This is a genomic window from Rhodococcus sp. 06-1474-1B, from assembly GCF_002258885.1.
Taxonomy (GTDB): domain Bacteria; phylum Actinomycetota; class Actinomycetes; order Mycobacteriales; family Mycobacteriaceae; genus Rhodococcoides; species Rhodococcoides fascians.
This window is the reverse complement of record NZ_NOYR01000034.1, coordinates 112,207-570,328: the sequence shown is the minus strand read 5'-3', so window position 1 is coordinate 570,328 and position 458,122 is coordinate 112,207. Positions and strand designations below refer to the sequence as shown.

439 protein-coding genes, 2 tRNA genes, 5 pseudogenes and 1 riboswitch (1 of these 447 cut by a window edge) are annotated in these 458,122 nt (G+C 64.3%); of the genes and pseudogenes, 228 read left to right on the top strand and 218 right to left on the bottom strand.

Annotated elements, in window-relative coordinates; translation table 11 throughout:
• The 13 genes from CH266_RS24515 to CH266_RS24460 form a co-directional block, all read right to left on the bottom strand.
• Positions 1-345, bottom strand: a 345-nt coding sequence (locus CH266_RS24515) for a sugar nucleotidyltransferase (RefSeq protein ID WP_176457201.1), incomplete at its 3' end; no start/stop codon positions are given.
• An 83-nt stretch (positions 346-428) separates the two neighbouring features.
• Entirely contained in the window at positions 429-2,501 is a 2,073-nt protein-coding gene (locus CH266_RS24510; RefSeq protein WP_094716358.1) for an acyltransferase family protein, read from the bottom strand.
• Entirely contained in the window at positions 2,494-3,726 is a 1,233-nt protein-coding gene (locus CH266_RS24505; protein WP_094716357.1) for a glycosyltransferase family 4 protein, read from the bottom strand. Before CH266_RS24505 ends, CH266_RS24510 begins: the two co-directional genes overlap by 8 nt.
• A complete protein-coding gene (locus CH266_RS24500) occupies positions 3,723-5,096 on the bottom strand; it encodes an O-antigen polymerase (protein ID WP_094716356.1) in 1,374 nt (457 codons plus the stop codon). Before CH266_RS24500 ends, CH266_RS24505 begins: the two co-directional genes overlap by 4 nt.
• Positions 5,089-6,240 (bottom strand): glycosyltransferase family 4 protein, encoded by a 1,152-nt coding sequence (locus tag CH266_RS24495; protein WP_094716355.1) that lies wholly within the window; start codon positions 6,238-6,240, stop codon positions 5,089-5,091. Before CH266_RS24495 ends, CH266_RS24500 begins: the two co-directional genes overlap by 8 nt.
• Entirely contained in the window at positions 6,237-7,280 is a 1,044-nt protein-coding gene (locus CH266_RS25240; RefSeq protein WP_141214574.1) for a hypothetical protein, read from the bottom strand. Before CH266_RS25240 ends, CH266_RS24495 begins: the two co-directional genes overlap by 4 nt.
• Complete coding sequence (locus tag CH266_RS24490) at positions 7,277-8,689, bottom strand: lipid II flippase MurJ (RefSeq protein WP_176457200.1); 1,413 nt, start codon at positions 8,687-8,689, stop codon at positions 7,277-7,279. Before CH266_RS24490 ends, CH266_RS25240 begins: the two co-directional genes overlap by 4 nt.
• Positions 8,690-8,736: 47 nt before the next feature.
• Positions 8,737-9,063, bottom strand: a complete 327-nt coding sequence (locus tag CH266_RS26085; RefSeq protein ID WP_369597418.1) for a DapH/DapD/GlmU-related protein — start codon at positions 9,061-9,063, stop codon at positions 8,737-8,739.
• 249 nt (positions 9,064-9,312) lie between these two features.
• Complete coding sequence (locus CH266_RS24480; RefSeq protein ID WP_094716352.1) at positions 9,313-10,263, bottom strand: NAD-dependent epimerase/dehydratase family protein; 951 nt, start codon at positions 10,261-10,263, stop codon at positions 9,313-9,315.
• Positions 10,260-11,468, bottom strand: coding sequence for a DUF1972 domain-containing protein (locus CH266_RS24475; RefSeq protein WP_094716351.1), 1,209 nt, complete (start codon positions 11,466-11,468; stop codon positions 10,260-10,262). Before CH266_RS24475 ends, CH266_RS24480 begins: the two co-directional genes overlap by 4 nt.
• 70 nt (positions 11,469-11,538) lie before the next feature.
• On the bottom strand, positions 11,539-13,047 hold the full coding sequence (locus CH266_RS24470; protein WP_094716350.1) for a sugar transferase: 1,509 nt from the start codon (positions 13,045-13,047) through the stop codon (positions 11,539-11,541).
• Positions 13,048-13,541: 494 nt separating this feature from the next.
• Positions 13,542-14,861, bottom strand: coding sequence for a UDP-glucose dehydrogenase family protein (locus tag CH266_RS24465; RefSeq protein ID WP_094695644.1), 1,320 nt, complete (start codon positions 14,859-14,861; stop codon positions 13,542-13,544).
• Positions 14,862-15,231: 370 nt separating this feature from the next.
• Positions 15,232-16,335 carry a glycosyltransferase gene (locus CH266_RS24460; RefSeq protein ID WP_094716349.1) on the bottom strand — a complete coding sequence of 368 codons (1,104 nt, stop codon included), beginning with the start codon at positions 16,333-16,335 and terminating at the stop codon, positions 15,232-15,234.
• Between the two features lie 221 nt (positions 16,336-16,556).
• On the opposite strand from CH266_RS24460, the gene CH266_RS24455 reads away from it, so the two are divergent.
• Positions 16,557-17,126 carry an acyltransferase gene (locus CH266_RS24455; RefSeq protein ID WP_094716348.1) on the top strand — a complete coding sequence of 190 codons (570 nt, stop codon included), beginning with the start codon at positions 16,557-16,559 and terminating at the stop codon, positions 17,124-17,126.
• 53 nt (positions 17,127-17,179) lie between these two features.
• Here CH266_RS24455 and CH266_RS24450 read toward each other — a convergent pair whose 3' ends face one another.
• A complete protein-coding gene (locus CH266_RS24450; RefSeq protein ID WP_094716347.1) occupies positions 17,180-18,502 on the bottom strand; it encodes a polysaccharide biosynthesis tyrosine autokinase in 1,323 nt (440 codons plus the stop codon).
• Positions 18,503-18,751: 249 nt separating this feature from the next.
• Here CH266_RS24450 and CH266_RS24445 point away from each other — a divergent pair, with 249 nt between their 5' ends.
• Genes CH266_RS24445 through CH266_RS24405 form a run of 9 tightly spaced genes read left to right on the top strand, consistent with a single transcriptional unit; the run spans position 18,752 to position 28,836 of the window.
• Positions 18,752-19,753: a GDP-mannose 4,6-dehydratase gene (locus tag CH266_RS24445; RefSeq protein WP_032387709.1), complete on the top strand. Its 1,002-nt coding sequence runs from the start codon at positions 18,752-18,754 to the stop codon at positions 19,751-19,753.
• Positions 19,750-20,721 (top strand): GDP-mannose 4,6-dehydratase, encoded by a 972-nt coding sequence (locus CH266_RS24440; RefSeq protein ID WP_094716346.1) that lies wholly within the window; start codon positions 19,750-19,752, stop codon positions 20,719-20,721. Before CH266_RS24445 ends, CH266_RS24440 begins: the two co-directional genes overlap by 4 nt.
• Positions 20,721-21,266: an acyltransferase gene (locus tag CH266_RS24435; RefSeq protein WP_094716345.1), complete on the top strand. Its 546-nt coding sequence runs from the start codon at positions 20,721-20,723 to the stop codon at positions 21,264-21,266. Before CH266_RS24440 ends, CH266_RS24435 begins: the two co-directional genes overlap by 1 nt.
• 17 nt (positions 21,267-21,283) lie before the next feature.
• The gene (locus tag CH266_RS24430) at positions 21,284-22,366 is read left to right on the top strand and encodes a glycosyltransferase (RefSeq protein WP_094716344.1); all 1,083 of its coding nucleotides are present in this window, start codon (positions 21,284-21,286) and stop codon (positions 22,364-22,366) included.
• 2 nt (positions 22,367-22,368) lie between these two features.
• A complete protein-coding gene (locus tag CH266_RS24425) occupies positions 22,369-23,532 on the top strand; it encodes a lipopolysaccharide biosynthesis protein (RefSeq protein ID WP_094716343.1) in 1,164 nt (387 codons plus the stop codon).
• The gene (locus tag CH266_RS24420; protein WP_255176013.1) at positions 23,529-24,632 is read left to right on the top strand and encodes a glycosyltransferase; all 1,104 of its coding nucleotides are present in this window, start codon (positions 23,529-23,531) and stop codon (positions 24,630-24,632) included. Before CH266_RS24425 ends, CH266_RS24420 begins: the two co-directional genes overlap by 4 nt.
• Positions 24,578-26,068: an O-antigen ligase family protein gene (locus CH266_RS24415; RefSeq protein WP_094716342.1), complete on the top strand. Its 1,491-nt coding sequence runs from the start codon at positions 24,578-24,580 to the stop codon at positions 26,066-26,068. The genes CH266_RS24420 and CH266_RS24415 overlap by 55 nt, the downstream gene beginning before the upstream one ends.
• Positions 26,061-27,311, top strand: a complete 1,251-nt coding sequence (locus CH266_RS24410) for an acyltransferase family protein (protein ID WP_094716341.1) — start codon at positions 26,061-26,063, stop codon at positions 27,309-27,311. Before CH266_RS24415 ends, CH266_RS24410 begins: the two co-directional genes overlap by 8 nt.
• Positions 27,312-27,339: 28 nt before the next feature.
• Complete coding sequence (locus CH266_RS24405) at positions 27,340-28,836, top strand: cellulase family glycosylhydrolase (protein ID WP_176457199.1); 1,497 nt, start codon at positions 27,340-27,342, stop codon at positions 28,834-28,836.
• A 59-nt stretch (positions 28,837-28,895) separates the two neighbouring features.
• On the opposite strand, the gene CH266_RS24400 is transcribed toward CH266_RS24405, so the two are convergent.
• Positions 28,896-30,362, bottom strand: coding sequence for a sugar transferase (locus CH266_RS24400; RefSeq protein WP_255176012.1), 1,467 nt, complete (start codon positions 30,360-30,362; stop codon positions 28,896-28,898).
• Between the two features lie 347 nt (positions 30,363-30,709).
• Here CH266_RS24400 and CH266_RS26000 point away from each other — a divergent pair, with 347 nt between their 5' ends.
• The 6 genes from CH266_RS26000 to CH266_RS24370 all read left to right on the top strand — a co-directional run bounded on the left by CH266_RS26000 (position 30,710) and on the right by CH266_RS24370 (position 34,686).
• Positions 30,710-31,489 carry a hypothetical protein gene (locus tag CH266_RS26000; protein WP_255176011.1) on the top strand — a complete coding sequence of 260 codons (780 nt, stop codon included), beginning with the start codon at positions 30,710-30,712 and terminating at the stop codon, positions 31,487-31,489.
• Between the two features lie 21 nt (positions 31,490-31,510).
• Positions 31,511-31,855, top strand: coding sequence for a hypothetical protein (locus CH266_RS25995; RefSeq protein ID WP_094732976.1), 345 nt, complete (start codon positions 31,511-31,513; stop codon positions 31,853-31,855).
• Between the two features lie 54 nt (positions 31,856-31,909).
• The gene (locus CH266_RS24385; protein WP_094716339.1) at positions 31,910-32,107 is read left to right on the top strand and encodes a hypothetical protein; all 198 of its coding nucleotides are present in this window, start codon (positions 31,910-31,912) and stop codon (positions 32,105-32,107) included.
• Positions 32,108-32,125: 18 nt separating this feature from the next.
• A complete protein-coding gene (locus tag CH266_RS24380) occupies positions 32,126-32,593 on the top strand; it encodes a hypothetical protein (protein WP_255176010.1) in 468 nt (155 codons plus the stop codon).
• Between the two features lie 206 nt (positions 32,594-32,799).
• Complete coding sequence (locus tag CH266_RS24375; protein WP_094716338.1) at positions 32,800-33,462, top strand: TetR/AcrR family transcriptional regulator; 663 nt, start codon at positions 32,800-32,802, stop codon at positions 33,460-33,462.
• Positions 33,463-33,531: 69 nt separating this feature from the next.
• Complete coding sequence (locus CH266_RS24370; RefSeq protein ID WP_094716337.1) at positions 33,532-34,686, top strand: FAD-dependent oxidoreductase; 1,155 nt, start codon at positions 33,532-33,534, stop codon at positions 34,684-34,686.
• Here the strand turns inward: CH266_RS24370 and CH266_RS24365 are convergent.
• Positions 34,649-35,512, bottom strand: coding sequence for a helix-turn-helix transcriptional regulator (locus CH266_RS24365; RefSeq protein WP_094716336.1), 864 nt, complete (start codon positions 35,510-35,512; stop codon positions 34,649-34,651). The two genes, CH266_RS24370 and CH266_RS24365, sit on opposite strands and share 38 nt — an antisense overlap.
• Positions 35,513-35,662: 150 nt before the next feature.
• On the opposite strand from CH266_RS24365, the pseudogene CH266_RS24360 reads away from it, so the two are divergent.
• Positions 35,663-36,472: pseudogene (locus tag CH266_RS24360) on the top strand (NAD(P)H-dependent oxidoreductase).
• Here the strand turns inward: CH266_RS24360 and CH266_RS24355 are convergent.
• Positions 36,444-37,001 (bottom strand): DinB family protein, encoded by a 558-nt coding sequence (locus tag CH266_RS24355; RefSeq protein WP_255176008.1) that lies wholly within the window; start codon positions 36,999-37,001, stop codon positions 36,444-36,446. The pseudogene CH266_RS24360 and the gene CH266_RS24355 overlap by 29 nt on opposite strands.
• Before the next feature lie 56 nt (positions 37,002-37,057).
• On the opposite strand from CH266_RS24355, the gene CH266_RS24350 reads away from it, so the two are divergent.
• Positions 37,058-38,080, top strand: coding sequence for an ABC transporter substrate-binding protein (locus tag CH266_RS24350; RefSeq protein ID WP_094716335.1), 1,023 nt, complete (start codon positions 37,058-37,060; stop codon positions 38,078-38,080).
• Here CH266_RS24350 and CH266_RS24345 read toward each other — a convergent pair.
• The 3 genes from CH266_RS24345 to CH266_RS24335 all read right to left on the bottom strand — a co-directional run bounded on the left by CH266_RS24345 (position 38,055) and on the right by CH266_RS24335 (position 40,465).
• Entirely contained in the window at positions 38,055-39,338 is a 1,284-nt protein-coding gene (locus CH266_RS24345; RefSeq protein ID WP_255176007.1) for an MFS transporter, read from the bottom strand. The genes CH266_RS24350 and CH266_RS24345 overlap by 26 nt on opposite strands.
• A gap of 105 nt (positions 39,339-39,443) precedes the next feature.
• On the bottom strand, positions 39,444-40,136 hold the full coding sequence (locus CH266_RS24340; protein ID WP_094716380.1) for a cation diffusion facilitator family transporter: 693 nt from the start codon (positions 40,134-40,136) through the stop codon (positions 39,444-39,446).
• On the bottom strand, positions 40,136-40,465 hold the full coding sequence (locus CH266_RS24335) for an ArsR/SmtB family transcription factor (protein ID WP_176457198.1): 330 nt from the start codon (positions 40,463-40,465) through the stop codon (positions 40,136-40,138). Before CH266_RS24335 ends, CH266_RS24340 begins: the two co-directional genes overlap by 1 nt.
• 257 nt (positions 40,466-40,722) lie before the next feature.
• On the opposite strand from CH266_RS24335, the gene CH266_RS24330 reads away from it, so the two are divergent.
• Together CH266_RS24330 and CH266_RS24325 are read left to right on the top strand one after the other, a co-directional pair.
• Positions 40,723-41,415: a hypothetical protein gene (locus tag CH266_RS24330; RefSeq protein WP_141214573.1), complete on the top strand. Its 693-nt coding sequence runs from the start codon at positions 40,723-40,725 to the stop codon at positions 41,413-41,415.
• Positions 41,416-41,460: 45 nt separating this feature from the next.
• Positions 41,461-41,769, top strand: coding sequence for a hypothetical protein (locus CH266_RS24325; protein WP_094716332.1), 309 nt, complete (start codon positions 41,461-41,463; stop codon positions 41,767-41,769).
• On the opposite strand, the gene CH266_RS24320 is transcribed toward CH266_RS24325, so the two are convergent.
• Genes CH266_RS24320 through CH266_RS24310 form a run of 4 tightly spaced genes read right to left on the bottom strand, consistent with a single transcriptional unit; the run spans position 41,730 to position 45,508 of the window.
• Complete coding sequence (locus CH266_RS24320) at positions 41,730-43,046, bottom strand: hypothetical protein (RefSeq protein WP_094716331.1); 1,317 nt, start codon at positions 43,044-43,046, stop codon at positions 41,730-41,732. The genes CH266_RS24325 and CH266_RS24320 overlap by 40 nt on opposite strands.
• The gene (locus CH266_RS24315) at positions 43,043-43,462 is read right to left on the bottom strand and encodes a hypothetical protein (protein ID WP_032383104.1); all 420 of its coding nucleotides are present in this window, start codon (positions 43,460-43,462) and stop codon (positions 43,043-43,045) included. The genes CH266_RS24320 and CH266_RS24315 overlap by 4 nt, the downstream gene beginning before the upstream one ends.
• A 1-nt stretch (position 43,463) precedes the next feature.
• Positions 43,464-43,628 (bottom strand): hypothetical protein, encoded by a 165-nt coding sequence (locus CH266_RS25610; protein WP_167326471.1) that lies wholly within the window; start codon positions 43,626-43,628, stop codon positions 43,464-43,466.
• Positions 43,625-45,508: a hypothetical protein gene (locus CH266_RS24310; RefSeq protein ID WP_094716330.1), complete on the bottom strand. Its 1,884-nt coding sequence runs from the start codon at positions 45,506-45,508 to the stop codon at positions 43,625-43,627. Before CH266_RS24310 ends, CH266_RS25610 begins: the two co-directional genes overlap by 4 nt.
• A 139-nt stretch (positions 45,509-45,647) precedes the next feature.
• On the opposite strand from CH266_RS24310, the gene CH266_RS24305 reads away from it, so the two are divergent.
• Positions 45,648-46,442 carry a hypothetical protein gene (locus CH266_RS24305; protein ID WP_094716329.1) on the top strand — a complete coding sequence of 265 codons (795 nt, stop codon included), beginning with the start codon at positions 45,648-45,650 and terminating at the stop codon, positions 46,440-46,442.
• Here CH266_RS24305 and CH266_RS25990 read toward each other — a convergent pair whose 3' ends face one another.
• Positions 46,443-47,108, bottom strand: coding sequence for a hypothetical protein (locus CH266_RS25990; RefSeq protein ID WP_239535040.1), 666 nt, complete (start codon positions 47,106-47,108; stop codon positions 46,443-46,445).
• 41 nt (positions 47,109-47,149) lie between these two features.
• Between CH266_RS25990 and CH266_RS24295 the strand changes: the two genes are divergently transcribed.
• Together CH266_RS24295 and CH266_RS24290 are read left to right on the top strand one after the other, a co-directional pair.
• Entirely contained in the window at positions 47,150-47,929 is a 780-nt protein-coding gene (locus tag CH266_RS24295; protein ID WP_094663561.1) for a GAF and ANTAR domain-containing protein, read from the top strand.
• A gap of 64 nt (positions 47,930-47,993) precedes the next feature.
• Positions 47,994-49,133 (top strand): alpha/beta fold hydrolase, encoded by a 1,140-nt coding sequence (locus CH266_RS24290; RefSeq protein WP_094716328.1) that lies wholly within the window; start codon positions 47,994-47,996, stop codon positions 49,131-49,133.
• Here CH266_RS24290 and CH266_RS24285 read toward each other — a convergent pair whose 3' ends face one another.
• Complete coding sequence (locus tag CH266_RS24285) at positions 49,134-50,948, bottom strand: 2-isopropylmalate synthase (protein WP_176457197.1); 1,815 nt, start codon at positions 50,946-50,948, stop codon at positions 49,134-49,136.
• Positions 50,949-50,999: 51 nt separating this feature from the next.
• Between CH266_RS24285 and CH266_RS24280 the strand changes: the two genes are divergently transcribed.
• The gene (locus CH266_RS24280) at positions 51,000-51,680 is read left to right on the top strand and encodes a FadR/GntR family transcriptional regulator (protein ID WP_094716326.1); all 681 of its coding nucleotides are present in this window, start codon (positions 51,000-51,002) and stop codon (positions 51,678-51,680) included.
• 118 nt (positions 51,681-51,798) lie between these two features.
• A complete protein-coding gene (locus CH266_RS24275; protein ID WP_217901024.1) occupies positions 51,799-52,137 on the top strand; it encodes a bile acid:sodium symporter family protein in 339 nt (112 codons plus the stop codon).
• Here CH266_RS24275 and CH266_RS24270 read toward each other — a convergent pair.
• Both CH266_RS24270 and CH266_RS24265 read right to left on the bottom strand, forming a co-directional pair.
• Entirely contained in the window at positions 52,124-52,504 is a 381-nt protein-coding gene (locus CH266_RS24270) for a VOC family protein (protein WP_032406103.1), read from the bottom strand. The genes CH266_RS24275 and CH266_RS24270 overlap by 14 nt on opposite strands.
• 42 nt (positions 52,505-52,546) lie before the next feature.
• Positions 52,547-53,617, bottom strand: a complete 1,071-nt coding sequence (locus CH266_RS24265) for an NAD-dependent epimerase/dehydratase family protein (RefSeq protein ID WP_094716325.1) — start codon at positions 53,615-53,617, stop codon at positions 52,547-52,549.
• A gap of 105 nt (positions 53,618-53,722) precedes the next feature.
• On the opposite strand from CH266_RS24265, the gene CH266_RS25605 reads away from it, so the two are divergent.
• From CH266_RS25605 to CH266_RS24250, 4 genes are all read left to right on the top strand, one after another.
• On the top strand, positions 53,723-53,875 hold the full coding sequence (locus CH266_RS25605) for a hypothetical protein (protein ID WP_169879414.1): 153 nt from the start codon (positions 53,723-53,725) through the stop codon (positions 53,873-53,875).
• A 74-nt stretch (positions 53,876-53,949) separates the two neighbouring features.
• A complete protein-coding gene (locus CH266_RS24260) occupies positions 53,950-55,002 on the top strand; it encodes a YihY/virulence factor BrkB family protein (protein WP_032367019.1) in 1,053 nt (350 codons plus the stop codon).
• 214 nt (positions 55,003-55,216) lie between these two features.
• A complete protein-coding gene (locus tag CH266_RS24255; RefSeq protein WP_176457196.1) occupies positions 55,217-55,861 on the top strand; it encodes a GAF and ANTAR domain-containing protein in 645 nt (214 codons plus the stop codon).
• A 70-nt stretch (positions 55,862-55,931) separates the two neighbouring features.
• Entirely contained in the window at positions 55,932-58,070 is a 2,139-nt protein-coding gene (locus tag CH266_RS24250) for a catalase (protein ID WP_032371766.1), read from the top strand.
• A gap of 2 nt (positions 58,071-58,072) precedes the next feature.
• Here the strand turns inward: CH266_RS24250 and CH266_RS24245 are convergent, their stop codons facing one another.
• The 5 genes and pseudogenes from CH266_RS24245 to CH266_RS24230 form a co-directional block, all read right to left on the bottom strand.
• Positions 58,073-58,480 (bottom strand): ankyrin repeat domain-containing protein, encoded by a 408-nt coding sequence (locus CH266_RS24245; protein ID WP_255176006.1) that lies wholly within the window; start codon positions 58,478-58,480, stop codon positions 58,073-58,075.
• 80 nt (positions 58,481-58,560) lie between these two features.
• Entirely contained in the window at positions 58,561-59,064 is a 504-nt protein-coding gene (locus tag CH266_RS24240; protein WP_141214572.1) for a hypothetical protein, read from the bottom strand.
• Positions 59,065-59,085: 21 nt separating this feature from the next.
• Complete coding sequence (locus CH266_RS24235) at positions 59,086-60,297, bottom strand: GMC family oxidoreductase (protein ID WP_179284572.1); 1,212 nt, start codon at positions 60,295-60,297, stop codon at positions 59,086-59,088.
• A 93-nt stretch (positions 60,298-60,390) separates the two neighbouring features.
• Positions 60,391-60,501 (bottom strand): annotated as a pseudogene (locus CH266_RS26080) (NAD(P)-binding protein); the annotation flags it as partial.
• The gene (locus CH266_RS24230) at positions 60,498-61,190 is read right to left on the bottom strand and encodes a carboxymuconolactone decarboxylase family protein (protein WP_094732939.1); all 693 of its coding nucleotides are present in this window, start codon (positions 61,188-61,190) and stop codon (positions 60,498-60,500) included. The gene CH266_RS24230 and the pseudogene CH266_RS26080, both read right to left, overlap by 4 nt.
• A gap of 136 nt (positions 61,191-61,326) precedes the next feature.
• Between CH266_RS24230 and CH266_RS24225 the strand changes: the two genes are divergently transcribed.
• From CH266_RS24225 to CH266_RS24215, 3 genes are all read left to right on the top strand, one after another.
• Positions 61,327-62,076: a TetR/AcrR family transcriptional regulator gene (locus CH266_RS24225; RefSeq protein ID WP_052066810.1), complete on the top strand. Its 750-nt coding sequence runs from the start codon at positions 61,327-61,329 to the stop codon at positions 62,074-62,076.
• Positions 62,077-62,215: 139 nt separating this feature from the next.
• Entirely contained in the window at positions 62,216-62,605 is a 390-nt protein-coding gene (locus CH266_RS24220) for a DUF4234 domain-containing protein (protein WP_230073142.1), read from the top strand.
• Between the two features lie 31 nt (positions 62,606-62,636).
• Positions 62,637-63,071, top strand: coding sequence for a GNAT family N-acetyltransferase (locus CH266_RS24215; RefSeq protein WP_032406096.1), 435 nt, complete (start codon positions 62,637-62,639; stop codon positions 63,069-63,071).
• A 97-nt stretch (positions 63,072-63,168) separates the two neighbouring features.
• On the opposite strand, the gene CH266_RS24210 is transcribed toward CH266_RS24215, so the two are convergent.
• Together CH266_RS24210 and CH266_RS24205 are read right to left on the bottom strand one after the other, a co-directional pair.
• Positions 63,169-64,338: an MFS transporter gene (locus CH266_RS24210; protein ID WP_052053510.1), complete on the bottom strand. Its 1,170-nt coding sequence runs from the start codon at positions 64,336-64,338 to the stop codon at positions 63,169-63,171.
• Positions 64,338-65,177, bottom strand: coding sequence for a MurR/RpiR family transcriptional regulator (locus CH266_RS24205; protein WP_080729394.1), 840 nt, complete (start codon positions 65,175-65,177; stop codon positions 64,338-64,340). Before CH266_RS24205 ends, CH266_RS24210 begins: the two co-directional genes overlap by 1 nt.
• Before the next feature lie 143 nt (positions 65,178-65,320).
• Between CH266_RS24205 and CH266_RS24200 the strand changes: the two genes are divergently transcribed.
• Genes CH266_RS24200 through CH266_RS24185 form a run of 4 tightly spaced genes read left to right on the top strand, consistent with a single transcriptional unit; the run spans position 65,321 to position 69,038 of the window.
• On the top strand, positions 65,321-65,896 hold the full coding sequence (locus tag CH266_RS24200) for a tripartite tricarboxylate transporter TctB family protein (RefSeq protein WP_094716320.1): 576 nt from the start codon (positions 65,321-65,323) through the stop codon (positions 65,894-65,896).
• Between the two features lie 3 nt (positions 65,897-65,899).
• Positions 65,900-67,423 (top strand): tripartite tricarboxylate transporter permease, encoded by a 1,524-nt coding sequence (locus CH266_RS24195; protein WP_082519354.1) that lies wholly within the window; start codon positions 65,900-65,902, stop codon positions 67,421-67,423.
• The gene (locus CH266_RS24190; protein ID WP_057474357.1) at positions 67,420-68,412 is read left to right on the top strand and encodes a Bug family tripartite tricarboxylate transporter substrate binding protein; all 993 of its coding nucleotides are present in this window, start codon (positions 67,420-67,422) and stop codon (positions 68,410-68,412) included. Before CH266_RS24195 ends, CH266_RS24190 begins: the two co-directional genes overlap by 4 nt.
• Before the next feature lie 23 nt (positions 68,413-68,435).
• Positions 68,436-69,038 (top strand): methyltransferase, encoded by a 603-nt coding sequence (locus CH266_RS24185; protein WP_032371760.1) that lies wholly within the window; start codon positions 68,436-68,438, stop codon positions 69,036-69,038.
• A 117-nt stretch (positions 69,039-69,155) separates the two neighbouring features.
• On the opposite strand, the gene CH266_RS24180 is transcribed toward CH266_RS24185, so the two are convergent.
• The 10 genes and pseudogenes from CH266_RS24180 to CH266_RS24135 form a co-directional block, all read right to left on the bottom strand.
• Positions 69,156-69,488 (bottom strand): DUF3140 domain-containing protein, encoded by a 333-nt coding sequence (locus CH266_RS24180; RefSeq protein ID WP_032387659.1) that lies wholly within the window; start codon positions 69,486-69,488, stop codon positions 69,156-69,158.
• 140 nt (positions 69,489-69,628) lie between these two features.
• Positions 69,629-70,372: an EAL domain-containing protein gene (locus tag CH266_RS24175; protein ID WP_176457195.1), complete on the bottom strand. Its 744-nt coding sequence runs from the start codon at positions 70,370-70,372 to the stop codon at positions 69,629-69,631.
• Between the two features lie 258 nt (positions 70,373-70,630).
• The gene (locus tag CH266_RS24170; RefSeq protein WP_255176005.1) at positions 70,631-71,923 is read right to left on the bottom strand and encodes a lipase family protein; all 1,293 of its coding nucleotides are present in this window, start codon (positions 71,921-71,923) and stop codon (positions 70,631-70,633) included.
• A gap of 20 nt (positions 71,924-71,943) precedes the next feature.
• Positions 71,944-73,533, bottom strand: coding sequence for a GMC oxidoreductase (locus tag CH266_RS24165; RefSeq protein WP_094716318.1), 1,590 nt, complete (start codon positions 73,531-73,533; stop codon positions 71,944-71,946).
• A gap of 509 nt (positions 73,534-74,042) precedes the next feature.
• Positions 74,043-74,186: pseudogene (locus CH266_RS26140) on the bottom strand (TetR/AcrR family transcriptional regulator); the annotation flags it as partial.
• Positions 74,187-74,220: 34 nt separating this feature from the next.
• Positions 74,221-74,979, bottom strand: a complete 759-nt coding sequence (locus CH266_RS24155; RefSeq protein WP_094716317.1) for a lysophospholipid acyltransferase family protein — start codon at positions 74,977-74,979, stop codon at positions 74,221-74,223.
• A 6-nt stretch (positions 74,980-74,985) separates the two neighbouring features.
• Positions 74,986-75,378 carry a hypothetical protein gene (locus tag CH266_RS24150; protein WP_032367038.1) on the bottom strand — a complete coding sequence of 131 codons (393 nt, stop codon included), beginning with the start codon at positions 75,376-75,378 and terminating at the stop codon, positions 74,986-74,988.
• Between the two features lie 8 nt (positions 75,379-75,386).
• Entirely contained in the window at positions 75,387-76,529 is a 1,143-nt protein-coding gene (locus CH266_RS24145) for an NAD(P)/FAD-dependent oxidoreductase (RefSeq protein ID WP_094716316.1), read from the bottom strand.
• The gene (locus tag CH266_RS24140; RefSeq protein ID WP_094716315.1) at positions 76,526-76,723 is read right to left on the bottom strand and encodes a ferredoxin; all 198 of its coding nucleotides are present in this window, start codon (positions 76,721-76,723) and stop codon (positions 76,526-76,528) included. Before CH266_RS24140 ends, CH266_RS24145 begins: the two co-directional genes overlap by 4 nt.
• Positions 76,720-77,922, bottom strand: coding sequence for a cytochrome P450 (locus CH266_RS24135; protein ID WP_094716376.1), 1,203 nt, complete (start codon positions 77,920-77,922; stop codon positions 76,720-76,722). The genes CH266_RS24140 and CH266_RS24135 overlap by 4 nt, the downstream gene beginning before the upstream one ends.
• Positions 77,923-78,079: 157 nt before the next feature.
• On the opposite strand from CH266_RS24135, the gene CH266_RS24130 reads away from it, so the two are divergent.
• Positions 78,080-78,742 (top strand): TetR/AcrR family transcriptional regulator, encoded by a 663-nt coding sequence (locus tag CH266_RS24130; RefSeq protein WP_032374898.1) that lies wholly within the window; start codon positions 78,080-78,082, stop codon positions 78,740-78,742.
• Between the two features lie 251 nt (positions 78,743-78,993).
• Here the strand turns inward: CH266_RS24130 and CH266_RS24125 are convergent, their stop codons facing one another.
• Positions 78,994-79,842: a GAF and ANTAR domain-containing protein gene (locus CH266_RS24125; RefSeq protein WP_141214571.1), complete on the bottom strand. Its 849-nt coding sequence runs from the start codon at positions 79,840-79,842 to the stop codon at positions 78,994-78,996.
• Positions 79,843-80,016: 174 nt separating this feature from the next.
• Here CH266_RS24125 and CH266_RS24120 point away from each other — a divergent pair, with 174 nt between their 5' ends.
• Complete coding sequence (locus tag CH266_RS24120; RefSeq protein WP_094716314.1) at positions 80,017-80,499, top strand: DUF2975 domain-containing protein; 483 nt, start codon at positions 80,017-80,019, stop codon at positions 80,497-80,499.
• Positions 80,499-80,705, top strand: coding sequence for a helix-turn-helix domain-containing protein (locus tag CH266_RS24115; RefSeq protein WP_027495448.1), 207 nt, complete (start codon positions 80,499-80,501; stop codon positions 80,703-80,705). The genes CH266_RS24120 and CH266_RS24115 overlap by 1 nt, the downstream gene beginning before the upstream one ends.
• A 12-nt stretch (positions 80,706-80,717) precedes the next feature.
• Here the strand turns inward: CH266_RS24115 and CH266_RS24110 are convergent, their stop codons facing one another.
• Both CH266_RS24110 and CH266_RS24105 read right to left on the bottom strand, forming a co-directional pair.
• Entirely contained in the window at positions 80,718-83,075 is a 2,358-nt protein-coding gene (locus CH266_RS24110; protein WP_094716375.1) for a transketolase-like TK C-terminal-containing protein, read from the bottom strand.
• A gap of 237 nt (positions 83,076-83,312) precedes the next feature.
• A complete protein-coding gene (locus CH266_RS24105) occupies positions 83,313-83,942 on the bottom strand; it encodes a TetR/AcrR family transcriptional regulator (RefSeq protein WP_032392141.1) in 630 nt (209 codons plus the stop codon).
• 118 nt (positions 83,943-84,060) lie between these two features.
• Between CH266_RS24105 and CH266_RS24100 the strand changes: the two genes are divergently transcribed.
• Genes CH266_RS24100 through CH266_RS24090 form a run of 3 tightly spaced genes read left to right on the top strand, consistent with a single transcriptional unit; the run spans position 84,061 to position 86,606 of the window.
• Positions 84,061-85,041: an SDR family oxidoreductase gene (locus tag CH266_RS24100; protein WP_094716313.1), complete on the top strand. Its 981-nt coding sequence runs from the start codon at positions 84,061-84,063 to the stop codon at positions 85,039-85,041.
• A complete protein-coding gene (locus tag CH266_RS24095) occupies positions 85,038-85,823 on the top strand; it encodes an SDR family NAD(P)-dependent oxidoreductase (RefSeq protein WP_094716312.1) in 786 nt (261 codons plus the stop codon). The genes CH266_RS24100 and CH266_RS24095 overlap by 4 nt, the downstream gene beginning before the upstream one ends.
• Positions 85,824-85,835: 12 nt before the next feature.
• Positions 85,836-86,606, top strand: coding sequence for a TetR family transcriptional regulator (locus CH266_RS24090; RefSeq protein ID WP_094716311.1), 771 nt, complete (start codon positions 85,836-85,838; stop codon positions 86,604-86,606).
• On the opposite strand, the gene CH266_RS24085 is transcribed toward CH266_RS24090, so the two are convergent.
• Together CH266_RS24085 and CH266_RS24080 are read right to left on the bottom strand one after the other, a co-directional pair.
• The gene (locus CH266_RS24085) at positions 86,575-87,234 is read right to left on the bottom strand and encodes an enoyl-CoA hydratase/isomerase family protein (protein WP_094716310.1); all 660 of its coding nucleotides are present in this window, start codon (positions 87,232-87,234) and stop codon (positions 86,575-86,577) included. The genes CH266_RS24090 and CH266_RS24085 overlap by 32 nt on opposite strands.
• A 28-nt stretch (positions 87,235-87,262) precedes the next feature.
• Entirely contained in the window at positions 87,263-87,886 is a 624-nt protein-coding gene (locus CH266_RS24080) for a TetR/AcrR family transcriptional regulator (protein WP_080729392.1), read from the bottom strand.
• Between the two features lie 154 nt (positions 87,887-88,040).
• Between CH266_RS24080 and CH266_RS24075 the strand changes: the two genes are divergently transcribed.
• The 4 genes from CH266_RS24075 to CH266_RS24060 all read left to right on the top strand — a co-directional run bounded on the left by CH266_RS24075 (position 88,041) and on the right by CH266_RS24060 (position 92,271).
• Positions 88,041-88,676, top strand: a complete 636-nt coding sequence (locus tag CH266_RS24075) for a VOC family protein (RefSeq protein ID WP_094716309.1) — start codon at positions 88,041-88,043, stop codon at positions 88,674-88,676.
• 26 nt (positions 88,677-88,702) lie between these two features.
• Positions 88,703-89,629: a fumarylacetoacetate hydrolase family protein gene (locus CH266_RS24070; RefSeq protein WP_094716308.1), complete on the top strand. Its 927-nt coding sequence runs from the start codon at positions 88,703-88,705 to the stop codon at positions 89,627-89,629.
• A complete protein-coding gene (locus CH266_RS24065) occupies positions 89,626-91,413 on the top strand; it encodes an FAD-dependent monooxygenase (RefSeq protein WP_094716307.1) in 1,788 nt (595 codons plus the stop codon). Before CH266_RS24070 ends, CH266_RS24065 begins: the two co-directional genes overlap by 4 nt.
• 303 nt (positions 91,414-91,716) lie before the next feature.
• A complete protein-coding gene (locus tag CH266_RS24060; protein WP_217901026.1) occupies positions 91,717-92,271 on the top strand; it encodes an alpha/beta fold hydrolase in 555 nt (184 codons plus the stop codon).
• Here the strand turns inward: CH266_RS24060 and CH266_RS24055 are convergent.
• On the bottom strand, positions 92,258-92,989 hold the full coding sequence (locus CH266_RS24055; protein WP_094716306.1) for a tryptophan-rich sensory protein: 732 nt from the start codon (positions 92,987-92,989) through the stop codon (positions 92,258-92,260). The genes CH266_RS24060 and CH266_RS24055 overlap by 14 nt on opposite strands.
• A gap of 66 nt (positions 92,990-93,055) precedes the next feature.
• On the opposite strand from CH266_RS24055, the gene CH266_RS24050 reads away from it, so the two are divergent.
• The 4 genes from CH266_RS24050 to CH266_RS24035 all read left to right on the top strand — a co-directional run bounded on the left by CH266_RS24050 (position 93,056) and on the right by CH266_RS24035 (position 97,169).
• Positions 93,056-93,922 (top strand): hypothetical protein, encoded by an 867-nt coding sequence (locus CH266_RS24050; protein ID WP_141214570.1) that lies wholly within the window; start codon positions 93,056-93,058, stop codon positions 93,920-93,922.
• Between the two features lie 9 nt (positions 93,923-93,931).
• The gene (locus CH266_RS24045; RefSeq protein WP_094716304.1) at positions 93,932-95,149 is read left to right on the top strand and encodes a lipase family protein; all 1,218 of its coding nucleotides are present in this window, start codon (positions 93,932-93,934) and stop codon (positions 95,147-95,149) included.
• A gap of 19 nt (positions 95,150-95,168) precedes the next feature.
• On the top strand, positions 95,169-96,002 hold the full coding sequence (locus tag CH266_RS24040) for an alpha/beta fold hydrolase (protein ID WP_094716303.1): 834 nt from the start codon (positions 95,169-95,171) through the stop codon (positions 96,000-96,002).
• 84 nt (positions 96,003-96,086) lie between these two features.
• Positions 96,087-97,169 (top strand): M20 family metallopeptidase, encoded by a 1,083-nt coding sequence (locus CH266_RS24035; protein ID WP_094716302.1) that lies wholly within the window; start codon positions 96,087-96,089, stop codon positions 97,167-97,169.
• On the opposite strand, the gene CH266_RS24030 is transcribed toward CH266_RS24035, so the two are convergent.
• Positions 97,130-98,155: a LacI family DNA-binding transcriptional regulator gene (locus CH266_RS24030; protein WP_094716301.1), complete on the bottom strand. Its 1,026-nt coding sequence runs from the start codon at positions 98,153-98,155 to the stop codon at positions 97,130-97,132. The two genes, CH266_RS24035 and CH266_RS24030, sit on opposite strands and share 40 nt — an antisense overlap.
• Before the next feature lie 202 nt (positions 98,156-98,357).
• Here CH266_RS24030 and CH266_RS24025 point away from each other — a divergent pair, with 202 nt between their 5' ends.
• The 8 genes from CH266_RS24025 to CH266_RS23990 are packed head-to-tail and all read left to right on the top strand — an operon-like array spanning position 98,358 to position 105,356.
• On the top strand, positions 98,358-99,224 hold the full coding sequence (locus CH266_RS24025; protein WP_230592013.1) for a BtpA/SgcQ family protein: 867 nt from the start codon (positions 98,358-98,360) through the stop codon (positions 99,222-99,224).
• Positions 99,225-99,227: 3 nt separating this feature from the next.
• The gene (locus tag CH266_RS24020) at positions 99,228-100,124 is read left to right on the top strand and encodes a carbohydrate kinase family protein (protein ID WP_094716300.1); all 897 of its coding nucleotides are present in this window, start codon (positions 99,228-99,230) and stop codon (positions 100,122-100,124) included.
• The gene (locus CH266_RS24015; protein WP_032367057.1) at positions 100,121-101,134 is read left to right on the top strand and encodes a substrate-binding domain-containing protein; all 1,014 of its coding nucleotides are present in this window, start codon (positions 100,121-100,123) and stop codon (positions 101,132-101,134) included. The genes CH266_RS24020 and CH266_RS24015 overlap by 4 nt, the downstream gene beginning before the upstream one ends.
• A 4-nt stretch (positions 101,135-101,138) precedes the next feature.
• Positions 101,139-101,924 (top strand): ATP-binding cassette domain-containing protein, encoded by a 786-nt coding sequence (locus CH266_RS24010; RefSeq protein WP_032367058.1) that lies wholly within the window; start codon positions 101,139-101,141, stop codon positions 101,922-101,924.
• On the top strand, positions 101,921-102,955 hold the full coding sequence (locus tag CH266_RS24005) for an ABC transporter permease (RefSeq protein WP_032374888.1): 1,035 nt from the start codon (positions 101,921-101,923) through the stop codon (positions 102,953-102,955). The genes CH266_RS24010 and CH266_RS24005 overlap by 4 nt, the downstream gene beginning before the upstream one ends.
• Positions 102,952-103,977 (top strand): phosphotriesterase family protein, encoded by a 1,026-nt coding sequence (locus CH266_RS24000; protein WP_027495428.1) that lies wholly within the window; start codon positions 102,952-102,954, stop codon positions 103,975-103,977. The genes CH266_RS24005 and CH266_RS24000 overlap by 4 nt, the downstream gene beginning before the upstream one ends.
• Positions 103,978-103,986: 9 nt before the next feature.
• Complete coding sequence (locus CH266_RS23995) at positions 103,987-104,739, top strand: glutamine amidotransferase (RefSeq protein ID WP_027495427.1); 753 nt, start codon at positions 103,987-103,989, stop codon at positions 104,737-104,739.
• Positions 104,736-105,356 carry a TenA family protein gene (locus tag CH266_RS23990; RefSeq protein WP_094716299.1) on the top strand — a complete coding sequence of 207 codons (621 nt, stop codon included), beginning with the start codon at positions 104,736-104,738 and terminating at the stop codon, positions 105,354-105,356. The genes CH266_RS23995 and CH266_RS23990 overlap by 4 nt, the downstream gene beginning before the upstream one ends.
• Positions 105,357-105,424: 68 nt before the next feature.
• Here CH266_RS23990 and CH266_RS23985 read toward each other — a convergent pair whose 3' ends face one another.
• The 7 genes from CH266_RS23985 to CH266_RS23955 all read right to left on the bottom strand — a co-directional run bounded on the left by CH266_RS23985 (position 105,425) and on the right by CH266_RS23955 (position 112,854).
• On the bottom strand, positions 105,425-105,865 hold the full coding sequence (locus tag CH266_RS23985) for an Hsp20/alpha crystallin family protein (protein ID WP_027495425.1): 441 nt from the start codon (positions 105,863-105,865) through the stop codon (positions 105,425-105,427).
• A 175-nt stretch (positions 105,866-106,040) separates the two neighbouring features.
• Entirely contained in the window at positions 106,041-107,438 is a 1,398-nt protein-coding gene (locus CH266_RS23980; protein ID WP_032400512.1) for an MFS transporter, read from the bottom strand.
• Between the two features lie 158 nt (positions 107,439-107,596).
• Positions 107,597-108,256: a bifunctional 4-hydroxy-2-oxoglutarate aldolase/2-dehydro-3-deoxy-phosphogluconate aldolase gene (gene eda / locus CH266_RS23975; RefSeq protein ID WP_032400452.1), complete on the bottom strand. Its 660-nt coding sequence runs from the start codon at positions 108,254-108,256 to the stop codon at positions 107,597-107,599.
• Positions 108,253-109,665: a mannitol dehydrogenase family protein gene (locus CH266_RS23970; RefSeq protein WP_094716298.1), complete on the bottom strand. Its 1,413-nt coding sequence runs from the start codon at positions 109,663-109,665 to the stop codon at positions 108,253-108,255. Before CH266_RS23970 ends, eda begins: the two co-directional genes overlap by 4 nt.
• Positions 109,662-110,597 carry a sugar kinase gene (locus CH266_RS23965; protein ID WP_027495421.1) on the bottom strand — a complete coding sequence of 312 codons (936 nt, stop codon included), beginning with the start codon at positions 110,595-110,597 and terminating at the stop codon, positions 109,662-109,664. The genes CH266_RS23970 and CH266_RS23965 overlap by 4 nt, the downstream gene beginning before the upstream one ends.
• Before the next feature lie 8 nt (positions 110,598-110,605).
• Positions 110,606-111,811 carry a D-mannonate dehydratase ManD gene (manD, locus tag CH266_RS23960; RefSeq protein WP_032374833.1) on the bottom strand — a complete coding sequence of 402 codons (1,206 nt, stop codon included), beginning with the start codon at positions 111,809-111,811 and terminating at the stop codon, positions 110,606-110,608.
• A complete protein-coding gene (locus tag CH266_RS23955; protein WP_057474383.1) occupies positions 111,808-112,854 on the bottom strand; it encodes an alcohol dehydrogenase catalytic domain-containing protein in 1,047 nt (348 codons plus the stop codon). Before CH266_RS23955 ends, manD begins: the two co-directional genes overlap by 4 nt.
• 119 nt (positions 112,855-112,973) lie before the next feature.
• Here CH266_RS23955 and CH266_RS23950 point away from each other — a divergent pair, with 119 nt between their 5' ends.
• Both CH266_RS23950 and CH266_RS25600 read left to right on the top strand, forming a co-directional pair.
• On the top strand, positions 112,974-113,687 hold the full coding sequence (locus CH266_RS23950; protein ID WP_094716297.1) for a GntR family transcriptional regulator: 714 nt from the start codon (positions 112,974-112,976) through the stop codon (positions 113,685-113,687).
• Positions 113,688-113,724: 37 nt separating this feature from the next.
• Positions 113,725-113,889, top strand: coding sequence for a hypothetical protein (locus tag CH266_RS25600; protein WP_176457194.1), 165 nt, complete (start codon positions 113,725-113,727; stop codon positions 113,887-113,889).
• 435 nt (positions 113,890-114,324) lie between these two features.
• On the opposite strand, the gene CH266_RS23945 is transcribed toward CH266_RS25600, so the two are convergent.
• From CH266_RS23945 to dcd, 7 genes are all read right to left on the bottom strand, one after another.
• Positions 114,325-115,404 (bottom strand): fused (3R)-hydroxyacyl-ACP dehydratase subunits HadA/HadB, encoded by a 1,080-nt coding sequence (locus tag CH266_RS23945; RefSeq protein WP_032374830.1) that lies wholly within the window; start codon positions 115,402-115,404, stop codon positions 114,325-114,327.
• Between the two features lie 83 nt (positions 115,405-115,487).
• On the bottom strand, positions 115,488-116,456 hold the full coding sequence (locus CH266_RS23940) for an Hsp70 family protein (RefSeq protein WP_176457193.1): 969 nt from the start codon (positions 116,454-116,456) through the stop codon (positions 115,488-115,490).
• Between the two features lie 137 nt (positions 116,457-116,593).
• Positions 116,594-116,881, bottom strand: a complete 288-nt coding sequence (locus CH266_RS23935) for an ANTAR domain-containing protein (RefSeq protein ID WP_027495414.1) — start codon at positions 116,879-116,881, stop codon at positions 116,594-116,596.
• A gap of 150 nt (positions 116,882-117,031) precedes the next feature.
• A complete protein-coding gene (locus CH266_RS25595) occupies positions 117,032-118,093 on the bottom strand; it encodes a hypothetical protein (protein WP_176457192.1) in 1,062 nt (353 codons plus the stop codon).
• A gap of 84 nt (positions 118,094-118,177) precedes the next feature.
• Entirely contained in the window at positions 118,178-119,617 is a 1,440-nt protein-coding gene (locus CH266_RS23925; RefSeq protein WP_094716374.1) for a CYTH and CHAD domain-containing protein, read from the bottom strand.
• Positions 119,618-119,702: 85 nt separating this feature from the next.
• A complete protein-coding gene (locus CH266_RS23920) occupies positions 119,703-121,247 on the bottom strand; it encodes an Hsp70 family protein (RefSeq protein ID WP_176457191.1) in 1,545 nt (514 codons plus the stop codon).
• 105 nt (positions 121,248-121,352) lie between these two features.
• Positions 121,353-121,931, bottom strand: coding sequence for a dCTP deaminase (gene dcd, locus CH266_RS23915; protein WP_027495411.1), 579 nt, complete (start codon positions 121,929-121,931; stop codon positions 121,353-121,355).
• A gap of 140 nt (positions 121,932-122,071) precedes the next feature.
• Between dcd and CH266_RS25590 the strand changes: the two genes are divergently transcribed.
• The 5 genes from CH266_RS25590 (at position 122,072) to CH266_RS23895 (ending at position 128,104) form a co-directional block, all read left to right on the top strand.
• Entirely contained in the window at positions 122,072-122,800 is a 729-nt protein-coding gene (locus CH266_RS25590) for a hypothetical protein (RefSeq protein ID WP_051364987.1), read from the top strand.
• On the top strand, positions 122,797-124,911 hold the full coding sequence (locus tag CH266_RS23910) for an Rv1355c family protein (RefSeq protein WP_176457190.1): 2,115 nt from the start codon (positions 122,797-122,799) through the stop codon (positions 124,909-124,911). Before CH266_RS25590 ends, CH266_RS23910 begins: the two co-directional genes overlap by 4 nt.
• A 143-nt stretch (positions 124,912-125,054) precedes the next feature.
• Positions 125,055-126,848 (top strand): putative bifunctional diguanylate cyclase/phosphodiesterase, encoded by a 1,794-nt coding sequence (locus tag CH266_RS23905; RefSeq protein WP_094716293.1) that lies wholly within the window; start codon positions 125,055-125,057, stop codon positions 126,846-126,848.
• Between the two features lie 19 nt (positions 126,849-126,867).
• Positions 126,868-126,941, top strand: a tRNA-Gly gene (locus tag CH266_RS23900).
• A 188-nt stretch (positions 126,942-127,129) separates the two neighbouring features.
• Positions 127,130-128,104, top strand: a complete 975-nt coding sequence (locus tag CH266_RS23895) for an esterase/lipase family protein (RefSeq protein ID WP_094716373.1) — start codon at positions 127,130-127,132, stop codon at positions 128,102-128,104.
• 4 nt (positions 128,105-128,108) lie between these two features.
• On the opposite strand, the gene CH266_RS23890 is transcribed toward CH266_RS23895, so the two are convergent.
• On the bottom strand, positions 128,109-129,296 hold the full coding sequence (locus tag CH266_RS23890; RefSeq protein WP_032369474.1) for a PucR family transcriptional regulator: 1,188 nt from the start codon (positions 129,294-129,296) through the stop codon (positions 128,109-128,111).
• A 224-nt stretch (positions 129,297-129,520) separates the two neighbouring features.
• Between CH266_RS23890 and CH266_RS23885 the strand changes: the two genes are divergently transcribed.
• The 5 genes from CH266_RS23885 (at position 129,521) to CH266_RS23865 (ending at position 134,926) form a co-directional block, all read left to right on the top strand.
• Positions 129,521-131,209, top strand: coding sequence for an aldehyde dehydrogenase family protein (locus CH266_RS23885; protein ID WP_255176017.1), 1,689 nt, complete (start codon positions 129,521-129,523; stop codon positions 131,207-131,209).
• Positions 131,210-131,251: 42 nt separating this feature from the next.
• Positions 131,252-132,838 carry a GMC family oxidoreductase gene (locus tag CH266_RS23880; RefSeq protein ID WP_094716291.1) on the top strand — a complete coding sequence of 529 codons (1,587 nt, stop codon included), beginning with the start codon at positions 131,252-131,254 and terminating at the stop codon, positions 132,836-132,838.
• A gap of 155 nt (positions 132,839-132,993) precedes the next feature.
• The gene (locus tag CH266_RS23875; RefSeq protein WP_032367076.1) at positions 132,994-133,692 is read left to right on the top strand and encodes a hypothetical protein; all 699 of its coding nucleotides are present in this window, start codon (positions 132,994-132,996) and stop codon (positions 133,690-133,692) included.
• A 101-nt stretch (positions 133,693-133,793) separates the two neighbouring features.
• On the top strand, positions 133,794-134,264 hold the full coding sequence (locus CH266_RS23870; protein WP_094716290.1) for a hypothetical protein: 471 nt from the start codon (positions 133,794-133,796) through the stop codon (positions 134,262-134,264).
• Positions 134,261-134,926 carry a methyltransferase domain-containing protein gene (locus CH266_RS23865; RefSeq protein ID WP_094716289.1) on the top strand — a complete coding sequence of 222 codons (666 nt, stop codon included), beginning with the start codon at positions 134,261-134,263 and terminating at the stop codon, positions 134,924-134,926. Before CH266_RS23870 ends, CH266_RS23865 begins: the two co-directional genes overlap by 4 nt.
• Here the strand turns inward: CH266_RS23865 and CH266_RS23860 are convergent.
• Complete coding sequence (locus tag CH266_RS23860; protein ID WP_255176016.1) at positions 134,913-136,196, bottom strand: hypothetical protein; 1,284 nt, start codon at positions 136,194-136,196, stop codon at positions 134,913-134,915. The two genes, CH266_RS23865 and CH266_RS23860, sit on opposite strands and share 14 nt — an antisense overlap.
• Before the next feature lie 112 nt (positions 136,197-136,308).
• Here CH266_RS23860 and CH266_RS23855 point away from each other — a divergent pair, with 112 nt between their 5' ends.
• From CH266_RS23855 to CH266_RS25585, 5 genes are all read left to right on the top strand, one after another.
• A complete protein-coding gene (locus CH266_RS23855) occupies positions 136,309-137,106 on the top strand; it encodes an S-methyl-5'-thioadenosine phosphorylase (RefSeq protein ID WP_094622571.1) in 798 nt (265 codons plus the stop codon).
• Complete coding sequence (locus CH266_RS23850; protein WP_032390238.1) at positions 137,103-138,161, top strand: NAD-dependent epimerase/dehydratase family protein; 1,059 nt, start codon at positions 137,103-137,105, stop codon at positions 138,159-138,161. Before CH266_RS23855 ends, CH266_RS23850 begins: the two co-directional genes overlap by 4 nt.
• Positions 138,154-138,807 carry a glycosyltransferase family 2 protein gene (locus CH266_RS23845; protein WP_094716288.1) on the top strand — a complete coding sequence of 218 codons (654 nt, stop codon included), beginning with the start codon at positions 138,154-138,156 and terminating at the stop codon, positions 138,805-138,807. Before CH266_RS23850 ends, CH266_RS23845 begins: the two co-directional genes overlap by 8 nt.
• A complete protein-coding gene (locus tag CH266_RS23840; protein WP_057474394.1) occupies positions 138,804-139,460 on the top strand; it encodes a TIGR04282 family arsenosugar biosynthesis glycosyltransferase in 657 nt (218 codons plus the stop codon). The genes CH266_RS23845 and CH266_RS23840 overlap by 4 nt, the downstream gene beginning before the upstream one ends.
• Positions 139,461-139,633: 173 nt before the next feature.
• Positions 139,634-139,795 (top strand): hypothetical protein, encoded by a 162-nt coding sequence (locus CH266_RS25585; RefSeq protein WP_167328661.1) that lies wholly within the window; start codon positions 139,634-139,636, stop codon positions 139,793-139,795.
• Between the two features lie 5 nt (positions 139,796-139,800).
• Here CH266_RS25585 and CH266_RS23830 read toward each other — a convergent pair whose 3' ends face one another.
• Positions 139,801-140,235, bottom strand: a complete 435-nt coding sequence (locus CH266_RS23830; protein ID WP_032367083.1) for a MarR family winged helix-turn-helix transcriptional regulator — start codon at positions 140,233-140,235, stop codon at positions 139,801-139,803.
• Between the two features lie 191 nt (positions 140,236-140,426).
• On the opposite strand from CH266_RS23830, the pseudogene CH266_RS23825 reads away from it, so the two are divergent.
• The 3 genes and pseudogenes from CH266_RS23825 (at position 140,427) to CH266_RS23815 (ending at position 144,039) form a co-directional block, all read left to right on the top strand.
• Positions 140,427-141,478, top strand: a pseudogene (locus CH266_RS23825) (DUF4185 domain-containing protein).
• 22 nt (positions 141,479-141,500) lie between these two features.
• A complete protein-coding gene (locus CH266_RS23820) occupies positions 141,501-142,124 on the top strand; it encodes a class I SAM-dependent methyltransferase (protein ID WP_094643580.1) in 624 nt (207 codons plus the stop codon).
• A gap of 79 nt (positions 142,125-142,203) precedes the next feature.
• Positions 142,204-144,039, top strand: coding sequence for an acyl-CoA dehydrogenase (locus CH266_RS23815; RefSeq protein WP_094716286.1), 1,836 nt, complete (start codon positions 142,204-142,206; stop codon positions 144,037-144,039).
• A gap of 368 nt (positions 144,040-144,407) precedes the next feature.
• On the opposite strand, the gene CH266_RS25230 is transcribed toward CH266_RS23815, so the two are convergent.
• The 4 genes from CH266_RS25230 to CH266_RS23795 form a co-directional block, all read right to left on the bottom strand.
• Entirely contained in the window at positions 144,408-144,854 is a 447-nt protein-coding gene (locus tag CH266_RS25230; protein ID WP_141214569.1) for a hypothetical protein, read from the bottom strand.
• Between the two features lie 1,112 nt (positions 144,855-145,966).
• Positions 145,967-146,458, bottom strand: a complete 492-nt coding sequence (locus tag CH266_RS23805; protein WP_027495391.1) for a flavin reductase family protein — start codon at positions 146,456-146,458, stop codon at positions 145,967-145,969.
• A 170-nt stretch (positions 146,459-146,628) separates the two neighbouring features.
• Positions 146,629-148,857 (bottom strand): VanW family protein, encoded by a 2,229-nt coding sequence (locus CH266_RS23800; protein ID WP_176457189.1) that lies wholly within the window; start codon positions 148,855-148,857, stop codon positions 146,629-146,631.
• Positions 148,858-149,085: 228 nt separating this feature from the next.
• Complete coding sequence (locus tag CH266_RS23795; protein WP_052053499.1) at positions 149,086-150,390, bottom strand: PucR family transcriptional regulator; 1,305 nt, start codon at positions 150,388-150,390, stop codon at positions 149,086-149,088.
• A gap of 184 nt (positions 150,391-150,574) precedes the next feature.
• On the opposite strand from CH266_RS23795, the gene CH266_RS23790 reads away from it, so the two are divergent.
• Genes CH266_RS23790 through CH266_RS23770 form a run of 5 tightly spaced genes read left to right on the top strand, consistent with a single transcriptional unit; the run spans position 150,575 to position 155,338 of the window.
• Positions 150,575-151,360 carry an ABC transporter ATP-binding protein gene (locus CH266_RS23790; protein WP_052073988.1) on the top strand — a complete coding sequence of 262 codons (786 nt, stop codon included), beginning with the start codon at positions 150,575-150,577 and terminating at the stop codon, positions 151,358-151,360.
• On the top strand, positions 151,350-152,072 hold the full coding sequence (locus CH266_RS23785; RefSeq protein WP_027495389.1) for an ABC transporter ATP-binding protein: 723 nt from the start codon (positions 151,350-151,352) through the stop codon (positions 152,070-152,072). The genes CH266_RS23790 and CH266_RS23785 overlap by 11 nt, the downstream gene beginning before the upstream one ends.
• 26 nt (positions 152,073-152,098) lie before the next feature.
• The gene (locus CH266_RS23780) at positions 152,099-152,977 is read left to right on the top strand and encodes a branched-chain amino acid ABC transporter permease (protein ID WP_032374817.1); all 879 of its coding nucleotides are present in this window, start codon (positions 152,099-152,101) and stop codon (positions 152,975-152,977) included.
• A gap of 1 nt (position 152,978) precedes the next feature.
• The gene (locus CH266_RS23775; RefSeq protein ID WP_032369486.1) at positions 152,979-154,022 is read left to right on the top strand and encodes a branched-chain amino acid ABC transporter permease; all 1,044 of its coding nucleotides are present in this window, start codon (positions 152,979-152,981) and stop codon (positions 154,020-154,022) included.
• Positions 154,019-155,338, top strand: coding sequence for an ABC transporter substrate-binding protein (locus CH266_RS23770; protein WP_094716284.1), 1,320 nt, complete (start codon positions 154,019-154,021; stop codon positions 155,336-155,338). The genes CH266_RS23775 and CH266_RS23770 overlap by 4 nt, the downstream gene beginning before the upstream one ends.
• A gap of 149 nt (positions 155,339-155,487) precedes the next feature.
• On the opposite strand, the gene CH266_RS23765 is transcribed toward CH266_RS23770, so the two are convergent.
• Positions 155,488-156,786 (bottom strand): acetyl-CoA C-acetyltransferase, encoded by a 1,299-nt coding sequence (locus tag CH266_RS23765; RefSeq protein WP_032374814.1) that lies wholly within the window; start codon positions 156,784-156,786, stop codon positions 155,488-155,490.
• Positions 156,787-156,925: 139 nt separating this feature from the next.
• Between CH266_RS23765 and CH266_RS23760 the strand changes: the two genes are divergently transcribed.
• On the top strand, positions 156,926-158,272 hold the full coding sequence (locus tag CH266_RS23760) for a 3-oxoacyl-ACP reductase (RefSeq protein WP_094716283.1): 1,347 nt from the start codon (positions 156,926-156,928) through the stop codon (positions 158,270-158,272).
• Positions 158,269-159,126, top strand: a complete 858-nt coding sequence (locus CH266_RS23755; protein WP_032369490.1) for a MaoC/PaaZ C-terminal domain-containing protein — start codon at positions 158,269-158,271, stop codon at positions 159,124-159,126. Before CH266_RS23760 ends, CH266_RS23755 begins: the two co-directional genes overlap by 4 nt.
• An 83-nt stretch (positions 159,127-159,209) precedes the next feature.
• On the opposite strand, the gene CH266_RS23750 is transcribed toward CH266_RS23755, so the two are convergent.
• Positions 159,210-159,812, bottom strand: coding sequence for a TetR/AcrR family transcriptional regulator (locus CH266_RS23750; RefSeq protein WP_027495382.1), 603 nt, complete (start codon positions 159,810-159,812; stop codon positions 159,210-159,212).
• A 62-nt stretch (positions 159,813-159,874) separates the two neighbouring features.
• Entirely contained in the window at positions 159,875-161,050 is a 1,176-nt protein-coding gene (locus CH266_RS23745) for a glycoside hydrolase family 3 N-terminal domain-containing protein (protein WP_094716282.1), read from the bottom strand.
• A gap of 154 nt (positions 161,051-161,204) precedes the next feature.
• On the opposite strand from CH266_RS23745, the gene CH266_RS23740 reads away from it, so the two are divergent.
• The 3 genes from CH266_RS23740 (at position 161,205) to CH266_RS23730 (ending at position 166,216) form a co-directional block, all read left to right on the top strand.
• Positions 161,205-161,672 (top strand): universal stress protein, encoded by a 468-nt coding sequence (locus CH266_RS23740; protein ID WP_027495380.1) that lies wholly within the window; start codon positions 161,205-161,207, stop codon positions 161,670-161,672.
• Between the two features lie 103 nt (positions 161,673-161,775).
• A complete protein-coding gene (locus CH266_RS23735) occupies positions 161,776-161,946 on the top strand; it encodes a DUF2613 domain-containing protein (RefSeq protein WP_072692026.1) in 171 nt (56 codons plus the stop codon).
• On the top strand, positions 161,927-166,216 hold the full coding sequence (locus CH266_RS23730; protein WP_255176004.1) for an alpha-(1->3)-arabinofuranosyltransferase: 4,290 nt from the start codon (positions 161,927-161,929) through the stop codon (positions 166,214-166,216). Before CH266_RS23735 ends, CH266_RS23730 begins: the two co-directional genes overlap by 20 nt.
• Here CH266_RS23730 and CH266_RS23725 read toward each other — a convergent pair.
• Positions 166,194-167,339 carry an acyltransferase family protein gene (locus CH266_RS23725; RefSeq protein ID WP_094716280.1) on the bottom strand — a complete coding sequence of 382 codons (1,146 nt, stop codon included), beginning with the start codon at positions 167,337-167,339 and terminating at the stop codon, positions 166,194-166,196. The genes CH266_RS23730 and CH266_RS23725 overlap by 23 nt on opposite strands.
• 167 nt (positions 167,340-167,506) lie before the next feature.
• On the opposite strand from CH266_RS23725, the gene CH266_RS23720 reads away from it, so the two are divergent.
• Entirely contained in the window at positions 167,507-168,631 is a 1,125-nt protein-coding gene (locus CH266_RS23720; RefSeq protein WP_032369491.1) for a DUF3068 domain-containing protein, read from the top strand.
• A 101-nt stretch (positions 168,632-168,732) separates the two neighbouring features.
• Here the strand turns inward: CH266_RS23720 and CH266_RS23715 are convergent, their stop codons facing one another.
• From CH266_RS23715 to CH266_RS23705, 3 genes are all read right to left on the bottom strand, one after another.
• Positions 168,733-170,451 carry a nitrilase-related carbon-nitrogen hydrolase gene (locus CH266_RS23715; protein ID WP_094716279.1) on the bottom strand — a complete coding sequence of 573 codons (1,719 nt, stop codon included), beginning with the start codon at positions 170,449-170,451 and terminating at the stop codon, positions 168,733-168,735.
• Positions 170,448-171,890, bottom strand: a complete 1,443-nt coding sequence (locus CH266_RS23710) for a purine-cytosine permease family protein (RefSeq protein ID WP_094716278.1) — start codon at positions 171,888-171,890, stop codon at positions 170,448-170,450. The genes CH266_RS23715 and CH266_RS23710 overlap by 4 nt, the downstream gene beginning before the upstream one ends.
• Before the next feature lie 169 nt (positions 171,891-172,059).
• Positions 172,060-172,497 (bottom strand): MarR family winged helix-turn-helix transcriptional regulator, encoded by a 438-nt coding sequence (locus CH266_RS23705; RefSeq protein ID WP_176457188.1) that lies wholly within the window; start codon positions 172,495-172,497, stop codon positions 172,060-172,062.
• A 103-nt stretch (positions 172,498-172,600) separates the two neighbouring features.
• Here CH266_RS23705 and CH266_RS23700 point away from each other — a divergent pair, with 103 nt between their 5' ends.
• Positions 172,601-173,677, top strand: a complete 1,077-nt coding sequence (locus CH266_RS23700) for a substrate-binding domain-containing protein (protein WP_032406056.1) — start codon at positions 172,601-172,603, stop codon at positions 173,675-173,677.
• On the opposite strand, the gene CH266_RS23695 is transcribed toward CH266_RS23700, so the two are convergent.
• Positions 173,646-174,872, bottom strand: coding sequence for a polysaccharide biosynthesis protein (locus CH266_RS23695; protein ID WP_176457187.1), 1,227 nt, complete (start codon positions 174,870-174,872; stop codon positions 173,646-173,648). The genes CH266_RS23700 and CH266_RS23695 overlap by 32 nt on opposite strands.
• A 25-nt stretch (positions 174,873-174,897) precedes the next feature.
• Here CH266_RS23695 and CH266_RS23690 point away from each other — a divergent pair, with 25 nt between their 5' ends.
• A complete protein-coding gene (locus CH266_RS23690) occupies positions 174,898-176,625 on the top strand; it encodes a hypothetical protein (protein WP_094716370.1) in 1,728 nt (575 codons plus the stop codon).
• Here the strand turns inward: CH266_RS23690 and CH266_RS23685 are convergent.
• Positions 176,560-177,792 carry a glycosyltransferase family 4 protein gene (locus CH266_RS23685; RefSeq protein WP_094716369.1) on the bottom strand — a complete coding sequence of 411 codons (1,233 nt, stop codon included), beginning with the start codon at positions 177,790-177,792 and terminating at the stop codon, positions 176,560-176,562. The genes CH266_RS23690 and CH266_RS23685 overlap by 66 nt on opposite strands.
• Positions 177,793-177,887: 95 nt before the next feature.
• On the opposite strand from CH266_RS23685, the gene CH266_RS23680 reads away from it, so the two are divergent.
• Complete coding sequence (locus tag CH266_RS23680) at positions 177,888-178,682, top strand: class I SAM-dependent methyltransferase (RefSeq protein ID WP_094716276.1); 795 nt, start codon at positions 177,888-177,890, stop codon at positions 178,680-178,682.
• 9 nt (positions 178,683-178,691) lie between these two features.
• Positions 178,692-179,570 (top strand): ROK family protein, encoded by an 879-nt coding sequence (locus CH266_RS23675; RefSeq protein WP_032383203.1) that lies wholly within the window; start codon positions 178,692-178,694, stop codon positions 179,568-179,570.
• A 66-nt stretch (positions 179,571-179,636) separates the two neighbouring features.
• Here CH266_RS23675 and CH266_RS23670 read toward each other — a convergent pair whose 3' ends face one another.
• The 4 genes from CH266_RS23670 to CH266_RS23655 all read right to left on the bottom strand — a co-directional run bounded on the left by CH266_RS23670 (position 179,637) and on the right by CH266_RS23655 (position 184,768).
• Entirely contained in the window at positions 179,637-181,466 is a 1,830-nt protein-coding gene (locus CH266_RS23670; protein ID WP_027495371.1) for a phosphoenolpyruvate carboxykinase (GTP), read from the bottom strand.
• 308 nt (positions 181,467-181,774) lie between these two features.
• Complete coding sequence (locus CH266_RS23665) at positions 181,775-182,077, bottom strand: DUF6802 family protein (protein ID WP_032369497.1); 303 nt, start codon at positions 182,075-182,077, stop codon at positions 181,775-181,777.
• Positions 182,078-182,135: 58 nt separating this feature from the next.
• Positions 182,136-183,686: a hypothetical protein gene (locus tag CH266_RS23660; RefSeq protein ID WP_094716275.1), complete on the bottom strand. Its 1,551-nt coding sequence runs from the start codon at positions 183,684-183,686 to the stop codon at positions 182,136-182,138.
• Positions 183,683-184,768 (bottom strand): hypothetical protein, encoded by a 1,086-nt coding sequence (locus CH266_RS23655; RefSeq protein ID WP_141214568.1) that lies wholly within the window; start codon positions 184,766-184,768, stop codon positions 183,683-183,685. Before CH266_RS23655 ends, CH266_RS23660 begins: the two co-directional genes overlap by 4 nt.
• Before the next feature lie 226 nt (positions 184,769-184,994).
• On the opposite strand from CH266_RS23655, the gene trmB reads away from it, so the two are divergent.
• Genes trmB through CH266_RS23640 form a run of 3 tightly spaced genes read left to right on the top strand, consistent with a single transcriptional unit; the run spans position 184,995 to position 189,838 of the window.
• Complete coding sequence (gene trmB / locus CH266_RS23650; protein ID WP_370878763.1) at positions 184,995-185,771, top strand: tRNA (guanosine(46)-N7)-methyltransferase TrmB; 777 nt, start codon at positions 184,995-184,997, stop codon at positions 185,769-185,771.
• A 14-nt stretch (positions 185,772-185,785) separates the two neighbouring features.
• The gene (locus CH266_RS23645; RefSeq protein WP_228139387.1) at positions 185,786-186,472 is read left to right on the top strand and encodes an NYN domain-containing protein; all 687 of its coding nucleotides are present in this window, start codon (positions 185,786-185,788) and stop codon (positions 186,470-186,472) included.
• Positions 186,473-189,838: an MMPL family transporter gene (locus tag CH266_RS23640; protein ID WP_094716274.1), complete on the top strand. Its 3,366-nt coding sequence runs from the start codon at positions 186,473-186,475 to the stop codon at positions 189,836-189,838.
• A 135-nt stretch (positions 189,839-189,973) separates the two neighbouring features.
• Here the strand turns inward: CH266_RS23640 and CH266_RS23635 are convergent, their stop codons facing one another.
• From CH266_RS23635 to CH266_RS23625, 3 genes are all read right to left on the bottom strand, one after another.
• The gene (locus tag CH266_RS23635; RefSeq protein WP_094716273.1) at positions 189,974-191,887 is read right to left on the bottom strand and encodes a DUF2339 domain-containing protein; all 1,914 of its coding nucleotides are present in this window, start codon (positions 191,885-191,887) and stop codon (positions 189,974-189,976) included.
• 75 nt (positions 191,888-191,962) lie between these two features.
• Positions 191,963-192,613: a DUF1707 SHOCT-like domain-containing protein gene (locus tag CH266_RS23630; protein ID WP_032369502.1), complete on the bottom strand. Its 651-nt coding sequence runs from the start codon at positions 192,611-192,613 to the stop codon at positions 191,963-191,965.
• A 21-nt stretch (positions 192,614-192,634) separates the two neighbouring features.
• Positions 192,635-193,747: a glycosyltransferase gene (locus tag CH266_RS23625; RefSeq protein WP_094716272.1), complete on the bottom strand. Its 1,113-nt coding sequence runs from the start codon at positions 193,745-193,747 to the stop codon at positions 192,635-192,637.
• A gap of 110 nt (positions 193,748-193,857) precedes the next feature.
• Here CH266_RS23625 and CH266_RS23620 point away from each other — a divergent pair, with 110 nt between their 5' ends.
• Positions 193,858-194,247, top strand: a complete 390-nt coding sequence (locus CH266_RS23620) for a hypothetical protein (RefSeq protein WP_027495362.1) — start codon at positions 193,858-193,860, stop codon at positions 194,245-194,247.
• 3 nt (positions 194,248-194,250) lie between these two features.
• Here the strand turns inward: CH266_RS23620 and CH266_RS23615 are convergent, their stop codons facing one another.
• From CH266_RS23615 to CH266_RS23600, 4 genes are read right to left on the bottom strand one after another with little or no spacing between them, the layout of a single operon-like run.
• Entirely contained in the window at positions 194,251-194,469 is a 219-nt protein-coding gene (locus CH266_RS23615) for a hypothetical protein (RefSeq protein ID WP_032367104.1), read from the bottom strand.
• Between the two features lie 37 nt (positions 194,470-194,506).
• Complete coding sequence (locus CH266_RS23610; RefSeq protein ID WP_027495360.1) at positions 194,507-195,133, bottom strand: response regulator; 627 nt, start codon at positions 195,131-195,133, stop codon at positions 194,507-194,509.
• Positions 195,134-195,168: 35 nt separating this feature from the next.
• A complete protein-coding gene (gene macS / locus CH266_RS23605) occupies positions 195,169-196,338 on the bottom strand; it encodes a MacS family sensor histidine kinase (protein ID WP_032367106.1) in 1,170 nt (389 codons plus the stop codon).
• Positions 196,325-197,572 (bottom strand): AI-2E family transporter, encoded by a 1,248-nt coding sequence (locus tag CH266_RS23600; RefSeq protein ID WP_371128955.1) that lies wholly within the window; start codon positions 197,570-197,572, stop codon positions 196,325-196,327. The genes macS and CH266_RS23600 overlap by 14 nt, the downstream gene beginning before the upstream one ends.
• A gap of 73 nt (positions 197,573-197,645) precedes the next feature.
• Between CH266_RS23600 and CH266_RS23595 the strand changes: the two genes are divergently transcribed.
• The 12 genes from CH266_RS23595 to CH266_RS23540 all read left to right on the top strand — a co-directional run bounded on the left by CH266_RS23595 (position 197,646) and on the right by CH266_RS23540 (position 208,986).
• The gene (locus CH266_RS23595) at positions 197,646-199,121 is read left to right on the top strand and encodes an adenylate/guanylate cyclase domain-containing protein (RefSeq protein WP_032367437.1); all 1,476 of its coding nucleotides are present in this window, start codon (positions 197,646-197,648) and stop codon (positions 199,119-199,121) included.
• A gap of 9 nt (positions 199,122-199,130) precedes the next feature.
• Positions 199,131-200,264: a lysylphosphatidylglycerol synthase transmembrane domain-containing protein gene (locus CH266_RS23590; protein WP_032367107.1), complete on the top strand. Its 1,134-nt coding sequence runs from the start codon at positions 199,131-199,133 to the stop codon at positions 200,262-200,264.
• A 112-nt stretch (positions 200,265-200,376) separates the two neighbouring features.
• A complete protein-coding gene (locus CH266_RS23585) occupies positions 200,377-200,928 on the top strand; it encodes a YceI family protein (RefSeq protein WP_027495356.1) in 552 nt (183 codons plus the stop codon).
• Between the two features lie 208 nt (positions 200,929-201,136).
• The gene (locus tag CH266_RS23580) at positions 201,137-201,514 is read left to right on the top strand and encodes a DUF3054 domain-containing protein (protein ID WP_094716271.1); all 378 of its coding nucleotides are present in this window, start codon (positions 201,137-201,139) and stop codon (positions 201,512-201,514) included.
• 131 nt (positions 201,515-201,645) lie between these two features.
• On the top strand, positions 201,646-202,962 hold the full coding sequence (nhaA, locus tag CH266_RS23575; RefSeq protein WP_441347068.1) for a Na+/H+ antiporter NhaA: 1,317 nt from the start codon (positions 201,646-201,648) through the stop codon (positions 202,960-202,962).
• 79 nt (positions 202,963-203,041) lie between these two features.
• On the top strand, positions 203,042-204,295 hold the full coding sequence (locus tag CH266_RS23570) for an APC family permease (protein ID WP_094716269.1): 1,254 nt from the start codon (positions 203,042-203,044) through the stop codon (positions 204,293-204,295).
• Positions 204,296-204,326: 31 nt separating this feature from the next.
• Entirely contained in the window at positions 204,327-204,692 is a 366-nt protein-coding gene (locus CH266_RS23565; protein WP_094716268.1) for an ArsR/SmtB family transcription factor, read from the top strand.
• Positions 204,689-205,777 carry an ACR3 family arsenite efflux transporter gene (gene arsB, locus CH266_RS23560; protein WP_094716267.1) on the top strand — a complete coding sequence of 363 codons (1,089 nt, stop codon included), beginning with the start codon at positions 204,689-204,691 and terminating at the stop codon, positions 205,775-205,777. Before CH266_RS23565 ends, arsB begins: the two co-directional genes overlap by 4 nt.
• Entirely contained in the window at positions 205,777-206,199 is a 423-nt protein-coding gene (locus CH266_RS23555) for an arsenate reductase ArsC (protein ID WP_094716266.1), read from the top strand. Before arsB ends, CH266_RS23555 begins: the two co-directional genes overlap by 1 nt.
• Complete coding sequence (locus tag CH266_RS23550) at positions 206,196-206,612, top strand: arsenate-mycothiol transferase ArsC (RefSeq protein ID WP_094716265.1); 417 nt, start codon at positions 206,196-206,198, stop codon at positions 206,610-206,612. Before CH266_RS23555 ends, CH266_RS23550 begins: the two co-directional genes overlap by 4 nt.
• Positions 206,613-206,617: 5 nt before the next feature.
• The gene (locus CH266_RS23545; protein ID WP_094716264.1) at positions 206,618-207,673 is read left to right on the top strand and encodes an ArsO family NAD(P)H-dependent flavin-containing monooxygenase; all 1,056 of its coding nucleotides are present in this window, start codon (positions 206,618-206,620) and stop codon (positions 207,671-207,673) included.
• Complete coding sequence (locus CH266_RS23540) at positions 207,670-208,986, top strand: FAD-dependent oxidoreductase (RefSeq protein WP_094716263.1); 1,317 nt, start codon at positions 207,670-207,672, stop codon at positions 208,984-208,986. The genes CH266_RS23545 and CH266_RS23540 overlap by 4 nt, the downstream gene beginning before the upstream one ends.
• Before the next feature lie 75 nt (positions 208,987-209,061).
• Here CH266_RS23540 and CH266_RS23535 read toward each other — a convergent pair whose 3' ends face one another.
• The 3 genes from CH266_RS23535 to CH266_RS23525 all read right to left on the bottom strand — a co-directional run bounded on the left by CH266_RS23535 (position 209,062) and on the right by CH266_RS23525 (position 213,440).
• The gene (locus CH266_RS23535) at positions 209,062-209,808 is read right to left on the bottom strand and encodes a sulfite exporter TauE/SafE family protein (RefSeq protein ID WP_027495346.1); all 747 of its coding nucleotides are present in this window, start codon (positions 209,806-209,808) and stop codon (positions 209,062-209,064) included.
• Positions 209,809-209,841: 33 nt separating this feature from the next.
• Positions 209,842-211,503: an NTF2-like N-terminal transpeptidase domain-containing protein gene (locus CH266_RS23530; protein ID WP_176457204.1), complete on the bottom strand. Its 1,662-nt coding sequence runs from the start codon at positions 211,501-211,503 to the stop codon at positions 209,842-209,844.
• Positions 211,504-211,610: 107 nt separating this feature from the next.
• Positions 211,611-213,440: a penicillin-binding transpeptidase domain-containing protein gene (locus CH266_RS23525; protein ID WP_094716262.1), complete on the bottom strand. Its 1,830-nt coding sequence runs from the start codon at positions 213,438-213,440 to the stop codon at positions 211,611-211,613.
• Positions 213,441-213,530: 90 nt separating this feature from the next.
• Between CH266_RS23525 and CH266_RS23520 the strand changes: the two genes are divergently transcribed.
• From CH266_RS23520 to CH266_RS23510, 3 genes are all read left to right on the top strand, one after another.
• On the top strand, positions 213,531-214,076 hold the full coding sequence (locus CH266_RS23520; protein WP_032374791.1) for a hypothetical protein: 546 nt from the start codon (positions 213,531-213,533) through the stop codon (positions 214,074-214,076).
• 133 nt (positions 214,077-214,209) lie between these two features.
• Complete coding sequence (locus CH266_RS23515; RefSeq protein ID WP_094716261.1) at positions 214,210-215,829, top strand: ABC-F family ATP-binding cassette domain-containing protein; 1,620 nt, start codon at positions 214,210-214,212, stop codon at positions 215,827-215,829.
• 64 nt (positions 215,830-215,893) lie between these two features.
• Entirely contained in the window at positions 215,894-216,679 is a 786-nt protein-coding gene (locus tag CH266_RS23510; protein WP_094716367.1) for an alpha/beta fold hydrolase, read from the top strand.
• A 288-nt stretch (positions 216,680-216,967) separates the two neighbouring features.
• Here the strand turns inward: CH266_RS23510 and CH266_RS23505 are convergent, their stop codons facing one another.
• Positions 216,968-218,683 carry an AMP-binding protein gene (locus CH266_RS23505; RefSeq protein WP_371828188.1) on the bottom strand — a complete coding sequence of 572 codons (1,716 nt, stop codon included), beginning with the start codon at positions 218,681-218,683 and terminating at the stop codon, positions 216,968-216,970.
• Between the two features lie 77 nt (positions 218,684-218,760).
• Here CH266_RS23505 and CH266_RS23500 point away from each other — a divergent pair, with 77 nt between their 5' ends.
• A complete protein-coding gene (locus tag CH266_RS23500; protein WP_217901023.1) occupies positions 218,761-219,234 on the top strand; it encodes a DUF3995 domain-containing protein in 474 nt (157 codons plus the stop codon).
• Here CH266_RS23500 and CH266_RS23495 read toward each other — a convergent pair.
• From CH266_RS23495 to CH266_RS23475, 5 genes are read right to left on the bottom strand one after another with little or no spacing between them, the layout of a single operon-like run.
• Positions 219,231-220,337 carry an ABC transporter ATP-binding protein gene (locus tag CH266_RS23495; protein ID WP_027495338.1) on the bottom strand — a complete coding sequence of 369 codons (1,107 nt, stop codon included), beginning with the start codon at positions 220,335-220,337 and terminating at the stop codon, positions 219,231-219,233. The genes CH266_RS23500 and CH266_RS23495 overlap by 4 nt on opposite strands.
• A gap of 11 nt (positions 220,338-220,348) precedes the next feature.
• Positions 220,349-221,215, bottom strand: a complete 867-nt coding sequence (locus CH266_RS23490; RefSeq protein ID WP_027495337.1) for a carbohydrate ABC transporter permease — start codon at positions 221,213-221,215, stop codon at positions 220,349-220,351.
• Complete coding sequence (locus CH266_RS23485; protein WP_032367121.1) at positions 221,215-222,165, bottom strand: carbohydrate ABC transporter permease; 951 nt, start codon at positions 222,163-222,165, stop codon at positions 221,215-221,217. The genes CH266_RS23490 and CH266_RS23485 overlap by 1 nt, the downstream gene beginning before the upstream one ends.
• Positions 222,162-223,514 carry an ABC transporter substrate-binding protein gene (locus CH266_RS23480; RefSeq protein WP_441344194.1) on the bottom strand — a complete coding sequence of 451 codons (1,353 nt, stop codon included), beginning with the start codon at positions 223,512-223,514 and terminating at the stop codon, positions 222,162-222,164. The genes CH266_RS23485 and CH266_RS23480 overlap by 4 nt, the downstream gene beginning before the upstream one ends.
• The gene (locus CH266_RS23475) at positions 223,511-224,536 is read right to left on the bottom strand and encodes a sugar-binding transcriptional regulator (RefSeq protein ID WP_032383309.1); all 1,026 of its coding nucleotides are present in this window, start codon (positions 224,534-224,536) and stop codon (positions 223,511-223,513) included. Before CH266_RS23475 ends, CH266_RS23480 begins: the two co-directional genes overlap by 4 nt.
• A 116-nt stretch (positions 224,537-224,652) precedes the next feature.
• On the opposite strand from CH266_RS23475, the gene CH266_RS23470 reads away from it, so the two are divergent.
• Entirely contained in the window at positions 224,653-225,687 is a 1,035-nt protein-coding gene (locus CH266_RS23470) for an NAD(P)-dependent alcohol dehydrogenase (protein ID WP_027495334.1), read from the top strand.
• Positions 225,684-227,159 (top strand): mannitol dehydrogenase family protein, encoded by a 1,476-nt coding sequence (locus tag CH266_RS23465; RefSeq protein ID WP_094716260.1) that lies wholly within the window; start codon positions 225,684-225,686, stop codon positions 227,157-227,159. The genes CH266_RS23470 and CH266_RS23465 overlap by 4 nt, the downstream gene beginning before the upstream one ends.
• Here CH266_RS23465 and CH266_RS23460 read toward each other — a convergent pair.
• The 3 genes from CH266_RS23460 to CH266_RS23450 all read right to left on the bottom strand — a co-directional run bounded on the left by CH266_RS23460 (position 227,143) and on the right by CH266_RS23450 (position 230,400).
• Positions 227,143-227,808, bottom strand: a complete 666-nt coding sequence (locus CH266_RS23460; protein ID WP_094716259.1) for a potassium channel family protein — start codon at positions 227,806-227,808, stop codon at positions 227,143-227,145. The two genes, CH266_RS23465 and CH266_RS23460, sit on opposite strands and share 17 nt — an antisense overlap.
• Positions 227,801-229,114 carry a TrkH family potassium uptake protein gene (locus CH266_RS23455; RefSeq protein WP_094622546.1) on the bottom strand — a complete coding sequence of 438 codons (1,314 nt, stop codon included), beginning with the start codon at positions 229,112-229,114 and terminating at the stop codon, positions 227,801-227,803. Before CH266_RS23455 ends, CH266_RS23460 begins: the two co-directional genes overlap by 8 nt.
• 206 nt (positions 229,115-229,320) lie before the next feature.
• The gene (locus tag CH266_RS23450; RefSeq protein ID WP_027495330.1) at positions 229,321-230,400 is read right to left on the bottom strand and encodes an ABC transporter ATP-binding protein; all 1,080 of its coding nucleotides are present in this window, start codon (positions 230,398-230,400) and stop codon (positions 229,321-229,323) included.
• Between the two features lie 148 nt (positions 230,401-230,548).
• Here CH266_RS23450 and CH266_RS23445 point away from each other — a divergent pair, with 148 nt between their 5' ends.
• Positions 230,549-231,373 carry an NAD-dependent epimerase/dehydratase family protein gene (locus tag CH266_RS23445; RefSeq protein ID WP_027495329.1) on the top strand — a complete coding sequence of 275 codons (825 nt, stop codon included), beginning with the start codon at positions 230,549-230,551 and terminating at the stop codon, positions 231,371-231,373.
• An 81-nt stretch (positions 231,374-231,454) separates the two neighbouring features.
• Here CH266_RS23445 and CH266_RS23440 read toward each other — a convergent pair whose 3' ends face one another.
• On the bottom strand, positions 231,455-232,624 hold the full coding sequence (locus tag CH266_RS23440) for a hypothetical protein (RefSeq protein ID WP_230592909.1): 1,170 nt from the start codon (positions 232,622-232,624) through the stop codon (positions 231,455-231,457).
• Between the two features lie 53 nt (positions 232,625-232,677).
• On the opposite strand from CH266_RS23440, the gene CH266_RS23435 reads away from it, so the two are divergent.
• From CH266_RS23435 to CH266_RS23410, 6 genes are all read left to right on the top strand, one after another.
• Positions 232,678-233,694, top strand: a complete 1,017-nt coding sequence (locus CH266_RS23435; protein WP_027495327.1) for a hypothetical protein — start codon at positions 232,678-232,680, stop codon at positions 233,692-233,694.
• Positions 233,695-233,879: 185 nt separating this feature from the next.
• A complete protein-coding gene (locus CH266_RS23430; protein ID WP_048317892.1) occupies positions 233,880-234,830 on the top strand; it encodes a carbohydrate ABC transporter permease in 951 nt (316 codons plus the stop codon).
• 5 nt (positions 234,831-234,835) lie between these two features.
• Complete coding sequence (locus CH266_RS23425) at positions 234,836-235,717, top strand: carbohydrate ABC transporter permease (RefSeq protein ID WP_027495325.1); 882 nt, start codon at positions 234,836-234,838, stop codon at positions 235,715-235,717.
• A 26-nt stretch (positions 235,718-235,743) separates the two neighbouring features.
• Entirely contained in the window at positions 235,744-237,066 is a 1,323-nt protein-coding gene (locus CH266_RS23420; RefSeq protein ID WP_027495324.1) for an ABC transporter substrate-binding protein, read from the top strand.
• 13 nt (positions 237,067-237,079) lie between these two features.
• Positions 237,080-238,240, top strand: a complete 1,161-nt coding sequence (locus CH266_RS23415; protein ID WP_027495323.1) for an enolase C-terminal domain-like protein — start codon at positions 237,080-237,082, stop codon at positions 238,238-238,240.
• A gap of 63 nt (positions 238,241-238,303) precedes the next feature.
• On the top strand, positions 238,304-239,101 hold the full coding sequence (locus tag CH266_RS23410) for an IclR family transcriptional regulator (protein WP_027495322.1): 798 nt from the start codon (positions 238,304-238,306) through the stop codon (positions 239,099-239,101).
• A 96-nt stretch (positions 239,102-239,197) separates the two neighbouring features.
• On the opposite strand, the gene CH266_RS23405 is transcribed toward CH266_RS23410, so the two are convergent.
• From CH266_RS23405 to CH266_RS23395, 3 genes are all read right to left on the bottom strand, one after another.
• Positions 239,198-240,397, bottom strand: a complete 1,200-nt coding sequence (locus CH266_RS23405) for an L-talarate/galactarate dehydratase (RefSeq protein WP_032369519.1) — start codon at positions 240,395-240,397, stop codon at positions 239,198-239,200.
• A gap of 72 nt (positions 240,398-240,469) precedes the next feature.
• Entirely contained in the window at positions 240,470-241,423 is a 954-nt protein-coding gene (locus CH266_RS23400; protein WP_027495320.1) for a 2-hydroxyacid dehydrogenase, read from the bottom strand.
• Between the two features lie 29 nt (positions 241,424-241,452).
• Positions 241,453-242,799, bottom strand: coding sequence for an enolase C-terminal domain-like protein (locus CH266_RS23395; protein WP_094716258.1), 1,347 nt, complete (start codon positions 242,797-242,799; stop codon positions 241,453-241,455).
• A gap of 288 nt (positions 242,800-243,087) precedes the next feature.
• On the opposite strand from CH266_RS23395, the gene CH266_RS23390 reads away from it, so the two are divergent.
• From CH266_RS23390 to CH266_RS23380, 3 genes are read left to right on the top strand one after another with little or no spacing between them, the layout of a single operon-like run.
• Entirely contained in the window at positions 243,088-244,686 is a 1,599-nt protein-coding gene (locus CH266_RS23390; RefSeq protein ID WP_027495318.1) for an aldehyde dehydrogenase (NADP(+)), read from the top strand.
• A gap of 31 nt (positions 244,687-244,717) precedes the next feature.
• Entirely contained in the window at positions 244,718-245,644 is a 927-nt protein-coding gene (locus CH266_RS23385; RefSeq protein ID WP_032374779.1) for a 5-dehydro-4-deoxyglucarate dehydratase, read from the top strand.
• Complete coding sequence (locus CH266_RS23380; protein ID WP_094716257.1) at positions 245,644-246,912, top strand: glucarate dehydratase family protein; 1,269 nt, start codon at positions 245,644-245,646, stop codon at positions 246,910-246,912. Before CH266_RS23385 ends, CH266_RS23380 begins: the two co-directional genes overlap by 1 nt.
• Before the next feature lie 7 nt (positions 246,913-246,919).
• Here the strand turns inward: CH266_RS23380 and CH266_RS23375 are convergent, their stop codons facing one another.
• From CH266_RS23375 to CH266_RS25985, 4 genes are read right to left on the bottom strand one after another with little or no spacing between them, the layout of a single operon-like run.
• On the bottom strand, positions 246,920-247,567 hold the full coding sequence (locus CH266_RS23375; protein WP_037218974.1) for a TetR/AcrR family transcriptional regulator: 648 nt from the start codon (positions 247,565-247,567) through the stop codon (positions 246,920-246,922).
• Complete coding sequence (locus tag CH266_RS23370) at positions 247,564-248,409, bottom strand: SDR family NAD(P)-dependent oxidoreductase (RefSeq protein WP_094716256.1); 846 nt, start codon at positions 248,407-248,409, stop codon at positions 247,564-247,566. The genes CH266_RS23375 and CH266_RS23370 overlap by 4 nt, the downstream gene beginning before the upstream one ends.
• Entirely contained in the window at positions 248,406-249,734 is a 1,329-nt protein-coding gene (locus CH266_RS23365; protein ID WP_255176003.1) for a flavin-containing monooxygenase, read from the bottom strand. The genes CH266_RS23370 and CH266_RS23365 overlap by 4 nt, the downstream gene beginning before the upstream one ends.
• A 57-nt stretch (positions 249,735-249,791) precedes the next feature.
• A complete protein-coding gene (locus CH266_RS25985; RefSeq protein WP_255176002.1) occupies positions 249,792-249,944 on the bottom strand; it encodes a hypothetical protein in 153 nt (50 codons plus the stop codon).
• Positions 249,945-249,956: 12 nt separating this feature from the next.
• Here CH266_RS25985 and aroQ point away from each other — a divergent pair, with 12 nt between their 5' ends.
• Together aroQ and CH266_RS23355 are read left to right on the top strand one after the other, a co-directional pair.
• Positions 249,957-250,658 carry a gamma subclass chorismate mutase AroQ gene (aroQ, locus tag CH266_RS23360; protein ID WP_094716255.1) on the top strand — a complete coding sequence of 234 codons (702 nt, stop codon included), beginning with the start codon at positions 249,957-249,959 and terminating at the stop codon, positions 250,656-250,658.
• Between the two features lie 245 nt (positions 250,659-250,903).
• Positions 250,904-252,529, top strand: a complete 1,626-nt coding sequence (locus CH266_RS23355; protein WP_176456777.1) for a ribonuclease J — start codon at positions 250,904-250,906, stop codon at positions 252,527-252,529.
• Between the two features lie 40 nt (positions 252,530-252,569).
• Here CH266_RS23355 and CH266_RS23350 read toward each other — a convergent pair whose 3' ends face one another.
• Together CH266_RS23350 and CH266_RS23345 are read right to left on the bottom strand one after the other, a co-directional pair.
• Positions 252,570-252,974 (bottom strand): MerR family transcriptional regulator, encoded by a 405-nt coding sequence (locus CH266_RS23350; RefSeq protein WP_032367131.1) that lies wholly within the window; start codon positions 252,972-252,974, stop codon positions 252,570-252,572.
• Positions 252,975-253,008: 34 nt separating this feature from the next.
• Entirely contained in the window at positions 253,009-254,517 is a 1,509-nt protein-coding gene (locus CH266_RS23345; RefSeq protein ID WP_027495310.1) for a SulP family inorganic anion transporter, read from the bottom strand.
• A 173-nt stretch (positions 254,518-254,690) separates the two neighbouring features.
• Between CH266_RS23345 and CH266_RS23340 the strand changes: the two genes are divergently transcribed.
• On the top strand, positions 254,691-255,584 hold the full coding sequence (locus tag CH266_RS23340; protein ID WP_094716254.1) for a LysR substrate-binding domain-containing protein: 894 nt from the start codon (positions 254,691-254,693) through the stop codon (positions 255,582-255,584).
• 224 nt (positions 255,585-255,808) lie between these two features.
• Here CH266_RS23340 and CH266_RS23335 read toward each other — a convergent pair whose 3' ends face one another.
• Positions 255,809-256,204, bottom strand: a complete 396-nt coding sequence (locus CH266_RS23335) for a universal stress protein (RefSeq protein WP_094716253.1) — start codon at positions 256,202-256,204, stop codon at positions 255,809-255,811.
• Positions 256,201-257,193, bottom strand: coding sequence for a 2-hydroxyacid dehydrogenase (locus CH266_RS23330; protein WP_238325023.1), 993 nt, complete (start codon positions 257,191-257,193; stop codon positions 256,201-256,203). The genes CH266_RS23335 and CH266_RS23330 overlap by 4 nt, the downstream gene beginning before the upstream one ends.
• A gap of 343 nt (positions 257,194-257,536) precedes the next feature.
• Between CH266_RS23330 and CH266_RS23325 the strand changes: the two genes are divergently transcribed.
• Genes CH266_RS23325 through CH266_RS23295 form a run of 7 tightly spaced genes read left to right on the top strand, consistent with a single transcriptional unit; the run spans position 257,537 to position 264,903 of the window.
• On the top strand, positions 257,537-259,114 hold the full coding sequence (locus tag CH266_RS23325; protein WP_057474436.1) for an ABC transporter substrate-binding protein: 1,578 nt from the start codon (positions 257,537-257,539) through the stop codon (positions 259,112-259,114).
• 1 nt (position 259,115) lies between these two features.
• Positions 259,116-260,045 (top strand): ABC transporter permease, encoded by a 930-nt coding sequence (locus tag CH266_RS23320; protein ID WP_027495305.1) that lies wholly within the window; start codon positions 259,116-259,118, stop codon positions 260,043-260,045.
• A gap of 4 nt (positions 260,046-260,049) precedes the next feature.
• Positions 260,050-261,036: an ABC transporter permease gene (locus CH266_RS23315; protein ID WP_094716252.1), complete on the top strand. Its 987-nt coding sequence runs from the start codon at positions 260,050-260,052 to the stop codon at positions 261,034-261,036.
• Positions 261,033-262,058, top strand: coding sequence for an ABC transporter ATP-binding protein (locus tag CH266_RS23310; protein WP_094716251.1), 1,026 nt, complete (start codon positions 261,033-261,035; stop codon positions 262,056-262,058). Before CH266_RS23315 ends, CH266_RS23310 begins: the two co-directional genes overlap by 4 nt.
• Positions 262,051-263,046 (top strand): ABC transporter ATP-binding protein, encoded by a 996-nt coding sequence (locus tag CH266_RS23305; RefSeq protein ID WP_032367138.1) that lies wholly within the window; start codon positions 262,051-262,053, stop codon positions 263,044-263,046. Before CH266_RS23310 ends, CH266_RS23305 begins: the two co-directional genes overlap by 8 nt.
• On the top strand, positions 263,043-263,783 hold the full coding sequence (locus tag CH266_RS23300; protein WP_081701549.1) for a sulfite exporter TauE/SafE family protein: 741 nt from the start codon (positions 263,043-263,045) through the stop codon (positions 263,781-263,783). Before CH266_RS23305 ends, CH266_RS23300 begins: the two co-directional genes overlap by 4 nt.
• 46 nt (positions 263,784-263,829) lie before the next feature.
• A complete protein-coding gene (locus CH266_RS23295) occupies positions 263,830-264,903 on the top strand; it encodes an SDR family oxidoreductase (protein WP_094716250.1) in 1,074 nt (357 codons plus the stop codon).
• A gap of 38 nt (positions 264,904-264,941) precedes the next feature.
• Here CH266_RS23295 and CH266_RS23290 read toward each other — a convergent pair whose 3' ends face one another.
• The 3 genes from CH266_RS23290 to CH266_RS23280 form a co-directional block, all read right to left on the bottom strand.
• Positions 264,942-266,342 (bottom strand): xylulokinase, encoded by a 1,401-nt coding sequence (locus CH266_RS23290; RefSeq protein ID WP_094716249.1) that lies wholly within the window; start codon positions 266,340-266,342, stop codon positions 264,942-264,944.
• A 40-nt stretch (positions 266,343-266,382) separates the two neighbouring features.
• Positions 266,383-268,080: a SulP family inorganic anion transporter gene (locus tag CH266_RS23285; RefSeq protein ID WP_094716248.1), complete on the bottom strand. Its 1,698-nt coding sequence runs from the start codon at positions 268,078-268,080 to the stop codon at positions 266,383-266,385.
• A 106-nt stretch (positions 268,081-268,186) separates the two neighbouring features.
• Positions 268,187-268,531, bottom strand: a complete 345-nt coding sequence (locus CH266_RS23280; RefSeq protein WP_027495297.1) for an ArsR/SmtB family transcription factor — start codon at positions 268,529-268,531, stop codon at positions 268,187-268,189.
• A 115-nt stretch (positions 268,532-268,646) separates the two neighbouring features.
• On the opposite strand from CH266_RS23280, the gene CH266_RS23275 reads away from it, so the two are divergent.
• The 4 genes from CH266_RS23275 to CH266_RS23260 all read left to right on the top strand — a co-directional run bounded on the left by CH266_RS23275 (position 268,647) and on the right by CH266_RS23260 (position 272,588).
• Positions 268,647-269,294 (top strand): TetR family transcriptional regulator, encoded by a 648-nt coding sequence (locus CH266_RS23275; RefSeq protein WP_027495296.1) that lies wholly within the window; start codon positions 268,647-268,649, stop codon positions 269,292-269,294.
• A 148-nt stretch (positions 269,295-269,442) separates the two neighbouring features.
• Entirely contained in the window at positions 269,443-270,600 is a 1,158-nt protein-coding gene (locus CH266_RS23270; RefSeq protein ID WP_027495295.1) for an acyl-CoA dehydrogenase, read from the top strand.
• Between the two features lie 5 nt (positions 270,601-270,605).
• Complete coding sequence (locus tag CH266_RS23265) at positions 270,606-271,454, top strand: 3-hydroxybutyryl-CoA dehydrogenase (protein WP_303396117.1); 849 nt, start codon at positions 270,606-270,608, stop codon at positions 271,452-271,454.
• A 210-nt stretch (positions 271,455-271,664) separates the two neighbouring features.
• Complete coding sequence (locus CH266_RS23260) at positions 271,665-272,588, top strand: glucose 1-dehydrogenase (protein ID WP_080736605.1); 924 nt, start codon at positions 271,665-271,667, stop codon at positions 272,586-272,588.
• A 79-nt stretch (positions 272,589-272,667) separates the two neighbouring features.
• Here the strand turns inward: CH266_RS23260 and CH266_RS23255 are convergent, their stop codons facing one another.
• The 5 genes and pseudogenes from CH266_RS23255 to CH266_RS23235 all read right to left on the bottom strand — a co-directional run bounded on the left by CH266_RS23255 (position 272,668) and on the right by CH266_RS23235 (position 277,044).
• Positions 272,668-273,426, bottom strand: coding sequence for an SDR family oxidoreductase (locus tag CH266_RS23255; protein ID WP_094716246.1), 759 nt, complete (start codon positions 273,424-273,426; stop codon positions 272,668-272,670).
• A 68-nt stretch (positions 273,427-273,494) separates the two neighbouring features.
• Positions 273,495-274,232 (bottom strand): lysophospholipid acyltransferase family protein, encoded by a 738-nt coding sequence (locus CH266_RS23250; protein ID WP_032390279.1) that lies wholly within the window; start codon positions 274,230-274,232, stop codon positions 273,495-273,497.
• A gap of 15 nt (positions 274,233-274,247) precedes the next feature.
• A pseudogene (locus CH266_RS23245) lies at positions 274,248-275,002 on the bottom strand (ABC transporter permease).
• Entirely contained in the window at positions 274,999-275,982 is a 984-nt protein-coding gene (locus CH266_RS23240; RefSeq protein ID WP_094716245.1) for an ATP-binding cassette domain-containing protein, read from the bottom strand. The pseudogene CH266_RS23245 and the gene CH266_RS23240 overlap by 4 nt, the downstream one beginning before the upstream one ends.
• Positions 275,983-276,078: 96 nt before the next feature.
• Complete coding sequence (locus CH266_RS23235; RefSeq protein WP_094716365.1) at positions 276,079-277,044, bottom strand: lysophospholipid acyltransferase family protein; 966 nt, start codon at positions 277,042-277,044, stop codon at positions 276,079-276,081.
• Between the two features lie 116 nt (positions 277,045-277,160).
• On the opposite strand from CH266_RS23235, the gene CH266_RS23230 reads away from it, so the two are divergent.
• Complete coding sequence (locus CH266_RS23230; RefSeq protein ID WP_094716244.1) at positions 277,161-278,564, top strand: GntP family permease; 1,404 nt, start codon at positions 277,161-277,163, stop codon at positions 278,562-278,564.
• Positions 278,565-278,696: 132 nt separating this feature from the next.
• On the opposite strand, the gene CH266_RS23225 is transcribed toward CH266_RS23230, so the two are convergent.
• From CH266_RS23225 to CH266_RS23215, 3 genes are all read right to left on the bottom strand, one after another.
• Positions 278,697-279,164 carry a GNAT family N-acetyltransferase gene (locus CH266_RS23225; protein WP_032383338.1) on the bottom strand — a complete coding sequence of 156 codons (468 nt, stop codon included), beginning with the start codon at positions 279,162-279,164 and terminating at the stop codon, positions 278,697-278,699.
• 149 nt (positions 279,165-279,313) lie between these two features.
• Entirely contained in the window at positions 279,314-279,559 is a 246-nt protein-coding gene (locus CH266_RS26075; RefSeq protein WP_217901022.1) for a YdeI/OmpD-associated family protein, read from the bottom strand.
• Positions 279,560-279,955: 396 nt separating this feature from the next.
• Entirely contained in the window at positions 279,956-280,912 is a 957-nt protein-coding gene (locus CH266_RS23215; protein ID WP_094716243.1) for a hypothetical protein, read from the bottom strand.
• A 129-nt stretch (positions 280,913-281,041) separates the two neighbouring features.
• On the opposite strand from CH266_RS23215, the gene CH266_RS23210 reads away from it, so the two are divergent.
• Positions 281,042-281,524 (top strand): YdeI/OmpD-associated family protein, encoded by a 483-nt coding sequence (locus tag CH266_RS23210; protein ID WP_032382367.1) that lies wholly within the window; start codon positions 281,042-281,044, stop codon positions 281,522-281,524.
• Positions 281,525-281,539: 15 nt separating this feature from the next.
• Here the strand turns inward: CH266_RS23210 and CH266_RS23205 are convergent, their stop codons facing one another.
• The 5 genes from CH266_RS23205 to CH266_RS23190 form a co-directional block, all read right to left on the bottom strand.
• Positions 281,540-282,244, bottom strand: coding sequence for a M50 family metallopeptidase (locus CH266_RS23205; RefSeq protein ID WP_032369542.1), 705 nt, complete (start codon positions 282,242-282,244; stop codon positions 281,540-281,542).
• Positions 282,245-282,306: 62 nt separating this feature from the next.
• Complete coding sequence (locus tag CH266_RS23200; RefSeq protein WP_032382366.1) at positions 282,307-283,263, bottom strand: acyl-ACP desaturase; 957 nt, start codon at positions 283,261-283,263, stop codon at positions 282,307-282,309.
• Between the two features lie 130 nt (positions 283,264-283,393).
• Complete coding sequence (locus CH266_RS23195; RefSeq protein ID WP_230591734.1) at positions 283,394-283,783, bottom strand: GtrA family protein; 390 nt, start codon at positions 283,781-283,783, stop codon at positions 283,394-283,396.
• Positions 283,784-283,965: 182 nt separating this feature from the next.
• Positions 283,966-284,133, bottom strand: coding sequence for a hypothetical protein (locus CH266_RS25580; RefSeq protein WP_167326956.1), 168 nt, complete (start codon positions 284,131-284,133; stop codon positions 283,966-283,968).
• A gap of 83 nt (positions 284,134-284,216) precedes the next feature.
• Entirely contained in the window at positions 284,217-285,602 is a 1,386-nt protein-coding gene (locus tag CH266_RS23190; RefSeq protein ID WP_094716241.1) for a maltokinase N-terminal cap-like domain-containing protein, read from the bottom strand.
• A 156-nt stretch (positions 285,603-285,758) separates the two neighbouring features.
• On the opposite strand from CH266_RS23190, the gene CH266_RS23185 reads away from it, so the two are divergent.
• Both CH266_RS23185 and CH266_RS23180 read left to right on the top strand, forming a co-directional pair.
• Complete coding sequence (locus CH266_RS23185) at positions 285,759-286,523, top strand: pirin family protein (RefSeq protein ID WP_032382365.1); 765 nt, start codon at positions 285,759-285,761, stop codon at positions 286,521-286,523.
• Positions 286,524-286,634: 111 nt separating this feature from the next.
• The gene (locus CH266_RS23180; RefSeq protein WP_230591735.1) at positions 286,635-287,108 is read left to right on the top strand and encodes a DUF4190 domain-containing protein; all 474 of its coding nucleotides are present in this window, start codon (positions 286,635-286,637) and stop codon (positions 287,106-287,108) included.
• A gap of 16 nt (positions 287,109-287,124) precedes the next feature.
• Here the strand turns inward: CH266_RS23180 and CH266_RS23175 are convergent, their stop codons facing one another.
• From CH266_RS23175 to CH266_RS23165, 3 genes are read right to left on the bottom strand one after another with little or no spacing between them, the layout of a single operon-like run.
• On the bottom strand, positions 287,125-288,708 hold the full coding sequence (locus CH266_RS23175) for an ABC transporter permease (protein WP_230591736.1): 1,584 nt from the start codon (positions 288,706-288,708) through the stop codon (positions 287,125-287,127).
• Positions 288,705-289,583: an ABC transporter ATP-binding protein gene (locus CH266_RS23170; protein WP_094716240.1), complete on the bottom strand. Its 879-nt coding sequence runs from the start codon at positions 289,581-289,583 to the stop codon at positions 288,705-288,707. The genes CH266_RS23175 and CH266_RS23170 overlap by 4 nt, the downstream gene beginning before the upstream one ends.
• On the bottom strand, positions 289,580-290,194 hold the full coding sequence (locus CH266_RS23165) for a TetR/AcrR family transcriptional regulator (RefSeq protein ID WP_032382363.1): 615 nt from the start codon (positions 290,192-290,194) through the stop codon (positions 289,580-289,582). Before CH266_RS23165 ends, CH266_RS23170 begins: the two co-directional genes overlap by 4 nt.
• A gap of 54 nt (positions 290,195-290,248) precedes the next feature.
• Between CH266_RS23165 and CH266_RS23160 the strand changes: the two genes are divergently transcribed.
• Positions 290,249-292,207 (top strand): M13 family metallopeptidase, encoded by a 1,959-nt coding sequence (locus CH266_RS23160; RefSeq protein WP_032382362.1) that lies wholly within the window; start codon positions 290,249-290,251, stop codon positions 292,205-292,207.
• A gap of 72 nt (positions 292,208-292,279) precedes the next feature.
• Positions 292,280-293,590 (top strand): cytochrome P450, encoded by a 1,311-nt coding sequence (locus CH266_RS23155; protein ID WP_032382361.1) that lies wholly within the window; start codon positions 292,280-292,282, stop codon positions 293,588-293,590.
• Here CH266_RS23155 and CH266_RS23150 read toward each other — a convergent pair.
• From CH266_RS23150 to CH266_RS23130, 5 genes are all read right to left on the bottom strand, one after another.
• Complete coding sequence (locus CH266_RS23150; RefSeq protein ID WP_032382360.1) at positions 293,568-294,650, bottom strand: ABC transporter ATP-binding protein; 1,083 nt, start codon at positions 294,648-294,650, stop codon at positions 293,568-293,570. The two genes, CH266_RS23155 and CH266_RS23150, sit on opposite strands and share 23 nt — an antisense overlap.
• Positions 294,650-295,975 carry an ABC transporter substrate-binding protein gene (locus tag CH266_RS23145; RefSeq protein WP_032382359.1) on the bottom strand — a complete coding sequence of 442 codons (1,326 nt, stop codon included), beginning with the start codon at positions 295,973-295,975 and terminating at the stop codon, positions 294,650-294,652. Before CH266_RS23145 ends, CH266_RS23150 begins: the two co-directional genes overlap by 1 nt.
• A gap of 28 nt (positions 295,976-296,003) precedes the next feature.
• Positions 296,004-296,894: a carbohydrate ABC transporter permease gene (locus CH266_RS23140; RefSeq protein ID WP_032382358.1), complete on the bottom strand. Its 891-nt coding sequence runs from the start codon at positions 296,892-296,894 to the stop codon at positions 296,004-296,006.
• On the bottom strand, positions 296,891-297,823 hold the full coding sequence (locus CH266_RS23135; protein WP_176457186.1) for a carbohydrate ABC transporter permease: 933 nt from the start codon (positions 297,821-297,823) through the stop codon (positions 296,891-296,893). The genes CH266_RS23140 and CH266_RS23135 overlap by 4 nt, the downstream gene beginning before the upstream one ends.
• Positions 297,824-297,956: 133 nt before the next feature.
• Positions 297,957-298,871 (bottom strand): L,D-transpeptidase, encoded by a 915-nt coding sequence (locus CH266_RS23130; RefSeq protein ID WP_032369549.1) that lies wholly within the window; start codon positions 298,869-298,871, stop codon positions 297,957-297,959.
• A gap of 279 nt (positions 298,872-299,150) precedes the next feature.
• Between CH266_RS23130 and CH266_RS23125 the strand changes: the two genes are divergently transcribed.
• Genes CH266_RS23125 through CH266_RS23110 form a run of 4 tightly spaced genes read left to right on the top strand, consistent with a single transcriptional unit; the run spans position 299,151 to position 302,251 of the window.
• A complete protein-coding gene (locus tag CH266_RS23125) occupies positions 299,151-299,870 on the top strand; it encodes a glycosyltransferase (protein ID WP_032369550.1) in 720 nt (239 codons plus the stop codon).
• The gene (locus CH266_RS23120; protein ID WP_032369551.1) at positions 299,867-300,865 is read left to right on the top strand and encodes an acyl-CoA dehydrogenase family protein; all 999 of its coding nucleotides are present in this window, start codon (positions 299,867-299,869) and stop codon (positions 300,863-300,865) included. The genes CH266_RS23125 and CH266_RS23120 overlap by 4 nt, the downstream gene beginning before the upstream one ends.
• A complete protein-coding gene (locus CH266_RS23115; RefSeq protein ID WP_032369552.1) occupies positions 300,859-301,608 on the top strand; it encodes a PIG-L deacetylase family protein in 750 nt (249 codons plus the stop codon). Before CH266_RS23120 ends, CH266_RS23115 begins: the two co-directional genes overlap by 7 nt.
• Positions 301,609-301,621: 13 nt before the next feature.
• Entirely contained in the window at positions 301,622-302,251 is a 630-nt protein-coding gene (locus CH266_RS23110; protein WP_032369553.1) for a class I SAM-dependent DNA methyltransferase, read from the top strand.
• An 18-nt stretch (positions 302,252-302,269) separates the two neighbouring features.
• Here CH266_RS23110 and CH266_RS23105 read toward each other — a convergent pair whose 3' ends face one another.
• Both CH266_RS23105 and CH266_RS23100 read right to left on the bottom strand, forming a co-directional pair.
• Entirely contained in the window at positions 302,270-303,010 is a 741-nt protein-coding gene (locus CH266_RS23105) for a GAF and ANTAR domain-containing protein (protein ID WP_080729130.1), read from the bottom strand.
• 133 nt (positions 303,011-303,143) lie between these two features.
• Positions 303,144-304,166, bottom strand: coding sequence for a zinc-binding metallopeptidase family protein (locus CH266_RS23100; RefSeq protein ID WP_032369554.1), 1,023 nt, complete (start codon positions 304,164-304,166; stop codon positions 303,144-303,146).
• Positions 304,167-304,378: 212 nt separating this feature from the next.
• On the opposite strand from CH266_RS23100, the gene nhaA (CH266_RS23095) reads away from it, so the two are divergent.
• Entirely contained in the window at positions 304,379-306,235 is a 1,857-nt protein-coding gene (gene nhaA / locus CH266_RS23095) for a Na+/H+ antiporter NhaA (protein WP_032369555.1), read from the top strand.
• Between the two features lie 91 nt (positions 306,236-306,326).
• On the opposite strand, the gene CH266_RS23090 is transcribed toward nhaA (CH266_RS23095), so the two are convergent.
• Positions 306,327-307,412: a DNA polymerase domain-containing protein gene (locus CH266_RS23090; RefSeq protein WP_032369556.1), complete on the bottom strand. Its 1,086-nt coding sequence runs from the start codon at positions 307,410-307,412 to the stop codon at positions 306,327-306,329.
• A 2-nt stretch (positions 307,413-307,414) separates the two neighbouring features.
• The gene (locus tag CH266_RS23085; RefSeq protein ID WP_032369615.1) at positions 307,415-308,464 is read right to left on the bottom strand and encodes an ATP-dependent DNA ligase; all 1,050 of its coding nucleotides are present in this window, start codon (positions 308,462-308,464) and stop codon (positions 307,415-307,417) included.
• A 104-nt stretch (positions 308,465-308,568) separates the two neighbouring features.
• On the opposite strand from CH266_RS23085, the gene lppU reads away from it, so the two are divergent.
• A complete protein-coding gene (gene lppU, locus CH266_RS23080) occupies positions 308,569-309,174 on the top strand; it encodes an LppU family putative lipoprotein (protein WP_032369557.1) in 606 nt (201 codons plus the stop codon).
• Positions 309,171-310,625 carry an MFS transporter gene (locus CH266_RS23075; RefSeq protein WP_371827996.1) on the top strand — a complete coding sequence of 485 codons (1,455 nt, stop codon included), beginning with the start codon at positions 309,171-309,173 and terminating at the stop codon, positions 310,623-310,625. The genes lppU and CH266_RS23075 overlap by 4 nt, the downstream gene beginning before the upstream one ends.
• A 4-nt stretch (positions 310,626-310,629) precedes the next feature.
• Here CH266_RS23075 and CH266_RS23070 read toward each other — a convergent pair whose 3' ends face one another.
• The 6 genes from CH266_RS23070 to CH266_RS23045 form a co-directional block, all read right to left on the bottom strand.
• Entirely contained in the window at positions 310,630-311,508 is an 879-nt protein-coding gene (locus CH266_RS23070) for a universal stress protein (RefSeq protein ID WP_032369558.1), read from the bottom strand.
• Between the two features lie 90 nt (positions 311,509-311,598).
• Positions 311,599-311,928 (bottom strand): hypothetical protein, encoded by a 330-nt coding sequence (locus CH266_RS23065; RefSeq protein ID WP_141214567.1) that lies wholly within the window; start codon positions 311,926-311,928, stop codon positions 311,599-311,601.
• 83 nt (positions 311,929-312,011) lie between these two features.
• On the bottom strand, positions 312,012-312,284 hold the full coding sequence (locus CH266_RS23060; RefSeq protein ID WP_139278565.1) for a hypothetical protein: 273 nt from the start codon (positions 312,282-312,284) through the stop codon (positions 312,012-312,014).
• 104 nt (positions 312,285-312,388) lie between these two features.
• Positions 312,389-312,856 (bottom strand): pyridoxamine 5'-phosphate oxidase family protein, encoded by a 468-nt coding sequence (locus CH266_RS23055; protein WP_032369560.1) that lies wholly within the window; start codon positions 312,854-312,856, stop codon positions 312,389-312,391.
• On the bottom strand, positions 312,853-313,734 hold the full coding sequence (locus CH266_RS23050) for a universal stress protein (RefSeq protein ID WP_032369561.1): 882 nt from the start codon (positions 313,732-313,734) through the stop codon (positions 312,853-312,855). Before CH266_RS23050 ends, CH266_RS23055 begins: the two co-directional genes overlap by 4 nt.
• Positions 313,731-314,732 carry an Acg family FMN-binding oxidoreductase gene (locus CH266_RS23045; RefSeq protein WP_052068740.1) on the bottom strand — a complete coding sequence of 334 codons (1,002 nt, stop codon included), beginning with the start codon at positions 314,730-314,732 and terminating at the stop codon, positions 313,731-313,733. The genes CH266_RS23050 and CH266_RS23045 overlap by 4 nt, the downstream gene beginning before the upstream one ends.
• Before the next feature lie 220 nt (positions 314,733-314,952).
• Between CH266_RS23045 and ilvD the strand changes: the two genes are divergently transcribed.
• Positions 314,953-316,665 (top strand): dihydroxy-acid dehydratase, encoded by a 1,713-nt coding sequence (ilvD, locus tag CH266_RS23040; protein ID WP_027495252.1) that lies wholly within the window; start codon positions 314,953-314,955, stop codon positions 316,663-316,665.
• A 139-nt stretch (positions 316,666-316,804) separates the two neighbouring features.
• Here the strand turns inward: ilvD and CH266_RS23035 are convergent, their stop codons facing one another.
• Entirely contained in the window at positions 316,805-318,778 is a 1,974-nt protein-coding gene (locus tag CH266_RS23035; protein WP_032369563.1) for an MFS transporter, read from the bottom strand.
• Positions 318,779-318,962: 184 nt separating this feature from the next.
• Between CH266_RS23035 and CH266_RS23030 the strand changes: the two genes are divergently transcribed.
• Positions 318,963-319,583 (top strand): TetR/AcrR family transcriptional regulator, encoded by a 621-nt coding sequence (locus CH266_RS23030; protein WP_032369618.1) that lies wholly within the window; start codon positions 318,963-318,965, stop codon positions 319,581-319,583.
• 64 nt (positions 319,584-319,647) lie between these two features.
• Here CH266_RS23030 and CH266_RS23025 read toward each other — a convergent pair whose 3' ends face one another.
• Complete coding sequence (locus tag CH266_RS23025; protein ID WP_027495249.1) at positions 319,648-320,304, bottom strand: hypothetical protein; 657 nt, start codon at positions 320,302-320,304, stop codon at positions 319,648-319,650.
• A gap of 66 nt (positions 320,305-320,370) precedes the next feature.
• The gene (locus CH266_RS23020; RefSeq protein ID WP_032369564.1) at positions 320,371-321,156 is read right to left on the bottom strand and encodes a DUF6319 family protein; all 786 of its coding nucleotides are present in this window, start codon (positions 321,154-321,156) and stop codon (positions 320,371-320,373) included.
• A gap of 326 nt (positions 321,157-321,482) precedes the next feature.
• Here CH266_RS23020 and CH266_RS23015 point away from each other — a divergent pair, with 326 nt between their 5' ends.
• The 3 genes from CH266_RS23015 to CH266_RS23005 are packed head-to-tail and all read left to right on the top strand — an operon-like array spanning position 321,483 to position 326,228.
• Positions 321,483-323,780: a glycerol-3-phosphate 1-O-acyltransferase gene (locus CH266_RS23015; protein ID WP_032367917.1), complete on the top strand. Its 2,298-nt coding sequence runs from the start codon at positions 321,483-321,485 to the stop codon at positions 323,778-323,780.
• A complete protein-coding gene (locus tag CH266_RS23010) occupies positions 323,777-325,204 on the top strand; it encodes an HAD-IB family hydrolase (protein WP_032369565.1) in 1,428 nt (475 codons plus the stop codon). The genes CH266_RS23015 and CH266_RS23010 overlap by 4 nt, the downstream gene beginning before the upstream one ends.
• The gene (locus CH266_RS23005; RefSeq protein WP_027495245.1) at positions 325,197-326,228 is read left to right on the top strand and encodes an adenylate/guanylate cyclase domain-containing protein; all 1,032 of its coding nucleotides are present in this window, start codon (positions 325,197-325,199) and stop codon (positions 326,226-326,228) included. Before CH266_RS23010 ends, CH266_RS23005 begins: the two co-directional genes overlap by 8 nt.
• Here the strand turns inward: CH266_RS23005 and CH266_RS23000 are convergent.
• From CH266_RS23000 to CH266_RS22965, 8 genes are read right to left on the bottom strand one after another with little or no spacing between them, the layout of a single operon-like run.
• On the bottom strand, positions 326,210-327,271 hold the full coding sequence (locus CH266_RS23000) for an MSMEG_0565 family glycosyltransferase (RefSeq protein WP_032369566.1): 1,062 nt from the start codon (positions 327,269-327,271) through the stop codon (positions 326,210-326,212). The two genes, CH266_RS23005 and CH266_RS23000, sit on opposite strands and share 19 nt — an antisense overlap.
• The gene (locus tag CH266_RS22995) at positions 327,268-328,119 is read right to left on the bottom strand and encodes a carbon-nitrogen hydrolase family protein (RefSeq protein WP_027495243.1); all 852 of its coding nucleotides are present in this window, start codon (positions 328,117-328,119) and stop codon (positions 327,268-327,270) included. The genes CH266_RS23000 and CH266_RS22995 overlap by 4 nt, the downstream gene beginning before the upstream one ends.
• Positions 328,120-328,126: 7 nt before the next feature.
• Entirely contained in the window at positions 328,127-329,452 is a 1,326-nt protein-coding gene (locus CH266_RS22990; RefSeq protein WP_052068741.1) for an MSMEG_0569 family flavin-dependent oxidoreductase, read from the bottom strand.
• Positions 329,449-329,739, bottom strand: a complete 291-nt coding sequence (locus CH266_RS22985; RefSeq protein WP_027495242.1) for an MSMEG_0570 family nitrogen starvation response protein — start codon at positions 329,737-329,739, stop codon at positions 329,449-329,451. The genes CH266_RS22990 and CH266_RS22985 overlap by 4 nt, the downstream gene beginning before the upstream one ends.
• Positions 329,732-330,613, bottom strand: coding sequence for a carbon-nitrogen hydrolase family protein (locus CH266_RS22980; protein ID WP_027495241.1), 882 nt, complete (start codon positions 330,611-330,613; stop codon positions 329,732-329,734). Before CH266_RS22980 ends, CH266_RS22985 begins: the two co-directional genes overlap by 8 nt.
• Entirely contained in the window at positions 330,610-332,025 is a 1,416-nt protein-coding gene (locus CH266_RS22975) for an MSMEG_0567/sll0787 family protein (RefSeq protein WP_032369620.1), read from the bottom strand. The genes CH266_RS22980 and CH266_RS22975 overlap by 4 nt, the downstream gene beginning before the upstream one ends.
• A 1-nt stretch (position 332,026) precedes the next feature.
• Positions 332,027-333,082: an MSMEG_0568 family radical SAM protein gene (locus CH266_RS22970; protein WP_032369567.1), complete on the bottom strand. Its 1,056-nt coding sequence runs from the start codon at positions 333,080-333,082 to the stop codon at positions 332,027-332,029.
• 9 nt (positions 333,083-333,091) lie between these two features.
• Positions 333,092-333,616, bottom strand: coding sequence for an MSMEG_0572/Sll0783 family nitrogen starvation response protein (locus tag CH266_RS22965; RefSeq protein WP_027495238.1), 525 nt, complete (start codon positions 333,614-333,616; stop codon positions 333,092-333,094).
• Positions 333,617-333,848: 232 nt separating this feature from the next.
• On the opposite strand from CH266_RS22965, the gene CH266_RS22960 reads away from it, so the two are divergent.
• From CH266_RS22960 to CH266_RS22950, 3 genes are all read left to right on the top strand, one after another.
• Positions 333,849-334,244 carry a hypothetical protein gene (locus tag CH266_RS22960; RefSeq protein WP_230074147.1) on the top strand — a complete coding sequence of 132 codons (396 nt, stop codon included), beginning with the start codon at positions 333,849-333,851 and terminating at the stop codon, positions 334,242-334,244.
• Positions 334,237-334,641 carry a hypothetical protein gene (locus CH266_RS22955; protein WP_027495236.1) on the top strand — a complete coding sequence of 135 codons (405 nt, stop codon included), beginning with the start codon at positions 334,237-334,239 and terminating at the stop codon, positions 334,639-334,641. The genes CH266_RS22960 and CH266_RS22955 overlap by 8 nt, the downstream gene beginning before the upstream one ends.
• 222 nt (positions 334,642-334,863) lie before the next feature.
• Entirely contained in the window at positions 334,864-336,231 is a 1,368-nt protein-coding gene (locus tag CH266_RS22950) for an HNH endonuclease signature motif containing protein (RefSeq protein ID WP_052068742.1), read from the top strand.
• Between the two features lie 91 nt (positions 336,232-336,322).
• Here CH266_RS22950 and CH266_RS22945 read toward each other — a convergent pair whose 3' ends face one another.
• Entirely contained in the window at positions 336,323-336,751 is a 429-nt protein-coding gene (locus tag CH266_RS22945) for a type II toxin-antitoxin system Rv0910 family toxin (protein WP_027495234.1), read from the bottom strand.
• A gap of 59 nt (positions 336,752-336,810) precedes the next feature.
• Here CH266_RS22945 and CH266_RS22940 point away from each other — a divergent pair, with 59 nt between their 5' ends.
• From CH266_RS22940 to CH266_RS22930, 3 genes are all read left to right on the top strand, one after another.
• Positions 336,811-339,117: an ATP-dependent DNA ligase gene (locus CH266_RS22940; RefSeq protein WP_032369568.1), complete on the top strand. Its 2,307-nt coding sequence runs from the start codon at positions 336,811-336,813 to the stop codon at positions 339,115-339,117.
• 231 nt (positions 339,118-339,348) lie between these two features.
• Positions 339,349-340,563 carry a lipase family protein gene (locus tag CH266_RS22935; RefSeq protein ID WP_027495232.1) on the top strand — a complete coding sequence of 405 codons (1,215 nt, stop codon included), beginning with the start codon at positions 339,349-339,351 and terminating at the stop codon, positions 340,561-340,563.
• A gap of 83 nt (positions 340,564-340,646) precedes the next feature.
• Positions 340,647-341,642, top strand: coding sequence for an iron-siderophore ABC transporter substrate-binding protein (locus CH266_RS22930; RefSeq protein WP_032369569.1), 996 nt, complete (start codon positions 340,647-340,649; stop codon positions 341,640-341,642).
• Between the two features lie 137 nt (positions 341,643-341,779).
• Here the strand turns inward: CH266_RS22930 and CH266_RS22925 are convergent, their stop codons facing one another.
• The 4 genes from CH266_RS22925 to CH266_RS22910 form a co-directional block, all read right to left on the bottom strand.
• A complete protein-coding gene (locus CH266_RS22925; RefSeq protein ID WP_027495230.1) occupies positions 341,780-343,654 on the bottom strand; it encodes an ABC transporter ATP-binding protein in 1,875 nt (624 codons plus the stop codon).
• A 65-nt stretch (positions 343,655-343,719) separates the two neighbouring features.
• The gene (gene lon, locus CH266_RS22920; RefSeq protein ID WP_094716239.1) at positions 343,720-346,035 is read right to left on the bottom strand and encodes an endopeptidase La; all 2,316 of its coding nucleotides are present in this window, start codon (positions 346,033-346,035) and stop codon (positions 343,720-343,722) included.
• Positions 346,036-346,143: 108 nt separating this feature from the next.
• Positions 346,144-346,845 (bottom strand): type 1 glutamine amidotransferase domain-containing protein, encoded by a 702-nt coding sequence (locus CH266_RS22915; RefSeq protein ID WP_027495228.1) that lies wholly within the window; start codon positions 346,843-346,845, stop codon positions 346,144-346,146.
• 114 nt (positions 346,846-346,959) lie between these two features.
• On the bottom strand, positions 346,960-347,721 hold the full coding sequence (locus tag CH266_RS22910; RefSeq protein ID WP_032369571.1) for a putative protein N(5)-glutamine methyltransferase: 762 nt from the start codon (positions 347,719-347,721) through the stop codon (positions 346,960-346,962).
• 81 nt (positions 347,722-347,802) lie between these two features.
• On the opposite strand from CH266_RS22910, the gene CH266_RS22905 reads away from it, so the two are divergent.
• Together CH266_RS22905 and CH266_RS22900 are read left to right on the top strand one after the other, a co-directional pair.
• The gene (locus tag CH266_RS22905; RefSeq protein WP_032369572.1) at positions 347,803-348,186 is read left to right on the top strand and encodes an MmcQ/YjbR family DNA-binding protein; all 384 of its coding nucleotides are present in this window, start codon (positions 347,803-347,805) and stop codon (positions 348,184-348,186) included.
• Between the two features lie 46 nt (positions 348,187-348,232).
• On the top strand, positions 348,233-349,039 hold the full coding sequence (locus CH266_RS22900; protein WP_032369573.1) for a pentapeptide repeat-containing protein: 807 nt from the start codon (positions 348,233-348,235) through the stop codon (positions 349,037-349,039).
• A 4-nt stretch (positions 349,040-349,043) separates the two neighbouring features.
• Here the strand turns inward: CH266_RS22900 and CH266_RS25225 are convergent, their stop codons facing one another.
• Complete coding sequence (locus CH266_RS25225) at positions 349,044-349,241, bottom strand: helix-hairpin-helix domain-containing protein (RefSeq protein WP_032369574.1); 198 nt, start codon at positions 349,239-349,241, stop codon at positions 349,044-349,046.
• A 35-nt stretch (positions 349,242-349,276) separates the two neighbouring features.
• Between CH266_RS25225 and CH266_RS22895 the strand changes: the two genes are divergently transcribed.
• Complete coding sequence (locus CH266_RS22895) at positions 349,277-350,164, top strand: oxidoreductase (RefSeq protein WP_027495223.1); 888 nt, start codon at positions 349,277-349,279, stop codon at positions 350,162-350,164.
• Here the strand turns inward: CH266_RS22895 and CH266_RS22890 are convergent.
• Positions 350,152-350,685 (bottom strand): TetR/AcrR family transcriptional regulator, encoded by a 534-nt coding sequence (locus tag CH266_RS22890; RefSeq protein ID WP_032369622.1) that lies wholly within the window; start codon positions 350,683-350,685, stop codon positions 350,152-350,154. The two genes, CH266_RS22895 and CH266_RS22890, sit on opposite strands and share 13 nt — an antisense overlap.
• Before the next feature lie 60 nt (positions 350,686-350,745).
• Here CH266_RS22890 and zapE point away from each other — a divergent pair, with 60 nt between their 5' ends.
• Positions 350,746-351,663 (top strand): cell division protein ZapE, encoded by a 918-nt coding sequence (zapE, locus tag CH266_RS22885; RefSeq protein ID WP_052068744.1) that lies wholly within the window; start codon positions 350,746-350,748, stop codon positions 351,661-351,663.
• Here zapE and CH266_RS22880 read toward each other — a convergent pair.
• Together CH266_RS22880 and CH266_RS22875 are read right to left on the bottom strand one after the other, a co-directional pair.
• Positions 351,616-351,996 (bottom strand): hypothetical protein, encoded by a 381-nt coding sequence (locus CH266_RS22880; protein WP_032369575.1) that lies wholly within the window; start codon positions 351,994-351,996, stop codon positions 351,616-351,618. The genes zapE and CH266_RS22880 overlap by 48 nt on opposite strands.
• A 71-nt stretch (positions 351,997-352,067) precedes the next feature.
• Positions 352,068-352,571, bottom strand: a complete 504-nt coding sequence (locus CH266_RS22875; protein ID WP_032369576.1) for a GNAT family N-acetyltransferase — start codon at positions 352,569-352,571, stop codon at positions 352,068-352,070.
• A gap of 229 nt (positions 352,572-352,800) precedes the next feature.
• Here CH266_RS22875 and CH266_RS22870 point away from each other — a divergent pair, with 229 nt between their 5' ends.
• The 4 genes from CH266_RS22870 (at position 352,801) to CH266_RS22855 (ending at position 355,702) form a co-directional block, all read left to right on the top strand.
• A complete protein-coding gene (locus tag CH266_RS22870; protein ID WP_094698424.1) occupies positions 352,801-353,175 on the top strand; it encodes a hypothetical protein in 375 nt (124 codons plus the stop codon).
• Between the two features lie 88 nt (positions 353,176-353,263).
• The gene (locus CH266_RS22865) at positions 353,264-354,373 is read left to right on the top strand and encodes an LLM class flavin-dependent oxidoreductase (RefSeq protein ID WP_032369578.1); all 1,110 of its coding nucleotides are present in this window, start codon (positions 353,264-353,266) and stop codon (positions 354,371-354,373) included.
• Entirely contained in the window at positions 354,363-354,818 is a 456-nt protein-coding gene (locus CH266_RS22860) for a MarR family winged helix-turn-helix transcriptional regulator (protein ID WP_032369579.1), read from the top strand. The genes CH266_RS22865 and CH266_RS22860 overlap by 11 nt, the downstream gene beginning before the upstream one ends.
• Positions 354,818-355,702: a pirin family protein gene (locus CH266_RS22855; RefSeq protein WP_094643620.1), complete on the top strand. Its 885-nt coding sequence runs from the start codon at positions 354,818-354,820 to the stop codon at positions 355,700-355,702. Before CH266_RS22860 ends, CH266_RS22855 begins: the two co-directional genes overlap by 1 nt.
• Before the next feature lie 26 nt (positions 355,703-355,728).
• Here the strand turns inward: CH266_RS22855 and CH266_RS22850 are convergent, their stop codons facing one another.
• From CH266_RS22850 to CH266_RS22835, 4 genes are all read right to left on the bottom strand, one after another.
• Positions 355,729-356,274, bottom strand: coding sequence for a ribonuclease H family protein (locus CH266_RS22850; RefSeq protein ID WP_032367901.1), 546 nt, complete (start codon positions 356,272-356,274; stop codon positions 355,729-355,731).
• A 113-nt stretch (positions 356,275-356,387) separates the two neighbouring features.
• Positions 356,388-357,020: an MBL fold metallo-hydrolase gene (locus tag CH266_RS22845; protein WP_032382322.1), complete on the bottom strand. Its 633-nt coding sequence runs from the start codon at positions 357,018-357,020 to the stop codon at positions 356,388-356,390.
• On the bottom strand, positions 357,017-358,102 hold the full coding sequence (locus CH266_RS22840) for an S-(hydroxymethyl)mycothiol dehydrogenase (RefSeq protein ID WP_094716238.1): 1,086 nt from the start codon (positions 358,100-358,102) through the stop codon (positions 357,017-357,019). The genes CH266_RS22845 and CH266_RS22840 overlap by 4 nt, the downstream gene beginning before the upstream one ends.
• Positions 358,103-358,139: 37 nt before the next feature.
• Positions 358,140-358,400: a DUF3263 domain-containing protein gene (locus CH266_RS22835; RefSeq protein WP_230074136.1), complete on the bottom strand. Its 261-nt coding sequence runs from the start codon at positions 358,398-358,400 to the stop codon at positions 358,140-358,142.
• 133 nt (positions 358,401-358,533) lie between these two features.
• Between CH266_RS22835 and CH266_RS22830 the strand changes: the two genes are divergently transcribed.
• From CH266_RS22830 to CH266_RS22820, 3 genes are all read left to right on the top strand, one after another.
• Entirely contained in the window at positions 358,534-359,826 is a 1,293-nt protein-coding gene (locus tag CH266_RS22830) for a helix-turn-helix transcriptional regulator (protein ID WP_255032478.1), read from the top strand.
• Entirely contained in the window at positions 359,823-360,836 is a 1,014-nt protein-coding gene (locus CH266_RS22825; RefSeq protein ID WP_255032479.1) for a GlxA family transcriptional regulator, read from the top strand. The genes CH266_RS22830 and CH266_RS22825 overlap by 4 nt, the downstream gene beginning before the upstream one ends.
• A 109-nt stretch (positions 360,837-360,945) precedes the next feature.
• On the top strand, positions 360,946-361,491 hold the full coding sequence (locus CH266_RS22820; RefSeq protein ID WP_032369947.1) for an MmyB family transcriptional regulator: 546 nt from the start codon (positions 360,946-360,948) through the stop codon (positions 361,489-361,491).
• On the opposite strand, the gene CH266_RS22815 is transcribed toward CH266_RS22820, so the two are convergent.
• The 3 genes from CH266_RS22815 to CH266_RS22805 all read right to left on the bottom strand — a co-directional run bounded on the left by CH266_RS22815 (position 361,437) and on the right by CH266_RS22805 (position 366,144).
• Positions 361,437-362,312: a helix-turn-helix transcriptional regulator gene (locus tag CH266_RS22815; RefSeq protein ID WP_052053602.1), complete on the bottom strand. Its 876-nt coding sequence runs from the start codon at positions 362,310-362,312 to the stop codon at positions 361,437-361,439. The genes CH266_RS22820 and CH266_RS22815 overlap by 55 nt on opposite strands.
• Positions 362,313-362,393: 81 nt before the next feature.
• Positions 362,394-363,584, bottom strand: a complete 1,191-nt coding sequence (locus CH266_RS22810) for an MFS transporter (protein ID WP_032369948.1) — start codon at positions 363,582-363,584, stop codon at positions 362,394-362,396.
• Positions 363,585-363,699: 115 nt separating this feature from the next.
• Positions 363,700-366,144 (bottom strand): helix-turn-helix transcriptional regulator, encoded by a 2,445-nt coding sequence (locus CH266_RS22805; RefSeq protein ID WP_080729179.1) that lies wholly within the window; start codon positions 366,142-366,144, stop codon positions 363,700-363,702.
• Positions 366,145-366,250: 106 nt separating this feature from the next.
• Here CH266_RS22805 and CH266_RS22800 point away from each other — a divergent pair, with 106 nt between their 5' ends.
• From CH266_RS22800 to CH266_RS22780, 5 genes are all read left to right on the top strand, one after another.
• A complete protein-coding gene (locus CH266_RS22800; protein ID WP_032369950.1) occupies positions 366,251-367,195 on the top strand; it encodes a DNA-3-methyladenine glycosylase family protein in 945 nt (314 codons plus the stop codon).
• A 50-nt stretch (positions 367,196-367,245) separates the two neighbouring features.
• Entirely contained in the window at positions 367,246-368,196 is a 951-nt protein-coding gene (locus CH266_RS22795; protein WP_032369951.1) for an aldo/keto reductase, read from the top strand.
• 99 nt (positions 368,197-368,295) lie between these two features.
• Positions 368,296-369,528 carry a multidrug effflux MFS transporter gene (locus CH266_RS22790; RefSeq protein WP_032369952.1) on the top strand — a complete coding sequence of 411 codons (1,233 nt, stop codon included), beginning with the start codon at positions 368,296-368,298 and terminating at the stop codon, positions 369,526-369,528.
• Between the two features lie 54 nt (positions 369,529-369,582).
• Positions 369,583-370,107: a DUF309 domain-containing protein gene (locus CH266_RS22785; protein ID WP_052068798.1), complete on the top strand. Its 525-nt coding sequence runs from the start codon at positions 369,583-369,585 to the stop codon at positions 370,105-370,107.
• Between the two features lie 56 nt (positions 370,108-370,163).
• On the top strand, positions 370,164-370,859 hold the full coding sequence (locus tag CH266_RS22780; protein ID WP_141214566.1) for a hypothetical protein: 696 nt from the start codon (positions 370,164-370,166) through the stop codon (positions 370,857-370,859).
• 12 nt (positions 370,860-370,871) lie between these two features.
• Here CH266_RS22780 and CH266_RS22775 read toward each other — a convergent pair whose 3' ends face one another.
• Positions 370,872-371,636 carry a deoxyribonuclease IV gene (locus CH266_RS22775; protein ID WP_027495204.1) on the bottom strand — a complete coding sequence of 255 codons (765 nt, stop codon included), beginning with the start codon at positions 371,634-371,636 and terminating at the stop codon, positions 370,872-370,874.
• Positions 371,637-371,711: 75 nt separating this feature from the next.
• Between CH266_RS22775 and CH266_RS22770 the strand changes: the two genes are divergently transcribed.
• The 5 genes from CH266_RS22770 to CH266_RS22750 all read left to right on the top strand — a co-directional run bounded on the left by CH266_RS22770 (position 371,712) and on the right by CH266_RS22750 (position 379,508).
• On the top strand, positions 371,712-372,446 hold the full coding sequence (locus CH266_RS22770) for an ABC transporter ATP-binding protein (RefSeq protein ID WP_032367760.1): 735 nt from the start codon (positions 371,712-371,714) through the stop codon (positions 372,444-372,446).
• Between the two features lie 68 nt (positions 372,447-372,514).
• On the top strand, positions 372,515-375,037 hold the full coding sequence (locus CH266_RS22765; RefSeq protein WP_032370048.1) for an ABC transporter permease: 2,523 nt from the start codon (positions 372,515-372,517) through the stop codon (positions 375,035-375,037).
• A gap of 209 nt (positions 375,038-375,246) precedes the next feature.
• On the top strand, positions 375,247-377,832 hold the full coding sequence (locus CH266_RS22760) for an alpha/beta fold hydrolase (protein ID WP_080729180.1): 2,586 nt from the start codon (positions 375,247-375,249) through the stop codon (positions 377,830-377,832).
• Positions 377,833-377,943: 111 nt separating this feature from the next.
• On the top strand, positions 377,944-378,873 hold the full coding sequence (locus CH266_RS22755; RefSeq protein WP_032369953.1) for an alpha/beta fold hydrolase: 930 nt from the start codon (positions 377,944-377,946) through the stop codon (positions 378,871-378,873).
• Positions 378,870-379,508, top strand: a complete 639-nt coding sequence (locus CH266_RS22750) for an LON peptidase substrate-binding domain-containing protein (RefSeq protein ID WP_032369954.1) — start codon at positions 378,870-378,872, stop codon at positions 379,506-379,508. Before CH266_RS22755 ends, CH266_RS22750 begins: the two co-directional genes overlap by 4 nt.
• 72 nt (positions 379,509-379,580) lie before the next feature.
• Here CH266_RS22750 and CH266_RS22745 read toward each other — a convergent pair.
• Positions 379,581-379,654: transfer RNA gene (locus CH266_RS22745), tRNA-Met, on the bottom strand.
• 72 nt (positions 379,655-379,726) lie between these two features.
• Here CH266_RS22745 and CH266_RS22740 point away from each other — a divergent pair.
• Positions 379,727-380,506 (top strand): enoyl-CoA hydratase/isomerase family protein, encoded by a 780-nt coding sequence (locus CH266_RS22740; RefSeq protein ID WP_052068781.1) that lies wholly within the window; start codon positions 379,727-379,729, stop codon positions 380,504-380,506.
• Here CH266_RS22740 and CH266_RS22735 read toward each other — a convergent pair.
• Positions 380,489-381,106, bottom strand: a complete 618-nt coding sequence (locus CH266_RS22735; RefSeq protein WP_032370051.1) for a DUF998 domain-containing protein — start codon at positions 381,104-381,106, stop codon at positions 380,489-380,491. The genes CH266_RS22740 and CH266_RS22735 overlap by 18 nt on opposite strands.
• A 103-nt stretch (positions 381,107-381,209) precedes the next feature.
• Between CH266_RS22735 and CH266_RS22730 the strand changes: the two genes are divergently transcribed.
• Positions 381,210-381,773 (top strand): TetR/AcrR family transcriptional regulator, encoded by a 564-nt coding sequence (locus CH266_RS22730; protein WP_048318808.1) that lies wholly within the window; start codon positions 381,210-381,212, stop codon positions 381,771-381,773.
• Positions 381,770-383,125 carry an ABC1 kinase family protein gene (locus CH266_RS22725; RefSeq protein ID WP_032369955.1) on the top strand — a complete coding sequence of 452 codons (1,356 nt, stop codon included), beginning with the start codon at positions 381,770-381,772 and terminating at the stop codon, positions 383,123-383,125. The genes CH266_RS22730 and CH266_RS22725 overlap by 4 nt, the downstream gene beginning before the upstream one ends.
• A gap of 21 nt (positions 383,126-383,146) precedes the next feature.
• Here CH266_RS22725 and CH266_RS22720 read toward each other — a convergent pair whose 3' ends face one another.
• Positions 383,147-384,124 (bottom strand): NADPH:quinone oxidoreductase family protein, encoded by a 978-nt coding sequence (locus CH266_RS22720; protein WP_032369956.1) that lies wholly within the window; start codon positions 384,122-384,124, stop codon positions 383,147-383,149.
• A gap of 106 nt (positions 384,125-384,230) precedes the next feature.
• Here CH266_RS22720 and CH266_RS22715 point away from each other — a divergent pair, with 106 nt between their 5' ends.
• Both CH266_RS22715 and CH266_RS22710 read left to right on the top strand, forming a co-directional pair.
• Positions 384,231-384,917 carry a dienelactone hydrolase family protein gene (locus CH266_RS22715; protein WP_230592944.1) on the top strand — a complete coding sequence of 229 codons (687 nt, stop codon included), beginning with the start codon at positions 384,231-384,233 and terminating at the stop codon, positions 384,915-384,917.
• Positions 384,904-385,812, top strand: a complete 909-nt coding sequence (locus tag CH266_RS22710; protein ID WP_052068783.1) for an amidohydrolase family protein — start codon at positions 384,904-384,906, stop codon at positions 385,810-385,812. The genes CH266_RS22715 and CH266_RS22710 overlap by 14 nt, the downstream gene beginning before the upstream one ends.
• A gap of 16 nt (positions 385,813-385,828) precedes the next feature.
• Here CH266_RS22710 and CH266_RS22705 read toward each other — a convergent pair whose 3' ends face one another.
• Together CH266_RS22705 and CH266_RS22700 are read right to left on the bottom strand one after the other, a co-directional pair.
• Positions 385,829-386,677 (bottom strand): patatin-like phospholipase family protein, encoded by an 849-nt coding sequence (locus tag CH266_RS22705; RefSeq protein WP_032369958.1) that lies wholly within the window; start codon positions 386,675-386,677, stop codon positions 385,829-385,831.
• 30 nt (positions 386,678-386,707) lie between these two features.
• Positions 386,708-387,574 (bottom strand): alpha/beta hydrolase, encoded by an 867-nt coding sequence (locus CH266_RS22700; protein ID WP_032369959.1) that lies wholly within the window; start codon positions 387,572-387,574, stop codon positions 386,708-386,710.
• A 167-nt stretch (positions 387,575-387,741) separates the two neighbouring features.
• Between CH266_RS22700 and CH266_RS22695 the strand changes: the two genes are divergently transcribed.
• Positions 387,742-388,923 carry an alkane 1-monooxygenase gene (locus CH266_RS22695; RefSeq protein WP_052068784.1) on the top strand — a complete coding sequence of 394 codons (1,182 nt, stop codon included), beginning with the start codon at positions 387,742-387,744 and terminating at the stop codon, positions 388,921-388,923.
• A 10-nt stretch (positions 388,924-388,933) separates the two neighbouring features.
• Here CH266_RS22695 and CH266_RS22690 read toward each other — a convergent pair whose 3' ends face one another.
• The gene (locus CH266_RS22690) at positions 388,934-390,136 is read right to left on the bottom strand and encodes an ATP-binding protein (protein ID WP_032369960.1); all 1,203 of its coding nucleotides are present in this window, start codon (positions 390,134-390,136) and stop codon (positions 388,934-388,936) included.
• A gap of 229 nt (positions 390,137-390,365) precedes the next feature.
• Between CH266_RS22690 and CH266_RS22685 the strand changes: the two genes are divergently transcribed.
• A complete protein-coding gene (locus CH266_RS22685) occupies positions 390,366-390,833 on the top strand; it encodes a 2-isopropylmalate synthase (protein ID WP_027495188.1) in 468 nt (155 codons plus the stop codon).
• Between the two features lie 139 nt (positions 390,834-390,972).
• On the opposite strand, the gene CH266_RS22680 is transcribed toward CH266_RS22685, so the two are convergent.
• Complete coding sequence (locus CH266_RS22680; protein ID WP_052068785.1) at positions 390,973-391,488, bottom strand: hypothetical protein; 516 nt, start codon at positions 391,486-391,488, stop codon at positions 390,973-390,975.
• 114 nt (positions 391,489-391,602) lie between these two features.
• Here CH266_RS22680 and CH266_RS22675 point away from each other — a divergent pair, with 114 nt between their 5' ends.
• From CH266_RS22675 to CH266_RS22665, 3 genes are all read left to right on the top strand, one after another.
• A complete protein-coding gene (locus CH266_RS22675; RefSeq protein WP_027495186.1) occupies positions 391,603-392,502 on the top strand; it encodes a metal-dependent hydrolase in 900 nt (299 codons plus the stop codon).
• Between the two features lie 83 nt (positions 392,503-392,585).
• On the top strand, positions 392,586-393,605 hold the full coding sequence (locus CH266_RS22670; RefSeq protein ID WP_230592954.1) for a PDR/VanB family oxidoreductase: 1,020 nt from the start codon (positions 392,586-392,588) through the stop codon (positions 393,603-393,605).
• Positions 393,606-393,617: 12 nt separating this feature from the next.
• Positions 393,618-394,508: an alpha/beta fold hydrolase gene (locus CH266_RS22665; protein WP_032367749.1), complete on the top strand. Its 891-nt coding sequence runs from the start codon at positions 393,618-393,620 to the stop codon at positions 394,506-394,508.
• Positions 394,509-394,517: 9 nt separating this feature from the next.
• On the opposite strand, the gene CH266_RS22660 is transcribed toward CH266_RS22665, so the two are convergent.
• The 5 genes from CH266_RS22660 to CH266_RS22640 form a co-directional block, all read right to left on the bottom strand.
• A complete protein-coding gene (locus CH266_RS22660; protein ID WP_032369962.1) occupies positions 394,518-395,786 on the bottom strand; it encodes an LLM class flavin-dependent oxidoreductase in 1,269 nt (422 codons plus the stop codon).
• 1 nt (position 395,787) lies between these two features.
• A complete protein-coding gene (locus CH266_RS22655; RefSeq protein ID WP_032369963.1) occupies positions 395,788-396,549 on the bottom strand; it encodes a 3-oxoacyl-ACP reductase in 762 nt (253 codons plus the stop codon).
• Between the two features lie 49 nt (positions 396,550-396,598).
• Positions 396,599-396,691: riboswitch (TPP riboswitch) on the bottom strand.
• A 73-nt stretch (positions 396,692-396,764) separates the two neighbouring features.
• On the bottom strand, positions 396,765-398,060 hold the full coding sequence (locus tag CH266_RS22650; protein WP_032369964.1) for an alpha-amylase family glycosyl hydrolase: 1,296 nt from the start codon (positions 398,058-398,060) through the stop codon (positions 396,765-396,767).
• Positions 398,060-399,238: an alpha-hydroxy-acid oxidizing protein gene (locus tag CH266_RS22645; protein ID WP_032369965.1), complete on the bottom strand. Its 1,179-nt coding sequence runs from the start codon at positions 399,236-399,238 to the stop codon at positions 398,060-398,062. The genes CH266_RS22650 and CH266_RS22645 overlap by 1 nt, the downstream gene beginning before the upstream one ends.
• A 9-nt stretch (positions 399,239-399,247) precedes the next feature.
• Positions 399,248-399,961 carry a type 1 glutamine amidotransferase gene (locus tag CH266_RS22640; RefSeq protein ID WP_032369966.1) on the bottom strand — a complete coding sequence of 238 codons (714 nt, stop codon included), beginning with the start codon at positions 399,959-399,961 and terminating at the stop codon, positions 399,248-399,250.
• Positions 399,962-400,009: 48 nt separating this feature from the next.
• Between CH266_RS22640 and CH266_RS22635 the strand changes: the two genes are divergently transcribed.
• The 3 genes from CH266_RS22635 (at position 400,010) to CH266_RS22625 (ending at position 403,377) form a co-directional block, all read left to right on the top strand.
• Entirely contained in the window at positions 400,010-401,959 is a 1,950-nt protein-coding gene (locus tag CH266_RS22635) for a helicase-related protein (protein WP_255032303.1), read from the top strand.
• A gap of 93 nt (positions 401,960-402,052) precedes the next feature.
• A complete protein-coding gene (locus tag CH266_RS25575) occupies positions 402,053-402,208 on the top strand; it encodes a DUF6131 family protein (protein WP_094611554.1) in 156 nt (51 codons plus the stop codon).
• Positions 402,209-402,630: 422 nt separating this feature from the next.
• Positions 402,631-403,377, top strand: a complete 747-nt coding sequence (locus CH266_RS22625; protein ID WP_027495176.1) for a GTP pyrophosphokinase — start codon at positions 402,631-402,633, stop codon at positions 403,375-403,377.
• A 69-nt stretch (positions 403,378-403,446) separates the two neighbouring features.
• Here CH266_RS22625 and CH266_RS22620 read toward each other — a convergent pair whose 3' ends face one another.
• Positions 403,447-405,066: an MFS transporter gene (locus CH266_RS22620; RefSeq protein ID WP_230592945.1), complete on the bottom strand. Its 1,620-nt coding sequence runs from the start codon at positions 405,064-405,066 to the stop codon at positions 403,447-403,449.
• A gap of 81 nt (positions 405,067-405,147) precedes the next feature.
• Here CH266_RS22620 and CH266_RS22615 point away from each other — a divergent pair, with 81 nt between their 5' ends.
• Positions 405,148-405,714: a TetR family transcriptional regulator gene (locus CH266_RS22615; protein WP_176457185.1), complete on the top strand. Its 567-nt coding sequence runs from the start codon at positions 405,148-405,150 to the stop codon at positions 405,712-405,714.
• 263 nt (positions 405,715-405,977) lie between these two features.
• Here CH266_RS22615 and CH266_RS22610 read toward each other — a convergent pair whose 3' ends face one another.
• From CH266_RS22610 to CH266_RS22595, 4 genes are read right to left on the bottom strand one after another with little or no spacing between them, the layout of a single operon-like run.
• Positions 405,978-407,297: an MFS transporter gene (locus CH266_RS22610; protein ID WP_032369969.1), complete on the bottom strand. Its 1,320-nt coding sequence runs from the start codon at positions 407,295-407,297 to the stop codon at positions 405,978-405,980.
• Positions 407,294-407,845: a 3-isopropylmalate dehydratase gene (locus CH266_RS22605; RefSeq protein WP_032369970.1), complete on the bottom strand. Its 552-nt coding sequence runs from the start codon at positions 407,843-407,845 to the stop codon at positions 407,294-407,296. Before CH266_RS22605 ends, CH266_RS22610 begins: the two co-directional genes overlap by 4 nt.
• Entirely contained in the window at positions 407,842-409,107 is a 1,266-nt protein-coding gene (locus tag CH266_RS22600) for a 3-isopropylmalate dehydratase large subunit (protein WP_371828000.1), read from the bottom strand. Before CH266_RS22600 ends, CH266_RS22605 begins: the two co-directional genes overlap by 4 nt.
• On the bottom strand, positions 409,104-409,964 hold the full coding sequence (locus tag CH266_RS22595) for an isocitrate lyase/PEP mutase family protein (RefSeq protein ID WP_027495170.1): 861 nt from the start codon (positions 409,962-409,964) through the stop codon (positions 409,104-409,106). Before CH266_RS22595 ends, CH266_RS22600 begins: the two co-directional genes overlap by 4 nt.
• A 149-nt stretch (positions 409,965-410,113) precedes the next feature.
• Here CH266_RS22595 and CH266_RS22590 point away from each other — a divergent pair, with 149 nt between their 5' ends.
• Complete coding sequence (locus CH266_RS22590; RefSeq protein WP_032369972.1) at positions 410,114-410,914, top strand: IclR family transcriptional regulator; 801 nt, start codon at positions 410,114-410,116, stop codon at positions 410,912-410,914.
• Positions 410,915-410,962: 48 nt separating this feature from the next.
• On the opposite strand, the gene CH266_RS22585 is transcribed toward CH266_RS22590, so the two are convergent.
• Positions 410,963-411,796, bottom strand: coding sequence for a DUF72 domain-containing protein (locus tag CH266_RS22585; protein ID WP_032369973.1), 834 nt, complete (start codon positions 411,794-411,796; stop codon positions 410,963-410,965).
• Positions 411,797-411,865: 69 nt separating this feature from the next.
• On the opposite strand from CH266_RS22585, the gene CH266_RS22580 reads away from it, so the two are divergent.
• Together CH266_RS22580 and CH266_RS22575 are read left to right on the top strand one after the other, a co-directional pair.
• Positions 411,866-413,410 carry a metallophosphoesterase gene (locus CH266_RS22580; protein WP_032369974.1) on the top strand — a complete coding sequence of 515 codons (1,545 nt, stop codon included), beginning with the start codon at positions 411,866-411,868 and terminating at the stop codon, positions 413,408-413,410.
• A 38-nt stretch (positions 413,411-413,448) separates the two neighbouring features.
• On the top strand, positions 413,449-414,573 hold the full coding sequence (locus CH266_RS22575) for a S1C family serine protease (protein ID WP_032369975.1): 1,125 nt from the start codon (positions 413,449-413,451) through the stop codon (positions 414,571-414,573).
• A 10-nt stretch (positions 414,574-414,583) separates the two neighbouring features.
• On the opposite strand, the gene CH266_RS22570 is transcribed toward CH266_RS22575, so the two are convergent.
• Positions 414,584-414,961 (bottom strand): VOC family protein, encoded by a 378-nt coding sequence (locus CH266_RS22570; protein ID WP_032369976.1) that lies wholly within the window; start codon positions 414,959-414,961, stop codon positions 414,584-414,586.
• Between the two features lie 59 nt (positions 414,962-415,020).
• Between CH266_RS22570 and CH266_RS22565 the strand changes: the two genes are divergently transcribed.
• The 6 genes from CH266_RS22565 to CH266_RS22540 all read left to right on the top strand — a co-directional run bounded on the left by CH266_RS22565 (position 415,021) and on the right by CH266_RS22540 (position 418,964).
• Positions 415,021-415,998 (top strand): LLM class F420-dependent oxidoreductase, encoded by a 978-nt coding sequence (locus CH266_RS22565; protein ID WP_032370057.1) that lies wholly within the window; start codon positions 415,021-415,023, stop codon positions 415,996-415,998.
• A 66-nt stretch (positions 415,999-416,064) separates the two neighbouring features.
• Positions 416,065-416,673, top strand: a complete 609-nt coding sequence (locus CH266_RS22560; protein WP_027495163.1) for an AIM24 family protein — start codon at positions 416,065-416,067, stop codon at positions 416,671-416,673.
• 1 nt (position 416,674) lies between these two features.
• Positions 416,675-417,352, top strand: coding sequence for an AIM24 family protein (locus CH266_RS22555; RefSeq protein WP_032369977.1), 678 nt, complete (start codon positions 416,675-416,677; stop codon positions 417,350-417,352).
• A 9-nt stretch (positions 417,353-417,361) separates the two neighbouring features.
• Positions 417,362-418,105, top strand: a complete 744-nt coding sequence (locus CH266_RS22550; protein ID WP_032369978.1) for an AIM24 family protein — start codon at positions 417,362-417,364, stop codon at positions 418,103-418,105.
• A 57-nt stretch (positions 418,106-418,162) separates the two neighbouring features.
• Entirely contained in the window at positions 418,163-418,486 is a 324-nt protein-coding gene (locus CH266_RS22545) for a hypothetical protein (protein ID WP_032369979.1), read from the top strand.
• Between the two features lie 19 nt (positions 418,487-418,505).
• The gene (locus CH266_RS22540; protein WP_027495159.1) at positions 418,506-418,964 is read left to right on the top strand and encodes a hypothetical protein; all 459 of its coding nucleotides are present in this window, start codon (positions 418,506-418,508) and stop codon (positions 418,962-418,964) included.
• Here CH266_RS22540 and CH266_RS22535 read toward each other — a convergent pair.
• Together CH266_RS22535 and CH266_RS22530 are read right to left on the bottom strand one after the other, a co-directional pair.
• A complete protein-coding gene (locus CH266_RS22535; protein ID WP_032370058.1) occupies positions 418,957-420,126 on the bottom strand; it encodes a macrolide family glycosyltransferase in 1,170 nt (389 codons plus the stop codon). The genes CH266_RS22540 and CH266_RS22535 overlap by 8 nt on opposite strands.
• Before the next feature lie 34 nt (positions 420,127-420,160).
• Positions 420,161-420,475: an ArsR/SmtB family transcription factor gene (locus CH266_RS22530; RefSeq protein ID WP_027495157.1), complete on the bottom strand. Its 315-nt coding sequence runs from the start codon at positions 420,473-420,475 to the stop codon at positions 420,161-420,163.
• An 87-nt stretch (positions 420,476-420,562) separates the two neighbouring features.
• Between CH266_RS22530 and CH266_RS22525 the strand changes: the two genes are divergently transcribed.
• Genes CH266_RS22525 through CH266_RS22510 form a run of 4 tightly spaced genes read left to right on the top strand, consistent with a single transcriptional unit; the run spans position 420,563 to position 426,657 of the window.
• Positions 420,563-421,846: an MFS transporter gene (locus tag CH266_RS22525; RefSeq protein WP_032369980.1), complete on the top strand. Its 1,284-nt coding sequence runs from the start codon at positions 420,563-420,565 to the stop codon at positions 421,844-421,846.
• A complete protein-coding gene (locus CH266_RS22520; RefSeq protein WP_032370059.1) occupies positions 421,815-422,402 on the top strand; it encodes a GNAT family N-acetyltransferase in 588 nt (195 codons plus the stop codon). Before CH266_RS22525 ends, CH266_RS22520 begins: the two co-directional genes overlap by 32 nt.
• 9 nt (positions 422,403-422,411) lie before the next feature.
• The gene (locus CH266_RS22515; protein WP_032367732.1) at positions 422,412-424,781 is read left to right on the top strand and encodes a lysylphosphatidylglycerol synthase transmembrane domain-containing protein; all 2,370 of its coding nucleotides are present in this window, start codon (positions 422,412-422,414) and stop codon (positions 424,779-424,781) included.
• A 55-nt stretch (positions 424,782-424,836) separates the two neighbouring features.
• Complete coding sequence (locus tag CH266_RS22510) at positions 424,837-426,657, top strand: bifunctional diguanylate cyclase/phosphodiesterase (protein WP_230592946.1); 1,821 nt, start codon at positions 424,837-424,839, stop codon at positions 426,655-426,657.
• Here CH266_RS22510 and CH266_RS22505 read toward each other — a convergent pair.
• The gene (locus CH266_RS22505) at positions 426,635-426,931 is read right to left on the bottom strand and encodes a putative quinol monooxygenase (protein WP_032367731.1); all 297 of its coding nucleotides are present in this window, start codon (positions 426,929-426,931) and stop codon (positions 426,635-426,637) included. The two genes, CH266_RS22510 and CH266_RS22505, sit on opposite strands and share 23 nt — an antisense overlap.
• An 81-nt stretch (positions 426,932-427,012) precedes the next feature.
• Between CH266_RS22505 and CH266_RS22500 the strand changes: the two genes are divergently transcribed.
• Positions 427,013-428,365, top strand: coding sequence for an 8-oxoguanine deaminase (locus tag CH266_RS22500; protein WP_176457184.1), 1,353 nt, complete (start codon positions 427,013-427,015; stop codon positions 428,363-428,365).
• Between the two features lie 22 nt (positions 428,366-428,387).
• Here CH266_RS22500 and CH266_RS22495 read toward each other — a convergent pair whose 3' ends face one another.
• Genes CH266_RS22495 through CH266_RS22480 form a run of 4 tightly spaced genes read right to left on the bottom strand, consistent with a single transcriptional unit; the run spans position 428,388 to position 431,017 of the window.
• Entirely contained in the window at positions 428,388-429,206 is an 819-nt protein-coding gene (locus tag CH266_RS22495) for a spermidine synthase (RefSeq protein WP_032369981.1), read from the bottom strand.
• On the bottom strand, positions 429,199-429,639 hold the full coding sequence (locus CH266_RS22490) for a cupin domain-containing protein (RefSeq protein WP_032369982.1): 441 nt from the start codon (positions 429,637-429,639) through the stop codon (positions 429,199-429,201). Before CH266_RS22490 ends, CH266_RS22495 begins: the two co-directional genes overlap by 8 nt.
• Before the next feature lie 14 nt (positions 429,640-429,653).
• Positions 429,654-430,319, bottom strand: a complete 666-nt coding sequence (locus tag CH266_RS22485; RefSeq protein WP_032369983.1) for an SDR family NAD(P)-dependent oxidoreductase — start codon at positions 430,317-430,319, stop codon at positions 429,654-429,656.
• The gene (locus CH266_RS22480; RefSeq protein WP_032369984.1) at positions 430,316-431,017 is read right to left on the bottom strand and encodes a TetR/AcrR family transcriptional regulator; all 702 of its coding nucleotides are present in this window, start codon (positions 431,015-431,017) and stop codon (positions 430,316-430,318) included. Before CH266_RS22480 ends, CH266_RS22485 begins: the two co-directional genes overlap by 4 nt.
• A gap of 187 nt (positions 431,018-431,204) precedes the next feature.
• Here CH266_RS22480 and CH266_RS22475 point away from each other — a divergent pair, with 187 nt between their 5' ends.
• Genes CH266_RS22475 through atzF form a run of 5 tightly spaced genes read left to right on the top strand, consistent with a single transcriptional unit; the run spans position 431,205 to position 437,908 of the window.
• Positions 431,205-432,752, top strand: a complete 1,548-nt coding sequence (locus tag CH266_RS22475) for an amino acid permease (protein WP_094716236.1) — start codon at positions 431,205-431,207, stop codon at positions 432,750-432,752.
• A gap of 6 nt (positions 432,753-432,758) precedes the next feature.
• Positions 432,759-433,541 carry an urea amidolyase associated protein UAAP1 gene (locus CH266_RS22470; protein WP_032369985.1) on the top strand — a complete coding sequence of 261 codons (783 nt, stop codon included), beginning with the start codon at positions 432,759-432,761 and terminating at the stop codon, positions 433,539-433,541.
• A complete protein-coding gene (locus CH266_RS22465) occupies positions 433,538-434,164 on the top strand; it encodes an urea amidolyase associated protein UAAP2 (protein WP_032367725.1) in 627 nt (208 codons plus the stop codon). The genes CH266_RS22470 and CH266_RS22465 overlap by 4 nt, the downstream gene beginning before the upstream one ends.
• Positions 434,161-436,185, top strand: coding sequence for a 5-oxoprolinase/urea amidolyase family protein (locus CH266_RS22460; protein ID WP_094716235.1), 2,025 nt, complete (start codon positions 434,161-434,163; stop codon positions 436,183-436,185). Before CH266_RS22465 ends, CH266_RS22460 begins: the two co-directional genes overlap by 4 nt.
• Positions 436,175-437,908 carry an allophanate hydrolase gene (gene atzF, locus CH266_RS22455; RefSeq protein WP_032369987.1) on the top strand — a complete coding sequence of 578 codons (1,734 nt, stop codon included), beginning with the start codon at positions 436,175-436,177 and terminating at the stop codon, positions 437,906-437,908. The genes CH266_RS22460 and atzF overlap by 11 nt, the downstream gene beginning before the upstream one ends.
• On the opposite strand, the gene CH266_RS22450 is transcribed toward atzF, so the two are convergent.
• Together CH266_RS22450 and CH266_RS22445 are read right to left on the bottom strand one after the other, a co-directional pair.
• Positions 437,858-438,499, bottom strand: a complete 642-nt coding sequence (locus tag CH266_RS22450) for a LysE family translocator (protein ID WP_032369988.1) — start codon at positions 438,497-438,499, stop codon at positions 437,858-437,860. The genes atzF and CH266_RS22450 overlap by 51 nt on opposite strands.
• A 61-nt stretch (positions 438,500-438,560) precedes the next feature.
• A complete protein-coding gene (locus CH266_RS22445; protein ID WP_217901021.1) occupies positions 438,561-439,448 on the bottom strand; it encodes an SGNH/GDSL hydrolase family protein in 888 nt (295 codons plus the stop codon).
• Positions 439,449-439,700: 252 nt separating this feature from the next.
• Here CH266_RS22445 and CH266_RS25570 point away from each other — a divergent pair, with 252 nt between their 5' ends.
• Positions 439,701-439,859 carry a hypothetical protein gene (locus tag CH266_RS25570; RefSeq protein WP_167325642.1) on the top strand — a complete coding sequence of 53 codons (159 nt, stop codon included), beginning with the start codon at positions 439,701-439,703 and terminating at the stop codon, positions 439,857-439,859.
• Here the strand turns inward: CH266_RS25570 and CH266_RS22440 are convergent.
• The gene (locus CH266_RS22440; protein ID WP_255176000.1) at positions 439,856-440,044 is read right to left on the bottom strand and encodes a hypothetical protein; all 189 of its coding nucleotides are present in this window, start codon (positions 440,042-440,044) and stop codon (positions 439,856-439,858) included. The two genes, CH266_RS25570 and CH266_RS22440, sit on opposite strands and share 4 nt — an antisense overlap.
• A gap of 291 nt (positions 440,045-440,335) precedes the next feature.
• On the opposite strand from CH266_RS22440, the gene CH266_RS22435 reads away from it, so the two are divergent.
• A complete protein-coding gene (locus CH266_RS22435; RefSeq protein WP_094716364.1) occupies positions 440,336-441,325 on the top strand; it encodes an NAD(P)/FAD-dependent oxidoreductase in 990 nt (329 codons plus the stop codon).
• Positions 441,326-441,334: 9 nt separating this feature from the next.
• Here the strand turns inward: CH266_RS22435 and CH266_RS22430 are convergent, their stop codons facing one another.
• On the bottom strand, positions 441,335-442,045 hold the full coding sequence (locus CH266_RS22430; RefSeq protein ID WP_176457183.1) for a Clp protease N-terminal domain-containing protein: 711 nt from the start codon (positions 442,043-442,045) through the stop codon (positions 441,335-441,337).
• Positions 442,046-442,244: 199 nt separating this feature from the next.
• On the opposite strand from CH266_RS22430, the gene CH266_RS22425 reads away from it, so the two are divergent.
• Positions 442,245-444,467, top strand: coding sequence for a putative bifunctional diguanylate cyclase/phosphodiesterase (locus tag CH266_RS22425; RefSeq protein ID WP_094716233.1), 2,223 nt, complete (start codon positions 442,245-442,247; stop codon positions 444,465-444,467).
• A 36-nt stretch (positions 444,468-444,503) separates the two neighbouring features.
• Complete coding sequence (ggt, locus tag CH266_RS22420) at positions 444,504-446,426, top strand: gamma-glutamyltransferase (RefSeq protein WP_094716232.1); 1,923 nt, start codon at positions 444,504-444,506, stop codon at positions 446,424-446,426.
• 19 nt (positions 446,427-446,445) lie between these two features.
• Here ggt and CH266_RS22415 read toward each other — a convergent pair whose 3' ends face one another.
• From CH266_RS22415 to CH266_RS22380, 8 genes are all read right to left on the bottom strand, one after another.
• Positions 446,446-447,123, bottom strand: coding sequence for a response regulator (locus CH266_RS22415; RefSeq protein ID WP_032367717.1), 678 nt, complete (start codon positions 447,121-447,123; stop codon positions 446,446-446,448).
• On the bottom strand, positions 447,120-449,573 hold the full coding sequence (locus tag CH266_RS22410; RefSeq protein ID WP_094716231.1) for a sensor histidine kinase: 2,454 nt from the start codon (positions 449,571-449,573) through the stop codon (positions 447,120-447,122). The genes CH266_RS22415 and CH266_RS22410 overlap by 4 nt, the downstream gene beginning before the upstream one ends.
• Positions 449,557-450,213 carry a potassium-transporting ATPase subunit C gene (locus CH266_RS22405; protein ID WP_094716230.1) on the bottom strand — a complete coding sequence of 219 codons (657 nt, stop codon included), beginning with the start codon at positions 450,211-450,213 and terminating at the stop codon, positions 449,557-449,559. The genes CH266_RS22410 and CH266_RS22405 overlap by 17 nt, the downstream gene beginning before the upstream one ends.
• A gap of 2 nt (positions 450,214-450,215) precedes the next feature.
• On the bottom strand, positions 450,216-452,228 hold the full coding sequence (gene kdpB / locus CH266_RS22400; RefSeq protein WP_094716229.1) for a potassium-transporting ATPase subunit KdpB: 2,013 nt from the start codon (positions 452,226-452,228) through the stop codon (positions 450,216-450,218).
• Positions 452,225-453,889 carry a potassium-transporting ATPase subunit KdpA gene (kdpA, locus tag CH266_RS22395; RefSeq protein ID WP_094716228.1) on the bottom strand — a complete coding sequence of 555 codons (1,665 nt, stop codon included), beginning with the start codon at positions 453,887-453,889 and terminating at the stop codon, positions 452,225-452,227. The genes kdpB and kdpA overlap by 4 nt, the downstream gene beginning before the upstream one ends.
• 7 nt (positions 453,890-453,896) lie before the next feature.
• Entirely contained in the window at positions 453,897-453,980 is an 84-nt protein-coding gene (locus CH266_RS22390; RefSeq protein ID WP_072691966.1) for a potassium-transporting ATPase subunit F, read from the bottom strand.
• 126 nt (positions 453,981-454,106) lie between these two features.
• Positions 454,107-454,565, bottom strand: a complete 459-nt coding sequence (locus CH266_RS22385; protein WP_045841590.1) for a hypothetical protein — start codon at positions 454,563-454,565, stop codon at positions 454,107-454,109.
• Positions 454,550-455,107 (bottom strand): RNA polymerase sigma factor, encoded by a 558-nt coding sequence (locus CH266_RS22380; RefSeq protein ID WP_045841589.1) that lies wholly within the window; start codon positions 455,105-455,107, stop codon positions 454,550-454,552. Before CH266_RS22380 ends, CH266_RS22385 begins: the two co-directional genes overlap by 16 nt.
• Positions 455,108-455,227: 120 nt before the next feature.
• Here CH266_RS22380 and CH266_RS22375 point away from each other — a divergent pair, with 120 nt between their 5' ends.
• From CH266_RS22375 to CH266_RS22345, 7 genes are read left to right on the top strand one after another with little or no spacing between them, the layout of a single operon-like run.
• Positions 455,228-455,716 carry an Asp23/Gls24 family envelope stress response protein gene (locus CH266_RS22375; protein WP_027495128.1) on the top strand — a complete coding sequence of 163 codons (489 nt, stop codon included), beginning with the start codon at positions 455,228-455,230 and terminating at the stop codon, positions 455,714-455,716.
• A complete protein-coding gene (locus tag CH266_RS22370) occupies positions 455,713-456,003 on the top strand; it encodes an Asp23/Gls24 family envelope stress response protein (protein WP_027495127.1) in 291 nt (96 codons plus the stop codon). Before CH266_RS22375 ends, CH266_RS22370 begins: the two co-directional genes overlap by 4 nt.
• Before the next feature lie 19 nt (positions 456,004-456,022).
• Positions 456,023-456,307 (top strand): hypothetical protein, encoded by a 285-nt coding sequence (locus CH266_RS22365; RefSeq protein ID WP_176457177.1) that lies wholly within the window; start codon positions 456,023-456,025, stop codon positions 456,305-456,307.
• 54 nt (positions 456,308-456,361) lie between these two features.
• Positions 456,362-456,541: a hypothetical protein gene (locus tag CH266_RS22360; RefSeq protein ID WP_027495126.1), complete on the top strand. Its 180-nt coding sequence runs from the start codon at positions 456,362-456,364 to the stop codon at positions 456,539-456,541.
• Positions 456,534-456,947: an Asp23/Gls24 family envelope stress response protein gene (locus CH266_RS22355; RefSeq protein ID WP_176457182.1), complete on the top strand. Its 414-nt coding sequence runs from the start codon at positions 456,534-456,536 to the stop codon at positions 456,945-456,947. Before CH266_RS22360 ends, CH266_RS22355 begins: the two co-directional genes overlap by 8 nt.
• Entirely contained in the window at positions 456,944-457,486 is a 543-nt protein-coding gene (locus CH266_RS22350) for a DUF6286 domain-containing protein (RefSeq protein ID WP_052066670.1), read from the top strand. The genes CH266_RS22355 and CH266_RS22350 overlap by 4 nt, the downstream gene beginning before the upstream one ends.
• A gap of 13 nt (positions 457,487-457,499) precedes the next feature.
• The gene (locus CH266_RS22345) at positions 457,500-458,099 is read left to right on the top strand and encodes a hypothetical protein (protein WP_094716225.1); all 600 of its coding nucleotides are present in this window, start codon (positions 457,500-457,502) and stop codon (positions 458,097-458,099) included.
• Here CH266_RS22345 and CH266_RS22340 read toward each other — a convergent pair.
• Positions 458,092-458,122, bottom strand: the end of a protein-coding gene (locus CH266_RS22340) for an endonuclease/exonuclease/phosphatase family protein (RefSeq protein ID WP_094716224.1). Its footprint extends 950 nt past the window's final position; the window shows 31 of its 981 coding nt (coding positions 951-981); its start codon lies beyond the right edge, outside the window — the gene reads right to left on this strand; its stop codon occupies positions 458,092-458,094. The two genes, CH266_RS22345 and CH266_RS22340, sit on opposite strands and share 8 nt — an antisense overlap.

The window sequence follows — 458,122 nt, the reverse complement described above, 5'->3', positions numbered from 1 at the left end:
GCCGGGGCCGTAGAAGATGTTGTCGCCGAGCACCAGTGCTGCGGAGTCGGTGCCGATGTGCTCGGCTCCGAGGACGAAGGCTTGGGCGAGGCCGTTGGGTTCGTGTTGGACCTGGTAGGTCAAGGAGATGCCGAATTGGGAGCCGTCGCCGAGCAGGCGTGTGAATTGGTCGGCGTCCTGGGGTGTGGTGATGATGAGGATCTCGCGGATCCCGGCGAGGATCAGGGTCGAGAGGGGGTAGTAGATCATCGGTTTGTCGTAGACCGGGACCAGCTGTTTGCTCACTCCCATCGTGATCGGATGAAGCCGTGAGCCCGTGCCGCCCGCCAGAATGATTCCCCGCACCGTATTCCTTCCGTCGAGAACGCTCAATAATAATCGCCAGGCAATGTTCTGGAGAACCAAACGAAGCAGGTACGCCAACGATGCTAAAGCCCAAGCTCCGCAGCCAAAGCATCTGCCATCTGTGCGGCGTACGTCGCGGTGATGTGATGACGGTCTCGATAAAGCAGAAGGTCGCCTTGAATCGGACTGCAAACTTCACCCGGACAGAACCAATTTTTAGTCGTAATGACGCTAGCTCCTTGCCGAACAAAGAATTTCCTTTCCAGGGCAAGGCGCAGCGAAGATATACCATCGTGATAATTGACGAAGCATGGTTTCACGTCATCCAAGTTCAAAGCCAAACAATCTACGGGCGACGTCGAAAACCGAGGATTGTCTTCTAACGAAAAAACTGTTGACGATGAGGGAAGTCCTGCCAGCAAGCCGCTGACCCCCGCGTCTATTGCCTCACTCAAGCTTGGGGATACTATCTCGTCAAATTGAAAATTGGAGACGACTACGATTTCGGGCGAAATCTTCGAAATATCACGAAGTACATTGTCCCGCCATATATCACATTCCCTATACGGCCTGTTGAGGCTTGCATTCCAAACGTCGACGTCAATAGAAGGGCAAGATGATTTTGTATATGAAAGTACTGATAGGTTTTCGGTGTGCCCAATTCGATCCAGCGCCGGAAACCACTGCGCGGCGTGGGAATCTCCATACAGAACTATAGAACGTGTAGCAAGGGCGTCACCGCCTCGACAGACTTTAGCTGACGTCTCAAGGAAGTCCGCATTGCACTCTTGACTGTAGACAGCAGGTAAATCTCCAGCCGCAGAGAGCAAATCCGGCTTCAGATTAGACGGAACAAATGGCGACAGGACGGCCTGGCCTACGGCGGGCATCGACCACCCGTTCGCAACGATCCCCGAGTCGGTGCGGACCGGCAAAACCAGGATCAATGCCGACAGCGAACCAATCAAGATGCATGCAGTCGCAAATCTAAGCGCAATAAAACCCTGCCGTCGCATGGGCACTCCGTCACCAGATATACGCCTCACAACCCAACGATGCTCCACATAATTGAAAGTGACCAACGCGAGGCCTACCGCAACTGCAAACAATGACAAACGTATGAAAAACGATAAATCTGACCAAACATGAAGACCTGGGACCACGATTATCGGCCAATGCCAAAGATACAGCGAATACGAAATGCGCCCAAAAAACTGAAAAACACCGAGTTGTAGCAGTCGGGAGGCTCCTACGCCTGCGAGATGCGCAGGAACCGCAATTATGGACGCAACCGCGACCGTCGGAACCAGGGCATTCAGACCAGGAAAGTCCGTGGACGAGCTATACACCAAGGCAGTTACAACTATCGACGCCAACGCGCCAAAGACCACAACGTTGCAAGCAAATCGGCATGCAACAGGATTAGCTCGGTCGTAAGCGTTGACACGAGCATTAACAACCGGTCGGTAAACGGCCACCAGCGCACCCAGTCCTAGTTCCCAAGCCCGACTTGGCAGAGAAAAGTAGGCAAATGGCGCGGCTTCACGAACCAAAAGCTCTGACGCAAAAAGCGACAAAACGACCAACAAGAGGGTCCATAGACCAACCCGTCTACGCCAATTCGGGCCAGAACCCAAGCAGCATAGCACAATTAGCGCCGGCCACAGTAAATAAAATTGTTCTTCTACAGCTAACGACCAAAAATGTTGAAAAGGCGAGGGGTTTTGAGTTGACAAATAATCAACCCCACCGAAGGCAAATCGGATGTTCGACAGCCAGGTAACCGAAGCAAGACCGTCAGCGAGCACCGAATGAAAGGACGTGAAGGGCACGAAGAACCGTGTCATCACGAAACAGACTACAACAACCAGCGTTGCTGCCGGCAGGAGCCTTCTTACGCGCCTATTATAGAATTCGCCGAGACGAACCCGCCCGTTTAACTGTTTGGCTTGCAAGAGATTGAGGGTGATCAAATAGCCTGAGATCACAAAAAAGACGTCAACACCGATATAACCGCCACTAAAGCCGAACCCTGAATGGTAGAAGACAACGAGCAAGACCGCGACCGCACGGAGACCCTGTATATCCGGACGGAAGGGCTCACGGACGTACGCAATTGCGTTGATACGGTCCCGGGGGGCTACGTTCTCAGCCATTCGCGTCGTCCCCAGATCGCAAGAATCCGTTATGGCGAGCCGACAACACCGAAAAGTATTCCGCCTCGATAGACTCCGTCATTTGTCCGTGCGAATATTGCTGCAGATTCCGTCTATGGAGGCCATCGCGCAACTCATAAACCCGTTGCGCGGAGTTGAGATGGTATTGAATTGATTTTATCCAATCATCGACACTAGAGGACCCCACCGAAATTACGCCTTCACCTGTCAAATCATCAAGGGCACCTGCTCCGGACGACATAATGGGAGTACCCAACACCAGGGATTCGATGGCAGACAGGCCCATCGTTTCCGGCTGTACCGATGGTACGAGGGTAATTTCCGCCGCCGCAGTCCAGTCAGAGAGTTCCTGCGAATTCAGCTTTCCTAAATAAATCACGTCCGAGCGTGAATCGGCAAATTGTTGCACATGGCCCTTCAGCTCACCATCGCCTGCAACGACCAACGTGACATTTTCTCTGTTATCGACCGCAGTCCAAGCATCGAGAAGAGTGCCAATTCCCTTAGCCTCGTGAAGCCTTGCTCCATATATCCAGAATCTAGAAGAGGGCGGACTATCTAGTTGAACTGGGGCAGGAGGCTTCACCCCCCACGGGATAACGACCACCTGGTCAGCTGCCATGCCACCCTTAATCAGGTGCCCTCGTGAGTATTCTGACGGAACTATAAAGCGAGAAATCGAAGACTGATAGCGAGGCCAATGCACTACCGACTCAACTGCGCAAACAGCCGACGCAACACGACTTCCCTTGACGCAAGAATACCTAACTGCGCTTAATTTGAATTTTTCCGTCACACACTTCGTGCAAACCGCACCATCGCGCACGAGGGTGTAACAAGGGGCCACGAGCTTGAAATCGTGAAGCGTCATCACAGAGGGAACACTGCCAACACCAAGAACCGACGGACTAAGCTGGTGATAGATCGAGTGGTAATGGATTAAGTCCGGTCGAAAAGAGTCCACGACTTTACTCAGCGTCGAACGTGCGCCGGCATTCCACAGCAGATTTCTACCCGAGCGTACCTTATCTACCGGACCGACCGATGAAGCCGAAAATACGCTATGCCCCTCATCAACCACTTGATCCATAGTAAATTGATTGACAATGTGCCCACGACCCACCAAGCCATCCGTTAGATCGGTAATATGCCTTTCAACACCGCCAACAAGATCTGAAAACTTGCTTACCATTAAGATCTTCACAAATTGCCCTCCGCCGTGCGACCATTATGCCGCCTATTCGCGCGCGCAATGAAGATACTCAGAAAGACAACGGTTATCCAGGTCGGTTTTAAACTAATGTAGCTGTAGGCAGATACTACAAAGTACGAGGCGAAATAGCTAAACCAAAGAGCAGACGCAATGGATGGTCGTTGAGTGAACATGCGCTGGAACAGCACTAACATCGAACCCAGCGCTACAGACCCGAATATTACTCCGAGGATGCCCCAATCAAGATAGAGCCCTCCGAACAGCGTGGGCGGAAGTCCTCCCACCGCCGAGACGTCCGCACCGAGCAAACCAGTGACGTATCGGTCTGAAAGATCGTAGCCCAGCCGGAGAAAGCTACCCAAATCACCGGAGAAGAACTTGCCATCCGCACTTGTGTCAAGCCGAAGTAACCGTTCCATCACGCGCGGGCCTGTCTGTAACGAAAGGTCCGCCGATCCAGACCAATTATCGAGACCTCGAGCGCGCAAATATGACGAAGCCGCCTCAGCGCCTGTTGAGTTACCTGCCCTCCACAAGCCATAGATTCCAAGGGAACCAACCCCTAGGGCAACAGCCAGTACAATCGACCAAAGGGGTGGTCGCCGGACTTGAATGTACAAAATTGCACAACTCAACAGCGCGACACCAATAAGTGCGCGACCACCACTTAAGACAAGAATGACCGAACCTGCAGTAATGTAAAACAAGTCAATCTTAGAGAATTTATGGGTAATGTACCGATACATTCCTACAATGAGCGCACTTTGCATTACGGCAATAACTAGGGGCCATAACCTTTCGAGGACACCAAAACTGTCCCCGAATCTTGAGGCATTTACATCGTCCGCAAGGAGTGGAATGACGCCGGTGAAGTAATTTGCCAGAGCGACCGCGATCGCAGTAACGACGGCCACATGGTAAATATTCGGTAAGGTAGCATGCGAAAGGAAGACACCGAGGGGCTTAGCTGGCCCCCTAATCAGGAATGTGAACCCAAGAACCCCAATCAGTAAGGAAACCAGACCGATGGCGATAATATTTGCAGCTTCGGGGCTGGGGTTAATTCCGAAAACAGGGAAGCGGCGTGGGTAAACACCGACTACAAACATGAGGGTTAGAGTAATTAGACACACGCACACCGCACGATTCGGCATTCGTACATCATCCAGCCTGTAACCTACTACGGCAACCAGAATCACTATCATCGCCGCTATGGTCACTGGACCCATGTCAGATGAACCTACGCGAGCGACCGAAATTCCAGCGACTAGCACACAAACCAAAGCAGCTAAAGCTAACAGAGATTTTGAATACACTCTGGAATGACCTGGTCGCGCTTCTGTTAAAACATAATCAGCCATTGTACAACTCAAGGTAGTCGTCTGTAACGGTAAATATGTCGAGCTTTTGTAGGTGCTCACCGCTTATAGGTTCACGGTTTTTGATTGCATCTTGCAAAGCGGCAGCCAGCAGTCGCGAATCTCCAGGTGGAACCAGCAGTCGATAATCCTGCGGGCATATATCCACAATTCCCGGGATCTTTGTAGCGACAGGCGTGCAACCTGCGACCATGGCCTCCGCGAGACTGTTTGGCATACCTTCCCTGTAGCTGGGCAGCGTGAAGATGTCAGCAGCCCAATAATATTGGGGCATCTGTTGGGCCGGCACGTGACCGAACGCCTTGACTGAATAGCCTACGTTCCGCAGGACTTCCATCTCATTATCAACGCTTTCACTTAGCTCTCGGTAGAACCCCGATCCCGGCCCAACCAACCACAGCTCTGCGTTCGGGAATTCATCTTCAACAGCTGGCCACGCGTCCAGCAAATCTAACACCCCTTTATGTGGAGCTAAGTAACCTACAAATAGAACAATTATCGACTCCTGGTGAACTCCGAAAATAGAGCGCGCACTAGTCCTTCGCTGAATGGTTCGGGTCAACTTCTTACTGTCAACACCATTAAACATCCGTGTTGCTTTACCCGCATACCCATAGCCCAATGCGTCTCGAAAACCTGAATCATTCAAGAAAACGATCTTGTTGGCCGAGCGAAAAGCGAGCGCATACAACATCCCTACAGGCAGCCGACCGACGCGCTTTGCGTGAACCGTACGTGGGTCGTCCTCTCCATCCCTCGTCACTTTTACAACTACGCGCTTCCGCAGCATCCGCCCTAGAACTGCAGGGGGAATGGCCCACCAGTATGATCCGTGAATGTGGACGACGTCGGGGCGATCCCTCAGAACAGTCCATGCGGCCGCTAACCCGAGGCCGATCGTGGAAACACCTCGTGCCAAGCGGCCCGCTCTACCGCTCAGGCAACTCACCCTTTTAACTTTAAAGCCACCATCCGTACTGGAGCCTTTAGAAAGCTGGTCAAGCGTCACAACGGTTACCCTCCATCCTTTTCTATGAAGGTGTTCAGCAAGCAGTGAAGCTTGCTGTCCGGCACCGCCATAGACAGGTGGATATTGTGAGCACGCCATCAGTACTTTCAAATTCATTTCCCAGTCATCCCATGCTTTTCGAGTGTGTCACCAAGTAGCACGTTCAAGTAGTTATCAACAGAGAGGTTTGCGAACAATCGGTCTCTAGCATCAACCCAGGCCCCTCCGACCGGGACTGACCAGGCACTACCCACCGCGTCCACCCAGGATTGTGGCCGCGATGGATTCGCTACTTCAACGCATAGCTCGTTCAGCTGATCACCGAGTAGCGCCCGAACGGCAGGCACGTCAGGAACAACCGGGATCACTCCGTTGGCAAGATACACCAGCACCTTGAACGCCGCCTTACGCCTGTTCCACACATCATCTGTAAGCGGCATCAGTCCAATGCTGCATTCCGCCAGCGCCGTTCTCTCGACTTCCGGCGACCACCTGCGAACCCTCACTGGAGCATCAGTAGACGCGTCCGCCACCGCGCCAACTATCCAAAGCAACTCAGGTCCTCCAGATTTGCCAGCCACCCAGGACGAAAGAGCTGGAATAAGCGGCTCGACGTTGGCGATGGTCGAGGGACTTCCCAACCACAATATCCCTGGTTTGCTGGCAAATTCGGCCAACGGCCCTGAGGGCGCAGGACCCGCAAATGGCCATGCCTGCACTCCCGCAATCCTTTGGATATCAGCAGCTATGGTTGGCGTCGTCACCACGACGCGATCAGCGGCTTGGAACAACCGCCTCGACCGGTTCACACTCTGGCTGAGCTTCTGCTCCGAGGCTCCGGGGTAACCAAAATAGACTGCATCGTCAAGCTCTACCCGGAGATCGCGCGCTACCCATCGGATAATTCCTGTCAACCAGATAGGAGGAAGTACTTTCTGAATGACGAGAATGCGTGGTCTTCTAAAAATCAACCAGGCGACCAATGATATTGGCCATAGGCGGTTACCGTGTACTTCTATGACCTTTGTTTTGATGCCACGTGAGCACGCCAAGGCGAGCGGCTCATGCGCTCTTACCCTAGAGGACGCAACCTTTCGCCCCCCAAGGGTAATCGCTAAAACGCCGAGCTTGCTGTTAAAGACGTCGTCCTTAATCATGCTGCATCACTCAATAGTGTTCTTATTCGGTCACGAACTGTGCTGAAGGAAACGCTTAAGATTCCGCTACATACGAAGGTGGCGCCGGATAGTAGAAGCGGTGGCAATGACCCGTTGGAGCTTAGTGAGACGGTGACCCAGACCATCAGGGTCGCAAAAAATATAGCTGGAAAGAGGATCAGGATCTGCAAGTCGTCGTGCAGGATTTCCCTTGTGTGTACCCATACCGGTGACTTGCGGAGGCTCAATGCCACTACTATACAAGTCACCACTGCGCCGGCGCTGCTTGCAATTGGAACCGCCTCGGCTGGAAAGTTTCTTGACAAAGCCAATCCCGTGGTCACCGTCACTACAAGGCCGATGACAGATGCGACGCCGACACGAATGTACGCACGCTCTATGTATAGGTACGATGTCATCGCGCCAGTAAGGGCACACGCCAAGACCCAAGGTAGTTGTAGAAGAATCGTATTTTGAACGGTCAGGGCATCCTCAGATGTGAATTCGCCGCGTACAAACAACACATGTACCGCCAGCAGACTAAAAGGGATAAATGCCGCAGATACAACGCTTGTAGCAATAACCGTAGTAGCAATTGTTCTTTCAAGGATCCGTGCCGCAGACTGGTGGTCGTTATTTGCGAGGTGTTTAGAAATGGTTCCCACGGCCGTCAGAGCAAGACCAAACGCACAGAGAAGCAGTAGTCCCTGAGCGATCTTCTGTCCGAAACCGAGTGCCGCCGTGGCACCCGTCTGCAGGTCGGTCGTCAAAATCCTCTCGAGGACGGGCTGAAACTTAGTGATTAGTGTAAATGCAAACAGTGCAAGAATCGCACGAAGCCCGATCTGGCTGGTCCATCGACTACGCCACATGACACGAGCTACTGGCAAAGCCGCAGCAATGAACTGCGCCAGGTATCCGATTGCGATACCGGTACCCAACGTCAGAGCCGATGTATTGTTCCATCCCGATATGGCCACCCAACTGAACAGTCCGATACCATTCGCGACTCCTCCAGCTGCGGCGAGGGCGAACCTGTGTTGGAGGTATGCGACCGCCTGTGCACCGCATGTCAAAGCGGCCAGGATGTGGCTCGGAGCAGACAGCAGTAGAATAGTTGAAAGGGAACCCGTCAACGTTAAAGCGTAGATCGCCTGTGCTGCAGTCGCGACTATTCCAAGTGCCCAGAAAGCCCGCAGGTCCCCTAAAAACATTATATTTGAGCCATCATGAATACGCGGCACAAGCACCATTGGAACTAGTGCGAAGAACACGGTCGTGCCAAACGTTACTATTGTCCAGCCTAGTTGAAACTGATCCGCCAAACCGCTGAGACCAAGCTTCGATGCGATCAAAGATTGGAATGCAAATCCGACAACGATGTTGGTCAGAGTAAGGAGGGTTGTCACAAATCCTGCGTACCCGGCAGACTTCTTTCGGGTCGTAGTCTCGCTCGTCATATTGGGCTCGGAGCGTCAGCAGGAGAACTCAATGTGCGAATCAGACGCGCTGGGATTCCGCCGACGAGCGTATTTGGAGCCACCGAGTGGGTTACGGTGCTGGAAGCGGCAACAACACTTCCCGCCCCTATTTCTACTCCAGGCAGCACTGTGACGTTCCCGCCTATCCATGATCCGTCACCAACACTGATCGGGAGTGCAATATTTCGCCCGGCTCGCTTCCGCGCTGAGCCAAAATCATGCGTACTCGTGAGGAATGTACATTGGGGTCCAATGGCGACGTCGCTGCCAATCCGGATCCAAGCAGAGGAATTTATGTCCATAAAGCAACGGGGTCCGATATATGTGCCTCTCCCGACGTCTAAGTTGGTCCCGGTCGCGCGAAATCCGCCACCTACATGACAGCCGAGATAAATTCGTAAGCCACCCAGTCGCAACAGTGCTGCGCGCAGTCGTCTGAAGGAGTACTCGGGCAATAGAACGCCGGATACCAGTTGGATGATTGCGAGCTGCCAGGCTCTTACTTCCGACCGGACCCGAAGTGTTTTCGATGGCTTCTTTTTCATCGTAATCTAATCCCCTTGGGGCAACTGATGCAGGACGTGCAGCACTTGTTGCTCCAGACCATACTGTAAGGTTCGCGTCGGCGACCATCCCAATATCCTGTGGGCCTTGGAAAAGTCGGCACCGGTTCGGTCCACATCACCTAGTTGCTTCGCCGTAACCCGCAGCTGAATCTTTCGTCCGGTTAATTCCTCAATCTGTTCGACAAGCTGCGACATGGAGGTTTCGCCCGTGCCGCCAATATTGACAGCGGTGAACCGTTCAGGAAGTACCGCATCAACGGACCTTCTGCACGCATCAACGACGTCCTCGACATACGTAAAGTCTCGCCTCGCAGTACCGTTTCCAAACAAATTGAATGCCCCCCCCGTAAGTGCCGCAGTGATCAGCCTCTGCGTAGCCATGTCTGGACGTTGTCGAGGGCCGTAAACGGTGAAGAACCTGAGCGCGATCACCTCCAACTCAAAGCTAGAACTAAAGGCGCGTAGGAGATACTCACCGCCTAGCTTGGTTACTCCGTACGGACTTCTCGGCAACAAAGTGTCCGTCTCGCGGCACGGGTAGCTAGTTTGATCGCCATAGACGGACGAACTACTGGCAAATACCATTCGAGATACTCCTGCTGCAGAAAGAACCTGCGCCAGGTGCTGGGTAGCCACTAGATTCTGCCGTGTGTAAAGGTCGAATTGGTTCCAAGAGTCACGAACTCCTGGCTGTCCAGCCAAATGAATGCAAACATCTGTCCCACCGATGTGGTCTGGCGTTAGGTCGAGAATGTCTTGTTGAAGGAAGGTGAATTTGTCGTCCTGCTCCGCAGTGGCGAGGTTGCCCAGTTTAGTAGTCGGTGAGTAGTAATTGGTCAAGCTGTCAACCCCAACTACCTCGTGCCCATCTGTCAGCAAGGATTCAGCAAGATGACTGCCTACGAAACCTGCGACTCCTGTGATGAGTACTTTCACCGTTCACCTTCCGCGCTATTCGTATCCGGCTTGACATGGCTCTGGGTAATACTATTTCCACTGTAGGAAGCTACCGACGCAGAACCCTGCTTACTTGTTCCTATTGGGACTCCTATTGCCCTTCTGAGCGATGCTTCGTATTTGTCACATATCAGCGACCACGAGTAATTAGAAGTCGCCCGTCCGTTCGCTAACATACCAAGGGCAGTTTGTTCATCTCGATTGCAGATTAGTTCGTTTATTGATTTGACGATTGCCGCGGGGTCTGGCTCAACAAAGCGGCCGGCGTCGCCGAGGACTTCGCGATTATAGGTCGTGTCTCGTGCGACGATAGGAGCACCAAGCGCCATTGCCTGCACTAATGCCGGATTAGTACCGCCAACGCTATGGCCATGGAAGTACGCGCCACAATGCTGCCACAAGGAGAATAGCTTTTGGTCGTCACTGAGATGTCCTAGCCAGGTTACATTCTCTGAATTTTTTGACAGCTGCAATGCGCGTTGATCAAGATCTCCACCGTATCCGGATGACCCTACGATTACCACTTTGTGTCTTTCGCTGATAACTTCGGCGGCGGCGAGAAATTCTTCTATCGAATTCTCAGGGACGAAGCGCGCGACGTAGAGCACGTAGGACTTTTCTTGTAGATTTTCTACCAATTCGAGATTCGCCGATTCATCGGCTCCGTAAGCTATGAAGTCGCTCGACCTTGCAAATTGCGTTTTCCAACGTCTCTGTATCTCGACTGAATCACAGACAATGATGTCGGCGAACCGCGCTGTCATTCTGGCTCCCATTTTGAACACGATTTTGGCCGCTCGACCCCACTTTGCGCGTTCCCACTCCATGCCGTCGACGTTGACAACTGTTGGAATACCTCTCATTTTAAGTATGGGTAGCCAAAAACCGTTGGCGACGTTAAGGACGAGGGCGGCGTCTGGTCGCTTCCAAGCTGCGTGAAGGCATGCGGATAGTCCGTAAGTCAAAGTGCTGAGTGACTTAGTTTCGAGGCCGGGAGTGGTCACGGAGCGAACGCGGTGATCACGGGAATCGTCGTCCGTCTTTATCGTCCCAGGCCGACCATAGGCGACTACGGACCATCCTTTGTCGGCCAAATAAGGTGCGAGTCGTCGGATGAGGGTTTCGAATCCTCCGTAGTAGCTGGGGTATCCACGTGACCCGATTATTGCAACGGACTTCCTCATATCGAAAGCTCGCCTTTCCACTAGTTCCGATTGGAGAGCTACACGACACGGCACACGTAGAGCGTGGCGGTTAATAGGCCCCGTCGCTCCGAGATACGGCTTTGGCTGTCTTGGCAATGATCAAAAGATCCCCCACCATGGACCAGTTTTCGACGTACGACAGGTCTAGTCGTACTGTCTCTTCCCATGACAAGTCAGATCGTCCGCTGACTTGCCACAGACCCGTGACTCCCGGCTTGACCAACAGTCGCCGTCGAACCTCGCCGTTGTAGGTCTCTACCTCACGCCGCAGCGGAGGCCTCGGACCCACGACGCTCATCTCGCGCCTGAGGACGTTGATGAATTGCGGAAGCTCATCGAGGCTGAAGCGACGCAGGATCTTGCCGACAGGCGTTACCCGCGGATCGTTCCGCATCTTGAACAGCACCCCACCGGCACCCTCGTTCCGGTCGAGCAAATGCGCCACCTGTTGGTCCGCATCGATGGTCATGCTGCGAAACTTGATCATCGAGAACGGTTTGCCGTCGATGCCCAGCCGCTCCGACTTGTAGAACACCGGTCCACGACTGGTGACCTTCACAGCAATCGCTACTGCAAGTAGCACCGGCGAGATCAACACCAGAACCAGCGCCGCAAACGTCAGATCGAAGGCGACCTTGCTGAATCGCGTCGCGCCGTTGTACTGAGGCTTCTCGACGTGAATCAGCGGGAACCCTGCAACAGGACGCATCACCAACCGGGGGCCGGCAACGTCTACGACCCCAGGCGCAACCACGAGGTCGACGTCCTTCTTCTCCAGATCCCAGATCATCTTGCGAATGCCCTTGTGGCCGAGGTGTTCGGTGGCGGTGACTGCAACGGTGTCGGCACCGCACTCGTCGATCGCGGCGAGGACGTCTCGCTCACTACCGAGTACCGGGATGTCGGCACCCTCGACGTGAACGATTCCGTCACTCGGCACCTCGTAGCCGGGCATGCACATTCCCACCACCGCGTAGCCCGAGGACGGCGAACGCTCGAACGACTCTGCCATCGAGACCGCGGCCGAGCGACTCCCGACTATCAGCACCGACGTCTTGTATTTGTCTTCGCTGCGGAGTCGAGTGACCACTTTGCGCCACAGCCAGCGGCTGACAAGTAAGGCCACCAACCCAACGGGAAGGGCGATGGCGAGGTAGAGGCGTGCAAAGTCGATACGGAACAGCAAAGAGATGATGGCGATGACACCGAAGAGCCGGAAGGTGGCCGAGACGATGCGGCGGTACTCCTCGGCACCGTTGCCGATCACGCGCGTCGACCGGGTTCTGAAGATCGCGAGAAACGCGATCCAGACGCTCGCCACTGCGACGGAGACACCGGTGTAGATAATGGAGTTGGTCAGTCCTGTGGTCTCGATTCCCCCGAACCGAACGATCTGGGCCAGAGCGACAGACAAGACCACAGCCAGCACGTCGGTCACCCGAAGGCGGGCGATGTACTGGCGCTCCCACACATGTCGCGACGTGAGCTTGCGAGTCTTCAGCTCCCCGGACCGCGAGGATCCCCAGAGTGAGCGTGGTGCCGCCCCGACAGATGCCACCTGCTCCCCTCCTTCTGCGCTTCTGCGACCACCTCCGGTGGCCGCTGGTCTGACATCCGAACCAATCCGGAATGCGACTGGTATCGAATTGGAATAGTCCCACGTTGCAATACGAAGCACCACGCGAGCGGCGCAGATCACAGATAAATAACAGCGTCCGTTCGGTTTACCACACATACGCTGACTAGGCGAAACGGGTGACTGGGACTTCCAAGGTGTAACCGCCGCGAGGTCCAAAAACGTTACACACGAGCACGATCGACGCACTTTGGTGACCACTCACAGTGTTCAGCGCTGTTTATCGGGTGATTTACCCGTCAATCGCGGCGTCTACCGCTTTCAACCAAACATCAGCACATGTCGACGAGCGTAAAGCAGGACGTTTGCATTTTAAGGCAGTGTGCGTTAATGCGAATTACAGATATCAGCAAGCACAACGGGCCGAACAATTCATTCCATCGAATGAATTGCGAGATCGATGTGCCTGGTCGCGCTCAGGGTCGACCCAGGCCTCGATAGTTCCACCCTGCCGCCCGCCACTGCTCCGGGTCCAGGCAGTTACGGCCATCGATCAGCTTCTTGCTGCGCACCACGCCGTCCAGGTCGCTGGGAACGAGAGCCTTGAACTCTTTCCACTCCGTCAGCACCAGCACCACGTCTGCTCCCTCGCAGGCCTCGAGAGCGGTGTTGTTGTAGGTCAGCGTGGGGAACAGCGCCTTGGAGTTCTCCATGGCCTTCGGGTCGTACACGTTGACCGTTGCACCCTGCAGCTGGATCTGACCGGCCACGTTCAGGGCCGGTGAATCACGAACGTCGTCGGAGTCGGGCTTAAAGGCCGCGCCCAGCACGGCCACCCGCGCACCGAGTAGCGAGCCGCACGCCTCCCGCGCCAACTCGACCATGCGGGTGCGTCGCCGCATGTTGATGTTGTCGACCTCGCGGAGGAACGTCAGCGCTTGATCGGCACCGAGCTCGCCGGCCCTGGCCATGAACGCGCGGATATCCTTGGGCAGGCACCCACCGCCGAAGCCGATGCCGGCGTTGAGGAACTTGCGCCCGATGCGCTCGTCGTGGCCGATCGCGTCGGCGAGGACGGTGACGTCGGCCCCGGCCGCCTCGCACACCTCTGCGATGGCGTTGATGAACGAAATCTTGGTGGCCAGGAACGCATTGGCCGAGGCTTTGACCAGCTCGGCCGTGGCCAAGTCCGTCACCAGGAACGGGATCTGCTCGTCGAGCAGCTGGGCGTAGACCTCGCGGGCCAGTTCCTCCGCACGACCCGGCCGATCTCGATCGACACCCAGCACGAGACGATCCGGGTGCAGCGTGTCTTTGACGGCGTAGCCCTCGCGAAGGAACTCGGGGTTCCAGGCGACCTCGACGCCATCGCCGGCCGGGGCCAGTTCGCGTGCCATGCGGCCGAGCCGCTCGGCGGTACCGACGGGAACTGTGGACTTACCGAAGATCACGGCCGGCTTGGTGAGCAACGGCGCGAGCGTCTCGATGACCGAGTCGACGAACTTCATGTCGGCTGCGAACTCCCCCTTCTTCTGGGGAGTGCCGACACCGAGAAAGTGAACCTCCGCGAAGTCCGCGGCTTCCTGGTACGACGCGGTGAAGCGCAAGCGACCGGCCGCGATGTTGCGCTGCAGCACCTCTTCGAGACCCGGCTCCCAGAACGGAACCTCTCCTGCCTCGAGCTTCGCGAGCTTGGCCGGGTCCACGTCGACGCCCAGTACCTCGTGGCCGAGTTCGGCCATGCAGGCGGCGTGCGTGGCACCGAGGTAGCCGGTACCAAAGACTGTGATTCGCATGCTGTCCGTTCCCCGTCGGTCTTACTGATGCTTTACAAGCGCATAGTAGACACGGATCAGGCCCGCCGATACTCGAGCCGCGGGCTACCTCACTGCGCCCATCGCACTTGGAGACTGCGCCAGTGGTCCAGGCGTTGATGAGCAAATCACCACTCATCTACCGGGTTTCGACGTGCGAGAAGTCGAGTCGAACGCCTTCGTTCGGTGCAGACAAACGTTCGCCTGACAGTCGACATCTAGTAACCATGCTGCGGAACGTGACTTTGCAAAAAGAAGCGAGCGCATCAGCGATGGCCGCCACGTCGACTGCCACTAGATCCATGTGTCTTCGCGTACGAGTCCCGCAGGGCAATACTCCTCACGACAAGGATCAGCTGATGGCCGCCGTGCGTTCGACGCGGTGGTGTTCACGCTCGGCACGCACGGTGCGCGGCTTCAACTCGACCATCGCGCGTCCGTACATGTGAGCGAGATTGCGGCCCAAGTTCTCGAGCGATGCGTTGCGGGCGATCTGGCGGCTCGTCATCGACACATCCTCCCGATAGGCCGGGTCTGCGAAGAACCGTTCGACCGAGGAGGCAACGGCCTCGGATTCGGTGCCTGCAAGCGGATACCCGAGCGACTCCATGCTGGGGATGGTGCGGGCGAGCAACGGACACCCGGCATCCGCTGCCTCCAGCGTGGACAGCGGGCCACCCTCCCATGCAGCCGTGTGGAGGTAGAGGTCGGTGATCTCCAGCGCGTCCCAGACGTCGGCGGAAGGTAGCCATCCGGTGACTTCGACGCCGGCCTCTTCCAGTGCGAGCCGGCCGTCGTCGTCACCGTCGCCGATCCACATGAAACGAAAGCGTTCGGTGCCCAATCGCCTGGCCACGTCCGCGAAGAAGAACGGATCCTTCTGCGCCATGATTCGGCCGACCATCGTGATGATCGGCTTGGAACTGTTGCGATGCGTTTTGGTGAACGGAACAGGCAGCGCCACTGCGACGTTCTCGACAATTTCGGCGTGCATGGACGGCCTCAACGACAGCCCGATCGCGGCTTCTCGAGGTGAGACGGCCATCAACAGCTGCGGGCGCTGTGCGAGCGCCTTCTCGACCATTCTGTACGTCACTGTGCGATAGGCAGACTTTTTCGCCTCCATCACGTAGCAGTGCGGCGTGTAGACAATGCGCACATTTTTGGGGAGAAACGCGCGAAGCACGCCGGCGTAGCTCGAATGCAGGTGCACGATGTCGTAGTCACCCTGGTCGACAGCACGCAATGCTGCCTTGAAGAAATCGATCAGCCCACCTGAAACATATTTCACGTCAACATCTTCGGGCACCTCGACGGTCTCGTGCCCAGCCCGAAGTCGCAGGACCATCGAGTGCTCGAACTCCGGGGTTCCAATGACGTAATTCACCATCGCGGTGCGCACACCACCACCGAACGCCTCGGAGACATGAAGAACTCGGAGTAGTTGAGCGGGCATGATGTCTCCTGCTGGCGGGAGTAGCTCTTAACTTGTTGAACGGTATCGTCGCATCATTACACCAATTGCGCGAGCGTAACGCAGAAATATATTGGAATCCTGATGTCTTTTACTCGCGGCATTCGAGTACTCGTTGCTTGTTTTCGGATGCTGTTGTCGGGCAGGGACACTCCTGCCCCACTGTCCGTTAAGGTGCAGAAGATGCCCACGAAAGGACAGCCATGACGAAGTCCCGGGAAAAGATCGTGTTCGACACCGAAACGACATCGGCCCGCGAGCAGATCGGCGAGCGTCTGTTCAATCTTCTGGTTACGCAGATCCCGTCGCACTGGATTCGGCAGAACTGGTTGCGGGCGTTCGGAACTCGGATCGGCAGCAGCTCGTCGATCATGATGGGCACCCGGGTTCACGGCATCCGCAAACTCGTCATCGGAAACAACTGCTCAATCGGCTTCCGTTGCCTACTCGACGCCCGGGGCGGCCTGACCATCGACAATGACGTGGTACTCGCCAGCGACGTTCATGTCGTCGGTGGCCACCACGACGTGCACTCCGACGACTTCAAAGCCCTATGGTCACCTATCCACATCGAGCACCACGCGTGGGTTGCCAGTCGTGCGACCGTCACCGACGGAGTTCACATCGGCCCCGGTGCCGTGGTTGCCGCCTGCGCACTGGTGCGAAATGACGTCGCCCCCATGGAGATAGTGGGCGGTGTACCCGCCGCGCACCTGGGTGTCCGTAAGTCCGAACTTCACTACCACCCCGACTTTCGGCCTCTTCTGTATTGAGGCCGCGGGTAGGGCGGTCAACCGGATGACTGGCGTCCGCCGTCACAACACCGTCATCTCCCCTTGCCGCCCTTGATCTTCGCCCCGACCAGAACCGCACCCAGGACTGTTACGTCGACCATTCCCATCTTTTCCGTCACCTTCGCCAAGTCGGTCGTTCTGGTCCGCCCACTTCGCGCGAGCAGCACTGCCCCGTCGCAGGCAGCAGCCAGCAACGCCGCGTCGGTGTAGCGGAGGGCGGCCGGGGAGTCGATCAACACGAAGTCGTACAGCCCGGACAGGTCCCTGATCAACTTGCGAAACGTGGGAGTGCTGAGCAGTTCACTGGGGTTGGGGGGAACCACCCCGGCGGGCATCACATGCACGTTCTCATGCGTCGACGTTGCGATCGCCTGGTTCGCGTTGACCTGATGAGTCAATATGCTCGACAGTCCCACATCGGACGTCACCCCCAGGTGACGAGCGAGCTGAGCCTTACGTAGATCGGCGTCGACCAGAATCACCGAGTGCCCGGCCTCGCCCAGTGCGACGCCGAGACCGACCGCGGTGACAGTTTTTCCCGCACCGTCCTCGGCACTGGTGATCACCATCGCACGTGGCGGATTGTCGATACCGAGGAACTGCAGGTTGGTCCTCAGTTCTCGCAGGGCCTCTGACGCCTCGATGTACTTGTCGCCGAACAACACCGGGGTGGCGCTCTTCTTGATCTTGACGAACGGAATCCCGCCGACCACCGGGCACGAGACCGAATCACCGAGTCGCGTCCGGTCGTTGACGGAGACGTCGAGGCGGTCGCGGAGCACCGACACGATCAGACCCAAAAACAGGCCACCGACGAGACCGATCAGGATATTTCGGCCCCACAGGGGCGAGACTGGGCTCGTCGGTACGGCGGCTGACTGGACCACCGTGGCCGCTGCCGGCGACCCTTCACCCTCCGAACCCTCCAATTCGGACACCAACCGACTAGTTTGCTCCGCAACGGAATTGGCCAGGTCCGCCGCTCTGTCGGCATCGGAATCCAGGACCGACAGGTCGAGCAGGACCGAGTCAGGGACCGGAGTAGCCGTCACGCGCTCCATCAGCTCATCGGCACTCATATCCAAGTCGAGGGTGTCGATCGTTCGCTGCGCCACCTGTTTCCCGGCAGCGAGGCTCGCGTAAGAGGTGACGCGTTCCTTGGCGAAAAGATTGTTCTGGTAAGCCTCGCTCGCCGATGCCCCACCCGCGGCACCGACGAACAACTGTGTCGATGCCTGGTACAGAGGCGTGCTGAGAGCGCTGGCAGTGGCAGCCCCGAGCACCGCGACGGCAACGGTAACGCCTATCGAAACCCAGCGCGACCGCCAAATCCTCAGGTACTCACGGATGTCCAACGCGAAGCGCTCCTGCCGAATCCTTCACACGTGACACCGGGCGGTACCACCAAGGTCGAATAGTAGATCTTGTTTCACCCCACGCGCAGAACCAACATCCATTCCGAGGATTATCGACGATGTCGATGACATTCACTTCGTATGCGCTAACTAATTTTCACACCACTGCGTTCACTGCACGCGAACGACGTGTACGTGAAAAGATAAGCCAGCCGTCGGGGCGGATACATCAGGGCGCGAGAGGCGAGCATGAAGAGTGCGTTGATAACCGGAATCACCGGACAGGACGGGCTGTACCTATCAGAGCTCCTCCACTCCAAGGGATACAAGGTCTACGGTTTGGTACAGGGCCAAAACAATCCAAAGCGAACGTTACTGGAGAAATCGCACCCGTTCGTGGAAATCCTCTCCGGCAACCTGCTCGACCTGTCGTCACTGATGCGCGCCTTCAGCGACGCCCAACCCGACGAGGTCTACAACCTCGGCGCAATCTCCTTCGTCGCGTATTCCTGGGAGAACGCGCGTCTCACCACCGACGTCACCGCAGGCGGCGTACTCAACGTGCTCGAGGCACTGCGCTTCTACCAGGACAGCTCCGGCAAACACGTGCGGTTCTACCAGGCATCGAGCAGTGAAATGTTCGGTAAAGTCCAACAGGTACCGCAGAACGAACACACCCTGCTCTGGCCCCGCAGCCCCTACGGCGTAGCCAAGGTCTACGGGCACTACATGACCATCAACTACCGCGAATCCTACGGACTGCACGCCAGCTCGGGCATCCTGTTCAACCACGAATCACCCCGCCGCGGACCGGAATTCGTTACCCGCAAAGTCTCGATGGCCGTCGCCCGCATCTCGATGGGACTACAGGAGAACATCGCCCTGGGCAACCTCGACGCCAAACGCGACTGGGGCTTCGCAGGCGACTACGTCGAAGCCATGTGGCTGATGCTCCAACAAGACCACGCCGACGACTACGTCATCTCCACCGGTGAAACCCACTCCATTCGCGAGCTACTCGACCACGCATTCGCCGCAGTAGGCATCGACGACTGGACAGACAAAGTCCACATCGACCCCGCCTTCATGCGCCCCGCCGAAGTCGACCTTCTGATCGGCGACGCCACCAAAGCACGCAGCGTCCTCGGTTGGAAGCCCACCCTGGATTTCCCGGACCTGGTGGGGCTCATGGTCCGTAGCGATCTGGAACTGCTGCGCGCCGAGCGCGCCGAGGGGCCGGCCCTCCGGTGAGCCCCCGCGCACTCATCACCGGCGTCGCCGGACAGGACGGCAACATTTTGGCCCGGCGACTTACGGAACTCGAATACGAAGTAATCGGCACCGTGCAGCCGGAAACCGACCACTCGGATATAGGCGATATTTGCGGACTTTCCGTCGTCGAAGTCGAACTACGCAACGAAAATGCATGCCGCCGGATTGTTTATGACACCGAACCAGACTTGGTGTTTCATTTCGCCGGAATATCCTCGGTTGCGTATTCATGGAGCCATCCGATCGAGACCACGGCTGTGAACGGACAGTCGATTGTTGCAATCATCGACTCACTACTGGATCTACAGAACACGACCGGCATAGACCGCGTTCTGGTGAACGCGTCGAGCGCAGAAATATTTGCCGGAACCCCGTCCTCTCCCCAGGACGAAAACACAGCTATCGCCCCACTTTCCCCCTATGGAGCAACCAAGGCGTTCAGCCACCACATCGTGCAGATGTATCGCGCCCGGGGTCTGAGGGCCAGCAACGCAATCTTCTACAACCACGAATCCACTCTTCGCCCACATCGTTTCGTGACACGCAAGATCACCGCAGCAGCAGCGGCCATTGCGCACGGCCACCAGTCGACTCTGGAACTGGGAAATCTCGATGCTCGTCGCGACTGGGGGTGGGCCCCCGACTACGTGGATGCGGCGCTGCGTATGGCCGGGCACGAGACCGGTGGTGACTTCGTCATCGCCACCGGCGAAGCCCATTCTGTACGAGAGTTCGTCGCGGCCGCATTCCATGCCGCGGGGATCGAAGACTGGCACTCCTTCGTCACCACCTCCGACGCGTTCGGCAGGCCCGCGGAGTCTGCGGAAATGGTGGGCGACGCAAGCAAAGCCAGGGCAGAGCTGGAGTGGGAGCCCACCAAGCGCTTCGCCGACGTCGTCGCCGCGATGGTGGAACACGACCTGGCGCTGACCGAAGGACGGTCCTGATGACCGATGTCTACCAGAGCCGTCGCACCACTCAGCTGGGCGAGCGAATCTTCAACTGGGCCATCACCCGCATCCCCTCGCATTGGATCAGGCAGTCATTTCTCCGAAAGTTCGGAGCCACGATCGGGACCAACACTTCGATCATGATGGGCACGACGGTGCTGGGTATCGATCGCCTAGTGATCGGAGACAACTGTTCCATCGGATTCGACTGCATGCTCGACGCCCGCGGCGGCCTCACCCTCCAGAACAGTGTGGTGCTGGCGTCCGACGTACACATCATCACCGGCCAACACCTCGTGCACAGTGACGACTTCGCGGTAGAGCTCGGTCCTGTCCGGATCGGCCATCACGCCTGGATCGCCAGCAGGGCCACCGTCCTTCAGGGGTTGACCATCGGCGACGGTGCCGTCGTCGGCGGATGTTCGCTGGTGCGAAAGTCCGTCGCAGATATGGAGATCGTGGCCGGGATCCCCGCCAAGGTTGTCGGAACCCGCACATCGACTCTGGACTACCACCCTGTCTTTCGACCCCTGCTGTACTGACGAGAAGGCAGAAGATCATGGCTCCCCTCGCCGAGACCCGACTCGTCTACATCGCCCCGTCCGCAGGCCGAAGCGGTGTGGGCGACTATGCCGACGACTTCCTCGATTCGGTCCGCGATCACTTCCTCGAAGTGATCGAGTACCGCATCGCCACCGACGGTGCCGAGACCGTCCGCGACGTCCTCACCAACGTCCGTGCAGTGCGTGCCTCGGTGCTCGCGGCCGAGAAGCGCGGCCCCGTAATCGTGCACTTCGAGCAAAGCGCCGGATCGCTCTCGACGTTCTGGGCCTCGTGGCTCCCCCGCCGTATCCCGGTGACCTCCACGGTGCACGACGCCCCCAACCCGGCGTGGTGGCCGTTCAAGACCAAGCTGCTCTATCGATTTCGGCTACTGCATCACGCCGTGCATTACCCCACCCGACCCCTGATCGCGGCACTGCAGCGTCGAGCCACGAGGGGCCGCACCCTGTTCGCGCTCACGAGCATCGGTGCCGACAACGTGGGCATGCAGATGACCGGTTCCACCACGGTGGCCTCGCGTATTTTCGTACCGGCGCGCGGCGAGCTGCCCCCGCTGGCCGAACGACCTGCCGCGGTGGGCATGTTCGGCCACGTCTACAAGGGCAAGGGATTCGAGCTCATCGGCCGGCTGCGCGAGCAACTCGATGATTCGATCGGAATCGTGGTGGCCGGACGCGGCACCGACACGCTGCCCGCCACCGAGGGCGTGCAGGTTCTGGGCGAGGTCAACGACGAGAAAGAAGATGCCTTTTTCGCCTCCTTCCGCTTCTTGATCGTGCCGTACTCCAAGGACAATCCGTACGGAAAGGTATGGGCCGCATCGAGTGCGGTGTCCCGCTCGTTCGCCTACAACACCCCGATCATCTGCATTCTCGACGGCTCGTTGGTGGAGACCTCGTCCGAAGGCGGGGCGATCGGAGTCGAGGGTGGCATCGACGCCATTGCGGCCAAGGCGAATTCGATCATCTGCGACGAGGGCCAGCTCCGTGCCAGTGAGGCCGAAGTCCGCACACTGCGGCATGCCCGCACCATCGACCGGTGCGCGCAACCCTTCCTCGACGCCTGGGCGGACCTGTAGCCATGCCCAGAGTCGTTCCGAACAGCAACATCGTCCGCGCCGGGCTCGCCTCGTTCTGGAGCTACAGCGGACGAGTGTTCGGCCTGCTGTGGACAGCGGCGATGATTCACACTCTCGGTGTCGGCGAATACGGAATCTACGCAATGGGATTCGCCGGTGCAGCACTGCTCAACGCTCCGCTCGACAACGCCTTCTTCGTCCGGTCACTGCGGGTATCCGAGGACGATTTCCAGCGTGAACGATGCCTGCGTGTGCTGTTCGGTACCGCCATCGCGGCCATCGGGATCGCCGTGTACACCCAGTGGTACGTGGCCGGATTCGCGATTGTCGTCGCCGCAGGCGAGCTGCTGTTCAATACCTTCAAGAGCAGCTACCTGCGGGAGAGCAGACCGGATGTCACCATGCGGTTCGACGCCGCACGACAACTCGTCGCCATCGGCCTTGGTGGCTCGTACCTGTACCTGGCACAGGATCCGCAGCTGTACGTTTCGAGCACGCTGTATCTGTTGCCGTACATCGTGATCTGGTGCGCCACGCTGAGGTTCGTACCGGGACGCGCACCCCAGATGTCGGGCAACCGACGCGAGATCACCCTGCTGTCCTCCGAAGCATTCGCCGCCGCGGCATACGCATCGGGAGACGTCCTCATCATCGGGTACGTTGCCGGATCCGATGCGGCAGGTTATTACTCGGTTGCGATCGTCACCGCCCTGGCCATCGCCTCGATCGGACAGAATTATGCGAACACCTTCGTAAATTCGCTGCGCGATGCGCACGGCCACGTCGATTCCGCTCCCCCGGTGAACAACATCGTGAAGGTCTCGCTGACGACGGCAGCGGCGATGGCAGCCGTGGGCGTCGGAGTGCTGCTGTGGGGAGGCTACGACGACGTCGGCTACGTGGCACTTATCCTGTCGCTCTTCGCTTTCGGCCGATCGGTCAACTTCGTGTTCACGATGATCCTGTCGCTGCAACATCGAGATGCACTGAGAGTGCGCGCCACAGCCAGTGTGGCGACGCTGAAGGTGGTCTCGGTGTTCGTTCTGGCGCATTGGCTCGGTGGGTACGGCGCAGCCATCGCGTGCGTGTATTGCGAGTTCGCCATGCTCGTCGTCTACCGTCGCGCGATCTACGTACACCGTCCCGCGGAGGTGAAACCGTCGTGAAGGCGACCTTCCTGCTGGCGAAGGATCCCAGCCACGAATCCACCGGTGATCTGACCATGGCGAGACTGGTGATGGGTATTGCCGCCGAGTCCTACGACGTCCGGGCCATCTGCCTGTCGACTCGGCCCGAGAGCACAGCCGACGGCTGGCGGCGAGTTCCCAAGGCCGACGCAGATATCAAGACCATCGCCCTGCGCAGCGCTCGCTACCGTAAGAGTCTGGTGCACAGCAGGTTCGACATCGACTCCGTCGTCGCCGCCATCGACGACACCGATTCCGACATCTTCGTCGCTGACCACACCTACATGGCCGAGCCGTTCCTCCGCTCCACCAAGGCCGGCACCATCCCCCTTGCCGTCAGCACAGTCGTCTCCGAGACTCTGGTGTGGAAGGCGACCCGGGGCCTGATCGGAAAGCTCGATTCCACGCGCATCCTGCGCGACGAACTGCGCGTCGCCCGCGGGGCGTACACCGTGGGCACCTACGACGAGGACGAGGCCGAGTTCTACCGACGCGCAGGTATCGCCCGTACACACTGGCTGGATCTGACACTCCCTCCCAAGAAGCAAGTGAACATCGCGAACTCCGGCAATCGATTGGTGTTCTTCGGAGATCGCACGTGGCCTCCGAATCAGGAGGCCTACAAGATTCTGCTGGGCTGGTGGCCGCAGATCTGTGCGGGCATCGACGATGCCGAGCTCTGCATCGTCGGCACGCCCCATCCCGACGCGGCCGATCTCGACCTGCCCGACGGGGTCCGTGATCTCGGATTCGTCGACGATCTGGCCGGCTTCCTCGACACCTGCCGCGCGCTCGTGGCACCGATCGCTACTGGGGGCGGCGTCCGCGTGAAGATTCTCGATGCAGCCAGCCGCGGTCTGCCCGTCGTCGGTACTCCCGCGGCGGTCGGCTCCCTGTCTTCCGCTCTGGGCATCGAGGGCATCGCCGATCCGGCGGTCGCCATCGAACGGTGTCGCAAATTCCTACTGGACCGGTCGGCCGCTGTCGCCGCAGGCCGCGAGCTCTACGAGCGAGGCGAGCAACGTTGGCAGAGCCGGGTGCCGCACGACTCGGTGAACGACTGGCTCCGACCGTGCTGAATCGTGCGGCACTCGGGGCCGTGTTCATCACAGTGGCGTTGCCCCTGGTGCTCGGCATCGGGTTGGGCAGCGGCCAGAAGCTCGGTCTGACTCTCGGGGCCGCGCTCATCGCCGGTCTGGCCGCCGTCACTGTCGCTGTGGTGCAACCACGCTGGTCCTACGTGGGCTTGGCGTTCAGCGCGGGATGTGCGCCCTTCGCTGTGCTCCCAGGCGCGGGTCTACCCATCGCGTTGCTGATGGTTGTAATGGTGTGGATTTCTGCGATGACACATCCAATCCAACTCGGCCCCATCGACCCTGTCGAGATCACCGTGCTGATTCTCATCGCGGCATCCTTCGTTTCGCTGATCGCCACGGCGGTAAGGATGCAGGACATCACCGAGTTCACTCGGTGGCTCGTCGCAATGTCGGTAATTTTCCCACTGCTGCGGTTGGCGAAGGATGATCTACGCCGCTTCGGCCGCGTCTTCGTCTATGGCGTCGGCACCGGATCCGTCTTCGCGCTGGCTATGTTCTTTCTCGACAAGTCCGGCTCGTGGATGAACCACCTCGCCCCGTTCGGATACGGAAACACCGGCATCATCGGTACGCACCTGCGCTTCTACCAGGATGGCATGACGCAGGTCGTGCGGTTGACGGGAACCTACATCGATCCCAACGTCGCCGGGATCTTCACCCTCGTGGGACTGACCCTCGCGTGTGCACTGCTACGCGGTCGGCAGCGAATTGTCTATGCCCTCATCATCGGCGGAGCCTTGGTGATCACTCTGAGCAGAAGTGCCATGTTCTCCGTAGTCGTCGCCGCAGTCGCGTTGCTGATGTTCCAGAAGATGCGGGCCGACAAGCGCATCACGATCATTGCCGGCTGCATCGCCGCGGCCGCTTCCACCCTCGCTGTACCCGCTGTTGCCGATCGAATTTTCGATTCCTTCTCAGCTTCCGATACCGGCACCCGCGCCCGCACCGCAGCCCTTTCGGATTTCCCTGCTGCCATGGAGGGAAACTGGCTTTTCGGCAAGGGCTGGGGAATAGACGAATTCACCAACGAGGTGGCGGGGTACAACGCCAACTACGTCGCGAACTCGCCGCTGGTATCGATCTATCGCGGGGGCATCTTCGTCGGCCTTGCCTTCGTCCTCGTCCTCGTCGCAGGAGCCGTCCTCGCGCACCGAAATGCGCGGAAGGAACCCTGGGAAAGCGGGGTGGCCGGGGCCGGCCTCGTGGGCTTTTCACTGGTAGGGCTGCAGCTGGACTTTCCCGTCATCACCAACCCCTCGGTGACGCTCGCATTCGTCGTGTTGCTGACCTTCGTTGCGGCAGATGCTGTGGAACCAACTGACGACTCGAACATTTCAGCGCCACAGCCACTTCCGTTCGTGGATAGACCCGTTGCACCGCCAGCGCCACCGCGAAAGGTGAACAAGCACCATGCCTAAGCACTCACTCGAGCACATGCGTAAGCAGACAGCACCACCTACGCCAGGCTCCGAACCGCCGAAGCAGACATGGCTCAGCGGACTCGAGGGACCTCGTGGGATCGCATGTCTGTCAGTCCTACTGGTGCACGTATCGGCCCACTACGCCCCCAACATCGTCGACACCATTCGCATCGACTTCCTGGGACAAGGACTGACGTTCTTCTTCGTTCTGTCGGGTTTCTTGCTCTACCTGCCATATGTACGAAAGCTGTACGCGGGCAACACACAACCGTCGACTCGGCGCTACTTCATCGCACGCGTGCGGCGCATCTTTCCGGCATACCTGTTCATATTCCTGGTCACCAACTTCATCCTGCAGGCCTCGTATGTGGTCAATCCAGTCAGTGTCGGATGGACCACGTCGGACGCCGGAACGGGCATGATCACCAACCCCTTTCACCTGCTGGCTCAACTCACCCTGACCCAATCCTTCTTCCCGTCGACGTTGCAGACCGGACTGAATCCCTCGTGGTCGTTGACCGTGGAACTGACCTTCTATCTGCTGCTGCCGCTGATGGCGATGGGGACATTCTGGCTCAGCCGCAAGACATCGATATCGACTTTGAGACTGGCGCTGATCGCCCCAGCCGTTCTGATCGTCGTCGGTGCCGTCACCACCTCCGTCGTCATCGCGCTCCAGAATGCCAACCCACAGCTGACACCCCTGGAGCGTTTCTGGGGTCCGAACTGGATCGCCGTTCTATCCCGTAGCTTCCTGGCCCTCGCAGACAACTTCGCCATGGGCATGATCGCGGCCGTCGTGTACGTCGCAATCGGCGGCGGGGCACTCAAGGCGTGGTCGACGATCCGCATCCAAGCCGCCCTCGGGGTTACCGTGCTCGTCTTTCTGGCAACAGCGCTCTGCTGCTTCGTTGTTGCTCCCCGTGTGATGGCCACGCCGTTCGCGATCGCCTCCGCCGCCCTGGTCCTGCTGATCATCACCCCGCTCGCGCGCGGCGAGCACTCTTCGATTGCCGCAGTGACAGATTGGCGGCCGATCAAGTACGTCGGAACCATCTCGCTGTCGATCTACCTGTGGCACTATCCGGTCATGTTGCTCGCCGAGCGAGCAGATATTCCAGTACCCGCCACATACTTCGGCGTGCTCTGGAGCTTCGCGGCTCTCTGCGGCGCCACGATCGCCATCGCGAGCCTCACCTACGTGGTGATCGAAAGACCAGCGATGCGATTGTGGGCGTAGCCATATGAGTAGGTCTGGCCGCCAGGTCGTGTCACGTCGCCTCTTCATCGGAACGGTGGCCGCCGGGTCAGTGGTGGGTGCCCTGGCTATCGCTGGATTCGATTCACCAACACGGACGCTCGGTCCCGCGGAGAACCCACCCGAGACCGCACCCGTTCCAGTCGGGTATTCCACAGGCTCGAGTTTGCTGTTCGGTGCCACCACAGACGTAGATCGAACACTCGACGTCATAGCCGCCTCGCACGGCACTGTCGTACGCATCGACATCATGTGGCATGTCGTACAGCCGAACCCGGCGACATACGACTGGAGCATGGTCGACTACGTGGTCGACGCCGCGCGGGCACGCAACCTGAACATCCTCGGCGTCCTCTGGTCGTGTCCGACGTGGGCGGGTTACGGAACTGCTCCCACAGTGACGACCCGGCCCGCGTCCGCCGCCGCATTCGGTGCCTTCGCCGGTACCGCGGCCGGGCGGTACAACGGCCGAATTTCGGCGTACGAGATATGGAACGAGCCCAACGGGCGGCAGTTCTTCGCACCGACGCCCGATGCCGCCTTCTACACGTCGATGGTTCGCGCCGCCTATCCCAAGATCAAGGCAGCAAGTCCGACTGCCACGGTCGTTGCCGGCGCGATGGGGCCAGCTGACAACAGTGACGGCAAAGTGCATGCGATCGAATTCCTGAACCAGATGTACACCGCGGGACTACACGGCCACTTCGATGCACTCTCGTTTCACCCCTACGACTACGCAGCACCATTGGCGATCGGTGCACTCTACGACAACTCTCCGATGCGTCAAATGGTCGAAATGCACTCGATCATGAGACGCTACGGGGATGGAGACAAGAAGATATGGATTACCGAATATGGCGCTCCGACAACAATATTGACGCCACAGCAGCAGTCCGACCTGATCATGAACACGTTGCTGCAATGGACCGAAGTCTCGTATGCAGGTGCCTTCTACATCTATACCGTACGAGACGCGAACTCGAGCAGCAACGATGACGAGGACCGCTTCGGGGTGGTGAACACCGACTACTCCGGCAAGTCTGCCTTGGCCACGGTCGCCACGCTTCAGCTTGCCGGTCTTCCGGCCCGGCAGGAAGCGATACTGTTCGGGGCCAATCGGGACTCACCGCTCGGAGCGCCGATCACGCCGGTCTACGAGATGGGCGGAGGCTTCGCGCAGGAGCATGTCAACGGCACTCGCTTCCTGACCAACAACGGTTGGTTCAGCTCTCCCGTCCCCGTCGGCTCGATTGCGCGCCGTTGGCAGTTGGTGCCCGTTGCACCTTTCGCCAACGGAACGCAGGACTTCGACAACCCCGCCGGCTTCCGCGTCTTCAGTCACGCCACTTACGGAACCCACGCCGTCCATGGGGCAATTCTCGCGGCCTGGACAACAGCACACGGTTTCCCCACCACGGACGAGTACCCCTATGCAGACGGCGTTGCCATCGACTTTGTGAACGGGCGAATCGCGTGGTCACCGACGACGGGGACCACTTCTTCCTAGGTCAGCGGCACATGACACAAATAGAACCACCAGGCAGAGGGCAAATGCACCCGGCGCGATCAGTACGCGCCTTCGCTCTTGGCGACCGCAACAGCGGTCTTCGCGATGATAAGCAAATCGCCTGTCATGGACCAGTTCTCGACGTACGAGAGATCCAGACGCACGCTTTCTTCCCACGACAGATCAGATCGGCCACTCACCTGCCATAGCCCGGTGATGCCCGGCTTGACCAGCAATCGTCGCCGCACTTCGCCGTCGTAGGTTTCGACTTCTCTGCGCAGCGGCGGGCGCGGACCCACCACACTCATCTCGCGGGTGAGGACGTTGACGAACTGCGGAAGCTCGTCGAGGCTGTATTTGCGCATCACCTTGCCGACGGATGTGACGCGGGGGTCGTCGCGCATCTTGAACAGCACGCCCGCACCCTCGTTGAGGGCAGCGAGATCCTGCACCCGCTTGTCTGCGTCCTGCACCATGCTGCGGAACTTGATCATCTGGAACGGCTTGCCGTCCATACCCATTCGCTCGGACTTGTAGAAGATCGAGCCCTTGCTGGTGAGCTTGATGATCACGGCGAGGGTGAGCAGAATCGGCGAGATCACCAGCAACACCGACGCGGCGAAGACGAGGTCGAAGGCCGTCTTCCCGAATTTCTTTGCCCCGTTGTACTGCGGCTTCTCGACGTGGATGAGCGGGAAGTCCGAGACCGGCCGCATCACCAGTCGCGGGCCGGCGACGTCCATGACGCCGGGAGAGACGACAAGATCGACTTTCTTCTTCTCGAGGTCCCACACCATCTTTCGCAGGCCGTGATGGCCGATGTGCTCGGTTGCCGTCACCGCGACAGTGTCTGCGCCGGAGACCTCGATGGCCTCGACGACGCTGTGCTCGTCCCCCAGCACCGGAATGTCGATGCCGTCGATCGTGAAGGACGCGGCGCTGCTGGGCTCGTAGTTGGGCAAGCAGATGCCGACCACGCTGTAACCCGCTCCGGGCGAACGCTCGAACGACCGCGCCATCGACAACGCCGAACTCTTACTTCCGACGATGAGCACCGCCGTCTGATACTCACCACGCGCGCGCTTGCGCGCGACCACCTTGCGCCATCCCCATCGACTCAGCAGCAACCCGATCAGGCCTACGGGAAATGCGATGGCGAGATACAGACGCGCGATGTCGAAGCGAAACAGCAGAGACAGAATTGCCACCGTGCCGAAAAGCCGGAACGTGGCCGAAATGATGCGTCGATACTCTTCTGAGCCATTGCCGATGACCCGAGGGGAACGAGTGCGGAAGATGGCGAGGAACGTCGGCCACACTAAAGCGAGGGCACCCGATACGCCGATGTAGCCGGCAATCGACCATGGATTGCGAAAGTCGATCTCACCGAAACGGATGATCTGCGCAACCGTCACGGCGAGGAGGACCACCAGCGTGTCGGTGATGCGCAGTCCATCGATGTAGTGCGACTCCCACTCACGACGCGAGGTCACCTTGCGCAACCGCCGAGCGTCGCGTCGAGACACGACCGATCCCAGCGCGCCCGAGCCGCTGATCGCCAACTGATTCCCCTATGCATCCGCTGTATCGCGCCCTGCGCGATCGACACGACTGCGTGCCACCCCACGGAGCAGACTAGCTGGTCCTACTTGCTTTGTCCTGATGAAGATCGGCAGGTAGACGCAGGTCGTTACATGTTTTTGCGGGATTGCCTCGACGTGTCCGCTACGTTGCACACGGCTCTCAGAACTCCCCCTCGGGAGGTTCCCGCCCATTCATTAGCTCCGAATCGTCGAATCGAAGTCAAGGGTTGTCGGTCGAACGTCGGACCGATACCGAGGTGCTAGCGTGTGGCGACTTCGGGGGGAGCGTTGTGAGTCTGAAAATGCGTCTACTGCGCGTCGCGGCGTTACTGGGACTGTTCTTGGCGGTCGGCTACCTGCTGCCCAAGCTCGGCCCACAAGCACCGAACTCGTACCAGGGCGTCACCGCGCCGACGTCGGAGGCAGCCACAACGCTGCCGCCGAAGGGAACCACGACTGCCTCGAAGCCTCCGCCAGGATTTCCGTCCATGGAACTTGCTCCCCCGGAGAACGACGTTCCCGACGGCGACCCGATCCCCATCGACACCAAATACGGCATCCGCTACACAGTGCCGGGAGACTGGCAATTTCAGCGGGGTGGGGTCATGGGGTGGGAGAACGACGAGGAGTCACTGCGCTTCGGCGACTTCGCGGAGGTCGAATACGACTACTGCCCCGAGTTTCGGGACGGAGTCTCGAAGGCAAGCACCGGAATCACCGGCCGTAGCGGAGTGGACGTGCAGACTGCGGCGTTGGAAGTGAGTCGTCGAACTGACATCATTTTTCGGCGGGCCCCCGACGACGACGCCGTTATTCAGTACTCGGAGCCCATCAACCTGCAGATCAATGACGCACCGGCGGTTCGGTACACCGTCACTGCATCGAACCTCCTGCAAGAGTACGACTGCGATCCACCAGCGGCATCCATCGACATTGTTGCAATGCAGGGCTTTTCGAATGCAACCGTCGCCGTGTTCATGGTCTTGGCCGAACAACAGACAGACCGGTCGATCTCGCGCGACACGATCGACGACATCATTGCCAGCCTTAGTCGAACGCCAGGGGATTGAGGATTCGCATAGACGCCGGTGATGTTCCTGCGGCAGATGTACGCCGCCGGGGCAGCCGGATTCATGGGGAGCCTGAACAAGGCGTCGACCCTGCCCTACATCGGTCCGGTCTTCGTGCATTCGTTACGTGACGCCGGAACCGACTCCGACTCCGACTCCGACTCCGAGCAGAACTTTGGACTGCTGCGGGCGGACTTCACCCGCCAGCCGGCATTCGACGTGGTGCGGGGTCGAAGCGCTGCAATTCCCGCTCCACTCTGGGGCCTGTGTCGCGGAATCCCCGCTGCTGAACCGTCGAGTGGAGCGTTCTGTGCAATCGAAGCGGTGGCAGTGGGTCCAGAAGATGCACTCCACACGTCGCGGTGAGAAATTAGGCTGTCTCCGAACTCTTTTCTGCCGAATCGACGAACGGATATCCCTATGGCCGACAATCCGCAGAAGCCGAATGCCGGTACGTACGTGCTGTACGGAGTAGTCGCGGGCATGTTGGCAGGTGTCATCGTCGGCGTTCTGATCGACAACCTCAGCATTGGGATCGGCGGAGGCATGTTTCTCGGCGCTCTCGTGTCGTCGGTCTTCATTGCCCGCATGAACCGACCTCCAGGCTCGGGCCGCTGAACGAAGGGAGCGCTACCTATGGAGTCCGTGTGGGACTACACGCGCGCCGACAGTCTCGTCTGGCAGCTCCCGATGTACTCGACCACTGTTGTACCGCAGAACAATCCGGGTTTCGATCCACCCGCAGCATGGGTACGTGCGCTCGACGCCGTGGCGCGCGACCTGGAGTGCCTGCGGGTCGGCCGCCAAGTGAGCATGCACAGCCTCGTGTGGGAATTCGAGATCAACCCGGATTACTGCGTGATCATCGGATGGAGCGGCGGCGGCTTTTACGGATTCGGGCGAGGCGACGGCATGTCGATGGACGCGGACTATCCCGACGCTGTCGAATGGGTAGCGGAGACCGTGCAAACGGAGTTGGCGGGGTACGAATTCGTTCAGTGGCCGAGCCGCGGCAAGCACCTACTTCATCCGCGCGGTACGCAATGGGTCGATCCGCACGACAACACTGTTGTCACCGATATCGGGTCCCTCTGCAGCACTTGACTTTACGGTGAGATGCCCGCCTGGAGAAACTCGCTTTTCCGCACGGAGACGCCCGCCAGCCCACTCTCGAGCCCTCGCTGGCGACGCATGCACTGGCAATGCCCTGACCTTTCGGGACGTGCTTGCACTGAGTCTCTGGATCGAGAACGCTACCGCCACCGGCATTTAGACCTGGAACACCGTTCCAGTTGTGGCAGGATTTGCGCATGCCCGAGAAGAAGCCGACACCCGCGCGACGTTCCGATGCCCTGTCCAAAGGGCGCATCGTGCAGGCAGCGATCGAGATGCTCGACGAGGGTGGCACCGATGCTCTGACGTTTCGCACCCTCGCTGCACACCTGTCCACAGGTGCCGGGGCGCTCTATCACCACGTCAGCAACAGGGAAGATCTGCTCGCGGCAGCGGCCAAAGCCGTCATGGCGTCGGTATTGGAATCCTCGCCCGAGAACGAACCGACAGAGCAGGGCGTTCGCGGCGTGATGATGAGGGTGTTCGACATGATCACCACGCGGCCATGGGTGGCGACGCAACTCGCCGGCGCGCCGTGGCAGCCGGCCGTCATGCATCTGTTCGACCGCATCGGAACCGAACTGGACGTACGCGGAGTTCCAGAAAATGCGCAGTTCGACGCCGCGTCCGTGCTCATGTACCACGCTCTCGGGGCTGCGAGTCAGCGCGATGCCGGGAGGCAACTTGCCGCCACGGTGACGGACCGCGCGACATTTCTCGACTCCACACGCTCGGCGGTGACGGATACCGGCGACTATCCGTTCCTCACCCGAATCGCGTCGCAATTCGCCGAACATGACGACAGAGAACAATTCCAGGCCGGTGTCGACATCATCCTGGCCGGTATCGACCGCGGTTGAACCGACCGCCAGCCGACACCCCCGCTTGACAGCCTTGGAACAGTGTTCCAACAACGAGCGGAGACAGTCATGGGTTCATCCATTTCGATCATCGGTGCAGGACTCGGCGGCCTGGTGCTGGCACGGGTACTGCACGTGCACGGAATCGCCGCCACGGTGTACGAGGCCGACGCCACGCCTGACGTGCGCACCCAGGGCGGGCAGCTCGACATCCACGAGGAGGACGGGCAGGTCGCCCTCGCCGCGGCCGGGCTGACCGAACAGTTCCGCGCCATCATTCACGAGGGAGGCGAAGCGACTCGCGTCCTGCGTCCGAACGGTGAGGCCCTGCTCGACGAAGCCGACGACGGCACCGGAGGTCGACCGGAGGTACTGCGCGGCGACCTGCGACGCATTCTGCTCGACTCACTGCCGGCCGACACCGTTCAGTTGGGGCACAAGCTCACCTCCGTCCGGCCACTGGGCAATGGGCAACACGCACTCGAGTTCGCGAACGGAACCACGACGGTCACCGATCTGCTCGTCGGTGCCGACGGCGCGTGGTCACGAGTCCGATCCCTACTCTCCGCAGCCCAACCCGATTACGTGGGTACCGTCTTCGTCGAGACCTACCTGCACGACGTCGACGCACGTCACCCCGCGACGGCACGCGCAGTCGGCGGCGGTGCGATGTTCGCCCTCACCCCGGGTAAGGGAATCTCCGTGCACCGCGAGGCCGGCGACATCCTGCACACGTACGTTCAGCTCAATCGCAGCGTCGACTGGATCGACGCGATCGACTTCACCGACGCCGCCTCGGCCAAAGCGACGGTCGCAGCCGAATTCGATGGGTGGGCACCGGAATTGACTGCGTTGATCACCGATGGCGAGACCGCGCTAGTTCCCCGAAAGATTTTCACGCTCCCCAACGACCACCGCTGGGATCCCGCGCCGGGAGTGACCCTCGTGGGCGATGCCGCACACCTGATGCCTCCCTCCGGAGACGGCGCGAATCTCTCGATGTTCGACGGTGCCGAACTTGCTCGCGCCATTGCCGATCACCGCGACAACATCGACGAAGCGCTGTCCGTCTACGAGAAGTCCCTGTTCACCCGCAGTGAGGCAGTGACCATCCAGTCACACGAAACGCTCGACCTGTGTCTCGGGGAACGATCCCCGTTCGGGATGATCGATTTGATCACCGGCGTCACCCCTGCGAGCTCGGGTGATCGTCTCTCGCAGTAAACGATTCACTGCCCGACGCCGTATCGAGCGCGAGGGCTGCAAGCAGCCGCAGGCCGTCCTCGCTGGCACTGCCGGCCGCGGCGCTCAGGACGATCATCTCCATTCCCGGCTCACCCGGCAGAGCGAAGTTCTCCTGATGAAGCTCCAACAAACCCACCAGCGGGTGACGGTAGGCCTTGCGCCCGTGCGTTCGAGCGCACACATCAGCGCGTGCCCACAGTCGACGGAATCGGTCACTCCCCATGGACAATTCACCGATCAGCGACGCCAACTGAGGGTCGTCGGGATACTGTCCCGCAGCTAGCCGAAGATGACCGACGACATCCATGGTGCAGGTGTTCCAGTCGTCGTACAGCCCCCGCTCGGTTTCCTCGAGAAAGATGTGCCGCGCGGTGTTCAACCCCGGGACGGGTTGGCCGTAGAGCACACGTGCAAGTCGGTTGGCCGCAAGCACATTCATGCGGTGGTCCATGATGAACGCAGGTGCCCCCTGGACCAGATCGAGGACGTGTAGAAGTTCCGGTCGCACGCGCCCCTTCGGGGTCTTTGCGGGCCGACGACGTCGGCGGGCGAGCCGATCCAGGTGCGCCCGTTCGGTGTCGTCCAGAGCGAACACCCGCGCCAGAGCGTCGAGAATCTGCTCGGACGGCTGTGTGGCGCGGCCCTGTTCGAGACGAACGTAGTAATCGATGCTGACGCCCGACAGGTGGGCGACCTCCTCGCGCCGTAGCCCGTCGACGCGGCGATATCGGTCGACGGGGATTCCGACCGACGCCGGATCGACACGGGACCGCCGAATTCTCAAGAAGTTCGCCAAATCGTCCACAACTGAAGTATCCCCCGGATTCGTCGGTCGAGAGTGGTACCGCCGATACCAGGAACACCGACCACAGGACATCGCGCCCCTGAACGAGACGGGCAGAACGAGACAGGGTGAAGGCGTCACTCGAACACAACTCGACAACAGGGAGCACCCGTGAAGACGCTCATCGTCTACGCCCACCCAGAACCGCAGTCGCTCAACCACTCGCTCAAGGATCTGGCCGTCGCCACGTTGGAAGCCGCCGGTCACGACGTGCAGGTGACCGATCTCTACGGATCGAATTGGAAGGCTGCATTGGACGCGTCGGACTACGGGCCCGCCGCCTCATCGCCACTGCGGGTGGCTGCCGATTCCGGCCGCGCCTTCGACACCGGCACCCTCAAGTCCGACGTCCGCGCCGAGCAGGAGAAGTTGCTGTGGGCCGACACCATCATCTTCCAATTCCCCCTGTGGTGGTACTCGATGCCCGCGATCCTGAAGGGATGGGTGGACCGAGTGTTCACCTACCACTTCGCCTATGGCGTCGGCGAACACAGCGACACCAAGTACGGTGAGCGCTTCGGCGAGGGAACCCTCGCCGGCAAAAGAGCACTGCTGTCGGTGACCGTGGGCGGCCCTGAAGCCCACTACTCGGATCGGGGCATCAACGGCCCGATCGACGACCTGTTGTTCCCCATCCACCACGGCATCCTCTACTACCCGGGGATCGACGTTCTGCCTCCGTTCGTCGTCCACGGATCCGATCGATTGACGGCCGAGGAGTACGCAGTTGCCGCAAAGAACTGGGAACGGCGACTACTCGAACTCGAGACAACCGAACCGATAGCGTTCAGGAAATAGAACTTCGGCGACTACGAAATGCCGTCACTCCGCCTCAAAGACGGCCTCGAACAACCCGGGCAGTCGAGTTTCGCCTTGCACGTGCGGTCGCCGGTCACGCCCGGCGAAGAACGTCGCGTGTGAGCTCGAGCTGGCCGAGGTGTTGGGACAGCTCACGCACCAAGTGTGTCAACACCCATTCCGGGGTGGCGGTTGCCAGCTCTGGACGCGTGGAACCCATGACGGTCCGATCGCGAATCCCTTCGCGCAATGCCATATCCACCCACTCGGGCAGACGCGCACGTACATCGTCGACCCGTGTGATCAGATCATCGACCACGCCGGTGGCAGTGAATTCGGCGGCGCGGTCCCGCGGGATTTTCAGGCCGGCGATCACCGAGCCTCCCCAGTGCTCGATCATTGCAACGCAGTGGAACACGATTGCGTACGGACTGTTGGCCCCCGGCAGATCCGGTCTCGTATTGGCGAACTCGTCGCCCAGGCCCCTGAGGATCTCTGCCATCGACGACAGACTCTCGCCGGTGACCACGAGAGTGGCGTCGGCTACGCGTCTTTCGATGTCGTCCTGCATCACCGGACCGTACACCCGGCCCGGCCAGCCGACGCCCTCTGCCGCGCTGGACGGCACCGGCCACAGAACGTAGGACAGCACAATCGAGCGAAGGTGGTTTAGATTAGGGCATCCAAACTACGCTTGAAGGAGACTCGATGAATCCCGTGGTGAATCGGCGGACTGCGTTGTCGATGACGTTCGTGTCGGTCGCCGGTCTCGTTGTTGCCGGCTGCACCAACGGCTCGGCGGAACGTTCGGATGACTCCAGTTCGGCGGCGAACGTCGAGAGCGGCGCGTTCCCCGTGACGATCGAGCACAAGCTCGGTTCCACGACCATCAACTCCGCTCCCACCCGTATCGCCGCGGTGGGCATCGGCGACTCCGACGTGCTGCTGTCGTTGGGTCTGACGCCCGTACTGGTGCCGGTATGGAAGGGCTCGACCGACGACGGAATCGGCATCTGGGCCGAACCGACCGTCAAGGGTGACGAACCGATAGCACTGGCGAACGCGACGACCGAGTTCGATGTGGAGACCATTGCGGCCGCCGCCCCCGATCTGATCATCGCCGTCAACAACGCCATCGACGACAACGTCTACGCGCAGCTCAGTGCGATTGCGCCGACGGTGCTGCACGCTGCGGGTCAGACCGATTGGGTGCTGCCGTGGCAGGAGGTGACCACCAGAATCGGGCGTGCGGTGGGTTTGCCGAGCGCCGCTCAGGCCGAGGTCGACCGCGTCGAAGCCCTTGTGGCGCAGGCTCGAACCGACAATCCGCAGTTCGTCGGCAAGACGGCTGCATTGGTCATCCGGTGGAGTGACGGCAAGCTACGGGCGTTCAGTCCCGACTCGGCGCGGGCCCAGCTGTTGACCGCACTCGGCTTCGAGGCACCCGCCGCATTGGCGTCCCAATTCGAAGGCAAGCTGAACACTGAACTCTCGGCCGAGAGCTACAGCTTGCTCGAATGCGACTACCTCTTCTTCGACAATTACGAACTCCACCGCGAGTCCATGGAATCGCAGGAGACCTTCACCAATCTGGGCGTCGTGCGCAACGGCGGATTGATCGCGCTGGATCCGATTGTCTCCGACGCAGTGTCGATGCCGAATCCGCTGACCATCCCCTTTGTGCTGTCTGCGTTCATCGACGACATCAAGGCTGTCGACGCGGCCAGATAGCGTCGGACATCGACGACCACACACCGAGCACGACGGCAGGCGCGGCGATGCAGCCGGCGACCACCAACCATGGGGTCGCCGCTGCAACGCTGCCGTCGTCGAGGCGATCGTAGAGATACCCGACGCCGATCGTGCCGATCAACGACAGACATCCACCGATGGTGTTGAGTAGTCCGAAATGCGCTCCCAGATAACGCTCTCGGGCAATTCGAGCGAGCGTGTCTCGCATCGAAGGCACCATCAACATCTGCCCCAGATGCAGTAGCGCAATCCACGCTGCAATCTGCACGTACGGCCACACCGAGTCGGTGACGGTGCCTGGTCCTACCGCCGGAATCACGAACGACGCCGCCATGACAGCCAGGCCGATGGTTGTTGCGGCGCGCGATCCCATCCGTGCGGCAACCGCCACCATTGGTCGTTGACCGACGATCACCAATACCGCTGCCCCCACGTAGAACCAGCCGAGTAAATCCAGCGAGCCGATGCGTAGTGAGAGTTGCTCGGGCAGCATCAAATACAGCTGAGCGAGCGCGACGAACTGTGCGCTGCACAGCGTGGCCAGGACGACGTAGCGTCGATTGCCCAACACCACACGCCAGACCCGGGTGATGGAAGTACCGACGACACTGCCGGTTTCGATTGTTCTGGGGAACAGGAAGTAGAACCCGATCCACATGCCGACGAACAGCATTGCGGCTACAGCAGCCGATGCCGAGAACGGAAAGATCAGGAGCACCGCCCCCAACGCCGGCCCGAGCACGGTGCCGAGCCGACTGCTCATCTGCTCGTAACCGAACAGTTCGGTGCGCTTGATGACGCCCGCGTCTTCGAGCTGACGACCGATATCGGCGTTGGCGGATTCCACCGCAGGCGCGAACAGTGCTGCGGCGAAACCGATCAGCAGAATCCCGACGATCACAGCGGGGAGGCTGCTCGCAAGCGCCAGCACAACGAACCCGACGATGCGTATTGCTATGCCCCACAGAATGACCGGCCGACGCCCGAATCGATCGGCGATGCTGCCGCCGAGAAAGAACATGCCCTGCTGACTGAACGTGCGCAGCCCCAACACGAGCCCGACGATCCAACTCGCGAATCCGAGTTCCTCGGACAGATGCACCGCGAGAAACGGAACCACCAGATAGAAGCCGACATTGAACAACACCATCGATGCCAACACCAGCTTGACCACCGACGGAAGGTCTCGTAGCCGACCTCGCGCCGACGCACCACCGACTCCAGGGTTGATCGTCACGAACGTCGACACTACTGGCGCCGGTCTCCTCAGTTAGGAGACAAAGTTGATCCCGGGATCAGCGGGCCCAGAGGCGCAGACTGTTCGGGGCGCGGTCGGCAGGTGTCACTCGCAGCAATCGCAGCGGTGCTCGCCCGATTCGGTACGGACGGGTATCGGCGCGCAGCAGGTGTCTCCTCTCCACGCGTTCATCCCCTCCTTCGTGGCAAGGCCGGCAATGACGAGGGCTGCTACTGGGTCGGCCCACGAAAAACCGGAGAGACTGTTAAGGATCAATCCGATCAAAAGAACTGCGGAGAGGTAGGTGCACAGCAAGGTCTGTTTGGAGTCGGCGACGGCGGTGGCCGAACCCAGCTCGCGCCCGGCCCGGCGCTGAGCCCACGAGAGCGCGGGCATGATCACCAGACTGAATGCAGCGAGGGCAATTCCGACTGCGGTGTGCTCGGCGGCTGTGAACCCGAACAGCGCACGCACGGCGTCGATAGTGACGTACGCTGCCAGCCCGAAGAACGAGAACGCGATCATCCGGAGAGCGACCTTCTCTCTCGTTTCGGGATCCTTGGCCGAGAACTGCCATGCCACAGCCGCTGCCGACGAAACCTCGATGATCGAATCCAGGCCGAACCCGACCAACGCGGTGGACGAGACCCGAGCACCCTCTGCGATTGCGATGACCGCTTCGATCACGTTGTAGACAATCGTCACCGCGACGAACCCGCGAATGCGCGTGGACAGAATGGCGCGCCGCTCGACCGAGAGCCAGTCCGGCGGCGATGGCATGCCCGGTTCGGCGGGCATCAGCAGCACTCTTCGGTGGTCGACGCCGAGCAGCAGGTCGGGTCGACCGCAAGAACAACTTTCAGCAAGTCTTCCAGCGCCAAACCGATTCTGTTGTCGGCCAGCTCGTATCGGGTTCTGCGTCCGTCCGGTACGGCAACGACCAAGCCGCAGCCACGCAGGCATGCAAGGTGATTCGACAACTTCTGCCGCGTCACACCCAATGCGTCGGCAAGTTCGGCCGGGTACCTCGGCGCATCTTTCAGCGCTAGCAGCACTTGCGTGCGGGTTTCGTCGGACAGCGCGTGGCCGAATCGTGACAGCACCGAAACGTGAGTCAGCAGGTCCATGCCGCAACGGTACATCGGATTCTGTATTCAGGGAAGAGTGAACTGCCCCGATCATCCGCGATCGTCGAAACCGGACCCGCCGACAACGCGGAGAATTCTTTCCGAAACTGGCCCCGCCGACCGATAGGAACGCTGGAACGGTCACACCGTCGATGATGTCCTCCAGACAGGTCGATGACCGTGCGAAATCTCAGGTGCGCGTGCGGGACTACTGGGTGTCAAGAGCGAACTGATCACCGCTGTTAGGGTTTGCCGACATGAGGCGGTCGATAATCGCGATTGCGGCAGCAGTAGCCGCATCCGCTTGCGGTGTCCCTGCTGAGGCCCCACCCAGCACAACGCCACCGACCGCTGAGCGTTATTACACGACCGCTCCTACCAACGCCCCCGTCGACCAAACCGCTGTATGCACCGACTCCGACCAGCCGAACATCACCGAGGACGATTACGTCACCTATTGGCAGACGGTGTTCGACGACCAGCGTGCCGCCTACCCGGATCAATCGTTCCCATCACCTGCACAACTCGCCGAGGACAAGCGCACGGAGTGGCAGCTAGGGCCGAACGACGAAGTTCCGAGCGGCGGAGATGCAGCCTTCTCACGTGCAGTGTGCGGTCTGCCCATCAACGACGGGCAGCTGCACTCGGGGGTCGAGTTCCGCGCCCTCCGAGGCCAGGTTGCACAGCATGGACGCGCAGCGTGCAACTCGGTCGCAGGTTCCGGAGTCCGCCAGATGTGGGAGCAACTGCATCCCACCGACCGGGCGGCCCCGTCGATTGCTGGTGATCAGGCAGCACAGTTCGATCTTCTTGTCTATTCGGCACTGGCATATGTATGTCCGCAACTGGCCGACTACCAGGGTCTGCCCGTCATGAAAGATTGTGCCGACTTCACGCCCGACCCCTCGGCAGATCCCGAAGCGCGGGTTTTCTGTCGCGGTGAACGCTGAGCTCGGGATGTCGTCGTCTGGCACGCACTCCGTCATGATGTACCGGTGCCATCTGTCGATCCGTTCCACGCCCTCGTTCTGATGAACGCCGTATTTGCCTCAGCAGCATGGTCTCTGGCCAGGCCGTCGTGGCCCGCGGCGATATCGCTGAGTGCCGTCTCGGTGTTGTGGCTGTTCTTCAACGCCCCCATCGAAGGCAGGACGTTGTACGTGGTCGACGCAGAGAGAGGTCTCACCGAGTCCGACTTCCTCACACTCGCTGGGCTGGTGCTGGCCGCAGTGACGATTGTCAGGGTCCGGCGCAGGCGGCCCGATCACGCACCGAACAGCAGGAACAATCCGCCGAATGTGTAGAGCACCATCACGACCATCATGGCGAGTTGACCGGTAGCCGCGTGTTCTTTCGGCAGAGTTCGCAGCGACGCGTCATGGGCGAGGGTGATACCCACCAGGTGCCCCACCACGACCGCCAGGACGGCGATGCCGGCGACGACCGACGGGTGGTTGGACAGGACGTAGGAGACCGATGCATCCCGCAGCCCCAATACATTCGCGCCGTTGCCGAGTGGATCCGACAGCGAAATGATTGTCTGCTGCCCCTTTTCGACGAAGTACGTGAGGTAGTGAGCCGTCATGTAACCCACCACGATCGGAATCAGGGAATGGGCCAGGAGCCCTGGAAGCGCGGCACGGCGAACACGCGACACTCCCCCGGTGGCACGGGCCGCAGACCAGAACGCCGCTCCGACAACGCAGATGACGGCAATCAACCCGAGGGTTCTGGTCGGCACCGATCCGAGAGCGGATTCGTCGACCAACGAACGCCATGCCGGTATCTGCCCGATACTGTCGAAGGCGGTGGACCCGAGCAGAACGGCAAGCACGGCCACTGATCCCCGCTGCACCGGCAGGCTCACCGCACCGTCGAGCGGATACCGCAGCGCCAGCAGGCCGGACGCGGCATCTCGGGTGAGTGGAGACAACCGAGATACCGTGTCGCTGTACACCTCGAAAGGATCTGCACGAAAGAACCATTCGTCGCCGAAGATCGCCGCACCCACCGCCATCACTACGACGTACACCGCGCACCACAGACGAACAGCCGGTACCGAGCCCGAGTCGGGCGAGGCCAGTTCGAGCCAGACGAACGCGAAGAGACCGACAACTGCTGGTACGCAGCCCCATTCGCGACGGTAGGCGACTATCGCCGACGACGTCGGACGACGCAACAGGCCGCACACGACGCGGTGTACTGCCCGCATCGGAGACACGATTCGCCAGAACGGCCCGAACAGCAGCGACGCCGGAACGATGCCCACCCACACCAGAACGTAGAAGGTGCCGAGCAACGCGTTGCTGGAATCCTGTGGCCCCCACACCGATGCTGCGGAGACAGTGCCCGCCAGCAGCACCGACAAGGTCCAGATGAGACCCCGGACGATCGCCGAATCAGCCACCACCGTCGTCCGCGGCAACGCCACGACGACACGCGTGGCGTCGAGCCTGGGGCGACGCCACGCGAACAACAACAGCACGAACGACGCCGCCAGCGCCCACGCCCCTCCGATCAGGGCGTAGGTGACCGGGATCGGCAGATCGGTCGACCCGCCGAGGCCGTGGGCGAGAATCACGGACGAACGACAAGCGTGGCGACAGTGCGATCGCTGTGGTGCAGTTCGATATCCACCTGTCCGGGTACGTCGACGGTGAACGTGAACAGCTGATCTTTGCCCGGCTCGATCTCGAAGGTGTGCTCGGGAACCGAATGCACATGCAGTTCGTCCGTTATATCACTGCTGATCGACATCGAAATCAATTGCCCCACAGAGACGTCGAGGCGTTGATTGGTCGGTTCGACCGTCCCGCCATTGATCGACAGATTCATCCGCAGGGTATCGGGCTGCGCGGACACCGACGCGGTGGAGTCGGTGCTGGGCACCGGTTCTGCCGCGGTGGGCGAGGTAACGTCGGACGACGATCCACAACCGGCCACCAACGCCACCGCTGCACATCCGATGATCGCTGCCCGCACTGGCGACAGTCCCATGTCAGTGCTCTCCTTCTTGTTCGAGTTTCTCTGCGCGCTCCGCCCGGCGGTCCTTCCTGACGACGTACAGCACCGCGGCCACGATGATCAACGCAGGCGCGACCGCCGGAATGGCCAGCACCACAGAGTGATCGGCGAGATAGACGACGTCGGATGCTGCCGTCATACGGAGCTCGAATCCAGCGTCCTGCGTGACACCGATGCTCCCGGGGTCTCGGTACTGATGCGCACTGCGCCCCACGACAGAGCCCAGATCAATGCCAGAGTGCAGACGAGCACAACCAGTGATGCGGCACCGAACAGCCACGCCGGGTGATCGAAGCTCCGCTCACGCTGCAGCAGCGCAGTCTCGCTCTGCAACTGCCGCGTGAACTGGGCGTCGGCCGAGACCTCGGATGCGCCGATGCCGGGATCGGCCGCCATGAAGATCGGTGTTCCCGTCAACGTTCGACCGTCCTGGATTCGCAGGAACGTCTTCCACGTTCCGTGCGCCGGTACCGGACGGGTCGACTGATACATGCCGGGCCCGGTCCGTTCGAGACGATCGACGACCAGACCACGCAGAGTGTCACCGGCTCCCTGCCATGCCAGGATCGCCACCCACTCGGGGTCGTCGGACACCAGATCGGCCGGATCGAGACGGACCGTCGCCGTCACCATGCGGCCACCGTCCTGCGGCGCGGCATCGGCGAGAGTGACCGTCGCCGTTGCGTTTTCCGGTACGTCGATCATCAATCCGTTGGCTGTCGCGCCGCCGAGGACGAGTACCAACGCGACGACGATCGTGCGCCGGACGGCAGGTGCCGGCAGCCCGTCACCGCTGAGCAGTTGCGCGAACAGTCCCGCCGTCAGCCCACACATGACGCCGACGGGTACTGCCATCGCGAGTGCCTCGACCCACATCGACGTCGGCCACGGGTAGACGAATACCGCCTCTATCCACAACGATTCGAGCCACAGGCCCACGGTGGCGGCAGCGAATCCCGCGAGCATTCCGAATGGAAGTCTGTGCAACACGAGCGGAGTGAGACCGACGAGTTCGACCACCACCGCGATCCCGAGGAACAGCGCAAAGACGTTGTGCGGTTCACCCAGAACGGGACCGACGACAAATGCCGTCAGCTCACGAATGACGGCGGCAAATGCGACGACGAACAGAGTCGCGCCCCGTCCCACGACCAGTCGTGCGGCGACGAGTGCGAACGCGCCGGCACCGACGATGAGCATCGGTTGGAACACCAACCGGAACTGCTCGACTCCGAAGTCGAATTCGATCTGGAACACCGACAGTCCGATGAGGAGGCCACCGAAGGCGCTGGCTTTGAGAATCCAGGACAACACCGAGCGTCTAGGCCCCTGCGCAGTTTCGTCCACCTCGTCGGGGGACGTCTGCCGTGCTGCGGCGAGCGCCAGTCTGCCTTCGTGCTCGAGCAGCAGGACGCCGATCAGAGACAGTCCGGCACCGCCGATCAGCATCAGGTGCGTCGGCCCCCACAGCGTGACGTCCTGGCCGAAGATGCGGTGCCAGATGTCATCCAACGGAAAACCGATGAGCGCATACAGTCCACTGCCCGCGATCAGCAGACCGCCCGTGGGCGCGTACCAGGTGCGGGTGATCTTGACGGCCGCACGACCGGGCTTCTCGTCGAGCGGAAGGATGATCGCAAGCGCGCCCGCGATGAACAGGAAGAACAAGCCGACCAGGATGAAGTAGTGGGCCGGGTTGGCCAGTGGTCCCTCGTCGCGCCCTCGTCCGATGTGCAGGCTGACGTCCCAGATGAACCCGAAGAATGCCGTCAGGATCGTCGAGACGAACAGGACCAGCGGAAGCGCAGCCCAGCCGGGCAAGTTCAGTTTCGATCCCGCGTAGTCCGCCAGCCTCGCCAGCCACGTGATGCGGCGAGTGCGGTGCATGAATGCCAGGTACAGCAGAAACAACGACACGACGGCCGCGGCTGCCGTCATACCGAAGACCTGGTCCAGCGCCGCGCCTCCGCTTTCCGACTGAGCAATGACGTTACCCGTCGTCACACTTACATTGACCATAGCGAGAGTATGGACCACAGGCCGCCGTTTCGGTGAAGTTCGGGACAATCGGTGGCTCACTGCTCCTCGATCCAGTCCTACAGAGGGATGTGCGCCCGAGCTCTCGGTGATTGACTCTCGTGCGGAAAGGAGCCATCCGATGAGTAAGTCCATCCCACGCGGCCGCTGGTCGATCGTTCTGTTGGCATGTGCTGGGGCATTGTTAGTAGCCGCGTTCGTTCTCGGACCGGCCGCTCTGCTGCGCGGAAGTTATCCCCAGTTCCAGGATCAGTCCGCCATGAGTGAGCTGCTCGGCCGTGTATTGGTCGAGTACTGGGGCAGCGGTGTTCGCACCTTTCCGCCCGGGTTGGCGGAGATGGTGGACTACTGGTTCGCGTGGCACGCCATCAAGATCGTCATCTCGGTACTGCTGACCGCAGTTCTGGGCCTGCTGGCGGCGACGCTGTGGAGGCGATCTCTGACTGCCGGCATGGGTTACGTGATCGCTGCGAGTACTTCGACCGTGCTGTCTCTGTTTTCGGTGTTCGTCGCCGTGATCAACATCCAGTCGACGGTCGCTCCCGTCGTCGCCCTGCTTCCGATGCTCTCCGACGACACCGCGGACGGGAAGACGGCGCAGTCACTGATCGAAAGCGGTGTGCGGAGCGGAGATACGAGGCCGCCTCTGCTCGAGCTGCTCACGCAGGTCGAGCACTACAACTGGGCGGTGGTCCTCGCGACGGGTGTGGTGATCGCCGTTGTCGGTCCCGCAACCGTGATCGCGTTCCGTCGGTACGCGGCGACGGACACGACAGCCGCTGCTCACCGTCGAATGTTCGTCACCCTCGGTTCACTCGGCGCGGTGATGACGATCGGGATGGCGCTGCTCTTCGTCGCTGCCGTCGTGGCGGTCGTCGATCCGGGAGACGCGCTCCTCGGATCAGTCGGCGTGTAACTACTGCCGGCTGCGGTCGCGGGCACGCGCGCGGAATTGGCCGATCGCGAGGATGGTCAACGCGACCCCCAACAGGGTGAGGGGGATTTGGGCGCGGGGCGCGTCGATATCGAGTACGAGGATCTGCCACACCACCCACCCGATGGTCACCAACCCCACGAACACGACACACGTCGGAGCGTCGTATGCATCGACGAGCACAGCAGCAACCGAGATCAACGATCCGAGTCCGAGAAAAATCAGCACGAACAGCCCGGAGATGCGGTAGTCCCAGGTATGCCACGCAGGGAGCATGTCGACATCCAAGCCCAGTGACCGCCCGGTGGGGTCGGAGGTCAACGACATTCCGTTGAACGTTCCGGCTGCACCCAGCAGGATCAGCAGTGCCACCGTCGATAGCTTGTTCACGGTGACGTCATGTGTTCGTCGTCCTTCGGTTGCGGGAGCAGCGTCGACCCGAGTTGTGACGGGCCCGCACGCATGATCGTTGATTCTGCCAGAATCGGGCCGATCGGTCTTGTTCTTCTGCAGCAGCTCAGGGCGACCGAGTACGTTGTTCGACGCATCGCCGTTGCGAAGGTTGTCGCTGCCGGATTGCCACTGGGTTTGTATCAACGTAGATTGCAGGAAACGGCCGAGCCCGCGCCGCGTATCGCTGTGTGTCACCGCCTTCGGTGGCGTCGGTCTACGGAAGTGAGTGGTGCGTGATGACAACCGAACCGGTAGAGCGAGGCAGCAGCGCCGAGCCCGCGTCCACATCCGCAGCCGCCGTCTCGTCCGAAGTCGCAGGGTACGCACAGGCGCTCGAGAATTTGAGATCGAAGTTGGTGGCCCGGATGGATCTGTCCGTGATCCTGCAAGCCACATGCACAGAGGTGGTTCAGGCATTGACCACCGCGGATCTGGCAGGCATCACACTCCTCGACGAGGACGGCGAGCAGCCGGAGACAGTGGCATCCACTGATCCCCGCGTCAACGACGTCGACGCCGATCAATACCGAAGCAACGAGGGACCGTGCCTGGAGTCGGCCCGCACCCAACAGATGGTCCGGCTGCTGGTCAGCGATGTCGAAGACCGCTGGCCACGATTCGCGAACAATGTGTCCGGTCTCGGCGTCGAGAGCTATCTGTCGGCCCCTCTGACGGTCGACGACCGCCACCTCGGGGCTCTGAACATCTACAGCTACGACCAGCACGGCTTCAGCGATATAGACGAGGCCCTGGTGGGGCTGTTCGTCAGCTCGATCGAAACCGCGGTGATGGTATCTCGACGGGCTCGAACTGCAGAAGAGGAAGTCGACGGGCTTCTGACCGCGATGAAGACCCGTGCACAGATCGAACAGGCCAAAGGAATCATCATGGCGATGCGCGGTATCGGCGCGGATGAAGCCTTCGCATTCCTCTCCGAACAATCCCAGAACCGCAACATCAAAGTCACCGACATCGCCGCCACATTGATCGCCTCGATCAATACCGAAACGCGCTGACTCCATTCGGCACCCCTCGACCGGCAGCCTCGCCGCAACACTCACCGAGCACCTAGAAGAAGACATGACGACTCGATCCGCTGCAATTACGACGCTGGCTGCCGGACTGCTCGCTGCCACAGGCATTCTCACGCCCATCGCCGGCGCGGCACCGGCAACGTCCATCGATGTACTTCCCCGGCTGATCGACGGTGCCGCCGCGGGCTACTCACTGTCCTACACAACCACCGACGAGCACGGCCGTCCCGCGATTGCCCACGGACAGGTCTACTTCCCCTCCGGCACACCACCACCGGGAGGATGGCCGGTCGTGTCGTGGGCCAAAGGGACCGTCGGCGTGGGTGATTTATGCGCCATGAGCACAGCACTCGACGACGGTGCTGCCGAGGACCCCATGGCCGTCGAGCTGTCCAAGCCCCTGCTCACCCAGCTGCTACGAAGCGGCACGGCCGTTGTCTCGACGGACTACATCGGGCTCGGAACCGCCGACGCCCACCACTACCTGAACAGCATCTCGGAGGCCAACGCCGTCACTGACATCGTCAGCGCTGCCGCAGACGAACTACCCGAGCTGTCCCGCACCTGGGTTGCCGCCGGACACTCGCAGGGCGGCGCAGCCGCACTCACCACCGGGGCTCGCGCGGATGCCTACGGGGCGGACACGGACTTTCGAGGGATGATGTCGTTCGCACCGTCGTCGAACCTCGAAGCCGTCCTTCCGCTGCTCTCTCCCACCACTCCTCGCATCGCACCACTCGACAACATCACGGCCACTCTGATCTACGTCCTGTACGGGCTCAGGGACTCTCGGCCGGATCTCGACGTGAACAGCTATCTCAGCGAAGTGGGGCGCGACTACCTGGCGCATGCAGAGGACAATTGCATCAGCGACCTACGACAGAAGGCCAGTGGCGTTGCACCACAACAGCTCCTCGCTCGATCGCTCTCCGACCCCACCATGACCTCGGCTATCCGCGACTACCTATCCGTGCCGACCACCGGTTACACACGGCCGGTGACCATCGAGCAGGGGCTTGCCGATACCGTCGTGCCGCCGGCTCTGACGACCGCCCTCGCTGCGGAACTGGCGGCACAGGGCATCCGCGACGTGACCCACCTGCCCGTGCCCGGTGCCACTCATTACGACGTCATTGCCGCAACCGTCGACGACGCCCTGCCCCGCATACTCGACATGTTGCGCTGATCAGCCACCGACATGCGGTGGACGACGATCACTGCCGAGCACGTAGTCCCGCTGGGTCGCCGAGCCGGCGGCACGAAGGACTGCGTCGAGGGTGGAGGACAGAACGGAGCGATCGATCCCTGCCGCCCATCGAGGCCCAGTGGCAGTGCGATATTCGAGCATCGACACCGCATCACTGTCGTTGCCGGCTCGCACACTCGTCTGCGTCAGACCGAGGATGTCCACGTGCCTGCCATGAGCAGACAACGCGTCGACGAGCGCCTCGACGGGTCCGACTCCCGTGTGTGAAGTCTCGAAGGACGTGCCGTCGATCTTCAACGTGATGCAGGTGTCGGCGGACCCGTCGTCGTCGTGAGAGTCGAAACCGATCAGGGTCACGTCGGGTTCGTCGACACCGATGTACACCTCCTGGAAGACGTCCCAGAGTTGCTCGGCCGACAGTTCGGTACCGATCGAATCCGTGCGGGCCTGCACGTGCCGGGCGAGGTCGATCTGCAGGCGACGCGGAAGTTCGATGCCGTAGTGGGTTTCGAGGAGATACGCGATTCCTCCCTTGCCCGATTGCGAATTCACGCGAATGACCGCGTCGTACGAGCGACCGATGTCGTCGGGGTCGATCGGCAGGTACGGCACCCGCCATTCGATGTCCCGCTCGGAACGGCCTTCGCTCAGCGCCCGAGTGCGATGCTCGACGAAACCCTTCTTGATGGCGTCCTGGTGCGTACCGCTGAAGGCGGTGTGTACGAGGTCGCCGACATACGGATGCCGCGGGTGAATCTCGAGCTGGTTGCAGTATTCGACGGTACGTCGAATCTGATCGATGTCGGAGAAGTCGATCATCGGATCGACACCCTGAGCGTGCAAATTCAATGCGAGAGTGGCGATGTCGACGTTTCCGGTGCGCTCGCCGTTGCCGAATACGCAGCCCTCCACCCGCTGCGCTCCGGCCAGGACGGCCAGCTCGGCGCAGGCAATGCCGGTCCCGCGGTCGTTGTGTGGATGCACCGACAGGATTACGCTGTCTCGTCGCGCAAGGTTGTCGTTCATGTACTCGATCTGGTCCGCATAGACATTCGGCGTCGCGACCTCCACTGTGGCAGGCAAATTCAGGATGACCGGCCGCTGCTGCGTCGCGTCCCACAGAGTCGTCACCGCATCGCAGACATCGAGGACGTAGTCGGGTTCGGTGAGATTGAAGACCTCGGGTGAGAACTCGAATCGCACGTTGGGCAGGTCGCCGGCAAGTTCGAGAACGTCGGCTGCGCCCGAAAGTATCAGTGAGCGAAGCTCGTTGGCCTCCCGGCCGAGCACGACCTCGCGCCACGTCGGAGCCGTGGCGGTGTACATGTGGATCACGACGTCGTTGGTGATTCCGCGGATCGACTCCACGGTTCGCTCGATCAGGTCGCGTCGCGCCGGGGTGAAGACGACCACGGTGACGTCGTCGGGTGCCAGATCGGTGTGTGCCAGCAGCCGCACGAAATCGAAATCGGTCTGCGATGCCGATGGATACCCGACTTCGATTTCCTTGTAGCCCATCGCAACCATCAACTCGAAGAACTGCTTCTTGCGGGCAGGATCCATCGGCTCCGGCAACGCTTGGTTGCCGTCACGCAGATCGACCGGCACCCACAGCGGTGCCTCGGTCAACCGTCGCTCCGGCCAGAGACGGTTGGTCAGCAGAATGTCGACCTTGGCGTAGACGTCACGGTAGCGATGCGACGGCATCTGGGAGTGCCGCTGCCGATTCCAGGTGGGCGCGCCGGCGGGAACGGGTCCGGCGGGAGTGGACAGAGTGGGGAAATCTGTGCGCATACGAGCAATGTAGCACCACTCCTCAGACAAGCTGAGGAGTACTGTTCCACTGTGACCGCGATACGCCGAACCTCGTTGGCCGATCAGGCCGCCGAACTGTTGCATGCCAAGATTCAGTCCGGTGAGTGGCCGGTCGGCACCAAACTGCCAGGTGAAACGACCCTTGCCCCCATGTTCGACGTCGGCCGATCGACGATGCGCGAAGCCATCAGACAACTGGCGGGGCGCGGAATCCTCGTCACCCGGCAGGGATCAGGAGTCTTTGTCGAATCGATCGACGAGGCGCGGACGGACTGGGACAAAGTTCTCCAGCGCGCGCACATCACCGCCGTCCTCGAGGCCCGCCTCGCCATCGAAGGTGAGGCAGCAGCTCTCGCCGCAGCCCGACGCACTCCCGCCGACCTCGACGCGATCCGTCGCTCACTCGAGCTACGCAACACCGCCCGCGCCGACGCGGTCGATCTGGTGGAGGCGGACATGGCTTTTCACCGCTCCATCGTGGTCGCGTCGCACAACGACATCCTGCTCGAACTCTTCGACTCCATGGCTCCGCGGCTACGGACCGCCATGATCGACATGCTGAAGATCAAGGGCGTGTTCGGAGAGGACACAGACCACGACGCCCACACGCACGTCGTCGAGGCAATCGCCGCACGCGACGAGCACCGCGCACACACGCTCACCCGCACACATCTGCGGGAGTTGTCGACGACCATCGCCCCTCCGACGTGAGCACCGGCCGGTCAAGGCTTGTCAGCTACTAACACCGTCCGAGTACAGAATCCGGTGCAGCTGACCGCGCTCACCGCGGTCAGCTGCACCGGATTTTCACCGTTGCGTGGTTGTCCTCGTGGTGTCCGCCAGCGCGCCGACCCTGCTGTCGATCGGTGCCCTCATCGTCGTTGCCGTCGTCCTGCACAACTCGCTGGGTCTCGCGGTGGGTTACGGAATCGGTAGGGCATGCGGACTCGATGTCGCCAGCCGCCGTGCGATCAGCATCGAAGTCGGCATGCAGAACTCCGGCTTGGCAGCGGCGCTCGCCTCGGTTCACTTCTCGCCCGCTGCAGCACTTCCCGCCGCGATCTTCTCGGTGTGGCACAACGTATCCGGATCGCTGCTGGCCAGCTACTGGTCCAGACGGTCGACGGATGCCGATCACCGCCAGGACAGTACCGTCACACGGGACTGAGTCTTGGACGCAGCAAACAGAATTCGTTGCCTTCGGGATCCGCCAGCACGTGCCACGATTCCTGGCCGGTCTGGCCGATATCCACTCGTCTGGCACCGAGGGTGAGCAGTCGTTCGAGCTCGGCGTCCTGATCTCGATCGGTTGCATTGACATCGATGTGCAGTCGAGGTTTCGCCGGCTCGGGATTCTCGCTAGGGATGAAGATTATGGTCGGCTGCGAGCCGCCGAAACCGTCGCGCGCGCCGATTTCGACGGAACCGTCACCCTCCCTGTCCAATACGACGAAGTCCAACACCTCACACCAGAACGTCGCCAAGGCCTCGGGATCGCGACCTTCGAGTACCAATTCACTGATTCGGCATGCCATGAGCGCGAATTTACACCTGCCACGGCGTCGGACATGCCGTGTTCACGGCCTCTTCGCGCGGGAGATGAATCCCCGTCGGCCGAAGGCCCGCAGGCGGTCCCACGCAGTACGCGCGCGCAGGGACGTGGTGGACGCACCCGCGTTGTCGCGCATACCCTGAATGACCTCTCGGGCCACGTCCGGACCATCGATTCGCGGAGTCCAGTCCAGGTCCCGTCGAGCGCGGTCGGTGTTCAACATCGGGGTGGCGAACGCGAGATCGACCCAACCGTGATGGACTGCGGACACGTGGGTCTCGAAGCCGAGGCGCGCAGCAGCGGACAACACCCGAGAGGGCACGGGCACGATGCGCGCACCGAACGCGTCGGCCACGTCGTGGGCTCGCACGGGTGTCGGGCCGCCGAGGTTGTAGGGCCCGGTTGCACGCCTATCCAGCACTCGCACGATGGCATCGGCGACATCGTCGCTGTGTGCGGCCGGAACAGCGAACGACCTGTCGATGGGCAGGATCGGAAGATGATCGACGATTGCCGACGGCACGAGATCGGGCAGGGCGTAACGCAGCAGCGCACTTCCGAACTCGTACTGCCCGATCAGGCCCGGCCTGATTCGAGCGACCGCGACGTCGGGATGTGCGGCCTCGAACTCGTCGAGCACATCCTCGGCGGCGGCCTTGTCCATGCTGTACGTCGACGAAGACACCCCCGTTCTCGGCCACGACTCGTCGACCTTCTCGCCGTACGCCCCTGGTGCGTATACCCCGCCGGAAGACATGTGCACCAGATGAGGAACTCCTGCGTCCGCACAGGCCGTTGCCACCGTGCGCACTGCGTCGACATTGACTGCCCGCAGATAAGCGCGTTCACGCATCGGCTGGAAGGCGATGGCCAGATGAACCACTGCGTCTGCGCCGCGGCACAACGCGCGTAGCTCGTACGGTGCGTGTTCGCCGGTGAGATCCAGCGGAACCCAGTCGACCTGCTCGGCAAAAGGATTGAGGCTCGGCGGACGCCTCGCTACGGCGACAATGGAGTTGCCCGGATGCTCGTCGGTGAGCCTTCGCAGCAGGGCGGTGCCGACATTGCCGGTCGCGCCGATCACTACAGTTCGCATCTCTGCCTCCGAAAATCGACCACAGTCGAAGTGCCCCCTGCACTTCGATCGAAACCACACCGGCTCAGGAGTTTGAGCCGCCATTCTCCCGGGCATCGAATCACCATGAGTGAAAACAACGAACCGACCCTCGACGACGTCATGATCCCCACCGAGGAAGCTCACCCCGACCACAAAGAGCACGCCAAGACGCCGAAGCATCTCGACGACGGCGACCTCGACGCGCGTACCGAGCACGAGCGCAACGAAGTGAACTGACGGCCGAATCGAACGGCCGTCATGGCGGTCGCATTTCCCGGTTTCCACCGAAAAACCCCGGGTATGCGATCGCCATGGCCGATTCAGCAGCATCACCCGCACCCACCGAGGCAGATCCGGACGATCCGCGCAAAGCGGATTCACCCGCCGATCTGACCAAGCCGTCGTGGATCTATGTACTGAAGAAAACCGCCCGTGAGTTCTCCCGGGATCAGTGCACCGACCTTGCAGCTGCTTTGACCTACTACGCCGTGCTCTCGCTCTTCCCCGCCATCCTGGCCATCGTGTCGTTGCTGGGTGTGTTCGGCCAGGGACAGGCCACGGTCGACGGCGTGCTGCAGATCGTCGGCGATCTCGGCCCGCAATCCGCTGTCGACACGTTGCGTCCCACCATCGAACAGCTGGTCCAAGCGCCCACTGCCGGATTCGCGTTGATCATCGGTATCGCAGGCGCACTGTGGTCTGCATCCGGCTACGTCGGCGCATTCGGCCGCGCGATGAACCGCATGTACGAGGTGGACGAGGGACGGCCCATCTGGAAGCTGCGCCCCGTGATGCTTCTGGTCACGCTCATCGCCCTGACCCTGATTGCGCTCGCCGCCGTCATGCTGGCCATCAGTGGCCCCGTGGCCAAAGCTGTGGGCGACGCCGTCGGACTGGGCGACACCGCACTGACGATCTGGAACATCGCACGATGGCCGCTCGTCCTGATCGTGGTGGTACTCGCGGTCGCGATTCTGTACTACGCAACACCGAATGTGCAGCAGCCCAAGTTCAAATGGATCAGTTCCGGTGCCGCGGTCGGCATCATCGTATGGATTCTCGCCACCGTCGCATTCGGCTTCTACGTCGCCAACTTCTCCAGCTACAACAAGACCTACGGCTCCCTCGCCGGAGCCATCGTGTTCCTGCTGTGGCTGTGGATCACCAACTTGGCCTTGCTGTTCGGTGCCGAACTGGACTCCGAACTCGAACGCGGCCGCCAACTCCAGGCCGGCATCGTCGCCGAAGAGCGTCTGCAACTGCCGCCCCGAGACACCCGGGTATCGGACAAGAACGACGAAAAGGATGCGCAGGCTGTCGAGGAGGGTCGCAAATTGCGGGAGGAACACAACCGGACTCCGTGAACATCCCGGACGCCACCGACCGATCGATGAAACAGTTCCGCGTGGTGCGCTGATTCGGTGTGGCGGTTCGAATGACACAGAGAGGCAAGGCAACGTGGCCGAGGAAGAAAATACGGAAGAGTCCCGACGCGCCCACGCCCCGGACTCCGATAGCTTCAGCGCATCGATGTACGGACACCATCTGGAGGGGGTTGCACGAGTCAGCAAGAGGTGTGTGACCGACGCCGGTGTGGACGGAGCCGCGGTCGCCATCCTCACCGACGATGCCGATGCTCGGGATCTGCTGTACGCCACGAATTCCGAAGCTGCCCGCATCGACGAGCTCCAATTCACCACCGGCGAGGGCCCCTGTATCGATGCCTTCGTCACCGGGGTGCCGCAACTGCACCCGGACATCGGTAATCGGCCCGATACCACGGGATGGCCATCGTTCGCGTCGGAAGTTCTTCAGGAGCTCGGCGTGCACGGGGTGTATGCGTTCCCATTGTTCAGTGGCGGTGCTCGACTCGGGGTCCTCGAGCTCTACACCCAGAAGTCCGGAACTATGACGGCACAACAGATCACTGCTGCCCAGGCCGCAGCCTCGACCCTCGGTGACATCGTCGTCAGTGAAGTCGCAGCCCGACCGGACTTCTTCGACGAGTCGACACTTCGCCCACCCGACGGCCCATTCCGCTTCGCTCGGTCCGACATCAACATCGCAGTCGGTGTGTTGGCCGAACGTCTGCATGTGTCGCTCGACGAGGCAACCGCGCGGCTGCGTGCCCGTGCCTACGCCGACGCCCGCTCGATCTCCGCCCTCGCGTTCGACATCGTCCGCGGGGACGGCTTGTTCTACGACGACCCGGGGAGCGCGTGACATCGAAGCCCACCGTCCATCGACCACGAACGTCCGAGTTGACAGCTCCAACAACGAAAGAAGGCCGAACATGCCACCCATCCCTCGCCCGGATCAATCGTCGCCGGCACCCAACGGCCCGACCGGAGCTCGCGATACGAGAGCCCAAACCGGGGATTTCCTGACCACTGCGCAAGGCGTACGTCTACCCGACACCGATCATTCGCTCAAGGCGGGCGATCGAGGCCCGACGTTGCTCGAGGACTTCCATCTTCGCGAGAAGATCACCCACTTCGACCACGAGCGAATTCCGGAGCGCGTCGTGCACGCACGCGGTGCCGCCGCACATGGAACGTTCGAGTCCTACGGGTCGGCGAAGACCGTGACCAAGGCAGGATTTCTCGCCCAGAAGGGTAAGCGGACACCGGTTTTCGTGCGGTTCTCGACCGTTCTCGGATCGCGTGGTTCCGCCGACACCGTCCGCGACACCCGCGGTTTCGCGGTCAAGTTCTACACCGACGAAGGAACCTTCGACCTGGTCGGGAACAACATGCCCGTCTTCTTCATCCAGGACGGCATCAAGTTCCCCGACATCATTCACGCCGGCAAACCGCAGCCCGATATCGAACTGCCGCAAGCGCAGTCGGCACACGACTCGTTCTGGGACTTCGTCTCGCTGCACACCGAGGCAACTCACCACGTCATGTGGAACATGAGCGATCGAGGTATTCCGCGGTCGTATCGCACGATGGAAGGCTTCGGCGTCCACACGTTCCGCCTCGTCGCCGAGAACGGCGAGACCAGGCTCGTGAAATTTCATTGGAAGCCACTCGCCGGAGTGCATTCACTGGTGTGGGAGGAAGCCCAGATCGCCGCGGGCGTCGATCCGGACTTCCACCGACGCGACATGTCCGACGGCATCAAGGCCGGTGCCCCACTGGAATACGAATTCGGAATCCAGGTCATGCCCGACGACGGCACCGAGACCTACGAGGGCATCGATCTGCTCGATCCCACGAAAATCGTTCCCGAAGAACTGGTTCCGGTGCAACCCATCGGCAAGCTCACCCTCGACGCGAACCCCACGAACTACTTCGCCGAAACCGAGCAGGTCGCGTTCCACACGGGCCACCTGGTGCCGGGCATCGAAGTCACCAACGACCCGCTGATGCAGGCGCGTCTGTTCTCTTACCTGGACACCCAGATCACGCGTCTCGGCGGCCCCAATTTCTCGCAACTGCCGATCAACCGACCGCATGCACCTGTCAACGACATGCTGCGAGACGGTATGCACCAGACCGCCGTTCACACCGGCCTTGCCCCATACCTCAGCAACTCCGTCGACGACGGAGAACCAGCGGTAGCAGGTGAGAAGGACCACGGTTACGTGCAAACCGAACGCCTCATCGAGGGACGCGCAGTACGAGCGAACCCCGCATCCTTCGACGACCACTTCACCCAGCCCACCATGTTCTATCGCAGCCTCAGTGCGGTCGAGCAGGATCACCTCGTCGAGGCATTCACGTTCGAGCTGGGCAAAGTGTTCGAGCAATCGATCAAAGAACGTGAACTCGAGGTTCTCTCGAACGTCGATGCCGACCTGTGCGAGCGCGTCGCCGCCGGCCTCGGCCTACCCGCACCCGTCGGCACACCCGCTGAGGACGTATTGCTCTCCCCCGCACTGTCTCAGATCGTCGAGGCTCCGGGACCGATTGCCGGACGCAAGATCGGCGTCATCGCCGACGCCGGATCGGACCTGTCCGGAATCGGCAAGCTACGGACGGCAGCCGCGCGCCGCGGTGCCACAGTGCACGTCATCGCTGCGGCCGGCGGCATCCTCGGTAAAGGCATGCGCACTCAGGTGGTCGAACGAACATTCCTCACAGTTCGTTCGATCGAGTTCGACGCCTTCGTCGTCGCGGGCGGAACAACACCGACCAACGACATCAAGCTGATCCTGCTGCTGCAGGAAGCATTCCGTCATTGCAAAGCGATGGGTGCCTGGGGCGACGGTACGGCACTGCTCGAGCAGGCCGGAATCGGTGCCGACGACGCAGGCGTCGTCATCGGCGAGACAGCGGTGAAAGCGTTCAACGACGCGTTGCTCGCTGCGGTCGGATTGCACCGGGCCTGGGATCGTGCCCCCGCGGTGATGGCGTCGAACATCCCGCCTGCAGTCCCCGACAAGCCTGCTCGTAAGCGGGCAGCCAAGGCCAAGGCAAGGAAGTAGGGCTACCCCGACTGGGGCTCGGTCAGCATCGCTGCAATGTCGTCCAACTCGAAGTACTGGGCGATTGCGTGCGCCGATCGAGCCCCGGCTGCGGGGTCCGCGCCTGCCTTCAGCAACATCCTCACAATGGGCGTCGACCGACGAAACACCGCGGCCGCCAACGCTGTTTGACCGTTGTCGTTCACGCGATCCACCGCAGCCCCCAGCGTCAGAAGCATGCTCACCGCACCTGGTTGTACGTGATACGCCGCCAGAATCAACAGTGTGTCGCCCTTGTCGTTGGTCAGGTCGACGGACCCTCCGGCCTCGAAAAACGACTGCAACCACGAGGCATCACCGCTGCGCGCGCAGTCGAATGCATGCCGAAACACAGCCAGAACATCGTCGTCCAGAACATCGCCGTCGTCCACCAACACATGATTCCCCGAGCGACGAGATTCAACCGAGGCATCGTCCGATCCAAGTCGACGGTGAACGGCACGCATCGTGGTCACCGGTCCAAAGTGAAGTACATCAGCGTGATGCGTTGCCGCATGACAGTGAGGTACATCGCGGCAATGAACACCCCGGGCCCCATCGCAGCTGCTTCGCCGGTGATGAGCCGAACCGGCCGAGGGTTCGTACGCTGGTCGTAGTCCAGTGCTGCGTGGTGCCCGTCCTGGGCGGTCGTGATCGCGAAGTCACCGAATGTGCGGGGTCGTCGGCGACCGATCCACAGGTTGGTTCCAGTGTTGCCGTCGAATCTCTTGCCGCGCCATATCGGGCGCGCGAGCATCGCGACGATGGAGGTGATCGGAGTGCGCAGCATGCCCGGAAGTCGTTGCAGAGCAATCAAAGACACTATTCTTCCGGTGTAGTCGCCGGCAAGGACGACGGGTGACGGCGAGGCGTTCATCAGCGACGCCAGATCGGCGAAGCCGAGACCGTCACGAGATGTCGGTATCGGAGCAGTGGCGTCGACGAGGCTGTGCAAGCGAATTGTGTTGTCTTTCATCGGATTCTCCTGACAGGTGTTCTAGAGCCCAGAGGTTTCTGGGCATCGGTGGATCTGGTGGCTGATGCGTTCGGCCATTGCGGCGATGGTCATGGCGGGCGGAATGCCCGGCGCGGACGGCAGTATCGACCCGTCGGCGACGAAAAGTCCGGGATAGTTGTGAACCTGCCCGGAGGTGTCGACCACGCCGTTCGTCGGCGACTCGGCCATCGGTACTCCACCGAGTGGGTGGACCGAAGCCAGACGCGTGCTGCCGCGACCGAAAGGCGCATTGACGATCGTGCGTTTCGCCCGGTAGCCCGACGCGATCGCCGTGGCGTGCTCGGCGAGTCTCTCGAACAATTCGGAATCGTCGTCGCGGTTGGTGCCGAGGTGAAGATTGCGCCCGTCGTAGGTGGCCTCCGACGCGATACGGTCCGCGCCCATACCGATCAGCAGGGCAGTTCGTGGCAGCAATCTCGCCACCGCGGCGGACGGGGCCATGTGGTGCAGGCGAAGCCCCACCTCGGCAGTGAGGAAATCACGTCGGCCCTCCGCGGTCAGATACGCAGTGATCGGCGGTCCTGCAACGGAATCGACTCGCTGCGCGGTCCGATGAACCACGGTCACCATGTCCCCGTTGGGGGTGAAGCCACGTCCCAGGGCGGAGCTGACAAGGGGCAGCGTTCCGAGCCGGTCGCGAGCGTCGAACAGGAGCCGCATCGTTCCCAGCGTTCCCGCCGACAGGATCAATCGAGGTGCAGATTCGACATAGCTGCGACCGCGTTCGTGGTCTCGGTACCGCACCTGCCATCCGCCGTCGGGTGTCTGCGACATGGCGACGACCTCACTCATGGCCCGCAACTCGGCTCCGCGACGCAGCGCCATCGGCAGATAGGTCGTTCCCATCGTCGCCCTACTCGGTTTGCCATGGGGATGGCTCGTGAGAGCCAGATCGGGAAAATGCACCGGGCCCAGTCCCGCTGCGGTCACGGCGCGGTCGAATGCGCGCGCCTTCTGCGGAATCGGCGCAACCGGACGTGGGGCGAGCATTGTTCGGACCGCGTCGATATGTGGCCGCATCTCGGCTGCGTCGATGCAGTCGGGGAAAGCGTCGAGGTAGGCGTCCGGTGGTGGCACCTGCATGTCGGTGTAGACGAGAGATCCGCCGCCGACCCCGCTGGACACCACACAGGTCAACCGGTCGAACTGATGTAGCTCGTACAGTCCGTGACGGCGGACTCCGACAGACATACTGCGTGACCGAGTGGAATATCGGATCCCTCGCACCATATGCAATGGGCCCGTCCGACCCGATGCGGGAACCCGGTCGCCATCCCACCATGCCCCACGTTCGAGAATCAGAACCCGGTGGCCGCCTTCTGCCAGTCGTGCTGCAGTGACCGCACCGCCGAATCCAGACCCGACGACTATGGCGTCCCACGTGGGCTTCGTCATGAACCCACACGACCGTTCACGCTGCCCTGCGCGGTGAGAGCACGACCGTCGAATCGATCGAACTCGTGCCACATCTTCTTCGGGGACACCCGACGTCGCAGTGCCAACGACAACGCCGAGACAACGGCCCCGACCAAGTAGGTTCCCCCGACAATCAGTTCGTCGACCACGCGACTTCCCGGTACCGAATGCCCGCGCATCCGGCGAATCAGCGCTTCTGCGGTATTGCCGGATACGTTCAGCAGCGTCATGACTCGAACGACGGTATCGAGGTCACGGATTCGCTGTGGGCTGTACCGGTTTTCCATCCGACGTTCGAGGGCCTCGTCAGCACGACCGAGACCGTTCGCCGCTCGGCTCTGCGCCCACACCACCGCGATCAAGACATCGTCGGTCGCGTCGGCCGGATCCAAGCCGACCAGCCGCGCCAATCCGTCGCGGTCCGCGCCGGAGGTGATCGCGGCATCGTCGTGCATGAAAGCGCAGAACTTGCAGTCGTTGACCATCGCAACGGCGAACATGACCTGCTCACGCAGCAGCGGGTCGACGCCAGTCGGTGTCCAGACGGTGACAAGGCTGCGTCCGCGCCTGAGAAGAGTGCCGACATCACGCGTCATGGCGGCCGCAGTGAACGTGCGTTTACGGAAAGGGGGCACTACGTCGGTGTGCCGACCGGGTTGAGCTGCCATGTTCGCCACTTCCTTCGATCGATGCGAAGCGCAATGTAATCACCGATAACATTTCGATCGGTGATCGCACAGTAGGCGCTGTCTGCCTAGACTGTCAACGGGGCACGGGAAGACAGGATCGGGAGGAGTGGTCACAGTGGGCGGAGCAGCTGCACCATCGCGTCGAGAAGCTCGACGTAAGGAGACCGTCGACGAGATCAAGACGCGGGCTCGTGCGCATCTGGCCGAACACGGGCCGGGCGGGTTGTCCTTGCGTGCTGTCGCACGGGAAATGGGAATGTCCTCGGCGGCGATCTACCGGTACTTCGACAACCAATCGGCCTTGATCGGAGCGCTCTGCATCGACGCATACACCGCGCTCGGCGACTCCATCGACGCTGCTCGAACCGACGCGGACCCACATGATCTGCAGGCCCAGTGGTGGGCCATGGGCCACGCAATCAGACAGTGGACGCTCGCCCACCCCCACGATTTCGCGCTGATCTTCGGAACCCCCATCGCCGGCTTTCACGCCGACGCCGCAGTGACCGGCCCGGCAGCAAGCCGCGCACTACTTTCACCGATGGTGGTCTATCTCGCTGCGGTCGAGAACGGATCGGCAGACCTGACTCGGTGCCAGATCCCCGAACTGCTCGAGCCCGGCGATCTCGGGACCTATTTGCTCGATCTGCAGGAGACTGCTCTCGCGAAAAGTATCGACCGCCAACACCTTCTGCGCATAGCGGCGGTAGGACTCAACGCCTGGGCGTCGATCTTGGGTTTTCTCGTCTCCGAACAGTTCGGCAATTTGCCACGCCTGGTCTCGAGTGTGGACGCGCTCTACGACTCACACCTCCGGACGGTGTTGTGCGGGATGGGGTTCGACGTGCTACCAGCGACTGCGTGAGTGCCGTGCACGGAGCGAGACCTCGCGTACGGACCCAACGACGTGGGAGAATCGTGTGGTCCACGGACATGCAGCGTCTGTCGCGTCCGACAAGGTTGGGGGGAGCATCATGACCGGTCCGGTTGCTCAAGGTAGTGCGATGAAGCGGCGAAACCCCGTTGTCGTGTGGATCCTGTTGCCGCTCATCACTCTCGGCATCTACCACTTCGTCTGGTACTACCTCATCCACCGTGAGATGGCGGACTTCGACCGACGCAAGGTCGACCCGCCGGTCGTCGGACCACTGCTGGTTCTGCTCCTCCTCGGCTGGACCATCATCGCGCCGTTGATCAGCTACTACAACACAGGAAACCGCATCGCCGACGCCCAACGCGCGGCCGGCCTTCAGCCGACGTGCAGCTCGGTCGTCGGACTTCTGCTCACGTTCGTCTTCGGCCTGCAGTCCCTGTACTACCAGCTGGAACTGAACAAGATCACGGCCCGATACAACGACGTACCGCCGGGAACCGTTGTGCCGCTCGCGGTGTGAATCGCGAAACCGAAACCACGAAAAGGACCCGATGACCACCCTCCATCACGCACCGCTCTCACGCGTCGATCCGAGCACTCTGTACCGCATCTTGGCCCTTCGAGTCGCGGTATTCGTACACGAACAGAAGATCGTCGACGAGGCCGAACTCGATGGCGCGGACCTACTTCCGACGACCGAACTGTTCTGGATCCAGGACGAGAACAGCGAGGTGTTGGCCACTCTCCGAGTGCTCGTCGACGACACGGTCCACATCGGCCGCGTCGCGACCGCGACTGCCGGCCGTGGCCGCGGATATGCCGGACAGCTCGTCGAGGCCGCCCTCGAGGCATACCCCGGGGTGGTCGAGATGTCCGCGCAAGCTCACCTCGAAAAATGGTACGGGCGATTCGGATTCACTCGAGTGGGAGAGCAATACCTGGAAGCGGGAATCCCGCACGTGAAGATGTCCACCCATCCCAGCTGAATCAGCCCAGTATCGGTGCGTGTGCAACTTGCGCTCCACTCTGTGCCCCAAGTCGGGGAATCCTCGCGACCGAGGCGTCGAGTGGAGCGTCAATTGCTCAGGGTCGGCTCCGTGGGTGCGAGGCCGCGACGATCGATCCCCCGAGCACCAGTGCATTGCCGAGCAGAATGCCCGTCACCCCGAACGGGCCGGCGAGTGCGCCGACCGTCAGTGGGATGAGGATCTGGGCCGATCTGTTGGCCGACATCCGCAATCCCAACGCCTCTCCCTGCGTGGATTTCGGCACGATCGACACCACCCACGACATGGTCAGTGGCTGCGGAATACCCAACGCGATGCCGAGTGCAATCATGACTCCGATGGCTCCGACGGCCTGTACGAATGGCAGCACGGCGAGAGCGGTCGCGCCCGCCGCCAGCGAAACATTCAGCAGCACAGTGCGACCGAACTTCGCGTCGAGTCTGCCCAGCCCCACTCGGCTGACCACCGACACCCCGGCACGCAACGCCAGCAGCCACCCCACCGTCGTCACCGACACCCCACGCTCGACGGCCCACGCGGGCACGAAGGCATAGAGCAGATCGACCGTCACGAGCACCGCGCCGCTGACCGTCAACGATTGCCACATACCCGGCAGCTTCAGCAATTTCAGCCCCGACGCTTCCCCTTCGGCAGGCTTCTCGGCACGAATGTGGTTGCGGCCGAGCATCAAGAACAGTGCGGTGGGGAGCGCGACCGCGGTGAAGGCACCGGCAGTGAGGATGCCTGCCGTCGTGTTCGGGCTCTCGATGCTCGCGCCGCCGAATCTCGACGCGACGGCCGTCACGGCGAGCGGCCCCACCAACTGACCCATCGACGCGGCGGCAGTCAGTGCGCCGAAGGCACTTTCGTTCTTGCCGTCGACGTGGACGTGTGCAACGAACGCCTGCTGCCCGATCATGATGAGCAGATTGCCCAGTCCGAACGCAGCCGTGCACACGAGCAACGCCCACATTGCCGAAAACGTGACGAGTACACCGGTTGCGATCGAGCACAACACGATTCCCGAAACGATCACCACCGGCCCGCCGAACCTGTCGGCGATGCGCCCGATCGGCAGGGCCGCCAATACTGCGGGCGCAGCGAAGAGTGCCGCAATCACCGCAAGCGTTCGAGTGTCGGCACCCTCGGCGATCGCCCGATAGCCGATCATCAACCGCACCCCGACCCACCCGGCCTGCGCAGTCGTCGCCTGAACGGTCAGAGCAATGGAGTCACGAGAAGGCATCAGCGCAAGGGAATTTCGTCGGTGCCTCCGACCAACCTCGACACGTCGTTGATGTCGTCGCGCACCGCCCCGTACCGATCGGGATCGAGGTGGAAGATCGCCAACTGCAGTGCGTACGCAATGGCGATGGGAATGATGAGAGTGTTGTACTCGGAATCGTCTCCCCGTTGCGCGACGAGGAGATGCGTCGGCGCGGGCCTGAAGTGATATCCCGGCGCGTCGCTGATCAGGATCGACGTGCCGCCGCGTCGTTCCGCTTCACGGACCAACGCGGGCAGCTGAGACGGTGCCTCGCGCAGTGCGAATGCGATAAGAACGGAGCCCTCGGTGAAGCTGACGAACCGCTCGGCGAGGTCCTTCCCTCCGAGACCGAGCTCGACGACCACCAGGCCGAGTCTGCGGAGCCGTCGTGCCAGCATGTCCAACGCGGGCCGCTCGTCGGCCTTGGAAAACAGGTAGACCACCCGCGAACGGTGAATGGCTGTAGCCACCTCCACCAACTGCTCCTGTGGGATGAAACTCGACAATCGTTCGAGAGCACGCGCTTCGTCGCGAGCGAACACGGCAAGCTCGTGACCGGTGTCGCTCCTCATCAGTGCCGATGCCGCAACCGGTTCGAGGCTGTCGCGCTCCAGGTCGGCACGAAGGTCGGGGAAGCCGCTGTAACCGAGCTTCTGCGCAAGACGCACTACCGTCGACTCATGCGTCTGCGCACGGGCTGCGACCGGGGCCGCCCGCAGACTCGACGGTTCGGGCTCACCGAGAAGTACTGCGATGACACGTTTTTCGGATGCGCTGAGCGATTTCCCGCTGCTGGCAACCACTGTTCGGAAGCTCATACCCTCCACTTTCCACTGTGTCTGTTGACACACTCAACCACAATCCTGTAAACCTGTGCAAGATTGCAAGTGACGTGAAGCACAGCAATCCGGCCGACCCCTCCAGGCCACATCCGAACATATCGTCAGAAAGGCAGCCGGCCGTGAAGATACTGCTCGGCACACAACACACGATCGAATGGATCGTGCTCGGCGCGACGCTGGTCGTCGGCTTGGCGACCGTCACCATGGCAACCGGGTACGGCATCGCCGCCGAACCCGGCGTCGGCGCGGGCTTCCTGCCCCTGGTGGGCGGCCTCGGAATGATCCTCGGCGGCGCGATGTGGGCGATACAGCTCGTCCGAGCGCCGCGGGTGACGGCACCCGAACCGGAACTCGAACTCGAACCCGCCACCTCTGCGGCCGTCGCGTTCCTCTCCAGCGACAACGAGGAAGACGCCGACGAGACCGAACTCCCCGACCTCGCAGGCTGGATCAGAATCGGAGTGGTCGTCGCCGCGATTGCCGGCGCGGCACTGGTCCTCCCCACCCTCGGCTACACGCTCTCGATGGCGGTGATGCTCGCCGTCGTGTTGACGTTCGTCGGGAAGCGCACCCCAGTGGTTGCCATCGGCGTCGCAGTGGCCACCACACTCGCCACCCGACTGGTGTTCGACGTCTGGCTCGGCACCGCACTGCCGGCTTCCTCCATTCCGTTCCTCGCCGATTGGGGGTTGTGAGTCATGGGATTTCCCGATCTGATGGCAGGTTTCGTCAACGTCCTCACTCCGACGCATCTGCTCTTCGCACTCCTCGGCTGCGTACTGGGCATGCTCGTCGGCGTCCTCCCTGGGTTCGGCCCCGCCGCTGCGGTGTCGCTGCTGATCCCGATCACCTTCGGCCTCGACGCCACCACGGCGCTGATCATGCTCGCCGCCATCCTCTACGGCGCAGCATTCGGCGGCACTGTCACCGCGGTCCTACTGCGCATTCCCGGTGAGGCGTCTTCCATCGCAACGACACTCGACGGCTACGAGATGGCCAAGAGCGGACGCGGCGGTCCCGCCCTCGTCGTTGCCGCACTCGCGTCGTTCGTCGGCGGACTGGTCGGCGTCGTCGGATTCGTCGTCGTCGCCCCGTTCAGCCGATTCGCACTTGAATTCGGTGCTCCCGAACTGTTTCTCGTCGCACTACTCGGCATGGCCCTGATCACCAGTTTCTCGGGCAACAACCCCGCGAAAGCGCTGATCAGTGTGGGGCTCGGCCTGGCCATCGCGTCGGTGGGCATCGACTCCGGCCAAGGCATCCAGCGGTTCACGTTCGGCATGCCGGAACTGTTCGACGGCGTCGCACTCGTGGCCGTTGTGATGGGCTGCTTCGGTCTCACCGAAATTCTCATCCAAGCCCGCTCGGCGGGCGGTGCCGGCCGACGACCACTCGCCGTCGGAAAGCTGCTGCCCACCAAGACGGACATCACCAGGTCTGCAGGCCCCACGATGCGCGGCTCCGTCATCGGCTTCTTCATGGGCCTGCTCCCCGGATCTCCGGGTGCTGCAACCTCATTGGCGTCCTATGCGATGGAGAAGAAGCTCACCAAGCGTCCCGGGCAATTCGGTAAGGGTGCCGTCGAGGGTGTCGCCGGACCGGAATCGGCCAACAACGCACTCGCACTGTCGTCGATGATTCCGCTCTTCACCCTCGGCATCCCCACCTCCGCGACCGTAGCCATCATGGCCAGCGCCTTCACCATCAACGGTCTGATCCCCGGCCCACTGTTGTTCCGCGACAACCCTGAAGTGGCCTGGACCATCATCGCCAGCTTCCTCGTCGGCAACATCATTCTGCTGATTCTCAACGTGCCACTGGTTCGCCTGTGGATTGCCGTACTGAAGATCCCGTTCCACTACCTGATGGCGATGATCCTGGCCTTCATGTTCCTGGGCGTCTACAGCATCAACGGCAGCGTCTTCGACATCTTCATCATGCTCGGCGCAGGCGTCATCGGATACCTGTTCCACCTCACCAAGATTCCTCTGACTCCACTGGTGCTGGCCCTGATCCTCGGGCCTCTGCTCGAGGAGAACTTTCAGCGTTCACTTTCGCTCTCTCGCGGGGACTACGGCGTCTTCGTCGAAGGTCCCATCAACAAGGTTCTCCTGCTCGTCTTCATCGCAGCCGTTCTGTTCGGAATGCTGCGCCCCGTCCTCGCTCGCATCCTCTCCCGCCGCGCCACCCAAACCCAGCCCATCGAGGAGCCCGTCTCATGAGAACACTGCCCACCCTGGTCGCGGCCATCTCCGCCGCCGCCCTGATTGCCGGATGCGGCTCGAGCACAGCCGATTCCGGAGCATCGTTCCCACGGAACGGTGCCACCGTCGAATGGGTCGTCCCGTCTGCCGCAGGCGCAGGCAACGACATCCTGGCCCGAATCATGGCCCCCGCCATGGAGACCGAACTGGGTGTACCGGTCAAGGTCGTCAACAAGGAGGGCGGCAGCCAGGTCGTCGGACTGAACTACCTGGCCAACGCCAAGCCGGACGGTGAGACCATCGGCTTCACCAACATCCCGTCGATCCTCGGGCGATACCTCGACCCGAGCAAGAAAGCCGGGTTCGATCGCGAAAGCTTCTCGCCCATCGGTTCGTTCGCTTCCAACGACATCGTGATCGGGGTCAACAAGTCCAGCCCGTACAAAAACATTGCCGAGCTCTTCGACGCCGTCAAGGCCAACCCGGGGTCCATCACCGTGGGCACCGATTCCAGGGCCGGCGACGACCACGTCAACCTCCGCACCCTCGAAGACACCCTCGGCCTGGACTTCAACATCGTCCACTACAACAGCGGAGCCGACAAGATCTCGGCATTGGTCTCCGGCGAAACCGACTTCGCCCTCGGCGGAGTCTCGAGCTTTTACGGCCAGTTCGCCTCGGGTGAGGTGAACATCCTCTCGGTTCTCACCGAAGAGCAGAACAAGCTCATCCCCGAGGTACCGACGCTGGCAAGCGAGGGATACGACGCGCCGTTCATGACCAACAACTTCGCCATCAGTGCCCCCGCCGGCACCCCGGACGCGACGATGACCACGCTGCAGAACGCCCTCGAGACTGCACTGGCCGACCCGGCAGTCGCCGAGAAGCTGACCGGCGCTGCGACGCAGCCCGATTGGGTGTCCGGTGCCGACGTCGCGACCCTGTGGGAACAGCGTGAAACCGAGATCGAACCGATCATCGCCGAACTGCTCGCCGACCAGCAATAAGTCACCCGAAAGGCATTGATCTCATGAGTACCGAAACCTATTCCGCCACTGCCGTATCCGACGACATGATCGAACGCTTCTCTCGAGTGCCCGCAGCCAACGTAGGCGATGCCCAGGAGCGCTTCGGCATCATCGCCGGACTGCGGCCCATCTGGGCCGGAGCAGCAGTCACCGGCCGGGCGTACACCGTCTGGACTCGATCGGGCGACAACCTTTACATTCACAAGGCTCTCGACGACGCCCGCCCCGGCGACGTCATCGTGGTCAACGGCTCAGGTGACGACACACGCGCCCTCATCGGCGATCTCATCGGTATTCGCGCCAAATCGCTCGGCATCGCCGGCTTCGTCATCGACGGTGCCGTGCGCGATGCCGACGCCTTGGCCGAGTTGGGTCTGCCCGTATTCGCACGCGGTGTCACACCGGCGGGTCCCTACAAGAACGGGCCGGGCCGACTGAACGAGCCGGTCGCGCTCGGAGGAGTCGTCGTCTCACCCGGTGACCTCATCGTCGCCGACGCCGACGGAGTGGTCGTCGTCAAGAGTGCCGATGTGGACGACGTCATCGTCGCGGCCGAGGAAGTGGTGGCGCGCGAGGCCTCGAAGCGAGCGAGCTTCTCGTCGTAGATGCGCTAGTCGGGTCCTCCACGGTGTGAGCAATGTCTGCTCCACTCCTGGGCCCCGGTGGCGGAATTCCCGCAGCCGGGGCCCGAGTGGAGCAAACCTCCCGTCAGCGAACCGAGATCACTTCTTCTTCGGATCGTGGCCCCAGTTCATCAGTGAGTAGCGCCATTTGGTGTCGGTGATGTCCCCGTCGGGCCGCTGAGCAAGGTGTCGTTTGCAGTAACCGACGACCTTTCGCATGTGCTCGTAGTCGTCGTCGGACAGGTCCGCCTTCTTCGTCTTCAGGATTTCGACGATGCGGCGGCCGCTCTCGTGGCCCGTCGACTCGCCGCCCTCCTTCTTTTGCCCGACGTCCTTCGAGTCGTCGGTGCCGAGAAACTCGTCGAGTTCCTTCGCCGTCATGTTGACGAGGTCATCGAACTCCGTCTTGATGTCACTGTCGTCATCGGCCATCAGTCCGTCTCCTTCGATTCACCCTCGGTGGTGGTGCCGCGTGTCTCCCGTTCGACCGCATCGGCCTTCGGAACTCGTCTCGTTCCTAGTCCGCCGCATACCCACAGTTGGGCCGTACTCAACCTGCTGGTCAGATCTGATTACACCGCCGCAGGGCGGCCCACTCGAAAGCCCTGCAGCAGGTCGGCCCCGATCGACGTGGCCGCTTCGAGGTCGTCGTCGGTCTCGATGCCCTCGAACACGCACCTGGCCTCGGTTTTTCGCGCGAACTCGAGCACCAGTTCGGCCAAGGCCGACTTCACGCGATTGCCTTTCATGCCGTGAACGACGAACGCGTCGAGTTTGACGATCTGCGGCTCGAGCACGACGAGCTGCCGCATACCTGCGTACCCGGATCCCACATCGTCCACTGCGACAGCGACGCCGCCGCGTCGAAGTTCGGCCAACACTGCGATCACCGCATCCTCGTCGTCCTGGGCGGCATGTTCGGTGAGCTCGATTACCAGTGACCGTCGTCGGCCGAAGTCGAGCAGCACATCCACGAGGGCGGCATCGACCAGTAGCGTTGCAGCACTGAGGTTCACCGCAACGAAGCAACCATCCGGCAGACGCGCTGATTCGCCCAATGCCTTGATAGCCGCAGATCTGTCCAGAGCAGGACCGAGGCCGCACTGCGCTGCATCCGCGAACCACGCCTCGGTGTCACCGCCGCCCGCCGGGAAACGCGACAGGGCCTCGTATCCCTCGATCACGCCATCGCGTGCACGGACGATCGGCTGAAAGACAATGTCCGGACCACCGCCGGCAATGACAACCTCCACCCGACGCCGCGACCGCAGCAGTGTCGAGCGCAGCGGTGTCGACGCGGCCCTAGCCAACGGCACGATTCCACACCCGAACCACCGGGTGGAGCCGAACAGGAGCCGCAACCGGGCGCATCGTGGCAAGGACTGCATCCGGATCCCGGTCGCCGAAACTGGTCAGCAGTGCCCTGGCACGCTGTCCATCCGGCGGCCAGCACAGCCCGAACGCGTCTGCTATCGCCACATAGTCATGGGCACGCTGCTCGACGGTCGAGGCTGCGGGACAACGATTTCGCAGTACAAATTCTCGCACCGGCCGCCAGCGCCTGCGGCCGCCGATCAACCCATGGAGCATGGTGCCATGGGGACGTCGGCGAACCGATCCATCAGGAACGCTGCAGCGGCGCCGCCGTACCCGTCGATCAGCTGTGGCCCGAAGTGGTTGGGCAACACCGCACCCTGCAGGATCGGCGGCAACGGGTTGGTTCGGAACTCGACCGTGGCACCTCGCCCACACCAATCCTGAGCCAACTGCCGGGCCTGACCGTACGGCACGGTGTCGTCGTTGAGTCCGCTGGTGATCATCACCGGTGCGTTCGGAGTACTGCGACCTATCCGCTGAGCCCCGAGGATGCGACCCGCCTGCGGAATGGTGCCCAAGTTCTCGAGCATCGACTTGCCGTCCGCGGTCAACGATTCGGTTCGCAGGAACGGGTACTTCAGAATGGTGTCGCCGATGCACTGCGTCGACAGATCGTTCAGCACTGCCTTGCCGTGATCGGTGAGTCGCTCTTCGACGAGCGGCAGCAAGCTCGGATCCCGCTCTACGAACCCGTTGAGGGCATAGCCGATCACCCCTCCGATCAGCGTCCCGTCGACGGTCTTCAACACCTCGAGCAAGTCCGCTGTGGGAGCTCCGGCCCACGTACCCTTCACATTCAGACCTGGTGCGTACTCCGAGGCGAGTTCGGCCGCCGCGGCTGCCGCCCCACCGCCCTGGGAGTACCCCCAGATACCAACGGGTGCATCGGTATCACCGAGAAGCTCGTTCGCGGCACGAGCACCGTCGAGCACCGCATGAGCCTGCTCGACACGATTGACATAGGTGTGCACACCGGGCGTTCCCAACCCGATGTAGTCGGTCACGAACACGTTGGCACCCATCGATCCCCACAGAGTGGAAGACAACAACTCCTGATTGAACGAGATCGACAATGGTCGTGTCACAGCGTTGACAGTCGTCGGAAACGCACGAGAAGGAGCGCACTGATCGGCTTGACCCACCGTGCCGGGCGCGACGACGATGGTCGGCCGCGGGCCTGCACCACGCCAGGGCACCTCGGTCTCGATGAACGTGCCCGACACGCCCACCGGCGTATCGTCCTGCGTCCGTGACGTGTACAGCACCCGCTGCGCTTGAACGGGGTAGGCACCGTCCGCACCGGGCAGAGCCGCGAACAGTGACATCGGCTGCGTCCGCAACACGGCCCCCGGGTCGTCGACGACCTGAGCCGGAGGGACGTAGAAGTCGTCGACGGGGTCGGCATTCGCTGCCGAGCCTCCAAGCACGGTCAGGGAAGACGCGAGCACGGCGGTGACTGCGACGCCGATCATGTTGCGGTACAGATGCATCGGTCTCTTTCTGGTGGGGGTCAGATAACGGTGCCGATGTCGTCGGCAACGATGTTGTCCAGCGCACGTTCGGCCAGTGCGGCGATGGTCATGGATGGGTTGCACGCTGCGGTGGTGCCGGGCATGAGTGCCCCGTCGAGGACATACAGTCCTCGCTGGCCGTGGACACGACCGTCAAGATCACATACTGCGCCCATGTTGGCCCCACCCAACGGATGCCAGGTGGACGGGAACAGTGCATTGGTATCGGTGAGAACACTGCCCGATCCGGCGATACGACGCACCGTCGGATCGATCGAACCGTCCTGAATCAGGCTGTCGCCGTTGGCCGGCCAATGTAGTCGCACCTGGTCCATGGAGGAGTCGTAGCCGAAATGGCCGCGGCCGCTGCTGACTCCGTACCCGACGAGCATCGTGCTGTGGGCATCGAACGACAACGGCGGTATCGAGGCCTGGATGACGGTGTGCGCAGTGTTCGGGTCGTCCCAGTTCAGACTGCCGAACACCACCGGACCGCCCTGGGGCGCACCGAAAGTATGCTCGATGCTCGACCACACGTAGATGCGATCGGCATTGGTGCCCCAACCCTGTCCGAGCTGGTCCGGCAAGTCCGAGATCGCTCCGGTGGCACCGGCACGCACGAGCAGCTTCGTGGTGTTCAGGCTGCCCGCCGCCATGATCAATGCGCCGGCAGTGAGTACCTTGTTCTCCAATACCGTTCCGTCGGAGTCGATTCGATCGACATACACCGTCCAACGGCCGTCGGCACGCCGCTCGACACTGGTGACGTGGTGATGTGTCGCAACCGTGGCCAGCCCCGTCGCCTCGGCGGCCGCGATGTAGGTGACGTCCACGGAGTGCTTGCCGCCGTTGTTGACTCCGAATGCACCGGACCCATCGGTGTACGACGGTGCCATCACCCCGCGTGTCTCGTCGAGGGCGAAGTTCCAGTCGATCGGCATCGGGATCTTGGACACCGGCAGACCCGCTCGACGAGCATTGGCCGCAAACACCCGCGCCGCTTGATAATTGGGCGTACCGATCAACTCGTCGGGAGCCTGCTGGAGCTGCAACATCCGCGCCACGCGTGGGTAGTGCACCCGATTCAGAGTCGGCCAATCCAGACCGGCCGGAAAGTGCTCCTCGAACACCGGCTGCGATGGCTGCAGTGTCATTCCCTGGTAGATCAGGGATCCGCCTCCGACACCGGCCGCGCACAGCGCAGTCATGTTGTCTCCGGGCACCGCCTCGAGGAGGCCGACGTACGGATCGAACGGAAAAGGCCTACCGAACAGGTTGGGACTCGAACCGTGCCACAGCATCCGCTTGTCCGGTGACGTGGCATCGGGAAACGTGTCTGCGTTCGGGCCTGTGTTCCAACGTCTTCCGCGCTCGAGCACCAGAACCGGCACCCCGGCTTCGGCCAGGCGCAATGCGGCGACGCCACCGCCGAACCCCGATCCGATGATCGCCACACGATGGTCCTCGCGGGTCAGCGGGATCTGGACGCGTCGCCCGCCCGCTGCTCGCGCCACTCCCGCGCCCGATAGTGCGGCCAATCCCGCAACCGCAGTCGCGCCGAGAAACGACCGGCGATTCAAATTCGACACGTACCCCCCAATGGTGTGCAGCAGCGCGCATCGAGACCTGTGTCACGTGCACGTGCGAAGCAAAACTAGACAGATGTGGCTTATGGTGTCAAGTTTTTGGGGGTCCGTCAGAACAGGAGCGGAATCAGCCAGCGCCGCAGGTATGACCGCAAACCGTCGTCGTCGTGGATCTGCGCGTCGTCGAACAAGATGACGGACAGCCCGTTACGCACAAGCACCGAATCGATACCGTCGAACCGCGTCGCATCGAATCCGGGATTGCGTTCGATGTAACCGTCGAGGAACTGACGCACCACCGGTTCGGCTCGATCCATCATGTCCGGATCGAACAACGGGTTGGCGTTGCCTGAACGCATCAGAGAATTGAGCACCGGTTCTCGTCGAATGAGGTTGCGTGCAGCCACAATAGTCTCTACGACGAACTCGGACGGCGTCTCGGCCTGATCGGCCTTTGCCCGGATGCCACCGATCACGTCGACGACAAGACCGACCATCGCCTCCGAGATCATGTCCTCGCGCGTGCTGAAGATCGAATACACCGTCTGGCGCGTCACGCCTGCCGCCCGCGCAGCCGCCGCAATGGTGACATCCTCGAACCCACCCTCGGCAATGAGCCCGAGGGTGGCGTCGAGAATCTTCTGCTTCGAACGCATGGTTCGAGTATGACGGCAATCCCGGCTCGGCGAGTCATCCGATGAGAGGCCGCCGATTCTTCGTCAATTTTTCGAGCTCGGCCTGCATCGCCCCGTGCACCCGCCCCGCGAACTCCTCCGCCGTCTCGTCGGCGTCGGCGTGCATGGGCGCGAGCACCGAGGTCTCGAGTTTGGTGGGAAGCGGCAGGTACGGAAGAAGCCCAACCAGACCGAGATTGACGCCCCACGGAATGGACACCGACAACGGAAACGTTTTGAGCCGCAGCACCTTGTCCAACCTCAGCACCTTCGCCAACCGCTTACCACTGCTGAGTACCAGCAGGGACTCCCCCGCTCCTGCTGTGACGACGGGGACGACCGGCACCCCCGCCTCGATTGCCAAACGGGCGAACCCGGTCCGACCCGAGAACATTATGTCGTTGCGATGCCGCCACGACTTCAAAGCATCGACGTCACCGCCCGGGAAGACCAGGACACTGCTGCCCTCCGCAAAAGCGTCCAGGGCCGTTTGTCGCCCGGCGGGCCTGGCACCGAACGGTTCGATCAGTTTCTCTGCATGCAGAGTCCACGCGATCTGGTGGGTCAGCGTGATCAACTCGCGGTCGATACCGAGCTCGTCGTATGCGGCCGCGAATGCGAACACATTGAGATCGATGACTCCGCCGAACCCGTGGTTGGCGACGAACAGCACCGGGGTATCCGGAACCGGTTGCGCTACGGTCACTTCCAATCGGTTGTAGAGGCGAACAGCACTGATGCTCGCCGCGCGAACGACTCGAGCGATGTTGTCCACCGCCGACTACCGGTCCAGTTGCAGGTCTGCCAGCGCGCCGGCGATCACGAAACCTCCGGCGATTGCACAGCCGGCCGTTCTCGTTCGTTGCGGCAGGTGAGCGGTGAGCGCGAACGCCGCGGTGTCCCAGACGTCGACGGCCACACCTGCTCGCAGCAGAGTGCGCACGGCCTTCGGCGCGTACCGAGTTGCCGCATACAGGCCGCCGCCGATGTATATTTCACGAATTCCGAAGGTGCGAGCCGCAGCTCGCGTCGTCGCCACCGCCGCGTCGGGCCCGGCGAGGAGTTCGTTGGCGCGAGTGGGCGCAACCATGTGGGCGATGCCGATCGCTGCCCGGGCGAGCCCGACCGCCTCGGGAAGACGACGAACCAGACCGGACGCAGAGCCGATAGCCATGAAATTCCTTACGTAGTGGGAACAGCGGATTCGCGAGCAAGCCGTCGGAGCAGGCCGACAGCCTTCTTCATGCCGTAGGCAACGATGGTCGTGCGGCCGTCCTCGTGGTTCCACTGCAGCAGCGCCGATCCGTCGTCGACGGAACCCTCTAGCACGGTCGGATTACCCAGTAGCGGAAGAGGACCGACGACCTTGATGGACAGTCCCAGAATCTCGGTCCAGAAGTAGTCGTCGGTGGGCGCACACGTGGGTTCGAGGCCGAGTGCGGAGGCCGCTGCGACCTTGCCCTGCGCGACGGCATTGGACCAGAACGGGGCTCGACCGGAACCAGCACGTGAATACGCGACGTCGCCTGCGGCGAACACTTCGGGAAGCGTAGTGGTGCAACGATCGTCGATCGCAACACCGCGATCATCGGCGATACCGGTACCGTTCAACCACTCGGTCTCGGGCACATCACCGGCGCAGGTGACCACCACATCGGCGTCGAGGGTGCGGCCCGCGAGCTCGATCCCGGTAACGGGGTTGCCCGTCAACGTAACCAGGCTGTCCGCGCGGAGAAACTCGACCGACGCTGCCTCGGCCCGGGCGGAAATCGCGTCGGACAGGTAAGTACCCAGTAGGCGTTTCAACGGAGGGTCGACGTCCACGACAGTGACTGCGATTCCGCGCGAGACGCACGCACTGGCGACCTCCATGCCGAGGAATCCGGCACCGACGACGATCGCCGTCTGCGCCGCATCGAGTTTCGGACGTAGTGCCCGAACATCGTCGAAGGTCCGCAGCACCGTCTCGCCCCTTTGCCCGGGAGCCGCAATGCGACGTGCAGCCGCTCCGGTGGCGACGATCAACCGATCGTACGGAACATCGGTACCGGCGGCGGTCGTGACTGTGTGGGCCTCGGCATTCACCGATACGGCCCGATCACCGATTGCCTCGATCTCGAGGCCCGACAGATCCCACGTTTCCGCCTCGGCTGCTTCGCCTTTGAGCACGTGCTTGGACAACGGCGGCCGCGCGTAGCAACCGTCGGCATCGGCCCCGATCATCGTCAGTGGACCTTCGTGTCCGCGGGCCCTCAGTTCGCGGACAGCGGTGCACGCGGCTATGGAGTCTCCGACGACGACGATCCTGCTCTCGAGAGAGCTCACGCCTGTTCTCGCAGTGCCGCCACCGGACACACGCCGACCGCAGACCGGGCCGAGACCGCGAGGTCGTCGGGAATGTCGTTGCCATCGAAGGCGTAGTGCAGTTCGCCCTCGTCATCGAGGCTGAACACCTCGGGTGCCTGTTCGGCACAGATGCCGTGGCCCTCGCACCGATCCCAGTCGACGTCGACTCTCATTGCTGTGTCCCTTCTGCCGCCACCAATTCCAGTGGCAGCGTCTCGTATCGATGAATGACGTTGTTGACAGCTCGTACGGGTGTTCCTGCGGGAACGAACTTCTCGACCCGCTGCGCCAGCACCCGGAGCATGGTCTGGGCTTCCAGACGGGCAAGCCCCTGGCCGGCGCACCCGTGCACGCCGGAACCGAAGCCGAGCTGACGCGCCGCGTCACGGGTGATGTCGAACGCGTCGGGGTTGTCCCATTCACGCTCGTCGCGGTTCGCCGACGCGTAGACCACCAGTACGCGAGCACCTCTCGGGATTCGCGATCCGTCGATCTCGATGTCACGGATCGCTCGGCGCGAGAACGCTCTGATCGGTGACTCGTAACGGACGACCTCGTTGATTGCATTGGGAATCAGGTCGGGGTCCTGCCGGATTGCCTGCCACTGCTCGGGGTGCCGGGCGAACAGATCGAGAGCACCGGAAATCGCTCCGATGGTGGTGTCGAGCGACGGACCGAGGTAGTCGATCATCAGGGCAGGACAGGCCGACTTCTCGATCTTGTTCTCGTCGGCGGCCTTCAGAACGTCGTCGCCCATGCTTCCCGGAATCACCGATCGATCTCGCACCACGCGCCGCGAGAAGGCAAGCATCTCTGAGGCACCCTTGACGGCGGTGATCGAGTGTCGATTCACGGGGCCGAGGGAATCGAATGTCGCACCGGCCCAGCGGAGTAGATCCTCGCGGCCGTCCTCCGGCCACCCGACGAGATCGGGCACGATCGACATCGGCAGCGCTGTCGCGAGATCGTCCACGCCGTCGACGAATTGTTTCTTCAGTGCCGCGTCGACGATGCTCTCGGCCTTCTCCTGCACCGCCGCTTTCATCTTGCGGACGGCCTTCGGAGTGAGTCGATGCGCCAGCACCGATCGCTTGGTTGCATGCTCGTCGCCGTCACTGTTCAGTGTCGTTCCGCGGCCGAGCCGATTGGCGACGGAATTGAGTGCCACCCCGTCCCCCGAGATGAAGGTCTCGTCGTCGAGCAGCACCGCCTTGCAGTCCGCGTAGCGCGAGACGGCGAACACCTGCTGGCGCGGCAGCCACACCACCGGGCCGAGGGCGCGTAGCCGAACGTAGTGGGGGTACGGATCGAGAATCGCATCGGTGGAGTACAGATCGTTGCGGTACTGCGGGATCGTCGCGTTCGTCGTCATGAGGTCCTTCGGTGCCGCCGGAAGTCGATACCCCTGCCTTCGCAAGGTGTTGACGATATCGTCACTCACGGCACGGCCGTACGTCAAGGGTTTTTGACGAATTCGTCATCATTGATTCGCGATAGGCTGCATCGACACCGCAGAGCAGGAGCAGATCGTGACCGAAGGCAACCGCGTCGAGCGCCGCAAGGCACGCACCAGAGCCGCGCTGATCCAGGCCGCGCAAGGGTTACTCGCCAACGGGAACACCAACGCACCCGTGCTCGAAATAACGCAGGCCGCCGACGTCAGCAACGGATCGTTCTACAACTACTTCGAGAGCAAAGAAGAACTGTGGCAGGCCGCCATCGACGCCGCTCTCGAGTCCGTCGGCGACTACCTCGATTCGCTCACCGTCGGTTTCGAGGATCCGGTCGAGAAGTTCACCCAATCGTTCAGACTGTCCGGACGCCTGTTCCGCCTCGAACCGCAACTGAGCCGTGTCCTGCTCAACTCCGAGGCCGCCGCGTTCGCCGCGGCCGGTGGCCTGGCACCACGGTCGCGTCGCGATATCGAATCGGCCGCAGCGCAGGGGAGATTCGACGTCGACGACCCGGATCTCGCCCTCGCGATCGTCGCCGGTTCACTGCTTTCCATGGGCCGTCTGCTCCTCGCACAGCCCGACCGCGACGAAGCGGCGACGGTCGACGGCACCACCGAGCGAGTGCTCCGCGCACTCGGAATTTCGACCGACGAGGCACGCACACTGTGCAGCAGTCCACTACCGGCGTCCTACAGCGGCGACGTCCACGCGGCCGTCGTCCCCACTGCGTCGCACTGAGCCCCCCTGGGTTTGCCGTCAGCCCCTCTGATGTCGGGGTGGGCCGTGCACGGCTACCGGGGCCGGAACGGCCCGAGCTACCGGCTCGATCTTCCGACTCCCCCCGCCGGTGTCGATGTCGAGAAAATGCTGGAGTTCGTCGTAAATCGGAGTGTCCGTCATGGGCCTTGACCTTCTCGACCTTCGGAGATGCAGATCGTTCGGCTTCGCTGAACCATTGATGGTGCTCGGTGGACCGTGTGACCCCGACACTACGGCCCTTCGGCATCCTGCCATCGGCCGACGGAATCGACCATCCGAGCCGCCAACACGGCAACTCGCGTGTTCTCTCGCTGCGATTGCTGAACCAACGCGGCGAACGCGGCCCCAGGAGTCATAGATTGCGTTGCCATCAGGATGCCCTTGGCCTGCTCGATGGTGGCCCTGGTCGCCATCGCCGCACGAAGACCGACGACTTCCTGCTTCGCCTCAGCCGTGTGCCGGGAATTCCATACTGCCGCTTCGACCGACGTGACGAACATCTTCACCACCACTTCGTCGATATCGTTGAAGCCACCGGCATCGAAGCCGTAGATGTTGAGCGAGCCTGCATGCTCGGAATCGACTGCCAGCGGTGCCGACAGGTAACTCTGCACTCCGATGTCTGCTGCTGCGGCTGCGAATGCAGGCCAGCGAGTGGTGATCTCGTCGACTCGGACGCACACCAACCGATCGTGGCGCGCAGCTTCGAGACACGGCCCCTCGTCCGCTCGGTACTGATCGGCATCGATGTCCACCACACGAGCGTCCGAGAATGCAGCGGTGGCAGGATTCTCCGAATCATGATGCAGCAGGGTCACTCCCGCCATATCCGCCCCGGGAATTGCCACGACGGCCTGCTCGCACAGGCCCTGCAGCACAGTCTCGAATCGGCTGTGCTCGAGCAATATTCCGCGGAACACATCGAGCGCCTCGAAGGTGTCTTCCGCGAAATACGTCGTCGCACCCGGCACGTGTGATCGCCTCGGGAGTGCCGCCGCGATCTGCTCGTCGAACGCGGCTGCGGCCGCTCTCTCGGCAGCCGAATCGTCCGGCGTTTCCTCGGATGTCCGATCGGTCACGTGGTCCCGCCCCCATACGATGCGGCCATCACACCCTTCGCCGTGAACGAGCAACCTACGGCGTTGGCCCTCGCCGAATGTTACAACCGTACGCCCACTGCCAATCGGAACTGAATGATCCGGACACCGTATTGATCTATTGACTTTCGATAGATTCCTGTCGATACTCGCTAAATGCTGAGTGGATATCGAGTGGTAGTCCTGTTGCTTCGCCTGTTTCTCGCCGCGTTGTTCGCGGTGCTGGTGCTGATGCAAGTCATGTCGTTGCCCGGGCAGTTCGCCCACATGGCCCAGGAATCTCCCGAATCCGCGTACCTGCGATGGCCGCTGACCATCGTGTCGATCTTCTGGGTGCTGTGTATTCAGGTGGTCGTGGTCGCGACATGGAAGCTAATGACGATGGTGAACCGCAACGCCATCTTCACCCGCGCTTCGTTGGTGTGGGTAGACACGATCACGTGGTCGATCGCCGCGGCCTGGGTGGTGCTGGTCGGCGTCTTTCTCTACGTCGGATTCGGAGCCGACGACCCGGGCCTGCCGCTACTGCTCTTCCTGCTCGTCGTCGTCGTCGCCGTCGCCGCAATGTTGATGGTCGTCATGAGGACCCTGCTCAGTCAGGCCACGGAACTGCGCAGCGACATGGACGCGGTCATCTGATGGCCATCGTGGTGCGCATCGATGTTCAGTTGGCCAAGCAAAAGATGAGCGTCGGCGAGTTTGCCGAACGCGTGGGGCTGACGCCCGCCAACATCGCAGTCCTCAAGAACGGACGGGCCAAAGCCGTGCGCCTGAGCACCCTCGACGCCATGTGCCGGGTGCTGCACTGCCAACCCGGAGACCTCTTGGAATGGGTGGACGAATGAGCACCCGCGGCACTACTGACCGGTGACATCCAGAGCGGCACCGACGATCGAATCGGTGTCGATGTGATGATGCTTGTACACCTCGTCCAGCGAGCCCACCTGACCGAAGTTGCTGACGCCCAACGACGTCGACGCAACGCGGTTCACGTTCGCAAGGAACGCCAGCGTGTGCGGATGGCCGTCGAGGACGGTCACCATCGGTGTCGCCCGATCGGCCGGCAACAGCTGATCGAGAATCCACGACTCCGCGTTTCCGTGTCCCTGTCGAGCCTGGACGGCTCGATAGAGTTGACCCGGACTCGTGATGCACAGGACGTCCGCAAGAATGCCGATGCGCTCCAAACGTGCTGCGGCGTCGAGAGCTTCGGGCATGAGCGCACCCATCGCCGCGATCGTGACGGTGGCTCCGTCTCGTCGCACGAGCGGGTAGCCGCCGGCCACCACCTGTTTGCGCCTGCGTTCGCGGGCCGCCGGATCGGTGGGCACGTCGGCCAGCGTCTGATCGACCGGCCGGGTAGACAGGCGCAGGTACGCCGAGGTGCCGTCGGGGCGACCCAACTTGGCGATACTGGCGAGCAACGTCCACTCGACGTCGATGGCGAAAGCCGGCTCGTACGAGATGCACCCGGGCTGCTCCAGACCGATCGATGGAGTCTTGATCGACTGGTGCGCACCACCTTCCGCAGCCAACGTGACACCCGACGGCGTACCGACCAGAATCGACTGACCGCCCGCGTAGATGCCGTACGACCACGGTTCGAGAGCGCGTTCGACGAACGGGTCGTACATCACCCCGATGGGGAACAATGGCTCTCCCCACCGACTCCACGTTGCACCCAGCTCGCCCATCAATCCGACCAGATTGGTCTCTGCGATACCGAGTTCCATGTGTTGACCGGTGGGACCCTCACGCCAGTGCATGATGGTTTCGGCATCGTCACCGAACCAGTCGTGCCGCTCCGACGACGACCAGACACCGACCTTGTTGACCCAACCGCCGAGATTGGTGGTGGAGCTGACGTCGGGACTGACCGTCACGACGCGTCGAGCCGCATCCGGGGCCTCACGCGTCAGGTCGATGAGGGTGCGGCCGAGCGCGGCCTGCGTCGTGGCCGTGCCCTTGGGAGTACGGCCGATGTCGGTGGGAACTGCAGGCGGTGCCGAGACGGGCACCGGCTCGCGGCGCAGCCGTTCGGCGACATCGGCGCACAACTGCCCGGCAGCTGTGGCGTCGTCGAAGCGGCCCCAGGGCGAGTCTGCATCCGTGCCGAGAGTCTCTGCGAGTGAGGCATATTCCTCGATCGTCAACAGGGAGGAATGGTTCTGCGGGTGCCCTTGTGTAGGGAGCCCGAAGCCTTTGACCGTGTAGGCGATGATGACCGTGGGCCGGGTGTCGTCGATCTGCGCATAGGCCTCGCGCAGCGCGTCGAGATCATGGCCGCCGAGATTGCGAATCGACTCGGTGAGAATCAGATCGTCGAGGTCACCGATGAGCGCAGTGATCGCCGCGGCATCGGAACCGTTGCCGGGCAGTCGATCACGCAATTCGGACGCCGAGCACCGCAACAGCCGCTGATACTCGGGATTGGGCATGTCGAGGATGCGGCGCCGCAAGGCGTCGCCCCCGGTACGCGCGAACAGGTTCTCGAGCAGCCGACCGAACCGCACGGTGATGACCTGCCAGCCTGCCGCGTCGAACATCTTCTCGAGGCGACGCGCCGCGATGTTCGGCACCACTCGGTCGAGGGACTGCCGGTTGAGGTCGACGATCCAGACGATCTCGCCCAACTCACCGATGCCCGGATCGATGACGGCTTCCCACACGGCACCCTCGTCGAGCTCGGCATCTCCGACGAGCGAATACTGCCGTCCGCGAAACCCACTCGGGGTGTCTGCGGAAAATGCGGAGTCGACGAAGCGGCGCGACATTGCGCCCCAAATAGGTGCCGTCGCACCGATACCCACCGATCCCGTCGAGTAGTCGACGGTATCGGGATCCTTGGCGCGCGACGGGTAGGACTGCAGCCCACCGTACGAGCGCAGCGTCGTCAAATACTTCTCGTCCAGCTCACCGAGAAGGTAGTTGATGGCGTGCAGCACCGGCGACGCGTGCGGCTTGACCGACACTCTGTCGCCCGCTTCGAGCTGCTCGAACCACAGCGAAGTCATGATGGTGACCATCGACGCACACGACGCCTGATGACCGCCCACCTTGAGACCCGTCGGATTGGGCCGGATTCGGTTGGCGTGGTGGATCATCGATGTCGACAACCACAGCACCCGCTCGGAAATGTCGTGCAGGGTTTCGCGCCCCCCGGTGACCGCGTCTCCGTCGGTCGAATTGCCGGTGGTCGAGCTGAGGCTGGTCATGGCGAGCACTCCTGAAATAGGCGACGAAAGATTGCATCGAGTGGATGTGGCGGGACCGGATGGGTCCCGTCACTCCATGAGGCAAGCGTTCGGATTGCGAAGCGCCGAGTCAGTCGCGTCTGTGATGCAACCGGCGTCAGTCGACCAGAACCTGGCGGGCTGCGCAATAGAAGTCTTCGGTATTGAGCAGTCTGCGCAATTTTCGGAATCAGCCGTGGCATTTTCTGGTCGACCTGATCACCGCGACCCGGCACCTCGACGGGTCGCAGAATCGACCACGGCCTCGAATGCGTCGACGATCAGCGCGACCGACTCGTCCAGATCGAGATCCGCCGACTCGAAGAAGGCGTCGGCGGTTCGATCGAGAAAGCCTGTCCACCCTGAAATCGCAACAGCGACCAGCGGCGGCAACGGATCCGGAAGTTCGGCCAGGGCCGCGACCTGACGCTCACCCTCGGCGCGAGCCTGCCGGAGGGCGCTCTCGACGCCTGCCTCACCGAACTCCTCCTCCCGCACCACGCGCAAGTAGAGCGCTCGGTGATCCCGCAGAAACTCGATGTGCCGTCGGACGAATCCTTCCAGCCGCGCTCGGACGGTCCGCTCTTCGGACTGCGGCCCCTGCGCGTCGGACAACTTGCCCAGAACGTCGGCCAGCGCAGCCTGCACCAGGCCCTGCTTGTCGGTGAAGTAGTAGAAGAGCAACCCGTGCGCCACACCCGCTCTGCGCGAGATCGCCGCCGCACTGATGTCTGCGCTGGCACCTTCGGAGATCATCTCGATCGCGGCGTCGATCAACGCCTGACGGCGATCGCGACGTGGGCGGGCACGCCGCGACTGCTCTGCATCGTCGACGTCGTTCGAGGGCACCGTCCGAGACTAATGCAGATCGAGCCGGCATTTGCGTCGACCTCTTGCGTTATTTGCGGCTCATCTGCAATATATGCAACCGAGCCGGAGTTGCCGCGCTCACCCTCGAGGAGGTCCGATGATCACAGTGACCAGTGCCGCAGGCGGGATCGGACGGTTGCTCGTCCGGCAACTGACCGCGCAGAAGATGCCCGTCCGCGCTGTCGTGAAGAACGACAGCCAGGCTGCGACCAGCCGTCGAGACGGGGCAGCCGAGGTCGTCGTGGGCGATCTGCGGTCGCCCGACACGCTCGACAGAGCCCTGGCCGGAGCCGACGTGCTCTATCACGCGGCACCGACCCAGGTCATCGACGAGAGACCGATCATCGAGCACCTGATCGCGACGACTCCGGCAAGTGGATTGCAGCACATCGTGTTTCACTCGGTCATCCATCCGGACCTGCATCAGCTGACACACCATCACCAGAAGGACATCGCCGAGGGTCTGCTCCGCAACAGCGGGATCCCCACCACGGTGCTCAGGCCGTCGCACTACATGCAGAACTACCTGGAAGTGTGGGAGTTCCTGCAGGCGGGCGTCATGCCGTACCCGGTGTCGCCGGACAGTGTGATGGGTGTCGTCGATCTCGCCGACGTCGCCGAGGCCGCGGCGAACGTACTGATCGACCCGTCGCCGCACACCGGCCGCACCTACGACCTGTCCACGGTCGAACTCACCCGACACCAGATGGCCGAGATCTGGTCACGCGTGCTGGGGCATCCGGTGACCGCCATCCGAATCCCGCCCTCGTCGCTGACCAACTCGCTCGACGTGCTGCCTACACTCCCCACTGTCATCGGTCATGCCGTGCGATCGACGAAGCTGCGTTCGCTCGGACATATCGTTCGCGGCGCGCAGGCCGCGTCGAATCCCCGCGATATGAAGAACTGGCCGGAAGATGCACGTCAGGCGTACCGCACGATGATGACCCACTACGACGGCCATGGCCTACCCGCAGGTGACCTGACGGTTCTTCCGACTCTGCTCGGACGCACACCCACCTCGTACGAACAGTTCGCCCGGCGCTCGGCCGCTGAACTCGGACGCACGGAACGATGAGCCGCAGGGCTTTTCGCTACAGTCCAGGCCGCTCATTGGTCACCGGGGCGAGTTCCGGAATCGGCGCCGAATTCGCTCGAGCGCTCGCCGCCCGCGGCTCCGATCTCATACTCGTCGCCCGACGGGAAGATCGCCTGACGGCGCTGGCAGGCGAGCTCGAATCGAACTACGGTGTGCTCTGCCGAACAGTGCCCTGGGACTTGTCGGAGGAGGCCAGTGGTCGCCGGCTCCGCGCCATCGTTCCCGAGCGCATCGACCTCATCGTCAACAACGCAGGATTCGCGGTCCAGGGACCGTTCGTCGACGGCGACGCCGACGATTTCGAGCGGCTCGTCGCCGTCGACATACGCGCGGTCGTGGACATCTGCTCGGCGTTCCTGCCGGACATGATCGCCTGCACAGCAGGCACCATCGTCAATGTGGCCAGCACGACGGCATTCCAACCTGTCCCGACTCTTGCCGTGTATGCGGCCGCCAAAGCCTTCGTGCTGAGCTTCAGCCAGTCGCTGTGGTACGAAGCAGCGCAACACGGAGTCAGAGTGTTCGCACTCAACCCCGGCCCCACCCACACCGAATTCTTCGACGTCATAGGCGATTCGGCCACAGCCACCGGTACCTACCAGACACCGGCCGACGTCGTCGCCACCGCCATGAAGGAACTCGACGCCAAACGGTCACGGCCACATGTTATTTCGGGTCGCCGCAATGCTCTGCAGGCGGCGATGGCGGGTATCGTCCCCGCACGAGTTCTACTCCCGGCCCTGTCACGAATGCTGCACTAGACTGTCACGATCATGGCCAGGGTCTCGAGATTCACACTCGCCGATCGCCGAGAGGCGGTGGCACGGGCATTCGGGGGTTCCGAAAGCCCGACAGCCGTGGCCACGGACTTGGGCATCCACACCACCACGCTGTACCGCTGGGCCGGGTCGTCGACCACTGACGAACCCGGGCCCGCACCGACACGCCTCATCGAGGCCACCCAGGAGCTGCTTCGGCACGCCGACTATGCAGACATCACGATCGAAAGTGTCGCTGCGCAATGCGGTCTGGCCCCCAGAACTGCTTTCCACCACTTCCCCAACAAACGCCAACTCTTTCAAGCCGCCGTCGACGACGCCGCCACCGTTCTGATCGAACGCATCCGTGAACGGTCCGCGGACGCCGGCTGGCCGGACACCCCACTCGAGCAGCTGCAGACATTTCTGCAAATCGCTGCCGAGAGCATCTACGAGACCCCGCGCACGCACGTGCTGTTCCGCAATCTCGGAGTCCCGAAATCCGAAGGCACAGCGGAGCGTTGGCACGACAGCTTCGTCGATGCCATCACCGAACTACTCCGCGCCGCTGCCGAAGCAGGGCAGATCGACAACGCCACGGACCTCCCTGCCTCAGCCCGACTGCTCACCGGTGCCATGCGCGGCATCCACACCGCGGTGTTCGACGGTGCCGACGCCGACACGGCATTGGCCCTCGTCGGCCGCGTTCACCTTCTGATCCCGCCTGCGCGGCGCGACGCGACCGACTACGACGTCACTGTCGGCCCTGACGCAGCGCAGCGGTGACCGACGCGAACATGGTCGTCTTGATGGCTCCGATGGTGGCTTTGTCCTTACCGGAAATTGCCGAGAGCCGCTCCAGCGCAGCATCGATCACCGAGTCCTCGGCCGCTACGCCGTCGACGAGACCTGCAGTGAGGGCCTCCGCGCTCCCGTACCGATGTCCCGTGGTCATTGCGACCATGGCCGTCTGCGGAGAGAGCTTCGCCTGAATCAGAGCGGACATGCCGGGAGTGAAAGGGATGTTGATATCCGCTTCCGGAAAGCAGTAGTAGCCACGATCCTCGCGCATGAAGCGGTAGTCATGGGCAATGGCGAACATCGCTCCGGCACCGAAACTGTGCCCGTTGACCGCCGCGGCGGTGGGTATCGAAAACGTGAGTATTCGGGCGAACAGCGTCTGCACTCGATCGACGTACCAATCGGCGCGATCACCATGGGCCATCAGCCAGTCGAGGTCCAGTCCGTTGGAGTAGAACTTGCCCGCTCCTACTGTGATCAGCCCGCGCGCCGACCGCTCTATCTGGTCCAAGTGGGCGTCGACCGCATCGAGCCAGTCCGGTGAGAATCGATTCTCGTCCGAGCCGAGCGTCAAAATCGCTATGTCACTGCGAATTTCTAGCGTAGGAGTCATCGTGAGCTACCTTTCGAGGGTGCCGAGGCTATGAAGACTTCGGCGGTGGAGGGGGCGGAGGAAGAGTGAGGACGCCGCGCACGGCGGCAGCGAGTCGTTCGCGCACCGATGCGTCTGGCGCACGGCGACCCCGCAGGAGCAACGCGGCAGGGAGCTCGACGGTGCAATCCTTGATCACGGCTACGGCCGTGCGATCCGCTCGGTTCCACATCTCGGTCGACAACCGCACGAACAACTCGACGAGCGTCGAATCGAGCATACGAAGGTCGTCGGCAAGCGCGTCCGGAATATCGTTCGAGCCCAACAACTCTCGACGCGACACAATCATGAGAAACTGTCCGGCCGTTGGATGATCGAGTAGAAAGCGCGCCGGCGCATCCGCAGCAGCCACTATTGCGTCCACCGCGGTGCCCGTCGCCAATGCGTCGTCCACGGACCCTCGCTGCACTGTGAGCATGCGCTGCGCGCCGCGCAACCACACTCGGCCGAGGAGTCCGGCCCGCGACCCGAACGCGTGGTAGATCGCCCCGTTGGACACCGAGGTCAGCTCAGACAACGCGCGAATGGTGACCGCGGCCGGGCCCGACTCGACGGCCAACGCCTCGGCCACATTCAGTAGGTGGTCGAGATCGTGCACGCGTGGGCGGGGCATAACGTGACCGTAACAGAGCAAATGCTCTGTTACAACGACACGCTCGGCACCGCACCCATTCCGGATTTTCGACTGACCATCAGTCAAATTATTGACTGACAGTCAAACTGCACTTAATCTGGATCACACTCCGATCGCGACGAAAGGTCGATTCATGAGGGCAACGCACGATGCACCGACGATCGAGACGCAACGGGTCGCGCCCGACTACATCGCGCATTGGGTCGTCAAATCTGCGCGAACCGAGGAGATGGTGCGCTGGTACGGCACGGTGTTCGGGGCCGAGATCGCCTACCAGGACGACGAGATCACGTTCTTGACCTGGGACGACGAGTCGCATCGACTCGCGATCATCGCAGTACCCAAGCCGGTGAAGTTCTTGTTCCCCTTCGCCAAGCTGCGGCGCAAGGCCTACGGCATCGATCACATCGCCCTGACATTCCGATCTCTGGAACGACTGCTGGAGAACTATGTGCGGCTCAAGCGCCAGGGGATCCTTCCCGTGTGGTCCATCAATCACGGACCCACGATCTCGCTGTACTACGAGGACCCCGACGGCATTCGGCTCGAGTTCCAAGTGGAGAATTTCGATCCCGACCACACCGCGGCCTTCTTCTTCACCGAGGAATTCGCGCGCAATCCCATCGGCGTCAACATCGACCCCGACTACCTCCTCAGCCGACTCCGCAACGGAGCGACCCACGAGAAACTGCGGCAGCGTGAGGCCGGAACCAGGCCCGGCCGGCCGGTGATCGCCAACAAGAAGACCATCACACCGAAAACTCTGTGACCGATTGCTAGGGGGGATCGAAAGCTATGCCCATCAACATCATTCGAACCACGGACGGCTGGTGGCGACTCGACGGCGACCAAGCCGTCAGGATCGACACCACTGCGCAGACCACCCATCAGCTACTGGCCGACCCGTCGGCCATCGACGCCGCATCGGGGACAGGCACGAATGTCGCCGAGCTCGAACTCCTCTCACCTATCACCGCACCGTGCCGAGTGGTGGCGCAGTTGCTCAATTACCGATCCCATGCGATCGACGCCGGCTCGGACCCGAAGACTCTGCAGCCGACGTTCTTTCGTAAGTCGTCCGCGTCTATCAGCGGACCGAACGATCCCATTCGGCAACCGCCGGAGGTAGCCCTGCTCGACTACGAGATCGAGCTGGGCGTGGTGGTCGGTGCCGATATCCCCATCGGGACAACCGTCACCGACGACAACCTCGCGTCCTACGTGGCGGGCTTCGTCGTGGCCAACGACGTGTCGGCTCGGGAGATCCAGTTGACGAAAGTGCAGGTGTACGAGAGCAAGTCGTATCCCACCTTCACTCCACTCGGCCCTCGGCTGGTGCTGCTCGACAACGATGAGCTGCGACGACTGCCCGAGCTACGCATGACACTGGCGGTCAACGGGGAGATCCGTCAGGACCAGACCATCGGCGACGACCTCATCACGCCGCCCGCCGAGGCCTTCACCAGACTGGCCCGTTTTCAGAACATGACCGCAGGCGACGTCCTGTTGACCGGAACTCCGATCGGCACGGCAATCTCCGCGCCGCCCAAAGCGATCCAGAAGATCGGTGAACTCATCCCGCCTGCGCTGAAGTGGAAGTTCTTCTTCGCACGCCAAGCCAAGAACCCCAAATACCTCTCGGTCGACGACGTCGTCACTGCCACCATTCGCACTCCGGACGGGTCGATCGACCTGGGGACCCAGGAAACCGTCGTCCGATGAGCACTCCTGTCGTCATCATCGGTGCCGGGCCGGCGGGTACCACTGCAGCGCTTCTGCTGGCGCGCAGGGGTATTCGAACGGTATTGCTCGAGCGTCGAACCAGTCCCCTGTTCCATCCGGCGGCTCACGTCATCAATGCTCGGACGCTGGAGATATGGAACGAGTACAGCCCCGAACTGGCCAAGTCCATAGCGGCGATGTCGCCTCCGCACGAACAGGTCAATCTGATCAGCTGGTACGGCGACCTGGCAGGAGACGCGATCGGGTCGATCGATCTGCTGTCCGATCCCGAACGCAAAGCCATCGTGGAAAGCCAGAGCCCGTACATGGTGTCGCACATCGGCCAGCACATTCTGATGCCCGTGCTGTGGGACGCCGTGGACGCCGAACCGCTGATCGAATTTCGCCGCGGAGTCTCCGTCGAATCGGTCGAATCGAACTCCGGTGACGCGCGCGTCGCCTTCCGCACCGTGACGGGTGACGCCGCCGAAGTACGTGCGCCGTACGTCCTCGCCTGCGACGGTGCCAACAGCGCGACCCGCGACGCAGCCGGGATACCGTTGACCGGACCGGTACTCGCCAACATGGGCAGTGCGTTCTTCACGTCGAACACACTGTTTCCCGACGACGCGCGTCCGCTGTTGAGTTGGATCTACACCCCGGACCTGTGCGGAGTGCTCATCTCACACGCGGACCACCGCTACATCCTGATGACGGCCTATCTGCACCCCGCGCAGGAGATCGCCAGGAACGGCCGCCGATTCTGGGAGAAGACGCTACCGAAGGCGTTGGGTACGAACGACTTCGAGCTCGAATCGACGGGCACGTGGGTGATGACGTCTCAGACGGCCGACGCCTTTCGCCACGATCGGCTGCTGTTGCTGGGCGATGCCGCTCACCGCTTCCCGCATACCGGCGGCTTCGGGCTCAATTCAGGAGTGCAGGATGCCCACAACCTCGCGTGGAAGCTCGATGCCGTGCTCTCTGGTGCGGCAGGCCCGGAGCTGCTGGACACTTACGACACCGAGCGCCGCCCGGTGGTGGAGAAATTCGCCGAACAGAGCGTGGCCAACCACTTCCGCATGGACGACATCGGCAAGCGCGTCGGGATCACCAACGCCATGCTGGCCAAGGCAACTCAGGCGATGGGGCGGGCACCACTGAACAAGATCCCGGGCCGACTGATCGCGCCCATCGCAGCCGCAGCAACCCGCAAACAGATGAGTCGGTCACGAAGCCTGCGCCCGGACGTCCCCGGGTCGGCGGAACTGCGTGCCCAAATCGCGGCGGCGATTCCACTGCAGTTGGAGCATTTCGTCTCCACCGGCCTCCAATTCGGCTACCTCTACGACAGTCCACTGATCGCCCAGGACGCGTCGACGAAGCCCGTGGAAGACGTCGTCGATTACGTGCCCACCACGTACCCCGGTGCGCGATTGCCGCATGCGCTCGTCTCGGTCGACGGGCAACTCGTCTCGCCGCACGACGTGTTGGACCCGAACATGTTGACGCTGTTCACGTTCGACGGTTCAGCGTGGACAGCAGTGGTGGAGGGACTCAGTTCTTCCAGGCCCGGAATCGCGCTGGTCGTGCTGGACGCACCCGTCGGCGTCGATCGCAACGAGCTGATGTCACTGTTCGAGGTGGGTGAGACGGGAGCCGTCCTCGTCCGACCCGACGGCCATGTTGCCTGGCGCGCCGCCGATTCGACTGTGGGAGCGCAGGCCTCGCTGTCGACGTTTCTGAGCACGCAGTGGGGAAGCTACTACGTCGGAACCGTTTGACGGCAGGGGGTTGTCGCGGCGGCTCCCGCGTGACACGGTAACCAGTGGAAGCGTCGAAAAGGAGCCTGGTGTCGAACTCGGAATCGGTGAGGATTCTCGGTGACAGAGGACCGGTCGTCGTCCTGTTACCGGGCGGAGCCGAGCCCGTCGAAGGGTTCTTTCCCGGTCTCGTGGAGGGACTTCGCGCCGACCCCGGATGCCGGGTGGTGTTTGTACGACCGCCCCGGCACCGGCGCGAACACGACACGCGGGTCTCTGGCCGGAGCGAGTACCGCGCTGCACACGATGCTGGACTAGCACCGACTGGCACCCGCGATCGTCGTCGGGCAGAGTCTCGGAGGCGCTGCGGCGCTGCTTCTCGCCCGAGACCACCCCGAAGACGTGGCGGGTCTGATTCTCCTCGATCCATCCGCCGTCAACGACGTGAAACTGGCGAAGGCCACCGAGCTGATGGCGCCACTGGCCGGCCTAGCATGGCGAGTTCCCCTGTTGCGAAGGGCGATTGCCTCGGGGCTGCGAACACAGGCAGAGAAATTGGCCGACCGACATGCGATGCGACCGGAGTGTCGGTCTGCCCTTGTTCGGACCGCAGGAGTCGACATTCCGCGGCTCCGTGATGCCTCCGACGGATTGGCCGACCTGGCGAAGAGCTTCCGCGAGTGCGACCTCCCACGCGTGCCGTCCGTCGTTGTCACTGCCGACCGGAAACCGAATTCACGAATGACCCCGGCGCACGCGCGTTTGGCCGATGCGCTGGGCGCGAGGGTCGAACAATGGCCCGAAGCCGATCATTCGGTGCACTTGACCCACCCCGAAGAAGTTCTCGATGTATGTCGGAGAATCATCAACGCAGTTTGATTGCCACCGTCACCACAGCGACGATCGCTGCGGCAACTACTGCCGTCCATCCGACTGTGGCGTTCGTCAGCTCGCCGCCGAGACGCCCCTGTGCCAGCCATCCCAGACCCCACACGATCGCGAGCATCGGAGCAATGGCCCCGTTCGAGTAGCGCGCGAGAGTCACCCCGACCAGCGCCGCGACAGCGAGTACGACAATTGCCCAGAACGTTGCGCCGCCGGTCACTCCGAGATCGACCAGCCACGCCGAGATGTTGGCGATCGTCGCGACGCACACCCACCCGAGATAGAGGCCCATCGTGCCGTCGGTGATCAACGCGTCGGCCACGGATTCCGGGCGCTGCTGTTGCAGGAGTACGAACACGCGCACGAGAGCGGCCAACAGCGCGACGATGACCACCACGCTGAGCCACACCTGCCCGAACTGAATCGCGAGAATCCACGCCGGATTGAGCAACATCGACGCGATGGCCGGTGCCCGTAAGGCGTCGTGACGTGCAGTTCGGCCGGGTAGGAACTGCCAGACGGCATAGACGATGAGACCGGTGTAGATCAGCGACCAGATCGAGAACGCGGGACCAGCGGGAGCCACCAGCGTCGACGTGGCACTGAGCGCACCGCCGGCCGCCTCGGCAATGGGCGTCCCTACCCACGCGCCGGAGCCGAGAAACGACACCACAACCGCAACGACCGCACTGACAACGACGCCAATCCTCATGGCTGCGATAGTCCCCGAAAAACAGAAGCGACAAACCCTGAACTGCAATGCCGCTACGTTGTGCTGATGACATGGCGATGGACGGTGGCGGTGATGCTCGTCGCCATCACCGCAGTCACCTGTGCGTCGCCGGCGTCGCTGAGTCCCCACCGGGTCGTGGCTCAAATCGGATCAGCAGAAGCATTTCAGTGCGACCGAGGGCCCCAGATAGACGAGCCGCGGCCGAGATTCCCTCGGCTGACCCCCGGGACGGTGCCTGACGATTTCGTTCCAGTAGCCGCAATCGTCTGCGACCAAATCGACGAGGGGGTCGCCCCCGACACCGTGCCGTACCGCGAGCACAGATACGAAGGCGACCTCACCGAGGTGATCCGCCTACTGAACGCGCCGTCCGAAAGCATGCTGATCCGCGGCTATTGCCCGACATACAGCGTCGTCGAGCCGCCGCAGATATGGCTCGTCGACAACCGAGGGCGCGCAATGGAACCGACTCTCCCTACTGGGGAATGCGGGCTCCTGAATCACAGCGCCATCGCCGAAATTCGGACACTCGATGTGGTTACCGAATTCGAGCACGACGTATCGGTGATCAGCTACGACCGGCAACGAGTCTCGAGCTGCTCCCCTCACTACTCCGAGGTTCTCCTCGGCAGTGAGCGCGCAGCGGGTCTGACCATCGGTTTTATGTACTGCTTGTTCTCCGGCACCGAATTCACCGGAGTCACCGGCGAGATCGGGATATCGATCGAAGACTTGGCACCCGCCGGGCCCTGCTCGATGTCTGCGACGCGGACGGCGGTGACGACATATGTTGCTGGATGGCCGTCGAACATTCGTAATCTCACCATCGAACTCGACGGATGCCGTCGCGTCATTCCCGATGGTTATGCCCCGCTGCAGGCGACCGAGGAGTTGTTGGCCGCCTTCTGGTAGACACGCGGCATGCCCGCATCCATTGCCCTGCCGTCTCGCCGAGTCTTCGCAGCTGCGTGTGGGCTCACGCTGGTGACGGCCGTCGGATGCAGTTCGTCGCCCGCTGCGCCCGAGTCACCCGCGCCCGCAACGACGTCCGCAGCACAGTCGCAGTACGAGCTCACGGGCACTGCGGGGACGCTGCTCGAATCGGAGGATTTCGGGTCCCGCTCGGCCAGGCTCACTGCGACGGGTGCGACCGTCTATCGCTTCGTGTACGAGTCGACATCCGGTGTCGATGATTCTGCGACTGCGGTCTCCGGTGTCGCCGCTGTTCCACCCGGTACACCTCCAGCAGGTGGATGGCCCATCGTCGTCTACGGCCACGGCACCACCGGCGTACAGGCCGACTGCGGGCCCTCCCTCTACCCCGACCTACTCGGATTGGACTCCACGGTCGAGGCTTTTACCGAACTCGGCTACGTCACGGTGTTGCCCGACTACCAAGGACTCGGCAGCGGAGACGGCACCCACCCGTACCTGGAGCCGCGCACTGCGGGGCACAACATGATCGACGCGGCTCGCGCCGTCCACAACGCCCTGCCCGAGACCTCTGCTCGGTGGGCGGCCGTCGGACTGTCACAGGGCGGGCAAGCCGCCTGGGCCGCAAACGAATTGAACTCCAGCTACGGGCAGGGGCTGGAACTGATCGCCTCGGTCTCACTGTCCCCGCCCACGGATCTGGCACCGCTGGCGCGTGCCGCCAGGGACGGCACCCTGACCACACCGCAGAAAGGGCTGCTGCCGTACCTGCTCTACGGGGCGCAACAGGTCGATCCCACCCTCGACCCTCGGGACTACAGCGGCACGGTGGCCCAGACCAACACAGAACTACTACTCGCGTGTCAGGGCACGAACACCGCAACCAAGGAGCGCGCGGTCAGCGAGATGGCACCGACGGAGTTCGCACCGAGATCCCCGGCGGCAGAACAGAAGCTGTTCGATCTGATCGGCCGCTATACCCTCCCGCAGGTACGAACCACCGTGCCGATGTTCGTCGCCTACGGTGCGCGCGACGACATCGTGCTACCGCAGTGGACGGCCGACGCCGTCCGCGCAGCGTGTGCGCTCGGCGATCTGGTTGTCGCTCAGGAACAACCAGAGCAGGGACACAACGTGAGCGACGACGCGGCCATGCAATTCCTCGCCGCCGAATTCGCCGGTGCATCGGTTCCCAGCACGTGCTGACCAACGAAAGGATTCTTCGGTGAGCGGGAGGATCGCACGCTACACCCATGACGGACTCGAGTTCGACGTCCTCGACCAGGGACCTCTGGACGGACCGATTGTGTTGCTGCTGCACGGCTTTCCCGAACGTGCCGCGTCGTGGTCCGCAGTGATGGACCAGCTGAACGAGGCGGGGTTCCGAACAGTCGCGCCCGATCAGCGCGGGTACTCGCCGGGTGCCCGACCCAAACGCCGACGCGACTATCGTATCGGTGCGCTCGTCGACGACGTCGTGGCCCTCATCGACACGATCGGAGCCCCGGTGCATCTGGTCGGCCACGACTGGGGAGCGAACATCGCGTGGGTCACCGCGGGTCGGCGGCCGGATCTGATGTTGTCGCTGACCGCGTTCTCCGTCCCGCATCCGGGGTCGTTCATCACGGCTCTGCTCACCTCACGACAAATTCTGCACTCCTGGTACTTCGCATTCTTCCAACTGCCGGTGCTCCCCGAGAAATGGATGACACGACCTGGCCAGAGGGCCGAAAAGTGGTATGAGAAAAGCGGTATGAATGCGGACGACCTGGAGCGCACCCGCACGGACATCGTCGACTACGGCGCACTTCCTTTCGCTGTCACTTGGTATCGCGGACTGCCGTTCTCGATCCCGGGCGTCGGTCGACTGCGAATCACGGTCCCGACGTCGATGGTGTGGAGTGACGGCGACACCTTCATCGGCCGCTCGGCCATCGAACGCGCACAACAGTACGTCGATGCCCGCTACACCCTGACTGTGCTTGCCGGAGTGACGCATTGGATCCCGACTCAGGCACCGACCAAGGCCGCGCAGGCAATCATCGCCAACGCCTCGTAGATGCCTTCGGCAGTGGTGCGGCTATGTGCCTTCTGCGGCGCTCTGCCGCACCACTGCCGCAGGCACCACGGGCATACTGGAGTCATGGATTCCGTCGGACTTCTCACCGAACTGGTCACCCAGCCCACTGTGTCGGGTGATCCCCGTCCCCAGCGCTCGTCGATGGACGAAATCGTGTCCGTGCTCAGGGCCCGCGTCGGTGACCTTGCCATCGACGGCGATCCGGATGGTCCCCACCCATGGCTGTTGATCACCAATCCCTCCCCGCCGACGTCGAAGCGGTTGATGTTCGCGTGCCACGTGGACACCGTGCCGGCGGGTGATCTGTCGAATTGGCAGTTCGATCCCTTCGCTGCAGATATCGAACACGGTGTTCTCCGTGGCCGCGGCACCTCGGACATGAAGGCCGGGCTTGTTGCCGCCACCGCTGCGGTGATGGACGCCTTCGACAACGGGGTTCCTGCCGCCCTGTTGCTCACCAGCGACGAAGAGATCGGGTCACTCGGTGCGCGTGCCGCTCGCCACGCCGTCGCCGAGTGCGCCGTAGGAGCGGTCGTGGTTCCCGAGGCAACGGGAAATCGCGTCCATCTGGGGCATCGAGGTGCGTTGTGGGTCGACGTAACCACCAAAGGCATTGCAGCACACGGAAGTACTCCGCATCGGGGTGAGAGTGCAATCATGAAACTGGTCGACGTGTTGACACGAGCCCGCACCGAGCTCCCGCTGTCTACGGATCAGTTCCTCGGTGCCGAAACGTTCAACGTGGGATTGATCGACGGCGGCTCGGCACCCAACATCGTTCCCGACACCGCACACGTCGTCGTCGACCATCGCACCGTCGGGGACGGCTCGGCACTGCTGTCCTGGTGGCGTGATCAACCCGAGGTCGATCACGCCGACGCTCGCATCGATCTGCCAGGAGTTCGCACACCCCAAGGCGACCGATGGGTGGATGGCCTTCCGCATACCGTTGCTACAGAACCGGTCACGTACTTCACCGACGCGTCCATCATCGGATCCGCTGCCCCCGGTGCCCCTATTGTCGTGTGGGGGCCGGGGACGCCGGCACTGATGCACGCCGCCGACGAAACCGTCACGCTCGACGAACTCGATGCGGCGATCGTGGCCTACACCGCGGCGACGCGTGCGTGGCCGACCGTCGACTGACGGACCACCAACTCCGGCTGCAACGCGATGTGCGCAGTGCCGGTGTGATCGCTGTTCATGGCCTGATCCAGTAGGCGAGTGGCCTCTTCAGCGATTCGTTCCTGCGGTTGCCGGATGGTGGTCAGCGGCGGATTGCTCAATGCAGAGAACGGAATGTCGTCGAACCCGGTGACCATCACATCGCCCGGAACCGACAACCCGAGAGCCTGACAACTCTGCAGCACCCCGAGGGCGATCAGGTCGTCCGCGCCCACCACCGCATCGGGCCGCGTGGAGGCAGCGAGGATCGAGCGCGACGCCTCACGCCCCCAGTCGATCGAATAATCACCCAACAACGTCCACTCGTCCCGCGTCCGAATCCCCACGCGCTCGGCATGGCGGAAGAAGCCCGCCCGCCGCAACTCCGTCGACGAATTGGTCAGCTCGGAACTGATGAATGCGGCACTCCGAACCCCCTGTGCAGCAAGGTGATCCATGATCAGACCCTGAGCGGCATCATCGTCGACGCCGACCCAATCGGTATGAGTATCGAGAGCGAAGCGGTCGAGCTGAACCACAGGGATCGCACGGGCCGACGCACGAACGGCCTCGGCGGAACGTTCTCCATGGCACGGGCTGATGATGATGCCGTCGACCTGACGCGAGACCAGACTACGTAGCCGTTGCGCCTCTACTTCAGGATCCGATCGCGAATCGCACAGGAACAGCTGCAGTCCACGCTGCGAGAGAACGTGTTCGACGTTGACGACGAGCGAGGTGAAGAACGGGTTGGCAATACTGGGCACCACCATCCCGACCGTGTCCGTGCGGTTGCGGCGCAGAGAGCTGGCGATGATGTTGCCCGAATAGCCGAGTTCGGCCGCCGCCTGCCGAATACTCGCGGCAACGTCGCCCGACACCGGACGTGACCCCGAGAGCGCCCGAGACACCGTGGCTGTCGAGACGCCCGCGCGCTCCGCGACGTCACGAATGGTTGCTTTGCGCATCCAACTCCTACTCTCGCGTGTGAACCGAGGCTAGCGAACCGCACGGTCGCTTGCGATGCTGTTTACACAGTAGAGGTAATCGTTTACATAAACGACTCAAGAATTCCTTGACACGACCCGGTGCCGATCGCCTACGGTGCATACATACGAGGCAATCGATTACATCGCCTTGGTCGACGCCCACACCAGAGGAGCTCCTTACGTGAGTACGTCCCCGTCGGATCCGAACCCCTCAGCTTCGCTGGGGGTATTTCCGACAAAGCCGTCGGCGCTGGCCGAGATGTTCACCTCCGCACCCGCACTCATCGGCGCGATCCACCTACCCGCACTGCCGGGCAGCCCGCACTACAAGGGCCAGCCCGTCTCCGAGATCGCAGGCTTCGCCGTAGAGGAGGCGCACGCGTACATCGACAACGGATTCGATGGCGTCATCGTCGAAAATCATTGGGACATACCCTTCCTCAAGCCCGGAGAGCACGGATACGAAACAGCGGCCAGCATGGGCGTCGTCACCGCCTCCGTCGTCGGTGAGTTCGGCAGCAGAGTCGGAGTATCCATCCTGTCCAACGCGGGCGAATGCGGCGTGGCCGCAGCGTGGGCCGCCGGAGCGAGCTTCGTGCGGGTCAACCAGTGGGCAAACGCCTACATCGCCAACGAGGGATTCATCGAAGGCCAGGCAGCCAAGACCACCCGCTTTCGCCACCGCATCGGTGCCGACCCGGTCAAGATCTTCGCCGACGTTCACGTCAAGCACGGTGCCCACGCCATCGTTGCCGATCGCACCATCGCCGAACAGACCGAGGACGCAGAATTCTTCGACGCAGACGTGCTCATCGCAACCGGCTCGAGAACCGGTGACGCCGCCTCGGTCGACGAGGTGTCGGTCATCAAGAACAACACGGTCCTCCCCGTCATCATCGGATCGGGAATCACGGCGGCCAACGTCGCCGACCTGATGAACGAATGCGACGGTGCCATCATCGCTTCTTCGGTGAAGGAGAATGCACGCTGGTGGGGCCGGGTCTCCGGCGAGAAGGTTCGCGACGTGTCCCGCGCAGCCGGGAAGTAGACGATGATCGTATTTTTCGGCTACGCCAACAACGATGTCACGGTTCATGTTCCGCATGTTCCGACCCTCGGAGAGAGGGTGCAGGCCACGACGATCGAGTCGATCGACGGCGGCATGAATGCCAACGCCGCAGTGTCGGCAGCCCGCATGGGAGCCTGCGTCGCGTTCGCCGGCGCGGTGGGCCCGGACATTCGATCCTCCGAATTCCTCGCGGCCCTCGAACGCGACGGAGTCGACACCAGCTGGGCACCGCGCGACGCATTCCTCTCCACCGCAGTGGTTCTCATCGCCGACGGCGGGGACCGATCGATCATCAGCCAGGACGACGCCAACGACGCAGGCAGACTACGCACGGTCCTCGACAAGCTCTCGATCGACGGTGGACGCGTGTTCCTCGACGGCTACCGCGCATCGATGCTCCCACCCACGCTCCCCGGCAACGTCGGCCTCGCCATCGACCTCGACGGCTGCGACGACGTCGACGCCGCACTGCACGCATTTGCCCTTGCCGACCACGTCATCGTCGGACGCAGTCTGTGGCAGAACAGCTTCGGCATCCCAGCCGAACGGTGGCCGATACTGACCGCCGAGCACGACACCCACCTCGTCGTCACCGACGGCGAACGCGGGTGGACTCTGGTCACACCCTCGGGTGAGACCCTGACAGAACCGGCAGTATCGGTCGACGTCATAGATGCCGTCGGAGCCGGAGACTGCTTCTGCGGCACCTACATCGCCTTCATCGACGCGGGCGAACCCCCTATCCACGCAGCCCGAATGGCGGGAATCTCGGCAGCACTCGCCTGCGCTACAGCCGGACCACGCGGATGCCCCACTCCAACCGAACTCGCCGACTTCACCTCCACCCTCGCCACTGTCGATCTCCAGGAGACCCGATGATCAAACGCGCACTCCCCCTCGTTCTCGGTGCCGCACTTGCGCTCACCCTCACCTCGTGCGACTCCGCATCCAGCAGCGACACCGCGGGCGGAACCGACGCAGCCGCGTCGAGCATCCCGGATCCGAGCCGCGTCGCCGATTCGTGCGACGGCAAGAACGGCACCCTCAAGGTCGGTCTCGTCACCATCAACCTGCAGGCCCTGTTCTTCAACCAGATCAACAACGCAGCCCAAAAGATCGCCGACCAGACCGGCGTCGAACTGCAGATCATCAGCGGCAACGACGACTCGGTCAGCCAGGCCAACGCATTCGACAACCTCATCGCCTCGGGCGTCGACGCGATCATCGTCGATGCCATCGACACGGACGGCATCAAGCCCTCTATCGTCAAGGCCGATGCTGCGGGCATCCCGGTCGTCGCCGTCGACGCCACCGTCGACGATCCTGCCGTGGACACGCAGGTCGGCACCGCCAACGCCGAAGGCGGCGTTCAGATCGGCGACACCCTCACTGCGTTGGCGAACAACACCGGCACCGTGGGAATCGTCGGCGCACTCAACAGCACCATCCAGCTCGAACGTCAGAAAGGCTTCACCGATACCGTCTCGGCGGCCGGGATGACCGTCGGCACCGTGGTCGACGGCCGCAACATCCAGGAGAACGCGCAAACCGCGGCCGAGAACCTGCTCACCGGCAACCCGGACATGCAGTACGTGTACGCCACCGGGGAGCCTGCTCTGATCGGGTTGGTCGCCGCCGTGAACAGTCAGAACGCGCAGGACCGAATTCAGGCCGTCGGCTGGGATCTGTCCGATCAGGCCGTCTCCGCTCTCAACGCAGGGTGGCTGAAAGGCGTCGTGCAGCAGAACACCTTCGAGTTCGGCTACGAGGCCATGAATGCCGCCATCGACCTCGGCTGCGGACGGACCGCACCCGCTGACATCCCGGTACCGACCCAGATCGTCACTCCGGAGAACGTCGGCGACTACATGTACTACCTGGAGAAGTAGCCCTATGGCACAACAAGACCTGACGGTCGCGCCACTGATCGAACTCTCGGGAATCACCAAATCGTACGGCCCGGTGAAATCGCTTCGCGGAGTCGACCTTCGACTCGGTCGCGGCGAAGTACTCGGGGTCGTCGGAGACAACGGCGCCGGCAAGTCGACGCTCATGAAAATCCTTGCCGGCGCCGTCCAACACGACGGTGGAGAGATGCGGGTGAACGGGGAACCGGTGCGCTTCTCGACACCGCTGGACGCGCAACAGAAAAAAATCGGCATCGTCTACCAAGACCTCGCCCTGTGCGACACCTTGGACGTCGCAAGCAATCTGTTCCTCGGCCGCGAGCCACGCAAGGGGCCGTTCCTCGATCGCCACGGGATGCACGAACGTTCCGCCAAGATTCTGGCGGACCTGCACGTGAAGGTGAAGTCGACCTACCAGGAGATCGGGCAACTCTCCGGTGGGCAACGCCAGACGGTGGCCATCGCACGCGCGGTCTCGTTTCGACCGGACGTGTTGATTCTGGACGAACCCACCGCCGCTCTTGCTGTGGCAGAGGTCGAATCGGTCCTCAAACTCATCACCGACGTCGCAGCCCAAGGCGTCGGAGTCATCCTGGTGACGCACCGCCTACAGGACCTGTTCCGGGTCTGCGACCGCATCACCGTCATGTACGAGGGACAGAGCGTCGACGATGTTCCGATCGGCGATCTGAACATCGAGTCGCTCGTCGGATTGATCACGCGCACGCCGGTTCCCCAGCGTTCACCCTCCTCGCCGGAAGGCCGCCCATGATCACCGTGGACAAGAAAGCCCAGCCGACCGTGGAGAAACTCGCGGCTCGCCCGACTCTGTGGCAGCAGACCAACAAACCGACCCTGGCCATGCTGGCGGTCACCGTCGCAGTGGCCCTGGTGTTCTCGGTGACGACGTCCTCGTTCTTGACCTTCACCAACATCTCGAATCTCGCGACGCAGATTGCTCCGGTTCTCATCATCGCCGTTGCCATGACGTTCGTGATCACCACCGGTCAGATCGACCTGTCGGTCGGAGCAACGGTTGCCTTCGTCGCCGCGATGAGCGCCGAACTCATCCAAGCCGGCGTCGACTCCTCGGTGGTGTTCGTCGCGGCACCACTGATGGGCGCAGCATGGGGCCTGGTCAACGGCTGGCTCGCTGCATACCAGGGCATTCCGCCGTTCATCGTCACCCTGGCAACCCTGTCCATCATCCGCGGCATCGCGTTGTACAGGACCGAGGGCTTCTCGGTGCCGATCACTCCCGGTACCGCCTTCGCGAAACTGGGTACGGCGTCGTGGCTGGGCTTTTCGGCAAGCGCATGGATTGCTCTGGCCGTAGTGATCGTCGGCGCTGTTGCGCTCAACCGCACACGATTCGGCCGCTACGTCACCGGAATCGGCTCGAACGTCGAATCCGTCCGACGCTCCGGCGTCAACACCCGTCGCGTGCTGATGATGACCCTGGTGTTCACCGGGCTCGCCGCGGGCATCGCGGGCCTATTGATCGCTGCACGACTCGGTTCGGGATCGGCCAACTCCGCCAATGGTTTCGAGCTCACCGTCATCACCGCAGTGGTGTTGGGAGGCACCAACCTGTTCGGCGGCCGGGGAACGGTCATCGGCACCGTCATAGGTGCAGTGTTGACCGGCATCATCGCCAACGGCCTGACGCTACTCGGTGTGAGCCCGTTCCTGACACCGATCATCACCGGTGTTGTTCTGCTCGTTGCCATCTGGATCAACATGCGCGGGCACTCTCTGGCTTCGCTGTTCAAGCACCTGCAGAGCGCACCGGGTAAGCAATGATCGTCCAGACCGTCACCGGGCCGATCGACTCCAGCGAACTGGGACTGGTGCTACCGCACGAGCATCTGCACAACGACGCCTCGACCGCGTATTCCGAAGCTGCCGACCCGGCTCTGGCGCAGTTGCTGTCCGGTCCGGTATCGGCGGACCGCGCCTGGCTGCTGCACGACAACCCGTACCACAGCGCAGACAACTGCCGAGTGGACGACGCGGCGGCCGTACTCGACGACCTGAAAGTGTTCGCGGACAACGGCGGTACCACGGTCGTCGACCTCACGCCGCCGGGCATCGGGCGGCGACCCGAGATCCTCGAGCACTACTCACGCGAGTCCGGAGTACGCGTCGTCATGGGTTCGGGCTGGTATCTCGAACCCACGCACCCGCCCGAGGTCACCGCGCTCGGTATCGACAACCTCGCGGCCCGGCTCATCGCCGAATTCACCGGCGACGGGCCGCGGCCGGGGGTGATCGGTGAGATCGGCGTTTCGCCGTCCTTCACCGACGCCGAGGCCAAAGCACTGAGAGCCGCCTGCATCGCCCAAAGAGAAACCTACGTCCCCTTGTTCGTCCATCTCCCGGGCTGGCAACGCAGAGGACATCAAGTCCTCGACATCGTCGTGGACGAGATGGGTGTCGACCCGGCAGCTGTGGTGCTCTGCCACATGGACCCCTCGGGCGACGACCCCGACTATCAGTGCGCCCTCGCCGATCGCGGAGTCTTCCTCGAGTTCGACATGATCGGCATGCCCTTCGAGTTCGCAGGCGAGGGCCAGTCGCCGTCGCCCGCCGATACCGCGTTCGCGATCTGCGGCCTCGTCGGCGGCGGCTATCGATCCCAGTTGCTGCTCAGCCACGATCTGTTTCTCAAGTCGATGCTCCGCAAGTTCGGTGGCAACGGATTGGCCTACGTTCCAGTCTCTTTCGCAGCGCGGCTGGTCCGCAGCGGAATGGACGCACACCACGTCTCCTCGCTCATGCAGGACAACCCCAGGTCGCTCTTCGAGAGCGCCGGAAAAGGATAGAGAACCACCATGGGTAAGAAAGTTCTGATCGCCGGCGAAAGCTGGATGACCTCGTCCACCCACGTCAAAGGCGTCGACGAATTCACCGTCCATTCCTACGTCGAAGGGGTCGGACCCCTGCGTGACGCACTCACCTCGCGCGGGCACGAAGTGGTTCACATGCCCGCGCACCTCGTTCCCACACAATTCCCCGGCACGGCCGAGGCCCTGTCCGAGTTCGACGTCATTGTGCTCTCGGATATCGGAGCCAATTCGATTCAGCTCGCGCCCAACGTGTTCGACCGCTTCCAGGCCGGCGACGACAGGCTTGCCGCACTGCGTGAGTGGGTGAGCAGCGGAGGAGGACTGATCATGATCGGCGGGTACCTGTCGTTCTCCGGTTTCCAAGCGCGCGCCGCGTATCGGCAGACTGTGCTCGCCGACGTATTGCCGGTGACACTGCTGGCCGAAGACGACCGAGTCGAGGCTCCCGGCGGAATGGTTCCCGATGTCGTCGACAGCACGCACGCCGCACTGGGTGCCAGCGGAACACAGTGGCCCGCCTTGCTCGGTTACAACCGAGTGGTACCGAAGGAGGGCGCTGCCGTGCCCGCCACCATCAATGGAGATCCGCTCGTCGCGGTCGGCGAATACGGCTCGGGCCGATCCGCGGTCTTCACCTCCGATTGCTCGCCGCACTGGGCCCCGCCCGAGTTCTGCGAACAATGGCCCGGTTACACCGACCTGTTCGACGGCTTGATCACGTGGGTTGCCGGCGCGTGACACGCTCGCAGCAACTCGTCGAGCGTCAACAGCCCAACCTCGCTGCTGCTCAGCAAGTTCGGTTCATCGTGCAATCGACAGACGGATCACTCTCCGATGAGGACTTTCGAAGGTACCTGGTGATCGAGGAGGCGTTCGTACTCACTGCGGTCCGCATTCTGGGGCTGGTCGTCGCGGAGTCGACGTCATTGGACGACGCGTCGGATCATGTGATGTCGATGTCGAACCTCGTCGGAGAACAGCGAGCGTACTTCGCCGGTCTCCGCGAGAAGTTTCCGTTCGACGGCAATACCGAAGAGTTGGTCGCGAGTTCCTCGGCGCTGTCGGACTATGCCCTCGGACTCGCGCAGCGAGAAGGTAGAAGTGCCGCTCTGGTAGCGATGTTCGCCGCCGAGACCCTGTACCTATCGTGGTGCCGAACAGCGATGAAGTCCTCCGCCGAACGCGAACCGGCACTTCAAGAATGGATTGCCATGCACACCCGGTCGACCTTCGTCGCTCAGGTCGACGCACTGGCCCATGAAGTCGACCGCATGGACGCCGTGGACGACGAGACGCTCGACAGGTGGTTCGAGGGGATGCTGGCCGCCGAAAACGAATTCCACGACGCAGTGTGAGTGCCTGCGGCAGTGGTGCGGCTATGTGCCCTGGGCGGCGCTTTGCCGCACCACTGCGCGAAGCGCACTCAGCTCTTCTGCGGCTCGATGGTCTTCTGCGTGTTGTCGTGGGCGATCTCGATCTTGCGCGGCTTCGCCCGCTCCGCCAGCGGGATGGTGACCGTCAGGACGCCGTTGTCGTAGGAGGCAGAGATCTTCTCCGCGTCGACGCCGTCTCCCAGGGAGAGTTGCCGACGGTACGTTCCGGCGAACCGCTCCGACGAAAGCCACTGCACACCATCACTACTCGGAGCGGTGCGATGCGCCGTCAGAGTGAGTGTGCCGCGGTCGATGTCGACGTCGATGGAGCCGGGATCGACGCCGGGTAGGTCGGCGTTGAGTACGTAATGGTCGTCGAGCTTGTACAGATCCATCGGCATGAATCTGGGCGCACGGTCCGAACCACTGGTCGCGCCGAGCATGCCGGCGGCAATCGAGTCGAGGTCACGGAACGGATCGAAGCGAAGCACAGCAACCACCTCCTGTACGACGAAGCGTCCGCCCCTGTGGCGGGCCGCCCTTCACTGTGCAGAACCCAAATTAGCACTCTCCACCGGAGAGTGCCAATAGGGTACTTCGATTTTTTTGCGTTCAATTCTGTTGCAGTGGTGCAGCTATGGGCTCAGCTACACCACTGCGGACATCTCAGGCTGCGTCGGCCAGTCTGACGAGATCGCGCCCCTTGGTTTCCGGTGCCAGGTAGGCCGACACCAGCGTGATCGCGGAGTAGATCACGAGCATCGCCGCGATGGGCCACCAGCTACCGGTCCATGCGGTGAGGCTGGCCGCGAGCAGCGGTCCGATGGCAGTGGCGAGGATGCCGCCGATCTCCTTGGACAGCGCGAGCTGCGTGAAGCGGGTACGTGCGCCGAACAGCTCCGCCATCGTCACGCTTTCGAGCGAGAACAGGCCCAGCACACCGAGGTTCAGAGCAAGAACCATTGCGACGACGAGGGCTATGGTGTTGCCGCTGGTGACCATCAGCATCAGCGGGAACGCGAGAATCATGGTGAGCGCACTGAGCACCATGTACATCGGACGACGGCCGAACTTGTCGCCCAGGATGCCGATGATCGGAATGGTCGCGAAACCGATGAGCGAGCCGTAGACGATCGCGCTGGTGGCGATGGAACGATCGATCAGCAGCGTCGACGCGATGTAACCGACCAGGAACGTCTGAATCAGTCCGGAGTTGCCCGCCTGACCGAAACGCAGACCCAGCGCGATGAAGAACGCGCGCCCCTTCTTCTGCTTGAGACCGGACTCGAGAACGCTGACCTTCACGTCCTCGTCGGTCTTCTCGATCTCGTCGCGCGAGAGAGCCACACCGTCGACCACATCGGCACGCTCCTCGAAGACCGGGCTCTCCTTCAGGTTCGAGCGCAACCACACCGCGAAGATCATCAGGAAGAAGCTCGCGAGGAACGGCACTCGCCAGCCCCAGCTGAGCAACTGATCCTCGGACAGGACAGCGAGCAGCAGGGCCCAGATAGCCGAGGCCGCAAGGGTTCCGGAGTTGGTTCCCAGGGAGACCAGCGATGCGATGAGGCCTCGACGCTTGTCCGGTGCGTATTCGACCAACATGACCGTCGCCCCGGCGATTTCGGCTCCGGCACCGAAGCCCTGGATCAGGCGGAGGGCAACGAGCAGGATCGGCGCCATGATGCCGATCGCGTCGTAAGTCGGCAGTGCGCCGATGAGGGTGGTGGATGCGCCCATCATCGCAATGGTGATGAACAGGACCTTCTTTCGACCGATCCGATCGCCCATCCGGCCGAAGTAGATGGCACCGACCAGGCGGGCCACGTAGCCGACTCCGTAAGTGGCCATGGCGGCGATCAAGCCGATCGCCGGGCTCACGTCGGGGAAGAAGATGCGATTGAAAACGATCGCGGCGGCGAGCGAATACAGCTGGAAGTCCATGAACTCCATTGCCGTACCCAGCCAACCGGACATCGCCGCCTTGGTGAGGTCTTTAGTGCTGCGAGTCGGGACGGCGGTGTTACCGCGATCGTCCGTCGACTCGTTGGTGTCCTGTGACATCCGAAGCTCCATTGCTGGTGATGATCGATGAGTTCATGATGCGAGTTCGCCGCGGTCTCCGCGAGACCTGTGCCTCATCGAGGAGGGTTGGTGGCGCTCGCCACAGTGATATACAAGCACTGTTATACCAATACGTCAATGACCCTTCGCGAACCGAACTACGCGGTGCCGAGCGCACTCGCAGAACGGGCCAGTTCCTCTATCGCGGCCCAGTCCCCCGCCTGCACCAGTGAGCGCGGCGTGAGCCAGCTACCGCCGACGCACACCACATTCGGCAATGCCAGGTAGTCGACAGCGTTCTGCGGAGTGATCCCGCCGGTGGGGCAGAACGTCAAGTGCGGCAACGGGCCTGCCAGCGCGCCCAGTGCCGCTGCGCCACCCGAGAACTCGGCCGGGAAGAACTTCATCTCGGTCGATCCGGCCTCGGCAACGGTCATCGCCTCGGTCGCAGTCGACACGCCCGACAGAACAGGCACCGGTAGCGTGCGTACCGCGTCGAGCAGACCCTTCGACGATCCGGGTGAGACCAGGAACCTCGAGCCGGCATCCACCGATCTCATGGCATCGTCGCGGTTCAGCACAGTTCCCGCGCCGATGACCACTTCCGGCACGTCCGCAGCGATCGCCGCAATGGCACCGAGCCCGGCCTCGGACCGCAATGTCATCTCGATGATGCCGATGCCGCCCGCATAGAGTGCACGCGCCAGCGGCACTGCATCCTCCACCCGATCGATCACGACGACGGGAATCACCGGACTCACGCGTAATACATCTCGGGCAGTGAGGTTTTCGAGCAATGTTTCGTGTTCGGAGGTCATACCAGCACTCGTTTCCACTCGCTCAGCGAGTTGGTCCGTAGGAAGTCGGTCCACGCAACGACCTGCGTGCCGAACGGTGACGTGGGCCCGAGATCGGACCCGAAGATGGACTCGACAGCGAGAAGGTCCGACGCCGACCCGGCCCGAGCCAACTGCGCCGACAACGGATCGTCCAGTGCACGTCCGGCTCCCGTCTCGGCGAGAACGAAGGCGCACCAGGCTGCGACGGCAAGGGCGAGCATGTCCGTCGAACCACCGGCGTCTGTGGCGTCCCGCACGGTTCCGAGAAGGCGCGGTCCGAGCTTCTGCGATCCGTCCATCGCCACCTGCCGGGTGGTGTGTTTCAGCGCCGGATTGGCGAATCGTGCGCGGACCTCGTTGCCGTAGCCGACAGCGTCCATTCCGCCGGTTGTCGTCGGTGCCACGTCTCGGAGAACCATGGCCCGGCAGATCTCGTCGAGCTCCGAATCCTGGACCGCCTCGGCGATGGTGTTGTGTCCACGCAGAATTCCGAGGTAGGCCAACACCGAGTGAGTGGCATTGAGGACGCGCAACTTCATGGTCTCCCACGGCTCCACGTCGTCGACGAACTGCACGCCCACTCGTTCCCAGGCCGGACGCGGACCAGCGAAATTGTCCTCGATCACCCACTGCCGAAAGGGTTCGCACACCACCAGGGCGTCGTCGCGCAGTCCCGTTCGTCGTTCGTTGTCCGCCCTGTCCTCATCGGTGGTAGCCGGCACGATTCGATCGACCATGCTGCTGGGGAATGCGACTCGACGCGAGATCCATTCGGCCAGAGCGTCGTTCATGCCGCGTGCCTCTACGAAAACACGGACGAGTTCGGAGAGTATGTGCCCGTTGGACGGTAGGTTGTCGCAACACAACACCGTGAGGGGCGCATCGCCTGCCATGCGTCGAGCCAGGCCCGCCACCAACTGTCCGGCGACGGTGCGCGGCGGCCTGCCTGCCAGATCCGCCGCGATCTCCGGATCGTCCAGGCGCAGTCGACCCGACGCGGGGTCGAGTCGATACCCCTTCTCGGTGACCGTCAGCGTGACGATGTGCGTTGCGGGATCGGCGATGGCCTCGACCACCGCGCCGGGGTCAGCGGCCGCGTTCCGTACGTCGAGCATCGAACCGACGACGGTCGCCGTCGTCTCCTCGGTTCCCTTCTGCACCAGGGTGAACAACCCGTCCTGTGGGGCAAGCTGTTCCACCACGGTGTTACTGCGCTGGGTGAAACCGGTGATGCCCCAATTGGTCTCACCGGTCAGCAGCGCCGCCTCGTAGGTGAACGCGGCCTGATGCGCCCGATGGAATGCCCCGACGCCGAGATGCACGATTCCGCTGGCGGTGGGACGAACGACCTCGGCGGTCGCATCGGACAATCGCGTGGCCACCGTCATGTCGTCACTCGTTCTCTGTGACGTCGGATTTCGGACAGCGGTGCGATGAGACCGGTGCCGCCCCGCCCGCCGACGCTCAGCGATGCCGCAGCAGCTGCCATGGCCGCCGCCTCGCGAAGATCGTCGCCGAGAGCGAGACGCGCCGTCAGGGTGCCGGCGAACACATCACCGGCACCGGTCTGATCGATGACCTCGAGCGCGGGGATCACCGGCTGGTGCGACGTCCCCGCAGCGGTGAAGATGCTGGACCCTTCGGACCCTCGCGTGACCACCACGGAACGTGCACCCCAGCCCATCAGGAAAGCTGCAGCAGCCTCCGGTTCGGTTGTGCCCAGGAGCAATTCGATCTCGCTCGGTGCCGATGGCACCATCACCTCGGTACAGGGAGCAACGCTCTGCAGGAATGCGCGGGCCTCGTCGGCCGTGGTCAACCTGGGGCGAAAGTTGGGGTCGTAGACGAATCTGCCCGAGCGCTGCGCCGCGTGCAGCATCGTGCGGGCGAGCGTTGGCGACAGTGCCGCAGCGATTCCGCCGCCCAGCACGGCACCCGCCTGCTCGATCACACCCTCGGGCAGGTCTGCCACATCGAGCTGACTGCCCACCGATCCGGCTCGGGCATAGGAGAACTGGCGATTCCCCTCCGGATCGATGTGCAGGAAATAGACACCCTGCTGTCCGGGAACTCGCCGAATGTAGGTGTCGTCGATACCGAGTTCACGAATTCGCCGACAGACGGCGTCGCCGAGCTCGTCGTCGGATACCCGCGCGATCAGCGCGACCGAGGCACCCGCGGCCGCGGCAGCGGCACCTGCGTTGACGACATCTCCCGACACCCCGAGCACCCCGTGCGCTCCGTGTCGGAAGGCCTCGGTGGTCGAGACCTCGACGAGGGGCTCGCCGAGCAGGACGACATCGAATTGCGTTGTGGTCATGTGGCGCTTCACCAATCGTGCATGCTGCCGTCGAGACGGCGATTGACGGGCAGATACTTGGGGTTGTACGGGTACTTCGCGGCGGCCTCTTCGTTCACCTCGACGCCGATGCCCGGCTTGTTTCCCGGGTGCATGAAACCGTCGGTGAAGGTGTAGCTGGTCTGGAACACATCGCCGGTCGGGTCGACGTGACCCATGTACTCCTGCACGCCGAAGTTCGGGATCGACAGATCGACATGCAATGCGGCTGCGAGGGAGACGGGCGAAAGATCGCCCGCACCATGAGATCCGGACCGAACGCCGTAGAGATCCGCCAACGAGAAGATTCTGCGCAGATGGGTGATGCCGCCGGCGTGTGAGACCGACGCTCGGATGTAGTCGATCCACCGGTTGGTGATCAGATCCTGGCAGTCCCAGATCGAGTTGAAGATCTCGCCGACGGCGATGGGGGTGGTCGTGTGTTGGCGAATGGTGGCGAAGGCACTCTGATCCTCGGCTGGAGTGGGATCCTCGATCCAGAACATCCGCATCTCTTCGAGGTCGCGACCCAGGCGTCCGGCCTCGATCGGACTCAGACGGTGATGCACGTCGTGCAGGAGATGGAAGTCGAACCCGTGACGTTCGCGCACGGCACCGAGCATCTGCGGTGCGAACCGCATGTACGGGGCGGTATCCCACGAATCTTCCTGCGGCGCAGCGCCGGATGCGGGTTCGTAGAAGCCGTCGACCGGAATTCCGTAGGTCTTCTTGAGACCGGGAATGGCCGACTGGGCACGAATTGCTTTGTAGCCCTTGTCGAGATGCGCTTGGACGTCGTCGAGCATCTCTTCGATGCTACCGCCGCTGGCGTGCCCGTAGACCATGATCCCGTCTCGTGCAGCACCACCGAGGAGCTGGTAGACCGGCATATCGGCGGCCTTGCCCTTGATGTCCCACAGTGCGACGTCGACGGCTGCGATGGCCGTCATGGTCACCGGCCCACGTCGCCAGTAGGCACCCTTGTACAGGTACTGCCAGATGTCTTCGATCCGATGGGGATCGCGTCCGATCAGGAGTGGCGCAATGTGGTCCTTCAAGTACGACTCGACTGCGAGCTCGCGTCCGTTCAGCGTCGCATCACCCCACCCGACGATGCCCTCGTCGGTGGTGATCTTGAGCGTGACGTAGTTGCGGCCCGGAGCCGTCACGATGACGGTGGCGTCGATGATTTTCATTGCGGTCCTTGCGAAGTGGTGTCGATGACGATCTTGAGCTGGGTGGGGTCGGTGAGCGCGGCCTCGAGCGCTGCGGCAGATTCGGCCAACGGGTACGTCGATGTGACGAGTGCCGCGAGGTCCACTCGCGCCGATCCGGCGAGTGCGATCGCGTCGGCGAATGCCGAAGGGCCGTAACGGAAGCACCCGCGGATGTCGAGCTCCCAGCGTTGCACTGCTCCGATGGGGAATTCGGCAGACGCGCGTCCGGGCACGCCGACAAGCGCCAGAATGCCTGCCGGGCCGAGTGAGCGTGCCGCGTCGGCAATGGCTCCGGGATGTCCCGAGCAGTCGAAGGCAATGTCGAAAGCGCCTTCCGGCAGTGCGTCTTCGCCGGAACGCATTGTCGTGGTGGCACCCAGCGCTGCCGCGACCTCGAGTCGAGCTGGTGCGACGTCGGTGATGGTCGTCTCCGACGCGCCCAGGGCGATGACCGTCTGCAGAACCAACAGACCGATGGGCCCGGCACCGGTGATCGCGATGCGCTTGCCCAGCACCGACCCGACCCGTGCGGCAGCCCACGCTGCGACGGCCAGGGGCTCGATCAGCGCAGCGACGTCATCGCCGATCGAATCAGGGAGGGGGTGCGCGAATTCGGCTGCGAGAACGACGGATTGCCGCAGCAGTCCGTGGTTCGGTGGGGATCCGAAACAGACAACGCTGGGACAGACGTTGTAGTGACCACTCAGGCTCAGCGGTGAGGTGCCGTTCGGAATCGCGGGTTCGATGGCCACTCGCTGGCCGATCCGGTCCTGGGACACGCCCGCGCCGACCTCGGTGACGACCCCGAATCCCTCGTGGCCCAAGACGGTGGGCTGCGTCAGCGAATTGGAGCCGTTGCGGCCGTCGGCGTAGTAGTGCAGGTCCGAGCCACACAGGCTCACGCCGTGCACCTCCACCCTGACCTGGCCGTCGCCGACCTGCATACGGTCGATCTTCTCGATCCGCAGGTCACGTGGACCGTGTAGGACGGCTGCCTCGTCGTTGCCGCTGATCACTGCCATCGCTGTAGAGCCTCCGCCGTAGTGCCTTGAATATCAGTACTACCATACTAGTGACGGGCAGCACTTCGTCAAGGCTTCGGCCCTGTGGGTCACCCACGAGGTCACGTTAGTCTTGACCGGTGAGCACACAGAGCAGCAGGAAAGTCACCGCACGAGAGCGGGCGTACCGAGAATTGCGCCTACGCATCGTGTCGCTGACGCTCCCCCCGGGTAGCCCGCTGTCGGAGAACGACCTCGCCGAGCAAATGTCCGTGAGCCGCACACCCGTCCGCGAAAGCCTGATCCTGCTGGCCGAAGAGGGTCTGGTTCAGGTCTTCCCACAACTCGGCACCTTCGTCTCGCGGGTCGACACCGACCGTGTTGCCGATGCCCAATTCGTCCGGGAGGCAATCGAAACCGCGTCATTGAAAGACGCAGTCACGTCTCGCTCGGACCAGGACCTCTCTGCGTTGCGCGCCAATCTGGCAGCGCAGGCCGAGCCTGGAATCGACATGGACCAATTCTTCGAGTTGGACGAGCAATTCCACCAGCTACTCCTCGCAGCCGGAGGACATTCCGCCGCATGGCGATCCGTCGAATCCGCGAAAGCTCATCTGGACCGAGCCCGACGACTCGGTCTGCGCGACACCCGTCCCATCCCCGACCTCATCGAACAGCACACCGCAATAGTCGACGGCCTCGAAGCCCGAGACTTCGAGGCCGCGGCCCAGTCGATGCGCCAGCACCTGCGCGCCGTGTTCGCCGACGTCGAATACATCAAGAGCAAAAGCCCACACCTGTTCTCCAACAGCAACGAACGCCCGACGCGCAAGGTTGTCTCCAGCTGGGAATGAGTGCGGCGCTGCCGCTCCGGCGGGTAGCTTGACCACCATGGACGATGAATCGAGCATCGAACCTCAGGACGACCCGCGGGCACAGTGGCGACAACTACCGGAGCCGGTGGAACCCACCCATGAGGGCCAGACCCTCGAGTCCGACACCTCCATTTGGGACCACAAACCCAAGAACGACCCGAGCATGGACATCGTTCGCTGATTTGCGCAAGTGCCTTCTTCGGGTCACACCGCTTCGACGGCGTGGCTCAGCCGACACATTTACGCCCCCAGCAGCAATCCACGCCGCCCACACGGGGCGTAAATTCCGAATAGGGGCGTAGATTGCAACCCCCACCCACACATCCGCGCCCCCACCGACACATCAGCTCCCCACATTCGGAAACCCGACGCCGATCGGAGTCAGAAATCCGAAACTGAGGAGCCGATACGCGGCAACAAGCGCAGCCGACACATCTACGCCCCCAGCAGCAATCCACACCCCCCACACGGGGCGTAAATTCCGAACAGGGGCGTAGATTGCAACCCCCACCCACACATCCACGCCCCCACCGACACATCAGCTCCCCACCTCGGAAACCCGACGCCGATCGGAGTCAGAAATCCGAAACTGAGGAGCCGATACGCGGCAACAGGCTCAGCCCAATTGCACTGTCGCAGTAGCGCGGTGGCCGAAGATTCGCTTGCCCTCGAAGGTCGCGCCGATCGAGATGACGGCCGTACGGGACTCCTCGTCCTTCGACTTGATCTTGCCGCCGAAGACGATTTCGGCCGGCTTGTGTGTGTCCACCGGGATCGGGGTGGTGAATCGAACGGTGTAGTCCTTCACCGCGCCTGGATCGCCGAGCCACTCGCTGATGAAACCGCCGCCGACACCCATGGTGAGCATGCCGTGCGCCAGGACGTTCTCGAGATCGATCATCTTGGCGAACTTCTCGTCCCAGTGAATCGGGTTCGCGTCACCGGCGACGCCGGCGTAGTTCACCAGATCTCCTCGAGTCAAACGCACAGTGCGCGAGGGCAACTCGTCGCCGACATTCACCTCGTCGAACTTCCGAGTGGGCTGACCCCGGTACTCCTCGACGATGAGCGGCTCGTGTTCCTGCGGAGTGGACAGGGTGTCGTGCTCACTCGCCTCGGCACTGCTGGTGTCGGTCGTCGCACCGAACATCACGATGTTGCGAGCCGCCTCGGAGATGGCCGGATCGATCTCGCCGGATCGCCCGACGAGCAGCGTGGTGTACGTGGTCTGCACCAGTTCGTTCTTCTGGTTGGACACGACGTTCTTGGTGATCATCATGTCTCGACCCATGACCGTCTTGAACGCGTCGAGGGAGACATCGCAGGTCAACTGGTCACCGGCCAGAATCGGCTTCTGGAACACCAGCACCTGATCGGTCTGCAGAATCTGGCTGAGGTCGTAGCCCTCGGCGATGGACTGCAACAGCTTCTTCTGCGCCAGAGTGCCGACCAACGACATGAACGTCAGCGGGGCCACCAGAGCGCTGTGGCCCAGCGCTGCCGCGGCATCGCCGTCCCAGTGGGCGGGGTGGAAATCCTGAACGGCACGGGCGTACTCGCGAACCTTCTCGCGGCCCACCTCGTAGTAGTCCTCGGTGCGGTAGTGATACCCGACCATGCTGCGCGCGTGCTCCGCCGGGTCGAATGCTCCCGCATCGGATGCTGCTGCGCCGGACTCCGCTACCTGCTCTGCCACTGTTGCCCCACCGTCTCGTCCCTACTGTTCATCATTACCCGAGCAACCTACCCAACGACGACGCACGTTGGCCAGGAAGGGGCTCAGGCAGAACGGTGCCGCGGGGCGTCCCGGTACCCCACCATGCCCACCATCGCGGCCGGCTCAGTCAGCACCGACGCACTGCTCATCGCGCCGCGCGGACGGTGTTGGCGCGACGCGACCGCATCGATCGCCATCAGGGCCGCCCCGTGCGCAGTGAGGGACTCGGGATTGGCAGGCGCGACGACGGGCAACATCAGATCGCGGCGAAACATCCGACGAAGCGACGGCAGGTTGGCGCATCCGCCCACCATCACCAACGCATTCACGGCGCAGGGTGCGTCGACGATGATGCTGGCCACCCAATCTTCCAGCGATCGGATACTGCGCTCGAGAACATCGTCGAACGTGTTGCGCCACAACCGGACCTGTCCGCCGACGAACGGCCCGGCGACCTCGGCCACCCGCAGGCGTGACAGCTGTTCGCGTGCCGTGCGAACGGACACCAGCAACTCCGCGCGCGCCCGTTCCGAGGCCAATTCGTCTGCCCCGTAGACGGACAGAAGGTAACGCGAGATCTGGGCGTCACACCCGATCCCGCCGAACAACGTGGTGCGGACCGAACTGTGCACCGCTCCCGTGGCGGGGTCGGCAATGGACACGGTGGTTCCCGACGCCCCGATGTCGCACACGGCCACGGTGCGCGCACCCTCGAGCATCCCCGTGCCGCGTAGATACCGAAGTTGCGCCCCGAGCTCCGACGCCACCAGCAGACGATCGGCCTCGTACGTGGAATACGCCGACGTGCGTCCGCGCGCACCGGGATCGTCCGGAACGGCGAGAACGATGTCCGGTCGATCCACCATCTGATCCCGCGACATCGAATCCAACAGATCGAGCGCGACCTGCAGATGGTCGTCGGGATCGAACGATCGCACGACGTGCGCAGAACGTACCGACTCGTCCGACGCATCCAGGGCTACACCCCGGGCAATGGCTGAACCCACCGAGACACCAAGGACAGATCTCATGTTCCCTCGACTCGCCTAGCTACTCCGACCTGGCGATCGTAGCGCCTCGAACCGTCGAGGAGTCGGTAAATGCCCTGTTCTATTCAACTTTCGGTTTGTTTTGGGATTCGTTACAACCACTCGGGCGACGAGTTGGGTCAGGCGACGTGCCCGAATCCGTCCCGACGGTCGGCGAGCAACGAGCCCCACTCTTCCTGCGCCGACGACATCGCGGCACAGCCCACGCCGTTGTCGGAGTCCATTCCTCGTGCCGCAGTGACGATGGATCGAGCCGACTGCACGAGAGAAACATCGAAACGGAAACTGTGCGCTGCCAATTCGGCGAACGCCTCATCCGGACTGCAGCCGCGCAAGGCAATGAGGACACCCACAGCCCTGTCGATGGTCGTGCGCGTCACCGGTTCTACTGCGGATTTGTCGGTCATCGAGAACTCACCGTCTACTGGTCGATCACCCGATGGTAGCCAGGCTCGAGCAGAAGTTCAGGTGTCCGAGTCGAATTCACACACCTGTCACACCACGGACTTTTCGAAGTAGCGAACCCGCTCGCTCACAACGGATTATCGATGAAATCGTCACTCTGCCGGATCGGTGACAGGTGGTTCCTCCGTCCGAGGCGCGGGCTCGGGATCCGTCGGCCCCGAAGGCTCCGCGGGCTCCACGGGCTCGGTCGGCCCCGTCGGCTCCGCGGGCTCCGTCGGCTCCGTGGGTTCGGTCGGACCCGGTTCTGTGGGATCTGGGACGTTCGTATCGGTGGGAGCTGTGGTTTCGTCGTCGGTCGGCGGAGTCTCGGTCTCGGGCTTCGAGATCTCTGTTTTCGTATCCCGACCACCGGGGGCGGAATTGCCGCCACCCGAGTTCTCCCGTCCCGTCGACGACGAGCTCGGTGCGTTCGACGTCGCACTCGGGGCCGCCGCCGGGAACGCGTCGATCCAGATGCCTCCCGACCCGGAGCCGGCGGTCGATACATCCAGAACACCCGCGCCGATCGGTGGAACCGCGGACGGCCCAGCCACAGGAACAACCGGCCCGGCGCTCGACGCCGGCCGACCGGGCACCGATGGGGCGATGCTGGAATCTGCGGTATCGAGTACTGCGTCCTGAGTCGGCGCGGGTGAGGAGAACGCCCACACGGTTGCGCCACTCAGAGCAGCCAGCACGGCCACACCCAATCCGACCATGGTCCATCGAGATCCCCGCGACGCAGCATCGAATTCTCCGGCCCGATCGTCCAAGCCGGGTTGCCCCGCAGCGATCTCGTCACCCGGCGGACGGCCCGTCCTGGACGCGGCACCGACGACGGCGGCGGCCACGTCCAACGGGTACTCGTCGGGCAACCGCGGATCGTCCATCGCCAAGACCTCGACGACGCGGTGGTCGGCCAGCGCGGCCCGCACGATCTCGCCGTGCAGAAGGTTGTCGCAGACCACGGCGGCACCGTCGACGATCAGGTCTCGTTGAGCTGCCTGTACACGCATGATTCCGAGAACCGTCGCAACGGCGTCACCGATTCCGCCGGGGGCAGCGGCGATCGACACGGGTCGCGAGGTGACCGGGCCCAGACCCGGCAGATCGGTTTCGACCAAGACGGCCGAGATCTCGTCGGTTCCGACGTGAACGCCCAACGCAACGGACATACCCGTCGACCCCCCCAACTCGATTCGGCCTCACAGTACACTTCGAGGGCCTAAACGGGGAAAACGACGGTTTGTGTGCCGGGGTCAGAACTCCAGCTTGCTCGCCTCGTCACGAGCCAGTTCGGCTGCACGGCGCTCACGCTCGAAGAGCAGTCCGAACGTGAACCCGTTCTCGCCGGAGGTGGTTCCCGCTCGAGCCCCGAGGGTGCGCAGAATCTCCGCCGCGATGACGGCATCCTGATGCTCGCCCAGAACTTCTTGAATCTGCTTGTATCTCTTGATATTCGACTTGGACACCTTCTTGTCCATGACGGGTGCCACCAACTCGGCCGCATACCGAGCCCGCTTCGAGGCCTTCCTCGCGCGGTGCAGTTGCTCGTCGTCGGTGCCTCGCACAGCCTTCTCGGTGCGGTCTACGGCCTTCTTACCGGCCTTGCGCGCCAGCTTGATCAGCAACCGCTCGCTCACCTCGCCGTCGATCGGCAATCTCCTCGACCAGGCAGCCACGGTCGTGAGCAACTCTCGATACCGTTCGCCGTCGAGCTCCGCCATCGCAGCTTCGCGGTGGCGGATCTGCTCGGCCAGCAGGTCGTTCTCGATGCGCGACGCCACCGGGCCCAGAACCAGTTCCGACGGAAGGTCTCGCAGCGCCGCTGCAAACCGCGCCCGCTGCACCTGCCGATCTCGCACCTCGCCGAGCAGGCTTGCATACCAGGACAATTCGGCTTCGAGTGCGGCCGCGGGCTCGTCCTCGAACACGCTGCCGAAGACGCGAAGCGTACTGCGATAGCGCCTGATGGCCACCCGCGTGGAGTGAATCGGATCCAGTCCGCGGCGCAGATACACGTCGCCGGCCACGATGGCCTGCGCTTGCTCGTCGAGATAATCGACGAGCAACCGAAGCCCGTCGTGCGCCGGCTCCTCCCGAACCACCGACAGCGCACGATTCAACTTGGACGGATGTGCCGACGGCGTCGCACCCGACGCGCGAAGCACCTTGCTCGCCTTCTTCAGGAACGATTCCGAGCCGGCGGGCCCGAGCTCGACCTCCACCTCACGCCACTGCGGCCCGGTCGCGCCGCCGATCAGGACGACCGACACCGCGTCGTCGGCGAATTCGGCCACGACGGCTCCGGATGCATCGGTGACGGTACGAATCTTCCGACGCGTCGTCAGGGTGGCGACAGCCGACAACTGCTTGCCCATGACTGCCCCGCGCAGTACGTCGGCCAGCTCGTCGGGCACGACCTGCGGGTCGCCGTGGCCGAGCGGAAGCCTGATCTCGGTTCGCGCCTTCTCCGCAGGAACCTTTGCGTGCCAACCGTTGTCGGAGTCTCCGGTGCGTCGCCGAAGGGTGATTCCCCGACGCAGCAGATCGTGACCGGTGGTGTCGAAATACTCGCTGACCAGTTCGGTGTCGGTCTCCACCGCCGCGCCGTCGGCAGGAACGAGCGAGGTGAGGGAGGGAAACTCGAAGTCTGCATCGACATCGAACTTGTCTTCGCGCTCGGTCTGTAACTCCATACCGACCATCCTGCCTCGAGGATGCTGCCCCGTGGCGGTCGAAACCGTAGATCTATTGCCGCCACGGCGAAACGAACGGCGGTGTCTACGGTCGCCGAGGCGTGGTTATCGTGGGTTTCGTCGGGGTCGAGGCGCGAGTGGTGGTGTGCGGCAACGTTGTTGCGGCCGGCGCAGTGCTTGTCGGCGAAGTGGTGGTCGGCGCAGTGGTGGTCGTCGCAGTGGTGGTCGTGGGGTGAGTCGGAGCCGTCGTGGTGGTCGGAGCCGTGGTCGTCGTCGGAACTCGAGTGCCCTCACGCGCGGGCCGAAGGACAGTGACGTCAGGAATCGTGCGGGTTGGAGGCGGTGACCCGGCACTGTTCGGCGAGGTGGGTGCAGGAGAGGACGTCGAGACTCCGGATGTCGGAGACGTCGAGGACGACGCGGCCACGTCCGTGGCCGGCACCGAGGGCGGCGTCGACACGGACGGTGAGCCGTCCACCGCCGGCATCACAGCCTGCGATCGGGCGGAGGGCGACGCGTTCTGGGAGGTCGCGATCGACGGTTCGGGGGTGTCGTCGGTGGTCCGGGCCGCTGCCGCGACCACGGTTCCGGCCGCGCACACCGCAACGAGCGCGGCGAGTGCGCCCCCGACGCGGCGGGACTTCGCTGCCCTGGCCATTCGCCTCGACGGGCTGCCGCTGTGCCGCGGACGACGGGAGGGCACGGCGGTCACGGCGGTCACGGCAGGGGCCGGTGCAGGCCTGGCTCCCACGGTCCGCGCGATCCCGGCTGCCCCACGGGCGGCCAACAATTCCGGTCGTTCCGGAACGTAGACGGGCACCGACACGGCGTCGAACAGTGTCTGCCGAACGATCTGCATGTTGGCACCGCCGCCGACTGCGACGATCGCCTCCACGTGAACGCCGCTCGCGGCGACGGACTCGATCACGTCGACGGCTGTGAAGACTGCCGCACGAACGGCGTCGCCGATGAGCTCGTCGAGGTCGTGTCGCCACAACGAGGCGCGACCGCCGACGAACGGCCCGACGACAGAGACGCTGCGCAGGATCGACAGCTGGTGTTTGCCGTCTCGCACGTCGTGCACGAGCTGTCGACGAGCTGCCACCGTCAACGCCTCCGCCGCGCCGAACGTCTCGATCAGGTGGTCGCTGAGCACACGGTCGCAGTCGTCGCCGCGGAGTTCTTCGGTGCGATGCGAGGCCAGAACGCGACCGGACTCGACGTCGACTACCGACACGCTGGTGCCGGATGCGCCGACGTCGAACAGCGCGACGCAACGCTCTCCGGCGAGCACTCCGGTTTCTCGTAACGCGCCCAGCTGCGCACCCAGTTCGGATACGAGCACGATGCCGTCGGAGAAGTCCTCGCGGAAGGCCGTGTCGGGATCGCTCTCACGAAGGGCGAGCACCGGGTAGTGGCGAGCGGACGCGTATTCGTCTGCCGTGCTGTGCACCGATGCGACAACGGCATCCCAGGGATCCGGGGCGAGACCGTTGGGCGCAGGCCCGGTGGCAACCGGTTCGAGGACGTGGAGCACCGTGTCGACACCCGAGCTGTCGCTGATCACACTGCGGACGCCACTCGACCCCAGGGAAGCGCCGAGCACGGTCGGATCGGGTACCGCGGACACGAGAAACCTCATTCTGGTAGGCCCCAACCCACGTTCGAGCACCAGAATACCGCTACAACCGGGAACTCACCAGGTTTCGTCCAAGAAAACAGACCGAACGTTGGTCTATGTCACGTCCGACTGGATGAAGTTCAGATACGCCTTCGACGGAGTGGGACCACGCTGCCCCTGATACTTGGAGCCGACCGCGGCGCTGCCGTACGGATTCTCCGAGGGTGACGACAGCCGGAACAGGCACAGCTGCCCGATCTTCATTCCCGGCCACAGCGTGATCGGCAGGTTGGCGACGTTGGACAACTCCAACGTGATGTGACCGCTGAATCCCGGGTCGATGAATCCTGCCGTCGAGTGGGTGAGCAGTCCCAGCCGGCCCAGAGAGCTCTTCCCCTCCAGTCGACCCGCCAGATAATCCGGCAACGTCGTCAGTTCGAGAGTGGAACCGAGGACGAATTCCCCCGGATGAAGAACGAACGGCTCACCCGCTCGTGGCTCCACCAACGTCGTCAGCTCGTCCTGCTGCTGGGACGGATCGATGTGGGTGTACCGGGTGTTGTTGAACACCCGGAACAGCTTGTCGAGTCGCACATCGACGCTCGACGGCTGCACCATCGACGGATCGAAGGGATCGATCGCCAGGTTGCCCAGGGTCACTTCGGCACGAATGTCACGGTCGGAGAGCAGCACCACTGCAGGCTACTGGTCCTCACGGGCCTAACGCGAAGCACCCGAGTGACCACTTCCACAGGTACGGGCAGACCGAACAGTCGGACAATCGATCGGTCACACCTCTCACATTCGGTGACACTCCCTCAGGAAGAGCCCCTATGTACATTCGACCCAAGCGCATTCGAATCGACGTTCCTTCGTACTTCGACCACCCCTCCCAGTGCCACATTCTGGCCACGACTCCCACCCGAAGTCCCGCTTTGTGGACGCAATTTCTCGACGGTGCCGAAGAAAGCTATCGACGCCACGACGTGACACCAGCGCTCGAGATATCGGCAATTCGCGACGGCGGGACCACCGCATTGTTCTTCGCCGCTCTCGACCGAACCGGAACGATCCTCGGCGGAGTTCGCGTTCAAGGGCCGTATTCTTCGGCCGATCAATCACACGCACTCGTCGAATTCGCCGCGCATCCCGAGGGCCGACATCGCGTTCGCGCGATGCTCGACAGCCGCATCGAGGACGGGGTCGTCGAGATCAAGTCGGCGTGGGTTGCCCCGGGAGCACCCCGAGGCCGCGCCGTCACCACCATGATCGCGCAGTCACCGGCGTACAGCACAGCACTGCTGGGCGCTCGTTACGCGCTGGCCACTGCCGCCTCCCACGTCCGCGCCGCGTGGCTGCGCACCGGAGCAGCGATCGCAACGCACATCGAACCGGTGCCCTACCCCGACGACCGATACCGAACCGAGGTGTTCTGGTGGGACCGAACGACTCTCGCGTTCGATGCCGAACTCGAGACGTGGCGGCGCATGAAACGCAACACGGTCTCGCTGCTCGCACAGCACGGCACGTCGAAGAACCTGCACTCGGCGGTGGCGTCGTGACGATTCCCATCACTGCCGAATACAGCTGGCAGCCTGTGATATTCGACGAGACGGTCGCCACACAGCGGGCCGCCCTGGACGAGCTACGGGGTGACACCTCGATCACCGTTCTCGACGAACGCGCCACCCAGCGAGCCGGACTGCATGCATTGTTGCCGAGCCCTGAGCAGAGCCTTCTCGACGAAAGCGACAGGTGGGTCTATTTCCCGTGGCGCAATACCGTCGTCGCCGTTCTCGGTCCGAATTCGTATCGGCACCTCCGACTGGACCGAAACAGAAACAAGATAACCCTCGAGGAACAGCAGAAATTGGGAGATCTCACGATCGGCGTCATCGGATTGAGCGTCGGACACGCCATTGCGCACACTCTCGCACTCGAGGGAATCTGCGGAACTCTTCGCCTCGCGGATTTCGACGAGATAGAACTGTCGAACCTCAACAGGATTCCGGCGTCGATCATCGATCTGGGTGTCAACAAAGCGATCGTCGCCGCCCGGCGAATCGCCGAAATAGATCCGTACCTGACGGTGGAGGTCTTTCGGAACGGGATCGACGAGACCACGATCGACGAGTTCTTCGACGGACTCGAACTGCTCGTCGAGGAATGCGACTCCCTCGACATCAAGGTCCGCGCACGAGAGGCGGCCAGGTCGCGTCGAATCCCCGTACTGATGGAGACCTCCGATCGAGGTCTGCTGGACGTCGAGCGATTCGACCTCGAACCACAGCGGCCGGTGTTTCATGGCGTACTCGGCGACATCGAGTCCGCCGGTCTGCACGGACTCGGAACCCGCGACAAGATTCCCATCGTGCTCGATCAGCTCGACGCCTCCCTGCTCTCGGCTCGGATGGCGGCCTCGATGGTGGAGGTGGGCGAAACGATCGAGACGTGGCCCCAGCTGGGCGGCGACGTCCAACTCGGGGGTGCCACCATCGCCGCGGCGGTCCGACGCTTCGGGACCGGTGCGCACCTACCGTCCGGACGTATCCGCATCGATCTCGAGGTGCACCTCGACGGGCTGAACACGCCGGCCCCCACCCGCAGACAGGTCTCGGGTGATGCGGCCGGTCCGCAGAGCGTGGATTCCCGAGACTCGATACTCGAAGCGGCACGACGAGCGCCTTCCGGCGGAAACAGTCAGCCGTGGACCTTCTTCTCGAACGGCCGGACCTTCCGGGTCGACGTCGATCGATCCCGAACGTCCACCCTCGATATCGCGTACCGCGGCAGCTTCGTCGCTGTGGGCGCAGCCGGATTCAACGCGCGCGTGGCCGCCACCGCACAGGGCATGCTCGCCGGCATCGAGATCACCGACGAGGCGGTCGAGCTGTCGTTGCGCGACGGTACCGCCGGACCGATCACCGATCGACGCCTCCTCGACGCCGTGCTCACCCGATCCACGGACCGCGAGCTCGGGTCACCGTCGACGCTGGACGATGCGGTGGTCACCGATCTCGTTGCGGCCGCAGCCGCCGAAGGCGGACGTGCCGTGCTGTTGACGACGCGCGAGTCCATCACCGCGGCAGCGGACATTCTCGCGGCCGCCGACCGGATTCGGTATCTCACGCCGCATCTGCACCGCGAGATGTTCTCCGAACTGCGCTGGGCAGGCGATCCGGACCCGGATCGGGGCATCGACGTTGCCAGCCTCGGCATCGACGCCGCAGACCTGTCCACGCTCGACATCATCGGGCGGCCCGACGTCATGGCGCTCGTGGCTGCCTGGAACGCAGGCGCTGCCCTGGCCACCGACATGCGCGATCGCGTATCGGCGAGCTCCGCGCTCGCAGTGATCGTGGTGCCCGGATCGACTCCGGCGCATTACATCCGGGGCGGATTTGCCACGGAGAACGTTTGGGTGACTTCACATCTGCACGCACTGGCAGTTCAACCCGTCTCGCCACCGTTCCTCTACGCGCGCACGATGGACGAGCACCGAGAACTGTCTCCGGTCCACGCAGAGACGTTGCAGCAGTTGAACTTCGAGCTGCGGTCGTTGGCGGAACTGGACGAGGCCGAGTCGATCGCTCTGGTGTTGCGGCTCGGCACTGCGCCACGCGGCGCGATATACAGTCGCAGAGTCGCGGTTTCGGCGTCCTTACCGGGGTAGAGTCCGGCAGAGACCAGGGGGAACAGTCCTGCACTGCGTCTACAGGAGCGGTTCACGAGACCGCGTCGACGAGAGGCGGGAGTAGGGCCCTGGAGAACAGTCGGACACTCGAGGTCCTCGTCACCGGCGTCGCCACCGAACTCATGGGCGTCGACGCGGCGACGGTGCGAAAAGCATACCTTTCGGTACTGCGTCAGCTCGTGGACTACCTCGGCATCGATTTCAGCTTTCTCCGGCACCACGATTTCGATGCCCGGGCAACCAGACTCACCGCGGAATGGCCACCGCGCCTGAGCGTGCCTGATCCCGACCCCCTGGCCGTCGTGTACTTCGACGAGGCCGACTCGGTCTTCGCGATGGCCGAAACACTGTCCGAACCGGCAGTGTTTCGGCCAGACCCGGAGCAGGAGGACTATCGCCGACGCGTCGAGACCGCCTCGGGATTGAGCGCCACCTCGATGGCCGTCGTGCCGCTGCTGCACTCCGAACGCACCACCGGAATTCTGGGCTTCATCAAAGTGGGAGACCGAAGTTGGTCCGAGGCAGAACTGAACGCCCTCAAAGCAATTGCTGCTCTGCTCTCGCAATTGCAGGCGCGAGTCAGCGCCGAGGAACAAATCATGTTCTCGGCCTTGCACGACGGTCTCACCTCACTCCCGAACCGCACCGCACTGACGCAGCACCTCCGTGACCGACTCGATCCGTCGATGCCCGGTCCGGTGGCGGTGTTGCACATCGACCTGGACCGCACCAAGGCGCTGAACGACTTTCTCGGACACCTCGCCGGCGACCAGTATCTCCAGGCTGTCGCCGACCGTCTGCAGGCGTTCGTCGACGAATCGGCGAGTCTCGCGGCCCGCCTGAGCGGCGACGAGTTCGTCGTGGTCCTGGCGGGCCCGTGCTCGCACCGCGTCGCCACCGACCGTGCCCGCACGATCGCCGAGTCGATACAGGCACCGGTCACTCTCGATGTCGAGAGAATCGGTCGCAGCGCCAGCATCGGAATCGCCTTCGGCGTGCCCGGCACCCACACCGCCGACTCTCTGCTCCGGCAAGCAGGGCAAGCCGCTCTGGTGGCCAAGCGTGCTGGTGGACATCACATCTCGCTGTTCACCGACGAGATGCACGCGCAATCCGAACTCCGCAACGACGTCGAGATCCATCTGCGTGACGCCATTGCAGGCGACTCGCTGACGTTGCACTTCCAACCCGAGGTCGACCTCGTCACCGGGCGCATCACTGCGGTGGAGGCACTGGTTCGGTGGCGTCACCCCACCCGCGGGCTGCTTCCACCGTCCGCCTTCATTCCAGTGGCGGAGGAGACGAACCTCGCCGGCGAGCTCGGTCGGTGGGTTCTCGACCACGCGTGCCGGACCTTGGCGGCGTGGCAACGGGACATCCCCGGCCTCGACATCGTGATGCGCGTGAACATCTCGCCCGTACAGCTGGTCACCACCGGCTTTGCGGCCACCGTGGCGAACGCCCTCGACGAATTCGCGATCACGGGCTGCAACCTGTGCCTGGAGGTCACCGAAGTGGCCGTCGTACAGGATCTTTCGCGTACTCGAGTGACGCTCCGAGAACTGCGGGACCTCGGTGTTCAGGTGGCGATCGACGACTTCGGTACCGGATACAGCTCGCTGTCACACCTCAAGGAACTGCCCGTCGACGCGCTCAAGATCGACCGCGCGTTCGTCACCGACCTCGGATCGGGAGCGACCGACGACCTCGCGATCGTCCAGTCGATCATCGGGCTCGCGCACGCCTTCGGCCTGAGCATCATCGCCGAGGGCGTCGAAACCGAGAGTGCCAGGAGCACATTGGTGGCCTTGGGCTGCACCCGCGCTCAGGGCTACCTCTTCTCCGAACCGGTGCCGGCCGAGGACGCCCAGGCGCTGCTGCACGGTGTACGCATCGACGTCGGGCCACCCTGCTAATCTGGACGCCGCACCACACGCCGGTGTAGTTCATTGGTAGAACGCGACCTTCCCAAGGTTGAGAGGCGGGTTCGATTCCCGTCACCGGCTCCACGTTCCCCTTGTCGGCGGTAAACCCGTCTTTCGATCGATCCCTACGTCTGCACCCTCGCCGTCACCGGTAGCTCGGTCGGCAATCGGCATGCGACACAATAATCGCTACAGAACTATTGTTGTGACTTTTATGCGTTCATGTCCGAATTCGTAGGGACATTTCACAACTGCAGGAATACCGTGTGATCATGCGCGGACCACGCCGAAGTCTGATTCTTCTCGTCGTCGCACTCACCGCTGCACTGTCGGTCTTGTCGACCCAAGCGGCACCACTCGCACATGCCGGCCCACTCATGCCCATCGCCGCTGCACCGCCTCAACCCGACCACGCCGATGCCATTCGGTACGCGTCGACCAACCGCGACGCCGCCCCGCCCGGGGCCAACGACATGAGCTGCGTGCCCTCTGCCGAGCACCCCAATCCTGTCGTTCTCGTCCACGGCACCGACGCCACCGCCTACTCCGATTGGGCCGGCTTCTCCCCCATCCTGCGCGCCGCAGGCTTCTGTGTCTTCGCCATCAACTACGGCGCGTCGCCGGACGGTAAGTCCAACGGCTACGGCGTCATCGAAGACAGTGCAGCACAATTGAAATCGATGACGGCGACCATCCTCGACGCGACCGGCGCCGCGGCGGTGGACGTGGTGGGCTACTCGCAGGGTGCTGCCGTCGCCCGATACTTCGTCAACAGGCTCGGCGGGGCCGATGTCGTCGACCGATGGGTGGGAATCGCGTCACCGTCATACGGCGGCACCATGTACGGAGTCGCCCCCGTCGTCCAGGCCGTGCCCGGCGCGACCGGTCTGGTAGCCGACGAATTCGGCCCTGGCCTCGCCCAGTTGATGGCCGGATCGGACTTTCTCGAAAACCTCAACGCCGGCGGCGACACCGTCCCCGGCGTCGACTACACCTCGATCGCCACCAAGGTCGACGAGGTCATTCAGCCGTATACCAATGCGCTGCTGCGAGATCCGGGAGCGCACAACATCGTGATCCAGGACGTGTGCCCCGACACCGAGGTCGCCCACTTCACCTTCACCTACGACCCGACCGCGCTGCGTCTGGCGCTCAACGCACTCGACCCCGCGAATGCACGTCAGCCGTCCTGCGTTCCGGTACCGCTGGGAACGGGAATCCTCGACGTCGTGCTGGCCAGCCACTGACCCGTCAGGTCAGTAGCTGATGGGCTCGAAGCCCGACATAGAGTTCGGCGGCCTGCACGGGATCACGGAAGTCTCGACCGGTGAGTTCGGCGATACGCCGCAATCGGTACAACACCGTATTGCGGTGGTAGTGCAGCTGTTCCGCGGCATCCTTGGTGGAGCCACCGCACGAGAACCACGCATCGAGAGTGGCGAGCAGACTCGTCCGCTCGGCGCGGGGCAACGCCAACAGATCGCCGAGGATCTGACGAGCCGCGATACGGCCGGATTTCGGGTCGCGCGCGAGCAGTAACGGCACCGGTACCGAGTCGTAGCGCACCGGCGTCGACGGCACAGAATCGGGAAAGCTGCACGACCGGGCCAGACGGGCCTGCCCCACGGCGTCACCGATTCCCGACGGCGACCGGAACACCGAACTGACGCCGATCCGCCCCGGGCACAGTTCTCCGAAAGTGGCCAGTGCCGTATCGATGTCGGAGTCCCGAGCGGCACAGAACAATCCGATGCTGCCGTCCACCTCGGCATCCCACACCGACTCGGTTCCCGCGGCCCGCAACCGAGCGACGACGCCTTCGATACCGAGTCCCGTCGACGAGGGTTCCTGGGAAACCACAGCAAAAAATCCGCGATCCGGAATTCGGAACGCACGCAGGGCATCCGCCGCCGCGGCCGGATTCGCGGCGTGATCGGCGAACAGCACCCGAATCAGCCGGCCGCGGGCTTCGGCGCTCTCGCGGGCTCGCATATCGGCGCTCTCTCGATACGCCTCGGCCGCCTCGTCGGAATACACGTCGACCAATGCCCACACCTGCGCCGCCATGTCCAGCAGCGCGTGGCTGGCCCTACCGTGCGAACGCACCATCAACTCGTCCCAGACCAGCCGACCACCGAGCCGGAACGCGTGCAGCAATGCCGCCAGCGGTACACCTTGCTCGGCCTTCAGCCTGCCCGCCTGCTGCGCCGACTCGAGCCGAACCGGTGCACGCCCGGACAGCTTGCCCAACATCGACGCCAGATTGCTGCGAGACGCTTCGTGGAGTTGATCCGCGGTGAGCAGCGTCGCCTCCAGATACGCGTGCTCGGCTCCCAGGATGCGCCGGACCAGTTCGCTCGCCAGCTCGTCGACGTCGTCGAGCATCGCCGCCGCCAGCTCGGTCGGTGACGGATGCAGAGCGGACTCGGTGGTGGTCATGACTGAACCATAGCCCGGCCGATGTAAGCCACACCACACCCAAACTGTGCGACGGCACAATCCGCTGCGCTCGATTGACAGCGGCGGCCCATAGCCTGCCGCCCCGAATGCGACCAGAATCACACTCGAAGCCGTGTATCCGAACGACGAGTGGAGACGAAAAGTTGACCAGCGAAGTCACCCCGCATCTGCAGCCTGTACCGACGAACGGACCGGACGCCACCCTGGCGGTCGATACCGCTCTTGCCGACCTCGACGCAGGCGAGCAGACCTGGGGCAGGCTCGGCCTGGCCGACCGCCGGGCACTGCTCGAGCGCATGCACGCCCTCGCCACGACGCACGCGCAGGAATGGGTCACCGCCGCCGCGTCGGTCAAAGGCCTCGACCCCTCGTCCAACCTGCTCGGTGAGGAATGGCTCTCCGGCCCGTACTCGCTTCTCGGCGGTCTCGGCACGCTCGCGCACACCCTCTCGGCGCTCGAGGCAGGCGGTAGCCCGCTGGCCGGAGCGAAGTTCGGAACAGCTCCGGGCGGACGAACGACCGTATCGGTGTTGCCCCTCAACAACTTCGAGAAACTACTGCTCAACGGATTCAGTGCCGAGGTGTGGCTCCGGCCGGGAATCGACCGTGCCACGGCACAGCGCACCGCAGGCCTCGCCCAACTCGACCCGACGCGCACCGCGGGCGTCGGCGTCGTCCTGGGCGCGGGCAACATCACCTCGATCGCCCCACTCGACGCCCTGTACGAACTGATCGCCTTCAACCGCGTCGTCGCGCTGAAGCTCAACCCCATCATGGACCCACTGCTGCCGGTCTTCGAGAAGATCCTCGCCCCACTGGTGGACATCGGCGCACTGCGTCTGCTCACCGGCGGAGCCGACGTCGGCACCTACCTGGTCAACCACGATCGCGTCGACCACGTCCACATGACGGGCAGCGCAATCACCCACGACGCCATCGTCTTCGGCCCGGGACCCGACGGTGCCGCCCGTAAGGCGGCGAACCGGCCGATCCTGACCAAGGAGATCTCCAGTGAACTCGGTGGCGTCTCACCCACCATCGTGTTGCCGGGCGAGTGGAGTCGCGCAGACATCGAGTTCCAAGCCGAACACGTAGCCACCCAGCGACTGCACAACAGCGGATACAACTGTGTCGCTTCGCAGGTCGTCGTGCTGTCCTCGGAATGGAAGCAGCGCGACGAGTTCATCGCAGCCCTGCGCGCCGCACTCGACCGGGCACCGGCCCGCGCCCCCTACTACCCGGGCAGCGACAGACGGGTGTCCGACGCCACCGCCACGTACCCGTCGGCCGAACGGCTCGGCGACGGCGGTGGCCGGGTGCTCATCACCGACCTCGATCCCGGCGAGTACGCACCGCTCCTGCAGACCGAGTACTTCGCACCCGTGATGGGCGTCATCGAGTTGCCCTACAGCGGAGCAGCATTCGCCGCCAAGGCCGTCCAGACGGCCAACGAGGAATTCACCGGCACCCTCGGCATCAACATCATCGGCACGCCGAGCACCATCAAGGAACTCGGTGAGAAGTTCGACTCCATGCTTGCAGACCTGCGGTACGGCACTATTGCCGTCAATGCCTGGACCGCCCTCGGATTCCTCACCGCATCGGCCACCTGGGGCGCGTTCCCCGGCCACACCGTCGACGATGTGCAGAGCGGAATCGGCATCGTGCACAACGCATTACTGATCGACGGTGCCGAACGAACCGTGGTACGCGGACCCTTCCGCCCAATGTCGAGGTCGCTGATCAGCGGAGAGATGTCCATCTCCCCCAAGCCGCCGTGGTTCGTCACCAACAAAACCGCAGCATCGACCGGGAAACTGCTCACCGCGTTCGCCGGAGCACCGTCCTGGACCAAACTCCCGGCAATATTCGCCTCCGCCCTGCGCGGCTGAGCAGCGTCCAACGACAGCTGCCGACGAACCCTGAGGACAATCATGAGCACACAGAACACAACCGCCGACTACATCGTCGTGGGCGCGGGCTCGGCCGGCGCAGTGGTGGCCAACCGGCTCAGCGCCGATCCCCGCAACAGCGTGATCCTGCTCGAGGCAGGCCCGGAAGACAAGAACAAGTTCGCCCACATCCCCGCCGCGTTCTCCAAACTCTTTCGTACCGAGGTCGATTGGGACTACCTCACCGAACCGCAGCCGGGGCTACGCGACCGCAGCATCTACTGGCCGCGCGGCAAGATGCTCGGCGGCTCGTCGTCGATGAACGCCATGATGTGGGTACGCGGATTCGCCGCCGACTACGACGAGTGGGCGGCCAACTCCGACGACTCGTGGTCGTTCCGCAACCTCGTCGGATACTTCCGCAAGATCGAGAACATCGAGGGCACAACAGAACTGGACGCCGGAACCGGCGGGCCGCTGATCGTCTCCCACCAGCGCAGCTCACGCCCGCTCACCTCGTCCTTCCTCTCCGCCGTCGAGGAAGCCGGCTACTCGGTCGAAACCCCCAACCTGCCCGAACCCACGGGCTTCAGCCGCACCATGGTCAACCAGAAACGCGGTGCCCGCTGGAGCACCGCCGACGCCTACCTTCGCCCGGCGAAGAAGCGCACCAACCTCACCGTCCTCACCGAGGCACAGGCCACCCGGGTTCTTTTCGAGGGCAGCGCCGCCGTCGGCGTCGAATACACCTCCGACGGCGTCACCCATACGGTGCGCGCACACAAGGAAGTCGTTCTGTCCGGCGGAGCCATCAACACACCGCAGCTGCTGATGCTCTCCGGCATCGGAGACAAGGAGCAGCTCGCAGCCCACGGCATCACCGTCCGGCACCACTCGCCGGACGTCGGGCAGAACCTCCTCGACCACCTGGCCGCCCTCATCGGATGGAAGACCGAGAAGGACTCCCTCTTCCATGCCGAGAAGATTCCCGAACTCATCAACTATCTCGCGCGCCGACGCGGCATGCTCACCTCCAACGTCGCGGAGGCATACGGCTTCATCCGGAGTCGCGAAGATCTGCCGCTGCCGGACCTCGAACTCATCTTCGGACCGGCCCCGTTCTTCGACGAAGGCCTGATCGCCGCCGACGCACACGCCGCGGTCATCGGCACCGTCCTGCTGCAACCCAAGAGCAGAGGCGAGATCACGCTCCGGTCCGCCGACCCCCTGGCCAAGCCCATCGTCGAGCCGCGTTACCTCAGCGACCCCGACGGCATGGACCGCAGGGCCATGATCGAGGGACTGCGCGTATGCGTCGCGCTGTCGGAAACCCCGTCCCTGAAGGGCCAGCTCGGGGACGTCGTACGCCCCAGGGTGGCGTCGAACATCTCCCCGGCGGATCTGCTCACCGAGGCCCTGGAGCAGAACGCGCACACTCTGTACCACCCGGTGGGCACCGCGCGGATGGGCAACGATGCCGGCAGCGTCGTCGACGCTGCGCTGCGGGTTCGGGGCGTCGACCGACTCCGGGTCGCCGACGCATCGATCATGCCCAGCATCATCCGCGGCCACACCCATGCACCGTCGGTGATCATCGGCGAACGAGCCGCGGATCTGATCCTGGGCTGAGCCGAACGTGAACATGTCTGGTTTGACCGTTCACACCGTGGGGTAACAGGTCGGCACCGCTTCAATGCAGGCATCGCGATGAAGACCCATCCGATCGGCAAGCAGCGCCGAATAACCCACAACGCTCGAGAGACGAGCACGGAAGGTTGACCGACATGTTCACTGTTCGTAAAGCTTTGGCCGCCACCGCAATCGGTGCACTCACCATCGTCCCGCTCGCCGCGTGCTCCAGCGACGACGCATCCAGCACCACCGACGCAGCCACCTCCTCGGAATCGTCGGCTATGGAGACCACCGAGAGCACCCCCGAGCCCGCAGCCGAGGTCGCCGACCTCAGCAACGGCGTCGACACCGCAGTTGCTCTCGACCCCGGCTTCCTGGGCGCACTGACCACCCTCGGCCTCACGCCGGGCGTAGTCGGAACCGCAACTCTCGCAGACGGTTCCATTCGCTTCCCGATCACCGGTGGCGACGTCAAGTACTGGGAGCCCGGCACGGTCGACCCCTACGTGCAGGGCGAGATCAACCACGACGGCAGCGGATTGTCGCTGACCGCAGGCGAGACCGTGGTCGAGCTGACCAACTTCGACATCGACCCGGGCACGTCGCTGCTCACCGGTGACGTCACGGTCAACGGCGAAGAGGCTGCTGCCGACGCCGTGCTGTTCGACCTCGACGGCCGCACCCTGCAGCCGTTGGCAACCGGCCCCGAGAACACCGCCATCCTGCAGGGCACGCAGGTGAAGATCTCGGAGACCGCAGCCGGACTGCTCAACGACACGTTCAAGACCGACGCTGTCACCCCGGGACTGCTCGTCGGCGTTGCGACCATCACGGTCAAGACCGCCGCATAATCAGCTCCTGAACCCGTGCGCGGGCAGTCACCGACGACGTCGGTACTGCTCGCGCTCTGGTGCTTTCACAGACGTTTCGTAAAACGCGACAGGGGACCGACATGAGAGCCTTCCGACGGATATACGGTGGGCACCCTCTGCATGGCGTTGGCCTGCTGCTCCCTTTCGCTCTGGTCGGCTACGTCGTTCACATCGCCGGGCCGAAAACGTTGTGGAACAGCGACATCTGGTGGCATTCCATCGCCGTCTGGTTCTTCGGATCGGTACTGCTGCACGACGCGGTCCTGTTCCCGCTGTACTCGGCGGCCGATCGCCTTCTCACCGGGCTCGGACGACTGCAGCTGACCGTCTCGCCCGTCAACTACATTCGCGTCCCGGCCCTCGGCACAGCGCTGACGTTCTTGATGTTCTTCCCCGGAATACTGTCCCAGGGCGCGGAGACCTATCGTGCGGCAACAGGTTTGACCCAAGACCCCTTCTTGGAACGATGGCTGGTTCTGACAACGGTGTTGTTCGCCGCCAGCGCCGTCGTCTACTTCATTCGCCTCACCGTGGTACGGAGCCGAACATGAGCGTCACCGCAGACACCCTTTTCCACCGCGCCGCCGCTGGATTGCCTTGCTGGATCGGCGATTCCGACGGCTCGAGAGAACGTCTGCCCACGGGCCGATGGATGGGCGGAAGCGCATCCTCGGAAGAGGATCGCCGAGCCGACCACGCCATGATCAGCCGATGTACCGGGTCCACCATCGATCTCGGATGCGGACCCGGCCGGCTGACCGAAGCTCTTGCCCGCCGAGGACTCTCGGCGCTCGGCGTCGACACGTCCAAGGCTGCCGTCGACCTGACCATCGGCCGCGGCGGAAACGCCGTTCTCCGTGACCTGTTCGAGCCTCTGCCCGGCACCGGCACGTGGTCGTGTGTGCTGCTCGCCGACGGCAACATCGGCATCGGCGGGGATCCGGTGCGCCTGCTACAGCGAGCCGCCGATCTGCTGGCACCGCACGGAGCCATCATCGCCGAGGTGGACGAACCGAGTGACTCCGGCATTCGGCACCGCACCGTCCGCTGGGAAACCGACACCATGGTCGGCGATTGGTTCGCCTGGTCGAGTGTCAGCGCCGACGCCACCGCCGACCTCGCCCGCGCGGCCGGCTTGCAGATGGTGGACGTGGCTCCGATCGACGGCCGCTGGTTCGCGCAGATGACTCCGGCTCCGCTCACCAATTCGTGAACAGCAGATGATTGACGGCCAAGGCCCCGATCACCTGCAGCGCCAACCAGAATCGATGTGTTCGACGCGGCAGCACCGCCGGGGCGATCAACATCCACATCGCGAACGGCAGCCAGATTCGCTCCGTCTCCGCTTTGCTCAGCTGACTCAGATCGGCCATCACCACCGCCGCGAGGCCGCCGAGCACCAACAGGTTGATCGGCTGCACCCGCGCGGCGATGCGTGGGAAGGCCGCGGGCACAGCGACGCCGAGCGCGCAGAACAGTGCAGCGAAGTTCGCCCAGCCCCAGTACTCGAACGGACGATCCTTGGCGATGCCCTGGTAGTACCGCTCCTGCACCAGCTCGTACCCGTCGTACCACCAGAATCCGTACGCCGTGAAGATCCCCGCAACGAGCAAGGCTCCGATCACCGCGCCGAGGAACGGCAGAACCTTTCGGCCCGCTATCAGCACCGCGACCGCGGGCAGACCCATCAACACCAGGCCGTAATTCAGATAGATTCCGAACCCGAGAAGCACTCCCGCACCGATGGATGCGGGCCACAGCCAGCGCTTCGTCGAGACCGCCAGCAGCGCGATACCCCACGCTGCAACCCCGGCATAGAACGCGTCGGCGGAGACGGCGATCCAGATCGCTGCCGGTGCGATCGCCACGAACGGTGCTGCGCGCCTGGCCATGTCCTCGTCGCCCAGAACACCCAGCGTGAGAACCACGGCAACTGCGGCACTGGTTCCCACCAACACGCACAGCGTTGCCGCCCAAGCCCCACCGCTCAAACCGAGACGGTCGAGCCAGACGAACGTCAGCAGCGCACCGGGCGGATGGCCCGAGACGTGAGTGGTCCACGAATCCGCCTGGTAATCCAGAATGCGCTCGGAGAATCCGCGCAGTGTCGCGGGGATGTCGGTGATGCCGGGCACCTCGTGCAGGTACTCGTCCGTCGAGGCCAACCGGTCGACGAACCCACGCTTCCAACCGTCGACCATCGCCAGCGCCATCGTCCACGCCGCCGACGCACCCCAGACGACGAACAACAGCCGCGTCCAGGACAGGCGTCGAGCCACGGTCGGTCCCCACAGCACGGTCGCCACCGCGATGAGGACGGCGAACGGCGATCCCCATCCGACATGAACCTCACGAAAACCGAACAGCGGTGCGGCGTCGGCGAAATCGCGCACCTGCTGCGGTGTTCTGTTGATGATCGGGGTGACGATCTCGTTGCCCAGATACGGAACGACGAACGCGACGGCAACGAGCACGACGGCCAGCGCACCGGCGACGGCTTCTCTCCAGTAACGGATAGTGTTTTCTCCCTGCGGACTTGAAGACGAACACGGTTTCGGACCAGCATATCGACCGACGGTGATGGAGGATGGGTAGATGAACACGCACGCGGGGTTACAGGCCGAGATCGCGGTGATCGGCGGCAGTGGCTTCTACTCGTTCTTCGCCGACGACGCCGAAGAGATCGAGCTGGACACGCCCTACGGATCACCGAGCGCACCGATCACCGTCGGCGAGGTGGAAGGACGACGAGTTGCCTTTCTTCCTCGACACGGCCGCGCTCACGAATACTCGCCGCACACCCTGCCGTATCGGGCCAACATGTGGGCGCTACGCATGCTCGGTGTCAGTCGCGTGTTCGCCCCGTGCGCCGTGGGATCGTTGGTGGCCGAATACGGTCCGGGAACCGTCGTGATTCCGGATCAACTCGTCGATCGGACGTCCGGCCGCACCCAGACCTACTTCGACAACGGCGGCATCCACGTCGAATTCGCCGATCCCTACTGCGGGGAGCTGCGCAGCGCGGCCGTCCAGGGGTCCGCGGTCGACGGCGGTGTCATGGTGGTCGTCGAGGGTCCCCGGTTCTCCACTCGCGCCGAGAGCCAATGGTTCGCGCGCCAAGGTTGGACACTGGTGAACATGACCGGTCATCCTGAAGCCGTCCTGGCCCGCGAACTCGAACTCTGTTACGCGCCGATAGCGTTGGTGACCGACCTCGACGCCGGGATCGAATCCGGTCAGGGAGTCAAAGCAGTGGACGTGTTCGCCGAATTCCAGAAGAACATCGAACCGCTCAAGGCGCTCGTCCGATCCGCAGTGCGCGACGCGCCGACGGGCGAGTGCCCCCACTGCCGGGTGCACGCCGGAGTCACACTGCCGGTCGAGCTGCCATGACTCGCGTACTGCTCACCGGCGCAGCCGGATTCATCGGGGGCCACATTCTCGACGCAGCGCGCGACACCGATCTCGAGATGGTCGCCGTCGACGCCATGTTGGGTTCGGCCCACGGACCCGGCGCGACAGCCGAGGGCATCACCGATCTGGATGTGCGAGACAAGGATTCACTCGTCGAAGCGCTACGCGGTGTGGATGTCGTGTGCCATCAGGCTGCTGTCGTCGGCGCAGGCGTCGACGCCGCGGACGCGCCGGCATACGCCAGTCACAACGACTTCGGAACCGCAGTCCTGCTCGCGGCGATGTACGAGGCAGGGTGTTCCCGCCTGGTACTGGCATCGTCGATGGTGGTCTACGGCGAAGGGCGCTACCTCAATTCCTCCGGCGAGACCGTCGTCCCGCGACCGCGTACCCGAGCCGATCTGGACGCCGGGCTGTTCGACAACCGAGACCCAGCGTCCGGCGAGCCACTCGATTGGCTACTGGTCGAGGAAGATTCACCGCTGCAACCGCGCAGCACCTACGCAGCGAGCAAACTGGCGCAGGAGAACTACGCCTCCGCGTGGGCACTGTCGACCGGTGGTTCCGTCGTCGCGCTGCGCTACCACAACGTGTACGGCCCGCACATGCCGCGCAACACCCCGTATTCCGGTGTGGCGGCAATGTTCCGGTCCTCGCTCGAACTCGGGAAGCCGCCCACGGTCTACGAGGACGGCAAGCAGGCCCGCGATTTCGTCCACGTGCACGACGTGGCAGCAGCGAACATCGCGTCCATCTCCGCCGAACTGGACGGCTTCACCGCGCTCAACGTGTGCTCGGGTCATCCGATCACCATCGGAGAGGTGGCGTCCGTTCTCGCCGACGCGAGGGGTGGGCCAGCTCCCGAAATCACCGGCCAGTACCGAGCCGGGGACGTACGGCACATCGTCGCCAGTCCACAGCGGGCAGAAGAGGTTCTGGGATTTCGCGCGCAGATCCTGCCGCAGGACGGTCTCACCGCGTTCGCCGACGCACCGTTGCGCGACGCCGAGGGAACGGGCCCACCCCGTGTCTGAGCCCGGATCTGTCACCGTCGTCATTCCCTGCATGAACGAAGCCGAATCGCTTCCGGCCGTGCTGGATTCGATCCCGCCGGGATATCGAACGATCGTCGTGGACAACAACTCGACCGACGCCACCGCCGCGGTGGCAGCCGCCCACGGCGCTGCAGTGGTAGCGGAAGCCGTCCCCGGATACGGAGCCGCCGTGCACGCGGGCGTCCTCGCCGCCGACACCGATATTGTCTGCGTGCTCGACGGAGACGGCTCGATGGACCCGCGCGACCTACCCACCCTGGTTGCTGCACTGGACAGCGCAGACCTGGCCGTCGGCCGTCGCCGGCCCGCCAAGGGAAGTTCCCCGCTGCACGCAAAAATCGGCAATGCCGTTCTGTCTCTTCGGCTTCGGACCAAGTACAAGTTGCCCGTACACGACCTCGGTGCCATCCGAGCGGTCCGCCGGCAAGCACTACTCGACCTCGATGTCACCGACCGACGCTCCGGCTACCCGCTGCAGCTGCTCGTGCTCGCGGCCGAGGCCGGCTGGACCGTCGTCGAACACGACGTGGACTACCGACCACGAACCGCAGGCACGTCCAAGGTCTCGGGCTCGGTCCGCGGCACCATCGTGGCCGTGCGCGACTTCTGGAAGGTGCTCTCGTGACCGTCACCGCCCTCGTCGTGGCCAAAGCGCCCGTTCCAGGACTTGCCAAGACCCGTCTCGCCGCCACGATCGGCGACGCGGCCGCCGCCGAGGTGGCAGCCGCCGCACTGCTGGACACCCTCGACGCCGTCGCGGCAGCGAACGTCGACCACCGCGTCGTGGCCCTCACCGGCCATCTTCACGACGCGGCCCGCGCCGAGGAACTCACCCGAGCCCTCGCGTCGTTCACCGTGATCCCGCAGCGCGGCGACGGACTGGGCGAACGGCTGGCGAATGCGCACGCCGATGCCGCGCCCGCGGGTGCGGTACTTCAGATCGGAATGGACACCCCTCAGGTCACTGGGCGACTGCTCAGCGACGCAGCCGCGCTGCTGGCCGACACCGATCTACTCGGTACCGCCGAGGACGGCGGTTGGTGGATCCTGGGTCTACGGAATCCTGCTCAGGCCCAAGCATTGCTGGACGTACCGATGTCTGCACCGTCGACGGGCGACGACACCCGGGTGGCACTGACCGCTGCGGGTGCCGAGGTGACCATGGTGTCGCAATTGCGAGATGTGGATTTCGAGTCCGATCTCGATGTGGTGTCGAATATGTGCACACCGAGCAGTCGCTTTCGCCGAGTCGTCGAACAATTACGCAACACTCATTGATTTCTGTTCTCGAAAAGGCCGCGAAACGATCCATCGGGTCTCTACATCTGTTGGGGAACAAGAAGCTTCACTTTGTCGCATTTGCCGGACCGCACGCGATGTATATCGAACAGCAACACTTCATAACCACCGTTTCACGGCGATTTCTCAGACATCAGTGCTACAAAGTGTCCATGACCGGGTTGCTGATAGGCGTAGTCGTCTGGATGGTGTGCGCTGCAATAGTCGCCACCGTCCTCGGCCGCGTCGCGCACCGAGGAGATTCCGAGGAACTCGGATCCACCATCGAGTGGAATATCGACGGTCTCGATCGCGAAGTTCAACACGAGAACTGACGGTCTCAGTCGACTCGATCGACCAATTCGATCAGGATTGCCGACGCTGCGGCCAACGTTTCCCGCTGCCGAGCCGACAACTCGTCCAGCTGTTCGGCAAGAGCGATTTCGCGAGACGCCACTTCGTCGCGAGCAGTCGCGACGCCCGCCTCGGTCAACTGCAGCACCACCTGCCGGCCGTCGGTCGGGTGCGGCTCACGGACAATCAGGCCGGCCTCGACCAACTGATGCGACGACCGCGACACCGACGGCGGCTTGATTCGTTCCCGAGAAGCCAGTTCACCGGTCGTCATCGGGCCCTCACGAAGCAACGTCGTCAGAATCGACAACTGAGCCACCGGCAACCGGTCGCTCGAATGCCGCAGACGCAGTCTCCGATTCAGCCGCATCGCACTGACGGACAGATCCCGCGCCAGCTGGGAATCGGGTAGATCACTCACGTGTCCAGATTACGACACCGAGGGGCATTCGCCCGATTCGCGAAACAGGCTACGAGTTGATTGAACTTGCCCATAACAAACCGCTGCCATGGTTCCGAGGTGTTATCGGGGAAACACCATGAAACGGGGCAGTTTTGACACGCGTGGGATCCAGACTCTTGACAGTCGCAGCACTGACGGTGACGGCATCGATGCTGGTCACAGGCCCAACGGCCCTAGCCGACCCCAACGCAATCAACCCAATCGCCGGTCTGAACGGAACATTCGGATTACCGCAACTGCACGGCCGCGCACAGGCCGTCGCCCAGGTGACCGGAATGTCGAGCCCGTACATGACCCAGAACGTCAACATGATCGGCACCGACCTCGGCATCATGTGGGACAACGGCCGAGGCGAGGTCCTGACCGCCTTCGGCGACACCGCAGGCGTCGGCGTCCCCAACCTCCTGCAAGGCGGCCTCTGGTCCTGGCGCAGCAACGCCATCGTCCGCAGCAACGACCGAAACCTCGCCGACGGCATGAACTTCGACAGTGTCGTCAAGGACGCCGTCGGACAAACCAAAGAAGTCGTCCCCAGCCCCAAGATCCCCTTCGTCGAAATCAGCCGAATCCCCACCGCCGGAGTCGCCGTGGGCGACACCCAGTACCTCAACCTCATGTCGGTCAAGAACTGGGGGCCCGCAGGTACCTGGGACACCAACTTCTCCGGCCTCGCCGCCTCGACCGACAACGGAGAAAACTGGGCCGCACTACCCGAGACCCACAGGCCGAGCGCCGGCGGAGATCGAAACTTCCAGCAAAGCGCCTACCTGAAGGACAACGGATACGTCTACCAGTACGGCACACCGCCGGGTCGCTCCACACTCGGCCACGTCGCTCGCGTCAGAGATGCGGACATCACGAGGCTCGGCGAATACGAATATTGGACGGGTAAGGATTGGAAGAAGGGCGATCCCGCAGCGGCCGCCCCCATCGTCGACGGCGTCGGCGACTGTCGGTTGCATACAACGCCGCGGTGGGCCAGTACCTGATGATGACCACCGACAACGCCAATTCCATTGTGCTGCGGCGTTCTTCATCGCCCGTCGGACCGTGGAGCCCGCCCGAGGTACTGGTCGACACTCGCGAGATCAGCTCGATCTACGCCCCGTACATCCACCCGTTCTCGACGGGCCGCGACCTCTACTTCTTGGCGACGGTGTTCCAGAACTACAACGTGCTGTTGCTGCGGGCCACGCTGTAGCAGTTCCCATTAGGCTTCCGGCGTGGACGCTGCCGAATGGGATCGCAAGTACGAACGCCGAGAACTCGTCTACGGCGAGGCTCCGAATGCCACCTTGGTCGAAGTCGCGACGACAATCCCGCGCGGTCGAGCCCTCGATTTGGCAGCCGGCCAAGGCCGCAACGCCATCTGGCTCGCGACGCGCGGCTGGATCGTGGACGCCGTCGACTTCTCGTCGGTGGCATTGACGCGGGCCAGTCGAGTGGCCGAGTCGGCCCCGCGGTCGGTGCGCGAGCGCCTGACCTGGATACACGCCGATGTGACGAAGCTGGCAACCGAGCCCAACTATGACCTGGTGCTCATGTTCTACCTCCATTTGCCTCCGGACGAGCGACGCCGAGCCGTATCGGCTGCGGTGTCGGCGTTGAAACCTGATGGAATCCTCATGATTCTCGGCCATCACTCGTCGAACATCACCGATGGCGTCGGCGGTCCACAGGAGCCCGAGATCCTGTACACACCAGAGGATTTGGTGACAGACATCGGGGACCGACTCACCGTCACCACGGCCGAGAACCGGTATCGAGACGTGACCGGCGGCACAGCGATCGACGCTCTATTACTGGCGAGTAGGTCCGCCCTTGGCAGCGGAACCGATCGGGGGTAATATCCGTTAAGTTACCGACGAGTAGCTAACTTGGGCGGTACTCACGAGACCGCACCACCGACTGGAGAGCGAACGAGCAATGGGCCATTACAAGAGCAACCTCCGGGACCTCGAATTCAATCTCTTCGAGCTGTTCGGACTCGACGAGACCCTCGAGGGCGACAACTTCGGCGACATGGACGGTGAAGTAGCCCGTGACATGCTGCGCGAGGTAGTACGCCTGGCCGAGGGCCCCCTGGCGGAATCCTTCGCGGACGCCGACCGCAACCCCCCGGTCTTCGATCCCGAGACCCACAGCCTGAAGCTGCCCGAATCCTTCAAGAAGTCCTACAAGGCCCTCGCCGACGGTGAGTGGTGGCGCGTCGGCCTCGACGAAGAGGTCGGCGGCATGGCAGCGCCTCGCAACCTCCTGTGGGGCATCAACGAGATGCTCCTCGGCTCGCAGCCCGCCGCCTTCATGTACTCCGCAGGCCCCGGCTTCGCAAACATCTTGTACCACAACGGAACCGAAGAGCAGAAGGAATGGGCCAAGGTCGCCGTCGAGCGCCAGTGGGGTGCCACCATGGTCCTCACCGAGCCCGACGCCGGATCCGACGTCGGCGCAGGACGCACCAAGGCGATCAAGCAGGACGACGGCTCCTGGCACATCGAGGGCGTCAAGCGCTTCATCACCTCGGCCGTCTCCGACGACCTCTTCGAGAACATCTTCCACCTCGTGCTCGCGCGCCCCGAAGGTGCCGGACCGGGAACCAAGGGCCTGAGCCTGTTCTTCGTTCCGTCCATCCTCTTCGACTTCGAGAAGGGTGAACTGGGAGAGCGCAACGGTGCCTTCGTCACCGGCGTCGAGCACAAGATGGGCCTCAAGGCCTCCGCCACCTGTGAGCTCACCTTCGGTGGCCACGGCGTCCCCGCCAAGGGCTGGCTCGTCGGCGAGGTCCACAAGGGCATCGCGCAGATGTTCGACGTCATCGAGCACGCTCGAATGATGGTGGGCACCAAGGCAATCGGCACCCTCTCCACCGGCTACCTCAACGCACTCGAGTACGCCAAGGAACGCGTCCAGGGCGCAGACCTGACGCAGATGACCGACAAGACCGCACCGCGCGTCACCATCACGCACCACCCCGACGTGCGCCGCAGCCTCATGATGCAGAAGGCGTACTCCGAGGGCCTGCGCGCGGTGTACCTCTACACCGCCGCACACCAGGACCCGATCACCGCCAAGCAGGTCTCGGACGCCGACGAAGACATCGCCTACCGCGTCAACGATCTGCTGCTGCCCATCGTCAAGGGCGTCGGCTCGGAGATCGCCTACCAGGTGCTCGCCGAATCGCTGCAGACCTTCGGTGGCTCCGGCTTCCTGCAGGACTACCCCGTCGAGCAGTACATCCGCGACGCCAAGATCGACTCGCTGTACGAGGGCACCACCGCCATCCAGGCGCAGGACTTCTTCTTCCGCAAGATCGCCCGCGACCGCGGCGTAGCCCTGGCTCACGTTGCCGGACAGATCAAGTCGTTCATCGACAGCGAAGCAGGCAACGGACGCCTCAAGGCCGAGCGCGCACTGCTCGCCACCGCCCTCGAGGACGTCCAGGCCATCGTCACCTCGATGACCCAGCACCTCATGGGCGCACAGGACCAGCCCACCGAGCTGTACAAGGTCGGCCTGGCATCGGTGCGTTTCCTCATGGGCTTCGGCGACCTGCTCATCGGCTGGCTGCTGCTGCGTCAGTCCGAAATCGCCATCGCTGCACTGGACAACGGCGCAGAGGGCAAGGACAAGGCGTTCTACGAGGGCAAAATCGCAGTGGCCTCGTTCTTCGCCAAGAACATCCTGCCGCAGCTCACCGCCACGCGCGCCATCCTCACCAACATCGACAACGACATCATGGAACTGGACGAAGCAGCATTCTGATTCCCTGAAACCTCGACGGCCGCACCTGTTCAATGGTGCGGCCGTTGTTGTTCGTGCGCCGTCGGTCTCGCCTCGGTTGACGGCCTGCGTAGCGGCGCAAACGCGCGCGCGTTTGTCAGATGCGCGCGGATTCTGCCGAATAGTTAGGCGATTTCGCGCGCGTTCGGCAAATGCGTGCGCGTTTGCGACCTAGCCGGGGCCGATGGACTTCACGCGTCACAGTCACCGAACCCGACCCACGTAGACGCTCCCCCGTAGACGCTTCCCCCTAGCCCTGGCGACGCTTCCCCCAGCCCTGGCGACGCTTCCCCCGGCCCCGGCGCAAACGCGCGCGCGTTTGTCAGATGCGCGCGAATTCTGCCGAATACTTAGGCGATTTCGCGCGCGTTCGGCAAATGCGCGCGCGTTTGCTCGCCACTCGATGTAATTCGCACGCTCCCTCGCGGTGGCGGCAAGGCAGCGGCCCGTTCTACAGCTCGGGCAACGCGCGCCACCAACTCTGCTGGATTCGCCAGGTCCGCCCAGGTCCAGCGCACCACCGGATATCCGAGATCGCGCACCGCGTCCTCCCGTACCTTCTCCCTGAACACCACGTCGCCGGGGTTCTCATCCTGTCGCAAGTACTTGGTGTACTTGGCTTTACCGTCGAACTCGCATACGACGAGGCCATTGACCATCCAATCGATCCGTGCAACCGATCGCCCACTTGGATCCAGGATCTCCACCTGAGACTCGACGTCGAATCCAGCCTCGCGCAGTATGATTCGACTCTGCGATTCCCCCGGGTTCTCGCTGCGCCCGTCCATGAGGTTCACGGCTCGTCGCGCCTGCGCCACACCTTTCCAGCCCCGAGCCCGCTGCAACTCCGCGTCGAGCTCACTCTCGTCACAGCACTTCAAAGCCACGTCACCTGCGATTACCGCAGACAGCAGGGTCTCGGTTCGAGCAAGGTCGACCACTGTCCGAGCCAGCGAGGTCACCGAAACTCCGTCGACCGTCACGCTCGATAAGGACGGTGCACAGTGCACGGTCACAGCCGTATTCGCACGACCGCCGCCGCGGCGGTGTCGGGTGATGTGAACCTTGTCCAATCCGCCAGTGGGTAAAGGTAATCCGTGCAGTATTGCAGCCGAACGGTGACTGACGACGTAACCACCGGACAAGATCGGCAAAACCGCATCGATCAACAGTCTGTGCCGCTCCTGTTCTGTCAGCCCGGCCAATCTCGACGACGGAACGTAGACGCCATTCACAAAACGCTCCCAGCCACCCCGCTCATACATTGCGCGCAACTCGTGATCGGCGCTCCCGTCTGCCAGCGCCTCGGAGCGTCGAATCATTCGGTCGTCCTTCATGCTCCGAGTCTCGGCCATGCGTCGACGGAGTCGAGCTCGAAAGCTGACGACTGTGCACAACTCCGGGCTTGTGGATGAATACAGGTACCGGCGTACCAGTTCGCCTAGCTGTCAGTCCCGCAAACGCGCGCGCATTTGTCAGATGCGCGCAGAATTGTCGACTATTCGGCCACTTTTTCGCGCGCGTTCAGCACGTGCGCGCGCGTTTGCGAAGCAGACGGAGCCGAAACAGGTGGACGAGCAAACGAGGCCGCACCGAGCGAAGCGCAGCTGCACCACCAGGAGAACCGGCTCGGCAAAGCGTCGCCGGCCGACTTCACGAGACCGATCCGACAAACGCGCGCGCATTTGTCAGATGCGCGCAGAATTGCCCGTGATTGGGCTACTATTTCGCGCGCGTTCAGCAAGTGCGCGCGCGTTTGCGAAAACCGGAGGGCGAACCGAACAGGCCGAAGGTGGGCGGACAGGGCCGAACCGGTGGGCGGGCCGAACAGGCCGAAGGTGGGCGGACAGGGCCGAACCCGTGGGCGGGCCGAACAGGCTGAAGGGGGCCGAACCAAGTCGAACAGCGGTTACTGCTGAAGTTTGCGGAACTTGCTGCCGTGGAAGACGATTGGATTGACTTCACTCTGCACTTCGAGGGAATGGATGCGTAGCAACACTATTGCGTGATCGCCCGCTGGGATTTGTTGCTCGACGGTGGTGTCGAGCCAGGCGGTGGCACCGACGATGAAGGCCGCGCCTCCGTCGGTGACGGTGAGGTCGAGACCGGCGAAGCGGTCACCGGTCTTCGCGGCCAAAGTGCGGACGGCATCGTTGTGTGCTTCCCCGAGCACGCTGACGCCGATGTTCGGCGCAACTTCCAGCTTCGGCCACGTGGTCGACGTGTTCTGGATGCACACCGCTACCAACGGCGGATCGATCGACACCGACACGAAGCTACTGGCCGCCAAGCCCACCAGGACACCGTCGATTTTCGCAGCGATCGCCACGACGCCACTGGGGAACTGCGCGTACGCCTCACGAAGTGTCTGTTGATCGAGGACGGTGCGTGTGAGCGTCATGGAGGATGCTCCCTTTCGATCGTGCGGTGCCGAGCGCACCTCTACTGTTGCAACCTCGTCGCGGCGGCATTCGTTCCGGGCATACGTCTACATCCAGCAAACACCCGATCGAGCGTCGACGCCACAGTCCGAATCCGCGTGATTCGAAGTGACACGTCGAGCACAGGGCATCACTCGTCGTCGTTCGGGCGCGGGGGGTCGTCGGGTTCGGGGGCCGGAGCCGGACGATCGGGCTGGACGCATTTGACGATCGGGATGGGGTCGTATTTCACGGTTCTGGTGTTGCGCGAGATCTCCCTGCCCGACGCGGCGTCGCTGATCACCCGGGTGTCACTGGCGGTGAATCCCGGTCCCCCGCCGGACGCGACGCAGCCGGCACCGGCCGGCAATGTCACGGTGTTAGGCGAGGTGGGCCGCGTCCGGGGCCCGGTGATCGATTCGACGTCGACGGTTTTGGTGCCCCACAGCCGGACGGTGACGCTGGACGAATCCGCGAACGACTCGATCACCACGCCGGTGTCGTTGGGGTTGGTGAACTTCAGGTCGATGGCACCTTCGAAAACCGTCGCTTCCCGGGCCTCGGGGTATCGACTGATGTAGTAGCTGTGCTCGGTGTGATCGGTGTCTTCCATGCCCGCGAAGTACGACGCGTTGTACAGCGTCGTCGCGAACTGACTGATGCCGCCGCCGACGGCACGATCGGGTCGACCGTTGTCGATGATTCCCGATTCGACGAAGCCCTGAGCGGTCCCGCGCGGACCGGTGTACCCGTTGAGCGAGAACGTCTCCTTCGGCTTGACCAGCGCGCCGTTGACGATCTGCGCGGTGAGCCCGATGTTCACGCCCGACGCGTACTCGAAACCTCCGGTCGTGTACTCCGCGACCACCTCTCGCACGCCGAGATTCTCAGCCGCTTCGGTGGTGAGGGCAGGCGGCGCCGGTTCGTAGACGGCCTCGGTCGAGCGCGGACCGTCCGCAGCCAGCAGGGCGGGAAGCTGCTCGAGGGTCTTGTTCCACTCGACCAGCTCACCCATCACCCCGGGAACAACAGTGGGAGCTCCGCCGGAGAACGTGAACGACGCATCCTTGGGCGGAACTTCGGTGCGGACCAGTTGCGGAGCAAGAATGCCGGTGGCGATACCGGTGTCGTAGATCGGCGTGAGACCGCCCTGCCCGTCCGGGTCGAAGCGCAACACCTCACCCACACGGTCCACCGGCAACGTCGCATCGACGTTCTGTCGGCCTTCGATGACCACCGGCTCCGACACTGCGGGGACCGCGACGTTCGACAGAGCCTGATCGACCGCATCCTGCGTCACGGTGACAGGCGTGGATTCGTAAACGACCTCGGTCGCACCCGTCGACCACTCGGTCTGCAGATTTCGACGCGTCCCGTCGGCGTCCAGAACTCGCCCGGCCAGCGGTTCGACGGCTACCGGGGTGGCACCTTCGAAGACGACGTCGCCTTCGACGGGCGCACGGTCCGTCTCCGCTCGCAGGCCGTCGATGGCGACCGAGAGTGCCTGCTCGTCGGTGGTCGAGACGACGCCGATCTCCCGGCTTCCGAACAGCGACGTCAGACGCGTGATCGGGTTGATGGGCTGCGTCCCCGCGCGATCGAGCGTCGCGTTCCAATCGACTCCCAGCCCGGCCGCGGCAGGCAACACCTCGACCTGCCGGTCGTCGATGCCCACCTGAATCGGCTCCTCCGCCCGAGGTCCCAATTCGGCACGCAGTACGGCCTCGGCGTCGGAATGACTCTTGCCGCCTACCTCGATACCGGCAACGGTCACACCGCGCGGAACCCGATCGCTGGAAGCAATCCAGTCCGCCGCGTACAGCAACCCGAGGACGGCAACCACCGCGCCGGTACCGATGGCAATCTTCTTCCACGGCGGCGTGGACCCGGATCCGTCGTGCTCCGCCGAACCGTTCTCAGGGGGAGTAGAGGGAGGTTCGGCCGGTGGCTGAGGTTGCCCGGCGTCAGAAGCGGACGGCAGAACAACGGGCTGCGCCACCGTCGGCGATTCGTCCGCCACCGGTGCGGGCTGCGCGTCCGCGCCGGGTGCAGCAGACTCGCCTTTTTCGAACTGGTCGACGTCCGGATCACCGGCGGTATCGAGGTCGGCAACCGGCTCTGATTGCTGCTCGACCTCGGCGGTGCCATCGGCTTCGGTTCCCTGGGCCAGCGTCGGCTCCGCATCGTTCGCGTCGGCTTCGTTCGCGTCAGATTCCGTGGCGTCCTGGCCCTCGGAGACCGGCTGCTCTGCGTGCTTCGGCGCCTCGGCGTCGTCGCGGATGGCCCCGAACACCTCGGTCGGCGTGTCGTACGGCGGTACGTCGGGGCGGGGCTCGGCACCCTTCGGCGCGTCACTCGACCTACTGTTGCCCTCGCTCACATTCGACCCTTCCAGGACCGTCGATTCATATTCCGGCCTGCTGCGCGGCGTACCCCGCGGACGAGCTTACGCAAACCGCACAGCACCGCTCGTTCTGAGACCCTCGCACGCGCCGCACGCAAAAGGCCCCGCACTGCTGCCGGGTCGGGGGTCAGGCAGCAGTACGGAGCCACACGGAATATATGCAGACTTCAACCACTCGTTACAGCGAGTTCGGAATTGCCATCGTCATTTCATTCGATTGAATGAACCGTGGGTCGTCGAACCGTCGTCCTGCTCCACGGCCCGCGCCCAATGTCCCGTCCTGACCAGCGCAAGAGTGAGCAGAAGCCGGTCGCGTGCATCGGTCAAGTCACGCCCGGTCAACTCCTCGATTCGACGCACCCTGTAGATGACGGTGTTGCGATGGCAGTAGAGCGCCTTCGCAGCGTTGGTGGGCGAACCGTCCGAAGCGAGCATGTGCGCCAACGTGTCGAGCAACGTTTCTCGGTGCGGCTCCGGATGCGTGAACAGAGCGCCGAGCGCATGGCGAACCAACAGTTCCGACGACTGATCGTCGGCGGCCATGATCACCCTCGGCAGTCGGTCCGTCGCCAACGCGACGCCACTGTCTTCGGTGATGGTCTCTGCCGTCAGTGCCGCCAGGCGATATGCCGCCGCGAACGACGCCACGCCCTCGGGCGAATGCGCGACACCCACGGGGCCGACCGCCCGCGCGGCTAGGGCGTCGATGACCGATCTCCACGATCCGGTCCCGAGTGCCACGAGCGCGAATTGGTGCCCGTCGCGAGTGTTCCAGTGAGACACTGCGCCGATCTGGTCCATCGCGTCCTCGGGCGCGGGGAGCGGAGGCGACCCCTGATCGTCGAGCGGGCCGACCACGCAGGCGATCTGCTGTGAGGCCGAAAGGCCGAGGGTCGCGCGGGCCTCGATCACGAAAGCCGGATCACCGCCTCGGCCCGACCGGAGACCGTCCAAGATCACCAGCACATTGGCGAGATCACGCTGCTGCATACGCGCGCTCTCCTGGCGGTACGCCTCGACGAGAGTTTCGTACTGACTGTCCAGCGCTCTCCACAGCTGCTGGCCGGCGACGAGCAGGAGATGCTCGTCGATCACGGATCTGCATTGTTCACGCTCGAGCATCAACTCTTCCCACAGCGTCCGACTCCCGAGCGTGTACGCCTTCAGCACCAACTCCATCGGAATGCCTTGGCGCGCACGCTCTCTCCCGGTGCGACGCCATACCTCTCGGGCGTTGTCGCCCGCGGCCGCAAGACCGGACAGCGTGCGTAGGCCCTGGCTGATATGCGCGCGAGTACTGCGACGAATTTCGCCGGCGATGTCAGGAGTGGTGCTTGCCAGGTACGCGGGTTCCTGCTCTATCAGCGCCAGCGTGATCGAGTCGGCAATCGCGTCCGCCCGCGGCAACAGCGCGGCCCACGCACCGCGAATCTTCTCCTGGTCGGAGGGCTTCACAGCGCCGCGCGCAGCGGATCGCGACGTCGCGCGACGCACCCCGGGAGAAGCCATCCGCCCATTTTTGCGCACAGAGCCCACATCACAGGGTGATTTGACCGTTACTGGTGCCCAGACACCCAAACATTCTGTGCGGAGCGCCCATACCGCGCGTTGTGCTGGACGCCCCATAGTGGACCCAACAGATTGTGAGGTGCATCACTTGAACTCTCTCGACACGATGGATCCGGTCCTCACCATGACGGACGTCGACGTGTCCTTCGGCGGCATCGTCGCGCTCTCCGGAGTGACCATCGAGGTGCGACCCGGCGAAGTCCTCGGCGTCATCGGACCCAATGGGGCAGGCAAAACCACACTGTTCAACGTTGCGTGCGGTCTCGTTCGACCTCAATCGGGAACCCTGGGCCGACACGGCGAAACCTTGAGCCGCCTGCGCCCACACGACCTGCCCCGGCTCGGCATGAGCCGAACGCTGCAGGGACTGGGCCTGTTCGATCGAATGACCGTGCTGGACAACGTCATGGTCGGGGCCGACCGAACGGCACGCACCGGAATCCTCAGCGGCCTCCTGGGCCTTCCCTCGAGCGCGGCCGACGACGCGGCGGTCCGCTCGACCGCGATGAACACCCTGGAACGACTGCGCATCGACGGCTACGCGCACCGGCTGCCACCGAGCCTGCCCTACGCGGTGCGCAAGCGCGTGGCCCTCGCGCGCGCGCTGGTGAGCGAACCGTCGTTGATCCTGCTCGACGAACCAGCCTCGGGCCTGTCCAACGACGAAATGAGCGAACTCGGTGACGAGATCCGCTCTCTCACATCAGCAAACAAGGATTCCCAGCCGGACCGACCGGCAACATCGGTCATGCTCGTCGAACACCACATGGACCTCGTCATGACCGTGTGCGACCGGATCTACGTCCTCGACTTCGGCAAGGTCATCGCCCAAGGCACACCGGATCGGATTCGGGAGGATCCGGCCGTACTGGCCGCATATCTCGGAAACGAGGTGGCACATGACAACTGACGCGACACACCTGAAAATCACCGACCTCACCGTGCACTACGGGCCGGTCACCGCCCTCGATTCGGTGTCGATGACCGTCACCGCGGGCACGATCACCGCCGTACTCGGAGCGAACGGTGCCGGAAAGACCACGCTGCTGCGCACTGTCTCCGGACTCCTGAAACCGACGTCGGGACGTATCGAGCTCGCCGGCGTCGACATCGTCGGCATACCTCCGGATCGCATGTCCCGCAAAGGGCTTGCACACGTGCCCGAAGGCCGGGGCGTGATAGCCGAATTGACCGTCGACGAGAACCTTCGCCTCGGTGCGTTGGGACGCAACAGAAGTCACGACGCCGTGACCCTCGATCGGATCTACGACATGTTCCCGCCGCTGACCGGACGCCGAACCTCGTCGGCGCACACGCTGTCGGGCGGAGAACGGCAGATGCTGGTGATCGGTCGAGCACTGATGGCAACGCCGTCGGTTCTTCTCCTCGACGAACCGTCGCTCGGGTTGGCACCGAAAGTCGCCGCTCAGATCTTCGAAACGCTGCGCGCACTCGTCGATTCTGAATCGATGACGGTCGTGCTCGTCGAACAGAACGCACGAAGTGCACTGTCCATCGCCGAACACGCCGTCGTCCTCGATCTGGGCAAGGTCGCGGTGGAAGGCCCGGCCGACACCTTGGCCGGGGACGACGCCCTCCGACACGCCTATCTCGGGTTCTAGAGCAAGCCGAAAGGACGCCAGCCACAGTGCAACAACTGCTCACCATCCTCATCAACGGCGTGACGACAGGCATGGTCTATGCCGCGTTCGCCCTCGCTCTCGTCCTCATCTGGCGATCGACCCGCATCGTCAACTTCGCCCAGGCACCGATGGCCATGATCACCACGTACGTCGCATTGGTCGTCATCGACGCCGGTTACTCGTACTGGTTGGGCTTCGGAGTCGCGCTGCTCAGCGGACTGCTGTTGGGAGCGTTGATCGAACGACTCGTCATTCGGTTCGTCGACAGCTCCTCGCACATCAACCCGGTGATTCTGACGCTCGGGTTGTTCATCATCATCCACGCGGTTGCGGCCATCATCTTCGGGAACCAATTTCGTTCGTTCCCAGCACCGTTCGGTCTCACCGGCCAGAAGGTCGGGGAGATCAACGTGGCCCTGACCGGATACGACGTGTTCAAGATCGTCGCCGTTCTCGTGGTCCTGGGCTTGCTGATTCTGCTGTTCCGGTTCACCGATCTGGGACTGAAGATGCGCGCCAGCGCATTCGAGCAGGAGGTGGCCAAGCTGCTCGGAGTCCGGGTGAGTCGAATGCTCACGCTCGGTTGGGCTTTGGCCGCAGTCGTCGGATCGCTGGCCGGGCTGCTCATTGCCGGTGGCTCGCTGGTGCACCCCGGGTACATGGACTCGATCGTCGTCTTCGGTTTCGTCGCAGCCGTTCTCGGCGGTCTCGACAGCCCGGCAGGCGCAGTGGTCGGAGGCCTGCTGATGGGAGTCGGGCTCAGTTTCGTCAGCGGCTACCTCGGCCAGGACCTCGTGTCGAGCGCGGCGTTGATCATTCTGATCGTCGTTCTCCTCGTCCGCCCGAGCGGGTTGTTCGCCAGCGCAGCAGCCAGGAGGGTATGACGTGAACGCAACTCTCACTCGAATCACGGCCACCCCGGTACGACGCCACTTCCTCTGCGCTGTCATCGGACTCGTCGTCATCGTGTTGGCGCTCGAATCACTGAGCACCTTCCGTCAGAGTCAGCTGACCTCGGTCGCGTACCTGGCGATCGCAGCCGGCGGATTGACCGTGCTGACCGGTCTGAGCGGGCAGCTCTCACTCGGGCACGGTGCGTTCATGGCCGTCGGTGCGTACACCGCGGCATTGATGCTGCGGGCCAACGATTCCGGATGGTCGGTGCCCCTCGTACTGCTGGCCGCCACCGTGATCTCTGCCCTGGTGGGCGTGGTCGTGGGAGTGGCCGCCGCCCGACTGCACGGCCCGTACCTGGCCGGCGCGACGCTGGCGCTGGCCGTCGCCGTACCGGGACTGGCCCTGTACTTCTCGGACTACCTCGGCGGTGAACAGGGTCTCGTCGTCCCGGCTCCGAAAGTGCCGGACCTGATCGACGACATGATGTTCTTCGTCACCGGAAACGAGCTCAGCGGAACCAAATTCGTCGCCTACGTCAGCTGGGTGCTGCTCGTCGTCGTGTTCTTCCTGCTGGCGAACGTCTCGTCGAGCCGGATCGGCCGTCGCTGGCGGGCCGTTCGGGACGACGAAGTAGCCGCCGAGCTGTCCGGGATCGACCTCGGGCGGGCACGCATCCTGGCGTTCGTCGTCAGCGCCGCATGTGCGGGTGCCGGAGGTGCCGTCCTCGCGATGTCGGCGCGGATCGCGGCCCCGAGCGGGTTCACGCTGACGCTCTCCCTGACATTGCTCTCCGCCGTCGTCATCGGCGGGCTCGGCACTCTGTCCGGGGCACTGATCGGGGCGCTGCTGCTCACCTACATCCCACCGGTGGTCACCAACCTCGGACTCGATCTGGGGCTGAGCAGTCTGCAATCCGCCGAACTCGCACCACTGGTGACCGGCATCTTCACCGTCCTGGTCATCCTGTTCGCCCCACTGGGTCTGGTGGGCACGTTTCGAAGGTTGCGTTCAACCAGAAAAGAGATGAAATGAAGAAGTTCGGATCGGTGGCGGTCAGAACGACCGCACTCGTCGCCGTCGTCTCGTTGGCCGCAGCGTGCGGTGCAGGCGGTAGAGACGAGGCAACAGAATCCTCGGAAGGCTCGACGATCGGCATCACCGACACCTCGGTGAAGATCGGAGCCCACTTCCCCCTGACCGGGGTCGCCGCACCCGGGTACAGCGAAATACCCACGGGCGCACAGGCTTACTTCGACTACGTCAATGCCGCGGGCGGCGTCAACGGCAGGCAGATCGAGTACGTCGTTCGTGACGACTCCTACGATCCGACGACCACCACCCAGGTCGTCAACGAACTCGTCCTCCAGGACGAAGTGTTCGCCGTCGTCGGTGGACTCGGCACGGCGACGCACAGCGCAGTCATCGACTTCCTGAACGAGGAGGGTGTGCCGGATCTTTTCGTCTCCTCCGGCGCGATCATGTGGGGCAACGACCCGGAGAAGTACCCGAATACCTTCGGCTGGCAGCCCGACTACCAGGTCGAGGGCAAGATCATCGGCGACTGGGTGACGAAGAACCGGCCCGACGCCAAGGTCGGGCTGTTCCTCCAGGACGACGATCTCGGCAGGGACAGCGAAGCCGCGGTACGCCAATACCTGGACGACCAGATCGTCGAGGTCGTGCGCTATACCTCCGGTAACACCGATGTCGCACCACAGATCGCCGCCCTGCAGGGTGCCGGAGCCGACCTCGTGCTCGGCTTCAACGTCCCGTCGTACACCGCACTGAGCCAACTGACCGCGATGCGGCTCAACTACGATCCCGAGTGGTTCTACAGTTCGATCGGCTCCGACGTCGACCTGGTCGGCTCTCTGCTCGGACGCTTCTCCCAGGGCGCGGTCACCAACGGTGCTCAGTCCCTCGAAGGCATGATTTCGCTCGAATACATCCCCGGCGTCGACTCCCCCGAGAATCCGTGGACGCAACTGTGGCAGAAGGTCTGGGCTCAGAACGGAACAGGCGACCCACTGACCAACTACCGCATCTACGGACTCAGCCAGGCGTACGCGTTCGTGCAGGCTCTTCAGGCGGCCGGCGAGAATCCCACCCGTGAGGGCATCGTCTCCGCGATCCAGGACGGCGGAATGGACTTCCAGGGCCCGCAGCTGGCACCGTTCCGATACTCCGAAGAAAGTCACCTCGGAATCTCCGGAGCCAGTGTCTTCCAGATCCGCGGAGGTGTACCCGAGTACCTGACTCCCGTGTTGCAGACCGACATCGGAGACTCGGCAGTGGAGGAATACACCGGGGACGAATCGACTCCGCCGGAGAGCGGCATACCCGGCTGATCGGACACGAAAAGGCACGCAGAGCGAGCTCTGCGTGCCTTTTCGACGTTGTGATCAGCAGATCCGAAAACCCCTCGTTTGCCGGATCCGCCGACCCTGTGACCCCCAGATCGTGTCCCCGTATCGGGGAGCAGCCGAAGCTGCGGTGATCAGCGCTCGATGATGGCGGTGACGCCCTGGCCACCGGCCGCGCAGATCGAGATCAGGCCGCGGCCCGAACCCTTTTCGGCCAGCATCTTCGCCAGCGATGCGACGATGCGTCCACCGGTTGCGGCGAACGGGTGGCCCGCGGCGAGCGAGGATCCGTTGACGTTGAGCTTGCTGCGGTCGATGGAACCGAGCGCACCGTCGAGTCCCAGACGCTCCTTGCAGTACGCGTCGCTCTCGAACGCCTGCAGCGTCGCGAGCACCACCGAAGCGAACGCCTCGTGGATCTCGTAGTAGTCGAAGTCCTGCAGCGTCAGACCGTTGCGGGCGAGCAGACGCGGAATCGCGTATGTCGGGGCCATCAACAGGCCGTCCTTGAACGATCCGTTGCCGTGGATGTAATCGACCGCTGCAGTCTCGGAATCGACGAGGTGCGCCAGCACCGGCAGGTTGCGCTCGGCAGCCCATTCGTCGCTCGACAGCAGCGCAGCCGACGCACCGTCGGTGAGCGGAGTCGAGTTGCCGGCCGTCATGGTGGCGTCGCCCAGCTTGGTTCCGAAGACCGGCTTGAGGGTGGCCAGCTTCTCGACGGTCGAGCCCGGACGCAGGTTGTCGTCGCGCGTGAGGCCGAGGAACGGCGTCACCAGGTCGTCGAAGAATCCACGGTCGTATGCGGCCGCCATGTTGTGGTGGCTCGCTGCGGCCAGTTCGTCCTGGTCCTCGCGGCGGATACCGAATTCCTTCGCGGTGATGGCGGCGTGATCACCCATCGACAGGCCGGTACGCGGCTCACCGTTGCGGGGGATCTCGATGCCGAGCATGCCGGGACGGACGTTGCCGAGCAGCTTGAGGCGCGCGGTGGTGCTCTTCGCCCGGTTCAGCGAGAGCAGGAACTCGCGCAGTTCGTCGTTGACGCCGATCGGAGCGTCGGACGTCGTGTCCACGCCGCCGCCGATACCGGCGTCGATCCGGCCCGAGGCGATGGCGTCGCCGACGGCGATGATCGACTGCAGACCGGTACCGCAGGCCTGCTGGATGTCGAAGGCCGGGGTGTACGGGCTCAGCGCGCTGCCGAGCACGACCTCACGGGTGAGGTTGAAGTCCCGGGAGTGCTTGAGCACGGCACCGGCTGCGACGAGGCCGAGACGCTCGCCCTGCAGACCGAAACGGGCGACGAGACCGTCGATTGTGGCGGTGAGCATGTCCTGGTTGGACGCCAGCGCGTACTTCTTGTCCGAACGCGCGAACGGAATGCGGTTGCCACCGACGATTGCGACCGGTCGTAGCTGCTTGCTTGTCACTGACGTCTCCAAACATCGTCCCCAGCATGTGGGGAATGGCCCTGGTGGAGTTTCATCTTACTGGCGAGTAAGTTGGTTGTCGACACCCGGTCGTGCGCCTCGCCCTCAGAGCGAGCAGCGCTGAATGAAAGGTACGACAGTGGCAGCCTCCAAGGGAGCCCCAGATCTCTACTCAACGTTCCTCGCGTCCGCGCCGGGAGCCTTCATCGCCAAGCAGGCCGGCCTGCCGCAGCCCGAGAAGCTGCGCCGCTACAAGGCAGGCGAGCCGCCACTGGCCGGACCGGTCCTGATCGGTGGCAGCGGCCGCCTCGTCGAGCCCCTGCGCGAGCTGCTCTCGGACTACCCGCAGTCGCAGCCCCACGACGACAAGCACGGCGGATTGGTGTTCGACGCCACCGGCATCGGTAACGTCGCCGAGCTCGAGCAGCTCTTCGAGTTCTTCCAGCCGGTCATCCGCAACCTGGCACCCTCGGCTCGCGTCGTCGTCATCGGCACCACCCCCGAAGAAACGTCGAGCGTCGACGAGCACATCGCCCAGCGCGCCCTCGAAGGCTTCACCCGCAGCGTCGGCAAAGAGGTCAAGCGCGGCGCGACGGCTCAGCTCGTCTACATCTCCCCCAACGCGTCGACCGGACTCTCCGGCCTCGAATCCACCCTGCGCTTCCTGCTGTCGGCCAAGTCCGCCTTCGTCGACGGCCAGGTCATCGTCGTCGGCGACGCCGACTCGCAGGCACCGGCCTCGTGGGACAAGCCGCTCGCCGGCAAGGTCGCCGTCGTCACCGGAGCGGCCCGCGGCATCGGAGCCACCATCGCCGAGGTTCTCGCCCGTGACGGAGCCACCGTCATCGCCGCGGACATTCCCGCAGCGGGAGAAGCACTCTCGCAGACGGCCAACAAGGTCGGCGGCACCTCGCTGGCCCTCGACGTCACCTCGCCCGACGCCGGCCAGGTCCTCTCGAAGCACCTGCTCGAGCGCCACGGCGGTGCCGACATCATCGTGCACAACGCCGGCATCACCCGCGACAAGACCCTCGCGAACATGGACGACGCCCGCTGGAACTCCGTCATCGGCGTCAATCTTGCTGCGCCGCAGCGCATCACCGACGAGCTGGTGGCCTCGGGCGCGCTCAAGGACGGCGGACGCGTCGTCGACGTCTCCTCCATCGCCGGTATCGCGGGCAACCGCGGCCAGACCAATTACGGCACCTCCAAGGCCGGCGTCATCGGCCTGGTGCATGCATCCGCACCGGTGCTCGCGAAGAAGAACATCACCATCAACGCGGTTGCTCCCGGCTTCATCGAAACCGCGATGACGGCGGCCATCCCGTTCGCCACCCGCGAGGCCGGACGGCGCATGAGCTCGCTGCTGCAGGGCGGCGAGACCGTCGACGTCGCGGAGTTGGTCTCCTACTTCGCTTCTCCCGCATCCAACGCCGTCACCGGGCAGGTCGTGCGCGTGTGCGGCCAGAGCCTCCTCGGCGCATGAGCACCGTCACGCTCACCGAGCAGCCGAAGACATCGCAGATCTACACCTCGGCTGCACTGGGCGCCTTGCCCTTCCTCGGATCCAAGTCGAAGACGGTGCCCAGCACCGTGTTCGAGCTCAAGGGCCTGCGAGTGGACCAGGACAACCTGGCCGGCTACTGCCGCGCGACGGGGCTACGATTCGGCGATCAGCTCCCGATCACCTACCCGTTCACGCTCGTGTTCCCGACAGTCATGAAACTGATGGTGTCCAAGGGCTTTCCGTTCGCCGCCATCGGTTCGGTGCACGCCGAGAACGTCATCGAGCAGTTCCGCGGCATCTCGGCATCGGAGCCGCTGGACATCCGAGTGCACGCGGAGAATCTGCGCGAGCACCGCAAGGGCTTGCTGGTCGACCTGATCAGCGAGGTCAAGGTGGGACGCGAACTGGTCTGGAAGCAGACCTCGAGCTTCCTGAGCCTGCAGAAGACCTCGCTCTCGGGTGGACCCCGTGAAACACCGCCTGCAGACGAGGTACCGCCGCCCCCGACCCGCACCCTGCGCGTCGATCAGCGGATCATCAGCCGGTACGCGGCCATCTCCGGAGACCGCAACCCGATCCACGTATCCTCGCTCGGTGCAAAGGCTTTCGGCTTCCCTAAGACCATCGCACACGGAATGTGGAGTGCTGCAGCGGTACTGCAGACGGTCGAAGGCCGCATCCCGGAGGCCGTGAAGTACAGCATCCGATTCGGCAAGCCGATCATCCTGCCCGCGACGATCAATGCCTACGCCGATGCCGTCGGTACCGGCTGGGACCTGTCACTGAAGAACCCGAAGAAGGGCTACCCGCATCTGACGGGCACCCTGCGCTGAGTTAGCTCGAACTCGAAGTTATGGACGGATTTCCTCGGATTTCCGTCCATAACTTCGAGTTCGGCTGTGTAGGTGGCGGCCAGCTAGGTAGTGGCAGTTTTCTTGCCGGCGAGTCCGCGCCACGCCAGGTTTTCCAGGAGGTCCGCTGCGGCGTCGACCTCGATTTCTCCGCCTGCCACGCGGTCGGCCACAGCCTCACCGGCCCCGACCAGCGCCACGGCCATCAGCCCGAAGTTCTGTGACTGTTCCGGGTCTCGGGTACTCATCGCCAGCAGACCTGCGGTCAGCTCGATCAACCGGTCTCGGCTGCTCTGCACCTGCGAGGCGAAAGCCTGCTGACCGATCGCCTGGCGGTAGAGCACCATCCACGACTTTCGGTTCTCGCCGACGAAGCCGAGGAAACCGACCAGCGCACGGCGCAGTTGTTCGCGCGGCGTCAGGGTCGGGTCTGCAGCGGGCGTCAGGGCCTCGACGAACTTGAGGCCCTCACGATGGATGCACGCAGCGAACAGCTCGTCCTTCGAGCCGTAGTACAGATAGAGCATCGGCTTGGAGATGGCCGCCTTCTTGGCGATCGAATCCATCGAAGTCTCATGAAACCCGTTGTCGGAGAACACATCCACTGCCGCGTCGAGCATCTGCTGCTCGCGGACGGCGCGGGGCAGTCTCTTGGTGCCGCCAGCCATGGATCCTCCAATACGTACGAAGCACTAGACGTTACTCCACAGTAAGGTCGAGCGACGACCGATCAGGCTCCGCACGCCCCTTTGAACCGAGCAACCGTCGCCGCCGCCTCGTCCACCTGGGCTGCGGGAAGGCGTCCCGTCGCCACTGCGTCCTCCAGATTGTCCAACACCGCCGGCACCTGATCGGTGGTCAGCCACAACGTCACATCGGCTCCGGCGACCAACGCCGACTCGACCGCGTCGACGATCCCGAGCCGGGCCGTGATCGCCGCCATGCCACTGAGGTCGTCGGTGAAGATCGGGCCGTCGAAGGGCTTCGCTCCGTATCCGACGCCGTCACGCAGCAACGCCATGGCCGCAGGGCTGATGCTGGCGGGAACACCGGGGTCGGTCAGTCCTGGCACGTCGAGGTGGCCGACCATGACGCCCACTCCGGTGGTGTCGAGCGCGGCGAACGGCAGCAGATCCTTGGCTTTCAGCTCGTCGAGCGGCGGCGTGGTGACGGCACCGGTGTGTGAATCGCCCGAACCCGAGCCGTGCCCGGGAAAGTGCTTGATGACCGGCTCGACACCCGCATCCTTCAACCCCTTCGCGTACGCCCCCGCGTACTCGATGACGACCTGCGGATCGTCGGAGAACGAGCGGTCGCCGATGACCGAATCATCGGGCTGAGCACTGACGTCGACGACCGGCGCGAAATCGACGGTGACGCCGAGATCCTTCAGTCCCCGGCCTCGCGTCAAGGCCTCCTGATACGCCTCGTCCACCGACATCGTCTGCGCCAGTTCCCGCGCCGACGGTGCCGCACCCAACAGATCGGCAACCCGCGACACGCGTCCGCCTTCTTCGTCGATCGTCACCATCGGTGCCACCGCGGACGCGTCGAGCACCTGCGGAACCTCACGGTTACCGAGCATCGACTCGTCGGTCCAGCTGCCGACGAAGATCCCGCCCACCTGCTCGGTGGACATGATCCGAACCGCGTCCTGCGTTCCGGTGACGCCCACGGTGAGCAATTGAGCGAGACGTTGCCGCTCGGTCAGACCGTCGACGAAGGTGACACACGCGTCGGCCGGCGGAGGCGTCGACTGCGGGACCGTCGTCTGCGGAGCGGTCGTCGTCGAGGACGGAGCCGACCGCGTCGAGGCCACCTGCGACGATTCACTGGAACACGAGACGAGCAACCCCACCCCGACCGTCACTGCTGCAGCGGACCGAACCGAAAACCGAAGTCGCATGGAATACGACGGTAGCCGAGAAGTTGCGTGTTGCTGACCGCCCTCCGGTTGGGATCAATGCGACTTTGTTGCACTCCGAGCGACTGAAACCCACATTGATCCGGGGCGGGGGCGGGGTAATCTGGACGAAAGCGACATGAGGAGAATCACCACCATGACTGCTGACCTCATACTCATTGCCTACGACGGTTCCGACAACGCCAAACGAGCCATCGACTATGCGGGACGGTTTCTCACCACCTCTCGCGCGATCGTCGTCACGGCCTGGGAACCGATGGTGCGTCAAGCAGCGCGGATGTCAGGTCTGTCGGGCGTCATGCAGCCCGAGTGGGTGCCGGACGACGAGGCCGAGGACGTCGCTCTCACCGACGCGAAGGTGACCAACAGCGAGGGTGTCGCCCTGGCCGAGGCCGCAGGCCTGAAGGTGGAAGGTCAGTGCACCGAATGCACCACCGCCATCTGGAGCGCGATCGTGGAGAAGGCCGACGAGATGAACGTCGACATCATCGTCACCGGCACCAGGGGCACCACGGGGCTGCGGGCCCTACTGCAGAGCTCGGTGGCCGAGCACGTGCTGCGGCACAGTCATCGACCCGTGCTGATCGTTCCTCCCGGAAAGTAACGCGTCCACCGGCCGGTTCACAGGGTGCAGGTGATACCGTGATGCCCGCGTGGGGGACAACCTCGCCCACTGCTTCACTGAGCCGACTGACTGGAGAACCGAGATGAAGTTCGCTGTCCCGGGTGTCATTGCCGCCGTCGTCGGAGCCGTACTGGGTGCCGGGGTCGTATTCGGAGTCACCGCCGGTGCAGCAGACAACTCTCGGCCGGACATCGATCGCACCGGAAACGCCGACTCGTCCTTGCTGAACCAGGTTGAGTACGGCAGCCGCTGACGCTGGTCGCTCACGTGGATCGTTGATCTCGGCCGAGCCGCTCGGTCGGATTTGGCTCTTCGGAGTCTCCGCTCTCGCATTCCTGCTCACGGTTCTGCAGGTCCCGGGCTTCACCGTCGCCGATACCAAGTACGACCTGGCGCAGAACCCTCTCGGATTTCTCGAACGCGCCTCGCATCAGTGGAACAGCGCAGCTCCGCTGGGCCAGGTGCAGAATCAGGCCTACGGCTACTTCTTCCCGCACGGGGCGTTCTTCGCCGGCGGTGATCTGCTGTCGATCCCACCGTGGATCACGCAGCGCATCTGGTGGGCGCTGCTACTCGTCGCCGGCTTCTGGGGAATCGTCCGGCTCGCCGAGGCACTCGGCGTCGGCAGTCGCACTTCCCGTCTGATCGCAGCGACAGCATTCGTGCTGTCCCCCAGGGTGATCACCACTCTGGCGTCGATCTCCTCGGAGACGATGCCGATGATGCTCGCGCCGTGGGTGCTCGTTCCCATCGTTCGTTGCCTGAACAGTCGGTCCGCAACAAATACGGTTCGGCGTGCGGCGGCACAATCGGCGCTGGCTGTGGCGTTGATGGGCGCGGTCAATGCCGTCGCGACGGCCGCCGCCGTTCTGGTGGCCGTCATCTGGCTGCTGTGCCATCGACCGAACCGCCGCTGGCTGGTGTTCGCGGCCTGGTGGACCGGCTTTCTGGTGCTGGCGACACTGTGGTGGATCGTCCCACTGCTGTTGCTGGGCAAGGTCTCTCCGCCGTTCCTCGACTACATCGAATCGTCCGGCACGACGACCCAGTGGACGTCGCTGACCGAGGTGCTGCGCGGTACCGGCAGCTGGACCCCGTTCGTCTCTCCCGAGCGGGTGGCAGGCGCCGTGCTGGTGACTCAGCCTGCTGCCGTGATCGCGACCGGCTTGATCGCGGCCGCAGGCATTGCGGGTCTGGCGATGCGCTCGATGCCGGCCCGCGGCCGATTGACGATCATGTTGTTCGTCGGCCTCGTCGGCCTGGGCGCGGGGTTCGTCGGCGATCTCGACGGTCCGTTCGCGGCAACCGTGCGAGTGTTCCTCGATTCCGCGGGCGCACCTCTGCGCAACATTCACAAACTAGAGCCGGTCATCCGAATCCCGTTAGTACTCGGCCTCGCTCATCTGCTGGCTCGGGTTCCACTGCCGGGTTCGGTTCCACGGCCGACGTGGCGAGCGGCCGTCGCGCATCCCGAGAAGCACCCGATGATGGCGGTGACCGCGCTGGTCCTGGTGGCGCTGACGCTCTCGACGGCGCTGGCGTGGACGGGCAAGCTCGCGCCGCGCGGTGCGTACGAGGCCGTGCCGCAGTACTGGCACGACGCCGCGGACTGGCTCACCGACCATGCCTCCGGCTCGAGTCCCGACGGTTCCGACGCGCAGCGTGCACTGATCGTGCCCGGCGCACCGTTCGCTCTGCAGACCTGGGGCCTGACGCGCGACGAGCCGTTGCAGGCTCTCGCGACCACGCCCTGGGCCGTCCGAGATGCGGTGCCGCTCACGCCGCCCGGTGCCATTCGCGCCCTCGACTCGGTGCAACGACTCTTCGCCGACGGCAGGCCGTCGACCGGCTTGGCCGACACCCTTGTGGGACAGGGCATCAGCTACGTCGTCGTGCGCAACGACCTGGATCCGGAGGACTCGCGGTCCACCCGACCGGCGTCCGTCCACCGCGTGCTCGACGGTTCGCCGGGGCTCGAGAAGGTGGCAGAGTTCGGCGAGGACGTGGCACCGGGTCAGGTGGACGGGGTGGTTCTGGACGGCGATCTACGGCCTCCGTATCCGGCCGTAGAGATCTACGCGGTCGATGCCGCAGCGGACGTACCTGCCTCCGGTCCGTACACGGTCGATGTGGATCGAGTGCCGGTGGTGCAGGGCGGCCCCGAGTCGATTCTGCGATCGAACGAGTTGCGCAACAACGGTGTTCGCCTGCCCGTTCCGGCCGGGCCGACGCTGTTGGCGTCGGATGCAGCTGCTGCGGGCCTGCCCGTCGATTCGGTGACGGTGACCGACACACCGATGAATCGCGAGACCGACTTCGGTCAGGTGGACAATCACAATTCCGCGTTGCGGGCCGCCGACGAGCCCCGTCGTTCGCTCAACGAGGTGCCCGATTATCCGGTGTACGGGGCGCAGACCGTGGACGCCGAGTGGGAAGGCGCGACGTTGACCGCATCGAGTTCGGCGTCGGACGCGACTCAGATCGGGGGCAGTGTGCCCGGCAGCGGGGTCGCGGCCGCAGTGGACGGTGACCTGGCCACCGGTTGGATCAGCAACGGCATCGAACGCGCTGTGGGGCAATGGCTTCAACTCGATTTCGATACTCCGGTGCGCGGCGGGTTGCTGCACATGCGGACCAGCCCGGGAACGATCGGAGACCCGGTCAAGTGGGTCGAGGTCACCACTCCGAACGGCTCGACGGCGGCCCGGGTGGACAAGCCGGGAGACCCGATGACGGTGTCGCTGCCCGGTGGTGAAACTCCGTGGCTGCGCATCACCGCGAAGTCGACGGTCGACGGCACCCGGGGCAGTCAGTTCGGCATCAGCGAGGTGTCGGTGGACGACTACTCCGATCGAGACAACCCGAAGCCGGTCTCCATCGTGCATCGCGCGGTACTGCCACCCACTCCCGCGGGCGCGAGCGTCGACGCGTGGGAGCTGGGCCAAGAATTTCCGGGCCGCTCCGGTTGCCTGGACACCGACGATCGAATCCGGTGCAGCAGTGGACTGTCCAAGTCGCCGGAGGAACTGGGCCGCTTCTCGCGCACGATCGACGTCCCGATGGGTACCGCGGTGATCCCCGAGCTGACGGTGCGCACGCGGCAGTCCCCCGAGCTCGAGGCCCTGCTGGCTCAACCCGGCCGACCGCTGGCGAGCGGAGCGTCCGACGTCGCGGACCTCGACGGTTCGGCCTTCGCCGCCACCGACGGCGACCCGCGTACGTCGTGGACGGCACCGGAGAAGTCGATCACCGATCGAGCCGGCACCGACCCCACTCTCACCATCCAATTGCCCGCTCCGACACTGGTGGACGGCCTCGAGCTGAGCCCCAGCCTCGGCGCGCTGCCTGCCCACCCCACGCGGGTGGCAGTGAATCTGGGCAACGGTCCGATGGTGCGCGATGTGGATACCGAGGGTTCGACGACACTCGCGTTGGCACCGCACGTGACCGACAGGATCGTGCTGTCCATCGTGGACTGGGACGGCGTACTCGACCGAAACTCGTTGGGCTTCATCCAATCTCAACCGCCCGGGTTTGCCGAGGTCACCCCGTTGTCCGCCGGTGAGCCGATCGGGCCGCCGTACGACGGGGACAGGCAGATCACGGTCGACTGCTTCGACGGGCCCCTGGTGTCCATCGCGGGTCAGACGGTGCGCACCTCGGTGACGGCGACCGCAGACCAATTCCGTTCCGGCGCAGCTCTACCCGCATCGGTCTGCGATGCGGACATCCCGGTGAACGACAACTTCGTCAATCCCGTGTCGCTCCCCGAGGGACGCCAGGACATCGTCGTCGAGCCCGGAGCGTCGTTCTTCGTCGACGGGCTTCGACTGCGCGCCATGCCCATTCCGGCGTTGTGGCCGGACACGTCTGCACCGCAGGCGGCGCGCACCACAGCATGGAGCCCCGATCACCGCGAAGTGACCCTCACCTCGAGCACCTCGGATCGCCTGCTCGTCATCCCCGAAAGCAACAACAGCGGCTGGCGGGCAACGACACCTGGAGGGACCGAACTGACTCCGGTGGTCGTCGACGGCTGGCAGCAGGCCTGGATCGTCCCGGCCGGGGCGTCGGGCACGGTGTCGTTGGATTTCACCACCGACCGCTGGTATCGACTCGGGATCTTCGGCGGACTACTGCTGTTGATTCCGTTGCTGATCGCGGCGCTGCGACGGCCTCGCGGCGTCGTCGATCCGGGCCCCGCGCCCAGGCCCTGGCGTAGCACTCCGGTGGCGTTCGCGGCGCTGCTCGGCGCGGCGATCGTGCTGGCAGGCGTCGTCGGAGCGATCTCGGTGCTGGTTCTCGGTGTCGGCTCGGCGCTGCTGAACCGCCGTTACGGGTCGGAGCTCACGTCTCGCGTATCGGTGTGCGCAGCAGGTGGATTCGCTCTGCTGGGGGCAGCGCTGCTCTCACTCGGGCCGTGGCGGTCGGCCGACGGATATGTGGGCGGGTCCTACGCGGTGCAGCTGGCCTCGTTGATCGGCATCGTCGCGTTGGCCGTCAGCGCGATGCGGAAGCCGTGACCGCCTTCTTCGGCGCGAACCTGCGCCGGGCCGGCTCTTCCACCAGCGCATAGCTCGCGGCAGCGACCGGAATCGACAGTGCCAGGGTCACCGTCAGCACGAACCACATGCCGCCGGAGAAGGGGACGATGCCGAACACCGGGAACACGACGGCGAGCACGGCCAGGTGCCAGATGAAGATCCCGTACGACCAGCGGCCGAGGGTCAGCATCACCGGATGCTCGAACACCCGATGCCTGCGGCCGGAATCGTCCAGCACCAACGGCGAGAGCATCGCGAACGCCAGCACGGCACCGAAGACGATCTTGAGCTCGAACTGCCACGGCTCGGGCCGCACCAATCCTTGTGGGCCCGCCAGCGGCGTCGCCGACAGAACGAATGCCGTCACCGCGATCGCGGGCATCACCCATGTGCGACGCGCCCAACGATGCACCCACATCTGCGGACCGACCGATACTTCGGCAAGCACCATGCCGACGGCGAACCACGGGAAGTAGCCGGGCAACCAGTTGTCGTGATGGATGGCTTCCGGTGTCGCGATCGGAATGAACGCCCAGGAAAGCGTCACCGCGGACGCAGCGAGCAGAACCCACACCCGGTACCTCGCCGACGATCCCCGAAGCCGGATCATCAGCCAGGCGAACAGCGGCAGCAACAGATAGAACGCCACCTCCACCGACAGTGACCACATCTGCGTCATGCCCTCGGTCAGCGTCAATGGTACGAACACCTGGGTCAGCGACAGGTTGGCCAGCCACACCCGATAGTCCCCGCCTGCGTGCGGCAGAAACAGCAGGACGAGCACCGTGACCACCCAGTAGGCGGGCAGGATGCGCACTGCGCGTGACCAGAAGTAGCGGCGAGTGGGCTGCGCCTGCGTGAGTCCGCGGGCCTGCGCGGCATGCGGGCACCACAGCAGAAATCCCGACAGCGCGAAGAAGATCGCCACCGTGAGATCGAACCGGCCCCAGACTCGGCCCATCAGCGGGGAATTGGCGGCCCCGGTCTGGAATGCGACGTGGGTGACGACGATGCCGAGCGCGGCAACTGCCCGCATCCCCTCCAGAGCGGGCACGAAGGCACGCAACGGTACGACGGACGCCGAGTGGACTCGAGTGCTCATGGTGGCTCAAGTGTGCCGTGTCGAACCGGCATGGACGAGACCGGTGCCACTGTCGACTGTTACTGTCACCTGCGACGTGTCGTAAGAAATCGGGCAGCGCATCGGGGAATTCGTACGATCCCGCCTGCGGTGTCTTCCAGTGAAGCGGTCGACTAAGGAGATTCAGCATGGCGGAGCGCTCAGGGCCGAGCCGGATATTGGCCCTTTTCCTCATCGGCTTGGGCGCATTTCTGGTGGTTGCCGCCATCCTCATCCCCACCTACACCGTCTCGGCGCTCGAGAAGACTCCGCTCGACCTCGAGGTCACCACCGTCTCCACCGGCACCGGAAGCGTCCTCGACGCGCGGTCGCTGGCAGCCGGTCGCGCCGTGGTCGATCAGAACGTTCCGCTGACCTCACAGCGATTCGTCACCGTCGAGGATCCCTCCGACGCCGACATCATGACTCTTCAGGCCGGACAGACGTTGCGCCGCACCGACAAGCAGGCCGACACCGGACTGCTGACCGCCACGGTCGACCGCGTGACCATCGATCGCAAGACCTCGATGCCCGTCGAAAGCCCGATCGGCACCATTCAGGTGGCAGGCGACAAGCCGGCCGAGGAAGTGGCCCACACCGGTCTGCAGTACAAGTTCCCGTTCAACGCCGAGCAGAAGAGCTACCCGTACTTCGACGTCAACGCGCGCGCCTCGAAGGACATCGACTTCGTCGAGGAAACCGAGATCAACGGCACGCCGGTGTACCAGTACCAGCAGACCGTCGGACCGGTCGACTTGTCGACCGTGGTGAACCTGCCGACCAACAAGGTCACGCTGCCCGCCGACACCTGGGGCGTCGAAGGTGGAACCGCACCGGTGACGATGACCCGCTGGTACGAGAACACCCGCACCCTGTGGGTCGAGCCCGAGACCGGCGTCGTCGTCAAGGGCGAAGAGCAGATCCACCAGTACTACGGCCGTGAGGCAGGCCGTCCCGAGGTCGACGTGCTGAAGGCCCCGATCACGTTCGACGAGAACACCGTCGAGTACCAGATCCAGCAGGCGAAGGACGGCCAGGACAAGCTGTCGCTCTTCGGCCGCACCGTTCCGATCGTCGCCGGCATCCTCGGTGTCATCTCGCTGATCGCCGGAGTCGTTCTGCTGCTGCGCGGCGGCGGCAACGGTGGACACCGTCAGCCGGCCCGCACCGACGCCGGTCCTCGCCCGACCCCCAGTGGCGGCACCGCACCGAACCGCGACTGGACGACCGATCGCACGGAAGAGATTCCGAGGACGAACCTCTCCAAGGAGTAAGTGCCTACGCAGGAGTGGAGCCTGCGGAACGACCAGATAGCCAGTGGCGTGGTTGTGTGCCCCAGCGGGCACATGACCACGCCACTGGCGTTTTCGGCCACTCAGGCCGTCGAGAGTATTCCGTACTGGTGTGGTTGGCGCATCAGCACGAGGTCTTTGCGGCGCACGACGTTGGTGGGGTACGCCCCACCCAGGCTCGTGGTGTCCACGACGCAGGTCGCGTGGCCCGGTGCGTCACTGTCGACGAGGGCTTCGGTTCGGGGGAAGGCGAAGGTGTCGGGCCCGAATACTCCGCTGTGCCCGGCAATTCCGCGGTCGGTGTCGATCGTGTTGGCGAAGGCGAAGTACACGTTGTTCTCGCCTGCCCGGACGCGCATGTGATGCCAGTGCACGGGATCGGCTCCGGTGGGAATCTCTGCTGCATGAGGGATGTCGGTTCCCGGGTGGGAGCCGACGAAGGTGCCTGCGAGTGCGGCCGGGCAAACGATCAGATCACAGCCACGTAGCGCCAGAATTCGGCCGGCCTCCGGCAACAGTGCATCGTGACCGACGAGCATTCCCACTCTCCCGACTGGAAGGTCGACGACGGTCCAGCGGTCGCCCGCATCGAACAGCGAGGTGTGTTCGACGGACAGATGGATCTGGCGGTACGCCGTGCAGGTTCCGTCCGCCTGAACCAGCACTGCGGAGTTGTACACCCGATCGGATCCGATGTCGCGCTCGGCCACACCGACGACCATCGAAACACCATGTCGAGCAGCGATATCGACGACGCGTGAGAGCGACGTCCCGTCGATCGACTCCCCTACCTCGCGCGGCGGGCGATCCGCGGAGACCGGCCCGGTGACGGACAGTTCGGGAAACACGATGAGATCGCTCGCGCCTGCGAGGCCGGCGGCCCACTGCTCGATGTCGTCGAGATTGCCGTCGATCGACGTCCCCGGAGTGCATTGCACGACGCTCACCGACGAAGTCCGCCCGGCCGGTAAGGGCGAGTGGCCGTAGAGGGTGAAGAAATCGAGCGGGTTCCACGCGTACGTGTTGGTCTGCAGTTCACGGTACAGATTCGGCCTGCGCACGGGCCCGGCCTCTCGTGTGCGACGAATGTCGATGTCGCCGAGAACAATACCGTCACCGACGTCGAGGCGACCGGCCACGTTACCGTCGGGTTCGATGATGCAGGTGCCGCCGCTGAACTGAACGGTTCGTTCGAGACCCCAGCGGTTGCTCTCGATGACGTAGCAGTTGTTCTCGAAGGCACGACTGATCCAGTAGGGGGCGGGAGTGCGTTCGGCGAGCCAGTTGCTGATGTGGCAGATCACGTCGGCACCCTGAAGCGCAACCACACGCGCCGTCTCCAGGAAGTGCAGATCCATGCAGATGAGCAGTGCGATGCGACCGAGCGGGGTCTCGAACACCTGGTGCCCGAGATCGCCCGGGGCCGCCCATTTGGGCTCGGCGATGTACGGATGCGTCTTGCGGTGTGTGCCGACGATTCCCTCGGGACCGATGAGAACTGCACTGTTGTAGAACAATCCGCTCGTCGCATCGACTTCGGGCATGCCCACGACGATGTAGCAGTTACGACGGGACGCGATCTCGGCGAACGTCTCGGTGGTGGGGCCGGGGATCTGTTCGACGACGGTTGCCGCTTCCTCGGTGTCGTGGAAGCAGTAGCCGGTAGTTGCCATCTCGGGTGTCGTGATCAGGCGCGCTCCGTCCGAGGCCGCCTTCTCCACGAGGTCAGTCAGAGCGGCGACGTTCGATTCCTTGGCGAACAGCGTGGGCTCGAATTGGACGGCCGCTGCAGTGAATGTCATGACGCCACAATCCTTTCGGCGATGAGGGGGTCGTTCGATTTCGGTGGTTCGTAGAACTGTCCGCGGGTTGCCATCGTGAGCGGAACGTAGAGAAGAGGACCGAGAAGCATGGCGATGAACGACGCGTAATACGACGGGTAGAGGCCGAACACGCCGAGTCCGCCCACCGCGACGCCCGCTGCCATGGCGATGATGCCGCAGGGGTTCCAATTGCGCACTCGCCCTTCGCGGAACTCGATGTTGTCGCGGGGAGCCAGGCCGAGCAGTCTTCTGCACACGAAGTAGTCCGCGAGCAGAATGAAGATCCAGGTGTTGGTCATGATGCCGGTGACGGCCAGGAACTTGTCGGTGTACTGCAGAATGTTGACGGGGTAGCACAGCACGCCCACCACCAGTAGCGCCACCATCCACCATTGACGCCCGACCTTCCTGGGCGAGAGCACATCCCACGCGTTGGACAGGGCGAGCGATCCGGAATACAGGTTCATGACGTTGATGCGAACCTGGGTGACCACCGCGAAGATCACGCCGAGCAGACCCATGACGATGGCGAAGTACAGTCCCGGGTCGGTGGCTGAGAGTTCCGGTGTTGCAGTGGTTCCGGTGAAATGACGCAGCATCGTGAAACCGAGGAACACACCGAGAATCATCACGACGACGATCATCAGCAGTTCTGCCAGCATCAGTCCGGCCGTTCCGACATAGCTGACGCTCTTCTTGACGAACCGTCCGTAGTCGGTGGCGATGAGTGCTTGAAACACGACCTGCCCGTTCGCGAGGCTGAACGCCTGCCACATTGCGGTGGCGGTGAATCCACCGGTCGCTTCCCATTCGCCGGGCCCGACGAGTACGTAACCGCTGGCGAGCATGTACATACCGACGGCGAACAGGATCAGGAAGATGGGCATCCCGAAGCGCTGCAGAATGTTCATCGAGTGCATACCGCGCCAGGAGAAGAACAGCGCCACGAGTGCGACCAGCGCGAATACCACTGTGGCCCAGGCGGAGTCGATCTCGATCCCCGCGAGCTCACTGAGCCCGTGCGAGACGATGCTGCCCTCGAAGATGAAGTAGAACACGTAGTTGACCGCGTAGACGAGCGAGGCGACGGCAGAACCCTTGGTTCCGAACCCGAGCCCGCGGGTGAGCAGTGGCAGCGACAGACCCTCTTGGCTGGCGATACGCATGATGAGGCTGCCGACGAGCGTCGCACCGATCACCATGTACGCCACGGGGATCAGGAACATCGGCCATCCCACCAGAAACCCGATCTGGCCGCCGAGGGCGAACCAGAACATCGCGGTCACGTTGCCGGTGAGGACCAGCAGGATCGCCGGCCGCCGCCAGCGTTGGTCGTCGGGCACTCGGGAGGTTGCGTAGCTTTCGATCTGATCGTCGAGGCTGGTCGCTGGCCCCTCGAAGTATTTCTTCATGTTCATGAACGGGTGTCCACTTCGGTTCGCGGCGAGAGCGCTGGCTGCGCTGCATCGGAACAATACTTTCCGTGGACACTATTGCAATGTGAAACATGTTAAAAAGAGATCACGAAAGCGGCCGACCTGGCAGGTTACGGCGGAGACCGCGTCCGAGACCGGACGCCGAGAAAGGTCAGTGGGTGATCGAGGGCGTCTTCGCGTTGGTCTCGAGGGCCCGGAGCAGAGACTGCAACAGCTCACGATCCGACTCCGACGGGAAGACCATCGCCGCGGCGTCGTTCATCATCGGGGCGGCCGCGTCGTGCTTTGCTTTCCCACGGGCCGTCAAGCGGATCAGCACCTGCCGACGATCGACGGTGCCGGTACGGCGGTGCACCAGATTGTTGGACACCAGCCGGTTGACCGCCTTGGTCAACGTCGGCGGCGAGAGCAATGCGAACTCCGCCGTCTCGGCCATCGTGTGTCCCTCACCGTCGGACAACAGCGACAGCACTCGCCATTCTTCGAGGTCCAATTCCCACGGCACGAGGGTGGCGCGCAATCGATCCGACACGGCCCGCTCGACCACGGTGAGCAAACGCGCTGCCGACGCAGCATCCTGGTGATCCACGTGATCGTCCCCCTGCTCGGTTACTGCGTCGGCGCTACAGTCTCTCTCAGCGATTCTATGGTGAAGCGAACCGCGAAGAGACACCGAGCGGACGGACGGCACGATGAACAGCGATCGGTTCGACACGTTTCGCGTCGGCCTGATCTTTCCGATGTCCGGACCGTTCGGCATCATCGGACCCTCGAGCGAGCTGTCGGCCCAGCTGGCCAGGGACGAACTCAACGCCTCGGCCGGCGTGTTGGGCCGCCGCGTCGAGTTGATGTCCATCGACGGCGGCCGCGATCCGGTGACGGTGGCCCACGAGGTCGCGACGCTGCTCGATGCCGGTGCCCTCGATGCGGTGGCGGGGATGCACACTTCGGCGGTACGGCGAGCCGTCATTCCGGTGACGCTCGGACGGATTCCGTACGTGTACACCTCCATGTACGAGGGCGGCGACCGCTACCCGGGACTGTTCATCACCGGTGAGACCCCTGCCAACCAACTGGTCCCGGCGCTGGAGTTCCTCGTTCGCGAATTCGGACGACGCCGCTGGGCAATCGTCGGAAACGACTACGTCTGGCCCCGAAAGAGCGCTTCCATCACGGCAACTCGGCTCCGTGGGCTGGGCGCATCGGTGGTGCACGCGGAGTTCGCACCGGTCGGCACGAGCGACTTCGCAAGGACCGTCACCGCGATCGAGCGGTCGGGTGCCGACGCGACCGTGGTCCTCCTCATCGGCGACGACGCAGTCCATTTTCATCAGCAATTCGCCGGGGCCGGGCTGGACGGGCACTGCATCCGTCTCAGTCCACTGATGGACGAGAACATGTTGCTGGCGGCCGGCGGCGAGAACACCCACGGGCTGTACGTCGCGTCCGGCTATTTCGAAACCCTCGCCACCGAAGCAAGTTTGGGATTCTCGGCTCGTTTCGCTCGTTCATTCGGGGTCGATGCGCCGATCGTCGGCGCACTGGGACAGTCGTGCTACGAGGGCATCAAACTGCTGGGCGCGCTGGTGAACAGGGCAGGCACAGCAGATGTTCGCATCATCGAATCCGTATCCGATTCGGTGTCGTTCACCGGTGCCCGTGGGCACCTGTTTCTGTCCGACGGCCACGTCTCGCAACCGATCTATCTGGCGTTGGCCGGTGCTGTCGACTTCGAGATCATCGGCGAGATCCGGCCCGCGCGCGACTGATTCTGTCGCCGAACAGGACAACGCCGCACACGACGGCCATCGTGACCGCGGCGGTAACGGCTGCGACGGTGACGAACTGGGCCAGGGTGGAGGCCACGAACAGCAACAGCAGCACCTCGACCGCGAGGGCGAACCAGGCGACGAGGGCCAGGTGGGTGCGCTCCCCCGCGATTGCCCACAGCAGTGCGCTCTGCAGTACCGCCAGACACGCCCCCTGCAGCACGAAGAGCCACACGTATTGCTGCACACCGGAATACGTGTCACCGACAACCAAAGGAAGTAGCGGCGACGCCAGCGCGCCCCCGAGTACCAGTACCGTGCCGAGTCCGGCGACGACGGTCAGCGCCGATCGCACTGCGGCAGCCGAGTGCAGCGGGTTCGCCATGCGCGGATACAACACCACTCCGACCGCCTGCGGCAGCCAGAACGCCGCTTTGGACGCGACGGCACCGACCGCATACAGCCCGGCTTCGGTACTGCTGAGCAACGACCGAGCCAGCACCAGATCCAATGCGGACATCGCGATCAGCACCAACTGCACCTGCGAGGCCTGCAGCACCGTCAGAACGGTCACCCTGGTTTCCGACACCGCGTTCACCGGCGCTCCGGCGGCCGACCGCGCGCCGACGGCCACCACGCCGATACCGGCCGCCGTGGCCAGCAGCACCGAACCCGGGCCGCCGCCGAGCAGCAACACGACCACCGCCGGCGCCACCTTGCCGAAACCGGCCGCCGCCAACACCACGCTCAGTGCGCCGAACCGGCCGCGTCCTTGCAGCAGCCCCTGCTCCGCGGCCAACAACACCAGCACCGGCGCAGCGATCACGGCCGACACCGTCGCCGCTGCCGAGACGTCCATGGCCGCCGACAAAGCCGGGGACACAGCGAGAGCCAGCACACCCACGACCGCCGCACAGCGGTAGCCGACGCCACGCAGCTCGCGCGAACTGCGGCCGCGCACCACCTCGCGCGCGACGACGGACTGCAACGCCAACGCCGGGACCGCCAGAACCAATTGCACCGCAAGCAGACTCGCGAACTCGCCGTAACCCTCGACGCCGAGCATGCGACTCGCGAGCACCTGTAGCAGATACGCCACGACATTGGCGAACATCGAGCCGGCCGTCACCATCCCCATCCCGGCGACGGACGCACCCGCCGGGTGGTCTGCCTCGGACGAGGCGCGAAACGACATGCGTCCACGGTATAGGGTGCCGATCATGGCGTGGTCGAGGTCGAGGTGGACGCCGCCGCTCTACAGCCTGCTGCTCGCGCTCGTCGTTCTCGGACCACTGCTCGGCCCTGGATATCTCCTGCTTCGCGACGCCGTCAGCACCCCCCGTTCCTACTTCACCGACTCCGCCTGGGGAATCGCCGACGCGGCCGCGCGGGCAGTGCCGCAGGATGCCGCGATCGCGGCCCTGACCACGGTGTTCGACGGTGGCCTTGTGGTCAAGGCCGTTCTGCTGCTGGCCTTGTGGACGGCCGGCTGGGGCGCGGCGGTGATGGCGCAGAAGATGCTGCCCACCGCGCCACTGCCTGCCCTGCTCGTCGCGTCGACGGTGGCCGTGTGGAACCCCTACGTCGCCGAACGCCTGCTGCAGGGACATTGGAGTCTGCTCGCCGGCTACGCCGCCCTCCCGTGGACGGTGGTCGCCGCACTCGCGGTCAGGTCCGGTCGCTCCTGGTGGGCCCTCGCCGTCTGCCTGGCCGCGGCCGGGCTCACCCCCACCGGCGCGCTGCTGGCGGCAACCGTCGCGCTACTCGTCGTCGCCCTCCCCGGGGGTGCCCGACGCGGCCTGCGCGTGGTCGCCACCCTCGCGATCGCCGCCGTCGCGTCGGTGCCGTGGCTGGCTGCGACGATGGTGTCGGGCGGTGGCGTCGAACCGGCGGATCCGGCGGGTTGGGCCGCGTTCGCAGCACGCGCCGAACCGGGTCTGGGCACGGTGGGTAGTCTGGCCGGTCTCGGCGGAATCTGGAACTCCGATGCCGTACCCGGCTCTCGGACAGGACTATTCGCTGTCGTGGGGACGGTCCTGTTGCTGACCGTCGTCGCTCTCGGGATACGGCCGCTGTATCGCCGTCGACGCAATCCGGTGATCGTGGGCCTGAGTGTCGTTGCACTCGCTGCCATCGTGCTTCCTGCGCTGGCAGCAACCGGACCGGGGTTGGCGGCCGCTCGCGTACTGGGCGACACCGTCCCCGGGGCCGGTCTGCTCCGCGATTCGCAGAAGTGGGTCGCGCTGGCCATGCCGATGTACGCCCTCGCCGCTGCAGCCGGTATCAGCTGGTTGGCGTCCCGGCGCACCCGATCCGGCAATGCATGGCTGCCGGGGGGCGTGGCCGTGCTGGCGTTGCTCATTGCGCTCCCCGACCTCGGCTGGGGCGTCGGCAGCGCACTGAAACCGGTGACGTACCCGCAGTCGTGGCAAGCGGTGTCGGCGGAACTCGCCGACCAGGACGGCGACGTGGCCGTCCTTCCCGCCGGAATGTTCCGCCGCTTTCCCTACAGCGGCTCAGCACCCGTTCTCGATCCCGCACCCCGCATGCTGCCGCTCGACGTACTGCAGACCGGTGAGCTCCTCGTCGCAGGCGGCACGGTCCGCGGGGAAGGGAAACGGGCGACGGACGTGCAGAACGCTCTGCTCGCAGGCGACTCCGCGGACACTCTCGCAGCCCTGGGTGTCGGCTGGGTACTGGTGGAGAACACGACCCCGGGCGAGCTCGGCAATGCGCAGCAGACGTTGGACCGACTCGACGTCGTGTACTCCGACGAGGAACTGAGCCTCTATCGGGTGCCGGATCCGGCGATGCTCGAAAGTCGTTCGGCAACAGCCGTTGTGCTCGCACATCTGGCGTGGGCACTGCTGTTGCTCGGCGGACTAGCGATAGGACTCCTGAGCCGATTCGGCAGGCCTTTGCGCGTCGGCCGCCCCCACCAGGCCTGACGACCAGGTGCCGCGCGTCGTCCCGTCGAGCACCGAGAACACGCCGTCGGCGCACTGGCCCCAGGAGAACTCACCCGCGCGGACTCGTGCCTTCTCACCGAGGCGAGTGCGGGCCTCGGCATCCTGCAGCAGTTCGGCGACGGCACCGGTCAGCGCGGACACATCGCGGTCCTCCGCTCCGGATGTCGAACCACCCACGAGAACACCGGTGACGCCGTCGATGATCGAATCGGTGAGTCCCTTGGAGCTGCGATAGCCCACCGTGGGAACACCGTGCTGGGCAGCTTCGACGACGGCGAGGCCCCAGCCCTCCTTGCGGGAGGGCATCACATGCACCCACGACCGACCGAGCAGTGCATGCTTGCGCTCCTCGTCGACGTGACCGTGGAAGGTGACGTATCGATCGACGCCCAGGCTCGTGACGTACTCGCGAAGATTCCGTTCCCACCATCCGCCGCCGATGACGTCGAGATGGATGTCGGGAATGCTGCCGCGCAGTGCAGCCACGACGTCGATCGCGTCCTCGATCTGCTTGTGTGGAACCAGCCTCGACAGCACGGACAAGGACGGGTGCGGCGTGCGGGTGTCCTCGCCGCCTTCCGGTACAGACACTGGGATGTCGTCGGCACCGTTGCGGACCACGGCGATGCGCTCCCGGTCGACACCGAGAGCGATCAGCTCGTCTGCAGAAGGCAACGACACTGTCAGGTACTGATTGCGGCGGTGCACCTTCGGCGAGATCGTCGACTCGAGCCACCAGCCGAGCTTTGCCATCATCGGGCCCGCCACCGGCCACTGCTCGCGGTGACAGTGATGCACCAGCAGCGTCACCGGCACACCGAGTACTGCGCGGGAGAAGAACGGAATGCCGTTCTGGGTGTCGATCACGGCATCCGGGGAGATCCCCTTGAGCGGCCCGAAACCGAGCCGGCCGGCGGCGATGGCGCCCAGAGCGCGGGGATACACCGACAGGCGACCACCACCGCGACTGATCCGGATGCCGTCGACGATCTCCTCGGCCGGAGCACCGGGATAGGACGCCGTCCGCAGCGTGACGCGGACACCGCGTCGAGCCAGGCCCGCGCCGACTTGCTCGAGGTAGCGCTCGCTGCCGCCGCCCTGCGGATGCCCGGTATCGCGCCAGCACAGCAACAGAACCTCGCGCACCGCTCGCTTCACCCCATCCACCGTGCTCGCTTCTCGACCGTCGTCGAATACCGCTGCCACACTAACCGCTAGGGTTCGTTTTCGTGACTTCCGCCGTGACACGACTGTTCGCCTCTCGCGCGACACTGCGTCGCTCGGTGAAGCTCCTGAAGGACTTCGGGCACGAGCAGAGTTCTCCGGACATCTTCTACGGTGCCCTGGCCCGTGATTCCGTCGAACTGATCGGAGACCTGTACCGCGGCCTGACCGGCACCGACATGTCCGCGGCGACGGTGCTCGACGTCGGCGGCGGACCCGGATACTTCGCCGAGGTCTTCGGCGCGAGTTGCGCGCGCTATCTGCCCGTCGAACCCGACGCCTCGGAAATGCACGCCGCCGGGCTGCAGATCCCCGGTTCGGTGCGCGGCTCCGGCATGGCGTTGCCCTTCCGCGACGACAGCGTCGACATCTGCTTCTCGTCGAACGTCGCCGAGCACGTCCGCGAGCCGTGGACCATGGCCGAGGAGATGTTGCGCGTCACCAAACCCGGCGGCCTCACGGTGCTCTCGTACACCATCTGGTTCGGCCCGTTCGGCGGCCACGAGACCCGGCCGTGGCACTATCTCGGCGGCGAATACGCGGCCCGACGCTACGCCCGCACCACCGGACACGAACCCAAGAACCGATTCGGCGAATCCCTGTTCGACATCAGCGCGGCAGACGGATTACGTTGGGCGCGAAGCACTCCCAACGCAACGCTACTGGCCGCGTTTCCGCGCTATCACCCGCGCTGGGCATGGTGGATGATGCGCGTTCCGATACTCCGCGAGTTCCTCGGCAGCAACCTCGTCCTGGTCCTGAAACCGAACGCATACCCAATGGGTCATTCCGCAGGCTCCACTCCCGCATAACCTGGATCGATGACGGCACTCGCGCTCGACATCGGCGGCACCAAGATGACAGCGGCACTCGTCGGCGACGACGGACGTCCGCAGCACCCGGAGACAGTTCCGACACCGGCCACCGGCGTGTGGGAGGCCTGTGCCGAACTGCTGCACGGGGTTGTCGGAAGCGTCGACGTGACGCGGGTCGGGGTCGCGTGTTCCGGTCCGGTCGACCTCGTCACCGGGTCGGTCGCGCCGATCAATGTCGACGAGTGGAAGAACGGATTCGGCCTGCGCGAGCACATCTCCGCCGCACTGCCCGACGCCGAGGTACTTCTGGCGATGGACGGCAGCGCGGCGGCGTTGGGTGAGCATCGATTCGGTGCCGCTGTCGGGATACCGGACGTGCTGAGCCTCGTGGTGTCCACCGGCATCGGCGGAGGCCTGGTGCTGGGCGGGAAGATCGTCGCCGGAGCCAGTGGCAATGCCGGGCACATCGGCCACATCGTCGTCCCCGGTTCGACGACGCCCTGCGCGTGCGGCGGAATCGGGTGCGTCGAGACCGTCTCCAGCGGCCCCTCGGCGGTGCGGTGGGCTCGGGAGCAGGGCTGGCCGGGGAACACCGGTGTCGAACTGGCTACGGATGCCGCCGCGGGCGAACCGCTCGCCGTCACCGCATTGCAACGCGCCGGAGTGGCTCTCGGTCAGGCCATCGCATCGGCGGTCGCACTGGTGGACGTCCGGATGGTGGTGATCGGCGGCGGCTTCGCTCAGGCCGGCCCGCCACTGTGGGATCCGATCCGGGAGTCGATCGCCTTGCACGCGCGCCTGAAGTTCCTCGACGGCCTGCAGGTGGTGCCGGCTGCGTTGGGCGGACTCGGCACCCTGCACGGCGCGGCCGCTCTCACCGCCTGATCTCGCATACTTCGAAAGCCAGAACGGGGCCCACCCCTCGGTGAGCCCCGTTCTGTCTCGTGAATACTACGCGCCCAGGCGCTGCTTGAGGGCGTCGAATTCGTCCTGAATTCCGGTGGGCAGTTTCTCGCCGACGAAGTCGAACCACTCCTGGATCAGCGGGATCTCGGCCTTCCACTCGTCGGTGTTCACCGCGAGTGCCTCGGCGACGTCGTCGACGGTCGTGTCGAGGCCGTCGATATCGAGTGCCTCGGCCGTGGGGACGACACCGATCGGGGTCTCGACGCCCGCTGCCTTGTGCTCGATGCGCTCGACGATCCACTTGAGCACGCGCGAGTTCTCACCGAATCCGGGCCACAGGAAGCGCTTGTCGTCGCCGCGACGGAACCAGTTGACGTAGAACACCTTCGGCAGCTTGGACTCGTCGGCGTTCTTGCCGAGGTCGATCCAGTGCTGGAAGTAATCGCCCACGTTGTAACCGAGGAACGGCAGCATGGCCATCGGGTCGCGTCGGACGGTACCGACGGTGCCCTCGGCGGCAGCGGTCTGCTCGGAGCCGACGGTGGCTCCCATGAACACTCCGTGCTGCCAGTCGCGAGCCTCGGTCACCAACGGAACGGTGGTCTTGCGTCGTCCGCCGAACAGGATCGCCGAGATCGGCACGCCCTGCGGGTCGTCCCACTCGGGAGCCATCGACGGGCACTGAGCCATCGGCACGCAGTACCGCGAGTTCGGATGTGCGGCATCGGTTCCGGACTCGGGCGTCCAGTCGTTGCCCTTCCAGTCGATCAGATGATCGGGCTTACCTTCGAGGCCTTCCCACCACACGTCGCCGTCGTCGGTCAGGCCGACGTTGGTGAACACCGAGTTGCCCTGATCGATGGTCTTCATCGCGTTCGGGTTCGAGTCCCAGTTGGTGCCCGGAGCGACACCGAAGAAACCGAACTCCGGGTTGACGGCGTAGAGACGACCGTCCTCACCGAAGCGCATCCACGCGATGTCGTCACCGATGGTCTCGGCACGCCAGCCCGGAATGGTCGGCTGAATCATCGCGAGGTTGGTCTTACCGCACGCGGACGGGAACGCCGCGGCGATGTAGTACGCCTTGTCCTCGGGGGAGATCAACTTGAGGATCAGCATGTGCTCGGCGAGCCAGCCCTCGTCGTGGGCCATGGCCGACGCGATACGCAGCGAGTAGCACTTCTTGCCCAGCAGCGCGTTGCCGCCGTAACCGGATCCGTAGCTCCAGATCTCGCGGTCCTCGGGGAAGTGCGTGATGTATTTGGTGTCGTTGCACGGCCACGGCACGTCGGCCTGGCCCTCGGCCAGCGGAGCACCGAGCGAGTGCAGCGCCTTCACGTAGAACCCGTCGTCGCCGATCTTGTCCAGAGCGGCCTGACCCATGCGGGTCATCACACGCATGGAGATGACGACGTACTCCGAATCGGTGAGCTCGACGCCCAACTTGGGATCGGCAGCGTCCAACGGTCCCATGCAGAACGGAACGACGTACATGGTCCGGCCGCGCATGCAACCGCGGTAGAGCTCGGTCATCAGCGACCGCATCTCCGACGGGTCCATCCAGTTGTTGGTGGGTCCGGCGTCGATCTCGTCCTTGGAACAGATGTACGTGCGCGACTCGACGCGGGCCACGTCCGACGGATCGGAGTTGCCGAGGAACGAGTTGGGCTTCTTCTCGTCGTTGAGACGGGTGAAGGTTCCTGCCTCGACCAGCTTGTCGGTCAGGCGCTCCCATTCGGCGTCGGATCCGTCAGCGAACACCACGGAGTCCGGTTCGGTCAGTTCGGCTACCTGAGCAACCCAGGCAAGCAGTTCTTTGTGTCGAGTCGGCACGCTGTCGGTGCCGCTCAAACCGGGAATGGTCGCTGAGGTCATCTAACTCTCCTGGGGTTAGCCGGAACCGGGAAGAATTCGCACGATCGCTGTGGGCAAGCACGCACGAGTAGATCTCGGTTTTCCCCTCTCGGCGGGGCGCTGCTCGGCCGTTCGAGCTGCAGTACACCATGTTACTGGATACAGCAAGCCGAGGACCGAGCGCCGGATGTCCTGTTCATCAGGTTAACGCCGAGCGACGTGATTCCAGAAACAGGGTGTTGTCCGATTGGTCACAAGACCGATTCAGATAGGGAAAGACCGACGCAAGAAGCCATCCACCAGCGCCGATGCAAATCAGACCGAATGGCCTACAGTCGGCCGGATTCGGACGATCTGCCCTGCCCGAAACCGTTCGCTTCCCGAAAAATCTCCCAGGATTCGTAGTGCCCGTCACGGTCGAAGGCGGTGAACTTGTCTGTCACACCGTCTCCATCGACATCCGTTCCCACCGTCGTTCCGGCCTCCGTCGTCCGAACGGAAGTCTCGTGACGACCGTCGCCGTCGAGATCGAACCAGTCCGTCGAGACGTATCCGCCACCGTCGTCCGACGCGTCCTCGGCCGGCTCGTTCGTCTCGAAACCGCCCACTGCGAAGCCATCCACCGCGATCATCGACGCTCCTCACTGTCGGGTCCCTGTTCGCCGCCTGCGAACCTGTTCGGACGTGCACCTACCCGCTTCGACGCATCGACGCGCCGATCGGTTCCGGATCGCCGGGAGAGAATTCGACGGGCTTCGACGGCACGACCGAGCCGCGCCCGGACCCGCGAAATCGCTCCAGCCCGCGCTCGAGTGCAGCCAGATCCCGATCGCAGGCCGAGAGCAGCGCCGATCTGTGATCGGCGAGCGTGCGAAGTTCGGCGTCGATCTCGGCCAGCGACAGATCGATACGTGCCGCCGCCTCCCGGTCCGCCGAGGTCAATGCCGACGCGAGTGCGGACTCGGCGTCGAGAATGCGAGAGAGCAGCCGCTGGTCCACTTCCGATTTCACGCGAGCCAGACTTTCCTGGGTCCAGCCGCGAAGGTGCGCACGGTCGGCGACGAGTGCGCGTGAGCGGGTCAACCACCACGCGATCGCGGCACCGATGGCCAGTGAGACGATCGTGTTGGCGACGGCCAAGGTAGGAATCAGAGCCAGGGGCGAAACGACGAGCCGACCCAGTCCCACCCCTGCCGAGGCCCCCAGTGCGACCATCAGGACGTCCTCGATCCCGCGTCGCCTGGTCGGTTCGCCGATGTCGATCTCACCGCCTGCAGTACCGGATTCGGGCACCGTGTCGGCGAGCCCGAGTTCGACTTCCACGGCGCGGAGACCGGTGGACAATGCAGCGTCGGCGCGAGATCGAACTGCCTGTACGGACTCGGCGAGGTGCCCGGGCAGATGGCCGAGTTCGGCCCGCCGCGATCCCTCTATCGTCTGCCGTACCCGAGCACCGAGCATCCGAACGTCCTCGGCCGCAGCGTGAACACAGTCGACCCTAAGCCGTTGAATACGGTTGTGCAGCAATGCTCGTCGGTCACCACCGAGATGTTCTCGTTCATCGAGCAGCCGCGCCCGCCGGGCACGCAGAGGGGCGGTGTCACCACCTCCGGTCACTGCGCGAGCTTCGGCCACGATGGCGGCCTTCGCCTCTGCGGCAGATTCCTGCACTACAGCAACGTATTTACGCTGGGCCCCTACCGCCGCGGCCTGCATCAGCAACGCGTCGATTCTGTCGGCGACCGCCCCGAAACCCGACTCCGCGAACACGGCAGCATCGCCGCTCTCCCTACCGGCTCGTGCCAACCGTGCCGAGACCGGATGAACGGAGTGTTCCACCGCACGCGGAACACGCTCGGCGACGATCTCGATATCGGCGTCGACCACCTCGCGCCACCGGCGATGCACATCGATCTTGTTGACCACCAATACAACCGGTGTCGACTCGAAGGCAGGACGCCAGCGCTCGACGTCGGCACGGCCGACCGGAGCCGACGCGTCGACGACGATCACGACCACCGCGGCCTCCTCGACCGAGTCGGCGAACCCGATCTCCGCGCCGTCGCGCCGGGTGAGCAGATGGCATATCTCGGTCTTGCCGGATGCTGCGGTGCCGGTGACGTGAATGCCTGCAGGTCGGCTGCTGCGTGCACGGTCGATGCGTACGAGGGATTCCGAGTTCCGTCGACGCAGAACACCTTTCAGATCGTCCGGCAGCGGGAACCGGTTCGGATCGGTCACGGTCGGAGCATCCGCACATAGCCGCGGCACAGGGCCAGGGCGGAGCGCCGGACGTCGTCGTCCTCCGAGGTGGCGGCACACCGCTTCCACACCAATGCCTGCTCCAGCAGGGCCTGCTCCGAGCCCGTCTCGATCGGCACCGCCAATCGCGCTGCAGCACAGCGCATATCGGCAGCCACCGCCTCGTCCGAAGCCAGATAGGATTCGACGGCCCCTCGAACGTCACGGTGACGGGCGGATATCTGCAGCAGTTGTTCGTGCAGGTCGTCGTCGCGGGCCGTCGCAGCAGCCGAGACAGTGTCGGACACCACCGTCGTCACGGCGTCGACGCCGGTGGCCTCCCACAGCTCACGCAGTACATCCGCGTCGGACACTTCGCTACGCCGCCGGAGCGCATCGACGAGTAGGGCGAGACCGCGTAATTCCACCCGGTCCAGCAGTGCCTCTCGGCGCGGCGTCGAGAGCGGAATATCAGCACTCCGAAACCGATCGACCGTCATCAGATCCCCAGTACGCAGCGCACCGGCCGCCACGGCCCGCACATCGGCCATGTCCACAGCGGAGCCTCGGGCCGCGCCACCCAGGCCCGCTGCAACAGATCCCATCACCGGCAGCACTTTTCGCCCCAGTTGCTCGGATGCCGCTGCGGCCGTCGCCGCAGGTTCGTCGAGAGTGTCGGCCTTGTTCAGCAGGATCACGGTGTGTTCCGGCGGTCCGCCGGGTCGAGCGGAGAGGAAGGTGATGTCGTCCGGGGACACGGCACCGGCCAGGACGTGGACGAGAACGTCGATATCGGATGCGGTGCGGCTCTGCTGCACCTCCGCTGCACGCGGGATATCGGCCCATCCGCTCTCGTGCAACCGGACCTCGAACCCGTCGGTATGCAGTCGCGCGGCATCGAGCACCGAGAGAATCACCGACTTCCCGACTCCGACGCGGCCGGAGACGTGCACCTCCAGCGGCCGCAGACGCCGCTCGACAGCATTCTCGACAGCCTTCCGGCCTGTGCCGGCCCCGGCCGCGTCCACCTCTTCCGAGCGCACACGCAATCGACCCAGACCTGCCTCGGCACCGTCCATCATCGATCCCCCCGGAAACGACCCACCGAACGGCCACATCGAGATGTGCGATCGGCTCGTCGAGCACGATCGGCCACGTGGCCCGCAGCCCCCTGCTGCGGCACCGATTCTGGCACACGACGGCCGTTCCGGACGGGCCGTCGAGAATTACACCGTTGTATTTATAGGACGCGGCCCTAGCGCTGATCAGCGATGGAACAGCAAGTCTCAACTTCAACTCGAGACCCACCTGTCACACACTCCGCCGATGCGCGACAATGGACCGGTGAACGAGCCACAGGACACCTCTGCCGACACCGGAGACAACTCGGTGCAGACCCAGGAACGGGGCTCGCGGCTGTACCCCAGAGTGACCAGTTTCCGCTCCCGCCGCGGAGCGCTGACCGACGCTCAGCAGAGCACCTGGGACAACCTGTGGCCACGCATCGGCCGCGATGTCGCCGACGAGCAGATCGACATCGACGCCTGGTTCGGGCGCAGCGGTCCGGCGATTCTCGAGATCGGGTCGGGCACGGGCACGGCCACCACGGCGATGGCGATGGCCGAGCCGCACGTCAACCTCATGGCCGTCGAGGTCTACCGACCCGGGCTCGCGCAGACTCTGCAGCAGATCGAGCGCGAGAACATCGAGAACGTCAGGTTGTTCCGCGGCGACGCGATGGACGTCCTCGAGAACATGCTGACCTCGGAGTCCTTGACCGGCGTTCGCGTCTTCTTCCCCGACCCGTGGCCCAAGGTGCGCCACCACAAGCGTCGTCTCCTGCAGGGCCCCACGTTCGCGATGATCGCGGATCGCCTGAAGCCGGGCGGCGTTCTGCACGTGGCCACCGATCACGCCGAATACGCTGAGTGGATTGCCGAGGCCGGGAACGCCGAGCCCGGCCTGACCGTTCTCGATTGGGAGTCGCCCATGACGCACGAGCGGCCGGTGACCAAGTTCGAGGGCAAGGCCCAGCAGGTGGGCAGCTCGGTGACGGAATTGATCTGGGGAAAGAAGACAGCATGAGCGTCAGTACGGACATGCCCGACACCGTGATCGATCCCGCCGAGCTCGGGGCGATCGGTGAGTCCCGCCACAGCAAGCGAGTCCTGCTCGTGTGGGATGCACCCAACCTGGACATGGGTCTCGGCGCGATCCTGGGTGGCCGGCCCACCGCTGCCTACCGCCCACGATTCGATGCGCTGGGCCGATGGCTGCTCAGCCGCACCGCCGAACTGTCCACCTCGGGCACCGCGACGCTCGAGCCCGAGGCAACGGTGTTCACCAACATTGCACCCGGCAGCGCCGACGTCGTCCGCCCCTGGGTCGAAGCATTGCGTAACGTGGGCTTCGCGGTGTTCGCCAAGCCCAAGGTCGACGAAGACAGTGATGTCGACGCCGACATGCTCGACCACATCGACTTCCGCAACCGTGACGGCGGCCTCGCCGGTGTCATGGTGGCGTCCGCCGACGGTCAGGCGTTCAAGGGGCCGTTGGAGGCCATCGCAGCAACCGGAGTACCCGTTCAGGTACTGGGATTCCGGGAGCACGCAAGCTGGGCTGTCACGTCGGACATCCTGGAATTCCTCGACCTCGAGGACATTCCCGGCGTCTTCCGTGAGCCACTGCCTCGGGTGAGTCTCGATTCGCTCCCCGACGAGGGCGCGTGGCTGCAGCCCTTCCGACCGCTGTCCGCCCTGCTCGTCGGGCGCCAAGGAGTTTCTTAAGTGTTCGCCAGATGGGGAGACATCGTCTACCGCCTGCGGTACACCGTTATCGGTGTCATGGTGGCCGGGCTGTTGGGCTTCGCTGCCTACGGTCTCGATCTCAACAGCCATCTCAGTCAGAGCGGTTGGGACGATCCGACCTCGGAATCGGCCCAGGCTGCCCGTCTGGCGGACACGACGTTCGGACGCGACAAGCAGGGTGACGTCATCGTCCTCTACACCGCGCCCGAAGGGTCGTCGATCGACGATCCGGAATTCCAGTCGAAGGTCGTCTCGAGCCTCGAATCGCTCCCCGTCGACCATCCCGACCAGATCGAGAAGGTCAACGGCACCTACTTCAAGGTGCCCGGCGCACCCAACCTCGCGGCTCTCGGTACCAACGACAAGCAACATGCCATCGCCAGCATCGCGATGAAGGGTGCCGACGACACCGAACTGACCAACAACTTCCAGGCCGTCAAGGACGCCTTCTACATCGACGGCGTCGACGTGCAGGTGACCGGTCTTCAGGCCGTGGCCGGCGCACTGCAGTCGACGATGGCCGGCGACATTCACCGCATGGAACTGCTGGCGATTCCCGCCGTCGCGGTCCTGCTGTTCTTCATCTTCGGCGGCGTCGTCGCCGCGGCACTCCCGCTGATCATCGGCGGTCTGACGGTCGTCGGAGCCAACGGCATCGTCAAGGTGTTCACCAACTTCACCGAGGTCAACTCGTTCGTCGCGCCCGTGGTCTCGCTCGTCGGACTCGGGTTGGCCATCGACTACGGACTGTTCATCGTCTCGAGATTCCGCGAGGAACTCGGTGACGGACATACGACGCCACAGGCCGTGCGCCGTACCGTCATGACGGCGGGTCGCACCGTGGTGTTCTCCGCGACGATGATCGTCGCTTCTCTCGGTGGCCTACTGCTGTTTCCGCAGGGCTTCCTGAAATCGGTCGCATACGGATCCATCGCCACCGTCGCGCTCGCAGCGCTGACGGCCATCACGATCCTGCCCGCGATGCTCGCCATCCTCGGCCCACGCGTCGACGCCCTCGGTCTGAAGTTCATGCGCAAGACCAAGTCGAGCGAAGAGATCGAGAACGGCATGTGGGGCAAGCTCACCCGCTGGGTGATGCGCAACCCCGTCAAGGTCACCGTGCCCATCGTGCTCGGATTGGTCCTTCTGACGCTGCCCGTCGGCAACATCAAATTCGGTGGCATCAACGAGACCTACCTACCGCCGGACAACGTCACCCGCGTCGCGCAGGGAGAGTTCGACAGCCTGTTCCCCGGCCAGCGCACCGAACCCATCAAGATGGTCATCGAGGGCGCGCAGGGCCCGACGCTCGGCGCGATCACCACGCAGGCGAACAACGCTCCCGGATTGATCGAGAAGTTCACCCCCGTCGGTGCCAGCAAGGACGGCGTCATCGTCTTCAAGGCCGGGTTGACCGATCGCAACGACTCGAAACCGGCCATCGACTTCCTCCGCAGCATCGACGTGCCGGACGGCGCGACGGTCATGATCGGAGGTACCCCGGCAATCGAGCAGGACTCGATCAGCGCACTCATCGACAAGCTGCCACTGATGGCCGTGCTGGTGGTGTTCATCGTGACGATGCTGATGTTCCTGACGTTCGGATCGCTGGTGCTGCCGATCAAGGCAGTGCTCATGACCGTTCTCGGCCTCGGTGCCACCATGGGCATCCTGACGTGGATCTTCATCGAGGGTCACGGGGCGGGGCTGATGAACTTCACCCCGGGGCCGATCATGGCTCCGGTGCTGGTGCTGATCATCTCGATTGTGTTCGGCCTGTCCACGGACTACGAGGTGTTCCTACTCTCCAGAATGGTCGAGGCACGCGAAAAGGGTGCCAGCACAAGCGAAGCCATCCGCATCGGAACCTCGCATACCGGACGCATCATCACCGCGGCGGCGCTGATCCTCATCGTCGTCACCGGCGCGTTCGCGTTCTCCGATCTGGTGATGATGAAGTACATCGCCTACGGCATGATCGCCGCTCTCATCATCGACGCGACGCTGATTCGCATGTTCCTCGTGCCCGCCACGATGAAGCTGCTCGGCGACGACTGCTGGTGGGCTCCGCAGTGGATGAAGCGCATTCAGCGCAAGCTCGGCCTCGGCGAGACCATCCTCGAAGACGAGCTGCTGCCCACCGGAGACGTGCCCGAACTCGCCCTCGCGGGCGGCGCGCCCTCCTCGACCGTGGCACCCCCGATGCGTCCGACACCGCGCCGCGGTGAGCCCCTCACCGAACCCATCCCGGTGGTGGCACCGCACGGAGGCGGACCGATCCGTGCCACGCACGCCGCGAAGGAGGAGTCGCGTCGAAGCGTGACCGGCCGGCCGGCGACGCCACCCGAGCCGACCCGCGCGGCACCGACCACTCCCCCGAAGCAGGCCGAGCCCCAGCCCGATTCGGAGCAGCCGTACTCGTCGCAGGCCTACTCGCCCCAGGCTCGCTCGTCGCAGGCTTACTCGCCGCAGGCACCCGCGGCGCGTCCCACTCCGCCGCGTCCTGCCGAACCGCGCCCACCCGTATCCGGGCCGACTCGGGCTCAGCAGGTTCCGCCGCGTCCGCACGTCGAACCCGAACCGACTCAGGCAGCGGACGTCGTTCGACCCGCTCCCCCGAGTGCCGCACCCGTACCCGAACAGTCGCCTCAACCGCCGAGTGCACCCCCGAGCCGTACCCGCAGCACGCGAGCGGGACGGGCCGAGGAACCGGATTCGCGATCCATCGAAAGTTGGCTGGCCGATCTGCGAGCCCCGAGCGCATCGCAGGCACCACGGCCGAGCACTCCGCGAAGCGAGTCGCTCACCAACGGCTCCCGCGGTTCTGACAGCCACACCTCGAATGGTCTCAGCTCGAACGGTCACAGCACCGGTGCCAACGGGTCGTCGTCCAACGGCTCGACCACCAACGGGGCTACTACCAACGGAGCCGCTACCAACGGCGCTGCTACGAACGGGGTCGACAAGCACGGCACCAACGGCTCGGGCACCGGCACCCACGGCGGCACTGCTGCCGGAAGCAACGGTTTCGGGCGAAACGGCAACGCCGACAACGGGTCCGAACGCCGTGGCTCGAACGGAAACGGCATCGACCGCAACGGTACGGACAGCAGTGGTTCCAACAGCAGTGGTTCCGACCACCGCACCTCGGAACGACATGACACCGAAAGCAACGGCAACGGTGTCGGGGCCAGTTCGGAATCGGATCGCGAGGAGAAGCCGTCCGGTCGTCGTGCCGCTCCGTCCACCGAAGGCGGGGACAGTGGCCGCCATCGCGGCGGCGACAACGGCCAGGTGCTCAGTGTCAGCGAACTGTTGGCTCGGGAGCGCAACCGCTCCCGCTGACGCAAGTCGTCACAGCCGGGAGGCACCCCTCCCCCGCAACGCGTGAATGGACCACTGCACACCGTCGAGATGTGTGCAGTGGTCCATTCACGCTAAAGGGTTAGGGGGCAGCGGGGGTCAGGAGGCAGCGGGGGGTCAGGAGGTGACCGCGCCCTCTCGGTCCGCGAATACCTTGGCGTATCGGGTCCCCGCGATCAGCAGCAACAAGCCGACTGCAATGAAGGCGATGACGCGGAACAGGCCGTCCAGGGCGACGAGGTCGAACAGGAACAGTTTGGCGATGGAGGCGGCGGTCAGCGAAAGTCCGGCCAGCAGTGCCAGGTGAGCGTGGGCAATACTCCGTAAGCCGAAGGCCAGCAGGGCGAATGCTGCGATCATCCACTCGATCGTGGCGGCGGTGTGCCCGGCGGTGAATCCGGTGGTGTTGCCGCCGATCGAGGTTCCCAGGCTCACTGTGGCCGAGGTGAGGCCGTACAGGGCGAGCACACCGGAGACGATGGCGAGGGTCTGCATTCCGTCGTCGATGAGTTTCAGTTCGGTCAGGACATAGGCGAACGCGAATGCTGTTGCAGCGAGCAGTATTCCGCCGATGATGATGCCCGCGTTCCCGGCAGCGTGATCGGAGTCCAGGAGAGCCTCCGGCGGGGAGATCGAGACGAAGGTCAACGCGCCGATCACACCGAACGCGCTTCCGATCAGGTACGCCAACGACGAGCGAGTGCGGTGGGCCGCGGCGAACAGCGCCAGGGCAACCGCGAACAGCACGACCGGACGCACGTCGACCATCGTCGATCCGACTGCGGCCTGCAGCATTGCCACGGCACCGATGATCGAGACGGTGATGCGGGCATGCGCCGGCAGCCAGTGCACCAGCAGCACGATCGCCAGTGCCGCGGCTACCAGAACCAATTGCACGGTCACGGTGGTCCACCGATCGAACACGCTCGCCGAGATCAGAACTGGTAGCGCAGCCAGAGCGGTCATGACGGTGGCCACCACGTCGGAGACGTTGCGGCGCAGCAGTTCCAGAGACATACCCATTCCGGACGCGGCCACCAGGACGACGACGAGAAGCAGTCGACAGTCGGTCGGTTCGGACGGGTCGGTGCCGACCAGCGCTATCAGGACCGTGCCGACGAGGGGAAGGGTTCGGACGATCTGCAGCAGCGGCCAATCACGGCCGATCTGAGCCGGGAAGCTCGCAATATAGGTGGCGATGAAGAACGCGATCAGGGCCAGGGTCGGACCGTCGGTCAGGATGGGACCACACGCCGCGACTCCGGCGAGGATCAACACCGCCATCGGCTGCGACTTCCACTGCACTGCGAGAGCTGTTCCCGCAGCGGCAATTCCGAATGCAGCAATCAACCCGATCACCGGATCGAGCCAGCAGTACAGGACGGACGTCGCCAGAACGTCGAGGTACAGACCCGCAATACCCGTAGCGGCCAGAGCAATTCCGCCGACGCGTCCTCCGGAGCGACCGAACACTCGTACACCGGCACCGATCAGTGCGAGGGAGAACACCCCGCCTGCGGCGACGCGCAGAGGCGGCCCGAACCACCCGGCCTGTGCGGCCAGAACCAGCAGCATCACGACGCCGACGAGCGTGACACCTGCGCCCGCGACGGCGAGCAGGCGACTGATGACGCCGTCTCGTTGCCACCACGGCTCACGGGGCGGAGCGGGTGGCCGCGGCGCGACCACCGGCCCTCGCAACGGCGGGGCTGCCATGGACTGGCCGACCGCAGGAGGCCGCGTGACCGGAGGTGCCGACACCGGGCCGTGCGCGGCATAGGGCTGCTGCGGTGCAGGCATCTGGGGCGCCGAGAACGTCTGCGGAGGGACGGTCGGCGCAGACGACCGCGGCACCGGCTGTGGCCTGGCGGGAGCCGAAATGGGCACGGAAGTGGGTGCGGTACCGAGCTGCGACTGCAATGTTTGCAGGTCGACGGCCACCTGACGCATGTGGTCGCCCAGGGAATCGAAGCGGCTGGACAGGCGCGCGACGAGTTGCGGGTCCAGCCCGGAGTTCTGGGAAGAAGTCATGGGATAGATCCTGCGGGCCGCGCGGCTCGATAGCCTGAGTAGTGCTACTCGGATCCCTCGAGTAGTCCAGCCCGACTATCCGAAAATTTTACGGAACGAGCTGCCGAAGGGGTGCTTGACGGTGAGGGAACCGAAGCGGACCTTCCCGGTGAGCACCACGTGCAGCGGTCCGTACGGCGGGCCGGTGCGCACCTTGTTGGTGACGGTACCTGCAACGGCCTCGGCACCGTTGACGTCGGCGGTGGCTTCGGTCGGGAGGATCAACGTGACCGAGCTGCAGTAGTCGTCGACGTGGATGTCGACGACCTGGCTGACCATGACGGCCTGCGTGAAGTCGAGTGTCACCGACGACAGCCGCGTCACCACGTTCAACCGGCGCGGTACGTTCCACGGGCCTTTGCGGGTGATGGTGGACATGCTGCCGCGTACCGTGTCCGGGGTACCGCCGCCGTGTCCCCAGTGCTCCTGCACCACGCGGCGCGGCGTCGGTTGTGGGGTGGGATCGGCGAAGGGTTTCGGCGACGGGAGGTGCTCGCCGGCGATCTGCATGCCCGGTAGATCGGCGAGTACCGAGTTCAGCTCGCCCCGGGTCTTCGACGCCAGAGCGGTGTCCATTCTTTCGGTGAACTCACCGAGCGACAACATGCCTTGGCCGACTGCTCGTTGCAGCAGCTGCCCGACGTGCTCGCGTTCGGCATCGGACACTCGCAGATCCCTTGCCTCCATGGGCCCAGGGTAGCGAAGTTCTCAGGCGGCGTGCCCGCGGAGAACCGACAACATTCCGTGTACCGATGCGGGCCAGCCGAACTCTTCGGCGCGTACCCTCGCCGCGATCCGGCGTCCGTCGGCCGGAAGTCGAAGCAGCCGTTGGATTTCCGCTGCGAAGCCGTCGGCGGTGTTGATCGAGGATCCACCGCATTGCGGGGTGACGATCTGGGCCAGTGCCGAGGTTTCGGAGACGACGACGGGTGTGCCCGCGGCGAGCGATTCCAATGCCGCGAGGCCGAATGTCTCGTGCGGTCCCGGCGCGAGGGCGATGTCTGCCGAGGCGAGCAGCTCGGCGACGGCCGACCTGCCGTCGACGAAGCCGAGGAAGTCGACGGGCAGCCCTCGGGCGCGTCGTTCGAGGCCCGCTCGTCGGGGGCCGTCGCCGGCGATGACCAACCGAGCCCGCATACCCGAATCGCAAAGCGCGGCAAGTGAATCGATACTGGTCTCGACATGCTTTTCCACCGACAGCCGGCCGCAATGGACCAGGAGCCGGTCGGCGCTACCCAACCATGCCGAGCGCGCCCCGGCTCGACGTCGTCGGGGATGGAACAGCTCGAGATCGACGCCGAGCGGTACCCGATGGACGTTGGGTGTTCCGATTCGATCGAATTCCTGCTGCGCGAACTCGGTGGTGCAGACGACGGCGTCGTACGACTCGGCACTGCGTCGGTTGGCCGCGTCGGCGAGGGGCCGGGCGTATCGCATCGGCATCGTCTGAGCCAACAGACGGTCGAGGCGCTCGTGAGAGATCATCACGCTGCGGATGTCGCGACGCGACGCCCACCTGCCCATTCCGCGCAGGGTCAGCCGGTCCGACACTTCGATCACGTCCGGACGTAGACCCGACGCGATCGAGGCCACTCGCCGCGGGTCGGCCACACGGTAGCCGCCGGTGAACGGAACTTTCGGAGCCGGCACCTCGACGCGCGTCACTCCCGACTGCAGCGTCGTCTCACTCCACCGGGCACCCGGCACGATCAGCGTGACGTCGTGACCAGCGGCCACGTAGCCCGATCCCAGCTGATCGACGGCCGTCCGCAGACCGCCAGACCGCGGCCCGTAGAAGTTCGCCAGTTGAACGATGCGCACCTGCTCAGTCTCTCCAGCCGGACGTCCACCCGATGCCCCGGCGGTGGATGGTGACCGAACGTTCGGCGAATATCCGTGTGGAGACGGCTACCAGCGGGTAGGTGAGGGCTATGCGAGTGACACTGCAATCCACCGGAGACGCCCCGGCACCCGAGGTCTGGGAGCGTTACATGGACCCGACGGTCTGGAAGACCTGGGCTCCGCAGATCATGGGCGTCGAATACCGCGGTGAACGCCTCGACTCCGATACCTCCGGCCGAGTGCTGGGGCCGTTGGGGGTGCCGATCGACTTCGAGGTGCACTCGGTGGACGAACACTCGTGGACGTGGGCGTGGTCGGCATGGTTCCAGAACAGGGCCATCGGCGTGGATCTGACACACGGAGTCGTCTCACGACCCAGCGGAACCCGGGCGTGGATCACCATCGACGGCCCGCTGCCGCTGGTGCTGCCCTACCTGCCGATCGCCAAGTTCGCGCTCGGCAGGCTGTGTGCCCAGTAGGGGCTACTCGGACCGGGTGACGGTCTTCTCGTCGCTCTTGTCGGCCACCTCGGTCGGCTCGGGCGTCGGCAGCTCGGACTCCTCGCCCGACCCGTCCAGATGGCCGTCGAATTCGTCGATGGCCTCGGCGCGCTCGTCACCGGTCTGATCCTGGTCGGCGTCGACGCCCTTCGTGTGCTCGGCCGGATCGACTGTCGTGTCCACTGCTTCGTTGTCGGTCATGGGGTCAAGAGTGCCCGTCGGGCCGGGTCGCAAACCCCTACAGACCCTTTTCGATGGCGTACCGGGTCAATTCGACGCGGTTGGCCAGCTGCAGTTTTCGCAGTGTCGCCTGCACGTGGTTCTCGACCGTCCGGTGGCTGAGCGTCAAACGGGTCGCAATCTGCTTGGCGCTGAGCCCTTTTGCTACCAGTCTGAGCACCTCGGTCTCGCGCTCGGTCAACGTGGGGCGGGTATCGGACTCCGGCTCCGGTGACGACGACATCCGCCGGAATTCGCCGAGAACCAAACCAGCCAGACCCGGGGTGAACACCGCTTGTCCGGCTGCGGTGGCGCGGACGGCGTCGAACAGCTCCTCCGCCGATGCGCTCTTGACCAGGTAACCCGTCGCACCAGCTTTGATCGCGTCGAGCACGTCGCTGCGTTCCGCCGATGCCGAGAGCACCAGAATCGTGGATTTCGGGGACGCGTCCAGCACTGCGACGGTGGCATCGGCACCGTTCCCGTCGGGCAGATGCATGTCCATGAGGACGACGTCGGGAGTGGTCGCTCGGGCGCGGCGTCCGGCCGCGGCTACTCCGTCCGCGGTGGCGACCACCCGAAATCCGGCGGCCTCGAGATCCCGGGCGACGCCGTCTCGCCACATGGGGTGATCGTCGACGACCATCACCGCGATCTCGGCGTTCGGATTCTCGTCGCCGGTCATCTCGCTCCTCTCGTTCGCGGAACCCGAATTTCCCATTCGGTGCCCTCGCCCTCTCCGGTGTCGAGTATCGCAGTACCGCCGAGAGATTCGACCCGGCCGAGGATGGACTTCGAGACGCCCATCCGGCCCTCGGCCTCGGCGGCGGCGAGCCGTCCGGCGGGTATTCCGCGGCCGTCGTCACGAATGCTCAGGATCAGCTCTCCGTCGACGTCTTCGAGCAGTACGTAGGCCTTCGCATCGGCACCTGCGTGGAGCTCGACATTGGACAGGGCAGTGGTCACGACGGCAGCGAGTTCCTCGGCGACGTCGGATTCGACGAGCACCGGGTCGGCGGGAGTCGACACCGAGATCGACGTGCCGGCCTGAGTACGCAGCAGGGCGCGCACGTCGACGATCGATCCGGTGTGATCGTCGCGCGGAGCCGACTGTTCGGAGATCAGCACGCGCAGAGCGACTTCCTGCTCACCGGCGAGCTCGGCGAGTTCGGCTGCCGGCCCGCCTATTTCGAGACCTCGACGGCGGACGAGGGCCAGTACCTGCAGCACTCCGTCGTGCACCTGTCGAGCCAGTCGCTCACGCTCCTCGGTGATCGCGGCCAACCGTGCCGCACTGCGCAATTCCTCGTGGGCGCGCCGGGCTGTGTTCGACGCCAATCCCAACGCGAGCCCGGCCGACAGCAGCACCGGGGCGGTGGCGTCCGACCACAGGTCGGTGTCGAACCGGTCTCGTACCAGGGCACTGACCAACGACATCACCACACCCGAGGCGATACCGCCCTTGGGCCCCAACAGAATTGCGGCGGAGATGACGGCATTGGTGGCCCACAGGGTGGTGGGCAGGGTCTGGCGGGTGCTGTACCAGTCGTAGTCGGCCACCAACCGCGTCGACGCCATCAGGGCGATCACGATGATCTGATCTGCGAGCACCACCTGCCAGCGCGGCAGGGTGGCCCGCGAGAGCAGGAGTGCCGAAGCCCCGGACCATACGGCCATCAGGGCAACCAACGCCCAACTCAGCCGCGGGTTGGTGTAGTTGTCGACGGTCGCGGCCTGATAGCTGACGGCGTACACGAGAGTGACCAGGCGGAAGGCCTGCGAGGCCCGCCACAGCGGGCTGTCGGGATCGGCCGAGTTCAGCGTCGGCCGCACTCGGTCAGTCGTCCGCATCGGTCTTCGGGTCTGCAGTGTTCAGCTCCCCCTTGGCAAGTCGATCGGGCTCGGACGAACCGGGAGGGGTGTCCGGGTCGCTGGGTTCGGCGGAGTACAGCGTGTCGCTGACATCGAGTTCCTCGTACACCTCGTCGGGGTCGTCGGCGAGCAGCGACCGGACGGCGGTGTTGAGCACCGCGACGATCGGGACCGCCAGCAAGCCGCCGACGATGCCCGCGAGCAGAATGCCGACGGTGATGGACAGGACGACGGCCAGTGGGTGCAGCCGAACGGCGCGGCCGAGCAGAAGTGGCTGCAACACATGGCCTTCGAGCTGCATGACCGCTATCACGATGCCCAGGGTGATGACGGCGGTGATGAGCCCCTTCGTCACCAGCGCGATGAACACTGCGACGAATCCGGTCAGCACGGCACCGATGATCGGAATGAAGGCGCCGATGAACACCAGTGATGCCAACGGAAGTGCCAGCGGTACACCGAGAATGGCGAGTCCGGCTCCGATGCCCACGGCGTCGGCTGCGGCGACGGCCACCGTCGCGCGGACGTATCCCACGAGCGACCCGAAACCTTGGATGCCGGCTGTGCGAATCTTCTTGCGCGCCTTCGTCGGTGCGAGCCGGGTGACGAACTGCCAGATCTGATCACCGCCGTACAGGAAGAAAATCAGCGTGAACAGCGTCAGCAACGCCCCGGTCAGAATTTCGCCGATCACCGTCGCCGTGGTCAACGCCCCACTGGTGACGGCCTCCTGGTTGTCCTGGATGACCTTGACCAGATTGTCGGTCGCTTGCCGAATCTGGTCTTCGCTGATGTGCAGCGGCCCGTTGCTGAGCCACTCCTCGACGCTGTTGATCGATTGGGTGAACTGATCGCCCACCTGCGGCAGCCCCTCGATGAACTGCTCGACGATGAACGTCATGATTCCGGCGACGACGCCGATGCTGGCGATGATCACGATGATCACCGCGGCGACACGCGGCACTCCTCGGCGCTGCATCCAGTCGACGATCGGCACCAGGAGAGCGGCCGCCAGCAGCGCCAGACCCAGCGGGATGACCACCGTGCTCAATTTCGCAATTACATAGGCAAAAGTGATGAATCCGGCAAACAGGACAAGCAGTCGCCACGTCCATTCCGCCCCAACCCGTACCAGCGGGTGTACCGAATCTGCGGCCGAAGTGAGGCGCGGGGACGCCCCCGTACCTTGCGCCCGCAACTCGTCGGTGCTCACCCGCTAAATTTAACCTGTGCTGGCATCTTTCCGAGCGGTCTCGCTCACCCTGAAGAGTCGCTGGCCGCTCTATATGCTCTCGATGCTCATCGCCAATGTGTTCGGTGCAGTGCTCGTATTCGCCTTCGTTCGCTACGGTCTGCCCATTCCGGAGTCGCAATCGATCGTCGCCGATCGCGTCCGCAACGTGTACATCTTCGGTGCGTATCTGGGTGTTGCCCTGGTGGTCAGCCTGATCTACGCGTACACACTGCTGCGCTCGGTCATCAGGTGGCAGCTCCGCGGCGGCCCGCCCACCCGCAAGGAACAGATGACGACGCTGCACGCGCCGCTGCGTCAGGCCATCGTGCACCTGATTCTGTGGATCATCGGCGGCATCATCTTCGTGCTGCTGACCATCGCGGAGATGCCGTCGCTGTCCATCGCCGTCATCGTCACCGTCGGCATGGCCGCCACCGTCACCTTCGGTTTCACCTACATGCTCGGCGAACGCATTCTGCGCCCGGTCGCAGCACTCGCACTGAGCGAAGGCCGTTTCGACCGCACGATGACGCCCGGCGTCGGTACCCGCATGGCCATGACGTGGGGACTGGGCACGTTGATGCCCGTCATCGGCATCATCTTGCTGTGTGCCACCCAGCTGACGACCGACCTGGTGTTCTCGCCGAACGCACTGGCCGTGGCCATCATCCTGCTCAGCGTGCTGGCCATCGTGCAGGCCTTCGTCCTGTCGATGCTCACGGCGAGCCAGATCTCCGACCCGATCAGCCAACTGCACAACGCCATCGAACGCGTGCAGCGCGGCGAGACCGACGTCGAGGTCGACGTGTTCGACGGCAGCGAGATCGGTCGCCTCCAGGTCGGCTTCAACCGCATGATGGAGGAATCCGCCGAGCGACGCGTCCTGCGTCAGCTGTTCGGCCAGCACGTCGGCGAGGACGTGGCGCGTCGAGCACTGCAGTTCGGTACCGAACTGGGCGGCGAGACACGATTCGTCGCCGTGCTGTTCGTCGACATGGTCGGATCCACCGCCACCGCGTCGGAACGCCCGCCGAGTGAGGTCGTGGTGTTGCTCAACGAGTTCTTCCGGGTGGTCGTCGACGTCGTCGGACGCCACCACGGCTTCGTCAACAAATTCATGGGCGACGCGGCGCTGGCGATCTTCGGGGCACCACTCGACCGTCCCGACGCTCCCACCGCGGCCTTGGCCGCGGCGCGTGAACTGCGTTTCGCTCTGGACGAGATCACCGGACTCGACATCGGCATCGGGGTGTCGGCGGGACTGGCCGTCGCCGGCAACATCGGCGCGTCCGAGCGCTTCGAGTACACGGTCATCGGAGACCCGGTCAACGAGGCGTCGCGGCTCACCGAACTGGCGAAACTGCGGCCCGGACGCGTTCTGGCATCCACCTCGGCCCTGTACTTCGCCGACGACGAGGAGCAGGAACAGTGGGAGTTGGGCGACCAGGTGCAACTGCGTGGCCGACGACGGGCAACCCACCTGGCCTGGCCGGTGGAGTATCCCGACTCCTCCTCGAGTGACGGTTAGTCTGACAGGATGCCCGACCCCAGCTCGACCAGCGGACCCGCAGCGCGGCGCCCGCGAAACCGGCTGAGATGGGTCAAGTGGATCGCCGCAATTGCCCTGGTCGCTCTGCTGGTGGGCGAGGCAATTTACCTGTGGCCACGGCTGCACGAATCCTGGACAGCAGTACGAGAAATCCATTGGGGCTGGCTGGCTGCGTGCGTATTTGCCCAAGCCGTGTCGCTCAGCGCGTTCGGCCGAGTCCAGAAGCAGCTGCTCGACGCGGGCGGCGTACAGGTGCGTCAACGCAAGTCCGTGGCCGTCATCTACGGCAGCACCGCAATGTCGCTCACTCTGCCCGCCGGCCAGGTGTTCTCGACGGCCTTCACCTACCGCGAGACCCGACGCTGGGGTGCGAGTCCGGTTGTCGCCTCCTGGCAGCTGGCCATCTCCGGCGTCATCGCCGCGGCCGGGTTGGCGGTGCTCGGCGTTGCCGGCGGACTGGTGGTCGGTAGTTCGTTCAACACCTTCACCGTGGTGCTCCCGATCATCGGCGTCATCGCGATCGTGGCCGCTGTCCGATACATCTCGAACCACCCGGAGTCCATCAAACAGTTCGCCCGCTGGGGTCTGCGCAAGTACAACGCGTTCCGCAACCACGATCTCGACGCCGGAGCCGAGGCCATCGACAAGGTCATCGGCCAGATCCAATCCGTACAGCTCGGCAAGCGGGACGGCGCGCTCACACTGTCCTGGTCGGCCGTGCACCGGCTCGCGGACGTCGCGTGCCTGGCGTTCGCGTGCTTCGCCGTCGGCGCAGATCCACGACTGTCCGGGCTGTTCATCGCATTCGCGGCGGGTAAGGCCGTCGGATCCGTTCCGCTCGCACCCGGTGGCCTCGTGGTCGTCGACGCCACCCTCATCGCGTTCCTGACCAGCGCCGCGTCCATCACCGCATCTCAGGCAGTGGCGTCGGCCCTGGTCTATCGCGGGGTCAGCTTCATCTTGGTCGCCATCGTCGGGTGGATCGTGTTCCTCGTCCTGTTCCGTAAGCACCAGCACGCCGATCTCGAATTCGACATCGCCCTCGAGCGGCAGGAGACCTCCGATCTCGGCCGAGCCGCCGAGCACGATCGCGACTCCAAAGGCGATCCGGAGACCGCGTAGCCCCGCGCTGTTCGGTATGGCATCCGTCACTGTCCGTTCACCCGGAATATATACGGACCCCGGTCCGCTTGTGTACTATGAGTTTGAAACTTCAACCCAACAAGGAGTCCTCATGACCACCGCCATCGCGCTTCCCGAGCTCACCGCAGGCACCTGGGCCATCGATCCCACCCACTCCACCGTCGGATTCACCGTCCGCCACCTGGTGGTCAGCAAGGTCCGCGGCCGTTTCCAGAACTTCAGCGGCACCGTCACCGTCGCCGCCGACGGCACCCCGTCCGTCGACGCCGAGATCGACGTCACCTCGATCACCACCGACAACGAGCAGCGCGACGGCCACCTCAAGACCGCCGACTTCTTCGAGGTCGAGAAGTTCCCGACCGCGACGTTCAAGTCCACCTCGGTCAAGGCCGACGGCGGAGACTTCGTCGTCACCGGAGACTTCACCCTCCACGGCGTCACCAAGTCCATCGACCTCAAGCTCGAGTTCAACGGCGTCAACGCCGGCATGGGCAACGGACCGGTCGCAGGCTTCGAAGCCAGCACCACCATCAACCGCAAGGACTTCGGCATCAGCATCGACATGCCCCTCGAAGGCGGCGGCGCAGTCGTCGGCGACAAGATCGCACTGAACCTCGACATCGAGGCCGGCCTCCAGGCGTAAGTTTCACCCCCTCTACTCCTTCCGGATTGACCCCTCGCCTTCCGGATTCACCCCTCCCCTTCCGGATCAATGCGCCTTTGTTGCAGTCCAACCGACTGAAACCCGCATTGATCCGGACCTGGGGGGGGCCGGGATCCAGTGGCATCGAACGGCCCACACCTGCACTCGTAGGCGCGGGCCGTTCGCGTCGGTGTCCTACAGTGGGCCCGTGAAGTTTCGTTCCCCGGCCGTCGCTGCCGTCCTCGATCTCGTCATGATCGTGCTGTTCGCCGCGATCGGCCGTCGCAGTCACGACGAAGCCACCGCGCTGTCCGGCCTCTTCCACACCGCGTGGCCGTTCGTCGTCGGTGCCGCCGTCGGCTGGATCGCTACGTTCGCTCTGTACCGCAACAAGTTCGACGCGTTCCTCGTTGTTCCGACGGGCATTCTGGTGTGGGTCACCACGGTCGTCGGAGGCATGATCCTGCGCACGGCGACAGGTCAGGGAACCGCTACCGCGTTCATCATCGTTGCGACGATTTCGACCGCGGTTCTGCTGCTCGGCTGGCGAGCGCTCGCCGGTTTCGTGCCCAGCGTTCGTCGATAACGACCCGGCACGGGTAGGCTTACCCCCGGTGCGCCGGGAAGTCTGGTCGGCAATAGTTCTGTGCTGCGCACATGCCCGTCGACTCGGCGGACGCGCTCAGCACGACGTTGCTACCGAAAGGCGTTGTTCCCGTGTCTGATTCACCGATTCCCAAAGAGAGATTGCCGCTGTTCTCTCGCGGTTCCTGGTCCGAGGCCGACCGCATCGCACAGGTCTTGCGCAAAGAGACCGTCGGCGGCGCATTGCTTCTCGTTGCCACCGTGGTCGCGCTCGTGTGGGCCAACTCACCGTGGTCCGCCGCCTACGACACATTGATGAGCACCCGCGTCGGGCCGTCGGCCCTGCATCTCGATCTGACTCTGTCGACGTGGGCCGCCGACGGGCTGTTGGCCATCTTCTTCTTCGTCGTCGGACTCGAACTCAAACGCGAGTTCGTTGCCGGTGATCTGCGCGATCCGGCACGCGCCGCATTGCCGGTGGCCGCTGCCGTCGGCGGAATGGTCGTTCCCGCAGTCATTTTCGTGCTGTTCAACCTCGGCACCGGGGATGGCGCTCTGCTCGGCTGGGCCATTCCCACCGCGACCGATATCGCGTTCGCCGTGGCCGTTCTCGCTGTGATCAGCACGCATCTGCCGACAGCGCTGCGAACCTTCCTGCTGACTCTGGCCGTGGTCGACGACCTCCTGGCCGTCAGCGTCATCGCGATCTTCTACACCGACGACATCAACTTCATCGCGCTCGGCCTGACGCTGATCCCGCTCGCGCTGTTCGCCGTCGCCGTGCAGATGCGCGTCCGCTCGTGGTGGGTGCTCATCCCGCTGGCCGTGGTGACGTGGGTGCTCATGCACGAGTCGGGTGTCCACGCCACCGTCGCAGGCGTTCTGCTCGGCTTCGCCGTCCCGGTGATCCGGAGCAAGGCGAACGGCGGCCCCGATGCGGGCCCCGGTCTCGCCGAGCATTTCGAGCACAAGATCCGACCCATCTCCGCGGGTATCGCTGTGCCGCTGTTCGCCTTCTGCGCAGCCGGTGTGACTGTCGGCGGCTTCTCCGGCCTGGCCAGCGCCCTGACCGACCCGATTGCCATCGGCATCATCGCCGGCCTCGTCATCGGCAAGGCCATCGGCATCTTCGGCACCACCTACCTGGTCTCGCGCTTCACCCGGGCCACCCTCGATGCCGGCTTGAAATGGCTCGACGTCTTCGGCGTCGCGATGCTCGCCGGTATCGGTTTCACCGTGTCGCTGCTGATCGGCGATCTGGCATTCGGTGAAGGCACCCAGCGCGACGACCACGTGAAGGTCGGTGTGCTGACCGGTTCGATCGTTGCCGCAACCATCGCGTCGATCATTCTGCGTACCCGCAACAAGGCGTACCGCGACTTCTACATCGAAGAGACGCGGGACGACGACCACGACGGAATTCCGGACGTGTATCAGCAGAAGAAGTAGACCGCGGCCGACATCTGGTCTGTTGCCACTGGTGTAGGGCCTCTACAGTTGTCGCCGTGATCGACATCCGGGTCCAGGCATGACCGACCCACAGCCGCTGGCCCGTCGACTGGGCCTTGTCGATGCAGTCGTCATCGGTGTCGGCTCGATGGTCGGGGCGGGGGTGTTCGCGTCGTTCGCTCCCGCGTCGGCCGCAGCGGGTGCCGGCTTGCTGATCGGCCTCGCCATCGCGGCTGTCGTCGCGTTCTGCAACGCGACGTCGTCCGCGCAACTCGCCGCCCAGTATCCGACGTCGGGCGGGACGTACATCTACGGTCGTGAACAACTCGGTGAGTGGCCCGGCTTCCTCGCCGGCTGGACCTTCGTCATCGGCAAGACCGCAAGCTCGGCGGCCATGGCGATGGTGTTCGCGGCCTACGTCGCCCCTTCCGGCTATACGAAAGTCGTTGCGATTCTTGCCATTGTCGCGTTGACGGTGGTGAACTACTTCGGCATCACTCGCACGGCGCTCCTGACGAAGATCCTCGTCACCGCGGTGCTCGCCATCCTCGTCGTCGGGGTGGTTCTGGGCTTCGCCGGCTCGCCGGGCAACGGCATCGGCGCTTCGGGATCCCTCACCGGGGACGGCTGGTACGGAATTCTGCAGTCCGCGGGATTGCTGTTCTTCGCCTTCGCCGGCTACGCGCGCATCGCCACCCTCGGCGAGGAAGTGGTGCGGCCCGAGCGCACCATTCCACGGGCCATCGTCTCTGCACTCGGCATCGCGTTGCTGATCTATGCAGCGGTTGCCGTGACATTGTTGACGGTATTGGGCCCGGACCTGCTGGCCTCGTCGTCGGCTCCGCTGGTCGATCTCGTTGTGACGTCGGGGTATTCGTGGGCATCACCCGTCATGCGCATCGGTGCCGGACTGGCCGCGCTCGGAGCGTTACTGGCCTTGATCGCCGGTATCGGGCGCACGTCGTTGGCGATGGCCCGCCACCATGATCTGCCGTCGTATCTGACTGCGGTCCACCCTCGCTACTCGGTGCCGCACCGGGCCGAGATCACTCTGGCGGCGATCGTCAGTGCCGCAATTCTCCTAGTGGATCTTCGTGACGCCATCGGCTTCTCATCCTTCGGAGTGCTGCTGTACTACCTCGTCGCCAACGTCAGCGCGTACACCCAGGGCACCGAACACCGACGCTATCCGCGCCCCCTGCAGGCGCTCGGAGCGCTCGGGTGCCTGGTTCTCATTGCCACGCTGCCCTTGTCGTCGATCGCGATCGGCACCGTTGTGACACTGCTCGGCGTCCTCTACCGTCTGGTCCGGGTTCAGCGACTGTTCACTTGACGGCTGATTCGACAAGAGTCAATATAGACCAATGTCGAATCAAGACCTGACCTCCTCGGCCGACGCATGCTGTTCGCCGCTCGTCCACGAACCGCTGACCGTGGACTGGGCCGGGGATCTGGCCCGCATGTTCAAGGCGTTGGGCGATCCTGTGCGCCTGCGGTTGCTCAGCCTCGTCGCCAGTCATGCCGGCGGCGAAGCGTGCGTGTGTGACATCTCCCCCGCTTTCGCCCTGTCGCAACCGACGATCTCCCACCACCTCAAGGTGCTCCGCGAAGCCGGGCTGCTCGACTGTGAGCGACGCGGAACCTGGGTCTACTACTGGGTCGTTCCAGCTGCCTTGCAACAACTGTCGTCGGTACTCACCGCAGCGGACCCCACGGTGGTCACGGTATGAGCACCACCACGGATACCGCCGTCGTCGGCAAACTCTCCACGCTCGATCGGTTCCTCCCGGTGTGGATCGGTGTCGCCATGGTCGTCGGCCTGATCCTGGGGCGCATGGTCCCCGGGCTGAACGACGCGTTGTCGTCCATCTCCGTCGACGGGGTGTCGCTGCCGATCGCCGTCGGCCTGCTCGTCATGATGTATCCGGTACTGGCCAAGGTCCGCTACGACCGCCTCGACACCGTCACCGGCGACAGGCGACTGCTGATCGGATCGCTCGTTCTCAACTGGGTCCTCGGACCGGCGCTGATGTTCGCTCTCGCATGGCTTTTCCTGCCCGACCTGCCCGAGTACCGGACCGGCCTGATCATCGTCGGCCTCGCTCGATGCATCGCGATGGTCATCATCTGGAACGACCTCGCCTGCGGAGACCGTGAGGCCGCGGCCGTGCTGGTGGCGATCAACTCGGTGTTCCAGGTCTTCATGTTCGCCGTCCTCGGATGGTTCTACCTCTCGGTACTGCCCGGCTGGCTCGGCCTGGAGCAGACCACGATCGAAGCGTCGCCGTGGCAGATCGCGAAATCGGTGCTGATCTTCCTCGGAATCCCGCTGATAGCCGGATTTGCATCGCGCTTCTTCGGTGAACGCGCCAAGGGTCGTGCGTGGTACGAGGAGAAGTTCATCCCCAGGATCGCCCCGTGGGCTCTCTACGGGCTGTTGTTCACCATCGTCGTTCTCTTTGCGCTGCAGGGTGATCGGATCACCTCACAGCCCTGGGACGTGGTGCGCATCGCGCTGCCTCTGCTGGTTTACTTCGCGGTGATGTGGGGCGGCGGTTACGCACTCGGTGCCGCCATGGGCCTGGGCTACGAACGCACTACCACCCTCGCATTCACCGCTGCGGGCAACAACTTCGAGCTCGCCATCGCGGTCGCCATCGCCACCTACGGCGCAACGTCCGGGCAGGCACTCGCCGGGGTCGTCGGTCCGCTCATCGAGGTGCCGGTCCTGGTCGGCCTCGTCTATGTCTCCCTCGCCTTGCGGAAGCGGTTCTCCCCCAGCCTTTCCACGACCACGTCATCGAAGGATTCCTGATGTCCGACACACCCAGTGTTCTCTTCGTCTGCGTCCACAACGCCGGTCGATCTCAGATGGCCGCCGGATTTCTGACCCATCTCGCCGGCGATACCGTCGAGGTACGTTCTGCCGGTAGCGCTCCGGCGGACACCATCAACTCGGCAGCGGTGGAGGCCATGGCCGAGATCGGTATCGACATCTCGTCGCAGTCGCCGAAGATCCTGACCACCGAGGCCGTCGAGACGTCCGACGTCGTCATCACCATGGGCTGTGGCGACGCGTGCCCGGTGTTCCCCGGCGTGAGCTACCGCGACTGGGCACTGGCCGATCCGGCAGGAAAAGGCGTCGAGGCAGTCCGTCCGATTCGCGATGAGATCAAGCGTCGAATCGAAGAATTGATCGCCGAACTGGTTCCAGCGAAGCAGAGTTCGGCATCATGACGACACCCAGCGTGCTGTTCGTCTGCGTCAAGAACGGCGGCAAATCACAGATGGCGGCCGGCCTGATGCGCAAGGCCGTCGGCGATTCGGTCGAAGTGCACTCTGCCGGAACGAAGCCGGGGGGAACGGTCAATGCACTCTCGGCCGAGGCGCTCCTCGAAGTCGGCGTCGATCTGTCGGGTGAAGTACCGAAACCGATCGACCCCGCTCTGCTCGCCCGGATGGACTACGTCGTCACCCTCGGCGGTGAGGCGAAGGTAGACGTGGTCGACGGCCCCGGATTCGAGAACTGGGACACCGACGAACCGTCCGAACGCGGTATCGACGGCATCGAGCGGATGCGTCTGGTGCGTGACGACATCGCGGGCCGCGTCGGAGAACTGGTATCCCGATTGCGCAGCGCGGAAACCTGATTCGAATGAACACCGAGGTGGTGGTGATCGGCGGCGGTCAAGCAGGACTGGCCGCCGGCTACTACCTGCGACGAGCCGGTCTGGACTTCGTCATCCTCGACAACCGGACGCACGCCGGCGGTTCCTGGCAGGACTACTGGCCGTCCCTGCATCTGTTCTCGCCGGCCGAGTACTCGCGACTACCCGGTTGGCCGATGCCGCCGTGGCACAGTGGTTTTCCGCCGGCATCGCATGTGGTGGACTACCTGCGGGCGTACGAGAAGAAGTACGACTTGCCGGTGCACAGGCCCGTCGACGTGAAGTACGTGCATCGTACGACCGAGGGCTATCGAGTCGACACCGACGGCGAGTCGTACGGTGCCGCAGCAATCATCAATGCGACGGGAACGTGGTCTCGGCCGTTCTGGCCGAGCTACCCGGGTATGCGTGAGTTCGGTGGAACCCAGCTGCATGCCGCTGACTACCGAACGCCGGGTCAGTTCGTGGGCAAGCGAGTAGGAATCGTCGGCGGCGGAAACTCGGCTGCTCAGATACTTGCCGAGATATCCACGGTCGCGCAGACCCTGTGGTTCACCAACCGCGAGCCCAAGTTTCTCCCCGACGACGTCGATGGTCGGGTGCTGTTCGATGTCGCCAGCGATCGGTCCCGCACTCTGGCGGCAGGCGGTCCCGATACCGGCGGGGTCGCCGGTCTGGGCGACATCGTCATGGTCCCGCCGGTGCGGGAGGCCAGGGATCGCGGAGTGCTGCACGCCCGGCCGATGTTCACCGCGATCACCACCGACGGTGTCACCGACGGACAAACGACGGAGAAACTGAATGTAATCCTCTGGTGCACAGGATTCCGGCCCGCACTGCGGCATCTGCAGCCGCTGCATTTGCACACCGAAGGATCACGAATCGTGCTGGACGGCAATCACGTCCGCGGCGAACCGACGCTGGTGTTCCTGGGCTACGGCGACTGGACCGGCCCGGCCTCGGCGACGCTCATCGGCGTCGGCCGGACGGCACGCGCAGCAGTGGACACTCTAGTTCGACGAGGAAAGGTAGATCAGACATGAACGAATACCCCGTAGTGGTGGTCGGCGCAGGCCCCATCGGTCTCGCTGCCGCGGCGCACCTGACCGAAACCGGTTCTGCCGTCATCGTTCTCGAACGTGGACCGTCGGCCGGATCGGCGGTGTCCGAATGGAATCACGTGCGGCTGTTCTCTCCGTGGTCCGAGGTCGTCGACCCGGCTGCCGCCCGACTGCTCGAACCCACCGGTTGGACTCCACCGGGCGGCGACACCTACGCCACCGGACGCGAATGGGTGGAGCACTATCTCGCGCCCCTCGCTGCTGTGCTCGGCGATACCGTCCGAGTCGACTGCGAAGTGGTCGGCGTCGCCCGCCGTGGACGCGACCGCGTCGTCGATGCCGGACGCGACACCGAACCACTGTCGGTGCATGTTCGCCACTCCGACGGCAGCGAGGAACGCATCCTCGCTCGCGCCGTGGTCGACGCGTCGGGCACCTGGGGATCGCCGAATCCGTTGGGAAGCGAGGGACTTCCGGCCATCGGCGAGAAGGCCGCCGCCGACCGCATCGACTACCGAGTCCCCGATCTGGCCGATCCGGCGATTCGCTCCCAGTTCGCAGGCAAGCACACCGTCATCGCCGGTAGCGGCCACTCCGCGCTGACCGCCATCATCACCTTCGCAGAGCTCGCCGCCGACGAGCCCGGCACGACGCTCATCTGGGCCGTGCGTCGAGGCGTCACCGCGGAGGTCTTCGGCGGCGGCGCGGCCGACGAACTCGCGGCGCGCGGCGCACTCGGCCAACGCGCGAAGAAGGCCGTCGACGACGGTTACCTCACCGTGGTCTCCGGATTTCGCACCGAAGCCGTTGCGGTGCAGGGTGATCGGCTCACCCTCGTGGGCGACGGCGGCACCCGTATCGAGAACGTCGACCGCGTCGTCGCACTGACCGGGTTCCGTCCGGACTTGTCGTGGTTGTCCGAAGTGCGCCTCGATCTCGATCCCACTCTGCAGGCACCGAAATTCGTCGCCGAGCTGGTGGATCCGAACATCCACTCCTGCGGCTCGGTGTCACCACACGGAGTCGAGGAGCTCACTCAGCCCGAACCTGGCCTGTACCTGGTCGGCATGAAGAGCTACGGACGTGCGCCGACGTTTCTTGCGATGACCGGATACGAGCAGGTGCGCAGCATCGCCGCCGAACTGGCAGGCGATCACGAGGGCGCGCGAAAAGTGGAGCTGACGTTGCCCGACACGGGTGTCTGCGGTGGGGCCGGCCTGTTCGACGAGCCCGACGCCCCCACGACCGGTGGATGCTGCGGTGTCTCCCCAGAAGCTGAGGCACAACTGATCTGAGTGTCCACTATTTCGTTCCGGAAGCGGGATCGCGCCTCCCGGCTGAAATGGTGGACACTCAGATCACCTACGACGTCAGCCGAATGCCTGGTATCCCAACCAGCCGGCGAGGCCGAGTCCCAGAATGCCGACGCCGACGCGGAGCACGATCGGTGAGATCACTTTGACGGTCGGTGGCCCGCAGGCACCGCCGACGAAGCAGCCGATTGCGAGAGCCAGAGCGGCCCACCAGTTCACGTGGCCGGAGAACGAGAAGATGATCGCCGCAATGAGATTGGCGATGCCGAGGAAGAAGCTCTTCAGAATGCTTGCACGCCAGAACGTATCGGACGTACAGATCAGCGCCAGAGCCAGGAAGATAACCCCGGCTCCGGCTCCGAAGTAGCCCCCGTAGATGGCGACGGCGAACAGCGCCAGCGGGTACAGCGTCGGGAATTGCCTGCCGCCGGACAACGTTCGGATTTTCGGCTGCAGCAGCAGCGCAATCGCAGCCATCGCGACCAGGAACGGCACGATCACCTCGAACGATCCCTCTGGAGTGACGAGCAACAGGATGGCTCCGGTGGTCCCGCCGAGCGCCGAGTAGACGGCGTAGCGAATCAGCTGTTTGCCGTCCTTGGCGAGTTCGGCCGACGAGCTCGTAGTGGCACCCACTCCGGCAGCGACCAGCGCGACGGTGTTGGTGACGTTCGCCGAGACGGCGGGGAGCCCTACCGCCAACAGCGCCGGATAGGACACGAGGGATGCGAGCCCGGTGACGAACCCGATGAGGCCGGCGAAGAACCCGGCCACCACCAGTAGTCCGAAATCGAGCACAGTCACCGAACAAAACTACCGTGCCTAACGATCGAGCCCCTATTCGACGGGGTTCGCCATCTCCTGCAGCAAGCGGCTCGTCATCCGCACTGCCTGATCCCCACCGTCGGCGTCCTCGATGTAGACGGCGAAGGCAACATCGCCGCTGGTCGCGAGCACGAAGCGATCATCGCCGCTCTCCCCGGCAAATCCCTGCACGCCGTCGAACGTATCGAGACCACTGCTGTTCGACGATGCGGCCACGATCTCACGCAGGCGGGCTGCAGCGGCAGGGCCCATGGGCTCGGCTGCGCGGTCTGCCACTGCAGTCTGCCCGGCGACGATGGCCGGCGTGGGCGCGCTGCCGCGGGAGATCGCTGCTGCCATCTGGGCCAGTCCGAACGGTGTCACCGTCGCCTCGGCTCCGGATGCTGTGGAGACGTTCCGAATGCCATCGATCGCGCTCCGGCTGTCGGCGGGGGTGCCGGTGTAGGCGTCGAGACCGGGCATTGCATAGTGAATTCCCAGACCCAGGCGTGCCGCCGCGTCTTCGGCACTGTCGTCGCCCCGGTCGGCCTGTACGGCTTTGATCAACTCCGACGCGGTGCCGGCCGGATAGGAGCCGGCGAACACCACGTCGCCCTGCTCGTTGGCGTAACTGTTCTGTGCCGCACCGAGAATCGCACCGGTCGACGTGGACACCGCCACGATCGACGCGGATGTACCCGCCATCACCACAGCGTTCTCGGCCGCGAGTTGGACGCGCGGATCGAGCGTTGCGTGCAGGTCCGGTCCGCCCGGTCCTTGGAATCCCACGCGTCGTTCACCGGTTCCGTCGACGGTGTAGGTGTCGACGGCCCAGCCTGCGGTGGCGTCGCGGCCGGATTGCCATGCGGCGCGTAGGGAGTCGAGCACAGGGGAGGTGATCCGACGGTCGTCGACGATGAGCTTCGGCTGCGGGGCGACAACCACTCCCGGCACCGCTCGCAGATCGTCTTCGAGAACGGCGAAGTCGTCGTCGCGCAGTGTCACTGCGGTGATCGGAGCTCCGTGGGCCGAATCGAGTTCCTTCAGTAGCGATTCGGAGGTGATCAGCGGCGCGACGACGTCGATGACATCGGCGAGTTGCTGAGTCGACGCCGCTGGATCACTCATCTGGGCGGGGTCGAGAGAGATGGCGTTGATGGTCCGCTCACTCATCAGCACGTTGTTCGCGGAATCGAAGATCAACGGCGGAGCGGCGTCGGTGCGGGTGTAGCGAACCGACCCGCCCGAGGTCAGATCCGGAACGAGCGTGGCCGGATCCCACGCGATGCGCCAGCCGACGCTGAGCTTTTTGGTTGCGCCCTGAGCGCTGTACTTCCAGTCCTTGCCCTCGCCGAAATTCCAGGCGGACGCGAGCGTGAAGAATCCGCTCTCGTCGGAGAGATCCATGTACTGCGTCAGGTCGAAGTCGCCCGTCGATCTGCCGTCGGCCGACAAACCGTCGAACATCTGATTCAGAGCTGCCGTCGCGGCGTTCGGGTACGTCGTCAGTGCGGCCGCCGCCGCGACATCGCGGTTGTCCAGCGCGTCGACGAATTTGGAGACCAGTACCTCGGCCTCGCTCGGTGGGCGGTCGACCATCCAGAACACGGCCGAGACCGACAGCGTCGCCGATGCTGCAACTGCGACGAGGTAGCGACCGCGGACCTTGCGCGGGCCACGACGGACACGACTCATAGAACTCATGAGTCACAATATTCACTGTAGTCACACGAGTAACAAGCACGGGATTCATACAAGCCGGTCACGATTGAGATACGGAGTGGTCCGTTTACCTCGGGCTGTTACCTCAGAAAGCGTCCTGCAGCCTCGATGGCGGGTGCCGAACTTCCCGCGTTGTTCACGAAGACCGCGAACGCGAGATCACCGGAGATTCCGACGAACCAGCCGTGCGCTCCTTCGTTGTTCGGCCCGAATTCGGCGGTTCCGGTCTTGCCGAGCAGCCCCGGAATGTCGTTCAGTGCCGTAGCCGTACCACCGGTGATGGTCTCGCGCATCATCGCCTTGATCTGCTCGGTGACCTGTGGGTTCACCGCTGCCGGCTGCATGTTTCCCACGCCGGGCTTACCCGAGACGACCGTCGGCGGGAGCAATCCGTTGTTCGCGATCGACGACGCGACCAGCGCCATACCGAACGGTGACGCAGTCACCTGCCCTTGGCCGATGGCGGATTCGACGCGCTGCGCCGGGGTGTCGGCCGACGGCACCGAACCGGTGACGGTCGTCAGGCCCGGGGTCACGTAGTCGACGCCGAGGCCGTACTGCGCGGCCGCGTCGGTCAGACCGTTCGGCGGCAGGGCGACGCCGAGTCGGCCCATCGTCGTGTTGCACGATTTCGCGAAGGCAGTGTGCAACGGAACGTCGCCGAGCGCGAAGTTGTCGTCGTTGGGAATCTGACGTCCCTCGATGTTCTCCGTCGCCGGGCACGGCAACACGGTGTCGGGGGTGACGGCACCGGATTGCAGAGCAGCCGAGGTGGTCACCGTCTTGAAGGTCGACCCGGGCGGGTAGAGACCGGTCAGAGCAATCGGGCCCTCCGCATCCGCCGCGGCGTTCTGCGCGACGGCGAGAACCTCTCCGGTGGACGGCCGAAGCGCGACGATCGCAGCCTGCTGCGGCACCGACGCCAGGGCGTTCTCGGCCTTGATCTGCAACGCCGAGTCGACGGTGGTCGCGATGTCGTCACCGGTGGAGGCATCGCGACCGGCAAGCTGGGTGACGGTGTTGTCGGCAGCGACCGATTGGATCGCCCAGCCTCGATTGGCCGCCTGCTCCTGTTCCCACAGCGACGTCAGGTCGCTGAGAACCGGCGAGACAAGATTGCGATCGGTGGCCAGCAGCCGAGTCTGTGGCGCCAGGGTGACTCCCGGAACGGCCGCGAGCTGCGCTCCGATGGGATCGATGTCCGCCTGACGGAGCGAGACTATGGTCGCCGAACTACCCTGTGCAGCAGCAACAGACGATGCGACAGACTGGGCCGTGATCCCGGGAACGACAGATCCGACGAGAGCGGCGACGGCCACCGGATCGGCCGTCGCATCGACGTTGACGAGGGTGACGACCTGCTGCGACATGAGCTCGCCGCCGTTGGCATCGAACACCCTGGGCGCGACCAGCGCGTCGGTCGGGGTGAATCGGACCGAGGAATCGGCCGTCAGTCCGGGGACCAAGATGGCCGGGTCCCAGGTGATCTTCCACCCTTGCGGAGTCTCTGCCGCGGTCGCAGACGTCGTGTAGTTCCACTCCTTCGGCTGGCCGTCCGGTTCCGCCGTGCCGTCGGTGGTGGTCGAGAAGCGCCAATCGGCGTTCAGCGTGAACGTGCCCGCATCCTCGTTCGCGTCGACAGCCTCGAAATCGGGAGTGGCCGTCACCGTTCCGCCGCCGGACAGCCCGTCGTACAGCTGGGTGAGAGCGGCGCTCGCGCCCGCGGGATCGGTCGTCAGCGCGGCTGCCTGATCGATGTTCGAGCTGCTGACGGCGGCCGCGAACTGCTCGGCGACCGTCTGCGGCTGATCGGGCCCGCTGTTTCCGCAGGCAGCGACCACCAGCGCCAGTACGGACACGATTGCGGCCAGAGTCGTCGGTCTTCTCGTTGTGCGCACGGAGTCGATCATGCCCCAGGCCTCCGACGAATCGGCGGTGGCGCGAACCCGAGATGGGGTGTAATCATGTAATCAGTATTACGAACCTACAGAGGAGTCACCATGAAACCCAATGGACGCTCGTTCGGTCGCCCCGGCGGCTGGCAGCACGCAGATGTTCCCGACGCCACCGATGCCGGCGACTGGTTCGGCGGCAGATTGCCCGACAGCTGGTTCGAGGGCACCGCGTCGGTCGAGGTGGATCGCGAAGAGATCGTTGTAGTCGGGACGTTGGCCACCGAGGAGGGCAGTTCACCTGCCGCCACCGAAGGCCGCATCGCCCGATTCCGAGAAGGCACCCGGGCCGAGCGCATGCAGATTGCCGACGAGGCCGAGAAGCGCTACGGACGCAAGGTCGCCTGGGGCGTTCGGACCGATTCCGAGGTAGTCCTGTTCACCCATCTGGCCGTCCCGGTCATGACCCGCCTGCGTCAGCCCGAACGACGCGTCCTCGACACCCTCGTCGATGCCGGAGTCGCGCGGTCTCGTGCAGACGCTCTGTCGTGGGCCGTGAAGTTGGTCGGCGAGCACACGCAGGACTGGTTGGACGAACTGCGCGGAGCCATGTCGACAGTGGACGAACTACGCAAGAAGGGGCCCTCGGTCTAAATCGCTTGCGGATTGCCCACGTTCGGCATTAGCGTGGAGATCGCCTTGTTGCCCACAGATTCGGAGAGGCCATTGCTCTTCCAAAGGTTCTAGACGCCTGCAGTTCGACCGCACGCATACCTTTGGAGCATCCATGCCTCATTCATCTTCCCTCTCTGTCTCCGATCTGACGTTCTCCTGGCCCGACGGCGACCCCGTGTTCGACGCGTTGTCGGCCATCTTCCCCAGCGGCACAACAGGTCTCGTCGGATCGAACGGTGCCGGAAAGTCGACCCTTCTGAGATTGCTCGCCGGAGAACTGACGCCGCAGCGCGGTTCGATCTCGATGCGCGGCGTCCTGGGTTATCTCCGTCAGGACATCGCACTCGACCCCGAGCTCCCGGTGGATCGCGTGCTGGCCATCGATTCGGTCCGAAAGGCATTGCATCGCATCGAATCCGGTACATCTTCCGAGGACGATTTCGCCATCGTCGGATCCTCCTGGGACGTCGAGGAGCGCGCGCTGGCGTTGCTGAACAAGCTCGGTCTGGGCGGCATCGTCGGCACCCTCGACGACCTGGATCGACCGGTCGGCACGCTGTCCGGTGGCGAAGCGATGCTGCTGGCTCTCACCGCGCAGTTGCTCGCCGAACCAGACGTACTGCTGTTGGACGAGCCGACGAACAACTTGGATCGCGTTGCACGAGAACGACTGTATGCGGCCGTGGACGGATACTCGGGGGTGCTCGTCGTCTGCAGCCACGACCTCGAACTGCTCGATCGTGTCGATACCATCGCCGAGGTCCGCGCCGAACGCAGCGGCACCTCCCGAGTACGCCTGTTCGGTGGAAACTACACGCACTACCGATCCGTGATCGACTCCGAACAGGAAGCCGCTCGGGCGAGCATCCGAGACGCCAAGAACGACGTGCGCAAGCAGGAACGCGAATTGGTCGACACACAAATCAAACTGGATCGCAGGTTGCGCTACGGCAAGAAGATGGCAGAGCAGAAGCGCGTACCGCCGGTCCTTGCGGGCCGACGCAAGCGGGCCGCACAGGAATCGGCCGGCAAACTACGCGGTACCCACAGCGATCGCGTCGACGATGCCCGGACGTCCCTGTCTGCCGCCGAGGATCTCCTGCGCGACGACCGCGAGATACGCGTCGACCTGCCCGCAACGAAAGTTCATCCGGGACAGGTAGTTCTGACTCATGACGACGTTCACATCGTCGGTCCCGAACGCATCGCGCTCGTCGGGCCGAACGGAAGCGGCAAGACCACCCTGCTGCGCAGTCTCGACGCCGCCGAGACCGAAGTGCCGTGGAAATACCTTCCGCAACGCCTCGACATCTTCGACGAACCACGCACCGTTGCCGAGAACATCGCCGACGTGGCCCCGCACGCCACCGCCGAACAGATCCGTGGGCAACTGGCGCGATTCCTCTTCCGCGGATCCGACGCCGATGCCGTCGTCGCCACCCTCTCCGGAGGCGAACGACTGCGAGCCGCACTGGCACGAATCCTGCTGGCCGAGCCTGCACCGAAACTGCTGATGCTCGACGAGCCCACCAACAACCTCGACATCACCAGCCGCCAACACCTCATCGACGCACTGAACACATTCGAGGGTGCACTGATCATCGCCAGCCACGATCGCCCGTTCCTCGACGCGATCGCCCCTACCCGCACCATCGACCTGACGCCGATCGCCCAGCCCACCGAGTCGGCCGAGTCGGCCGAGGAAACACCCACCCGGGAGGAGTCAATGTGACGTTCGGTGGCCTTTTCGGGGGTCAATGTCACGTTGAGTGGACTTCCAGGGTCAGAATCGGGAGGTGGAATACGCCTCGAATACAGATGATGGGACGCAGATCGCGTACACGGTGGTGGGGTCCGGGCCGCCGTTGTTGATGGTGCACGGCAGTTTCCTGACGCACACGATTTGGCGGACGTTCGGATATGTGAAGGCGTTGCGCGGGACTCGGCAGCTCATACTGGTCGACAGTCGCGGTCATGGCCGCAGCGAGAAGCCCCATACTCCCGACGCCTATGCCATGGCCAATATCGTCGGAGATCTGACGTCGGTTCTCGACGCGGTCGGCGCTCCGACCGTCGACTATCTCGGCTATTCGTTCGGTGCGCGGGCCGGTCTCGCGTTGACGGCGGCGAGGCCCGAACGCGTGCGTTCACTCGCGGTGGGCGGCGGTAGTCACGGCGCTCAGGCGGGAGCGTTCGACAGGCTCTTCTTCCCGGGCTGCGCGGACGTGTTGGAGCGCAGCGGCATGGACGGGTTCCTCGAGGCATGGAACGCGCACCGCATGTTCCCGATCGACCCGGGAACACGAGCGGTGTTCTCCGCCAACGATGCTCGGGCCATGGCTGCGTACATCCGCGCATGTGACGCCGATCCCGGCCTACCCGACGACGTCCTGCAGCACTTCACCCCACCGTCGCTGTTTTACGTCGGCAGCGAGGATCGAACCCGGCTCGACGACACCCGTGCCGCTGCCGCCCTGGTGCCCGACTCCGAACTGCACATCGTTCGCGGATTCGACCATGCGACGACGATGGCCGCATCGGACGAGGTGCTCGAATTCCTCGAGCGGTTCTGGAGCAACTGATCTGAGCGCCCACAATTCGCGTCGAGAATCGGGATCCCGCCGCGAGCAGCGAAAAGTGGGCGCTCACGTCACCCACGACAACCGCCCCTGCCAGCCCCACCCACAACTGATCTGAACGCCCACAATTCGCGTCGAGAATCGGGATCCCGTCTCGAGCAGCCAATAGTGGGCGCTCACGTCACCTAGAACAACCGACCCTGCCAGCCCCACCCACAACTGAGCTCAGCGTCCACAATTCCCGTCCAGAATCGGGATCCCGTCTCGAGCAGCCAATAGTGGGCGCTCACGTCACCTCTTCAGCGCGGGGAACTGGTCGTCACGCCACTCGCTGTCCAGTGGTCCGACGGCTGCGTCCTCACGGGCGCGCAACTCCACGCGGCGGATCTTGCCCGAGATGGTTTTGGGTAGCTCGAAGAACTCGATACGCCGAACTCGCAGGAACGGGGCCAAGTGCTCGCGGGCGTACTTCAAGATCTCGAATGCCGTGTCTTCGTTGGGTTCCCAGCCAGCTGCGAGCGCAACGTACGCCTTGGGGACGGCCAACCGCGTCTCGTCGGGAGCCGGAACGACGGCCGCCTCGGCCACCGCGGGGTGTTCGATCAGCACGCTTTCGAGCTCGAACGGGGAGATCTTGTAGTCCGAGGCCTTGAATACGTCGTCGGTGCGGCCGACGTAGGTGATGTAGCCCTCGGAATCCCGCGATGCGACGTCGCCGGTGTGGTAGTAACCGTCGGCCATGACGGCAGCGTTGCGTTCGGGGTCGCCGAGATAGCCGGTCATCAAGTTGAACGGCTGCTGCGCCAGGTCGAGGCAGATTTCGCCCTCGTCGGCCAGTTCGCCGGTGGTGGGGTCGACGATCACCACGGGGACGCCGGGCAGAGGCCGGCCCATCGATCCGGACTTCAGCACCGCACCCGGCGTATTGGCAACCAGCGCAGTAGTTTCGGTCTGGCCGAAGCCGTCCCTGATGTTCAGGCCCCAGTCCTGCTGCACCCGCGAGATCACCTCTGGGTTGAGCGGCTCACCGGCACCGATTGCCTCACGCAGTGAACCACCTCCGCCGGCGAGGTCTGCCTGAATCAGCATGCGCCACACGGTCGGTGGCGCACAGAACGTCGTCACCTCGGCCCGGCGGATCTGCTCGAGCAATGCCTTCGCGTCGAACTTGCCGTAGTTGTAGATGAAGATGGTCGCCTCGGCGATCCACGGTGCGAAGAAGCAGCTCCACGCATGCTTGGCCCAGCCCGGCGAGCTGATGTTCAGGTGCACGTCGCCCGGGCGTAGTCCGAGGAAGTACATCGTGCTCAGATGCCCAGCGGGATAGGAGATCTGAGTGTGCTCTACGAGTTTCGGCTTGCTGGTGGTACCGGAGGTGAAGTACATCAGCAGGCGGTCGGTGGGTGCGGTGACGGACTCGAACGGCCTGGCCTCGACGGAGCGGGCATCCGAATAGTCGACCCAACCATCGTGGGCGGTAGTGGCAATTCGCAGATAGTCTCCGGGCACGTCGTCGAATTTGCCGGTGTCCGAGGGGTTCACGATCACGGCGCGAGCATTGCCGCGCACTACTCGGTCGGTCAGGTCGGCGGGCCCGATGGCCGTGGTCGTCGGCATTAGGACCGCTCCGAGTTTCATCACCGCGAGCATCGACTCCCAGAGTTCCACCTGGTTGCCCAGCATCAGGATCACCGAGTCGCCGCGGCCGATTCCCTGCAGTTCGAGCCAACGAGCCACCTGATCGGAGCGACGCGCCATGTCGGCGAAACTGTATTTGGCCTCGCTGCCGTCCTCTTCGACGATCCACAGCGCGATGCCGTCGTTGCCACGGGCAATCGCGTCGAACCAGTCGATGGCCCAGTTGAACGTCTCGCCGAACAACGGCCATTCGAAAGTCGCTACCGCACGGTCGTAGGCGCCGTAGGTGTCGAGCAAGAGATCGCGTGCGTTTCTGAATGCCGTATATGCCGAGTCGACCATGTTTCCTCCTGCGCCTGTGATGCCCATCACCGCCACGGTAGGGGAGATGAACAATTCCTCGCTACCCCTGAACGGGGGTGGCAACTCGGCTAGCCTCGATCACCGTGGCCTTCCGATTCTTTGCGATCGCGTGCGTACTGGGGATCGTTCACGCCGCGTTCTCCGGCTATTGGGCTGCAGGTGGTCGATGGATGCTCGACACCGTCGGTGCCTTCGCCACGGAGTGGGCCGACTCCGAACCGGCAACGGCACGAACGGCACTGCTGGTGCTTGCCCTCGTCAAACTCGCCGCAGCAATTCTTCCGGCCCTCGCCTATCTGAACCGGCCGCGCCTGGCAGCACAGAACCGGACGAGGGTGCCGTCGTTGATCTTCGGCATATCCTGGCCCGGCTCGGTACTGCTGATTCTCTGGGGCGGTGCGTCGTTCATCGGAGCGGTGATCGGATTGGTCGTCTCGGACGAGAACCGATCGGTCAAGTATGGTCACCTGTTCTTCGACGGCATCTTCCTGCTCTGGGGCGCAGTGCTTCTGACGGCACTGATCCTGTCGAGAAAAGCCCCGTACCAACCGCGTTAGATGCGCTCCCCCGTCTCAGGGTGGAAGAGGTGGATCGCACCGTCGAGTCGCGTCAGCCCGATGCTCTCGCCGATCTTGGCCGGAGCTCGGACGGCCGAGCGGGCGACGAGTGAGACCGGCCCGCCGTCGAGCCCCTTGACCTTCGGGTCGTCCAGGTGCGCGTACAGGTAGGACTCGCTGCCGAGTTCCTCGATCAGATCGACCTTGCCCTCGAAGCCTTCGCCGCCGCCCTGCACGATGCCGAGCTGCTCCGGGCGTAGCCCGACGGTGACGTTGTCGAGGCCGAGGCTCGCGAGCTTGGTCAGCTCGTCGCGTTCGAGCGGAAGCAGGAACGAGCCGATCTGAACGCCACCCGAGCCGATGGGAACCGTCATCAGGTTCATTGCAGGCGAACCGATGAAGCCGGCGACGAATGCGTTGACGGGGTTGTCGTACAGATCTGTGGGAGAGGCGAACTGCTGCAGTTTGCCACCGCGCAACACGGCAACGCGATCACCCATCGTCATGGCCTCGACCTGGTCGTGCGTGACGTAGACCGTCGTGGTGCCGAGTCGCCGCTGCAACGCCGCGATCTGCGTTCGCGTCTGGACTCGCAGTTTCGCGTCGAGGTTGGACAGGGGCTCGTCCATGCAGAACACCTGCGGCTCACGAACGATGGCACGCCCCATGGCAACTCGCTGACGCTGACCACCCGAGAGCTTGCCGGGCTTGCGATCGAGGTACTCGGTGAGGTCGAGGATCTTCGCGGCCTCGGCCACCTTCTTCGTGCGCTCCTCGAGGGACACACCACGCATCTTCAGGGCGAAACCCATGTTCTCCCCGACGGTCTTGTTGGGGTACAGGGCGTAGTTCTGGAACACCATCGCGATGTCGCGGTCCTTCGACGGCACACCCACCATGTTCTTGCCACCGATCTCGATGGCACCACCGTCGATCTCCTCGAGACCGGCGAGCATCCGCAGAGCAGTGGACTTGCCGGAGCCGGAAGGCCCGACCAGCACGACGAATTCGCCGTCCTGGATGTCGAGGTCGAGTGAATCGACGGCGAGCTTGTCGGCACCTTCGTAGACGCAGGATGCCTTCTTGTACGTGATTGCAGCCATGAGACTTTCTCCTACTTGATTGCGCCGAAGGACAGGCCGCGCACGAGCTTGTTCTGCGCGAACCATCCGGCAAGGACGACGGGAAGCGCTGCGAACGTCGCAGCTGCGGAAAGCTGGGCCCAGTACAGGCCCTGACCGGTGATGAATCCGACGAGGTACACCGGAATCGTCTGGGCCTGAACGGCAGTGAGGTTGACCGCGAAGAAGAACTCGTTCCACGAGAAGATCACGCAGATCAATGACGTGGCCGCGATGCCGGGCGAGACCAGCGGCAGGATCACCTCGCGTACCGAGGTCCACAGTGACGCGCCGTCCATACTCGCGGCTTCGAGCAGCTCGCTCGGCACTTCGAGGAAGAACGATCGCATCATCCACACGGCGATCGGAAGATTCATCGCGGTGTACAGCACGACCAAAGTCCAGATGTTGTCGAGCATTCCGATGTCACCGACGATGACGTACAGCGGGACGATCGCGGCGACGACGGGCAGCATCTTGGTGGAGATGAAGAAGAACAGCACGTCCTTCGTCTTCTTGACCGGACGCAATGACAGGGCAAAGGCAGCCGGAACACCCAGCAGCAGAACGAAGATCGTCGAGACGACGGTCGCGAACGCCGAGTTCAGCAACGTCGTGCCGATGCCGCTCTCCAGGACCCCTCGATATTGATCGAGAGTAGGTGTGAAGAACAGCTTGGGCGGGTCGGAGTAAGCGTCGGCCTCCTGCTTGAAACCGGTGAGGACCATCCACAGCACCGGGAAGAAGAACGCGATGCCTGCGACCCAGGCGACGAAGGACCAGATGGAACCCGGGCCCCATTTGCTCTTGCGCTTGATCGGCGCGGAAGTAGTTGTCTTGTCCACAGTTGCGGTACTCATCACGCAGCCTCCTCGGTTCCGCTGAAGCTCTTGAAGATCAGTCTCAGCGCCAGGGTGCTGACGATGATGGTGGCCACGACGGTGACGACGCCCATGGCCGCGGCCTGGCCGATGTCGAAGCCGAGGAACGCTCGCTGGTAGATGTAGAACGGCAGGTTCGCGCTCGCCACACCCGGTCCGCCGGAGGTCATCATGTAGACCGCGTCGAAGGTGTTGACCAGATAGATGGCCCCGAGCACCGCACCGAGCTCGATGAATCGGCGCAGATGCGGGAGGGTCAGCTCACGGAAGAGCTTGACCGGCCCTGCCCCGTCGACCCGTGCCGCCTCGGCGATGTCCTTCGGCATCGACTGCAGGCCGGCCAGGATCAGCAGCATCATGAACGGGGTCCACTGCCAGATCAGGTTCGCCATGACGGCGGGCAATGGGTAGCGCGAGACCCAGTCGATCTGATCGACACCGAACGGGCTCAGCGCGAAGTTGATCAGGCCGAAGACGGGATCGAACATCGTGGTCTTCCAGATCAACGCGCCGGCGACCGGGGTGATGAGGAACGGGGTGATCAGTAGGGTGCGAATCAGGCTGCGGCCGATGAACTTCCGGTCCAACAGCAGGGCCAGGAACAACCCGAGAACCACCGAGATGATGACGGTTCCGACGATCATGATCACCGTGTTGAGGGCGACCTCACGGAACTGGCTGTCCTGGAAGACCGCGACGTAGTTGTTGAGCCAGTTGAACTTCTGCGAACCCGGTCGAACCAGGTTCCACGACTGCGTCGAGTAGTACAGCGTGAACAGGAACGGAACCTGGGTGACGAGAATGGCGAACACCATGGCCGGCAGCAGCGGGCCGCGGCGACGCCACCCTTCGGCCTTGGAGATCGTCCTCGGTCTCGGTACGAACTCCTCGGAATCGGCCTGCGCCGATCGTGTTGCGGTGGTGGTCATCCCTGGTCCTCCTGGTACGTCTTACCGACCACTTCGGCGTATTGCTGCGCTTGTTCGAGCGCGTCGTGGACGCTGATTCGTCCTGCTACTGCGGCGCTGATTTGTTGACTGACACGGGTTCCGAGGTCCTGGAACTCGGGGATCGTCAGGAACTGCACTCCGGTGTACGGAACCGGATCCACAGTGGGATTGTTCGGATCCGCGCCGTTGATCGAATCGAGGGTGACCTGACCGTACGCAGCGGACGCCTCCTCGTATTCGGGAATCTGGTAGGTCGACAGACGGCTGCCGGGAGGCACTCGCTCCCAACCCAATTCGTTGCCGACCTTGTTCAGGTATTCCTTGCTGGTCATCCACGAGACGAACTTCCATGCGTCGTCGGGATTCTCCGACGTCTTCGGGATTCCGAGGGCCCAGGAGTACAGCCACCCGTTGTCGCCCTTGGCGGCCGACGGTGCCTTGGCGTATCCGATCTTGCCGACGACGTTCGAAGACGTCGGGTCTTCGAGTACCGACACTGCAGATGTGGCGTCGTACCACATTGCCGTATTTCCCTGCGACAGTTGCGTTCCGCATTCGCTGAAACCGCTCGTCGCTGCGCCTGCCTGACCGTGCTCACGGACCAGGTCGACGTAGAACTGAACGGCCTGTTCCACCTCTGGGCTGTTGAGCTGTGCGTTCCAGTTCTCGTCGAACCACCGACCACCGAATGCGTTGATGACGGTATCCAACGGGGCGAGTACTTCACCCCAACCGGGCTTGCCGCGCAGGCAGATTCCCGAGACATCAGGACTGTCGAGCTTCGCGGCGGCGTCGGCGACTTCCTGCCAGGTGGGCTCTTCCGGCATGGTGATGCCGGCAGCCTCCATCAGGTCCTTCCGGTACATCAGGAAGGAGGATTCGCCGTAGAACGGCACCGAGTACATGCTCCCCTCGTACGACAGCGACTCCTTCAGGGTGGGAATGAAGTCGTCCTCGTCGTAGCCCGGTGTTGCGTCGGCATACTCGGACAGGTTGGTCAGCCAGCCGTTCTCGGCCCACTGCGGGGTCTCGAAGTTGCTGATCATCACCACGTCGAACTCGCCGCCGCCGGTGGCGACCGAGGCGGTGATCTTGGCCCGCGCCTCGTTCTCCGACAGCGACACGAACTTCAGATTGATGCCGGGATTCTCCGCCTCGAACTCCGGAGCGAGCGAAATGGCGTCGGACATCTGTGAATTGGAGACGATCGCGACGGTGATCGTCTTGCCGTCACCGTCACCACCGAACGAGCCGGCTCCGGCGCAACCGGACAGCACCAAGGTTGTCGCAAGCGATGCCGCGACAGCCACTTTCGGTAAAACCCTCACTGAAATACCTTTCCATTGGAGGTCGCCGTTGCAGGAGCTTGCGCAACGAGCCAGCGTGCACTTTCGATGTCGGTCACCAGGATCGAGGCCAGTCCGCCGCGCAGAGCACCGAGGAGCGCCTCGTGTTTACGTTGCCCACCGGTGACGAGCACAGCCCGATCACACGCCCTGATGGCGTCGAGCCCCACCGACACGGTTCGGCCGGGGAGTGATCCTCCGGTATCGATGCCGTCGGCGTCGTAGAACCGTCCGCCGATCTCGCCGACTGCACCGAGGCGGCGCAATTCTTCGAGCACGTCGAGGTCGATGAAGCTGCCCTCGAACAAGGTGGTGGACGTGGAAACGGGACCGATGCCGTACATCATCACATCGGCATCGGTCCCGGCTTTGAGGGCGCGCGAGATCACGGAATCCTGCTCCAACGCAACGACTGTCGCCTGATCGGCGTACAGCGGCGCGTTGAGCCTGATGGGTGTCGCCTGCAGGTACGCAGCGCACCGTCCGAGTGTGTACTCGACACCGGTCTGATAGTCGGCCGAGGTGATCGAGCCGTCGAGTTGTACCACCGCAGCACATTTGGTGGATCGGGTCTTCAGCGAGCTCGCCACCGCCACCGTTTCGGGGCCCCAGGTGAACCCCAGGACGTCGCGATCCTTGAGTCGACGCGAGAGCAAAGTCGCTGCCGCTCGGCCGAGGGATCCGTAGCCGGTGTCCGTGCCGTCGATTACGTCCGAGACGACCAACACCTCGGTGAGTCCGAACTTCGCTTCGAGCTCACGCTCGACGTCCGCGTGCACGGTGCCCTGCAGATCGTCGGGGACGTTGATCTCGATCGTCACGAGCCCCTGGGAACGAGCCCGCGCGACCAACCGTCCTGCAGTCGGGCGCGAGACGCCCAGCTTCACGGCGATCTCGGCCTGCGTCGCACCTTCGAGGTGGTACATGGTGGCGGCGCGCAGAGCCAGCCGGAGATCTTCTCCCGACCGCACGGACTTCGCCCCGCCGGGCTCCGATCCGTCCATGACGCCCCCCTGACCAGTGAGCAAATGCTCAGCTCGTGTTCATCTGCTCACTAAGCTAACATTAAGGTGTGATCTACACAACACCCCCTCGCATCCAGCGGCCCGTGCCACAGTCCATGCAGGCCAGCGTGCTCACCGGCGTGCACGAGATACGAATGGAAGACCGGCCGGTGCCGACCCCAGCCCACGACGAGGTACTGGTCCAGGTCACCGCCGTCGGCGTGTGCGGGTCCGATGCGCATTACTACCGGGAGGGACGCATCGGCGAGTACGTGGTCGACGGCCCGCTGGTCCTCGGTCACGAGGCGGCCGGTGTGATCGTCGCGGTCGGCTCCGATGTGTCCGACGCCCGCGTCGGGCAGCGGGTGTCCATCGAACCGCAGCGTCCCGATCCCACCAGCGCCCAGTCGCGCGCCGGCCGCTACAACCTGTGCCCGGCCATGGAATTCTTCGCCACGCCGCCGATCGACGGCGCGCTGGCAGAGTACGTACTGATCCAGTCGGTGTTCGCCCACGACGTCCCCGACTCGATCTCCGACGAGGCCGCAGCACTGTTCGAGCCGCTGTCGGTCGGTATCGCGTCGGCGCAGAAGGCCGGAATCACCGCCGGATCCAGCGTGCTCATCGCCGGTGCAGGCCCGGTCGGCATCGTCACCGCCCAGGTGGCCCGTGCTTTCGGTGCCACCGAGGTGATCGTCAGTGACATCGACGCACCGCGACGTGACAATGCCGCGAAGCTCGGTGCGACGCGTGTGCTCGATCCAGCAGTGGACGACGTACGCGCGCTGGAAGTGGACGCGTTCATCGACGCATCGGGTGCCGCTCGGGCCGTCGTCGACGGCATTCATGCTGTGCGGCCGGCGGGTACCGTCGTACTGGTGGGCATGGGCGGTTCGGACTACCCGCTCCCCATCTCACTGATTCAGAACCGAGAACTGGTTCTCACCGGCGTCTTTCGGTACGCCAACACGTGGCCGATCGCGCGCGAGCTCGTGCTGGCCGGTCGCGTCGACCTCGATGCTATGGTCACCGCGCGTTTCGGCCTCGATCGCGTCGAGGATGCCTTGAATGCAGACAAGCAACCCGGCAGCATCAAAGCCGTTGTGATTCCCGGTCTTTCCCAGAGCCCATCGAAGGAGACGAACGTATGAAGTTGAACTCGCGCAATCTCGACGACTTCATCGAGGACGTGGCCGTTCCCACCTACGACCGTTCCGACGTCACCGTGGGCATCGTGCATTTCGGTGTCGGCGGCTTCCATCGAGCACATCAGGCGATGTACATCGACCGGTTGTTGCAACAGGGGCAAGGGTCCGAGTGGGGCATCTGTGGAGTGGGCGCACTTCCCGGAGACCGCCGGATGAAGGACGTGATGGAGGCGCAGAACTGCCTGTACACGTTGGCGCTCAAACATTCCGACGGCACGTGGGACACCCGCGTCGTCGGATCCATCGTCGAATATCTCTTCGCGCCCGACGACACAGAGGCCGTCATCGAGAAGATGGCCGCGGAGACCACGAGGATCGTCTCCCTCACGATCACCGAGGGGGGCTACAACTTCTCCGCGACGACGGGTGAGTTCGACGTCGAGAACCCCGCCATCGTCGCCGATCTCGTGGACGGGGCCGTTCCGGCAACCACATTCGGGCTCGTCGTGGAGGCATTGTCACGGCGCAAGGAACGCGGACTGAAGCCGTTCACGATCATGTCGTGCGACAACATCGAAGGCAACGGCCACATCGCACAATCGACTTTCACCACCTTCGCCCGCCTGAAGGATCCAGCTCTCGCAGAGTGGATCGCCGCAGAAGGGGCGTTCCCCAACTCGATGGTCGACCGCATCACTCCGGTCACGACACCGGAAGTGATCGAGGAACTCTCGGCCCGCTACGCCATCGACGATCAGTGGCCCGTAGCCGGTGAGCCGTTCACACAGTGGGTGCTCGAGGACAACTTCACGCTGGGACGCCCCCCTCTCGAGGACGTCGGAGTTCAGGTCGTCGACGACGTCACGCCGTACGAGCTGATGAAGCTACGGCTGCTCAACGCCAGCCATCAGGCGCTCGCGTATTTCGGCTACCTCAGCGGATTTCGACTGGTGCACGAAGTCTGTCAGGACCCGCAGTTCGCCGCGTTCCTGCTCGCGTACATGGACGAGGAAGCAACGCCCACGTTGCAACCCGTTCCCGGCATCGACCTCGCCGAATACCAGCGCACGCTCATCGAACGGTTCTCCAACCCGGAAATCCGCGACACCGTCGCCCGCCTGTGCGCCGAGTCCTCGGATCGAATTCCCAAGTGGCTCTTGCCCGTCATCCGCAAGAATCTGGAGAGCGGCGGTGAGATCACTCGCTCCACCGCAGTCGTTGCCAGTTGGGCACGCTACGCCGAGGCAGTCGACGAGGCCGGTGAGCCCATCGACATCGTCGATCAACTGAGGGATTCACTCGTTCCGATCGCGCAGAGTCAGCGAGAGAATCCGACGGCCTTCATCGCCAATCGCGCAGTGTTCGGCGATCTGATCGACAACGAACGTTTCGTCACCGAGTACACGACACAGTTGGCGTCACTTCAGAAGAACGGTGCGCGCGCGACCCTGGAGGCGCTCATGTCGACTCGCTGAATTTTTCGGTGTCTCGAACCTGGCCGGAGACGATGACGGTATCGCCTGCGCCGATCACCGTGTCCGCCGTGGCGTAGGTGAACCCTTCACCCGGACGCTTGACTGCAACGACGGTGACACGGTGCTTGGTGCGAATTCCGCTCTCGCCCAAAGTTTTTCCTAGCAGCGAGGCCGGGGGCGACGTCTTCGCCATGGCAAAGCCGTCGTCGAACTCGATGTAGTCCATCATCCGACCACGTACCAGGTGAGCTACTCGCTTGCCCATGTCGTGCTCGGGCCTGACGACGTGGTGGACGCCGATCTGGCTGAGAATCTTGGCGTGCGCGTTGCTCAGAGCCTTGGCCCAGATGGTCGACATCGACAGATTCACCAGAGCCGATGCGGTGAGCAGGCTCGCTTCGAGATTGGAACCGATGCCCACGACGGCGCGGTCGTACTCGTGTACCGAAAGTTGTCGCAACGACTCCTCGTCGGTGGTATCGGCCACCACAGCATGCGTCAAACGGTCTGCCACGCGTTGCACTACGGCCTCGTCGCTGTCGACGCCGAGCACCTCGACTCCCTGGCTCATCAGTTCCAGCGCCAGCGACTTACCGAAGCGGCCGAGACCGAGAACGACGACGACGTCGGAGGACGGTTTCCTAGCCAATGAACGGCCTTTCCGTGGGAAGCGTGTAGCGCCGACCGCGGTCGCGGGCGGCGAGAGCACTGACCAGAGTGATGGAACCGATGCGGCCCAGATACATCAGGACGATCAGAATCATCTGGCCCCAGCCCGGCAACTGCGCGGTGATTCCGGTGGACAGGCCCACCGTCGCGAATGCCGAGACGACCTCGAAGAGAAGCACGTCGAGGTCGAAGTTCGTGCCGGCCAACAGCGCTACCACCGGCAGCATGATGAGGGCCACCCCGATCAACGCGACGGTCAATGCCTGACGTTGCACCCGAGGATCTATTCGACGGTCGAACACCGTCACCTCGCGGTCACCGCGGATTTCGGCCACGATGACGAACAGCAGCAAGGCAAAAGTGGTGACCTTGATGCCGCCTGCCGTACCGCCGCTGCCACCACCGATGAACATCAGGACATCGGTGATCAAGAGGGTCGCGTTGTCCACATCCGCGTAATCGACACTGTTGAAGCCTGCGGTGCGGGGCATGACGCCCTGGAACGTCGCGACGAGCATCTTATCCCAGAACCCGAATCCGCCCAGGGTTCTCGACCACTCGAAAAGCAACACCACCGTCGGACCGAGAACCAACAGAACGGCGGTGACGGACAACGTCATCCGGGTGTGCAAGGTCCAGCGCTTGCGAGAACGAACGCCGCGAGCACGTGATCGGATACGACGGGCGATCTCGAACAGAACCGGAAACCCGATGCCGCCCAGCACGACCGCGATCAACAACGGCACACAGATCCACGGGTCGGTGGCAAACCCGATCATGTTGTCGCTGAAGAGCGCGAATCCGGCGTTGTTGAACGCCGAGACGGAATGGAAGATCCCCAGCCAGAGCGCACGCCCGAGGGGCTCGTCGTATCCGAAGAAGAAGCGCGCCGCCAGACAGAGCGCGACAACACCCTCGATGATCAGACTGGTACGGAACACACCCACGACGACGCTACGAACGTCGCCCAGCCCGGATGTGCGTACCTCGGCTGCCGCATTCAACCTGCCCCGAAGACCGATCCGATCCGCCAGGAGCAGACCGACCAAGGACGCGATCGTCATGATCCCGAACCCGCCGATCTGAATCAGGCCGAGAATGACGCCCTGGCCAAGACCCGACCAGTACACCGGGGTGTCCACCACGATCAGACCCGTCAGGCTCACCGCCGAGGTGGACGTGAACAGCGCCTGCAGAATCCCGGTGTCGTTTCCAGGCACGGTGGCCGCCGGAACCATCAGGATGCCCGCACCGAGGAGTATGGCCACCGCGAAACCCGTTGCCATCACTCTGACCGGCGTCGGCCTGAAGAGCGCGAACCGTCGTGATGCCTGGTGAGCGTCTGTCACCCGGCAGACAGTACCGGTGGGACGAGCCGCTTCGCGGCACGTGCGCGGAACTTCGTAGCAGGGGTCGAGTTTCCGCGCACCTGGGTCATTCCGCAGGCTCCACTCCCGCGCACATGCGCGTCAGCGCTCCACCGCCTACGGCATCAGTCGACCAAGCGCTCCCCGGTCACAGTGGAGAACAGGTGGGTGCGCTCGGCGGCGTAGGAGAGCGTGATCGTCGATCCGCGTTCCGGTGGGATGCGGCCGTCGGCGCGGACGACGATGGGCTGACGTGTGCCGTTGATATCGGCCTGGCCGTAGACGTAGGCGTCGGCTCCGAGTTCTTCGACGACGTCGATGGTCACTTCTAGGCCTGCCCCGGTGGTGATCTGCAGGTCCTCGGGCCGCACACCGAGCGTCACTGTGTTCTCGCCGATTCCGGCGATGGCGGAGCGGGGAACCGGAACCACTTCACCGCCGAAGCGGACGCCGCCGTCGACGAGCGGCAGCTCGAGCAGATTCATTGCAGGCGATCCGATGAAGCCGGCGACGAACACGTTGTTCGGGTGTTCGTACATGCGCCTCGGCGAGTCACACTGCTGCAGCACACCGTCTTTGAGGACGGCCACGCGATCGCCCATCGTCATGGCCTCGACCTGATCGTGGGTGACGTACACGGTCGTCGTGGCGAGCCTGCGTTGCAGTGCAGAGATCTGCGCGCGGGTCTGCACTCGAAGTTTGGCGTCGAGGTTGGACAGCGGCTCATCCATGAGGAACACCTGGGGTTTGCGAACGATGGCGCGGCCCATGGCGACTCGCTGACGCTGGCCGCCGGAGAGCGCTTTGGGTTTGCGGTCGAGGAATTTGGTGAGATCAAGGATCTTGGCAGCGTCCTCGACGCGGCGCTTGATCTCGGCCTTGTCCTCGCCGGCGATGCGAAGTCCGAATCCCATGTTCTCGCCGACCGTCATGTGCGGATACAGGGCGTAGTTCTGGAAGACCATCGCAATGTCGCGATCCTTGGGCTGATGGTCGGTGACGTCCTTGCCGCCGATGGTGATGGCTCCCCTGTCGACTTCTTCCAGACCGGCGAGCATGCGCAGCGACGTCGACTTTCCGCAGCCGGACGGGCCCACGAGGACGAGGAATTCACCGTCCTGGATGTCGAGATCGAGCTGGTCGACTGCAGCTTTGTCGCCGCCGGGAAACAATTTGGTGACGCCCTGAAATGCAACGGTGGCCATGATGGTGGTCCCTTCACCGGCAGGAACGTGCCGGACGATCCGAGTGAGATTCATGTATGTGAATGGATGCCAGAATGCTGACTTCGTTTAGAAGTATGTATTACTGTGATGCCCATTACAAGGTTTCCATCGAAGGAGTTCGAGAAGAATGACCGACACCGTTTCACGAGTGCTCATCACCGGGGCCGCAGGCAACATGGGGGCGATGCTCAGGCCTCTACTGGCGACTCCCGGCCGCACGCTGCGCCTGTTCGATATCACCGAGATCACCGACATCGATTCGGCCACAGAGGAATTCGTACAGGGTTCGGTCACCGATCGCGCTGCCGTGGCCGCCGCGGTGGACGGTGTCGATGCAATCCTGCACCTTGGGGGATTGAGTACCGAGGACTCGTGGGCCAACATTCTGTCGGTGAACGTCGACGGCACTCAGGCAGTCTTCGAAGCCGCTGTGGCGCAGGGGGTTTCTCGGATAGTGGTGGCGTCGAGCAATCACGCAGTCGGATTCTGGACGCACGACGAGGCAGGCGACTCGCCACTTCCGGGCGACGCCGTTCCGCGACCCGACGGATTCTACGGGTGGAGCAAGGCAGCGGTCGAAGCCCTCGGCCGGATGTACCACGACCGCTTCGGTATCGACGTCGTCAATCTGCGTATCGGTTCGAGCTTCGCCGCGCCGCCCAACTACCGCGGCCTGGCCACCTGGATGTCGCCCGCCGACACTGCGCGACTGATCGAGGCCTCACTGTCGGACAGCGCTAAAGGTTTTCACACCGTGTGGGGAATCTCGAAGAACTCGCGCGCATGGTGGTCGGGCAACGAGGGTGCGGAGATCGGATACCTGCCTCGCGACGACGCGGAACAGTTCGCCGAGCAATTCCTGGCCGAACACGAGTGGACGTTCAGCGATCCGATCCTGCAGCGAGTCGGCGGCGCGTTCTGTGATCACCCGCTCGGCCAACGGATGCGGTGATGCACCCTCTGCTCCACTCGACCACCCGGACTGCGGGATTCCGCGCCGAGGCCGGTCGAGTGGAGCACCCGTTGTCGACCCCTACGAATACGTTGTGACGATCGACCCCAGCGCATCGAGCTGGGGTCGATTGACGAGACCGAGGTGATAGAGGTGCAGCTCGTTCGCCCCCGCGTCGAGGGTCGCGGCCACATGCGCAGCGACCTCGTCCAGCTTCTTCGGCGGCAGTACCGATACGTAGGCACCGACGTCCACCCCGTCGCCGACGGCCGCGCGGGTTGCCTGCACCACCGACACCGTCTCGGCCGTTCCCGGCCAGGCCGACACGAGCACCGCATCGACATCGGCGGGCGCGGAGGCGGTCAACGCAGGCGAAGGCCCGGTCTTCCATGGATCCGGGTGACCGTGCAGCGTCACGCGTGCCGACGGCGCCTGTTCACGCACGGCGGCAAGCACTTCCGCGCGAAGGTGCTCGGCGTCGGCGTGCCGGACGGCGAGCACCGCGTCGATCTCGTCGGCGGCCAACACGTCCGTGATCGCCGCACCGGCAGGCAAGGTTCCGGCCGACAGGGCGTCGACACCGTCGCGCAGCTTGTGCGTCACCTTCCCCGAGTCGACGCCTCGTTCGCTCCAGGCGTCGAGCTCCCGCTGTGTGCAGCTGATCGACATCAGCGTGTCGCCGATGCCAGGGAACGCGCCGTCCGTCTTCTCGTGTGGTCCGACATGAGCGAAGCCCAGCTGCCCGCAGGCCTCGACGGACACCCCGTGTACTTCGACGCCGCGGATCGCTTCGGCCGCGAGCGTGGCGCTGTAACGCACGATGTCGGGATGCCCTGGTGCGAGGGCATAGCGATAGGCATCTCCGAAACAGTTGACGACGGTCGCCTCGGGATGGGCGTGGCCGAGAATTGTGCTGTGTGTCAGCACGATCCACGCGTTCACCAGGAATCCGGCCTCCCGCAGCACACCCGCTGCCTCGCCGAACGCGTCCTCGGCACCGCCCCAGGCGGCCGTCCGCGCAGTGATCGTGTGCCCGGCCCAAGCGTCGGGACGAACCGGTCGATACAGCGCTGCGTGGTGGGCGTCGACCACTTTGTGCTGCGGATGCAGCGGGGTTGCCGCTCTGGTGGAGTGGTACGTCGCGGCAAGCGAGATCTCGTGCACCCCGAGTGTGTTGGCGCGTTCGACGAAATGCGGATCGCCCAGGACGTCCCAGGGGTAGGCGTGCGCGACGATGCGGTCGACGGTCATGAAGATCATCCTTCGATGGCTGATTTGTTCGATAGAGAGAACTGAGTTCACACATGGGAACACAATTCGAGCCCAACTGTCCACGATTCACGCGACGAGCAGAGATCCGGCGAGCCCTGGGGGCATTCGACGATCCTTCGCGTCCGCACGTGACCCGCGGTCGGACCTGGACACGCGATGGCATCTCCGGCGTGGAGCTGAACTGGGATGACACGTCCGCATGGCTGCTGACGCCCCCGGACGCAAAGACTCCACTGCCCGCGATCCTGCTCATGCACGGTCACGACGGGATGAAGTTCTACGGCAAGGAGAAGGTGGCAGAGGGCCCTGACGGCATGGCACCCGACCTCGAGGAGTTGCGCAGGCGCGGATACGGCGGCAGCGCGCCCGCCGCCCGTCTGGTTGCAGCGGGTTTCGCAGTCCTGGTCCACGACGTGTTCCCGTGGGGCAGTCGCCGGGTGCCGTGGGAGGACCTCCCCGAGCGGGCTCGACGTGCCGGTGCCCAACTGGAAGGGCTGCCGAGATACGAGGCCGCCGCACGCGAGCACGAGCACGGACTCGCAAAAATGGCAGCGCTACGGGGCAGTTCATTGGCCGGGCAGGTGCTGAGCGAGGACCTGATCGCGCTGCAGGTAATGACGGAGTGCCCCGAGGTGGACGCACACCGCATCGCCACTGCCGGCTTCTCCGGTGGCGGAGTGCGCGTCGCACATCTACTGGCGTGCAGCGATCGCCTGCGGGCAGGAGTGATTACGGCATCGATGAGCACGTTCGCCGATATCGCGAACGGTCACGCGGACGACACCACCTGGTTGATGATCACCCCGGGCCTGCCTGCGGTGTGCGACTGGCCGGAGATCGCCGGGGCAGCAGCCCCGACCCCATTGTTGGTCCAATTCGCTGAGCTGGACTCCCATTTCGGCATCCCCGGCATGCGCGACGCCGAGGCATCATTGCGCCGCGACTACGGAGAATCGGAAACACTGTTCACACAATGGTTTTCGGAACCGCATCGATTCACCACGACCATGCAGGACGCGGCGGCCGGCTGGTTGAGCCTGCACGTGTGACCGGGAATGCTTGACAGCGCTTGTGACTGCCGTCATAGTTGGTCCAGAAATTCACATAGAAGACGCTCGTTCAGATATGTGAACAGACAAAACTTGCACGACCCGGCTCACTCAGGGTCGGAAGACATCCCGCCAGACCCGCTCGCCGGCTTTCCATCCGGCCCCGAACGCTTCGGAGCGTCCCCATGGTCACCACCACACCACCCCGGTCGGGAGGTACCCGCGCGTCCAGCGCGGCCATCCCTCCCGTTCGACCGAAACGCAAGCGCCGCATCTCGGCCCCGTACATCCTGATCGCGCCCGTCGTCATCCTGCTGGCAGTGTTCATCTTCTACCCGGTCGGCAGCGTCTTCTACTACAGCCTGCAGTTCTACAACCCGACGACGCCTTGGGACAACGGCTTTGCGGGCCTGGAGAACTTCAAGCTGATGTTCGCCGACGACCTGTTCTGGAACAGCCTCGTCGTCACCGCCAAGTGGGTGGGCGTGCAGGTCGTGTTCCAGCTGATCCTCGGCCTCGGACTGGCCCTGCTGGTCAACGAGGTGTTCCGCGGACGCGGCCTGGCCCGTGCCCTGGTGTTCTCTCCCTGGGCCGTCTCCGGGGTGCTCACCACCGGCATCTGGCTGCTCATCTACAACCCGTCGACGGGATTGTTCAAACTGCTGGGCAACATGGGCATCGGCGACGGTACCGCCGCGCCGATCGCCGATCCGGACACCGCGTTCTGGGCCACCAGCGTTGCCGAGCTCTGGCGCGGAGTTCCGTTCTTCGCCATTCTCATCCTGGCCGAACTGCAGAGTGCGCCCAAGGATCTGTACGAGGCCGCGAACGTGGACGGCGCGAACCGCTGGCAACGCTTCCGGTTCGTGACGCTGCCACACCTCAAAGCCGTGATTATTCTGTCCACCCTGCTGCGCGGGGTCTGGGAGTTCAACAACGTCGATCTTCTCTACACCCTCACTGCGGGCGGACCGGCCGACGTGACAACCACGTTGCCGCTCTACGTCTCTCAGCTCGCAACCACCGCGCAGGACTTCGGGTACGGATCGGCTCTGACCACCGTGGCCTTCGTGATCCTGCTCTTCTGCTCGATCCTCTACTTGCGCCTCAGCAAATTCAACAGCGATAAGGCCTGACGCACATGACCACTACCGCAGACCGTCCCGTCGTGACCACTCCGCCGCAGGACCACTCCGAGAAGGTGCGCGTGCATCGCGCAAAGCCCCGCGTGTTCAGCGTCGGCCTTCCGTTGGCCGTCTACCTGCTCTTCACCCTCGTCCCGTTCTACTGGATGATCGTCTTCGCGTTCCGGCCTGCCGGGTCCAATTCGATGCTCCCCTGGCCTATCACGCTCGACCATTTCGACACCGTCTGGAACACCCTCGGCTTCAGCTTCTTCTTCAAGAACAGCCTCATCGTGGCCGGCCTGTCTCTCGTGCTCACCACCTTCGTCGCGCTGGCGACCGGCTATGCGTTGGCACGCTTCAAATTCCGCGCCAAGATTCCCCTCGTGATGGCTCTGCTGTGCAGCCAGTTCGTCCCCGGCGCGATGCTGCTCATTCCGCTGTTCCAGGTTTTCCGCGAAATGGGCCTGGTGAACAACCTCTTCGGTCTCATCGTCGCCGATACCGTCTTCCAACTACCACTTGCAGCAATGCTGATGGCAGGCTTCATCTCTCAGATCCCCGTCGAACTCGAAGAGGCCGCGATGGTCGATGGCTGCTCGCGTCTGAAAGCCTTCCGAATCATCATGCTCCCGCTTCTGCGGCCCGGGTTGATCGCCGTCGGTTCCTTCGCATTCATCGGCAGCTGGAACAACTTCCTGTTCGGTCTGATGTTCATCAGTAGCCAGGACAAGTTCACTCTCCCAGTCGGTTTGAGCTACACGATCGGCTCCTACAACGTCGACTTCGGCGTCCTCGCGGCCGGCGGTCTGATCGCCGCAGTGCCCGTGGTCGCGGTCTTCGCCGTCATCCAGAAGTACCTCGTCCAAGGCCTCAGCGCCGGTGCGGTGAAGGGCTGATCATGACGTACGGAAAGAGAATCGACATGAATCGACGCACCCTGCTGCGCACCACCCTCGTCGGTGCGGTGGCCACGCTCGTGCTGGCATCCTGCAGTTCCGAGACCTCCCTGCCCGACGGTGCCCTCGGCGATCCGAACAGCGGAACCCTCACGTTCTGGGACAACAACGCCGGGCCTGATCGAACCCCGTTGTACGAGGAACTGATTCGACGCTTCGAGAACATCAACCCAGGCATCGACATCGAATACGTCGGTCTACCGTCCGACAGTGCCCAGCAGAAGTATCAGACAGCCCTCGCCGGTGGGTCGGCTCCCGATCTGGGCATCGTATCCACCGCGTACCTCGCACCGCTCGTTGCCCAGAGTGCCGTGATTCCGCTCGACGACTTCATGGCAGCCTCTCCGCAGAAGGACCAGTACGACCCGAAGATCATCGAGTCGGCGATGGAGTCCGGAGGCGGCGAGAACCTGTACGGTCTGCCGTTCACCAGTAACAACGCCACGCTGTGGTACCGAGCCGACTGGTTCGCGGAGGCCGGCATCGAGCCACCGGATACCTGGGACGAATTCTACGAAGCCGCAGACGAACTGACCGACAAGTCCGCGGGTCGTTACGGGTTCACCATCCGAGGCGGTGCCGGCTCGATCTACCCGTTGTTGCAGCACATGTTCGCCACCACCGGCATCGACAACTTCTTCGACGGTAGCGAATCCACCGTCAACCGGCCCGAGATGGTGGACGCCATCGAACGTTTTGCGGCCCTCTACGACGTCGACACACCTACCGCCGACGTCAACAACGGTTTTCCACAGATGGTCGCCAGCTTCGGCGGTGGTTCGGTTGCGATGATGCAGCACAACCTCGGATCACTGAGCAACCACCGCAAGGCACTCGGCGACAAAGTCGGTGCCGTTGCGCTTCCACTCGCGGACAACGGCGTCCGCACGGTGATGACCGATCCGTTCCCCTCCTACACAGTGTTCAAGAGTAGCCAGCACCAGGCAGCGGCCTGGAAGTTCCTCGAGTTCATGACCTCGCCGGATTCGCAGGCCTATTGGAACGAGAACGTCGGCCAAATCCCGGTCAATGCCACCGCCAGATCCGCACCGTCCTTCCAGACGATGCCATCGGTCCAGGCGGCCCAGTCCGCCCTCGACGATCCGAAGACCGTGCTGGTCACCCCGCCGGACTATCTACCCGATTTCGGAAAGATCGTGCAGGTTCAGATGCTCGGGCAGTGGCAGAAGGTGCTCATCGGACAGCTCAGCGCCCAGGATTTCGCCGACGACTTCGCCGAGAAGCTCAACCGTTCCAAGGCCAAATACGATGCCCGACAGGGTAAATAGGGGTTCCACTACTATGTCCAGCGTCATCACCGAGATTGCCGTCCAGGTCTTCAAGACCGAGGCCCGTACCGCCGTCGACTCCTACGGACATCGACACCCCGGACCGTCGATACCCACAACCCAGGCTTTGCTGCGCATCACCGATTCCGACGGAGTCAGCGGGCACGTGCTGGGCAAGACCAACTATCTGCGTGAAGATCAAGTGGAGCAGCACTTTCGGCCGGTGCTGATCGGTACCGACCCGCTGCATCGCGAGGAGATGGATCGCAAGTTCGCGATTCGACAACGCACCAGGGCCGTCGAGCTTCCCGAACACACCTGCAGCTACCTCGATCAGGCCCTGTGGGATCTGGCCGGCAACCGATTCGACACCCCGGTGTGGAAGCTGCTGGGCGGAGCCCGAAGTGAAGTCAAGGCCTACGCGAGCACCATGTGCGGAGACACCATCGAGGGCGGCCTTTCGAGTCCCCAGGAGTACGCGGATTTTGCTGTTGCACTGAAGAATCAGGGCTATCAGGGAATCAAACTGCACACCTGGATGCCACCCCTGGAGGGGGCTCCGAACCTGACTCGGGACATCGAGGCCTGCGCCGCGGTACGAGATGCCGTCGGGCCCGGGTTTTCGTTGATGCTCGACGGCTATCACTGGTACTCCCGCACCGACGCTCTCAAGCTCGGCCGCGAACTCGATGCGCTGAAGTTCGATTGGTTCGAGGAGCCCATGGACGAATTCTCGATGCGCTCCTACAAGTGGCTGGCGGATCAGATCGCCACACCCGTCATCGGTCCCGAAACCACACCAGGTCGGCATCGTTCGCGAGCGGACTGGATTGCGAGCGATGCCTGCGACATCCTGCGCGTCGGTGCGATGAACGGCGGCGGCATCACGCCTGCACTCAAGACGGTGCACATGGCCGACGGCTTCGGACTCGACTGCGAGATCCACGGCAACGGCGCACCCAACCTCGCGCTCGTCGGCGGTGCTCCGAACATCCAGTGGTACGAGCGCGGCCTGCTGCATCCGCTGGTGGACTACGACTGGGTGCCGCCGCATCTGAAGTCCATCGTCGATCCGATCGACGCGAACGGGATGGTCCAGATGCCCACCCGCCCGGGCCTGGGCGAGGACATCGACCTCGAGTACATCTCGAACAATCTGGTCGCCGAGTACTGATGTCCGTCCACAAAATTCGTGTCCGCGTATGAGCCGTCGTTCATCATGGGGGACACTGTCTCCATGGTGAACGATGTCACGGCAACAGCTGCGCCGGAGAGCCAGCCGGTGAAGTCCGCCGAACGCACGATCCACATCCTCGAGACCCTGGCCGCGTCTCCCGCCCGCATGAGTCTCGGGGAGCTCCAGGAGGCCTGCGGGTATCCGCGGTCGAGTCTGCATGCACTGCTCAGGACGCTGAAAGACCTCCGCTGGATCGAGGCCGACGAATCCGGTTCGCGATATGGCATCGGGACTCACGCGCTACTCACGGGCACGTCCTACCTGGACAAGGATTCCGTCGTCGGTCGGGCCGCAGCGGTACTGGAGACGTTGCGCTCGGACGTCCGGCACACCGTCCACTTCGCCCGGCGCGACGAGGATTGCGTCATCTACCTCGCCAGCCGCGGTTCCAAGCTCGAGGTGCGGCGCATGCACCGTGTCGGACGCAAGCTGCCGTGCCACGTCACCGCCCTCGGCCAAGCACTGCTCGCCGAACTCACGACCGACGAGGTGACACAGCTGCTGCCGAAGAAACTCGAGCGGTACACCGAGAACACCATCGTCGACCGTGATGCCCTGATCGCCGAACTCGCGCAGGTTCGCCGCCGCGGCTGGTCACTGGAGCAGGAGCAGGGCACCCCCGGCGTCGTCTGCATCGCGACCGTGGTGCCGTACCGAATTCCGGCCACCGACGCACTCAGCGTCTCCATGCCTGCCGAAGTCGCGTCGTACCCGGGCGAACTCGAACGCATCGCGGGCGTCCTCACCGACCATGCTGCGGCCTGGGCCCGAGAACTGCGAGCCGAGGGAGTGCGGTAAAGCCGCTTCGCGGCACGTGCGCGGAACTTCGTAGCAGGGGTCGAGTTTCCGCGCACGTCAGCGCTCCACGTCAGGGCTCCACGTCAGCGCTCCACGTCAGCGCACCACTGCCTTCGCCACCGTCCAGGCCCGGCCCTGCTCGCTCAATGTGAATCCCAGCCCCGGGCGAGCGGACAGGTGCATCCGGCCGTCCCGCGTCTCGAGGTGCTCGTCGAACAATGGGTCCAACCAGTCGAAGTGCTCCACCCAGGTCTGCAGTGGGTACACCGCTGCGAGGTGCAGATGAATCTCCATCGCAAAGTGCGGGGCGAGCTGCACGTTGTGGTGTTCGGCCAGCCCGGCCAATTTCAGGAACTGGGTGATGCCGCCGATGCGGGGTGCGTCGGGCTGCAGGATGTCGACCGCGCCGGCCTCGAGGAGACGGACATGCTCGCCGACGCTGGCCAGCATCTCCCCCGTCGCAATGGAGGTGTCGAAATTCCTGGCCAGCATCGCATGCCCCTCGGCGTCGTAGGCATCGAGCGGTTCTTCGATCCAGACGAGGTCGAACTGCTCGAGGATGCGGCACATGCGGTTCGCCGTCGGACGATCCCACTGTTGATTCGCGTCGACCATCAGCGGGACGTCGTCACCGAGAAACTCGCGTACCGCGGTGACGCGGGAGATGTCGGTGCGCCAATCAGGTTGGCCCACCTTCAGTTTGATACCGCCGATTCCGTTCGCGAGCGACCCGGCCGCGTTGTCCATGACCTCCTCGATCGGAGTATGCAGAAATCCACCGGAGGTGTTGTACGTCTGCACCGAATCGCGGGACGCGCCGATCAGCTTCGCCAGCGGTAACCCGGCGCGCTTGGCTTTGAGATCCCACAGGGCAATATCGATCGCAGCGATGGCCTGTGTCGCAACGCCACTGCGGCCGACCGACGCTCCGGCCCACACCAACTTGGTCCAGACCTTGCCGATATCGTTCGGGTCCTCACCGATGAGCACCGGCGCGATCTCCTGGGCGTGCGCGAACTGGGCAGGCCCACCCGCCCGCTTCGAATAGCTGAAACCGATTCCCTCATGGCCCTGTTCGGTACGGATCTCGACGAACAGAAACACCACCTCGGTCATCGCCTTCTGTCGACCGGTGAGAACCTTGGCGTCGCTGATCGGATTGCGCAGCGGCAGCACGATCGAGGACAGCGTCACCTCGGAGATGCTGTCGACGGACGCGTCACCGGATGCGAGGGCCCGAATCGCCGCATCGGGCGCGGTGAGTCCGCTCGAGGGCTTGTCGATGTACGTTGTCATCTCACATCTCCTGTGTTTGCGAAGGGCGTTGCCTCACAGCCTAATTCGGGTTCCTTACGCGTCCAACACAATTCAGCGGGCCATCGATACGGCAAGTGCATTGATGTTCGACGCGATGTCGGCGACCCGGCCGACGAACGTGTGATGCGTGACGCCCGACGAGTGCGGCGTCATCAGCACGTTCTCCAGCTCGCGGAACGGCAGGGAACTGGGCTCACCACGCCCGTCCGGCCCCGGGTAGCTGTACCAGACATCGATGGCGGCGGCGGCAATCTCGTTGCGAGACAGAGCGTCGAACAGTGGTTGTTCCTGAATCAGCGGGCCTCGACCGACGTTGACGACTATCCCTCCGCTTCCCAGCCTGCGCAGTTCCTCGGCACCGATCATGCCGCGGGTGTGCTCGTTCAGCGGTGCGGAAACCACGAGTACATCGGCGAACTCGGCAAGCTTTCCCAAATCCTTTGCATCCGAAACCCATTCGAGCCCCTCGTCCGAAGCCCGACCGCTCCCGGTGACGGCAGCACCGGTTGCCCCGTATGCCCGAAAAAGCTGCCAGGTCTGCCGGCCGATATGTCCGAACCCGACGAACCCGATCCGCGCACCGCTCAGCGACAACGGCTGCGGGATGGTCGGGTCGTACACGGACGTGGCAAACAATCCCGAGCGGAGGGCGCGGTCTTGCTCCAGGAACTTTCGTCGCAACATCACCGTTGCCGCGACGACGTATTCGGCAATCGACTGCTCGTGGTGAAAGGTGTTGCACACCTGCACATCGGGCCGCATTCCGGATCGATCCACGTTGTCGGTACCGGCGCCGGCAACGTGAACCATCCGCAGCCTCGGGGCAGCCGCGCCCATGGCCGCACTGAACTTGCCGCCGACATAGACGTCGGCGTCGTGGAGATGGGCGATCACGTCCTGCTCGTCGAAGGGAACGCTCCACACCACCTCGGCGTTCGCCGGTAGACCCGCCTCGAACTGCTCGCGATGCGGCACGACGTTGCGGTCACCGACGACGATCTTCATCGACGCACCAGAACTTTTCGAACCAGAACTCATCGAACGAGGGCCGGGCGCTTGCTGTCGAATGTCCAGCCCTCGATCAGGTACTGCATGCCGATGGCGTCGTCTCGGGCACCCAGTCCTTCCTTCTGGTACAGCTCGTGCGCCGCATCGATCTGCTCGAAGTCGAGTTCGACACCCAGACCCGGCTTGTCGGGCACCGTGAGGTAGCCATCCTCGATCGTGAACGGCTCCTTGGTCACTCGCTGCCCGTCCTGCCAGATCCAGTGGGTGTCGATGGCGGTGATGTTCCCGGGAGCTGCAGCAGCGACGTGCGTGAACATCGCCAGGGAGACGTCGAAGTGGTTGTTGGAGTGCGATCCCCACGTCAAGCCCCACGCGTCGCAGAGCTGCGCGACGCGCACGGACCCGGCCATCGTCCAGAAGTGTGGATCGGCCAGCGGGATGTCCACGGCACCGGACCGGACGGTGTGGCCCATCTCGCGCCAGTCCGTCGCGATCATGTTGGTCGCGGTCTGTAACCCGGTGGCCCGCTTGAACTCCGTCATCACCTCGCGGCCCGAGAAACCACCCTCGGGGCCGACGGGATCCTCGGCGTACGCCAGCACGTCACGCAGCCCTCGGCAGGTCTTGATCGCATCCTTCAGCAACCAGCCGCCGTTGGGATCCAACGTGATTCGCGCCTCGGGAAAGCGCTCGGCCAGAGCACGAACAGCGGCGGCCTCCTCGGCTGCCGGCAGTGCACCACCCTTGAGCTTGAAATCTTGGAAGCCGTAGCGTGCCTGCGCAGCCTCGGCGAGGCGCACGATCGACTCCGGATCCATCGCCTCCTCGTGCCTGATCCGCAGCCAGTCGTCGGCTCCGGCCGCCTCGTCGGCGCTGCTCCGGTATGCGAGATCGGTCTTGTTGCGATCGGCGACGAAGAACAGGTAGCCCAGCGCCTGCACCTTCTCGCGCTGCTGTCCTTCGCCCAGCAACGCCGCGACGCTGACGCCGAGATGCTGACCGAGCAGATCCAACAACGCCGATTCCACTGCCGTTACCGCATGAATGGCGATCCGCAGATCGAACGTCTGCGCGCCGCGGCCACCGGCATCACGATCTGCGAACGCGCGACGCATTGCGGCCAGCACCGCGTTGTACCGGCCGATGTTCTGCCCCTCGACCAGCACGCGCGCGTCCTCGAGCGTCTGCCGAATCGGCTCCCCGCCCGGCACTTCGCCGACGCCGGTGCGCCCGTCCGAGTCGGTGAGCACCACCAGATTGCGGGTGAAATAAGGCGCGTGCGCGCCGCTGAGGTTCAGCAACATGTCGTCGTGACCGGCGATGGGAATGACACGCATTTCGGCGACGACGGGGGTGCTGGTGTGGACGACCATGCCCGACCTTTCTCGCATACCTCTGGTGATTCGGCTCACAGACGACAGTAGGGCCAGCTATCGATTCCCGTCCAACACCATCTGCGCATCGACTGATGCAGTCGAGGTATCGAGGATCGGCATCCACGCTCGAGTAGACGGTCAGCCAGGCGATACCGAGACTGCATCAAACACAACATTTTTAGACTTGGACATGTATCGATCCAGCTCCTACCGTGGTGAGTTATGAGCCAGGTCACGGCCTCGGCGTCACTGCACGTACCGCACCACAGCCTTAGGAGTCACCCCATGACAGCGTCGACGACACAGTCCACCGACCTCACCGGTCGGATGATCATCGCCGGCGTTCCGGTTTTCGGTGCCGGGACGCAGATTCACGGAATCGATCCCGGTACCGGAGAGAATCTCGAACCCGCTTACGGCCACGGCGACGACTCGGATGTCGAGCGGGCCTGTGCCGCAGCGGCCGACGCCTTCGCCGACTACCGCGCTACCTCGTCGGACACTCGCGCACGGTTTCTCGAGACCATCGCCGACAACATCGCGGCCCTGGGCGACACGCTCATCGAGCGTACGGTCGCCGAGTCCGGTCTGCCGCTGGCACGCATCACCGGCGAGGTCGGCCGCACCACCGGTCAACTCCGTCTGTTCGCTTCGGTTCTGCGCGAGGGCAGTTGGAACGGAGCCCGCATCGATCCGGCCCAGCCCGAGCGCAGCCCGCTGCCGCGGGCGGACATCCGCCAGCGCAAGATCCCCCTCGGGCCGGTTGCCGTGTTCGGTGCCAGCAACTTCCCCCTCGCCTTCTCCGTCGCAGGCGGCGACACCGCGTCCGCCCTCGCTGCCGGCTGCCCGGTGATCGTCAAGGCACACGACGCCCATCCAGGAACGTCCGAGCTGGTCGCCCGCGCCATCACCGACGCGGTTGTCTCCACCGGAATGCCCTCCGGCACATTCTCGTTGCTCTTCGGCTCCGGTCGCGGACTCGGCACCGCTCTGGTGACCGACCCTCGCATCAAGGCCGTCGGATTCACCGGATCGCGTTCGGGTGGAACAGCTCTCGTCGCCGCGGCGGCGGGTCGCCGTGAGCCCATCCCGGTGTACGCCGAGATGAGTTCCATCAATCCGGTGTTCGTCATGGACGGTGCACTCGCCACCCGTGGAGCCGAATTGGGCCGCGCGTTCGTCGCATCGCTGACGATGGGCTCGGGTCAGTTCTGCACCAACCCCGGTCTTGTCATCGCCGTCGACGGGCCCGGACTGCGGTCCTTCACCGAGGCAGCGACGACAGCGGTACAGGAATCCGCCCCCACCACGATGCTGACCCCGAACATCGCGTCGAGTTACGCGGACGGCGTCGCCACGCTGTCCGACGCGGTCACCGAGATCGCCCGAGGCACCGACACCGACGCCCCGAATGCCTGCCGCGCAGCGCTGTTCGACACCGATGCGGACACGTTCCTCACCTCGGAGGCAGCGCAGGCCGAGGTGTTCGGCGCGTCGAGCCTCGTCGTGCGCTGTGCAGATGCTCAGCAGGTTCGGCGGGTGGCGTCACAGCTCGAAGGTCAGCTCACCGCCACCATTCATGCCGACGAATCCGATCATTCCGAGGCCGGAAAGCTGCTCTCGGTGCTCGAACTCAAGGCCGGCCGGATCCTGTTCGACGGATGGCCCACCGGAGTCGAGGTCGGCCATGCCATGGTGCACGGCGGGCCGTTCCCCGCGACCTCGGACTCCCGCACCACGTCGGTCGGATCGCTCGCGATCGAACGCTTCCTGCGCCCGGTCGCGTACCAGGACGTACCGAAATCGTTGTTGCCCAACGCCATAGCGGACGGAAATCCGGACGGCATCTTCCGCCGCATCGACGGCCAGCTCACCCAAGACTGACACACCCCACCTAGTTCTCGAGGAGACCCCCATGCTCGACGGAGTTCTGTTCTTCCCCGTCACCCCGTTCACCGCATCCGGTGAGGTCGATTACGACCTCCTGGCCGCTCACATCACGAAGGGTGTCGACGCGGGACCCGGTGGAGTGTTCATTGCCTGCGGCACCGGCGAATTCCACGCCCTCGAACTCGAGGAGTTCGGCAAGATCGTCCGTACCGCAGTCGACAGCGTCGCAGGCCGCGTTCCTGTCTACGCCGGTGCAGGCGGATCCGTCGCGCAGGCAAAGGCATTCGCACACGCTGCGAAGGCCAACGGAGCCGACGGCATCCTGTTGCTGCCGCCGTACCTGGTGACGATGCCGCAAGCCGGTCTCGTCAACTACACCAAGGCCGTTGCCGCCGCATCGGATCTGCCGCTGATCGTCTACAACCGCGGCAACGCTCGCTTCACCGAGGAGTCCGCCGTCGAGGTTGCGCAGCTTCCCACCGTCGTCGGATTCAAGGATGGCACCGGCGATCTCGACCAGGTCGGCCGCATCGTCCGCGCGGTACTGGACGCTCTGGAGCCGTCGGGCAAGCCCTTCCAGTTCTTCAACGGACTACCGACCGCCGAGGTCTCCCAGCAGGCGTACCGAGCGATCGGTGTCACGCTGTACTCCTCCGCGACATTCGCGTTCGCACCCGAACTGGCACTGGCGTTCTACCGCTCTCTCGACAGCGGAAACGAAAAGCTCACTGCCGCACTGCTCCGCGAGTTCTTCCACCCGCTCGTGCGCTTGCGCGACAAGGTTCCCGGCTACGCCGTCTCCCTCATCAAGGCCGGCGTGACGATGGAGGGCATCGAAGCAGGGCCGGTTCGCCCACCCCTGGTGGACATCAGCGCACCGCACCTCGAGGAACTCACCGCAATCGTTGCCGCCGGCCGGGCCGTGCTGGCAGACGAGCTCGCGGTGCACTGATGCAAGAACCGGTACTGATCACCGGCGCTCGAATCACACCGATCGCCTTCGTCGATCCTCCGTTGCTCAACACCATCGGCGTGCATCAGCCGTATGCGCTCCGCGCGATCATTCAGCTGGACACCGACGCCGGTGTCGTCGGACTCGGTGAAACGTACGCCGACACTGCTCATTTGGCTCGACTGGAAGCGGCCTCCACCGCCATCTCCGGTCTGGACGTGTTCGCGCTGAACGAGATCCGAGATGCCATCGATGCCGCCCTGGGAACCGTGTCGATCACCGGCGGCGACGGCGTCGCAGGCATGATCACCACGGCCAGCACCACCGATCGGGTGTTCTCCCCGTTCGAGATCGCGTGCCTGGACGTGCAGGGCAAGATCCTGGGTCGACCGGTGTCCGACCTGCTCGGCGGCAAGGTTCGGGACTCCGTTCCGTTCAGTGCGTATCTGTTCTACAAGTGGGCAGCTCATCCCGGCCAGGAGCCCGACGAATGGGGCGAGGCGATCGATCCGGACGGATTGGTTCGTCAGGCCCGAAAGATGATCGACGAGTACGGCTTCGGGGCAATCAAGGTCAAGGGCGGCGTCTTTGCGCCCGACGAGGAGATCGCCGGAATCAAGGCGCTCCGGCAGGCGTTCCCGGAGCTGCCGTTGCGGTTGGATCCCAACGCCGCCTGGACTGTCGACACATCCATCCGGGTAGCCGCCGAACTCGACGGCATCGTCGAATATCTCGAAGATCCCACACCCGGGCTCGACGGGATGGCCGAGGTTGCGCGCGAAGCCAAGATGCCGCTGGCGACGAACATGTGTGTCGTTGCCTTCGATCACCTGAAGCCTGCCGTGGCGAAGGATTCGGTGCAGGTGGTGTTGTCCGACCACCATTACTGGGGCGGACTCCAGCGATCGAGGTTGCTCGCCGGAATCTGCGAGACGTTCGAGATGGGACTGTCGATGCACTCGAACAGCCACCTCGGAATCAGTCTGGCCGCCATGGTTCATCTCGCAGCGGCGACACCGAACTTGACCTATGCCTGCGACACGCATTGGCCCTGGAAGAACGAGGATGTCGTCGTGCCGGGGGTGTTGAACTTCGTCGACGGCGCAGTGGCCGTTCCCACCGGACCCGGTCTGGGCATCGAGATCGACGAGGACGCGCTCGCGGCACTGCATCAGCAGTACCTCGACTGCGGAATTCGTGACCGCGACGACACCGGATACATGCAGAGCATCGATCCGAGCTTCGACAACACCTGCCCGCGCTGGTGATCGAACTCTACGTCTGCAGCGGCGCGACGATATTGGCGAGCATGGTCGCGATCGTGGCGACGACGATGCGTCGTTCTGCGGCGTAGCCGCTCTGGTACCAGGTCATGGCGGTGTGGCTGATGGCGCCGATGGCAGCGGTGGCGAGCAGGTCGACATCCAGATCGAGGCCCGACGGCACATCACCGGCCAACGTGCGGAGGTAGCCGAGCAGCAGGGTGCCGAATTGCTGCATCACCGTCAGATACGTCTGCTCCACGCGAGGGCTAACGCCGAGCACCTCCATCCACACCACGCGGGCCAGGTGCGGGTCCTCGACGACTCGGAAGAACGGTTCGAGCAACTGCTCGGTGACGGCCCTCAGGTCAGCGTCCCGATCCACCTGCACGATCGCGTCGGACACCGAGTTCATCAGGTGTGCAATGCATTCGGCATAGACGGCGAGCAGAAGATCCTCGGTCTTGTCGAAATACTGATAGAAGTGCCGATCGGCGATCTTGGCCTCGCGACACAGTCCACGGACGGTCGCGGCGCGGTACCCGACGCTGCCGAACACCCGCAGTCCCGCGTCCAGCAGCTGCCGCCGCCTGCGATCGTCGCGGTCGGCCGCACTCTCACCGCCGTAGGCGCGGCCGGCCGCTTCGGACACTGTGCTCATGACCACCGGGCATCCAGTTCGGCAGTCAGACGGATCAATTCGGCATCCCGCTCCATCGCGGCGTCCATGATCGGGTTGACGATGCCGCGCAATATCGAGATCGGAATCCAGCGACCGGGCACGGCGATGCGCGCCGCCCGGCGTCCGATACCTCGTACGGCCACGCGGGCCAGCTTGTCCGATGTGATCGGGCGGAGCAGTGGCGAGGGAAAGGCGCGGGCAGTCATCGCCGTAGCGACGGTGTCGCCGCCGAACGCAACGTCGGCGATCGGCGTCGCCACCCACCCCGGATACAGCACTCCCGCTGTCGCTTTCGTGCCCGCGAGTTCCGCACGCAGAGCGCGACCGAGTTGTTCCACCGCCGCCTTCGAGGCCGCGTACGGTGCGTTCGCCAGACCGTTGAGATAGGCGTACGTCGAGGAGGTGAGCAGCACGTAGCCCCCGGACTCGACGATGTGCGGTAGCGCCGCTCGCACCGTGTTCCACACACCGACGAGATTGACCCCGATCACTCTCTCGAAAACACCGTCGTCGACGGAACGGATCGTCGATGCCTGTGCACCGCTGGAGATTCCGGCGTTGGCCATCACGACATCGAGCTTGCCGAAGGTGTCGATCGCGGTGGCGACGGCCGCGTTGAGTTGCTCTCGCACGGTGACGTCGGCATGGGCGATCGCTACGCGCTGGTTGCCCAGCTTCGCAGCAACCGATTCGAGATCGGTCGACTCCATGTCGACCAGAACGATCGAGGCACCGCGCCGATGCAGTGCTGCCGCCACAGCAGATCCGATACCGCCTGCCGCACCGGTTATCAGCGCTACCTGGCCCGAATAATTCTTCATGCCGATACCTCGTCCTTCGTCGTCACGTCGGTGGACGACCGATGGATGTGATGGGCTTCCGGCCGAAAACGCTTGGCCCACCGCCGGAACGTGAAGCTGAAGCCGGGGAACATGGCCACGACATGCCCGGATTTCGACTGGTACCAGCTGTGGCAGCCGCCGTCCTTCCAGACGGTGCCGTCCATCTCGCGGTGAATCGTGTCGGTGTACTCCTGCTCGGCGGCGGCAGTGACCTCGATGGCGGTTGCACCCGCGTGCTGAACTGCGTCGACGGCTCGCACGATGTACTCCATCTGCGCCTCGATGAGGAAGATCGCGGAGGTGTGCCCGATTCCGGTGTTCGGTCCGGTGACCACGAACAGGTTGGGGAAACCGGGAATCGTGGTGCCGAGGTAAGCGCGGGGGTAGGGATCCCAGACCTCGGACAGCGCCCGGCCGTCCCGCCCGATCACCGGATACGAGATGACCCCGTCGGTGGCGTCGTATCCGGTCGACCACACCAGCAGGTCGACGTCGACGTGTTCCCCCGAGGTGGTCACGATCCCGGTTTCGGTGATCTCGGCGATGCCGTCGTTCTTGTCGTGCAGGGTCACGTTCGCTTCTCCCAGTGCGGGATACAGCGTGTTGGACAGCAGCACGCGCTTGCACCCGATGGTGTAGTCGGGGGTGACTTTCGCCCGAAGCTGGGAGTCCGGAACCTGAGACTCGATGTGCTTCAGGGCAGTCCGCTGGGCCACGGCTTTCAGCATCCGCCGCGAGTACTTGAATCCGATGATGCGGGTCTCGAGACTCCAGTAGATGCCGGCTCGCACCAGCCGTCGAACGGGCTCGAATCGCAGCAACTTTCGTTGCAGCGGCGTGAATTCGCGATCGTGCCGCGGCATCACCCAGTGTGGCGTGCGCTGGAAGACGTGCAACGCCTCGACGTCGGGCTGGATCGCGGGGATCACCTGTGCGGCGCTGGCACCGCTACCGACGATGGCTACCCGTTTTCCGGCGTGATCGTAGGAAGTGTCCCAGTCGTTGGTGTGGAACTGCTTGCCGCGGAACTTCTCTCGGCCTGAGAACGGGGGGATCACCGGGGTGCTGAGCGGCCCGGATGCATTGACGACGAACTTCGCTGCGTAATCAACGCGCGACGTGGCGATCAGCCAGTGATCGCCGACCCATTGGATCTTCTGAACGTCGGTGTCGGCATGTGTGCGTTGCGGCAGCCCGTTGGACTCGAGCACGTGCTGGGTGTAGCGCTCCAGTTCCTCCCGCTCGGCGAACATGCGCGACCACTCGAACGGCTCGGAGGCAATGGAGTACAGGGGACTCTGCACGTCGACTGCCGCGCCCGGGTAGCGATTCTGCTTCCAGGTTCCACCGAGAAAGGGCCTTCACTCGAGAATGACGAGGTCGTCGATACCGCGGTCGAGCAGGGCTTTGGCGGCGCATTGACCTCCGAAGCCGCTACCGATGATCACCACGGTGTGAATACGCATATCGACGAACCCCTCCAGCACAAGACGCAATCCGATGTTGCGCGTCATCACTTTAAAGTGATGACGCGTGATTCCGCAATGGCGGTTCCCTTGTTGTTCACCGTCGTCGGGCACTATCGGCGTCGAACCGTCGAACGAAAGGTGCGTGAGATGTCTCCTGAGGTGTCCTTACCGGCAAACGCGTCGCGGCTGCGTCGCATCGCCAGAATTGCCGTGATCTCAGCGGTCGTACCGCTGGTCCTGTTACCGACGGCGGCGACGAGCGCGGCCGAGACGCCTGCCGAGAATCTGCAATCTCTGACCGACGTTCTTGCAGACCGTCTGGCCACCGCAGACAGCGTGGCCGCGGTGAAGTGGAAGACAGGCGGCCCCGTCAGCGATCCCGAGCGCGAGGCCCAGGTGATCGATGCGGCGCAGAACGCTGCCATCGGGCTCGGACTTGCACCAGAACGCGCAGGGACTGTGGTTCGCGACCAGATCGAGGTGGGCAAGGCGATCCAATCGCTCCGCCTGGCCCAGTGGCACGCCGATCCGGCCGGCGCTCCCGATGCGCCCGCGGACCTCGCGCCGATCCGGGAACGCATCACCGCACTCACTTCTGCGGTGGTCACCCAGCTTGCCTCGAACGCGCAAGCCCTTCGATCACCGACGTGCTACACGGACCTCGTCCAAGCGGTCGTTGCCACGAACACCGCCCACGACAGGGACATCGTGCACGCTGCAGCCTTGGTTGCTGCATCGCGTTCACTCTGCACCCCCTGACGACACGAGCGCCGGCCGCGAGATCGACGTGGACGACGAGCTGTCCCATGGCTCGAGGACGGCCATGACACGGTCGGCATTCCACCCTCGACGGCGAGCAATGCGTGGATCTTCGGACCGGGGTCGAAGCCAGGTCGGGCGGCCCCCGTAGCGTAAGAGGCATGTCGAGATCACCACGGAACCGCAGATCCCCCGCCGCACCTCGAAAGCGATCCTCCTCAGCGCTGTCGGCAGGGCACCTTCGCGTGATCGCGACGGGCGGTCTCGGCGAGATCGGCCGGAACATGACCGTCTTCGAATTCGACGGAAAGCTGCTCATCGTCGACTGCGGCGTGCTGTTCCCCGAGGAGCATCAGCCCGGCGTCGACGTCATCCTCCCCGACTGGAGTTGCATCCGGGATCGTCTCGACGATGTCGTCGCCATCGTTCTGACGCACGGACACGAAGACCATATCGGCGGCGTTCCGTATCTGCTGCGCGAGCGTGGCGACATTCCCGTCATCTCGTCGCGGCTGACGCTGCATTTCCTGGCTGCCAAGTTCGAGGAATTCAAGGTCTCGACCACGCTGATCGAGGTCGAGGCGGGGCAAACCCGGCAGGAAGGCCCGTTCGAGCTCGAGTTCATTGCCGTCAACCACTCGATTCCCGACGGTCTGGCCATCGCCATTCGTACCGACGCCGGGCTGGTGCTGCACACCGGTGACTTCAAGATGGACCAGTTCCCGCTGGACGGTCGGATCACCGACCTCCGGAGCTTCGCACGCCTCGGCGAGGAAGGGCTCGATCTACTCCTCGTCGACTCCACCAACGCCGAAGTGCCCGGGTTCATGGTCTCCGAACGCGACCTGGTCCCGGCCATCGAGAAGGTGTTCCGCGAAACAACGGGACGCGTGATCGTCTCGAGCTTCGCCAGTCACGTGCACCGCATTCAGCAGGTACTCGACGCCGCACACGCGCAGGGCCGCAAGGTTGCGTTCGTCGGCCGTTCGATGGTGCGCAACATGAAGATCGCGACCGACCTGAGCTACCTCGACGTTCCCGACGGCCTCGTCGTGGACCTCCCGAAGCTCAACCGGCTCCCGGCCAACAAGATCACCCTGATCTGCACCGGCTCCCAGGGCGAGCCCCTCGCGGCGCTGTCGCGGATGGCGTCGGGCGAGCATCAGATCAAGGTCGGCGACGGCGACACCGTGCTGATGGCGAGCAGCCTGATCCCCGGCAACGAGAACGCGATCTACCGCGTCATCAACGGCCTCGTCGACAAGGGTGCACGCGTGGTGCACAAGGGCAATGCGAAGGTGCACGTCTCCGGTCACGCCAGCGCCGGCGAGCTCGTCTACTGCTACAACATCCTCGAACCCGCCAATGTGCTTCCCGTACACGGTGAATCGCGGCACCTGCGTGCCAATGCCGATCTCGCAATCAGGACCGGTGTTCCTCGCGATCGCGTCATCATCGCCGAGAACGGAAGCGTCATCGACCTGTACGACGGCGTAGCGCAGATCACCGGCTCCGTCCCCATCGAACTGATCTACGTCGACGGCAGTGCCGTCGGTGGCGTGACGGAGGATTCACTGGCCGAGCGTCGACTCCTCGCGAACGAGGGCGTGCTGACCGTCATCGCCATCGTCGATCCCGACACCGGCCTGCTGGTCGACGACGTCGACTTCATCGGACGCGGATTCGCTCATGAGGCAAACGCTTTCGACTCGTTGGCCAAGGCGATCGGCAAGACCCTCACACGCGAGAGCGACGTCAAGGTTGCCTCCCGCGAAAACATCGAGAAGCGCATCGTGCAGGAATCGGCCCGCTGGGCCAAGCAGACCCTGGGCCGCCAGCCCCTCATCGTCCCGGTGGTCGTGGACGGCTAGAACTGGGCGGTCAGATTTGGGCCGGTCAGATCTGGGCCGGTCAGATTTGGGCCGCTGCGCCGCGAGTCGACAGCACCTCGGTCAGCTCCTCTGCGTAGGCGAGCTGCCGCCGCAACGTGCGGCAGCTTTCCTCGGCCTTGGTGTGGCAATCACGAACGAAGGCCGCGGCCGACGACCTCGCGTCGTCGGTCGCGTTCTCGTCGCCGAGAACGTCGAGGGATTCCAGTAGCTGTTTCATTTCGGCCAACGTGAAGTCGAGTGGCTTCATCCGTCGAATGACGAGCAGGCGTTCGACGTCGGACTCGGTGTAGAGCCGGAAGCCGCCGACGGTCCGAGCAGAGGGCGTGACCAGACCGACATCGTCGTAGTGACGAACCGTGCGAATCGACAGCTCGGTTCGCTGAGCTACCTGCCCGATCTGCATGTGTACGCCGTCGTCTGTCATGTGCCGCCTCTCTTCGCCCGACCAACCACCCTAGTCAGTGCTCGGCACCCAGGTTTCCACTGAGACGATCGTGCCGCTCGGTCGACGGCGCGTTCAGGCCCACGATCTCCACCGTCTTGCCCTTGGCTGCGTACTTGGTGGTGATGGCGTCCAGGGTCGCAACGGTCGACGCGTCCCAGATGTGCGACTCGGACATGTCGATGACGACGTTCTTCGGATCTCCGACGTAGTCGAACTGGTAGATCAGATCGTTGCTCGACGCGAAGAACAACTCGCCCTTAACGGCGTAGACGCGGGTGTCGTCGTCGGGATGTGCGACGTCGACAACCTCGGTCAGGTGTGCAACCCGCCTGGCGAACAAGACCATAGCGGTGATCACTCCGACCACGACGCCGTACGCGAGGTTGTGGGTGACCACGGTGACAGCGACGGTGGCCACCATGACGAGAGTTTCGCTCTTGGGCATGCGCCGCAACGTCTTCGGGTGAATGCTGTGCCAGTCGAAGGTGCCGACCGACACCATGATCATCACGGCGACCAATGCGGCCATCGGAATGAGCGCGACGATGTCGCCGAGACCGACCACCAGGATCAGCAGGAAGGTGCCGGCGAGGAACGTGGAGATACGGGTGCGGGCACCGGAGACCTTCACGTTGATCATGGTCTGGCCGATCATCGCGCAGCCGCCCATACCGCCGGTGAATCCGGTGACCAGATTCGCCACGCCCTGGCCCCAGCCCTCACGAGTCTTGTTGGAGTGCGAGTCGGTGATGTCGTCGACGAGCTTGGCCGTCATCAGTGATTCGAGCAGACCGACCAGGGCAATGGCCAGAGCGAACGGCGCGATGATCGACAGGGTGTCGAACGTGAACGGCACGTCCGGGATCAGGAACGACGGCAGCGAGGACGGCAGTTCACCCTCGTCGCCCACGTCCGGGACGGCCAGCGCGAAGACGAGCGTGACGGCGGTGAGAATCACGATGGCGATCAGAGGTGCCGGCACGACAGTGGTGAGCTTCGGCAGGAAGAACATGATGAGCAGTCCGACGGCGACCATCGGGTAGACCAACCACGGCACCCCGATCAGGTACGGCACCTGTGAGGTGAAGATCAGGATCGCCAACGCATTGACGAATCCGACCATGACACTGCGCGGGATGAATCGCATCAACTTGGCGACACCGAGGACGCTCAACACGATCTGCAGCACTCCGCCGAGGATGACCGCGGCAATGAGGTAGTCGAGGCCGTACTCGCGAGCCAAGGGGGCGACCACCAGGGCGATCGCTCCGGTGGCCGCGGAGATCATCGCCGGTCGACCCCCGACGATGGAGATGGTGACGGCCATCGTGAACGACGCGAACAGGCCGACGCGGGGATCGACACCGGCGATGATCGAGAATGAAATGGCTTCCGGGATCAACGCCAGCGCCACCACCAGCCCGGCAAGAACCTCGGTCTTCAGTCGCCTCGGTGAGCGCAACGCACCCAGCACCGAGACGTCTTCGACGGCGGTGCCGGGCACCTGGGCAGCTCGAGACACGACGACTCCGTTCGATGGTTACGAGGGACGACAACCGGGATGGGCGTCCACTCCGCGAGCAACTCTACTCTTACCGGAGGGAAGGTTACTAATCATCGAGCCGTGGACCACGTGCGCTAGATTTATACGAAAAGGCACGCCGGAACTCCCAGCGCGATGCAAGGAATGAATCGATGTTCTCGCTCAACAGGCTGTCCTGCTTCATCGCCGTCGCCGAGGAATTGCACTTCGGCCGCGCCGCCGAACGTCTCCACATGACGCAGCCGCCGCTCAGCAGACAGATCCAACAACTCGAGAGCGAAGTCGGCGTGCAGCTGATCGACCGCACGAGCCGGTCGGTGACCCTGACGGCCGCGGGATTGGCCTTCCTACCCGAGGCCCGACGCATCCTCGACCTCGCCGAGGGCGCACTGCTGACGGTGCGACGCGTTCCCACCGGAGACTTGGGGACAGTGATCGTGGGCTTCACCGGGGCATCGGCGCATGCGGTGCTCCCGCAGCTGCTCGACGCCGCGCGCGAGAAGCTACCGGACGTGAAAATCGTTCTACGCGAGATGGTCTCGGCGGTACAGATGGAGTCTCTGGCCATCGGCGATCTGGATCTCGGGTTGGCCAGACCCCCGCTCAAGCGACCGGGCATCGCGTCCCGGCCGGTGCTGCACGAGTCGTTGATCGCGGCGATGCCCGAAGAACACCCGCTGGCCGAGAAGGACGAACTGTCGGTAGAGGACTTCGACGAGCAGCCGATCATCATGTACTCGCCCGTCGACGCGCGGTACTTCCACGAACTGCTGATCAGCACCTTCACCATCGTCGGGGTCTCACCGCGCTACGTGCAGTACGTGACGCAGGTGCACACGATGCTGGTGCTCGTTCGCTCGGGAATCGGACTGGCCCTGGTACCCGAGTCGGCGTCGACCATGCGGCCGGAAGGCGTTGTGTTCCGGCCGGTTCGGACCGTAAAGGAACGCCCCGTCGAACTCGACGCTGCCTGGCGCGTCGACAACGACAACCCGGCACTGCACCGCTTCATGACCGACGTGCTGCCGACGCGTGAGTGGTCGTGATTTTTTCCTGCTGATCGAGCCGTGGTTCGACAGTGCCCGAAGCCGGTCTCGGTCGAGTGCTCGTGTGAATACGGCGCGCCTCGAAAGCCAACGAAGGCCCGCACCTGGTTGGGAGCGGGCCTTGTCGGGTTCGTGGGTGCTCAGTCTTTGGGCGGATTGGCGTCAACCTGCTCACCGGCATCGTCCGGCGACTCGGCATCCGAACCGCCGCACACGCAACCGAACTATCGCGGCGTCCCCACCGGCGGCTTGACGGCCGTCACCGGGCAGTGCGCCTCGAGCAGTACGCGCTGAGAGATGCTGCCCATGAACAACTTTCCGACGGGCGATCGACGGCGGATGCCGATGACGACCAGCTGAGCCTGCTCGTCGAACGACAGGTCGATCAGGTTGTCGGCGTGCGAGCGGCTGGCCTCGTTGTCGTGAATCTTCGTCGTGACACCGACCGCCGACGCCTCCTCGCGAGCCGATTCGACGGTGGCAGCGAAGTCGGCGTCTGCGGCACTGTTGTCCTCGGCGACGATGAGCAGATCCGTTCCGCGCATCTGGGCCTCGCGAAATGCGAAGGGCAGCGCGCCTTTTCCTTCGGTGGTCGGCGAGTAGCCGACGACGACGGTCACTTCGTCACCGGCGTGACGAGGGAGCCGTCGGCCAGGAATCGATCGAGGTTCTCCAGTGTCAGTGCTTCCATGGCCGCGCGAGTCTCCACCGTTGCGCTGCCCACGTGCGGCAGCAGCACCACGTTGTCCATCGCGAGCAGAGAGTCGGGCACGTTCGGTTCGTGGGCGAACACGTCCAGACCCGCACCGGCGAGCTGCCCGGAGGCGAGCAGTTCGATCAGCGCCTCCTCGTCGACGACGCTTCCGCGGGCCACGTTGATCAGATAGCCCTGTGGCCCCAGCGCGTCGAGCACCGCGCGATCGACCAGATGGGCCGTTCCCGAGCCGCCCGAAGCGGCGACGATCAGTACGTCGACGCTCTCGGCGAGCGCTACAGGACTGGCCGCGTACACATACGGTGAACCGTCGATCTCGTTCCGGTTGTGGTACGAGATGGGGCATCGGAATGCGGTGAGCCGGTCCGCGATTGCAGATCCGATCCGGCCGAGCCCGATGATCCCGACTCGTTTGCCGGTGACCTGACGGGTCAGCGGAGTGTTGCCCTCGGCCGGCCAGCGGCCGGCCCGTACGAATCGCTCCGCGGACGAGAGCCCACGCACGGTGTCGATCACCAGGCCGACAGCGAGATCCGCGACGCAGTCGGTGAGCACGTCCGGGGTGTTGCTGACCCCGATGCCACGCTCGGTGGCCGCGTCGACGTCGGTGGTGTCGTATCCGACTCCGAAGTTCACGACGGCTCCGAGCTGCGGCAACCGCTCCATCAGCGCTGCGTCGACGCCGGTTCGGCCGGAGGTGACGACGGCGGTGATCGACGGGCCGTGCTCGGCCAGGAACTGCTCACGCTCGTCCCCGTCGGGCAAGGTCAGCGCGTCGTAGTCGGCAACCAGAGTGTCCATCAGGGACGGCTTCAGCGGCCCGACTCGGAGCACGCGGCCCCCTGGGCGTGAATCTTGTTGCAACACAGACTTTTCCTGTTGACCGGTGGTCACCGTTGTTCTCCTCGCGATGTGGTGGAGCGTGCGCGTTTCCTGTACGGTATGCCGCTTCTCGGATACCTGTCCAACACGCAAATAACATGGACCGATACCCAAACGGCATGAACATGACCCTCAGCATGCAGGTAGACCTAACCCGTTTGGACGTTCGACCTGCTCAGAGGCGCTGAACTGCGAGCATCCGCACTGATCCAGCACGATTGTGACGTGGATAACGGGCCGAAACGTCGCTTTCGTCCGGTTGACGGTGGAGATCACCCACTCCTACCGTGTGTCTACCGTCACAGATCCGAATGCGGCTCGATGACGCGTATCCCTTTTCCCACTGGAGGCCACCATGAGCCCTGCACTCTCCGTGCAGCAGGGACGGACCCATCGCGTCGCCGCTATTGCTGTTGGCGCACTATCACTTTCATTGATCGCAAGCGGCTGCACCGTCGCGAACTCGAGCAACGGAACCGCAGCCCGCGCAGACACCCTGCGCATCGTTCTGCCTCAGGAACCGCCCACCCTCGAAGCCTGCGACGTATCGCTGACGTCGGTCGGAGTGGTCACGCGCTCGAACATCACCGAGCCGCTGATGGAGCGCAATCCGAGTACCGGTGATCTCGAACCGAAGTTGGCGGACTCCTGGGAGCAGACCTCGGACACCGAATGGACGTTCGCCATTCACCCCGGCGTGACGTTCAGCGACGGCAGCCCCTTCGAAGCCGAGGATGCAGCGTTCTCCATCGACCGCACCGTCAACTCCGAACTGGGATGCAACGTCGAGGGATATGTCTTCGGCGACGCCGATCTGGTGGTGAAAGCCGTCGACCCGTTGACGCTGACGGTGCAGTCACCCGAGCCCGATCCCATTCTGCCGCTGCGGCTCTCGTTCGTGGAGATGGTTCCGCGCACTTCGAGCTACACCGAGCGGGTACGCGAACCGATCGGCACCGGCCCGTTCGCGATCGAGCGGTGGGACTACGGCCAGAAGCTCTCCCTGGTACGCAACGAGACCTACTGGGGCCCGAAGCCCGAATACGCCAGGGCCGAATACCAATGGCGCAGTGAAGGCAGTGTCCGCGCGTCGATGGTGACCAACGGCGAGGCCGAGATCGCCACGTCGGTCGGACCGGAGGACGGTGCAGGCGACCTCGGCGTGGCCTATCCCAACAACGAGACCACGGCACTGCGCATGCAGGCCGCGCAACCGCCACTGGACGACATGCGGGTTCGGCAGGCGATCAACTACGCCATCAATCGCGACGGCATCGTCAAGGCGTTGTTCCGCGGACTCGGTTCCCCTGCAGCACAGCTCATTTCCGAGGGCGTCGTCGGCTACAACGAAGACCTGACTCCCTGGCCCTACGACATGGACGAGGCCAGGACGTTGATCGAGCAGGCCCGTGCCGACGGGGTTCCGGTGGACACCGAGATCCGTCTCATCGGACGCACCGGTCAGTTCCCGAAGATCAACGAAACGGTGGAGGTCATTCAGAACTCGCTGTCCAAGATCGGCATGAATGTCAAGATCGAAATGATGGACGCCGCAGGAACTGCCGAGTACCAGGAGCGGCCGTTCCCGGACGTCGGTCCGTACCTGCTGGTCATCCAGCACGGCAACCAGGCCGGCGACTCCGCCTTCACGGTCGATCAGTACTTCACCAGTGACGGGTTCCAGAGTGCCTACGGCACAGCGGACTTCGACAAGGAGATCGCCGCTGCCGGCGCTCTCACCGGAGAAGACAGGCAGGCCGCGTACGCGCAGGTGTTCGCCGACGAACCGAAGGACATCATGCAGATGGCCTACATCGCGCACATGAACGGGGTGCTCGCCAAGGCCGCCTCCGTGGACTACACCCCGGACTCGGCCACGGTCGACGAAATGCATCTGGCCGCGATGACCCGCGCCGAGACCGAGAGGCCCTGACATGTTCAGATTTCTGCGCCGACGGATCTACACCAGCCTGATCCCGCTGTTCGTCGTTCTACTGGGCGTCTTCTTCCTCGCCAGGCTCACCGGCGACCCCACCAGCCTGTACCTACCCGAGTCGGCCACCCAGGCGCAGCGCGAAGCGTTCCGCGCCACCAACGGCTTCGATCAGCCGGTGCTGACTCAGTTGCTTGACTACTTCAAGGGTGTCGTACAACTCGACTTCGGGCAGTCACTGCGCACCGGCGAGGACGCGTCGGCAATGGCCCTGCGCGCCTTCCCCGCAACGCTGCAGCTGGCGTTCGCAACGATGTTCCTCGCCATCCTCGGTGCGGTGATCATCGGCTGCTGGGCCGCATACCGGCCGAACTCGCTCGCCGATCGCATCTCGAGCCTGCTGTCGATGACGGCGGCGTCCATTCCCGACTTCTGGTTCGCCATCATGGGCGTCTACGTCTTCGCCATCCTGTTCGGTTGGCTGCCCACCTCCGGGGTGGACAGCGGAATGCTCTCGTGGGTGTTGCCGATCGCCACGCTGCTCATTCGACCGCTCGGCGTCCTGACTCAGGTCGTCCGTGGCGCGATGGTCTCGGCACTGTCGGCACCGTACGTTCGATTGGCGAGAAGCAAAGGGGCGGGCGACCTTCGAGTTGTCACCCACCACGCTCTGCGCAACGCCGCGGCACCGGCGCTGACCGTGGCCGGCGACCTGATGGTCGGACTCGTCAACGGCGCGGTGGTCGTCGAAGCCATCTTCGGCTGGCCGGGTATCGGAAAACTGATGATCGACGCCATCCTGCAGCGCGACTTCGCTGTTCTGCAGGCGGCCGTGTTGTTGACGGCGGTGAGCATCTTCGTGCTCAACATCGTCATCGATGCCTGCTATGCACTGCTCGATGCCCGGGTTCGCGACAAGGTGAAGGTCTAAGAACATGTCACTCGACTTCGAAGCACCGAAAACATCCGAGCCGGAGGATGTTCAACCGACGGCTCCGGTGGAAGCCCGCAAGGCGTCGGCCCCGCTGTGGAAGCTACTACTGCGAGACAGGGTGGCCACCGTCGCCGCCGCGATCCTGGTGCTGGTCTTCCTCACCGCGATCTTCGGCCCGATGCTGGTCGGTGACGCCGCCACCGATCAGGATCTCGACCGCTCCAATCTGCCTCCGTTCACCCTCGACACCGGCTGGATGAACATCTTCGGCACGGATCCACTGGGACGCAGCATGTTGGCACGGCTGATCGTCGCCAGCAGAACCACACTCTCGGTGGCCATTCCAGCAGTGATCCTCTCGGCGATCATCGGCTCGTTCATCGGTATGTGGGCCGGTTTCCATCGCGGCTGGCGCGAGACCGCGGCGATGCGCGTCGCCGACGTCATCCTCAGCTTTCCGTCCCTGCTGATGGCCGTCGTTGTGCTCTACGTCTTCTCACCGAGCGCCGCCAATATCGTTCTGGTGCTGACCATCACGCGAATCCCGATCTACCTGCGCACCGCTCGCGCCGAGTCGGCCGAGCTGCAGAGCCGACTGTTCGTCGACGCCGCCCGCACGTTCGGTGCCACGAGCGGGTCGGTCATCCGGCGTCACGTGGCCCCGATTCTGCTGCCGACTCTGCTGACCGTCGCGACCCTGGACTTCTGCTTCGTCATCCTGGCCGAGTCGTCACTGAGCTTCCTGGGCATCGGCATTCAGCCGCCCGACGTCTCCTGGGGCCTGATGGTCTCGCAGGGCCGTACCTACCTGCAGACCGCCTGGTGGCTCTCCTTCTTCCCCGGCCTCGCGATCGTGTTGACGACCGTCTCGGCCACCGTTCTCGCCGCCTGGGCCCGCATCGCCACCGATCCCGCGCAGCGGTGGCGACTCAATGTCCCCCGATCCAAGCGGTCTCGCCTGATCCCCGCACGAAAGGTCGTCTCATGAGCGCACCGGCAACCAGCGCACCGTCGGCGCGACCCGACACCGGTAGTGTCGCCCTGGACGTACGCGGACTGACCGTCGACCTGCGAACGCCGTCGGGTGTCATCCGCGCCGTCGACAACGTCACCTTCAGCGCCCGCCGCGGTGAAACTCTTGCTCTGCTCGGTGAATCCGGCTGCGGCAAGTCGATGACGGCACAGGCCATCGTCGGGTTGCTCGAGCCGATCGCCGACATCACCGGCGGCTCGGTGGAGATGGGCGACGTCGATTTGGTCACCGCCAAGACCAAGGTGCGACGCACGATCGCGGCCACCGAACTGGCCATCGTCTTCCAGGATGCACTGACCGCACTCAATCCCGTCTATACCGTGGGAACCCAACTGGCCGAGCCGTTTCGGATCCACCGGGGTATGTCGGCCAAGCAGGCGCGAGTCGAGGCCATCGCCCTGATGGCCCGCGTGGGTATCCCCGAGCCCGAATCACGCGCCGACTCCTACCCACACCAGTTCTCCGGCGGCATGCGGCAACGCCTGCTGATCGCGATGGCCGTGGCCCTGAGTCCGTCGGTACTGCTGGCCGACGAACCGACCACCGCCCTCGATGTCACCGTGCAGGCGCAGATCATGGCACTGCTCAAGGAATTGCGCACCGAGCACGACATGGCCGTCGTACTCATCACCCACGATCTCGCTCTGGTGGCCGAAGAGGCCGATCGAGTGGCAATCATGTACGCGGGCAACGTCGTCGAAACCGGGTTGGTTTCGGAGGTGTTCGGATCGCCGCGCCACCCCTACACCAAGGGACTGCTCGACTCGGTCCCCGTGCACGCCGTCCGCGGCGAGGATCTCAAATCCATCGGCGGCACCCCGCCGGATCTGCACTCGATCCCCGACGGATGCGTCTACCAGGCACGCTGCCCCATCGCCCGCGAGATCTGTATCAGTAGCCGCCCGCCGCTCGAATCCGTCGGCAACGGCCGCCTGTCGGCCTGCCACTTCCCGAACGAGGTACCCAGCCATGTCTGAGCAACTGCTGACCGTGCGCGGCCTGAACAAGACCTTCGACGTCGGCCGCGGGAAGCTCCGGGCCCTCGACGCCATCGACCTCGATCTACGACGTGGCGAGACCCTCGGCCTCGTGGGCGAATCCGGCTGCGGCAAGTCCACTCTCGCTCGCACCCTGATGATGCTCGAACGACCCGACTCGGGCACCGTCGCCTTCGACGGCATCGATCCGTTCGCGCTGCGCGGCAAGGACCTCCTCGCGTGGCGTCGACGAGTACAGATGGTCTTCCAGGACCCGTACGGTTCACTGAACTCGCGCATGACGGCAGGTGACATCATCGGCGAGCCGTGGCGAACCCACAAGGGCCTGTACAAGACTCGCCGCGATCGTTCCGCACGAGTTCGCGAACTGCTGCATCTGGTGGGCCTACGCCCGAGCGACGAGAACCGATTCCCGCAGGAATTCTCCGGCGGTCAGCGGCAGCGCCTCGGCATCGCGCGCGCTCTGGCACTGAACCCCGACGTCATCATCTGCGACGAGCCCGTCTCGGCTCTCGATCTCTCGGTCCAGGCCCAGGTGCTCAACCTGCTCAACGATCTGCAGAAGCAACTCGGCATCTCCTACGTCTTCATCTCGCACGATCTCTCGGTGGTCCGGCACGTCGCCGACCGAGTCGCGGTGATGTACCTGGGCCGCATCGTCGAATCAGGCGCTACTGAGGCAGTATTCGATCGGCCCGCCCACCCCTACACCGCAGCGTTGATGTCGGCCGCACCCACACTCGACGCGTCGAGCCGCGGCGACAAGATCCTGCTGAAAGGCGAGGTGCCGTCGCCACTGAATCCGCCGTCGGGATGCCGTTTCCGTACTCGCTGCTGGAAGGCGACCGACCTGTGCGCGAGCGACGCACCACCCGTCGCACACGACGCCGACGAGGCCGATCATGTTGCCGAATGCCATTATCCGCTCGTGGCAGGGAATCTCGGTCTCGTCGCCGCCGGAACATGACACTCACGCACCTGAGTGTCACCGGCTTCGTCGTCGTCGCCCTCGCGATCTTCTTCGCATCCGCGATGCAGGCGTCGATCGGCTTCGGCATGGGCATGCTGGCCGCCCCCATCGTGGCCATCGTCGACCCCGGACTCGTACCGGGAACGCTGATCATGCTCGCGGTCGTGGTCAGCGTGCTCGTACTGGTACGCGACCGGACGGCTCTCGATCTCTCGGGAGCCGGGTGGGCACTCGCCGGACGACTCCCCGGCTCGGTGGTGGGTGCGCTGCTACTGGTCCTGTTGCCCGAACGCGGGCTGGCGATACTGTTGGCACTCGTGGTCCTGGGCGGCGTCGCGCTGACGTCGTTCGGCTGGGTTCCGTTGCCGCACAAACGTAATCTCGTCGTCGCCGGGGCCGCGTCGGGAGTTCTGGGAACCGCCACCTCCATCGGTGGGCCACCGATGGCTCTGGTGTGGCAAGGCAACTCCGGAGCCGAACTCCGCAGCACGATGAGTTGCTTCTTCCTCGTCGGCTCGATCATTTCCATCGCGGTGTTGACGGTGGCCGGAGCGGTGAACAGCCACACCGCCACGCTGTTCGCGTTCCTGGCCCCGGCGACAGTTCTGGGGTTCCTGCTCTCTCGGGTGATCAACCGAGTTCTCGATCGGCGACGCCTACGTATCACGGCAATCGCCGTCTCGGCCGTGGGCGCGATCGTGCTCGTCGTCCAGCAAGTACTGGCCCTGACGTGAGTGAAGCGTCACGTGTTGCATCGGCTCCAGTGGGTAACCGGATCCGATGACTACGAACACCACGCGCGCGTTGATCGTCGGTGCCACCGGCATTTCCGGGCAGGCGCTGTGCCGCGCAGCACTCGATGCAGGCTGGACCACCTACGGACTGAGTCGGAGCGGCAGTACCCCCGTCGACGGCGTCGTGCCGGTCGCGGCGGATCTGCTGGACCCGCAGTCCCTCGAGGACGCGCTGAAGGACGTCCGCCCCGAGGTCGTGTTCTTCACCGCGTGGATGAAGAAGGACTCCGAGCAGGAGAACATCGAGGTCAACTCGGCGACCCTCCGCAACGTGCTGAACGTTCTCGGTCCCCTCGATTCGGTGAAGCACGTCGCGCTGATGACCGGACTCAAGCACTACCTCGGCCCGTTCGATGCATACGGTGAGGCCGTGATGGCCGAGACGCCGTTCCACGAAACCGAGGACCGCCTCGACACGCCGAACTTCTACTACGCGCAGGAAGACGAACTGTTCGCCGGCGCAGACAAATACGGGTTCGGATGGAGTGTGCACCGCGCTCACACCGTCTCCGGTTTTGCCGTGGGCAACGCGATGAACATGATGCTGACGCTGTCCGTCTACGCGTCGATCTGCAAGGAACTGGGCGAGAAGTTCGTCTTCCCCGGTTCCGAGACCCAGTGGAACGGGCTCACCGACCTCACCGACGCCGACTTGCTCGCCGAGCAGATGGTCTGGGCCGCAACCGACGACAACGCACACAACGAGGCGTTCAACATCGCCAACGGTGACGTCTTCCGCTGGCGCTGGCTGTGGCCGCAGTTCGCCGAGCACTTCGGTGTCGAACCCGAAGGCTTCGACACCGAACCGCGTCCCCTCGAACCCCGCATGTCCGACGCGGCCGCGACGTGGAAGCGGATCGCCGAGAAGCACGATCTGGTGGAGAGCGACGTCTCACGGCTGGCGTCGTGGTGGCACACCGACGGTGACCTCGGCCGCGACATGGAATGCCTGACGGACATGAACAAGTCCAAGAAGGCCGGCTTCTTGGGCTCCCGCTCCACGCCCGATGCCATCGCCTCGGTGATCCAGCGTTACCGAGATGCGCGCCTGATTCCTTAGCGCGGCTGCGCCGCATGTGCGTGGAAACTCGACCCCTGCTACGAGTTTCCACTCACATGCGCGTAGCGCTCTCGCACCGCCGGCGTGGGGTCTGCTTCGTATGTCTTCGAGGTGGCCTGCGCCCAGGTCGGCGGCTCACTGGTCCCGGCCAAAGTCCACGCCGCCTGGCGCGCTGCCCCGTCGGCGACGTATTCACCGGGCTCGGGTACGGCCACCGGCACCCCGAGAATTGCCGGAGCCAAGGCTCGGAGAGCCGCTGACTTCGCACCGCCGCCGATGAGCAGCACACGCCGTACGTCCACTGCCTGTGCACGCAGGTAGTCGATACCGTCGGCCAATCCGCACAGCAGTCCTTCGACCGCAGCGCGCGCGAGATGGCCCGGAGTCGAATTGTTCAGCCGTAGTCCATGAATCGCACCGGACGCATCGGGGAGATTGGGCGTCCGCTCGCCCTCGAAGTACGGCACCATCACCACACCGTCGCTCGTCGTCGACAGAGCCAACCGCGACAACTCGTCGTGATCGACGCCCAGCATTCGCGCCGTCGCATCGAGGACGCGAGCCGCGTTGAGCGTGCACACCAACGGCAGCTGACGCCCGGTGGCGTCGGCGAATCCGGCGACCAGGCCCGAACCGTCGGCCGCGGCGGCGGTGGTCACCGCCGAGACGACGCCGGACGTGCCGATCGAGACCACCACATCACCGGGCTGCGCATCGAGGGCAAGCGCCGCCGCGGCATTGTCTCCGGTACCAGGGCCGATCAGCGCACCGGCGACAGTGCGGCCTATCGTCTCGTTCGGCGCTGCCACGCGGGGCAGCAGTGGGTTGCGGCCACGAAAGCCCAACTGCAACAGATCCGTTCGATACTCGTTCGTGGCCGCCGAGAAGTATCCGGTGCCGCTCGCATCGCCGCGATCGGTGGCCAAGGCGTCGAGCCCCGACGCGCCACCGAGCTGCCAGCCGATCCAATCGTGCGGAAGGCACACCGCCGCAGTGCGATCGGCGTTGTCGGGCTCGTTGTCGGCGAGCCACCGCAGCTTGGCGACGGTGATCGAGGCCAACGGAACCACGCCGACGGCGTCGGCCCAGGCCTGACCGCCGTCGCCACCGGTCTTCTCGCCGAGCTCCGCGATCAGATCCTCTGCCGCCTGGGCCGACCGAGTGTCGTTCCACAGCAATGCTTTACGGACTACGGATCCGTTGTCGTCGAGGCAGACCATGCCGTGTTGTTGCGCGCCGACCGACACCGCAGCGACATCGTCCAGCCCGCCGGCGGCGTCGACGGCCTCGTCGAGTGCTTCTTTCCACCGCTGCGGGTCGATCTCGGTGCCGTCGGGATGACCGGCGCGGCCGTGACGCACCAACTCCCCGGTGTCGGCATCGCGAACGAAAACCTTGCACGATTGGGTGGAAGAGTCGATTCCGGCAACGAGAGCCACGATGAGCTGGTCCTTTCGTACGCAAGTGTGACCTACGACCCTACCCGCGGGGAGTGGTCGCCTCGGTCACCAGCGTGCGTGCACAGGCGATGGCCTGCGGGGTGGTGTCGAAGACGTGTCGAGCGTCGTCGTCCTTGGTGGTGAACACCCCCAGGGCTGCGAGGGGACGCAGGTGCTCGGGCTTGGCACCGGAGATCAGGACGGTGATGTGTCGGTGTTCGAGTTCGGTGATGGTGTCCTTGAGAACCATGGCGCCGGTGGCGTCGATCGTGGTGACTCGGGACATGCGCAGGATCACCACCTTCACGTCCGAGACGTCGGCGAGTTCGAGCAGGAAGCTGTGCGCGGCACCGAAAAACAGCGCACCGTCGATGCGGTACGCGACGATGTGTTCCCGCAGCAGGTCTCCTTCTTCCTTCGAGACCGCATCGAGTGTGTTCAGGGGGACCTGCTCGACCGTGGCCGACCGCGCAATGGCCCGGAGAGCCAGGACGGCAGCGAACCCGACGCCGACCGCCACCGCCGTCACGAGATCGAAGGCCACCGTGACGAGGAAGGTCGCCGCCATCACCACGGTGTCCCCGCGGCCGGCGCGGGTGATCGCCCGGATGGACGCGGTCTCGACCATCCGCACGGTGGTTGCGAGCAGCACTCCGGCCAGGGCTGCAAGCGGGATATCGGCGACCAACCCGGCCGCGGAGTACATGATGACGGCGAGGATCACCGCGTGGGTGAGGGCCGCAAGCCTGGTGCGGGCACCGGATCGAACGTTGACTGCTGTCCGGGCGATCGCACCTGTGGCGGGAATGCCCCCGAACAGGGGTGCGGCGATGTTCGCAAGGCCCTGTCCGAACAATTCCCGGTCGGGGTTGTGGCGAGCGCCGACGCCCATCGAGTCCGCGGCGGTGGCGGACAGCAACGATTCCAGGGCAGCCAGAGCGGCGACGGCACACGCCGGGGCCAGCAACGCCGTCACGTCACCCAGGTGGAAAAAGCCCAGGCTCGGGGCGGACAACGACGACGGAATGGTGCCGATGCGGGCGATGTCCAGATCGAACAGCTGGGTGGCCACGGTAGCGGCAGCAACCGCGACCAACGAGAACGGGATCTTCGGTGCCAGGCGGCCGCCGACGAGCATGACGATCGCGACGGCGATCGCCACAGCGGGGGTGAGGATGCTCGCATGCGCGACAAACGAACGGGCGGCATCGAACGCGGACTGCCAGACCTTGTCACCTTCGGCGTCCGTGATACCCAGCGCCGACGGAACCTGTTGCAGTGCAATGACAACGGCGATGCCCGCGGTGAATCCTTCGATGACGGGCGCGGGCATGTACCGCACAGCTCGGCCGATTCCTGCTACCGCGAGCACCAACAGAATGATCCCGGCCAGCAGCCCGACCGCGAGCACTCCCGTCGGCCCGAATTCGGCGACGATCGGGACCAGCACCACCGTCATCGCACCGGTCGGACCCGATACCTGAAACCGTGAGCCACCGAATACCGCTGCCACGACTCCCGCGATGATGGCGGTGGTCAGTCCCGCCGCTGCACCCAGCCCGGTGCTGACTCCGAATCCGAGCGCGAGGGGCAGCGCCACCAGCGCCACGATGAGGCCGGCGAGAAGATCCGAACCGGGTGCGCGCAGCGCGGGCTTCCACTCGCTCCATCTGGGTAGAAGGGCGGAAACCGCCCTCAGGGCGTCGTTCGTGCGGGTGCGTTTCGTCGGTTCGGACATGCGACGCTTCCTGAAAGCTCATCGTTCTTGATCCAGTTGATTGCTAAGTTTAGCAAGTAATGAATCAGATGCGGAGAGATGATGCACACCTCCCTCGACGGTCAGCTCAGGTGCGCGATCCGGACTCGCCGTCCAGCAGTTCTACCTGGTTGGCCACCACGCCGGTCAATATCTCCCGGGCCACCACGAGGAGGTCCGCCACTTTCGGCGACGTCAGCGTGTACGACACCGACAACCCCTCCCGAGTGCCCTCGATGAGACCCGCGCGACGCAGAATCGACAGCTGCTGTGACAGATTCGCCGGCTCGATGCCCACCTCGGGCAGCATCTCGGACACTGCGTGTTCGCGTTCGCTCAACAGTTCCAGCACTCGAATACGCGCGGGATGAGCCAACGTCTTGAAGAAGTCGGCCTTCATTCTGTACAGCGGTCGACTCGAATCCGTGGCCATGACGTCCTTCCGCTTCGCCGAGCACTGCGAAGCAGGCTACTTGCGAACACTAGCAATCAGCCACCGAGAAGGACGACCTCAGTGCCCCTGCCGAAACTCCGCTACCTTCACTGGCATGCGCGGAGAACCCGAGGAATCCACCGACTTCAGGCTGACCGTGGCCACCGCGGCCCTGGATCTGTTCTCGGTCAAGGGCTACGACTCGACGACGGTGGACGACATCGCGGTGGCGGCCGGAATCTCGCGTCGAACGTTCTTCCGGCAGTTCCGCGCCAAGGAAGACGTCGTCTTCGCCGATCACGAGATTCTGCTCGAACAGGTCGGCGCTTTGCTCGCGTCCAACACCGGCGACCCATGGCAGGCCGTCTGCGATGCCGCCCAGTTGGTGTACGAGCGATTCTCGGACTGGAAAGAGATGTCGCGGCTGCGATATCAGGTGGTGCATCGAATTCCCGCCCTCCGCGATCGCGAGATCGTCACCGTGTTCCGCTACGACCGTCTCTTCGTCGAATATCTGCAGCGGGCGCTACCCGACCACCCTCATCTGGAGATCCTGCAGTTCTCCGCCTCGGTGACCGCGACCCACAACTACTTTCTACGACGGATGATTCGCGACGGCCTGCCCACGTCCGTCACCGACTTGCGCGCAGCGTTGGCGCAGGTCCGCGCCCAGTCCTCCGGAGACGTCGTGGTCGCGACATTCCCGCGGGGCACGTCCGTGAACACCGTCGCCGACGCGTTGGCCCGTCACCTTCCGGAGTGACACCCACCCAAGATGGCACTCAGTGCCGTCTTGGCGAGCCCCACCCTTGAATCGAGGCCGGTCCGGTCGTACACTGGGGTGAAGCTTGGCACTGAGTGCCCTTTGTGGGCAGTGCTGTACCCCCGACATCGCGAGGAGCGTGGCCGACATGGCCGGAAATCCCGACTTCGATCTCTACCAGTCACCCGAGGAGCACGAGGAGCTGCGAGCAGCGATCCGGGCCCTGTCGGAGAAGGAGATCGCCCCGTACGCCAAGGAGGTCGACGAGGACTCGCGCTTCCCGCAGGAGGCGCTCGATGCCCTCAACGCCTCTGGCTTCAACGCCGTGCACGTCCCCGAGGAATACGACGGTCAGGGTGCCGACTCGGTTGCCGCCTGCATCGTCATCGAAGAGGTCGCCCGCGTCTGCGGCTCGTCCTCACTGATTCCCGCCGTCAACAAGCTCGGCACGATGGGCCTCATCCTCAAGGGCTCCGAGGAGCTCAAGAAGCAGGTCCTGCCCTCGCTCGCAGGCGGCGCGATGGCGTCGTACGCACTGTCCGAACGCGAAGCCGGCTCCGACGCCGCCAGCATGCGGACCCGCGCGAAGGCCGACGGAGACGACTGGATCCTCAACGGCTCCAAGTGTTGGATCACCAACGGCGGCAAGTCCGACTGGTACACCGTCATGGCCGTCACCGATCCCGACAAGGGTGCCAACGGCATCAGCTCGTTCATCGTGCACAAGGACGACGAAGGATTCGTCGTCGGCCCCAAGGAGAAGAAGCTCGGCATCAAGGGTTCGCCCACCGCCGAGCTCTACTTCGAGAACTGCAAGATCCCCGGAGACCGCATTATCGGTGAGCCCGGTACCGGGTTCAAGACCGCGCTCGAGACTCTCGACCACACCCGGCCCACCATCGGTGCACAGGCCGTCGGCCTCGCTCAGGGCGCTCTCGACGCGGCGATCGCATACACCAAGGACCGCAAGCAGTTCGGCACGTCGATCTCGAGCTTCCAGGCCGTGCAGTTCATGCTCGCCGACATGGCAATGAAGGTCGAAGCTGCCCGCCTGATGGTTTACAGCTCCGCGGCACGCGCCGAGCGCGGCGAGAAGAACCTCGGATTCATCTCTGCCGCAGCGAAGTGCTTCGCCTCCGATGTAGCGATGGAGGTCACCACCGACGCCGTCCAGCTCTTCGGCGGTGCCGGCTACACCACCGACTTCCCCGTCGAGCGCATGATGCGCGACGCCAAGATCACGCAGATCTACGAGGGCACCAACCAGATTCAGCGTGTCGTCATGTCGCGGGCGCTGCTCAAATGAGCACCATCGAACTCGTAGGTGTCATCGGCGGCGGCACCATGGGTGCCGGTATCGCCGAAATGTGCGCCCGCTCCGGTAGCTCGGTGCTGATCCTGGAAACCAGCCAGGGCACCGCCGACGCCGCCGAAGCACGCCTGGACAAGTCGTTCGCACGGGCCGTCAAGTCCGGCCGCATCGACGCCGACGCGGCCGAGAAAGCCCGCGCCGCAATCTCGTTGACGCTCGATATCAACGATTTCGCGGACCGCGACCTCGTGATCGAGGCGGCACCGGAGATCGAATCGCTGAAGCTGGATCTGTTCGGCAAGCTCGATTCCATCGTCAAGCCCGAAGGAATCCTGGCGACGAACACCTCGTCGATCCCCGTCATCAAGATGGCCAACGCGACGAAGCGACCCGACCAGGTCGTCGGAGTGCACTTCTTCAACCCGGTGCCGGTACTGCCGTTGGTCGAAATCGTCGTCAGCCTCCTCACCAGCGAAGAGACCGTCGACGCCGTCACCGATTACGCGGCGAACACCCTGGGCAAGAAGACGATTCGTGCGGGCGACCGTGCGGGATTCATCGTCAACGCGCTGCTCATCCCCTACATGGTCTCGGCCATCCGGATGCTCGAATCCGGCTTCGCCAGCGCCGAGGACATCGACGACGGCATGGTCAACGGTTGCGCCCACCCCATGGGACCGTTGCGTCTGACCGACACCGTCGGCCTCGACGTCACCCTCGCGGTCGCAGAATCGCTGTACGCCGAATTCCGCGAGCCGCATTACGCTCCGCCGCCGCTGCTGCAGCGCATGGTGGACGCGGGAATGTTGGGTCGCAAGAGCGGCAAGGGTTTCTACATGTACTCCTAGCCCACAGCCTTGCTTTTCCGGCACGCCCCTCTTCTGGATCAATGCGGCATTCAGCTACTCCAAGTAGCTGAATGCCGCATTCATCCGTTGGCGGGGATGGTGTGAACTTGGGGGATGGCGTGAGCCAGGGAGAGACCCGACTCAGTTTGTTTGCGGGCGACTCTGGGCATTCGGCGTGGAGACGGAATCGAGCAGCAGGTTCCCCACGCAATGAATACCAGGTTCGGAGACGACCCCATCGTGAGTGATCAGTACACCTTCACCAATCCCGTCACGCAGTACCGCCAGGACGGATTCCCTGAGCAGCACCAGGATCCGCCCGGTCTCGCTGCCGATCTACAACCCCTGGCCGACCACGGCGAGCAGACGTACCGCGGGTCCGGACGGCTGACCGGCCGTAAGGCCCTGATCACCGGTGCCGACTCCGGCATCGGGCGTGCGGCCGCCATCGCCATTGCCCGCGAGGGTGCCGACGTGGTTCTCAACTACCTGCCGTCGGAGGAGAAGGACGCTCAGGACGTCGCCCAGCTGGTTCGCGACGCCGGTCGCACTGCCGTCCTGGCACCGGCAGATCTCACCGACGAGAAAGCTGCGCGCGCCCTCGTGCACACCGCCGTCGACGAGCTCGGCGGCCTGGACCTGTTGATCAACGTGGCAGGCAAGCAACAGTTCGTCGAGGATCTGGCGGATCTCACGTCGGAGCAGTTCGACCAGACCTTCAAAACCAATGTGTACGCACTGTTCTGGATCATTCAGGAAGCGGTGCCGCACATGCCTGCCGGCTCGACGATCGTGAACACCAGCTCCATCCAGGCGTACACACCCTCGCCCGGTCTGGTGGATTACGCGACGACGAAGATGGCCATCAACACCATCAGCAAGGCACTCGCGCAGCAGTTGGCACCGAAGGGAATTCGGGTCAATGTCGTTGCGCCCGGGCCGTTCTGGACTCCGCTGCAGGCCGCGGGCGGGCAGCCGACGTCGGCACTGCCGGAATTCGGCAAGGAAACCCCACTGGGCCGGGCAGGTCAGCCGGCCGAGATCGCCGGCGCGTACGTGTACCTGTCCTCAGCGGAATCGGGATACGTCACCGGAGACACCCTCAACGTCAACGGAGGAATGCCGACGCCGTAGTCGCCTTCGCGCTCTGCGTGAATGGACCATTCACACCCGTCCGGGCTCGTTAATGGTCCATTCACGCGTTCGGGAAACGTCAGTCCTTCGGGCCACCGGCTGCGTAGACGACCTGACCCGAGATGAATCCGGCACCCTCACTGACGAAGAACGACGCCAGGTGGGCGATATCGTCGGGATGTCCGACGCGGTTGACCGGAATCTGCGACGCCGCAGCAGCTTTGAAGTCGTCGAACGTCATTCCGACTCGCTCGGCGGTGGCTGCCGTCATCTCGGTTTCGATGAATCCGGGGGCGATGGCGTTGGCGGTGACGCCGAACTTGCCGAGCTCGATGGCGAGAGTCTTGGTGAATCCCTGCATGCCGGCCTTGGCCGCGGAGTAGTTAGCCTGACCGCGGTTGCCGAGGGCCGAGGTGCTCGACAGGTTGACGATGCGACCCCACTTGGCGTCGATCATGTGCTTCTGCACTGCACGCGTCATCAGGAACGAGCCGCGCAGGTGCACACCGAGCACGGAATCCCAGTCCTGCACCGTCATCTTGAACAGCAGGTTGTCGCGGGTGATGCCTGCGTTGTTGATCAGTACGGTCGGTGCACCGAACTCGCTCGCGATGCGGTCGACTGCAGTCTGCACCGACTCCTCGTCGGCCACGTTTGCGCCGATGGCCACGGCCTGGCCACCTGCGGCCTCGATCGCGCCGACGGTGTCGCTGCACGCGGCCTCGTCGAGGTCGACCACCGCGACGCCGAAACCGTCCTTGGCCAGTCGCTTGGCCACTGCTGCACCGATGCCCCGGGCACTACCGGTGACGATGGCCGTCTTGATCTGATCGCTCACGAATATCTCCTGACACAACGCCGAATCGAATTATCTGTCATCTGTTTCTACCAACCCCGGCGGCGCAGTCAGTACGCAGCCACCGCTCCGTCGAGTGCTTTCTGCATTCCCTCTGCCACCACACGGGTGATGTCGATCGGTTTCTGGGGCAGATCGGTGATGGGCGTATCGAAGTAGACGCTCGCCTGCTTCACTTTTGCCGAGCCGGGGCCGTAACTCAGTCCGATGCAGATCAACGTCGGTTCGACGCCGAGTTTGCGGGCCCGCATCGCGATGTGGCCGATTCCGCTGCCGACGTGTTGCACCGTCGTCGGGTCCTCGAGGTTGCAGGTGCCTTCCGGGAACACCGCGAGGTCGTCGCCGCGCTTCATTCTTTCGGCACTGATGTCCATCATGCGGTTGCCTGCCGCGCTGACTGCCCGCATCCCGTGATTCTTGCCGCGAAAGACGGGAATGCCGCCCATCATGTCGATTCGCTTGCGCTGCTTGGGGTCCTGGAACAATTCGTCCTTCGCGAGCACTCTGGTGCGCCCGATCACCGGACGCAGCGGCGACGCCCAGGCCGCCGCTGCGAGGGTGTACGGATCACTCTCGGTGAGGTGATTGACCGCGATGAGCAGACGCGTGTTGTCGTACACCAGACGCCGCAGCTCCTCCCGGGCACCGTCGGAATACGACACCCGCGGGCGGAAGCGCCGGGCGAGGGCGGCATACGCCAGCCTCGCAACCTGGCGATTCTGCTGATGACGCAGATAGAAGTCGTACACCGTCTCGTCGTTCTCGAGAATTACCGCAGGCCGCTCCATGACGCGAGCTTAGCCTCACTCGCGCGAGGAGCCCATAGCCCGGATCCCGACGACCAACCCGACCGCCGCGGTGGCTACGGCTGCGACGACACCTGCCATCACCGTCGAACTCGCGAAGTCTCCGGCGAACAGTGCACGTTCGGCGTCGACGAGATATCCGAGGGGGTTGATGTTCACCAGGAACTGCATCCACCCCGGGGCGGCCGTCAGCGGCAGCATCGTGCCGGAGAGGATGAGCAGCGGGAACATCAATGTCTGCTGGATGGACCAGAACACCCAATCCTGTCCGCGCACAGCCAAAGCCAACGCGTAGGACAGCGCGCCGAGCCCGACGCCGAACACCCCGAGCAGCACGATTCCCACCGCGGCACCGATCGGATTCACGGACAACCCCAGCGGCAATGCGACCAGAACGATCAACACAGCCTGCGCAGCGAGCGGCACCATTTCCTTGAACGCGCGCCCGACGAGCAGCGCCGATCGCGGCAACGGGGTCACCAACATTCGCTCGTGAGAACCCTGCTGCAACTCGGCCAGCAGATTCGAGCCCGTCATGGAGGTGCCGAAGATGGTGATCATCGCGAGAACACCCGGCACGAACCAGTCCCAGACACTTCCGTTGCCGAGACCGGGGACATCGGTGAGCAGTGGGCCGAACAGAGCGAGCAGGATCAGCGGTTGGACGAGACTGAAGATGACGGGAACGGATCGCGCACCATCGGCCGCAATTCCCGACCCATCACCAAAGCGCTTCCGGAGAGAACGTTCATCGGAGTTCTCCTGCCGTGCTCGAGTTGTCGAGTGCTGCGGCACTTTCTCGAAGACTACGGCCGGTGAGTCCGAGGAACACGTCGTCGAGAGTCGGTCGGGTCATGTCCGCGGTGAGTACTCGGACACCGTGTAACTCGCTCCGCCGCAACACTTCCGGGAGAACGACTTCGGCGCGTCCGACACGCAGGTTCAGCCGCGAACCCGATCTCGTGACATCTCTGATGCCGTCCATTCCGTCGAGAAGCGGAAGAAGCGCCGACGCGTCGGACACGGTGAGAACGATCAGATCGCCTGCCAGTTCCGATTTCAGCGACGCGGCAGTGTCATCGGCGATGACGGTTCCGTGGTCGACGACGATGACCCGCTCGGCCATCGAATCGGCCTCGTCGAGGTAGTGGGTGGTCAGAACGATGGTCGTGCCCATCTCGCGTCGCAGCCGGAGGATGTGATCCCACAGGTTGGCCCGACTCTGCGGGTCCATTCCGGTGGTCGGCTCGTCGAGGAACAACAGTGCCGGTCGGTGCACCAGCCCCAGGGCGATATCGAGTCGGCGACGCTGTCCACCGGAGAGCGTCGAGACGGTGCGCGAGCGCAGTTCGCCGAGTTCGAGTGCGTCGATCAATTCGTCTGCGCGAGTTCGTGATCGGTGACGAGTCATGCCGTAGCACAGGCCTTGCACGACGAGTTCGTCGCGCACGCGCTGATTGTGTCCCGCGCCGTTGCCCTGCCCAACGTAGCCGAGACTGCGGCGGACACTATCCCGGTCCCGGCCCACGTCGAACCCCGCGATCCGGGCCGAGCCCGACGTCGGCGCGAGCAGCGTGGTCAGCATTCGAAGCGTGGTCGACTTGCCTGCACCGTTGGGGCCGAGGAGAGCGACCAGCTCTCCCTCACCGATCGTCAGATCGATGCCGCGCACCGCCTCCACGGTCTTCTTGCCCTGCCGAAAAGTCTTGGTCAATCCCGATGTTTCGATCATCTCGTGCGCCCCTCGTCGTATCGGTGAATCCGTACGAGAGGAGACGCTAGAAACGATCGCGGTCAGCTACGGTCCGCGATGCCCGGCGCGAGCGAACTAGCCGAACACTGGGAACTTGCGCTTGCTGGCGAGCTCGTCCATGCCGGCCTGAATACTGGCGCGGACCTCGTCGTATTTCGCGTCGACGTACGCCTCGTCGTCACAGCGCGACGGATCGTGGTCGAGCTCGACCGGAGGCATGAACCGGGTTCGGATCTTGGCGGGCAACGGAATCTGCGGCAGCGCGGCAGGCGCGATGATCCACGGCAGCGAGATGGCGATGGGAAAGACCTTCAGGCGCGCAAACCTGTCCAGTCCGAGCGCTTTTGCGAGCTTGTCGCCTCGAATGAGCACCGGCATGGCGTCGGCCCCGCCCACGGTCGCCACCGGCACGATGGGCACACCCATCCGGATCGCAAGCTTGACGAAACCGGTACGACCACCCAGTGTCGCCTCGTCACGCTTGCTCCACGGCCGCAGCGAATCGACCTCACCACCGGGCCACACGATCACGTCTCGGCCCTCGGCCAATGCGGTCGACATCGAGTCCGGAGCCGCCGGCAACACACCCATGGATCGAAAGACCTTGCCGATCAACGGAAATGCCATCAGCGCGTCGTGCGCAGTGCCGTGCAGGATTCGCTTGTCGCCGAAATGCCGCCACCACTGCGCACCCACCGTCCACGCGTCCCACACGAACGGCGCACCCGAATGCACTCCGACGACGAGAACCGGCGACTCGGGAATCGTCTCCCAACCGTCGATCTCCATCCGGAAGTAGCGATCCATCACCCCGTTCCAGAGCTTCTGCTGACGGTCCATCGCCACGGTGTTCTGATCGTCGAGATCCCAATTTCCTGCGCGGTCGGCGACCACGGACCCGAGGCCACCCGACGCCTTCGCGCGTCGCTCCTTCATCTTCAGCCGGGCCGCTGCGGCATAGCGCTGCGCTTGCTCGCGTAGAGCGTCCTTCGAAGGCTTGTCGGAGCTGTCCCCACCCACTACGTGATCCCCATCACTCATACCCGCACGGTACTCCACCACGAACTCCAGGTCCGACGGCCGTGCTCGGTATCCCCGCGCGGGCACTGAGCTGTCCGTTATGGTCGAATCTCCAGCCGAGTGAACGAGGTACACAGATGGATCCGATCGAACCGGCGTACGGGACGACTCCCCTACTCCTGATCGCCGCAGCAGCCGTCGCAGTTCTGCTGTTCCTGATCATGAAGGTGAAACTGCACGCCTTCGTCTCGCTGGTTCTGGTCAGCGCCGTCACCGCCGTCGCAGCGGGGATCCCACTGGCAGACGTGCCGTCGGCATTGCTCTCGGGCTTCAGTTCCACCCTCGGTTCGGTCGCTCTACTCGTCGCCCTGGGCGTGATGGTCGGCCGACTGCTCGAAATCACCGGTGGCGCTCAAGTATTGGCCGATACTCTGATCAACCGATTCGGAGCCAAGCGCGCACCGCTCGCCCTCGGTGTCGCCGCGCTGATCTTCGGCTTCCCCATCTTCTTCGACGCCGGACTCGTCGTCTTCCTACCGATCATCTTCACAGTTGCCAAGCGCTTCGGCGGGTCGGTGCTGCTGTACGCACTGCCGACCGCAGGCGCGTTCGCCGCGATGCACGCCATCGTTCCCCCGCACCCCGGTCCCGTCGCCGCCACGGAACTCCTCGGCGGAGATATCGGTTCGGTGCTTCTCGTCGGCGTCCCCGTCGCAGTCGTCTCCTGGTTCGTCGGCTCCTACCTGGTCGGTACCCAGCTCGGCAAACGATTCGTCACCGCGCCTGCCGACCTCTTCGCCGACGGCGCAGCCAACTCCGAAGAACACGACAAAGAGATGGCCGGCCTCCGCGACCCGGCCCCCAAGTTCGGTGCGGTGCTGTTCATTCTGTTGACACCGCTCGTACTGATCTCGCTCAACACCGTGGTCAACACTCTGACCACCTCGGGTGTGCTGACCGGAGACGAGACCTGGGCAGCGGCCCTGACTCTCATCGGGCAGACGCCCATCGCGCTGCTCATCACCTTGCTGTTGGCCCTGTTCATCCTCGCGCCCGGACGATTCCCCGTCGCCGACGGTGCCAAGTACATGGACCAGGCCCTCGGTCCGATCTGCTCGATCATCCTGATCACCGGTGCCGGCGGCATGTTCGGCGGAGTACTTCGGGCCAGTGGCATCGGCCAGTCTCTGACCGCCTCGTTGTCCGATCTCGGACTGCCGATCCTGTTGCAGGCCTTCCTGATCGCCACCGCGCTACGCGTGGCGCAGGGTTCGGCCACCGTCGCCTTGACCACCACCGCCGGGCTGATCTCGGTCCAGGTCGCCGAGCTCGATCTGAGCAATTTCAAGATCGCGCTGTTGGTGTTCGCACTGGCCGCCGGAGCCACCGTGCTCTCCCACGTCAACGACTCCGGCTTCTGGCTCGTCAGCCGCTTCTTCGGCATGGACGAGAAGACGACACTGAAAACCTGGACCGTCATGGAAACGACACTGGGACTGGCGATATTCGCCCTCGCGTCGCTGCTGTGGGTGGTGTTCTAGCGGGGTTCGGCCACAACCAGCACGGCCGCTACACCGGATGTATGTCGTCGAACGTCGGTACGACGAGCTCGGGCATCGGCGCGACCTTCCACCAGCTCACGGCCATCCCGACAGGCCAAGAACTGAGGGGGGTCAGAGCTGCTTGCGCATCTTCACACTCGTGGTTTCATATCCGGCTGACTCGTACATCCCGCGCGCGACCGCGTTGAAACCGAACACGCTCAGTCCCAGCGTCCGCGCGCCCTCCGCCCGTGCATGGTCTTCGGCGAGCTGCATCGCTGCTCGCCCATAGCCCTGGCCACGGTGCTCCGGCTCGACTACGACATCCCACACCCACCACGAGCTGGCGTCGTCCGAGTTGTCGCGACCGATCCAGAGGTACCCGACAATCTGGCCGCTATCGTCGACGAGGTCGAACACAGTGTTGTTCGGGGTGGGAGCACCCGCTGAGAAAGCACGCTCGATGGCATTACTGGAGTGCTCTTCAGCGGCGCGCGGCGTCTCACCTGTAGCGATCAGGTCCGTCTTGTACTCGCTTTGGCTCCGTTTCAGCCATGCGGGAAACCGTTGAAGAGGGATCGGGACGAGTGTGAGCGACATGTCGCCAGTCTGACAGCGGTCTCCTGCCGACCCTCGACAGGTATGACCGACACGCCCTAGCCCTACTCGCCGACCGAGGCACGACGCCGATTGCTGGACATACTCTTTCGAGAGATCGCTTCGCTCGTGACAGTCGGCGACCCCGGCTGCTATCGTCCGTCGCGCTTGGGTTGCCATCGAGCTGCGCGCTCGCCGATCGATGCGAGCCGAGCAGTCTCGTGCACACGAGCGGCTCGGGTCTCGGGCCGCTTGGCGGTCACGATCCACTCCAGAATCCCCCGACGCGCGGACGGTGGAAACTGGTTCCAGTTGTCCTCCGCATCAACGTGTTCGGCGAAGCAGCCGCAAGGTCGTCGGGAACGATCAGCTCCTCGACCTCGTCGAGTACGGTCCATGATCCATTGGCGACTGCAGCCTCGACGGCGCGCTCCCCCGCCGGAAGCATCAGGCCCGCTTCACGAAGGGCCTCGATGCGGATCTTGTTCGGACGGGACCATGCACTCGCGGGTTTCCGGGGCGAGAAATACAACATGGTGCGCTCGTCGTCGAGCTTGCGCGGTCGGCTGTCGACCCACCCCACCGCGAGTGCTTCTGTGACGGCGTCGTCGTAACTGATCGCCGGTTTTCCAGTGGCCTTCTTCCACGACACCAGCCACACGAATTCCGTTGTTCCGTGATGTGCGATCAGCCATGTCCGCCACTGGGCACGTGTCTCGGCATGCACCCTCGGTGCGTCGTCCATGACGGCCATGCGTACCCCTTCGTTCGTCGGCAGCAGTACAGCGCTCGTCTCACTCGTCGGCTTCGAACACGCATCCCCCGGATGGAAGCTCCAGGACGATGACGTCGTGGTCCTCTCCGGTGACGATCGCGGTGAAGATGACCTCCGCACCGTCCATCGACACCCACCAATTCATGTTGGCACCGCGCACACGCGGCACTTGCCGATACACCGCTCGGGCGTCCTCGACCACGGCCTGCGGATGCAGCCTCCGAGCGGTCTCGATGACGGTGCGACGAACATGGTCGAGATCGATCAGGTCGTCGTCATCCGACAGTTGCGACGGACGAAAGTCGATGAGTGCGAAAGGTATTCGGATGACAGGGAGCACCGCCGCATGTGCCATCGATTCGTCGGAAAACTCGGGGTCACGCCACTCGAGCACACCGTCCTCGAACGCGGGCGTCATCTCCCCGAGCGCTGATCCGGCCTCGACGCTGCGGTGGACCGCTGCGATGTGTTCGGTCACGGAATCGAACCACGGTGCGCCCCCGTCCGCCGCCTCGGCCGAGAACATCCGAACACAGCCGCGCCGTCGACCCGGGCGTGTGTCGGTGTAGGTCAGTCCGAAGATGCCCTCGGCGAACGGGACATAGGCGGGGAGAAACATTTCGGCCGTCTCACCTGCATCCTGAGCGCGGACGACGGCCGGCCAATCATCGCCCAAGTAATCGATGCGGTGCCGGTTCGCGAGATTGTTCCTGTGCTGACGGACCACCTCGTCGAGCGAGAGAAGATTCGCGTCCGGCAACACCGAACCGACCGGGACGTAGTCCTCACCCTGCGGAACGTGCTGCCCGTCGTGCAGTTCGTAGAACTCGCGTAGTTCCTCGGTCCACGGCGTTGTCGCACGTTCCGCAGACTCTCGCTCGCCCGCGGTTCGCGGCGGCCGAATCGACGCAGCAGTGATGGGCGCACGTTCACGAAGCGTCGCCATGTACGCGGTCCATACCGCGGTGAGGTTCACGACTCGAACCTAATGGGTCTCGATCGGCGAGGGGGTTCGATACGGGTCTCCTTTCCGCGGAGATCACTCGATATGCTGCTGTCTCAGGCGAAATTCCCCCCAGCGGCGTATCGACGATGCGAGGCAATCGTGAGTGACCGCATTCGGTTCGACGGAGTGCTCGAGCCGTTGACGTGGGGCAAGAACACATACACGATCATTCGTGTTCCGACTCGATTGGTCGAGGCCGCGGGGCGGTGGCCGACTCATCGGATCGACGGTTCGATCGACGGACTGAGTCTCAATCTCGGTCTCAACAAAGCAGATTCGACTGTGCTGTCCGGGTCGTTCGTCTACGTCGGTGCAGGTCTCCAGCGTCGGTTGGGCGTCGCTGCCGGTGATCTGGTGTCGTGCGAATTCGAACCGGCCGACCCCGATCTCGTTCCGGTGCCAGAGGATCTGGCGTGTGCAATGGAAGACGCGAGCTGCACGACCGTATGGGAGCGGAAGAGAGCGAGCGACCGGCGTCGGTTGTTGGTGCCGATCGACAATGCTGCGCGACCGCAGACCCGAGCAGAGCGCATCACGCGACTGGTGAGTTCGTTGACGGAAAGTGAACAGACGGAGGGCTGACACCAAGGCCGGTCGTCACTGCACCGGAACGAGGATTCTCCACGCCCCCAGTGCGAGTGCGCCGACGGTGACGACGAGAAACAGTCCGACCCAGACGATGCCGGGCAGGAATGTGAGCCGAGCCAGTTGATCGGCGTCGGAGTCCCGCGCCCGTCCGGCGCTTCGGGATTTCTGCAGTTCGAGAACGGGGCGCGGACCGGCGATCAGCAGGAAGAACGTGATGAAGTACGCCGCAGCGACCTGTTGTTCCCCGGTACCCCACCAGGACACGACGAACAGCAGCCCACCGACGGTGACGAGAGACAGCAGTCCGTAGATATTTCGAATCATCAACAGCATCAACGCAATCGAGATGATGCCGATCCACAGCACGGCCGACGCTCGCTGTGTACCCAGTACCAGAGCGGCTCCGAGTCCGAGAAGCGACGGCCCGACGTAGCCCGCAAAAGTCATGGCGATGACACCGAGACCGGTGGGCTTGCCCTTGGAGATCGCGACGCCGGAAGTATCCGAATGCAGCCGAAGACCCATCAACTGACGCCCGGTGATCAACGCGACGAACAGATGCGCACCCTCGTGCGCGATGGTCACCACGTTGCGTGCAATCCGCCAGGTCTGCGGCAACACGACGATGACGAGCGCCGCCAGGGCAGCCACTTGGACGATCCACACGGGTGGATCAGGACTCACCGCGGAAATGCGGTCCCAGAATTCGTTCACACCACACCCTATGTGAGCGGAACTTCGTAGCAGACTACGAAGTTCCGCTCACATGGGTCACCTCAGGACGCGCGCGCCTCGGCCCTGGCGCGTTCGCGGGCCAGCGAGCGATCTCGCATCTCCTCGAACTTGGTGGCCTGGCGTTCGAGGTCTTCGAGGAACGCGGCGAGCTCCTCGCGCTTGTTCTCACCGCGTGCGGTGAAGTCGTTGCGCTCGAACACTTGCCACTTGCGCAGCACGGGCCAGACGACGTCTTCGAGGTGCTGACGCAGGTCGTAGATGCCGTGCTTGGCCATCAACACACCGTTGCGACGGAAGTTCGGCATGCCGGCACCGGGCATGACGAAGTTCGTCACGATGTCCGAGACGGCCTGCAACGTCTGATCCGGCGAGATGTCCATCGCTGCGCCGGTGATGTTGCGGTAGAAGATCATGTGCAGGTTCTCGTCGGCGGCGATGCGCTGGAGCATGCGGTCGGCGATCGGGTCGTCACAGACCTTGCCGGTGTTGCGGTGCGAGACACGGGTCGCGAGTTCCTGGAACGTCACGTACGCCACCGAGTGCAACAGACCGACCCCTGCGCCGGCGGGCGACGCGTAACCGTTGGTCATGTGAATCATGCGGGCTTCTTCGAGGGCGACGGGATCGACGCCGCGGGTGACGACCAGGTAGTCGCGCATGACGATGCCGTGGCGGTTCTCCTCGGCGGTCCAGCGGCCGACCCACGTTCCCCAGGCACCGTCCTGGGAGAAGTTCTCGGCGATCTCACGGTGGTAGGACGGCAGATTGTCCTCGGTGAGCAGGTTGGTGATCATCGCGGCCTGCGCGACGTCGGAGAGCTTGGACTGCTCCGGGTCGTAGTCCGTGCCGCCGAGCGCGGCGAAGTTGCGGCCTTCGTCCCACGGCACGTAGTCGTGGGGATGCCATTCGCGCGCCATCGAAATGTGACGGTTCACATTGTCCTCGGCAGTGGGCACCAGCTCCTGCAGAAGCTCGAGCTGTGTCAGATCCCTGGCCATTCGACATGCCTCCTCGCATTGACGTCAGCTCACGAGCCTAGGTCTATACGGGCGACGATCACGAAGCCTCGCCGAAACTCTGTTACAGGTAGCAACCGATCTTCGACACCGGTCGTGCTCTGTCACAGCATCACGAGTGAGCCGCTTCCATTCCGGGGAGGCTCGGCGAGCGGAACACCCATCCGCGAAGGGCGAGGAATCGAGCGGCACCGACCAGACCGCTGACGGCGATCACAGCCAGAACTTGAACGTACGTGGCGGCGGCGGGAACGAGGAGGTGGACTGCGGCCAGCGCGGCGGTACTCAGACCCAGCCCGATCAGGGCGAGTCCTCCCGCTTCCCACTGGGTCTGGAACCAGCCGACGCGGTCGGCGGCGTGGAAGGTGTGGCGACGGTGCAACTCGTTGGCAAGAACGGTGCTCGCCGACGCTCCCGCCAGATTGGCGGGGAAAGATCCGAACGACGCGAGAGCGACGAACAGCAGTGCGTAGACGCCGTTGCTCGATAGCCCGACTATCACGAAACGAGCGAACTGGGCCGGCACAGTCTCACCGAACAGGCGTGCCCTGCAGTCGGGCTCCGTAGGCGCTGACAGTGCTGTGCTCACGAGGTCTCCAGTTGTAGAACCGGAAGCGTCGACCGACGCTTCGAATCGATACAACTCCGCGTCTGCGCGAATCGGTGCCAGAGGTGACCGAGGTCTCAGACCTTCGAGGAACTTTCTTCCCGTTCACGCTTCTTGCGACCGAGGTCGATGTTCAGCTTGTCGGGCTTGATCGACGCGACGAACAACACCGCGACGAGCACGACCACCACGACGATGGTGATGACTACCACCGCGATGCCGAAAATTGCCAAAATACCGTTCATGTCCTGCCTCCCGTGTCAGGCAATACGGTACTTGTCGTAGACGGGCCGGTCCACGCCCGCCCCTATAGCCCGTTTCCCGGCCGTCAGCTGACCAACCGTTCGACCGCGCGCATCGGCAGAGACAGCCAGGTCGGTCGATTGCGCGCTTCGTACAGAACCTCGTAGACCGCTTTGTCCAGTTCGTACGCGCGCAGCAGATCGGCTTCGTCGCGAGGATCGTGGCCGGCCACCGACGCGTACCCGTCGAAGAAGGCCGTGATGCTCCGCGCAGCCCACTGCTCGGCGCGTTCCCGTAGAGCCGGGTCCTCCGGCAGGTCGACGAGGAGGTGGTTGGCGGCATAGTCGAACGACCGCAGCATTCCCGCGACGTCGCGCAAAGCACTGTCCATTTGTCTGCGCTCGTCCAGCGTCTTGGCCGGCTCTCCCTCGAAATCGATGAGCAGCCACCGTTCGGGGGTCCCCAATACCTGCCCCAGATGCAGATCGCCGTGAATGCGTTGGACGGTGGTACTGCTCGACGCCTCGGCCCGTGAGATCAGGGCCGTCGCGGCGGGGATGTACTGAGCGATCTCCGGAACCACTCGCGCTACTCCGGAGATGCGCTCGAGGATCTCTTCGACGGCCGTCGATTCCACGGAACGTTCGGCGGTACCCAAAACCGAAGCGAGGTCGTGGTGTACCTGCGCGACGGCAGCGCCGAGTCGATGCGCGTGGGGAGCGAAATCGGCGGACAAATCCTCGATCGGTGTGGCGGGGGAATCGAACACCTCGCGCACGCTGGCCAGCGCAGTGGTCCATCCCTCGGCAGAATTCGCGGCGAAGTCCTGGATCATCCCCAGTGTGGTCGTCTCACCGCCGACCTGCGCTTCGAGCCACCCTCGCAGCGGTGCCACGTTGACGCTGCCGGCCTCGGCCAGCGCACGGTGCAACTCGACGTCCGGACTGATTCCGGGCGGTACCTGACGAAACAGCTTGAGCAGCAGCAGATCACCGAGGATCACCGACGTGTTGGACTGCTCTGCACCCAGAGCCCGACCGCGCATGCCCTGCGGCACGCTCGAACCGTCGACGACCTTGAATTCGATACTGCCCGTGGGGTTCTCATCGGAGAACGCGTCACCGTACAGGGCGATGATCTCCGGATCACGTAACCCGTCGAACACTGCCATCTCACCGGGCACCGGCAACAGCCACGGGCGTAGTTCCTCGGGTACCTCGGTGCGGAAACCGAGGGGCACCTGATAGGTCTGGGTCACCGACGTGCCGTCTTGGACGAGGTCCACCTCGACGAGCAGGTGCTCGGCGGCGAAATGCGGCTCGTCGTGCAGTACGTCCCGAGCGACGATCCGTACGGCACCCACCGTCGAACCCTTTGCGCCGAACCATCGTTGACCAGGCAACCACGACACCAGTGCGTCCTCGAGCAGGTGTCGAACAGCGTGTGCCGCGCTCGAGCTGGAACCGACCATGAGTATCTCTCGCCGCCTTCGGGGAGTTGCAGAGCGTGTGACCGTACCGTGTCCGAACCTACCCACTCGGGGCCGCCGTCACACCCCGGCGGCAAAGACACCCGAACGTTATGCAGGTCGTACGCCGGTGCATCGACATGCTCGTACAGTGGGGACATGTCCGCTCCACTGACCGCCCACATCGACGTGCATCGTGCCGGTGATCGACTGAAAACCCGTGTGTCCTGGCTCGACTCGAAGCACTCGTTCTCTTTCGGTCAGCACTACGACCCCGAGAACACCCACCACGGCCTGTTGTTGGTGAACAACGACGACATCGTCACTGCCGGGCAGGGATTCGAAACGCATCCGCACCGCGACACGGAGATCATCACGTGGGTGGTGCAGGGCTCTCTGGTGCATCAGGATTCGATCGGGCACTCCGGCATCATCTATCCCGGACTGGCGCAACGGATGAGTGCGGGCAAAGGCATCATGCACTCGGAGAAGAACGACTCCTGGAGTATCGACGGCAATCGGCACACCGAACCCGTCCGCTTCGTACAGATGTGGGTGATGCCCGACAGTCCCGGCACCGCACCGGGCTACGAGCAACTCGAGATCGACGACGAACTGCTGCGCGGCGGACTCGTCACCGTCGCGTCGGGAATGAACCGACACCGTGGTCAGGCGGCCATCGGCATCGGCCAGAAATCGGCCGCGTTGCACGCTGCGCGACTGACACCGGATTCGACCGTGACCGTTCCCGACGCACCGTTCGTGCACGTGTTCGTGGTCCGCGGCACCGTCTCGATGGAGGGTGTCGGAGAACTGTACGAGGGTGACGCGGTACGCATGAGTTCCACTGGCGGACAGCGAATTACAGCCTCGGAACCAGCCGAGATCCTGATCTGGGAGATGCACTCGCGACTGGGCGGCTGACAGGAACGCTCGATGACAAGTTGATCACGGGGGCACGGGGCGTCTGCGCGCACGACAGAGATCTGCATACACTCCGAGCGTTCACGATCGCCGATCTCGGAGGTATCAGACGTGTCGAATGACTATCCCCCGCCCGGAAACTATCCTTCACCCGGCGAGTACCCCCAGCAGGGCGGATATCAGCAGGGTGGATACGAGCAACAGCCGGTAGCGCCGAAGAACACCATCGGCACAGTGGCTCTGGTTCTCGCGATTCTCGGTGTGTTGTTCTCCTGGACCGTCGTCGGCGGAGTTGTTCTCGGCCTGATCGCGATCGTCCTCGGCTTCATCGGTCGGTCGAGGTACAAGAAGCGCGTCGCCACCAACGGCACCGTGTCTCTCATCGCGATCATTCTCGGTTTCGTGGCGGCGGCTTTGTCGATCGTTCTCGTCGTCGTCGGCGTCGGCCTGTTCAACGCAGTCGGTGGACAGGACTTCACCGACTGCATGACCAACGCAGGCAGCGATACTGCAGCGCAACAGCAATGCGCCGACGAATTCAAGCAGAACGTCGAGAACCAGTACGACGACTCGACACCGAACTGAGTCGCGGCCGATTCACTCAGCCGCGGACGTCCCGTCGGCGCAGCGCGATGCTTCCGGCACCGCCTGCGGCGGCGGCGATGGCGACGAGCCACAGCGAGGGCATTACCGAGAATTCTCCACCCGGCAGCTTGGGCAGGTGGGTGAACGGCGAGATGTCCTGTGACCACTGGGGCAGCCCGACCACCGCCCCGATCTGCCCCAGGGCAACGAAGCCGCCGAGGACCGCCCACAGGACGGTCGCGAATCGAGGGACAGCGCCGAACAATGCCACGCCGATGGCCGTCACCACCCACACGGCCGGGAGCTGAGCCAGAGCGCCGACCACGGCGGACGGCAGTTCGCGCGACATGTCGCCGGTTGCCGACCCGTACGTCAGCCCGATGGTGAGGCCGACGACCAGCAGTAGCCACACCGGGCCGAGGACGGCGAAGAGCAGATACCCCGCCGCCCACCGACGGCGCGAGATGCCGGTGGCCAGCACGATCTCGGCCAGACCCGACTCTTCCTCGCTGTGCAGACGTAGAACGGCCGACGCGGAATAGGCCGCCACCATGATGCCGACCATGCTCAGCACGACGGCGATGAACGACTGTTCGATCGTGGTGCCGCCGAACTTGCCCAGTGCGTCGCTGATGGCGGCGCTGCTGCCGAGTTGATCGCCGATGCCGTCCGTGGACGATCCGATGGCGATACCGAACAGGGCGAGGCCGACGGTCCAGACGACGGTGGTTCCGCGGGACAGTCGCCACGCGAGGGCGACGGGACCGGACAGCGACGGAACGGCAGCCACCCGGCCGCGGCGTTCGGCCCGCAGACCACTGCCGAGATCGCGTCGATTCGCTGCCACGAACGCTGCGGCGACGAACACCGTCGCGGTCGCCAGCGACAGCAACAGCGGCCACCACCGTTCGTCGGCGAACGGTCGCACCTGCGCCGACCACCCGATCGGCGAGAACCACGACAGGGTTCCCGAACCGATGTCGCCGATCGCTCTGAGAACGAACGCTGCGGCCAACACGCCGAGGGCATAGCCGCGATCCGCGCGAGCCCCGGACGCCACCTGTGCTGCCAGCCCCGCGCAGCCGACGAACACCGCACCGACGACGACGATCGAGGCACCGAACGCGACGCTCCCGGCCACCGGCAGACCGAACGCCCACAGCGAGACGGACGTCAGCATTCCCGTCGCCATCACACCGCCGCCCGCCAGGAGCACGGCCGCTGTCAACCCTGCAAATCTGCCCACTGCAGTCGACCCGACCAGCTCGACACGACCCGCGTCCTCCTCACCGCGGGTATGCCGAACGACAGTGAGGATCGCCGCCAACGGAACGAGGGTCAGCATCAGTCCGGCGCGCCACGACACCAGGGCACCGAGGTCGCTACCGAAGATCGGCCCTACGAGAGCCGCTTGCGCCGGCACTGCCTCGGTGCCGAGATAGAACGCTCGACGGTCTGCCGCCGTCGGATACAGCCCCTCGAAGCTGACCGCGTACAGCAGCGGGAGCGCTCCGAGCAGAACGACCCAGATCGGCAACACGAGTCGGTCGCGGCGTAGATACAACCGCAGCAATCCCGCTGTGCCGCTCAGGCTGTTCATGCGTAGTACCTCAGGAACAGCTCTTCGAGAGTTGGCGCGGAGCTGATCATGCTCTGCACGCCTGCGTCGGCCAGGACGTGCATCACCGCAGCGAGCGCCTCGTTCTCCACCGTGCAGGTAATCGTGGAGCCGTCCACGGTCACCCCACTGGCGCCGGTGAGCCTGTCGAGATCGCGGGGTACTCGATCTACAGTCATGGTCATCGTCGTGCGGGTGAGGTGCCGCATCGACGCCAGGGTCCCGGTGTCCACCGTGCGTCCGTCCCGGACGATGGTGACCGAACCGCACAACGCATCCACCTCGGACAGGATGTGCGAGGACAGCAGCACCGTGACTCCGCGTCGCGCAGCATCTTTCACGCATTCGGCGAACTGCTGCTCCATCAGCGGATCGAGACCGGAGGTCGGCTCGTCGAGGAGCAGCAGCTCCACGTTCGATGCCAGGGCCGAGATCAGAGCGACTTTCTGGCGATTGCCTTTCGAATAGGTGCGACTCCGCTTTCCTGGGTCGAGGGAGAACCGTTCGATCAGCTCCGCCCGGCGGCAGGAGTCGATACCGCCGCGCATCCTGGCGAGCAGATCGATCACCTCCCCGCCGGTCAACGACGGCCACAGCGTCACATCTCCGGGAACGTAGGCCAGCCGTCGATGCAGCGCGACGCCGTCGGCCCACGGATCACCGCCGAGCAATCGGACCGTCCCCGACGTCGCGCGCACGAGACCGAGCAAGACGCGGATCGTGGTGGATTTACCCGACCCGTTGGGGCCGAGAAAGCCGTGCACATCACCGGTCTCGACGTGCAGGTTCAGGCCGTCGAGGGCCCGGACCGAACCGAACGTCTTCACCAGATCGTCGACTGCGATGGCGTCGGTCATTGCTCGGCCTCCAGATAGGTGTCCAAGATTCGGGAATCGGTGAACAATCCATCGGTGTACAGCTCGAGTGCCGGCAGCATGACCTCGTCGCCGAGCGCGCTCAGAGCCGCACGGAAATCGACGTCCGGGCCGGCCATCTGCACGTACAACAGCAGACCGCCCACGTTCTGGCGCGTCAGGAACCGGGCGCGCGCCGCGGGGTCGCGGCTGGGTGTGAATCGGCCGTCGCGTACTCCGTCGTCGAGGTACCGGACCGCGTCGTCGACCATGTGCTCGAACAACTCTCGGGCCAGCGTTCCGCCCGAGGAGAAGCTCCGCACGATGTAGGCGACGAGCGGTGCGTACTCGTCGATGCGAGCAAGCTGTTCCATCACCCCGGTAGGACCGGCCGAGGCGGCCTTCGATTCGCGGATCGTACGCAGGACGTACTCGTCGCACGCTGCCCGAAGTCCGTCCTTGGACCCGAAGTGGTGGTTGAGCAGCCCGGGTGAGACGCCGGCGGCGCTGGCGATGGACCGCACACCGGCGGTGAAACCCTGCACGCCGAAGACGTCGATCGCGGTGTCGCGGATCCGCGCGCGAGTGGTCAGATCCTCCGATGCTGAACGCATGTACAGCAGATTAAACACCCGTTCAATCGAGCGCAAGAGTGTAAAGATGGATACATGACTTCAGTAGTGAACTCGGGCATCGATCTCAGCTACCAGGACGAGAACACACGCGCGCAGGACGACCTCTTCGTGCACGTCAACGGCAAATGGCTGGAGGACTACAGCATTCCCGCAGACCGCGCCGTCGACGGTGCGTTCCGGACGTTGTACGACCGCGCCGAGGTCGACGTACAGACCATCATCGAAGAATCGGCGGCCGCGAATCCGCCCGCGGGTAGCGACGCACAGAAGATCGGCGACCTGTTCTCGAGCTTCATGGACGCCGATCGGGCCGAACAGCTCGGCACCACCCCGATCGCCGACGAGCTCGCCGCCGTTGCCGATGCGACCGACTTGGTCACGCTCGCAAGCGTTCTCGGCTCTCTGCAACGCACCGGAGTCGGCGGCGGTATCGCTCACTACGTCGACACCGACGCCAAGCGATCCGATCGCTACCTGGTGCACTTCAGCCAGTCCGGAATCGGCCTGCCCGACGAGTCGTACTACCGCCAGGACGAGTACGCCGACATCCGCGCGAGCTACATCGCGCACATCGCGAAGATGTTCGCGCTCAGCGGCGTCGACTACGACGCGCAGACGGTGTTCGACCTCGAGCGCAAGATCGCCGCGGGCCACTGGGACGTCGTCGCCAGGCGCGACGCCGAGAAGAGCTACAACCTCGTCCAGTTCGACACCCTGGTGCAGAACGAGCCCGGATTCAATTGGACTGCATGGATTTCCGGCCTCGGCGGCACCACCGAACAGTTCGCCGAGATCGTCGTACGCCAGCCACCGTTCGTCGACACGTTCGTGTCCCTGTGGACGTCGGAGGACATCGAGACCTGGAAGGCGTGGCTCGCGTGGCGCGTCGTACATGCCCGGGCTCCGTTCCTGACGAGCGCACTCGTCGACGAGAACTTCGCGTTCTACGGAACGACGCTGACCGGAACCGAGGAGAACCGCGAGCGCTGGAAGCGCGGCGTCTCGCTGGTACAGGACGTCCTCGGCGAGGCCGTCGGCAAGCTCTACGTCGAACGCCACTTCCCGGCGGACTCGAAGGCACGCATGCAGGTGCTCGTCGACAACCTCACCGAGGCCTACCGCCGCAACATCTCCGAGCTCGAATGGATGAGCCCGGAGACGCGCCGCAAGGCCTTGGACAAGCTGGACAAGTTCACTCCCAAGATCGGCTACCCCGACCGCTGGCGCGACTACTCGAGCGTCGACATCACCGCCGACGATCTGCTCGGCAACTACCGCCGCGGTTACGAAGCCGACTATCAGCGTGACCTCGACAAGCTCGGCGGACCGGTCGATCGCGACGAATGGTTCATGACGCCGCAGACCGTCAACGCGTACTACAACCCTGGGATGAACGAAATCGTCTTTCCCGCAGCCATTCTGCAACCGCCGTTCTTCGACGCCGAGGCCGACGACGCAGCCAACTACGGCGGAATCGGAGCCGTCATCGGGCACGAGATCGGGCACGGATTCGACGACCAGGGTGCCAAGTACGACGGCGACGGCAACATGGTGGATTGGTGGACCGACAGCGACCGCACCGAATTCGGTAAGCGCACCACTGCCCTGATCGAGCAGTACAACGAATTCGAGCCGAAGGCACTGCCCGGCCACAAGGTCAACGGCGAATTCACCATCGGTGAGAACATCGGCGATCTGGGTGGCCTGTCGATCGCCGTCGCCGCGTACGAGATCTCGCTCGAGGGCAAGGACGCACCGGTGCTCGACGGCCTGACCGGGCTGCAGCGGGTGTTCTTCGGCTGGTCGCAGGTGTGGCGGACGAAGGCACGAGACGCCGAAGCGATCCGTCGTCTCGCCGTCGATCCGCACTCACCGCCGGAGTTCCGGTGCAACGGAGTCGTGCGCAATCTGGACAGTTTTCACGAAGCGTTCGACGTGCAGCCCGGCGATGCGCTGTACTTGGACCCGGGGAAGCGCGTCAAGATCTGGTAGCACGTGAGTGGAACTTCGTAGTCTGCTACGAGAAACCACTCACATAGGGCGGGACAAAGGGGAGGACAGCGGATGAGGGAATTCGTACGGTGGATCGCGGCGCACGGGGTCATCAGGTTCGGGGCCAAGCGTGCTGCGGCCGCCGGTGACCGGCAGGCCATGCTGGTCGCCGATCCCGCGACGCGGGCAAATCCGACGCCGGTGTACGAGGAACTGCGGGCGACGGCACCGCTGGTGAAGACTCGGATCTCCAACATCACCGTCCATCACCGGGTGGCGTTCGCGCTGCTGCGCTCCGACGATTTTCGGGTCACCCAACTGGGCGGCACGCTGCCGGCACCGCTGAAGTGGGTGGAACGCCACACCCGTTCCGGTGCCCTGCATCCGATCCTTCCACCGTCCCTGCTGTCGGTCGAGCCGCCCGATCACACCCGCTACCGCAAGCTGGTGTCCTCGGTCTTCACCGCCCGGGCGGTCGCGCAGATGCGAGATCAGGTGCAGGAAACCGCGGACGCGCTACTCGACGAACTGACCGACGGCAGCCCTGTCGTCGACATCGTCGACCGATACTGCGCTCGCCTTCCCGTCGCAGTCATCGGCCGCATCCTCGGCGTTCCGGAGAAGGACAATCAGCGCGTCCTCGAATTCGGCGAAATGGCGGCACCCAGCCTCGACATCGGTATCTCGTGGAGCCAGTTCAAGCAGGTGGAGCGTGGCCTCATCGGTTTCGACGCGTGGCTCTCGCAGCACATCGCCGAACTTCGCCGCAACCCCGGCGAGGACCTGATGAGCCAACTGATCGCCGCCGAGGACGAGGGCATCGGCCTGAACGACGAAGAGCTCAGGGCCACAGCAGGATTGGTATTGGCGGCCGGGTTCGAGACAACCGTCAATCTGCTCGGCAGCGGCATCCAACTCCTGCTCGATCATCCGGATCAACTGGCTGTGCTGCAACAGGGTCCATCGCACTGGCCCACCGCGATCGACGAGATGTTGCGGATGGAATCTCCCGTTCAGCTGACGGCTCGGGCAGCGAAGCACGACGTCGTCGTGGAGGGTGTGCCGATCACGAAGGACTCACTGGTCGTCCTCGTGCTCGCCGGTGCCAACCGCGATCCGCTGGTATTCGAGGAACCCGACCGGTTCGACGTCACGCGCGACAACGCGGGTAAGCACCTGTCGTTCTCCGGCGGACGCCACTACTGCCTGGGCGCAGCGCTGGCGAAGGCAGAGTCGGAGGTGGGTCTGAAGACGTTGTTCGACAGGTTCCCCCACCTGCGTTCGGCAGGCGAGGGGACCCGTCGCGACACGCGCGTATTGCACGGGTGGGCAACACTTCCGGTGGATCTGGGCGAACCCGTCAGGACAACCGCAGGCCGGTAGCGGAGTCGAAGAAGAACAGTTCGTCGAGCACCGGCTTCAACCGGACGGTCTCGGCGAGGGCGACCGACAGCTTGCGATCCACCCTCACCGAGATACGTCCCGAGGACGTCGTCCACTGACCGTCGGCGTTGGGTGCCGAGGCGTACACGAACGACTCCGCACCCAATTCCTCGATCAATTCGACGGTGAGCCGGAGTCCACCCGCATGTTCGCCGACGAGCTCCCACGATTCCGGCCGAACTCCGACGACGACGCGTTGGCCCGCCGACGACGGAACAGGGATCCGAACGTCTCCGAGGACCGCAGCGCCCTCGTGCACGGGAGCGTCGACGAGGTTCATGCCGGGAGACCCGATGAACCCGGCGACGAAGGTGTTGACCGGGTTGTCGTACAGCTCCCGCGGTGCGGCGATCTGTTGTAACTTGCCGTCCCGCAACACCGCAACCCGGTCACCCATTGTCATCGCCTCGACCTGATCATGGGTGACGTACACAGTCGTGGTACCCAATCGCTTCTGCAGTCCGGCGATCTGGGCCCTCGTCGACACTCGCAATTTGGCGTCGAGGTTGGACAGCGGCTCGTCCATGCAGAACACCTTGGGTTGACGAACGATGGCTCGCCCCATGGCCACTCGCTGCCGCTGTCCACCGGAGAGCTTGCCGGGCTTGCGACCCAGCAGCGGCTCGAGTTCGAGCATCCTCGCGGCGTCCAATACGCGAGCCGCTGTGTCGGCCTTGCTCATTCCCGCATTTCGCAGTGCGAAGCCCATGTTGTCGCCGACGGTCATGTTGGGGTACAGCGCGTAGTTCTGGAACACCATCGCGACGTCCCTCGCCCGTGGGGCGAGCGAGGTGACGTCCACTCCGCCGATGTCGATGTGGCCGCTCTCGACGGATTCGAGGCCGGCCAGCATCCGCAGACTCGTCGACTTTCCACATCCGGACGGTCCCACCAGCACGATGAACTCGCCGTCCGCTATGTCGAGTTCGAGCGTGTCGACGGCGAGAGAGTCCGCGCCCGGGTATCTGTGCGAGACACCCGCATAGTGAACGGTCGCCATTACTTCGGCAGCTTCGGGGTGATCTGGCGGTCGATGATCTGCTGCAGCTGATCCGAGATGGAGGCGAATGTCGTTGCAACATCGGCATTCTGCAGAGCAATCTGCTCGAGACCGCTACCGATGATCTTGTCGCCGCCGGGCACGAACACGCGGGCAGCGTCCTGGGATCGGGTACGCGCCAACTGGTCGACGGCTGTCTTCGCGTTCGGGTTGGCCTCGAGGAACGCGATTTCCGACGGGTCCTGCTGCGCCGACTTGCGGACCGGCATGTACCCGGTGTTCTGCGAGAAGTACGCAGTGTTGGCACCGTTGGTCACGAAATCGATGAACTTGAGTGCGTTCACCTTTCGCTCGTCGGAGATCTTGGCCGGGATGGCCAGACCCGCGCCGCCGGTGGGGCATCCGGGCGCGCCGTCGGTGGCCGGCAGGAAGGCCGTACCGAACTCGAACGCGGCACCCTTGGTGATCGTGGACAGGTCTCCGGTGGAGGCGATCGTGGAGGCGAGGATGCCCGCGGCGAAGTCGTTGGCGATGTCGTTGGAGACCGCCGCGTACTTCTTGGTGTGGATCATGTCCTGCAGGAACTTGCCTGCCGCAATGGTATTGGGATCGTCGAACTTCAGCTCGAACTGATCGGAGTACGATCCGCCGAACGTCCAGATCGGTCCCTCGAACGTCCACCCGAGATAGTCGACGGCGTTGCCCCAACCGTGGGCGAGCTTGCCGTTTCCGACGACGGCCTGGATGCGCGGGCCCCACTCGTCGAATTCCTGCCACGTGGCCGGTCCGCGATCGGGCAGGCCGGCTGCCGACCAGACGGCCTTGTTGTAGTAGAACAGCGGAGTCGAGCGCGCGTACGGCAAAGCCCAGTGGCTACCGTTCCAGTTGTAATCGGCAAGAAGCGAATCCACGTAATCGGACTGGTCGACCCCGGCCGCGGAGAAGTGCTTGTCGAGGGGCTCGATCGCACCGGTGAGTGCGTAGTTGAACCACCAGACATCCGAGAGTACGACGACGTCGGGCACATCGTTGCCCGAGAGCGCCGCATTGAACTTCTGCGACACCTCCTCGTAGTTCTTGCCGCCGTCGATGAGATTGACCGTCAGACCGGGGTTCTGCGCCTGGAACCGCGAAATCAGCTCCTTCTCGAACTCCTGGGACTTGCCCGGGTGGTTCGACCAGAAGTTGATGGTGTTCGCATCGCCTTCGACACCGCCGCCGCCGGACGAGCCCGATCCGGGACCGCTGCACGCCGCGAGGGCTGCGGCGGCCGCAGCCGCACCGGTGAGCGTGAGGAAGCCACGCCGATTGATGATGTGTGCCATGGTGTTCGACTCCTGATAGTGAGGTGGATCAGCCCTTGACCGCACCGGAGGTGAGGCCCTTGATCATGTGGCGCTGCAGGACGAGGAAGACGAGAAGAATCGGCAGAATGGTGAGCACTGTCGCGGCCATGACCGCTCCCCAGTTGGTGTAGCCCTCACTGTTCTGCAGCAACGTCAGGCCGACCGGGAGCGGAGCAACCGACGAGTCGTCGGACATCAGGAACGGCCAGAGGTATTCGTTCCATTCGGTGACGATGGTGATGATGGCGAACGCCACCATCGTCGGACCCGACAGCGGCAGAATGACGCGGAACATCAACCGCACCGGACCCGCGCCGTCCATGCGCGCGGCCTCGATGATCTCCGGCGGCAGCGACAGGAAGTGGTTACGCATCAGGAAGGTACCGAATGCAACGCCGGCCAGCGGAATGATGATCCCCTGAAACGAATTTCGCCAACCGAGCTCGGAGATGAGCGAGTAGTTGGAGATGACCGTGATCTGATTGGGCACCATCAGCGCGGCAATGATGACGAGGAAGACGACGTTCTTGCCCGGGAAGCGCAGGAAGACCAGGCCGTACGCACTGAGCACACCGAGGACGAATTTGATCGACGCGACCGCCGTGGTGATGACGATCGAGTTGCGCAGGTACGTGAAGAACGGCACCTCCGTCGTCGCCTCGTTGTAGTTCTGGGGGTGAAAAGTACTGGGCCACCACGTGACCGGTTGAACGTAGATGTCGGGTCGGTCCTTGAACGAGGTGACCAGAATCCAGAACAGCGGTAGGCCGATCATCAGCAGGACGGCCACCATGGCCGCGTAGCCGAGGACATTCGCGCTGCGACGCGTGCGCTGCGGGTCCCGACTGCGCGAAGGCTTTTCCGGCACTGCGGCATCGGGCTTGCTCACCAAGGTCATCGCTGATCGTCCCGATCCATGATTCGTACCTGTACGAGAGTGACGATCAACAGCACGAGGAACAGGATGGTCGCGACGGTCGCCCCGTAGCCGGCCCGGAAGTTGCGGAACGTTTCCTCGTAGACCTGGTAGACCATCGTGGTGGTTCCGGTGCCCAGTGGGCCACCGCGCGTCATGACATTGATGATGTCGAAGACCTGAAGGGAGTTGAGCAACACCGTGATCGAGAGGAAGAACGTCGTCGGACGCAGTTGCGGCAGAAGCACTTTGCGGAACGTGGTCCAGCGGCCGGCCTGGTCGATCTCGGCCGCTTCCATCAATTCCTTGCGCACGCCCTGCAGCGCCGCGAGATAGATGACGAAGGTGTAGCCCAGGTTCTTCCACAGGTAGGTGACGGTGATCATGACCATCGCCCATTTCGGATCCTGATAGAAATCCGGGACCGCACCGAGGCCGAATCTGCGCATCAGGTCCTGGACGAGTCCGAAGTTGGGATCGAAGACGAACTGGAATGCGATACCGATCGCGGCACCGGAGATCACGTACGGCGCGAACACTGCGGAGCGAACGAAGTTGCGGCCCCGCAGTTTACGATCGAGCAGCAGCGCGAGTATCAGACCGAGCACCAGCGAGCCGACGACGGCGGCCACGGTGAACACGACGGTGTTGCCGACGATCTGCCACGTGTCGTCGCGGGACGCCCACTCGCGGTAGTTCTCGAATCCGACGAACGTGGACGTGGGCGAGGACAGGTTCCAGTCGAAGAACGAGAACTGGAAGTTCTCGACCAACGGGCGGTACGTGAAGACCGCCAACAGAACCAGGTTGGGTCCCACGAGAATCAGGAACAGTGCGTAATCGGTCCACGGCCGCGAGAAGAAGCTCTTCTTGCCTGCCGTGGGCAGCACTCGTTCGGTTGTTGCACTCACCGCGAGGACTGTGCTCAGTCGCGGCTAACGAATGGTGAACGCGGCCCCAACTGGTGCCGTCACGCAAACCAACCTATGTGAGTGGAACTTCGTAGCAGGGGTCGAAGTTCCACTCACATGCGGCGAAGCCGCTCTAGCGGTTCCAGTCTCCGAGGCCGTCGGATCCGCTGAGGGTGCCGCCGTCGGTGTTGACGACGATGACGGGGTCACCCTTCTGGGCGTTCTCGAAGAACCACTTGCCGTCTTCGGTGCTGACGTTGAGGCAGCCGTGCGAGGAGTTGGAGTAGCCCTGCTGCGACTCGGACCACGGTGCCGCGTGGACGAAGATGCCGCTGTAGGAGATGCGCGTGGCGTACTCGACGTACGTGCGGTAGCCCTCTTCGGAATCCACCGGCACCCCGTAGGTGGAGGAGTCCATGTACATGTCGCGGAAGCGCTCGCCGACGATGTAGGTGCCGTTCGGGGTTTCGTGGCCGACCTTGCCCATGGAGGTGGGCATCGTGCGAACGACCTCGCCGTTGCGGGTGACGGTGATCTGCTTGGTGTTGTCGTCGGCCGTGGTGATGATCGAGTCGCCGGTGGAGAACTCGGCTTTCGCTCCGCCTGCTTCGACCGTCACCTGGGTGTGCGCCGGGTAGAACTCGTTGGGCAGCCACCGCACCTGCGTGTCGTTGATCCAGTAGAAGTGGCCGTCCACGGACGGGTTCGTGGTAACGCGGATGGCGCGCAGTGCGGCGTCGCGATCTCCGATGGCCTCGTCGAAGCGGATCGCGATGGGCTGCGCCACTCCGACGACCTCGCCGCCGGACGGGCTGATGCTGGGGTCGGCGAAGTTCGCCGGGGCCAGCGGTGCCACCCGTTGCTGTGGGGCGGGTGCGGGTGCCGCCGGGTCCGAGGATCCGGGCAGGCCGGGGATCGACACGTCGGGGCCACCCGGCCACAGCGGAGCCGCCTGGGCAGATCCGAATGCTGCAGAGGCGGCGAGCGCCGTACCTGCGAAAATTGCCCCGATGCGGGCGAACCTGCGAGTGCGAACCTGAGTTGCCATGTGACCCGACCATCCTTCGTACTGCGTCGTGATGCCCAGTAGCAGTGCTGCCGCGGGGCAACGCCCATTAACACATACCACCCGGACTTTTGCTAATCGGATATTGCCGAAAACGACGACGGAATCCACGACGACGAGTAGCTTCCCGCCACCCGAGCCCCTTCTTCGAGCCGTAGGTGTCGATCGTCTGCGAACGGGTATGTCGCATGCAACGTACTCCGTCCAGCCACCGGCGGTTTCCACAACGGGCTCGAGGTCCGGTGTCCGAAAGGGTGGCTCGTGACTGTCGATACCAGCACTCCAGTCCGTCGCATCGTCGTCGTCGTGCCCGCACACGACGAACAGGATCTGCTCGACGCCTGCTTGAATGCCCTGGCGAAGGCCGCACGTCGCGTCGCCGACGTCGCCCCGGTGACGGTATCCACGACGGTCGTTCTCGACTCGTGCACCGACGGTTCGGCGAGTATCGCGGCGCGTCACCCGTCCGTGTCGGTCGTGACGGTGGCCCATCGCAACGTGGGAGCCGCGCGGGCGGCCGGATTCGCAGCGGACCTGAACGGCGGTCTGGGCCGCGCCGACACGTGGTACGCCACCACCGACGCCGACTCGACGGTGGGCGAGCAGTGGCTGGTGGGGCATCTGCGGCACGCCGCCGAGGGTGCCCGGGCCGTGGTCGGGACGGTGTCGGTGCGATTCGAGGACCGCATCGTCGACGACGAAGCACTCCGCTCCTCCTATGACGCTCAGTACGTGAACGAGGCGGGCCATCCCCACGTCCACGGTGCCAACCTGGGTGTTCGGGCGACGGACTACTGGGCGGTCGGCGGGTTCGCGCCGCTCGCCACCGGCGAGGATCACGACCTGGTCCGTCGTCTGGAGCTCGGCGGCACCGTGTGCCGCCGAGTGTGTGACATTCCGGTCGATACTTCGGGCCGCCTGCGTGGCAGAGCACCCGACGGTATGGCCGGCTTCCTTCGTTCTCTGGAGCCTTCTGCATGACCGACACCGGATTCGTCGACACCACCGATCGGACCACCGATCTCGAGTCGGCGTTGCGCGCGCAGTTTCTCGCGTTCGAGGCGGACGGACGGTTGGATCTGGCTCTCCCCGGCTCGGGGAACACAGATCACCGGTGGCAGTCGCTGGCTGCGCTCGGCCGACACGACACCGTTCTGGGCCGCTGGGCCGAGGCACATACCGACGCGATCGCGATTCTGCACGAGCTCGACGGCCCGACGCCCGAGCGTGGTCACGTCTGGGGCGTGTGGGCTGCGGAACCCCCGGCTCCGATTCTCGAAGCGGTGCGCGGCGATTCGGGGTGGCTCCTGTCCGGGACCAAGCCGTGGTGTTCGGGGGCGTCCGTCTGCACCCACGCACTCGTGACCGCTCGCGTCGACGGCGAGCCGCGATTGTTCGCAGTGGATCTGACTCATCCGGGTGCTGCCCCGGTGCCGAACACGTGGCATGCCGTCGGAATGCGCGAGAGCGACTCGGGCTCGGTCGAATTCGATCGTGTCCCCGCGGTCGTGGTCGGTGGACCGACGGACTACCTGACCAGGCCGGGCTTCTGGCATGGGGCGATCGGAGTGTCGGCCGTCTGGTTCGGTAGCGCCTGCGCAGTGGCCGACACCCTGCATGCGGCCGTGCGCTCGCGTCCCGACCCACATCGCGCTGCTCACCTCGGTGCCATCGCATCGGCTCTCGGAGCCGCGTCGAGTGCCCTGACCACTGCGGCGGCCGAGGTCGACGCAGATCCGTTCGACCGCTCCGGCCGCGCTCGGATCCGTGCTCGCATCGTGCGCGCCGTCGTCGAGGATGCCGCCACGCAGTGCATCGACCGCGTCGGGCGAGCGCTCGGTGCCGGCCCGCTGTGCGCAGATGCGGAGCATGCTCGACGCGTCGCCGACCTCACCGTCTATCTGCGACAGAGCCACGCCGAACGCGACCTCGAAGCCCTCGGACACGACATCGCACAGGAAGACAACCCTTGGTAGAGAACGCATTCGACGCCGACGTCGACCTCGGTACCGCCGAATCGGACTGGCTGTCCGCAGATTGGTCCATTCCCGGTCTGCACTGGAGCGACGTCATCACCATGGTCGTCGTGGCACCCCATCCCGACGACGAAGTACTGGGCGTCGGTGGGTTGCTGTCGATGGCCGCAGCCGCAGGCGTCGACGTACGGGTCGTCGCGGTCACCGACGGTGACGGTTCGCATCCGGGATCTCCGACGGTGTCGGCCGAGGACCTCCGCGCCCTGCGGCCCGTCGAGTCCGAGCGTGCCCTCGCCGAACTGGGCATCGTTCAGCCGCCGACGCGGCTGCAGTTCACCGACGGCGAGGTCGAGCGGCACGAGGACGCTCTGGCCCGCGCGCTGGTACCGCTGCTCGACGCCACTCCGGGTACCTGGTGCCTGACACCGTGGCGCGGGGACGGCCACCCCGATCACGAAGCCACGGCGCGTGCCTGCCTCACCGCGGCCGCCGTCGTGGGGATACCGGTGGTGGAATATCCGATCTGGATGTGGCACTGGGCAACTCCCGAACACCGGGCGGTGCCGTGGTCACGCAGTCGACGCATCGACCTGCCCGCGCACGCCGTCGAGGCGAAACGGGCGTCGATCGAGCGTTTCGAATCTCAGATTCGACCGCTGTCCGATCACCCGGCGGATCGCGCAGTGTTGCCACCGCACATCCTGACGCGGTTCCGACGTCCGTTCGAAGTCGTCTTCGCATGAGTAGGCTGTCCGCATGAGCTTGAGTCCGGAATACTTCCGCGATGTGTATGCCGCGCACGAGGATCCGTTCATGCTCGACAGCAAGTGGTACGAGCGTCGCAAGTATGCCCTCACCCTGGCATCGCTGCCCAAGCCGCACTATCGACTCGGCCTCGAACCCGGTTGCTCGATCGGTGTGCTCACCGAACAGCTCGCTGCCCGCTGTGAGCATCTGGTGTCGACCGACGTGGTGCAGAGCGCACTCGATACGGCTCGCGCGCGCGTAGGCGAGAGTGCTGCAGTCGATTTCGCACTGTGGTCCCTCTCCGACGACGTATCTGCGTTACCGAATCCCCACGAGAAGTTCGATCTGATCGTCGTCAGCGAGGTGGGCTATTACCTCGACGACGACGACCTGGCGGCCGCCATGAGCCGCATCGTCGGGCGGCTGGAGGCCGGAGGCACACTGGTGGCCGCGCATTGGCGTCACGACGTGGACGACTATCCCATCTCGGGCGACCGGGTTCACGAGATCATCGCTGCCACAACCGGACTGGCTGCACTGAGCCGCTATCTGGACGAGGACGTGCGGATCGAGGTGTTCATCGCCACCGATGTTCCCGCCGTATCGGTCGCCAGCACCGACGGACTCGACGTGCGATGAGGCCCGAGGCCCCGGTCGCTATTCGGTGGACTTCGCCGCGTCGTCGACCAACTGCACGGCGAGATCGGCCAGCTTGACGTTGGTGTCCTGAGAGAGCTTGGCCAGCAACGCGAATGCCGCCTGCGAATTGAGGTTGTAGCGTTCCATCAGCATGCCCTTGGCCTGCCCGATCAGATCCCGGCTGGTCAGCGCGGCCCTGATCTGCTGTTCTTCCCGGGCGCTGGAGAACGCGATGGCCGCGTGCGCAGCGAACAACGAACCGATGGATTCGGCCTCGGCCGAGAACGCGCCGGTTCGCGTCGAATGCAGGTTGAGTGCGCCGAAGTTGAACCCTTCGACGTAGAGCTGAAAGCAGATCATGCTCTTGACCCCGAGCGCAGACGCTGCATCGGTGAACTGTGGCCAGCGGGTCTCGCTGTCCATGTCGTCGATACGGATGGTCGTCTGTTCGATCGCCGACTCGAGGCAGGGCCCCTCGCCCAGCTGCTCCTGAATCTTGTCGCAGTGCCCGGCAACTTCTCCTGAAAGGGCTGCGCTGTGCACGAACTTGCCCTGCATGACCGTCGTGATGGATGCGTACTCGGCATTGGGGACCTGAGCGACCGCGGCCTCGGTGATCGTGGCCAGGACGCGATCGGGATCGGAATGCTGACGCCGCAGCTTCTCGGCCACCTCGGCCAGCCGGCGACTCAGCTGGAAGTCGCTAACCCGCGGGAGGGCGCCCGACGCGTTCAGTGTCTGCTCGCTGATGGTGGTCACCTCGTCCTACTGCTGCACTCTGCCCGCGACTGCACTCTGCCCACTAATGCACAGGGGGCGTACCCGGTATCGGCGGATGCCGACAACACAGGATACGCCCCTGGGCGCTGAGCTCAACGACCGTGAGCGAGGCTCACAGAGCGCTGGGTGCCACCAGAGAGTGCACGAAGCCGATCTTCTTCACGACGGTCGCCGGCAGCACGAACGGGTACAGGTCCTGGTGACCCATCGATCGGTTGATCTGGTTGAGTGCCCACGACAACGGCAGCCACCAGTCGATGATCTGATCGAAGCCGACCTCGCCGGGCAGCGGGCTCTTGAGGGTGGATCCGGCCGGTGCCATCCCGAAGGCCGCGGCCGTGTCGAGGGTGTCGCGGATGTGCAGGTAGTGGGCGAAGGTCTCGGCCCAGTCCTCGGCGGGGTGCATGGTGGCGTAGGACGAGACGTAGGTGTCCTCCCAGCCCTCCGGTGCACCTTCGCTGTAGTGGCGATCGAGCGCATCCTGGTAGCTCGAATCCGGATCGCCGAACAGTTCCTCGAACGCCGCGCGGTGTTCACCGTCTCCGACCAGCACCATCTGGTAGTAATGGCCGATCTCGTGACGGAAGTGCCCGACCAGCGTGCGGTAGGGCTCCGACATCTCCACGCGGAGCTGCTCGCGGTGCACGTCGTCGCCCTCGGCGAGGTCCAGGGTGATCAGACCGTTGTTGTGACCGGTCATCACCTGCTGGTTGGCGCTGGAGAGCAGATCGAACATCAGACCCGTGGACGCGTCCTCGTCCCGGCCGACGATCGGCAGACCCAGCTCGGTGAGCTCGAGGATGACGCGACGCTTGTTGGTCTCCGCGTCCGCGTAGGCGGCCATGGCGTCCAGGTCGTCGTCGGCCGGGCGAGTCCGCGTCAGCCGGCAGGACAGGCAGAGGTCGTCGGAATCGGATGCGTCGACCAGCCAGTTGCAGCGTGCGGTGTTGAGATTGGCGCACGTCTTCCAGATGGCACCGTCCACCTCGGCCTCGGAGATGCCGTCTTCCTTGTCCGGGAGCACCAGGAGGGCTCTGCTCGGCAGATGGAAGCCGAGTGCGCTCGAGCAGCTCAGACACAGTGAGTTCTCGAACGACAGCTTCTGTCCGCACTTGCGGCAGATGAAATCACGCATGGATGTTCCTTAGTGGCAGGGGTGAGTCGGGCTCGTATTCCCGATTCTCGGCGGACTAATGCCGTTCGCCGAATATGTCGTGCACATCTCTTCGACAACGCTTCCCGGCAAGAGAACCATCCAGGGTACTGACCTGCGTGGAAGTAAAGCGTCGACCGCCGTGTTGGTACAGACTGCTTCACAACACCTCCGAGGAAGGACCCGGGCTGCAGATGGCAGATCAGATCACGCCGACGGACCGGCCGATGGCACGATTCGTCGAACGGATCTCGCGGGCTCGCGGCGAGAAGAACAGTGAAACCTTGGCCGCGGGCTTCCTGCTGGCGGCCACCTTGATCGCCCTGATCTGGGCGAACTCACCACTCGGTGACACCTATCAGTCGTTCTGGCACACCGAACTGTCGATCACCGTGGGTGAGCACGGCATCTCCCTCGACCTCGCCCACTGGGTCAACGACGGGCTGATGGCGCTGTTCTTCTTCGTCGTCGGCCTCGAGGTCAAACGCGAGTTCGCGATGGGTGAGCTCACCGACAGATCGCGCGCAGCGATTCCCATCGTGGCTGCACTCGCCGGTCTGGCCGCACCCGCGCTGCTGTTCCTCGCCTTCAACCCCTCCGGCCCGGCCGCCCAGGCCTGGGGCGTGGTCATCTCCACCGACACCGCGTTCCTGCTCGGTGCCCTTGCGGTACTCGGCCCGAAGAAGGCCGCGCGGCTGCGGATCTTCTTGTTGACGCTGGCCGTGGCCGACGACGTGGGCGCGCTGGCGATCATCGCGTTCTTCTACACCGACGATCTCGACGTGGTTCCGTTGGTGTTGGCGTTCATCGGGCTCGGACTGATCTTCCTGTTGCGTCGGCTCGAAGTGTGGCGCGGTGTCGGGTACTTCGTCGTCGCACTGTTCACGTGGGTCGCGATGTACGAGTCGGGAGTTCACCCCACGCTCGCCGGCGTGATGATCGCACTGATTCTTCCGGTGTACCCGCCGCGTCGCTCCGAGGTGGAACGAGCCTCGGACCTCACCCGCGCCTTCCGTCAATCGCCGAATCCCGAATACGCCCGAGCCGCGAGACTCGGCCTGGATCAAGCCGTCTCGGTCAACGAGAGACTGATGCGCCTGTATCAGCCGTACACCGCGTTCATCATCGTGCCGATCTTCGCGCTCGCCAATGCCGGGGTGGTGCTCAGCTCGGACACCCTGAAGGCTGCCTCCACGTCGACTCTCACCTGGGGCATCATCGCCGGCCTGGTGCTCGGCAAGCTCATCGGAATCACCGGGGCCTCGGCCATTTTCGCGAAGTTGCGACCCTCGGCTCTGGCTCCGGGGCTGACCATGTCGCACATCGCGGGCGGTGCGGCGATGTCCGGAATCGGATTCACGATCTCACTGTTCATCATCGACCTCGCGCTCGACGATCCGCTGCTGGCCGACGAGGCCCGCGTCGGCGTGCTGGCGGCCTCGGTCATCGCTGCCCTGCTCGGCTGGATTCTGTTCCGCATCGATGCGAAGATCCACCCGCCGAAAGCCGAAGCGTCGCTGCGTATTCTGCGTCCGGTCAGCGCCAAGCGCGATCACATCCGCGGGCCCGTCGACGCTCCGCTGACGATCGTCGAATACGCCGATTTCGAATGCCCGTTCTGCAGCAAAGCAACCGGCAGTGTCGCCGAGGTACGCAAGCACTTCGGTGACGACCTCCGGTACGTCTACCGACACCTGCCGCTGGACGACTACCACCCCCATGCCCGCTACGCGGCATACGCCAGCGAAGCCGCCGCGGCGCAGGGCAAGTTCTGGGAGATGGCCGACGTGTTGTTCCGCAACAGCGACGCCCTCGAACCCGACGACATCGACGGGTACGCACGCGAACTCGGCCTCGACATGGACAGATTCGAGGACGACATCCGCACCGGTGACTACGTGGTGCGCGTCGAGGACGACGAACTCGACGCCACGTCCTCCGATGTGGGCGGCACTCCGACGTTCTACCTGGGTCGCGGCGACAAGAACCTCACCCGCCACGTGGGGCCGTACGACGCGGCGACGTTGATCCGGGAACTCGAATCCATGTGAGGGTGGGCCGGGTTGCACAGAACACGGCTCGATCGACCGGATCCCGTCGACAACGCTACGTAGTGTGCAACCCTGCCCAGGCCGAGCGGAACTAGCTGTCGGTGCGGTTTCCTTCCGCATCCCAGTGCTCGGCGACTTTCTTCGACGGCTGCACTCGGGGCGGTTCGCCCGGCATCTTGGGGTAGTCGGGCGGGAAGTTCAGCTCACCACCCGGCAGTGTTTCCCACAGGTGCAGAAGCGGTTCCAGTGAGTAGGCCTTCGTGTCCATGTCGGCCCACGGGTCGCCGTCCTGCACCAGGTCCGGCACGGTGACGAGGTTGAAGTCACGCGGATCGGTGACGTCCGCCAACTGCGACCACGTCATCGGCGTACTCACCGTCGCTCCGGGACGGGCTCGCAGACTCCACGCGCTGGCTATGGTGCGGTCACGGTTGTTCTGGTTGTAATCGATGAAGATGCGTTCTCCGCGTTCTTCTTTCCACCAGTTGGTGGTCACCCCGTCGTCGCGACGTTCGAGTTCTCGGCCCAGGCCGATGGCCGCATGGCGCACCTGCTCGAAGGTGTACTCGGGCTCGATGCGCACGTAGATGTGAATGCCACGATTGCCGCTCGTCTTGGGGTAGCCGCGTAAGCCCAACTCCTCCAACAGCTCCCGCGTCACGTCGGCAACTCTCAGTGCGTCCGCGAACGTAGTGCCCGGCTGCGGATCGAGATCGAGACGTAGCTCGTCGGGATGATCCACTTCCGGTCTCCGCACCGGCCACGGATGGAACGTCAGCGTGCCCATCTGAGCCGCCCACACCAGCGCAGCCGGCTCCGAGGGACACAGTTCCTCGGCAGTGCGCTTGCTCGGGAACGCGATCTTCACGGTCTCGATCCACTCGGGCGCACCCTTGGGCAACCGCTTCTGATAGAAACCGTCGCCCTCCTTGTCCTGCGGGCCGAGCGCCAATCGCATGCCCTCGCGGTAGCCGTCGGGCCACCGCTCCATCGCGGTCGGGCGGTCGCCGATCGCCCGCATCAGCGGTTCGCCCACCGCGGCGAAGTATTCGCACACCTGGAGTTTGGTGATGTCCGGGGTGCGTTCGGTCGCTTCGTAGATCACGCGGTCGGGACTCGACACTCGCACTTCGCGCTCGCCCGCCTGCACGAACGCCGGTGGTGTTTTCGCGGCCATGCCTATCGCCCTCCAGCAATCACATCGGCGACGTCGTAGCGCACCGGCACCTCGAGCTGGTCGTAAGCGCACGAGCGCGGATCGCGATCCGGTCGCCAGCGCAGGAACCTGGCCACGTGCCGCAGCCGCGCGCCTTCCATCTGGTCGTAGGCCACTTCGATGACTCGCTCGATGCGCACCGGAATCCAATTGCGATCGTTGGACGAATTCCAACGGGTCGCCTCGCCGTCGTAGGTGACGTCGTCACCGAGCCGGAGCGGTTCGAGCTCTTCGAGCAACTCCAGCCGCCGCTTGTCGGTGAACGCCGACGCTCCGCCGATCATGCGCAGATCCTCGCCGTCGTACAAGCCGAGCAGCAGTGATCCGATACCGTTGCCGGACTTGTGAATTCGATAACCGATCAACACGCAGTCGGCAGTGCGAGCATGCTTGATCTTGATCATCTCGCGCTTGTTGGGCAGATACGGCCCGTCGAGCTTCTTCGCTACGACGCCGTCGAGGCCTGCTCCCTCGAACCGCTCGAACCAGTCCTCGGCCACGGCCGCATCGTCGGTGGCCGAGGTGACGAAGCAACTCGGCCCGCCCGTGCCCACCGCGTCGAGCAATCGCGCCCGCCGCGTCGAGAACGGCTCACCCGTCAGATCCTCGTCGCCGACGGCCAACAGATCGAAGCCGATGAACTGCGCCGGTGTCTTCTCCGCCAGCATCGTCACTCGGCTCGCCGCGGGATGGATGCGCTCGGACAACGACTCCCAGTCCAGGCGCGTGGAACCGTTCTTCTCGCGCGGCACCACGATCTCTCCGTCGATGACGATCTTCTCGGGTAGTTCGGCCTTGACGGCCTCGACGAGCTCGGGAAAATAGCGAGCGAGGTCCTTGCCGCCGCGCGATCCCAGCACCACCTCGTCGCCGTCGCGAAACACGATGGCACGAAAACCGTCCCATTTGGGCTCGTACGACCACACCGGCGGCCCGTCCTCGGGCTGAGGAGGCACCTCTTTCGCGGCTTTGGCGAGCATCGGCGCAACCGGAACGGCGAGAGGAAGATCCACGCACTTCATCCTGCCTCATGCGGCCGACAACCGAGTCCGATATTTTCTACACACATACGGTCGATGCACCCAGCACGCTTCTTTCGTCGAGAGCAGGACTCACCATGGCGTCACCCACTCGTTCGGTCCGCGCTTTCGTCGTCGCTCTGTCCGCCTGCGCGGCGGTGCTACTGAGCGGATGCGCCTCGGAGGTATCCGGGACCGCCGTCGCCATCTCCGGTGCCAGCATTCCCACCACCACCACGACGCCGCCTCGCACCACCACCGGTTCCCCGCCCCCCGACATCGACGAGGGCGGCAGCGTCGACATCGACGTCGAGATCGGCCAGTGCGTCGAACTCGGTGGGACGGTCGAGAACGCCACCGTCGCCAATGCGACCTGCGGATCCCCACAGTCCAACTACGTCGTGTTCGCCAAGACTCCGACCTCGGCCGAATGCCCGCCCGACGCCGATCAGTACTACTACGAGACGTACTTCGACATCGAGCAAGGGGCCCTGTGCCTCGACATCGACTGGATCGTCGGTGGCTGCATGGACCTGGTGGGCGAGTTCGCGCAACGCGTCGACTGCGCCACCCCGGGTGCCGACACCCGCCGGGTGGTGACCATCCTGCAGGGCACCACGTCGGTCGACGACTGCCCCGACCCCGCGTTGTACGGATTCGAGAAGGACTCCCGCAACTTCGTCGTCTGCGTCGAGAAGTTGTGATCGAGCAGCCTGCAGAGCGGCCCGATGTAACCATTTCGCTGTCCAGTGCGCGGGGCCGATGGATCGTCGCGGCCACCGTGCTCGGGTCGTCTCTGGCGATGCTCGACGCCACCGTGGTCAACATCGCGCTGCCGGCGATCGGTCGGGATCTGGGATCGGGTGTCACCGGGCTGCAGTGGACGCTCAGCGGTTACACGTTGGCGCTGGCGTCGCTGATCCTGCTCGGCGGCTCGCTCGGTGACCGGCTCGGACGCAGGCGGGTGTTCGTCTGGGGCACCGTCTGGTTCACGGCGGCCTCGGTTCTGTGCGGTCTTGCCCCCAACATCGAGGTGTTGATCGCGGCGCGGCTGCTCCAAGGCATCGGCGCGGCATTGCTGACCCCCGGTTCACTTGCGCTCATCTCGGCGTCCATCAGATCCGACGATCGCGGAGCCGCGATCGGGCTGTGGTCGGGGTTGGGCGGAGTGGCGTCGGCGATCGGTCCACTGCTCGGCGGCTGGCTCGTCGACGCCGTCGGCTGGCGCGCGGTGTTCTTGATCAATGTTCCGCTGGCCGTGGTGGTCGTGTGGGTGGCCATGAAACATGTTCCGGAGAGCCGTGATCCGCACGCTGCCGGTCGCCTCGACGTCCCCGGCGCGGTCACGGTCGCCGCTGCCCTCGGGCTGCTGACGTACGGCCTGATCGAGTCCCACGTTCTTGCGCTCGCGTTGGGGATCGTCGCGGTCGGAATGTTCGTGGTGATCGAGCGCCGCACCCACGATCCGCTGGTACCGCCGTCACTGTTCGCCTCGCGCGTGTTCCTGGCAGCCAATCTCGTGACCTTCGCCGTGTACGCGGCGCTCGGCGGGGTGTTCTTCCTGCTGGTGTTGCAGCTGCAGTTCGCGGTCGGATTCTCCCCTGTCGCAGCCGGATTGGCCACCATTCCGATCACCGTGCTGATGCTCGTACTGTCGGCCCGCGCGGGCCGGCTCGCGTGGCGCATCGGCCCGCGCATTCCGATGACGGTCGGGCCGCTGCTGTCGGCGGCGGGGCTGCTGCTGATGCTGCGCATCGGGCCCGGATCCACCTACGTCGCCGATGTTCTCCCCGCCGTCGTCGTGTTCGGCCTCGGCCTCTCCGCTCTGGTGGCCCCGTTGACCGGAGCCGTTCTGAGCGCGGCACCGGACGACCGCGCCGGAATCGCATCGGGCGTCAACAATGCTGTCGCCAGAACCAGTCAACTGCTCGCCGTTGCCGCGCTGCCCGCATTGGCAGGCATTGCCGGGTCCGATTACTCCGCGCCACAGGTTTTCTCGTCCGGGTTCCACTCGGCGATGCTGATGTGCGCCGGGCTCTTGGTACTCGGCGCTGTCATCGCGGCGGCGCTGATCAGGAGCGCTGGTAACCCCTCCGACTGCCCACCGCACTGCGATCTGGGTGCCCCGCCGGTCGACAGACGCAGCGTCGACTGACTGCTCACCGCACGATCAACACCGAGCATTCGGCATGGTGTACGAGGTTCTGACTGACCGACCCCAGGATCGCACCGCGGAGGGCACCTCTACCTCGGCACCCGACAACGAGCATCGATGCCGACGCAGACAGCGCTCGCAAGCCTCGTGTCGGGCTCGATTGGGCACTGACGGTCGTGAGCTGCACAGCCGGATACTTCTCGTGCATCTTCTCCACATGCGTTTCCAGCCAACGCTTCTCGTCTTCCTGCACCGCCTGCCAGTCGATGTAGCCGGCGCTCATCCCGATGCCGGCCTGAGCCGCGAACCCCCAGTAGTTGACCGCGATCACGGGTGCGCCCAGGTTGTCGGCCATCTCGAGCGCGGCACCCAGCGCTCGATCGGACTGTTCGCTGCCGTCGATCCCGACCACGATCGGGCGGCCCACGTCGGCCTTGTCGTTTTCGTTGCGGAGCAACAACACCGGACACTGCGCGTGCGTCATGACGCGCAGCGTGTTGCTCCCGAGGGTGAGGTCGCGGATCGCGCTCGACTTCCTGGATCCCAGCACCACCATGTCTGCTCCCACGTCGGCCACGTACGACGCTATGGTGCCGTCCACACTGACGGTGTCCACGGATACCCCAGGTGCGGCGGCGTGTACCTCGCCCTCTGCTCGAACGAGGTGTTTGCGGCCCATGGCACGAAGATCCCTCTCCAGCGCGCCACCGTCGACGAATGCTGCCGACCCGTACCAATCCCCCACCGGGACTGCATGAACGAGACGTACGGTCGCGTGGACCTTGTCCGCGTAGGTGCCGGCCCATCGGGCTGCAGCCTCGGCCTCGGCCGATCCGTCGATACCCACGACGATGGGAAGTGTGCGGGCGGTGGAATTACTCATGTGATCTTCCTGTCTCGATGTCGACGGCTCAGTTGCCATGACGTGATGATTTGCAGTGCAGTCGAATTGGCAGTCCGTGTTCGTGTCCGGTCAGCGGCCGAAGAGCGCGGACACCTCGTCGAGATCGATGTCGGTTCGGCAACCGCTCGGCTCCAATTCGACGTAGAAACTCTCGTAGCCGCGCGGGTCTGCACCCCGCTCACCCGTGCTGCGCCGCTCGAACACTCGTGCGTCCGGCCACCGTTCGAGCACGGCTGTTCTGAGGATGTGTCCGTCGGGCGAGACCCCGCTGAGAGGCCCGTACTCGGCGATCACCACCGAATGGACGACACCGTCGATCGATGCAGTGGTCACCGGAAACACCATCGGTACCGATTGCGTCGGAATCTCGACGACCAAGGAGTCGGAATCGACCCGCATCGAGCCCGTCACCTGCGGCCATTCACTGTCGGTCCTCCTCGTCGTTCCTGCTCTCGCGGGCTCACGTCCGCCGGAAGTCGGCGTCACATCGACCCCGCGACAGAATCGGAACCCGAAGGCGCATGCGACCTTTGCGCGGCGTGCTGCCCTGCACGAAGGCTCACTGCGGCCATCACGAACATCGCTGCTGCCGCACCTCCGCAGACCGCAGCCCAGCCGGTCACACCGGACGCGAGCAACGTCAGGAAAAGGCCTACCGCGGCGACGGCACACACCAGTAGCACTTCGGCGAGGACATTTTCGGCCTCGGCCAACACGGCCTGCCCGTCGTGTCCGTCGTGTACTTGCTGCTTCATCTCGAACTCCTCGAAGTCGACGAATCGGTAGAACCGACATTGCCGAATTCTCGATGCCGACGGCAGGGTCGAAAGTCCCGATCCTTCCGCCATGAGGCCCGGCCTCACCCTCGTGAATTCGTCTCGCCCGCAGTCGGTCCACGCATCAGCTCGACCCCCGACACCGACGTCGGGGTCACTTCGACGAGTCGGTGCATCGGCGGGCCGTCCGAATGCGGCCGGGGCAGTAGCTGTTCGAGGACTTCGAGTCGAGCATCCACGACCGCACGGGCGATTCCGTGAATCACGACAGTCGATACGGTCAGGTGAGCGTCGTCCTCGGCGTCCACTTCCAGGACGACCGAGGAATCGAGCGCACTCCACCCCAACCGCGACCGCCCCTCGGCGTAGAAATACACCCGACTACCGCTCCATACGATGGAGACCGGGTCGATGGTGGGCCCGAAGTGGTCGTGGCCGATCAGCCGTGCGACGGTCGCCCGTCGCGCAAGCCGATGAGCGTTGTCGGAGTTCAGAACTCGTCGTCGATCATCACTCCCGCGCACACGATTCGGTACGGTGCGGTTGGTCATCGGTCTCTGCAGATCATCACCGGGCAGTGGGCGTGGCGGGTGAGGTTGCTACTGGTCGATCCGAACAGTGCTCGGGCAACCACTCCTCGCCCGTGACTGCCGACCACCACGAGGCCGGCTCGCTTGGACAGATCGACAAGGAGGTGCGCCGGGTTACCCTGTCGCACGACATGTTCGACACTGACATCCGGATATTTCTCGGCCCACCCGGCCAGACATTCGGAGAGCAGCATCTGCTGCTCACGCTCGATCTCGATGCTGTCATGCGGCCCCGGCGGAGAGAGTGCCGCGCCGTGAGACCACGAGTTCCAGGCGAGCGCTGCGATCATCGGTACACCGAACAACGAGGCCAGATCGAAGGCCTGTTCGACGGCCGCCTCACTCGTTGCACTGCCGTCGATACCGACGAGGACCGGCGCGTCGAAGCCGGCGTCGCCCTCCCGCCACACGATCACCGGGCACAGGGCCGCGTTCGAGGTCTCCTGCGCCGTACTGCCGAACAATGCGGACACGATCGGACCGGAACCCGAATTGCCGACGACGAGCATCCGCGCGGTGGAGGAGAGTTCGACCATCATCGAGCACGCCGTCGCCTCCTCCACCGAGGTGGAGACGGCAAGGTCGGGATGACGGGCCAGCACTGCGGCAGCGACGTCGGTCACCATGTGTTCGGACGCTCGGCGCTGCTCGTCCCACACCTCCTTCGGCACGACCGCTGCGGGCTCGCCCATGTAGATCACAGGCTGCTGTACTGCAGTGGCGATGAGCAGGGGAGAGTCCACCCTTTCTGCCAGTGTCGCCGCCCAGAGCGCAGCGCCGATACTGCCGGCCGAACCATCCACCCCCACCACGATTTTCTGATGTGCTGCGAGAATCACGATCGTCTCCTGTTCGTTGCGCGTGCGGGAGCAGACAGCACCGAGGCCACCGCATGTCGTGGCGTTCGAGGCGCCGGGGCGCCGATCATCGGTGTACCGACTCGAATCAGCACCTGTGCCATGCCGATGTGCGGTGCCAACGACTGGACGAGTCGCCTGCTCCCGGCCTGTTCCGTCATGTGAGTCAACGGGCACGTCGCCAAGCCGTCCGCGGTCGCTGCCAGCAGAAACGTCGACATGGCACGGCCACAGTTCAGCCAATCCAGTCGTTCGTCCGACGGTGTGCCGAGCAGCACCACTGTGGACTCGTCTTCGACCGGCTCCCGCGGAACCACCGTGCCGACGCGGTGCGGTTCGGGGAATGCTCGCCCCACCTGCACCCTCGACGCATCCGCGCGGTTCGTCAGCGCCTCGGGCGGAATACCGCCGGAACGAAACGAGTGCCCGGCCCACCATCTGATCTCGGCCTGGTACGTCGCGTCGTACTTCCGGATGCCCGCGCTCAGTGTCGAGGCCCTCGCCAACGTCTGTTTCGACTCTGCCGACAAGACGGTCATCTCGGTGCCGTAGTGCTGACGACCGAGATATCGCGTCAGAACGCGATCGGTCGGCACCGGTCCGAACGCCCGACGATCCGAGTGCCTGCGGTTGATCGCACTCAACATCTCGAACTCACGCGACCGAGGATGCGCGTCGTGCACGAGGCGGATATGGGCAAGATGATCCGGCGTGCCCGGGGCGGGCAACAGGTCGATCTCGGTCTTCCACCGAAACGCCGCGGCAGCCTTCTCGAGATGGTCCAACGCGGCCCCGCAGCTCATCACCATCTGCCGTTCGGTCGGGTCGATCACCCCCAGCACGCGGGAGGTGTCGGTGTACAGATCGAGTCCGTGTTCGTAGTAGGTCCACCTCCACGGCTGGCTGTTGTGCACCGACGGCGCGCGGCACGCGAGCTCCACCAGCATTTCCACCACGGCCGTATCCTGCTGATCGCTCATCGTCTCTCCTCGACCTCCCACCGCGATGCGGTGGATCCGCCCCCACTGTCGCCCCGAGGTCGCGGTGCTCGACAGGGCCGTTCGTCACTCGATGGAGGGCATTCCGGTGCATGCCGAAAGAGCGCAGCGCCACAGGTTTAGTGTTGACGGTGAATGCGACTCGGGGCGGAACCTGAGGACGCGACCGAGGAGCCACCATCGCCGACCGTTCAGGAGTGTCATGACGACCCCGCACAATCCACCCGAAGTCGACGTCAAGCCACGTAGCCGGGACGTCACCGACGGGCTGGAGAAGACTGCCGCCCGCGGCATGCTCCGCGCCGTCGGGATGGGCGACGACGACTGGGTCAAGTCCCAGATCGGCGTCGCGTCGTCGTGGAACGAGATCACTCCCTGCAACCTCTCACTCGAACGACTGGCGAAGGAGGTCAAGAAGGGCGTCCACGCGGCCGGCGGGTATCCGTTGGAATTCGGCACCATCTCGGTGTCCGACGGCATCTCGATGGGCCACGAGGGCATGCACTTCTCGTTGGTCTCGCGTGAGGTCATCGCCGACAGCGTCGAAACCGTCATCAGCGCCGAACGTCTCGACGGCTCCGTGCTGCTCGCCGGCTGCGACAAGTCGCTGCCCGGAATGTTGATGGCTGCCGCGCGTCTCGACCTCGCCAGCGTCTTCCTCTACGCCGGATCCACCCTGCCCGGTTTCGCCACCCTGTCCGACGGCAGCGAACACCAGGTGACGATCATCGACGCCTTCGAGGCCGTCGGTGCCTGCTCGCGTGGACTGATGTCGCGCGCCGACGTCGACACCATCGAACGCGCCATCTGCCCCGGCGAAGGCGCCTGCGGCGGCATGTACACCGCGAACACCATGGCCAGCGCCGCCGAGGCGATGGGAATGTCGTTGCCCGGCAGCGCTTCTCCGCCGGCACCGGATCGTCGCCGGGACGGCTTCGCACACGCCAGCGGCGAGGCCGTCGTCGAATTGCTGCGACGCGGCATCCGCACCAGCGACATCCTCACCAAGGAAGCCTTCGAGAACGCGATCGCCGTCGTCATGGCTTTCGGTGGATCCACCAACGCCGTGCTGCACCTGCTGGCCATCGCGCACGAAGCTCAGGTCGAACTGACCCTCGCCGACTTCACCCGCGTCGGAGCGAAGGTTCCACACCTCGCCGACGTCAAGCCCTTCGGCAAGCACGTCATGACCGACGTCGACGCCATCGGCGGTGTCCCCGTGGTCATGAAGGCTTTGCTCGACGCCGGCCTCATGCACGGCGACTGCATGACCGTCACCGGAAAGACCGTGGCGGAGAACCTCGCTCACATCGCTCCCCCGGACCCCGACGGCAAAGTGCTGCGCGCACTGGACAAGCCGATCCACCCGACCGGCGGCATCACCATTCTCGAAGGATCACTTGCCCCGGGCGGAGCCGTCGTCAAGTCCGCCGGTTTCGATTCCGACGTATTCGTCGGTACCGCAAGAGTTTTCGAGCGTGAACGCGCGGCCATGGATGCTCTCGAAGACGGCACCATCGCGGCAGGCGACGTCGTCGTCATCCGCTACGAGGGACCCAAGGGCGGACCCGGAATGCGCGAAATGCTCGCGATCACCGGAGCCATCAAGGGCGCGGGCCTGGGCAAGGACGTCCTGCTGCTCACCGACGGCCGATTCTCCGGCGGAACCACCGGCCTCTGCGTCGGACACGTGGCACCCGAGGCAGTCGACGGCGGACCCATCGCCTTCGTCCGCGACGGCGACCAGATCCGACTCGACGTCGGCAAGGGCACCCTCGACGTTCTCGTCGACGCAGCCGAAATGCAAGCACGCCAGGAGGGTTGGGCACCGCTTCCTCCGCGCTACACCCGCGGAGTGCTGGCCAAGTACTCGAAGTTGGTCGGTTCGGCATCGAACGGTGCGGTGCTGATCTAGCCACCCGCCCTAGCCCTAGCCCCCGGCCCTAGCCCCCCCGGTTGGGATCAATGTGGGTTTCAGTCAGTTGGACTGCAACAAAGGTGCATTGATCCCAACCCGGCGGCAGTGCAGTGGTCCATTCACGCGCTGGGGAGGTCTACAGCGGCATGGCCCAGATAGGGCTCGAGCGTTCGTTCATCTCGGTGCACGTCGCGTGTTGTCGGCTGGCTCGTTGGTAGAACGTCTGCAACGGTTCGGTCGGCTCCACGTCCGGCGGTGTCGGTGTGACGGGCAGTTCGCCGAGTTCGAGCGCCAACTGATAAATGCTGGGGCGTTCGAGTTCGGCGTCGACCAGTGCCGGCGCGGCAGCGTTGTGCGGCTTCACGGTTCGAGGTATACGCGGCGCACTCGGTTCGGGCTTGGCTGCCGACGGGCGTTCGAGTAGCTGCTCGAGCTCGGCGACCTCACGGACAGCCGCTGCGCTCGTGGCCGGCGGCGCAACGAAGGGCACGATCGGCTCGAACGCGATCATGTCCGACGACGACGCAAGCGCCTTGTTCTTGGCCGGGATGAGGAACGCCACGATCACGGTTCCGGTGCCGAACACCACGGCCGCAACGACACTGGTGTGCACGACGGCACTGCCGAAGGCAGAGATGGCATTCGCTTCGAGATTGTCTGCGAAACCGCTCAAAAATGCATTCTGCTCGCGAATGATGTCGGAGACGATCACCGCACCGGCCAGCGAATCCTGCGATGCCGCAAGCCCTTCTGCGGCCTGACCGGTGTACTGGCCATTGGGTTGCTTACCGGGGAAGGTCTGCAGAAACCCCTCGATTCCCTGTCGATACGACGCCGCCAGAACCGAACCCAATACAGCGATGCCGAGAGACCCACCCAGTTCGAGTGCAGTGTCGTTCAGTCCGCCGCCGACACCGAGCTTGTCGTCCGGGAACTCACCCATGATGGCATCGGTGCAGGGCGAGACGGACAGTCCGATGGCCAGTCCGAGCAGCGTCAGTACGGGCAGGAAGTCGACATACGTTGCCGTCGAATCGATTCCGACGAGGGAGACGACCGACAGCGTGCCCACGATCATCCCTGCGGTGACGGTGACACGCGGCCCCATCTTGGGGGTCAGCCACATCGTGATTCCGGACCCGACGAACACTGCGCCGGCCAGCGGCAGCAGATGCACTCCGGTGGAGACCGGGCCGTACCCGAGAGCGAACTGCAGGTACTGCGCCACGAGGTAGATCGCCCCGAACGTCACCAGGAAGAACACCAGCACCGCAAGGGTGGCGCCCCCGAGAACACGCGAGGAGAATATCCGCACGTCCAGCAATGGATTGGGGTGTCGTAGTTCCCAGCCCACGAACCCCAACACCGACAGCAGTCCGACGAGGCCGAAGTACAGCGGCCCGACAGTCCAGCCGAAGTGCATGCCCTCGATGATGGAGTAGACGATGGTCGAGACGGCCAGAACCGACAGCAACCCGCCGATCCAATCGATCGCACCGGCATCGACGGCTCGCGACGGAGGGACGAGTACGACGGCTCCGGCTATGGCGGCCAGCGCAATCGGGACGTTGATCAGAAATGTCGAACTCCACGTGAAGCTCTCGAGAAGCCATCCGGCCAGCAACGGCCCGGCGGCGATGGCGAGGCCGGACGTGGCCGCCCACACGGTGACGGCTGTGGCCCGCTCACGCTTGGGAAACGTGGCCACCAGCAGAGACAACGTCGCAGGCATGACGATCGCAGCCGCGACACCCATGACGATTCGAGCCAGGATCACGCCGAGCGTGGCATCGGTCAGCGCCCCCGCCACCGACCCCGCCACGAAGATGATCAGTCCGATGATCAGCGCGCCGCGTCGGCTGTACCGGTCGCCGATCACTCCGCACAACAGCATCAACGACGCGTACGGGACGGTGTATCCGTCGATCACCCATTGAAGATCACTGCTGGTCAAGCCCAGATCCATCGTCATCGACGGCGCGGCGACGAGCAGAGACGTGTTCGCCATGACCACGATCAGCAGGCTCAGGCACAACACCACCAAGGCCGACCATCGTCGGGCATAGGGTTTGTGCATTTCTTGGACAGGTGTCATCGCGAGCAGTGTCATGTGTTCCCCCCCGTTGGCAAAGTGCGACACACCTTGCACAGTGCTGTGCAGCTTAAGAAATTCGCGCTAGGATCGGCAATCTTTTGTGGCGGCAACCACACTGCGTCGACGCGATCGTGCTAGAAGTGGACGTGTGCCGAAGACGACGGAGTCGAGACCGAGCGCACGGACAGACCGATCGCCCGTGCAGCGAAGTGACGCCCGCTCGAACAGAGCGCGAATTCTCGATGTCGCGCAGGGGGTACTGGCGAACAATCCGGACGCGACCATCAACGACGTCGCGTCCGCGGCCGGGGTGGTCCGACGAACGGTGTACTCGCACTTCGCCTCTCGCGAAGCCCTGATCGACGGCATCGCACTCGAAGCCGCAGAACGCATCTCGGCCGCGCTCGAACGTGATCCGGCCGTCGACGAATCCGCCGTCACCGTGTTCGTGCGCCAGACGCTGGCACTGGCACGCGTCGGCGATCAGTACCGGCTTCTACTTGCGGTTGCCCGTACCGACCTGGGACACAACGGTCTTCACGACCTACTGGGACCGATGCGGGAGTCGGCTGCGGCTGTCATACGACGTGGACAGCGCGAGGGTGTGTTCTCCACCTATCTGCCGGCCGAGGTGCTGATCCTCAACATCGAAGCCATCGCGCTGTCGATCCTCGAGGCCACCAATGCCGGGCTGCTCACCGACCCCACAGGTGCGGCCACCACGTCGAGTCTGGTCCTGCTCGGAATCGCACCGGACGAAGCCGAACGCATCGTGAGCGGTGTCCGTGCCGCGGACGCGCCAGCCGAAGCCCACCCCTGAAACGACGAATGCCCCGCCTGCGCAATGTGATTGCGCCGACGGGACATCGGTCTACGAGTGCGGGTCAGGGAGCGGGGACGAATCCTGCGCCGAGTCCGTTGCCCTGATCGACGTTGCGAAGGATCGCGTCGAAGTTGGTGCCGACCTCGGGGCCGAAGCACGCGACGCCCAGGTAGGCGTTGACCATGCCGACGAGGGTGTTGCCGACGACGACCGGGCTACCCGAGTCACCCTCGACGACGCACAGCTGCGCCCAGGTCTCCTGCGACTGCAGAACGTCTCCGTACGCGAGGCCGCAGGTGTTGCCGGTCGTGCGGCCTTCCTTGCAGACGATGTTCGGGAACGCCGTCGGCGGGCCGACCTGAGAGATGGTCACGTTGCCCACGCGGCTGATCGGGGCAACCTTGTCACGCTGAAATTCGATGAGGGCGTAGTCGTACTCCGGGTTGGAGAATGCGATGCGGCCCACCTCACCGAGGGAGGTGTCGTACTCCGGGACGATGGAGGCACCCGCTTGGCCACAGTGACCGGCGGTGAAGCCCACGAGATTTCCGTTGCGGTCGTTGCCGATCGTCGTCAGCGTGCACTCCGCCTGGCCTCCGACGATGATTCCGGACCCACCGCCGAGAGCTGCAGGAGCGGCCGCGGATGCGGTCCCCACGCCGACGCTGGCTACGATTGCAGCCGCCCCCACGACGACGAGCATGAATTTCTTGAACATGTACTCCCTCTCAGCGGTGTCGGCAGAACCCTAGCAACAGAACGTGTCGTAACACGAGCTAGTCGCTCATACGTCCTGCTCGAGGGCCGCAAGAGTTGTCCGAGCTTCGTCGAGTTGACGACTCAGTTCTGCGACGCGGCGTGCCGCTTCTTCACGTGCATGGGAGATAACAGCCTCGACGGCATCGCGTGCAGTGACATCGCCCAATTCACGAACGGCCCGACCGACCGCTTCCGGACTCACCGGCTGCGCCTTGGTCGGCCTCTTCGCGCCCTGCGTGACGGTGACCGACCAATCGTTGTCGGCACCGGAATGAATGGTCACGCTCACTCCGCCCGGCGCCTTCTTCGGACGACGTGGGGCCGAGCCGGTCGACGCAGACCCCGCACCGGCGGGCTTGGCGGCAACGTCGGTCGCCGGTACCGACTTCGGAGCAGCGCTCGATGTCGACGCCGTGACCGATGTAGAAGCCGTGGCCGATGTAGAAGAAGGGCTCGTTTTCGAGACAGCGACCGGCTCGGAGGCAGCGACCGGCTTCGATACCGGCGCAGTCGATGCCGTCTTCTTCGCGGGGATGCGCTTGGCAGGCGCGGGTGGGGTCGCCGGGTTGCGGGTGATGCGCAGTTCCTCGGCCTCGTAGGGCAGTTCGTCGTTGACGCCCTTCGGGCTGATGGTGACGGTGTTGCCGTCGATGGACACCACCTTGGCCGACGTACCGTCGGGCAGGCCGAGGCTCGGATTCGGCTCGCGGAGATACACGGTGGCGCGACGCCCCTCGGCGAGCGCTGCTGCGAGCGTCGTCAGGTTCTCGGGAGTCAGCGAATCGTTCACGGCGCGCCCACGGGGTGGCATCGACTACCGGCCTTTCTCGAAAGTGTTTGCGAATACTGTCGCACAGATTCACGTGCGCAGGCAGCACGGTATCGAGTATCGGTCGCGAGGATGACGTCGATCCCAAGTATGTGTAACCCCGAGTAACCGTAACCAGAAGTAACAGTTACTACGATTAACACTAAAGAGGCTTGGCCAGAGAAGGCCGATGGCACGACTCTAACGGACAGGCCGTCCGAGCGCCCGTCGAGTGCCGTCGACCACCTCGCCGAACCGCCCTCGCGCCGGGATTCTCCCGCGTAGCCTGACGGCGTACCTTCTTGCGCAGGTACGGAACAGGAGCTTCGATGTACCACCTCGACGCGGACCAGCAATCGCTCAGCGACGGTCCGCACGTGTACTTGCTCGATGCCAGAAGCACTCTCGAGGTTCAGGCCCTGAATCAGTGGATCGACGCCACCACCCCGGACGGAGAACGTCGGCCCCCATCGGTCGTTCTGTCCGGTGAGGCCAGGACATCACTGTCGGACACCGTCCGCGGGTACGCCGACGATCCGCTGCTCATTCCGCTGCGGGTCACGTTGACCGATCGCAGCACCGGCATTCTGCACCGCATCTTCGCCCCTAGAGGCCGCTCGAAGCCGACACGGGTGTGGCAGCGGTGGGTGGCCAACGACGATCCCGATCACTCCGCAGTGCTGGTCGGTGAACCCGCAACCCTGAGCGATCTCCAGGATCGGTTCGAGCGCGGCGGCGGCACGTCGTTGTCGTCGTTCATCCTGCGGCAGGCGAGTCTCGCACTGGACAAGGCCGAACGCGGAGTCATCGGCTCGGAGTACAAGATTCCGCGCTTCGTCGTCGAGGACATGACGGAGCAGAAGAAGTTCAGGGACGGCATCACCGAGCTCGCAGACCACGTCGGCCAGGATCGCGACACCGTCGACAAGAGGGTTCAGGACATCCTCGGCGAGATGGTGGCGACCGAAACCAGGCGCGCCGTCGAGATGTGGGGCACCCTCGGCGCGTACTTCTCGCGGGCGTACAAGGTCGACGTCGATCGCGATCAGCTGCAGAAGGTTCGCGAACTCAACAAGAACTATCCGTTGGTGTTCCTGCCCAATCACCGTTCCTACCTCGACCCACTCGTGCTGCGTCCCGCGCTTCTCGCCGAGGGACTGCCGCTCAATCACGTCATGGGCGGCATCAATGTCGGCTTCTGGCCGTTGGGCCCGATAGCCAAACGCAGTGGCGTGGTGCTCATTCAGCGCAAGTTCTCGGACGCGATCTACAAATGGACGCTGCGTCAGTACATGAGTTTTCTGCTCAGCAAGCGGTTCAACCTCGAGTGGTACATCGAGGGCGGACGCAGCCGCACCGGAAAGCTCCGACCGCCGCGGTTCGGTCTGCTGACCTACCTCGTCGACGCCCTCGAGTCGAGCGACGCGGAGGACGTCTATTTGATCCCGACGTCCATCACCTACGACCGACTGCACGAGGTCGGCGCGATGGCCGAAGAATCGCACGGGGCGAAGAAGCAAGCCGAGGGCATTCGCATGGCCATCGGGTACATCCGCGCTCAGGGCACGTTGCGCGGCAACGTCTATCTGAACTTCGGAGAGCCGATGTCGGTGGCGGCGATCGTCGCCGAGAACACCGACAAGCGCGTCGCGGTGCAGAAGATCGCGCTCGGTGTCTCCCATGCGATCAACGATGCGACGCCGGTGACCCCGGCAGCACTGGTCACGATGGCGCTGTTGGGTATCGAGGATCGCGCACTCAACGTCAACGAGATGTGGGCCATCATCTCGCCGTTGGCCGGCTACATCAAACGCAGAAACCTACCCACTGCGGGCGGGGTGGACATCGCCGACGTCGACGTCGTCCGCTCGGCCGTCATCGCACAGGTCAACGCCAACGTCGTCAAGCGTTTCGACGACGGCCCCGAACCGCTGTTCTACCTGGCGCAGGACAAGCATCTGGTGGCAGCGTTCTTCCGCAACAACGCCATTCACTTCTTCGTGATGCGCGCCATCGGCGAGCTGGTGGTGCTACCGACCGAGGGTGACTCGACGCCGCTGACTCAGGAATCGTTGTGGACGTCGGCCCTGCAATTGCGAGATCTACTCAAGTTCGAGTTCTTCTTCGGCGACAAGAAGGACTTCGGGGAGCGTCTCGAATCCGAGGTCGATCTCATCGACCCGGACTGGCGCACCAGCATCAGCGACCCCGATTATGCTGCGCGACAGCTGGAATCGCAGGATCTGCACCTGGCGCACCGCGTACTGCAGCCGATCTTCGAGGCCTATCAGGTAGTGGCCGACCAGCTGATGCTGCTGCCGCAGAGCGGAGAATTCGACAAACCGAAGTTCATCTCGGAATGCCTCGGCGCTGCCCAGGCCAGGCGGCTCCGCCAGCAGCTCGATCACAGTGAGTCCATCTCGGGCGAACTGTTCGACACTGCACTGCAACTGGCCGAAAACCGCGACCTGATCGATTCCAGCTCGGACGGCATTGCCCGCCGCCGCAGGGACTTCGCGCTGGAGATCGACGAATGGGCCCGCAAGGTACGTACCATCCGGGATATGGCGCACCGAATGCTCCGTGAGGTGGAACCGATCTCTGCCCCCGAGGAGAACAATCCATGACCGACTTCGACGATCGACTGATAGCGATCGCCGCCGCCCCACCCGGCCGAGACACCATCGCCTTCTTCGATCTCGACGGCACCCTTATCAACGGATTCTCTGCTCGCGCAGTGTTTCTCGAACGCCTCAAGACCCTCGACGTCACGGTCAAGGAACTGTGGGAGATCTCCAGTGCCGTCGTCGAGATGCGGATGCGCAACTCCCCCGTCGACAATCTGATGGGCAAGGCCGTCCGCGGCCTCGAAGGCCGTCGCGAAGAGGACCTGATGGAACAGGCATACACCCTGTTCCGCAACGAGATCGCGCCGATGATCTACCCGCAGGCCCGGGCCCTCGTCGAGGCTCACCGGCACGCCGGGCATCGCCTCGTGATGGCTACCTCGGCCACGCCGTACCAGGCACTGCCGGTGCAGCAGGACATGATGTTCGAGGAGTTGCTGTGCACGACTCCGGTGGTCACCGACGGGATTCTCACCGGTGAGCTCGTCGGCGATTCGCTCTGGGGACCCCGCAAAGCGCAGGCGGCGATCGACTACGCCGAACGTGAAGGCATCGCTCTGGCAGGCTGTTTCGCATACTCGAACGGCGGTGAGGACGTGCCACTGCTCGAAGCCGTGGGCCGTCCCATCGCCCTCAACCCCGATCCTGATCTCGCGCGCTATGCCGCCAAGAAGAATTGGCCGGCCCTGACGCTGGACAGCCCGAAGCGTGGCACGGATATCACGTCGGCCGTACGCAGCACGGCGGCGCTCGGATCGGTGCTCGCGAGTGCGTCGATCGGGCTCGGCCTGGGATTGCTTACCCGCAGTCGCCGCACCGGTGCCAATATCACCAGCACCATCGCCCCGGACATCGCGCTGACCCTCGCCGGAGTCAAGCTCGACGTCACCGGAACCGAAAATGCGTGGTCAGCCCGGCCCGCCGTCTTCATGTTCAACCATCAGAGCACCGCCGACTCGATCATCGTCACTTCCATCCTGCGACGCGACATCACCGCCGTTGCCAAGCGGGAACTCGAACGCGACCCGCGCTTCGCATTGTTGGGCAGGATCTTCGACGTCGCCTATGTCGACCGCGGCGATCCTGCGCAAGCGCGAGAGGCCATGCGGCCCGCGATCGAGAAGCTGCACAGCGGCATCTCGGTCGCCATCGCCCCCGAGGGCACTCGCATGCCGACGTCCCGTCTCGGCCGATTCAAGAAGGGCGGTTTTCACCTGGCGATGCAGGCCGGCGTGCCGATCGTTCCGATCGTTATTCACAACGCCGGTGACGTGATGTGGAAGAAGGACTTCACCGTTCACTCCGGTACGGTCAAGGTCACCGTCGGCGGGCCCATACCCACCACGGATTGGGATCCCGACAAGATCGACGAGTACGTGGACGCCGTCCGTTCCTATTTCGACAGAACGTTGGGATATGCCTGAGAATCAGATCAACTCGGTAGTACAGACGGAGATCGAGCGGAATCTACTGGGCGGCGAGCCCAAGTACAACCGCGCCGACATCGTCGAGAAGTCCGGGATTCCGCTCGAGCGGGTCATCGCCCTGTGGATCGGCATGGGCTTCCCCGTCCACACCGATACCGACGCACTCGTCTACACCGACGCCGATCTCGAAGCTCTGAAGCTGATCACCGCACTGACCGCGCAGAAGGTGATCAAGCCCGAGATGGAGGTTGCGATCGCACGCACCCTCGGGCAGTCGATGTCCCGGCTCGCGGAATGGCAAGTGGGCGTTGTGAACTCTCACATACTCGAACGCATCATCGACAGCCAAGAAGACACGAACGACATCGACGCGATTCGCCGGAACGCCCGTGCCATCGCCGCAGAAACCGTCCCCACCCTCGAAGCGCTCCAGGGATACACCTGGCGACGCCACCTGGCAGCAGCGGCCGGTCGATCCATCGCCGCTCCCGACGACGCCGCCGACAGTCCCACGATGGCCGTCGGGTTCGCCGACATGGTCGGCTACACGAGCCTGACGCGTCGACTCGACATCGGCGAGTTGACGACGCTACTCGAGGAGTTCGAGTCATTGGCCACCAATATCATTGCGCGAGGGCGCGGTTCGGTGATCAAGAACGTCGGCGACGAGGTGATGTTCAGCGCGCAGACCCCCGAGGATGCCGCCCACATCGCCCTCGACCTCCAGGACGCCTTCGACGAGCAGGAGGACATGCCGGACCTGCGGGTCGGGCTGGCGTGGGGCCCGGTACTGGCACGGTACGGCGACCTGTACGGGTCGGTGGTCAATATTGCTGCGCGCCTGACCAGTTCGGCCAATCCCGGAACGATCCTGGTCGATACCGTCATGACGGATGAACTGCGTCACGACTCGGAGTTCTACCTCAAATCGGTCCGTTCACTACGGGTCAAAGGGTTCCACAAGCTCAAGCCTCACCGGCTCAAGCGCAACAAGCGAACCGGTCAGCGTAGCGAGGAGTAGAACTCCAGGTGTCGACGCGCAGCCTCGTCCCAGGTGAGGCTGTGCGCCAGCGCCAGCCCCGGTGACGGATCGTGCGGCTCGTGCAACGCACGGTCCAATTCGCTGGTCATGGTCTCCACCGACGACGCGTAGGTGACGCTGTCTCCGAACACCTCTCGCAGTACCGGCAGATCACGCGCCACCACCGGAGTCGATGCGGCGAGCGCCTCCATCGCGGCCAGGCCGAAGCCTTCCTTGGTGGAGAAGAACGGCAGTACCGCAGCCTGCGCCACGAGATGCGGCAGCTCGTCGTCGTCGACGGTTCCGAGTATCACCGGCTCGATGCCCAGTTCTACTGCTCGACGGTCGAATTCGGACCGATAGTCACGGTAGTCGAACAGGGTCTCGCCGCCGGCGAACACCAGTTGCACGTGGCGATCGGACAGCCCGGCGAAGGCGTCGAGTAGATCGAGACTGCCCTTGCGTGGCTCGATGCCGCCGACTGCAAGCACGTACCTGCCGAACTTCCCGTTCCAGTGCGATCGGCCCGATTCGGCTGCTGCCGAGAACCTTCCGGCATCGACTCCATTGGGAATGACGACCGGATCGAACCCCCAGCCGCGTCGGACGTCGTCGGCCACCGCAGTGGACACACAGATTCGCGCGTACGGCGCGGTGATCGCTCGTTCGTGACATGCCGCGAGCTCGGGAGTGGTGAACTCGTCGAGATGGTGGATGGTCCTGATGCACCGGCCGACGGCGTTGGCCGAGATGCAGTCCTGAGCATGGACGATGTCGTACTCGTCGGGCGTGAAAGCCTGCCGCAGAACGCCTATCGATCGCAGAATCCGCTCGCCGACGGTCTCGTTCTCGCGGTGGGAAAACGGGACCATCCGAACGGTGACAGCCGGGTCGACCTTGCGGAAGAACTCACTGTCGCCCCCGCGGCCCAGCGACCACACCGACACATCCTGGCCGGCGCGTGCCAGCGCTTCGGCCAGAGCCAACGTATGCACCACGCCTCCGCGCGGTTTGGACGAATAGGTCAACAGCGCGATCTTCATCGATCCGGCTTCTCCTGCAACAAGTTCGGATAGGCGTCGACGCGTCGCTCGGCCAGGTGATGCAGACCTCTCCGGGCCCGATCCACCTCGGCATCGACGTCGATCTCGTGCACGGCCAAACCGCCTTTGGACCACGTCTTGGCCAACACGTCTCCGCCGGGCCCGACAATCTTCGCCTGGCCGAGGAACCGCAGGGATCCCATCACCCCGGTCTGGTTGGACGAGACGAGCACCACCTGGTTCTCGGCGGCGCGCGCAGCGTCGTACAGATCGAACAGTCGCGACTGCCGATCGTTCGGTAGCGAGGAGGCCCGATCGGTGACGCTGGCCGGCCACGCCGACAGTGCCGCAATGATTCTCGCGCCGTCCAATGCAAGCGTGCGGGCCGACTCCGGGAACGTCTTGTCGTAGTCGATCAGCATGCCCATTCGTCCGACCGGTGTATCGAAGGCCTCGAACCGATCTCCGGCGGCGTAGGCCAAGGATTCCCCGAGCGGCTGATGCACCTTGCGGTGACTGCCGAGGATCCCGTCGCCCGTCAGGCACGCAGCCGCGTTGTACCGCAGCCCCTTCGACAACTCGGTGTACCCGATGCACACCGTCATCGCACCCGCCGCTGCGATGATCGCGGCCAACTCCGGACCGTCCGGATCGAGAGTGGGCGGCAACTCGGACGGATCCGGATTGCTCAGGCTGTTGATGTAACCCCCGAGGGATGCGTCGGGCAGCACCAAGAGATCGATTCCCTCGCGGGCCGCACTGGAGATGATCGTCGTGATCTTCAGTACGGCCCGATCGACATCTCTACCGAAATGTGCTGCCAATGCACCGATCTTGATGGGAGCCACGTCGAGATCAGACCATCTGACTCTGCGGCTGCGCGGGGTTTCGGGACTGCGTCGAGTTTCGGGACTGCACAGCACTGATCTCGAGGCCGATTTGATCGGCCAGGAATGCGGCGTCGCGGGCCACCGAGGCGAAGCGTCCCGAACCCCAGGTGTGCTGCCAGGGCAGGCCCAGGAAGTACAGGCCGGGAACCGATGTGACGCCGCGGTTGTGCGTCGGGTGGCCCTCGCCGTCGAACGCCCCGACCTTCAGCCAGCGGTAGTCGGTACGGAAGCCGACCGACCAGACGACCGCGGTGATATCGGTGGTGGCGAGATCGAGTTCGGTCGTCTCGGATTCCGGACGCCACACCGGCACGTAGCGGTCCTCGGTGGGCGCACTGATGCCCTCGCGCTCGATGTACGCGTCGATGTTGTCCTTGATGCTCTCGGCCACCCGATCCGCAGCGTCGAGGGACGCTTCGAGGGTCGGGGCGAACTGCAGGACGCCGTCCTCCACGCCCAGCAGACGGCCGTACAGCTGCATGCCCTCGGTCGCGAACGCGCGCAGGTCGATGTCTCGACCACCGTCACGGCCGGTGACGTAGTGGTTCGTGTTCTCGCGTTTGCCGACGCCACCGGGTTGATCTTCGATGGAGACATCGTAGACGCCCATGTCGTGCAGCCAGGCGACACAGTCTCGCCCCCGATAGAAGCGTGCGACGCGAGGTGCGGTGCCGGCGACGAGATGAACCCGGCGGCCGTCGAGATGCAGATCCTCGGCGATCTGCGCTCCGGACTGGCCGGTGCCGACGACCAGTACGTCGCCGTTCGGGAACTGGTGCGAGCCGCGGTATTCGGACGAGTGGATCTGGACGATGTCACGGGGCAGCTTCTCGGCGAATCGCGGAATGGTCGGGATGTGGTAACCGCCGACGGCAACGACGATCTGATCGGCGTGCATGGGGCCGGCGGAGGTCTGTAGGTCGAAGCCGCCTGCCGCGGATTGCAAGGCCTGATTCACCGAAACATACTCTCGGACCGGTGCATCGAAGCTCTCGGCGTAGCGTCGGACAAAGGCGTAGACCTCGTCGCGCTGCATGAACCCGTCGGGATCGTCACCGTCGTAGGAGTATCCGGGGAGCGCACACTGCCAGTTGGGGGTGACGAGGGTGAAGTTGTCCCAGCGGGAGTCTTTCCATTCGTGTGCGATGGTGTCGCGTTCGAGGACGACGTGGTCGATGCCTCGCTGCGTCAGATGCCAACTGATGGACAGTCCGGCCTGCCCGCCGCCGATGACGATCACCGAGTAGTTTTCTGTTGCACTGTGGTTCTCTGTCACGCTGTTCGGATTCATAGCAATTCAGCTCCCGACATGCTCAGTACGCGAACGGCACCGGCCTGATACGACGCGCTGACACCGTGAATCTCTTCCATCTGCTGTGCGGCCGACGTGCACCGCATCCCGAACTTGGCGAGAACTCGATCGCTCGCCACGGTCAGCGCCTCGGACGTTCGCTGAACGAACTCGGCCACCGGGTATTCCTGCCCGGGGCTCAGATAGTCGTGCATCACCAAAGAGGGCGAGTAGCAGGACTGTTCGCGTCCGTCGGGCCACCGCACCACGAACGACATCTCAGGCATGAACGGTCTCCTTGGTGATGGTGCGATAGACCGAGGGCCGTCGGTCGCGCAGGTTGTACATGCCACCGCCACGTGCCGCGCCGATGAGCGCCTCGACATCGACGGTGGCTGTGGCCAAGCCCGGCTCGACGCCTGTGCCCGCGAGGATCTCACCGCCGGGCCCGACGATCTTCGCGCTGCAGACGAACCTCAGAGACCCGAACGTGCCGGCCTGATTCGCCGCGACCCAGATGATCTGATTCTCCAGCGCACGAGCGCGATCGTAGATGTCGAAGCGTTGCTTCCACCGATCTTCTTCCATGTTCGGGGTCGTCGCGGTACGTGCAGTCGGCCACGCGGAGATGGACGCGACGATCTCGGCTCCGTCGAGCGCGAGTTCGCGGGCCGCCTCGGGGAACCCCTTGTCGTAGCAGATCTGCATGCCCATCCGGCCGACCGGAGTGTCGAAGGCGGAGTAGCTCTCTCCCGCTGCGTAGCAGAGGTTTTCGCCGAGTGGCTGGTGCACCTTGCGATACGAACCGAGGATGCCGCTGCCGTCGACCGTCACCGCGGCGTTGTAGCGGGTATCGCCGTCCTTCTCACAGAATCCGAACGTGACGACGGTATCGCCCGCCATGTCGATGACCCGCCTGATCTCGGGGCCGTCGAGTTCCAGAGCCGGCGGTAGTGCCTTCAGTCGACGCTGTCTCGATTCTTCGGTCTCGTCACCGCCACCGAGGCTGGGCAGGTACCCACCCAGGCACGCTTCCGGTAGCACCAGCAGTTGGCTACCGCGATTACGCGATTCCTCGAGCAGGGCGGCGATGGTGGCGTAACCCTGTTCCATGTCGCGGCCGAACTCGGCTGCGGCCACGGAGATCGTGATGTCGTTCATGCTTCTCCCAATCCGGTCACCGTCGAAGTGACCGCGCGCGTGGTGATTCCGTCGGGCCATCGCAAGGCGACGCCCGGAATGTCGGTGAGCTCTCCGCATTCTGCGGACAGTGCAGGTCCGGACGGTGCAGTCGGTGCACCGGGACGGTCCGCGGTGATCATCGCGAACCCGGGAAAACACGTGATCCATTCGCCCATCGACGCCGAGTCGGGTTTCGGGATCGAGGAGATGTTCAATACGGCACCGGTTCCGCTTGCCTCGGCGAGCATTCCGGTGGTCCCGGCCAATCCCGCCATCGAGACGTCCTTGGCGGCCTTCGGCGCGGTGCGGGCGACGAACGATGCCATGGTCGTCAGTTCGGCGGAGTTGCGCCGTGACGTCGAATCCCATTGCTGGCCCTGATATCCACGACGCCAGCCACCCTCGACGTCCACCGTCAGTGTCAACCGATCGCCGACGCTTCCCCCGCCGGCCCGTACCGGGTTCGCTGTGCGCCCCAGAGCGGTGACCGACAGCGACGACGGCACCCCGGCCTGGGTATGGCCACCGAGTACCGGAACCTGCCAGGCCGCAGACGCATTGGCGAGGCCGCGGATAATGCGGGTCAGCCGAGATTGCGTGGGTGCACCGACGGAGTCGAGCATGCCGACTGCGTAGGCACCCATCGCCGAAAGGTCGTTGAGGTTGACCAGGGCCGCGCACCAGCCGGCCCACTCCGGGTCGCGGTCGACCATCGAGGGAATGATCGCATCGCAGGCGGCGATCATGTCGCTCCCCGGAACCGGGACCCCGTCGTCACCTCGAAATCCTTTGGCACCGAGCCCGAGTGGCTGCGCCTTCAGCGGCGCGAGGACGCCGGCGAGCATCGCCTTGGTCGACGACACCAGCCGTTCGATCCTGTCGATCGGCCAATACATCGCCACGTGTGGAGTATTCGCCACCTCGACGTCTCCACGCCTGATCCAGCCGAGACGGGTGAATAGTGTCTCGTTACGCTTCTGCACCGTCGCGTCGAAGCGCAAAACGCCACGACTTTCGGCATGAGCACAGGCCGCCCGCACCAGCGCTGGGCCCACACCGGAAGTGCGCGCAGAAGTGGTGACCACCAGGCGACTGCCGGCCCACCACCCCAGATCCGTTGCCGTGCAGGGCGCCAGGCGCACCCCACCGAGCACGGTGCCGTCTCGATCGGTGGCCACGAGAACGACGCAGCGAGGATCGTCGTCGACGTCGTCGTGATCGGTGCCGGCGAACAAGCCCTGTTCGGCGACGAACGTCTCTTTGCGCAGCGCCCGGTACGCATTCAATTCTGCTGTACCGGTGCACGGCTGAACGATGAACTCCGGTTGCACGACAGCGATTGCAGCGCCGGATAATCCGGCGAGATCGTTACCCTCCACGACGCCGTACATGTCACCCTCCCGCGTTCTGCAGAACGCTGCACGCACCGCAGGCCGCGCAGCCTGCTTTCTGATCGGACCCGAGCATCGCCGCTGCCTGGAGTTCCTTGGCGACGCGTCGGGTGACGCTTTCGAGGACGTCGGCAGCGGGAGCCGTCGCCCGGTCGACATCCACCGCCAACGTGCCTGCGAGCGGCCGAAACGGGACGACGAAGGGATACACACCCATCTCGATCAGTTCCGCTGCACCCGAGACCAATTCGTCGGGATCCTCGCCGAGACCGACCAGTATGTACGTCGAGACCTGGTTACGCCCGAAAACCCGGACCGCTTCTTTCCATGCCGCGCGGTACTCGTCCATCGAGACCGATGCCTTGCCCGGCATCCATCTACGGCGCACGTCGTCGTCGAGCGATTCGACGTGGATACCGATGGACTCGGCTCCGGCGTCGTACAGATCCTGGATGGTCTGCAGGTCACCCGGAGGTTCGCACTGCACCTGGATCGGCAGTTCCGGGACCACGGCCTTGATGGCACGTACGCACCGGGCCAGATGACGGGCACCGCGATCCTTCGCGGCCGAAGTGCCCGTCGTCATGACCATCTGCGTCACCCCGTCCAGTCGGACAGCGGCCTCCGCCACCTCCGCAAGTTGCGCGGGCGTCTTGACAGCGATGGTGTCGCCCGCGTCCAGAGACGCTTCGATGGAACAGAAGCGGCACCGTTGATCGGCGTCGTAGCGAATGCACGTCTGGACCACGGTCGTGGCCAGGACACTGGTGCCGTGCAGCTTGGCGATCTTCTCGTAGGCGACGCCGTCGGCGGTGGAGAGGTCGTAGAACTTCGGGCGATCGACGGCCTGAACATCGAGGCCGATGTCGTTGCCGTCGAACAGAACTCGCCCTTCTTCGAGTACGTACGGACTGAGCGGGTTGCGCGGGATTGCTGCGCCGAGACCATCGATGCGGACATGTCCATCGTCACTCGGGCCGGCACCGGCAGTTCTGGACACCGGCGTTGCTCCTCGAATCCCGAGCAACGCCAGATCCACACGTGTAGAGATGGACATAACCGTCCCCTAGACCATGTAGGTCGAATTGATGATGGCACCCTTGCGCGCGTAATGGATCAATGCGTCCTGCACGTCCAGGGGGTGGGCCGGGATGACGCCCTCGATGAGGTCTTCTTCACGACCCCCGTGGAGGGCCAGTCCGAAGCGGCAGCAGAACACGGTGCCGCCCTCGGCGATGAACGTCGCGAGGGAGTCGTTGATGTTCTGCTCACCCGGGAAGCCCGAGTCTCCGGTGGTCGGGAAACCGCGTGTAGCAAGGCAATTGATAGCACCGGGTCCGTAGAAGTACATCGCCGACTCGAAGCCCTTGCGCAGAGCGCGGGTGGCCTGCAGCACCGCGACGAACGATACCGACGACTCGTGGGCGATGCCGTGCACCAGCGTGAAGTAGCTTTCGCCGTTCTCCGCCTTGTAGTCGGGGAAGATCTTGGTGGAGCCGTAGATGTTGCTGCCCTTGGGAAGTGAGGGATGCGGAATCTCCTCGAGGGACTTCTTGATGTTCTCGGCGATGGACTGGTCGAGATCTGACACGTGCGTCTCCTGAGGTTCGCAGAGCGGGCTGGATGCGGTGGACACCGATGTCCACCGGAGAAAACCGTCATGTCCGACGAGAGGGCAGATCCTCTGCGGCCATGGAACAAGTACAGGCCTCGTCGATTTCCGATTGGTCACGCTCGGAACAACGTCGTGTTTCAAGGGCCTCACAGTGTTGACGTGGTGTTACGCGGTTACTGTGAAGGGAAGTCCATCCACCCACCGCAGCATGACGAGGAACTCGATGATCGGCGCCGTCACCGGCTTGTTGTACGTTTTGTCCCTGGTAGTGGGGATCTGGGTGCTCGTGAAGCTCGCCACGAACAGGCCCGTTCTGTTGAAGAACAAGGCCGACCGCGCGCTGTTCTGGACGATCGCGGCTACCGAAGGCGTCGTTGCACTGCAGGCCGTGATCGGGTTCGTGATGATGTTCGCCTCCGATCGCGACATTCACCGCCTCACGTTCGGGTCGTACCTCGTCGGACTGCTGTTCCTGCTCCCACTCGGAACGTGGTGGTCTCTGGGCGACCGTTCCCGCGGCGGCACCGCGGTGCTCCTCGTAGCCGTCCTCACCCTCGCAGCCATGGTGTTGCGACTGAGCCAGATTTGGGCCGGATATGCCTGACAAACTTCAGCAAGCCACGCGCACCGGATTCGGACGCTTCCTCATCGCCGTCTACGCCGTGTTCGCCGTTGCCGCGACATCGCGATCGATCGTGCAACTCACCACCCGATTCGACAACGCCCCGGTCGCGTACCTGCTGTCGGCATTTGCAGCCGTGGTCTACATCATCGCGACGGTCGGCCTGGCACGAGCAACCGAGGCATCACGACGAGTGGTGACGGTCTCCTGCATCATCGAACTCGTCGGGGTCCTCGGCATCGGCACCCTCAGCTACATCCAGCCCCAGGACTTCCCGGAGCCGACGGTGTGGTCGCACTTCGGATCCGGTTACGTCTTCATCCCGGTAGTGCTACCCATCGCAGGACTGTGGTGGCTGCGAAAGACACGACAGCAGTAGAGGTCTGCTCTACATCTCGTGCATTGCAGTCCGACCCCTACATCGAAGCCACTGCGCGCCGCCCCGTTCGAGTTCAGCGGTCCCGGGCGATCCTCACTCGACTGACGTTGCGGCCATATCACGGGCCACCGACAGGTTCCGCATCCCGAATCCTTGTGCACAGCAATAGTTTTCGATTGCACCATCATTGCGCATCGAACACCCGTTCGATACACTTGGTCCATGACGACGGAGATCTGGCAACTGAGCGAAAGCGAACTCCTCGCCGACGCTGCTGATGTCTCCCACCGAATCCAACTGCTCGAAGCCCGGCGGATCGCCCTCGTCGCCGACATCGACACCCGCGTGAGCCGAGAGAAGCTCGGCTTCCCCGGACCCGCAGGGTGGCTCACCTCCACCACCCTCCTCACCCCGAGCAAAGCGAACAAGATCGTGGCCCTCGCCCGCGGACTGAAGAACTTCCCCGACATCGCCGACGCCGTCAACACCGGCGTCATGTCCGTCGACCACGCCGCCCTGATCCTCACCTTCGCCGAAACACCACCGAAGAACCTCCCGCAAGAGGGTCGCGACATCGCCCGCACCGCGATGATCACCGCCGCCACCGGGCCTGGGGCACGCACCGACAAGATCCGTGAAGCGATCACCAAACTCGAAGACACCTACGGCGGCGACAAGCCACCACCGGAAGACACCGACCGCAACGAACTCTTCGCCTCGAAAACCCTCAACGGACGTCTCGTGGCGAAGATGGATTTCGATGCGATCACCGGAGAAAAGCTGCTCACCGCACTCTCACCGCTGACCGAACCCCGCCCTGCCGCCGACGGCACCCCCGACGAACGCAGTCCCGCACGGCGACGCGCCGACGCATTCGGACACATCCTCGACCGCTACCTCGCCTCCAGTGACCGCCCCACCGAGGGCGGAGAAAAACCGCACGTCAACCTGCACATCCGGTTGCAGGACCTCCAGAGCCTGAGCGGTCAGAACAGCGACGACATCACCGACGACGAAACCACACGCGCTGCAACAGAATCCGACTCAGACCTGGTCGACGCGGTCGACATCGACACCACAACAGAAACCAACAACGAGGCCGGTTCAGTGACTGCGGATCGTGGCGCATACCGGGACCTGTTCGGCGACGGCACCACCGTCGGCTGGCTGCCGTGGATGGGACCCCTCTCCCGCAACACCTCTCGCCAACTCGCCTGCGATTGCCTCCTCACCGCCATCGTCATGGACGAGAACGGCAACCCACTCAACCTCGCCCGCACCGCCCGCACCGTCACCGCGAAACAGAAACGCGCATTGACTGCCCGCGATCACGGCTGCGCATTCCCCGGCTGCGGCAAACCCGCCGCCTGGACCGAAGGTCACCACATCTGGCACTGGACCGACGGCGGACCCACCGACATGAACAACCTCGTCCTGCTCTGTGGATTCCACCACCGACTCATCCACCACAGCGACTGGGAAGTATTCATCGGCACCGATCAACACCCCTGGTTCGTACCCCCGGCATCCGTCGACCCCTACCGACAACCCAGACCATCCCAAGCCCGAGCAGGCCCCCACATCGCATAGGCCCGCGCAAACGCACCAGCCCCGCACCGAGAACACGGTGCGGGGCTGGAAGAGATTGTCCGACAGCTACTTCAGGAATCCCGAGATGCCGTCACTTCAATGCAGCAAGGTTCGCCACCGACTGCTTCACATCGGTATCGAGTGCACGGGCGACCACCGAACCCACCGGGCCGAACAGCACGCCCCCACCGAATTTCGCGTCGAGTGTCAGCTCCGAACCGCCCTCGGCCTCACGCACGTGGACGGTCAGCGAGATCCTCACTCCACCCTTGCCGCGGCCCGACATCTCGATCAGCTTCGGCTCCTCGTACTCGGTGAACTCCCAGTTGATCGTGTTCTTGAAACCCTTCACCTTCACCAGCGACTCGACCTTCGTGCCCTTGCCGACCTTGTTGGGCGGCGGACTGCACCAACCACCGTGGATGGTCATCCACTCGTCGAACCGGTCGAGCGCGGAAGCCTTGTCCCACGCGCCCTGAGGGTTCTCGGGCATCTGTACCGAGACACTGATCGTTGCCATGCATTCGAGCCTGTCACAACTTGCTCGCAGGTTCAGACGGCGAGCACTAACCTGAGACGATGGCCACGCTCGAGATCGAAGGCCGAAAGGTCTCCGTCACCAACCTCGACAAGGTGCTGTTCCCAGAAACCAGCACCACCAAAAGCGACATCATCGAGTACTACGCTGCCATCGCCCCGGCGATGCTGCCGCACGTCGCAGGACGCGCCGTGACCCGCAAGCGGTGGCCGAACGGCGTCGAACAATCCTCGTTCTTCGAGAAGAATCTCGCCGCATCCGCACCCGACTGGCTCGACCGCCGATCCATGCAGCACTCCGACCGAGTCGTCACCTACCCGTTGTTCTCCACCGCAGCGGATCTCGTCTGGCTCGGGCAGCAGGCGGCCATCGAAGCGCACGTGCCGCAATGGCGTTTCGACGGCACCGAACCCGGCCCTGCGACCCGCATGGTCTTCGACCTCGACCCCGGCGACGACGTCGACCTCGCCCGATGCGCTGAGGTGGCCTGCGAAATACGTGATCTCATTGCAGACATCGGCATGACCGCGTACCCGGTCACCAGCGGCAGCAAGGGAATTCACCTGTACGTACCGCTGGACAAACCGCTGTCGACGTCCGGCGCATCCACAGTCGCCAAACGCGTCGCCACCCTGCTCGAAGAACGGTCACCGGATCGGGTGACCGCCACGATGGCGAAAGCGAAGCGCACGGGTCGAGTGTTCGTCGACTGGAGTCAGAACAACGGAAAGAAGACAACCGTTGCGCCGTACTCACTTCGGGGCCGGTCCCTGCCCACCGTCGCGGCCCCCCGAACCTGGGAGGAGCTCGAATCGCCAGGGCTGCAACAACTTCGATTCGAGGAGGTTCTGGAACGATTCCACGAAACCGGCGACCTACTCGCCGATCTCGACCCGAAACCGGCAGCGGAAGAGCACGACACCTCCGACACGGACAAGCTCGGCAAGTACCGCAGCATGCGTAGCGCGGACCGAACTCCAGAGCCTATCCCGAAAACCGCCGAGCCCCAGGGTAACGACGATACGTTCGTGATTCAGGAACACCATGCGCGACGCCTGCACTACGACTTCAGGCTCGAACACGACGGTGTCCTGGTGTCGTGGGCCGTCCCCAAGAACATCCCGGTCGAGACCGGGCAGAACCGTCTCGCAGTCCACACCGAGGACCACCCACTGGAATATGCAACGTTCGCCGGACGAATCCCCAAGGGCGAGTACGGCGGCGGTGACGTCTCGATCTGGGACAACGGAACGTACGAGCTCGAGAAGTGGAGGGACGACGAAGTCATCGTCGTTCTGCACGGAGCCAAAGCACGCGGCAGGTTCGCCCTCATCCGCACCAAGGGCAACCAATGGCTCATGCACCTGATGAAGGACCAACCCGGAGAGCACCCGATAAAAAAGGACAGCCCGCCGACGGACAAGCCGGTGCTGAAGAACATCTCACCGATGCTTGCAACCGCGGGCGACATACTCGATCTACCCGAGGACGAGTGGTCGTTCGAGGGTAAATGGGACGGCTTCCGTATCGTCGCCGAACTGACTCACGGTTCGATGACCCTGCGCACCCGAAGCGGAAACGACTACACCGAGAAGTTCGGAGCCATCCGGTCTCTCGCCGAGGACCTGGCCGATCACGACGCCGTCATCGACGGTGAAGTGGTCGTCTTCGACAGCAACGGCATCAGCAGCTTCGAGAAGCTACAGAACGCCGCCCGCGACGACATCCGGTTCATCGCCTTCGACCTGCTCCATCTCGACGGCACGTCCCTCGTGCGCAAGAAGTACTCCGACCGGAGACGATTGTTGGAACTGCTCACCACCGGCCTCGACTCGGTTCTGGTGCCGCCGTTGTTGACAGGTTCGGCTGCCGACGCCATCGCCGAGAGCCGGGAACGGGGGTGGGAGGGAGTCGTCGCCAAGCGCACCGATTCGATCTACCAGCCGGGCAAGCGCGCCCACACCTGGATCAAGTACAAGAACTGGCGCACGCAAGAAGTCGTGATCGGCGGTTGGCGACGCGGCCAAGGACGTCGCTCCGGCGGATTCGGCTCGCTGTTGATGGGAATCCCCGACGGCGACGGCCTTCGCTACGTCGGTCGCGTCGGCACCGGTTTCGACGATCGCGCGCTCGATTCACTGGCCGCAGCGCTGGCTCCGCTGGAAACGTCGGACAGTCCTTTCTCCACGACGCTTCCCACTGCCGACAGGCGCGGTGCCGTATGGGTGGAGCCGGTTCTCGTCGGAGAAGTGCGGTTCTACGAGGCCACCGAATCCGGCCATCTGCGTCACCCGAGCTGGCGCGGACTGCGCCCGGACAAGACGCCGGCGGACGTCGTTCCCGAGTAGCCGACGCCAACTGCCCAGCAGCGGATTTGGCCGAGTCACAGAAACCGGCAGAAAGACCGTTCTTCGGTTGCCATAGAATCGCCGGGTGCGTACCGTTGCGCTCATCGTCGCCCGGGGGGCGTAACGAGTCACAGTTCAATAGCTATATCGAGTTGCGGGCCAGCTCTACGGGGGCTTGCCGAATCGTCGAGACGCGCGCCGTTTCGATTCAGGCATGGAGGGGTTTACCAGATGCGGGTTCTCAAATTGGCAGGCGCTGTCAGCATAACGGCGGTTGCCGTTCTCTGTTCGACGCTTGTCGGCCCAGGTCAGGCCGCTGCGGCGCCCTTGTTTCCGACGCCGATATCGGACGGTTTCTACGCTCCTCCCGCCGACCTTGCCGCTATGGCACCGGGGGACGTGATCTCCAGCCGTCCGATGCCGCCACCTCCCGGCTTCTTCGACGTCGACGTGTGGCAGCTGAAGTTCCGCTCCACGAATTCGGCGGGCAATCCCATCGCGGCGATCAACACCGTGCTGGTCCCCCGCAACAAAGCCCCCAACGGACCGGTGCTGTCTTACCAACACATCATCAACGCACTCGGTCTCGAATGTGCACCGTCACAAGCGCTCTGGTCCAACGATCCCAATCTGGCGATCCGCGAGGCACCCGCGCTGAACGCCGTTCTGCAGCGTGGCTGGACGGTTGTCATCGCCGATCACCTCGGCCCCAACAGTGCCTACGGTGCAGCCAAGCTCGGCGGACAGATCGTCCTCGACAGCATCCGCGCCACCCAGCGTTTCGATCCGCTGCAGCTGCGGCAGAGCCCGGTTGCCTTGGCCGGATACTCCGGTGGCGGCATGGCGACGGCGTGGGCAGCCGCGTTGCAGAACGATTACGCGCCCGAGCTGAACATCGTCGGCAGCGCCGCGGGCGGTGCGCCGATGAACCTCGAGCGCATGGCTCGCGATCTCGGTTTCGCACCCCACCCGGTGTTCGGTCTCGCCTTCGCCGCTGCGCTCGGCCTCGAGCGCGAGTACCCCACTCGCATTCCGATCAGCTCCCAGTTGAACCCGTTGGGCAAGCAGATCGAAAGCGAGATCCAGAACGGATGCACCAACGACATCATCGCCGCCGGAGCCGGCAAGAGCGCGATGGAGGTCGCGGGCACGTTGGACCTGATGAACAGCCCGGAGATGATCGCGGCCGTCAACGAGAACAGCGTCGAGATGTACCCCGGTGTGCCGAAAGCTCCGTACTTCGAGTGGCACAGTCCCACCGATGCGCTCATCCCGGTCAGCTCGATCGACAACACGATCGCACGCTACTGCCGGGCCGGGGTCAACGTCACCGAGGTCCAGGTACCCAGCAACGATCACCTGACCGCTGCCGTACTCGGCCTGCCGCAGGCTCTGGAATGGATCGATCAGCGGTTCGCCGGAGTACCTGCCGTTTCCAACTGCTGACCGTATTGTCCGACCCGGTGCGTGCTGGATGAGCACGTGGGTCGGTTAGGCTAACCTCGCAAATACACGCGCGAGGAGTCCCCATGAAGAAGACCGTCCACGTAGTCGCCGCCGGTGCCGCAGTCTTGGCACTGGCGGTCGGCTGTTCGTCCAGCGACGAAGCCACTGCCTCAGGTAACTCCGAGAACAGTGCCAACTTTCCCGTCACCATCGAGCACCACTTCGGTGAGACGGTCATCGACGCCGCACCCTCCCGCGTCGTGACCATCGGATTCAACGAGCAGGACTTCGCGCTGGCGCTCGGAGTCAAGCCCGTCGCCACCCGTGGAAATCTCAGTTACGACTACCGCCAGCGCCCGTGGGCCCAAGAAGCATTGGGCGGCACCGAGATCCCCGAGGTCGGCAGCACCGACCTGAACCTCGAGCAGATTGCAGCGCAGTCACCCGACCTGATCCTCGGACCGTACTCGTTCATCGATCAAGGCCAGTACGACCAACTTTCGGCGATGGCCCCGACGATCGCAGACATCGGTGGATACGACGACGTCCCCGCGGCTACGTGGCAGCAGGAATTCGCCGTGGTCGGCGAGGCACTGGGCAAGAAGCAGGAATCCGACGAGCGAACGGCCGAGCTCGAGCAGAAGTTCGAGACCGCCCAGACCGACAACCCTCAGTTCGCCGGCAAGGCACTGACACTCGCGTTCGTCATGGACGACGGCAGCTACTTCGTTCTCGGTAAGGACGACATTCGAGCACTGTTCTTCACCGACCTCGGCTTCGAGATCCCCGACGCCAGCGAAACGGTCAGTCCCGAAAACCTCAGCCGACTCGACACCGACGTCCTCGTCATCGCCGGACAGAGCCGCGAACAACTGCAGGCAAACCCGCTGATCGCCGCACTCGACGTCGTGAAGCAGGACCGCACCGTCTACATCGGCTCGTTCAGCACCGACCTACCGTCGGCTCTCGGCTACTCGAGCCCACTGTCCCTCGACTACGCAATCGACGGATTCACCCCGATGCTGGCCGCCGCAACCGACAACGACCCGGCCACCGTGGTCCCAGATCCGATGTCATAGGTCACTCCGCAGGCTGCGCTCCCGGCCTTCCTAGGCCACTCCGCAGGCTGCGCTCCCGGCCTTCCTAGGCCACTCCGCAGGCTGCGCTCCCGGCCTTCATAGGTCACTCCGCAGGCTGCGCTCCCGGCCTTCCTAGGTCACTCCGCTGGCACGGTGTGCGCGAACTGTGTTCGATGCAGCTCCTCGTAGCGGCCGCCCGCTGCGAGGAGCTCGTCGTGTGTTCCGCGCTCGATGACCTGTCCGTTCTCGATCACCAGGATGGCGTCCGCTGCTCGGATGGTCGAGAGCCGGTGCGCGATCACCACCGACGTCTTACCCTCGAGCGCCTCGGCCAGCGCTGCCTGCACGGCGGCCTCGGACGTCGAATCCAGTGAGGCCGTGGCCTCGTCGAGAATCACCACCCGTGGCTGCGCGATCAGCAGCCGGGCGATCGTCAGGCGTTGACGCTCCCCGCCGGACAGGCGGTAGCCGCGCTCGCCGACGATCGTCTCGAGTCCGTCGGGCAGGGAACGCACGAGATCGGCGAGTCTGGCCCGCGACAGTGCGTCCCACAGTTCGTCCTCGGTGGCGTCGGGCCGTGGCAGCAGCAGATTCGAGCGAATGCTCTCGTGGAACAGATGACCGTCCTGAGTCACCATTCCCACTGTGTTGCGGACGGATTCGGCGGTCAGGTCTCGCACGTCGACGTCGCCGAGCCGCACTGCGCCGCTGTCGACGTCGTACAACCGAGCGATCAGTTGCGCGATCGTGGACTTGCCCGCACCCGAGGTACCCACCAGGGCGACCATCTGACCGGGTTCGGCCCGGAACGACACACCGTGCAGAACCTCCTCGCCGCCACGGGAATCCAGAGTTGCGACCTCCTCCAGGGACGCGAGCGACACCTTGTCGGCCGACGGGTATGCGAACCGGACGTCGTCGAGTTCGACGGCCACCGGCCCCGGGGGCAGCACCGTCGCGTCGGGCTTGTCGGCGATCAGAGGAACGAGATCGAGCACCTCGAACACTCGCTCGAAACTGACCAGCGCGCTCATGACCTCGACACGGGCACTCGCCAGTGCGGTCAGCGGCGCGTAGAGCCTGGTCAGCAGAAGGGACAGTGCGACAACCGAACCCGGGTCCAGTCGACCACTGAGTGCGTAGAAGCCGCCGAGTCCGTAGACCACGGCGAGGGCCAGAGCAGACACCAGGGTGAGCGCCGTGACGAACACGGTCTGCACCATCGCGCTCCGTACCCCGATGTCGCGGACTCGGGCGGCTCGAACCGCGAACTCGACGGATTCCTGGTCGGGGTGCCCGAACAGTTTGACCAGTGTCGCTCCCGGCGCCGAGAAACGCTCGGTCATCTGGGTGCTCATCGCCGAATTGTGTGCTGCCGCTTCGCGTTGCAGACGTGCGAGGCGTCGACCCATGCGGCGTGCAGGCAGGACGAACACCGGCAACAGGATCAGCGCGAGCAGAGTGATCTGCCAGGAGATTCCGATCATCACCACCAGCGTCAGAGCCAGCGTCACCACGTTGCTGACGACTCCGGACAACGTGGTGCTGAATGCGCGTTGGGCACCGATGACGTCGTTGTTGAGGCGACTGACCAGAGCGCCGGTTCGGGTGCGGGTGAAGAAGGCGATCGGCATCCGCTGCACATGGTCGAACACTGCGGTGCGCAGATCCAGAATCAGACTCTCACCGATGTTGGACGAGAGCCACCGGTTGATCAGACCGAAGCCTGCGTCCACGATGGCGATCACCGCGATGGCCAGAGCCAACAGCACCACCACACGTAGCTCTCGCCCGTCGACGATCGCGTTGACCACCCGCCCGGCCAATACCGGAGTTGCCACCGCAAGCACCGCCAGCGCCACGCTGAGCACCAGGAAGCCGCCGAGGGCGCGTCGATGCGGTGCTGCGAACGACAGGATCCGACGCGCAGTCTCCTTGGAGAACGAAGACTGCGCGCCGGAGCTGTTCATCGTGCGATACATCTGGTTCCACGCGGTCATCTCCATGCTCATGACACCAACGTAGAACCTCGACCGAACTCGAGGTCAAGCAGAGCCCGAGAACGGTCGCCGTCACCTCACGCGGCCGCGGCAGCTTCTGCCGGTTCCAACGCGAGCGCCAGGATGTCGGCCACGTCGGTCATCGGCCGAACGTCCAACGCCTCCAGGACCTCCGCAGGGACGTCGTCCAGATCGGGTTCGTTGCGTGCCGGAATGAACACCGTCTTCAGCCCGGCGCGCTGAGCCGCCAACAGCTTCTGCTTGACTCCACCGATCGGCAGCACACGTCCGTTGAGCGTCACCTCTCCGGTCATTCCCACGTCCGACCGCACCGGACGCCCGGTGGCCATCGACACCAGGGCCGTCACCATCGTCACGCCCGCCGAAGGACCGTCCTTGGGCACTGCCCCGGCCGGAACGTGCACATGGATAGTGCGATCCAGTGATTCGGCAGTGACGCCGAATCGAGCTGCGTGCGCTCGCACGTAGGACAGCGCGATCTGCGCCGACTCCTTCATCACGTCGCCGAGCTGGCCGGTGAGCGTGAGGCCCGCGTCGCCCTCGGTGGAGGCCGCCTCGATGAACAGCACGTCGCCGCCGAGCCCGGTCACTGCCAGACCGGTTGCGACACCGGGCACTTCGGTTCGCTCGTGCGCCTCGGGGGTGAAGCGCGGACGACCGAGGTAGGTCACCAGATCCGGCTCGTCGATCTCGAGCACGTCCGTGGTGCCCGCGAGTTTCGTCGCCACCTTGCGTAGAGCCTTGGCCAGCAAGCGTTCGAGTTGCCGCACCCCGGGCTCACGGGTGTAGTCGGCAGCGATCTTGCGCAGTGCGGCGTCGGTGACGGTCACCTCGTCGGATGTGACTGCCGCCCTCTCCATCTGACGCGGAAGCAGGTAGTTCCGAGCGATGACGACCTTGTCGTCCTCGGTGTATCCATCGATGGTCACCAGCTCCATACGATCGAGCAGTGGTCCGGGAATCTGATCGATCACGTTGGCGGTGGCAAGGAACACGACGTCGGACAGGTCGAGATCCAGATCGAGGTAATGGTCGCGGAACGTGTGGTTCTGCGCCGGGTCCAGTACTTCGAGCAGTGCGGCGCTGGGATCACCATGGTAGTCCGAACCGACCTTGTCGATCTCGTCCAGCAGCACAACAGGATTCATCGATCCCGCCTCGCCGATCGCCCGCACGATGCGGCCCGGCAATGCGCCGACGTAGGTGCGACGGTGTCCGCGGATCTCAGCCTCGTCGCGGACCCCACCGAGGGCGACACGGACGAAGGTACGACCGAGAGCGCGCGCCACGGATTCGCCCAACGAGGTCTTACCGACACCGGGAGGTCCGGCGAGCACCATGACGGCACCGGAGCCGCGTCCGCCGACGGACTGCATACCCCGCTCGGAGCGCCGTGCACGAACGGCCAGATATTCGACGATGCGGTCCTTCACGTCGTCGAGGCCGTGGTGGTCGGCATCGAGAACGGCTCGCGCCGAATCGATGTCGGTGTTGTCGGTCGTGGTGTTGTTCCACGGCAGGTCCAGCACGGTGTCGAGCCAGGTGCGGATCCACCCCGACTCGGGGCTCTGATCACTTGCCCGCTCCAACTTGCCCACTTCACGGAGCGCCTGTTCGCGCACCTTCTCGGGCAGGTCCGCAGCCTCGACACGGCCGCGGTAATCATCCGCACCGTCGGGTTCGTCCTCGCCCAGTTCTTTTCGGATAGCAGCGAGCTGCTGGCGCAGGAGGAACTCCTTCTGCGTCTTCTCCATGCCCTCTCGGACGTCGCCGGAAATCTTGTCGTTCACCTCGACCTCGGCCAAGTGAGCCTTGGTCCACTCGATCAGCGATGTCAGACGCGTTGCCACGTCAGGTGTTTCGAGCAGATCCCGCTTCTGCACGTCGGTCAAGTACGACGCGTAACCCGCGGTATCAGCGATCGCGCCGGGGTCGGTGAGCTTGTTGACCGAATCGATCACCTGCCACGCGTCGCGGCGCTGCAGCATCGCGACGACGAGTTGCTTGTATTCGGCTGCAAGCGCTTTGAGGTCGTCGTTCGGGGTTGTATCGGCGACGGGTTCGGCCTCGACCCACAGGGCCGCCCCGGGGCCACTGACCCCGTGGCCGATGTGAGCACGACGAGTTGCCTTGATGACGGCGGCCGGGCGACCGTCAGCCAACCGTCCCATCTGCACGATGGTGGCGAGAACGCCGTAAGCGGCGTACCGATCTTCGAGTCGGGGAGCGACGAGCAGCGTGCCGTCATTGCTTGCCTTCGCTGCGTCGACGGCGGCGCGTGCGGCCTCGTCGAGTTCGACGGGCACCACCATTCCGGGCAGGACGATCGGGTCGGTCAGGAACAGTACGGGGACACGAACGGTTTCGGTCACTTCTCCTCCAAAGGATTGAGCTATAGGGGCTCAACTTCGAAAGGAGTAGTGATGTTCCCTGATCGGTCGGTGTTCTCCGTGGGCAGAACACCGACCGTCCACGACGCTTTACTTCAGGGCGCTGACCAGCTTCTCCGCGAGGGGACGCGTCGATGCGGGGTTCTGGCCCGTGTAGAGGTTGCGGTCGACGACCACATGCGGCGACCAGGCGTCGGCGTTCTCGAACTTGGCACCGTTCTCACGCAGCCGGGTCTCGAGGAGCCATGGGGCCTTGTCGGCGAGCCCGGCCTGGGTCTCTTCCTCGTCGGTGAAGCCGGTGAGCTCGTACCCGTCGAAAGCCCAGGAGCCGTCGGTACGGACGGCAGGCAGCAGGGCCGCCGGTGCGTGGCACACCGCCGAGACCACCTTGTTCGCATCGAGGAAGTCGACCACGAGGGCACCGAAGCTCGTCGAGACGGCGAGATCCTCCATGGGCCCGTGGCCGCCGGGGACGAACACGACGTCGAAGTCGGAGGCCTTCTGGTCTTCCAGCTTCGCGGGCGAGGACAGGATCGACTCGATCGAGGCCAGGTAGCTCTTCTGGTCCGCCACCTTCTGCTCGTCGCCGCCGTTCGCGTCGACGGCCAGACTGCCCTCGTCGACGACCGGAGCCTTGCCACCCGGCGTCGCCACCGTGATGTCCCACCCGGCCTCTACGAATGTGCGATGGGACTCGACGAGCTCCTCGGCCCAGTACCCGGTGGGGTGCTTGCTTCCGTCGTTCAGGGTCCAATGGTCGGCAGCGGTTACCGCGAACAGCAAAGTAGTCATGGTCGAACAGCCTCTTTTCTCTATCGGGATCCGTTCGGGAATGCCACGAAACGCCGCAGTCGAAACGCGCCGCCGAAACGCGCCGCCGAAACCGGCCGTGTGGCACTCGTCTCGTCACGTACGCGAAGCGATCACGACCACCGCGTCGAACTCGTCCGATGTGCTCACCCGCGCGTGGAATCCGCAGTCGCGCACAGCCCGCAGAGTCGAATCAGCCAGTGCTGCACTGCTTTCGATCAGCAAGTGACCGCCGGGGGCCAACCATGCAGGTGCCCCCTCGGCCACGAGACGGTGGAATCGGGCACCGTCTTCGCCGCCGTCGAGCGCGATGCGTGGCTCGTGCAATCGCGCTTCTCGCGGCATCAGTTCGATGTGGGCCGTCGGGACGTACGGCGCGTTGACCACTATCGCATCGAAGGAGCCGAGCAACTCCGGTGGTAAGGCGTCGTACAGATCGCCGCGGTGCACCGTGCCCCCGACGGCAGCCAGGTTGCGCGTGGCGCATTCCACGGCCGCTGCGTCGAGATCGGCGGCATGTAATTCGGTGACGCCACCGACCGACAGTCCTACCGCACCGGATCCGCAGCACATGTCCAATAATCGCGACGGCTGAAGTGCTGCAGCACAATTCACCAGGAATTCGGTTCTCCGACGGGGCACGAATACCCCCGGTTCGACGGCGACGCGTCGACCACAGAACCACACCCAGCCGACGATGTGTTCGAGCGGTTCCCCGGCGACACGGCGAGCGAGCAGGGCGGCGAGATCGTCGCTGTCCGATGCAGATTCGATCAGAATGTCGGCTTCTTCTTCGGCGAACACGCAGCCGGCCCCGCGCAGACCGGACACGACCTCGTCGTACTCGGGTCTCACCATGGATGGAGCCTCCTCCAAGTGCCTGCGCCCAACTGCCCCGCGCTGAAATACTGTAGCCCGGCATGTGTCACAGGGAGTCGAATGAACTGGGAACCCGAGGTCCGACAGATGTGTCTGGCGTTGCCCGAGACCTACGAGGAGCAGGCGTGGGTCGGTACCCGATGGCGGGTACGTGGCCGCACCTTCGCCCACGTCCTCGACATTGTCGACGGCACTCCTCCGGCATTCGCAACAGCAGCGGGGACCGACGGACCGGCTCACGTCCTCGTATTCCGTTCCCGAGGAACAGAACTCGACGCATTGTCGAGGCAGGACGGCTTCTTCGCCCCCGGCTGGGGACCCGAGATCATCGGCATGCTGCTCGACGAGTCGGTGGATCGAACGGAACTCGGCGAGTTGATCACGGAGAGCTACTGCACCCGGGCCCCGAAAAAGCTCGTCGCACTCCTCCGACGTCCGGAGTGACGATTCTCGTTTGACGCTGCGGCTGCCCGAAGGACAGAGTGAGCACATGAGCCCACCCGAGAATCTGCTCGCCGATTGCGGCAGCTGTTTCGGACTCTGTTGCGTTGCTCTGCCCTTCGCCAAGTCGTCGGATTTCGCCGTCGACAAAGCCGCGGGGGAACCGTGCCGCAACCTGCAGCAGGACTCCCGCTGCGGCATCCACTCGTCGCTTCGGGAGAAGGGCTTTCCCGGATGCACGGTGTACGACTGTTTCGGTGCGGGGCAGAAAGTGTCGCAATCGACGTTCGCGGGACGGGACTGGCGAGAAACGCCGTCGAACTCGTCGGAGATGTTCGCGGTGTTCCCGATCATGCGGGATCTGCACGAGTTGCTCTGGTACCTGGCAGATGCACGTGGCCGGACATCGACCGCATCCCTGCACAGCCGGCTTACCCGCGAATACAGGGAGCTGGACGCTCTCACGTCGGGGACTCCCGAGAGCCTGCTGTCGGTCGACGTCTCCGTACTGCGCTCGCGGATCAACGAGGTGCTGCTCGATGCCAGCGATCTGGTGCGCGCGGAAGTGTCGGGCAAGAAGAAGAACTATCGCGGACGCGACATGATCGGAGCCAAGTTGGCCGGTGCGGATCTCCGCGGTGCGAGCTTGCGGGGTACGTACCTGATCGGGGCGAATCTGCGCGGTGCCGACCTGCGCTGGGCCGACCTGATCGGGGCCGATCTTCGCGGTGCCGATCTCCGCGGTGCGAATCTGCGCGAGACGATCTTCGCGACGCAATTCCAGATCAACGCGGCGCTCGGTGACCGATCGACACAGCTACCCGATGCGTTGGCCCGTCCAGGACATTGGACGTGACCGTTCAGCTCAGTGACCTGCCGGTGCGCTCGAGCGCTTCCTGAACGATCCTCACTGCCTTCGGTCCGACTCCGTGCAGTGACGCGAGCTCAGCAGCGGGCACCCCGGCCAGGTCGTCGAGACAGGTATATCCCGCAGCTCGCAATGCCCGCATCGCGGGGTTTCCGATCCCCGTCGGAAAAACGGGTTCTGCTGTACTCACCGGCGCATTCTAAAACAGACCGGTAGCCTGTTGCCGTGCCCGAAACCAAGCAGAAACGCGTTGTCATCACCGGAGCGAATACCGGTATCGGCTACTACACAGCTTTGGAGCTGGCCAAGCGCGGCGATCACGTGACGCTTGCCTGCCGCAACCAGGACAAGGCCGACGCCGCAGCGGCGAAGATCCGCGCGGAGGCCCCGAACGGAACTGTCGACACGGCCACCCTCGACCTGGCCGACCTCGGTTCGGTCCGCAAGTACGCCGAGTCGGCTCCCGAATCGATCGACATTCTGATCAACAATGCGGGCGTCATGATGCCGGCGAAGCGAACCGAAACGAAGGATGGGTTCGAGCTCCAGATCGGCACCAACCATCTCGGCCACTTCGCGCTGACCGGGTTGCTGTTCCCCAAGCTCGCCGCCGACGCGAAGATCACGACCGTCGCCTCGGTCGCGCACCGTCAGCGCCCCAAGCTCGACTTCGACGACCTCCAGCTCGAGCGTGGCTACAACGCGCAACGCGGATACGCGAACTCCAAGCTCGCGAACATCCTGTTCGCGCTGGAACTGCAGCGTCGGATCGACAAGGCCGGATCCAAGGTCACCAGCAATGCTGCACACCCCGGCATCTCGTCGACCGAGCTCTACTCGAGCCCGGATGGTCTGGGCAGCAACAAGATCCTGGCGACCCTGGCACCCATCGGACTCAAGTTCATCTCTCAGTCTGCCCGCGCCGGAGCGCTTCCCACGCTCTATGCAGTCGACGTCGCAGGCGGCGGTACCTACAGCGGTCCCACATCGCTGTTCGAGTCCCGCGGCAAGCCGGGCCCGGCGAGCATGACCAAGATGGCCCAGGATCCCGCACTCGCAGCCCAGCTGTGGGACGCCAGCGAGAAACTCACCGGAGTCGGCTACCCGTTCTGAGACGCAATCCCGGCGAGATAGACCGATATCGGAAGCCGTAGTCCCGCAGCCCCTTTCGCGGTTCCACGGCCGAATATCGCGTCGGCCATCAGTCCCTCGCACAGCGAGACCAAGCCGTCTCCGTGGGCTGGCTCGTCGAACAGTTCTCTGGCCCGTTCGAGTGAGAAGAACGAACGGGCCAAGTCGGCCCTGATGTCGGCCGGGACCGCAGGATCGAGCATCAGCGCGTAGCGGGCCCGGAGCTCGACCATGCGATGGGTGATCGCATGGTCGAGATAGCGTGCGATCACCGTCGCAACATCGGTTTCGGTTCCGACGATCTCCAGAAACGATGCCCGCGAGAGCTCGATCAGGCGGGTAGCCACGGCGTCGAGCAGATCGGCCTTGGTGCGGAAGTAGTACGAAGTGGACCCTGCCGGAAAGTCCAGCGCCGAATCGATCGACCGGTGCGTCAACACGCGCAAGCCGTCTCGGGCGATGACGCCCAATGCGGCGTCGGCGATGGCGGTTCGGCGGTCCACGGCGGTGACCCTACACACGCACTCTACAAATGTAGAGTCGCGGGGCGTACGGTTCGTGACATGAGGCCGACCGCATCGCGACACGTCTTCGACGCTGCCTTCACGCTCGACGACGCCCAGGCCGCAGCGGCAGACATGCTGTCGACACCCGGCGACAGAGGTGTCTACCTGTGGGGACCGGTCGGGCGTGGCAAGACCTGGCTGCTGGACAGCTACTTCGCCGCGGCCGACACCACTGCGAAGAAGCGCGTGCACTTCCACAGCTTCTTCCGCGATCTCCACGCGGCGTACTTTCGCCACGGGTTTTCCATCGACGCAGCCATCGACGATGTCCTGTCGACAGGATCGGCTCCGGCGGCACTGCTGTGCTTCGACGAATTTCACGTCCACGACATCGGAGACGCCCGCCTCATCACGCGCATGCTCGACGCACTCTTTGCCCGTGGCGTCGTCCTGGTCGTCACCTCGAACTACGCGCCCGACGAATTGCTGCCGAATCCGCTGTTCCACCCGGCGTTCGTCCCGACCATCGAGAAACTGAAGCAGTGCCTCGACGTAGTCCGTGTCGACGGCCCCGTCGACTACCGCGCCGCCGGCGCCAGTGGATCGCGCTTCGCCTCGGGGACATGGACCGTGGAGCCCGTCTCGGATGGTCGGACGTTTGCCGAGCTGTGTTGTGCTGCCCGCTCGACGGGCGATTACCTCGAGATGGTCCAGAAAGCACCGCAGCTGACGATCACCGACATTCCGGCTCTCGCGAGCGTGGACGACTTCGCGGCTCAGCGCTTCGCGAATCTGGTCGATGTTCTGTACGACCGCGATGTGCGTACCGAATTCCACAGCGTGGTGCCGCTGACCGAATTCGCCGTCGGATGCACCGGACTCGATACCGACAGACTGATCAGTCGCCTGAGCGAACTGGGCTCCCGGTCACGCGAGTGCGCGGCGGACAGAGTCAGGATCCCCGGCTCGCAGTAGCTCTTCACCGCGAGCGAGGAGAACGACCTCGTTACCGTCGAGCGCGAGCCCACGGCACGCCAGGCCGGCTCCTTCCCACAGCAGAACGAGCTCGAGAATCAGCCGCGCGAGAGTGGCGTCGGGATTGCGGCCGATGCTCCACGACCAGTTACTGACTCGGATTCCGGCGTCTCGGGCGAGCGCCTCACCCAGCCGAGATCCGGTAACCCACGGATACATGTCGTCCAGGACCGGCGTGAAGGCGGAGGTGAGCAGTGCCGCAGCAAGATCACGACGGTCTCGCCCCAGCAGCGCTCGAAGTTCGGCGGACAGTTCGGTCTTGGATGCCGGCATCTCCGAATCCTAGACGCGCGCTCGATTCGAACTGCGGCACGTCGGTGCATCCAACGAACTCGAATACGGGCCTACGGTCGCGCAGCACGCAGTTTGGTCATCACAGCTTCGTGCTCCTGGGGAGCAAGGGGGTAAGGGACTCTGTCACCGGTGTCGTTGAATCCCATGCGCCGATAGAACGCCTGGGCGCGTTGATTGTGCTCGTGCACCTCCAGCGTCAGCTGGTCGTGCCCACGTTCGCCGGCCCACCGCTCGATTTCGAGCAGCAAGGCTTCGGCCAAGCCTTCGCCCCGCAGGAGCGGCGTCACGTAGACGCCCAGCAGAAATGTCCTGCCGTCCTCGACCCGAGCCCGCATGATCCCTACCCATCGACCGGCGTCGTCCACCGCGGCGAATCCACACGACAGCGCAGAACTGGTTTCGGCGGCTCGCCGCAGCCAGTCGTCGTCCGATTGCCGCGACGCAGCATCGAGAGTCTCGCCGAAGGCCTTCGGCGAATCTGCCAACATCTCGAGGCGAAGCGCGCGGAACGACCGCCACGACTCGGCCGTGACAGGAACGATACGAAACGCCATGAAGTCGATGCTAGGGAATCGGAAGGCCGATACGGGCTCACGGCCCACCTATGGCGTCCAAGACGAAGCCACTGCAAAACAAAGGGAGACACCCACTACTGACGGCGGTCGGGGGCGACAGCAGTAGCGGGTGTCTCATTGACCATTCGGGGCCCGTCGCCGGGTGGATGGGTAGCGGATGGGAAATTCTTTCGAAGTTTTATCACCGACCGAGGCATAGCCTGTGACCATGCCTTTCACAGCAGCGAACCACTACGACTTCAGCGGTGACGACCTCACCGGAACCGTCGACGCCCATCGCTCCGCCGGAGTGTGGGCGGCGCAGCTCGTCCTCAGTGGAGAGACGCTGGAATCCACCGACGTCACCCGATCCGATCTGGGATTCGAGGTGCGGAGCGTCGTCGAAACCCTCTCGGACGGTAACCGGACCCACCTGCTCGTCGTTCTGCCCCGCGTCAACATCGATACGGACGACGGCCAGGACGTCACGTTCACCTCGTACGCAGTGCTGTACACCGTGCACGGCGGAACCACCGAGCAGCACGGCCCGACCGAGTCGTACGACGTGCGGTTGCTCACCGGAACCGCGTCGCTCGTGCAGTGACCGCCGCGGAAATAACCCGGACCGCACCCCGGTTGTACGGCATAGTCAATGCAAACGCATGAACTTGTCGTTCGGGTAGGAGCACGCCATGCAGTTCGGAATCTTCACCGTCGGAGATGTCACCACCGACCCCACCACCGGGACGACGCCCTCCGAGCACGAGCGCATTCGATCGATGGTCACCATCGCCAAGCATGCCGAGGACGTCGGTCTGGATGTTTTCGCAACCGGCGAGCATCACAATCCGCCGTTCGTACCCTCGTCACCGACGACCATGCTCGGCTACATCGCGGCCACCACCGAGAAGTTGATCCTGTCGACGTCGACGACGCTAATCACGACGAACGACCCGGTCAAGATCGCCGAGGACTACGCGATGCTTCAGCATCTGTCCGAGGGACGCGTCGACCTCATCATGGGTCGCGGCAACACCGGCCCGGTCTACCCGTGGTTCGGACAGGACATCCGTCAGGGCATCCCATTGGCTCTGGAGAACTACCAGCTGCTGCGACGCCTGTGGACCGAGGACGTCGTCACGTGGGAGGGAAACTTCCGGACGCCACTCGACCGGTTCACGTCCACTCCCCGTCCGCTCGACGACATTGCGCCGTTCGTCTGGCACGGGTCGATCCGCAGCCCGGAGATCGCAGAAATCGCCGCCTACCACGGTGACGGCTTCTTCGCGAACAACATCTTCTGGCCGAAAGAGCACTACATCCAGCTCATCGATCTCTACCGGGAGCGCTACGAGCACTACGGCCACGGCCGCGCCGACCAGGCCATCGTCGGTCTCGGCGGTCAGGTGTTCATGCGCAAGAACAGCCAGGACGCGGTGAACGAATTCCGACCGTACTTCGACAACGCACCCGTCTACGGCCACGGCCCCACGATGGAGGAGTTCACCGAGCAGACCCCGCTGACCGTCGGATCTCCACAGCAGGTGATCGAGAAGACGCTCGCATTCGCAGACTACTTCGGCGACTACCAGCGTCAACTGTTCCTGATGGACCACGCCGGCCTGCCGCTGAAGACAGTGCTCGAGCAACTCGACATCCTGGGCGAGGACGTCGTACCGGTATTGCGCAAGGAATTCGCTGCCCGACGCCCGGCCGGCGTTCCGGAGAGTCCTCCGACCCACGCCTCGATGCTGGCAGAGAAGGCCGCGGCCGCTGCGAAGGAACCAGCAGTTGCCGTCTGACACGGAGGTGGCGGTGAACGCCTGGGAGTCGCTGTTTCGCTCCCAGGTTTCCCTGATGCGCCGGTTCGCCGCCGACGACATCTGGGATCCGATCGGCATGCGCGAATACGACGTGCTGTTCACCCTGAGCACCAGCCCGGACCGCAGACTCCGACTGCGTCGACTCAACGACGAGATCCTGCTCAGCCAACCGTCGCTGAGCCGGATGTGCGACCGACTCGAGGCGATGGGTTACGTTGTCCGAGAGCATGATCCGTCGGACAAACGCGGGACCGTGATCTGCCTGACGGACGCGGGATCAGACCTGCAGGCCTCGATCGGACGCAAACACGCCGCCCGCATCAGGCGCTACGTCGGCGATGCATTGGACACCGACGAACTCAGGACACTCGACAGTCTGTGCACCAAGCTCAGACTCGCCCAGACCGACATCCGGGAGCACTGATGATCCAGGTCCTCACCCCACGCGAGGTTCCACTCGGCGGCCCTCGTGCCATGAAGGTGCGCCGCACCCTGCCGCACAAGGACCGATCCCTCATCGGCGCATGGTGTTTCGCAGACCACTACGGGCCCGAGCACTCGCGCATGGACGTCGCACCGCACCCGCACACCGGCCTACAGACCGTCAGCTGGCTGTTCTCCGGTGAGATCGAGCATCGCGACAGCGTCGGATCTCATGCGATGGTGCGGCCCGGGGAGCTCAACCTGATGACGGCCGGGCAGGGCATCAGCCACTCCGAGGTGTCGACACCCGACACCGACATCCTGCACGGGATGCAGCTGTGGGTGGCACTGCCCGCCGTATCCCGTTTCGTGGCACCGACTTTCGAGCACTACGTTCCCGATTCGATCTCCCGGCCCGGCCTGACCGCTCGGGTGTTTCTCGGATCGCTTCTGGGCGAGACCTCGCCGGTGTCGACGTACACGCCACTGCTCGGAGCGGAGATCGTGCTCGACGCCGGGGCGCGGGTCAGCGTCGAGATCGACGAGTCCTACGAACACGGAGTTGTCGTCGACCAAGGATCGGTGACGCTGAACGAGACCGATCTGGCCGCAGCCGAACTCGGCTACCTCGAACCCGGGCACCGGTCGATGCAGCTCCACAATCCCGCCCGCGAACCGGTTCGATTCCTCCTGTTGGGCGGTCCGCCGTTCGGTGAACAGATAGTCATGTGGTGGAACTTCGTCGGCCGCAGCCACGAGGACGTGGTGGAGTATCGGGCCGCGTACGAGGCCGAGAACGGTCAGTTCGGCACCGTGGAGGGCTACCCCGGGCCCAGGTTGCACGCACCGGAACTACCCAACGCGCGGATGAGACCCCGCGGCTGATCCGGAACATGCGCGCGGCTCGGCCGTCAGAACAGGGTGGCGATCTCCGGTTCGGACGGGCGCGGCGCAGCGGGAACGGATTCCTTCTGTGCAACGGGTCCGCTGCGAGCCTCGGTCGGTGCAGGCACCGCGTTCGCTCCGGCGGCCGCGATGGCACGGGCGGCTTCGCCCGCCAGCGCGTCGGCTGCTTCGTTGAAGTGATTGCCGACGTGGCCGCGAACCCACCGGAATCGCACCGGCCCCTCGCGTTCGGTGATGGCTCGCTCGATGCTCTGCACCAGATCGAGGTTGCGCACGGGGGTGCCGCCCGCAGTCTTCCACCCCTTGCGCTTCCAGCCTGCCAGCCACTCCGACGCGCACTTGATGGCGTACTGAGAGTCCGATTCGATCAGCAACGGCTCCGGGCCGGGGTGGGCCAACACTGCCTCGAGCAAGGCGCGGAGCTCGGCTACCTGGTTGGTGCCCGAGGGCTCGCCGCCGGAGTTGCTCGGACCCGTGTGATTGACCCACGCCCACCCGATTGCTCCGCCGGGGTTACGCAGACAAGAGCCGTCCGTACTCACGATGATCACGGACAGGACCCTACTTCGGGCCACCGACAAACCCCGGCTGACTCGCCCCGGCAGCCGGGAGAGACTTCTCCCAAGCTGGGCATCGCTGACACTGTGCTGCGAAACATCGAACCTCAGTTCCCGCGGGCGATCCATTCTTCGAGGTGCGGGGACTCGTCCCCGATACTCGTTCCGTCTCCGTGCCCGGTGTTGACCCGGGTCTCGGCGGGCAACGCGAACAACCGATCCCGGATCGAGCCGATGATCGTCGGGAAATCCGAATACGACCGACCCGTCGCCCCGGGCCCACCGGAGAACAACGTGTCCCCCGAGAACAACTGACCCGCCTCGGGCAGATACAGACAACTCGACCCCGGCGAATGACCGGGAGTATGCAACGCCACGATCTCCGTCCCCGCGACGGTGATCCGCTGACCGTCCTCGAGCACCGAATGACCGATGCCCGGATGCGTCTGCTCCCACAACACATCGTCGGCCGGATGCAACAGAATCGGCGCATCCAACTCCCCCGACAACTGCGGCGCAACCGTCACATGATCGTTGTGACCATGCGTACAGACAATCGCCCGCACCTGCCGACCGGCGACCGCATCGACGATCGGACCGGCCGTATGCGCAGCATCGACGATCACCACCTCGTCGTCGTCACCGACCAACCAGATGTTGTTGTCGACCTCCCACTCGCCACCATCGAGCGCGAACGTCCCCGACGTGACGACCTTCTCGACCCGCAACTGCCCGCTCACAGGACCACCACCGAACGCAGCACCGTGCCCTGATGCATCTTCTCGAACGCCGCCTCGATATCACCGAGACCGATCCGTTCGGTCACGAACTTCTCGAGCGGCAACCGACCCTGCTCGTACAGATCGACCAACATCGGAAAATCCCGCTCCGGCAGGCAATCGCCGTACCACGACGACTTCAACGACCCACCCCGGGAAAAGAAATCGATGAGTGGCATCTCCAATGTCATCTCCGGGGTCGGCACCCCGACGAGGACGACGGTCCCGGCGAGATCGCGGGCGTAGAACGCCTGCTTCCACGTTTCCGGGCGACCGACGGCATCGATGACCACATCCGCCCCGAACCCGCCCGTGAGCTCTTGGATGGCCTCGACGGCATCGACCTGCGAGGCATCGACAGTGTGCGTGGCACCGAGTTCGAGGGCCCAGTCGAGTTTTTTCTTGTCGCGGTCGACGGCGATGATCGTCGACGCCCCCGCCAGGCGGGCCCCGGCGATCGCAGCATCACCGACACCGCCGCACCCGATCACCGCCACCGAATCACCGCGGGAAACGTTCCCGGTGTTCATCGCCGCACCCAGCCCGGCCATCACCCCACACCCGAGCAACCCGACGACCGCCGGATCGGAGTCCGGGTCGACTTTGGTGCACTGGCCTTCGTGGACGAGAGTCTTGTCGGCGAACGCCCCGATCCCCAACGCAGGAGACAGTTCGGTGCCGTCGGCGAGGGTCATCTTCTGCGATGCATTGTGGGTGTCGAAGCAGTACCAGGGGGTGCCTTTCTTGCAGGCTCGGCATTCCCCGCACACCGCCCGCCAGTTCAACACCACGAAGTCGCCGACCTCGACATGAGTGACAGCATCGCCGATGGTTTCGACGGTGCCCGCGGCTTCGTGGCCGAGCAGGAACGGGAACTCGTCGTTGATACCGCCCTCGCGGTAATGCAGATCGGTATGACACACCCCGCACGAGGCGATGGTGACCACGACATCGTTCGGGCCGGGATCGGGAATGGTGATCGTCTCGATCGAGACGGGCTCACCCTTCGCCTTGGCGACGACGGCATGAACGGTTTGTGACACAAGCACTCCTGAGGTCAGGTGATGTACGGAGGACGATTCACTCGCCGAGCCAGAGCCTGCGGCGGCACACCTCGAGCAACGCGGACATCGTGTCGCGGTCGAGGGTCGATTCTGTGTCGGGTTCGCGAAGCACTGCGGCGAGCCTGGTGAAGTATTCGGTCGGGCTGATTCCGAACCCGACCAGAATGTCCTCGGCCGGCCCGCCGCCGTAGGGCATCCACCGGGTCGCGAAGTCGATCATGCGCTTCGTTTCCGGGCAGCCGAGAGTCGACGCGAGGGTTTCGGTGGTCGTCCTCAACGGTGTTCCCTTCGTCGATGAATCCGATGTCCAGGTTGTCGTCCTACCGCGAGAAAAGAACCACGCACAACGGCTAGCAATCACTGGCCGAACGGACATCACACGACGCCGCTCCGAGTACTAGGATGCGCACGTGAGCAGCTCTGCCCCGTCGACCCCCGCCAGGTCCGAACCGACCGACTCGCTCGCCGCGCTTCGGGAGGTCCTGACCGGTCCGCTGGTCGAGATAGCTGCTCGTTTTTCGTGGTGGTCGTCGCAGCGGTATCCGCACTCGGCGATGATCATTTTCACCAGGGAATGCACCGGCCGTCCGAGAAAAGTCAGTGGCGACGAGTCGATGACGAGCCGCGTGACGATCAAGGAGCTCGACGACCTCAAGCAGTCGGTGCAGCAGAGTGGGCGCCGAGCTCTGGACGGCCCGGGGCGCCTGGCCGGTGCACAGCGACGTCTCGCGACGCAACTCGACGACACGACCGACACCCTGCTGGTCATGGTGCCCAAATCGGCTGCGCCGCAGTTCGATCCGGACTCCGACGTCGGCGTTGCCTTCGGAATCGTAGCCACCTCCATACGCCATCAGGTGGTCCAGGCGAGTCCTGCGTATCTCGCCGAATCCCTGGCGGCCTCGAGCGAGCGTGCTCGGGTGATCTCGGAGATGGTCGACGCCCACGTCGATACCCTCACGTCCGTGCTGTCCACGCTGCGCTCGAAGGACCTCGATGACGCGCGAGCACGCGCAACCGCCAGCGATACCGCGTCGGCGGCACTGATCGAGCTTCGCTCCATCGAAGAAGCCAACCGTGAGCTGGGGCAGGAAGCAGTGACCACCGCCTTCGCCAGGCTGCAGGGGGAGCTCGCCACTGTGTTGGACCAGTCCTCGATCGACGTCGAATACGTCGCTCCCCCAGTCGACGGAAGACCGGTCCCCGGCGAGATCGCACGCGCGGCGCGAGCCGTGGTTCGGACCGTCGTACTCGCCTACGTGGCTCAGCCGGATGTTCGACGGGTACGTATCGCGTGGGATTGCGACGGAACCAACCTGCTGCTCGAAGTCCGCAACGACGGCCTGCACGCCTGCGACACCGAGACTCTGACCCAACAGCTCTCCGGACGCGTGCACACCCTCCGGGGATCGATCTCGTTCGAATCCACCGCCGGGTGGGGATCACGCGTGAGCATCGCGATTCCTCTCGACCCGCCTCCCGCACGAGCCGACGAACAACTTCTCGCCGCCCTCAACCGTCGCGAGAGAGAAGTTCTCGGCTACCTCGCATACGGCAAGCGCAACAAGGACATTGCCGCGAGCCTCAACATCGGCGAGAGCACGGTGAAGTTCCACGTCGCAAGCATCCTGAGGAAGCTCGAGGTCAAGACCCGCGGTGAAGCGGGTGCCGTGGGCATGAAGGCCGGAATCCGAGCATCGTGACGCGTTCGACCACTCGGGTGAACGACGACCCGTCTCGGCGTGGTCCGACCCAGCGTCGGCGCATCGGCATTCTGCTCTTCGACCAGGTCAAGATGCTCGACTTCGTCGGCCCGGCCGAGGTCTTCCTCGAAGCGAACCAGCGAGTCGACGGCTACGACATCGTCTTCCTCTCGATCGACGGCGGTGACGTGGTGACCTCGATGGGAATGACGGTGTCGGTGAACGCCGCCGTCGCCGACAGCGGCGACTTCGACACCCTCATCGTTCCCGGTAGCGAATCGGCTCCGGCCGTCTTCGAGGACCCGGCGTTGCTCGACGCGGTGGCGCTGCTCGCGCCCCGAGCGCGGCGGGTGGCGTCTATCTGCAGTGGGGCGTTCGCGCTGGCGGGATCCGGTCTGCTCGACGGCCGGAGTGCGACCACTCACTGGAAGTTCACGTCGGCTCTGGCGGAAGGCTTTCCCGACACGCGTGTCCAACCGGATTCGATCTTCGTTCGCGACGGCGACATCTACACCTCGGCCGGGGTCGCTGCCGGAATCGATCTGGCGTTGGCGTTGGTCGAAAGTGATCACGGTGCCCCGATAGCCAGAACGGTCGCGCAACTACTGCTGGTGTACATGCAGCGCTCCGGCGGCCAGTCGCAGTATTCGGTGTCGCTGAAAGGTCCGCCGCCGCGGACCCAGGTCTCTCGCGCTATCACCGACTACATCCATGCCGACCCGACACGACCCGCGAACCTGAGCGCTCTCGCGGCACACGCCAATGTCAGTGTGCGACATCTCAATCGCATCGTGCGCGAGGAACTGGGCACGACGCCTCTCGATTACGTGACCGCGATGCGTCTCGATATCGCGGTAGCCGCACTCGAGTCCGGCTATTCCGTGGCCCGGGCCGCTGCCGACGCAGGATTCGGCACGCCCGCTGCTTTTCGGCGTGCGTTCGTCACCAAGTTCGGGGTGACACCGTCGGATTACCAGAGAAAGTTCCGCACGACCGATCCAGCCCAGTGATAGTCGGCCCCAACGCTTTCGTTCACCTCGGGAGGATCGAACACCGCCGGTCGAAGGTGGCCCTGGCAGGGTTACCGGACCGGCAACCGCCTGGATCTATGGTCGAATCATGCACAACGTGGAGGCGCTCGAGTCCTGGGCGTATTCGCCTGCGGTACTGCTGGATCGGCATCTGACCGTCGAATCGTCCACGATGCTCGCTCGTGCGGTGTCGCCGAGCTTCGCCGAGGGGGTCAATCTGGCCGTGTTCACATTCGTCGACGCCGGTTCGCTCTGCAGCGATCGAGACGATCCCGCCGCCGACCCGCCTACTGGGTGGGAATCGTCGGCGGATCAGGTGGTCGCCATGCTTCGTGAGTCGTTGGATCGGCACGAGCCAGACGACTCCTTTCGCCGCATCGTCGGCGAACTATCCACCCGTAGTTCGGCATTCGCGCAGAAGTGGGCCGGTGAGACCAGCGCGAGAAAAACCGGAACCGTGACGATCGAACATGCCGTCGTCGGTCCGTTGATGCTCGACTACCTGTTGATGCCTGCCGCCGAGGACCACGTCCTGATGGTGCTGCGGCCCCGAACAGCACAGTCGAGGGCAGCTCTACGTCAACTGGCCGACGCGGTCCGATCGTCCGAATCGGACCGAGGAACAACGAACTGAGTGTCGCGGCTGGGGACTCCGGCAACCAGATGCCGGATCGCCGATGCCGACCGACTACCGGGATCGGCGAAGTAGGTGGTGATGAACTGCCCACCCTCGCCGACGATCTCCAAAGTCTGCGAACGGAATTCGACCAGACCGAACGGCTCCACCGGGACGACGGAGATGCTCGACGACAAAGGCCGTACGTCGTGTTTGGCCCACATCCTGCGAAAAGCGCGGCTCTCCACCGACAATCGGCCCACCAACTCCGTCAGTCGCGGGTGACCCGGTGCCGCGTGGAATCGCAGCGCCGACACCATTCGCTGCGCCGTGACGGCCCAGTCCTCCGGAGAGGCGGCACTGTGCTCGTGCGCGAACACATCGAGCATCAGGTTGGTGCCCACTTTCAGGCCCGGCGTCATCAGCGCAGCCGGACCGTTGAGCGCAAGCAGATCGTGATGGCGGTCGGTGATGTACGCCGGCGTGTGGACCCACTGCTCCAACACCCGGGCCGACGCCTCGGTCACTCGCGGCGGAAGCGCCTCGACCACGGCCGGGCCGGACTGCGCGCGCGCCACCCGGTGGAAGTACGCCCGCTCGTCCTCGTCCAAACGCAGAGCCCGACTCAGCGCAGCCAGAACCTGCTCGGAGGGTTGATGATTGCGCCCCTGCTCGAGCCTCAGGTAGTAGTCGGCGCTGATATCGGCGAGCCGGGCGATCTCTTCTCGCCGCAGTCCGCGCACTCGGCGGTTGCCGTCGCGCACCAGACCCACCTGCTCGGGTTGCAGCGATTCCCGGCGCACCCGAAGGAAGTCCGCAAGCAACGAGCGTTCGGCCATCGTCAGGACCTCCTGTCGACAACCATCATCTCCTACCCGCCGTCCCGAATCGAGTACGAATCCGGCCCACTGTCGACCGTTTCAGGACACGACAGCCCGAGACTTGCGCAGATCGATGGTCAACAGCACGAACGCCACCGCCGCGAGCACCGCAATCACGACGGCGAACACCACTCCCGCCGTCACCAGGCCCCATCCGGTCGCCACGGCTCCGGCCCCGATCACCGGTACCGAGATCGCGATGTACAACACGACGAAGAAGGTCGAGGTGACCTCTGCCCGACGGTGCGGAGGAAGCTCGGCACCGATCGTGGACATGCCGTTGGCGAATGTCATGCCCTGACCGACGCCGCAGAGCAGCGCCGCTACCACCAGAATGACCAACGAGGTCAGCAGCAGCGACGCGGCCAGGAACACCAGACCGAGCAGCAGCAGCGCGCATCCCCACCGCTGCGCTGACGCGGGATCGGCAGCGCGCAAAGCAATCTGGGCTGTCGCCGACGCAGCGAAGACCGTGAACACCACTACCCCGGTGACGGCGTGATTGTCGACTCCCAACACACTGCCGATGAATCCCGGCGAGACGGCAGTGAACAGGCCAAGTACGGCGAACCCCGCGAATCCTCCGATCGAGGCGCGCACGAAGGTGCCGCGCACCTCCGGTGGAACGGACAGCCGCTGCATGTGCGGGCGTGCTCCGCCGTCCACGCGCACCGTCTCCGGTGCGAGGAACACCGCCACTGCTGCCGCAGCCAGCAGAACCATGTCGACGACGAACGTCAGACGCAATGGTTGCGGTAGATACTCCGCGAGCAATCCGGCCACCAACGGTCCGAGGCCGAGGCCCCCGATGTTCGCTGCGGTAGCGATCGCGGATGCACGGTCACGCCATCGGTCGGGTACCAACTCGATCAACGTCACCGTCGCGGTACCGACGAAGATGCCGGCCGAGATTCCCGACAACACACGGCCGATCACCAGGGCCGTCAGCGAGCCGGCGGTGACGAACACCACGGCGCTGATCAATCCGAATGCTATGGCCGCCAACAGCATCGGGCGTCGTCCCAACGAGTCGGACCAGCGGCCGAACGCCAACAGAGCTGCGAGTACACCGACGGCATACGCCGCGAACACGAGGGTGACGACGAAGACGGAGAAGTGGAACTCGACCTCGTAGAGCGCATAGAGCGGCGTCGGCATGGTGGTGCCCATCATCGCCACCACGAACGCGAACGCAACTCCGACGAATGCCGTCGCACTCGACACCGACATGCGGGGCGACGACTTTTCGTCCGATCGGGTCACGCTGATCTCCTGTTCTGCAAGGGCCGTCCGTCCTGTGCCGTCGACAAGGAGATCGAACCAGAGCCGGCGAGTACGTGCTCACTCACCGTCCGCCGCCCTCGTAACGAAGGAGTGCGTCCCGCAGCGCGGACCGCGTGGTGATCTGCAATTTGGGAAACACTCGGTACAGATGACCGCCGACAGTACGAGCCGAGAGATACAGCTGTTCGCCGATCTCCTTGTTGGTCAGACCGGCGGCGGCAAGCGACGCGATGCGCAGTTCCTGCCCGGTCAACCCCGAGCCCGCATCGCCCTCACGCGGGTGCGGGCCGGCTCCTGCAGCCTGTAGTTCGTCCTCGGCTCGGCGCAGCCACGTGCGTGCACCCAGTTCTGCGAACAGATCTGCGGCGTACCTCAGCCGACCGCGGCTTTCGATCACCCGGTGGTGGCGGCGCAGCCACTCGCCGTAGACCAGCGCAACCCGCGGCGCATCGAAACACCATCCAGCGGTGCGTAGTTCATGCAGACTCGCCTCGAAGAGCGCCTCGGCTCCGGCCTCCGCCAGCATCGCTTCGGCTGCAGCCAGAAGCGCACTGTGGCGGGCTCCCCAGAAATCGGGCCGGGTTCGGCGCAGTCGGTCGAGATACGTGCGCGCCTCGTCCGACCGCCGCAGCCGTACACAGGATTCGACGTAGTCCAGTATTTCGAGTGGTCCGTACGGAGTGATCGAACAGCGCTCCGCCGAGAGATCGCGGCGGCGCATCCGCTCGTAGGCGACGTCGAAGCGGCCCAGTGCCACCGATTCGGCTGCAGTACAGCTCTTCTCGCAACCAGCGACAGCTGCCACCGAGGATTTCAGCAGGCCCTCCTGCTCGCCGAAGAGGCCATCCGGCAGTCCCGAGGAGACGGCCTCGGCGAACGCAGAGAACTGTCCTCGAGCGGCGAGTGCGGCGAGGTGCCGCAGCCGGGTCAGAGACTCGGCGGCCGGAAACCCAGCTGCGACAGGGCCCACCACGTCCGACAGCCGACAACTGTCGTTCGGATCCCACAGCAAGGTGGGCAACGCCAGCTGCAGCAGTACCGGTTTCCACGGGTCTCCGGTGCGCAGCGAGGCTCGTACCGCGTCCAGCAGCGCCGGGCTGTCGAATGCCCGCACGTGCACTCTCGAACCCGAGACGCCGAGAGACCGCGCGACGAGCACGTTGACCGGATCGAGATGCTGTTCGTATTTGACCGCCCATTGCAGGGCCTGCGCAACCAGTTCGCTGTCACCCGTCAGTGCGCTGTACGCCAGAACCGAACCGATCAACTGGTCGACGACGTCCGGGGCGACCGCATCCGGCAATCGATCGAGAGCCTGCACGACGACGCCGAACGCAGCACGGGGGTCGCCTCCCCGGGCCACGGCGGCAAAGGCTCGGGCCGGAACGGTCTCGGACAGGGCCGCATCGGGATGTCCCGACCGCATCCGGTCCAAGATCGCTACCGCGAGATCGACGAAGCCGGCGAATGCCGCCATGGACGCCGCCCGCACCTCGAGGGCCTGGGCGCGTCCACGATCGGATTCGAGCGCTACTGCACGGCAGAGCAACGCCACTGCCCGGCGGTAGCGCTGCAGCGACGCCAGGTCGTGCGCCCGCTCGTCGAGTGCAGTGACGAGGTGCGCATCGGGCGCTCGGGCTGCGAGTGCCCGATGCACCAGACGCTCGTCGGGCGTCAGCCGACTGTCCACAGCCGATTCGAGGTGAACGGCGATGCGCTCCTCGGCGGTCGAGGAGGCAAGAATCCACAGTTGTGCGACAGTGTCGCCATGTGGGTGGGCGGCCGCGGAGTCGCCACCGTGCTCGCGAGAGACGATGTGTCGCACCGCATCGCCGAGAATGTGACGCCTGGACTTCTCGTCGAGCGCGGCGACCTCGAACGCGCCGATGTCGGCGAGAGTATCGGTGAGGTGGGCGCGGTCGAGCATCGCACCGCCGACGGATGGATCCCGGCTCCAGATCGGCGCAGCGCGAGCGAGTTCGGTCGCGACGAGAGGGTTTCCCTGCGACAGCTCGATGATCGATTGCCGTTGCGCCACTGACGTTTCCGTTCCGTTCAACAGATCGCGCACCGCGTCGTCGGGCAGCGGTCGCACACGGTGGAAGGCGAATTCCCGCCACAACGGCGGCGGGACGGTGTCGACGGTCGTGGCGATACACCGGACATGCGGGCTACGTACCGCCGTCTTCACCGCACGAGCGAGTCGGTCGCGCGAGCCTGCGGGCAACAGATGCAGGTCCTCGATCACCAGCAGCGTCGGCTTCACATCTACGTCTGCCGCCACCAGATCACCCAACAGCCCCTCATCGAGCAGCCCCGCGAGGCACGGCAGATCCACCACCCGGAAACCCAGCGCTGTCGCCTCGTCCGCGATGGTGTTGGCAACCGTGGACTTGCCGATGCCCCGTGCACCCGAGATCACCAGGATCCGCCGGTTCTTCGGCGAAGCGGACAAACACGAGCGGCCCTCACGCAGCACTGCGTCGCGATCCGGTGATGTGGGCATTCGTCCAATATATTTTCACCCGTGTCTGCGCAAGGGTGTTGAATATGGCCCTGGCAGGGACACACTGAACCGGCCGACCACGACTGCGACGGAGGTGACCCGAGCGATGACCGAGAACGCCTCCTCCGGCCCTACCGATCACGGCGTCACCCGCCTCGTCGACTTCGAGCAGCGCGTCGACATCCGAATGTCCCTGTCACCGCTGCGTCGGGGCCGCGGCGACCCCACCTACGAGTCCACGCCGGACGGTGCCGTGTGGCGGACGTCGCGCATGATTTCCGGCCCGGTCACGTACCGATTGGTGCAGGCCTCACCGAGCAGCGTCATGGTGCGAGCCTGGGGACCCGGTGCCGACGAACTGCTCGACGCTGCCCCGGCTCTGCTCGGCCGGGACGACGACGCCTCGAGCTTCGCGCCCGAGCATCCGATTCTGCGCGAGGCACACAGACAACTTCCGCACCTACGCCTCGGCCGGACCGGTCTGGTGCTCGAGGCACTGATACCGGCGATCATCGAGCAACGCGTACACGGCATTTCGGCGTTCGGCTCGTGGCGGTACCTGGTGAGCAAGTTCGGCGACCCCGCACCGGGCCCGACCCCGAAGACGATGTTCGTGTTTCCCACGGCCGACGTGTGGCGACGCATCCCGTCCTGGGACTACCACCGCGCCAACGTCGACCCGGCTCGGTCGAAGACCATAGTCCGTGCCGCGCGCGCAGCCGGACGCCTGGAGGAGGCGTCGAACATGACGCGCGAGGATGCGCAACGCAGGCTGCGCGCGATCCCGGGCGTCGGCATCTGGACCGCGGCCGAGACCGCTCAGCGCGCCCTGGGGGATCCCGACGCGTTGTCGGTGGGCGATTACCACCTGGCCGCGGTGGTGGGGTGGTCGCTGTTGGGCAGACCGATCGACGACGCGGAGATGGTCGAGTATCTGCAGCCCTTGGCACCACATCGACATCGCGCGATTCGGCTCCTGTATCTCAGCGGCAAGGCGACCAAGCCGAAATTCGGGCCACGGACCGCGCTGGTGGACCACACCTGGCACTGATCCCGGCCTGCTCGTACAGTCGAGTTGTTCGCCGACCTAAGGAGTAGTTCGTGGTTGCTATCGGTACGTCCGATCTGGACATCTTTCCGCTTGCCCTCGGCGGGAACACCTTCGGCTGGACCAGCGACGAGGACACGTCCTTCGACATCCTGGACGCGTTCACCGCAGGAGGTGGCAATTTCGTCGACACGGCCGACTCGTACTCGGCGTTCGCCGACGGCAACTCCGGCGGCGAATCCGAAACGATCATCGGCAAATGGATGACGGCCCGCGGCAACCGCGACGACGTCGTTCTCGCGACCAAGGTGAGCCAGCATCCCGAGTTCCGCGGTCTGGCACCGGGCAACATTCGGGCCGCAGCCGACGCCTCCCTGGCCAGGCTGCAGACCGATCACATCGACGTCTACTACGCCCACTACGACGACGACAAGACGCCGTTGGTCGAGTCCCTGGCCGCGTTCGACGACCTGGTCCGGGCAGGCAAAGTTCGGCACGTCGCCATCTCGAACTACTCCCCCGCGCGGGTCCGCGAGTGGCTGGGCCTGGCGAAAGACAACGGTTTTGCGGCACCGATCGCACTGCAACCGCACTACAACCTCGTTGCCCGTCGCGACTACGAGGGTGAACTGCAAGCCATCGCCATCGCCGTCGACAACGGCCTCGGGGTGTTTCCGTATTTCTCCCTCGCCGCCGGCTTCCTGACGGGTAAGTACCGCACCCGGGAGGATCTGGCCGGTACCCAGCGCGAGCGACTGACGACGGGCTATTTCTCCGAGGCAGGCCTGGCTGTGGTGCAGGGCCTGCAGGAGATCGCCGATTCCCGCTCGGCCGAGTTGTCGAGTGTGGCTCTCGCCTGGTTGCTCGCTCGACCGGGCATCACCGCACCGATCGCGAGCGCGAGCTCGCTCGCCCAGGTACCGGCTCTGCTCGACGCGCCGACACTGCGTCTGACCAGCCACGAGGTGGATACACTCACCGGACTGTCCGACGCGGTGGCATAGGACACGAAAGTTGTAGTCAGCAACGGGAACAGAATCAGCTCCTGCGCTGCTGACCTTCGGGTGGCCCCAGCATCGAACACATCCGTAACCAGCGCGCAGGTGACCGACACGCGCGAGAGCAGCACGTCGGCTCCTACAACCGAGCCGACGTCACGCGAGCGCCTCCGGGTGATCCTCGTACTCGGCGCGCTCATCGCCCTCGGTCCACTGACCATCGACATGTACCTGCCGGCACTTCCTGCCATCGCCGAGGATCTGAACACCCCGTCGTCTGCAGTGCAGCTCACGCTCGCGGGTACGTTGGTCGGCCTCGCGCTCGGCCAGCTGGTCATCGGGCCGCTGTCGGACATCATGGGCCGACGACTGCCCCTCATCGTGGGCACCGGAGTGCACATTCTGGCGTCGCTCGCCTGCATCGTTGCTCCCAACATCGCCGTGCTCGGCGGCCTGCGTGTGATTCAGGGTCTCGGTGCCGCTGCTGCTGCCGTGGTCGCCATGGCCATCGTTCGAGACCTGTTCAGCGGGCGCGCCGCCGCGACGGTCCTGTCTCGCCTGATGCTCGTCATGGGCGTCGCTCCCGTGCTGGCACCGTCGCTCGGCGGTGCGGTACTTCTCGTCGGTTCCTGGCGGCTCGTGTTCGCAGCGTTGGCGATCATGGGCGTGGCGTTGATGACGCTGGCAATCGTGTCGCTGCGCGAGTCCCTGCCGCCCGAGCGTCGTCGGGCCAGTGGCGTCATGCCGGTTCTGCGGACCTACCGATCGCTGCTGCGGGACACCCAGTTCGTCGTCCTCGTCATGGTCGCTGCCCTGGCCATGTCGGCACTCTTCGCGTACGTCGCCGGTTCGTCGTTCGTCCTGCAGGAGGAGTTCGGCCTCGACGAGCAACAATTCGCCATCGTCTTCGCGGCCGGTGCGATCTCTCTGATCGGTGCATCCCAGCTCAACGTCCTGCTGTTGGGACGCTTCGCACCGGTGCAGATCGTCCTGTCGGCGCTGTCCTTCGGCGTCGTCGCCGGCGCGGTCATGGTCGTCCTGGCGGTCACCGGGGTCGGCGGAATGGCTGGGTTCGTCGTCCCGCTGTGGTTCGTACTCGGGGCCGTCGGGTTCGTCATGCCCAACGCGCCCGCGCTGGCGCTGTCCCGCCACGGGGAAGCGGCAGGCGGCGCAGCTGCACTACTCGGTGCCGCGCAGTTCGGGCTCGGGGCGATCGTCGCACCGATCGTCGGTGCACTGGGCAACGACGCGATCGCCGTCTCGACGACGATGGTCGCCACCTCGGCGGCGGCGCTGATCGCACTCGGGTCGGTGACCGTCCTGTCCGCACGTCGATGACCTCACTCGCGTCATCGTGTGGGCCATGGCGGTCACCCCACTAGGGTGACCGCCATGGCCGAACGCGAGCGCGACCCGCAGGGCAAGCCCCTCAACGCCCGGCCGCGCGACGGCCTCGGCCGCCCGCTGGCCCGCGGCGGTACCGGAACACCCCGGGTTCCCGACGATCTCCGTCTTCCACCGGACGCCGCCCTCACCGAAGCGCAGCGATTCCTGGACGCACGTATGCCGTTTCACGCCCACGAGGTACTCGAGGGCACGTGGAAGAGCTGCGTCCCGGACGAACGCGAGCTGTGGCAGGGCCTCGCGCAACTGGCCGTCGGATTGACGCACCTGATGCGAGGAAACCGCGTAGGTGCCGCTTCGTTGCTCCGCCAAGGACACGACCGCCTGATCGGTTACGAGGTCGAGCCCCCGCACCGGATCGACGTGACGGGTCTGCTCGGCTGGTCCGAGGACCTGCTCGAGGACCTGGAGACGGGAACGCTACCGAGCTCACCAGGCGTTCCCGTACTGCGCCGGGCGGTGGAATCGGGATCCGACGGGGGCGTCCTGGCGCACCGGCCGGACTCGAGCTAGCCTGAGGGAATTAGGTAAGGCTAGGACAATCTTCACCGGAAGTGGGGTTCCTCGGCGTGACCGTGTTCGCACCGCTGAAACTCGCCCATCGCGAGACGATCAGCCCAGCTCAGCTCGGACGTACCTTCTGCACCGAGGTCGCCGAACAGGTTCCCTACTGGGTCGCTGTCCTGACCCCGGCCGAACGTCCGCTGCAGGTCACGCCGTCTCCGCTCCGTGAGCGCACCACGGTCACGCTGCCCGTTCCCGCGAACACCCTCCGGCTCGACGCTCGGCTGCTCGCCGCGCTCGGATCTGCGGTGTCCACGTGGCAGCGAGACAACCGCCGAGGCTCGTCGTCGGGCGTCCTGGTCGATATCGACGTCGACGACACCGGATTCGTCCATCCCGTCCGGCTCCCCGCCGTTCCGGTCGACGCCCTCACCGAATCCGCCCGCGCCTCGTACCTCGTCGACGACGTCTGCAGACGGCTGGACTCGGCACCTCACGGTGGCCGCGACTACCCGCTGACCCGGAACTACCCCGCGCTGGCCTGCCGCCCGGGAGCGCAGATTCTGTTCCGCCACGATGTATCCGAAGCCGACGCCGGCCATGGCGAGCCCAGCGGCTACGCCATCGACATCGCGATCGGCGAGACGGAATCAGGGCTCGTGTCGGCCCGAATCACCTGGTCCACCGGCATCGAGGGAATGGACGAACTGGTCCGGCTGTGGGCCGCAGCGACCACCGAGCTGACGGCAGTGCCCTCGTAACAGCCGGATTCGCTACAGGCTTTTCAGCAGCCTCACGTCGTCGTCGATTCCCTCGGCCGGGGTTTCGAGGATCACCGGTGCATCGGCGGCGAGCGCGACGGCCGTCAGAATGTCCGCGTCGATCGTTCCGGTGCCCAGGTTCGCGTGCCGGTCGCGGGCAGAGTCGAACTCGTCGCGCGAATTGTTCAGATGCACCAGGTCGATTCGTCCGGTGATCGCCTTGATGCGATCGACCACGTCGATCAGGTCTTCGCCGCCGGCCCACGCATGACAGGTGTCGAGACAGAAACCGGCACCGAACTCCCCGATGGCGTCCCACAACCGCGCGATGTCGTCGAAGCGCCTCGCCATCGCCGAGTCTCCGCCGGCAGTGTTCTCGACAAAGATCGGTACGCCGAAACCACCCTGCTCGGCCTGACGCTCGAACAGCTTGCGCCAGTTGTCGATTCCCTTGGCGGTGTCCTCGCCCTCTCGGACGTGACCGCCGTGCACCACCAAACCGATCGCACCGATCTCGGCAGCTGCTGCGGCCTGTTCGACGACCGCTTTGCGGGACGGGATTCGGATGCGATTGTTCAGGCTCGCCACGTTCAGAACATAGGACGAGTGCACCACCACATCGACGTCTCCGGTCAACAGAGCCTCACCTTGGGGGTGCGGGGTGAGCTTGTTCCACTTCTGCGGATCCGTCAGAAACATCTGGACCAGGTCGACGCCGAGCGTCTCGGCCGTGCCCAGAGGGTCGCTGCTGTCGCGGACATGTGCTCCGATGCGCATGACGCCCATCATAGGGGTCGAGTTCAGGGTCTCCCCTGATAGCGACCGGGCCCGAACACTGAAACACTGGCACCCATGAGCGACATTGCCGCACGTGCGGTCGACGTATCGAAGGTCTACGGTTCTGGCGACACCCAGGTGCACGCACTGTCCGGGGTGAACGTCGAGTTCGCCCGCGGAGAATTCACCGCCATCATGGGCCCGTCCGGCTCGGGCAAATCCACACTGATGCATTGCCTGGCCGGGTTGGACACCGCGTCCTCGGGCACGGTCACGATCGGTGACACCGAGCTGACGGCGCTGTCCGACAAGGAGATGACCGGGTTACGAAGGGACCGAATCGGTTTCGTGTTCCAGGCCTTCAATTTGGTGCCCACCCTGACCGCGCTCGAGAACATCACTCTGCCGCTCGACATCGCCGGACGCACCCCGGATCAGGGCTGGCTCGATACCGTCGTCGACCGACTGGGCCTGCGCGACCGCCTGGGCCATCGCCCGAGCGAACTCTCGGGTGGGCAGCAACAGCGCGTGGCGTGCGCTCGTGCACTGGCCGGTCGACCCGACATCGTGTTCGGCGACGAGCCGACGGGCAACCTGGACTCCCGCTCGTCCGGTGAGGTGCTGTCGATTCTGCGCACGGCCGCAGACGAATTCGATCAGACCGTCGTCATCGTCACCCACGACCCACGAGCGGCCAGTTACGCCGACCGCGTCGTGTTCCTGGCCGACGGAGCTGTCATCGATCAACTGGCATCGCCCACCGCCGACGCCGTCCTCGAGCGCATGAAGAAGCTGGAAACGGTCCACTGATGTCGCACTCGGTCGCCAAGAAATCGAATCCCGACAAGGCCCCGACGCGGGCCGCGTCGGGCAACCCCATGCGTAAGGTGTCGCTGCGAAACCTTGCCGCCCACAAGGTTCGGCTGGCACTGACAGTTCTGTCCGTCGTACTCGGAACCGCGTTCGTCGCAGGCTCGTTCGTCTTCACCGACACGCTGCAGCGCACGTTCTCGTCACTGTTCGCCGACACCGCACAGGGAGCCGACGTTCGAGTCGCCCCCGAGGATGCGCGATCGAGCGGAGTACCCAACGAGGACATCGCCGCCATCTCGGCGCTTCCCGGCGTGCGTGCTGTCTCTCCGTATGTAGGAGGACAACTCGTTCTGCTGGGTAAAGACGGTGCCGCAGTGCAATCCGGCGGAGCACCGACGATCGGCGAGTCCTACCTGCCGGACGAGCAGCGGCTCGGCGATCCGGCGACATTCGTCTCCGGCTCGGCCCCCACCGCGCCCGGCCAGGTCGCGATCAACGCAGGTGGTGCCGATCGAGCGGGCCTGACGGTGGGCGACGCGACCCAGGTACTCGTGCCGTCCAAGGGGATCACCGACATCACGATCTCCGGAATCTATTCCACTGCAACAGAATCCGGTGGTTTCATCGGGGTTCAGTTTGTGCAGAGCCAGGCGAACGAGTTGTTCACCGACGGTGCGCACGTGCAGTACATCGACGTCGCGGGCAACGATCTCGCCGCACAGGGCAAGACGCAGAGCGACCTCAGGGACGAGATCGCCGCCGCGTTCCCGGATCTGAAAGTGCAGACCGCTGCCGACGTCCAGGCCGAAACCAAGGCCGAGGTCGAGTCGGCACTGTCGTTCATCACGTACTTCCTCCTCGCGTTCGGCGCTATTGCACTGCTCGTCGGCACGTTCATCATCTACAACACGTTCTCGATGATCGTCGCTCAGCGGGTACGCGAACTGGCGCTGCTTCGCGCCATCGGAGCCAGCCGTGGGCAGGTCAGTCGCTCGGTCGTACTCGAAGCGGTCGTCGTCGGCGTCATCGGAAGTGTGCTGGGGTTCGCCGGCGGCGTCGGACTGGCGTACGGATTGCGCGCTCTGCTCAATGCCTTCGACCTCGGGTTGCCGTCGGGCCCACTCGCCCTCGAACCACGCACCGTCGTCGTCGCCTTCGCGGTGGGCATCATCGTCACCGTCCTCAGCGCCTACGCACCGGCGCGGCGAGCAGCCAAGATTCCACCGGTGGCCGCAATGCGCGAGGAGTTCGCGTCCGCCGGCGACACCCTGCGAACCCGGACGTTCATCGGCGTCGGACTGGGTATTGCCGGAGCGGCAGCGATAGTCATCGGCGCTCAGTCGACCGGCGGCGCTGCCGCAGCAACCGTCGGCGTCGGCGCGGTGGCGGCGATCGTGGCCACGGCCCTGGCCGCACCGTCGTTGTCACGGCCCGTCGTGGGAGCGCTCGGGGCCGTCCTCACCCGGCCGTTCGGTGCGATCGGTCGCTTGGCCAGAACCAACTCGGTGCGCAATCCGCGCCGCACGGCAGCCACCGCATTCGCGTTGATGCTCGGCCTCATGCTCGTCACCGTCATCGGGGTACTCGGGTCGACGGCGAAGGCGAGTGTCGATTCACTCGTCGACACCGGCGTCGAAGCCGACTACATCCTGTCCGGTCCACAGTCGATCGGTGTCCCGGCCGGAGCCACGGCGGCCGCACAACAGGTCGACGGGGTGGAACGAACCGCTGTGCTGCATCCGGTGTTCGTCACGATCGCCGGAGAAGAAGAATTCGGCGCTGCCATCGACGGCTCCCCGGAAGGGCTGCTCGACCTGTCCATGGTTCGGGGCACCGCAGACCTCGAGAGCAACGGCTTCTCGGTGTCCGAGACCGAAGCGTCCACCAAGGGCTGGGACATCGGCACCCAGGTCGTGTTCGACTCCGTCGACGGAGCTTCGGTTCCCGTCACCGTCACCGGTGTGTTCACCGACAACCCACTGATCGGCAGTTGGATCGTCTCGGGCGACATCTACGAGAAGGTGACGCCGTCCATCACGCGGTCGGATCTGCTGGTCCTCGTCAAAGCCGCGCCCGGAACCGACCTCGGTACGCTGCGCACCGACCTCGAGGCTGCGACCAAACCGTCCGTGGTGGTGCAGGTACAGGACGTCGAAGAATTCAAGGGCAGCCAAGGCCAGCAGATCGACACACTGCTCGCGGTGCTGTACGGACTGCTCGCCCTGGCCGTGGTCATCGCGGTGCTGGGCATCGTCAACACCCTCGCGCTGTCGGTCGTCGAACGTCGACGCGAGATCGGCATGCTCAGGGCGATAGGAATGCAGCGACCGCAGGTGCGGCGCATCATCTACCTCGAGTCGCTGCTCATCGCCCTGTTCGGTGCCATCGTCGGCGTCGCCCTCGGCATCGCCTTCGGGTGGGGCTTCGTCCAGACCCTGCGCGACGAGGGCCTGGGTGCCATGACGGTGCCCTGGGGGCAGGTCGTCGCAATGCTTCTCGGGTCCGCGGTGGTCGGAGTGCTGGCTGCTCTGTGGCCTGCCGTTCGGGCCGCGCGCACCAAACCGCTGGAGGCGATAGCCGACCTCTGATCGGGGTCGGCGATAGCCGACCTCTGATCAGGGTCGCCCCGACACCGGGCATTTCGTAACGACACCCGTTCGTTACGAAATGTCCGGTTTTCGGCTTGCGCGGAAAGACGGCCCGCGTCTACTTTAGGGGTGGTAAAACAGTCTTCAAGTAGGTTTGTGTACCGCAAACGAACCTTTACCTCGCGGGTCGGGCTCGTGCAAGGAGAATCATGACGATTCAGGACGCGTACGCGCCGACCCGATCTGTGCCGACGGTATCCGTGTCGAGCCGAGCTGTGTCGACGGGACCTGTACCGGCACGATCCGCGCTCGCCCCGCTGTGTCGTCCCGACGGCCGCGACACGCTGATGGCGCGCTACCGCGAGGTAGCCCACGCCATGCCGGATGCGGCCGCGTTGCACGCGGCGGGGACGTCACTGACTTTCGACCAGCTGCTGCATCGCGTGTACTCGCAGGCCCGCAAGATTGCTGCCCTGCGCCCGTCCGATCATCGCCCCGTCGCCGTCGAGGCGGACGCGTCGGTCGACTCGATCGTGCTGATGCTGGCCGTCATCGCCGCAGGCCATCCATTGGTTCCGCTGGATCCGCAACTCCCCCACGAGCGCCGCGACCGCATCGTCGAACAGGCCAAGGCCTCGACCCTCGATTCGGCGACCGTCGACGCAGCGGTCGATTCCTGCGTACCGCTGCCGACGGTCTCGGGCGGCCACACCGCGGTGATCAACTACACGTCCGGATCCACCGGTACGCCCAAAGGCGTCGTACTCAGTCATCGCATGTGCCTGACCAAGGCGTACGAGGTGTCGACCGCGCTGGGGTTGGGCACCCACGATCGCGTCGGCGATGCCCTTCCCGTCAGTTTCGGCGCGGGCCTGAACACTCTGTTCGCCGGGCTGCTCAGCGGTGCCACCGTTCATTGCCGTGACCCTCGATCCGGCACGGTCGGCAGCATCGCAGAGTGGGTATCGGAGCACTCGCTGACCACGTTGCACTGCTCGTCGTCGCTGCTGCGCGCCGTCGCGGGCCAGGTCACCGTACCCACGCTGCGCGTCGTCACCACGTACGGAGAATCTCTGCACGCCGACGACGCGCGCCGCTTCCGCCTGGCTTCCGACAACCGCGCCACACTCGTCAATTGGTACGCGACCACCGAGGCCGGGGCCGTCGCGTTCAGCGAGTACCCCCTCGACCGTGCGCTACCGTCCGGCTTTCTGCCCGCGGGCACTCCCGTCGCAGGAAAGCTCGTCGAGGTCGTTGCTGCTGACGGCTCCCCGTGCGAACCCGACGTCATCGGCGAGGTGCGCGTCACGTCGGCGTGCCTGGCCGACGGCTATCTCGAGGATGTCGGCGTGGACTCGGAGAAATTCGCCGCCCTCGGCGACGGCCTGTTCCGCTACCGCACCGGCGACCTGGGCCGGTTCGATCAGGACGGAACATTGCAGCTCGCCGGGCGCATCGACGACGCAGTCAAGGTACGCGGCTACCTCGTCGAACCGGCCGAGGTGGAGGCAGCACTGCGCGCGCTGCCGAACATCGACGATGCCGTGGTGATCGGCAGGAGATCCGGCACCGATACCGACCTCGTCGCGTACATCTGCTCCGACCGCACCGTCCGGGCGAGCCAGGCCGACATCAGGGCCGCCCTGCGCCGAACCCTGCCGGAATGGATGGTGCCCACCCACCTCGTCGCGCTCGACGCCATGCCCCGCAACGAACGCGGCAAGATCGACCGCAGAGCACTGCCCGAGCCGTCCGACCGACGCGTCGAACGCACCGCGGTCGGCCCCACCGAATACATCGTCGCGGAGGCCGCTCGCACTGCACTCGGACTGGACGCCATCGGGCGGGACGAGGATTTCCTCGAACTCGGTGGCAACTCGCTGACCATGACGGCGATGCTCGCCCACTTGCGCGAGAACCTGAAGATCGACCTCGATCCGCAGGACGTGTTCGCGTCGACCACCGTGCGAACGCTGGCGACCACCGTCGACGCTCGGCTTCGCGACACCGCCGCCGCACGTCGGAGCTCGTCCGGTGTCCACGACGTTCTGGTCCCGCTGCGCACCGGGGGTACCGGAGCTCCGATCTTCCTGATCGGTGGTGCCGGCGTGGGCGCGATGGCGTTTCTCGATCTGGTCAAGCACCTCGACGCAGACCGTCCCGTCTATGCCCTGCAGGCACACGGCCGAGGCACACGCGGGCGACCGGACCGGACCATCAGAGCCACTGCGGCACGGTATGTCGACGCGATCCGGACGGTGGCCCCCGACGGCCCGTTCCATCTTGTCGGCCACTCGCTCGGCGGCTGGATCGCCATCGCGATGGCAGAGAAGATCAGAGATTCCGGCGTCGGTACCCCGCATCTGCTACTTCTCGACACCCGGCTGTTCCGTCATCTCCTGGACCGGCTTCCCGGGGGTACGTCTGTCCCGGCAGCGCCGCCCGCACCGACCAGAGAAGACGCCGGCTTCCATCTGGGCCGTGCCGGTACGGCTGCGCTGTGGCTGCGTATGCAATTCGCTGGGCTGTTGCGGTATCCGACGACCATGGAATGGTTGGTGTTCGCCAGCATCGGGTACGTGGCGTTGAACAAGCATGTGCCGACTCCGTGGTCGGGGTCGATGACTGTGGTTCGCACCACCGAGAACGTCAAGGACCTCCGGTCGTGGCGAGCAGTCGCTCACGGCGAGCTGACATTCGTCGATATCACCGGCCACCACGCGAACATGTTGCGCGGACCGATGGCGAAGGAACTGGCCGACATCATCGACGACACCGTCGACAACGCGCGCTGACTGGGAATATCACCCGCGACGGCCTGTCGCGGTGGCGGCACAGCTTGTACGTTTGTGCCGGACGGCTAATTAGCCGAGCCACCGGCCCGAACCGAGACAGGGAGGTCGACCATGAGCGCATCGTACGAACTGCAGTCGGTGGAACTACACAAGGACGTCTTGCGGTACGTCGATATCGGCGACGGGCCGCCCGTGATTCTCGTCCACGGGCTGCTCGGATCGCACAAGTCCTGGGGCCCGCAGATCGAGCGACTGTCGGACCGGTATCGGGTCATCGCACCCGACCTGTTCGGGCACGGTGACTCCGACAAACCGTCCGGCGACTATTCGCTCAGTTCGCACGCGGCCACCATCCGCGACCTGATGGAGTACCTGAACATCGACTCGGCACCACTGGTCGGCCACTCGCTCGGCGGCGGCATCGTCATGCAGATGACGTACCTCTTTCCCGAACGGGTCGATCGCCTCGTGCTGGTCAGCAGCGGCGGGCTCGGCCCGGAGGTCAGCTTGCTACTCAAAGCCGCGACGCTACCCGGCAGCGAACTGGTGCTTCCGATGTTGGCCTCGGATTGGTTCCGCAGGAACACCGAAGGTGTGCTGGCTCGACTGGGCAAGTGGGGGGTTCCGGTAGAGCCCGGCCCCAGCATGGCCGAGACGTGGCGCTCGTTCCGATCGGTCGCAGACCGATCGACGCGGGAGGCATTTCTGGCGTCGACGCGGGCCGTCGTGGGTCCTCGCGGCCAAACCGTCAGTGCCAAGCAACATTTCGAGAAGTTCGAGTCCATTCCCTCGCTGCTGATCTGGGGCGGCAAGGACCGCATGATTCCCGCCAAGCATGCGGACAACATCCGACGCGAGGTACCCAACAGTCGCGTCGAGATCTTTCCCGACGCCGGCCACTTCCCGCAGCTCGACGAGCCGGACTTCCTCTTCCGGCTGCTGGACGAGTTCTTGGCCGCCAACCACACCGACTCGAGCGACGCGGACACCGGCGCGCCGACGGAGATCACCCCGGCAGCCATGCCGCTGCAGCGCCCGTGAGCGTCATCCCGATGTTCCCGCTCGGCAGCGTGTTGCTGCCGGGCGAACGTCTCCCGTTGCACATCTTCGAGCCTCGATACCAGGCACTGGTACAGGACTGTCTGAAGATGGACGATCCCCGTTTCGGCGTCGTTCTCATTGCCCGGGGGCACGAGGCAGGCGGCGGCGACGTCCGACACGATGTGGCGACGATTGCCCACATCATCGGTCACGAGGCCATCGGAGACGGCAGGTATCTACTCGAGTGCGTCGGCGGCGAACGGATCCGCATCGACGCGTGGCTCCCGGACGACCCCTACCCACTGGCCGACGTCCGCGCATGGCCCGACGCAGACGTCGATGCCGTCATCGCCGACACGCAATTCGCCGCTACCTGGGCCAAGGTCGAGGATCTGTACGAACTGATCGGTCGGCTCGAATCCTCCGGGGACATCGTGACGCCGGGCGTTCCGGATTTTCTGAGCCTCCCGATTTCGGCGGCCGAGAAGATGTGGTCGCTGGCCTCGTTGATCCCGATGGGCCAGTCCGACCGACTCGACATCCTGTCGGCACCGGACGCCCCGTCGCGCTTGAAGGCACTCGACGACGCGATCGAAAACGTCACGGCCGTCGTGCAATTCAGACTTCAGCCCTGACCGGAGCCAGCCCGGCGAACCCAGAAAAGAAATCAGGCCCGGCACCATCGGTGCCGGGCCTGATCTTCGTAGTAGCGGGGACAGGATTTGAACCTGCGACCTCTGGGTTATGAGCCCAGCGAGCTACCGAGCTGCTCCACCCCGCGTCGGGTGATACCCACGGTACATGCCGTCGTGGCAGACTCCCAATCGCCAGGTCAACGCTCTACGGTTCTTTCATGCCCACCGAGTCGTCACCCGTCCTGTCTTTTCCACACCAGGCGGTCGTACAGATCACGCTGAGCAACCCTCCGGTGAACGCCTTGACCCAGTCTGCGACGCGACGTCTGCGGGCGATGTTTCGCGAGCTGGCCGAGAACTCCTCCGTCCGGGCCGTCGTGCTCACCGGCGACCGGGTGTTCAGTGCCGGTTCGGACATCTCCGAAATGCCCGCGATGCAGGCGGCAGGCGACGTCCTCGAACGCAAGAGCAATGTCGAGAACGCGACCCTCGAATTACTGGCCGACCTACCGCTCCCGACGGTCGCAGCCATCGACGGGTTCGCCCTGGGCGGTGGGCTCGAGATGGCGCTGTGCTGCGATCTCGTCGTCGCCGACGCGGGTGCCCGCCTCGGCTTGCCCGAGATCGATCTGGGGCTCGTCCCCAGCAGTGGCGGCACCATGCGTGCATTACGGCGCGTGGGTCAGTCGCGCGCAGCCGAACTCGTCTTGCTCGGCGAGCCCATCTCTGCCGAAACCGCACTGGAGTGGGGTCTGATCAATCGAGTGGCTCCCCGCGGTGGGTCCTTGTCGGTGGCACTGGACCTGGCACACGTGCTGGCCGCCAAGTCCCGCTCGGCCGTGCACGCGAACAAACGCGCTCTCGCGCTCACGTTCGGGCAGTCACCACACGAACCGGCACGACGCGCACTGCCGGTGTTCGAGGAAGCTTTCGAGTCGGCCGACGGCCGAGAGGGCGTACGGGCCTTCCTCGCCAAGGAATCACCGAACTTTCGATAGCCGGGCCCGCGCGAGAAGTGCTGCACCGGTGACGATCTCCCATCCGATGATGGTGTAGACGGAAATCCGCTCGAACGCTCCACCGCCGAGGATGCCGGTATCGGCGAGAAACAATGCGAAACCGGCCAGCCCCGCGACACCGGCGACGGCGCTGGCCGCCGTGTACCACCGAGGTGCGCCGACGCGTCCGCCGTACCGGCCTGCAGCCAGGAGCACCAGGTTTCCACCGATGATCGCCATACCCGCGCCCGCTGCATGCGGAGTCGATGCTCCGTCGACCGAAGCATGCGCGAGCCCGACCACGATGCTGCCGACGCCGTGCACGACCGACGTGCCCAGCACGATCCAGCGCGCTCGCCCCTCGAACAACACCGACAATCCGAGGCCGGCAAGAACGAACAGCGTGCCGTCGACCACGAAGCCGGCATTCATCACCGTATGCAGCGGCGACAGATCTGGGATGCCGAGGTCACTGATGTTGTTGCGCGCGTAGCTGTACGGTCGGTCGGTCCAGCCCAGCGCCGAAATCGCTTCGGCAGCGAGGTAGGTACACCCACCGACGACGAACGCCGCGGCGGCCAGAACTGTCGATCGCTTCACCACTGCAGTATTCACTGCCCGATACCCGATGGGTCATTCTGCAGGCTCCACTCCCGGCGACCCCGATGCACCGGGCTTGTACCGATTGGTACAGTACCGGCTCATGAGCGATCGCCACGACGTGGTGCCGATACTCGCAGGAGTGTTCCGCGACCACGGGTTCGACGGGTCGTCCCTCGCGGTCATCAGCAGATGCACCGGACTCGGCAAAGGCAGTCTCTACCACTACTTTCCGCGGGGAAAGCAGGAAATGGCCGAGGCAGTCCTCGACGACGTCGAGCTGTGGTTCCACCACAACGTCTTCGAGCCGCTGCGGCACGGAGACGACGCGGCGTCGACGACCCACGACATGTTCGAGCAGACCGCCCGCTATTTTCGATCCAATCGCCTGGTGTGCCTGTTCGGCGCGTTCACGCTCGGGCTCGAGCGTGCCACCTTCTCCAGCCGTGTCGCCGCGCATTTCACCCAGTGGATCGAGGCACTCACTCCGGTGCTGCAGCGGCTCGGACACGGCGACGCGGCGGCCGAACTGGCCGAAGAGATCGTCGCCGGGATCCAGGGGGCGTTGGTGCTGGCGAGGGCTTTCGACGATGCCACACGATTCGACCGGGTGCTGGCCCGACTCGAAGCCTCGGCCGCACGCGTGTCGGCGGGAGTGCACGCATGACACCTGACGACACGACGCCGAAGCCGGCACCCGAGCTGAAGACCTTCGGGATACGAGAGTTGTTGCGACTGATCGTGATCGGATCGGTGCTGACGTACTTTCAGTTCATCGCAGTCGGCCGCTGGGTTCGTGCGCCGCGGCGCGGCTGGCCGGTTCACGCCTCCAAAGCCGTCGTCGACGCGTTCTTCGTGCTCGGCCCCACCTTCGTCAAGGTGGGGCAACTGATGGGTTCGTCGCCCGGACTGTTTCCCAAGGTCCTCGCCGACACCTGTCTGCGATGCCTGGACGAGGTGCCGCCGTTTCCCGGGTCGCAGGCCCGCGCGGTGATCGAGGCAGACCTGGGCCGGAGCGTCGAGGAGTTGTTCTCCTCGTTCGACGACGTACCTCTCTCGTCGGCGTCGGTCGCCCAGGTACACCTGTGCGTGCGCCGCGACGACGGCCGCGAAGTGGTCATGAAGGTGCAGCGGCGAGGCATCTACCATCGCATGAAGATCGACCTGCGAATCGCATATCTCATCGCGCGCGGTCTCGAGAAGTTCATTCCGTTCTTCGCCACGGCCAACGCGTCGGCCATCATCGTCGACCTGCACGCCGCGACGTTCGCAGAACTCGACAGCGCAGTGGAAGCCAAGCGACAGCACAGCTTTCGCAGTGCAATCGGGGCATTCGGCGACAACAAGCACGTCACCGCACCCGAGGTGTTTCTCGACTACTGCGGTGGACGCGTGATCTGCATGGAACGCATGCACGGCTCGCCGCTGGACCGGTACCGGCCCGGTGAGCAATCGGAGCTGATCGTCCGCCGTGCCGCCAAGGTCTGGATGGAGGCCCTGGTACTGCACGGCCTGTTCCACGGCGACGTGCACGCGGGAAACGTCTGGGTGCTCGACGACGGCAGAGTGGCCTTTCTCGACTTCGGCGTCATGGGCGAGGTGGACGAGCAGTGGCGCGCGTTGTTGCTCGACCTCTTCCACGCCACGGTGATCGACGGCGACTTCACCCGCCTCGCCGGTACCGTCAAACGTCTGGGAATCGTTGCCCCGCAGATGGGTTCGGACGCCGAAGTCGGCGCGATTCTGCAGTCGGTGTTCGCGCCGATGCTCTCGGCCACCCTCGCCCACTTCAGCCTGGCGGACTTCATCCGGGCGTTGGTCGGCATGGGCAAGCAGTACAAGACGTCGAGCCCCGAGGAGCTGATCCTGGTGGCCAAGCAGCTCGGCTACTTCGAGAGGTATGCCATCGAACTCGCACCGAACTGGGCGTTGGGCACCGACCCGTTCGTGTTCAAGAACGTCTTTCCCGCCGAGATCGCGGCGCTGTCCGAGGCACGGGGCATCGAGCTACCGGAGTGATCCGGCAGCCCGCGCACCCGATCACAGACTGAAGTCGAGAACCACTTTCCCTGCTGCCGTTCGGTTTTCGAGCGAGGCGATCGCTGCTGCCGCGTCGGAGACGGGGAAGACGGACGGCTCGGGAGCCACGAGCGAACCGTCCGCGAGCAGTGGCTCGATCTCGGCCCACTGAGTGGCCAGGTAGCCCGGGCGCGTCATCCACCATGCACCCCAGCCGACGCCGACGACATCGACGTTGTTGAGCAGCAACCGGTTGACCTTGACGGTCGGGATCTCGCCACCGGTGAAGCCCAGCACCAGGATTCGGCCCGACGGCGCGAGCGAACGGATGCTGTCGGTGAACCGGTCACCGCCCACCGGATCGACGACCACGTCGACGCCACGGCCGCCGGTCAGCTCCTTGACCGCGTCCTTCCAGCCGTCGACCAGTACGACGTCGGTGGCCCCGGCGGCTCGCGCGATGTCGGCCTTGGCTGCCGAGCTCACCACTGCGATCACCCGTGCTGCCCCGAGCACCGGAGCCATTCGCAGAGCGGAGGTTCCGATCCCGCCCGCCGCGCCGTGCACCAACACCGTCTCGCCCTGCGCCAACCGGCCGCGCTCGCGCAACGCGAAGTGCACCGTCAGATCGTTGAACAGCAAGCCGGCACCCGCAGTGAGCGACACGGACTCGGGCAATGCGAACACAGTGTCGGGCGAGACGACGGCGACTTCTGCCATACCGTCGCTGAGCCCCGTCAACGCTGCCACGCGGTCTCCGGCCGAGAAGCCGGAATCCGCCGGAGCCGACCGCACGATGCCGGCGATCTCGCTGCCCGGAACGAACGGCAACTCGGGCTTGTACTGGTACAGCCCACGGGTGAGCAACGCGTCGGGGAACGCGACGCCCGCGGCCCTGACCTCGATGACCACCGACCCATCACGCGCGGTGGGTTCGTCGATATCGGCAACGGTCACCGAATCGGGTCCATCGAGACTGGAGATCTGTACCGCGCGCATGAAGTGTCCTCTCGGTCGGGATCGTTCCCTGCCTGCCACGGTACAAAACTGCCGTACTCACCGCCGCTACCGGCATCCACTCCTGGTGATGTGCTCCAATCGAGGGGTGAACACCACTCCCCTCACCGTCGTCTCGCCCGACGGCACCGCCCGCGGCGGCGTCATCGTCATCCAAGAAGCCTTCGGGGTCACCGACCACATCGTCGACGTCTGCAACCGGGTCGCGGCCGCAGGCTGGGTAGCCGTGGCTCCGCATCTGTTCCACCGGCAGGAAGGTGTGAGCGTGCTCGACTACTCGGATATGGATTCCGCCATGGCGGCCATCGGGAAACTCGAGGCGGATGAGGTGGACTCCGACGTGGACGCGGCGGCGAGTGCGCTGGCCGAACTGGGGTTCGAGCCCTCGTCCATCGCGATCGTCGGCTTCTGTATGGGCGGGACCGTGGCCTTCCACACCGCGGTTCGACGGCAACTCGGTGCGGCCGCCACGTTCTACGGTGGCGGAATCACGAAGGGCCGCTTCGGTTTTCCCGCGATGGCCTCGGTGGGCGACGCCCTCCAGACACCGTGGCACGGCTTCTTCGGAGATCTGGACGAGGGCATTCCGTTCCAGGACGTCGAGACACTGCGGGAGGTCACCGCCACGGCACCGGTCGGCACCGAGATCACCCGATACCCCCACGGCAAGCACGGCTTTCACTGCGACGACCGCCCTGCCGTGTTCGATGCCGCAGCCGCAGGCGACGCGTGGACCAAGACCCTCGAGTGGTTCGACGCGCATGTCGCACGCTGAGCACCCTCGCTCCGACGCCGAACTCGCGGAGGAGACCGAACGCATCGTCGCGTTCTGGACCGAGCTGGCGTTGCCCGGTCTGTTCGACGTCCACACGCACTTCATGCCGAAGAACGTGATGGACAAGGTATGGAGCTACTTCGACAGCGCAGGCCCGCTGACGGGCAGCGTCTGGCCCATCTCGTACCGCTTCGCCGAAGACCGGCGGCTGCAGGTGATTCGAGGGTTCGGCGTGCAGCGATTCACGTCGATGATCTACCCGCACAAACCTGCGATGGCGGCCTGGCTGAACTCCTGGGGCGCCGACTTCGCGGCTCGCACCCCCGATTGCCTGCAGACTGCCACGTTCTATCCCGAGGACGGAGCAACGCAGTACGTCGAGCAGGCGGTGACGAACGGAACCCGAATCTTCAAGTCGCACATTCAGGTCGGGAACTATTCGCCCAACGACCCGCTGCTCGACGGCGTCTGGGGCACCATTTCGGATGCGCAGATTCCGGTGGTCATCCACTGCGGCTCCGGACCGGCACCCGGCTCGTATACCGGCCCCGAGCCGATCGCCGCTCTGCTGCAGCGGTTTCCGACGCTACCGCTGATCGTCGCGCACATGGGCATGCCCGAGTACGTCGACTTTCTCGATCTGGCCGATCGATACGAGAACGTACGTCTGGACACCACCATGGCCTTCACGGATTTCTCCGAAGCCGCTGCGCCGTTTCCCCGGCACGAGATGCCGCGGCTGTTGGACCTACAGGATCGCATTCTGTTCGGGAGCGACTTCCCGAACATCCCGTACCCCTACCTGGACTCGCTGCAGGCGGTGAGCCGTCTCGGACTCGGTGACGAGTGGGTCCGCGCCGTGTGCTGGAGCAACGGCGCGGCCCTGTTCGGCTGAGTCCCGTTCGCGGGTCTCAGCCCACCCAGAATTCGGCGATACGCTCGGCGATGGCGGTGCCCTGCGCCCGGCCCGCTGTTGCCGCCGCTGCGCGCACGGCGATGTCGGTGGGGTCGGGTCCGATCGCAGCCGACGAAGCCGCGTCGGGAACGATCACTTCCACCTTCGAGCCGCCCTTGACCAATTTTCCCCGTTCGACCTCGAAGGGGTCGCCTTCCAGGTCGAGTGCGCCGACCTTGAGCACCAGCACCTTCTCGAAACCCACCGCCAGATCGGCGTTCTCGCTCGCACGGATACCGCCGTCGACGTAGCGGTGATCGCCGATCGTCACCGGCGGCCACATGCCCGGGATAGCGCAACTCGCGGCCACGGCGTCGATGAGCTCGACGCCCGATCCCCGGTCCAGTACTCGATGGCGCCCCGTCAGGGCGTCCACGGTGACGATCCGCAGATCACGGTCGGGCCACGAGTGCTTCGTCAGTCGACGGGCGATGATGGCTCGTCGTTCCCGTTCGCTGATCGTCGCTGTCGCCAGAGCTTCGGCGCCGATGCGCCTGCGGGTGTCGAGCGCGCTGCCGTCCGAGTTCTGGGCTGCTCGGGCCAACATGGTGACGAGCTCGTCGATGGTGGCCTCGGCGTGTGGCTCGTTGTCCTGCTTCGACTCGTCCGCCTGACGCTCGAAGAACTCCGACACCGGGGTGCCGCTCGAGATCTGAGCAGCCACCGAAGAACCGGCCGACGTTCCGAGCAACATCTCGGCGTCGCTGACATCGGCCCCGGCCTCGGCCAGTCCCAGAAGGACGCCTGTCTGCCACGCAATGCCCGCTACACCGCCGCCGCCCAATACGAGCGCTCGTCTGGCCATGGTCGTAACCCCGTTCTTCCGCTGGACCCGTCAGGAACTTACAGCCCCGCCGCCGACCCGCGGACGTAACCACGTGATCAGGTCGTCGAGCACGCGTTCCTGCTCCGGCTCGTTGAAGACTTCGTGGAACAGCCCGTCGTAGGTTTTCAAGGTCAGGTCCTCGGATCCCGCCAGCTCGGCGATCAGCTCGCTGCCCGAGACGTCGGCCAACCGGTCTGCGGTTCCGTGCTGCAGCAACACCGGAATGGTCAGCGACGGCAATCTGGCGGGATACGTACGACTCTCCTGCAACAACGCTGCAGCGAGCCCGGCCGTGACGCTGCCGTGATAGCCCAGCGGATCGGCGACATAGGCGTCGACGACGGCTTTGTCGCGGGAGACGTCGTTGGGGTCGAGTTTCAGCACCGGCAGCGACGGCAGGAACCTGCCGAGGACTGCACCGACCGCGACCAACGCTTTCGGCTGGCCCACGGACGGGTTGACCGCAGGCCCGGACAGCATCAGTGCGTCCAGATCACCCTGATGGTCGAGGGCGTAGGACAGTGCGATGGCACCGCCCATGCTGTGTCCGAGGAGGAAGGTGCGGCTGCCGGGGTGCTCCTCCGCCGCGATCGAGAACAGTGTGTGCAGGTCGTCGGTGAAGTCCGACCATTTCGCCAAAGAGACTCGTTTGCCACCGGATCGCCCGTGCCCGCGGTGGTCGGGTGCGTAGACGACGAGGCCGAGCGAGCCGAGCCGCTCGATCACGTGTCGGTACCGTCCTGCGTGCTCCGCCAGGCCGTGGGCCAGCACCAGAACGCCGGTGGGCGAATTATCGGCGGCGACGTCCGGGGTCCAGACGTCGTAGACGATGCGAGTTCCGTGTACCCCGGCGAACGACGACTCGACATGCTGCATTCGGTCACCGTACAAGGACCGCGACGCCTTCGACGGCCCATCGCTCGAACCCCACAGATTCGTCTAGGTAACTATCCTCAGAGGCGTGGCGATGTACTTGTGACAGACCACCACCGCACCCCCTCGTACCGCGTGGGCAGCCTCGAAGATCAGGAGTGAGTTCACGCATGCCCGACAAGGACGCCGCAGGGGCCTCGCCGACGTGGCGCGATCCCAAGCGTTATCTCTGGCCGCTCGGCCTGACGATTCCGCTGAGCCCGTTCCTGGCGTGGGGCTTGGTGACACTCCTCGGACCCGGCGCATTCTGGGCACTCGGGCTGATGATCATGGGCATCGCGCTGCCCCTGGTCGACAAGTTCGCCGGCGTCGACCGCAGCAATCCACCCGACGAGGCTCTCGCAGCACTCGACAAAGACAAGTACTACCGGTGGTGCGTCTACCTCTTCCTCCCGCTGCAGTACGCCGGACTCGTGGCCGCGTGTTACCTGTGGGCCCACGGCCCACTCGGCACACCGGAGAGAATCGGCCTGGCCGTCACTGTGGGCGTCGTCGGCGGCGTCGGCATCAACGCCGCGCACGAACTGGGGCACAAGCGCGAGAACGTCGAGCGGTGGCTTTCCAAAGTCACTCTGGCGCAGACGCTGTACGGCCACTTCTACGTCGAGCACAACCACGGCCACCATCTGCGCGTCGCCACCCCCGAGGATCCGGCGTCGGCGAAATTCGGTGAATCGTTCTGGAAGTTTCTGCCACGCACGATGTTTCACGGTCTGCATTCGGCCTGGGATCTCGAAACCCGTCGACTCGCGCGGTCGGGCTCGTCACCGTGGACGCTGCGCAACAACCTTTTCAACGCGGCCGCGATGAGCATCGTTCTGTTCGGGGTACTGATCGCAGTGTTCGGTTGGATCGTGTTGCCGTACCTACTGATTCAGGCCGTCATCGCCATCGTCCTGTACGAGGCGGCCAACTACCTCGAGCACTACGGCCTGATGCGCACCAGGCGTGCGGACGGTCGCTACGCCAAGCCCTCGCACCGCGACAGCTGGAACAGCGATCACCTGTGGAGCAACCTGTTTCTGTACCACCTGCAACGCCACAGCGACCATCACGCGAATCCGGTACGCCGCTACCAAGCACTACGCACCGTCGACGAGTCTCCGCAACTCCCGGCCGGATACGCGGTGATGATCTTCTGCGCGATGGTTCCGCCCTTGTGGCGCAAGGTGATGGATCAGCGCCTGATGGACTTCTACGACGGCGACCCGAGCCTCGTCAACGTCGACCGCACCGATCGCACCGCGGTCCGTCGCCTCGACAAGCTGAGCGGGGCACGGGCGCAGTCGTAGCGTCGACGCCTCAGACCGCAGCGGGCTCGTCGGTTTGCGCTCTCAGGTAGCGCCCGAAATGCGGCACCGTGAACGCGATCGTGCCGCGCTCGGCCGAGTAGATCAGGCCCTTCTTGATCAAGCCGTCCCGGGCAGGCGACAGTGATGCCGGTTTGCGTTTGAGCTCGGTGGCCACGGCCGAGGTCGGTACCGAACCGTCGTCCACCGACAGTTCGGCCATCGCGCGCATGTATTCGCGTTCGGCGGGCGTCGCGCGTTCGTAGCGCGAACCGAAGAATCCGACGGCCAGTTCCTCCTCAGCCGTCGGAGCGGCAACACGCACGTCCTCGGCGGAAATCGGGCTGACGGCGGCGAGATCCCAGGTCGCTTTGCCGTAGGCCTGCACGAAGTAGGGGTAGCCATCGGCGGCTGCGTAGAGCGCGTCGAGTGCCTCGGGGGTGAATTCGACGTCCTCGCGGTCGGCCGGCGCGATCAACGCGAGATCTGCTGCGGCTCGCTCGAGCCTGCCGATTCGGTGGTAGCTGAACAGGCGCTCGGAGTAACTCTTGGATGCCGACAACACAGCCGGTAGGTGCGGTAGTCCGGCCCCGACGATGATCAGCGGCGCGGTGTCCTGACTGAGTTCGTGGCAGGCCGCGCACAGTGCGGAGATGTCTGCGGGACCGAGGTCCTGCATCTCGTCGATGAAGATGGCGATACCCACACCTACGTCCCCGGCCAGCGCGGAGGCGTCGAGCAGCAGTTCGACGAGGTCGATCTCGATGTCACCGGAGTCGGCGCGGCCGGTCTTCGCCGGGACGTCGATGCCCGGTTGCCACCGCTCGCGCATCCCCTTGTCCGCGGTGGCGCGCAGCGCGAAGGCCTTGAGGACGCCGAGAAACTCGTCGACGCGTTCGGGGTCTCGATGCGAGGCCGCAATGCCGCGTACCGCCATGTGCAGCGCCGACGACAGGGGCCGGCGCAGTTCCTGGTCGGGGCGAGCCTCGATCTTGCCGGTGCCCCAGCCGCGCGCGATGGCCGCGGATCGGAGGTGGTTGAGCAGCACCGTCTTGCCGACGCCGCGCAGCCCGGTGAGTACGACGCTGCGTTCCGGCCTGCCTCGCGTGATGCGTTCGAGTACGACGTCGAAGGCGTCGAGCTGCTTCTTTCGACCGGCGAGCTCGGGTGGGCGCTGGCCTGCGCCGGGAGCGTAAGGGTTACGCACGGGGTCCATGGGGCCAAAGTTACAACGAATCGTGCGATATATGCGGACATCTAGCTCGTGTCCTAGAGATCCGTATTCGTTCGATACTTGCGGGACGCCCGAGGCCGGGGCTACTGTCGGCTCCGTGAAGCGCATTCTCGTAGTACGCCGCCGTAGCGGGGTCTGATTCGGACCGACCCCTCGCTGCGGGTCGTAGTGCTCTCTCGGTCCTCCCTTCACATTCGCCAGGACCACCCTCATGAATTCACTTGCTTCCACCTACGCCACCGATCCGTTCCATGCCCGTTTCGGCTGCGCCCTGCCGCGCACGATGCGCGACGAGATCTCCGGGCAACACATGTCGTGGGCGGCCTTCGTCGACCGCTTCTCGCCCACCACCGGCCCTCTTCGGCTGGGCTCCTGGTCCGGCACTGGGGCCACCGGGGGCAAGATGTCGTTCGACGCCACCTTCGGTATCGGTGACACCATTTTCGCTTGTGCCGCAACAACATACGGACCGATCGAGGCGTTGACATCGATGCTCCACGACGCCGGATTCCGCATCGAGATCCTCTCGTTCCACCAGCAGCGCATCGGCGACGAGACCGCCACCTTCGTCCTGGCCGAGCACGACGGTCGCCGCGAATGGTCGATGTCCATCGAGCCCGACGCAACCCTGTCGTCGATCCGGGCCATCGTCGCCGGGGCCAATCTGCTGCATCGGTAGCCCCGACCAGTGCCGAGTTCGCAGTTGTGTAGGCCGAAACGCCCTCATCGCCTGCACAACTGCGAGCTCGACACGCCCCTCGCGTTGGTAGCGCTCTCTTCGCCTCTCTACCGTCCAAGCAATACAGGCGAAGATCTCACTAGGGCATCTCCACCGTCTGCGCGCGGTGAATCTCGGCGAGTGCGCGGCGCACATACGTTTCGGCGCGGCTTCGCCGAATCGCGAGCAGATCCGCCACCACCAGCAGGGCGTGCGCAGGACGCGGCCGCGAACGTGATTGTTCGTCGACGTCCGTCACACCCAGCGCGCCGGTGAGCACTTCGACGAATCCGGCGATGTCCACGCTCGGGAGCCAGTCGGCTCCGCGGACGGTTCGGCCGAGTACTTCCTGGACGTTCTCCCCCGTCAAGCCATCGCTGTATACCTCTTCGAGCAAACTCCGTACCATCTCCGCATGCACGTTCCCGGCCTTGGCCGCGTCCGAGCGGTCCAATAGTTCGACGGCCTCGTCGAACGCGATCGGATCCTGCGCCACGACAGCAGCAAGGGCATCGACTGTGGCGTCCGCGATTCGACGCACATCGACGGGCCACTCGGTGGGCCAGGTGACGGGGACGGTGCTCGAAGGAACTGCCGCTGGGGAGGGGTCGGTCATCACAGGAGTCTCTCACTGTCAGCCGACATGGTTCCTTTTACCTGTAACCGGTGTTTATACTAAGTCGCGCACTGTGGCAGCGGCCACATCGCGGACGTGGAGGAGGTCGACTCGATGAACGAGCGCAACGCCGTCGCATCGGACCCGGGCGAAGTGATGCTTCAGGCCAGGAACGTCAAGTTCGACTGGAGCGATCTGCCGATGCACTGGGTGCCCGGCGATCCGTACACCACGCACGTCCTCAACGTGCTGCATCTACTACTCCCGGCCGGCGAACACTGGTTCGTCGACACGTTCAAAGAGGCCCTGCCCTACATCGACGACGAGAAGCTGCGCGACGACGTCATCGGCTTCATCGGCCAGGAAGCCGTACACGCCGAGGCTCATACCGGCGTCCTCGTGCATCTGCAGAACAACGGACTCGACCCCACTCCGTTCACCGATCAGATGGAATGGGCCTTCGGCAAGGTCCTCGGATCGGATTCGGTGACGAGTCTGCGATCGAAGAACAACCTCGTCGAGCGGCTGGCCCTCATCGCGGCCATCGAGCACGTGACGGCGTTCCTCGGTGATTGGGTACTCAATGCCGACGGTCTCGACCGCGCCGGCATCCATCCGACGATGCTCGATCTGCTGCGGTGGCACGGTGCCGAGGAAGTGGAACACCGCTCGGTTGCGTACGACACCCTTCGTTACTTCGACAAGCGCGAGGTACGTCGCCTGCGCACGTTCGTCGTGGTCGTTCCGTTGATGGGGTACATCTGGATGCGCGGCATCATCTTCCTGATGAAGAACGACCCCGAGCTGCAGAGCGCCCCGAAGTCGGTCCGCAAGCCCCGATCGGCCCTGTGGCGCAAGTCTGTTCGCCGCGGCACGCTGCCGGCGCTGACGCACGTCGGCCGCAGTATGTCTCGCTACCTGAAGAAGTCGTATCACCCGAGCCAGGAAGGCTCGACGGCTCAGGCCGTGCGCTACCTGGCATCGTCCCCGGCCGCACAGGCTGCGGCGCGGTGAAGCTCTCGACGCGTCGCGTTCCGCGGCTGTTGCCCAGGGACGCGCCACCGGATCTGCGCGGACGCCCCCGCGCCGATCGCTCGATGCAGATGCTCGGAACGTTCCTCAACGGCTACATGCATGCGACTGCCGGCAAGGAGTACGACGACGCGGTAGCCGGCCACAATCCCGATTCCGCGCTGCGGTTGGTGGTCGTCGACCGGGAGATCATCGCCGAGGACGAGAACGTCGCCGCTCTGACCCTCGCCTCGCCGACGGGGGAGCAGCTGCCGACTTGGCATCCCGGTTGCCACCTCGATCTACATCTGCCGTCGGGTCGCCGTCGGCAGTACTCGCTGTGCGGCGATCCGTCCGACCGCAGTTGCTACCGGATCGCCGTGCGCCGAATCCCCACCGGCGCAGGTGGATCCATCGAGATGCATGCACTCGAGCCCGGAACCGAGGTCACCGTACGTGGCCCACGGAACGGCTTTCCCTTCGTCGCCGAGGGCAGCGCGCTGTTCGTCGCCGGCGGCATCGGCATCACCCCCATCATCGCGATGGTCCGTGCCGCACGGATTCTCGGGATGGATTGGCAGTTCGTGTACTGCGGTCGCTCCCGGGACACGATGCCTTTTCTCGACGAGATCGAGAGCTGGGAATCGGATCGCGTGTTCGTCCGGACCGACGACGTGCACGGGTACCCCACCGAGGGTGAACTGCTCCAGCGCGCGCCCGCAGGCGGTGCCGTCTACTGCTGCGGCCCTACCCCCATGCTCGACGCCGTCCGCCGCGACTTCCGCCAGTGCCCTGCCACCGCATTGCATTTCGAGCGCTTCGGTCCGCCGCCGATCCTCGATGGCACACCGTTCGAGGTGCAGCTGATCAGCAGTGGAGCCGTGCTCGACGTGGCTGCCGATGCCTCCGTGTTGACCGCAGTCAAGGAACAGAAGCCCAATATCGCGTACTCGTGCCAACAGGGCTTCTGCGGTACCTGCAAGGTGCGGGTGCTGTCCGGCGAGCCCGAACATCTGGAATCGCGATTGACCCCGGAAGAGCAGCGCGACCACATGCTCATCTGCGTCTCCCGCGCACGCAGCAGTCGTCTCGTACTCGATCTATAGAACGGAAAGACAGTGAGCAGCAACGCAGTTCGTACGACGGTCGTCAACGAAGGCATTCGGCTGGCGGTGTTCGAGAGCGGAAACCCCGACGGCGAACCCATCGTCCTCGTGCACGGGTGGCCGGATACTCACGAACTGTGGAGCCACATCGTGCCGCAACTCGAAGACCGTTTTCGGGTGATCAGCTACGACTCGCGTGGAGCCGGCGAGAGCACGGTGCCGGTCGAGCAGTCGGCGTACAAGTTGGCCCGGTTGGCGGCGGACTTCTATGCCGTGGCAGATGCGGTCAGCCCCGACGCTCCCGTTCACGTGCTCGCGCACGACTGGGGCGCCGTCGAAGTCTGGGAGGCTGCAGCCCAGCCCCAGGCGAAGGATCGAATCCGTTCGTACACATCGATCTCGGGGCCGAACCTCGATCACCTCGGCAAGTGGTCGCAGTCGCGCCTGCGTCGTCCCACCCTCACCGGCATCAAGCAGGTCCTCGCCCAGACGCGAGCATCCTGGTACACGGTCACCTTCCACATTCCCGGCCTGTCGACGCTGCGCATCAAGCGACAGTTCGCCAAGGGCTGGCCGGCATTTCTCCAGGAGTTCTCGGGAGTCGATCCGAAGCTCGTCACCCAGAACCCCACGCTGTGGTCGGACGCCACCAACGGCACCAAGCTGTACCGCGCCAACATCATTCCGCTGCTGACCAATCCGCGCGATCGGTACATCGACATCCCGGTGCACCTCATCGTCAACACCGAGGACGTCGCGGTGCGGCCGTACCACTACGACGACACCGGCAAGTGGGTGAAGAACCTCACGCGCAACGACATTCCGGCAGGACACTGGTCGCCGATCTCACATGCGGACGACATTGCCCGATTGACAACGGAATTCATCGACTCGCTGGACTGAACCTTCAGGTCATCCGGTCAGATGCCCGCGCAGCGTCGACGACGTGTATTCGGATCGAAAGAGGCCGCGCTGCTGCAGAATCGGGATCACGTGCTCGACAAAGTCGGCGAGTGAGTCCGGGTAGCGCGGGCACATCAGGTTGAAGCCGTCGGCACCGCGGCCGATCCACGATTCCATCTCGTCGGCGATGGAATCCGGTGTGCCGATCATCGTGGCGTGCCCGCCACCGGCCGCGAGGGTGCCCAGCAACTGACGCACGGTGGGCCGGTCCTTCTCGATGATGCGCAGAATCGTCTCGTAGCGGCCCTGCGGTCCGGCGAACTCTGCCGCCGGCGGGAGCGGCGGCACCGGCTCATCCAGTTCCCAAGCAGCACAATCCTGCCCGGTGAACGTCGAGAGCATCGCCAGGGATTGTTCCGTCGGCAGCAAGACGTCCAGTTCGGCCTTCTTCTGGCGAGCCTCCTCCATCGTCGATCCGATGTACGTCACCAGACCCGGCATGATGCCCACTGCCGCGCTGCCACGACCGGCTCGATCGATTCTCGTCTTCACGTCGTCGTAATAGCTTTGCGCGGCAACAAGATCGTAGGCGACGGCGTAAATCGCCTCGGCATACTTCGCCGCCAGGTCGCGGCCCGGGCCCGACGCCCCGGCTTGGAACAGAACCGGCCTGCCCTGCGGCGACCGCGGCACCGTCAGCGGGCCGTCGACTCGAAAGTGTTTGCCGTCGTGGTCGATCGAGTGCACCTTGGCCGGGTCGGCGTACATCCCGGTGCGATCGAGCGTCAGGGCATCGGGCTCCCACGAATCCCAGAGTGCCAGTGCAGTATCGACGAACTCTGCTGCGCGTGCGTAGCGCTCCTCCCGAGCCGGGATGGCGTCCATTCCGTGATTGCGTGCTTCGGCGTCGAACATGGAGGTGACGACGTTCCAGCCGGCTCGGCCGCCGCTGATGTGGTCCAACGACGCCAGCATGCGCGCGGCATGGAACGGGGTGTAGAACGTCGACGACACAGTCGTGACCAGACCGATGTGGGTGGTCGCTCTGGCCATGGCCGACAGCGCCGTGATCGGTTCGAGAAACCAGGTTCCTGCGCCGGCCGGATCGCGAACGGAATGCCCGTCGGCAAAGAACACCGCGTCGAACTTGCCCCGTTCGGCCAGCTGCGCAAGTTCCTCGTAGTACGCGATGTTGCCCAGGTCCTCCACTCGCGAATCGGGGTGCCGCCACGCTGCGCTGTGATGTCCGCAGCCGTACAGAAACGCGTTGAGGTGCATGTCAGTTCTTGACCAGGCCGCCGTCGACGACGAGGTTCTGGCCGGTCACCGACCGCGCCCACGGCGAGGCGAAGAACAGCAGAGCGTCGGCGAACTCCTCGGGCGTGGTGACGCGTTGCAGCGGGGTCGAGGCCGCGATGAAGTCGAACACCTCGGCCGGGGTCGCGGCGCTGGCATCGGTGGTGCGCAGCAGTCCACCCGAGACCATGTTGACGGTGATGTTGTCTGCGCCCAGATCGGCGGACAGAGTGCGGGTCAGCGAGAGCAGTGCGGCCTTGGAGGCGGTGTAGTCGTGGTACGGCACCACTGGGTTCTGGAACAAGTTGGTGCCCACGTTGATGATTCGGCCGAAGCCCGCCTCACGCATTCCCGGCAGGGCCGCCTGCGTGGTGAGCAGTGCCGCGCGAACGCTGCCTCGTAGCTGAGCGTCGAACCGATCCCAGGTGATGGTGTCGGCCTTCGGTCGAGCATCCCCGTCGAACGAGAAATCGGCCAGTGCGTTGTTGACGACGGTGGTGATCGGGGCGCCGAAATGCGCACGGGCCGAGTCGAACACCGAGGCCACCGCGCTCTCGTCGGTCACGTCGCCCTGAACAGCAAATGCACGGTCGCCGAGCCTGTCCGCCAACGCCTCGGCGGCATCTTTGCTGGTGCGGTAGTCGATCACCACGCGTGCACCCTGGCCGGCGAACGCCGCGGCGATCGATGCTCCCAGCCCGCGTCCACCGCCGGTGATCAACACTGTCTGCTCGTCGAGTCTCATGCGCTACGCCTCTCGTTCGAGGTCGGGACCGTCACGAGGGACAGGAAATACCGAGACATCACGACATTCCCTTCGCTGGTCCTAACCAGATCAGGTTCGACGGGTGTGATCTCAGCCCTGACGGGCACCCCGTGTCGCGGTCGACTGTACCTGTAGGTCTCTCTACTGCTTTCTTGCGCTCGACGTAGACAGCCGAACACAACCATATGCAGCGATCAGCCGATGACAGCCCAGCCGTGGGGAGGAACGCTTACCCGTCCGTCGTTCAGGTGCGCCTCACCGGCCAGTACTTCGCTGCCCTGGGCCGGGTAGTCGATGCCCTCGTCGCCGAGGTTGAGCGCCACCGTCATGGAATTGTCGTCCGCGTACACGCGGTAGAGCAGCGCGGTGTTGGTGAGCTCGAGTGTCTCGGTGCGTGCGGAGTACAACCACGGATTGCGGCGCCGAACTGCGATCAGCTCCTGATGCACTCGGTAGACGGGCCAGCCGTACGGTGCCAGATCCTCGGAGGTGTCGGGGTATTCGGGACGGACCTCGTCGTCACCGCCGACGCGATCTTCCTTGATACCGCGGAAGGCCTGTTCGTCGCCGTAGTAGATCATCGGCATCCCGCCCACGGTGAACAGAACCACCAACGCGTGCAGCAGATGTCGCTCGTCCTCGATGACGCTGGCGATGCGATTGACGTCATGATTACCGACGAACGTGGCGGGCACGAAGGCGTCGAGCCAGCCGTTGTGACGCTCCAACGCGTGCGAGAGCTCGAAGAAGTTGAGCTCGCTCAGCCCACTCCAGATCGCTTTCCACAGTTCGTACTGCGTCACCGAGTCCAACGTGGAGGCCGAGACGATCCGGTCGTAGTCACCGTGGATGACTTCGCCCAGAAAGTATGCGTCCGAATGCTTCTCACGAACCTTCGGCAGCACCGCGGCCCAGAAGCGCGGCGGTACCGCGTAGGCCGCGTCGAGCCGCCAGGCGTCGACGCCGCGTTCGAGCCAGTGCGACAGCACGTCCACCACGTACTGCTGCACGTGCGGGCTCTCGTGGTTGAGCGCGACCAGTTCGTCGTGGCCCTCGAAGTTGCGATGCGTCGGCTCGTCGCCGGACCAGTCGAGGTGGAACCACTCCGCGGCCTCGGAATCCGGGCCCTCGGCCAGGGCCTCACGGAACTTCGGAAAGCTCTGCGCCACATGGTTGAAGACGCCGTCGAACATCACTTTCAGACCGCGGGAATGCGCCGCAGCGATCAGCGAATCGATATCCTCGTCGGTGCCGAGCCGACCGTCGACGTGGTAGTAGTCGACAGTGTCGTAGCCGTGCTTCTCCGACTCGAAGATCGGCCCCAGGGCGATGCCCGAGGCACCGAGCTCGACTGCGTAGTCGAGCCACTTCTCGATTCTGTTCAGCCGGTGCAGATCCGATTGGGATTCACCGTCCCATCCGTGCACCGGAGCGCCGGTGAAGCCGAGCGGGTACAGGTGCCACCAGATGGCATGCTTCGTCCACTCCATCAGGACGCCTCGATCGAGTCGCGACCGAGCTCGCCCGCGCCGGTATGGCCGGACAGGCTGGTCACCAAGTCGAATTCGGCCAGCAGGCAACGCAATACGTGCGCAACACCCTCCTGCCCGCCGAGGGCGAGACCGTACAGGAACGGGCGGCCGAGGAGAACCGCATCGGCACCGAGCGCCAGCGCCTTGGCCATGTCGGCACCGGTGCGCACACCGGAGTCGAACAGGATCGTCAGTTCGTCGCCCACAGCCTCGACGATGGACGGCAATGCGTCGAGAGACGGCCTGGCACCGTCGATCTGACGTCCACCGTGGTTGGAGACCACGATGCCGTCGACTCCGTGGGCGGCCGCTTCTCGGGCGTCGCCGACGGTGCAGATGCCCTTGAGCACGATGGGACCGTCCCAATGCTCGCGCAGGAACGCCAGGTTCTTCCACGACAGGCCGGGATTGGGGAACATCTGCGCCCAATGCATGGCGGCCGCAACGGGATTCTCCTCGACGGGCTGAGCGAGTCCGGCTTGGAACGCCGGATCGCTCAGATAGTTCTCGATGCCGAGGTTCGCCAAGAATGGGAGGTACCCGCGGTCGAGATCGGCGGGCCGCCAGCCCAGCAACGTGGTGTCGAGCGTCAGCACCAGCGTGGTGAATCCGGTGTCCTTCGCGCGCTGCAGGAAGCTCAGCAGTACCGATTCGTCCGTCGGCCAGTACAACTGATACCAGCGCGGCGCATCTCCGCCCGCCTCGGCGATCTGCTCGAAGGAATGCGATGCCTGCGTCGAATGTATGTACGGCACACCGAGTTCCGCAACCGCGCGAACCGTCGCGAGTTCACCGTCGGGATGGGCGAGAGTCTGAATACCCACCGGAGCGATCAGCAGCGGTGCAGGCATGTCGGTGCCGAGCACGGTGCACGCATGATCACGCGAGGCCGAGCTGCGCAGCATCCGCGGCGTGATGGCCCACCTGTCGAAGGCGGCCCGGTTCGCCCGCGCCGTCGAGCCACTGCCCGCGCTGGCGACGATGTAGCCGAGCGCCTCAGGCGAGAGCTTCTCGGCAGCCTGGTCCTCCAGCCTTGCCAGGTTGGTGGTGATCGACGGTGTCTGCTGAGCGAACATCCCCGCGGCGTAGATGCCGAGTTGGTGATCGCTGAAGTTGCTGGGCCTGGCCTCGGTCATCGTTCGACCCTACCGGGGCACCGCCGAGGATCGGGCGAGAAATGCGTCCAGCAGGGCCGAACACCGATTGCGAGCTGCTGCTTCGGAGTCGGCAATGTCTTGCCTGATCTGGTGCACGTCCACCGCGTGTTCGACGCCGTCGCGCTGCCACGCCGCCGCCCATGCATCGTAGGTATCGAGGTCTATCTCGGGGTGGAACTGCAACCCGAGGTGCGGGCCGCAGACGAAGGCCTGCTGCGCAGCCGCGTTGCGGGCGATGACCGTGGCCTCCGGCGGCGCGACGAACGTGTCGCCGTGGAATTCCATCCACGGGCCCGAGGCGACGAGCTCGGTATCGGAGGTCTCGACGTCGACGAATCCGTACTCTGGGTACTCGGACTTGCGGACGGATCCGCCGAGCACGCGAGCAAGCAACTGGCCGCCGAAGCACACACCCAGAACCGGGACCTGCGCATCGATCGCCTGCTGCACGTACGCGATCTCCGGCGCGAGCCAGGTCAGCGTGTCGTCGTACGCGGCGTCGGGTGAGCCCATGACCACGACCACCTGCGCGTCGGACAGCGTCGGTGGTGCGACATCGGGACTGTGGTCGAAGGAATGCACGTCCAACAGGAAACCCCTGGTGCGCAATTCGGCGGCGAGGGTGCCGATATCGCGACGCGCCAGGGACGGGTCCCGGTCGTGGACGAGAACTACGGCGCGCGGGTCGTTCGGGTATGTCACAGGGCTCCTTTACGGTGTTCGTGCACACCGTACGACAGACTGGATCCGATGCCACCTCGTAAACGCACTGCCCGATCCACCACTGCCCGCACCGTCAAGGCCGGGCAGAGCAGCGCTGCGCGAAAGTTCGCGGCCGCGAAGAACGGTGAGCCTGCGGCGAAGAAAGCTGCCCCGAAGAAGGCCGCACCTCGCAAGAGAGCAGCCCCGCGCAAGACGTCGCCCCGCAAGTCCGCCGCCCCCGATCTTCGGGTGCCCGATCCCGGCGAGCGCGTGTGGGTGTTGGACGTGCCGTTCGAGGATCGGTCCGCGGCGGGCGCAGCGGGAGCGCGCTGGTACCCCGGACCGCGCGTGTTCGCGTATTACGGAACCGAACTGCCCGAGTACCTGCAGCCGTACGAATCGATGCCGTACAGCCTGCAGCGGTGGCTCGAGGACGACGCGAACGACAGTTGGCGCGACGAAGAGGTGCGCGAACGGGCGATGCAGCCTCGCGACACCCAACTCGAATCGGTCCGACGCCATCTGGCCGCGCTCGACGCCGGCTTCCCGTACTTCGCGCAGATGGATTCGACGGGTCTGGGAAAGACGTTGGCCGTGTGCGAGGCCGTGCGGCAGATGTCGGCCGCCGAGATCGGCACGGTTCTGGTGGTGGCACCCAAGGGTGCGCTGCCGGGGTGGCGTCGCACCATTGCAGACAGCGAGGCCGACATCGAGCCGTCCGACCGCAAGCGTTGGTTGCTGATCACCTATCAGTCCACCAAGAAACTGCTGTCGGTTCCCCCCGAGACCGATCTGGGCAAACGTAAACGGACGCAGAACAAGCGGACCATCTCGCTGGGAGAGCTGCGGTTCGACATCGACGTGGTGATCGCCGACGAGTCGCATGCGTTGATGAACATCGAGTCGCAGCAGTCGCAGATCCTCTGGCGGTATCAGGAGGCGGCTCGATCCGTGGTGTGGATGTCTGCCACTCCCGGCTATCAGCCGCTGCATTTCGCGTACATGGCCCGTGCCGTGGAACGCAGCCGCGGCGTCGAGATCCTCGGTGACGACGAGTATCTCGGCTATGCCGTGACGATGAAGTGGGCGGAGTTCCTCATCGAGTCCGGCTTCGCCGTCAAGGCAGGCAAGGCGACGACGGGGTTGACCACGTGGCGGTGGGAGCCCGAGGACGCGACGACGCGAGCCCGCGACATCGCGTCTGTGCACGGCTGGTTGTCGGGAGGCGCTGTGCCGTGGTCGATTTCACGACCGTCACCGCCGACTCCGCGGGAGCCCCTCGGCCAGGAACTCACGGCCGCGCAGAAGCGGCTGTACAACTCGGCGTGGGTGGACTACCGCAAGGAAGTCGGCCTGCCGATCTGGAAGGCCGTCGGCGGAAAGCGAGTGCTGCAGAAGAATCCGAGTACCCGTGCGGCGACGCTGCGATTTCGCCAGAAGTGCTCGTACCTGCGCATTCCCGCGTCTGCGGATCAAGTCCGGACGTGGGTCAAGGCAGGCAATCAGGTGTTCGTCTCGATGTTCTACCGCGAGTCGGTCGCTGCTCTGGCCCAGACACTTCGAGACGAGGGGCTCGAGGTCGCCGTGGTCGACGGGAGCATGAGCAGTCCCGAGCAGGAGGCGTCGATCCGCCGTTTTCAGACCGGCGACGCGTCGGTCATCGTCTCGACCACCACGAGCGCGATCAACCTGCACACCAACGAGTTACTGCTCCCGGAGGGGACGGTCTCCACACTCGCACCGCGCGTGACGCTGATTCACGATCCTCGGTGGACACCCATCGACATCAGGCAGATCGAGGGCCGCGCCAACCGCATCGACAAGGACCACAACCACACCACGTCGACCTGCTACTACGGCTACGCCGAGGGCACCGTCGAGGAGGAGATGGTGCTCACCGGGATCGAGCGCATCGCGGATCTGGGATCGATCGTGGGGCAGGCGGATCTGATCGATCCGGAGGCTTTCCTCGCGGCGAAAGTGGATGCCGGAAAATAGCGACAATTGTGAGCAATCGTCCACGCGCCCGAGTAGGTTCGGTCCCATCGACAATTCGTCGATAGTGGGCTCACTTTGGCACCAGGAGTAGTCATGATCGTTCTCGGAATCATCCTCGCCCTCATCGGCTATTTCGCCGGCATTTCAATTTTGACGACTATCGGCATCATTCTGGTGGTCGTCGGCGCGGTTCTGACGTTGCTCGGTTCGATGGGGCGCGCAGTCGGTGGCCGCAAGACGTGGTTTTGACATCCACGTTAGAACATACGTTCGATTTCTGTTAGTCTGAGCGGGCCCCCGGAGTTGGCGATGCGGCCAGCGGAGCCACTTCGGGCGGTCCATATCGGGCGGTAGACAGTGTCGAAGGCGGTTGCGCGCGATGGCATCCGACGAGCGCGACACCGACCCGGTTGCCGGGTCGCTCTACCGCGTCGGCGATCGGTGGGCAGAACGAGCACCTACTCACTGCACCAACGGCCATCCGCTTGTCGCCGGTTCGGTATTGGTGGGTTCACGTGCTTGCTCGTGTGAGCGGGGGCATCACCGTACCCATCAGTGCCAGAGGTGCAATCTCGTGCGGTTCACCCCAGAACTCGGTGCCACGTGCAGCGACGCCAGCTTCGATTCTCGCGCGGCGCGGTCACGTCCGGCGATCGTGGACAATCGGGGGCATGAGCAACAGTGAAGCCGTCGTCGACCTGGTGCAGCTGAGGCACGATTTCACCCGCTTCATGATGAGTTACAAGTTCGGAATCGACGAACTGATCACCAAGATCAACATCCTGAAGCAGGAATTCACCCACATCCACCGCTACAGCCCCATCGAGCATGTCTCGTCGCGACTCAAGACGCCCGAGAGCATCGTCGACAAGGCTCAGCGCAAGAAGTGCGCACTGACGCTCGACGCCATTCGCGAGAACATCTTCGACGTTGCCGGTGTCCGCATCACGTGCAGCTTCATCTCCGACACCTACCGCATCGCGGACATGCTCAGTAGTCAGACCGACGTTCGAGTCGTCGAGGTCAAGGATTACATCGCGAACCCGAAAGCCAACGGCTACAAGAGTTTGCACCTCATCGTCGAAATTCCGGTGTTCATGTCCGATCGCGTCCAACCGGTCCTGGTCGAACTCCAGATCCGCACGATTGCCATGGATTTCTGGGCGAGCCTCGAGCACAAGATCTTCTACAAGTACCGCGGCCAGATTCCGCCCACCCTGTTGGCGGAACTGACCGAGGCCGCCGAGACGGCCAACACACTGGACGAGAAGATGGAAAGCCTGCACGACGAGGTGGAGGAACTGAACGGCGATTCCGACAACTCCATCACTCTCGGCGCGATGCCTCCGATGGCATTGCCTCCCGAGCTGCTGCACATGTTGCTCACCGCGCAGGCCGAAGCGATCGACCCGGACTGACGATGCCTTCGAAGAGCAGAACCCCGCTGCTCGACGGCTGAGCAGCGGGGTCCTCGGTTCGTGCCTGCGTTATCCGATGTGTACCGGGGTGTCGCCGACGGGCAGGTCGTCTTTCTTCGCGCGGACGAGCAGCAACACGACCGGGCTCACCAGCGCGACGAGGATCGCGGCGGTACCGAATGCCCAGGCGTAGCCGGAGACCTCGGCCGAGAACGCGTGGTCGATGGTCGCGAGCACGAAGTTGCGGATCGGCTCCGGCAGCGCGGCCAACATCTCGTCGCTGGGCACTTCCTGGCCGGCGAGAGCTTCCGCGGGAACTCCGGCGGGCGGAGTCGGTGCCGGATTCTCGGACAGGTACGAGGTTTTGGACGAGGTGTAGACGGTGGTGAACACCGCAGCACCGAGTGCACCACCGACCTGCAGGGTGGCGTTGATCAACGCCGATGCGGCACCTGCGTCGTGATCGGGAACGCCGATCAGTGCGACGTTCTGCATCGGGACCATCAGCAGACCGAGGCCGAGACCGAGAAGTACGACGCCCGGCAGGACGTGCGTGAAGTACGAGGTGTCGACGCCGATCTGGGTCAGCAGCAGCAGGCCGACTGCGGACACGACCGGACCGACGGCCATCAGCGGCTTGGGTCCGATCTTCGGCACGAGTGCAGAAGCGAGCGCGGCCGTGATCAAAATGCCGCCGGTCATCGGCAGCGACGCGACGCCGGCGATCACCGGGCTCATCTCCAGCACGATCTGGAAGTAGAACGTGAGGTACAACGTGCCACCGAGTAGAGCAGCGCCGATGACGGCCGAGCCGATGTACGCAGCACCGCGGTCACGGTCGAGCAACACACTCAAGGGCAGCAGCGGGTTGGCGGACTTGGACTCGACGACGACGAACGCGGCCAGCAGAGCGAGGCCGAGCGCGATGAACGAGATGGTGGGTACCGTCGCCCAGCCGTCTTCGGCCTCGGTGAAGCCGTAGACCAGCGATGCCAGACCGAGAGCGACGAGGATCGCGCCGGGCAGGTCGTAGCGGGTGTCTCCGTGAGCCTTGCTCTCCTTCACCAGCGGCACCGCTGCGGCGATAGCGAACACTGCGACCGGGATGTTCACCAGCAGGCACCAGCGCCAGTTCGCGTATTCGGTGAGCACTCCGCCGAGGAGTAGGCCGACCGCTGCGCCGCCACCGGCAATGGCGCCGAAGACGCCGAACGCTTTGGCGCGTTCCTTGGTGTCGGTGAACGTCACCGTCAGGATGGCCAGTGCTGCCGGGGCGAGCAGCGCAGCGAACACACCCTGGCCGGCGCGCGCGATGAACAGCTGCCAGCCTTCCTGAGCGAGTCCGCCGATAGCGGAGGCAACGGCGAAGCCTGCCATGCCGACGATGAACGAGCGCTTGCGTCCCCAGTAGTCGGCGATGCGTCCGCCGAGCAGCAGCAGTGCGCCGAACGACAACGCGTAGGCGGTGATGACCCAGGCGCGGCTGCTGTCGCTGATGCCCAGGTCCAGCTGAGCCTGCGGCAGCGCAATGTTGACGATCGTGCCGTCGAGCACGATCGTGAGCTGCGTGATGGCGACGATGCACAGCACCAGCCATCGGCGCTCGTAGTTCGGATTCAGATCCGGCGCTTCGCGCTCGGAGAGCTGCGACATGTTTCTACCCCACTCGTACTCGTTGATTCTGGGCACGAAAAATGTCCCGAGCAAAAAGGTAGGCGACCCAGAGCCAATAGTCAAACGAACTAGTTGGTTGGGGGTATGGTGACCGCCATGAAACCTGACGCCAGTGCGACCCGCGCCCGCATCGTCGTCGCCGCCCGGGACGAGTTCTCGGTACACGGGCTGGCCGGGGCCCGCGTCGATCGGATCGCGGCCGCGGCCAAGGCCAGCAAAGAACGTCTGTACGCCTACTTCGGGGACAAGGAAGCCCTGTTCCGGGCCGTCGTCGAGGACGGGTTCGCGCGGTTCATCGACGAAGTGCCCTTTGCCGTCGACGACCTCGGCGGATACGCAGCGCGCGAATACCTGCACCTCGCTGCGCATCCCGAGGAACACCGCCTCCTGCTGTGGACTCAGCTTCAGGGCGGTATGGCGACCTCGGGCACCGACGACATCCACTCTGTCATCGCCGAGCGACACAGGGCCATGGCCGACGCCCAGCGAGACGGACTGATCTCCGACGCCTTCACCGTCGAGGATCTGATCACCATGATGTTCGGCATCACCTCGGCGTGGATGACCGCGCCGAGCCTGCAATGCGAGCCTGCCGACGACGCCGAAATTCAGCGTCGGGCGTCGAAAATCGAAGCCGTCGTGCGTCGACTCTGCGCTCCGTAGCGCTGCCTATCCATATCTAGCTTTGACGCAAGAGTGCGGAATACTGGGGTAGCGGCCCCCATTTCCGCAAACGCGCGCGCGTTTGCCAGACGCGCACAAATTAGACACCGATCACGTCGCTATTCTGCGCGCATCTGGCAAGTGCGCTCGCGTTTGTCACCCCGGTCGGCTGCGTCCCTCGACCGCACACACGCGGGACGCCCCACCACGTCGAGCGCACGTGGTGGGGCGAGTCCCGAACTACGGCCGGCATCTACGCCGCACTACACCGGGAGTTTCTCGCGTCCGGTTTCCTTGATGGTCAGCACCGTGAGTACGCCGATCACGCAGACACCCATGACCCAGTAGGCGGGTGACATGGCGTTACCGGTCGACTCCACCAGTTGAGCGGCGACGTACGGTGCCGTTCCGCCTGCGGCGATGGTGCCGATGTTGAAGCCCAACGACACTCCGGTGTATCGAACCGCCCGAGGGAACAGCTCGGTGAACAGTGGGAAGGCGGGTACCTGCACGACTCCGTTGAGAACCATGTAGACGAAGTACACACAGCCCACCACGATGATCGACGACGTCGCACCGAGGATCATGAACACCGGCAACGCAATGACGACATACGCAACGTAGCCGCTGAGCAGTACCGGTTTGCGACCGAATCTGTCGGTGAGCATGCCGCTGAGCGGGAAGGTCGCACAGGCCAACGCAATTGCGATCGCCGATGTCCAGTAGACCGAGTCCTTGGAGAATCCGAGGTCGTTGATCAGGTACACGCTGAAGTACGTGAGACCGATGTAGCCGGATCCGTTCATGGCGATGGCGATGCCCACGACGCGCAACACCGACCACGGCTGCTTCTTCACGACATCGCTCAACGGGCTCTTCGCGACCTCGTTCTTCGCCGCCATTTCCTCGAACTCCGGGCTGTCTTCGAGCTTCAGCCGCACTCGCAGACAGACCAGAGCGAGGGGAAGTGCAAGCAGAAACGGAATGCGCCAGCCCCACGACGACATCTGGTCGTCGGTGGTGATGAGGGCGACCACTCCGACGACGGCTGCGGCGACCGCAAACCCGAGGGTGGAACCGATCGGCGTGAACGATCCGAAGAAGCCGCGACGGTTCGGCGGTGCAGACTCTGCGATATAGGTTGCTGCACCGCCGATTTCACCTCCTGCAGAGAATCCTTGGGCGAGTCGGATGATGACGAGCAGAATCGGTGCCAGCACGCCCACACTCGAGTGCGTGGGCAGCATTCCCAGGACTCCACACGCGATACCCATACAGACCACTGTCACGACCAGAGCCTGCCGACGGCCCTTTCTGTCGCCGAGGCGGCCGAAGAAGATGCCTCCGAGCGGACGTGCAACGTATGCGACGCCGAATACTGCCAGGGTCGCGAGGATGGACACGCCGGGGCTCGTGGACGGAAAGAACAGTGGCGCAATGACTACGGCGAGAAATCCGTAGACGGCGAAGTCGTAATACTCGATGAGCGTGCCGACGCCACCGGCGAGCGCGGCACGGCGCGCGGTGGTGGTGTCGGCTTTCGGTGCGCTGGTGACCGCAGAAGGCTGGTCGACGTTCGTCATCGCGCTGTTCCCTGTCCTGTGAGTGGTTGCTTGCTTCGGTGTTCGGCCAGAAGTAGTTCGTACGATCCGCCGGCCTCGATGACTGCGACAGTACGAGGGCTGGGCGCACTGCCCACCATCGATCGACCATCGGCAGTGGTCAATGCTGCTCGTCGCCAATCGAGTTCGACGGCATCACCGGTGACGACCGCGCCGGAGACTTCCGGAATGGTGATGAGGGGTACTCCGTTGAATGTCTCTCCGCGCCAGAATCCCGGCGAGAACGACTCGGCCACGATGGCCTGGATACCGGCGTTGCGCAGAGCCACCATCGGCGGATAGTGCGGGTGACCGTACCCGAAGTTGCGGCCGCCGACGATGATGTCGCCCGGCCGAACACGATCGACGAAACCCGGATCGTATGCGGTCATGCAGACCGACCTCAGGTGTTCGGGATCGTACGACTTGATATTCGCAACGCCGACAACGAGATCGATGTCGAAGTCGTCGCCGAAGACCCAGGCAACTCGGCCGGAGATGACGTCGGGCGGGGGCGGGTAGGCGCTCACGAGCCCACCTGCTGGATCGTGCCGGCCAGCGCGCTGGCGGCGACGGTGTACGGAGAACCCATGTAGATGTTGGCGTCCGAGCTACCCATCCGGCCGGAGATGTTGAGCACGCCGGTGGATATGCAATTCTCGCCCGCCGCCAACGGCTTCTGATAGCCGAAACAGAAGTCGCAGCTCGACACTGCAATGTGCGCACCCGCCGCGCGCAGTACGTCGAGCAGCCCCTCTTGCTCGGCCTGATCGTGCACCTTCTGCGACGTGGGCACGACATTGAGCTCCACACCGGGAGCCACGGTGCGTCCGTCGAGCACGAGTGCCGCGGCCCGCAGATCCTCGATTCGTCCACTGGCACAGGATCCGATGAACGCCTTGGTGATCGGAGTGCCGGCGAGTTCGGCTGCTGTGTGGGTGTTGGCTGCACGCGCCGAGCCGGGCTGCACGACCTGCGGCACGATCTGGGCGAGGTCGATGGTGTGCCGGGCTGCGTAGGTCGCATCGGAGTCAGGGTGGACCGGTGTGAACGACTGTCGCGCAACATCGTTGGCGTAGGCGAGTGAGGTCTCGTCCGGTTCGAATATCGCGGACACGGCTCCGGTGAACATCGCCATGCCGCACAACCCCTGCCGGTGATCGATTTTCATCGACCGGGCACCGGGGCCACCGAATTCCATCACCTGGTGTGCGCACCCGTCGGCCCCGACGAGGTCGATGATGGTGTGCACCAGATCGCGGCTGTCCACTCCCGGCGCGAATTCTCCGTACAGGTCGAACCGCGTGGTCGCTGGAATGTCCACGTAGAGTTGGCCGGTCACCCATGCCTCGATCAGATCGCGGCGGATACCCCAGCCCAGCGCACCGAACGCCCCGATTCCGCTGATGTGGCCGTCGAAGTGGACGAGGAAGTCACCGGGGATGGCCAGGCCGAGTTCGGCGGTGAGTTGGTGCCCGATGCCGCGGCCCCCGTGCAGCTCGATTCCGTAGTACTCGCACCAGTCTCGAGTGACCTGGTGTACTTCTTGTTCCCGGTCGTTGCGCTTGGTCAACATGTGATCGATGAAGACGACGTACCGAGACGGGTCCTCGAGTGAGGTGATACCGAAGTCGTCGCGCATCTGCCGGAACATCACATCGGTGTACCCGGGGAAGTCGTACGCGATCATCCGAGCCGGTCGAACCGCGTGGTTCTCACCGGCACGCACTGGATCACCGCCACAGGTCCTACCGAGGATCTTCTCGACCATCGTGAACGCGGCCGATGTCATCGATTCGCCTCCGCAGGAAGGTACTTACGCTGCTGCGCTTCGACTTCGGGAAAACCGATGAGGTCCACGAACTCGTGGTGCTGCAGCGCGTCGGCACTGACGTCGGCGGGAGCTTCGCCTGCGGCCAGGCGACGCAGAGTCTCGCGTGCGGCACCGGTTGCGGCCATCAGCACCTGAGTGGGCAGCAGGGCCAGCCGCACTCCGATCTGTGCCAGAACCTCCGGAGTGAACTCCCGCTCGGTCCAGGTCGACGCGGTGAGCGTGGCCATCAGCGGAACCCCGACCGCTCGGTGACAGTTCTCCCACTGCTCGACGGTCTCGAACGTCTTCGTCACCGGCATGATCATGTCGGCTCCGGCGTCGACGTAGGCCTGTGCGCGCATGATCGCCTCGTCGCCACGTGCGTCGGTGCGTGCGATGAGCAGAACGTCGTCCGGCATGGAATCACGCACCGCCCGAACCTTGCCCGACGCCTCCTCGACGGAGATCAAGTCCACCGGCTCGCCGACGCAGATCGGGCATTTCTTCGGCGACAGCTGGTCCTCCATGAACACACCCTGGACGCCGGCCTCGGCGAACCGCGTCGCGGTGCGCGCGGCGTTGACGGCGTTTCCGTAGCCGGTGTCGATGTCCGCGACGAGGGGCAGAGACGATGCCTCGCGAATGGTCCGGACGGCCTGCAGGTTCTCGGTCATGGTGTACAGCTCGGCGTCGGGCAGTCCGAGCGCAGCCGATACGGCGAAGCCGGACGCGCACAGCGCCGAGAAGCCCGCCTGCTCGGCCAGCTTGGCCGTCAACCCGTCCCAGACGCCGGGCGCATACACCAGGCCTTGTTCGGTCAGGCCTCTCAAAGTCATCGTCACGAGCACTCTCCGTTTCGTATTGCGGAACGCCTTCCGAATTTAGAGTGGCTCGGATCACAAGTCAATACCCGTGGATCGATAGCGCATCGCGCGTCGGTTCGTAGGATGGCGACGACGCTCCACCCGACCGGAAGGAACAACTCGTGGCAGTTCCCACCGAGTCCGACGCCCAGGCCGGCCGCGACATCGTCGGTGCCGTCGTGAAGGCATGCGCTCTGCTCGACCATTTCGACACGACGCATCCTGTGTGGACGCTCAACGACCTGACGACGGCGAGTCGAATGAACAAGACGACCGTGCATCGTCTGATGACGACGTTGATCCATGCCGGCTGGGTGGACAGAACAGCGGAGGGTTCGTACCGGATCGCCATGCCGATGTTCGAGATCGGATCGTCCGCGTTGACACAGCTCGACATCCGCGGTGCCGCCCAGCCGTATCTGTCGGACATCGCCCAAAAGTTCGGCGACACCGCCTATCTGATGGTTCCCGCTGACGAGGGCGCGGTGTGCATCGACCGCCACGAGGGCAGCAATCCCCTTGTGGTAGCGGGCATTTCGATTGGATCCGTTCTTCCGTATCACGCGACGGCCGGGCCGATGGCGATGCTCGCGTTCTCCGCTCGCATTCGCGACCGCTGGCTCGGCGGAGAGCTTGCTGCATACACGAGCCGAACACTGACGTCACCCGACCAGTTGATGGATCATCTCGACCGGATCCGAACGCAGGGATACGCGCTGAGCAACTCCGACTACCTGGCCGGCGTCGCGGCGGTGGGCGCACCGATTCTCGGACGCGACGGGGTGGTCGTCGCGTCGATCAGCGTCGGTGGCCGCGTGGAGACATTCGAGGGCGACGCCTTGGCGGACAAGGTGGAGACAATTCTCGCGGCGGCGCGCAGCCTTTCACGTGTCGCAGAGGCTCTACCTGCATCGAGTCAGTAGCTACACGAGTATTCGCTCCTCTAGCTTCGATCCTAGAGAGACGAATACTCAGCTACCGACGCGCTCGATGAGTTTCATGGCATCGAAGGGTGCGTAGCCCTTGATGTCGTTGTCGAAGTACACGAAGACGTCCCGGCCCGCCGACGTCCACTCGGAGATCTTGGTGGCCCATCGATCGAGAGCGTCGTCGGTGTAGCCGCTGGCGTACAACTCTTCGTCTCCGTGCAGTCGGGCATACATGAAATCCGCTGTGGGGGTGTCGATGTACGGGTACTTTCCGGCGGTGTCGGCAACCACGATCGCAATATCGTTCTCGCGCAACAGTTCCACTGCCTCGTCGGAGGCGAAGCTTGCATGCCTGGCTTCGATACAGTGCCGCAGTGGCCGAGACGACGCAGCCGGCAACAGCACTCGATCCTCGGCCAGTTTGTCGTCCCGCGACTCCGCCAGAGTTACTGCAGCAGAAACAGTTCTGGGCAACAGGGCGCAGAAGTCCGTCATCTTCTGCGCGTCGAACTCGAGATTCGGTGGGAGTTGCCACAAGAAGGGCCCCAGCTTGTCACCGAGGGTGAGGACCCCGGTGGCGAAGAAATTCGCCAATGCCGACTCGACACCGACGAGCCGCTTGATGTGCGTGACGTACCGCCCACCCTTGATGGAGAACACGAAGTCGTCGGGAGTCTCGTCGTGCCACTTGGTGAAGCTCGACGGCTTCTGCATCGCGTAGAACGTGCCGTTGATCTCGATCGACGTCAGGTGCTCGGACGCGTACCCGAGCTCCTTGCGATGCGCGAGACCGCTCGGGTAGAAATCCCCTCGCCACGGCGCGTACGTCCAGCCGGAGATACCGATCAGAACCCGAGGGCGAAGCTGCGCGGACATGAGCCGACTGTAGCCGGGCAGCTCAGCGGTTTCCGCGGCTCCGGCGCTGGTATCGGTAGCCTCGATGGCATGAAGCGCCCATCGGCATTCGGCTCCCTGGCGCTGACCTGTGTGCTGCTCGCCCTCACCGGTGCCGATGCGGCTGCCGAGCGCCGCGACCAGCCGACGCCTCGCCAGGCGGCTGCGGTACCGGGGATCGGATTGACGACGGTTCCCGCAGCGATCACCACGTCCATGGTCGCGGGTGTCGCAGACGCACCGAATCCGCCGACTCACGAGGTCGGAGTCGAGTCGTCGACGACGGAGATGCGTACCTCGGGGTGGGACGAATACCCCTACCTCCGCTACACCGCTACGTTCGCGCCCGGTACGGACACGGCGACACTGACATGGTCGGGCAGATCGGTGAACACGAACGATCTGGCGTTGCATGTGTGGAACGAGTCGGGCAACACGTGGGGTCCGGCCATTGCGACGGCCGACCCGGTTGCGCCCGGCGGTTCGGTGGAATTGAGTGCCGAGATCTCCACCGAGAGAGGCACTGTCGAAGTACTGGTCATCGACAGTCCCCGAGCGGATCGTTCGTTCGCCGAGACCAACGCGCGCCCCGACAGCAGCTTCGCCGATCCGAGCACGTACGATTTCGCGCTCCAGCACATCACCGACACGCAGTACATAGCCCGCGACGATCCCGGTGTGTATTCGGAGATGACGCAGTGGACCGCCGACAACGCCGACGAGCTGAAGATCGACTACAGCATGCACACCGGCGACCTGATTCAGAGCTGGATCAGCCCGGGGCGTCCGGATACTCAGGCGCGCAAGGAGTTCGAGGCCGCCAGCGAATCGATGCAGATCCTCGAGGATGCCGGCATCGCCCACGGCGTTCTGCCCGGTAACCACGACAACATCTGGAACGTCGCGGGCAAATTGGTTCCCGGAGAGCACGAGAAGAACCACGCGCTCTACAACGAGTACTTCGGCCCTCAGCGTTATCGGGATCAACCCTATTGGGGCGGTTCGTTCACCGACGAGGACAATTCGGCGCACTACGACCTTGTCGACATCGCGGGTGCCAAATTCTTGATGCTGTACATCGGCTACAACCCGCCGGAAAAGGTCATGCAGTGGGCCGAACGAGTTCTCGACGAGAACCCCGACCGCAATGTCGTCATCGGCACGCACTACTACCTCGACGAACTCGGCGAGAAGAAACTGATGGGGTTCGGCGACATCGGGTCGAGCTCCGGCCAGCAGATCTGGAATCGACTGGTCGTTCCACACGAGACCGTCTTCCTCGTCCTGTCCGGGCACGTCGACGGCCAGGTCGCGGTCGTGGACGAGCACGTGGGAGAGACCGACCGCTCCGTCGTGCAGCTGCTGGCCGACTATCAGTACTTCGAGGTCGACGGCGAACGCAGCACCGGCTTCCAACGCCTGCTCCAGTTCGACGTCGACGGTGGCTCGATGGCCGTCACCACCCATTCGCCGTCCCTCGACGCGTTCGACGTCGAGAGCTACGACATCAAGAATCGATACGGCCCCGAGGACGGCGAATTCGTCACCGACTTCACACTGCGCGCCGACGTTCCCCGAGCCGTGATCGCAGACTGACTGGCACGGTGCTCGGCATCGGACCATAATCGATTTTCATGCAGTCGGGTGGGCGAGCGTGGGTACTGACGCTGGTCGCCGCCGGTGTCTGGTTCCTCGCCACGCCGCTGAGTCCCGGAGTGCTGAGTCCCGGAATTGTCGGCACCGACGTCCAGCTGCAGGCCCCCGAGGTCACGCCTGTCCCCGTCGTTGAGCCGCCCCCGCTCACTCTCGAGGACCTCTCGGCGCGAGTGAACCCCACCGTCGTCACGATCTCCGCCACGGCCGGCTACTCCGGCGTCGCAGGTACCGGCTTCGTCGTCGCCCCGGACGGCCTAGTGCTCACCAACTTCCACGTCGTCGAAAACGCGACCGAGATCAGCGCCGTGCACATGGGCAACGGACTGATCTACGACGCCACCGTGCTCGGTTACGACAAATCTCGTGATCTGGCGGTCATGCAGTTGATTTCCGCGGCCGACCTGCCGGTGGTCGAGTTCGCTTCGGACTCACCTCCCGAGGTGGGGGATGCGGTCACTGCCGTCGGGAATGCCGCTGGCGCAGGTGTTCTGGTGCCTGCCCCGGGTGCGGTGACGGCTCTGGATCAGCAGGTGCGTACCCGTAGTTCGGTGGACGGTTCGCGGAACACTCTGGATCGGATGATTCGAGTCGATGCCGATGTGCGAGCGGGTGATTCGGGTGGCCCACTGTTCGATGCCTGGGGTCGTGTGGTGGGCGTCAATACAGCGGGCCTCTCGGACGAGGCGCGCACCGGCTCCGAGAGCAGGCCCCCGCAGGCACCCGAGGCGTATGCGGTTCCGATCTCGGAGGCTGCTGCCGTGCTCGACCAGGTCGTCGCGGGGCAGTCCGGCGGGACGGTTCATGTGGGCCCGACCCCGTATTTCGGGGTGTCGGTGCGAGATGTGTCCGTGTTCGACAACAAGCCGGCGATGGGTGCCGAGGTGGTGACGGTGGCTACCGATTCTCCGGCCTCGGCAATCGGACTGTCCGGCGACGATGTGATCGTCGCCTTCGACGGTGCCGGTGTCGGTTCGTCGTCGGATCTGGCCCAGGCCCTCATCGGACGTCACCCCGGTGATGTCGCCGTCATCGAGTGGGTCGATCCCCGGGGCGTACGACGTTCCGCGACAACGGCTTTGGCGGAAGGAACCCCGGCTGCCTGAGCGGTCGAGTTCAGTCCTGCAGCACCGACAACACGTTGCCCGCCGGATCGGTGAACCAGGCGATGAGCGGTCCGCCGTGCCGGAAGATCCCCTTCTCGTCGGTGCCCATGTCCGGATACTGGTGGAACACCACCCCTTTGGCGATCAATGCATCGACTGCGGCCTCGATGTCGACCACCGGGAAGTTGAGGATGGTGTACTGCGCCGGCACGTGACCGGGCCGGGGATAGATGAGTACCGTCGCCGCTCCCAGGTGAAGTTCGAGCATCCCCATCTCGTTCTCGGTCACCTCCAGACCGAGGGTGTCCGCGTAGAACGCGCGAGCTGCCGGCAGGTCGTCGACGGCGAATCCGGAGAACGGTGCTCGGGCCAGATCGATGGTGGTCATGGACGAATTATCGCGCTGTCCCACGTGCTGCGGGCCGATATCCGAGTAGCGTGGCAGCCGTGACTATTCGCCTCGGTTACCAGATGCCCAACTTCAGCTACGACGGTTCGGTCGCGGAACTCTTTCCCCAGGTCATCGCGCAGGCGCGCGAGGCCGAAGCGGCCGGGTTCGACACTGCGTTCGTGATGGATCACTTCTACCAACTCCCCGGAATCGGAAAGCCCGACGAGCCGATGCTCGAGGCCTACTCCGCCCTGTCGGCGCTCGCGACGGCCACCGACACCATCCAACTCTCCGCCTTGGTCACCGGCAACACGTACCGCAACCCGGCGATCCTGGCCAAGACCGTCACCACCCTCGACGTCGTCAGCGGCGGCCGGGCCATTCTCGGTATCGGTGCCGGCTGGTACGAACTCGAGCACCAGAGCTTCGGACTCGAATTCGGTACGTTCACCGACCGATTCGAGCGCCTCGACGAGGCCCTACAGATCATCGAACCCATGCTGCGCGGCCGGCGTCCCACGTTCGACGGCCTGTGGTACCAGGTCGAGAACGCCATGAACGAGCCCCGCATCCGAGATGACCTGCCGATCATGCTCGGCGGTGGCGGCGAGAAGAAGACCTTCGGCCTGGCCGCACAGTTCGCCGATCACCTCAACATCATCTGCGACGCAAACGAACTGCCCCGCAAGATGGCGGCCGTTCAGGCTCGTTGCGAGGAAGTCGACCGCGATCCGAAGGATCTCGAGACGAGCTTCCTCGCCTTCGTCATCATCGACGAGGACGGCGACAAGGCCAAGGAGTTGCAGCGGGAGTTCGTGCTGAAGCAGGGCCTCGATCTGACGAATCTCTCCGAGGAGGACGCAGCGAAGGCCACCGATCGCCACTTCTGCGGAACCCCCGACGACGTCGCCGAGCAGGTGCAGAAGCGCGTCCTCGATCAGGGCATCGACGGCGTCATCATCAACCTGATCACCAACGGACATCAGCCCGGTGCCGTCGAATTGGCGGGCAAGGCTCTGAAGCCGCTCGTCTAGATTTTTCTCCAGCAGTAGCCGCGGGGGCGCGAGCGATGGCATAGTTCCCCCGTGGCTCAGCTGAGGATGAACGGGCACCGTGTTTTGGTCGCAGACCTGACCGGTGACTCTCTGCGCGCGATGTCGGGTTCGATGGTTGCTTACGAAGGCGATGTCGCCTTCAAGAGCGCAGGCATGGGCGGCGGCGGCGGTTTCCGCGCCGCGCTCAAACAAAAGGTGACCGGCGAGTCGTTGTCGCTGATGGACGTGTCCGGCAAAGGCACCGTGTACTTCGCGGTCGACGCCCAGGACATCACTCTCGTCGAGGTGCAAGGCGACAACCTGCACGTCGAATCGTCTCAATTACTTGCTCTCACAGGTCAATTGAAGACGGACGTGAAGTTCTCCGGCCTTCGTGGTGCGACGTCGGGGCAGGGGCTTTTCACCACCGTCGTCAGCGGCTCGGGGACGGTGGCATTGCTGTCGAAGGGTGGGCCGATCATCGCGCTCGCCGTCGATCCGCAGTATCCGCTCGTCGTCGACCCCGATGCCTTCGTCGCCCATCGCGGACAGCTCAACCAGAGTTTCGTCACCGACGTCACGTGGCGCTCCGCCATCGGCGGCGGCAGTGGCGAGGCGTTCTCCCTCCGCTTCGACGGCCAGGGTGTCGTCTACATCCAACCCGAGGAGCGCTGACGTGCCGCTCGAACTCGTCAACAGCAAAGTCGTCAAATCCGTTCTGGCACCGAATCAGAGCGTGCTCGCTCGACGCGGATCGATGCTCTACTACACCGGCGACGTCCGGTTCGTCCCGCATTCCATGGGCGGCGGCGCGGGTGCCATGCCCGGCATGAGCGGCGTCGCGGGGATGGCCGGCCGCATGATGGCAGGCGAGCACGTGGCGATGATGGCCGCCGAGGGTCAGGGCGAGGTCTTCTACGGCCACGCCGGGCTGTACGTCGAAGTGATCCATCTCGACGGCTCGTCCATGCTCACAGTGGAGGCCGACCGGCTCCTGGTGCACGACGGCTACCTGCAGAGTTCCATCGTTGCGCTCACCTCCCAGGGCGGCGTTCGCGGAGCAGTGCGCGGTGCCATGACCGGGCAGGGTCTGTTCACGACGCAACTCACCGGCCAGGGCAGCGTCGCGGTTCTCTCGCACGGCGGCGCGACTCCGCTGCAGGTCGGGCCCAACAACCCCATGGTCGTGATCGATCCGCAGGCGTACGTGTGCCACATCGGCAACATCAACGTCGACATCTCCGCCAATGTCGGGTGGCGTGACGCCGTCGGCAAGGGCAGCGGCGAGGCGATCCAGTTGAAGATGACCGGCATGGGCACCGTGTGGGTGCAGGCGTCCGAGCAGAAGTTCTAGGGAGCGGCAATGAGTTTGGAGATTCACACCCCGTACACCCTGCCGGTCAACGACAACGTGCCCGGCAACGACTACGCGTTCTGCGTCGAACTCGCAGGCCAGCCGTGGTTCACGTCGAAGGGCGCGATGATCGCGTACTACGGCAACATTCGCTTCGAACCGCTCGGGCAGACGTCGATGCCCGCCATCGTCGCCGCGCGCTTCTCGTCTCCGCTGTACTCGAACGACTGGGTTCTGGCGCAGGGCCAGGGCAAGCTCATCCTCGGCGACCGCGGCTTCAACATCAACAGCTACGACCTCGACGACGGCAACCTGACGATCCGAGCCGCGAATCTGCTGGCGTTCGAGCCCACTCTCGACCTCAAGCAGTCCATCGTGCCCGGCTTCCTGACCCTGCTCGGTACCGGGAAGTTCCTCGCCTCCTCCAACGGCACGGTCATGTTCGCCGAGCCGCCGCTGCGGATCGACCCGGAAGCGCTTGTCGGATGGGCAGATTGCCCGTCACCCTCGCATCACTTCGACGCGGACTGGATGCAGAACTTCCTCGGCGCAGCACGCGGATTCCTCGGGGCCAACAGTGGGGAAGAGCGTCAGTTCGATTTCACCGGCGCGGGCACGGTGCTGATCCAGTCGAGCGAGAAGGTTCTGAACGACACCCATCTGTTGCGACACATCGAATCTCAGACGGTCTCGCTCGGTCAGAACTCACTGCGGGCTCTGCACAACACCATCGGGGCCCGACTGCAGCAGTAGCTGCTCGCCCATTCGGAGAAAACGCGCATACTGGAGTTTCACTCAGGAGGTAGCGCCATGGCCAACCAGGGACCCTTCGGATTCGGATCCGACGACTTCGACAAGTTCGCGCGTGAAGCAACCGAGGGCCTGCGCGAGGTCGTCGGCTCGCTGTTCGCCAACACGGGAGCACCCAAGGCCCCGCCGGAGCCGGAAACCACAGGCCAGAAGGGTGACGGAGTGTGGGCGATCTACAGCGTCGACGATGCCGGCTCGGCGCAGATCGATCAGCTCTACGCCACCGAACTCGATGCGCTGCGGGCACACAAGGACAACACCGACCCGCGTCGACGGGTTCGTTTCCTGCCCTACGGCGTGAGCGTCAGCGTTCTGGAGGACTGAATCGGTACCTTTGATTCTCGTGACTACACAGCAGGATGCAATCTCGATTCCGTTGGGCCGACCCGTGTTCGTTCAGGCGCTGAGGTACACGGCACTGTTCGATCAGAAGCCGTTCGCCGAGGCGTTGTTGATCTACACCGACAACGGCGCGTACAAGATCATGTCTCCGGGAGAAGATCATTACGGCAGCTACGTCTCGTACACCGACCCCGCCGAGAACCCTCGACACGTGATCTTCCTGTCGTGGCCGTCGGAGGATTGGGGCCGCAACGTCGCCTCGCACACTCTGACGTTCAATCCTGACTCTGCAGCGTTCACGCAGGTACTCGTTCTGCCCGGTAGCCCGGTGCCGCGCTCGCAGTACGGCTATGCGCTGCCGATCGCCGGTCCGGAGAGTGTGGACATGACGGCTTCCTGGGATCAGGTCCGAGACACGTACGCCGAGACGTTCGAGGAGTTGGCGACGCTGGCTACGTAGCCGCGCCGCCGGCATCGACACCGAATGCCTCGATCGCATTCGCGGCCTGGTCGACGCCGCCGTGCGCGCGCACCTCTGCGCTGATCTCACGTGCGCGCGGCGCGAGTCCCCGGGCTTGTTCGACGGCGTCGCGTAGTCCTGTCGCCGTCATCCCGTCGAAGTCGATGTGCACTCCTGCGCCGAGTTCGGCGAGCATCGCCGCGTTGCCGAATTGGTCGACCGCCTGCGGTAGGGCAACTGTCGGCACGCCGAACCACAGGGCTTCGGTGCACCCACCCATTCCGGCGTGGGTGACGAACACGGTGGCGGCGTCGAGTACCGCGAGCTGCGGAACGTGTTCGTGTACTTCGATATTCGCGGGCAGCTCCCCGAGTACGTCGGGGTCGACGCGTCGGCCGATGGAGATCACCACGTGCCAGTCCGTGTTCGCGAACGTCTCGATGCACAGCCGGTAGAAGTCGGGGCGTTCGTTGTACCCGGTGCCGAACGATACGTAGAGGACGGGCCCCTCGGGCGCGGACCACGATCGGTCGTGCAGTCGCACCGGATCGAGACACGGGCCGACGAACTGCACCGAGCTGGGGACTCGATCGGCGTTCGGCTGCATCACTTTCGGGATCAACGACAGGCAGTGCGCCGGGTACGTGATCCAGTCCCACGGGTCTGCGTCGATGTCGTTCTCTCGCAACCAGGTCGCATAGGTATCGCGATACGCAACGCCGGTTGTCGACTCGCGGATTGAGGTCATCCCGTCACCGAGATCCTCGACGTAGCCGTCCCAGGCGACGTACGTGGGGGAGAGCTGCACGGCCGTCACGCCGTACCGGACGCCGAGGATCGGGGCGGTCAGGCCGCCGATGTCGTAGAGGATCACACCCGGCTGATCGTCGTCGTAGAACGCGGTGAGCACGGGAAAGGACGCAATCGCTTCGTCGAGGAACACCTGCATCGCCGAGGCCGGGTCGTCCGGCCAGGAGCCCTCACCGTCGGGAAGTATCGAGGGGAACGCCACCACCTCGACGCCGGCCGGTTCCACCAAGTGCCGCAACGACTCGCCGACGGCATAGGTGACGCGATGCCCGCGTCGGACCAATTCGGCGACGACGGCGAGCGAGGGGTAGATGTGACTCGGCGCCGTCGTGCCGATCATCGCGAAGTGCATGCCGCCCACCGTAGGACGCGGAGAGGGTGCGGGGCTACCGGTTTTCGTTGGCGATCAGATCGAGCAGACCGGGGAATCGCTCTTCGAGCTCGTGGCGGCGCAGCGTCACTTTGCGACTGTTTCCGCGATCGACCTGGAACACCAGGCCTGCCTCGCGTAGCACTCGAAAATGGTGCGTCAGAGTCGATTTGGTGACACCGAGCTCGAACGACATACACGTCCGCTCGGCTCCGTCGTCGTCGCCGACGAGTTCGGTGACCACCTGGCGACGCAACGGATCGGCCAACGCGGACATCACCGCACCCAGTTGCATTTCCTCGGGCTCGGGATGCCCGTCCTTGTCCGCCATGCGCTCCTCCTACAAGGTACGACTTGCGCCGTACCTTGAAACCTGGTCTAGTACGACAACCATCGTACCTACGGTTCAGGGGGACACATGAAAGCAGTGCTACCGGTCGTACTCGCGGCTCAATTCGTCGTACCGATGTCCATCTCGGGTACTGCACTCGCCCTCCCGGTCATCGCCGGCGACCTCGGCACCGATCCGACGCCTCTGCAGTGGGTCGTCAACGGCTTCAACATCGCGTTCGCGCTGTTCACCGTCGTCTGGGGCGCGGTGTCGGATCGAATCGGTCACCGCACGTCGTTCCGCATCGGGGTGGTGCTGACGGCCGTCGCGAGTGCGGTCAGCGCCGTCGCGCCGTCGTTGTACCTACTCGATGTCGCGCGGGTGTTCGCGGGCATCGGAGCCGCAGCGGTTCTGGTGGGCTCCACTTCCATTCTCTCGCTTCACTTCCACGGCACGGCCAGAGCAACCGCGTTCGCACTGTTCGGCACCGTGAACGGTCTCGGTCTGGCACTCGGGCCCACCATCTCCGGGCTGCTCGTCGCGGCGTTCGAGTGGCGGGGCGTGTTCGCCGCCCAGGCGGTCGTCCTGGCTGCGGCGGCCATCGGAACTGTCGCTCTGCCGACTCTGCGAACCGAATCGACGGCGCACCGCCTGCTCGATTTCTCGCTATTGCGCAACCGGAGATTCCTGGCCCTGTGCCTCGTTCCGGTGGCCGGGGCCATCGGATTCGTCACGCTGCTCACGTATCTGCCCGCTGCGCTGAGCGCTGTCGCGTCGCTGACGCCGGGGCTTGCCGGAGTGTTCATGCTGGCCATGACCATCCCCGTTCTGCTCGCTCCGCTGACCGTTGCCCGCCTGAGCCGCATGTTCGACGCCATCACCCCCACTCGGGTCGTGCTGGTCAGCCTCGGCTGCCTCGTCCTCGGCAATCTGGGCATGCTGGCACTGCAACCAGGTGTCCCGCTCGGTGCCGTCGTGGTCCCGATGATCGCGTTGGGGCTCGGATTCGGACTCCCGATCGGCTTGGTGGACGGCGAGGCACTGGCTGCGGTACCGCCGCACAGCAGCGGTACCGCTGCGGGCGTGCTGAACCTGTTTCGCATCGGCAGCGAGGCCCTGATGGTGGCCGGATATGCCTGGTTGTTGACCGTCCTGGTCCGCGGCGAGCTACCCGACCGAGCCGACGCCGACGCCGCGGCAGCCGGACGACCCGGGTTTGCCGACGCCTACGCGCACGCCTACACCGAGGTCGTGTCGATCGTCGTCGTAGCTCTCGTCGTGACCGCGGCGGTGATCTTCTCGCTGTTGCGAACACCACGCCGGGACGTATCGTCGGCCAATGTCCTTTCTGCAACCGGTGACCCTCACTGACGACCTCGTGACCCTCGAGCCGCTGAGCCGCGATCACCTCGAGGGGCTGTGCGATGCCGCCCGCGACGGCGAGCTCTGGAACCTCTGGTACACGAGCGTTCCGAAACCGGAAGACATGGCCGCAGAGATAGATCGCCGGCTCGGACTGCTCGACGCGAGAACCATGCTTCCATTCACTTTGCGGCGCAACGATACCGGGCAGATTCTCGGCGCGACGACCTTCTGCAACGTCGATGCGAACAACCGTCGCGTCGAGATCGGGTACACCTGGAATGCGCGCTCCGCCCACGGAACCGGTACCAACGCGTCGAGCAAACTCCTGTTGCTGACGCACGCTTTCGAGGAACTCGGTTGTATCGCGGTGGAATTCCGCACCCACTGGATGAACCTCCAATCGCGGACGGCCATCGCGAAACTCGGAGCCAAGCAGGACGGCATTCTGCGCAATCACCAACGCATGGCCGACGGTTCACTGCGCGACACCGTCGTGTTCTCGATCATCGAATCCGAATGGCCCGCCGTGCGCAACGAACTCCGTCGACGTACCGCACGGTAAGTTGAGCCCATGCGCGTGGATGGGCGGGACGTTCCCGTAGCGGGAAACCTGCTGCAGCCGCTGGTGAGAAGAACCAGTGACATCATTCGGGTCGTTGCCGCCTCGGTGTTCTTGAGCTTGGTCATCGCCGGCTCGCTCATCACCCGAAATCAGTGGGATGCACTCGAACAATCGGTGTCCAACATCGTCGGCGTGCTCAGCCCCGATCAGTCCAACGCTGTCTACATCGTCTACGGCGTCGCGATCCTCGCCCTCCCGTTCGGGGTGTTGATCGGGCTGATCGCCGGACGCAAATGGAAACTGTTGGCCGGGTACGCGGCAGCAGCTCTGATCGCCGCGCTGGCTCTGTCCATCACCGGTACCGGAATCTCGACTCCGACGTGGGACCTGGACGTGCCCGAGCGACTCGACACGTTCCTGTCGCAATTCCTCGACGATTCACGTTGGATCGCCATGCTCGCCGCGGCGCTCACGGTGTCGGGCCCGGGCCTGCCCGCGCGGTGGCGTCGAGCATGGTGGGCACTGCTGCTCGCCTTCGTACCGATACACCTGGTCGTGTCCACGGTGGTCCCGGCCCGTTCGCTGCTTGGGCTGGCCGTCGGTTGGCTCGTCGGTGCGATCATCGTGCTGCTGGTCGGCACCCCGGCACTGGAGGTTCCACTCGACGCGGCCGTGCGCCTGTTCCGCAGCCGGGGCGTCGACGTCCGCAGCTTCACCGTCGTGCGCCCTGCGGGCCCGGGCCCGTTGGTGCTGAACGCACACACCCCGGACGCCGATGTGGTGGTCGAGCTCTACGGACAGAACCAACGCAGTGGCGGTGCGCTGCGCCAGTTCTGGCGATGGATCACCCGCCGCGGCAGCGAGACAGCGCCGTTGCACGCGTCCATGCGCCGCGCCGTCGAGCATCGCGCATTGATGGGCCTGGCCATCAAGAGTATGAACGCCGCAGGCAGCGACCCGTTGGCGGTAGCAGCACTCGACCGCGGCTGGACATTGTACGCACACAGCCAGCCCATCGGCGACCCCATCGAAGCCGAGCTCGACGATGCCGCGCTCAGAGCTCTCTGGTCGGCTCTGAACACGTTGCACGAGAACCAGATCTCGCACGGTGACCTGCATCGGGGTGAACTGCGGCTCCACAACGGCGCGGCACTGTTCTGCGGGTTCGGGCACGCAGAACTCGGCGCGTCGGACGCCCAGATGCAATCCGATGTCGCACAGCTGTTACTCACCACCGCAGACCTTTTCGGCTCCCATCGCGCCGTGGCCACCGCCGTCGAGGTGCTGGGAATCGACGTCGTGATCGCGGCGTCCGGTCGATTGACCAAGTCCGCCATCCCTCTTCGGGTGCGTCAGTCGGTTGCCGATGCAGGAAAGACGATGAAGTCCGTCCGGCTCGAAGTGCTCGATCAGACCGGTGCCGCGAGGATCGAGGCCGAGCAGGTCACTCGATTCAGCCGCAACCAGATCATCTCGCTCGTGTTGCTGATCGGATTGGTCTACGTCGCCTACCCGTTCATCAGTGCGGTTCCCGCGTTCGTCGTCGAATTGGGCTCGGTCGACTGGTGGTGGGCGCTGCTCGGTCTGGCCGTCTCCGCACTGACCTACATCGGTGCGGGTGCCGCATTGTGGGCCTGCGCATTCGGCAAGGTCAGCTTCCGGAATCTGACGATCATGCAGGTAGCGAACACTTTTGCCGCGACCACGACACCTGCGGGCGTCGGTGGCCTGGCCCTGAGCGTTCGCTTTCTGCAAAAGGGTGGATTGGGTACCGTCCGCGCGACAGCCGCTGTGGCTCTGCAACAGTCGGTTCAGGTGATCACCCATGTCAGCCTGTTGATCTTCTTCAGCGTCGTCGCCGGAACGTCGTCGGGGCTGTCCAACATGGTGCCGGGCAACACCGTGCTGTACCTCATCGCCGGCGTCGCATTCGGAGTCGTCGGGACCTTCATGTTCGTGCCCAAGCTGCGACTGTGGCTGAAAGTGGCCGTCCGGCCCCAGGTTGCCGAAGTGCTCACCGAGCTCGGCGAACTCGCCCGCGACCCGAAACGGTTCTCGATCATCATCTTGGGTTGCGCCGCAACCACTTTGGGTGCTGCGCTCGCCCTGTGGGCGAGTGTCGAGGCGTTCGGCGGCGGAACGACGTTCGTGACGGTGACAGTGGTGACGATGATCGGTGGCACATTGGCCTCGGCCGCCCCGACGCCGGGCGGTGTGGGGGCCGTGGAAGCAGCCCTCATCGGCGGGCTTGCCGCGTTCGGCCTCCCCGCCTCCATCGCAGTCCCGTCCGTGCTGCTCTATCGCGTACTGACCTGCTGGTTACCGGTGTTTCTCGGCTGGCCGACGTTGCGCTGGCTCACCAAGCACGACATGGTCTGAACGGCTGTATCCCCACTACGGGACCAGGTGTGGGTGCTAGCGTTCACGCAGGTTAGTGGCTGGTTCTACGGAGGGTGTCACCATTTCCGCACCGGGAGACTTCGCACCCACCGCGGAGGAACGCTGGGTGCGGCTGTTCATCAGCGGAATGACGCTCACATTCGGCCTCGCCGGGGCCCTGATGGTCCCCGCCGGTCAGTTCTCCGACCCCGTGTCGATCGCCGTGCTCCTGGCGTCCGCCACCACGGTGCCGGTTGCGATTGCCTGGTACCTCCGGCCGTGGGCATCCCCGAGGATGGCGATCGTCTACATCCTCTACGCGGACGTCGGCATCGTGACCGTTCTGTTCGCCTTCAAAACCCACTTCGACGCGATGCCGGGCTGCGCGATGTTCTCGATCGTCGCAGCGTTCATCGTCGTCGCGAGCTCGCACCGTGTCATGTTGATTCACTTGGCAATCGGCGCACTGACCCTCGCGGGCCTCGCCGCTCTGGCTGTCTCGGAGGGTGCCGATCCATGGTCCACCGCTTCTCGAATGGTCACCATCGGATCCCTCTACGCCGCCCCCTTCATGATCAAGTCGTACATCGGTCAGCTGCGAACGAGCGCGGCGAGGGCATTGCGAGATCCGTTGACCGGCCTGTGGAACCGACGTGGGCTGCTCGATACCGTCGACTCGTTGCGCCTGTCCCCAGCAGAGGATCGCGCACAGCAAGCGGTCGGGGTGACCGTCCTCGACATCGATCGGTTCAAGCACATCAACGACAAGTTCGGCCATCCCTCCGGTGACGCAGTGCTCGTCGAGGTCGCCCGTCGCCTGTCCTGTGCGGTGGGGGACAAGTCCGCGGTCGCACGACTCGGCGGCGACGAGTTCGTGGTCGTCAGCGTCGGCACCAGAGAGTCGATCGCCGAATCGGACAACAGGATTCGCGCATCGCTGGAGGAATCGTTCGACGGCCCGCCGTTCACCACCAGTGTGGGCTCGGCCGTGGAGACGCCACCCGCCGACACCGGCCTACATGTCCTGGTCCGACGGTTGATCGCTCTCGCCGACATCGAGATGTATCGCTTCAAAGCACGGACCTCGGGAAAGTTTCCGGAGACGGGACTGTCCGCAGCGGATGCTCGCGAACAGGCCAGGCAGAGAATCGATGCGCTCATCGAATCCGGTGGTCCCGACATCTTCTTTCAGCCCATCTGCGACACGGTCACCGGTTCGACCGTCGGCTACGAGGCATTGTCGCGATTCCCGTTCGGCCACGGATCGCCCCTGTCGTGGTACCGCGACGCAGCCGAGGCCGGCGTCGGTCCACGGCTCGAACGCGCCGCACTGGAACGGGCACTAGCGGATGTTCACCTGCTGCCACCGGGGCCGTTCGTGTCGCTCAATGCGTCGGCCGACACCATCCGCACGACCGACCTACTCGACCGGTTGCGTCCGCATCTGGCAACCCGAACCTTCCACCTCGAGATCACCGAGCACGAACGTGTCGACGACTACCGTGCGGTGACCCGCGCCATCGAGAATCTGCGCGACGGGGGGGTTCAAATCTCCATCGACGACGTCGGAGCCGGATTCGCCGGTATGCGCCACATCGTCGAGCTCAGGCCCGACACCCTCAAAATCGATTACGCACTCGTGCACGGAATCGACCGGGACTCGTTCCGTCGCGCCGCGGCCACGGCGATCATCGACTTCGCCCGACAGATCGGTGCCGGCGTGATCATGGAGGGTGTCGAGACCGACGCGGAATTGCGGGTGGCGGCCGATCTCGGTGCCGACATGGTGCAGGGGTTCCTCACCGGTCGACCACAACCGGCCACCGTGGCCGGTGGCCGGATCGACGAATCCGCTACACCGAAGAATCGACGGTGAATTTCGTCAACGACGGTGCTGCGGCGAGCAGCGGCGGCAATTCGACGATCTTGCCCGGTCCGGCGCGGAACTCGCGGTACTTCGCGTCGGCCTCCGCCGATTCCCACGTCTCGTGCGCGACGACGTGCGCTTCGTTCTCTTCGTCGACCCACACCTCGACGCCGAGGCACCCCTCGAACGCGCGGGTGTCCGCGAGAACGGTCCGCAGCAGCGCCCGTGCTTCGGCAAGGGATTCGGGCTTGAACGTCAGATCCAACAGTGCAATGAGAGCCATACCGTCACCCTAGACCCGCTCCGCTGCGCCGACGCTCCGGCGGGCTTACGATGTCGCAGCAACTCGAAAGGCCGACGACACATGACCACCGTGATCTCCAATGCGTATATCGCCCCCATTGTCGGCGACGAGATTCCCTCCGGCTATCTCGTGATCGAAGGAACGAAGATCACCGCCGTGGGATCCGGCTCGGCACCGGTCCTCGCCGGGGCAGAGAACATCGACGCGTCCGGCTGCCTCGTCACGCCTGGACTGGTGAATACCCATCACCACCTCTATCAGTGGGCCTCTCAAGGTCTCGCCAAGGACAACACGCTCTTCGAATGGCTTGTGGCGCTGTACAAGCCATGGTCGAAGATGGATGCCGAGGTCGTCGGTGGCGCAGCTGCTGCCGGCCTCGGCTGGCTGGCGAAATCGGGATGCACGACGAGCACCGATCATCACTACATCTTCCCCAAGGGCCGGGGCGACCTGTTCGCCGCCGAGATCGACGCGGCTCAGCGCATCGGCGTCCGATTTCAGCCGTGCCGCGGCTCGATGGACCGGGGTGTCTCCGACGGCGGTCTGCCGCCCGACGAGGTGGTCGAAACGCTCGACGACATCCTCACCGCTACCGCCGAGGCCATCGACACCTATCACGACGCCGCCTTCGGCTCTATGCTCCGCATCGCCGTCGCGCCGTGCTCCCCGTTCTCGATCAGCAAGCAACTGCTCGTCGAGTCCGTACAACTCGCCCGCGCAAAAGGTGTTCGGCTGCACACCCATCTGGCCGAGACTCTGGACGAGGAGGAGCATTGCCTCGCTCAGATGAACTGCACCCCGGTCGAATACATGGAGCAGGTCGGCTGGCTCGGTGACGACGTGTGGTTCGCCCATGCGGTACACCTGCACGACTCCGACATCGCGAAGATGGCGGCCACCGGCACCGGCATTGCGCACTGCCCGAGTTCCAATGCACGTCTGGGCGCAGGCATCGCGCGAATCTCGGACCTGCTCGCGGCCGGCGCACCCGTCGGCCTCGGTGTGGACGGTTCCGCTTCGGCCGAGATGGTGCCGCTTGCCGGCGAGGTCCGCCAGGCGATGTACATGCAGCGAGCCAAGTACGGTCCGACAGCACTGACCGCGCGTCAGGCACTCGAGATCGGAACCCTGGGCGGTGCAAAGGTACTGGGACGGCAGAGCGAGATCGGTTCGCTCGAGGTCGGCAAGCTGGCCGACATCGCCATCTGGCGCACCGATGGTTTCTACTCGGCCGTGGACGACCCTGTGGTCGCGTTCGCCTACGGGCAGACGCCACCGCTTGCTCGCTTGATGGTGGGCGGTCGAACGATCGTCGAGAACGACGTCCTGATCAGCGCACCGCAGGACGAAATAGGCCGCGCCGGAGCCGATGCGCACCGTCGCCTGATGACACTCGCGCAGGACGTGCTGTGAGCGGGTCTTGGAACCCAGTGCTTCAATCCCGCAACACCTTTGCATCACGCGCGAAAGACCGCACCTGCTCGGTCAACCACACATGCGCCGGGACTGCTCCGCCGAGAAGCTCCCGCGCCAGAGCCGGGGAGTCCCCGATCGGGACGTCACTGCCGGCAATGATGATGTTGCCGTAGCGCCTGCCCTTGAGCATCGCCGGATCGGCGACGATCGCCGTGTGCGGAAATATACTTCCGATGGTCGACGCCTCCTGCTTCGCGAGCGACAGATCGCGTCGATCACCGCAGTTGACGACATACATGCCGCCGGGCGAGAGAACGCGTCGAACATGCTCGGTGAACTCGGCGGTGAGCAGCGGGGTCGGAGTTGTGGCTCCGGAGAACACATCTCGCACGATCAGATCTCGACTGTTCTCGCTCAGCGTCTCGGTGACGGCCCGTGCCTCGCCGACGCGGATGCGGAGCAGCGGTGCCCGAGGCAGGTCGAACCACTCGCGGACCAATTCCGAGAGCTTGCCGTCGAGCTCCACGACCACCTGACGCGCACCGGGAAATTCGGCGGTGAAGGAGCGGGCCAGCGTGCAGGCTCCACCCCCGAGATGCAGCGCCCGCAGCGCGAAGCTCGAATCCCACTGTGCACGTACCAGTCCCGAAATCCACCGCATGTACTCGAATTCGAGCACGGTGGGGTCGTTCATGTCGATGTGCGAACTGGGAACATCGTTGACGTTGACGACCCACCCGTCGTCCGAGAAGGTGTCGCGGACCAGTTCGCAGGTGCCCGAGTCGATTTCGAACAGGCCGGGCTTCAGCCCTCCAGCGGACTCACGCTTCCTACCCATGGGAGTCCTCGAGCCGGAAGTCCTCGAAATCGAATCCCGGGGTGACGGTGCAGCTGACCAAGCTCGGCTCGTCGCCCATCGGACGCGCCCGCTGCCACACCGACGGTGGCACGATCTGCTGCGGAGATTCGGGTGCAACCAGCAGCGAGGTCACCTCACCCGGCTGGGTTCCATCACTGCCCAGGTCGAGTTGCACCGGACTGCCCCGGTGATAGAGCCACATCTCGGTGCCGCGGACGGTGTGCCAGGCCGACTGCTGACCGGGCATGAGTAGGAACAGAATTGCCGTCCCTGCCGCGCGGGGACCGGGATAACCGTCGGGCAGAGCTGCCTGTGGAATCGTGACCTCGCTGCGCCAGGTCTCCTTGAACCATCCACCCTCCGGGTGGGGTGCAAGGTCCAGGCTCTGAGCCCAGTCGGGCAACAATGTCATGCCGGCAAGCCTAGTCAGTCCGTGGCGACCTGAACCCGGAACCTGTCGCGCTCGGTGTGCAGGCTCCACAGCTGCTCGGCGAGAGCCTCGGGGCTCTTCTTCGGATCCTTGCCGTCGATGGCACCGCCGATGATCAACTGCGACACCTGAATTCCTTCGTCGGCCAACTCCTCGTTGAGCAGCTGCGCGTACGCGGCCTGGCCGGCGAACGCGATGGACGTGCCGGTGACCGTACGACCGGGCTTGACTGCGGAACCGCCGTTGACGAACAGGATGGTGCCTTTGTTCTCGCCGAGGAAGCGCATTCCCGGCAGCACCTGATGAACGGCGGCGATGGGTCCGTAGATGGAGAACTCGACCGGACCGACCATGTCGGCCGGGGTGGTCTCGAGCACGGGCCGCATGAAGTCCTTCTGCGGAAGCGGGCTGTACTGCAGCACCTCGATGGGGCCGAGGGTTTCTGTGACCTGCTCGAGCGCTGCGGCGATGGAGGCCGGATCGCGCACATCGGCGACGAATCCCTTGGCGGATACACCGTCGGCAGCGAGCTGATCAGCGAGTGCGTCGACACGGGACCGGTTGCGGGATATCAGGCCGACCGAGAAGCCCTCCGCGCCGAACTTACGCGCCACTGCTGCTCCGAGACCTGCACCTGCTCCGACTATTGCTATCGATGTCATGTCGAATGCAAGGAGCGAGAATCCTCGACTATTCCGACGACCGCCTCGAGCAGGGCTTCCGCACTCTCGTGCAACGCGCTGACATCCGCGGTCCAGCCGAGCACCCGCAGGGCGGCCTCGGCAATCCCCGCCGCATCCACCGTCGGGTCGCGCCGTCCGTTCTCGCGGTCAGCACGCGCGTTCACCACGGTCTCCACCAGACGAAACGGCAGGTCTTCCGTGCCCGGTCGGCGCTCGGAGCCGAGTTCAACCAGCGTGTCCGACGCGATGGCCGCATACAGGCTCATCAGTGTGTAGCGGTGATCGCGAAAGGCCTCGAAACGCTCACTGCGCAACTCGGGCAGCAGATAGAGCGCACCCAGATTCCAGGTGGACGCGGCCAGCTGCCCGGCGTCGAAGTAGGCGAGGGCGTACATCTGGGTCGGGGCCTCGGCTCCGGAATCGCGGATTCGCTGCGCAACGGCCAACGGCGCGTCGACGGTGCCGCTGAGAAGTGCGTCGAGGATGTCGTCCTTGGTGGCGAAGTGGTGATAGAGCGAGGCCTGACGCAGTCCGACAGCGTCGGCGATGACGCGGGTCGAGGTGTTGGTGAATCCGCGAGTGGTGAACAGCTCAGCCGAGGCGTCGAGTATTTCCTCGCGAGCGGTGTCCCCTGCCCGCTTCTTTGTGCTCAGCCGTGGTCTGCCTGCGCCGGTCATGACTGCATCTTGTCAGGTCCACGTGACGGTGAGATTTCTGTCATCTGATCGAAATAGACGAAACGAGCTTGTTTCACGACGGACACCGCCCGGGAACGGCGGTGCCGAAAACTATCAACTGACAGAAACCCGCCTCGGCGATGCAGCGGGCGGTCACTCACCACCCACCTCGCCCGTAGGAGTGAACATGAGCTCGACAACATTGCCGGCCCCCGGCGCGGGATCGGAACCGGTTCGTACGACGGACCATTCGGATCTTGCTGCCCTCGGGTACGACCAGCAGCTGCACCGTAGCCTCGGCAAGTACGCGTCGTTCGCCGCCGGCTTCTCGTTCGTCTCGATCCTGACCACCATCTTCCAGCTCTTCGGCCTCGGCTTCAGCTTCGGTGGCCCGGCCTTCTTCCTGACCTGGCCGCTTGTGTTCCTCGGCCAGTTCATGGTCGCCTTGAACTTCGCCGAACTCGCCGCGCGCTATCCCATCTCGGGGGCCATCTACCACTGGTCCCGGCGCATGGGCGGTGAACTGGTCGGCTGGTTCGCCGGGTGGTTCATGATCATCGCGCAGATCGTCACCGCCTCCGCCGCCGCGATCGCGTTGCAGGTGGTGCTCCCCAGTATCTGGGGCGGATTCCAACTGATCGGCGAGGACACGGCGCTCACCTCGCCGAGCGGTGCCGCCAATGCCGTTGTGCTGGGCTCGATTCTGCTGGTACTCACGACCACCATCAACTGCATCGGCGTGAACTGGATGTCGCGCATCAACAGCATCGGAGTCACCTGCGAGATCGTCGGTGTCATCGCCCTCGTGCTGGTCTTCTTCACTCACGCCGAGCGCGGCCCGCAGGTGGTGTTCGATACCGGCAGCGCCGGAGCAGATCCCGGCTACATCGGTGCCTGGATCGTCTCGGGCCTGATGGCCGCCTACGTCATGGTCGGCTTCGGGTCGGCGGGCGAGCTCGCCGAGGAAACTCGCAATCCCCGACGCGTCGCACCGCGCACCATCCGCCTCGCCCTGTCCGCTTCGGCTCTCGGCGGTGGCCTGATGATCGTCGGCGCACTGATGGCCGCACCGAGCCTCACCGACGGTGAGCTTGCGACGCAGGGCCTTCCGTACGTCATCGACTCGATCCTGACGTCCCCATGGGGCAAGGTCCTGCTCGTCGACGTCGCCATCGCCGTGTTCATCTGCACCCTCGCCATCCAGACCGCAGCCTCCCGGTTGATGTTCTCCATGGCCCGTGACGGACGACTGCCCGCATCCGCTGCACTGGCCAAGGTCAACTCGCGCACCGGAACTCCCATCGCACCCTCGGTGCTGATCGGCCTGGCCTGCGTAGCCATCCTCGCCGTGAACGTCGGCAACTCCGCGATCTTCACGACCCTGTCGAGCGTCTGCATCGTGCTCATCTACCTCGCCTACATGATGGTGACCGTCCCGCTGCTGATGCAGCGACTCAAAGGCTGGCCGCACGGCGGAGTGCAGAAGGACAGCGACGGCGAGAAGCTTTTCACCCTCGGCCGCCTCGGCCTGCCGGTCAACATCGCCGCAGTTCTCTACGGCGGGCTCATGGTGGTCAACCTCTCGTGGCCACGAGCCGAAATCTTCGACCCCACCGGCGAATTCCCACTGCTGCGCTGGGCCGCACCCCTGACCGTCCTCGCAGTGATCGTCGTGGGCATCGCCTCCCTGCCCCGCGGCAAAGCCCACCCGAAGCCCGTCACGATCGGAGCCTGAACCACCATGAGCACAGCAACCACCCATTCGGCCAAGGAACACGCGCGGTCCCAGGCGACCCTCGCCCCGGCCCCCACAGCACCGGAGGGCGTGTCGGAACTGACGTGGGCAGAATCGGTGCCCGGCGGCAGCTACACCACGAAGGTTCTGGCTCGCGGAACCCGCTTGCGCCTCGTCGACGTCGACGGCGCCGCCTGCGCCAACCTGCTGCTCTATCGCGTCGACGCACCGTGGGAGCGCCTCAACACCGCCGACACCGTCAAGGTTCCGTGGCAGGCGTACCTGAGCGCGGGCCACCCCCTGCTCTCGGATCAGGGCCGCGTGCTGGCGACGATCGTGGCCGACTCCTCCGGTCACCACGACGCGCTGTGCGGCACCACGTCCACGGCGACGAACATCGCCAAATACGGAGTGAGCGGACCGCATTCGTCCGCTCCGGCCGGACGCGAGCTGTTCACCCTTGCCGCGGCCAAGCACGGACTCGAGCCGCGTGACGTCGGACCATCGCTGTCGTTCTTCCACGGCGTCACCGTCGACGCGGACGGGAGCCTCGTCAGCACCGGCTCTGCCGGACCCGGCCGCTCGGTGGATCTGCTCATCCACCTGCCGGTGATCGTGTTGCTCGCCAACACCGCTCACCCACTGAACCCCAGTCCCGAGTACGACACGACGACACTCGACGTACTGGCCTGGCGCGCACCGGAAGAGCTGCTCACACTCGACAACACCGAGCCGGAATACCAACGAGCAGTGCAGAACACCGAAAACGCATGGAAGGCAGCGCAATGACTACCAGCACAGTGAACACGGTGACAGTGAGAGACGAGATCGCTCCCGCGTTCGGCCCCTGGTCGGCAATCGTCGAGGCCGGCGACGTCCTGACCATCGTCGACCTCTACGGCAATCAGGCCGTGGACACCCTGCTGTACGCCGCACACGATCACTCGCTCCGGTACTCCGCGGCCGCGACCGTCACCGCGCAACAGAACCTGTTCCTCACCACCGGAACCGTTCTCCGCAGCGATGATTCGACACCGCTGATGACGATCATCGACGATGAGGTCGGCAACCACGACACCGTCGGCGGTGCGTGCTCCAAGGAATCGAACACCCTGCGCTACGGCCATCACACCCAGCACCAGCACGCGTGCGTCGAGAATTTCCTCATCGAGGGTTCCAAGTGGGGACTCGGCAAGCGAGATCTGGCCCCCAACATCAACTTCTTCATGAACGTCCCCGTCGACGCCGACGGCACCCTCGGTATCGTCGACGGCCTGTCGGCCCCCGGCAAGACGCTCTCGCTGCGTGCCGAGATCGACACCCTGGTGTTGGTCTCGAACTGCCCGCAGATCAACAACCCCTGCAACGGGTTCGACCCCACCGCAGTGCAGATGATCGTGACGCGATCATGACCGCTGTGAACAATACGGCCGCCAAGATGACCGTGCAGCGGCCCGGCATGATCACGACCGTGCAGGACTGGCCGGGACGCGTCGGATATTGGAAGGTGGGCGTACCGCCGTCGGGGCCGATGGACGATCTGTCGTTCCGGCTCGGCAACACCGCGCTCGGCAACCCCGAGGGTGCACCGGGACTCGAATCCACCATGGCCGGACCGGCATTGACGTTCGACGCCGACACCTACGTCTGCGTCACCGGTGCTGCGGCGCCGGTACGCATCGACGGCCGACCGGCCCCGCAGTGGCGACCGGTTCTGGTACCTGCCGGAGCAACACTGGACGTGGGCACCACCACCGGACACGGTCTGCGGGTGTACGTCCTGATCCAGGGCGGCCTCGACGTCGACGACTACCTGGGCAGCGCAGCGACATTCACGCTCGGTAAGTTCGGCGGACATCGCGGCGGCATCCTGGGCGAGGGAGACATCATCGGACTGGCCGGCCGCTCCGACAACTCCGCCGTCCTCGGACCGATCCCGATGGAACACCTGCCGGTGCTCACGTCCAACTGGGACATCGCCGTCACCGAAGGCCCACACGGAGCACCCGAGTTCTTCACCCGCGACGACATCGACACCCTCTACGCCACCCGCTACGAGGTCCACTTCAACTCCGATCGCACCGGAGTCCGGCTGGTCGGACCCAAGCCGCAGTGGGCTCGCACCGACGGCGGCGAGGCCGGATTGCACCCGTCGAACATCCACGACAACGCCTACAGCGTCGGGGCATTGGACTTCACCGGCGACACCCCGATCCTGCTCGGCCCCGACGGCCCGAGTCTCGGCGGATTCGTCTGTCCTGTCACCGTTGTCGCGGCCGAACGCTGGAAGCTCGGCCAGCTTCGGCCCGGCGACACCATCCGATTCGTGCCGGTCCGGGCTGCAGCCACCGCGCCGCTGGGATCGCTCGGCCTCGCTCGGCGCGCATCACTGCCCGCAGTCTTCTCCGCCGGCGGCGACGGGGATGACGGCGTCATCGCTCGGCGCGACGCCGATACCTGCGTCACCTACCGGCGATCTGGGGACGACAACGTCCTGGTCGAATACGGCGACATGAAACTCGACCTCACCCTGCGAGCACGGGTACACGCGCTGCATCAGCGTGTCGAGGCCATCGCGCCCCGAGGCCTGCTGGATCTGACCCCCGGCATCCGCTCACTGCAGGTCAAGGTGAATCCCGATGTGCTGTCGATCGATTCGCTGATGGGACTGCTCGCCGAGGTCGAGGACGATCTTCCTGCCGCCTCGGAACTCGTGGTCCCCAGCCGCCAGGTTCGGCTCCCGCTCTCGTGGGACGACCCGTCGACCAGGGAAGCGATCCAGCGGTACATGCACGGCGTGCGTGCCGACGCCCCGTGGTGTCCCTGGAACATCGAATTCATCAGGCGGATGAACGGACTCGATTCCGTCGCAGACGTTTTCGATACCGTTTTCGCGGCGGACTACATGGTGCTCGGGCTCGGTGACGTGTACCTCGGTGCCCCGGTGGCGACTCCGCTGGATCCGCGTCACCGCCTGGTGACGACGAAGTACAACCCGGCACGCACGTGGACGCCGGAGAATGCCGTCGGCATCGGCGGGGCATACCTGTGCATCTACGGCATGGAGGGTCCCGGCGGATACCAGTTCGTCGGCCGAACCACGCAGGTGTGGAACCACAGTGCCACGTACAGCGGAGGCCCGTTCGAGGAAGGAACCCCGTGGCTGTTGCGGTTCTTCGACCGAATCTCCTGGTACTCGGTCGAACCCGAGGAGCTGATGGACCTGCGCGCGGATCTCGCGGCAGGCCGAGGCGGTGGAGTCGAGATCACCGACGGTGAGTTCTCGCTCGCCGAGCACGAGAACTTCCTCGAGTCCAACGCCGAATCCATCGCGGAGTTCCGCGCGACTCAGGCCGTGGCCTTCGGGGCCGAGCGGGACGCGTGGTCGGCAGCCGGAGAATTCGACAAGAGAGGCAAGATCGATGCTGCCTGAGGTACGAGAACGAGTTCTGCAGGCGTACAAGCGAATCGCGGAGGTCGACCGACCCGAGGTGTGGATCACCCTGCGCGACGAGGACGACGTACTGGCCGAGGCGGTGGCGCTCGAACGCGCACTTGAGGCAGGTGCAGATCTGCCGCTCGCCGGCGTGCTGGTTGCGGTCAAGGACAACATCGACGTCGCCGGTCTGCCCACTACTGCGGCGTGCCCCGAATTCGCCTACACACCAGCAGTCTCCGCCGTCGCCATCGAGCGATTGACGAGCCAGGGCGCTCTGATACTCGGCAAGACCAACCTGGACCAATTCGCCACCGGACTGGTCGGCACCCGCAGCCCCTACGGAGCAGTGCGCTGCGCCTGGGACCCCACGCTGGTCTCGGGCGGGTCCAGTTCCGGCTCGGCAGTGGCGGTGGCACTGGGGATCGCGGACATCGGAATCGGCACCGACACAGCCGGATCCGGGCGAGTTACCGCCGCGTTCCACGGACTCGTCGGCATCAAGGCGACACTGGGGATCGTGCCGAACACCGGCGTCGTTCCCGCCTGCGCCGACTACGACTGCGTCACCGTTCTGGCCCACGATCTCGACAGTGCCACGGCAGCAATCAAAGTGATGACCGGTCCGACCACCACCGATCCACGCAGCCGGGCCTGGCCCGCCGACGTACGACTGGCCGCGTCGCCGGAACCCCGGGTCGCCGTTCCGCGTGCCACGGATCTGGTATCGCTGAGCCCGGCATACCGTCGGGCATTCGAGGAGACGGTCGCAGGCCTGGCCGAGAAGGGCTTCACCCACATCGAGGTCGATATCTCAGGGCTACTCGACGCGGCGACGCTGCTGTACGACGGAGCCATTGTGGCGCAGCGCTATTCGGCCGTCGGCCAATTTCTCGACACCGCTCCGGACGGTGCCGATCCAACGGTCGCTGCCATCGTCCGCTCTGCAGCCGGCCCGTCCGCGCACCGTTACGTGGACGATCTGGGCACACTCACCCAGGCCAAGACGGCTGCCCGCGAAATGCTACGAGACGTCGACGGTCTGCTGCTGCCCACCACCACCGAACATCCGAGTATCGCTGCAGTGCAGGCGGATCCGATCGGCATCAACCGACGCCTCGGCACGTTCACGAACTTCTGCAACCTGCTCGACATGGCCGCGGTGGCCGTTCCCGGTGCCCCGACGCCGGACGGTACTCCATTCGGAGTGATGTTCGTCGTCCCTGCGTTCGAGGATCAGATCGCGATCGACCTCGCTGCTCGGCTGAGCGAAGCGCCGTCACCCTCGCTGATCGACGACGGCATCGAGGTGCTGGCCGTAGGGGCACACCTACGCGGGTTCCCGGTACACAGCCAGCTGACCGATCGGGGCGCACGGTTCAGCGGCGAGGTGACCACGTCTGCGGACTATCGACTCGTGGATCTGCACACCACACCGCCCAAGCCCGGTCTGGTGCGGCGGGAAGGGGACGGCGCACCCATAGCCGGAGAGCTGTACCGGATGTCCGCTGCTGCGCTCGGCACCTTCCTCGCCGGGTTGCCCGCGCCGATGGGCCTCGGTCCGGTCGAGTTGTCGGACGGACGCTGGGTCACCGGGTTCTGCTGCGCCCACGACGCGGCCGAGAACGGCACCGACATCACCGAATTCGGCGGTTGGCGTACGTACTGCTCACGCGGGAACGGGCCTGCTGCCGTCGGTGGCGACGCGGACAGCCAGTAGCCCGAGCACGGTGCCCATGAGGTAGCGCTGCATCTTCAGCCAGGTGGGCCGGACGGCGAGAAATCGGGCGATCGATCCGGCCAGCACCACGATGGCCAGGTTGATCACAACCGCTACAGCTATCTGCACGCCGCCGAGTGCGAAACCCTGCAGCAGAACGGGTCCGGCAGCAGGATCGACGAACTGCGGAATGACCGAGATGTACATGATGGCGATCTTCGGGTTCAGCAGGTTGGTCACCAGCCCCATCATGAACAGCCTGCGATTCGAATCCTGCTGCAGCGCAGTCGGCTCGAAGGCGGAGACTGTTCCGCGTAGGGCCTGCACCGCAAGCCAACCGAGGTAGGCGGCACCGGCAAGCTTGACCGCGATGTACAACGCGGGCACGGCCGTGAACACCGCTGCCAGGCCGAGATTGGTGGCCGTCAGGTAGATCAGAAAGCCGACAGCCACACCTACGAGGGACACGATCCCCGCCCGCCTGCCTTGCGAAATGCTGCGCGAGACGAGGTAGATCATGTTGGGACCCGGTGTCAGAACCAACACGAGGGCGACGGCGAACACGCCGAATACTGCGGACCACGAGACCATACGGTCGACACTTCCCGATAGTCGAACGCCCGGGTAGAGCCAGTTACCTTCCCGTGGACACCTATTCGCTTCGCGCGATCGCGGCGACCTCGTCACCGATGGCGGCCATGCCGGCTGCCGTCGGGTGCAGTGGCGCAGCGGGGTTCTCCGGGATGACGCCCTCGAAGTACCGCTGATCGACTGCCGCACAGACATCGTGGCCGACGCTGAGTGCCTCGGTGTCGACGAACTCGGCCCCGTGCTCCTCGGCCTGTGTCTTCAGCGCCTGGTTCATGGCGGTGATGCTGCTCTGGATGTAGTCGGCGTCCTCGGGGAGAACCGGCTGAGTGGGGAAGCAGCCGCCGTCGGGGAGATACGTTCCGTATCCGACGACGAGGATCCGCGCGTCGGGCGCACGCTCGGCCACCGCGTCGAGCATCGCTCCCCAGCCCGGAGCCTCGGCCTCGATGGTGGCGGCGACGGTGTCGACTCCGCCGGCGGTGAGTCGGTCCTTGCAGACGTTGCCGGTCGAGGAATTCGCGAACGTCAGGCAGCCCACCGCGGTCGAGACGAGGCCGATGTCGTTGCCACCGATCGTCACAGTCACCAGATCGGTCTCGGGCGTCACCGCGTCGAGTTGGACGGGCTGATCCCCGCTGGAGGTGCTTTGGGGCGTCGAGACCAGGTTCTCGGTCACTGCCCCGCCGCACGTGACGTCGACGAAGGACGCGACCTCGAGCTGAGCCGCGACGACGTGTGGGTAGTTCGAGTCGGACTGCTCGCAGCCCTGCACACCCACCTGCTCCGGGATGCGTGGCCCCGACGCCGCGGAATCACCCAGCGCCACATAGTTCAGTGGCGCCGAAGCCGGGGTGTCCGGGACGTCGGCGTCCGGTGCACTGGGCGAAGAACACGCCGCAAGCAGGCTCACGGCAACAGCAATCCCGACGTAGATCCCAGGGTTCCTCACAGGTTCGACGCTACCGCGGCCGGTAACCTCGACCGGGTTGTCCCACGAGTACGTCTACACATCGAAGCAAAGGAACATCTCATGATCACCAACTTCATCAACGCGATCCTCGCCGGCTTCGGCTCCATTTCCGCTGGTAGCAGCGGCTTCGAACTGGCACCGGGAACGCTGCCCTTCGGACTGTAGGACCGGCAGTATGCTATCCGTGTTGTGCCGACGGTTCGTCCGGCACCGCACGGGTACACACCTCACATGACTGATCCGAAGCACGACGAGAACTCTGCCCCCGACGCCGACAAGGACGTGCAGTCCGACCCGGCTGCGAACGCAGACACCAACGACTGGTCCAGCGAGGGTGGGGCCATCGAAACCGGCCCGGCCACCGACGACGAGCGAACCGACGGCAGCTAGCCGAACAAGCGGCGAGGTGCCGACCGCACCGTCCGGACGTCACCGTCGGCCACGATGTGCTCCACCGCTTCTCCGCGCGCTCGCATCGACGGGTCGGCGGTGAAGTCCACTCGGGCGTCGCCGAGCCAGTCGATGCCTACGACGATCCCCACGGTTCCCCTGGGAATGCCGCTTCGCCAACGCACGCGTCCCAGATTTCTGAGTGCGACGACCGTATCCCCGATTTCGAAATGCCCCATTGCGCCCCCAATTTGTTCCTGCCGATCAGTAGACCGCACCCGAACGGCCTGTTCAAGCGGTAGATCCGCGCTTACTACCACCGATGGCAACCGTCGGTTCGGACGACGCGGGCACAAACAGGGCAGCTACCTCGTTTTGTGTGGGCGGGTCGGAGCAGCGGTATTTTCATCTTCGACAAGTTGCTGTTCTGGCAATCTTTCTTGCCAACCCAGCAGTCCTGTCCGCACACTGCAGACATGACTTCAGACAACGCATACCCAGCGCCCACCGAGAATGTCCGCGTCGATGCGATCATCGTCGGCGGCGGAGTCGCGGGGCTCAGCGCAGCCGTGGCTCTCGGACGCTCCCGCCGATCCGTGGCGATCGTCGACGCCGGCGATCCGCGCAACGCTCCGGCCGCCCATTCGCACAACTACCTGACGCGCGACGGCGAATCTCCGCTCGAGCTCGTTCGTCTCGGCCGTATCGAGGCCGAGCACTACGGCGTCCGCATCGTCGACGGCAGCGCGACCTCGGCTGCGCGGACCGACTCCGGGTTCGAGGTGTCCCTCGCCGACGGGACCGTCGTTCGAGGCCGTCGCCTCCTGGTCACCACCGGTCTCACCGACATTCTTCCCAGCATCCCCGGGCTCGCCGAGCGCTGGGGCCGCGACGTACTGCACTGCCCGTACTGCCACGGATGGGAAGTCCGAGACCGGGCGATCGGCATCATCGGCAGCGTCATGTCCGGACATCAGGCCCAGATGTGGCGTCAACTGTCCGAGAATGTCACCGTATTCACCCACACCGCAACGGAATTGAGCCCCGAGGAGCTGACGCGCATGCGCGCCCGCGGGATCGTCGTGGTCGAAGAAGAGATCACGCGAGTCGACGTCGAGAACGACGCCATCGTCGGCGTCACGTTGGCGAACGGCGTCGCCGTCGAGCTCGACGCCGTGGTCGTCGGCCCCAACTTCACTTCCCGCGCAGACGTTCTCGAGTCATTGGGACTCGAGACGACCGACATGGTGATGAACGGTCACGTCTTGGGCACCTACATCGAGGCCGACCCGGTCGGGGCGACGTCCGTGCCGGGGGTATGGGTGGCCGGCAACGTGGCGGCACCGATGGACACCGTCGTCGCGGCCTCGGCGGCAGGCGTGAAGGCCGGTGCCGCGATCAACGGTGACCTCATCGAGGAGGACGTTCGGTTCGCCGTACAGCAGGCCGAAGCAATGGCCTCCTGACGTCGGACATCAGCTTCCCAGCGCGGTTGCCAATCCGCTCTCGATGGCGTCTTTGCGAACCCCGAGTTCGGCCAGGGTGGCATCCTCGTTCTCGAGCAACGCCAACAGGATGTGCTCGGTGCCGATGTAGTTGTGCCCCAACCGAAGCGCCTCACGGAAGGTCAATTCCAGTGCCTTCTGGGCACCGGCGTCGAAGGGGATCAGCGCCGGCAGGGGATCGGCCGGTTCGGGCAGCGTCGCCGTCACCGCGGTACGGATCTGCTCGTCGGTGAGCCCCTGCGCACCCAGTAGCTTCGCGGCGAAGCCGTCGGGCTCACCGAGCAGGCCGAGGATCAGATGGCCGGTGGTGATGTGATCGTTGCTCGTCGCCCGGGCCTCGTTCTGGGCCCCCACCACCACATTTCGTGCGCGTGGAGTGAAGCGTGAGAAGCCCTGACTGGCGTCGAGTTCGGCCGGGTCGTCGCCGCCCTTGGCCACGAACCGCTTCTGTACCGCCTGCTTGCTGACGCCCATGGACGCGCCGATGGCGGTCCAGGACGCACCGGACCGACGCGCACGATCGACGAAGTGGCCGATCAGGTGGTCGGCGATGTCGCCGAGCGCATCGGCGGCGATCACCGCGTCGGAGAGTTGATCGAGTGCGTCGGTGTGCACCTTCTCGATGGCGGCGATCAGGTCGTCGAGTCGGACTGGGTTGGTGATCTTCGTCGATTCGGTCATGCGTCAACTCTAGGTTGACGCCAGCCCGTCGTCAACCCTCGGTTGACGACTCCGTGCCGATGGTCGGTGGAGTCGAAGTTTGTTCGGGGGCAAATAGTGACCCTGATCACCGCTTTTGCTGGCAAAGACGTATATTCACCGATGAAGGCGTCAGTCGGGACGGTGCGAGTCCGCACGCGAGGGGAAGTGGGGTCCTTCGATGAATGCGAAGGCCACTGCGCCCTTCGCCGTGCCGTCGGTGCGGACCGCGTTCCTGGCTGCGGTGGCCGTCATCGCGGTGACGGTGTTCGTCCAGGGCAGTGCCGACGTACGTGCCGGCGTTCTGGCCGTCGTCGCCGTGGGATCGGTCGTGGCGATCAGTGCGGCAATTCGTCGCTACCGCCCGAGCGACGCCCGATGCTGGTGGGCTCTGTTCGGAGCCTCGGTGCTGTTCATGTTCGGAGTCTCGTTTCGCAGCGACCCGAACGCGCTGGATCGATCGTTCTCGCTGCTCCCGGATCTGTTCACTCTCACCGGGTACGCCCTGGTGGGATACGCCCTGTCTCGGTGGATCCGAGACCGCCGATCGATCGACGACATCACCCCACTCGTCGATGCAGGCCTGATCTTCCTCGGCACGCTGTTCCTGTCGTGGTTGCTGCTGATCTCTCCGGCCCTCGACCTGCCGCGTTCGTCCGTGTCGACGGTGGTGAACGGGATCTATCCGGCGATCGACGCGGCGCTGATCACGTTGACGACATATCTGCTCTTCTCCTCGAAACCCCGCTCCGCCGCGCTGTTCTGGGCGCTGCTCGCCCTGGTGGCGACGTTCGTCGGCGACGTGTCCTACGCCTTCGCGGCGACGACCGACGACGCTCCGTCCTCGGGGTTGCTCGACGGCATCTACCTGTTCGCGTACCTGTCGCTGGCGATGGCAGCGCTCGACCCGTCGATGCGCACGGTGTCGCACCGGCAGACCCCCGCGCCCGCCCACAGCAGCCGTCGGGTGGTCTTCGTGGTGTTGATGTTGGTGGTCTGCGCGACCGTGCCGCTGCTCGGTTCGGCAGTCTCCACCGGCGACCTGATCGTCCGCTCGCTGTTGCTCGCCTCGATCCTGGTCGGTGCTTTCCTCCGCGGCGAACGCGCCCTGGCCCGAGTGCAGACCGGCGAAGAGCATGCCCGCTACCTCGCGGCACACGACCTGCTCACCGGACTGCCGAACCGCACGACGCTCGACGCGGAGTACGCCCGACACGAACGCGCTCAGCGACCCGGACGCACCTGCACTCTGTTCGTCGACCTCGACAACTTCAAGATGGTCAACGATTCGTACGGCCACCGCGTCGGAGACGAGTTGATCGTCGCCGCGGCACGTCGCATCCGCGCGGCCGTCGGTGCCGCCGACACCGTCGTTCGGTATGCCGGCGACGAGTTCGTGGTGCTCACCCGCCGCGACCGTTCCGGTTCGGAACTGTTGGCGCGCCGCATCATCGAGCGACTGAGCGAGCCGTTCCCGCTCAGTGCTGCCACCGCCTACGTCTCGGCCTCGGTGGGCATCGCCGACGCCGAACGACTGCACGACGCCATCCGCGAGGCCGACACCGCGATGTATCACGCGAAATCTCTCGGGGCGTCTCGCTACGCGTTCTTCGACGAGTCCTTGCGTGCGCGAGCAACATCGGCGATCGAGACCGCCACCGCACTTCGCGGCGCGATCCGGCGCGGGGAGCTCGAGGTCTACTACCAACCGATCGTCGCGACGAAGTCCCGCAAGACCGTTGTCTACGAGGCGCTCGTGCGCTGGAACTGGCAGGGCCGAGTATGGACGCCGAACGAGTTCATCCCGATCGCCGAATCGACCAATCTCATCGAGGAGATCGGTGAGTGGGTACTGCGCACCGCGATCTCCGATCTGGTGACACTGCGCGCGAACGGGCAGGACGTCACCATGTCGGTCAACGTCTCGCCGATGCAGTTGCGCGACGACTCGCTGCCGGGCATCGTCCAACGGGTGCTCGATACCTTCGGCGTCACCGGTGCGGACCTGGCGCTCGAGATCACCGAAAGTGTTCTGATCGACGACATCGGCGCAGCGAAGACCGTGCTCGATCGGCTCGCCGCCATGGGCGTACTCATCGTGCTCGACGATTTCGGTATCGGCTACTCCTCGCTGAACCGGTTGCGCAAGATGCCGATTGCGCTGCTCAAGATCGACAAGTCCTTCGTCCACGAGATCGGCGTCTCCGATTCCGACGTCCAGCTGATTCGCGCTATCACCGCCATGGCGTCCGCGCTTTCCGTGACGACCGTCGCCGAGGGGGTCGAGACCGAGGAACAGGCCGCGATCATCGAGCAACTCGACTGCCGTTTCGCGCAGGGCTATCTGTACGGCAGGCCCGCCCCCATCGCGCATTGGCTTCTCGAATCCGCGCAGCAACGGTGACCACGGTGTTAGCGTCGAGCGGTGTCTGCAACCGGAATGCGCCCTGTTCGCTACACCGCCCTCGCCTGTGCTCTCCTGCTGGTGCCGCTCGTCGCGTGCAGCAGTAGCGACGACGCCGGTACCGACACCGCCGCGGCGGACAGTTGCGTGCTCGGTGCCAGTGGCGGCACCCCGGTAGGAAAGACACCGAGCACCGGCTCGGGTGACATCTCCACCAATCCGGAAGTGGCGACCGGATATCGGTCGAACATGACTCCGGTGGAGACGCCGTCGTACTCGGTCTCCACCGCCAACCCGGTCTCCACCGCAGCCGCGTGCGAGGTACTACGCGACGGCGGCACCGCGGCCGACGCACTCATCGTGGCGCAGACCGTGCTCGGGCTCGTCGAACCCCAGTCGTCGGGAATCGGCGGCGGCGCTTTTCTGATGTACTACGACGCCGCGTCGGGTGAGGTGCAGAGCTACGACGGCCGCGAGACCGCGCCGATGAGTGCCACCGGCGACTACCTGCGGTACATCGACGACGTCAACCGCACTGTGCCGCAACCCGATGCGCGGTCCAGTGGCCGATCGATCGGCGTGCCGGGTGTTGTGCGCATGCTCGAGCAGGCGCACGAGGATCACGGTGACAAGCCGTGGGGGGATCTGTTCCGACCCGCGATCGAGCTCGCCGACAACGGAATCGAGATCAGCCCGCGCATGGCCTCGTCCATCGCGGACTCGGCACCGAAGCTCGCACTCGACCCGGCGTCCAAGGACTACTTCCTGCAGCCCGACGGAACCGGAAAGCCCGCCGGCACGGTGCTGAACAATCCGGCGATGTCGAAGACGTTGTCCACCATCGCAACCGACGGTGCCGATGCCTTCTACACCGGCGACATTGCCCAGGCGATCGTCGACGCGACAGCAGATACCACCGCCGGCCGTACCCCGGGGCAGATCACGGTGGACGACCTCGCCGGCTACGAGCCGAAGACCCGTACCGCAGTGTGCACGCCGTACCGCGATCACGACATCTGCGGAATGCCGGGGCCGTCCTCCGGCGGCATCGCGGTGGCGTCGACGATGGGCATTCTGTCGAACTTCGATCTGGCGCAGTACGCCCCGACGGATATGGATGCCAACGGCGGCAAGCCGACCGCCGAGGCCGTGCATCTGATCTCCGAGGCCGAGCGTCTGGCGTACGCCGATCGCGACAAGTACGTCGCCGATCCGGATTTCGTACCCCTACCCGGCGGCTCGCCCGACGCCCTGCTCGACCCCGAGTACCTCAGCAGCAGAGCAGGACTGATCGACGAGGGCAAGTCGATGGGTACCGCGAAACCGGGCGACTTCGGGCCCGTGCAATTCGCCTCGTCCACCGATCCCGAGCACGGCACCAGCCACATCTCGATCGTCGACGGCGAGGGCAACGCGGCCTCGATGACGACAACAGTCGAGTCGGCCTTCGGCTCGTTCCACATGGTCGACGGCTTCCTGCTCAACAATCAGCTCACCGACTTCTCCGCCGCGCCGGTGGCCGAGGACGGAACTCCCATGGCCAACCGCGTCGAGCCAGGCAAGCGCCCGCGCAGCTCGATGGCCCCGACCCTGGTGTTCGATCGCAGCGACGACGGCACACGCGGAGATCTCGTTCTCGTCGCAGGCTCACCCGGCGGGTCTGTCATCATCCAGTTCGTCGTCAAAACACTGGTAGGACTGCTCGATTGGGGAATGGACCCGCAGCAGGCGGTGTCGATGGTCGACTTCGGAGCGGCCAACACCCCGTCCACCAACTACGGCGGCGAACATCCCAACGTGACCGGAGAGAACGATCCGGTCGTGGTGACGCTGCGCGAGAAGGGCCACCAGGTCTCGGTTGCCGACCAGTCGAGCGGGCTGAGCGCGCTGCAACGCACCGACGGTGGCTGGATCGGCGGAGCGGACCCACGCCGCGAAGGTGAGGTACTGGGTGGATAGGTGCGGGCGCGGGTAGCGCTCAGCTCACAAATCGATAGCCCATGCCGGTTTCGGTGATCAGATGTACCGGTGCCGCTGGGTCTCGTTCCAACTTCTGGCGTAGTTGGCCGAGATAGATTCGCAGATAATGCGTTTCGCGTTCGTGCCCGGGTCCCCACACGGTACGCAGAATCTCCTTCTGCGACACCAGTTTCCCCTCGTTGCGGACGAGCAGTTCGAGGACGCCCCATTCGGTGCGCGTCAGGTGCACGTTCTCACCCTGTCGAACAACGGTTTTGGCGGCGAGGTCGACCGTGAAATCCGCGGTCTCGACGATGGGATCCGCCACCGACTGCGGACCGCGGCGCAGGGCCGCGCGCAGTCGCGCCAGCAGCTCGTCCATGCCGAACGGCTTGGTCACGAAGTCATCCGCTCCGGCATCGAGTGCCTCGACGGTGTCGGCCGAGTCGGTCCGCGCCGAGAGCACCAGAATCGGCACATCGGTCCATCCGCGCAGACCTGCTATGACGTCGATACCGTCGATGTCGGGCAGACCGAGGTCCAGGATCACGATGTCCGGGTGGAAGTTCGCGGCCACCCGCAGTGCTTCCCCACCCGTAGCCGCGCTGACGACCTCGAATCCGCGGACGTTCAGATTGATCCGCAGCGCCCGCACGATCTGTGGTTCGTCGTCGACGACGAGCGCCCGTACCTTCACCTGCTCGCCGCCTTCAACTCGACCGTCATCGTCAGCCCTCCGCCGACGGTGTCCGACGCCGTGACGGTACCGCCCATGGCCCGCACGAATCCTCGCACCACCGACAGGCCGAGTCCGACCCCCACCGAGTTGTCGCGATCGCCGAGGCGTTGGAACGCGTCGAACATGGTCGCTTCGGCCCCGGCGGTGATGCCGGGGCCGTGGTCGACGACGGAGATGGCGGCCATGTCACCGTGCACTGCGGCGCGCACGGTGATCTCGCCGGTGGGGGCGTAGCGGGCACTGTTCGCCACCAGGTTCGCGAGCACTCGTTCGAGCAGACCCGGATCGGCGAGCACTTCGACGTCACCCACCTCGACCCGCACCCGCTCGTCGGCCCCCACCAGCGCGCCTGCCAGTACGTCGTCGACGAAGACGGGACGCAGACTGGGTTGCACCACACCGGCTTGCAGCCGCGAGGAGTCGAGCAGATTGGTCACCAATGCCGTCAACTGGTCGGCCGACTCGTCGATGGTGGCGAGCAGTTCGTCGGTGTCCTCGGGCGAGAACTGAACGTCGGTGCTGCGCAGCGACGACGAGGCTGCCTTGACCGCCGACAGCGGTGTCCGCAGATCGTGGCTGACCGCCGAGAGCAATGCTCGACGCAACGCGTCGGCCTCGGCCAGTGCGTTGGCGCGGCTGGCTTCCTCGGCCAAACGGGCTTGGCGCACCATGCCCGCGGCTTGGTTGGCGACGGCGGCGAGGACGCGGCGATCGTGGGCGCGGGTACGTTCGCCGACGAGCAGCAGCGTGAAATCGCCCGCGTCGATTTCGGTGTCGGCCCCGTTGCGATCGGTCGGCGGGTGTTCGCCCGAGCTGCCCACGATGGACCGGGACTGGTTGTCCCACAGTGCGACGCCGGACTGCCGATACGTCTCCCGTGCGCGCTCGAGCAGCGCGCCCAGATCGGCACCGCGCAGGACGGACCCCGCGAACAGGGTCAACAGTTCGGCTTCCTGCGTCGCCCGGCGTGCCTGACGCGTCCGACGAGCGGCCGCATCCACCAAGGCCGCGACTGCCACAGCGACCAGCAGCAGTACGACGGTCACGACGAAGTTGTCCGGCTCGGCGATCGTCAGGCTGTATCTGGGTGTGGTGAAGAAATAGTTCAGCAGAAATCCTGCGATCAGCGCCGAGAGTGCCGCCGGTGCAACACCTCCGAGCAGCGCCACACACAGCACCACCATGAAGAACAGGGCGCTCTCACCGCTGGAATCGAAGTCCGGACCGACCGTGCTCAGCACTGCAGCGGCCAAGCAAGGCACGAGAACCGCGGCGAGCCAGGCGATCACCCGTCGACGACCCGAATCGACCTGCAGACTCCGCCGACGGGCCTGCTCGGCGTGAGTGACCATGTGCACGTCGATCTTTCCCGAGTTCTGCACCACGGCCGCACCGATACCCTCGTCGAGAATGCGGGCGGCACGTGACCTTCTCGAGGTACCGATCACCAACTGCGTGGCGTTCACTCCGCGCGCGAAATCGAGCAGAGTGGTGGGCACGTCGTCCCCGACAACGCTGTGCACACTCGCACCGAGGCCGACGGCGAGCTTGCGCACGGAACCCATCTGCGGTGCGGACACGCCCATGAGGCCGTCTCCGCGCACGATGTGCAGGACCATCAGTTCTGCACTCGACTTCGAGGCGATCCGACTCGCCCGCCGCAGCAGGGTTTCCGACTCGGGGCCGCCTGTCACCGCGACCACCACCCGCTCGCGCGCCTCCCAGGTGTCGGTGATGCGATTGTCCTTGCGGTACTTCACCAATGCGGCGTCGACCTGGTCGGCGATCCACAGCAGTGCGAGCTCACGCAGAGCCGTCAGGTTGCCGCCGCGGAAGTAGTTGCTCAGCGCGGCGTCCACCTTGTCGGCGGCGTAGACGTTGCCGTGCCGCAGCCTGCTCCGCAGCGCCTCGGGTGTGATGTCGACCAGCTCGACTTCGTCGGCGGCCCGAACCACGCTGTCGGGAACCGTCTCTCGCTGCGGAACACCGGTGATCTGCTGCACCACGTCGTTCAGAGATTCGAGGTGCTGCACGTTGAGGGTGGAGATGACATCGATGCCCGCGTCGAGCAGCACTTCGACGTCCTGCCACCGCTTGTCGTGGACGCTGCCGGGAGTGTTGGTGTGCGCCAGCTCGTCGACGAGTACCACCTCGGGGCGACGAGTCAGGACCGCGTCGAGATCGAGTTCCTGCGCCGAGGATCCGCGATAACGGACGGTGGCCATCGGCAGGACTTCGATGCCCTCCAGCGCCTCGATGGTTCGCGCCCGCCCGTGCGTTTCCACGACGGCCGCGACCACGTCACGCCCGCGATCCTGCAGCCGACGAGCTTCGCCGAGCATGGCGAAGGTCTTGCCGACGCCGGGCGCGGCACCGAGGTAGATCCGCAGCTCACCCCTGTCCGCCACAGCCTGTCTCCTCACCCGGCCGGTATGCGTCCCGCAGTGCCAGGTTCAACTCCGGGACATTCACCGCTTCGGCACCGAGTACACCGTACTGCGGGCCGCGGGTGTACTGGTCGACCAGAGCCTCCACCTCGCTCACCGACGCTCCGTTGACCTGGGCCACCCGAGCGACCTGGAGGGCCGCGTAGGCGGGACTGATATCGGGATCGATACCGGATCCGGAGCCGGTGACGGCGTCGGCCGGAATCGTGGACGGGTCGACGTTTTCCCGGGCTGCGATGGCGGCTCGGCGCTGTTCGACGAACGACGCGAGTACCTCGCTCGACGGGCCCTGATTGGTCGGTAGCGCTGCGGCCGGATCTCCCGGCGCAAACGCGTCGTCGTCCGATACCGAGCCCGTGACGCGGGTGTGGAAGAACGGATCCGGCTCTCCCGGAGCCACCTGCGGATCGACGCCGATCAGCGAGCTGCCGACGACGCAGCCCTGTGCGTCACGCAGCGGTGACCCCTCGGCGGAGTCGGTGCCGATGCGGCTGATGCCCCAGACCACAGCCGGATAGGCGATGCCGAGGATCACGGTGAGCGCCAGCAGCACTGCGAAGCCGGCGACGACCTGACGGAGAAATCCCTGTACGAAACGCATGGTCAGCCAATCCCTGGAATGAGTCGAACGAGCAGGTCGATGAGCCAGATACCGACGAACGGACTGATGACGCCGCCGACGCCGTAGACCAGTAGGTTCCGCCGCAGCAGCGCAGCTGCGGACGCCGGGGTGTATCGAACACCTTTGAGTGCCAACGGAATCAGCGCCACGATGACGAGCGCATTGAAGATCACCGCGGACAGGATCGCCGATTCCGGGGTCGCCAGGTGCATGATGTTGAGCCCGCCCAGCTGGGGATAGACGGTGGAGAACATCGCCGGCAGAATCGCGAAGTACTTCGCCAAATCGTTGGCCAACGAGAACGTCGTCAGAGCACCGCGAGTGATGAGCAGCTGCTTACCGATCTCGACGATCTCGATCAGTTTGGTCGGATCGGAATCGAGATCCACCATGTTGCCGGCTTCCTTGGCCGCCGAGGTGCCGGTGTTCATCGCCACGCCGACGTCGGCCTGCGCGAGAGCCGGGGCGTCGTTGGTGCCGTCGCCGGTCATCGCAACGAGCCTGCCGCCTTCCTGCTCCTGCCGGATGAGCGTGAGCTTGTCCTCGGGAGTGGCCTCGGCCAGGTAGTCGTCGACACCTGCCTCGGCAGCAATGGCTTTGGCGGTCAGCGGATTGTCACCGGTGACCATCACGGTTCGGATGCCCATGGCCCGCAGCTGAGCGAACCGTTCGGCAATGCCGGGTTTGACGACGTCCGAGAGTTCGACGACACCGAGAGCGCGAGCAGCAGAACCGGTTTCGCGTACCGCGACCACCAGCGGAGTGCCGCCGTTCTGCGCGATGTCGTGCACGGTGCCGTCCAGATCGGCCGTCCCGCCGCCGTCGCGAATCCAACTGTAGACCGAATCCGCTGCACCCTTGCGGATCTCCATGCCCGGTAGATCCAACCCGCTCATCCGAGTTTGCGCCGTGAACGCCACGAACTCCCCGCGCTCGGATTCACCTTCTGCCGTGACGGATTCGAAGTCGCGCTCGACCAGTTCGACGATGCTGCGTCCCTCGGGGGTGCCGTCGGCCAGCGACGACAGCCGAGCTGCACGAGCCAATTCGGCGGCGGCGATGCCCGTCGCCGGATGCAGGCCGGTGGCGCGGCGGTTACCGAAGGTGATGGTCCCGGTCTTGTCCATCAGCAGCGTGTCGATATCGCCCGCCGCCTCCACTGCCCGGCCGGACATCGCCAGTACGTTGCGCTGCACGAGGCGGTCCATGCCTGCGATGCCGATGGCGGAGAGCAGCGCACCGATGGTCGTGGGGATCAGGCAGACGAGCAGAGCGATCAACTGAATGGAGTCCTGCTGCTGCCCAGCGTAATTGGACATCGGTCCGATGGCGACGACCGCGAACAGGAAGACGATGGTCAGCGACGCGAGCAGGATGTTCAGGGCGATCTCGTTCGGCGTCTTCTGCCGCGCCGCGCCCTCGACGAGGGCGATCATCCGATCCACGAACGTCTCGCCCTGCGCTGCAGTGATTTTCACGACGATCTCGTCGGACAGCACGATCGTGCCGCCGGTGACGGCCGACCGGTCACCTCCGGATTCACGGACCACGGGAGCCGACTCACCGGTGATGGCAGATTCGTCGACGGTTGCAATACCCTCGATGACGTCACCGTCGCCGGGAATGACCTCACCGGCCGAGACGACGACCTCGTCGCCGACCTTCAATTCGGCACCGGCCACCTCGGTGATCACGAACTCGGCACCCGACGCCGTGCGTCGTCGAGCAGTAGTGTCTTGCTTCACCTTTCGCAGGCTGGCTGCCTGCGCCTTGCCACGGCCTTCGGCGACGGATTCGGCGAGGTTGGCGAACAGCACCGTGAACCACAGCCAGCCGGTGACGAACCAGGCGAATACCGACGGCTGAGCGATCGACAGGATCGTCGTGACGATCGAGCCGAGGAAGACGACGAACATGACCGGGTTGCGGGCCAGGTGACGCGGATCGAGTTTGCGGAACGCGCCGGGTAGAGCGGTGTTCAGTGACAGGTTCATTGCATGGCCTCTGCTATGGGTCCGAGAGCAAGTGCGGGGAAGAAGGTGAGGGCCGCGACCAAGATGGAGGTACCGATCAGCAGCGTGCCGAACAACGGTCCATCGGTGGGCAGGGTGCCGGCGTTGGGCGCGCTGCGTTTGGTCGTCGCAAGCGAACCGGCCAGTGCCAATACGAAGACGATCGGCAGAAAGCGGCCGAGCAGCATCGCGAAGCCGAGGGAGATCTGGAACCAGTCGCTCGTCACCGTCAGGCCGCCGAACGCGCTGCCGTTGTTGTTCGATGCCGATGCGTAGGCGTAGAGCACCTCGGTGAATCCGTGGATGCCCGGGTTGCCCTGATAGCTCGTCGTCGATTCGAGTATCACCGTGATCGACGTGCCGACGAGCACGAGGATCGGCATCACGAGAACCGAGAGCGCGGCCATCGTGATGGCCCGTCGACCCAGCTTCTTGCCGAGGAATTCCGGAGTTCGGCCGACGAGCAGACCACCGACGAAGACGGCGATGACCGCGAGCACCAGCAATCCGTACAGACCGGTGCCGACGCCACCCGGCGCGATCTCGCCGAACAGCATGTTCAGCAACACCGCTCCGCCGCCCAGCGCAGACATACTGTCGTGGGCCGAATTGACTGCGCCGGTGGATGTTCCGGTCGTCGACACCGCGAACAGCGCAGACGCCGGGATGCCGAAGCGAACTTCCTTGCCTTCCATCATCGCGCCCGCAGCCGTTGCTGCCACTCCACGGGTACCGGATTCGGCGAACAACGTCACCGCCAACAGCGTCGCCCACAGCGTCGCCATCACCGCCAACAGAGTCAGGCCCTGCTTGCGGTTGCCGATCATCGTGCCGAACGTACGAGTGAGGGCCACCGGAATCAGCAGCAACGAGATGATCTGCACGATGTTGGTCAGTGGTGTCGGGTTCTCGAACGGGTGCGCCGAGTTGGCCGCCAGAATGCCACCACCGTTGGTGCCGATCTCCTTGATCGCCTCCTGCGAGGCAACGGGCGCAAGCCCATTGGTGACCGTCTGCCCATCGAGACCGGTGGAGGTGAAGCCGGACGAGAACGACATCACGGTGCCCTGAGTCAGCATGATCACCGCGACGAGCACGGAGAGCGGCAGCAGAATACGGAGCGTCCCGCGCGTGAGGTCGACCCAGAAATTGCCGAGCTCACCGCCCGTCGACACCCGAACGAAGCCGCGCACGACGGCGATCGCCACCGCGAGACCGACAGCAGCCGAGACGAAGTTCTGCACCGCCAGCCCCAGCGGCTGCGTCAGATTCGACAGCGTGGTCTCGGGAACGTACGACTGCCAGTTGGTGTTGGTGACGAACGACGCTGCAGTGTTGAACGCCATCGCCGGACTCACCCCCGACAGGCCACCGTTCAGCGGGAGCACACCTTGAATTCGCTGCAGTACGAACAGGAATACGACCCCGGCGAACGAGAACCCGAGCAGGCTGGTGGAATAGCCGACCCAGGTCTGTTCCGACGACGAGTTCACCCGGGCCACCCGATAGAGCAGACTCTCGACGCGAGTGTCGTGGGTAGAACCGAACACCCGGGCCATGTAGTCACCGAGCGGCACGTACGCCGCCGCCAACACGACTATCACGATGCCGATCTGAAGACCGGCAAGCAGAGCAGGATTCATGGCGCCGTCAGAACCTCTCCGGATCGAGAAGAGCGACGAACAGGTAGACCGCGACGAACGCGGCCACCGTGAGACAGAGCAATTCGGTCATTGCTCGATCTTGGATCCCACCAGCGAACGAAAACGCGTTCCTTACGCTTTCCTACGCTCACGACCTGCGGTCATGACGGAGTTTTTACGCTGGCCCCGCTAGCGCTCCTCGGGCAATCGCGATCCGCTAGCGCTCCTCGATGTCGTCGACGCGGATTTCGACCGCATCCCTGCCGAGGGTGACGCCGAGCAGGTCCGCAACCACGTCGATGGCGATCGATGCCAGTTCTTCGCCTGCCGCCTGCAGATCGTCGCCGTACACGCCGATCACCGCGACGAACAGACCTGTGCAGGCGTGATCGTCGAGATCGAGGTCGATCTCGGTGGGCTGTGCACCGTGTACGCCCGCGAGAGCACGGCGCAACGTCGTCTTGACGATGTGATCGCTGATCCGCAGTGAGTCCCGTGGATCGGCCGCTGAACCCGCCGGGAAGGCGCTGTCGATCGGCCAGGTGCGGCGCGTCGTATTGCGCACTTTCGCGAGGATGGACGAGCTGATGTCCACCCAGTTCGGTTCCTGCGGTGCCTCCCGAAGCTCGGTGGCAGCACGCGCGAGAACCGCATTCGGTTCTACCGGGTTCGCCATGACGCCAACCTTTCGCTCAATGTTGCTCGTGCTCTGGTCAATTGACCTCGTACTGCTCCTGCGGACAACGTCATGATCGCGCCGATCTCCGGATGGGTCAGGCCCTCGACCTCCCGAAGCAACCAGCAGGCCCGCTGCCGATAGGGCAACTCCGCCAGTGCCACACCCAATTCGGCCATGAAGCTGTCTGCTTCGACGTCCGCCTCGGGATCACTGCCCGCGCCCGTGCTCTTGCGCTCGAATACCCAGTCTTCCGCAGGAGGAACGCTGCGACGCCGGCGATGATCTATCACTTTGTGCGAGACCAACGAGAACAGCCAGGTGCGCAGAGCCGAATCGCCCCGGAAGTTGTCGAGCCCCTTCCACGCTGCGACGAACGCGTCCTGCACCACCTCCTCTGCTGCACCCTGATCGGACAGCATGTTTCGGGCGTACCGAAACATCTCCGGTCCGTATCGGCCCACGATCTCCTCGAACGCATCCGTCTCGCCGAGCGCGGCTGCGCCGACGAGTACGCGGTCCGACGCATCTCTCCACTCCATCGGGCCCCCAGACGTAATCTATGACGTAGGTCACTTTATTTGTACGTGCGTTTCGGTGATCGAGCTACGACCAACTCCTGACACACACTGTGCACCACTACTCAGCGAAGAGAGGCAGTCATGAGCTCCACGACGGACACCAAGGCAACCGTATCCGCAGCAGGCGAAGGCAAGACCGACATCACCACGAAGTCGGATTCCGTGCTCGTCAGCTCGCAGGGCCGCACCACCATTGCCGATACCGTCGTCTCGAAGATCGCCGGCATCGCCACCCGTGAGGTCCAGGGCGTACATGCCGTCGGCGGCGGAGCGAGCCGCGCGATCGGTGCCCTGCGCGAGCGTATCCCGGGTGCCCGCGTCAACCAGTCGCAGGGCGTCTCGGTCGAGGTCGGCGAGCGTCAGGCAGCGGTCGACATCGACATCGTCGCCGATTACGGCGTCTCGATCGCAGACCTCGCAGCAGGCATTCGTCGCAACGTCATCAACGCCGTCGAGCGCATGACGGGCCTCGAGGTCACCGAGGTCAACATCGTCGTTCACGACATCTACCTGGACGACGGCTCGGACGAAGAGGAGACCACCGAGACCGCCTCCACCCGAGTGCAGTGACCGACCCGAACCCGACGGACCGTGACAAGTCCGAGGACATCGCCGACGCCGTACAGGCGATCGACGGTGTCGTCGGACTGCACGGCGGCATGTTCGGCGAGGCTGCGACCTATCTACCCGGACGCCGCGTCGCCGGCATCCGGATCGCAGACGACGGCACCGAGGTACACGTCACTCTCCAGTTCGGCTACGCCGTACGGGAGACCGCCGAGGCAGTGCGTAGCACCGTCGCGGCAATGGTCGACGGGCCCGTGCACGTCACAGTCGAGGATGTCGTGCGGGTCTGAATTGTGCGAGTCTGACCAGGTGAACGAGCATTCAGCGCACGACCGGGCCGCCGAGTACAAGGCGGCCCGGCGCGCTGTGGCCCGAGAACACCACCCCGACATCGGTGGTGATCCCGCCCGGTACATGGCAGAGCTCGCGGAAGTCGACCGCCGGTTCGCCGTACTTCCGTCGACTCCGATCAACACTGCCAGCGCACCGACAGCGTTCCGCTCGTCCTCGGTACCGACGCCACTGCGCACACTGCCGAAACGCATCGCCCGGCTCCGCAAACGCATCACTCGACGCAACTACTTCGACATCTGAACCCTCGACATCCGACACCTCGGATTCCGAACACTCTGACTGGAGATCAAGACCATGACCACTGCAACCATCGGTTTGTTCGTGGGACTTCTGCTGGCCATCGCCGCAGCAGCCGGCGGCTTCACCGGCTTCCTCATCGCCATCGTCCTCGGCGGACTCGGTTTCTTCGTCGGCCGCTACATCGACGGTGAACTGGATCTGAACTCGATCATGCGTGGTCGCGGTCGTGACTGACACAGCAGCAGCCCCCACGACCCCCGGGACACCGGCAGCAACCCCGGGGTCACTCGCGGACCCCGGCGATCGCGGTTCCCTGGAGATCAAGCACAAGGCAGTCGAACGCCTGGCCGTTCTGGCGGCCCGCGGCACCGACTCCGTCACCGACCGCCAGCCCGGACTGCACCTCCTCGGTGGGCGTGATCTGCCGAAGGCCGATGTGACGGTCACCGGCGAGCGCGTGCGAGCGAAGGTCTCCGTCGGAGTCACCTGGCCCTCACCGTTGGCGAAAGTGGCTGCGAACGTTCGCGCCGCCGTGGCCAGAGACCTGTCCGAACTCGGCATCTACACCGTCGACCGAGTCGACGTGACCGTCGAATGCATACCGGCCGAGCCCACCAGCGAAGAAGGGAGAGTGCAGTGACAGAGCAAGCAAGCAAGAAGCCGGTGGCCAACCCCACCGCAGCTGTTCCGGCCGTCCTGTTCGCTCTCGTTCTCATCGCCGCCGGAGTCGTACTCGGCCGCGAGGCGCTGCTGAAGCTGGGCGCTCTCGACGGCTCCGAGTGGGTCGGCCCGGCCGCATCGAACCTCGACGGGCTCACCGCTCAGCAGTGGATGCTGCCCGCAGGTATCGCCGCCGTCGTCATCGGATTCGTTCTCGTGTTCGTGGCAATTCGCCCACGTCGTCGCACCCACCGTGCTCTCAACGAGCAGGGCGTCTGGCTTCGTAAGGGCGACGTCGCTGCCGTCGCGCGATCTGCCGCCCTCGACAGTGTCGGCGTCGACACCGCGTCCGCCAAGGCAGGCAACAAGAAGGTCACCGTCGCCGTATCCACCGTGGCCGGTACCGACACCTCGGCTCTGAAGTCCGCGGTCGTGACGTCCGTGGACGACGCCCTCCGCCCACTCGCGTCGGCGCCCAAGGTGCGCACCCGAGTGCGCACGACAGGACAGGCCTCATGAAAGGACAGCAGCTGTGAAACGTGCAACCGCATCGCTCGACCGCACCGGCACAGCCGTCGTCGGGCTGGCTCTGATCGCTCTCGGCGGCGGAGCCATCGCGTGGGAACGCGGCGAGCTTCCCGGCCGTGAGCGGCTGGACGCCGCGTTCGTCGACACCGCCGTCGACGCCGCTTGGTGGCCCTGGGCTCTCGGCGCAGCCGCTGTCGTGCTGATCCTGCTGGGTCTGTGGTGGTTGCTCGCGCACCTGCCGCGCCGATCGGTCGGGACCGTGGCCTTCGGATCCACATCGGCCGACGTCATGAACGTGGACGGAGAGCAGGTCGACGGCAGGCTCAGCGTCGACCTCGGCACCGCCGCCCGTAGTGCAGCCAAGTCGCTGGCAGGTCACGATGGAATCGTCTCGGCCTCCGGTCGCTCTGTCTCGGACAGGGGACAGCGCGTGGTCGAGATCGTCGCGACGCTCGACCCGGCCGTCACGTCCCTCGAGCAGGTGTCGGGTGCCGCAGCACGGACCCGTGACGACATCGTGACCTCACTCGACGGAACTCCAGCCAAGGTGCGAATTCTGTTGCAGTGCGGCAAGTCTCGCAAGCAGTCGGCGCGCGTCAGCTGACTCCGGAGAACTCGATCTCCCCG

Bases quoted from the DNA above. Each gene is read 5' to 3' on its own strand.
- CH266_RS23440 (WP_230592909.1), bottom strand. From the start codon at position 232,624: ATGACCGTCGACCGCATCGTCGCGCACGCCTACCCCTGGGACGTCCTG.
- CH266_RS23070 (WP_032369558.1), bottom strand. From the start codon at position 311,508: ATGAGTAATTCCACCGCCCGCACACTTCCCATCGTCGTGGGTATCGAC.
- CH266_RS22530 (WP_027495157.1), bottom strand. From the start codon at position 420,475: ATGGCGGACAAGGACGGGCATCCCGAGCCCGAGGAAATGCAACTGGGT.
- CH266_RS23855 (WP_094622571.1), top strand. From the start codon at position 136,309: ATGAACACGCACGCGGGGTTACAGGCCGAGATCGCGGTGATCGGCGGC.
- CH266_RS23540 (WP_094716263.1), top strand. From the start codon at position 207,670: ATGAACGAATACCCCGTAGTGGTGGTCGGCGCAGGCCCCATCGGTCTC.
- CH266_RS23235 (WP_094716365.1), bottom strand. From the start codon at position 277,044: ATGAGTGATGGGGATCACGTAGTGGGTGGGGACAGCTCCGACAAGCCT.
- CH266_RS24385 (WP_094716339.1), top strand. From the start codon at position 31,910: ATGGCCGACAATCCGCAGAAGCCGAATGCCGGTACGTACGTGCTGTAC.
- CH266_RS22800 (WP_032369950.1), top strand. From the start codon at position 366,251: ATGACCGAGAACGCCTCCTCCGGCCCTACCGATCACGGCGTCACCCGC.
- CH266_RS22990 (WP_052068741.1), bottom strand. From the start codon at position 329,452: ATGAATCCGAACAGCGTGACAGAGAACCACAGTGCAACAGAAAACTAC.
- CH266_RS24370 (WP_094716337.1), top strand. From the start codon at position 33,532: ATGGGTTCATCCATTTCGATCATCGGTGCAGGACTCGGCGGCCTGGTG.
- CH266_RS22505 (WP_032367731.1), bottom strand. From the start codon at position 426,931: ATGGCTCTCATTGCACTGTTGGATCTGACGTTCAAGCCCGAATCCCTT.
- CH266_RS25995 (WP_094732976.1), top strand. From the start codon at position 31,511: ATGTTCCTGCGGCAGATGTACGCCGCCGGGGCAGCCGGATTCATGGGG.
- CH266_RS22740 (WP_052068781.1), top strand. From the start codon at position 379,727: ATGCCCACCGAGTCGTCACCCGTCCTGTCTTTTCCACACCAGGCGGTC.
- CH266_RS24315 (WP_032383104.1), bottom strand. From the start codon at position 43,462: ATGGGACTGTCGCCAGTGCGGGCAGCGATCATCGGATGTGCAGCGGTG.
- CH266_RS23770 (WP_094716284.1), top strand. From the start codon at position 154,019: ATGAAGAAGTTCGGATCGGTGGCGGTCAGAACGACCGCACTCGTCGCC.
- CH266_RS24260 (WP_032367019.1), top strand. From the start codon at position 53,950: ATGGCCGATTCAGCAGCATCACCCGCACCCACCGAGGCAGATCCGGAC.
- CH266_RS23295 (WP_094716250.1), top strand. From the start codon at position 263,830: ATGACTACGAACACCACGCGCGCGTTGATCGTCGGTGCCACCGGCATT.
- CH266_RS23965 (WP_027495421.1), bottom strand. From the start codon at position 110,597: ATGACCACAACGCAATTCGATGTCGTCCTGCTCGGCGAGCCCCTCGTC.
- CH266_RS24185 (WP_032371760.1), top strand. From the start codon at position 68,436: ATGAGTACCGAAACCTATTCCGCCACTGCCGTATCCGACGACATGATC.
- CH266_RS24340 (WP_094716380.1), bottom strand. From the start codon at position 40,136: ATGCCCGCCGAACCGGGCATGCCATCGCCGCCGGACTGGCTCTCGGTC.
- CH266_RS24000 (WP_027495428.1), top strand. From the start codon at position 102,952: ATGATCGTCCAGACCGTCACCGGGCCGATCGACTCCAGCGAACTGGGA.
- CH266_RS24435 (WP_094716345.1), top strand. From the start codon at position 20,721: ATGACCGATGTCTACCAGAGCCGTCGCACCACTCAGCTGGGCGAGCGA.
- CH266_RS23665 (WP_032369497.1), bottom strand. From the start codon at position 182,077: ATGATCGCGGTGGATGGCTTCGCAGTGGGCGGTTTCGAGACGAACGAG.
- CH266_RS22405 (WP_094716230.1), bottom strand. From the start codon at position 450,213: ATGCGTTTCGTACAGGGATTTCTCCGTCAGGTCGTCGCCGGCTTCGCA.
- CH266_RS23025 (WP_027495249.1), bottom strand. From the start codon at position 320,304: ATGTTCAAGAAATTCATGCTCGTCGTCGTGGGGGCGGCTGCAATCGTA.
- CH266_RS23000 (WP_032369566.1), bottom strand. From the start codon at position 327,271: ATGAAGATCGCGCTGTTGACCTATTCGTCCAAACCGCGCGGAGGCGTG.
- CH266_RS23230 (WP_094716244.1), top strand. From the start codon at position 277,161: ATGGATCCGATCGAACCGGCGTACGGGACGACTCCCCTACTCCTGATC.
- CH266_RS23485 (WP_032367121.1), bottom strand. From the start codon at position 222,165: ATGACCACCACCGCAACACGATCGGCGCAGGCCGATTCCGAGGAGTTC.
- CH266_RS24430 (WP_094716344.1), top strand. From the start codon at position 21,284: ATGGCTCCCCTCGCCGAGACCCGACTCGTCTACATCGCCCCGTCCGCA.
- CH266_RS24265 (WP_094716325.1), bottom strand. From the start codon at position 53,617: ATGCGAACTGTAGTGATCGGCGCGACCGGCAATGTCGGCACCGCCCTG.
- CH266_RS25985 (WP_255176002.1), bottom strand. From the start codon at position 249,944: ATGACGCGCAACATCGGATTGCGTCTTGTGCTGGAGGGGTTCGTCGAT.
- CH266_RS23615 (WP_032367104.1), bottom strand. From the start codon at position 194,469: ATGACCGACAACGAAGCAGTGGACACGACAGTCGATCCGGCCGAGCAC.
- CH266_RS22900 (WP_032369573.1), top strand. From the start codon at position 348,233: ATGAGCCCACCCGAGAATCTGCTCGCCGATTGCGGCAGCTGTTTCGGA.
- CH266_RS24190 (WP_057474357.1), top strand. From the start codon at position 67,420: ATGAGAACACTGCCCACCCTGGTCGCGGCCATCTCCGCCGCCGCCCTG.
- CH266_RS22770 (WP_032367760.1), top strand. From the start codon at position 371,712: ATGAGCGACATTGCCGCACGTGCGGTCGACGTATCGAAGGTCTACGGT.
- CH266_RS22475 (WP_094716236.1), top strand. From the start codon at position 431,205: ATGAGCTCGACAACATTGCCGGCCCCCGGCGCGGGATCGGAACCGGTT.
- CH266_RS22685 (WP_027495188.1), top strand. From the start codon at position 390,366: ATGAATTCACTTGCTTCCACCTACGCCACCGATCCGTTCCATGCCCGT.
- CH266_RS23980 (WP_032400512.1), bottom strand. From the start codon at position 107,438: ATGTCACAGGACACCAACGAGTCGACGGACGATCGCGGTAACACCGCC.
- CH266_RS22950 (WP_052068742.1), top strand. From the start codon at position 334,864: ATGACGACGGAGATCTGGCAACTGAGCGAAAGCGAACTCCTCGCCGAC.
- CH266_RS24205 (WP_080729394.1), bottom strand. From the start codon at position 65,177: ATGAGCTTCCGAACAGTGGTTGCCAGCAGCGGGAAATCGCTCAGCGCA.
- CH266_RS24295 (WP_094663561.1), top strand. From the start codon at position 47,150: ATGACAACCGAACCGGTAGAGCGAGGCAGCAGCGCCGAGCCCGCGTCC.
- CH266_RS23140 (WP_032382358.1), bottom strand. From the start codon at position 296,894: ATGACCTTGGTGAGCAAGCCCGATGCCGCAGTGCCGGAAAAGCCTTCG.
- CH266_RS23690 (WP_094716370.1), top strand. From the start codon at position 174,898: ATGGCGTGGTCGAGGTCGAGGTGGACGCCGCCGCTCTACAGCCTGCTG.
- CH266_RS23130 (WP_032369549.1), bottom strand. From the start codon at position 298,871: ATGGCAACTCAGGTTCGCACTCGCAGGTTCGCCCGCATCGGGGCAATT.
- CH266_RS23015 (WP_032367917.1), top strand. From the start codon at position 321,483: ATGTACCACCTCGACGCGGACCAGCAATCGCTCAGCGACGGTCCGCAC.
- CH266_RS24465 (WP_094695644.1), bottom strand. From the start codon at position 14,861: ATGCGAATCACAGTCTTTGGTACCGGCTACCTCGGTGCCACGCACGCC.
- CH266_RS24075 (WP_094716309.1), top strand. From the start codon at position 88,041: ATGAGGGCAACGCACGATGCACCGACGATCGAGACGCAACGGGTCGCG.
- CH266_RS22485 (WP_032369983.1), bottom strand. From the start codon at position 430,319: ATGACATCGATAGCAATAGTCGGAGCAGGTGCAGGTCTCGGAGCAGCA.
- CH266_RS25580 (WP_167326956.1), bottom strand. From the start codon at position 284,133: ATGAACGGTATTTTGGCAATTTTCGGCATCGCGGTGGTAGTCATCACC.
- CH266_RS23315 (WP_094716252.1), top strand. From the start codon at position 260,050: ATGTCACTCGACTTCGAAGCACCGAAAACATCCGAGCCGGAGGATGTT.
- CH266_RS24305 (WP_094716329.1), top strand. From the start codon at position 45,648: ATGAGTAAGTCCATCCCACGCGGCCGCTGGTCGATCGTTCTGTTGGCA.
- CH266_RS24010 (WP_032367058.1), top strand. From the start codon at position 101,139: ATGGCACAACAAGACCTGACGGTCGCGCCACTGATCGAACTCTCGGGA.
- CH266_RS23270 (WP_027495295.1), top strand. From the start codon at position 269,443: ATGGCCGGAAATCCCGACTTCGATCTCTACCAGTCACCCGAGGAGCAC.
- CH266_RS22970 (WP_032369567.1), bottom strand. From the start codon at position 333,082: ATGTCCATCTCTACACGTGTGGATCTGGCGTTGCTCGGGATTCGAGGA.
- CH266_RS25590 (WP_051364987.1), top strand. From the start codon at position 122,072: ATGTACATTCGACCCAAGCGCATTCGAATCGACGTTCCTTCGTACTTC.
- CH266_RS22710 (WP_052068783.1), top strand. From the start codon at position 384,904: ATGTCGCACGCTGAGCACCCTCGCTCCGACGCCGAACTCGCGGAGGAG.
- CH266_RS24410 (WP_094716341.1), top strand. From the start codon at position 26,061: ATGCCTAAGCACTCACTCGAGCACATGCGTAAGCAGACAGCACCACCT.
- CH266_RS24195 (WP_082519354.1), top strand. From the start codon at position 65,900: ATGGGATTTCCCGATCTGATGGCAGGTTTCGTCAACGTCCTCACTCCG.
- CH266_RS23340 (WP_094716254.1), top strand. From the start codon at position 254,691: ATGTTCTCGCTCAACAGGCTGTCCTGCTTCATCGCCGTCGCCGAGGAA.
- CH266_RS23935 (WP_027495414.1), bottom strand. From the start codon at position 116,881: ATGACCGACAAATCCGCAGTAGAACCGGTGACGCGCACGACCATCGAC.
- CH266_RS22725 (WP_032369955.1), top strand. From the start codon at position 381,770: ATGACACCTGACGACACGACGCCGAAGCCGGCACCCGAGCTGAAGACC.
- manD (WP_032374833.1), bottom strand. From the start codon at position 111,811: ATGAAAATCATCGACGCCACCGTCATCGTGACGGCTCCGGGCCGCAAC.
- CH266_RS23390 (WP_027495318.1), top strand. From the start codon at position 243,088: ATGACAGCGTCGACGACACAGTCCACCGACCTCACCGGTCGGATGATC.
- CH266_RS22650 (WP_032369964.1), bottom strand. From the start codon at position 398,060: ATGGAGTGGACGAAGCATGCCATCTGGTGGCACCTGTACCCGCTCGGC.
- CH266_RS23995 (WP_027495427.1), top strand. From the start codon at position 103,987: ATGGGTAAGAAAGTTCTGATCGCCGGCGAAAGCTGGATGACCTCGTCC.
- CH266_RS23850 (WP_032390238.1), top strand. From the start codon at position 137,103: ATGACTCGCGTACTGCTCACCGGCGCAGCCGGATTCATCGGGGGCCAC.
- CH266_RS23165 (WP_032382363.1), bottom strand. From the start codon at position 290,194: ATGCGTTCAGCATCGGAGGATCTGACCACTCGCGCGCGGATCCGCGAC.
- atzF (WP_032369987.1), top strand. From the start codon at position 436,175: ATGCTGCCTGAGGTACGAGAACGAGTTCTGCAGGCGTACAAGCGAATC.
- CH266_RS22875 (WP_032369576.1), bottom strand. From the start codon at position 352,571: ATGGCGTTTCGTATCGTTCCTGTCACGGCCGAGTCGTGGCGGTCGTTC.
- CH266_RS22930 (WP_032369569.1), top strand. From the start codon at position 340,647: ATGAAGAAGACCGTCCACGTAGTCGCCGCCGGTGCCGCAGTCTTGGCA.
- CH266_RS22775 (WP_027495204.1), bottom strand. From the start codon at position 371,636: ATGCGCATCGGAGCACATGTCCGCGACAGCAGCGACCCTCTGGGCACG.
- CH266_RS22805 (WP_080729179.1), bottom strand. From the start codon at position 366,144: ATGCCCACATCACCGGATCGCGACGCAGTGCTGCGTGAGGGCCGCTCG.
- CH266_RS23745 (WP_094716282.1), bottom strand. From the start codon at position 161,050: ATGCGACTTCGGTTTTCGGTTCGGTCCGCTGCAGCAGTGACGGTCGGG.
- CH266_RS23570 (WP_094716269.1), top strand. From the start codon at position 203,042: ATGACCGACCCACAGCCGCTGGCCCGTCGACTGGGCCTTGTCGATGCA.
- CH266_RS23225 (WP_032383338.1), bottom strand. From the start codon at position 279,164: ATGTCGCTCACACTCGTCCCGATCCCTCTTCAACGGTTTCCCGCATGG.
- CH266_RS23735 (WP_072692026.1), top strand. From the start codon at position 161,776: ATGAAGTTCGCTGTCCCGGGTGTCATTGCCGCCGTCGTCGGAGCCGTA.
- CH266_RS23150 (WP_032382360.1), bottom strand. From the start codon at position 294,650: ATGGCGACCGTTCACTATGCGGGTGTCTCGCACAGATACCCGGGCGCG.
- CH266_RS22425 (WP_094716233.1), top strand. From the start codon at position 442,245: ATGAATGCGAAGGCCACTGCGCCCTTCGCCGTGCCGTCGGTGCGGACC.
- CH266_RS22580 (WP_032369974.1), top strand. From the start codon at position 411,866: ATGAAGCGCCCATCGGCATTCGGCTCCCTGGCGCTGACCTGTGTGCTG.
- CH266_RS23320 (WP_027495305.1), top strand. From the start codon at position 259,116: ATGTTCAGATTTCTGCGCCGACGGATCTACACCAGCCTGATCCCGCTG.
- CH266_RS23400 (WP_027495320.1), bottom strand. From the start codon at position 241,423: ATGAAGATCGTCGTCGGTGACCGCAACGTCGTGCCGCATCGCGAGCAG.
- CH266_RS22705 (WP_032369958.1), bottom strand. From the start codon at position 386,677: ATGGCCAGACGAGCGCTCGTATTGGGCGGCGGCGGTGTAGCGGGCATT.
- CH266_RS25240 (WP_141214574.1), bottom strand. From the start codon at position 7,280: ATGATTAAGGACGACGTCTTTAACAGCAAGCTCGGCGTTTTAGCGATT.
- CH266_RS25610 (WP_167326471.1), bottom strand. From the start codon at position 43,628: ATGACGGCAGCATCCGACGTCGTCTATCTCGCCGATCACTCTGTGGTG.
- CH266_RS22915 (WP_027495228.1), bottom strand. From the start codon at position 346,845: ATGACTACTTTGCTGTTCGCGGTAACCGCTGCCGACCATTGGACCCTG.
- eda (WP_032400452.1), bottom strand. From the start codon at position 108,256: ATGACCTCCGAACACGAAACATTGCTCGAAAACCTCACTGCCCGAGAT.
- CH266_RS23020 (WP_032369564.1), bottom strand. From the start codon at position 321,156: ATGCCACCCCGTGGGCGCGCCGTGAACGATTCGCTGACTCCCGAGAAC.
- CH266_RS22645 (WP_032369965.1), bottom strand. From the start codon at position 399,238: ATGACCGAGGCCAGGCCCAGCAACTTCAGCGATCACCAACTCGGCATC.
- CH266_RS22935 (WP_027495232.1), top strand. From the start codon at position 339,349: ATGCGGGTTCTCAAATTGGCAGGCGCTGTCAGCATAACGGCGGTTGCC.
- CH266_RS23475 (WP_032383309.1), bottom strand. From the start codon at position 224,536: ATGGACGGATCGGAGCCCGGCGGGGCGAAGTCCGTGCGGTCGGGAGAA.
- CH266_RS23545 (WP_094716264.1), top strand. From the start codon at position 206,618: ATGAACACCGAGGTGGTGGTGATCGGCGGCGGTCAAGCAGGACTGGCC.
- CH266_RS23455 (WP_094622546.1), bottom strand. From the start codon at position 229,114: ATGGCAACGGGTTTCGCGGTGGCCATACTCCTCGGTGCGGGCATCCTG.
- CH266_RS24380 (WP_255176010.1), top strand. From the start codon at position 32,126: ATGGAGTCCGTGTGGGACTACACGCGCGCCGACAGTCTCGTCTGGCAG.
- CH266_RS23610 (WP_027495360.1), bottom strand. From the start codon at position 195,133: ATGGTCGTCGACGATCACCCCATGTGGCGAGACGGCGTCGCCCGGGAT.
- CH266_RS23815 (WP_094716286.1), top strand. From the start codon at position 142,204: ATGGGCCATTACAAGAGCAACCTCCGGGACCTCGAATTCAATCTCTTC.
- CH266_RS22755 (WP_032369953.1), top strand. From the start codon at position 377,944: ATGAGCGCATCGTACGAACTGCAGTCGGTGGAACTACACAAGGACGTC.
- CH266_RS22985 (WP_027495242.1), bottom strand. From the start codon at position 329,739: ATGCCTGAGATGTCGTTCGTGGTGCGGTGGCCCGACGGACGCGAACAG.
- CH266_RS24050 (WP_141214570.1), top strand. From the start codon at position 93,056: ATGACATGGCGATGGACGGTGGCGGTGATGCTCGTCGCCATCACCGCA.
- CH266_RS22545 (WP_032369979.1), top strand. From the start codon at position 418,163: ATGGCCAACCAGGGACCCTTCGGATTCGGATCCGACGACTTCGACAAG.
- CH266_RS22430 (WP_176457183.1), bottom strand. From the start codon at position 442,045: ATGACCGAATCGACGAAGATCACCAACCCAGTCCGACTCGACGACCTG.
- CH266_RS22815 (WP_052053602.1), bottom strand. From the start codon at position 362,312: ATGGCCGAACGCTCGTTGCTTGCGGACTTCCTTCGGGTGCGCCGGGAA.
- CH266_RS23695 (WP_176457187.1), bottom strand. From the start codon at position 174,872: ATGTCGTTTCGCGCCTCGTCCGAGGCAGACCACCCGGCGGGTGCGTCC.
- CH266_RS24020 (WP_094716300.1), top strand. From the start codon at position 99,228: ATGATCGTATTTTTCGGCTACGCCAACAACGATGTCACGGTTCATGTT.
- CH266_RS24220 (WP_230073142.1), top strand. From the start codon at position 62,216: ATGAAGCGGCGAAACCCCGTTGTCGTGTGGATCCTGTTGCCGCTCATC.
- CH266_RS24495 (WP_094716355.1), bottom strand. From the start codon at position 6,240: ATGAATTTGAAAGTACTGATGGCGTGCTCACAATATCCACCTGTCTAT.
- CH266_RS23555 (WP_094716266.1), top strand. From the start codon at position 205,777: ATGTCCGACACACCCAGTGTTCTCTTCGTCTGCGTCCACAACGCCGGT.
- CH266_RS23715 (WP_094716279.1), bottom strand. From the start codon at position 170,451: ATGACATTCACTGCAGCGGCCGTCCAATTCGAGCCCACGCTGTTCGCC.
- CH266_RS22550 (WP_032369978.1), top strand. From the start codon at position 417,362: ATGAGTTTGGAGATTCACACCCCGTACACCCTGCCGGTCAACGACAAC.
- CH266_RS22595 (WP_027495170.1), bottom strand. From the start codon at position 409,964: ATGACTTTGAGAGGCCTGACCGAACAAGGCCTGGTGTATGCGCCCGGC.
- CH266_RS23520 (WP_032374791.1), top strand. From the start codon at position 213,531: ATGAAACCCAATGGACGCTCGTTCGGTCGCCCCGGCGGCTGGCAGCAC.
- CH266_RS23425 (WP_027495325.1), top strand. From the start codon at position 234,836: ATGACCACTACCGCAGACCGTCCCGTCGTGACCACTCCGCCGCAGGAC.
- CH266_RS24065 (WP_094716307.1), top strand. From the start codon at position 89,626: ATGAGCACTCCTGTCGTCATCATCGGTGCCGGGCCGGCGGGTACCACT.
- CH266_RS24235 (WP_179284572.1), bottom strand. From the start codon at position 60,297: ATGTCTGTCGGAGTCCGCCGTCACGGACTGTACGAGCTACATCAGTTC.
- CH266_RS23590 (WP_032367107.1), top strand. From the start codon at position 199,131: ATGCCCGACCCCAGCTCGACCAGCGGACCCGCAGCGCGGCGCCCGCGA.
- CH266_RS22655 (WP_032369963.1), bottom strand. From the start codon at position 396,549: ATGAGACTCGACGAGCAGACAGTGTTGATCACCGGCGGTGGACGCGGG.
- CH266_RS23940 (WP_176457193.1), bottom strand. From the start codon at position 116,456: ATGAGATCTGTCCTTGGTGTCTCGGTGGGTTCAGCCATTGCCCGGGGT.
- CH266_RS23525 (WP_094716262.1), bottom strand. From the start codon at position 213,440: ATGATCGACTCCGTGCGCACAACGAGAAGACCGACGACTCTGGCCGCA.
- CH266_RS22680 (WP_052068785.1), bottom strand. From the start codon at position 391,488: ATGACCGACCCCTCCCCAGCGGCAGTTCCTTCGAGCACCGTCCCCGTC.
- CH266_RS24250 (WP_032371766.1), top strand. From the start codon at position 55,932: ATGCCACCCATCCCTCGCCCGGATCAATCGTCGCCGGCACCCAACGGC.
- CH266_RS23060 (WP_139278565.1), bottom strand. From the start codon at position 312,284: ATGAAGCAGCAAGTACACGACGGACACGACGGGCAGGCCGTGTTGGCC.
- CH266_RS23200 (WP_032382366.1), bottom strand. From the start codon at position 283,263: ATGGCCAGGGATCTGACACAGCTCGAGCTTCTGCAGGAGCTGGTGCCC.
- CH266_RS23740 (WP_027495380.1), top strand. From the start codon at position 161,205: ATGACTGCTGACCTCATACTCATTGCCTACGACGGTTCCGACAACGCC.
- CH266_RS24180 (WP_032387659.1), bottom strand. From the start codon at position 69,488: ATGGCCGATGACGACAGTGACATCAAGACGGAGTTCGATGACCTCGTC.
- CH266_RS24135 (WP_094716376.1), bottom strand. From the start codon at position 77,922: ATGACGACGAACGCGACGATCCCGCAGTACCGCAACGATCTGTACTCC.
- CH266_RS22585 (WP_032369973.1), bottom strand. From the start codon at position 411,796: ATGTCCGCGCAGCTTCGCCCTCGGGTTCTGATCGGTATCTCCGGCTGG.
- CH266_RS23275 (WP_027495296.1), top strand. From the start codon at position 268,647: ATGCGCGGAGAACCCGAGGAATCCACCGACTTCAGGCTGACCGTGGCC.
- CH266_RS22460 (WP_094716235.1), top strand. From the start codon at position 434,161: ATGACCGCTGTGAACAATACGGCCGCCAAGATGACCGTGCAGCGGCCC.
- CH266_RS24270 (WP_032406103.1), bottom strand. From the start codon at position 52,504: ATGGCATGCCGAATCAGTGAATTGGTACTCGAAGGTCGCGATCCCGAG.
- CH266_RS23725 (WP_094716280.1), bottom strand. From the start codon at position 167,339: ATGAGCACTCGAGTCCACTCGGCGTCCGTCGTACCGTTGCGTGCCTTC.
- CH266_RS23175 (WP_230591736.1), bottom strand. From the start codon at position 288,708: ATGAACAGCCTGAGCGGCACAGCGGGATTGCTGCGGTTGTATCTACGC.
- CH266_RS23585 (WP_027495356.1), top strand. From the start codon at position 200,377: ATGACCACCGCCATCGCGCTTCCCGAGCTCACCGCAGGCACCTGGGCC.
- CH266_RS23895 (WP_094716373.1), top strand. From the start codon at position 127,130: ATGCGCGGACCACGCCGAAGTCTGATTCTTCTCGTCGTCGCACTCACC.
- CH266_RS23880 (WP_094716291.1), top strand. From the start codon at position 131,252: ATGAGCACACAGAACACAACCGCCGACTACATCGTCGTGGGCGCGGGC.
- CH266_RS22700 (WP_032369959.1), bottom strand. From the start codon at position 387,574: ATGCAGCATGTCGAGTCGTCGTTCGCCGGGGTACACGGAACTCGCATC.
- CH266_RS22855 (WP_094643620.1), top strand. From the start codon at position 354,818: ATGATCCAGGTCCTCACCCCACGCGAGGTTCCACTCGGCGGCCCTCGT.
- CH266_RS24015 (WP_032367057.1), top strand. From the start codon at position 100,121: ATGATCAAACGCGCACTCCCCCTCGTTCTCGGTGCCGCACTTGCGCTC.
- CH266_RS23795 (WP_052053499.1), bottom strand. From the start codon at position 150,390: ATGGCTTCTCCCGGGGTGCGTCGCGCGACGTCGCGATCCGCTGCGCGC.
- CH266_RS23550 (WP_094716265.1), top strand. From the start codon at position 206,196: ATGACGACACCCAGCGTGCTGTTCGTCTGCGTCAAGAACGGCGGCAAA.
- lppU (WP_032369557.1), top strand. From the start codon at position 308,569: ATGGCGTCACCCACTCGTTCGGTCCGCGCTTTCGTCGTCGCTCTGTCC.
- CH266_RS23145 (WP_032382359.1), bottom strand. From the start codon at position 295,975: ATGGCACACATCATCAATCGGCGTGGCTTCCTCACGCTCACCGGTGCG.
- CH266_RS26075 (WP_217901022.1), bottom strand. From the start codon at position 279,559: ATGGACCGTACTCGACGAGGTCGAGGAGCTGATCGTTCCCGACGACCT.
- CH266_RS22390 (WP_072691966.1), bottom strand. From the start codon at position 453,980: ATGACCGAATTGCTCTGTCTCACGGTGGCCGCGTTCGTCGCGGTCTAC.
- CH266_RS23170 (WP_094716240.1), bottom strand. From the start codon at position 289,583: ATGACCGACGCCATCGCAGTCGACGATCTGGTGAAGACGTTCGGTTCG.
- CH266_RS24210 (WP_052053510.1), bottom strand. From the start codon at position 64,338: ATGCCTTCTCGTGACTCCATTGCTCTGACCGTTCAGGCGACGACTGCG.
- CH266_RS22615 (WP_176457185.1), top strand. From the start codon at position 405,148: ATGAAACCTGACGCCAGTGCGACCCGCGCCCGCATCGTCGTCGCCGCC.
- CH266_RS22525 (WP_032369980.1), top strand. From the start codon at position 420,563: ATGAAAGCAGTGCTACCGGTCGTACTCGCGGCTCAATTCGTCGTACCG.
- CH266_RS22880 (WP_032369575.1), bottom strand. From the start codon at position 351,996: ATGCCGGCATCCAAGACCGAACTGTCCGCCGAACTTCGAGCGCTGCTG.
- CH266_RS24085 (WP_094716310.1), bottom strand. From the start codon at position 87,234: ATGACTCCTACGCTAGAAATTCGCAGTGACATAGCGATTTTGACGCTC.
- CH266_RS22730 (WP_048318808.1), top strand. From the start codon at position 381,210: ATGAGCGATCGCCACGACGTGGTGCCGATACTCGCAGGAGTGTTCCGC.
- CH266_RS23445 (WP_027495329.1), top strand. From the start codon at position 230,549: ATGACCGACACCGTTTCACGAGTGCTCATCACCGGGGCCGCAGGCAAC.
- CH266_RS22375 (WP_027495128.1), top strand. From the start codon at position 455,228: ATGAGCTCCACGACGGACACCAAGGCAACCGTATCCGCAGCAGGCGAA.
- CH266_RS23875 (WP_032367076.1), top strand. From the start codon at position 132,994: ATGTTCACTGTTCGTAAAGCTTTGGCCGCCACCGCAATCGGTGCACTC.
- CH266_RS23405 (WP_032369519.1), bottom strand. From the start codon at position 240,397: ATGACAACGTACATCGACAAGCCCTCGAGCGGACTCACCGCGCCCGAT.
- CH266_RS23160 (WP_032382362.1), top strand. From the start codon at position 290,249: ATGACTTCAGTAGTGAACTCGGGCATCGATCTCAGCTACCAGGACGAG.
- CH266_RS26085 (WP_369597418.1), bottom strand. From the start codon at position 9,063: ATGGACATAAATTCCTCTGCTTGGATCCGGATTGGCAGCGACGTCGCC.
- CH266_RS23240 (WP_094716245.1), bottom strand. From the start codon at position 275,982: ATGATCGAAACATCGGGATTGACCAAGACTTTTCGGCAGGGCAAGAAG.
- CH266_RS23370 (WP_094716256.1), bottom strand. From the start codon at position 248,409: ATGAAGAATTATTCGGGCCAGGTAGCGCTGATAACCGGTGCGGCAGGC.
- CH266_RS23490 (WP_027495337.1), bottom strand. From the start codon at position 221,215: ATGAGTACCGCAACTGTGGACAAGACAACTACTTCCGCGCCGATCAAG.
- CH266_RS23755 (WP_032369490.1), top strand. From the start codon at position 158,269: ATGAGCACCGTCACGCTCACCGAGCAGCCGAAGACATCGCAGATCTAC.
- CH266_RS23635 (WP_094716273.1), bottom strand. From the start codon at position 191,887: ATGACTTCTTCCCAGAACTCCGGGCTGGACCCGCAACTCGTCGCGCGC.
- CH266_RS23530 (WP_176457204.1), bottom strand. From the start codon at position 211,503: ATGAGTCGTGTCCGTCGTGGCCCGCGCAAGGTCCGCGGTCGCTACCTC.
- CH266_RS24100 (WP_094716313.1), top strand. From the start codon at position 84,061: ATGATCACAGTGACCAGTGCCGCAGGCGGGATCGGACGGTTGCTCGTC.
- CH266_RS22765 (WP_032370048.1), top strand. From the start codon at position 372,515: ATGCGTAAGGTGTCGCTGCGAAACCTTGCCGCCCACAAGGTTCGGCTG.
- CH266_RS24500 (WP_094716356.1), bottom strand. From the start codon at position 5,096: ATGGCTGATTATGTTTTAACAGAAGCGCGACCAGGTCATTCCAGAGTG.
- CH266_RS24030 (WP_094716301.1), bottom strand. From the start codon at position 98,155: ATGCGCAAAGCAACCATTCGTGACGTCGCGGAGCGCGCGGGCGTCTCG.
- CH266_RS23325 (WP_057474436.1), top strand. From the start codon at position 257,537: ATGAGCCCTGCACTCTCCGTGCAGCAGGGACGGACCCATCGCGTCGCC.
- CH266_RS22495 (WP_032369981.1), bottom strand. From the start codon at position 429,206: ATGGGTAGGAAGCGTGAGTCCGCTGGAGGGCTGAAGCCCGGCCTGTTC.
- CH266_RS23035 (WP_032369563.1), bottom strand. From the start codon at position 318,778: ATGACACTGCTCGCGATGACACCTGTCCAAGAAATGCACAAACCCTAT.
- CH266_RS22870 (WP_094698424.1), top strand. From the start codon at position 352,801: ATGCCTTTCACAGCAGCGAACCACTACGACTTCAGCGGTGACGACCTC.
- CH266_RS22925 (WP_027495230.1), bottom strand. From the start codon at position 343,654: ATGAGCATGGAGATGACCGCGTGGAACCAGATGTATCGCACGATGAAC.
- CH266_RS24475 (WP_094716351.1), bottom strand. From the start codon at position 11,468: ATGAGGAAGTCCGTTGCAATAATCGGGTCACGTGGATACCCCAGCTAC.
- CH266_RS23700 (WP_032406056.1), top strand. From the start codon at position 172,601: ATGAACAGCGATCGGTTCGACACGTTTCGCGTCGGCCTGATCTTTCCG.
- CH266_RS22360 (WP_027495126.1), top strand. From the start codon at position 456,362: ATGACCACTGCAACCATCGGTTTGTTCGTGGGACTTCTGCTGGCCATC.
- CH266_RS23430 (WP_048317892.1), top strand. From the start codon at position 233,880: ATGGTCACCACCACACCACCCCGGTCGGGAGGTACCCGCGCGTCCAGC.
- CH266_RS23890 (WP_032369474.1), bottom strand. From the start codon at position 129,296: ATGACCACCACCGAGTCCGCTCTGCATCCGTCACCGACCGAGCTGGCG.
- CH266_RS23785 (WP_027495389.1), top strand. From the start codon at position 151,350: ATGACAACTGACGCGACACACCTGAAAATCACCGACCTCACCGTGCAC.
- CH266_RS23645 (WP_228139387.1), top strand. From the start codon at position 185,786: ATGCCCGACACCGTGATCGATCCCGCCGAGCTCGGGGCGATCGGTGAG.
- CH266_RS22975 (WP_032369620.1), bottom strand. From the start codon at position 332,025: ATGTACGGCGTCGTGGAGGGTAACGATCTCGCCGGATTATCCGGCGCT.
- CH266_RS22500 (WP_176457184.1), top strand. From the start codon at position 427,013: ATGACCACCGTGATCTCCAATGCGTATATCGCCCCCATTGTCGGCGAC.
- CH266_RS22380 (WP_045841589.1), bottom strand. From the start codon at position 455,107: ATGGAGTGGAGAGATGCGTCGGACCGCGTACTCGTCGGCGCAGCCGCG.
- CH266_RS23065 (WP_141214567.1), bottom strand. From the start codon at position 311,928: ATGCGGGTCGATTCCGACTCCTTGGTCGTCGAGATTCCGACGCAATCG.
- CH266_RS22945 (WP_027495234.1), bottom strand. From the start codon at position 336,751: ATGGCAACGATCAGTGTCTCGGTACAGATGCCCGAGAACCCTCAGGGC.
- CH266_RS22760 (WP_080729180.1), top strand. From the start codon at position 375,247: ATGACGATTCAGGACGCGTACGCGCCGACCCGATCTGTGCCGACGGTA.
- CH266_RS24230 (WP_094732939.1), bottom strand. From the start codon at position 61,190: ATGGCAGCTCAACCCGGTCGGCACACCGACGTAGTGCCCCCTTTCCGT.
- CH266_RS23110 (WP_032369553.1), top strand. From the start codon at position 301,622: ATGAGCTTGAGTCCGGAATACTTCCGCGATGTGTATGCCGCGCACGAG.
- CH266_RS22810 (WP_032369948.1), bottom strand. From the start codon at position 363,584: ATGTCGGTGTCGAGTGCGACGGCATTCGTCGGAGTTGCGTTCGCGTTC.
- CH266_RS22820 (WP_032369947.1), top strand. From the start codon at position 360,946: ATGCACAACGTGGAGGCGCTCGAGTCCTGGGCGTATTCGCCTGCGGTA.
- kdpA (WP_094716228.1), bottom strand. From the start codon at position 453,889: ATGAATCCTGCTCTGCTTGCCGGTCTTCAGATCGGCATCGTGATAGTC.
- CH266_RS23710 (WP_094716278.1), bottom strand. From the start codon at position 171,890: ATGAACATGAAGAAATACTTCGAGGGGCCAGCGACCAGCCTCGACGAT.
- CH266_RS24045 (WP_094716304.1), top strand. From the start codon at position 93,932: ATGCCCGCATCCATTGCCCTGCCGTCTCGCCGAGTCTTCGCAGCTGCG.
- arsB (WP_094716267.1), top strand. From the start codon at position 204,689: ATGAGCACCACCACGGATACCGCCGTCGTCGGCAAACTCTCCACGCTC.
- CH266_RS22515 (WP_032367732.1), top strand. From the start codon at position 422,412: ATGCGCGTGGATGGGCGGGACGTTCCCGTAGCGGGAAACCTGCTGCAG.
- CH266_RS23005 (WP_027495245.1), top strand. From the start codon at position 325,197: ATGCCTGAGAATCAGATCAACTCGGTAGTACAGACGGAGATCGAGCGG.
- CH266_RS24285 (WP_176457197.1), bottom strand. From the start codon at position 50,948: ATGCGCACAGATTTCCCCACTCTGTCCACTCCCGCCGGACCCGTTCCC.
- CH266_RS23865 (WP_094716289.1), top strand. From the start codon at position 134,261: ATGAGCGTCACCGCAGACACCCTTTTCCACCGCGCCGCCGCTGGATTG.
- CH266_RS24140 (WP_094716315.1), bottom strand. From the start codon at position 76,723: ATGAGAGTCGACGTCGACTGGGATCGGTGCGAGGGCCACGGCATCTGT.
- CH266_RS22435 (WP_094716364.1), top strand. From the start codon at position 440,336: ATGACTTCAGACAACGCATACCCAGCGCCCACCGAGAATGTCCGCGTC.
- CH266_RS23260 (WP_080736605.1), top strand. From the start codon at position 271,665: ATGAATACCAGGTTCGGAGACGACCCCATCGTGAGTGATCAGTACACC.
- CH266_RS24120 (WP_094716314.1), top strand. From the start codon at position 80,017: ATGCTGAGTGGATATCGAGTGGTAGTCCTGTTGCTTCGCCTGTTTCTC.
- CH266_RS23120 (WP_032369551.1), top strand. From the start codon at position 299,867: ATGACCGACACCGGATTCGTCGACACCACCGATCGGACCACCGATCTC.
- CH266_RS25575 (WP_094611554.1), top strand. From the start codon at position 402,053: ATGATCGTTCTCGGAATCATCCTCGCCCTCATCGGCTATTTCGCCGGC.
- CH266_RS23045 (WP_052068740.1), bottom strand. From the start codon at position 314,732: ATGAGCGATCAGCAGGATACGGCCGTGGTGGAAATGCTGGTGGAGCTC.
- CH266_RS23010 (WP_032369565.1), top strand. From the start codon at position 323,777: ATGACCGACTTCGACGATCGACTGATAGCGATCGCCGCCGCCCCACCC.
- CH266_RS22865 (WP_032369578.1), top strand. From the start codon at position 353,264: ATGCAGTTCGGAATCTTCACCGTCGGAGATGTCACCACCGACCCCACC.
- CH266_RS24290 (WP_094716328.1), top strand. From the start codon at position 47,994: ATGACGACTCGATCCGCTGCAATTACGACGCTGGCTGCCGGACTGCTC.
- CH266_RS22660 (WP_032369962.1), bottom strand. From the start codon at position 395,786: ATGCACCTCAACGCGTTTCTGTACGGCTGCGGACATCACAGCGCAGCG.
- CH266_RS23300 (WP_081701549.1), top strand. From the start codon at position 263,043: ATGACACTCACGCACCTGAGTGTCACCGGCTTCGTCGTCGTCGCCCTC.
- CH266_RS23595 (WP_032367437.1), top strand. From the start codon at position 197,646: ATGCTCTCGATGCTCATCGCCAATGTGTTCGGTGCAGTGCTCGTATTC.
- CH266_RS23250 (WP_032390279.1), bottom strand. From the start codon at position 274,232: ATGGAGCGGCCTGCGGTAATTCTCGAGAACGACGAGACGGTGTACGAC.
- CH266_RS22480 (WP_032369984.1), bottom strand. From the start codon at position 431,017: ATGACCGGCGCAGGCAGACCACGGCTGAGCACAAAGAAGCGGGCAGGG.
- CH266_RS23450 (WP_027495330.1), bottom strand. From the start codon at position 230,400: ATGGCCACCGTTGCATTTCAGGGCGTCACCAAATTGTTTCCCGGCGGC.
- CH266_RS23375 (WP_037218974.1), bottom strand. From the start codon at position 247,567: ATGAGCACAGTGTCCGAAGCGGCCGGCCGCGCCTACGGCGGTGAGAGT.
- CH266_RS23285 (WP_094716248.1), bottom strand. From the start codon at position 268,080: ATGTCCGAACCGACGAAACGCACCCGCACGAACGACGCCCTGAGGGCG.
- CH266_RS22980 (WP_027495241.1), bottom strand. From the start codon at position 330,613: ATGAACGACATCACGATCTCCGTGGCCGCAGCCGAGTTCGGCCGCGAC.
- ilvD (WP_027495252.1), top strand. From the start codon at position 314,953: ATGACGACCCCGCACAATCCACCCGAAGTCGACGTCAAGCCACGTAGC.
- CH266_RS24310 (WP_094716330.1), bottom strand. From the start codon at position 45,508: ATGGTCAATGTAAGTGTGACGACGGGTAACGTCATTGCTCAGTCGGAA.
- CH266_RS23505 (WP_371828188.1), bottom strand. From the start codon at position 218,683: ATGGGCATCACAGGCGCAGGAGGAAACATGGTCGACTCGGCATATACG.
- CH266_RS23410 (WP_027495322.1), top strand. From the start codon at position 238,304: ATGGTGAACGATGTCACGGCAACAGCTGCGCCGGAGAGCCAGCCGGTG.
- CH266_RS23435 (WP_027495327.1), top strand. From the start codon at position 232,678: ATGGGAACACAATTCGAGCCCAACTGTCCACGATTCACGCGACGAGCA.
- CH266_RS22600 (WP_371828000.1), bottom strand. From the start codon at position 409,107: ATGACATCGGCCGCGTTCACGATGGTCGAGAAGATCCTCGGTAGGACC.
- CH266_RS24330 (WP_141214573.1), top strand. From the start codon at position 40,723: ATGAGGCGGTCGATAATCGCGATTGCGGCAGCAGTAGCCGCATCCGCT.
- CH266_RS22955 (WP_027495236.1), top strand. From the start codon at position 334,237: ATGCCTGACAAACTTCAGCAAGCCACGCGCACCGGATTCGGACGCTTC.
- CH266_RS24035 (WP_094716302.1), top strand. From the start codon at position 96,087: ATGGATTCCGTCGGACTTCTCACCGAACTGGTCACCCAGCCCACTGTG.
- CH266_RS23630 (WP_032369502.1), bottom strand. From the start codon at position 192,613: ATGGAGGCAAGGGATCTGCGAGTGTCCGATGCCGAACGCGAGCACGTC.
- CH266_RS22575 (WP_032369975.1), top strand. From the start codon at position 413,449: ATGCAGTCGGGTGGGCGAGCGTGGGTACTGACGCTGGTCGCCGCCGGT.
- CH266_RS24425 (WP_094716343.1), top strand. From the start codon at position 22,369: ATGCCCAGAGTCGTTCCGAACAGCAACATCGTCCGCGCCGGGCTCGCC.
- CH266_RS24080 (WP_080729392.1), bottom strand. From the start codon at position 87,886: ATGCCCCGCCCACGCGTGCACGATCTCGACCACCTACTGAATGTGGCC.
- CH266_RS25585 (WP_167328661.1), top strand. From the start codon at position 139,634: ATGACCGGGTTGCTGATAGGCGTAGTCGTCTGGATGGTGTGCGCTGCA.
- CH266_RS22490 (WP_032369982.1), bottom strand. From the start codon at position 429,639: ATGACATTGTTGCCCGACTGGGCTCAGAGCCTGGACCTTGCACCCCAC.
- CH266_RS24445 (WP_032387709.1), top strand. From the start codon at position 18,752: ATGAAGAGTGCGTTGATAACCGGAATCACCGGACAGGACGGGCTGTAC.
- CH266_RS24095 (WP_094716312.1), top strand. From the start codon at position 85,038: ATGAGCCGCAGGGCTTTTCGCTACAGTCCAGGCCGCTCATTGGTCACC.
- CH266_RS22385 (WP_045841590.1), bottom strand. From the start codon at position 454,565: ATGGCGAACCCGGTAGAACCGAATGCGGTTCTCGCGCGTGCTGCCACC.
- ggt (WP_094716232.1), top strand. From the start codon at position 444,504: ATGCGCCCTGTTCGCTACACCGCCCTCGCCTGTGCTCTCCTGCTGGTG.
- CH266_RS23415 (WP_027495323.1), top strand. From the start codon at position 237,080: ATGTCCAGCGTCATCACCGAGATTGCCGTCCAGGTCTTCAAGACCGAG.
- CH266_RS22785 (WP_052068798.1), top strand. From the start codon at position 369,583: ATGGCCGAACGCGAGCGCGACCCGCAGGGCAAGCCCCTCAACGCCCGG.
- CH266_RS23190 (WP_094716241.1), bottom strand. From the start codon at position 285,602: ATGGTCGGTTCCAGCTCGAGCGCGGCACACGCTGTTCGACACCTGCTC.
- CH266_RS23720 (WP_032369491.1), top strand. From the start codon at position 167,507: ATGGCGGAGCGCTCAGGGCCGAGCCGGATATTGGCCCTTTTCCTCATC.
- CH266_RS23925 (WP_094716374.1), bottom strand. From the start codon at position 119,617: ATGGAGTTACAGACCGAGCGCGAAGACAAGTTCGATGTCGATGCAGAC.
- CH266_RS22690 (WP_032369960.1), bottom strand. From the start codon at position 390,136: ATGGACCCCGTGCGTAACCCTTACGCTCCCGGCGCAGGCCAGCGCCCA.
- CH266_RS24055 (WP_094716306.1), bottom strand. From the start codon at position 92,989: ATGAGGATTGGCGTCGTTGTCAGTGCGGTCGTTGCGGTTGTGGTGTCG.
- CH266_RS23465 (WP_094716260.1), top strand. From the start codon at position 225,684: ATGAAGTTGAACTCGCGCAATCTCGACGACTTCATCGAGGACGTGGCC.
- CH266_RS22675 (WP_027495186.1), top strand. From the start codon at position 391,603: ATGAACGAGCGCAACGCCGTCGCATCGGACCCGGGCGAAGTGATGCTT.
- CH266_RS22470 (WP_032369985.1), top strand. From the start codon at position 432,759: ATGAGCACAGCAACCACCCATTCGGCCAAGGAACACGCGCGGTCCCAG.
- CH266_RS24460 (WP_094716349.1), bottom strand. From the start codon at position 16,335: ATGCCCGCTCAACTACTCCGAGTTCTTCATGTCTCCGAGGCGTTCGGT.
- CH266_RS22535 (WP_032370058.1), bottom strand. From the start codon at position 420,126: ATGCACTTCGCGATGATCGGCACGACGGCGCCGAGTCACATCTACCCC.
- CH266_RS25570 (WP_167325642.1), top strand. From the start codon at position 439,701: ATGACTGATCCGAAGCACGACGAGAACTCTGCCCCCGACGCCGACAAG.
- macS (WP_032367106.1), bottom strand. From the start codon at position 196,338: ATGCGGACGACTGACCGAGTGCGGCCGACGCTGAACTCGGCCGATCCC.
- CH266_RS23055 (WP_032369560.1), bottom strand. From the start codon at position 312,856: ATGACCAACCGCACCGTACCGAATCGTGTGCGCGGGAGTGATGATCGA.
- CH266_RS25600 (WP_176457194.1), top strand. From the start codon at position 113,725: ATGGACGATGAATCGAGCATCGAACCTCAGGACGACCCGCGGGCACAG.
- CH266_RS22520 (WP_032370059.1), top strand. From the start codon at position 421,815: ATGTCCTTTCTGCAACCGGTGACCCTCACTGACGACCTCGTGACCCTC.
- CH266_RS22695 (WP_052068784.1), top strand. From the start codon at position 387,742: ATGCCCGACAAGGACGCCGCAGGGGCCTCGCCGACGTGGCGCGATCCC.
- CH266_RS24110 (WP_094716375.1), bottom strand. From the start codon at position 83,075: ATGACCAGCCTCAGCTCGACCACCGGCAATTCGACCGACGGAGACGCG.
- CH266_RS24375 (WP_094716338.1), top strand. From the start codon at position 32,800: ATGCCCGAGAAGAAGCCGACACCCGCGCGACGTTCCGATGCCCTGTCC.
- CH266_RS22940 (WP_032369568.1), top strand. From the start codon at position 336,811: ATGGCCACGCTCGAGATCGAAGGCCGAAAGGTCTCCGTCACCAACCTC.
- CH266_RS23185 (WP_032382365.1), top strand. From the start codon at position 285,759: ATGTCCGCTCCACTGACCGCCCACATCGACGTGCATCGTGCCGGTGAT.
- CH266_RS23420 (WP_027495324.1), top strand. From the start codon at position 235,744: ATGAATCGACGCACCCTGCTGCGCACCACCCTCGTCGGTGCGGTGGCC.
- CH266_RS23970 (WP_094716298.1), bottom strand. From the start codon at position 109,665: ATGACGGTGGCCACGCGATTGTCCGATGCGACCGCCGAGGTCGTTCGT.
- CH266_RS23515 (WP_094716261.1), top strand. From the start codon at position 214,210: ATGCCTCATTCATCTTCCCTCTCTGTCTCCGATCTGACGTTCTCCTGG.
- CH266_RS22670 (WP_230592954.1), top strand. From the start codon at position 392,586: ATGCAGATGCTCGGAACGTTCCTCAACGGCTACATGCATGCGACTGCC.
- CH266_RS23090 (WP_032369556.1), bottom strand. From the start codon at position 307,412: ATGGCCGCGAAAACACCACCGGCGTTCGTGCAGGCGGGCGAGCGCGAA.
- CH266_RS23395 (WP_094716258.1), bottom strand. From the start codon at position 242,799: ATGGTCGTCCACACCAGCACCCCCGTCGTCGCCGAAATGCGTGTCATT.
- CH266_RS23495 (WP_027495338.1), bottom strand. From the start codon at position 220,337: ATGGCTGCAATCACGTACAAGAAGGCATCCTGCGTCTACGAAGGTGCC.
- CH266_RS24090 (WP_094716311.1), top strand. From the start codon at position 85,836: ATGGCCAGGGTCTCGAGATTCACACTCGCCGATCGCCGAGAGGCGGTG.
- CH266_RS23155 (WP_032382361.1), top strand. From the start codon at position 292,280: ATGAGGGAATTCGTACGGTGGATCGCGGCGCACGGGGTCATCAGGTTC.
- CH266_RS23870 (WP_094716290.1), top strand. From the start codon at position 133,794: ATGAGAGCCTTCCGACGGATATACGGTGGGCACCCTCTGCATGGCGTT.
- CH266_RS23470 (WP_027495334.1), top strand. From the start codon at position 224,653: ATGCAGGCCAGCGTGCTCACCGGCGTGCACGAGATACGAATGGAAGAC.
- CH266_RS24455 (WP_094716348.1), top strand. From the start codon at position 16,557: ATGACGAAGTCCCGGGAAAAGATCGTGTTCGACACCGAAACGACATCG.
- CH266_RS22905 (WP_032369572.1), top strand. From the start codon at position 347,803: ATGAACTGGGAACCCGAGGTCCGACAGATGTGTCTGGCGTTGCCCGAG.
- CH266_RS24215 (WP_032406096.1), top strand. From the start codon at position 62,637: ATGACCACCCTCCATCACGCACCGCTCTCACGCGTCGATCCGAGCACT.
- CH266_RS24115 (WP_027495448.1), top strand. From the start codon at position 80,499: ATGGCCATCGTGGTGCGCATCGATGTTCAGTTGGCCAAGCAAAAGATG.
- CH266_RS24350 (WP_094716335.1), top strand. From the start codon at position 37,058: ATGAATCCCGTGGTGAATCGGCGGACTGCGTTGTCGATGACGTTCGTG.
- CH266_RS23675 (WP_032383203.1), top strand. From the start codon at position 178,692: ATGACGGCACTCGCGCTCGACATCGGCGGCACCAAGATGACAGCGGCA.
- CH266_RS23280 (WP_027495297.1), bottom strand. From the start codon at position 268,531: ATGGCCACGGATTCGAGTCGACCGCTGTACAGAATGAAGGCCGACTTC.
- CH266_RS25595 (WP_176457192.1), bottom strand. From the start codon at position 118,093: ATGTCCGTTGCGTTGGGCGTTCACGTCGGAACCGACGAGATCTCGGCC.
- CH266_RS23385 (WP_032374779.1), top strand. From the start codon at position 244,718: ATGCTCGACGGAGTTCTGTTCTTCCCCGTCACCCCGTTCACCGCATCC.
- CH266_RS22960 (WP_230074147.1), top strand. From the start codon at position 333,849: ATGACGAGGAACTCGATGATCGGCGCCGTCACCGGCTTGTTGTACGTT.
- CH266_RS22610 (WP_032369969.1), bottom strand. From the start codon at position 407,297: ATGACGAACGTCGACCAGCCTTCTGCGGTCACCAGCGCACCGAAAGCC.
- CH266_RS24005 (WP_032374888.1), top strand. From the start codon at position 101,921: ATGATCACCGTGGACAAGAAAGCCCAGCCGACCGTGGAGAAACTCGCG.
- CH266_RS23620 (WP_027495362.1), top strand. From the start codon at position 193,858: ATGCGAGTGACACTGCAATCCACCGGAGACGCCCCGGCACCCGAGGTC.
- CH266_RS22635 (WP_255032303.1), top strand. From the start codon at position 400,010: ATGCCACCTCGTAAACGCACTGCCCGATCCACCACTGCCCGCACCGTC.
- CH266_RS22450 (WP_032369988.1), bottom strand. From the start codon at position 438,499: ATGGTCTCGTGGTCCGCAGTATTCGGCGTGTTCGCCGTCGCCCTCGTG.
- CH266_RS22720 (WP_032369956.1), bottom strand. From the start codon at position 384,124: ATGCGCGCGGTACAGATCTCCAGTCTCGATGGACCCGATTCGGTGACC.
- aroQ (WP_094716255.1), top strand. From the start codon at position 249,957: ATGACGCGTGATTCCGCAATGGCGGTTCCCTTGTTGTTCACCGTCGTC.
- CH266_RS23805 (WP_027495391.1), bottom strand. From the start codon at position 146,458: ATGACGCTCACACGCACCGTCCTCGATCAACAGACACTTCGTGAGGCG.
- CH266_RS25605 (WP_169879414.1), top strand. From the start codon at position 53,723: ATGAGTGAAAACAACGAACCGACCCTCGACGACGTCATGATCCCCACC.
- zapE (WP_052068744.1), top strand. From the start codon at position 350,746: ATGAGGCCGACCGCATCGCGACACGTCTTCGACGCTGCCTTCACGCTC.
- CH266_RS24240 (WP_141214572.1), bottom strand. From the start codon at position 59,064: ATGAAAGACAACACAATTCGCTTGCACAGCCTCGTCGACGCCACTGCT.
- nhaA (WP_032369555.1), top strand. From the start codon at position 304,379: ATGGCAGATCAGATCACGCCGACGGACCGGCCGATGGCACGATTCGTC.
- CH266_RS24070 (WP_094716308.1), top strand. From the start codon at position 88,703: ATGCCCATCAACATCATTCGAACCACGGACGGCTGGTGGCGACTCGAC.
- CH266_RS23350 (WP_032367131.1), bottom strand. From the start codon at position 252,974: ATGACAGACGACGGCGTACACATGCAGATCGGGCAGGTAGCTCAGCGA.
- kdpB (WP_094716229.1), bottom strand. From the start codon at position 452,228: ATGAACCTGTCACTGAACACCGCTCTACCCGGCGCGTTCCGCAAACTC.
- CH266_RS22465 (WP_032367725.1), top strand. From the start codon at position 433,538: ATGACTACCAGCACAGTGAACACGGTGACAGTGAGAGACGAGATCGCT.
- CH266_RS23670 (WP_027495371.1), bottom strand. From the start codon at position 181,466: ATGACCTCAGCGACCATTCCCGGTTTGAGCGGCACCGACAGCGTGCCG.
- CH266_RS23790 (WP_052073988.1), top strand. From the start codon at position 150,575: ATGACGGACGTCGACGTGTCCTTCGGCGGCATCGTCGCGCTCTCCGGA.
- CH266_RS22560 (WP_027495163.1), top strand. From the start codon at position 416,065: ATGAACGGGCACCGTGTTTTGGTCGCAGACCTGACCGGTGACTCTCTG.
- CH266_RS23305 (WP_032367138.1), top strand. From the start codon at position 262,051: ATGTCTGAGCAACTGCTGACCGTGCGCGGCCTGAACAAGACCTTCGAC.
- CH266_RS24335 (WP_176457198.1), bottom strand. From the start codon at position 40,465: ATGGACCTGCTGACTCACGTTTCGGTGCTGTCACGATTCGGCCACGCG.
- CH266_RS22570 (WP_032369976.1), bottom strand. From the start codon at position 414,961: ATGACCACCATCGATCTGGCCCGAGCACCGTTCTCCGGATTCGCCGTC.
- CH266_RS23100 (WP_032369554.1), bottom strand. From the start codon at position 304,166: ATGCGTGATTTCATCTGCCGCAAGTGCGGACAGAAGCTGTCGTTCGAG.
- CH266_RS22625 (WP_027495176.1), top strand. From the start codon at position 402,631: ATGAGCAACAGTGAAGCCGTCGTCGACCTGGTGCAGCTGAGGCACGAT.
- CH266_RS22910 (WP_032369571.1), bottom strand. From the start codon at position 347,721: ATGGTGAGACCCGAGTACGACGAGGTCGTGTCCGGTCTGCGCGGGGCC.
- CH266_RS24510 (WP_094716358.1), bottom strand. From the start codon at position 2,501: ATGGCTGAGAACGTAGCCCCCCGGGACCGTATCAACGCAATTGCGTAC.
- CH266_RS23565 (WP_094716268.1), top strand. From the start codon at position 204,327: ATGTCGAATCAAGACCTGACCTCCTCGGCCGACGCATGCTGTTCGCCG.
- CH266_RS24170 (WP_255176005.1), bottom strand. From the start codon at position 71,923: ATGCATCTGTACCGCAACATGATCGGCGTCGCAGTCACCGCCGTGCTC.
- CH266_RS23750 (WP_027495382.1), bottom strand. From the start codon at position 159,812: ATGGCTGGCGGCACCAAGAGACTGCCCCGCGCCGTCCGCGAGCAGCAG.
- CH266_RS24150 (WP_032367038.1), bottom strand. From the start codon at position 75,378: ATGGCTATCGGCTCTGCGTCCGGTCTGGTTCGTCGTCTTCCCGAGGCG.
- CH266_RS23310 (WP_094716251.1), top strand. From the start codon at position 261,033: ATGAGCGCACCGGCAACCAGCGCACCGTCGGCGCGACCCGACACCGGT.
- CH266_RS23905 (WP_094716293.1), top strand. From the start codon at position 125,055: ATGGGCGTCGACGCGGCGACGGTGCGAAAAGCATACCTTTCGGTACTG.
- CH266_RS23955 (WP_057474383.1), bottom strand. From the start codon at position 112,854: ATGGCAGTGATCAGCGGCAACGACGAGGCAGCCGTCCTACACGGTCCA.
- CH266_RS23380 (WP_094716257.1), top strand. From the start codon at position 245,644: ATGCAAGAACCGGTACTGATCACCGGCGCTCGAATCACACCGATCGCC.
- CH266_RS23655 (WP_141214568.1), bottom strand. From the start codon at position 184,768: ATGATGGACGGTGCCGAGGCAGGTCTGGGTCGATTGCGTGTGCGCTCG.